353 protein-coding genes, 1 tRNA gene, 1 other RNA gene and 1 pseudogene are annotated in these 388,027 nt (G+C 58.7%); 176 read left to right on the top strand and 180 right to left on the bottom strand.

The window, feature by feature from the left end:
• Positions 1-205: 205 nt before the first annotated feature.
• From CWI75_RS05305 to CWI75_RS05280, 6 genes are all read right to left on the bottom strand, one after another.
• A complete protein-coding gene (locus CWI75_RS05305; protein WP_101520444.1) occupies positions 206-988 on the bottom strand; it encodes a hypothetical protein in 783 nt (260 codons plus the stop codon).
• Positions 989-1,060: 72 nt separating this feature from the next.
• A complete protein-coding gene (gene yghU, locus CWI75_RS05300; RefSeq protein WP_101520443.1) occupies positions 1,061-1,906 on the bottom strand; it encodes a glutathione-dependent disulfide-bond oxidoreductase in 846 nt (281 codons plus the stop codon).
• Between the two features lie 45 nt (positions 1,907-1,951).
• The gene (locus CWI75_RS05295; protein WP_101520442.1) at positions 1,952-2,521 is read right to left on the bottom strand and encodes a gamma-glutamylcyclotransferase; all 570 of its coding nucleotides are present in this window, start codon (positions 2,519-2,521) and stop codon (positions 1,952-1,954) included.
• A gap of 2 nt (positions 2,522-2,523) precedes the next feature.
• Positions 2,524-3,648, bottom strand: coding sequence for an acyl-CoA dehydrogenase family protein (locus CWI75_RS05290; protein WP_101520441.1), 1,125 nt, complete (start codon positions 3,646-3,648; stop codon positions 2,524-2,526).
• Positions 3,645-4,802 carry an acyl-CoA dehydrogenase family protein gene (locus CWI75_RS05285; protein WP_241521084.1) on the bottom strand — a complete coding sequence of 386 codons (1,158 nt, stop codon included), beginning with the start codon at positions 4,800-4,802 and terminating at the stop codon, positions 3,645-3,647. Before CWI75_RS05285 ends, CWI75_RS05290 begins: the two co-directional genes overlap by 4 nt.
• A 168-nt stretch (positions 4,803-4,970) precedes the next feature.
• On the bottom strand, positions 4,971-5,519 hold the full coding sequence (locus CWI75_RS05280) for a DUF2058 domain-containing protein (protein ID WP_101520439.1): 549 nt from the start codon (positions 5,517-5,519) through the stop codon (positions 4,971-4,973).
• A gap of 269 nt (positions 5,520-5,788) precedes the next feature.
• Here CWI75_RS05280 and CWI75_RS05275 point away from each other — a divergent pair, with 269 nt between their 5' ends.
• The gene (locus tag CWI75_RS05275; protein ID WP_101520438.1) at positions 5,789-6,505 is read left to right on the top strand and encodes a YebC/PmpR family DNA-binding transcriptional regulator; all 717 of its coding nucleotides are present in this window, start codon (positions 5,789-5,791) and stop codon (positions 6,503-6,505) included.
• A gap of 5 nt (positions 6,506-6,510) precedes the next feature.
• Here the strand turns inward: CWI75_RS05275 and gnd are convergent, their stop codons facing one another.
• The 5 genes from gnd to CWI75_RS05250 form a co-directional block, all read right to left on the bottom strand.
• Positions 6,511-7,977: a decarboxylating NADP(+)-dependent phosphogluconate dehydrogenase gene (gene gnd / locus CWI75_RS05270; protein WP_101520437.1), complete on the bottom strand. Its 1,467-nt coding sequence runs from the start codon at positions 7,975-7,977 to the stop codon at positions 6,511-6,513.
• A 43-nt stretch (positions 7,978-8,020) separates the two neighbouring features.
• A complete protein-coding gene (locus CWI75_RS05265; protein WP_162299996.1) occupies positions 8,021-9,508 on the bottom strand; it encodes an AMP-binding protein in 1,488 nt (495 codons plus the stop codon).
• Between the two features lie 223 nt (positions 9,509-9,731).
• On the bottom strand, positions 9,732-12,122 hold the full coding sequence (locus tag CWI75_RS05260) for a parallel beta-helix domain-containing protein (RefSeq protein WP_101520435.1): 2,391 nt from the start codon (positions 12,120-12,122) through the stop codon (positions 9,732-9,734).
• Positions 12,123-12,435: 313 nt separating this feature from the next.
• Positions 12,436-13,671 carry a kynureninase gene (gene kynU, locus CWI75_RS05255; protein ID WP_101520434.1) on the bottom strand — a complete coding sequence of 412 codons (1,236 nt, stop codon included), beginning with the start codon at positions 13,669-13,671 and terminating at the stop codon, positions 12,436-12,438.
• A complete protein-coding gene (locus CWI75_RS05250; RefSeq protein WP_162299995.1) occupies positions 13,668-14,453 on the bottom strand; it encodes an alpha/beta hydrolase family protein in 786 nt (261 codons plus the stop codon). The genes kynU and CWI75_RS05250 overlap by 4 nt, the downstream gene beginning before the upstream one ends.
• A 309-nt stretch (positions 14,454-14,762) precedes the next feature.
• On the opposite strand from CWI75_RS05250, the gene CWI75_RS05245 reads away from it, so the two are divergent.
• The 3 genes from CWI75_RS05245 to CWI75_RS05235 all read left to right on the top strand — a co-directional run bounded on the left by CWI75_RS05245 (position 14,763) and on the right by CWI75_RS05235 (position 19,446).
• Positions 14,763-16,220, top strand: coding sequence for a flavin-containing monooxygenase (locus tag CWI75_RS05245; protein WP_101520432.1), 1,458 nt, complete (start codon positions 14,763-14,765; stop codon positions 16,218-16,220).
• A gap of 24 nt (positions 16,221-16,244) precedes the next feature.
• Positions 16,245-18,617: a PEP/pyruvate-binding domain-containing protein gene (locus CWI75_RS05240; RefSeq protein ID WP_101520431.1), complete on the top strand. Its 2,373-nt coding sequence runs from the start codon at positions 16,245-16,247 to the stop codon at positions 18,615-18,617.
• Between the two features lie 85 nt (positions 18,618-18,702).
• Positions 18,703-19,446 carry a ribonuclease H family protein gene (locus CWI75_RS05235; protein ID WP_101520430.1) on the top strand — a complete coding sequence of 248 codons (744 nt, stop codon included), beginning with the start codon at positions 18,703-18,705 and terminating at the stop codon, positions 19,444-19,446.
• 23 nt (positions 19,447-19,469) lie between these two features.
• On the opposite strand, the gene CWI75_RS05230 is transcribed toward CWI75_RS05235, so the two are convergent.
• Positions 19,470-20,666 carry a cytochrome P450 gene (locus CWI75_RS05230; protein ID WP_101520429.1) on the bottom strand — a complete coding sequence of 399 codons (1,197 nt, stop codon included), beginning with the start codon at positions 20,664-20,666 and terminating at the stop codon, positions 19,470-19,472.
• A 2-nt stretch (positions 20,667-20,668) separates the two neighbouring features.
• Positions 20,669-21,115, bottom strand: a complete 447-nt coding sequence (locus tag CWI75_RS05225; protein WP_101520428.1) for a 2,4'-dihydroxyacetophenone dioxygenase family protein — start codon at positions 21,113-21,115, stop codon at positions 20,669-20,671.
• Positions 21,116-21,350: 235 nt separating this feature from the next.
• Between CWI75_RS05225 and CWI75_RS05220 the strand changes: the two genes are divergently transcribed.
• A complete protein-coding gene (locus CWI75_RS05220) occupies positions 21,351-22,445 on the top strand; it encodes an Rv3169 family protein (RefSeq protein ID WP_101520427.1) in 1,095 nt (364 codons plus the stop codon).
• Here CWI75_RS05220 and CWI75_RS05215 read toward each other — a convergent pair.
• Entirely contained in the window at positions 22,430-23,785 is a 1,356-nt protein-coding gene (locus CWI75_RS05215) for a cation:dicarboxylate symporter family transporter (protein ID WP_101520426.1), read from the bottom strand. The genes CWI75_RS05220 and CWI75_RS05215 overlap by 16 nt on opposite strands.
• Positions 23,786-23,957: 172 nt before the next feature.
• On the opposite strand from CWI75_RS05215, the gene CWI75_RS05210 reads away from it, so the two are divergent.
• A complete protein-coding gene (locus CWI75_RS05210) occupies positions 23,958-25,334 on the top strand; it encodes a glycerophosphodiester phosphodiesterase family protein (protein ID WP_162299994.1) in 1,377 nt (458 codons plus the stop codon).
• Positions 25,335-25,344: 10 nt separating this feature from the next.
• On the opposite strand, the gene CWI75_RS05205 is transcribed toward CWI75_RS05210, so the two are convergent.
• Complete coding sequence (locus CWI75_RS05205; RefSeq protein WP_101520424.1) at positions 25,345-26,382, bottom strand: NADP-dependent oxidoreductase; 1,038 nt, start codon at positions 26,380-26,382, stop codon at positions 25,345-25,347.
• 390 nt (positions 26,383-26,772) lie between these two features.
• Here CWI75_RS05205 and CWI75_RS05200 point away from each other — a divergent pair, with 390 nt between their 5' ends.
• The 3 genes from CWI75_RS05200 (at position 26,773) to CWI75_RS05190 (ending at position 31,676) form a co-directional block, all read left to right on the top strand.
• Positions 26,773-28,266, top strand: a complete 1,494-nt coding sequence (locus CWI75_RS05200; RefSeq protein ID WP_101520423.1) for an MBOAT family O-acyltransferase — start codon at positions 26,773-26,775, stop codon at positions 28,264-28,266.
• Positions 28,267-28,274: 8 nt separating this feature from the next.
• Complete coding sequence (locus CWI75_RS05195) at positions 28,275-29,348, top strand: alginate O-acetyltransferase AlgX-related protein (RefSeq protein WP_101520422.1); 1,074 nt, start codon at positions 28,275-28,277, stop codon at positions 29,346-29,348.
• A 249-nt stretch (positions 29,349-29,597) separates the two neighbouring features.
• Positions 29,598-31,676 carry a BCCT family transporter gene (locus tag CWI75_RS05190; RefSeq protein WP_101520421.1) on the top strand — a complete coding sequence of 693 codons (2,079 nt, stop codon included), beginning with the start codon at positions 29,598-29,600 and terminating at the stop codon, positions 31,674-31,676.
• Between the two features lie 41 nt (positions 31,677-31,717).
• Here CWI75_RS05190 and CWI75_RS18240 read toward each other — a convergent pair whose 3' ends face one another.
• The 8 genes from CWI75_RS18240 to CWI75_RS05150 form a co-directional block, all read right to left on the bottom strand.
• Positions 31,718-32,599 carry a DUF7281 domain-containing protein gene (locus tag CWI75_RS18240; protein ID WP_146003551.1) on the bottom strand — a complete coding sequence of 294 codons (882 nt, stop codon included), beginning with the start codon at positions 32,597-32,599 and terminating at the stop codon, positions 31,718-31,720.
• 10 nt (positions 32,600-32,609) lie between these two features.
• Positions 32,610-35,381 carry a hypothetical protein gene (locus tag CWI75_RS05180; protein WP_101520419.1) on the bottom strand — a complete coding sequence of 924 codons (2,772 nt, stop codon included), beginning with the start codon at positions 35,379-35,381 and terminating at the stop codon, positions 32,610-32,612.
• Positions 35,378-35,539 (bottom strand): hypothetical protein, encoded by a 162-nt coding sequence (locus CWI75_RS18310; protein ID WP_155523006.1) that lies wholly within the window; start codon positions 35,537-35,539, stop codon positions 35,378-35,380. The genes CWI75_RS05180 and CWI75_RS18310 overlap by 4 nt, the downstream gene beginning before the upstream one ends.
• Entirely contained in the window at positions 35,539-35,961 is a 423-nt protein-coding gene (locus CWI75_RS05170; RefSeq protein WP_101520417.1) for a condensin complex protein MksE, read from the bottom strand. The genes CWI75_RS18310 and CWI75_RS05170 overlap by 1 nt, the downstream gene beginning before the upstream one ends.
• The gene (locus CWI75_RS05165) at positions 35,954-37,228 is read right to left on the bottom strand and encodes a hypothetical protein (RefSeq protein WP_101520416.1); all 1,275 of its coding nucleotides are present in this window, start codon (positions 37,226-37,228) and stop codon (positions 35,954-35,956) included. Before CWI75_RS05165 ends, CWI75_RS05170 begins: the two co-directional genes overlap by 8 nt.
• Before the next feature lie 5 nt (positions 37,229-37,233).
• The gene (locus tag CWI75_RS05160; protein WP_101520415.1) at positions 37,234-37,668 is read right to left on the bottom strand and encodes a type II toxin-antitoxin system VapC family toxin; all 435 of its coding nucleotides are present in this window, start codon (positions 37,666-37,668) and stop codon (positions 37,234-37,236) included.
• Positions 37,668-37,904, bottom strand: a complete 237-nt coding sequence (locus tag CWI75_RS05155) for a type II toxin-antitoxin system Phd/YefM family antitoxin (RefSeq protein ID WP_101520414.1) — start codon at positions 37,902-37,904, stop codon at positions 37,668-37,670. The genes CWI75_RS05160 and CWI75_RS05155 overlap by 1 nt, the downstream gene beginning before the upstream one ends.
• Before the next feature lie 127 nt (positions 37,905-38,031).
• Positions 38,032-39,219: a lytic murein transglycosylase gene (locus CWI75_RS05150; protein ID WP_101520413.1), complete on the bottom strand. Its 1,188-nt coding sequence runs from the start codon at positions 39,217-39,219 to the stop codon at positions 38,032-38,034.
• Between the two features lie 165 nt (positions 39,220-39,384).
• Between CWI75_RS05150 and CWI75_RS05145 the strand changes: the two genes are divergently transcribed.
• The 4 genes from CWI75_RS05145 to CWI75_RS05130 all read left to right on the top strand — a co-directional run bounded on the left by CWI75_RS05145 (position 39,385) and on the right by CWI75_RS05130 (position 45,308).
• Entirely contained in the window at positions 39,385-40,653 is a 1,269-nt protein-coding gene (locus CWI75_RS05145) for an NAD-binding protein (protein WP_162299993.1), read from the top strand.
• A 146-nt stretch (positions 40,654-40,799) separates the two neighbouring features.
• Positions 40,800-43,706 (top strand): PKD domain-containing protein, encoded by a 2,907-nt coding sequence (locus CWI75_RS05140; protein ID WP_162299992.1) that lies wholly within the window; start codon positions 40,800-40,802, stop codon positions 43,704-43,706.
• Between the two features lie 93 nt (positions 43,707-43,799).
• Positions 43,800-44,972: a PQQ-dependent sugar dehydrogenase gene (locus tag CWI75_RS05135; protein WP_101520410.1), complete on the top strand. Its 1,173-nt coding sequence runs from the start codon at positions 43,800-43,802 to the stop codon at positions 44,970-44,972.
• Positions 44,973-45,056: 84 nt separating this feature from the next.
• Entirely contained in the window at positions 45,057-45,308 is a 252-nt protein-coding gene (locus tag CWI75_RS05130) for a TIGR02647 family protein (protein WP_101520409.1), read from the top strand.
• Positions 45,309-45,373: 65 nt separating this feature from the next.
• Here the strand turns inward: CWI75_RS05130 and CWI75_RS05125 are convergent, their stop codons facing one another.
• Positions 45,374-46,231, bottom strand: a complete 858-nt coding sequence (locus CWI75_RS05125; RefSeq protein ID WP_101520408.1) for an SDR family oxidoreductase — start codon at positions 46,229-46,231, stop codon at positions 45,374-45,376.
• Between the two features lie 152 nt (positions 46,232-46,383).
• Here CWI75_RS05125 and CWI75_RS05120 point away from each other — a divergent pair, with 152 nt between their 5' ends.
• The 11 genes from CWI75_RS05120 (at position 46,384) to CWI75_RS05070 (ending at position 58,498) form a co-directional block, all read left to right on the top strand.
• A complete protein-coding gene (locus CWI75_RS05120) occupies positions 46,384-47,232 on the top strand; it encodes a class I SAM-dependent methyltransferase (RefSeq protein WP_101520407.1) in 849 nt (282 codons plus the stop codon).
• 86 nt (positions 47,233-47,318) lie between these two features.
• On the top strand, positions 47,319-49,148 hold the full coding sequence (locus tag CWI75_RS05115; RefSeq protein WP_101520406.1) for a tetratricopeptide repeat-containing diguanylate cyclase: 1,830 nt from the start codon (positions 47,319-47,321) through the stop codon (positions 49,146-49,148).
• 20 nt (positions 49,149-49,168) lie between these two features.
• The gene (locus CWI75_RS05110; RefSeq protein ID WP_206604639.1) at positions 49,169-50,068 is read left to right on the top strand and encodes a DUF1295 domain-containing protein; all 900 of its coding nucleotides are present in this window, start codon (positions 49,169-49,171) and stop codon (positions 50,066-50,068) included.
• A gap of 52 nt (positions 50,069-50,120) precedes the next feature.
• A complete protein-coding gene (locus CWI75_RS05105; protein ID WP_101520404.1) occupies positions 50,121-50,660 on the top strand; it encodes a YaeQ family protein in 540 nt (179 codons plus the stop codon).
• 79 nt (positions 50,661-50,739) lie between these two features.
• Positions 50,740-51,237: a GNAT family N-acetyltransferase gene (locus tag CWI75_RS05100; protein WP_101520403.1), complete on the top strand. Its 498-nt coding sequence runs from the start codon at positions 50,740-50,742 to the stop codon at positions 51,235-51,237.
• Positions 51,238-51,330: 93 nt separating this feature from the next.
• Complete coding sequence (locus CWI75_RS05095; RefSeq protein ID WP_101520402.1) at positions 51,331-52,353, top strand: ABC transporter permease; 1,023 nt, start codon at positions 51,331-51,333, stop codon at positions 52,351-52,353.
• A 2-nt stretch (positions 52,354-52,355) separates the two neighbouring features.
• A complete protein-coding gene (locus tag CWI75_RS05090) occupies positions 52,356-53,423 on the top strand; it encodes an ABC transporter permease (protein WP_101520401.1) in 1,068 nt (355 codons plus the stop codon).
• A 27-nt stretch (positions 53,424-53,450) separates the two neighbouring features.
• Complete coding sequence (locus CWI75_RS05085; RefSeq protein ID WP_101520400.1) at positions 53,451-55,406, top strand: extracellular solute-binding protein; 1,956 nt, start codon at positions 53,451-53,453, stop codon at positions 55,404-55,406.
• Positions 55,407-55,413: 7 nt separating this feature from the next.
• Entirely contained in the window at positions 55,414-56,385 is a 972-nt protein-coding gene (locus CWI75_RS05080; protein ID WP_101520399.1) for an ABC transporter ATP-binding protein, read from the top strand.
• The gene (locus CWI75_RS05075) at positions 56,382-57,359 is read left to right on the top strand and encodes an ABC transporter ATP-binding protein (protein ID WP_101520398.1); all 978 of its coding nucleotides are present in this window, start codon (positions 56,382-56,384) and stop codon (positions 57,357-57,359) included. Before CWI75_RS05080 ends, CWI75_RS05075 begins: the two co-directional genes overlap by 4 nt.
• Before the next feature lie 137 nt (positions 57,360-57,496).
• Complete coding sequence (locus tag CWI75_RS05070; protein ID WP_101520397.1) at positions 57,497-58,498, top strand: DUF4382 domain-containing protein; 1,002 nt, start codon at positions 57,497-57,499, stop codon at positions 58,496-58,498.
• Here the strand turns inward: CWI75_RS05070 and CWI75_RS05065 are convergent.
• Both CWI75_RS05065 and CWI75_RS05060 read right to left on the bottom strand, forming a co-directional pair.
• A complete protein-coding gene (locus CWI75_RS05065; RefSeq protein ID WP_101520396.1) occupies positions 58,495-59,310 on the bottom strand; it encodes an enoyl-CoA hydratase in 816 nt (271 codons plus the stop codon). The two genes, CWI75_RS05070 and CWI75_RS05065, sit on opposite strands and share 4 nt — an antisense overlap.
• Before the next feature lie 312 nt (positions 59,311-59,622).
• Complete coding sequence (locus CWI75_RS05060) at positions 59,623-61,287, bottom strand: WS/DGAT/MGAT family O-acyltransferase (RefSeq protein WP_101520395.1); 1,665 nt, start codon at positions 61,285-61,287, stop codon at positions 59,623-59,625.
• A gap of 217 nt (positions 61,288-61,504) precedes the next feature.
• On the opposite strand from CWI75_RS05060, the gene CWI75_RS05055 reads away from it, so the two are divergent.
• From CWI75_RS05055 to CWI75_RS05045, 3 genes are all read left to right on the top strand, one after another.
• Positions 61,505-62,335 (top strand): ion transporter, encoded by an 831-nt coding sequence (locus tag CWI75_RS05055; protein WP_101520394.1) that lies wholly within the window; start codon positions 61,505-61,507, stop codon positions 62,333-62,335.
• Between the two features lie 179 nt (positions 62,336-62,514).
• Positions 62,515-64,002, top strand: coding sequence for a SulP family inorganic anion transporter (locus CWI75_RS05050; RefSeq protein ID WP_101520393.1), 1,488 nt, complete (start codon positions 62,515-62,517; stop codon positions 64,000-64,002).
• 13 nt (positions 64,003-64,015) lie between these two features.
• Positions 64,016-64,870, top strand: coding sequence for a universal stress protein (locus CWI75_RS05045; RefSeq protein WP_241521083.1), 855 nt, complete (start codon positions 64,016-64,018; stop codon positions 64,868-64,870).
• Here CWI75_RS05045 and CWI75_RS05040 read toward each other — a convergent pair.
• Entirely contained in the window at positions 64,867-65,688 is an 822-nt protein-coding gene (locus CWI75_RS05040; protein ID WP_101520392.1) for a sulfite exporter TauE/SafE family protein, read from the bottom strand. The two genes, CWI75_RS05045 and CWI75_RS05040, sit on opposite strands and share 4 nt — an antisense overlap.
• Positions 65,689-65,852: 164 nt before the next feature.
• Between CWI75_RS05040 and CWI75_RS05035 the strand changes: the two genes are divergently transcribed.
• The 5 genes from CWI75_RS05035 to CWI75_RS05015 all read left to right on the top strand — a co-directional run bounded on the left by CWI75_RS05035 (position 65,853) and on the right by CWI75_RS05015 (position 68,497).
• On the top strand, positions 65,853-66,464 hold the full coding sequence (locus CWI75_RS05035; RefSeq protein WP_101520391.1) for a fumarylacetoacetate hydrolase family protein: 612 nt from the start codon (positions 65,853-65,855) through the stop codon (positions 66,462-66,464).
• Positions 66,465-66,544: 80 nt separating this feature from the next.
• Positions 66,545-67,096 carry an HNH endonuclease gene (locus tag CWI75_RS05030; RefSeq protein ID WP_101520390.1) on the top strand — a complete coding sequence of 184 codons (552 nt, stop codon included), beginning with the start codon at positions 66,545-66,547 and terminating at the stop codon, positions 67,094-67,096.
• A gap of 23 nt (positions 67,097-67,119) precedes the next feature.
• Positions 67,120-67,725, top strand: a complete 606-nt coding sequence (locus CWI75_RS05025) for a shikimate kinase (protein ID WP_101520389.1) — start codon at positions 67,120-67,122, stop codon at positions 67,723-67,725.
• Between the two features lie 263 nt (positions 67,726-67,988).
• Positions 67,989-68,210 (top strand): PA3496 family putative envelope integrity protein, encoded by a 222-nt coding sequence (locus tag CWI75_RS05020; protein ID WP_101520388.1) that lies wholly within the window; start codon positions 67,989-67,991, stop codon positions 68,208-68,210.
• An 80-nt stretch (positions 68,211-68,290) separates the two neighbouring features.
• Positions 68,291-68,497 (top strand): type II citrate synthase, encoded by a 207-nt coding sequence (locus CWI75_RS05015; protein ID WP_101520387.1) that lies wholly within the window; start codon positions 68,291-68,293, stop codon positions 68,495-68,497.
• A gap of 40 nt (positions 68,498-68,537) precedes the next feature.
• On the opposite strand, the gene CWI75_RS05010 is transcribed toward CWI75_RS05015, so the two are convergent.
• Together CWI75_RS05010 and CWI75_RS05005 are read right to left on the bottom strand one after the other, a co-directional pair.
• A complete protein-coding gene (locus CWI75_RS05010) occupies positions 68,538-69,380 on the bottom strand; it encodes a hypothetical protein (protein ID WP_101520386.1) in 843 nt (280 codons plus the stop codon).
• Between the two features lie 15 nt (positions 69,381-69,395).
• Positions 69,396-70,745, bottom strand: a complete 1,350-nt coding sequence (locus tag CWI75_RS05005; RefSeq protein ID WP_101520385.1) for a glutamine synthetase family protein — start codon at positions 70,743-70,745, stop codon at positions 69,396-69,398.
• A gap of 115 nt (positions 70,746-70,860) precedes the next feature.
• On the opposite strand from CWI75_RS05005, the gene CWI75_RS05000 reads away from it, so the two are divergent.
• The gene (locus CWI75_RS05000; protein WP_101520467.1) at positions 70,861-72,144 is read left to right on the top strand and encodes an NAD(P)/FAD-dependent oxidoreductase; all 1,284 of its coding nucleotides are present in this window, start codon (positions 70,861-70,863) and stop codon (positions 72,142-72,144) included.
• A gap of 6 nt (positions 72,145-72,150) precedes the next feature.
• A complete protein-coding gene (gene epmB, locus CWI75_RS04995) occupies positions 72,151-73,167 on the top strand; it encodes an EF-P beta-lysylation protein EpmB (RefSeq protein WP_420913249.1) in 1,017 nt (338 codons plus the stop codon).
• On the opposite strand, the gene CWI75_RS04990 is transcribed toward epmB, so the two are convergent.
• Complete coding sequence (locus tag CWI75_RS04990) at positions 73,164-75,785, bottom strand: EAL domain-containing protein (protein WP_101520383.1); 2,622 nt, start codon at positions 75,783-75,785, stop codon at positions 73,164-73,166. The genes epmB and CWI75_RS04990 overlap by 4 nt on opposite strands.
• 247 nt (positions 75,786-76,032) lie before the next feature.
• On the opposite strand from CWI75_RS04990, the gene CWI75_RS04985 reads away from it, so the two are divergent.
• Complete coding sequence (locus CWI75_RS04985) at positions 76,033-76,533, top strand: nuclear transport factor 2 family protein (RefSeq protein WP_101520382.1); 501 nt, start codon at positions 76,033-76,035, stop codon at positions 76,531-76,533.
• Between the two features lie 192 nt (positions 76,534-76,725).
• A complete protein-coding gene (locus CWI75_RS04980) occupies positions 76,726-77,931 on the top strand; it encodes a GGDEF domain-containing protein (protein WP_162299991.1) in 1,206 nt (401 codons plus the stop codon).
• A gap of 26 nt (positions 77,932-77,957) precedes the next feature.
• Here the strand turns inward: CWI75_RS04980 and CWI75_RS04975 are convergent, their stop codons facing one another.
• The 3 genes from CWI75_RS04975 to CWI75_RS04965 form a co-directional block, all read right to left on the bottom strand.
• On the bottom strand, positions 77,958-79,235 hold the full coding sequence (locus tag CWI75_RS04975; RefSeq protein WP_101520380.1) for a patatin-like phospholipase family protein: 1,278 nt from the start codon (positions 79,233-79,235) through the stop codon (positions 77,958-77,960).
• Between the two features lie 166 nt (positions 79,236-79,401).
• Positions 79,402-80,694 (bottom strand): putative bifunctional diguanylate cyclase/phosphodiesterase, encoded by a 1,293-nt coding sequence (locus CWI75_RS04970; RefSeq protein WP_101520379.1) that lies wholly within the window; start codon positions 80,692-80,694, stop codon positions 79,402-79,404.
• Between the two features lie 12 nt (positions 80,695-80,706).
• Entirely contained in the window at positions 80,707-81,924 is a 1,218-nt protein-coding gene (locus CWI75_RS04965; RefSeq protein ID WP_101520466.1) for an HD-GYP domain-containing protein, read from the bottom strand.
• 181 nt (positions 81,925-82,105) lie between these two features.
• Here CWI75_RS04965 and CWI75_RS04960 point away from each other — a divergent pair, with 181 nt between their 5' ends.
• Positions 82,106-82,318, top strand: coding sequence for a hypothetical protein (locus CWI75_RS04960; protein ID WP_146003550.1), 213 nt, complete (start codon positions 82,106-82,108; stop codon positions 82,316-82,318).
• 13 nt (positions 82,319-82,331) lie between these two features.
• Complete coding sequence (locus CWI75_RS04955; protein WP_101520377.1) at positions 82,332-83,222, top strand: glycosyltransferase family 2 protein; 891 nt, start codon at positions 82,332-82,334, stop codon at positions 83,220-83,222.
• Between the two features lie 93 nt (positions 83,223-83,315).
• Here the strand turns inward: CWI75_RS04955 and CWI75_RS04950 are convergent.
• Together CWI75_RS04950 and CWI75_RS04945 are read right to left on the bottom strand one after the other, a co-directional pair.
• Positions 83,316-83,392: transfer RNA gene (locus CWI75_RS04950), tRNA-Val, on the bottom strand.
• A gap of 72 nt (positions 83,393-83,464) precedes the next feature.
• Positions 83,465-85,096 carry a caspase family protein gene (locus CWI75_RS04945; protein WP_101520376.1) on the bottom strand — a complete coding sequence of 544 codons (1,632 nt, stop codon included), beginning with the start codon at positions 85,094-85,096 and terminating at the stop codon, positions 83,465-83,467.
• Between the two features lie 200 nt (positions 85,097-85,296).
• Between CWI75_RS04945 and CWI75_RS04940 the strand changes: the two genes are divergently transcribed.
• A complete protein-coding gene (locus tag CWI75_RS04940) occupies positions 85,297-85,974 on the top strand; it encodes an alpha/beta fold hydrolase (protein WP_146003549.1) in 678 nt (225 codons plus the stop codon).
• 11 nt (positions 85,975-85,985) lie between these two features.
• Here CWI75_RS04940 and CWI75_RS04935 read toward each other — a convergent pair whose 3' ends face one another.
• A complete protein-coding gene (locus CWI75_RS04935; RefSeq protein WP_101520374.1) occupies positions 85,986-87,593 on the bottom strand; it encodes a serine/threonine-protein kinase in 1,608 nt (535 codons plus the stop codon).
• 256 nt (positions 87,594-87,849) lie between these two features.
• On the opposite strand from CWI75_RS04935, the gene CWI75_RS04930 reads away from it, so the two are divergent.
• The 9 genes from CWI75_RS04930 to CWI75_RS04890 all read left to right on the top strand — a co-directional run bounded on the left by CWI75_RS04930 (position 87,850) and on the right by CWI75_RS04890 (position 98,846).
• Positions 87,850-88,305, top strand: a complete 456-nt coding sequence (locus tag CWI75_RS04930; protein WP_101520373.1) for a nuclear transport factor 2 family protein — start codon at positions 87,850-87,852, stop codon at positions 88,303-88,305.
• 124 nt (positions 88,306-88,429) lie between these two features.
• Positions 88,430-90,067: an HAD-IB family hydrolase gene (locus CWI75_RS04925; RefSeq protein WP_101520372.1), complete on the top strand. Its 1,638-nt coding sequence runs from the start codon at positions 88,430-88,432 to the stop codon at positions 90,065-90,067.
• A complete protein-coding gene (locus tag CWI75_RS04920; protein WP_101520371.1) occupies positions 90,064-92,451 on the top strand; it encodes a glycerol-3-phosphate 1-O-acyltransferase in 2,388 nt (795 codons plus the stop codon). The genes CWI75_RS04925 and CWI75_RS04920 overlap by 4 nt, the downstream gene beginning before the upstream one ends.
• Positions 92,448-93,452 carry an NAD(P)H-dependent glycerol-3-phosphate dehydrogenase gene (locus CWI75_RS04915; RefSeq protein WP_101520370.1) on the top strand — a complete coding sequence of 335 codons (1,005 nt, stop codon included), beginning with the start codon at positions 92,448-92,450 and terminating at the stop codon, positions 93,450-93,452. Before CWI75_RS04920 ends, CWI75_RS04915 begins: the two co-directional genes overlap by 4 nt.
• Before the next feature lie 102 nt (positions 93,453-93,554).
• Positions 93,555-94,385 (top strand): serine hydrolase, encoded by an 831-nt coding sequence (locus CWI75_RS04910; RefSeq protein WP_101520369.1) that lies wholly within the window; start codon positions 93,555-93,557, stop codon positions 94,383-94,385.
• Positions 94,386-94,397: 12 nt separating this feature from the next.
• The gene (locus tag CWI75_RS04905) at positions 94,398-95,330 is read left to right on the top strand and encodes an aldo/keto reductase (RefSeq protein WP_101520368.1); all 933 of its coding nucleotides are present in this window, start codon (positions 94,398-94,400) and stop codon (positions 95,328-95,330) included.
• Between the two features lie 6 nt (positions 95,331-95,336).
• Positions 95,337-96,626, top strand: coding sequence for an NTP/NDP exchange transporter (locus tag CWI75_RS04900; RefSeq protein WP_101520367.1), 1,290 nt, complete (start codon positions 95,337-95,339; stop codon positions 96,624-96,626).
• A 180-nt stretch (positions 96,627-96,806) separates the two neighbouring features.
• On the top strand, positions 96,807-97,895 hold the full coding sequence (locus CWI75_RS04895) for a Rieske 2Fe-2S domain-containing protein (protein WP_101520465.1): 1,089 nt from the start codon (positions 96,807-96,809) through the stop codon (positions 97,893-97,895).
• A gap of 126 nt (positions 97,896-98,021) precedes the next feature.
• Positions 98,022-98,846 carry a M48 family metallopeptidase gene (locus tag CWI75_RS04890; protein WP_101520366.1) on the top strand — a complete coding sequence of 275 codons (825 nt, stop codon included), beginning with the start codon at positions 98,022-98,024 and terminating at the stop codon, positions 98,844-98,846.
• On the opposite strand, the gene CWI75_RS04885 is transcribed toward CWI75_RS04890, so the two are convergent.
• The 3 genes from CWI75_RS04885 to CWI75_RS04875 all read right to left on the bottom strand — a co-directional run bounded on the left by CWI75_RS04885 (position 98,838) and on the right by CWI75_RS04875 (position 102,480).
• The gene (locus CWI75_RS04885; RefSeq protein WP_101520365.1) at positions 98,838-100,013 is read right to left on the bottom strand and encodes an alpha/beta hydrolase family protein; all 1,176 of its coding nucleotides are present in this window, start codon (positions 100,011-100,013) and stop codon (positions 98,838-98,840) included. The two genes, CWI75_RS04890 and CWI75_RS04885, sit on opposite strands and share 9 nt — an antisense overlap.
• An 86-nt stretch (positions 100,014-100,099) precedes the next feature.
• The gene (locus CWI75_RS04880; RefSeq protein WP_101520364.1) at positions 100,100-101,293 is read right to left on the bottom strand and encodes a CaiB/BaiF CoA transferase family protein; all 1,194 of its coding nucleotides are present in this window, start codon (positions 101,291-101,293) and stop codon (positions 100,100-100,102) included.
• Positions 101,294-101,295: 2 nt separating this feature from the next.
• On the bottom strand, positions 101,296-102,480 hold the full coding sequence (locus CWI75_RS04875; RefSeq protein WP_101520363.1) for an acyl-CoA dehydrogenase: 1,185 nt from the start codon (positions 102,478-102,480) through the stop codon (positions 101,296-101,298).
• A 109-nt stretch (positions 102,481-102,589) separates the two neighbouring features.
• On the opposite strand from CWI75_RS04875, the gene CWI75_RS04870 reads away from it, so the two are divergent.
• From CWI75_RS04870 to CWI75_RS04850, 5 genes are all read left to right on the top strand, one after another.
• Positions 102,590-103,465 carry a LysR family transcriptional regulator gene (locus CWI75_RS04870; RefSeq protein WP_101520362.1) on the top strand — a complete coding sequence of 292 codons (876 nt, stop codon included), beginning with the start codon at positions 102,590-102,592 and terminating at the stop codon, positions 103,463-103,465.
• 40 nt (positions 103,466-103,505) lie between these two features.
• Positions 103,506-104,345, top strand: a complete 840-nt coding sequence (locus CWI75_RS04865; protein ID WP_101520361.1) for a helix-turn-helix transcriptional regulator — start codon at positions 103,506-103,508, stop codon at positions 104,343-104,345.
• Positions 104,342-105,934, top strand: coding sequence for a tetratricopeptide repeat-containing sulfotransferase family protein (locus CWI75_RS04860; protein ID WP_101520360.1), 1,593 nt, complete (start codon positions 104,342-104,344; stop codon positions 105,932-105,934). The genes CWI75_RS04865 and CWI75_RS04860 overlap by 4 nt, the downstream gene beginning before the upstream one ends.
• A gap of 156 nt (positions 105,935-106,090) precedes the next feature.
• Positions 106,091-108,460, top strand: a complete 2,370-nt coding sequence (locus CWI75_RS04855) for a TonB-dependent receptor (protein ID WP_175580195.1) — start codon at positions 106,091-106,093, stop codon at positions 108,458-108,460.
• A gap of 168 nt (positions 108,461-108,628) precedes the next feature.
• Positions 108,629-109,804, top strand: a complete 1,176-nt coding sequence (locus CWI75_RS04850) for an MFS transporter (protein ID WP_162299990.1) — start codon at positions 108,629-108,631, stop codon at positions 109,802-109,804.
• 45 nt (positions 109,805-109,849) lie between these two features.
• On the opposite strand, the gene CWI75_RS04845 is transcribed toward CWI75_RS04850, so the two are convergent.
• A complete protein-coding gene (locus tag CWI75_RS04845) occupies positions 109,850-111,211 on the bottom strand; it encodes a glutamine synthetase family protein (protein ID WP_101520358.1) in 1,362 nt (453 codons plus the stop codon).
• A gap of 216 nt (positions 111,212-111,427) precedes the next feature.
• On the opposite strand from CWI75_RS04845, the gene CWI75_RS04840 reads away from it, so the two are divergent.
• The 5 genes from CWI75_RS04840 to CWI75_RS04820 all read left to right on the top strand — a co-directional run bounded on the left by CWI75_RS04840 (position 111,428) and on the right by CWI75_RS04820 (position 116,043).
• Positions 111,428-112,792 (top strand): aminotransferase, encoded by a 1,365-nt coding sequence (locus tag CWI75_RS04840; protein ID WP_101520357.1) that lies wholly within the window; start codon positions 111,428-111,430, stop codon positions 112,790-112,792.
• A gap of 63 nt (positions 112,793-112,855) precedes the next feature.
• A complete protein-coding gene (locus tag CWI75_RS04835; RefSeq protein ID WP_101520356.1) occupies positions 112,856-114,229 on the top strand; it encodes an APC family permease in 1,374 nt (457 codons plus the stop codon).
• A gap of 114 nt (positions 114,230-114,343) precedes the next feature.
• A complete protein-coding gene (locus CWI75_RS04830; protein WP_241521082.1) occupies positions 114,344-114,928 on the top strand; it encodes a nuclear transport factor 2 family protein in 585 nt (194 codons plus the stop codon).
• 70 nt (positions 114,929-114,998) lie between these two features.
• Positions 114,999-115,568 carry a DUF2878 domain-containing protein gene (locus CWI75_RS04825; RefSeq protein WP_101520355.1) on the top strand — a complete coding sequence of 190 codons (570 nt, stop codon included), beginning with the start codon at positions 114,999-115,001 and terminating at the stop codon, positions 115,566-115,568.
• Positions 115,549-116,043 (top strand): chalcone isomerase family protein, encoded by a 495-nt coding sequence (locus tag CWI75_RS04820; protein ID WP_101520354.1) that lies wholly within the window; start codon positions 115,549-115,551, stop codon positions 116,041-116,043. The genes CWI75_RS04825 and CWI75_RS04820 overlap by 20 nt, the downstream gene beginning before the upstream one ends.
• Positions 116,044-116,203: 160 nt before the next feature.
• Here the strand turns inward: CWI75_RS04820 and waaA are convergent, their stop codons facing one another.
• The gene (gene waaA, locus CWI75_RS04815; RefSeq protein WP_101520462.1) at positions 116,204-117,487 is read right to left on the bottom strand and encodes a lipid IV(A) 3-deoxy-D-manno-octulosonic acid transferase; all 1,284 of its coding nucleotides are present in this window, start codon (positions 117,485-117,487) and stop codon (positions 116,204-116,206) included.
• A gap of 105 nt (positions 117,488-117,592) precedes the next feature.
• Here waaA and lpxL point away from each other — a divergent pair, with 105 nt between their 5' ends.
• The 3 genes from lpxL to CWI75_RS04800 all read left to right on the top strand — a co-directional run bounded on the left by lpxL (position 117,593) and on the right by CWI75_RS04800 (position 120,635).
• Positions 117,593-118,555 (top strand): LpxL/LpxP family Kdo(2)-lipid IV(A) lauroyl/palmitoleoyl acyltransferase, encoded by a 963-nt coding sequence (gene lpxL, locus CWI75_RS04810; protein ID WP_206604638.1) that lies wholly within the window; start codon positions 117,593-117,595, stop codon positions 118,553-118,555.
• A 30-nt stretch (positions 118,556-118,585) separates the two neighbouring features.
• Entirely contained in the window at positions 118,586-119,479 is an 894-nt protein-coding gene (locus tag CWI75_RS04805; protein WP_175580194.1) for a lysophospholipid acyltransferase family protein, read from the top strand.
• A 79-nt stretch (positions 119,480-119,558) separates the two neighbouring features.
• Positions 119,559-120,635 (top strand): CDP-glycerol glycerophosphotransferase family protein, encoded by a 1,077-nt coding sequence (locus CWI75_RS04800; protein ID WP_101520353.1) that lies wholly within the window; start codon positions 119,559-119,561, stop codon positions 120,633-120,635.
• Here the strand turns inward: CWI75_RS04800 and CWI75_RS04795 are convergent.
• Positions 120,620-122,635 carry a glycosyltransferase family 2 protein gene (locus CWI75_RS04795; RefSeq protein ID WP_101520352.1) on the bottom strand — a complete coding sequence of 672 codons (2,016 nt, stop codon included), beginning with the start codon at positions 122,633-122,635 and terminating at the stop codon, positions 120,620-120,622. The genes CWI75_RS04800 and CWI75_RS04795 overlap by 16 nt on opposite strands.
• 254 nt (positions 122,636-122,889) lie before the next feature.
• On the opposite strand from CWI75_RS04795, the gene CWI75_RS04790 reads away from it, so the two are divergent.
• Positions 122,890-123,984, top strand: coding sequence for a glycosyltransferase family 4 protein (locus CWI75_RS04790; protein ID WP_101520351.1), 1,095 nt, complete (start codon positions 122,890-122,892; stop codon positions 123,982-123,984).
• Here CWI75_RS04790 and CWI75_RS04785 read toward each other — a convergent pair.
• A complete protein-coding gene (locus tag CWI75_RS04785) occupies positions 123,960-124,982 on the bottom strand; it encodes an NAD-dependent epimerase (protein ID WP_101520350.1) in 1,023 nt (340 codons plus the stop codon). The genes CWI75_RS04790 and CWI75_RS04785 overlap by 25 nt on opposite strands.
• Positions 124,983-125,015: 33 nt before the next feature.
• Positions 125,016-125,723: a 3-deoxy-D-manno-octulosonic acid kinase gene (locus CWI75_RS04780; RefSeq protein ID WP_162299989.1), complete on the bottom strand. Its 708-nt coding sequence runs from the start codon at positions 125,721-125,723 to the stop codon at positions 125,016-125,018.
• 147 nt (positions 125,724-125,870) lie between these two features.
• Here CWI75_RS04780 and CWI75_RS04775 point away from each other — a divergent pair, with 147 nt between their 5' ends.
• Positions 125,871-126,908, top strand: coding sequence for a glycosyltransferase family 9 protein (locus CWI75_RS04775; protein ID WP_206604637.1), 1,038 nt, complete (start codon positions 125,871-125,873; stop codon positions 126,906-126,908).
• A gap of 14 nt (positions 126,909-126,922) precedes the next feature.
• On the opposite strand, the gene CWI75_RS04770 is transcribed toward CWI75_RS04775, so the two are convergent.
• The gene (locus CWI75_RS04770) at positions 126,923-127,327 is read right to left on the bottom strand and encodes a hypothetical protein (RefSeq protein ID WP_101520348.1); all 405 of its coding nucleotides are present in this window, start codon (positions 127,325-127,327) and stop codon (positions 126,923-126,925) included.
• A 309-nt stretch (positions 127,328-127,636) separates the two neighbouring features.
• On the opposite strand from CWI75_RS04770, the gene CWI75_RS04765 reads away from it, so the two are divergent.
• Complete coding sequence (locus CWI75_RS04765; protein WP_101520347.1) at positions 127,637-129,007, top strand: serine hydrolase domain-containing protein; 1,371 nt, start codon at positions 127,637-127,639, stop codon at positions 129,005-129,007.
• 10 nt (positions 129,008-129,017) lie between these two features.
• Here CWI75_RS04765 and CWI75_RS04760 read toward each other — a convergent pair whose 3' ends face one another.
• A complete protein-coding gene (locus CWI75_RS04760; RefSeq protein WP_101520346.1) occupies positions 129,018-129,599 on the bottom strand; it encodes a VOC family protein in 582 nt (193 codons plus the stop codon).
• Between the two features lie 226 nt (positions 129,600-129,825).
• Here CWI75_RS04760 and CWI75_RS04755 point away from each other — a divergent pair, with 226 nt between their 5' ends.
• A complete protein-coding gene (locus CWI75_RS04755) occupies positions 129,826-130,041 on the top strand; it encodes a sigma factor (RefSeq protein ID WP_101520345.1) in 216 nt (71 codons plus the stop codon).
• Positions 130,042-130,243: 202 nt separating this feature from the next.
• Here the strand turns inward: CWI75_RS04755 and CWI75_RS04750 are convergent, their stop codons facing one another.
• The 3 genes from CWI75_RS04750 to CWI75_RS04740 all read right to left on the bottom strand — a co-directional run bounded on the left by CWI75_RS04750 (position 130,244) and on the right by CWI75_RS04740 (position 134,396).
• Entirely contained in the window at positions 130,244-130,933 is a 690-nt protein-coding gene (locus tag CWI75_RS04750; protein ID WP_101520344.1) for a hypothetical protein, read from the bottom strand.
• Between the two features lie 66 nt (positions 130,934-130,999).
• Positions 131,000-132,778, bottom strand: a complete 1,779-nt coding sequence (locus CWI75_RS04745) for an alkaline phosphatase (RefSeq protein WP_101520343.1) — start codon at positions 132,776-132,778, stop codon at positions 131,000-131,002.
• A 13-nt stretch (positions 132,779-132,791) separates the two neighbouring features.
• On the bottom strand, positions 132,792-134,396 hold the full coding sequence (locus CWI75_RS04740; protein ID WP_101520342.1) for an alkaline phosphatase: 1,605 nt from the start codon (positions 134,394-134,396) through the stop codon (positions 132,792-132,794).
• A 308-nt stretch (positions 134,397-134,704) separates the two neighbouring features.
• Here CWI75_RS04740 and CWI75_RS04735 point away from each other — a divergent pair, with 308 nt between their 5' ends.
• Positions 134,705-135,883, top strand: a complete 1,179-nt coding sequence (locus CWI75_RS04735; protein WP_101520341.1) for a DUF1570 domain-containing protein — start codon at positions 134,705-134,707, stop codon at positions 135,881-135,883.
• Positions 135,884-136,059: 176 nt separating this feature from the next.
• Positions 136,060-136,920 (top strand): hypothetical protein, encoded by an 861-nt coding sequence (locus CWI75_RS04730; RefSeq protein WP_146003548.1) that lies wholly within the window; start codon positions 136,060-136,062, stop codon positions 136,918-136,920.
• Positions 136,921-137,018: 98 nt separating this feature from the next.
• Here CWI75_RS04730 and CWI75_RS04725 read toward each other — a convergent pair whose 3' ends face one another.
• Positions 137,019-138,038 (bottom strand): AraC family transcriptional regulator, encoded by a 1,020-nt coding sequence (locus CWI75_RS04725; protein ID WP_101520339.1) that lies wholly within the window; start codon positions 138,036-138,038, stop codon positions 137,019-137,021.
• Between the two features lie 166 nt (positions 138,039-138,204).
• Between CWI75_RS04725 and CWI75_RS04720 the strand changes: the two genes are divergently transcribed.
• From CWI75_RS04720 to CWI75_RS04700, 5 genes are read left to right on the top strand one after another with little or no spacing between them, the layout of a single operon-like run.
• Positions 138,205-140,385, top strand: a complete 2,181-nt coding sequence (locus CWI75_RS04720) for a TonB-dependent receptor (protein WP_162299988.1) — start codon at positions 138,205-138,207, stop codon at positions 140,383-140,385.
• A 7-nt stretch (positions 140,386-140,392) separates the two neighbouring features.
• Positions 140,393-141,193 carry an SDR family NAD(P)-dependent oxidoreductase gene (locus tag CWI75_RS04715; protein ID WP_162299987.1) on the top strand — a complete coding sequence of 267 codons (801 nt, stop codon included), beginning with the start codon at positions 140,393-140,395 and terminating at the stop codon, positions 141,191-141,193.
• A complete protein-coding gene (locus tag CWI75_RS04710) occupies positions 141,193-142,215 on the top strand; it encodes an aminotransferase class IV (RefSeq protein WP_101520336.1) in 1,023 nt (340 codons plus the stop codon). The genes CWI75_RS04715 and CWI75_RS04710 overlap by 1 nt, the downstream gene beginning before the upstream one ends.
• On the top strand, positions 142,212-143,582 hold the full coding sequence (locus tag CWI75_RS04705) for an aminotransferase (RefSeq protein WP_101520335.1): 1,371 nt from the start codon (positions 142,212-142,214) through the stop codon (positions 143,580-143,582). Before CWI75_RS04710 ends, CWI75_RS04705 begins: the two co-directional genes overlap by 4 nt.
• 30 nt (positions 143,583-143,612) lie before the next feature.
• Positions 143,613-144,125, top strand: a complete 513-nt coding sequence (locus CWI75_RS04700; RefSeq protein WP_101520334.1) for a 2,4'-dihydroxyacetophenone dioxygenase family protein — start codon at positions 143,613-143,615, stop codon at positions 144,123-144,125.
• Here the strand turns inward: CWI75_RS04700 and CWI75_RS04695 are convergent.
• The 3 genes from CWI75_RS04695 to CWI75_RS04685 form a co-directional block, all read right to left on the bottom strand.
• Positions 144,122-145,141 carry a phosphotransferase enzyme family protein gene (locus CWI75_RS04695; protein ID WP_101520333.1) on the bottom strand — a complete coding sequence of 340 codons (1,020 nt, stop codon included), beginning with the start codon at positions 145,139-145,141 and terminating at the stop codon, positions 144,122-144,124. The genes CWI75_RS04700 and CWI75_RS04695 overlap by 4 nt on opposite strands.
• Positions 145,134-146,435, bottom strand: coding sequence for an aspartate aminotransferase family protein (locus tag CWI75_RS04690; RefSeq protein WP_101520332.1), 1,302 nt, complete (start codon positions 146,433-146,435; stop codon positions 145,134-145,136). The genes CWI75_RS04695 and CWI75_RS04690 overlap by 8 nt, the downstream gene beginning before the upstream one ends.
• A 93-nt stretch (positions 146,436-146,528) precedes the next feature.
• On the bottom strand, positions 146,529-147,254 hold the full coding sequence (locus CWI75_RS04685; protein ID WP_101520331.1) for a response regulator transcription factor: 726 nt from the start codon (positions 147,252-147,254) through the stop codon (positions 146,529-146,531).
• Between the two features lie 161 nt (positions 147,255-147,415).
• On the opposite strand from CWI75_RS04685, the gene CWI75_RS04680 reads away from it, so the two are divergent.
• From CWI75_RS04680 to CWI75_RS04645, 8 genes are all read left to right on the top strand, one after another.
• Positions 147,416-149,866, top strand: coding sequence for a zinc-dependent metalloprotease (locus CWI75_RS04680; protein WP_101520330.1), 2,451 nt, complete (start codon positions 147,416-147,418; stop codon positions 149,864-149,866).
• Between the two features lie 46 nt (positions 149,867-149,912).
• Positions 149,913-150,587 (top strand): NnrU family protein, encoded by a 675-nt coding sequence (locus tag CWI75_RS04675; protein ID WP_101520329.1) that lies wholly within the window; start codon positions 149,913-149,915, stop codon positions 150,585-150,587.
• A 500-nt stretch (positions 150,588-151,087) separates the two neighbouring features.
• Positions 151,088-151,441, top strand: coding sequence for a hypothetical protein (locus tag CWI75_RS04670; RefSeq protein WP_101520328.1), 354 nt, complete (start codon positions 151,088-151,090; stop codon positions 151,439-151,441).
• Positions 151,442-151,554: 113 nt separating this feature from the next.
• Positions 151,555-152,445, top strand: a complete 891-nt coding sequence (locus CWI75_RS04665) for a hypothetical protein (RefSeq protein WP_101520327.1) — start codon at positions 151,555-151,557, stop codon at positions 152,443-152,445.
• The gene (locus tag CWI75_RS04660) at positions 152,435-153,046 is read left to right on the top strand and encodes a hypothetical protein (protein ID WP_101520326.1); all 612 of its coding nucleotides are present in this window, start codon (positions 152,435-152,437) and stop codon (positions 153,044-153,046) included. Before CWI75_RS04665 ends, CWI75_RS04660 begins: the two co-directional genes overlap by 11 nt.
• A 91-nt stretch (positions 153,047-153,137) precedes the next feature.
• On the top strand, positions 153,138-153,737 hold the full coding sequence (locus CWI75_RS04655; RefSeq protein ID WP_101520325.1) for a DUF4145 domain-containing protein: 600 nt from the start codon (positions 153,138-153,140) through the stop codon (positions 153,735-153,737).
• Positions 153,738-153,964: 227 nt separating this feature from the next.
• Entirely contained in the window at positions 153,965-155,230 is a 1,266-nt protein-coding gene (locus CWI75_RS04650; protein WP_101520324.1) for an AAA family ATPase, read from the top strand.
• Positions 155,223-156,065: a DUF4435 domain-containing protein gene (locus CWI75_RS04645; RefSeq protein WP_101520323.1), complete on the top strand. Its 843-nt coding sequence runs from the start codon at positions 155,223-155,225 to the stop codon at positions 156,063-156,065. Before CWI75_RS04650 ends, CWI75_RS04645 begins: the two co-directional genes overlap by 8 nt.
• On the opposite strand, the pseudogene CWI75_RS04640 reads toward CWI75_RS04645, so the two are convergent.
• From CWI75_RS04640 to CWI75_RS04615, 6 genes and pseudogenes are all read right to left on the bottom strand, one after another.
• Positions 156,066-156,200: pseudogene (locus CWI75_RS04640) on the bottom strand (transposase); the annotation flags it as partial.
• Between the two features lie 210 nt (positions 156,201-156,410).
• Positions 156,411-157,346, bottom strand: coding sequence for an NAD(P)-dependent oxidoreductase (locus tag CWI75_RS04635; protein WP_101520322.1), 936 nt, complete (start codon positions 157,344-157,346; stop codon positions 156,411-156,413).
• A gap of 9 nt (positions 157,347-157,355) precedes the next feature.
• A complete protein-coding gene (locus tag CWI75_RS04630; RefSeq protein ID WP_101520321.1) occupies positions 157,356-158,282 on the bottom strand; it encodes a TauD/TfdA dioxygenase family protein in 927 nt (308 codons plus the stop codon).
• A 12-nt stretch (positions 158,283-158,294) separates the two neighbouring features.
• On the bottom strand, positions 158,295-159,074 hold the full coding sequence (locus CWI75_RS04625; RefSeq protein ID WP_101520320.1) for a class II aldolase/adducin family protein: 780 nt from the start codon (positions 159,072-159,074) through the stop codon (positions 158,295-158,297).
• Positions 159,075-159,194: 120 nt separating this feature from the next.
• Positions 159,195-160,139, bottom strand: coding sequence for an AraC family transcriptional regulator (locus CWI75_RS04620; protein WP_101520319.1), 945 nt, complete (start codon positions 160,137-160,139; stop codon positions 159,195-159,197).
• Between the two features lie 172 nt (positions 160,140-160,311).
• Complete coding sequence (locus CWI75_RS04615; protein WP_162299986.1) at positions 160,312-160,743, bottom strand: PPOX class F420-dependent oxidoreductase; 432 nt, start codon at positions 160,741-160,743, stop codon at positions 160,312-160,314.
• Positions 160,744-161,074: 331 nt separating this feature from the next.
• Between CWI75_RS04615 and CWI75_RS04610 the strand changes: the two genes are divergently transcribed.
• Positions 161,075-161,503, top strand: coding sequence for an FKBP-type peptidyl-prolyl cis-trans isomerase (locus tag CWI75_RS04610; protein WP_101520317.1), 429 nt, complete (start codon positions 161,075-161,077; stop codon positions 161,501-161,503).
• A 94-nt stretch (positions 161,504-161,597) separates the two neighbouring features.
• Here CWI75_RS04610 and CWI75_RS04605 read toward each other — a convergent pair whose 3' ends face one another.
• The 3 genes from CWI75_RS04605 to CWI75_RS04595 form a co-directional block, all read right to left on the bottom strand.
• Positions 161,598-162,962 (bottom strand): spinster family MFS transporter, encoded by a 1,365-nt coding sequence (locus CWI75_RS04605; protein WP_241521080.1) that lies wholly within the window; start codon positions 162,960-162,962, stop codon positions 161,598-161,600.
• On the bottom strand, positions 162,959-163,897 hold the full coding sequence (locus tag CWI75_RS04600; protein ID WP_101520316.1) for an SDR family oxidoreductase: 939 nt from the start codon (positions 163,895-163,897) through the stop codon (positions 162,959-162,961). The genes CWI75_RS04605 and CWI75_RS04600 overlap by 4 nt, the downstream gene beginning before the upstream one ends.
• A 76-nt stretch (positions 163,898-163,973) precedes the next feature.
• The gene (locus tag CWI75_RS04595; RefSeq protein ID WP_101520315.1) at positions 163,974-166,238 is read right to left on the bottom strand and encodes a TonB-dependent receptor; all 2,265 of its coding nucleotides are present in this window, start codon (positions 166,236-166,238) and stop codon (positions 163,974-163,976) included.
• 258 nt (positions 166,239-166,496) lie between these two features.
• Here CWI75_RS04595 and CWI75_RS04590 point away from each other — a divergent pair, with 258 nt between their 5' ends.
• Positions 166,497-167,051, top strand: a complete 555-nt coding sequence (locus tag CWI75_RS04590) for a nuclear transport factor 2 family protein (RefSeq protein ID WP_101520314.1) — start codon at positions 166,497-166,499, stop codon at positions 167,049-167,051.
• 40 nt (positions 167,052-167,091) lie between these two features.
• Here the strand turns inward: CWI75_RS04590 and CWI75_RS04585 are convergent, their stop codons facing one another.
• On the bottom strand, positions 167,092-168,732 hold the full coding sequence (locus CWI75_RS04585; RefSeq protein WP_101520313.1) for a glycerol-3-phosphate dehydrogenase/oxidase: 1,641 nt from the start codon (positions 168,730-168,732) through the stop codon (positions 167,092-167,094).
• 122 nt (positions 168,733-168,854) lie between these two features.
• On the opposite strand from CWI75_RS04585, the gene CWI75_RS04580 reads away from it, so the two are divergent.
• Entirely contained in the window at positions 168,855-169,889 is a 1,035-nt protein-coding gene (locus CWI75_RS04580) for a medium chain dehydrogenase/reductase family protein (protein ID WP_101520312.1), read from the top strand.
• Positions 169,890-169,923: 34 nt separating this feature from the next.
• Here CWI75_RS04580 and CWI75_RS04575 read toward each other — a convergent pair whose 3' ends face one another.
• The 5 genes from CWI75_RS04575 to CWI75_RS04555 are packed head-to-tail and all read right to left on the bottom strand — an operon-like array spanning position 169,924 to position 178,173.
• Positions 169,924-170,931, bottom strand: a complete 1,008-nt coding sequence (locus CWI75_RS04575; protein ID WP_101520311.1) for a zinc-binding dehydrogenase — start codon at positions 170,929-170,931, stop codon at positions 169,924-169,926.
• A 38-nt stretch (positions 170,932-170,969) separates the two neighbouring features.
• Positions 170,970-172,238, bottom strand: coding sequence for a purine-cytosine permease family protein (locus CWI75_RS04570; RefSeq protein WP_146003547.1), 1,269 nt, complete (start codon positions 172,236-172,238; stop codon positions 170,970-170,972).
• 6 nt (positions 172,239-172,244) lie between these two features.
• On the bottom strand, positions 172,245-173,924 hold the full coding sequence (locus tag CWI75_RS04565; RefSeq protein WP_101520309.1) for a hydantoinase B/oxoprolinase family protein: 1,680 nt from the start codon (positions 173,922-173,924) through the stop codon (positions 172,245-172,247).
• Complete coding sequence (locus CWI75_RS04560) at positions 173,921-175,945, bottom strand: hydantoinase/oxoprolinase family protein (protein WP_101520308.1); 2,025 nt, start codon at positions 175,943-175,945, stop codon at positions 173,921-173,923. Before CWI75_RS04560 ends, CWI75_RS04565 begins: the two co-directional genes overlap by 4 nt.
• Before the next feature lie 2 nt (positions 175,946-175,947).
• Positions 175,948-178,173 (bottom strand): TonB-dependent receptor, encoded by a 2,226-nt coding sequence (locus tag CWI75_RS04555; protein WP_101520307.1) that lies wholly within the window; start codon positions 178,171-178,173, stop codon positions 175,948-175,950.
• 193 nt (positions 178,174-178,366) lie between these two features.
• On the opposite strand from CWI75_RS04555, the gene CWI75_RS04550 reads away from it, so the two are divergent.
• From CWI75_RS04550 to CWI75_RS04535, 4 genes are all read left to right on the top strand, one after another.
• Positions 178,367-178,942: a helix-turn-helix domain-containing protein gene (locus tag CWI75_RS04550; protein WP_146003546.1), complete on the top strand. Its 576-nt coding sequence runs from the start codon at positions 178,367-178,369 to the stop codon at positions 178,940-178,942.
• 13 nt (positions 178,943-178,955) lie between these two features.
• Positions 178,956-179,471 carry a peptidylprolyl isomerase gene (locus CWI75_RS04545; protein WP_101520305.1) on the top strand — a complete coding sequence of 172 codons (516 nt, stop codon included), beginning with the start codon at positions 178,956-178,958 and terminating at the stop codon, positions 179,469-179,471.
• Between the two features lie 156 nt (positions 179,472-179,627).
• On the top strand, positions 179,628-180,584 hold the full coding sequence (locus tag CWI75_RS04540; protein WP_101520304.1) for an alpha/beta hydrolase: 957 nt from the start codon (positions 179,628-179,630) through the stop codon (positions 180,582-180,584).
• Positions 180,585-180,607: 23 nt separating this feature from the next.
• Complete coding sequence (locus CWI75_RS04535; protein WP_101520303.1) at positions 180,608-182,188, top strand: AMP-binding protein; 1,581 nt, start codon at positions 180,608-180,610, stop codon at positions 182,186-182,188.
• A 38-nt stretch (positions 182,189-182,226) separates the two neighbouring features.
• On the opposite strand, the gene CWI75_RS04530 is transcribed toward CWI75_RS04535, so the two are convergent.
• Positions 182,227-182,877, bottom strand: a complete 651-nt coding sequence (locus CWI75_RS04530) for a TetR/AcrR family transcriptional regulator (protein ID WP_101520302.1) — start codon at positions 182,875-182,877, stop codon at positions 182,227-182,229.
• A gap of 123 nt (positions 182,878-183,000) precedes the next feature.
• Between CWI75_RS04530 and CWI75_RS04525 the strand changes: the two genes are divergently transcribed.
• The 3 genes from CWI75_RS04525 to CWI75_RS04515 are packed head-to-tail and all read left to right on the top strand — an operon-like array spanning position 183,001 to position 185,347.
• The gene (locus CWI75_RS04525) at positions 183,001-184,455 is read left to right on the top strand and encodes a flavin monoamine oxidase family protein (protein ID WP_101520301.1); all 1,455 of its coding nucleotides are present in this window, start codon (positions 183,001-183,003) and stop codon (positions 184,453-184,455) included.
• Between the two features lie 11 nt (positions 184,456-184,466).
• Positions 184,467-184,952, top strand: a complete 486-nt coding sequence (locus CWI75_RS04520) for a hypothetical protein (protein ID WP_101520300.1) — start codon at positions 184,467-184,469, stop codon at positions 184,950-184,952.
• Positions 184,953-184,957: 5 nt separating this feature from the next.
• Positions 184,958-185,347 (top strand): c-type cytochrome, encoded by a 390-nt coding sequence (locus CWI75_RS04515; protein WP_162299985.1) that lies wholly within the window; start codon positions 184,958-184,960, stop codon positions 185,345-185,347.
• A 22-nt stretch (positions 185,348-185,369) separates the two neighbouring features.
• Here CWI75_RS04515 and CWI75_RS04510 read toward each other — a convergent pair whose 3' ends face one another.
• From CWI75_RS04510 to CWI75_RS04495, 4 genes are all read right to left on the bottom strand, one after another.
• Positions 185,370-186,248: a DMT family transporter gene (locus tag CWI75_RS04510; protein WP_101520298.1), complete on the bottom strand. Its 879-nt coding sequence runs from the start codon at positions 186,246-186,248 to the stop codon at positions 185,370-185,372.
• Positions 186,249-186,250: 2 nt separating this feature from the next.
• Positions 186,251-186,874 (bottom strand): DUF3565 domain-containing protein, encoded by a 624-nt coding sequence (locus CWI75_RS18490; protein ID WP_241521079.1) that lies wholly within the window; start codon positions 186,872-186,874, stop codon positions 186,251-186,253.
• Positions 186,875-186,916: 42 nt separating this feature from the next.
• Entirely contained in the window at positions 186,917-187,240 is a 324-nt protein-coding gene (locus tag CWI75_RS04500; protein WP_101520297.1) for a cupin domain-containing protein, read from the bottom strand.
• A 137-nt stretch (positions 187,241-187,377) separates the two neighbouring features.
• Positions 187,378-188,493, bottom strand: a complete 1,116-nt coding sequence (locus CWI75_RS04495; RefSeq protein WP_101520296.1) for a Fic family protein — start codon at positions 188,491-188,493, stop codon at positions 187,378-187,380.
• Positions 188,494-188,883: 390 nt separating this feature from the next.
• Between CWI75_RS04495 and CWI75_RS04490 the strand changes: the two genes are divergently transcribed.
• The 5 genes from CWI75_RS04490 (at position 188,884) to edd (ending at position 194,915) form a co-directional block, all read left to right on the top strand.
• Positions 188,884-189,960, top strand: a complete 1,077-nt coding sequence (locus tag CWI75_RS04490; RefSeq protein WP_101520295.1) for an MBL fold metallo-hydrolase — start codon at positions 188,884-188,886, stop codon at positions 189,958-189,960.
• A 31-nt stretch (positions 189,961-189,991) separates the two neighbouring features.
• Positions 189,992-190,891, top strand: coding sequence for an alpha/beta hydrolase (locus CWI75_RS04485; RefSeq protein WP_101520294.1), 900 nt, complete (start codon positions 189,992-189,994; stop codon positions 190,889-190,891).
• Between the two features lie 76 nt (positions 190,892-190,967).
• On the top strand, positions 190,968-192,422 hold the full coding sequence (zwf, locus tag CWI75_RS04480) for a glucose-6-phosphate dehydrogenase (protein WP_101520293.1): 1,455 nt from the start codon (positions 190,968-190,970) through the stop codon (positions 192,420-192,422).
• A complete protein-coding gene (gene pgl, locus CWI75_RS04475; protein ID WP_162299984.1) occupies positions 192,415-193,098 on the top strand; it encodes a 6-phosphogluconolactonase in 684 nt (227 codons plus the stop codon). Before zwf ends, pgl begins: the two co-directional genes overlap by 8 nt.
• Positions 193,098-194,915 carry a phosphogluconate dehydratase gene (edd, locus tag CWI75_RS04470; RefSeq protein WP_241521078.1) on the top strand — a complete coding sequence of 606 codons (1,818 nt, stop codon included), beginning with the start codon at positions 193,098-193,100 and terminating at the stop codon, positions 194,913-194,915. The genes pgl and edd overlap by 1 nt, the downstream gene beginning before the upstream one ends.
• Positions 194,916-194,929: 14 nt before the next feature.
• Here edd and CWI75_RS04465 read toward each other — a convergent pair whose 3' ends face one another.
• Genes CWI75_RS04465 through CWI75_RS04445 form a run of 5 tightly spaced genes read right to left on the bottom strand, consistent with a single transcriptional unit; the run spans position 194,930 to position 199,734 of the window.
• Positions 194,930-196,117: an alginate export family protein gene (locus CWI75_RS04465; RefSeq protein ID WP_101520290.1), complete on the bottom strand. Its 1,188-nt coding sequence runs from the start codon at positions 196,115-196,117 to the stop codon at positions 194,930-194,932.
• A 45-nt stretch (positions 196,118-196,162) separates the two neighbouring features.
• Positions 196,163-196,603, bottom strand: a complete 441-nt coding sequence (cynS, locus tag CWI75_RS04460) for a cyanase (protein WP_101520289.1) — start codon at positions 196,601-196,603, stop codon at positions 196,163-196,165.
• Between the two features lie 13 nt (positions 196,604-196,616).
• On the bottom strand, positions 196,617-197,495 hold the full coding sequence (locus tag CWI75_RS04455; RefSeq protein WP_101520288.1) for an ABC transporter ATP-binding protein: 879 nt from the start codon (positions 197,493-197,495) through the stop codon (positions 196,617-196,619).
• Positions 197,496-197,503: 8 nt separating this feature from the next.
• A complete protein-coding gene (gene ntrB, locus CWI75_RS04450; RefSeq protein WP_101520287.1) occupies positions 197,504-198,334 on the bottom strand; it encodes a nitrate ABC transporter permease in 831 nt (276 codons plus the stop codon).
• Complete coding sequence (locus tag CWI75_RS04445) at positions 198,331-199,734, bottom strand: CmpA/NrtA family ABC transporter substrate-binding protein (protein ID WP_101520286.1); 1,404 nt, start codon at positions 199,732-199,734, stop codon at positions 198,331-198,333. Before CWI75_RS04445 ends, ntrB begins: the two co-directional genes overlap by 4 nt.
• A gap of 274 nt (positions 199,735-200,008) precedes the next feature.
• Here CWI75_RS04445 and CWI75_RS04440 point away from each other — a divergent pair, with 274 nt between their 5' ends.
• Positions 200,009-201,904: a sigma 54-interacting transcriptional regulator gene (locus CWI75_RS04440; RefSeq protein ID WP_101520285.1), complete on the top strand. Its 1,896-nt coding sequence runs from the start codon at positions 200,009-200,011 to the stop codon at positions 201,902-201,904.
• On the opposite strand, the gene CWI75_RS04435 is transcribed toward CWI75_RS04440, so the two are convergent.
• From CWI75_RS04435 to CWI75_RS04415, 5 genes are all read right to left on the bottom strand, one after another.
• A complete protein-coding gene (locus tag CWI75_RS04435; protein ID WP_241521077.1) occupies positions 201,894-203,093 on the bottom strand; it encodes an iron-containing alcohol dehydrogenase in 1,200 nt (399 codons plus the stop codon). The two genes, CWI75_RS04440 and CWI75_RS04435, sit on opposite strands and share 11 nt — an antisense overlap.
• Positions 203,094-203,159: 66 nt before the next feature.
• On the bottom strand, positions 203,160-204,347 hold the full coding sequence (locus CWI75_RS04430) for a GGDEF domain-containing protein (RefSeq protein ID WP_101520284.1): 1,188 nt from the start codon (positions 204,345-204,347) through the stop codon (positions 203,160-203,162).
• An 88-nt stretch (positions 204,348-204,435) separates the two neighbouring features.
• Positions 204,436-205,218, bottom strand: coding sequence for an acetoacetate decarboxylase family protein (locus tag CWI75_RS04425; RefSeq protein ID WP_101520283.1), 783 nt, complete (start codon positions 205,216-205,218; stop codon positions 204,436-204,438).
• A 72-nt stretch (positions 205,219-205,290) separates the two neighbouring features.
• A complete protein-coding gene (locus CWI75_RS04420; protein ID WP_101520282.1) occupies positions 205,291-206,256 on the bottom strand; it encodes a Rieske 2Fe-2S domain-containing protein in 966 nt (321 codons plus the stop codon).
• Positions 206,253-207,485, bottom strand: coding sequence for an amidohydrolase family protein (locus tag CWI75_RS04415; RefSeq protein ID WP_101520281.1), 1,233 nt, complete (start codon positions 207,483-207,485; stop codon positions 206,253-206,255). The genes CWI75_RS04420 and CWI75_RS04415 overlap by 4 nt, the downstream gene beginning before the upstream one ends.
• 100 nt (positions 207,486-207,585) lie before the next feature.
• Between CWI75_RS04415 and CWI75_RS04410 the strand changes: the two genes are divergently transcribed.
• From CWI75_RS04410 to CWI75_RS04400, 3 genes are all read left to right on the top strand, one after another.
• Positions 207,586-208,266: a TetR/AcrR family transcriptional regulator gene (locus CWI75_RS04410; protein ID WP_162299983.1), complete on the top strand. Its 681-nt coding sequence runs from the start codon at positions 207,586-207,588 to the stop codon at positions 208,264-208,266.
• A 33-nt stretch (positions 208,267-208,299) separates the two neighbouring features.
• On the top strand, positions 208,300-209,085 hold the full coding sequence (locus tag CWI75_RS04405; protein ID WP_241521076.1) for an NUDIX hydrolase: 786 nt from the start codon (positions 208,300-208,302) through the stop codon (positions 209,083-209,085).
• A 178-nt stretch (positions 209,086-209,263) separates the two neighbouring features.
• Positions 209,264-212,092, top strand: coding sequence for a S8 family serine peptidase (locus CWI75_RS04400; RefSeq protein WP_162299982.1), 2,829 nt, complete (start codon positions 209,264-209,266; stop codon positions 212,090-212,092).
• Between the two features lie 10 nt (positions 212,093-212,102).
• Here the strand turns inward: CWI75_RS04400 and CWI75_RS04395 are convergent, their stop codons facing one another.
• Positions 212,103-212,564, bottom strand: coding sequence for a hypothetical protein (locus tag CWI75_RS04395; RefSeq protein WP_101520277.1), 462 nt, complete (start codon positions 212,562-212,564; stop codon positions 212,103-212,105).
• 63 nt (positions 212,565-212,627) lie between these two features.
• On the opposite strand from CWI75_RS04395, the gene CWI75_RS04390 reads away from it, so the two are divergent.
• A complete protein-coding gene (locus CWI75_RS04390) occupies positions 212,628-213,728 on the top strand; it encodes a PQQ-dependent sugar dehydrogenase (protein WP_101520276.1) in 1,101 nt (366 codons plus the stop codon).
• A 50-nt stretch (positions 213,729-213,778) separates the two neighbouring features.
• Here CWI75_RS04390 and CWI75_RS18305 read toward each other — a convergent pair whose 3' ends face one another.
• The 3 genes from CWI75_RS18305 to CWI75_RS04375 all read right to left on the bottom strand — a co-directional run bounded on the left by CWI75_RS18305 (position 213,779) and on the right by CWI75_RS04375 (position 216,908).
• Positions 213,779-214,369 (bottom strand): hypothetical protein, encoded by a 591-nt coding sequence (locus tag CWI75_RS18305; protein ID WP_155523005.1) that lies wholly within the window; start codon positions 214,367-214,369, stop codon positions 213,779-213,781.
• A 92-nt stretch (positions 214,370-214,461) separates the two neighbouring features.
• Complete coding sequence (locus CWI75_RS04380; RefSeq protein ID WP_101520275.1) at positions 214,462-215,979, bottom strand: parallel beta-helix domain-containing protein; 1,518 nt, start codon at positions 215,977-215,979, stop codon at positions 214,462-214,464.
• Between the two features lie 26 nt (positions 215,980-216,005).
• A complete protein-coding gene (locus tag CWI75_RS04375) occupies positions 216,006-216,908 on the bottom strand; it encodes a cytochrome-c peroxidase (protein WP_338152689.1) in 903 nt (300 codons plus the stop codon).
• Positions 216,909-217,387: 479 nt separating this feature from the next.
• On the opposite strand from CWI75_RS04375, the gene CWI75_RS04370 reads away from it, so the two are divergent.
• Positions 217,388-217,783 carry a zf-TFIIB domain-containing protein gene (locus CWI75_RS04370; protein WP_101520274.1) on the top strand — a complete coding sequence of 132 codons (396 nt, stop codon included), beginning with the start codon at positions 217,388-217,390 and terminating at the stop codon, positions 217,781-217,783.
• A gap of 36 nt (positions 217,784-217,819) precedes the next feature.
• Complete coding sequence (locus CWI75_RS04365) at positions 217,820-219,259, top strand: MFS transporter (protein ID WP_101520273.1); 1,440 nt, start codon at positions 217,820-217,822, stop codon at positions 219,257-219,259.
• Positions 219,260-219,301: 42 nt separating this feature from the next.
• On the opposite strand, the gene CWI75_RS04360 is transcribed toward CWI75_RS04365, so the two are convergent.
• Positions 219,302-220,354, bottom strand: coding sequence for a DUF481 domain-containing protein (locus CWI75_RS04360; RefSeq protein WP_101520272.1), 1,053 nt, complete (start codon positions 220,352-220,354; stop codon positions 219,302-219,304).
• A gap of 108 nt (positions 220,355-220,462) precedes the next feature.
• Here CWI75_RS04360 and gor point away from each other — a divergent pair, with 108 nt between their 5' ends.
• From gor to CWI75_RS04330, 6 genes are all read left to right on the top strand, one after another.
• A complete protein-coding gene (gor, locus tag CWI75_RS04355) occupies positions 220,463-221,821 on the top strand; it encodes a glutathione-disulfide reductase (RefSeq protein ID WP_101520271.1) in 1,359 nt (452 codons plus the stop codon).
• A gap of 19 nt (positions 221,822-221,840) precedes the next feature.
• Positions 221,841-222,779, top strand: a complete 939-nt coding sequence (locus CWI75_RS04350) for an ABC transporter ATP-binding protein (RefSeq protein ID WP_101520270.1) — start codon at positions 221,841-221,843, stop codon at positions 222,777-222,779.
• Entirely contained in the window at positions 222,776-225,616 is a 2,841-nt protein-coding gene (locus tag CWI75_RS04345; RefSeq protein ID WP_101520269.1) for a Gldg family protein, read from the top strand. Before CWI75_RS04350 ends, CWI75_RS04345 begins: the two co-directional genes overlap by 4 nt.
• Positions 225,613-226,533 (top strand): DUF4340 domain-containing protein, encoded by a 921-nt coding sequence (locus CWI75_RS04340; protein WP_101520268.1) that lies wholly within the window; start codon positions 225,613-225,615, stop codon positions 226,531-226,533. Before CWI75_RS04345 ends, CWI75_RS04340 begins: the two co-directional genes overlap by 4 nt.
• Before the next feature lie 25 nt (positions 226,534-226,558).
• Positions 226,559-227,095 carry an RNA 2',3'-cyclic phosphodiesterase gene (gene thpR, locus CWI75_RS04335; RefSeq protein WP_162299981.1) on the top strand — a complete coding sequence of 179 codons (537 nt, stop codon included), beginning with the start codon at positions 226,559-226,561 and terminating at the stop codon, positions 227,093-227,095.
• Between the two features lie 79 nt (positions 227,096-227,174).
• A complete protein-coding gene (locus CWI75_RS04330) occupies positions 227,175-228,056 on the top strand; it encodes an AraC family transcriptional regulator (protein ID WP_101520266.1) in 882 nt (293 codons plus the stop codon).
• A gap of 9 nt (positions 228,057-228,065) precedes the next feature.
• Here the strand turns inward: CWI75_RS04330 and CWI75_RS04325 are convergent, their stop codons facing one another.
• The gene (locus CWI75_RS04325; RefSeq protein WP_101520455.1) at positions 228,066-229,040 is read right to left on the bottom strand and encodes a 2-hydroxyacid dehydrogenase; all 975 of its coding nucleotides are present in this window, start codon (positions 229,038-229,040) and stop codon (positions 228,066-228,068) included.
• Between the two features lie 153 nt (positions 229,041-229,193).
• On the opposite strand from CWI75_RS04325, the gene CWI75_RS04320 reads away from it, so the two are divergent.
• Positions 229,194-229,886: a cupin domain-containing protein gene (locus CWI75_RS04320; protein ID WP_101520265.1), complete on the top strand. Its 693-nt coding sequence runs from the start codon at positions 229,194-229,196 to the stop codon at positions 229,884-229,886.
• A gap of 10 nt (positions 229,887-229,896) precedes the next feature.
• Here the strand turns inward: CWI75_RS04320 and CWI75_RS04315 are convergent, their stop codons facing one another.
• The 3 genes from CWI75_RS04315 to CWI75_RS04305 are packed head-to-tail and all read right to left on the bottom strand — an operon-like array spanning position 229,897 to position 232,512.
• On the bottom strand, positions 229,897-230,661 hold the full coding sequence (locus CWI75_RS04315) for an SDR family oxidoreductase (protein ID WP_101520264.1): 765 nt from the start codon (positions 230,659-230,661) through the stop codon (positions 229,897-229,899).
• A gap of 56 nt (positions 230,662-230,717) precedes the next feature.
• Complete coding sequence (locus CWI75_RS04310) at positions 230,718-231,905, bottom strand: MFS transporter (RefSeq protein WP_101520263.1); 1,188 nt, start codon at positions 231,903-231,905, stop codon at positions 230,718-230,720.
• Between the two features lie 43 nt (positions 231,906-231,948).
• Entirely contained in the window at positions 231,949-232,512 is a 564-nt protein-coding gene (locus CWI75_RS04305; protein WP_101520262.1) for a UbiX family flavin prenyltransferase, read from the bottom strand.
• Between the two features lie 57 nt (positions 232,513-232,569).
• Here CWI75_RS04305 and CWI75_RS04300 point away from each other — a divergent pair, with 57 nt between their 5' ends.
• Entirely contained in the window at positions 232,570-233,139 is a 570-nt protein-coding gene (locus tag CWI75_RS04300) for a GNAT family N-acetyltransferase (RefSeq protein WP_206604636.1), read from the top strand.
• On the opposite strand, the gene CWI75_RS04295 is transcribed toward CWI75_RS04300, so the two are convergent.
• The 10 genes from CWI75_RS04295 to CWI75_RS04250 form a co-directional block, all read right to left on the bottom strand.
• Positions 233,136-235,241 (bottom strand): TonB-dependent receptor, encoded by a 2,106-nt coding sequence (locus tag CWI75_RS04295; protein ID WP_101520260.1) that lies wholly within the window; start codon positions 235,239-235,241, stop codon positions 233,136-233,138. The two genes, CWI75_RS04300 and CWI75_RS04295, sit on opposite strands and share 4 nt — an antisense overlap.
• 36 nt (positions 235,242-235,277) lie before the next feature.
• Positions 235,278-235,580 carry a hypothetical protein gene (locus CWI75_RS04290; protein ID WP_101520259.1) on the bottom strand — a complete coding sequence of 101 codons (303 nt, stop codon included), beginning with the start codon at positions 235,578-235,580 and terminating at the stop codon, positions 235,278-235,280.
• Between the two features lie 70 nt (positions 235,581-235,650).
• Positions 235,651-236,349 carry a polysaccharide deacetylase family protein gene (locus CWI75_RS04285; RefSeq protein WP_101520258.1) on the bottom strand — a complete coding sequence of 233 codons (699 nt, stop codon included), beginning with the start codon at positions 236,347-236,349 and terminating at the stop codon, positions 235,651-235,653.
• Positions 236,349-237,539: a glycosyltransferase gene (locus CWI75_RS04280; RefSeq protein WP_101520257.1), complete on the bottom strand. Its 1,191-nt coding sequence runs from the start codon at positions 237,537-237,539 to the stop codon at positions 236,349-236,351. Before CWI75_RS04280 ends, CWI75_RS04285 begins: the two co-directional genes overlap by 1 nt.
• The gene (locus CWI75_RS04275; RefSeq protein ID WP_101520256.1) at positions 237,536-238,666 is read right to left on the bottom strand and encodes a sulfotransferase; all 1,131 of its coding nucleotides are present in this window, start codon (positions 238,664-238,666) and stop codon (positions 237,536-237,538) included. The genes CWI75_RS04280 and CWI75_RS04275 overlap by 4 nt, the downstream gene beginning before the upstream one ends.
• Positions 238,667-238,750: 84 nt before the next feature.
• The gene (locus CWI75_RS04270) at positions 238,751-239,134 is read right to left on the bottom strand and encodes a nuclear transport factor 2 family protein (RefSeq protein WP_101520255.1); all 384 of its coding nucleotides are present in this window, start codon (positions 239,132-239,134) and stop codon (positions 238,751-238,753) included.
• 101 nt (positions 239,135-239,235) lie between these two features.
• The gene (locus tag CWI75_RS04265) at positions 239,236-240,093 is read right to left on the bottom strand and encodes an alpha/beta fold hydrolase (protein ID WP_101520254.1); all 858 of its coding nucleotides are present in this window, start codon (positions 240,091-240,093) and stop codon (positions 239,236-239,238) included.
• Positions 240,086-241,645 (bottom strand): class I adenylate-forming enzyme family protein, encoded by a 1,560-nt coding sequence (locus CWI75_RS04260; protein ID WP_101520253.1) that lies wholly within the window; start codon positions 241,643-241,645, stop codon positions 240,086-240,088. Before CWI75_RS04260 ends, CWI75_RS04265 begins: the two co-directional genes overlap by 8 nt.
• Before the next feature lie 67 nt (positions 241,646-241,712).
• Positions 241,713-243,962 carry a TonB-dependent receptor gene (locus CWI75_RS04255; protein ID WP_241521075.1) on the bottom strand — a complete coding sequence of 750 codons (2,250 nt, stop codon included), beginning with the start codon at positions 243,960-243,962 and terminating at the stop codon, positions 241,713-241,715.
• A 110-nt stretch (positions 243,963-244,072) separates the two neighbouring features.
• On the bottom strand, positions 244,073-245,527 hold the full coding sequence (locus tag CWI75_RS04250; protein WP_101520251.1) for a sodium:solute symporter family transporter: 1,455 nt from the start codon (positions 245,525-245,527) through the stop codon (positions 244,073-244,075).
• Positions 245,528-245,655: 128 nt separating this feature from the next.
• On the opposite strand from CWI75_RS04250, the gene CWI75_RS04245 reads away from it, so the two are divergent.
• Complete coding sequence (locus CWI75_RS04245) at positions 245,656-246,318, top strand: TetR/AcrR family transcriptional regulator (RefSeq protein ID WP_101520250.1); 663 nt, start codon at positions 245,656-245,658, stop codon at positions 246,316-246,318.
• Positions 246,319-246,346: 28 nt separating this feature from the next.
• Here the strand turns inward: CWI75_RS04245 and CWI75_RS04240 are convergent, their stop codons facing one another.
• Positions 246,347-246,694: a hypothetical protein gene (locus CWI75_RS04240; protein WP_101520249.1), complete on the bottom strand. Its 348-nt coding sequence runs from the start codon at positions 246,692-246,694 to the stop codon at positions 246,347-246,349.
• A 163-nt stretch (positions 246,695-246,857) separates the two neighbouring features.
• Here CWI75_RS04240 and CWI75_RS04235 point away from each other — a divergent pair, with 163 nt between their 5' ends.
• The 5 genes from CWI75_RS04235 (at position 246,858) to CWI75_RS04215 (ending at position 252,345) form a co-directional block, all read left to right on the top strand.
• Positions 246,858-248,303, top strand: a complete 1,446-nt coding sequence (locus tag CWI75_RS04235; protein ID WP_101520248.1) for a coniferyl aldehyde dehydrogenase — start codon at positions 246,858-246,860, stop codon at positions 248,301-248,303.
• A gap of 17 nt (positions 248,304-248,320) precedes the next feature.
• Positions 248,321-249,355, top strand: a complete 1,035-nt coding sequence (gene glpQ / locus CWI75_RS04230; RefSeq protein WP_101520247.1) for a glycerophosphodiester phosphodiesterase — start codon at positions 248,321-248,323, stop codon at positions 249,353-249,355.
• A 98-nt stretch (positions 249,356-249,453) separates the two neighbouring features.
• The gene (pyk, locus tag CWI75_RS04225; RefSeq protein WP_101520246.1) at positions 249,454-250,902 is read left to right on the top strand and encodes a pyruvate kinase; all 1,449 of its coding nucleotides are present in this window, start codon (positions 249,454-249,456) and stop codon (positions 250,900-250,902) included.
• Positions 250,899-251,867 (top strand): glucokinase, encoded by a 969-nt coding sequence (gene glk, locus CWI75_RS04220; RefSeq protein WP_101520245.1) that lies wholly within the window; start codon positions 250,899-250,901, stop codon positions 251,865-251,867. The genes pyk and glk overlap by 4 nt, the downstream gene beginning before the upstream one ends.
• 271 nt (positions 251,868-252,138) lie before the next feature.
• A complete protein-coding gene (locus tag CWI75_RS04215; protein ID WP_101520244.1) occupies positions 252,139-252,345 on the top strand; it encodes a cold-shock protein in 207 nt (68 codons plus the stop codon).
• A 77-nt stretch (positions 252,346-252,422) separates the two neighbouring features.
• On the opposite strand, the gene CWI75_RS04210 is transcribed toward CWI75_RS04215, so the two are convergent.
• From CWI75_RS04210 to lgt, 9 genes are all read right to left on the bottom strand, one after another.
• Complete coding sequence (locus CWI75_RS04210) at positions 252,423-253,760, bottom strand: tetratricopeptide repeat protein (protein WP_101520243.1); 1,338 nt, start codon at positions 253,758-253,760, stop codon at positions 252,423-252,425.
• Positions 253,761-253,778: 18 nt separating this feature from the next.
• Positions 253,779-254,384 carry an energy transducer TonB gene (locus tag CWI75_RS04205; RefSeq protein WP_101520242.1) on the bottom strand — a complete coding sequence of 202 codons (606 nt, stop codon included), beginning with the start codon at positions 254,382-254,384 and terminating at the stop codon, positions 253,779-253,781.
• A gap of 6 nt (positions 254,385-254,390) precedes the next feature.
• Positions 254,391-254,795, bottom strand: a complete 405-nt coding sequence (locus CWI75_RS04200) for an ExbD/TolR family protein (RefSeq protein WP_101520241.1) — start codon at positions 254,793-254,795, stop codon at positions 254,391-254,393.
• Positions 254,796-254,808: 13 nt separating this feature from the next.
• On the bottom strand, positions 254,809-255,336 hold the full coding sequence (locus CWI75_RS04195) for a MotA/TolQ/ExbB proton channel family protein (RefSeq protein WP_101520240.1): 528 nt from the start codon (positions 255,334-255,336) through the stop codon (positions 254,809-254,811).
• A 1-nt stretch (position 255,337) separates the two neighbouring features.
• A complete protein-coding gene (locus CWI75_RS04190; RefSeq protein ID WP_175580193.1) occupies positions 255,338-256,735 on the bottom strand; it encodes a MotA/TolQ/ExbB proton channel family protein in 1,398 nt (465 codons plus the stop codon).
• Positions 256,736-257,521 carry a DUF3450 domain-containing protein gene (locus tag CWI75_RS04185; RefSeq protein ID WP_101520239.1) on the bottom strand — a complete coding sequence of 262 codons (786 nt, stop codon included), beginning with the start codon at positions 257,519-257,521 and terminating at the stop codon, positions 256,736-256,738.
• A gap of 248 nt (positions 257,522-257,769) precedes the next feature.
• Positions 257,770-258,291 carry a dihydrofolate reductase gene (locus tag CWI75_RS04180; protein ID WP_101520238.1) on the bottom strand — a complete coding sequence of 174 codons (522 nt, stop codon included), beginning with the start codon at positions 258,289-258,291 and terminating at the stop codon, positions 257,770-257,772.
• A gap of 10 nt (positions 258,292-258,301) precedes the next feature.
• Positions 258,302-259,135: a thymidylate synthase gene (locus CWI75_RS04175; RefSeq protein WP_101520237.1), complete on the bottom strand. Its 834-nt coding sequence runs from the start codon at positions 259,133-259,135 to the stop codon at positions 258,302-258,304.
• A 1-nt stretch (position 259,136) separates the two neighbouring features.
• Positions 259,137-259,946 carry a prolipoprotein diacylglyceryl transferase gene (gene lgt, locus CWI75_RS04170; protein WP_101520236.1) on the bottom strand — a complete coding sequence of 270 codons (810 nt, stop codon included), beginning with the start codon at positions 259,944-259,946 and terminating at the stop codon, positions 259,137-259,139.
• Between the two features lie 123 nt (positions 259,947-260,069).
• Between lgt and CWI75_RS04165 the strand changes: the two genes are divergently transcribed.
• A complete protein-coding gene (locus CWI75_RS04165) occupies positions 260,070-260,864 on the top strand; it encodes an NRDE family protein (protein WP_101520235.1) in 795 nt (264 codons plus the stop codon).
• Here the strand turns inward: CWI75_RS04165 and ptsP are convergent.
• The gene (ptsP, locus tag CWI75_RS04160) at positions 260,861-263,131 is read right to left on the bottom strand and encodes a phosphoenolpyruvate--protein phosphotransferase (protein WP_101520453.1); all 2,271 of its coding nucleotides are present in this window, start codon (positions 263,129-263,131) and stop codon (positions 260,861-260,863) included. The genes CWI75_RS04165 and ptsP overlap by 4 nt on opposite strands.
• Before the next feature lie 11 nt (positions 263,132-263,142).
• Entirely contained in the window at positions 263,143-263,637 is a 495-nt protein-coding gene (locus CWI75_RS04155) for an RNA pyrophosphohydrolase (protein WP_206604635.1), read from the bottom strand.
• A gap of 112 nt (positions 263,638-263,749) precedes the next feature.
• Here CWI75_RS04155 and CWI75_RS04150 point away from each other — a divergent pair, with 112 nt between their 5' ends.
• Positions 263,750-264,406 carry a histidinol-phosphatase gene (locus tag CWI75_RS04150; RefSeq protein WP_101520234.1) on the top strand — a complete coding sequence of 219 codons (657 nt, stop codon included), beginning with the start codon at positions 263,750-263,752 and terminating at the stop codon, positions 264,404-264,406.
• Here the strand turns inward: CWI75_RS04150 and CWI75_RS04145 are convergent.
• From CWI75_RS04145 to CWI75_RS04120, 6 genes are all read right to left on the bottom strand, one after another.
• Complete coding sequence (locus CWI75_RS04145) at positions 264,387-265,595, bottom strand: class I SAM-dependent rRNA methyltransferase (RefSeq protein ID WP_101520233.1); 1,209 nt, start codon at positions 265,593-265,595, stop codon at positions 264,387-264,389. The genes CWI75_RS04150 and CWI75_RS04145 overlap by 20 nt on opposite strands.
• Before the next feature lie 40 nt (positions 265,596-265,635).
• Positions 265,636-266,025: a glycine cleavage system protein GcvH gene (gene gcvH, locus CWI75_RS04140; protein ID WP_101520232.1), complete on the bottom strand. Its 390-nt coding sequence runs from the start codon at positions 266,023-266,025 to the stop codon at positions 265,636-265,638.
• Between the two features lie 124 nt (positions 266,026-266,149).
• Positions 266,150-267,370: a UbiH/UbiF/VisC/COQ6 family ubiquinone biosynthesis hydroxylase gene (locus tag CWI75_RS04135; RefSeq protein WP_101520231.1), complete on the bottom strand. Its 1,221-nt coding sequence runs from the start codon at positions 267,368-267,370 to the stop codon at positions 266,150-266,152.
• Positions 267,363-268,607: a 2-octaprenyl-6-methoxyphenyl hydroxylase gene (ubiH, locus tag CWI75_RS04130; protein ID WP_101520230.1), complete on the bottom strand. Its 1,245-nt coding sequence runs from the start codon at positions 268,605-268,607 to the stop codon at positions 267,363-267,365. Before ubiH ends, CWI75_RS04135 begins: the two co-directional genes overlap by 8 nt.
• Positions 268,604-269,926 carry a Xaa-Pro aminopeptidase gene (gene pepP / locus CWI75_RS04125; protein WP_101520229.1) on the bottom strand — a complete coding sequence of 441 codons (1,323 nt, stop codon included), beginning with the start codon at positions 269,924-269,926 and terminating at the stop codon, positions 268,604-268,606. Before pepP ends, ubiH begins: the two co-directional genes overlap by 4 nt.
• Before the next feature lie 60 nt (positions 269,927-269,986).
• The gene (locus CWI75_RS04120) at positions 269,987-270,598 is read right to left on the bottom strand and encodes a UPF0149 family protein (protein ID WP_101520228.1); all 612 of its coding nucleotides are present in this window, start codon (positions 270,596-270,598) and stop codon (positions 269,987-269,989) included.
• A 173-nt stretch (positions 270,599-270,771) separates the two neighbouring features.
• On the opposite strand from CWI75_RS04120, the gene CWI75_RS04115 reads away from it, so the two are divergent.
• From CWI75_RS04115 to CWI75_RS04100, 4 genes are all read left to right on the top strand, one after another.
• Entirely contained in the window at positions 270,772-270,972 is a 201-nt protein-coding gene (locus CWI75_RS04115; protein ID WP_101520227.1) for a TIGR02449 family protein, read from the top strand.
• 5 nt (positions 270,973-270,977) lie between these two features.
• Positions 270,978-271,310 (top strand): cell division protein ZapA, encoded by a 333-nt coding sequence (locus CWI75_RS04110; protein ID WP_101520226.1) that lies wholly within the window; start codon positions 270,978-270,980, stop codon positions 271,308-271,310.
• Positions 271,311-271,348: 38 nt separating this feature from the next.
• Positions 271,349-271,529: non-coding RNA, 6S RNA (ssrS, locus tag CWI75_RS04105), on the top strand.
• An 8-nt stretch (positions 271,530-271,537) separates the two neighbouring features.
• On the top strand, positions 271,538-272,140 hold the full coding sequence (locus CWI75_RS04100; RefSeq protein ID WP_101520225.1) for a 5-formyltetrahydrofolate cyclo-ligase: 603 nt from the start codon (positions 271,538-271,540) through the stop codon (positions 272,138-272,140).
• On the opposite strand, the gene CWI75_RS18300 is transcribed toward CWI75_RS04100, so the two are convergent.
• Both CWI75_RS18300 and ilvA read right to left on the bottom strand, forming a co-directional pair.
• On the bottom strand, positions 272,137-272,283 hold the full coding sequence (locus CWI75_RS18300) for a hypothetical protein (RefSeq protein WP_155523004.1): 147 nt from the start codon (positions 272,281-272,283) through the stop codon (positions 272,137-272,139). The genes CWI75_RS04100 and CWI75_RS18300 overlap by 4 nt on opposite strands.
• A gap of 212 nt (positions 272,284-272,495) precedes the next feature.
• The gene (gene ilvA, locus CWI75_RS04095; RefSeq protein ID WP_101520224.1) at positions 272,496-274,034 is read right to left on the bottom strand and encodes a threonine ammonia-lyase, biosynthetic; all 1,539 of its coding nucleotides are present in this window, start codon (positions 274,032-274,034) and stop codon (positions 272,496-272,498) included.
• Positions 274,035-274,193: 159 nt separating this feature from the next.
• Between ilvA and rpiA the strand changes: the two genes are divergently transcribed.
• Entirely contained in the window at positions 274,194-274,865 is a 672-nt protein-coding gene (gene rpiA / locus CWI75_RS04090; RefSeq protein WP_101520223.1) for a ribose-5-phosphate isomerase RpiA, read from the top strand.
• A gap of 69 nt (positions 274,866-274,934) precedes the next feature.
• On the opposite strand, the gene CWI75_RS04085 is transcribed toward rpiA, so the two are convergent.
• Positions 274,935-276,335 (bottom strand): FAD-binding oxidoreductase, encoded by a 1,401-nt coding sequence (locus tag CWI75_RS04085; protein ID WP_206604634.1) that lies wholly within the window; start codon positions 276,333-276,335, stop codon positions 274,935-274,937.
• A 109-nt stretch (positions 276,336-276,444) separates the two neighbouring features.
• On the opposite strand from CWI75_RS04085, the gene serA reads away from it, so the two are divergent.
• From serA to CWI75_RS04050, 7 genes are all read left to right on the top strand, one after another.
• Positions 276,445-277,674, top strand: a complete 1,230-nt coding sequence (serA, locus tag CWI75_RS04080) for a phosphoglycerate dehydrogenase (RefSeq protein WP_101520221.1) — start codon at positions 276,445-276,447, stop codon at positions 277,672-277,674.
• An 8-nt stretch (positions 277,675-277,682) separates the two neighbouring features.
• Entirely contained in the window at positions 277,683-278,288 is a 606-nt protein-coding gene (locus tag CWI75_RS04075) for an RNA polymerase sigma factor (RefSeq protein WP_101520220.1), read from the top strand.
• A 128-nt stretch (positions 278,289-278,416) separates the two neighbouring features.
• Positions 278,417-279,400 carry a FecR family protein gene (locus CWI75_RS04070; protein ID WP_101520219.1) on the top strand — a complete coding sequence of 328 codons (984 nt, stop codon included), beginning with the start codon at positions 278,417-278,419 and terminating at the stop codon, positions 279,398-279,400.
• 93 nt (positions 279,401-279,493) lie between these two features.
• Positions 279,494-282,475 carry a TonB-dependent receptor gene (locus CWI75_RS04065; protein ID WP_101520218.1) on the top strand — a complete coding sequence of 994 codons (2,982 nt, stop codon included), beginning with the start codon at positions 279,494-279,496 and terminating at the stop codon, positions 282,473-282,475.
• Positions 282,476-282,491: 16 nt separating this feature from the next.
• Positions 282,492-282,962 carry a hypothetical protein gene (locus CWI75_RS04060; RefSeq protein WP_101520217.1) on the top strand — a complete coding sequence of 157 codons (471 nt, stop codon included), beginning with the start codon at positions 282,492-282,494 and terminating at the stop codon, positions 282,960-282,962.
• Between the two features lie 200 nt (positions 282,963-283,162).
• Positions 283,163-286,024, top strand: a complete 2,862-nt coding sequence (locus CWI75_RS04055) for a TonB-dependent receptor domain-containing protein (protein ID WP_101520216.1) — start codon at positions 283,163-283,165, stop codon at positions 286,022-286,024.
• 161 nt (positions 286,025-286,185) lie between these two features.
• The gene (locus CWI75_RS04050) at positions 286,186-286,464 is read left to right on the top strand and encodes a hypothetical protein (protein ID WP_146003545.1); all 279 of its coding nucleotides are present in this window, start codon (positions 286,186-286,188) and stop codon (positions 286,462-286,464) included.
• Between the two features lie 9 nt (positions 286,465-286,473).
• On the opposite strand, the gene CWI75_RS04045 is transcribed toward CWI75_RS04050, so the two are convergent.
• Positions 286,474-287,457, bottom strand: a complete 984-nt coding sequence (locus tag CWI75_RS04045) for a class I SAM-dependent methyltransferase (RefSeq protein ID WP_101520214.1) — start codon at positions 287,455-287,457, stop codon at positions 286,474-286,476.
• Positions 287,454-288,605: an aspartyl/asparaginyl beta-hydroxylase domain-containing protein gene (locus CWI75_RS04040; protein ID WP_101520213.1), complete on the bottom strand. Its 1,152-nt coding sequence runs from the start codon at positions 288,603-288,605 to the stop codon at positions 287,454-287,456. The genes CWI75_RS04045 and CWI75_RS04040 overlap by 4 nt, the downstream gene beginning before the upstream one ends.
• Before the next feature lie 162 nt (positions 288,606-288,767).
• On the opposite strand from CWI75_RS04040, the gene CWI75_RS04035 reads away from it, so the two are divergent.
• Positions 288,768-289,364, top strand: coding sequence for a YhgN family NAAT transporter (locus CWI75_RS04035; RefSeq protein WP_101520212.1), 597 nt, complete (start codon positions 288,768-288,770; stop codon positions 289,362-289,364).
• A 9-nt stretch (positions 289,365-289,373) separates the two neighbouring features.
• Here CWI75_RS04035 and CWI75_RS04030 read toward each other — a convergent pair whose 3' ends face one another.
• Genes CWI75_RS04030 through tkt form a run of 5 tightly spaced genes read right to left on the bottom strand, consistent with a single transcriptional unit; the run spans position 289,374 to position 295,635 of the window.
• Positions 289,374-290,312: an alpha/beta hydrolase gene (locus CWI75_RS04030; RefSeq protein WP_101520211.1), complete on the bottom strand. Its 939-nt coding sequence runs from the start codon at positions 290,310-290,312 to the stop codon at positions 289,374-289,376.
• Positions 290,313-290,325: 13 nt separating this feature from the next.
• Positions 290,326-291,390 (bottom strand): class II fructose-bisphosphate aldolase, encoded by a 1,065-nt coding sequence (gene fba, locus CWI75_RS04025; protein WP_101520210.1) that lies wholly within the window; start codon positions 291,388-291,390, stop codon positions 290,326-290,328.
• A gap of 58 nt (positions 291,391-291,448) precedes the next feature.
• Complete coding sequence (locus CWI75_RS04020; protein WP_101520451.1) at positions 291,449-292,600, bottom strand: phosphoglycerate kinase; 1,152 nt, start codon at positions 292,598-292,600, stop codon at positions 291,449-291,451.
• Between the two features lie 5 nt (positions 292,601-292,605).
• Positions 292,606-293,628: a type I glyceraldehyde-3-phosphate dehydrogenase gene (locus CWI75_RS04015; RefSeq protein ID WP_101520209.1), complete on the bottom strand. Its 1,023-nt coding sequence runs from the start codon at positions 293,626-293,628 to the stop codon at positions 292,606-292,608.
• Positions 293,629-293,631: 3 nt separating this feature from the next.
• Entirely contained in the window at positions 293,632-295,635 is a 2,004-nt protein-coding gene (gene tkt / locus CWI75_RS04010) for a transketolase (RefSeq protein WP_101520208.1), read from the bottom strand.
• A 190-nt stretch (positions 295,636-295,825) separates the two neighbouring features.
• Between tkt and CWI75_RS04005 the strand changes: the two genes are divergently transcribed.
• The 9 genes from CWI75_RS04005 to ruvX all read left to right on the top strand — a co-directional run bounded on the left by CWI75_RS04005 (position 295,826) and on the right by ruvX (position 304,097).
• On the top strand, positions 295,826-296,857 hold the full coding sequence (locus CWI75_RS04005; protein ID WP_101520207.1) for an ArsR/SmtB family transcription factor: 1,032 nt from the start codon (positions 295,826-295,828) through the stop codon (positions 296,855-296,857).
• Positions 296,854-298,008, top strand: coding sequence for a methionine adenosyltransferase (gene metK / locus CWI75_RS04000; protein WP_101520206.1), 1,155 nt, complete (start codon positions 296,854-296,856; stop codon positions 298,006-298,008). The genes CWI75_RS04005 and metK overlap by 4 nt, the downstream gene beginning before the upstream one ends.
• Before the next feature lie 92 nt (positions 298,009-298,100).
• On the top strand, positions 298,101-299,492 hold the full coding sequence (ahcY, locus tag CWI75_RS03995) for an adenosylhomocysteinase (protein ID WP_101520205.1): 1,392 nt from the start codon (positions 298,101-298,103) through the stop codon (positions 299,490-299,492).
• Between the two features lie 7 nt (positions 299,493-299,499).
• A complete protein-coding gene (metF, locus tag CWI75_RS03990; RefSeq protein ID WP_101520204.1) occupies positions 299,500-300,327 on the top strand; it encodes a methylenetetrahydrofolate reductase [NAD(P)H] in 828 nt (275 codons plus the stop codon).
• Positions 300,328-300,338: 11 nt separating this feature from the next.
• A complete protein-coding gene (locus tag CWI75_RS03985) occupies positions 300,339-301,091 on the top strand; it encodes a 16S rRNA (uracil(1498)-N(3))-methyltransferase (RefSeq protein WP_101520203.1) in 753 nt (250 codons plus the stop codon).
• Positions 301,092-301,187: 96 nt separating this feature from the next.
• Positions 301,188-302,177: a glutathione synthase gene (gene gshB / locus CWI75_RS03980; protein WP_101520202.1), complete on the top strand. Its 990-nt coding sequence runs from the start codon at positions 301,188-301,190 to the stop codon at positions 302,175-302,177.
• Positions 302,155-303,021, top strand: coding sequence for an energy transducer TonB (locus CWI75_RS03975; protein WP_101520201.1), 867 nt, complete (start codon positions 302,155-302,157; stop codon positions 303,019-303,021). The genes gshB and CWI75_RS03975 overlap by 23 nt, the downstream gene beginning before the upstream one ends.
• A 34-nt stretch (positions 303,022-303,055) precedes the next feature.
• On the top strand, positions 303,056-303,646 hold the full coding sequence (locus tag CWI75_RS03970; RefSeq protein ID WP_101520200.1) for a YqgE/AlgH family protein: 591 nt from the start codon (positions 303,056-303,058) through the stop codon (positions 303,644-303,646).
• Positions 303,639-304,097, top strand: coding sequence for a Holliday junction resolvase RuvX (gene ruvX, locus CWI75_RS03965; protein WP_101520199.1), 459 nt, complete (start codon positions 303,639-303,641; stop codon positions 304,095-304,097). The genes CWI75_RS03970 and ruvX overlap by 8 nt, the downstream gene beginning before the upstream one ends.
• Here ruvX and CWI75_RS03960 read toward each other — a convergent pair.
• Complete coding sequence (locus tag CWI75_RS03960) at positions 304,094-305,236, bottom strand: PilT/PilU family type 4a pilus ATPase (RefSeq protein ID WP_101520198.1); 1,143 nt, start codon at positions 305,234-305,236, stop codon at positions 304,094-304,096. The genes ruvX and CWI75_RS03960 overlap by 4 nt on opposite strands.
• A 25-nt stretch (positions 305,237-305,261) precedes the next feature.
• Complete coding sequence (locus tag CWI75_RS03955) at positions 305,262-306,296, bottom strand: type IV pilus twitching motility protein PilT (protein WP_101520197.1); 1,035 nt, start codon at positions 306,294-306,296, stop codon at positions 305,262-305,264.
• A gap of 94 nt (positions 306,297-306,390) precedes the next feature.
• Between CWI75_RS03955 and CWI75_RS03950 the strand changes: the two genes are divergently transcribed.
• The 8 genes from CWI75_RS03950 to hemW all read left to right on the top strand — a co-directional run bounded on the left by CWI75_RS03950 (position 306,391) and on the right by hemW (position 312,511).
• Entirely contained in the window at positions 306,391-307,074 is a 684-nt protein-coding gene (locus tag CWI75_RS03950; RefSeq protein ID WP_101520196.1) for a YggS family pyridoxal phosphate-dependent enzyme, read from the top strand.
• Between the two features lie 89 nt (positions 307,075-307,163).
• The gene (gene proC, locus CWI75_RS03945; protein WP_101520195.1) at positions 307,164-307,997 is read left to right on the top strand and encodes a pyrroline-5-carboxylate reductase; all 834 of its coding nucleotides are present in this window, start codon (positions 307,164-307,166) and stop codon (positions 307,995-307,997) included.
• On the top strand, positions 307,994-308,581 hold the full coding sequence (locus tag CWI75_RS03940) for a YggT family protein (protein ID WP_101520194.1): 588 nt from the start codon (positions 307,994-307,996) through the stop codon (positions 308,579-308,581). Before proC ends, CWI75_RS03940 begins: the two co-directional genes overlap by 4 nt.
• A gap of 11 nt (positions 308,582-308,592) precedes the next feature.
• On the top strand, positions 308,593-309,729 hold the full coding sequence (gene metX / locus CWI75_RS03935) for a homoserine O-succinyltransferase MetX (protein WP_241521073.1): 1,137 nt from the start codon (positions 308,593-308,595) through the stop codon (positions 309,727-309,729).
• Positions 309,729-310,319, top strand: coding sequence for a methionine biosynthesis protein MetW (gene metW / locus CWI75_RS03930; protein ID WP_101520192.1), 591 nt, complete (start codon positions 309,729-309,731; stop codon positions 310,317-310,319). Before metX ends, metW begins: the two co-directional genes overlap by 1 nt.
• A 1-nt stretch (position 310,320) precedes the next feature.
• Positions 310,321-310,758 (top strand): DUF4426 domain-containing protein, encoded by a 438-nt coding sequence (locus CWI75_RS03925; RefSeq protein WP_101520191.1) that lies wholly within the window; start codon positions 310,321-310,323, stop codon positions 310,756-310,758.
• Positions 310,758-311,363, top strand: coding sequence for an RdgB/HAM1 family non-canonical purine NTP pyrophosphatase (gene rdgB, locus CWI75_RS03920; protein ID WP_101520190.1), 606 nt, complete (start codon positions 310,758-310,760; stop codon positions 311,361-311,363). The genes CWI75_RS03925 and rdgB overlap by 1 nt, the downstream gene beginning before the upstream one ends.
• Complete coding sequence (gene hemW, locus CWI75_RS03915; protein ID WP_101520189.1) at positions 311,363-312,511, top strand: radical SAM family heme chaperone HemW; 1,149 nt, start codon at positions 311,363-311,365, stop codon at positions 312,509-312,511. The genes rdgB and hemW overlap by 1 nt, the downstream gene beginning before the upstream one ends.
• A 51-nt stretch (positions 312,512-312,562) precedes the next feature.
• Here the strand turns inward: hemW and phoU are convergent, their stop codons facing one another.
• From phoU to ftsY, 11 genes are all read right to left on the bottom strand, one after another.
• On the bottom strand, positions 312,563-313,264 hold the full coding sequence (gene phoU / locus CWI75_RS03910; protein ID WP_101520188.1) for a phosphate signaling complex protein PhoU: 702 nt from the start codon (positions 313,262-313,264) through the stop codon (positions 312,563-312,565).
• Between the two features lie 10 nt (positions 313,265-313,274).
• Complete coding sequence (pstB, locus tag CWI75_RS03905) at positions 313,275-314,039, bottom strand: phosphate ABC transporter ATP-binding protein PstB (RefSeq protein ID WP_241521086.1); 765 nt, start codon at positions 314,037-314,039, stop codon at positions 313,275-313,277.
• 123 nt (positions 314,040-314,162) lie between these two features.
• Entirely contained in the window at positions 314,163-315,827 is a 1,665-nt protein-coding gene (gene pstA / locus CWI75_RS03900) for a phosphate ABC transporter permease PstA (RefSeq protein WP_101520187.1), read from the bottom strand.
• 21 nt (positions 315,828-315,848) lie between these two features.
• Complete coding sequence (locus tag CWI75_RS03895) at positions 315,849-318,149, bottom strand: ABC transporter permease subunit (RefSeq protein WP_101520186.1); 2,301 nt, start codon at positions 318,147-318,149, stop codon at positions 315,849-315,851.
• A 157-nt stretch (positions 318,150-318,306) separates the two neighbouring features.
• Entirely contained in the window at positions 318,307-319,281 is a 975-nt protein-coding gene (locus CWI75_RS03890) for a PstS family phosphate ABC transporter substrate-binding protein (RefSeq protein WP_101520185.1), read from the bottom strand.
• Between the two features lie 117 nt (positions 319,282-319,398).
• Positions 319,399-320,112, bottom strand: coding sequence for a tRNA (guanosine(46)-N7)-methyltransferase TrmB (gene trmB, locus CWI75_RS03885; protein ID WP_101520184.1), 714 nt, complete (start codon positions 320,110-320,112; stop codon positions 319,399-319,401).
• A gap of 3 nt (positions 320,113-320,115) precedes the next feature.
• Positions 320,116-320,493: a DUF423 domain-containing protein gene (locus tag CWI75_RS03880; protein WP_101520183.1), complete on the bottom strand. Its 378-nt coding sequence runs from the start codon at positions 320,491-320,493 to the stop codon at positions 320,116-320,118.
• A gap of 52 nt (positions 320,494-320,545) precedes the next feature.
• Entirely contained in the window at positions 320,546-321,400 is an 855-nt protein-coding gene (gene rpoH, locus CWI75_RS03875; RefSeq protein ID WP_101520449.1) for an RNA polymerase sigma factor RpoH, read from the bottom strand.
• Between the two features lie 143 nt (positions 321,401-321,543).
• Positions 321,544-322,536: a permease-like cell division protein FtsX gene (gene ftsX, locus CWI75_RS03870; protein ID WP_146003544.1), complete on the bottom strand. Its 993-nt coding sequence runs from the start codon at positions 322,534-322,536 to the stop codon at positions 321,544-321,546.
• Positions 322,533-323,195 carry a cell division ATP-binding protein FtsE gene (ftsE, locus tag CWI75_RS03865; RefSeq protein ID WP_101520182.1) on the bottom strand — a complete coding sequence of 221 codons (663 nt, stop codon included), beginning with the start codon at positions 323,193-323,195 and terminating at the stop codon, positions 322,533-322,535. Before ftsE ends, ftsX begins: the two co-directional genes overlap by 4 nt.
• A complete protein-coding gene (gene ftsY, locus CWI75_RS03860) occupies positions 323,192-324,358 on the bottom strand; it encodes a signal recognition particle-docking protein FtsY (protein WP_101520181.1) in 1,167 nt (388 codons plus the stop codon). The genes ftsE and ftsY overlap by 4 nt, the downstream gene beginning before the upstream one ends.
• Positions 324,359-324,433: 75 nt before the next feature.
• Between ftsY and rsmD the strand changes: the two genes are divergently transcribed.
• Both rsmD and coaD read left to right on the top strand, forming a co-directional pair.
• A complete protein-coding gene (gene rsmD / locus CWI75_RS03855) occupies positions 324,434-325,033 on the top strand; it encodes a 16S rRNA (guanine(966)-N(2))-methyltransferase RsmD (protein ID WP_175580192.1) in 600 nt (199 codons plus the stop codon).
• A 75-nt stretch (positions 325,034-325,108) separates the two neighbouring features.
• Positions 325,109-325,594 (top strand): pantetheine-phosphate adenylyltransferase, encoded by a 486-nt coding sequence (coaD, locus tag CWI75_RS03850; RefSeq protein ID WP_101520180.1) that lies wholly within the window; start codon positions 325,109-325,111, stop codon positions 325,592-325,594.
• Between the two features lie 29 nt (positions 325,595-325,623).
• On the opposite strand, the gene mutM is transcribed toward coaD, so the two are convergent.
• From mutM to radC, 4 genes are all read right to left on the bottom strand, one after another.
• On the bottom strand, positions 325,624-326,436 hold the full coding sequence (gene mutM, locus CWI75_RS03845; protein ID WP_101520179.1) for a bifunctional DNA-formamidopyrimidine glycosylase/DNA-(apurinic or apyrimidinic site) lyase: 813 nt from the start codon (positions 326,434-326,436) through the stop codon (positions 325,624-325,626).
• Positions 326,437-326,542: 106 nt separating this feature from the next.
• On the bottom strand, positions 326,543-326,698 hold the full coding sequence (gene rpmG / locus CWI75_RS03840; RefSeq protein ID WP_027950179.1) for a 50S ribosomal protein L33: 156 nt from the start codon (positions 326,696-326,698) through the stop codon (positions 326,543-326,545).
• A gap of 26 nt (positions 326,699-326,724) precedes the next feature.
• Complete coding sequence (gene rpmB / locus CWI75_RS03835) at positions 326,725-326,961, bottom strand: 50S ribosomal protein L28 (protein ID WP_101520178.1); 237 nt, start codon at positions 326,959-326,961, stop codon at positions 326,725-326,727.
• 150 nt (positions 326,962-327,111) lie between these two features.
• On the bottom strand, positions 327,112-327,786 hold the full coding sequence (gene radC / locus CWI75_RS03830; RefSeq protein ID WP_101520177.1) for a RadC family protein: 675 nt from the start codon (positions 327,784-327,786) through the stop codon (positions 327,112-327,114).
• Between the two features lie 104 nt (positions 327,787-327,890).
• Between radC and coaBC the strand changes: the two genes are divergently transcribed.
• The 4 genes from coaBC to slmA all read left to right on the top strand — a co-directional run bounded on the left by coaBC (position 327,891) and on the right by slmA (position 333,300).
• A complete protein-coding gene (gene coaBC / locus CWI75_RS03825; protein WP_101520446.1) occupies positions 327,891-329,096 on the top strand; it encodes a bifunctional phosphopantothenoylcysteine decarboxylase/phosphopantothenate--cysteine ligase CoaBC in 1,206 nt (401 codons plus the stop codon).
• Positions 329,089-331,623 carry a phosphomannomutase/phosphoglucomutase gene (locus CWI75_RS18630; protein WP_101520176.1) on the top strand — a complete coding sequence of 845 codons (2,535 nt, stop codon included), beginning with the start codon at positions 329,089-329,091 and terminating at the stop codon, positions 331,621-331,623. The genes coaBC and CWI75_RS18630 overlap by 8 nt, the downstream gene beginning before the upstream one ends.
• Before the next feature lie 43 nt (positions 331,624-331,666).
• Positions 331,667-332,569, top strand: a complete 903-nt coding sequence (gene argB / locus CWI75_RS03815; protein WP_101520175.1) for an acetylglutamate kinase — start codon at positions 331,667-331,669, stop codon at positions 332,567-332,569.
• A 95-nt stretch (positions 332,570-332,664) separates the two neighbouring features.
• Positions 332,665-333,300, top strand: coding sequence for a nucleoid occlusion factor SlmA (gene slmA, locus CWI75_RS03810; protein WP_101520174.1), 636 nt, complete (start codon positions 332,665-332,667; stop codon positions 333,298-333,300).
• 56 nt (positions 333,301-333,356) lie between these two features.
• Here slmA and CWI75_RS03805 read toward each other — a convergent pair whose 3' ends face one another.
• The gene (locus tag CWI75_RS03805; RefSeq protein WP_101520173.1) at positions 333,357-333,974 is read right to left on the bottom strand and encodes a hypothetical protein; all 618 of its coding nucleotides are present in this window, start codon (positions 333,972-333,974) and stop codon (positions 333,357-333,359) included.
• A 36-nt stretch (positions 333,975-334,010) separates the two neighbouring features.
• Positions 334,011-334,655, bottom strand: coding sequence for an orotate phosphoribosyltransferase (gene pyrE / locus CWI75_RS03800; protein WP_101520172.1), 645 nt, complete (start codon positions 334,653-334,655; stop codon positions 334,011-334,013).
• A 180-nt stretch (positions 334,656-334,835) separates the two neighbouring features.
• On the opposite strand from pyrE, the gene CWI75_RS03795 reads away from it, so the two are divergent.
• Positions 334,836-335,600: an exodeoxyribonuclease III gene (locus CWI75_RS03795; RefSeq protein ID WP_101520171.1), complete on the top strand. Its 765-nt coding sequence runs from the start codon at positions 334,836-334,838 to the stop codon at positions 335,598-335,600.
• 42 nt (positions 335,601-335,642) lie between these two features.
• On the opposite strand, the gene rph is transcribed toward CWI75_RS03795, so the two are convergent.
• The gene (gene rph, locus CWI75_RS03790; protein ID WP_101520170.1) at positions 335,643-336,362 is read right to left on the bottom strand and encodes a ribonuclease PH; all 720 of its coding nucleotides are present in this window, start codon (positions 336,360-336,362) and stop codon (positions 335,643-335,645) included.
• Positions 336,363-336,524: 162 nt separating this feature from the next.
• Here rph and CWI75_RS03785 point away from each other — a divergent pair, with 162 nt between their 5' ends.
• The gene (locus CWI75_RS03785; protein ID WP_241521072.1) at positions 336,525-337,397 is read left to right on the top strand and encodes a YicC/YloC family endoribonuclease; all 873 of its coding nucleotides are present in this window, start codon (positions 336,525-336,527) and stop codon (positions 337,395-337,397) included.
• A gap of 49 nt (positions 337,398-337,446) precedes the next feature.
• Here the strand turns inward: CWI75_RS03785 and CWI75_RS03780 are convergent, their stop codons facing one another.
• On the bottom strand, positions 337,447-339,156 hold the full coding sequence (locus CWI75_RS03780; RefSeq protein ID WP_101520168.1) for a tetratricopeptide repeat protein: 1,710 nt from the start codon (positions 339,154-339,156) through the stop codon (positions 337,447-337,449).
• Positions 339,157-339,371: 215 nt separating this feature from the next.
• On the opposite strand from CWI75_RS03780, the gene CWI75_RS03775 reads away from it, so the two are divergent.
• From CWI75_RS03775 to CWI75_RS03735, 9 genes are all read left to right on the top strand, one after another.
• The gene (locus tag CWI75_RS03775; RefSeq protein ID WP_101520167.1) at positions 339,372-340,007 is read left to right on the top strand and encodes an SCO family protein; all 636 of its coding nucleotides are present in this window, start codon (positions 339,372-339,374) and stop codon (positions 340,005-340,007) included.
• A 257-nt stretch (positions 340,008-340,264) separates the two neighbouring features.
• Positions 340,265-341,287 carry an OmpA family protein gene (locus CWI75_RS03770; RefSeq protein ID WP_101520166.1) on the top strand — a complete coding sequence of 341 codons (1,023 nt, stop codon included), beginning with the start codon at positions 340,265-340,267 and terminating at the stop codon, positions 341,285-341,287.
• 127 nt (positions 341,288-341,414) lie between these two features.
• Positions 341,415-342,035: a DUF6498-containing protein gene (locus CWI75_RS03765; protein ID WP_146003543.1), complete on the top strand. Its 621-nt coding sequence runs from the start codon at positions 341,415-341,417 to the stop codon at positions 342,033-342,035.
• The gene (locus CWI75_RS03760; RefSeq protein ID WP_101520164.1) at positions 342,028-342,522 is read left to right on the top strand and encodes a hypothetical protein; all 495 of its coding nucleotides are present in this window, start codon (positions 342,028-342,030) and stop codon (positions 342,520-342,522) included. The genes CWI75_RS03765 and CWI75_RS03760 overlap by 8 nt, the downstream gene beginning before the upstream one ends.
• On the top strand, positions 342,501-342,983 hold the full coding sequence (locus tag CWI75_RS03755; RefSeq protein WP_241521071.1) for a DUF3137 domain-containing protein: 483 nt from the start codon (positions 342,501-342,503) through the stop codon (positions 342,981-342,983). The genes CWI75_RS03760 and CWI75_RS03755 overlap by 22 nt, the downstream gene beginning before the upstream one ends.
• Before the next feature lie 142 nt (positions 342,984-343,125).
• The gene (gene gmk / locus CWI75_RS03750; RefSeq protein ID WP_101520162.1) at positions 343,126-343,743 is read left to right on the top strand and encodes a guanylate kinase; all 618 of its coding nucleotides are present in this window, start codon (positions 343,126-343,128) and stop codon (positions 343,741-343,743) included.
• Positions 343,744-343,967: 224 nt separating this feature from the next.
• Positions 343,968-344,228 carry a DNA-directed RNA polymerase subunit omega gene (rpoZ, locus tag CWI75_RS03745; protein ID WP_101520161.1) on the top strand — a complete coding sequence of 87 codons (261 nt, stop codon included), beginning with the start codon at positions 343,968-343,970 and terminating at the stop codon, positions 344,226-344,228.
• A gap of 41 nt (positions 344,229-344,269) precedes the next feature.
• Positions 344,270-346,426 carry a bifunctional GTP diphosphokinase/guanosine-3',5'-bis pyrophosphate 3'-pyrophosphohydrolase gene (gene spoT, locus CWI75_RS03740; protein WP_101520160.1) on the top strand — a complete coding sequence of 719 codons (2,157 nt, stop codon included), beginning with the start codon at positions 344,270-344,272 and terminating at the stop codon, positions 346,424-346,426.
• Positions 346,423-346,806 (top strand): RidA family protein, encoded by a 384-nt coding sequence (locus CWI75_RS03735; protein WP_101520159.1) that lies wholly within the window; start codon positions 346,423-346,425, stop codon positions 346,804-346,806. The genes spoT and CWI75_RS03735 overlap by 4 nt, the downstream gene beginning before the upstream one ends.
• A gap of 6 nt (positions 346,807-346,812) precedes the next feature.
• On the opposite strand, the gene CWI75_RS03730 is transcribed toward CWI75_RS03735, so the two are convergent.
• A complete protein-coding gene (locus CWI75_RS03730) occupies positions 346,813-347,667 on the bottom strand; it encodes a Rossmann-fold NAD(P)-binding domain-containing protein (protein ID WP_101520158.1) in 855 nt (284 codons plus the stop codon).
• Between the two features lie 119 nt (positions 347,668-347,786).
• Here CWI75_RS03730 and recG point away from each other — a divergent pair, with 119 nt between their 5' ends.
• On the top strand, positions 347,787-349,853 hold the full coding sequence (gene recG / locus CWI75_RS03725) for an ATP-dependent DNA helicase RecG (protein ID WP_206604633.1): 2,067 nt from the start codon (positions 347,787-347,789) through the stop codon (positions 349,851-349,853).
• A 37-nt stretch (positions 349,854-349,890) separates the two neighbouring features.
• On the opposite strand, the gene CWI75_RS03720 is transcribed toward recG, so the two are convergent.
• Positions 349,891-350,457, bottom strand: coding sequence for a DUF1415 family protein (locus CWI75_RS03720; RefSeq protein WP_101520156.1), 567 nt, complete (start codon positions 350,455-350,457; stop codon positions 349,891-349,893).
• Positions 350,454-351,824 (bottom strand): FAD-dependent oxidoreductase, encoded by a 1,371-nt coding sequence (locus tag CWI75_RS03715; RefSeq protein WP_101520155.1) that lies wholly within the window; start codon positions 351,822-351,824, stop codon positions 350,454-350,456. The genes CWI75_RS03720 and CWI75_RS03715 overlap by 4 nt, the downstream gene beginning before the upstream one ends.
• 185 nt (positions 351,825-352,009) lie before the next feature.
• Between CWI75_RS03715 and CWI75_RS03710 the strand changes: the two genes are divergently transcribed.
• From CWI75_RS03710 to CWI75_RS03700, 3 genes are read left to right on the top strand one after another with little or no spacing between them, the layout of a single operon-like run.
• Positions 352,010-352,678, top strand: coding sequence for a chorismate--pyruvate lyase family protein (locus tag CWI75_RS03710; protein WP_162299979.1), 669 nt, complete (start codon positions 352,010-352,012; stop codon positions 352,676-352,678).
• A 34-nt stretch (positions 352,679-352,712) separates the two neighbouring features.
• Positions 352,713-353,585, top strand: a complete 873-nt coding sequence (gene ubiA, locus CWI75_RS03705; RefSeq protein WP_101520153.1) for a 4-hydroxybenzoate octaprenyltransferase — start codon at positions 352,713-352,715, stop codon at positions 353,583-353,585.
• A gap of 7 nt (positions 353,586-353,592) precedes the next feature.
• Positions 353,593-354,762, top strand: a complete 1,170-nt coding sequence (locus CWI75_RS03700) for a GNAT family N-acetyltransferase (protein WP_101520152.1) — start codon at positions 353,593-353,595, stop codon at positions 354,760-354,762.
• Positions 354,763-354,797: 35 nt separating this feature from the next.
• Here the strand turns inward: CWI75_RS03700 and CWI75_RS03695 are convergent, their stop codons facing one another.
• Positions 354,798-356,264, bottom strand: a complete 1,467-nt coding sequence (locus CWI75_RS03695; protein WP_101520151.1) for a flavin-containing monooxygenase — start codon at positions 356,262-356,264, stop codon at positions 354,798-354,800.
• A 35-nt stretch (positions 356,265-356,299) separates the two neighbouring features.
• Positions 356,300-357,079 carry a peroxide stress protein YaaA gene (gene yaaA / locus CWI75_RS03690; protein WP_101520150.1) on the bottom strand — a complete coding sequence of 260 codons (780 nt, stop codon included), beginning with the start codon at positions 357,077-357,079 and terminating at the stop codon, positions 356,300-356,302.
• 102 nt (positions 357,080-357,181) lie between these two features.
• Between yaaA and CWI75_RS03685 the strand changes: the two genes are divergently transcribed.
• Genes CWI75_RS03685 through CWI75_RS03675 form a run of 3 tightly spaced genes read left to right on the top strand, consistent with a single transcriptional unit; the run spans position 357,182 to position 359,497 of the window.
• On the top strand, positions 357,182-357,694 hold the full coding sequence (locus tag CWI75_RS03685) for a TRAP transporter small permease subunit (protein ID WP_101520149.1): 513 nt from the start codon (positions 357,182-357,184) through the stop codon (positions 357,692-357,694).
• Positions 357,694-359,055, top strand: a complete 1,362-nt coding sequence (locus tag CWI75_RS03680) for a TRAP transporter large permease (protein WP_101520148.1) — start codon at positions 357,694-357,696, stop codon at positions 359,053-359,055. Before CWI75_RS03685 ends, CWI75_RS03680 begins: the two co-directional genes overlap by 1 nt.
• A 49-nt stretch (positions 359,056-359,104) precedes the next feature.
• On the top strand, positions 359,105-359,497 hold the full coding sequence (locus tag CWI75_RS03675) for an acyl-CoA thioesterase (RefSeq protein ID WP_101520147.1): 393 nt from the start codon (positions 359,105-359,107) through the stop codon (positions 359,495-359,497).
• On the opposite strand, the gene CWI75_RS03670 is transcribed toward CWI75_RS03675, so the two are convergent.
• Positions 359,498-360,664 (bottom strand): TRAP transporter substrate-binding protein, encoded by a 1,167-nt coding sequence (locus tag CWI75_RS03670; protein ID WP_101520146.1) that lies wholly within the window; start codon positions 360,662-360,664, stop codon positions 359,498-359,500.
• 129 nt (positions 360,665-360,793) lie between these two features.
• Positions 360,794-362,944, bottom strand: a complete 2,151-nt coding sequence (gene uvrD / locus CWI75_RS03665) for a DNA helicase II (RefSeq protein ID WP_101520145.1) — start codon at positions 362,942-362,944, stop codon at positions 360,794-360,796.
• A 71-nt stretch (positions 362,945-363,015) separates the two neighbouring features.
• On the opposite strand from uvrD, the gene CWI75_RS03660 reads away from it, so the two are divergent.
• The 3 genes from CWI75_RS03660 to CWI75_RS03650 all read left to right on the top strand — a co-directional run bounded on the left by CWI75_RS03660 (position 363,016) and on the right by CWI75_RS03650 (position 365,274).
• Positions 363,016-363,906 (top strand): SIS domain-containing protein, encoded by an 891-nt coding sequence (locus tag CWI75_RS03660; RefSeq protein WP_101520144.1) that lies wholly within the window; start codon positions 363,016-363,018, stop codon positions 363,904-363,906.
• Between the two features lie 81 nt (positions 363,907-363,987).
• Complete coding sequence (locus tag CWI75_RS03655) at positions 363,988-364,830, top strand: SPOR domain-containing protein (protein WP_162299978.1); 843 nt, start codon at positions 363,988-363,990, stop codon at positions 364,828-364,830.
• 75 nt (positions 364,831-364,905) lie between these two features.
• Entirely contained in the window at positions 364,906-365,274 is a 369-nt protein-coding gene (locus CWI75_RS03650; RefSeq protein WP_101520142.1) for a hypothetical protein, read from the top strand.
• Positions 365,275-365,330: 56 nt separating this feature from the next.
• Here the strand turns inward: CWI75_RS03650 and CWI75_RS03645 are convergent, their stop codons facing one another.
• The 22 genes from CWI75_RS03645 to rpmH all read right to left on the bottom strand — a co-directional run bounded on the left by CWI75_RS03645 (position 365,331) and on the right by rpmH (position 386,743).
• Positions 365,331-366,248: a hydrogen peroxide-inducible genes activator gene (locus CWI75_RS03645; RefSeq protein WP_101520141.1), complete on the bottom strand. Its 918-nt coding sequence runs from the start codon at positions 366,246-366,248 to the stop codon at positions 365,331-365,333.
• Positions 366,249-366,278: 30 nt separating this feature from the next.
• Positions 366,279-367,121 carry a PhzF family phenazine biosynthesis protein gene (locus CWI75_RS03640; protein ID WP_101520140.1) on the bottom strand — a complete coding sequence of 281 codons (843 nt, stop codon included), beginning with the start codon at positions 367,119-367,121 and terminating at the stop codon, positions 366,279-366,281.
• Positions 367,122-367,145: 24 nt separating this feature from the next.
• Complete coding sequence (gene glmS, locus CWI75_RS03635) at positions 367,146-368,975, bottom strand: glutamine--fructose-6-phosphate transaminase (isomerizing) (protein ID WP_101520139.1); 1,830 nt, start codon at positions 368,973-368,975, stop codon at positions 367,146-367,148.
• A 3-nt stretch (positions 368,976-368,978) separates the two neighbouring features.
• The gene (gene glmU, locus CWI75_RS03630) at positions 368,979-370,352 is read right to left on the bottom strand and encodes a bifunctional UDP-N-acetylglucosamine diphosphorylase/glucosamine-1-phosphate N-acetyltransferase GlmU (protein ID WP_101520138.1); all 1,374 of its coding nucleotides are present in this window, start codon (positions 370,350-370,352) and stop codon (positions 368,979-368,981) included.
• A gap of 297 nt (positions 370,353-370,649) precedes the next feature.
• The gene (locus tag CWI75_RS03625) at positions 370,650-371,078 is read right to left on the bottom strand and encodes a F0F1 ATP synthase subunit epsilon (protein ID WP_101520137.1); all 429 of its coding nucleotides are present in this window, start codon (positions 371,076-371,078) and stop codon (positions 370,650-370,652) included.
• 24 nt (positions 371,079-371,102) lie between these two features.
• The gene (atpD, locus tag CWI75_RS03620; protein WP_101520136.1) at positions 371,103-372,500 is read right to left on the bottom strand and encodes a F0F1 ATP synthase subunit beta; all 1,398 of its coding nucleotides are present in this window, start codon (positions 372,498-372,500) and stop codon (positions 371,103-371,105) included.
• Positions 372,501-372,590: 90 nt separating this feature from the next.
• On the bottom strand, positions 372,591-373,454 hold the full coding sequence (gene atpG / locus CWI75_RS03615) for a F0F1 ATP synthase subunit gamma (protein ID WP_101520135.1): 864 nt from the start codon (positions 373,452-373,454) through the stop codon (positions 372,591-372,593).
• Between the two features lie 16 nt (positions 373,455-373,470).
• On the bottom strand, positions 373,471-375,015 hold the full coding sequence (atpA, locus tag CWI75_RS03610; protein WP_101520134.1) for a F0F1 ATP synthase subunit alpha: 1,545 nt from the start codon (positions 375,013-375,015) through the stop codon (positions 373,471-373,473).
• Positions 375,016-375,031: 16 nt separating this feature from the next.
• Positions 375,032-375,568: a F0F1 ATP synthase subunit delta gene (locus tag CWI75_RS03605; RefSeq protein WP_101520133.1), complete on the bottom strand. Its 537-nt coding sequence runs from the start codon at positions 375,566-375,568 to the stop codon at positions 375,032-375,034.
• 15 nt (positions 375,569-375,583) lie between these two features.
• Positions 375,584-376,054, bottom strand: a complete 471-nt coding sequence (locus CWI75_RS03600) for a F0F1 ATP synthase subunit B (RefSeq protein WP_101520132.1) — start codon at positions 376,052-376,054, stop codon at positions 375,584-375,586.
• A gap of 69 nt (positions 376,055-376,123) precedes the next feature.
• On the bottom strand, positions 376,124-376,363 hold the full coding sequence (atpE, locus tag CWI75_RS03595; RefSeq protein WP_101520131.1) for a F0F1 ATP synthase subunit C: 240 nt from the start codon (positions 376,361-376,363) through the stop codon (positions 376,124-376,126).
• A 38-nt stretch (positions 376,364-376,401) separates the two neighbouring features.
• Complete coding sequence (gene atpB, locus CWI75_RS03590; RefSeq protein WP_101520130.1) at positions 376,402-377,280, bottom strand: F0F1 ATP synthase subunit A; 879 nt, start codon at positions 377,278-377,280, stop codon at positions 376,402-376,404.
• Between the two features lie 47 nt (positions 377,281-377,327).
• Positions 377,328-377,693 carry an ATP synthase subunit I gene (locus tag CWI75_RS03585; RefSeq protein WP_162299977.1) on the bottom strand — a complete coding sequence of 122 codons (366 nt, stop codon included), beginning with the start codon at positions 377,691-377,693 and terminating at the stop codon, positions 377,328-377,330.
• Between the two features lie 266 nt (positions 377,694-377,959).
• Complete coding sequence (locus CWI75_RS03580) at positions 377,960-378,853, bottom strand: ParB/RepB/Spo0J family partition protein (RefSeq protein ID WP_101520128.1); 894 nt, start codon at positions 378,851-378,853, stop codon at positions 377,960-377,962.
• 12 nt (positions 378,854-378,865) lie between these two features.
• Positions 378,866-379,669, bottom strand: coding sequence for a ParA family protein (locus CWI75_RS03575; protein ID WP_101520127.1), 804 nt, complete (start codon positions 379,667-379,669; stop codon positions 378,866-378,868).
• Between the two features lie 37 nt (positions 379,670-379,706).
• Positions 379,707-380,390, bottom strand: a complete 684-nt coding sequence (gene rsmG / locus CWI75_RS03570) for a 16S rRNA (guanine(527)-N(7))-methyltransferase RsmG (protein ID WP_338152688.1) — start codon at positions 380,388-380,390, stop codon at positions 379,707-379,709.
• Complete coding sequence (gene mnmG, locus CWI75_RS03565; RefSeq protein ID WP_101520126.1) at positions 380,350-382,251, bottom strand: tRNA uridine-5-carboxymethylaminomethyl(34) synthesis enzyme MnmG; 1,902 nt, start codon at positions 382,249-382,251, stop codon at positions 380,350-380,352. Before mnmG ends, rsmG begins: the two co-directional genes overlap by 41 nt.
• A gap of 555 nt (positions 382,252-382,806) precedes the next feature.
• The gene (gene mnmE / locus CWI75_RS03560; RefSeq protein ID WP_101520125.1) at positions 382,807-384,189 is read right to left on the bottom strand and encodes a tRNA uridine-5-carboxymethylaminomethyl(34) synthesis GTPase MnmE; all 1,383 of its coding nucleotides are present in this window, start codon (positions 384,187-384,189) and stop codon (positions 382,807-382,809) included.
• A 33-nt stretch (positions 384,190-384,222) separates the two neighbouring features.
• Positions 384,223-385,938 carry a membrane protein insertase YidC gene (yidC, locus tag CWI75_RS03555; RefSeq protein WP_101520124.1) on the bottom strand — a complete coding sequence of 572 codons (1,716 nt, stop codon included), beginning with the start codon at positions 385,936-385,938 and terminating at the stop codon, positions 384,223-384,225.
• 17 nt (positions 385,939-385,955) lie between these two features.
• The gene (gene yidD, locus CWI75_RS03550) at positions 385,956-386,189 is read right to left on the bottom strand and encodes a membrane protein insertion efficiency factor YidD (protein WP_101520123.1); all 234 of its coding nucleotides are present in this window, start codon (positions 386,187-386,189) and stop codon (positions 385,956-385,958) included.
• Complete coding sequence (rnpA, locus tag CWI75_RS03545) at positions 386,189-386,593, bottom strand: ribonuclease P protein component (protein WP_101520122.1); 405 nt, start codon at positions 386,591-386,593, stop codon at positions 386,189-386,191. The genes yidD and rnpA overlap by 1 nt, the downstream gene beginning before the upstream one ends.
• 15 nt (positions 386,594-386,608) lie before the next feature.
• Positions 386,609-386,743: a 50S ribosomal protein L34 gene (gene rpmH / locus CWI75_RS03540; protein WP_101520121.1), complete on the bottom strand. Its 135-nt coding sequence runs from the start codon at positions 386,741-386,743 to the stop codon at positions 386,609-386,611.
• Positions 386,744-387,282: 539 nt separating this feature from the next.
• Here rpmH and CWI75_RS03535 point away from each other — a divergent pair.
• Positions 387,283-388,027 (top strand): DnaA ATPase domain-containing protein (locus CWI75_RS03535; protein WP_241521070.1); only part of this gene is annotated, 745 nt, incomplete at its 3' end.

Here is a 388,027-nt window from a genome sequence, read left to right as displayed (position 1 = left end):
GAACGACATCGTCAAGATACGAGGTCTCGCATTGTAGCATTTGGTATTGGCGCTTGAAGGGCTGGGGTCAGGTCTCGCGTTGTAGCATCGTCTGGATATCCGCGATAACGGCTTGATCATGCATCGGTGCTACCACGCGAGACCTGACCCCAGCTCCCACCTCAATACGGCCAAATGCTACAACGCGAGACCTGACCCCCTCTTTTTAATTGACTCGCAAGGGCCGCTGGTAAACGCCGGTATTGCCGGTATTTTGCTGATAGGCGTAGACCACCATGTCGAAGTCACCGGCATCGGGTACCTTGATACTGCCGGCAAACTCATTGTCATTACCGGTAAATTCCAGGGGCGCTTCAACGATGTGCTCTCCGTCCTGGTACAGCTGCACTACAGCAACAAACTCCGCCGCATCCCATAAACCGCCCGCGGTAATCGGACAACCGCAGATCATGGTGACACTGGCGGTCAGTGACAGTGTCCGGTTTTCAAGGCTATAGCTCACCAGATCGGTAATCAAACCTGGCATATGCAGGATCACCGGTGTTTCAACGCGGTGCGTACCGGGGATCATCCATAACGTCGTGGAGACCGATTGGCTGCTCTGCGCTACATCCAGTGGACCGCTTACGCTGATTTCTATGCGGGTTGGCCGCTGCAACTCCAGCGCGGTCTGGAAGCTTGCCGGATCACCGGCAACCGGAGAGCGTCCACGGGAGTGAGATTTTTTCATCAAGGCCGTGGTATCTCCCGTTCCCCCGGAGATAACTCCATGGGAAAGCAGCTCACCGGTCACAGTGTCCTTGATGGTGACATTAAGCCCCCCCACGCCACTGCCAATGTATTTGGCATCATCAGCGCGCACCAGAACCTTGAGATCGGTGGAGGCTGCACTGCTGCCGACAGAGAATAGCAATGATATGAGGGTGATACCCACAACAAGCCAGAGAGAGAGGCTAACCGGGCGTTCTCTATGTAGGGCGTAAAACATAAATTACTCCTGCGCTGGTTAAGTAAGAGGCTCATCAATGTATAGCACATATCATGCGCGGCGCCGTCTGCGCTAAATGTCCAGATCACTCGCATCATGTCGCTCCGGGGCCCGCTCTTCCTCCGGGCCCCATATCCGATTTACCCGTCGCCCGCGTTGCACCGCCGGGCGCGCCTGGATCTCCGTTGCCCACCTGCGCACATGGGTATAAGACTCAACATCAAGAAATTCCTGCGCATCATACAATGTCTCCAGCACAAGGCTGCCATACCAGGGATAGTTCGCCATATCGGCAATCGTGTATTCATCACCGCCAAGATACCGGCGTCCCGCGAGGTTGCGGTCCAGGAGGTCAAGCTGACGTTTCACTTCCATGGTGAAGCGGTCAATCGGATACTCCAGTTTCTCGGGAGCATAGGCATAAAAATGGCCGAACCCACCACCGAGGAAGGGTGTATTACCCATCTGCCAGAATAGCCAGGACAGGCACTCCGCCCGTTCGGCTGGTGCCACGGGCAGAAAAGCGCCAAATTTTTCTGCCAGGTAAACCAGAATCGCCCCGGATTCAAACACCCGGATCGGGGGCGAAGTGCTACGATCAAGCAACGCCGGGATTTTGGAGTTCGGGTTTATCTCTACAAAACCCGAACTGAACTGGTCGCCTTCCAGAATATTGATGAGATGGGCATCATATTCCGCACCGGCTTTCCCCAGAGCAAGAAGTTCCTCCAGCATAATCGTCACTTTCACGCCATTCGGCGTCGCCAGCGAATACAGCTGCAAAGGATGCTTGCCGACGGGTAGCTCCTTATCGTGAGTCGGCCCGGCGACAGGTCGGTTGATATGAGCAAATCGCCCGCCACTGCCTTTATCCCAGGTCCAGACGCGAGGTGGTGTGTAGCCTGTAGTGTCAGTCATATGCGCTATCTCCGTATGTTATAAAAATCGCGTGTAATGATGCCGTCATGCCTGGTGGATAAGCTCGCGAACCAGTGCAGCGAGTTCTTCTACGTGGGGGTCGCGGGCATTTAATGCGTGCAGTGCATCAGCCAGCTTCAACAAGTAGTCATGGTTGCTGCCGCTGGGACCCATTGCGCCGGCAATGTGAGCTGCCAGCTCGGCTGAGGTTGCCGGCCCCAGGAATGCGGGGTTATCTTCCGGTGCCACATAAACAACGCCGGGCACGGGGGGCTCAGCGGAACCCAGCCTGATATCAACGCGGTGCTGCCGGTAACCGTTTTTCTCCCGGTGATCAAGATGCTCAAATACGTTCTGATCGATCAGATAGGCTACACCTTTACAGATGACAGCGGGTGCCGGCATCAGGGTTACCACCCGGCCGGGAGCGTCAGGGGTCCCGCGATGGTCGTGGGACCCCTGCCAAAAACGTCGCTCCCAGCCACATATACTGGCTTCGATACGCTGCAAAAAAGGGAAATCCACTTTGTAGATCAGGGACCCGTAGCCGAACACCCAGTGGCATCCGGGTGCAATACTGTTGTGACTCCGGTCGGCGGTAACAGGTTCAGCCATCCTCAGATTGCAAAACGCTGCAGGTGGTAATCAGCATTACCAAACTGGCTGTCGATAACCAGTATCCGCTTGAAGTAATGCCCAACTCTCAGCTCTTCCGCCATACCCATGCCACCGTGGAGCTGCACCGCATTTTCACCTATGAATATACCGGCTCTGCCGACCAGGTGCTTGAGCGCGTGAATACTGCGCTGGGCCAGTTCATCAGAGTTCTGCACGGTCTCGAGCGTCGCGCGGAACAACAGTGACTTGCACTGCTCATACTCCATGAACATATCTACCATACGGTGTTGCAGGACCTGGAAATCCGCCAGCGGGTGATCAAACTGGACGCGCTCCTGCGTATAGGCAACGGTATCTTTATAAAGCATTTCCATAGCGCCCACGGCCTCGGCAGCAAGCGCCAGAATGGCGTCATTGGCAACGGCGCGAAGTATTGCGTAACCGGCGTCCAGCTCCCCGATAAGATTTTTCGCAGGGACGCGCACATCCTTGAAGGTAATTTCAGCGGCGCGTAATCCATCCACTGTCTGAAAACTTTCACGCTGAATCCCGTCGGCCTCCGCTTCCACCAGAAACAGCGAAATGCCGTTTACATCGGTGCGCTCGCCACTGGTCCGGGCAGATATGACAATCCGGCTGGCGCTGCCGCCGTGCAACACCATCGACTTGTGCCCGCTGATGATGAAATTGCCACCATCTGCTGCAGCAGTGGTAGCGACATCATGCAGGTCGAATCGGGATTGGGGCTCGGCGTAGCCCAGGCAGAGTTTGCAAGTACCGTCAATGACAGCTGGCAGAACAGCTTCTTTGAGTGCGTCACTTGCGCGCTTGAGGGCACCGCCACCCATAACCACACTGGCCAGGTAAGGCTCCAGCACCAGGCCTTTGCCGAACTGCTCCATCAACACCATGGTGTCCACCTGGTTACCGCCAAACCCGCCATTTTCCTCCGCAAAGGGCAGCCCGAGCCAGCCCAGCTCCGCCATCATCGACCAGTAAGTATCGCTGTAGCCCGTGGCGCTCGCCACCAGTTGTTGACGGGTATCAAGTGCGTAGTTGTCCTTGATAAAGCGTGCAACGCTACCCTGGATCAGCTGCTGTTCTTCGGTCAGATCGAAATTCATGTTGAAGACCTCTTGATACCCAGAACATTTTTCGCAATGACATCTCGCTGCACTTCACTGGCGCCGCCATATATGGTGTAGGCGCGACTGGCGAGGTAGCCGGCCATGCCCGCGCGCGCAAACCCCGGCCCGACCTGGTTACCACCCCAGGCGGCGGCGTAAATGCCTCCGGCCTCCACCGTCAGCTTTTGAATACGTTGCTGGATCTCGGTGCCCTTAAGCTTGAGGATCGACGACTCCGGGCCGGGTGCCGCCCCGGCCTGGGCGCTGGCAAGACTGCGCAACTCAGTGAATTCAGTCGCCAGCAGGTCAATTTCCAGCGTTGCCACTTTGCCTCTAAACTCAGGATCGTCCATCAGGTTGCCATCACCGCAGACAACAGAGGCGGCTTTCGCCTTCAATCCCTCGAGCGCAACAAGGGAGCGCGAAATACCCGCCAGCCCCGTGCGCTCGTGTTGCAGCAGGCCCTTGGCATAGGTCCAACCCTTGCCTTCCTCCCCGATCCGGTCCGCGACCGGCACTTTAACATCGGTCAGAAACACCGAATTCACACTATGGGCACCACCGAGGGTGATAATCGGCTCCACCTCGATACCGGATTGCTTCATCGGCAATAACAGGAAGGTGATACCCTCCTGTTTGCGGCCGGAGTCGTCGGTGCGCACCAGCAGGAACATCCAGTCAGCGATGTGACCGGCTGTTGTCCAGGTCTTCTGGCCATTAACCACATAGTGGCTACCATCGGCAGAGAGCTCTGCCCGGGTCTTGAGGGACGCAAGATCCGAACCCGCACCAGGCTCTGAATAGCCCTGGCACCAGTTGACCTTGCGGGCGCGAATATCCGGCAAAAACCGGGCCTGCTGCTCCGCATTGCCGTAACCCATGATAATGGGCGCCACCATGCCCACCCCGAAGGGCAGGTCCCAGGGCAAACTGGCGCGCGCGGTCTCCTGTTCCCAGATATAGTGCTGGCTTGGCGTCCAGCCCGGACCGCCAAAGGCTTGCGGCCACTTCGGCACGTCCCAACCCCCTTTCGCTGCGGCCTTCGCAAACCAGTCCAGGCGCCCCCGGCCGTAGTCTTCTCCCGGTTTGCAAACGTTGTCTTTCAGGAATGACCTTACATCATCGCGAAACGCCAGATCGCTTGCGCTCATTTCTATATTCATTTCACTTACCTCTGGTTGGGCTGCAGCAGACCCGAGTTCAAGAATCTGGATGTCAAAAGCCGGGGGGTCAGGTCTCGCATTGTAGCATCCGAGCCGATGCTACAATGCGAGACCTGACCCCCGCGTGTTTATCCCACTATTGGAGATGAAGCTTTTTCACCACATGAGATCATCGGGAATTTCGTAATCTTTATACCAGTCCTGTTCTTCCTCACTCAGGGCGGCGGCATCCTCGTCACGGCAGACAATCACCCGATCACTATCACGTTCCGCTATTTTTGCGGCTACTGGATGCGGCAAAATCTCGTACTGATCACCCTGCCTGACAATCACCAACTGGCCGGCGGATAACTGCTTTTGTTCAATACTGGTGACATATAGCTTTTTCACCTTCTTGCCATCAGTGAAATTAAAACCGATATCTCCCCGGCTTTTGGGAAGTTTGTGCGTTTCGATCAGTTGCTTTATCTGGGCGTTAATCGCCTTTCGCAACGCTTTGCTGTTATTGGCCTGATTCAGCTCACGATCGCGCCGGGCCTTTTCTGCCAGGGCGGCCCGGGCTGCCTCCCTGGTCTCATCAACCAGCTCGACCCCCGAACGCCTGGCTATTTTCGCCACCTTACGCTTTTCTTTATCCAGTTTTTTAGCCTTGTCGGCATCTGCCAGTCCCGCTTTCAGTAACTGGTCTTTTAGAGAACCCGCCATCAGTGAAGCATGCTCCTGCTATTTTCATCAATTTCTGTGAGAAGTGATCCCACGCTACAGCCCTGCATTAAGATCGCAAAGGCATCTCCTGTCAAATTCCAGAGAGGCTGATTCGCAGTCGACGCCGGGCAACCTCAGGACCCTCATTATCCGGCTCGCCAGGCAGCCAAAACCCGAGATCAAACCTCTGCCAGATGGCTATTGGATGAGGCCAACCCAGCTTTGCTGATGCTACAATGCGAGACCTGACCCCGTCACTGGAATATGCTATGGGCCGCGCCTACCAAAACCGTAAAGATTCGATGGCAAAGACCTCGGATGCCAAAGCCAGGGTATACAGTCGCTATGCCCGTGAAATCTACGTTACCGCCAAATCAGGTGGCGTCGATCCCGATGGTAATCTTGCACTGCGAAGCCTGATCGAGAGAGCAAAGAAAGACCAGGTTCCCACTCACGTCATCGACAAGGCGCTGGAGAAAGCCAAGGGGGGTGGCGGCGAGGATTTTGCAGTGGCCCGCTACGAGGGCTTCGGTCCCGCCGGGTCACAGCTGATCGTTGAGTGCTTGACCGACAACCCGAACCGCACTTTTGGTGATGTCCGCCAATGTTTCACCAAGACCAAGTGTAAGCTCGGTACGCCCGGTAGCGTCAGCCACATGTTTGATCACAGCGCGATCCTGGTGTTTGGCGGAGAGGATGTCGATGCAGCCCTTGAAGCCCTGATGCTGGCCGACGTCGACGTAACGGATATTGAAACCGAAGACGATAAAATCATCGCATTTGTGCCCCATACAGAGCACTTCAAGGCGAAGCAGGCACTACAGGATGCCTTTGACGATATTGAGTTTGATGTGGACGAGGTTCAATTCGTGCCCCAGACTTCAGTGGAACTGGGCGAGGAAGATGCGGCCCTGTTCGATAAATTGCTGGATATGCTCAATTACCTTGACGATGTCCAGAACATCTATCACAACGTGACAACCTGAATATATCAGTCGGCAGCCCGCTCGCGGAGCCAATCGGTGTGGAACGTCTCTCCCCGGGGACTGTCCAGGCGCTCATAGCGATGGGCTCCAAAATAGTCCCTTTGTGCCTGTAGCAGGTTGGCCGGCAAACGCTCGCAACGATAGCCGTCATAATAAGATAGAGCGGCGGCAAACCCCGGTACCGGCAAGCCCAGTTTGACCGCCGTCAAAACAGTCCCCCGCCAGCTCTCCTGAGACCGCTCAATCGCTCCCCGGAAAAAATCATCCAAAAGCAGATTTTCGAGGCTAGGATCAGCGACAAAAGCCGCCTTGATATCCTCCAGGAACACCGATCGGATGATGCAGCCCCCGCGCCAGAGCATGGCGATATTCCCGTTGTCCAATTCCCAGCCAAATTCAGAGGCCGCCGCGTCGAGCTGAACGAACCCCTGCGCATAACTGACCAGCTTCGATGCATACAACGCCAGGCGCACGTCCTCTATAAACCGGCTGTGGTCACCGTTGAAGGCGCCATCCGCGCCCGGGAGTACTGCAGCTGCACGCACCCGTGCGTCTTTCTGGCTGGAAAGCGCACGGGCGTATACTGCCTCGGTAATCAAAGTTGTAGGCACACCCAGCTCAAGAGCATGTTGGCTCATCAACCGACCCGTGCCCTTTTGTTGAGCGGCATCCAGAATCTGGTCCACCAGGAAGCCACCGGATTCCGGGTCCTTCACAGTGAAGATATCCCGGGTAATCTCAATCAGGTAACTCTCAAGCTCGCTCTCGTTCCAGGCTTTGAAAACCTGATGAAGCTGGCTGTTGGAAAGGCCCAGTGCATGCTTGAGAACAAAATAGGCTTCGCAAATAAGCTGCATGTCGCCATATTCTATGCCGTTGTGCACCATCTTCACGTAGTGTCCCGCACCGTCTTCCCCCACCCAGTCACAGCAGGGTATATCCCCGTGGGGACCAACCTTGGCTGCAATGGACTGGAAGATATCACTCACCAGCGGCCAGGCCTCGGGGTGGCCTCCCGGCATAATGGACGGCCCCTTGAGCGCCCCCTCCTCCCCTCCGGAAACTCCCGCGCCGACAAACAGCAGGCCATGGTCGCGCAATTCTCGCGAGCGACGTCTGCTATCCCTGAAATCGCTATTGCCGCCATCAATGATCAGGTCGCCAGGATCAAGCAGTGGCCGTAGCTGGTCGATGACGGCATCCACAGGCTTGCCGGCCTTAACCATCATCATCACTCGCCGCGGACGCTCAAGCGAGGCCACCAGATCCGTGAGATGTTCGTAACCGGTTATCCTGTCGCGGCTACCCGGCCAGACCTTATCTTCGGGCTCGCTGCTGAGCCCAGCAATGAACTCTCTCATGGTCTCGGTAGTGCGGTTATATACGGCTATCGGGAAACCGTGATTGGCTGTATTCAGCACCAGGTTCTGGCCCATCACCGCCAGGCCGATCAGTCCAATAGCATTCTGCATAGCCAATCACCCGTGCGCGTTGGAAAGGTTAAGACAACTCGTTTCAGTGCTTAATAGTGGCAGCCGCTGGCTGATCTGTCATCTTTCGCCTTAGCCCCGGCTTGTCGACCTTGCCCGCTGCATTAACCGGCAGAGAGTCGACCCGCAGCCATTGTCGGGGCGTCTTGTAGGCGGCCAGATACTGGCGACAATGCGCAGACAGGTCTTTATCGGTAACCTCCGACGCAAGCTGTAACACCGCGCAAATCCTCTCACCCCAGGTCGTATCAGGCATCCCGATCACCGCGCAATCCTTGACTGCAGCGTGCCGCCGCAGCACCTCTTCAACTTCCCTTGAGGCAACGTTCTCACCACCGCTGATCACCATATCCTTTTTGCGGTCGACGATGTAGAGATAGCCATCGGCGTCAAACCGGCCGATGTCACCAGTGCGCAGCCAGCCATCCTCCAGTGCTTCAGCAGTCGCAGCAGGCTGTTGCCAGTACCCCAGCATGCACTGCCGGGCTTGCACAAGAATTTCGCCACTTTCACCCTGGACACAGGAATCGCCGCGTTCGTCAGCCAACCTGATCATCACAGTTGGCAATGGCTTACCGACACTGGCAAGTAGTTCAGGCCGGGTGGTAGCCGCCAGCTGATGATCCGCCACCGTCAGGAATGCCGCGCTGCCGGACAATTCGGTCATCCCGTAGCTCTGGCACAGGCCAACAGTGGTCTCCGTCAGCAACCGTCGCAACAGGCTCTCCGGCATCGCAGACGCGCCGTAGCCGATAGTGCGAACCGTTTGTAAATCCGCAGCGTTGAAGCCAGGCTGATCCAGCAGCAACCCAATCATGGTCGGTGCCAGCGACATGGTAGTGATCTTCAGCTCCCGGCAAGCTGTTAAGGTTTCAGCGGCATTGAATGACCGGGCGAGAACAACGGCGGCGCCGTACTGGTGCTGCAACAGCACGTTATGCGCGGCAACATGGAACAGTGGAAAAGGATAAAAATAGCGGTCGTCGGACGTTACCGGACGCCCAATAGCAGCAGATTCAAGGCCCGCCATAAAGGAACGATGAGTCAGCACCGCACCCTTGGGCCTGCCGGTGGAACCGGATGTGTAGAGTATCCATACGGGGTCGTCCTCAGCGGTCAGCGGAAGCTCAGCCGATGAACCGGCTTCCTGCCACTGCTGATACTCGCCGTCGAGGGTAATAACGATTATCCCTTCGGGCATACCGGGATGATCGAGCAGTGGCGCAAGCAGTTCCGGATCGGCGAACAGGGTTGTCACGCCCGCTGACAACAGCTGATACAGCAACTCATCAGCAGCCAGCCTGGCGTTCAACGGCACGAGAATTTTGCCGCTCGCGGGTACCGCATAGATCAACTCGACAAATTCAGGGCAGTTCCAGGCGAGAATACCTATTCTGTCGTTTCTGCTGCCGCCGGCTGCAAGTCTCCGCGCTACCTTTTCCACGCGGGCATTCAAGGTCTCATAAGACAGGGGGTTGCCCTGCCACCACAGCGCAACCGCGTCCGGTTGCACAGATGCCTGACTGGGGGGTATTTGATGGACCCTGGTGAAGAGGGCTTTTCTTGGGGAGGTCATACATTGCTCTTGAATTAACGGATGGGGTCAGGTCTCGCTTTGTAACATCGCCCCGGAGCGATGAGGTCAGGTTCCGCCTCGTGGCGGCTATTTGCAAATGCCACAATGCGAGACCTGACCCCCCTCTGTCTATACCCTCCAGCCAGCTTTCAGCCCACCGCTAGTTACAACCACCAATCTGGCTATTTACCCACTCACGGACCAGGGCGACTGCTTCGTCGTGAATAATACTGCGGCCTATTTCCGGCATACGGACATCGGGTTCATTGGAGTCCATCCGAAAAAGCGTAATCGACTGGTCTGCATCACCCGGTACAAAATCGAATTGCAAGCCGCCAGAGCCCGCACCCGCAGCAACCGGTGCCTTGCATATGCCATAAGTAGTATCCACCGTGCGCCAGAACTCGAGAAACATGCCTGAATTACTCGCAAAACCACCCGGGCTATGACAATGCGCACAGTTTATATCCAGATAGGCTTTGGCTCTACCCTCCAGCGACACCGCAGTATCCTCCCAGTCAGGTGCTGTTTCAATGCTCGCCAGGTCGGTCGGCAAGCCTGCCAAAACGCCCTGTGCCGCCATATACTCAAGTTGATTGACGGTTTCACTGCCGTACACGTTATCTCTATTGAGGAAACGTGCCTTTGGACCAATCGGAAGATTAACCGTTTCAGTATTTACGCCACTGCCGGTCTCGGCTCGGGTAACACCGTGGCAGGTTTTGCAGCTGTTGGCATCGGGAATGACATAGTCGGTACTGCGACTGGAACCATCACTGTGAATCCAGCTCAATGTGCGTCGACCACCGGCAACGGTCAGATCTGCGCCGCTACCATCTTCACGCCAGATGTAGGGAAGCGTTACCCAGCCATCGTTTCGGTGAATCATAATACGCGTTTCAATAATCACTTCACCTGCGGCGGAATTCAAAAAGTCATTGGGCATCGTGAAGGTCTTGGCGATAATCGTACCGATCGGCCAGTCGAGAACGTCTCGGGTGGAATAAGCTCCCTGACTGCCATCAGGCACAAAGATGAAGCGATATTTCTCTGCGTAATCGGTAAACAACTCGGTAGTCAATTCATAGTGAATACCGTCATTGGCAGCACTGCGAGGTTCTTCATTATCCGCAAACAGGTTATAGCCGGAAAGCTGTCGGCAACTGACCTCGGCAGCATCAAAATTTGGCATCGATCCCACAGGCGTACACAGCTGCTCAATTTCCTCCTCTGTGGGCGGAATCTCTCCTTCAGCTATCACTTCAGGCGTATCGAGCACAACTTCCGGCAGCGACGCATGAGCGCAGGCAAAGAAGGACTGGTCGATGCTTGAGCCAGAACCGTCAGGATGAAACACGACTCCGCGGCTGACGGACTGGTCTTCGTTAATGCAAATTCGATCAGTATCGGCAAACGCACCCCCGTTCTCACCCAGTCCATCGTAAACAATTTCGGGAAGGCCACCCAGAGCCGCGAACAACGAAGCCACATCGCCAGCCAGATCCTGTGGATCAGAAGCATTGTTGCTGTATACGTTATCGTGAACATGAATCCGCCGGGGATCCGGGTCATAAGTCACATCATCTGTTGTCAAACCACTGATATCGAAGCTCACGATGATAATAGCCGCCGATTGGTTACCTTCAATCGTATTGCCGAATATCTCGACATCATCAAAAGCCATAGCCAGGAGGCCGGTACCAGCAGGCACCACCCCAACAATATTTCCTTCGGGGGCGAAGTTACCGGTGTTGTTGTTCCTCACGATGTTGTTGAAAATTCGTGAGCGCTCACCGTCGATAGACAGATTTGGCAGGTCAAAGACCAGGATACCGCCGGTATTGTTTTCAGCGAGATTATCGTAGACGTCAGAGTTGGTAGAATTCTCGATTTCAATTCCCGCAACGTTCAGGGATACCGTATTGCGCCGCACGATAATCTTGTCGGACTGTCCGACATAGATACCTGCGTCACTGGCCCCGACTACAATGCTGTCTTCTATGAGGACATTTTCTGTCTGAACCGGATAAAGACCGTAAGCACCGTTTTCCACACAGGCACCGCAAGTCCACTCAACCCGTAGCGACTTCATGGTCACCCCATTGGAGAACTTGAATTTTATGCCGTCTGAAGGCGGGTCGATAACGGCAAAGTTTTCCAGCAAGACATTATTACTGGTGATGAGAATACTCTCTCCACCCGACACCTGGGTGGCAAAGTTAAGCACTGTACTCTCGTGCCCCTGACCGCGAATGGTGACGTTATCGACATCCAGGGAGAGAGCCGCATCTATCTCAAACTCTCCCTCGGGCAATTCTATAGTCTGGCCCGGCTCTGCATTGATCATCGCTTCCAGCAACCGCTGCTGAAAGTCATCTCCAGGCGCAATGGTTACCAGGTTGGGATCCGGCTCTTCGGCCGGCTCGAGTGGAACGGGTTGCGGGGTTGGGGACAACGTGTCGCCACTGTCGGAACAACCGTATAAGGTGCATAGCCCAAGAAAAACAACACAGGCTCGAACAAGACCGGGGAATCGAGGATAAGCAGGCATAAAGCCTCCATGAGTGATCGCTGTTATTTTTTTAGTGCACGCTCCCTGAGCTTACACCGGCGCAGTCCTGATGGATAGTATAGGCAACGGGGTCAGGTCTCGCTTTGTAACATCGGCTATGCCGATGTTACAAAGCGAGACCTGACCCCATTAATGTGCCCAACCAACCAGCCGGCTTGCTCGCTATATCTCGTACGTATTCCGCTTTGCGGATACGCAGGGTTTCCTGCAACCCAATTCATGGATATCTGTAGAGGTCATGCTGGTAGTGGTGAAGTAGCGCAACAAATAATCGTGGTAGGCGCCTCCCCACTCAGGTCACTTTTGCTCTCGTATCAAAGCGCGCCTGCAAATGTTCACCCGCTGCAAGAATACGCAGTAATTGCCGCAGCGCATCCGCCACATCGCGGTAACTGTTATACAGTGGCGAAAAACCAAAGCGGACAATGTCGGGCGCACGGAAGTCCACCACCACGCCCGCTTCAATAAGGGCCTGCGCAATTCCATAAGCCCGGGGATGCGCAAGGGAGACCTGGCTACCCCGCTCTTCCGGAACCAGGGGGGTAACTACCCGACACTCACTGCACTCTGAGGCACTGCGCACCCCGTCAATGAACAGAGCGGTCATTGCCGATGACTTGCCACGTATTTGATCAATGGTAAAACCGTCAAACACATCGAGCGCGGCATCAAGGGCTGACATTCCAAGAATTCCGGGAGTTCCACCCAGATACCGTGAAACCCCCGGGGCGGGTCGGTACCCGGGCTCAAAGGCAAACGGCTCTGCGTGCCCCAACCAGCCAGACAGTGGCTGGCTGACCTTATCCTGATGTCTTGTGGCCAGATAGAGGAAGGCCGGGGCACCAGGCCCGCCATTAAGAAATTTGTACCCACACCCCACTGCCATATCCACCTGCCAGCGGTCCAGCTCAAGGGGCACTACGCCCGCACTGTGAGCGAGATCCCACAGTACCAGGATACCGTTGGCGTGAGCGGCCCGGGTAATCGCTTCGATGTCGTGCAGGCGTCCATCCCGAAAATTTACCTGCGTTAACAGTAGCAGGGCAATATCCGTATCCATCGCTTCCACCAGCTGATCCGCTGGTACTGAACGCGTAACACAGCGCTGATCACCCAACAGTGCGCCCACTCCTTCGGTCATGTACAGGTCGGTGGGGAAATTGTCTTTCTGGGTAAGAATGACCTTGCGACCCATCTGCAATTGCAAAGCAGTGACGATGAGCTTGAACAGATTGATCGAGACGTTATCACAGCTGATCACCTGGCCCGGAGCGGCGCCCATCAGCGTTGCGATTTTCTCGCCCACGGTAATCGGGAGATTGATCCAGTCATTGCTGTTCCAGCTGCTGATCAGGTCCTGCCCCCACTCTTTGCGAACTACCGCTTCAATCCGTGCCATCGCAGCTTTTGGCAGCGCACCGAGGGAATTGCCATCCAGGTAGACTTTACCCTCGGGCAAAAGAAACTGTTCGCGCAGGCTGGCAAGTGGGTCCGAGCGGTCGAGTGCGACAGTATCGGGTATCGTCATGGTGCTGGCTCCAGCAGTCTGTTAAGCGCGGCAACCAGGACCTGGAATGCCGCAATATGCGGATGGATCAGGTCGAAATGACCCGCGCCCTCAATATTAATAACCTCGGCGCCCACCAGGGCGTGTGCCTGCGCGGGCGATACCAGCGGGTCAGCACTGCCGTGCACAAGTATTGTTGGTAGCTGCAACCCCAGCTCGGCTGGCGAGGCAGTCGCATAATGTTCAGGCACCTGTTCCGGTGTGCCACCCATAAACTGCGGGGTAACCTTCTCACAGCTGTTGCTACCCCGGGCATAAGCTTCTAGATCAGTAATTGCAGCTAACCCCACGACACCCTGCACAATAATATTGTGACTCGCAAACGCTGGCGCCTGCGAGGCCGCCCACAGCGCCAGTTGCCCGCCTGCGGAGTGGCCGGCAAGCAGCACTTGCTGCAAATCAAGCCCCGGCACCACCTGCAGCGACATAATGGCGGCATATACGTCGTCCGCCGTGCCCGGCCAGCCACCACCATCCTCACCAACACGACGATATTCCGGTACCCAAACGGCAAAACCCCGCGCCGCCAGTGCTGCTGCCAACGATGAGACGTGAACAAGATCATAACGCTGGAGCCAGCAGCCACCGTGAATAAGTACAATTACCGGGGAGCCGTTCCCTGGCTCGGCAGATACGCCAGGCAACCAGAGGCGAGCGAACTGACTCGGCGCAGCACCATAACGGTATTCCGCTGCGGCCGCAGCTGCAGGGAGAGCCTCAACATCACTGAACGCTACGGGCATTGTCATACTTCCAGCCGCCAAAGCAATCCTGCTGAACAAAACGCCAAACAGGACTACCGAGCACAATCGTATCGACATAGACACACGGTCACGCGAATAAAAATTCAACGGGCTATTGTAGACGATTGAAGGGGGTGGGGTCAGGTCTCGCTTTGTAGCATCCACCGCGTGGATGCTACAAAGCGAGACCTGACCCCATCCCTCTCTCCAAAGGTTCAAATTCATAGCCTGAGTGTATTTAATCCCGGGGCAGCTTGGACGCTTCCGGCGATAAGTGGGACACTTGAGCGCAATAATAAGGATACAGCCATGACTGATCACTCTGCACTGCGCGTCGCCGTGATAGGGGCGGGCCCGGCGGGATTGGCAGCCGGACGGGAATTACTGCGCAAGGGCTTCACCGATATCACTATCTTTGACGCCCTCGACGCCCCCGGGGGCACCTGGCGCCTGCACAGCTATCCGGGCCTCGCCTGTGACGTGTGGGCCCACTCGTACAGTTTTTCCTATGCGCCGAACCCGGACTGGAGCGCCAACTTTGTCGATCAGCCCGAAATCCAGGCCTACCTGGCCCGCTGTGCTACGGACTTTGGGCTGGATCCCTACCTGAGGCTGAATACCAGAATCAGGCGTGCACACTATCAGCACACAGGCGGATGGATGCTTCACTCCGATAGTGGCGAAGTACTGCCCTTTGATGTGGTTATCAACGCAATGGGCAACCAGCACACACCGCTGTTCCCTGATGTTCCCGGCATGGACTTGTTCAGCGGTGACAGCTGGCATGGTACGCGCTGGAACCACGATGTCGACCTTACCGGAAAGCGTGTGGTGATTGTCGGCTCGGCCGCCAGCGCGGTACAAATCGTTCCGGAGGTGGCAAAAATGGCCGGCCACCTGACCGTACTGCAACGCTCCGCCAACTGGATTATGCCCCGGGGAAAAAAGGTCTATACGCCGGCACAACGCCGCCGGGCGCGACGCTTCCCTGTGCTGATAAGCATGGCGCGAAAATGGCAACGCCTGCTCATGGGGCAGGTCGAATATGCCGTCACCCTCGGCCACAAGCGCATGGCCCAGTTCGAAAACAGGGTTCACGATTTTATCGCCAGAACCATCAGCGACCCTGCAATGCGCACGGCACTAACACCCGACAGCCGCTATGGTTGCAAGCGGGGCCTGGTCTCCGACGATTTCTACCCCGCACTCATGAAAGACAACGTCGAACTGGTGGCATCTGGCCTGCGGGAGGTCACTGCAACCGGCCTGGTCACCGAGGACGGCACGTGCATTAACGCAGATGTCATCATTTATTGTACCGGTTACCGCATACTCGATTTTGATCGCATCGAGGTCACCGGTGCGCGCGGCACAACACTCGCCGATGCGATGGGGGACAACCCCAGGGCCCACAAGGGTATCGCGGTACCGGACTTCCCCAATTACTTCTTTGCGGTAGGACCCAACGGCCTGGTATTGAATGTGTCCTACTTCATAACCGCAGAAAAGAGCGTCGGCACCATCGTGCGCCTGCTGGGGGAAATGCGCGCTGCCGGCAAACGAGAGATGGTAGTTAAACGGGAGTCCTGCCAGCAGTACAACGACTGGATGAGCACCCGTTTTGAGCGCTTTTCCTGGGGCGCCAGCGACTGTCACAGCTATTACCGCAATGCCTCGGGCCATGCACCGTTTTTGTTTCCCGGTAACTTCAGCGAATATCGCTCGTTACAGGATGCCAGCGGATTGCATGAATACCACCTCACATGACACAGCCCCGGAAGTGACTACCTGATGCAAAACCATATTCTAAGTCTTGCCGAAATCAGTGACGCCAGTGCAGGCGGTAAAGCCTATGGTCTCTCGCGATTGCAATTGATGGGCCTCGCGGTACCTCCTGCCTTTGTCATCCGCAACGCGCGGGACGACGGATTTCCAGACGATCTTGAACAGCACTATCAGGCCCTGGCTGGGGGTAGCGTGGCCGTACGTTCATCGGCACTGGGCGAAGACGGCGCCGTCGCGTCCTTTGCCGGACAATACGACACCGTCCTGAATATCCGTAATTTCAGTGAATTACAGCAGGCCATCAGGCAATGCGTGGCCTCGGCCGACTCGGACCATGCCCGGCACTATCAACAAAGCCAGGCTGAGGAAACAACCGCCACCATGAATGTGGTCGTCCAGACCATGGTCGACGCACGGGTAGCCGGGGTGGTATTTACCGCAGACCCGGTGAGCGCACGGCGCGACCTGCTGGTGATCGATGTAGTAGCCGGACTTGGCGAAGCCTTGGTCAGCGGTGAAGCCACTCCGGACCATTATGGGGTGCAGGGCGATGGCGCAGTCGTGCAGCGCCACCTTACCGGCACAACACCGCTACTGTCAGATACCGAAATAACGGCCATCGCCGAACAGGCCAGGGCAGCGGCGACGCATGAGGGCCAACCGCTGGACCTGGAGTGGGCCATCGACCACAACGGCAGCCTGTTCTGGCTTCAGGCCCGCCCCATTACCACCCTGCCCGCCGACCTCAATGAGTTTGATTCAACGTTGCCGCGCCCGGACGATGTCTTAACCATCAGTAACGTCAGCGAAATGATGCCCGGGGCGGTATGCCCACTCACCTCCTCCTTCACCGGCTGGGGCATCGACTATGGTTTACAGCATATGCAGGTTGCCGTGGGTGCAAGGCCCCGTATAGACCGTAACTGGCAGGTTACCGCATCTGCCTATGGTCATCTGTTTCTCAACCTGTCGGGCAATGTGGTGATGTCCGCCGGGGTGCTGGGCTCAAGCGTGGAACAAACCGGGCAAACGCTCTGTGGTCGCATTATCCCGGAGCTCAAGGCGATGCCTCCCCTGCCCCTGTGGCGTCGGGTTATAAACACGGGACGACTATTGCACTATTGCCTCAGCGCCCCAGCTGTCGTCGAGCGGTTCAGCGCGGACCTGGACCGCTTTGCCATTGAAAAGAAGTCGGACAGCACCACCATGTGGAAAGAACTGGCGGCAAAATCCTGGTTTTTCGACCATTGCATGGCGGTACACATCCAGTCGTCGGCACTGTCCGGCTTCCTTTGTTCGATCATTGAAAACAGGGTGTCGGGCAACGCCAACGACAGCACTATTCAGGAGCAGGCTGAGGCCGTACGCCTGCTGGCGGGGGCAACCGGCGTGGAAAGTGCCCTGATGCTGGAGCAGCTGGATCACTTGCTGGACCATATCGCCGATCATCCCCGGGCAACAGGCGATTTTGTGCAGGCATCGGTGCCCGACGCACTGAGCTGGCTGCACAGCATACCCGCCCTGCAACAGGAACTGGCGGCCTTCCTGGATACCCATGGGCATCGCGGCTACCGCGAGCTGTGCCTGCGTGACCCATCGTGGAAAGATGATCCCGCACCTTTGGTCCAGAGTATGCAGGCCGCGGTCCATGGACGCCAGGTTACCGGTGGTCATCGGGCACTACAGACCGGTGAGATCAACTGGTCTGAGCTGGGTAAAGACCTGCGCTGGCTATTACCCAAAGCCCACAACGCCATCCGCCGCCGGGAGCAAACAAAATCACAACTGGTCGATCTGGCCCACCGGTTCAAGCAGGGCTTCCGTCACCTGGGCCGACTGATGGCCGCTGAGGGCCTGCTCCCGGACGCGGACCTGGTCAATTTTTTCAGCACCGGCGAACTGCCGGGCTTCATTGCACAACCCCAAGAGTCTGCGGTCAACCGGGCACACGCCCGTCGGGAGGCGCTGATCTATCAACAACAGCTCGAATTCCCGGAGATATCAGTGGGCATGCCACAACCACTACAGCCCCAGGCCATTACGCCGGTGGACGGCGCCCTGCAGGGACGGCCCGCTTCGCGAGGCAGTATCGAAGGCATCGCCAGGGTGGCCCATACCCTCGCAGAAGCGTCGCAACTGCAACCCGGCGAAATCCTCATCACGCCGATAACGGATATTGGCTGGACCCCTTATTTCAGTCTGATCGGGGGACTGATCACGGACCTCGGCAGCTCGGTCTCCCACGGCGCCGTCATTGCGCGGGAATATGGCTTGCCCTGTGTGGTAAACACGCGGCAGGCTACACGCTATTTCCAGACCGGAGACCACATCCGCCTGGATGGCGACACTGGCAGCGTCACCCTCCTGGACAGGAAATAACGCTGCGCGTGATAACGGGCCAGATAGTATTTGCGGTAACGGGTGGTTTATGACAAGTTCACCCCCCGAATTCAGGACCACGACCATGGCCAAACAGAAATATTACGTTATATGGGCAGGAGCAATACCCGGCATCTACACCAGCTGGCCGGAAGCCGAGCGCCAGGTAAAGGGCTTTGCGGGTGCGCGCTACAAGTCATTCATGACCAGAGAGGAAGCGGAAACCGCATACTCCAGGGGCCCCGCAGCGAAGCCGGCTGCACGCAAGCCCGCCGTAGCCAAGCCGGCCAGGGCTGCCAGCACAGCGCCTGCCGCCGAAATAAACATCTACTGCGACGGCGCCTGCGACCCCAATCCCGGGCAGGCTGGAACCGGCATCGCCATTTATCGGCAGGGCGCGCTTGCGGAACTGTGGTATGGCCTCTACAACCCGGCAGGTACCAATAACACCGCTGAATTACTGGGCCTGCACCATGCTCTTGAATTTGCAAAGCAAGCGATTGCCAGCGAGCTGAGTGTGGCGATCCACTGTGATTCAAAATACGCCATCGACTGTATCACCACCTGGGCCTTCGGCTGGAAGGCCAAGGGCTGGACCCGCAAAGGCGGCGAAATCAAGAATCTGTCGCTGATCCAGGACGCCCACGCGCTCTACCTGGGGATGGCCGATTCAGTCCAGGTACTGCATGTAAAGGGTCACGCCGGTATTGAAGGCAATGAACTGGCGGACCGCATGTCAATCCTGGCGGTGGATCATAAAGAAGCGGCACTTTTACAGTACGGCGGCACACTTTCCACCGCCGACCTGCTGGCCATGAGAAAGGGCTGATTCCGCCGCCGCTCGTGGCCACCTTAGCGTGGCCGCAACCTCACCGGCATCTGCTTGAAACCATGGATACTGTTGGAGCGGATGTAAACCGGCTCACCGGTACGCTCAATGCCGGCAAAGGCGCGAAAGAACTCCTCGAAGAATATCCTCGCCTCCAGGCGCGCAAGATTGGCGCCGAGACAAAGATGAATGCCGTGGCCGAAGGCCATGTGCGGGTTGGGATCCCGGCCGATATCAAAGCGCATGGGCTCGGCAAACACCGTTTCATCGAAGTTGGCTGAACTGTAAAGCATCACTACCCGGTCGCCCTCACGAATTGCCTGCTCGCCGATAACGGTGTCGGTAGTAGCCGTGCGCCGAAAGTAGTGCAGCGGGCAGGTCCAGCGCAACATTTCCTCTATTGCCAGTGGCAAATCCTGTGGATTCTGCTCGAGCGCCCGGTACGCCTCAGGCTGGCGCAGCAGCTGGTCCATGCCCGAGCTTATCAAACCGCGAGTGGTCTCGTTACCCGCCACCGCCAGCTGCACGAACAGAGAGGCAAATTCCATCTCAGACACGCGGTGGCCGTCCATTTCCTGGTTGATCAACAGCGACACCAGATCGTCGCCATCGCCGTCCAGGCGTTCACTGGCAAGGCTGTATCCGTAGGAACCCATGTCAATAGACGCCTGGGTAACCGCTTCCGGGGAACCGCCCAGGTCCGGGTCGGAGCCGGAGGTCTGCAGGTCGGACCACTGCCGGATCTGCGGCCACATGGCCTCGGGGATATCGAGCAGCGAGCAGATCACCGCGGTCGGCAGGTCACCCGCCAGGTCATCGACAAAATTGATCTCTTCCCCTGCCTTTGCCCCGGCCATGATCTGGCGGGCTATGTTGCGTATTTGCGGCTCCAGCAAAGCGAGGCGGCGGGTGGTGAAGCGGCTGATCACCGCCCGGCGGATAGGGCCGTGGTTGGGTGGGTCCATGCCCAGCAACTGGCCCTGCACCATACCGAGTATATCCTCGGGCAAGTCATCGACCATGACAAACCCGCGCTGCGCAGAGAAGGTCTTGAAATCACGGGACACCCTGAGCACATCCGCGTGCCGGCTCAGCACCCAGTAGCCACCGCCATCGGGATGAGCATGCCAGAACACCGGCGCATGTTCGCGCAGCCACGCAAACTGGTCATGCGGAATACCATCGCTGTAGCTGTCGGGGCTGTACACATCGATTTGCATGGTCAACTCACCAGCACAGAGGGTCGCGGCAGGCCCAACTTTTCACAGACCGCGTAATAGTATTCAAGGGTCAGGGTGCCGTCGACAACCGAGGTCATATTACCCTGGGCGTCCAGGTTGATATTGGAGCCGGTCATATGAAACCAGACCCGGGTATTGTCTTCAATGCACTGCAAGGTGTGCACCGACCCCGCGGGCTCATACAGAAACGAACCGGCGCGATTAATGTAATCGTACTCTTTATATTTCCAGGCACCCGAGGTGGTAAAACCATATACGGGGCCGGTATGGCGATGGGTTTCCACTTCGTAACCAGCCTGGAAGATATTTTCAATCACCCAGATCCCCTCTCCGTGTTTGACCTGCAGTACCTTTAACTGGCTGCCGTCACCGATGTCAACGAATGGTAATTCATCCTCGCCGATGTGAACCGCAAGCGCTGTGTCCATAATCCCTACCCCCTCTCTTTGGTCTCTACAGAATACAGACACACTATTGATCACAGGGAAAGCCCACGCAGTTAACGGCAGATGCTTTACATAGTTGAACTATGGGCCACAAGTAGTACTGTCAGTCGTGCCGAATTAATGGCTTCATGAACCCTGGCAGGCTCGGGTTGGGGTCATTTTCGCAACCGTACCCCCTCGCGAGCCGGGAACAGCAACCCAAAGGATAATAATCACTATGCTGTCACCACTTGACGACTACCCGGTACACCAGATCGCCGACCTGATGCGCTTTGTCGGCACCTCTGATCGCAATTTCTACGATCGCTATTACTTCAATCTGCACGCGTCCAGTGATGACCTGTTTATGGTCATGGGGATGGGCCAGTACCCCACTCTGGACGTGCAGGATGCCTTTGTCGTGGTGCGCCGTGGCGATGCGCATCATGTTGTTCGTGGTTCAAGGGAGCTCGGTGGCGACCGGATGGACACCTCTGTAGGCCCGATTCGTATCGAGGTGGTCAAGGGTCTCGAGAAGGTCCGGTTTATCGTTGAGGAAAGTCCGGAGCGCCCCATCGCCATGGATGTAACCTGGGAGGGCGCAATCCCCGCCCACCAGGAACCACGGCACTATATCCGCAAACACGGTCGGGTATTATTTGACAGCATGCGCTTTGCCCAGACCGGCTGCTGGACTGGTGACCTGCGCATCGGCGGCGAGACATTCGCGGTAACACCAGACCGCTGGAAGGGCAGCCGCGATCGTTCCTGGGGCATTCGTCCCGTGGGTGAATTCGAGCCCCCGGGGGTCCATGAAGGTACACCGATCATGGAAGGCATGTGGAACTATGCACCCATGCAGTTCGACGACTTTTCGATTCTCTATATTGTCAATGAACACAATGATGGCCAGCGCGTCCTCGAAGAGGCGGTGCGTGTCTGGAAAGACCCTGCCAGGGAAGTGGAATGGCTCGGCAGGCCAGAACATGATCACCACCTCACAGTAGCGCGACCCTACCAATCCTTCATAGATCACTCGATTTTACGTTTCCCGGACGCTCCCGGTGGCGGACTGGAGGTAAAAGTCACGCCACTGAATCATGTGTGGGTAATGGTGGGTACCGGCTACGGGCTGGAGCCCGACTGGAAACACGGCATGTACAAAGGCAAGGAGGTCGTCGAACACTTCAGCCTTGACATGGAAAAGGATAAAGAGCGGATGCTGGGCCTGGTCGATAACGCTGCGCGCTACGAGCTCAACACCGGCGAAGTGGGCTATGGCCTGTTTGAGTACTGCTTTTTCGGGCCGTTTGACCGCTACGGCGTTGCCTGATTCTCAAGCCCCCTGCCCAGCCAACGCTTGGTAATCACCCCCGTGGTCATGGCGCCATTGACATTGAGTGCCGTGCGGGCCATGTCGATCAGCGGCTCTATGGAAATCAACACGGCCGCGACGGTCACCGGGAACCCCATGGCCGGCAACACAATCAGCGCCGCAAAGGTGGCCCCGCCGCCCACGCCGGCAACACCAAAGGAGCTGATGGCGACAATTGCCACCAGCCCGGCAATGAAATCCAGGCTCATCGGGTCAACCCCCATCGACGGAGCAATCATGACCGCGAGCATGGCCGGATAGATCCCGGCACAGCCATTCTGGCCGATGGTAGATCCCAGGGTTGCCGACAGGTTGGCGATGGGCGTTGGCACCTGTAAATCCCGGATCTGGGTCTCCACGTTAAGGGGAATGGTTGCCGCCGAGCTGCGGGAGGTGAATGCAAAGGCCAGTACGGGCCACACCGCGCGAAAATAAACGGCGAGGCTGGTCCCATTTAAAACCAGCAACAGCGCATGCACCCCAAACATGATGGCAATAGCCAGGTAGGAGGCGAGGACAAAGGTCAGCAACTCGAGTATGTCCGTGGCATTGGCGCCGGCCACCACACTGGTGATAAGCGCGAAAATACCATAGGGCGTTAACGCCATCACCATGCGTACCAGTTTCATGATGATCAGGCGCAGGGTTTCCACCGCGCTCTCTATCTGCTCACCGCGGGCCGGGCTATCGGCTGCCACACCCAGGGCCGCCAGGCCAAACAACACCCCGAACACGACCACGGCGATGATGGAGCTGGGCCGCGCCTCAGTGAGGTCATAGAAAATATTGGTGGGGATAAAGCGCACCAGCATGTCGGCCATGCCGAGTCCGGCTACGGTCTCATAGCGCTGGGTCAACATCTGTGCCCCTGCCAGCTCCCGGGCCCCCTGGGTAATGCTTTCCGCGCTGAGGCCGAAGACATTCGCCACCCCGATACCCACCAGGGCTGCGATCATTGTAGTCGCTATTAATAGCCCAATAACCGCAGCACCAATGCGACCCAGTGCAGCCACATCCCGCATTTTGACGACGGCGGCGATCATCATTACCAGCACCAGCGGTATGACAATCATCCGCAGCAAACTGACATAGCCGGTGCCGATCACATTCACCCAGACCAGGGTATCGCTGATGACTTCGGCCTGCCCTGCATAGACAAACTGCAGGCCAAGGCCAAATGCCACCCCCGCCAACAGCCCCGCCAGCACTTGCCTGGACAGCGCCAGCCCTGCTTTGCGAAGCCGAAACAACACCAGGACTACTACACTGAACAAAACAACATTAACGGTAACTAACATAATGCTTCTCACGCTGACAGCGGGCCAGTCTAGCGAAATACCGAATCGCAGGCCATGCGTTAATGGCAGCGCTGCCCCCGCCTCTTTCAGTTATCAACTCAACACCTTTATCCGTTATCATCGGGCGATCGCCGCAGACAGTCAATCGAACCCGCCTCTTGCAGGAGCTATCATGAACACGACCTCATTAGTCACCGCGCTACTCACGGCAGCATGCCTGGTCGCCTGCTCGGACGGCACAGACCAACCCCCGGTTGCGTCCTCGTCACTCAACATTCACCCGACCGCCGTGCCCGAGGGGGCACCCGGGGAAATGGCAGTGATGCGGTTTCACGCTACTCTCACCGCGCCACAACCCCGGGATGTTGTGGTGCGCTATCGCACATCCAGTGCTACCGCAACTGCGGGTGAAGACTATCTTGATACCGCAGGTGAAGCCACGATTACGGCTGGGTCACTGTCGGTACCCATAACTGTGGAAGTGCTTGGCGATGCGGCACAGGAACCGGCGGAGACTTTGCGCCTTGAATTTTCGATAGCGGGCAATGCAGTACCAACCGGGGCGGAGGTTGTGGGTACCATCGCCAATGATGACACCGCCTGTGACGACCCTTTTCGCAAAGATCCCAATCCCTGGCGGGTATTCGGGGCCCCGCCCCTGAATTATGCCCATCGCGGTGGGGTGATCGACTTCCCCGAGAACACTCTCTATGCCTATTCCGAAGTGGCCGCGGCGGGTGCCGATGTACTGGAAATGGATGTCTACCAGACCCGTGACAATGAGCTGGTGATCCTTCACGACCTGGACGTTGATCGCACCACCAACGGTAGCGGCCAGGTAGTAGACCTGACCCTGGCGGAATTGCGTGCGCTGGACGCCGCCTACTGGTTCGTACCCGGGCTGGGGACTCCCCGGGACCGGCCCGAGGAGGATTATCTGTTTCGTGGTATTGCCACGGGTGACAAGCCGCCACCGCCGGGTTACGACGCCGCAGATTTTCGTATCCCAACCCTGGAGGAAGCGCTACAGCGCTACGCCGGCGAACGGATCAATGTGGAATTAAAGCCCGACCTGGACGAAGCCGGGGACTACGAGCTGCAGCTGGCCAGCCTGCTGCAGCGCTACGGTCGCAGCACCGACATCATCGTTGGCTCATTTGTCGACGAGGCGCTTAACGCCTTCAAGGTGGTAGCGCCCTGCGTCTATACCTCGGTTCCCCTCGGCCAGGGGACCAACCTGGTGCTCGCGGGCCTGGGCCCCGGTGTCATTCCACCGGTACCGGAGCACATCGCCTTCCAGGTACCCCCGGACACCAGCCAGATTACCGGCGATGGCCAGTTGCCTGAAGGTTTTTTCCTCGAGGTCGTTACCGAGGATTTTGTCGCCGACTCGCACGCCGCCAATCTGGCGGTGCAGGTGTGGACCATCAACCAGTGCGAAGACATGCTGCGGATGATTGAACTGGGGGTCGATGCCATCATGACGGACCGCCCCCTGCTACTGGAAAAACTACTCAATACCGCCGTTGACGAGCGTTCATGTGAGTAAGGCGACGCCTTTAGCTCGGGGCGTCGGCCCCCGGGGCGTCGGCAACTTTCACGATCAGCTTGCCGATATTGCCCCCATCAAATAAAAGGTTAACCGCTGTGGGGGCATTTTCGAGCCCCTCTATAATCGTCTCCTGGTGCCTGAGTTTGCCCTCGAGCAGCCACAACGCCAGTTGCTGGGTAGCCTCGGCAAACCGCTCCATGAAGTCAGTAACGATAAACCCACGCACTTCTATACGCCTCATCAGGATGGGTGAAAAATCGGCGCGCGCGGGCTCACTGCTGTTATAGCCCGAAATCATGCCGCACAGGGGCATGCGGCCAAACAGGTTCATGCGCGCCATCACGGCCTCCATGATCTCCCCGCCGACATTCTCAAAGTTGACATCAATGCCATCGGGGGTCGCAGCGGCAAGCTGCTCGCGCCAGTCGTCACGCTTATAGTCGACCGCCTCGTCAAAACCCAGTTCATCCACAAGATAGCGACACTTGTCAGGCCCGCCGGCAATTCCCACTACCCGGCAACCCTGGATTTTTGCGATCTGGCCAACCACGGAACCCACGGCACCCGCGGCCGCAGACACCAGCACGGTCTCCCCCGGCTTTGGGCGACCCAGTTCCAGCAAGCCAAAATAGGCGGTCACCCCGGTCATCCCACAGGCACCCATCATCGTCGGCAGCGGGATAGGCAGGTCAGCCGGGAGCACGGTCATTGCATTTTCCCCTTCATCGGCAATACAGTAATCCTGCCAGCCGGTAAGCCCGAGCACGTAGTTGCCAGGCTCGTAGCGGGAGGAATTTGAATCCACCACTACACCGATGCCGCCACCGCGCATCACCGCGCCGATCTCGACCGGCGGCATGTACTGGTCCATGTCGCTCATCCAGATACGGTTGGTGGGGTCCAGGCTGAGGTAAAGCACCCGCACCCGGGCTTGCCCCGGCTCAAGCTCCGACAGGGGCTCGGTGACAAAATCAAAGTCCGTCGTTTCAATCCGTCCCACGGGACGGGTTTTAAGACGGTACTGGCGATTAACGGCGTTATTCATGGTATCTCCAGACACAGGGAGTCATAGAATCGCCCGCGTGTAGCCGGGCCCAACGCGCCACAATAGCAGATTCGGGGTGCTTCCACAGGTCACAAAAATATCTGGCGCCCAGGCGCCCGGTCGGCTAGCCCCGATATTTCCAGGCCTGGTCACGCGTATTCATGAGGAGTTTACTCACGACAGCCCTTTTTATTTGTCTTATCGTTAAATGATAAACGTGATAGCTTTAATCGCGATAATTGTACGGATGGCCAGACCGAAAAGGCTGTTGTTTACAGGTTGAACAAAAAGGTGCCCGAAGCGCCGTGATAGCACGTTTACCCAAGCATCTCGATATCATAACCCTGCAAGCATATCGCTCAAGTCGACATTCACCGGACATGTGACAAGATGCTCTTCAACTCGAGCCAATTCATTTTTATATTCCTTCCGGTAGTGTTCTTCGGCTACTTTTTTTTCGTCAACAAGCGATTGGTCCTTGTATCCAAAACATGGCTGGTCGGCGCAAGCCTGGTTTTCTACAGCTGGTGGAATCCTGTCTATTTGCCGTTGATTTTAAGCTCGATGCTGGTCAACTACAGTCTCGGTGCGAGTCTTGGAAAAGACCGTGCCCGGATTTTGGGAGATAGCGCCTCCAGCGTCGGGTCAGCGAGGAAGCGACTGCTGGTTTCCGGCCTGGTGTTTAATCTCGGACTGCTTGGATATTTTAAATATACTGATTTTTTTATTGAGAACTTTAACGGCATATTTGGTGCGGACATCCCTCTGCAGCATATCGCCTTACCGCTTGCGATCAGCTTTTTTACCTTCCAGCAGATTGCCTACCTGGTGGATAGCTATCGAGGTGAAACCCAGGAATACGACTTCCTTAACTACGCCCTGTTTGTAACGTTTTTCCCTCAGCTGATAGCTGGCCCGATCGTTCACCACAAAGAAATGATGCCGCAGTTCGCATCGCGCTGGCATCTGGTGAAGCGTTATCGAAACATCGCGATGGGGCTTTTTATATTTACCCTCGGGCTCTTCAAGAAGGTAGTCATAGCAGACACCTTCGCTGACTGGGCAAATGAGGGTTTTGATGAGTCGAACTACCTCAGTTTTTTTGAAGCCTGGTCGACCAGCCTCAGCTATACCTTTCAGCTGTATTTTGACTTCAGTGGCTATACTGATATGGCAATTGGTGCGGCACTTTTGTTTAACATACGGCTACCGATTAATTTCAACTCACCCTACAAGGCCCACGACATCCAGGACTTCTGGCGCCGGTGGCATATGACTTTAAGCCGATTCCTGCGTGATTACATTTATATCCCGCTGGGCGGAAACAGGGTAGGCCGATACAGGGTTAACATTAACCTCTTTATCACTTTCCTGTTGGGGGGGCTCTGGCATGGAGCTAGCTGGATGTTCGTTATATGGGGTGCTGCCCATGGCGCTGCATTGGTAATCCACAGGGTTTGGCAGCAGCTGGGGTTCAGGATGTGGTCCGTGCTGGCCTGGTGTTGTACATTTTTGTTCGTCAACACAACCTGGATATTTTTTCGTGCGACGGATATGGCCGCCGCAACGAAGGTTCTGGAAGGTCTCGTGCGCATAGAAGACATTACCCGGACAGATGTCGGCGTTATCCCGACCACGGCGCTGGCCTGGGGTGGGTTGCTTATCGACCGTTTGGGCTTTTTGCCAGATTTGTTCATTCCGACGCTACCGGCTTTTGCCGCAATATTGCTGGGCTTCGCCATTATCGGTCAACGTAACTCCATCAGCTACCTCGACGAGACATTGACCATTAAGCATATGGTGTTTGCCGCGATTTTATTTGTTATCGCCGTGCTGACGATGTTGGGAAGTACCAGCGAAGTGTTTCTTTACTTCAATTTCTAGGCCTGGATATGAAGAGCAGGGTACTCATCTTTTTGGTTGTCTCGCTTGGCGCCCTGGCCGTGCTTCCTTCATGGAATCTATTTCAATCAAAGAGCAAAAATCCATTTGCGGTCGACTTATACAGCCTCGATGTGCTGACATCGTTTGCGAGTCGCTATCTCTACCAGGCCGGGATCAGTATTTCGCCCGAGAATGTTGTCATTGGCAAAGACGGTTGGTTGTTTCTTGGGGACAACAAGCGCCAGTTGCTGACGACAAAACGCAGTGGTCGCACCGACTATTCGACAGTAGTGGCGAACGATTTCGCTCGATGGGTAGGCGCCTGGCAAGCGCATCTTGTGGATATACCACTTTATGTTCTGATCGGACCAGACAAGGCAACCATTTACCCCGAGTTTCTTCCAGATTGGGCTGTGCCGGCAGATACCACTATTTTAAGCATGATTGAAGATAAGGGGCTCGAGTCAATCATCATCCCTGGCGACAGTCTCCTTGAGTACAAGGATGAAGTCGGGATGGATTTGTACTTGAAAACGGACACTCACTGGAACAGCTTGGGCAGTTGGGTAGCCTATCAGGCGCTAGCGCGCGAGATGTCGAGATATCAGGATTTGGCTTTCCTTGGGCCCGGCCACATCAGTACCGTGAAGCCAGTCCGCAGAAATGGCGGTGATTTATCCCGCTACCTGCATTTGCAAGACGAACTCCGGGATACATCCATTGCCATTGAGTTTGACGCGGACCTGAAAGTCAATCTGGAGATATTCAATTTCGAAACGGGGGTTTTGCTTAATCGGGGCCGGAAGTACAAGGCGCAGGCCCCTGAGGAGCCAACGTTGTTTAGATCCGATAATGCACTGAATTCAAAGAAAGTACTTTGGATACGGGATTCATTCGGCAACGCCCTGGACCCCCTGATGGCAATGACATTCCGGGAGTCACTCCAGATGGACTACCGTAGAGTGACCCCCGAATTGTTCGCCCGACTGGTCGCACGATATAGGCCCGACATTGTTGTGCTGACAGTAGTGGAACGGAACCTCAACTGGGGGACATTCAGGAAGCTACCTGAACCCCTGTAACTTTCTCATTGATCCACCCTTCAGAGGTAGCCATTGACGACTTGTTGGGAGATCACCCTGGCCCAGTACGACCCGTTGTCGTCAACCCGTCACACCCTGAATTGATATGATTTTGCCTCGCCGGCAATAATCTTGTTTTTCCAGAAAACTCATTGAGTGCAAGCAGGAGCCGCCTGCCAGCCGGCCCCGGTTTGCTTCTACCGGACTGACAGGGCACCATAACGGGCTCAGCCTGACCTGGACGAAGGAATGCATCACAACAACGAGGCCAAAACTGCCTCCGAATCTACCTCTACCGTACTGGTTCCCGTATTTATCCCCGCCGTTGCGGTCATCCTGCTGCTGGTGATCGGCACGATCAGTAATCCTGAGCTGGCGGGCGGGGTCTTCAGTTCAACCCTGGCCTACATCACCACCACCTTTGGCTGGTTCTATATGCTGTCGGTGGCGTTTTTCCTCATATTCATTGTCAGCATTGCCTTTACCAGCTGGGGCAACATCAAGCTGGGCCCCGATCATGCGGACCCCCAGTACAGCTTCCCGGCCTGGTTTGCGATGCTGTTTTCCGCAGGCTATGGCATTGCCCTGCTGTTTTTCGGGGTTGCAGAGCCGGTTTTACACTATGCGTCGCCCCCTTCCGGTGCGGGGGAGACGGTGCTGGCCGCAAAAGAGGCCATGCAGATCGCCTTTTTCCACTGGGGCTTCCACATCTGGGCAATTTATGGCCTGGTGGGGCTTGTTCTCGCCTACTTTGCGTTTCGTCACGGTTTGCCGCTGTCGATCCGCTCGGCACTGTATCCGCTGATTGGCGAGCGCATCTACGGGCCTATCGGGCACACGGTCGATGTCTTTGCCATCCTTGGCACCATGTTCGGCATTGCCACCACCCTGGGACTTTCGGTTGCGCAGATTAATGCCGGCATCAACTACCTGTGGCCGAGCATTCCGGTCAATGTCACCGTACAAATCATAGCGATTGTGGTTATCACCGGCCTGGCAATCCTGTCCGTTGTCGCCGGCATGGACAAAGGCATCAAGCGCTTGTCCATACTGAACATGGCCCTGGCTGTACTGCTGATGGCATTTGTCTTCAGCGTCGGCCCGAGTGTCCACATCCTTGAGAGCTTTCTGCAAAATACCGGCAGTTACCTGAACAACATTGTTGAGCGTACCTTCAATCTTCAGGCCTATACCCGGAGTGACTGGATAGGTAACTGGACCCTCTTCATCTTCGGCTGGACGATTGCCTGGGCACCCTTTGTCGGGCTGTTTATCGCCAAAATCAGCCGCGGCCGCACCATCAGGCAATTTGTGGTCGGGGTAATGCTGGTGCCGACTATTTTTACCTTCCTCTGGTTCTCCATTTTCGGTGATACCGCACTGCACATGGTCATGAACGAGGGCTATGACACTTTGATTGGCCAGGTGCAGGCGAACCACGCGGTTGCGCTGTTCAAGCTCTACGAAGTGTTGCCACTGTCGTCCATCGTCTCGTTTATCACGGTGATCCTCATTATCACCTTCTTCGTCACCTCGGCCGACTCGGGCGCACTGGTCATCGACTCACTGGCCTCCGGTGGCGCGGCGGTAACACCTGTATGGCAGAGGGTATTCTGGGCGGCTGCAGAGGGCGCCGTCGCATCGGTGCTGTTGCTGGCAGGAGGGCTGGGGGCGCTGCAGACCATGACCATCGCCAGCGCTCTGCCGTTCTCTATCATCATGATTGTTGCCGCGTTTGGGATGTGGCGGGCACTGGTCATTGAGAGCCATCACCACACCAGTTTGTCGGTCAGCCTCCAGGCGCGCTCTGCGGGTGTGCCCGGACGCGGGCTATGGCGCAAGCGCCTTCACGGCCTGGTTAATTTCCCTGATCGCGAAGCCGTGGAAGAGTTTGTTGCCACCACGGTTAAAAAAGCCATGCAACGTGTGCAGCGGGAGCTGGCAAAACAGGGCTGGTCAGCCGAGGTGCATACCGATGAGGCAGCCTCGCGTATCTACCTGGAGGTTATCAAGGATGAGCAGATCGACTTTGTTTATGAAATCCGTATCGTCGAGCATGCCCTTCCGGACTATGCCTATCCGGAAATGGCGCGCAACGAGAAGGACATCCACACCTATGCCAGGGCCGAAGTGTTCTTGCGCCGTGGCGGGCAGTCATACGATATCTACGAATTCGACCAGCACGACATCATCAGCGATATCCTGGACCAGTTTGAAAAGCACCTGCATTTTCTCCACATATCACCGGCCAGCCTGCCCTGGAACATGACCGAGCATGACGAGATGCTGGTGCCGGTAGCTCCCGACACGGATATGCCGCGGCAGTAGAAAGCTGAGTTGAATACGCAGAGCTTCTTGAACGAGCTTTATCAGTCGTCTGTTGTGACGAGAAAGACAGCCTCTTGCTCCAACGCTTTACCACTTAGCTTAAGTGCCTCAAGAAGCTCCAGGACCTCCACCGGTTCCTGATACAAATTGAATTTTTCCTCGGCATTCGCAACATATTTAAGATTATTACGCCACACCTCAGGATCGCCATAGCGTTCCAGTTTTCGTTTCCAGTCAGGCATTAACCATAGCTCGATATTTTCACCCAGCGCTATACGCAGACGGGCGTAATTCTCGAGGCCGACGCCATCATAGTCTGGAAAGAAAAGAATCCTTGGGCTGCGTCTTTTTCCGCTTAACCACTCTACCAGCCGGTCGCTGATCTGGCCCTGGTAATAGAGTACAGACCCATACAGGCCCTCGGGCACCCAGCTGGTGTCGTCCAGCAGCCCCTGATTTTCCACCAGCCATAATGGACTGTCTGTGGCCAGGGAACGTTCCACCTGGCTGATATCGATGGCGAGGGCACCGGCGATGGACGTCAACAGCCACAGGTCGAGTGACTCTCCGTCACACTCCCAGGTTACGCCCGGCATTGTTGCCTTAATTAGCCGATAAGAGGCGGCGTGCGAACTCTTTCGGCCTTTGGTCGACCGGGTAAGCATGAGGTTTTGTGCCCGAACCGGCAGAGTCTGGTCGCCTGATCCAGAATCAGGTCTTAACTCCCTAAGGTTCTGCTGGAATACCGGCGAGTTGTTGACTCGATAGACGGTGCCGTTGCCTTGACGCATTTTGGTTATGCACGCGGTTCTGAGCAGAAACTCATCAAGTACCCGTTTTTGTGAGGGGGTGAACCGTGAACCAAGGCATTCTCCGCCAGAATTCTCAAGTTTGATCAACGCTTCCCTGAGCGATCTGTTCATTGATGGGAGCTCATAGCTCGACAGCTTCAAGCGGCTGCAGGATCTGCCAGTGCTTGCGGCTGATGTGGTTCATGCCGTTGCTCATCTGCTGGATCGGCACACAGTAATGGGCGGTAATCAACGGGGAAGGCGAAGCGAACATTAGCGCAAAACCGAATTCGGAAGCTGTTTTGATCAGACTCCTCTGGTTGGCCGCATCCAGGGACAGGGCTTCGTCCAGGTAACACAACGCCTGGACATTGTGAGCCTTGTCCTGCATCAGGTGCAGCATGGCCAGGCCGGTGACCAGCTTGGCCATCAGCACGGTTCCGTTGGAGGCTGCGCTGTCGATGTCATCAAAGCTTTCTGTGGCCTGGTTCTCTTTGCCCAGCTCGAAGGTGAGGCGGAACAGATCGGCAACCTTTAGACCATGGCGAGCGCTGCCTTCGTCGATCAGTAACTGGCGGGCGTGGTCCAGCTGTCGGTCGTCCAGTACGCTGGACTGATTGAATAGCTCGAAGGATTCACCAGACTCCGCTTTCTCTGCCGTCTGGATCAGCAGGTCGATGGCTTCGACAACGTGACTCTCGTGAACCGGTTGAATTCGGAATACCTTGAGATCCGACAGTTTCCTGCGGCTGATCAGCCGGTTGAATTCATGCATGGCATTTTCGAATGACTGCAGGTTGCCGCGAAGATCCCTGAGGCTGGCCGTCACTGTGACCACGGCACTGCGGGCTTTCTTTTCCAGCGCCTCGGCTTCACGAGCGAGGTGATGACGAAACTCCACCATCAACCGGATTTCCTTTTCCGCGTCAGGGGCATACTGGAACTTGGTTAGCCCACCACTATGCAGCGTAATGCGCCGGTGGTGCAGATCCCGATCCAGGTCCTTCAGTTGATGGCAGTCCCGCTGATAATCCCGCAGCATTTGCGCCAACTGGGCGAGCGCCAGTTCGGGTTCACCTATCCAGGGAGTATGGGGCAGGTCAGCCAGCCAGTTGAACTGCTCGTCGCTGTCGCCCCGGTTCTGGCGGATGCGATCTATCTCCAGGTGAGCGGCGTCCAGGGCCTGTCTCTGGTCAGCCAGTTCATGAATCTGATCCCTCAGCGTTTGCTGCTGAACGCTGGCCTGCTTCTGGGCGTGATCAATTTCTGCCAGCTCCTGATTTGCTGTCGCCATTTCTTTTAATCGATCCGGGCGGAATTTCTGAAGTTGAGCCAGATCGTCAAACTGGTCCAGACCTTTTTCCAGGTTTTTTACTTCCTGCTCCAGTTCCGCCTTGCGCTTCTTCTGGGTGTCCATTTCCCGGGTGGCTGCCTTCTGCTCCTGCAAGTGCCGGAGTCGGCCCTGGCAATTATCAATCAGTTGGGCAATCTCGTCGCCTGATCGCTGTTCATGCTGCGGTGCCTGGTGTTCAACAGACAGCTTCAGCCCGGGCAGTTCAAACCGGTCTGCGGACATGTTCTCCAGCCATTGTTGAAGCTGGCCGGAATCCAGCCGATAGTCTCTCGGGGCCAGGGTAAGCAGTTGCCGGTTGAGTCCCCGGTTGAGAACATCGAGCCGGTCTTCGGAGAGGTGTTGTTTGAGCGTGAGGTAAAGATTGTCCGCAAGCGTTTCCTGTTCCTTGCGCAGTGCTAAAAGCTCCTGCTCTTCGCGCCGGAGCTGATCGTCAGTGGCGGCAGCAGACTGTCCGTGAGCATTGGCCAGCAGGGTGATCTGACGGTCGCGTTCTTCGGTAGCGCTGGTAAGTTGCTGCTCAAGCTCACTTCGATCATGGATCAGGGCGAACCGGGTCTCCAGTTCGTCCCAGCGCTGCTCATCCTTCTTCAGTACCTCCAGCTGGTGGTTGAGTTCACTCTGGCGACGGGTTTGCTCCCCGTACCTCTGCAGTAATTCCGCTTCCTGTTTTTGCAATCTCCCATGCTGATGCTGGAGGCTTTCACTTTGTGTCTGGTAGTGGTGTTGCCAGCGTTGCAGGCCATCATCGATGAGCGGTCGGCGGGCAATGATCCGGCCTCTGATGACGAGTCGTTCATCCTGATACCGTTCCAGGTCGTCAATCAATGTTTGCTGGTTTTTGGCTGCCCGGTACTGCTCCCGGTCCTGGTTCACCTCGGCAAAGGCCTTGTCCCATTCCTGTTTGAAATCCACCACGGAGTCCGGCAGCTGGCGGTTGAAGATCTGCAGCAGATGGCGTTTTACTTCGCCGGAACTGAGTTTGTCCAGGCGCAGGGTCCGGGTGAGAACCTGACGGTAGGCATTGGCATCCTTGCGGTTTTCCAGCCGGAACACGGTAAACTCGGAGCTGGCCTGTCCCCGCTTGCGGGTACCACCGTAGACCATCTCGGCGAAATCAGCCGATGAATGGAAATTAGCCGTCCGCCCGTGGTGAGCAAGCTGCTCCAGCAACTGGGGCTGTGTCACCAGTTTGCCATTGTCCAGTCTGTACTCTTCAATATGCAGAGGGCCCCGATAGGTAAAATAGTCGTAGTCATGGCTGAACCCTTTACCCACACAGCCCAGCACCACCGAACCGGATTCGGGTAGAGTGACCTCCAGCAGGATATAACTGCTGTTGGATGGGAAATAGAAGCGCCTGGCCTTGTCTTTGTCATGGGCACCGAAGTCCAGGTGCCGTCTGTCGATAATCAGCAGATATTGCAGGGCATTGATCAGGCTGGTCTTGCCTGTGTTGTTAGGAGCTATGAGAGAAACGGACTCATCCAGAGGAAGCTCTGCGCGCTCATAGCCAGCACTGTTGAGAAGCACCAGCTGCTGAAAACCGTAATCGGAACTCAAAGGGTGGCATCCTGATCGCCAACCCAGGAAACATCTTCATCCTGGTACACCTGGCTGGCCAGTTCTTCGTAATGATCCAGGTAACGACACACAGCCGGCAACAACAGCCAGGCCCCGGAATCGAAACGGGCGAAGCCGAAGTTTTCGGCGGTTTTCATCAGGCCCACCAGGCCGGACAGATCCAGTTCCTCGGCTTCCAACAAATCCTGATGTTGCTCAAAAACCGTGGTGAGTAAGGTCTGATCGATACGCCAGTGCTCAATTTCATCAGAGGAATGCCGGCATCTGCCTGGGTATCAAAAATGACCATGAACAACAGGGCCAGCTGCCGGGTGGCCTTATTGGTATTGCTGCTGCCATCGTCCTGATGAAACCAGGCGAAGCCCCGGCCATCAAGGCGAAGTTCAGAACCCAATGCGGTAAAAATGGCCCTATAGTCGTCGAGGTTGCGTTCAAGCTCTTCCCATAACACCGGTTCCGCAGTCCGGTTGAGGTGTCGGCCCCGGTTGAACCAGCGGAAAAGCAGGGCCAGGTTGGGCAGGTTGCTGGCGATTTGCTGGAATTGACTGGTATTACTCACGGGTTTCGCTCATCGGTTGCGTCAGGCGGTAGGGCCAGTAATGCACTAAAACCTGCGAAAGGGCGAATGTTGTGGGTTCCGGTTCCAGTTCCATCTCCCATTGATCCTCACGTGCCAGGTCATGGTAAAGCCGCAGAAGAACCTGGTCAGGCACGGAAAGGTAGTGGCGCTTCAGCCATTCCAGCAGATTGCTGACCGGAAGATCAGCTGACAATCGTTGACGGAGCTGATCTTCGTCAATCCATTCAGCAACGGTCACCGGAAAAGCATCCACTTCGTCCGGAAAGTTTTGCTTATCTGGCTCAAACTGCCTGGCCTCGGCCATGATTGTTTTCACCTCGTCACCCACCGACACGCTGCGGCTCTGATTCACTCGCCATACCGGCAGCCAGGCCTGATCCTGCCTTTTGCGAAGCGTACCGTTGAGCCCTTTTTTGCGCACCTGACCCAACAGCCGGCTAATGGCCGAGGAGAGATTGTTATGCTGGCGCGCTTCTTCTCGAAGAGGCAGCAGAATGTCTGCACATTGCTGAGCCGTGACTCGCCCGAGTCGCCTCAGTTCCTTGGCCTGATAGCCAACGTGCCTGAGACGGTTGAGGTGGCTATAGAGAGCGCCTTTGGTGACCAGGTGGTTGTAGCCGAGGTCGAGGGCGTCTTCGGCTGCGGCGAGATGATGGTAGAAAATGCCGGAAGGACCGGAGTCCATCATCTCGTTCATCGGTTCGACATATTGGGCGTAGGCGTCAAGAACGGACTTGTAGCGTTTTGCGATAGGCGCCCGGGTGTCCGCTGATTTAGCCTGTTCGGCCAGCTCGGCAATCGCGTGACGGTCCTGCTCCAGCTGGCGGGCAATATCTCTGAAAAGGGTAGATAGTCGGTTAATGGCCTGAGTCTGCTGGCCGGTATCTCCGGCTTCGATGCCGGCGGTGAGGGTCTGTGTCGCGCCACGAATCGCTTCGATTCGCGCCTGAATGACTGAAGACAGTCCCAGTTCGTGTTCATGGGTCAGGCCACGCACATACTCAAGCACATGGGCATTGACCACAAAGCTTTCCGAGCGACTCTGGATCTCCAGTACGCCACTTGCAAAAAGCCTGCGTAGGGCATCGTTGACTTGAATATCGTCAAGGGCCGGCTGAGCCTGGCGAATTGCAGCAAGGACCTGCTCCTCGGAGAACGCCGGCATTTCTCGGGTGGCCCTGACCAATGCCTCGACGGTTTCCCAGTGCTCAAAAAGTGTTCGAGTAAGGTGTTTGGGGCTAGCCATGGTGCTCAGGCGCCCTTTGAGGCAAGGCGGGCGTCTATGCCAAAGAAAACAGCCGCGTCCACTAACGCCTTGTCCTCACTGATCAAATGCGCCTGGTAATATTCTGCGCATGCCAGGTGAAGTGCGTCCAACGTCCTCAAGCTTGTCTTCCTTGTCCCAATCCAGTGGCTGGCGCGTTGATAGTGGGTCGTTTGAATCGAGCACAGGCTGAAACGGCCATGACTAACATCATCATGGAACGCGCTTTCGATTCGGTTCGCCTGGGGTTCGCTGAGCTCTCCCATCCGAACCCATCGGGCCAGTGCGCTTGCCACCTCAACTTCAGTAAGATGACTGATAAGAACAGGCTTGGTCTGGGAATCAAGCAAAACCTGAACACTATCGCTAGCGTGCTCTTGTCGGTAGTAGGGAAGAACGGCGCTTGTATCGAAGTACAACATCAATAGCGCTCTTCATCCCTAAGTTCCCGCACCGCTTGGGCAGCGCTTTCCCGGGCGGGTGGCAGAGACGCCCTGAGTTCTGAACGGTTTGGAAACTGGATCTTTTCGGGCAGGGCTGCGGTCAGACGCGCGGCAGGTTTGCCGTAGCGCAGAATCAGTACCTCTTCTCCTGCGGCCACAGCGTCCAGAAGATTTGACAACCTTTCCCGAGTTTCCCGAACATTGATCGTTTGCATGGTGGTCACCTCACCCTTTACGTGTACACAACTAGTGTACTCTCGGCGGGGACTTCTTGGCAATTACGGCCGCCATATACCCTATGGTTTAATTACTGTGTATGAGCTCCTCCTCTCTTGCAAGCGACTAGGGCGAGACACCCAGCCGCTGCAAACTGTCATTATCGGGATAACCGTCTGCCACCAGCCCCCTGGCCAGCTGGAAAGCGCTAAGCGCGGACCGGGTTCCGGAGCCGAAAATACCATCCTCGGGACCCGCCGGAAAACCCAGCTCATTAAGCTGCCGCTGAACAACCTTCACCTTCTCTCGCGACAGCGGTTGCTGGTCGGTCGGTGGCGGTCGTTTCAGGGTTCCACCACCGGCTATCCTGTCCGCCAGGTAGCCCACCGCGAGACCATAGGATTCCGAGCGGTTCCAGCGCATAATCACCTCGAAATTGGCATAGACCAGAAAAGCAGGCCCCGCCGCCCCGGCCGGCAACAGCAGGCTCGCCTCTACAGGCGCTGTGGGCAGCGGACTGCCATCACTGCGACGCACACCCAGCCGGGCCCACTCCACCAGGGGCCGCTCCTTGCCCGCGCCCACCGTATCAAAACGGAACTCCGCAGGCAGGGTGACCTCACGGCCCCAGCGCAAGCCGGTGGTCCAGCCCAATTGTTCCAGGAAGTTGGCACCGGACGCGATCGCATCGCGCTCGCTCTGCCAGAGGTTCACCTTGCCATCGCCATCGCCATCAACTGCGTACCTGAGATAGGAAGACGGCATGAACTGGGTATGGCCAACTGCGCCTGCCCAGGATCCACGCAGCTGTTCAGGCTGCAGATTCTCGCGTTCCATCAGTTGCAGTGCGGCGATGAATTCAGTGGTGAAGAAAGCACTGCGCCTGGGATCACACGCCAGCGTGGCCAGTGAGTCCAGCGTCGGCATGGTGCCCAGGTAACTGCCAAAGTTGGTTTCGAGTCCCCAGAAAGCGACCAGGTATTGTCCCGGTATGCCATATTGCCGTTGCAGCTGATCCAGAAACTCTCTGTGTCGCTGGTAAAGCGCGCGCCCTTTATCAACCCGGGCCTGGGTAACACGGGCATTCAGGTAGCCGGCGAAGGTCTGGACAAACTCCGGCTGTTTCCGGTCCAGTTCCAGCACCCGGGCCTGGGGCTCGAGGGCCGGCACCACCTCATCCACAATCCACGGTGCCACCCGGGCCTCTCGCGCCTGCTCCTGCAGGCCTGCCAGGCACTGGGGGAATTCGTTCCCCGCAGCCAGCGAAGAACTGGCTGAGAGGATAAAAAACAGTATACCTATGCGCGCCTTCATTAATCGGGAATCCTCCTGTTCATGAATGGGAATGGTTGCACTAGCGGGCTGTCGAGGCAAGAACTGTTGTCGGTTGATCGTGCGAGAACCGGGAAAACCCGATTTCATCTGGTGTCAGTGACAACCCGGACCGGGGTTCCGTATGATGGAGGCAAAAAGGCCACCATGAGATTTGCTTTTATGCCCAGCCCGTCCTCCGGCAATGCCGCATTTTCATGGCGTTTACTGGGAGCTGTATTTTTCTTTTCCTGCGGTCTTGCGGGCTTTGCCTCCGGCGTTATTGTCAGCGAACGACCCGATGTGGGCACTGCGGACCTGCTCTCGCAGGCCTACTACAGCCTGAGCCTGTTCGTGATCGGTGGAGTTGAGCTGGGTACGCCGGTGGCAGGCCCGCTATACGGCAGGCTACTGTTGTGGCTGGCCTACTTTGGCTCGCCGGTACTGGCCGCCTGGACGCTGATTGAGGCGCTGCTCAAGTCACTTTCGCCGCAGCAATTCCAGCTGCGCAAGCTGCGCGATCACGTTGTTGTGATCGGCGCCGGTGAGCTGACCCTGAGTTACTTGCGGGTACTCCGCAGCCACAACCCCCGGGTACCTGTCGTAGTCGTCTCCAGGGCACCTCCTCTTCCCACTGTTATCGACGAACTGAGAGAAGAATATGACGCCATGGTCGTGGTCGGTGATGTGACTCACGAGTTTTTCCTGCGCCAGCTGCGGGTCAAGCGGGCGCAGCGGATAATGCTGCTGTCGGACAATAGCCTGCGCAGCTATGAAGCGGTGAGCACCATCCTCAACCTGGTACCGGGTATAGGCCCACGGATTGTGATGCACTGCGCGAACCTGCGTTTCATGCGCTCAATGCAGGCCACCCGCGTGGCCCAGAGTTGCGAGACCTTCAATTCCTATAATCTTGCCTCCTATGGCCTGGTGCATGGGCATATGCTGCACCGTTTCGAGAAATCGAAGGGCAAGGACATCGTCGTACTGGCCGGTTTCGGGCGCTTTGGCCAGACCTTGCTGGAAGAGCTCCAGCGGCATGCCCAGGGCGAGCTGGATACTGTAGCCATCATTGAAAAAGACGCGGTCCGGAGGGTGCTGGTCGCGGAGGAACAGATGACTTTTTCCGATGATTACCGGCGCCAGGTCTATGAGGGCGATATTTCCCACCCGGCCGTGTGGCAGCGCCTGCGGGAAGATATTCACATTCCGCAGGACGCCTACAATCTCATATTCGTACTCGGTACCGGTCATGAGGAGGATAATCTGCGCACCGCCCTGTGGCTACGCCGCAATTTCCCCAATGCCATGGTGATTGCGCGCAGTAGCAAACAGTCCCGTTTCGCCGAGGAAGTGGGCGCCGAGCACAACATCATCAGTGTCAGTATCCACGAACTGGTGGAAGACAATATTCCCAAGCAATGGGTCGATCTGTAGCACTGCCGTGCCGGCGACCTGATTGGGGAAATGTCCGGAAAAAACTTGCAGCGCAATACGCTGCGTCATAGCTTCACTTGAACCAGGCGTTTGTGGGCCCATCCCGGGGCGCGATGATCGCTGTCACGCACCTACGAGAAGAACACATGAACACGAAAAGCCTCTTTTCCTGCCTGTTGCAGCACTCGGCACTTCCGCTCCTGGGCTGCATCATGGCCGCCACCAGCCATGCGCAGCAGCTGCCCCAGCCATTACCGGACTGTCCGCGGGTCAGCTTGCCCGCGGCCGCCAACGGCAACGCGGCCGTTGCGGCGCTCGGTGCCACGTTACCCGCAGTGGCAGCCTGCCATGGCTATACAACGTCCGAATTCGCGCGCATGCTGCGCGCGGACAAAACGCTTTGGATCGACACCCGCGGCCGGGCCTACTTTATCGACCCAAAACCGCCGGAGCCAACCGATAGCGGCGCCACAGATGTAATGCAAAGCGCGCCTTTCCCGCTGGCGGATACTTTTGCGCTACAGAGCAAGCCGGACGCGCCGCGGGTAATCTACCTGGATTTCACCGGCCACAGCACCTCCGGCACCGCCTGGAACCAGAACTTCAAAACCGATCCCATTGTCTCCCCAGCCTACAGCCTGGATGCCGACCCGGCTTTTTCCGACCAGGAACTGGCTGACATACAGAATATCTGGCGCAAAGTAGCAGAGGATTACGCACCGTTTGACGTCAATGTCACCACCAGTGACCCCGGGCAAAATGCCATCACCCGCACAGACAACAGCGACCCCTACTTTGGCACACGGGTGGTCATTACCAGCGACAATTTTGCCAACTGTGGCTGCGGCGGCTTTGCTTATGTGGGGGTATTTTCCCTTGATAGCGATTACTACCTGCCTGCCTTTGTCTTCAATACGGGAGTCTCCGGTGCCGGTGAGGCAGTCTCTCACGAGGCCGGTCACAATCTTGGCCTGAGCCACGATGGGGTTAGCGGTGGCGACGCCTATTATACGGGACACGGCACGGGCGACACTGGCTGGGCACCCATCATGGGAGTCGGCTATTACAAGCCACTGGTCCAATGGAGCAAGGGTGAGTACAGCGGCGCCGACAATGCCGAGGACGACCTGGGGCGAATTGTCGCCAATGGTGCCCCCCTGGTCAGCGATGATCACGGTGACGGTATTGCAACCGCGTCGGACGTCCTGGTGATCTCCGACGGTGCCGTTGACGGTATCACCAGTGCTGGCCTGATTCACACAGGTCGGGATCTGGACATGTTCCGGATCCTCGCCGGTGCCGGTGATTTCAGCATTGTGGCAGCACCCGCGCCCTTCAGCCCGAACCTCGATATCAGCGCCACCCTTTTTGACAGCAATGCCAACCTGGTGGCCAGCAGTAACCCCATCGGCGCACTCGGTGCCAGCATCAACATAACGCTGCCGGCAGGTGAATTTTTCCTGCGGGTGGAAGGCATTGGTGAAGGCAATCCCCAGGGGGATGGTTACAGCGATTACGGCAGCCTGGGCCGCTATGTCATCAACGGCACCGTCGCCGCGCCAAATGATCTGCTGGCACCACAGGCCGTTGCGACAGCGCCTGGCTACAGCGCCGGTATCGCACCCCTTTACGTTGCCTTTGACGGCGGCAGCTCAGTGGACGCCATCAGCTGGGCATGGGATTTTGGCGACGGCGCCAGCGCCAGTGGTGAACTCAGCAACCACACCTATGCAGCGCCAGGCAACTACACCGCCACCCTCACCGTGAGCAGTGCGGACGGATTGACCGCGAGCGACAGCCTGGACATCGTGGTCGACAATCAGGCGCCCATCGCGGTCGCCCAGGCCGACAAGCTCAGTGGCACTGCGCCCGTGAGCATACAATTCACCGGTGGCAACTCCTATGACCAGGACACTGCCGGCAGCATTACCCACTATCAATGGACCTTTGGCGATGGCGCCAGTACCACCACCGCCAACCCCGAACACACCTACACCATGGGGGGCAACTTCACCGCCAGCCTGACCGTTACCGACGATTTCGGCGCCAGCGACGTGGCACAGCTGGATATCGTTATCGACGCGCCACTCTCTGTTGACCAGTTCGCTACCGGTGAGATAACCAGTGCCGGCACAGTTTCGGGATCCTATCTGGATACCCGCGCACAGGACGGCAACGAGCAAGCCATCATCGAAATGGAGTCAGGCGGCAGGAAAAGCAGCCGTTACAGTTATCTGGAACACAGCTGGCTGTTTGACCTGGTCGCGGGCGAGGTGCGAACCTTATTGATTACAGGCCGGCGCAGCGCGTCCGTTGACGGCGACACCATGGCGTTCAGCTATACCCTGAACGACGGTGCCGAAACCACACTGCCAATTCAGCTGGGCACTGCCGCCTCCAGCTTCTCCGCAATACTGCCTGCGGCGGGTGGCCAGTTCCGTCTTATCGTGCGCGACAGCGACCGTAACAGCGGCAACAACCAGCTCGACACGGTCTATATCGACCAATTGGTGGTACGCACTGACAGTACTGACACTGCCAGCGTGCCGGCCGCGGCCACCCACTTGGTAGCCGGTACCGTGTCGGCAACCGCTATCAATTTGTCCTGGCAGGATAATGCGACAGATGAAGCAGGGTTCCGGGTTGAGCGTTCAGTTGATGGGGGCAACAGCTGGATGCTGGTTGCCAGTGTCGGCACCGACTCTACCAGCTTTATCGACAGTGGACTTAGTGCGGCAACCACCTACAGCTACCGGGTAACTGCCTTCAACACAGCGGGCAGCAGTGAACCATCGAATGTCGATTCCGCCACCACATCAAGCGCGACAGAAATAAGCCTGCAAGCCAATGCCTACAAGGAAAAGGGCGTTCAGACTGTGGACTTGTCATGGCAGGGTGTGACCAGTGCTTGGCTTTATCGCGACGGTATCTTCGTGGCAGACGTCGAAGGTACGGCCTGGAGCGAAACGCTTGGCAAAGGGAGCGGCAGCTATCGTTACCAGGCGTGCAATAGCGAAAGCGATTGCTCCAACGAAGTGACCGTAGTGTTCTGACCGGCGAAGCGCCGCAGGAGCAACTCCCGCAGTTTGGGCCTGCGGCCTTCAGTAGGGCTATAATGTGCTTTCTTGTCTCTTCAAGGAGTCCACATGCTAACTGCCACCGTTGCCCGAAAAGCCTTACTCGCTGCCCTCACCCTGTGCTGTGCGCTCACCGCCAGCGCAGATGATACACGCTACTCGGCTTACCACGATTACCGCGTTGTCACCGTGGCCGAAGGACTGATCCGCCCCTGGTCGATGGCCTTCCTTCCCGACGGTGAAATGCTGGTTACCGAACAGCCCGGACGATTGCGGGTGATTCGCAATGGTGAGCTGCTCGAAGACCCCGTTGAAGGCGTGCCCGAAGTATTCTATCGTGGCCAGGGCGGCTTGCTTGATGTTGTTCCACATCCTGCTTTCGCCCTTAACCGGTTGCTCTACCTCAGTTACTCCAAGCCACTGGCGAACGATGAGTCAACCACCGCCGTGATCCGTGGCCGCTATGAACAGGGCCAACTGCGAAATATTGAGGAGATCTTCGAGGCCAAAACCCGCGGCCGGGGCCATTATGGTTCGCGTATCGCATTCGACGACAACGGCCATGTATTTATCACCGTGGGTGACCGCCAGGTGCCGCCCTCCGGGGATCTTGAGGACCACCCGGCACAATCTCTTGCCGATCACCACGGAGTCGTCGTGCGCTTGCGCGAAGACGGCAGTGTCCCCGCCGACAACCCATTTGTCGACCGCGAAAATGCACTGCCCGAAATCTGGAGTTACGGTCATCGCAGTCCCCAGGGAATGGTGTTCGATTCCAGCACCGGCAACCTGTGGATTACCGAGCACGGACCCCAGGGTGGGGATGAACTGAACCTCATTGAACCCGGTGGCAATTACGGCTGGCCCGTGATCGGTTACGGGGTCAACTATGGCTCCGGAAAAGCCATCCATGAGGCAACGCACCGCGAGGGTATGATCCAGCCGCGCAAAATCTGGGTGCCCTCCATAGCCACTTCCGGGCTCGCCCTCTACGAGGCCAATGCGTTCCACAACTGGCGCCGACACCTGCTCGCGGGCGGACTGGCAGGGCAGCAGATTGCCCTGCTCGAACTGGAGGACCAGTCGGTCATTCGCGAGGAGACCCTGGTAAAAGGCCTGGGACGTGTTAGAGACGTGCGAGTGGGGCCCGACGGCTTCATCTATATTGCGCTTGATGATCGCAGGGCTGACCCCTCGGCCATCGTACGCCTGGAACCGGTGGCTCGCGAAGAGATCAGGTAGTCAATACCGCCACGGCGACGAAATGCAGCCTGCCGGGCAATATTCGTCTATGCTGTGGCCTCGACAAGACAAGGACGCCAAGCGATGAACCTGACACCCGAGATGATTGATGAACTGGACCTGTTACTGAAATTCGACCTGAGCAGTGCGCAGGTCGGATTGAAAATTCACAGCAACGCCGCACCGGAGGTGGTCGCCGCCGCAAAACGCCTGTTTGACAAAAAACTGGTCGATCATGCCGATGGCGGTTTTTTAACGCCGCTCGGGCACGAGGCGGCAGAGCAGTTACAGGCGATTCACCAGATACTCTCGGCGACGCCCGAAATCACCAGTTAATCAGCCTGCTGTCTGCGGCCACGACAACAGGCCACAGCCGCAGTAGAGAGTGATTGTTACCGATACTATTCGGCCGCGCGACTTGTCAGGGCGTCTGCCGCCATGGCCTCCATCAGCCGAAAAGCGGCCGTGGGGTTATCGCGCTTGAGTTTCAGTAAATCCATCTCCGGGCCCACTCCCACATCAATTTCCTCCTGGCCCGCCACGAACCCATCAACAATCATGCGAGCGCAGGCCTGCACGTCCATGCCACCGTCAATGTCACCATCGGCCATTCCCGCGGGAGCCCCGGTGCCGGTAAGTGCATTGCGCGCGATATCGGTGCGGATGAAGCCCGGTATGATCGTGGTGACCCTGATGTTCTGGTGTGCCACTTCGGTACGCAGGGCATCAAAAAAGCCCATGACCGCGTGCTTGGCTGCGCAGTAACCCGTGCGCAACGGTGCGCCTACTTTACCCGCCACGCTGGCAGTCACCGCGAGATGGCCGCTGCCACGGGTCACCATATGGGGCAATACGGACTTGGTCAGTGCTATCTGACCCAGCACATCCACCTCGAGCAACTGCCGGTAAACATCCATGTCCGTGTCCAGGCATAACGAACGCTGGGACAGGCCGGCATTGTTGATCAGCAGATCGATACCGCCAAAGGTATCAAGTACCTGCTGCACGGCTGCAGGCATGGCATCATAGTGGGTCACATCCAGCGGCAACACCAGCAACCTGGCGGCATCACAACCGCCTTCGACACACTCCCGGCTGACGTTGTTCAGCTCGCTCTCCCGCCGTGCCGACAGCACAACACGGGCGCCCTGGTCGATAAATTCATGTACGAGTGCGGCGCCAATACCGGATGAAGCGCCGGTAATCCAGACGACCTGATCCTGAAATGCATCGCCTTTTCTGCCAGTTTGGTCACGCATTATTATCTCCCTGGGGTATGATCAACCGGGCATCATTATCCCGTTCCTTGTCCAGACAGGGAAGAGGCCCCTGAAAGGTTGCCAGTAAGGAAGTAATTAACCGGTACGGGTCCATCTCCAGTAACAACAGCAAACACGACGAGGGAAGCGTTATGAGCAACGAAGAGCAGATCGCATACTGGAATGGGGAAGCGGGCCGCAAGTGGGCAGCAAAGGACGCCATGATGGCGACCATGCTTGCGCCCATCGCCCGCGACCTGCTGGCGCATGCCAAAGTCCAGGACTGCTCCAGGGCGCTGGACGTTGGTTGTGGTGGCGGAAGTGAAACCCTCATGCTGGCCGAACATCTCGGACCCGGATCGACGGTGCTGGGCGTCGATATCTCCACGCCGATGCTGGAGGTAGCCAGGCAGCGCGCGGCAGCCGATCCGGCGACTGGCCACCAGGTGGAGTTCCTGCAGGCGGACGCAGCAACGCACAGTTTTGGTGAGCGCAATTTCGACCTGCTGTTTTCCCGGTTTGGGGTGATGTTTTTTGACGACCCGGCAGCGGCATTCAGCAATATGCGCACGGCGCTGGCACCGGGTGCAAAGCTGGCCTTTTGCTGCTGGCAACGGCTACCCGATAACCCCTGGGCCTTGATACCGCTGCAGGCCGCTCTTGAACACGTGGCTCCACCGGAACCACCAGCACCGAATGCACCCGGCCCCTTTGCCTTTGCCGATCCGCTGCGTGTCCGTACTGTGCTGGAGCAGGCGGGGCTGAAGGAGATTGCGATAGCACCACATGCCGTCAACATGTGCTGGAGCAACAACGGCAACCTTGATGCAACAGTCCGGGACATGCTGAACATGGGCCCGGTCAGTCGCCTGCTGCAGGATGAAAGTGATACAGTGCGTCAGGCTGTGTACCATGGAGCCACGCAAGCCATGACACCCTGGTTCATCGACGGCGAAATGCGCCTGCCGGGCGCCGTCTGGTTTATTACCGCCACTCACTGAACGGTGTCGCCGCGCATGGATTTTTTGCAGCCACTACACAGTATCGCCGCACCACTCCAGGCAGCCCCTGGTTCGCTTTGCCCGGCATGAGCAGAGGCTTCCTGCAGCACTGCTCGAGCCAATGGCGCTGCTGCCTGTTAGGCCTGCTGCTCGCGACTCAGGCCGCAACGATCTACGGTGCGCAGCAGGTGATCGACGAAGCCAGCAGGCTGGCTGAGACCGACCCCGAAAGCGCCATCGCACTACTTGGCAGCACCATTGGCAGCACCGGGGACACAGACGACCGCGGCAATGTCGGTCTCCTGGCTGCGCGGGCATCCTTCTACCGCGATTTGGGCGAATACGACCGAGCCAGAATCGACATCACCCGCGCCCGGCAACTGCTGACAGCCAACGATGATCCTGTTCGCATTGCGAGGATACTGAGAATAAGCGGCTCGATAGAGGCCGAGAGCGGCAGTCCTGCCAACGCGCTCGCGCTATTCCACGAAGCCCATGCCCTGCTGGAGCCTACCGATGCCATTGGCGACCTGGGATGGACAACGAACGCCATCGGCATGGCGCACAACTTTCTGGGCAGCAAAGAGAGGGCTCGCAATTATTTTGATCGGGCACTCACACTTGCACGACAGGCCAATGAAGCCGATCTTGAAATTATTGCCCTTGGCAATCTTGCAGTGGCTGTCGCAGCAATAGACGGCCCCGAAGCAGGTATCACTCTGCACGAAGAAGCACTGTCACTCGCTGAGGCCAGAGGTGCGGCCCTTCAGGCCGGATACCAGCTGGCTAACATTTGCCATTTGCAGGTTGAAAGTGGCCAGCCACAGCCTGCTGCCGGCAATTGCAGAAAAGCTCTGGATTACTTACTGACCACCGGCCAGCCGCGTATTCTGGCTGGAATATTTATGACTTTGGGTGATCTTGAGCGTGGCCGCGGGCGACTGGACGACGCCCTTGAACACTATCTGGCAGCACTGGATATCGCATCCCGCACAGTGCCAACGGTACATCTGGAGCTGCTTGAAAAGCTGGCCGATACCCACCTGCGCCTGCAACAGCCAACAGAGGCTGCGGACTACCTGAAACGCCTGCTCGCGCTGCGTGAAGGTGCTCGCCAAAGAGAGCAGGATGAACTCACGGAGGAACTTGAAGCTCGATTCGAGTTAAGGCAGGCAGAAGATAAAATTGATTTGCTGCAACTCAATGCGCTGCTGGCACAGGAGCAGCTGGAACGTCGTAATCTCCTGCTTGGCATCACCGCGGCAATCTTGTTGACTGCACTGATATTCGTAATACTGATAACCCGCGCCTACCGTGCCAGAAGTGTTCTGCAACACGAACTTTCTTCCCGTAACCGGGAATTGCAGGGCGCTGTTGACACCATCCGTGAACTGGCGGCAAAAGACCCCCTGACCGGCCTTTTCAACCGCAGGGCGTTCCTCGAAATCAGTCGCCACGCGCGGGCTCGCTGCCAGCGCGACAATCTGCCGATGAGCCTCACAATGGCTGACATCGATGAGTTCAAAGAGCTCAATGACACCTATGGCCACCAGATTGGCGACGAGGTCCTGACCGAAGTAGCACAGCGTATCCAGAAAACACTACGCAATAGTGACATCGTGTTTCGCTGGGGTGGGGAGGAATTCCTGTGCCTGCATCCTGCCACCGACCTGGAGACCGCCGCCAAGGTGATTGAACGGGTCAGGCAGGCCCTGGAGCGCAAACCGATACTAACTTCCGGCGGCAAAATGACGATGACCATGACCTTTGGTATTTCAGCTATTGGCGAAGACATTACCGCGGCCATTCAGGGAGCGGATAACGCCATGTACGAGGGCAAGCGGTCGGGGCGCAACCGCATTATGGTCAGCAAACAAAGCCCCGATAAAGAAGCTGAACCAATCTCGGTGGAGTAACGACCAGGAGCGAGCAAAAAATGACCCGAGCCAGACATTCAATGCAATCACTATTACGCTTCGCCCTTGTCCTGCTGCTGGCGGTTGGTATTGCGCTCGCGGGTAGTCACGGCGGAGTGCACTACCTGGGCTGGCCGGTTTTTGCGCTCTGTGCAGCGCTGGCCTTCGCCGTGCAGTGGCTTGCCTTTGTGCCCGCTTACCTGCGCCAGACAGAGAAGTTCTACGACCTGACGGGTTCAGCCACTTATCTGGCAGTAGTCTGGCTGGCGGTCGGTCTGGGCGGCGCTACAGATATCCGCAGCTTGTTACTGGCGGCTTGCATCAGTCTGTGGGCGCTTCGCCTGGGCAGTTTCCTGTTTCGCCGTATCCACCAGGACCAGGGCGATTCGCGCTTCGACAAAATAAAACCTGATGCCTCACGGTTCCTGTTTACCTGGACCCTGCAAGGGCTTTGGGTGGTGATTACCGCCAGCTGTGCTCTCGCCGCCATCACCAGCGGTAGCGAACAGTCGCTCGGTGCGCTGGGCCTGATGGGTACTGCACTGTGGGGCGCCGGATTCCTGATTGAAGTCCTGGCGGACCGGCAGAAGCGGATTTTCAGGCAGGCACAGGGTAGCGAACAATTCATCAACACAGGCCTCTGGGCCCGATCGCGCCATCCCAACTACTTTGGCGAGATCGTACTCTGGTGCGGCATTGCGCTTATTGCCGTGCCCGCGCTGTCCGGCTGGCAATGGCTGACCCTGATTTCACCCGTTTTTGTCTTCCTGCTGCTCACCCGGGTCAGTGGTGTGCCGCTACTGGAGCGCAAAGCCGACCAGCGCTGGGGTGAGAATCCTGATTACCAGCGCTACAAGGCGAAAACACCGGCCCTGGTACCGCTATTGCGGCGCCCGGCAGACGAACAAAGGCTGCCCTAGAGAGCGCTATTCGCTATAGTGCGCGACCCGGTCAACAGGTAACCCTCCCAATATGGCTCTCAAGTCCACCATCTTCAAGCTCGATATCAACATCGCGGATCTGGATCGCCAGTTCTATCACGATTTTGCACTTACCCTGGCGCGCCACCCATCCGAAACCGATGAACGGATGATGCTGCGGGTGCTGGCCTTTGCGCTCAACGCCAGCACCAGCCTGGAGTTTGGTCGCGGTATCAGTACCGAAGACGAACCGGATTTGTGGCAGAAGGACCTGACCGGACAGATTGAAACCTGGATCGATGTCGGCACCCCCGATCCGGACCGGCTGCGCAAGGCCTGTTCCCGCGCCAGAGGCGTCATTCTGTATACCTATGGCGATCGCTCAGTACCGGTATGGTGGGCCAGGCACGGCGCGACTCTCGCCCGCTTCAAGCATCTCGCCATCTGGCAGGTTGCCGAAGACAGCAGCAAGGCGCTGGCGGCCATTGCCCGGCCGGGAATGTCACTGCAATGCACCCTGTCCGGCGCAGAGGCATGGCTGACCGGCGAGGGCCAGTCCATTACAGTAGCGCCCACAGTGCTCAAGAACTGATCGTTCAAACAGTATCGCGACGGGACAACATGATGGGGAGTATCCTTGAATCAACAGAGCAACACAGGTTAGCAACACAATGCTAAAAGGCTGTGGCGCCGGTGTCCCGGTGATATTCAACCTGGCGAGCTACCCACAGGCTATCGACGAGCTGGCAGGCCACCATTATCGCGAATGGGAATACCTCTACCCCGATGATACGATTGCCAGCTTCGCGGCAGACCTGTCACGACCACCGGGCGCCGATACGCTCCCCACCACCTGGGTCCTCACCGCGGACAAACAGGTGATGGGATCCGTTTCGCTGCTTGAGCACGACCTGGACACAGACTCCCACTGGTCCCCGTGGCTGGCGAACCTGTGGGTACACCAGGACTGGCGCGGCAGGGGACTGGGCAAACGACTGGTCCTTCACGCCTGTGAACAAGGCGTTGCCGCCGGATTCACAACACTGTATCTCTATACTGCCGAGCATGCCGCATTTTATGCTGGCATGGGCTGGCAGCAGCTGCGGTCAACCCATAAAAACGGCGTCCCCATTACCATCATGAGTTTCGCTCTAACCCGCGCTGCCTAATGCTTTGCCCTTGGCAAGCTTTGTGGCACCATCAGTAACGGGGCTGGCTGTAACAACAGCATGCAACGCCAACAGGGCTAAAGCAGCAGTTTAATGCGCGACTACTTCATCAGACGATTGTTGTTGATCCCACCCACTCTCCTTGGTGTGACCATTATCGTGTTCGCCATCACCCGACTGGTGCCCGGAGGGCCACTTGAACGTGCCATTATGGAATCGCAGCAAATGGCCATGGGGGGCAGCGGCAGTTCGCAGGTGGCAGGCCAGGGCATGGCCATTTCGGAAGCCCAGCTGGACAAGCTCCGCGAATATTATGGCTTCGACAAGCCCCTTTTGCAGAGCTATTTCAGCTGGCTGGGCAAGGTGCTCAGTGGAGACCTGGGATCCTCCTACCGCTATAACGAGCCCGTCTGGAGTGTGATCAAGGAGCGCTTTCCCATATCGCTCTATTACGGGTTGGTAACACTGGTACTCACCTATGCCGTCTGTATCCCCCTGGGGATACTCAAGGCCGTACGTCATCGTACCCCTGTCGACAATATAACCTCAATCTTCATTTTTGTGGGCTACGCCATCCCCGGCTATGCCCTGGGTTCTCTGCTGATCCTGTTTTTTTCGGTACGCCTGGAATGGTTTCCGATGGGCGGCTTTGTCAGCTACAACTTCCATGAATTGAGCCTGATCGAACAGGCACAGGACCTGCTGCATCACTCGGTGCTGCCTCTCATCTGCTATTTGGTGGGGAGCTTCGCCCTGGTCACTCTATTGCTCAAGAATCACCTGATGGACAACCTGGCTGCGGACTATATTCGCACCGCAATCGCCAAGGGCGTGTCGTTCCGGCATTCGGTTACCCGGCACGCACTGCGCAACTCCCTGATTCCCATTGCCACCACCTTCGGGCAGAACATCACCCTGTTGGTATCGGGCTCGTTCCTGATCGAAACCATCTTCGATATCGACGGCTTCGGGCTGCTCGGGCTTAACGCCATACTGGACCGGGATTACCCGGTGGTGATGGGCGTGGTGCTTCTGGCCAGCCTGTTGCTACTGGTCGGCAACATCATCTCGGATATTCTGGTCGCCCTGGTTGATCCCCGGATACGGTTCCAGTAACGGTGCTGCAGCTGAATCCACAGACCGCCAAAAAGCTGCAGCGTTTCCGCCGCATCCGCCGCGGTTACTACAGCTTCCTGATACTGGCGGGGCTACTGGTAACGCTGGCGTTTGGCGAACTTCTGGTCAACAGTCGCGCACTGGTGGTGAGCTACGAGGGCAACCTGTACTTTCCTACCTATACGGATTTTCACCCCGGCACTGATTTTGGCCTGGATTACGCCTACGAGACCAATTACCGACAGCTAAAGAAACAGTTTGCGGCGGAAGGCAATGACAACTGGGTACTGCTACCCCCGGTGCCCTACAACCCCTATGAAAATCATGCCCCGGGCGGGACTTTCCGACCCCTACCGCCCACGGCGGAAACACAACATTATCTGGGTACTGACACCACCAGCCGGGATATCCTGGCGCGCCTGTTTTACGGCACCCGGATAGCGCTGGTATTTGCCTTCGCGTTTACCGCCTCGGTGTATGTGATCGGCATCACTATCGGCTGCGCCATGGGATACTTTGGCGGTGTTTTTGACCTCGTCTTCCAGCGGTTGATAGAAATCTGGTCAAACGTGCCATTCCTGTACATGGTGATCATTATCTTTTCGGTGATTCCATCCAACATCGCGGTGATCACCCGCATCAGTATCCTGTTGCTGGTGATGGTACTGTTTTCGTGGACGGGAATGACATATTACATGCGTACCGAGACCTACAAGGAGAAGTCGCGCGACTATATCGCCTCGGCACGGATCATTGGCGCCTCCAACGCACGCATCATATTCCGTCACATCATGCCCAATGTATTGTCGACTTTGATCACGTTCATGCCCTTTACCATTGTCGCTGCGATTTCAGCCGTTACCGCGCTGGATTTCCTCGGCTTCGGCCTGCCGGCGCCGACCCCAAGCCTGGGCGAACTATTGAAACAGGGGACAGCGAACCTGCGCACCGCGCCCTGGATTGTTATCGCCGCCTTTGGCACGCTGGTGATATTGTTAACCCTCGTGACCTTTATTGGCGAGGCAATCCGGGAATCGTTCGACCCCAAAACCCATGCCGTATATCGTTAGGCTGAACCACGAGAGGTGACTACTGTGATGTCCAGAATACTGCCCAACCTGTGTTTTATCGGCCTGACGTTGCTGCTCTCGGGCTGCGGCAAACCAGATGATAACGCGGCGGTAACAACCGGGGCCGAGGCAGATGTCAGCGCCGAGGTTGAGGCCTTCTACGCCGCCAACCCGGAGTTTTTTGGCTTCAAGACACTCGCCGATGTACCCGTGGACCTGAACTGGGAAGCGGGCGAGGGGTTGCCGGAAATCGGCTCGCCAGAAGCCAGGAAAGGCGGTACGCAGTATGGGGCCCTGCAGGACTTCCCCCGTACCCTGCGCACGGTGGGCCCGGATTCCAATGGTGGTTTTCGCACTTTTTTGCTGGATGAAGTGGGCATGTCCCTGACCCACCTGCACCCCGGAACCCGCGAACTCTATCCCGGGCTGGCCGAGGCCTGGGCCCTGGATCCCGAAAACCGTACCGTTTATATCAAGCTTGACCCGCAAGCTACCTTTTCCGACGGCGCAGCCATTACCGCCGACGACTACCTGTTCATGTTCTGGTTTTACCGCTCGCCCTACATCATGGCGCCCTGGTATAACAATTTCTACAGCACCACCTATAGCAACATCACCCGTTATGATGATCATCTCATTTCCATCACCACGGCAGAGTTGAAGCCGGATTTCGCCGAAAAAGCAACGAATCTGCGACCGGTGCCACAGCATCATTACAAGGCCATGGGTGAAAACTTTACCGAGCGCTACCAGTGGCAGTTCGAGCCAACTCCGGGAGCCTATATAGTGCGCGAGGACGATATTCGCAAGGGGCGCTCCATCGCCCTGACCCGCAATGACAACTGGTGGGCCAAAGACAAGAAACACTGGCGCTACCGATTCAACCCCGATCGCATCCAGCTGAACATCATTCGCGACAGCGCCAAGATGTTCGAGGCTTTCAAGCGCGGTGACATCGACCAGTTCGGGCTCAACCTGGCCGAGTACTGGTATGAAAAGCTGCCGGACTCGGACCCGGATGTGCAGGCAGGCTATATCCACAAGAGCGTGTTTTTCAATCAGCGCCCGCGGCCAAACTTTGGTCTCTGGGTTAATACCGCGCAGCCCCTGCTGGATAACCCGGACATCCGCAAGGGTGTTGCCCATGCCACCCACTGGGATCTGGTGATCGAAAAATTCTTCCGCGGCGACAACGACCGCCTGAATACCGCCAGCGACGGCTTTGGCGATTTTTCCCATCCCACCCTGCGCGCCCGCGCCTTCGATATCGATAAAGCCCAACAGTATTTTGCAGCGGCCGGCTTTAACCAGCGTGGCGCGGATGGCATCCTGGCCAATGCCGATGGCCAGAGACTCGCTTTTACCCTTTCCACCGGCTATGAAAGCCTGCGCGACGTCCTCACCATCCTCCGCCAGGAGGCGGCCAAGGCGGGGCTGGATTTACGCCTGGAAATCCTGGATGGCACGGTTGGCTGGAAAAAAGTACAGGAAAAGCAGCATGACATTCACTTCAGTGCCTTTGGTGTCCCACTGGAAATGTACCCGCGGTTCTGGGAGCACTATCACTCCGTCAATGCCTACGATGATGCTTTCCTTGAGGACGGCAGCATCAATCCCGAGCGCCAGCTGAAAACCCAGACCAATAACATTGAAGCCCTTGCCCTGTTTGAGATGGATGAGCTGATTGAACGCTATCGCCGGTCAAATGATCGCGCGGAGATGGTCGCCCTGTCCCACCGGATGATTGAGCTGCACCATGACCACGCCTCCTTTATCCCGGGCTTCTACCAGGGTTATTTCCGGGTTGGTCACTGGCGGTGGATACGCTATCCCGAAGGCTTCTCCTACAAACATGCCGGCAGCGCCGGGGAGCTTTACGTGCACTGGATAGACACGGATTTAAAGGAAGAGACCCTTGCGGCCAGGCGGTCCGGACAAACATTCGACCCCGCCATTACCGTGCACAACCAGTGGGCGGAGTGAACGGCTGATGGCTCTGCTGGAGGTTGCGCAGCTGGCCACCGAGTTTGCTACCGACGAGGGGGTGGTACGTGCGGTGGATGATGTCAGCTTCGACGTTGAGGCCGGCGCCACTGTCGGTATCGTGGGCGAGTCGGGCTGCGGTAAAAGCGTAACGGCATTGTCGATCATGCGCCTGTTACCACAGCCCGCCGGCCGCATAGCCGGGGGCAGCATCCGTTTTCAGGATCATGATCTAACCACGTTGTCACTACCCGAGATGGGGCAAATCCGCGGCCGAAAAATCGGTATGGTCTTCCAGGAACCCATGACGGCCCTTAATCCCGTACACACCATCGGCCGCCAGCTTACCGAGGGTATGTTGCTGCACAAGGCGTGTGGTCCCCGGGACGTTTTGCGGGCAGCGGCCAACCTGCTCGACCGGGTCGGCATACCCTCGCCGGACATACGCCTGGGTGAATACCCGCACCAGCTGTCCGGTGGCATGCGCCAGCGCGTGGTCATCGCCATGGCGCTGTCCTGCCGCCCCGACCTGCTGATTGCCGACGAACCGACGACCGCACTGGATGTCACTATTCAGGCCCAGATCCTGGAGTTGATCAAGGACCTGCAGGCGGAAATGGGCATGGCAGTGGTGATGATCACCCATGACCTGGGGGTGATCGCCGAAACCTGTGACCAGGTGGTGGTCATGTATGCCGGCAAGGTGGCCGAATGCGGCTCCGTCTTTGACATTTTTGACCGTCCGGCACATCCCTATACCCGCGGCCTGCTGGATTCCATCCCCAGACTGGACACCATCCCCAAGTCCAGGCTGGGCGTGATCGAAGGCATGGTCCCGGGGCTACTCGACCTGCCGGCCGGTTGCCGGTTCGAGAACCGCTGCCCTTTTGTGGTGCCGGCCTGTGGTGAGCAAGCGCCCAGCCTGGCGCAAATTGAGGGGCAGCACAGCGTAGCCTGTAGCCGCTGGCAGCAACTATGACCACTCCGCTGCTGGAGGTTCGCGGCCTCGAAATGCATTTTCCGGTGAAGGAAGGCCTGCTGCTGAGGTCGCGCATCTTCAACCGCGCGGTGGACGGGGTTTCCCTCCAGATCAAACCGGGCGAGACACTTGGCCTGGTCGGCGAATCCGGATGCGGGAAATCCACCCTGGGCCGCTGTATCGCGCGCCTCTACCAGCCCACTGCCGGCAGTATTGTCTTCAATGGCAGGGATATCACCCGGCTGAAGCCGCGCGAACTGCGACCGCTGCGGCAGGATATCCAGATGGTGTTCCAGGATCCGATGGAGTCGCTCAATGCCCGGCACACGGTGGGCGACATTCTGGAAGAGCCCTTCATTGTGCAGCGTCTGCACAGCCCGGCAGAGCGCAGGCAGAGGGTCGCAGAGCTTTTGAATATAGTCGGGCTGCCCGCACGCTCGGCGAGTCGCTATCCGTTCGAGTTCTCCGGCGGCCAGCGACAACGAATCGGCATTGCCCGGGCCATCGCCCTCAACCCGAAACTGATTATCTGCGATGAACCGGTATCGGCTCTGGATGTCTCCATCCAGAGCCAGATCCTCAACCTGCTGATTGAACTGCAGCAGGAATTCGGTCTTTCCTACCTGTTTATTGCCCACGACCTGGCGGTCGTGAAGCATGTATCGGATCGGGTGGCGGTCATGTACCTGGGCAAAATTATCGAAACCGCTGACAGCGACACCATTTACCGTGCTGCCCGCCATCCCTACACCAAAAGCCTGATCGAGGCGATTCCGGTACCGGATCCCCACCGCAAGATATCGCGACAAGTGCTGTCGGGGGATGTGCCCTCGCCCATCAACCCACCCCATGGCTGCGCCTTTCACCCGCGGTGCCCGGAAGCGCAGGACCAGTGCCGGCAAAAGGCGCCCACCTTGCAGGCATTGAGCGAGGGACACTGGGGATCCTGCCACCTTATTTACCCGCCGGTCTGAATTACCGCCACTCTGGAGGCCGGCCGGGTTTCTCGACTTTTAGCGACTTTTTCCTGTTTCCGGTGACGATGCTACTTTAGGCTTGCAGTATTAGAATATTGCCGAATGTTACCAACTGGATTCAAGGGAAAAGTAGTATGAACAAGTCTCTCCTGCGCGCTGCAACACTTACCCTCTGCCCATTCGCCCTGGTCGCCTGCAGTGGCGGCGGCGGTGGTGGCGAAGAGGCATCAACCACAGGTACTTTCAACCTCGATATCACTGACGCCGCGGTCGACAGTGCCAGCAAGGTGCTGGTGGAGTTCACCGGGGTATCAGTAAAACCTGCCGACGGCAGCGCGCTCGACTTCCCGCTCAGCGGAGAAAGCCAGAGTTGCCAGGATCTGTTCGACGGTAAAGTCCCTGCTTCCACTGACGATGAAGCCACCGTCCGTTGCATTGATCTCTTGACCCTTCAGGGTGACGCCAGTGCGGAACTGCTGTCCGGGGTCACCCTGGAGGCCGGTGAATACGACTGGATTCGCCTGGCGGTTAACGCCGGGCGCGGCGAAATGGATTCTTTGATAGAACTGGATGATGGCCAGACAGAGTCGCTGTTTGTGCCCAGTGGCAGCCAGTCGGGCCTGAAGCTGAACCAGGGCTTCACCATCCTGGCGGGTGGTGCGCATAGCTTCATGATCGATTTCGACCTGCGTAAATCCGTGGTGGACCCACAGGGCTTTCCCGACTACATCCTGAAGCCGTCCCTGCGCCTGGTCGATCTCAGTGAGAGCGGCAACATCACCGGCAGCGTCGATGCCAACCTGATTGCCGCGGACAATTGTACGGGCGACAGCAACACCGGTGCCGGTCGTGCCGTGTATGTCTATACCGGAACAGACGCGGTGATCGGTGAGGAAGGCTCAATCAATGCACCGCTGACCAGCGCCAGTGTTCGCTTCAACGATGACTCCGGCGCCTGGGAGTATGAAGTGGGGTTTCTCGCGCCCGGCGACTATACGGTAGCCTATACTTGCCAGGCAGCTGACGATTCACCCGAGTCGGCCGAGGACGGCATTGAGTTCGTGACCACCCCCGACAGCCCCACCGAAGTCGTGGCCGATCAGGACAGCGTCGTCAACTTTAACTTTACCGATTAGTCCTGCGACTCGGGCCACACGGGAGTGCGCTTGCCAAAAAAGGCCGCCACTCCCTCGTGGGCCTCTTCCGTAGTCATGGTCTCGATCATCGGTTCACAGGTGAAGGCGTAGGCCTGCTCCAGCGGCATGTCGATTTGCTGGTAAAACGCCTGTTTGCCGCGCCGGATACCCTCCGCCGACTTGCCGGCAATGCCGGCGGCCAGCTGCGCGGTGACCGAATGCAGGGTATCCGCAGGCACTGTGCGATTTACCAGGCCCATGCGCATCGCCTCATCGGCACTGAACATATCGCCGGTAAGGGCCATTTCCATGGCGTGCTTGCGGTGTACTGTGCGCCCAACCGCCACCAGCGGCGTGGTACAGAACGCGCCAATATTCACCCCCGGCAGGCAGAACCGGGCCTCCGTGCTGGCCACCGCCAGGTCGCAGGCCGCCACCAACTGGCATCCGGCCGCGGTGGCTATACCCGGCACACACGCAATAACGGCCTTGGGACAGGCATTGATTGACAGCATCATTGCCGAACAGGCCTTGAGAATATCCCCCATTCGCTGTTTCGCCGCAATGTCGGTCTCATCCGGTTGTGCCTTCATTTCATGCAGGTCGTGGCCTGCAGAGAAAACCGATCCGGAGCCGGCCAGCACGATACAGCGCACAGCGGGATCGGCTGTGGCAGCATCAAGCCCCTGTTGCAGGGCTGCGATCATGTGGCTGGACAGGGCGTTACGCTGCCCGGGCCGGCTCAGGGTAAGCCAGCGGACCGCGCCAATATCGTCTTCCACCAACCAGGGTGATTCACTGCCTGCTGCCATGTATCGTTCCTCCTGGAGTTGTCGCATGATTTTGGCGAGTGCCATAGGTCACTGCGGATGTCATAATAATGAAACGCTATCAGTACCGCGTCCAGAGTGACACCTACGTTTTTGAACCGAGATACCATTATGCCCGAGAAGACCGGACCACAAGATGCCCATCCAGATTATCCGCGCCTGCCCTGTCGCGGCTGTACTGCCGATTGCAGTGATTATCCTGTTTGCGAGGGCAAACCCTGGCGTATGACCAAACGCGACATCGCCACCCCATCTCATCAGGGAACGCCTGCCAACGACTGAACGGAGCCAGCGCTACTGCGATGTCGTTCGCTTTGGGCGGACCGCGGAAGATCGGGTTCCCGTTTTAGAACGAGCCGGCTTCGGCACAGGCTTGGCCTTTGGGGTAGTACCGGCCTGTGGGGCGCCGGACTCTTTCCCTCCGGATTTCGCGCGGGATTTTGTCTTGGCCTGTGTCTTGGCCCTTGCCTTGGTCGTGGCCCTTGTGCCGGTCTTTGTCTTGATCTTTGTTTTCGTCTTCGTTTTAACCCTGGTCTTCGGCTGCAGCTGTATCCCCACCGCCTGCTGCAATGCCTTGTAGGCATCGTACAGGCACTGCTCATAAAAACCCGGATCGGGCATCATTTGCCGGCAGGCCTGGAAGGCTATTGCGATCTGGCCATTGTAACTGGTCACTGCATGGAACAACCCCAGGTTGTCCGCGCAGGGCCCCAGGCCATAACTGCGCACGACTTTCGCACCGCCCATATACAGTGGCACCTGGGGGCCAGGTACATTGGTCACGATGGTATTAAAGATCGGTTTCATCCCGGCCATCAGGCCGGAGCCCAGGGCCGCGCGTACAGCGAGCGCTGCCAGCTCCGCCGGCAGACTCTGGGTCATATCGGTCATCAGCCGGGCGCCGACGGCCTGGTGATAGGCCTTGGAACCTACCGCTTCGTCATGCACCGCCTGCAGCCTCGCAAGGGGATCGGTAATATCGGTGCGCAGGGCGATGCTCATCATCGACACCTGGTTACCCGCGGAACCGGTATCGGTCTGCGGGCGCACATTCACCGGCGCACCGGCGACCAGACTGCGCTCGGGCAGCTCCTGCTTGTCCAGGAGATATAATCTGAGCGCGCCACCAACGATACTCAGAATGACATCGTTGACGGTTGCACCGGTTGCCGCTTCTTTCATCTGGCGCACCAGCGCCAGGTCAAAGTCCGCCGCGCCAAATACCCGGTGCGGCGATATCGCCGCATTGAAGCGGGTTCGCTCTTTTTCACCCAGGGTGCGGAATTTTTTCGCCTTGACCCCCGCATGGACCCGACGCCAGGCGGGAATACCCTGGGTTACCAGCCTGGCCAGTTGCAACGGTGCACGCAGATTGGCCTTGTAGGCGCGCCACAGCATCTCCAGGTTACCCGGGCCGCGGTCCATGGGTGGCGGTGCTTCCTCTCTTGGCGGAGGCGGTACCGGAGTGAGATCGTGGATCGCTGAAATAATCTCGACACCGGAGGCGCCGTCGATGGCCGCATGGTGGATTTTGAGGAACATGGCGAAACAGCCCTTGGGCAGGCCAGCCACATTGTCCAGGCCCTCTATCACATAGGCTTCCCACAGCGGCCGCGCCCGGTCCAGCGGCCTGGCGTGAAGCCGTGCGACCAGAATACAAAGCTGGCGCCAGTCGCCGGGTTTCGGCAATGCGATATGGCGAACGTGAAATTCCAGGTCAAAGTTCTCGTCTTCAACCCAATACGGCTGGTCGAGGTTCAGCGGCACCATCGCCAGCTTGCGCTTGAATACCGGGGAGCGATGCAGGCGGTTGGCAAAGGTCTGCAGGATATCCTTGAATCGCACCACATCAGTACCGGTGGTGGACGGATCATAAATCGTCAATGGCGCAATGTGCATCGGTGAATTGTTCACTTCCGCATAGAGAAATGTGGCATCCAGCCCGCTCAATTGGTGCATGTCTACCTACCCCCAAGTCCAGATCTGATCGACACCCGCAGTGCCCCAACCCGCAGTATAGCGTACAGAATGATGGTGACTACCCACAGCGGCAGCACTGTCACAGCGGTAAAAAAACAAGCTGGCATCAAATACTGCTACAGGGAGCCCTGTTCAACAGGGCTCCCTGTGACTAATATTCACTGCCTTTGTTCTCCGGGCAGGAGCCCCGACTTACATGAATGCCACATTTCGCTCTTCCACCGGCTTTGGAATATTACGCCGGATAGAATCGAGCCGGATTTTCCAGGGCGCCGTGATCGCCATCATACTGTTGTCGGCGCTGGCAATCGGCGCAAAAACCTATGAGTTATCCCCCTGGGTCGAGCAAACCCTGGGGATTCTGGACACCGGTATTACCGTATTCTTCCTGGTGGAAATCCTGTTTCGTTTTACGGCCTGCGAATATAAAAAACGCTTTTTCCTCGATGGCTGGAACCTGTTCGATACCATCGTGGTAGTCGGCAGCCTGATTCCCCTGGACAGTGCCGAAGCCGTATTACTGGGCCGCCTGCTGCGCGTATTCCGGGTGTTGCGCCTGGTATCGGTGCTGCCGGAACTGCGCTTCCTGATCAACTCGCTGCTCAAGGCCATTCCGCGGATGGGCTATATCGCCCTGCTGATGTTCATCATTTTCTACATTTACGGAGCTATCGGCTCAATGCTCTTTGCCCCGGTCGACGAGGAGCTGTGGGGCGATGTCGCCATCTCCATGCTGACCCTGTTTCGGGTGGCCACATTCGAGGACTGGACCGATGTCATGTACGCCACCATGGAACTCTACCCGCTGAGCTGGGCCTACTATCTTTCGTTCATTTTCCTGACTGCGTTCATCTTCCTCAACATGATGGTCGGCACCATTCTCGAGGTGATGAGTGCCGAGAACAATGCGCGGCAGGCAAAGGCTGCGCACGATGAGCGCGACCGCATTGCCCACCAGCTGGACCAGGTACAACAACAGCTGCAGCTATTGTCCACGCAGATTACTGAAGGGCGGAACCTTCGGTAGCACCCCGATTCCGGTGTTTTTCGCATCGGGCTGGCGGCTCCCATCGTATTCGTGGATAATACTGCGCCTGTCTGCAGTCGACGGTACCCGCACTACCCGGCCCAATGTGGCGCTCACTCTGCTTTTTCCGGCCTTTCCAGCTCGACGCTCCCAAGACTCCGCTATTGGTGAACCAAACGATGATAAACACACTGAAACAGGACTGGCTGGGAAATATCCGCGGCGACCTGCTGGCCGGGCTGGTGGTCGCCCTGGCATTGATTCCCGAGGCTATCGCCTTTTCGATTATTGCGGGGGTTGACCCAAAAGTCGGCCTCTATGCCTCTTTTTGTATTGCGGTGGTGATCGCCTTCACCGGCGGCCGGCCCGGCATGATCTCCGCCGCTACCGGTGCCATGGCATTGTTGATGATCACCCTGGTCAGGGAGCATGGGCTGGAATACCTCCTGGCCGCCACTCTGCTCACGGGGGTGCTGCAGATAGCCGCCGGCTATCTGCGCCTGGGCGGCCTGATGCGATTCGTTTCACGTTCGGTGGTCACCGGTTTCGTCAATGCGCTGGCCATCCTGATTTTTATGGCCCAGATACCGGAACTCACCGGCGTCACCTGGCATGTCTACGCCATGACGGCCGCGGGGCTGGGCATTATCTACCTGTTTCCCTTGCTGCCGATGATAGGCAAGCTGATACCCTCGCCACTGGTCTGTATCCTGGCGCTGACCGCGGTCGCGATTGTACTGCAAATCGATATTCGTACCGTGGGTGATATGGGCGACCTGCCGGACACGCTCCCGGTCTTTTTATGGCCCGACGTGCCCCTTGATTTCACTACCCTGCAAATCATCTTCCCCTATGCAGTGGCCCTCGCGGTGGTCGGCCTGCTTGAGTCGATGATGACCGCGACGATCGTCGATGATCTCACCGATACGACCAGCGACAAGAACCGGGAGTGCAAGGGCCAGGGCATCGCCAATATCGGTGCCGGCCTGCTCGGCGGCATGGCCGGCTGCGCCATGATCGGGCAGTCCGTAATCAATATAAAATCCGGCGGCCGCGGGCGCCTGTCGTGCTTTGCCGCGGGTGCATTCCTGCTGGTCATGGTGGTCTTCCTGGGGGACTGGCTCAAGCAGATACCCATGGCCGCCCTCGTGGCGGTAATGATCATGGTCGCAATCGGTACCTTTTCCTGGGACTCCCTGCGTAATCTCAAACATCATCCCCTGTCATCCAGTATCGTCATGTTGTCCACCGTGGTCGTCGTGGTGGGCACCCACAACCTGGCCCTGGGCGTAATGGTTGGGGTGTTGCTGGCGGCACTGTTCTTTGCCAACAAGATCAGCCGCTTCATGCTGGTCAAGTCCGCAGACGAGGGTGACGGCCATCGCGTGTACACGGTGGTCGGCCAGGTATTCTTCGCCACCGCCGAAGGATTTGTTGGTGCATTTGACTTCAAAGAGGCCCTGGAGCGTGTCACTATCGATGTATCCGGTGCGCATTTCTGGGATATCACGGCAGTGTCGGCCCTGGATAAAGTGGTTATCAAGTTTCGCCGCGAGGGCGCGGAGGTGGAGCTAATCGGTATGAACGAAGCCAGCAGCACCATCGTCGATCGCTTTGGGGTGCACGACAAGCCCGACGAAATAGAAAAACTCATGGCCGGGCACTAGTCCGGGGAGAACAATGATGAATAATGTCGTCGCCTGTATTGATGGTTCCGCCAGTTCCCGTTGCGTCACCGCCGCCAGCGCCTGGGCCAGCAAGCGCCTGGCAACACAGCTGATGTTACTGCATGTACTGGAGCGACCAGTGGCGCCGGCGGTCCATGACCTGTCCGGCGCTATTGGCCTGGGCAGCAGGGAACTGCTGCTGGAAGAACTCACGGTCCTCGACGAGCGCCGGGAGAAACTGGCGTTTGAGCATGGCAAGCATCTGCTTGAGGACGCGGAGGCCCTGGCCCTGGCCGAGGGAGCAACAACCATCACCCGCCGACAGCGGCACGGCGACCTGGTGGAGACCCTGCGCGAACTGGAAGAAGACACCCGACTGCTGGTAATGGGGCGACTGGGCGAAAGCCATCCCGCCGAAGCCGAGGCCATCGGTTCCCATCTTGAAAGCGTGGTGCGCAGCGTACACCGGCCAATCCTGGTGGTGATGCGGGAGTTTATCGAGCCAAAACGTTTCATGATTGCCTATGATGGCAGTGCCACCGCCAGCAAGGCGCTTAACCTTGTAGCCAACAGCCCCCTGTTGACCGGGCTGCCCTGCCATCTGGTAACGGTGGGACCGGTATCCGCCGAGCAGACCCGCCAGATAGGGCAGGCCCGGGATTCACTGACCGCGGCCGGATTTGAGGTGACTACGGCAACCGTGGAGGGCGAGGTGCAGGCAGCGCTGGGTGCTTATCACCGTGAACAGGGTATTGACCTCATGGTCATGGGTGCCTGGGGCCATTCGCGTATCCGCCAGTTCTTTGTTGGCAGCAATACCACCCGCATGCTCAGCCACAGCGATATCACCCTGTTGTTGTTGCGCTAAAGCGCCCGGTACAACATCCGCAGCGCAACAATCAACAGGAACAGGCCGAACGCCAGGTTGAGCTGGCGCGCGTTCAGGTGATGGGCAAGCCGCGCCCCCCAGGGTGCAGCCAGCATGGTCATCGGGGCAATAAACGCAAGTCCGGCCAGATTCACAAAACCCACACTACCAGGCGGTAACCGCGGGTCGCCCCAGCCCGCCAGGCCAAAGGCTATGGCGCCCGGCAGGCTGATCAACAGGCCAAAGAATGCGGAAGTACCCACGGCGCGGTGAATGGGCTGGCCCAGCAAGGTCAGCACCGGGACACTGAAGGTACCACCGCCAATTCCCATCATGCTTGACAGTCCACCAATACCCAGCGGTACCAGTCGTGCCAGAACGCCCATCGGCATCGCCCGGGCAGGGCCGGGGGCGCGACCACCAAACAGCAGCATCCGCAGCGCCATCAGCACGGCAACGGTCCCGAAAATCAGTGCCAGTACACTGCTGTGCAGGCGCGACGCCAGCACAGCGCCAAGAATCGCGCCGAACAGGATATACAGACCCCACGCGCGGGCCGCCACAAAATCCACCGCACCCCGGGAATGGTGGGCCCGGGCGGACATCACCGAGGTCAGTATGATGGTGGCCAGGGACGTGGCAACCGCAATGTGCATACGAATGGCCGGGTCTACGCCAAGACCACCCAGCGCGGCCTCCAGCACCGGGACGATAACAATTCCCCCGCCAACACCGAGCAGACCGGCGAGAAGCCCGGCCAGCACCCCTGTTGCCAGCATGGCGCCCGCCAACGGTATCAGCTCGGTCCATTCATTCATTGTTTAATCCGTTAACTGCAGCCGGTCGCAACCGTAAGAGCCGCCACGTTAAGCAAAATCAGCGGTCTGTACAACTGCAATAGGCCGCCGCCAACGCTATACCGTTATTGCCGGCATTCGCTACAATACCTCTGGCCCTACCATTGATCCCGGGAATACAGCTTATGCAGACTGTGTCATTTGCCCAGCATACGGTCACACCTTCCAAGATCGTCTGTATCGGTCGCAACTATGTTGCCCATATTGAAGAACTGGGGAATGAAGTGCCCGAGCAAATGGTGGTATTCCTGAAACCCAACTCGGCCCTGGGCTCCACGCTGTATGCCGAGCGCGATGAGGCGCTCCACTACGAGGGAGAGATTGCTTTCATCGTGAAGGAAGGCAAGCTTGCGGGCGTAGGTTTCGGCCTTGACCTGACCAAACGCGCGCTGCAGTCGCGATTGAAGAGCAAGGGACTGCCGTGGGAACGCGCCAAGGGCTTTGACGGCGCTGCGCTGTGCAGCAATTTCGTACCGCTCACGGTACCCATTGACGGCCTGACAATGGAGCTACGAATTGACGGGGAGTTACGCCAGCAGGGCGGCGTGGAACTGATGATGTACAAACCGGCGGCCATTGTCGAGGAGCTCGCGTCCTTCATGACCCTGGAAGATGGTGACATCATCATGACCGGAACCCCGGCCGGCGTCGGCGAGATCCTTGCCGGACAGCATTTCAACGGCCGCGTTGTCAGCGCCGGCAAGATCCTGGCCGAACACAGCTGGACTGTTATTTGACGAACGACGTCTAACCGGGCGCGATTGCGCCTGTTATCATTTTGCAGTAGCGTCTGGAGATGCCCACGAGGTAGCGATCCATGCAAAATATCCTGAAACTGGACGTAGCAGGCCAGCCGCGTGGCTGGATAAGCGCCCAGGAAGCTATTTCCGCCTATGCCAGGGGCGACGTTGTCTACGGTGTTGGCAGGCCCTTGCCGCCTTTCCTCGGCGGTATCCAGCGCCTCACCGGCAAACGCTCACGCATAGATCTGCAGCCCATCATCGCCCTGGAAGGCCGGGTAAGGTCGCGTTTCAGCCTGCCCCTGTGCAATGCCACCCTGTTTCGCCGGGATGATCATCGCTGTCTGTATTGCGGCCACCAGTACGGGCGTCGGGAGCTTACCCGCGATCACGTCCTGCCCACTTCCCGCGGCGGCAGTGACCGCTGGGAGAATGTGGTGGCGGCCTGTCGCCGCTGCAACTGGCAGAAAGACAACCGGACTCCGGAAGAAGCCGGTATGCCGCTGCTGGCGGTGCCGTTCCGGCCCAATACCTGGGAGTGGCACTTTCTTGCCAGGGAGCGGGTGCTCGCCGACCAGATGGATTACCTGTCACAGCAATTTCGTGCACAGCGGGCCTGGGCCCACTGACCATTAAGCCAAGGAGACCCATCGTGGCGGATTTACCCCCGCGCTATAACACCATCAGCCTCATAGGTATGCCCGGTGCAGGCAAGAGCACCGTGGGCGTATTGCTGGCGAAGCTCGCCGGACTGGCCTTTAACGACACCGACCTCGCAATTCAGGTGGCGGCCGGCGCCACTTTGCAGGAAATCATAGATAGCCGCGGCCATCTGGCACTGCGCGCAATTGAGCAGGATATCCTGCTATCGGTCCCGCTTGAAAACAGTGTAATCGCCACGGGAGGCAGCGTAGTCTATAGCGACGCCGTCATGCAGCGGCTGCGCGGGGCAGGACCGGTAATCTATCTCAAGGTAGACCTCGACACCCTGAGCCGTCGCGTAGCGGCTGCTCCGCCAAGAGGCATCGCCAGTGGCGCCGGAATGGGTTACGCCGACGTTTTTCACGAACGCACCCCGCTTTACGAGCGCTTTGCCGATATTATCGTTGAATCGAGCCATCGTGACCCCCAACAGGTCGCACTGGACATTTACACGCAGCTGCAACGCCCTATCGGCCGCAAGACGTGTCCGGACATGTCCGCGGCAGACACTGGACATTACCGGGACCCGGCTCCCGCTGACAAAGCCGGGCCCTGATCACTGGCACAGCTTTTGCTTTCTCCTGTACGGGTGGCCCGTTTGCACATGATCGCGCCAGGGATGGCGAACTACAAGGATGTAGCGAGGACGCACGGAGCCCAGGGAAGGGGCGCGGGCCACCAATTACCAAAGTATTCTTGCGCAGGTTTGGTGACGGTAAAAAATATTTGGTATAAATTTCTAAAAAATGTGTTTACTCGCTGTAATTCCTGAGTGATATTGCGCCGAAATCAAGGCTGTAAATCATCAGGAGGTGATTTATGACTCAACGTACGCAAGAAACCTCGGCCAACGACTCCCTGGACGACATGTTTGAACCGGTTCTGGCAGATGGCCTGGACGATGACCTTGATGGGTTGCTGCCCCCATCAAGCGATAAACAGCGCCTGGCGGAAAAAAGACGGCGTACGGAACAACGCCTGGAACAGCGCCGGCTGCGCGAAGAGTTGGGCTGTTATGATCTGGAGCTGGGGGATTTCTAGCCCTGCCGGGGGCTCCGCCCCTTCTACTGCGACGGCTGTCGCGCTAGCATGGCCCCTTAATCCCCAGGAAGCTTTGATAAATGCCAGAATTAAAACGTGAAGTAAGGCCGGTCGAGGTCAGTTATGTCTGTGATGCCTGCGGTAAGGGCATGATGGCGCCGTGTGGCGATATGGATCCCAAAACGGGGAATATCGATCACCGTTGCATGATTTGCAATCACCAACAGGTCTTTCAGTGGCGCCCCTATCCGCGCATAGAACACATCGGTCTGGAAGAAACGCTCTGACAAATAGCCGGCCTGGCCACTTTCACCAGGCCGGCGTTACTCATGCGGTCGTCCCCTCCCGCGCCGCCTCATACTGCCATTCAAATACATTCAGCTCGATAAAGATAAAGGCAAACAGCCAGAGTGCCGCATCCCAGAAATCGAGCAGGTCGCCCGCCACCCCCCAGTAGGCCGCCGCAAGAAACAACAGGGCATACAGCACCAGTTTCAGGTATTTGTTGATCCTCAGGACCTGCCCGGTAAGCTGGTCCCGCAACTGCAGGCGCACTTCCACCTCCAGCACTATCACCACCAGGATCCAGATACCGGCATTGATGACATCTGTCCAGGCCAGCCACTGTGCTGTGCGCAGGCTGTCGGCGCTGGTCAGCACCCTGACGCCCTCCAGCTGATAGACCTCCGAACCCAGGGCGGCACAGTTACTGGCATCGAGCACGGCAAAATCATCAAGGTTCAGCATTATCGACCACTGTCCGCCGGTCAGGGTACAGGGATCCGGGCCGGTGAAAGGAACCACTTGATAGAGCGAAACAAGCTCCGCACCATAGCCGATGAACGCGTAGCAAATGACGACATAGCACAGGCCACGAATGCCATGCAGGGCCCAGCGCACCGGGCCGTGAATCCGGCTGTCGTCAAGTACCGAGGTTTCGAGTTCGAACAGCAATAACAGGATAACCCAGGCACCGGTATCAATGGTGGCAGAAAACACCTGTACCAATTGTCCGGCAGTCACCTCCCCACGCATGTGCGCCAGCGTGAGCAGCTCTTCCTGCAAAAACAGGTAAACATTGATACCCAACAGCAGGTAGGTGAGGTATTTAATGGCGGTGAACAGATGATAGCGCCTGTAACTGCCAAAAACGGTACTACTGCCCACCATAGGAATCAGTCCTCTTTATACTTGCAACAGCAGATGCTCCCGCTCCCAGGAACTGATAACACGGTTGAATTCTTCAAATTCATCAAGTTTTACAGCGGCGTAGGCCCGCAGGAACAGGTCGCCGATCATATCCTGCAACTCGGGTGTGTTATGCAGGTTACGCAGACCCTCTTCCAGGGTCCGCGCCACCTCAACATCTTCCTCGTTGGCGGTGCCCTGGTGGGGCTCCGTGGGTATGAGGCCCTGCTTCATACCCAGGTAACCACTGGCCAGGGTAGCGGCAAACGCCAGGTAGGGGTTGGCATCGGCCCCGGGAAAGCGATTTTCGATACGGGTGGCGGCCGGTGGCCCCCAAGGCACACGGAACGCCGTGGTACGGTTATCAATGCCCCAGTTCAGGTTGATGGGCGCGGCGATTTCCGGCGCCAGTCGACGATAGGAGTTTACATTGGGTGCATACAGGCTGATCAGCTCAGGGGTGTAGCGTTGCAGACCGGCGATATAGGACAAAAATCGCGGGGTATGCTTGCCGTCCTTGTCGGCAAAAATATTTTCCCCGGTCTTTACGTCCAGCAGGCTCTGGTGAATGTGCATGGCACTGCCGGGCTCGCGCTTCATCGGCTTGGCCATGAAAGTGGCGTACATACCATGTTTAAGCGCCGTCTCACGCACCGTGCGCTTGAACACAAAGACCTGGTCGGCCAGGCTCAGCGCATCGCCGTGGAGGAAGTTGATTTCCATCTGCGCGGCGCCATTTTCGTGAATCAACGTGTCTACCTGCAGATTCTGCTTGTCGGCGTAGCCGTACATATCCTCAACGAAATCCTCGAACTCCGCGACCGCATCGATGCTGTACGACAGCCGTGCCGACTCGCGTCGGCCGGAACGTCCCTTGGGAGGCATCAACTCGTAGTCAGGGTCTGCATTCTTGGCTACCAGGTAAAATTCCACTTCCGGCGCCACCACCGGTTGCAGGCCCTCGGCGGCATACAGATCGAGAATATTGCGCAATACGTTGCGAGTGGACAGCGGATGTCGTTCGCCGTTCATCTTGAAACAGTCGTGAATGATCTGCGCTGTGGGCTCCCGGGCCCAGGGCACCACGCGCAAGGTAGCGGGGTCCGGCTTCAGCAGCATATCGGCATCGGTGGGCTCGACAAAATCGTAGTGATAGTCCGAGTACTCGCCCGTCACGGTCTGGATCATGATGCTTTCAGGGAGTTTGGGATCACCCTGGAGCAGAAATTGCTGCGCCGGGATAAATTTGCCGCGGGCGTTGCCCGTCATATCGGGCACAAGACATTCGACTTCCGAAATTTTGTGTTTCTTGAGCCAGTCGTGAATGATTTGAGTATCGGTTGACATAAAGTAGCCGTGAGATGGAAAGTACCAGTATCGCAGTACTTCAAATACAGCCGCAAGGGGGGTACCCCTAACGTGTTATGCGGCGCGGCACAAGTCAGGCGCTATAATGACCACCATGCAAAACCAAGCCCACGTAGATTCCTGGTACGCTGCAACCGCGGCGCCGGCACCGGATTTTCCTGCCCTGGAGGGGAACGCCAGCGCGGATGTCTGTATTATCGGCGGTGGCTACACCGGCCTCTCCACCGCGATTCATTTACGTAAGCGCGGCTATAGTGTCATCCTGCTGGAAGCAAACAAGATCGGTTGGGGCGCTTCGGGGCGCAACGGTGGCCACGTGGGCACCGGCCAACGGGTCAGCCAGCAGCAGCTGGAAAAGTCGGTTGGCCATGAGCATGCGAAAGCCCTGTGGCAACTCGGGTTGGAGGCAGTGACCACTGTCTGCGAACTGATCGACCAGCACGGAATCGACTGCGAACTGAAGACCGGCAACCTGCACCTCGCTTCCAAAGCCGGCGATGCCGGCGAGCTGCGCGAGGAAGTCGAACACCTGAACACCGTCTACAACTACGACCAGGTGCGCTATGTCGAACAGGACGAGGTTGCTACCATGACCTCGGGGCGCGGCTTTCATGGCGGTGCCCTGGATAGTGGGGCGTACCACCTGCACCCCCTCAACTACGCCCTTGGCCTGGCTCGCGCCGCAGTCGAACTCGGCGCCACCCTCCACGAGGGGAGCCGGGTAACCAGCTATCGGGAAGGCACCCGGGTTAACGTGAATACGGGCCGCGGAACCATACGCGCCCGCTTTCTGGTACTGGCCTGCAATGGCTACCTGGAAAAACTGGAGTCGCGTACCGCTGGCCGTATCATGCCCATCAATAATTACATGCTGGCCACCGAACCATTGCCTGAAACCCTGGCGCGGCAACTGATCCGGGATGACACCTCGATGTCGGATTCGCTGTTTGTCATCAACTACTGGAAGTTGTCAGCTGACAATCGCCTGTTGTTTGGCGGCGGGGAATCCTACAGCCGACGCTTCCCCGCGGATATCCCGGGTTTTGTGCGCAAATACATGCTGCGGATCTACCCCGAGCTTGCCGAGACGCGCATCGACTATGGCTGGGGTGGCACCCTGGCTATCACCATGAACCGCATGCCGGACTTCGGCCGCCTGTCACCACAGGTCTTTTATGCGCATGGCTACTCGGGCCACGGTGTGCCCACCGCGACCCTGGCTGGAAAACTGCTGGCGGAGGTTATCAGTGGTTCGGCAGAGCGGTTTGACGTGATGGCCACGGTCCCTTCCCATCGCTTTCCCGGCGGGACGCTACTGCGCTGGCCCGGGTTGGTAGCAGGTATGTTATTCTACAGCCTTCGTGATCGTCTCGGATAAAACCACCTGATGCCGGATATTATTGCTCTTGCGCCGGCGCCCCCAGAGGCGGACTGGCGAGCCGCGCTGCGCGACCTGGTGACCTCCGCGGACACCTTGCTCGACTATCTGCAACTGCAGCCCGAACAGGTGGGCTGGAGCCCGCAGGCAGCGAGCGACTTTCCGCTACGGGTGCCACGTGACTTCATGCGAAGGATGGTTATTGGCGACCCGGCCGACCCGCTGTTGCTGCAGGTGCTGGCCGGACGGCAGGAACTGCTGGCAAGCAGCGGGTTCGGGCCAGACCCGATTGGCGAAACCGGCACCGCAAACCCCCAACCCGGCATTATCCACAAGTACCACGGCCGCTTGCTACTGCTGGTCACCGGCAGTTGCGCCATTCATTGCCGCTACTGCTTCAGGCGCCACTTCCCCTACAGTGATAACCAGAACAGCCGCAGCGAGTGGCCGGCGGCACTGCAATACATAGCCGCGGACGACAGCATCAGTGAAGTGATCTTCAGCGGCGGTGACCCCCTGGTCGCGAGTGACCGCCAGCTGGCGGAGCTGGTTGGCCAGCTGGCGGCCATACCGCATGTCACCCGCCTGCGCATCCATACCCGCCTGCCCGTGATCATCCCCCAGAGAGTAACCGACTCACTGCTGGAAGCCCTGACCGACAGCAGGCTCGCCACGGTCATGGTGGTACACAGCAATCATGCCAATGAGATCGATGAGGAGGTTGCCGCAGCATTTGGGCGTATTCGCAAGACAGGCATGGTCCTGCTGAACCAGTCCGTGTTGCTGGCAGGCATTAATGACAATGCGGCTGTGCTGGCAGCCCTGAGTGAACGGTTGTTCCTGGCGGGCGCACTGCCCTACTATTTGCACCTACTGGATAAGGTGGCGGGAGCCGCTCACTTTGATGTGGATGAAAGCCGGGCGAAAGCACTGCATCGGGAGATCAGTACCGTACTGCCGGGCTATTTGCTGCCGAAGCTGGTACGCGAAATAGCCGGGGCACCGGCCAAGGTGCCTGTCTAGGAGACCTCCTGGTCCTGTTTCAGGCTGAGTGAGTCCCGCAACCGCGACTGCCATTCCTCGACGGGCTGCGGGCGGCCGATGTAATAACCCTGGAATTTTTGGCAACCCATCTCTGTGAGACGCTGCATCTGTGCTGAGGTTTCCACACCCTCGGCAATCACCTCCAGACCAAGGCTGCTACCCAGACTCAAGGTCGCGGTAACAATTGCCTCGTCGTTGGGGTCGGTCAGCAGGTCCCGGGTAAAGGACTGGTCAATCTTCAACTGGAACAGGGACAGTCGCTTGAGATAGGACAGCGAGGCATATCCGGTGCCGAAATCATCAAGGGAAAACCGTACGCCCATTGCCTGCAGTTCCTCCATCCGGACCACGATATTGCTGAAATCGTCAATCAGCATGCCCTCTGTGATCTCAAGCTCGATAAGCTCTCCCCGCAAATCAAATTCGCTGATGCACTGCTCAACGTGCTGTACAAACTCGGCATGGCGAAATTGTCGCGGGCTGATATTAACTGCCAGCGAGAGGTTGGCCAGTAGGGGACTGGCCTGCCACTCCTGGAGAATTTTACAGGCCTCCCGCAATACCCAACTACCCAAGGGAATTATCAGACCCGTGCTTTCCGCAACGGGAATAAATTCGTCGGGCGACATAACGCCCAACACCGGGTCATTCCATCGGAGAAGAATCTCGCCGCCCACCACCTCGCATTGTGCATTCACCTGTGGCTGCAGATAAAGCTCCAGGCTATTCATGCCAAGCGCGCGGCGCAGGGCAGCCTCAATATCCATACGCCGGGTCACGTGATCCTGCATCGTCGGGTCAAAAAAGCGAACGGCGCCTGTATCCTGCCGTTTGGCTTCTACCAGGGCCAGGTCAGCATTACGCAGCAGCGAGCTGACCTGCTCCGGGTCTCCATCTGAAAACAGGGTCACGCCAATGCTGACACTGGTGCTTAGCGTATTGCCATCAAGCTCGCAGGGCAGGGATATGGCTTCAAGCAGCTCCTCCGCCCGATAGCGGGCGTGCATTACCGCCGCCTCCCGATCATCGCTCAGGTTTTCAAGAATAATGACAAAATCGTCCGCACCCAGGCGCGCAGCACTATCGCTCTCAGACAGGCAACTGCTGGCGCGCATTGCCACCAGTTTCAATAAATCATCGCCAACCCCATGGCCCAGGGTGTCATTCACCATAGTGAAATCGTTCAGGTCCAGAGCCAGTACAGCGCCCTCGAAACCGGTCCGGGAATAACCGGCTACCGCGTGGTCCAGACGATCCAGCAGCATCTTGCGGTTGGCAAGGCCGGTTAAGCCGTCATAGTATTGCGCGTAGTCGAGCTGCTCGCGAATGCGCTGCTGCTCGGTTATGTCGGTGGAGACGCCGCAGATGCCGTATATATTTCCCTCGGCGTCGCGCAGGGGGATCTTGATGGACATGAACGTTCGCTTGGCACCCAGCCGGGTGGTGTTGACCTCCTCACCGGATACACGCTCGCCCCGTTCCAGCACACGGGCATCGTGTGCACGCATCCGGCGACAGGAGTTTTCATCAAACAGCACTTCGTCCGTCTGCCCCAGAACGTCCTCTTTACTGACACCAAGCAATTCGCACAGCCGTTCATTCAGGTACTGGTAACGAAAGTGTGTATCCTTGGTATACACATAGGCGTCAATGCCGTTGAGTATCGTGTCGAACCGCTGTTCGGAAAGGTTCAGTATTGACGTGGCCCTGGCCGTCCGCCGGTGCTGAAAAATAGCAAAGCCCAGCGCCAGAACCAGTATTCCAAGGGCAACAGGGGCAGCCCAATAAACCCACATTGGCACCGTCGCCTGTTGTGCATGCACTCCCCAGCGGCGCATGATATCGCCATAAGGTGAAGCACTGGTGGCCATCCAGCGATCCAGATAACGGTCTATTGTTGCCAGTATCTGCGGGTCGAGATTCGGGCGACCTGCAAAATACAATCTCGATGGCTGGAACATAATGGGTGTCACAGACAAGCCAAGATCGCTTGCACGCCTGTCCCCGAACAGATAATTGGCGGCAACAACGTCGGCGTGCCCGTTCTCGACAGCGGTAAAACCATCTTCAAAAGACACCGTAGGTAACCAGGCCACGTCCAGACCAAAACCGGCCACCAGGTCGCCCAGGTATTCCTGTTGCACCGACCCATCAAGAACCGCGATACGCAAACGATCGAGGTCGAGCAGACTGCTCACCCGGGCTTTGGAAGAGCTGTAGAGCTGAGACCAGCTGCGCAGCACGGGGGTTTGGTGAAATGAGAAATCCTGCTCACGTGCCTGGGTTTTGGCAACATCCGGCATCAGGTCAATATGCCCCTCTTCCAATAGCGTGAGACAGGTATTCCAGCTGCAGGCGACGGGCTCCAGTGCCCAGTTTTCACGCGTGGCAATCTCGCGCAGGAGCTCGCCAAAAATTCCCGACAGCTGTTTGTTGTCGAGCTGTATCTTGGGAGGGTTGGTGTACACACCTACCCGCAGGGATGTTGCCGGCTCGGCGAACACCGTGGCAATAAATGGCCACGGCAGGGAAATACCGAGAACAAACAGCACCGCTTTCCCACAAGCAGTGTAATTCCGTTCGGCAAAAATACTCATCTTTTGCCCCCGGCCGGACGAAGTACGATCATTTTTTTATCCTTTTCACCTCGGCACAGACGGATCGAAACCGCCATTGGTCGCTATGTACCTGATAATTCAGGCAGGATCACCCGTATAACGCTCCGCTCCATTACAAACTGATAAACCGGCCCCACCGGATCAACAGCAGGGGCGTTTTCGCGACTGCCCGTCGGGTAAAAAGACGCTAACATCGCTCTCTTTGGATACTCTACAGGCGATAACCATGAAAACACAGCCAGCTCCCGAACCGCTACAGATACTTCAGGACATTGAAGCCATTCGCCAACTGAAGTTTCGCTATCTGAATGCCTGTGATGAAAAGCAACCCGAGGTGGTAGCGGCCTGTTTCGTATCCGGGCCGATAGCACTTGATTTTGGCCATATCGGGCACTTTACGACGCGAGAGGACTTTGTCGATACTTTTGTCGCGTTAGGCTGTCACGATCATATCGTGGATATGCATCATGCCCAGAACCCGATTGTCGACATTAACGGGGCAGACACCGCCAGCGCGAAAATCGGCCTTGTTTTTTACAGCATCAACACGCAGGATAAAACCCGCGTGCAGCTCGGTGGCCACTATGTCGACGAATACCGGCGCATTGACGGCCAGTGGCTTATCAGCGCCAGCCGTTTTATCGTGCACTATGTGCTGATAAAGGACTTTTCGGGGGATGCAGAGCGGGTAACCTACGCTGGCAACCGCATGCCGGAACCAGCCTGAGAAGATAACAGCGTTGCAGCAGGCAACGGGCTGACCTCGGAGCCCTTCCTGGCTGCCCGATGAATAAACGAGCGCTTTTTGTAATTCCATCTGGTTGGTTGGCGGTCCCGAGGCAATTTCAATGACCCAGCGAAAAATCAAATGAGGTCAGGTTTCCCCAAATTCAGGGCAACGGACGATAGTAGTACCCTGATGTTGCCATCAGAAATTCTGGACACCCTGAGCGAACCTATAGTCCGCTATCAAGCGGATACGGGCAAGTTGCGCTACTGTAATCAGGCATGGGCAAATATCCATACCGGTCTGCCGGCGACCTTCATCGGCCGCCTGCTGGACGAATTCCTGCGGGCGCAGGATCTCGCTGCGCTGAAATTGCTTACCGGTAAACTGGCACCGGGTAAGGCGGTTGCCATTAAGGGCGGCCTGGAGTTTATCAACCGACCCAGGGACGATTTTTATGCCTGGAGCGCGCAATCGATTACTGCTGGAGACAACGCCGACATTATCCTCGTTGGCCGCGACATTAGCGACCAGATCAGCATGCGCGATGAATTTAGCGCACAAATAGCCAGTTTCCGCGAACTGGCAGACCGTTCGGCTGATGTTGTGTTCCGCTTGCAAATGCTGCCCGAACCGCATTTTGATTACATGAGCCCATCGGTAGAAACACTGACTGGCTACCCTGCTGAGGAGTTACGGGATCTTTCCCGCTTTCTGGACATTCTGCACAGGGAGGACAGGGAACATTTACAGGCGGTGCTGGCCGGAGGGCAGACCATCGGTGAATGTTACGACCTCCGCTTTATTCGCCGGGATGGCATCAGCATTACCGGTGAAATCAAGGTGACCCTGCTAAGCAATGGCTTACTCGGCGTGGGGCGCGATGTTACCGAGACACGCAAGCTCCAGGGCAAGCTCGCCGCACTGGCCCTGCGTGACCCTCTTACCGGGCTGGCCAATCGCCGCCTGCTCGATGAAGTGTTCGCCATTGCCCTGCAGCGAGCGGACCGATCCGGACAAGCACTGGCGGTAGCGCTGCTGGATATGGACGGTTTCAAGGAAATCAATGACACCTATGGCCACGAAGCCGGTGACGCCCTCCTGGTTGAAACCGCAAAGCGCTTATCCACAACCGTGCGTGAAGCCGATGTCGTGGCGCGAATCGGTGGCGATGAGTTTGTGATCCTGCATGAAGCCGGCGCCGATACCGTCGGCACAGGGTTACGCGACAGGCTTGTACAGGCGCTATCTTTGCCCGTTGATATTGGCGGCGGTGTAATGGTGCGCTGCCCCGCGAGCATCGGTGTAGTGGATACGCATTGCTTTGGCCTTGATGCGGCCAAACTTCTGGCCGCTGCCGACGCCGCTATGTACGAGGTCAAGCGAAAACGCGACTGAGGAGCGCTGCAGGCTGCTGCGTTTCATCATACTCGCAGCGGGTCACGCCGGCGCTCCACCAAAGGCTGCTCGGCCGCATCCGCAGTCAATACCGGCTTTCTGGGGTCATTCCAGCCAAAGAATGCACAAATCCTTGCTCGCTTTCGCTCGGCATCGGCGCGACCAAGTGCCATAAGCTCACGGGTAAAATCCGCTTCAAACAACAGGTAGCTGGCCAGCGCTGCGCCCTGATAATCCGACTTGTCTGAGGTAACCCCAACGGCACGGAGCAGCGCTCGTACCGGTCTCGGCATATCGCCTATATGTTGTGCCGCGATTTCATCGATACGTTTTGATGGCGATATTTGCAACAATTCAATATGTTTGAGCGTACTCGTTTCGCGCGCCGCGGGGGGCACCAGGCCCACGGTGTGGTTGATACGCCTGACCCGCTCGACATCTACCGCCAGGGAATCCAGAAAAATGTTGGACAGGGTATGTCCTGCTATCTGCGCCACTGTCGGATAGGTACTGGCGCCGGCACTACCATGACCCTCACGGGGTTCATGCATTCGTCCAGCACCAATCGCCAGAATACGTTCGGCACCCAGATGAATCGGCGCCGCTATCGGTGCGGATTGGCGCATGGAGCCGTCGCCAAAGTAGTGCACACCCTCATCCACCGGCAGTGGCCATGCCGGGAATAAAAAAGGGATGGCTGACGAGGCCATCAGGTGCGCATGGGTAATATCGGCGCGGATGCCAAAGCGTTGTGAGCGAGACCACGGCGCTATAGTGGCAGCGCCTTCGAAAAACGTGGCGTGCTCGCCGGAACTGTAACTTGAAGCAGTGACACCCAGCGCCTGTAGATGGCCGCGAGCCACCAGGTCAGGGAGCCGTTCCAGGGGCACCAGCGACTTCAACAGCGCCAGTAAAGGCGCATTATCAAGCAGGGAGCGAGGGTTGGCCCTGCGGCGCCTGCAAGTCAGCAGCCAGCCCAGTGACAACAGGGTTAGCCAGCTGGCGCCGGTACGAATAATACCCAGTGAATCCGACCGGTAAACGAGCCCGCTGTGAAAGTTCCTCCAGACATCGGCCACATTGTGCACCGCGGCCTCAAAATTATCCGCACCACAGGCCAGGGCGGCGGCATTGATTGCACCGGCAGACGTGCCGGTGATCACCGGGAACGGATTGCGCGGATGACGGACCGAGCACTCCCGGCGAATGTCCACCAGGGCTTCCAGCACACCCACCTGGTAGGCGGCGCGGGCGCCACCTCCCGTCAGCAGGAGCCCATTTATCGGAGCTTTTTGATCGACCAAGACAAACTCGTATTATTATCAGAACACAGAGAACCGCGAGTATAAGCCATACTAACTTCGGGGTCAGGTCTCGCATTGTAGCATCGAGGTGTGCAACAGGCGCAGAACCGTAATACACGGACGGATGCTACAATGCGAGACCTGACCCCGGCACGCCGGCACGTCTTCAGCCGGCCTCCACCACGGGTCTCCCGTTGCACTGTCGCAGCCAGGCCAGAAATTCACTCTCTGGCAGGGCGCGGGAATACAGATAGCCTTGCACAACGTCACAACCAAGCTCCCGCAGACACTGCAACGTCGGGAAGTCTTCCACGCCCTCGGCAACCACCGAAAAACCAAACAGGTGGGCTATGTCGATAATGATGCCGACCAGCGCACGATCCTGGCTGTCATCAAGAATACGGCGGACGAAGGACTGGTCAATCTTGATTTCGGTTGCGGGGATGTGCTTGAAGTAGGAGAGTGAGGAATAACCGGTCCCGAAATCATCAATGGACAGACCAAGACCCAATTCACGCAGATGCAACAGATTGACAAAGCCCGCATCTTTATCTTCGATCACAGCTCCCTCGGTGACTTCAAGCGTCAACATGGATGGCTCCACGCCCCAAATTCTCAACGCGCCCTGCAGCATATTGGCCAGATCCGGACTGTTGATCAGTCCGGCCGGAATATTCACCGCCAGAGATATAGCCGTTGAATCGCGCCACTCGCGCATGGTTCGCAGGGCTCGATTGACCACCCAGCGAGTAAGCTCATACATCTGACCAGAGGCCTCCGCCAACTCCACAATGCGCTCGGGGGGCACCGCACCGAAATCCGGCAAATGCCAGCGGATCAGAACCTCGGCGCTGCAAACATCACCGGTTCGCAGGTCAACCTTGGGCTGAAAGTACACATCAAAAGCATTGTTGTAGAGCGCCTCGGAAAAGTGCTGCTCCAGGACAGCGTCCCCCTGGGTTACATCATGCTCGGCAAGCAGGGCGTCAATTTCCAGGGCATGCCCCTGCTTGACTCGCGCCAGGCTGGCCTCGGCGCTCGCCAGCATCGCTAGCGGTGAATGCTTGCTCTCAAGATTGACCGCCAGGCCGATTCGCAGTTGTACCGGGGTGATCGCATCATCAATAAACAGCATCTCGTCCAACAGGCGCTGGACCCGATTGAATGCCAGGGCGATGAACGCCGGCGTATTCAGCTCGGCAAGGATAAAGGCGAAGGTATGTCCGCCGATGCGAAACACTGTATTTGGCAACTTGCTGATGGCCAACAACTGCCGGCCTGCTTCCGCCAGCAACTGGTCGCCGATTTCGTAGCCGTGCCGATGATTGATCGGTCGCAGGTTGCTGAGATCGATCAGCATCAAACCCTGGTGATCACCCGCTGCACGAGCCCTGGAGGCCTGCTCTTGCAGCGCCGCCAGGAACCCGTCACGGTCCAGGACCAGATTGGAATTTGTCACGCTACACGATACTCAGAGGCGAATACTGGTCATGTCGATCCCGTAGGCGTCGGGTTCCAGCGACTGGACTATGTCCAGAGGCTTACCCGTGGCGTCCTCGGTTTCGTCCAACAGGTCTACCAAACGCACGTTACTTACCGGCTCTTTGTTCGCATCCAGCAACACCATGACCCTGGGACGGAGCCGCCGGGTTCTGTATTCTGCTACCACGACGGCTATTTCACCGGATGACAATTCTATCAGAGTGCCAGCCGGATAGATCCCTACGGCCTGGATGAACTCTTCAACCAGCTCGGCCTGGAAGTCCACGTCCTTGGCGTCGTAAAGCATCTTGATCGCCGTGGACGGTGAGATTGCCCGCGCGTAGGAACGGTGGCTGGTGATAGCGTCGTAACAGTCCACGATAGCCGCTATGCGGGCAAAGATCGGAATCGCGTCGCCACTCAGGCCCCGGGGATAGCCAGAACCGTTGTGACGCTCATGATGGTGAGTAACCATGGCAATCACATCAGTATTCATGAGGCCGGTCTCTCCGATCATTTCCTCGCCATACACGACGTGGTTGCGTACTTCGCGGAACTCGTCCGGGGTTAAATTCCGCTCCGTATTCAGAAGATCGGGATCCACACGCAGTTTTCCCACATCAAACAACAGCCCACCTATAGCCAGGGAGCGAAGGTCCGAGCGCGGCAAACCCAGCTGGCGTCCCAGGGCAACCGCCCAAATAGAGGCGCCCAGAGAGTGCTGGTAGGTATATTTATCCTGTTGCTTCAAACGCGCCAGCCAAATACAGGCGTCCGGGTTGCGGGAAATACTGTCGATCATGGGTTCGACGGAGCGTTTCACTCGCACCACATCAAGCGCAGCACCGCTTGCCGCATCCTGGAACACTTCTTCGACACCGGATGACAGCTGCTTGACCGCAGCTTCAGCCCGGGGAAACTCCTCGGTCCAATTACTGCTGTCGGTGTAACTCTTCAACTTGCGAAGAGGAAACAGGGCCTCTTTCGCCACCCGTGGCCGTCGGGGGCGAAGCTTGCGCTGCTCCCTGGAGCTTTTCTGACTATCTACAAAGACAAACCGGCAATATTCCTTCAGGGTGCGCAGGTCTTCTGCCGTGTCAATACGAAACCCCTGCAACAGGAACGGGGTCTCCAGCCAGGGTCTGTCCAGTCCGGAGACATACATGCCCAGCTCCAGATCAGACGTGTCAATTTTCAATATGTCCATCAGGTATCCAATACGCCAGCAGGGCGCCAAACCACCATCAAACAAGAAGTCAGACGCATGATAGCCCGTTGTGGTGTTCAGGGCGAATCCTGCCAGTCCAACTCTGTGGCCTCCAGCAACAAACGAATGCGCGAGGATGGCTCTCGCGCAAATAGCCATTCGGCTAAAGCCCTGGGGCATCATGAACTTTATGCTTCGCGAAGAGTTGAAAACGCCATATCAGGATGGCACCATCCATGTGATGTTTGAACCTCTCGTGCCGGTGTTTTTCGGTAATCAACTGGGCTGGAAGGCGACTGATATTTTCAGAATAAGCAGTTTATGTTTCTTATACCCGGAAGCCGACCGGCTGCGCTGCTCTGCCGCCTCGCGCCGACGGCTGCGCGTCGCGTGAAAGTGCTACCGACATGAAACTGGTCATGACGTTGCTGGTGCGTGACGAAGTCGACATCGTGCGCGAGAATCTGGAGTTCCACCTCGCCCGCGGCGTGGACCATGTCATCGCCATCGACAACGGCTCGACGGACGGGACGACCGAAATCCTTGAGGAGTACGCCCGCGCCGGTGCGCTCACCCTACTGCACGAGCCGTCGAGGGACTACCTGCAGGCCCATTGGGTGAACCGGATGGCTTTCATGGCGCGGGACGCCATGGGCGCGGACTGGATCATCAACAACGATGCCGACGAGTTCTGGCGTCCGCCTTCGCCGCCTGGAAGGCCGGGCGACCTGAAGGCGGTTCTGGCCGGGCGCAGGGGTTCCGCGCTCAGCTGCCTACGCCACAATATGATGGCCCCATATCGCGAGCTGGATAGCAAGCTCTGGCATGAGGCGCTGGTCTGGCGAGCGGCGCGCAAGCTTAAGCTACCCCGTCTGAGGGATCCTCTGAAAGATCCGCTACGCCATCCCTATTTCCTTTACGACCTCCCCCCGAAGGTAATCGTGAGAGCGCGGGACCTCGTGGAGGTCGACAAGGGCTGCCATGCTGCAGCCTTCGATCCTCCCGCCGAGCCGGAACCCTGCGATGTGGAAATCTATCACTTTCCCATCCGGTCCCGAACCAAGTTCGAAGCCTCGGTACGGCACATCGCCGCGGCCGTCGCCCGCGATGGCTCGCTCCCGCCCGAGACTTCCTGGAAATACAGGCGATGGGGTGCAATGATTGCCAAAGACGGTCATGCGCACCGCGCCTTTGCCGAGACCCTGCCTTCCGCAACGAGAACACTGGCCTACCGGTTGTGCGGCTATCTCGAACGCGACGATACCCTGCAAGACGAACTGGAAGCGCTGCGCACGTGACTCTCGGCTAAAGCGGTCTCTCGCCGATCGCGTCATCCATGGATTGCAGGCCGTCTTGCGGATCAGGTGTATCGAGGCGGGGACATAGGGAGATGGTAGGACCAGGCGGATTCGAACCGCCGACCTCATCCATGTCAAGGATGCGCTCTAACCAACTGAGCTATGGTCCTGTTGAGAGGGGCGGGATTATAAAGCCGCGCGGCCGTTTCCTCAACTGTTTACTGCTCCGGCCCTAAAAGCAATCAGCGCGCTACAAAATAGAATTCCCCGATCTCATCGCCGGCGCGCTTGATCGCCTTGAATTCCGGGTCCAGCCCGGGCAGGCTCTCGTCCAGCTCATCCAGCATACCCAGGAACAGGGCAGGCGCGGTCACGACTGACTCGTTGTTCTGCAATGCCCTGATGAAAGCCTGGGCAAATACGGAAGTACTGCCGTCGGATTTACTGACCAGCGGGTAATCCTGGCCGGAACTCAACAATAATCGCGATTTGTTGGGGAAACGCATGCCAATGTAGGCCTCACTGAGCAGGTTTTCCCGGCCACTGAGCATCAGGAAGGCCGGGTTGTCTGCCAGCAAACCGGCAAAGGTTGAATCGGTAACCACCATGATACGGCGGGCGGGCAACCGCGCCAGGTGACTGCTGACCTGTTCCGTTGGCACCCAGAAGGTGTCATCGGGGGGAAGCCCGGCATTCACCGGCAGCCAGTAACCCGCATCATATTCACCCACCGAACGGCGGTTGCCATGGCCCGCGTAGTAGATCAGCAGGTTATCGTCTTTCTCCAGCACATCGTTAAGCTGGTTGAGCGCCCGCAGCACGCCAACATCACTGGTATTTTTGAGAACCTGCACGGCAAAACCATACTTGTTGCTCAGCAGATTACTGATTTTGTCGACATCGCTGGCCGGTGTTACCAGGTCATCCAGGTGCTGATAATCACCGTTACCAATTACCAACGCATAATAACGACCGTAATTGCGGCCATTTTTTGACCGTTCGGCACCGGGTTCTGCGCTGGATGCACCAACGCTGATCAGGCCGTTGTTTTCGAGCGGCGCAGGCGCCTCGGTCACGGGGGCCCGGGCGACACGCTCGACAACCGGTTCGGGCGATGGCTCGGATGCCGACTGCGCCGGCTCAGCTTTCGCCGCTGCAGCAGCCAGGGCACGGGCTTTCTCGCGTTCCCGGGCGCGCTCGGCGCGGTCCTGCTCAAGCTGTTGCGCCAGGGTCATATTCTCCTGACGCAACGCGGCGTTCTCTTCCGAGCTGGCAAGCAGTTCCTGTTCGGCGTCGGACTGGTACACCAGCTGGTCCTCGGATACTCCCCAGGCCTGCCGATACCAGTTCAATGCCGTGGCCTTATCCTGGCTTACCCCCTTGCCTGTCTCGTACAGCGTACCCAGGTTGAACTGGGCACCCTTGTGCCCTTGTTCGGCCGCCTTGCGGAACCAGAGTACGGCGACTTCATAATTCGGCTCAGTGCCCAGGCCGCGCTCAAAGATTTCCCCTACCGAATTTTGTGCATCGGCATCTCCCGCTTCCGCGGCGGGCAGCCAGACTCTCAATGCCGTCTTGTAATCGGCGCGGTCAAAGGCAACATATTCACCTCCTCTTATGCGGCAATCCTGCGCAGTTGTGCGGGTAGGTCGTCGCGGTGTGAGGTAGGTTGAATTGCCCAGCTGCCTTACCTGTCCCGGGAGCAGGCAATCGACGATCGACAGGTCGGCCACTGTGGCGTCAGCAGGTATCTCAATGGGCCCGCCGGAGCCCGCGCAGGCCGACAGCAACAATGCGGCCAGCGCGATGCCCAGGGGTTTTCCGGTACTGTTGCGGTAACGGGGGCTTCTGAGGGAGGATAATGTGCTGTTCATGGCAACGAAACCTGTTTTTTATGGCCTTTAAGGTACCGAACATAATTCATCTGTGGGGCCGCGACAATGTTTGCTGGCGGGTTTTGCTACTTGCGTCACTATTGGCTGGTTGTGCCGCACCACCAACACCGCCGCCGGATGCGGCCAACCTGGCCTCGCAATACCAACTGAGCCTGCGCCATATAAGTGGCGGAGCCTTCATGCTGCCTGTGTTCAGCCCCCCGGTCGCCGCTTCGGGAACGACGCTACATATCTACCTGGCGGGGGACGGGCATCCCTGGCGCGGTCGCAAGATATCCGCCAACCCCACGGGGAAGACAGCAATCGCCCTGGAACTGCTGCGGCAGGACCCCACACCGGCCCTGCTTTTGGGGCGCCCCTGCTATTACCTCACCACCCTGCCCGCAAACTGCCGGCCCGAGCTATGGACCTCGGCGCGCTATTCCACCGCTGTAGTGACCTCCATGCAGATTGCCCTGCAGCAGTTGCTGGCGGAGCAGCAGCCGCAATCACTGGTACTGATAGGCTACAGCGGTGGTGGCGTGCTCGCCCTGCTGCTGGCCCGGGAGCAAACCCTGCCAACGACGGTGATCACCATAGCCAGCAACCTGGACACCAGTGCCTGGACTGACCATTACGGCCATCTTCCACTTACCGGCTCATTAAATCCTGCGGAAGTGATCCCCGGGAATGCGGGTTTTGACCAGATTCATCTAAGCGGCGACCTGGACCAGATAGTGCCCCGCCCCACGATTGCCCGTTATCGCGAACGGCATCCGGCGGCTCATTACCTGCACTATGAGGCGTTTGACCACCGCTGTTGCTGGGCGCAACAATGGACCGGCATCCTGGCCACAATCAGTGACCTCACCCGGTAAGTTCGCCCGGCTCAATTATCCGCCAATTTCCCCCGCAGCAGGTCACGGGTGGCCGCAAGCTGGCTGCTGTTGGCCAGGTATTCGTTTTCCTCCGCGTACGCGTCCATGATTTTCAACAGGTAACCCTGCTCGCGGGGAGAGGTCGCAGTCGGCGCCATCCGCGCCAGGTTTTCAACCAGCATTTCAAGACCCTTTTCCGCCTCAGGATTACGCGGATGCAGGGCATAAGCCGCCATGAAGTAGCGGGAGGCACCGTCCCAGTCCTGGATCCCGGCCGACTGCAGGCCGCGGTCGATATTTTCCCTGAACTGGCTCTGGACTTGTACCGGCAGTTCGGTAAAAGCCACCGCGGGGCCCTCGGGCTTGCTCGCTTCCCAGGCGAAGAACCCGGAGGATATTGCCAGCACCAACACCGCCGCTGTCAGCAGCCGGTTGCGCAGGCTGGCACCGGTGAATTCCTTCAGAAACTGCTCGGCGGTGGCGGTTCGGTTGCTGCGTTCCAGCTGCAGCGCACCGGCAATGGCCTTCCACTGATGCCGTTTGATGTTTTTGGTAAGGGGCTTTGGCTTCAAACCCTGCTGGAATGCATCCTCTGCCGTGCGCCCACCGTAGGGATGGGCACCGTCGAACAGTTGATAGGCAATCAGGCCCAGAGCGTATACATCGTCTGAGGGATGCGGCTCCTTTTCCCGACGCAACATTTCCAGTGAGGCATAACGCAGCGTCATGGCCCCAAGCTCGCCGGCATCAAAGCTGTCCTTTTGCGTGGCCGAATCCACGATCCGGGCGATACCGAAATCGAGAATCTTGATCCGCCCCTCAGCAGTCACAAACACGTTATCCGGCTTGAAATCCGAGTGCACCACACCGTGCTGATGTGCGTAGGCCAGGCCTGCCGCCATCTGTACAATGAGGTCCGCGGTGAGCGGCATTTTACCCTCGGCAAACTTGAGAGACTTCAAAGCCGAAAGAGGCGCACCCTCCAGCAACTCCATGGTCATGAAGACGCGATCACCATCGCGATCAAAGTCGTACACGGTAAGGACGTTGGGATGTGCCAGCTGCTGCGACTTCTTCGCCTCGCGCTGCAAACTGATCAGTGCCTTGGGATGGCGACTGAATTCCTCCCCCAGGAATTTGATGGCCACCCAGGGATTATCATCCTCCGCTTCTTCCTTGCGCAGGTCGCGGGCCCGGTACACCTGCCCCATCCCCCCCTTGCCAAGACGGGACTCCAGGACAAAGCGGTCCTTGATGACGTTTCTCGAGTGCGGAACGTAACTGCGCCCGGTGAGCGGGGAAATATCCGGCTGGGTCTTGACCTGGGTGGAGTCATCCGCAAGCGCCTGGGTGGTAAGTCGCGCTGCGGTATACGCTCCCGGCTGCGGCTGGGAGACCGGGATATCCTCATCGCTGTCCGCTGAAAATTCCGGCTCCTGTGGCGTTACCACGGTCTCGTCTTCATTGCCCTCGGGCACACGCGGGGCCCGCGGGGCTACAATCGTTTTATCCTCGTTGCCTTGCGGAATCGCCGGAATGTGCTCCGGGTCGTCTTGAGCCACTACCGTCATCTCAGGGTCATCGCCCGGTAGGCCGGGTTTGTCTTCAGAATTTGCCATGATCCATTGACTCCAGTTTTATTCGCCCCGGGAAAGATACCCGTGCCTGGCTGCGCTGCAGGCCGATGCGCCTATCGTAACCTTTGAACCCACCAAGCACGATACCGCCAATCCCTATTTTGTCAGTAAACCATCACCGCTGGCAGCACAGCTCACTACTGGTACACTTGGGCCTGCGCCTGACGCGCGACACCGGCTGGACAAGGTACCGGCCGCATAAACCGACCCGCAGTCTATTCGCTCATGGAGAATACGCATGTTTGAAAATGAACACCCTGCCCGCCGTGCAGCACTGCTGTCCAGGGAATATGTACACAACAAAGATCGGCAAGGCTGGCTGGATCTCTATGCCGAAGACGCCATTATCCAGGACCCGATCGGGGTCTCCCATATTGATCCGGACGGCCATGGTCACCGTGGGCCGGCGGCGCGGGAAGCCTTCTGGGATAATTTTATTGCCCCCGTGGATATTCGCATTGAAATACTGGAGTCCTTCGCCGCAGCAAATGAAGTGGCCAATCACGTCAACCTCACCATCACTATTGACGGCGGCGACGGCAACCGGCTGCAACAGAAGGTGCACGGCATTTTCACCTACCACGTCAACGACGAAGGCAAGCTGCTGTCGTTGCGTGGTTACTGGGAAACCGAGGACCCGCGCAATGCGCTGATGGCACTTGATGAGGCGGGTAATCTGCAGCCGCTGGAATGACGGTGTAGTGACGGCGCCGACCGGGACAGAAGGTACCAGCTGAAGGGTTCCTTATCTCGATTGGGGTCGCTATGCTTGTGCCAACAATAAAGGTGCCCCCTGGCGGGGCGAACCGGGGAATCTGATGGCCAGCATTAAACAATTACTCAGGGATATCGAGAAAGCCCCGGCGGGGCCATCGGTTGCGGCCATTTTTGATTTTGACGGTACCGTAATCTCCGGCTATTCCGCCACTGTCTTTCTTCGGGAACAGCTGCGCCGGGGCGACCTCTCAGCCCGGGAACTGATTGAGCTGGTACAGGCCATGACCAGCTTCGGCCTTGGCAGTATGGGCTTTTCCGCCATGATGACGGTCACTGCACAGTTCCTGCGCGGTATCGATGAAGCCAGTTACATCGAATTCGGCGAAACACTGTACCGGGACCAGATTGCTCGGCGGGTATACCCGGAGTCGCGAGCCCTGATTGACGCCCACGTGGCCAGAGGCCACACGGTAGCCATTATATCCTCGGCAACCCCATACCAGGTACAACCTGCTGCCCGTGACCTGGGCATAGACCATGTAATGTGCACCGGGCTGGAGGTGGCGGAGGGCAGATTTACCGGTGGTGTAGTACGGCCTACCTGCTTTGGCCAGGGCAAGGTAGATGCCGCCGAGCAGCTCGCGCGGGAACAGGGCGCGGATCTGGATAACAGTTTTTTTTACAGCGACAGCGAGGACGACATTCTGTTGCTGGAGCGTGTACGTTACCCGCGGGTCCTCAACCCCAGCAACGGTTTGCTGGGCATTGCCCGGGACCGCCAGTGGCCAACGGCGCGCTTTGTCAGCCGCGGTCGCCCATCCCTGGGCCAGTATCTGCGTTCCGCGGCTGCTACCGTAAGCCTGGTTCCTACCTTTCTGGCCAGTTTGCCGGTTTACGCATTAACCCGCTCCCGGCGCCAGTCACTCAACTTCTCCCTGTCCCTGTTCGCCGATACCGCCAGCGCACTGATAGGCCTGGACCTGAATGTCAAAGGCCAGGAACACCTGTGGTCGCAGCGTCCGGCGGTGTTCATTTTCAACCACCAGAGCAAGGCGGACGTGGTCATTATCGCCAGTTTGTTGCGCCGGGATATGGCCGGGGTAGGGAAAAAGGAAATTCGCGATATACCGGTGATCGGCAAGGTGCTGGAGCTGGGCGGTGTGGTAATGATCGACCGCGCCAATGCCGGCAGCGCCATTGAAGCCATGGCGCCACTGGTCAGTGCCCTGCGCGGCGAGGGCAAATCGGTCGCCCTCGCCCCCGAAGGTACCCGCAGCGTATCGCCCCGTCTGGGCGCTTTCAAAAAAGGCGCCTTCCACCTGGCGCTGCAGGCCGGGGTGCCAATCGTACCCATCGTTATCCGCAATGCCGGCGACGTCGCGCCCAAGGGTGAATTCGTATTCCGTCCAGCCACGGTCGATGTGGAGGTATTGCCACCCATTGATACCAGCCAGTGGCAGCTGGCAACACTAAACGACCATGTGCGTGAGGTCCGCAATCTGTTCCTGGCCACTCTCGGGCAGCCCGTGGAGAAGGCGTCGACAGGTAAAAAACCTTCGCCAAAAGTAAAGGCAACAACAAAAACAAGGGCAAAAACGAAGCCCAAGCCCAAGCCCAAAACTATAACGCCGGCAAAAGCCCGGCCCGCAGGTAAAGCGAAAGCAGCCAGGCCGAAGTCAAGACCAAGGTCTGCCACCAGTAACAAAACCACCACCGGCACGGGAGCGGACCAAGCGTGAGCCCGGCGAACAACTCCACTCACAATCCCTGGCCGGCAACCGCTTCGAGGGTTGTCTTTATTCTCGATGCGCGCAACCGCTTTGAACAGCAATTGCTGGAACGATGGATAACGGAACATGAGGGCGCGCCCGAACAATCATCCCCGGACACGGAGCAGGATGATGGCCATGGGGCTCGGGAAAGTGTGCGCCTGGTGCTGAAACTTGGTGATGACCGCAAGGGCATTGATGTCAGTAGTCTCCGCACCGGCCTGGCGCTGCCCGACGATACCATGGTCGCACCCTTGCGGGTTGCCTGGACGCCGCCACTGGAAGCCATTAATTCGGGGCCGCGCCTGCAGGATCTTCTTTTTGGTGACCCCCGTCGGCCCAGCCCGCGTCGCGCCCGCAAGATTGCCCGACGAGAGCCGGAGCGCCTGCACCTGGTGAGCGGCGAACCCGATTCGCTGGGCAACCTGCGCGCCCGCTACGAGGGCAAGTATGGCCAGAGCAGCAGCGAAGCCCCGGATTCCTTTGGGGTATTTGTCGCACGACAGGCAGCGGTCGTTCTCGACATTGCCGAGCGCCGACTTCAGGGCAGTCGTTACAAGGTACCGCGTTATGTGGCCGAAAGCCTCCGCGCCAACCGCAGTTATAACGAGGCCCTGAAAGAACTCGCCGCCGAGCAGGGCACAACCCGGGCGGCGCTGTTGAAAGAAGCCAGCGCCTACATGAAGGAAATGATCTCCATCCCCAACACCTTCTGGCTGGATGTCTACGCCCGCTTCAACAAGTTCTGCCTGGGCCTGGGCTACGAAGATCGTATTGTTTACGACCCCGCGGCGATTGAAGAAATGCGCCGGATCGTGCGCGACCACCCCGCAATGCTGCTATGGACCCACAAAACCTATCTCGACGGCATGGTGGTGCCAAAGGTCCTCTACGACAATGACTTCCCGATGCCGCACATGTTCGGTGGCGCCAACATCAACTTTGCCGGGATCGGCTTTCTGGTGCACCGCGCCGGCGGCATCTTCATCAAGCGCAGCTTCGGTGACAACACGCTGTACAAACTCACCCTGCGCCACTACATCGGCTACCTGATGGAAAAGCGGTTCCCGATGAACTGGTCCTTCGAGGGTACCCGTTCGCGCATGGGCAAGCTCATGCCGCCTCGCTACGGCCTGCTCAAATATGTGCTGGAAGCCTGCCACGCCACCGGTGCCCGCGATATCCACATCATTCCCATCACCATCAGTTACGACCTGATCCGCGATGTCGAGGAGTACGCTACCGAACAAACCGGTCGCGGCAAGGGTGCCGAGTCACTACGCTGGTTTATTGGCTATGTTCGCAGCCTGGCGCGCCCCATGGGCAAGGTCTATATGGACATTGGCAAACCAGTGGTCCTGCCGCAGGCGCCGGCGCCGGATGACAGCCTGGCCCTGTCCAAGATCGCCTTCGAAGTAGCGGTGGAAGCTAACCGGGTAACACCCATCACTTTCCCGTCACTGGTGACCATGAGCCTCCTGGGCGCCGCACCCAAGGCACTCACTGAAACTGAAGTCGTCGAGGAACTGGACGCGCTGCTGGCCTGGGCTGAGCAACGCCAGCTGCGTATCTCCGAAGACTTCGATCGCAGCTACGCCGAGCACATGGATGGCTTGCTGGGCATCATGCTCAACGAGGGTATCGTCACCCGCTATGATGAAGGACCGGAGGTGGTATACGGGATCGCCCTCGAACAACATCCGGTAGCCAGCTACTACCGGAACACCATTATTCACTTCTTCATCAACAAGGCCATTATTGAACTGGCGCTGGTCAAGGGCACAGAGGCCGACAGTGGCGACCCAGCGCAGATGTTCTGGGCCGAGGTCGATGAGCTGCGCGACCTGTTCAAGTTCGAGTTTTTCTACGCCCCGACCACCCAGTTTCACCAGGAAATTCGCGATGAACTGGAACGCTACAACCCCCAATGGGAAAGCCTGATAGCACGCGGGCCGGGAGGCTTTACCCAATTATTGCTCGGGATGACGCCGCTGGTTGCCCACGTCAGCCTGCTGACCTATGCCGAGGCCTATTCAGTGGTCTCCGACCTGCTTGCGCGGTTGCCGCCGGATGCATCGCTGGACCGTCAGACATGCATCAACCAGGCACTCAAACTCGGCCGTCAACTGTATCTGCAACGTCGTATCAGTAGCGAATCCTCAATCGGCAAACTACTGTTCAGTAACGGCTTCCAGATGCTGGAACACCGGCAACTGACCTCCGGTGACGGGCCCGAACTGTCCCGAAAAAGGCAGGCGCTGGCACGCCAGTTACGAGACATAAAACGCCGGCTTGAGGTCATCCGCGCCATCGGCCTCACCGGCCGCGACCGTTTCAAGGAATCACAAGAATGAATAATCTGAAAGTCGGGCTGCTTGGCGGCGGCTCCTGGGGCACCACCGTGGCCGCACTGGTGACCCGCAATGCGCCCGTTACTCTCTGGGCGCGCAATGCGGATACCGTGCGCGAGATTAACCAACAACACAGTAACGAAACCTACCTGCCCGGCGCCCGGCTGCCGGAAAAGTTGCGTGCAACCTCCGACATCGGCGAAGCAGTGGCCGGTGCCGACGTCGTCGTCATGGGTATCCCCTCGCAGAACTTTCGCAGCGTACTGGAGGAGGTCCGGAAACATATCCGTCCCTGGGTGCCCGTCATCAGCCTCAGCAAGGGCCTGGAGCTGGACACCCGCATGCGCATGACCGAAATCATCTCCCAGGTTTTACCGGGGCACCCGGTCGGGGTACTGACCGGGCCCAATCTCGCCCGGGAGATCATGGCCGGCCAGGCCGCCGCCAGTGTTATCGCCATGGAAGACGCCATCATCGTGCGCGAACTGCAATCGCTCTTTTCCAGCGGCCTGTTCCGGGTTTACACCAATACCGACGTGGTAGGGTGTGAGCTGGGTGGCGTGCTCAAGAACATTATTGCCATCGCCGTTGGTATGGGCGACGGCCTGGGCGCGGGGGATAATACCCGGGCCTCACTGATCACCCGCGGGCTGGCGGAAATGAGCCGCCTGGGAGCCGCGATGGGCTGCCAGCCGGAAACCTTTTCCGGGCTGGCGGGCATGGGTGACATGATCGCCACCTGCACCAGTCCCCAGAGTCGCAACCGGCACGTGGGTATTGAGCTGGGCAGGGGCCGCTCACTGGCCGATATCAGCGCCGAAATGTTCATGGTCGCCGAGGGCGCCAAGAGCGCACCGGCAGTGATGGCGCTGGCAGAGCAGTACGGGGTGGAAATGCCCATAGCCACCGATGTATACAATGTGCTCAGCGGCCAGACTTCTGCCCAGCGTATCTTCCGCGGCTTGCTGCGGGTGTCCGCAGGCGCGGAGTCGGACCCCGGCTAACGGCGCAAGGCAGTGCTGGCGTGGCACAGGCCCCTGATGCAGAATACCCGGTAACCTGGGGTCGAAAGTACCCCACTGCCATTGATTCGACAGGGTCATACTATGAAGAACTTATGCCTGGGTTTATGCCTTTCACTGTTACCGGCGCTCGCGCTGGCGGCAGGCACGGATAAATTCTCCAATCTCGATGGCAATCCGGGACTGCGCTCTGCATCGGCACTGGTGCTGGACGGCAGCGGGAATGTCATTTACGGCAAGGACACGAACACCGTACGGCCCATTGCCTCCATCACCAAGCTGATGACGGCCATGGTCATCCTCGATGCCGGCCTGGACCTCGACGAAAAAATCACCATTACCCGTGATGACCGCGACCTCGTGCGCCTCACTGGCTCGAGGCTGGAGTACGGCGCCAGTCTCAGCCGTCGCGAGATGCTCCTGCTGGCGCTGATGTCATCTGAGAACCGCGCCGCGCACGCCCTCGGCCGCACCTGGCCAGGCGGCCTGGACGCCTTCATTGCCGCTATGAACCTGAAGGCAGAACAGCTGGGCATGCGCAACAGCCAGTTCGCAGACCCCGCGGGGTTGCACAGTGACAACCTGTCTACCGCGAGCGATCTCGCCACCATGATCCGGGCCGCCGCCAAATATGCCCTGATCACCGAAGCCAGCACTACCCGGGGGCTGGCTGTCCGCCCCTATCCCAGACGCGGCGTCCTCAACTACAGTAATACCAATCGGTTGCTGAAGAACCAGAATTGGGACATCGGCCTGAGTAAAACCGGTTATCTTGATGAGGCCGGTCGTTGTTTGGTGATGCAGGCGGTCATTGAGGGTGAACCGGTATCAATAATCCTGCTGAATTCATTTGGCAAGCTGACCCCGTTTGGCGACTCCAACCGCCTGCGCAAGTGGATGCTCGCGAATACTTAGGGAGGTAGACGTATGGTAACCAGACGACACATTCTGCAAGTGCTCGCCGCCCTGGCCGCGTCTCGCGGCCTGGTCGCCACTGCCGCGGCGAATCCCGCTACGGCCATGACCACCACCCGCGCCAATACCCGCCCAATACCCAGCACCGGGGAACACTTACCGGTAATCGGCATGGGTACCTCGCGGACCTTTGACGAGCCGGCATCACCAGAGATACTGGCCCAGCTGAAGGAGGTCATGGAGGCGTTCTTTGAGGGCGGCGGCAAGGTCATTGATTCCTCCCCCATGTACGGAAAGGCCGAATCCCGGGTGGGCGACATCCTGCGCCAGCTGACACCGCGGCCCCCCGTATTCGCCGCCACCAAGGTCTGGACCACCGGCAGGGAAGAAGGTATCGAGCAAATGCAGGCTTCCGCCGAACGCATGGCGGTGGAGCCGCTCGACCTGATCGCCATTCATAACCTGAAGGACTGGCGTACTCACCTGGCAACACTCAAAGCCTGGAAAGCCGAGGGCAGGGTCCGCTATATCGGCATCACCACTTCCCATGGCCGCTACCACAGTGAACTACTCGATATCATGCGCCGGGAACCACTGGATTTTGTCCAGTTCAGCTACAACATGGAAGATCGCGTTGCCGAGCGGGCACTGTTGCCGGTAGCGCAGGACCAGGGCATCGCCACCATGATCAATCGCCCTTACCAGCGCGGCGCGCTGTTCGCGAAATCCCGCGGCAAGGCTTTGCCGATGGTCGCCCGGGAGCTTGGTTGCACCAGCTGGGGCCAGTTCTACCTCAAGTGGATTCTGGGCCACCCCGCGGTCACCTGCCTGATACCTGCCACCTCCAAAGTGAGTCACATGCGGGACAATATGCAGGCGAACACCGGTCCCGTGCCCGATACCACGCAGCGCGCAGAAATGCTCCGCGTATTCGCCAACCTGTAACCGCGGATGACTGGCCGGAAACCCTCGCTACTGCAGCGCGCCCTCAATACCGCCTGTGACATTCATCCCCGTGAAGTACTGGCTGTGCTGGCTTCTTTCGGCCTGGTTTTGATGCTGATGGCGGCCTATTACATCCTGCGCCCGGTGCGGGATGCCATGGCCAGTGACTGGAGCGACGCTGAAGTCAGCCTGCTGTGGACCCTGACCTTCATTTTCAGCGCCGTGGCGGTATCCCTTTATGGTGGCGCGGTGGCGCGTATCCGGCTGCGCAACCTGGTGCCTTCGGTCTATGGTTTTTTCGCTGTCACCTTTATCCTGTTTTTTGTCGGTATCCAGCTGGTCGCGGACCGCACGCTGCTCGACAAGTCATTTTATGTCTGGATAAGCGTATTCAGCCTGTTCCATATTTCCGTCTTCTGGAGTTTCATGGCGGATACCTGGGACAAGCCCCAGGCCACACGCCTGTTCGGCTTTATCGGGGCCGGCGCCAGTATCGGCGCCATGATCGGCCCTGCCCTGACGGCGCTGCTCGCCGCCGGAGCCGGTGTGGACGCCCTGCTACTGATCGGCAGCTCCATCCTCTTTCTTACCCTGCCCCTGGTGTACTGGTTACAAAGACTGAAGCTGGCCGACCTCGGCAACACCGGTGTCGCAGCCGATAAAGGCAATTTTGAGTATATTGGTGGCAATCCCTTCGCCGGGTTCAGCGAATTCCTGCGCAGCCCGTATTTGCTGGGCATCGCGCTGTTCATCTTTTTCTACACGTCAATCAGCTCCTTCATTTACTTCGAGCTGAAAAACCTGATGGTGGACTACGACCGCGAAACCCGCACCCAGATCTGGGCGGCCATGGACCTGGTGGTCAATACGCTCACCGTCATTATCGCGGCCTTTGCCACCGGACGCATCGCGCGCCACCTCGGCCTGCCCTTTACCCTGGCCTGTATCCCGGTAGTGATCGGGGCAGGCCTGTTGCTGCTGGCCGCGACCCCGATCATTGCCGTGGTGGTCGCAGTCCAGATCGTGCGCCGGGCGGGCAACTACGCCATTACCAGACCGGGGCGGGAAATGCTGTTTACCGCCGTTGACCAGGAAACACGGTTCAAGGCCAAACCGGTTATCGACATCGTGATCTACCGGGGCGGTGACATGCTCAATGCCTGGGCATTCACTGCGCTGACCCAGGGGCTGGGACTGGGCCTGGCGGCCGTCGCGCTGGTGGGTGCAGGGGTTGCGGTCTGCTGGGCTGCCACCGGCATCTGGCTCGGCCGCCGGTTCAATCGCTGGCAACAATAACGGCAGACCACGACAATCAGGGGCCCGCGGGGCCCTCCCCGGCATCTCCTTAGCGCAACACACACCAAATAATTGAGCCAGAAGCCACTGCGTGAGGCGCTGGCTGCAGCCTGGGGCTGTGCCGCGCGGATAGCGTCGCTATACTTCCCCCTACTCACGCATATTTCAGAGGCCGATACCATGGCAACAGCAGCTGACTACAACCTGGGACCCAACGCCTTCCCGAGGGGATGGTTTATTGTCGCGGAGAGCAAGGAACTGGATGCGGGGCCGATGGCCGTGCGCTTCTTCGGACAGGACCTGGCCTTGTATCGCGGCGAGAGCGGCAAACCAATACTGCTCGATGCCTATTGCGCGCATATGGGTACCCACCTGACCGCCAGCACCAGCGCGATGATCGTCAAGAATGGCGAGCAAATCGAGGGCGACTCTATTCGCTGCCCCTACCACGGCTGGCGCTATAGCCCCGAGGGCGACGTGGACGATATCCCGTACTCCGAAGGCCCCTATCCCAAATCGGCTTCTATCCGCTCTTACCCGGTAGTCGACAATATGGGTTGCGTCATGGCCTGGTATGATCCCGATGGCCGCGAGCCGGATTACCAGGCGCCGTTTTTAAAGCAGTGGGATGATCCCCAGTGGGTGCGGTGGGAGCTGGACCACCTCGGGGAACTGGATATTCATCCCCAGGAAATCATCGACAACATGGCCGATGCACGCCATCTCGGCCCCACCCATGGCGCACCCTGCGAATACTTTGAAAACGAATTCAAGGATGAGGTTTATATCCAGCGCCAGGGTGGCGAAATGCAGCTCTATGACACCTACCTGTATACCACCACCTGGTATACGGGGCCGGGAATATTGCTGTCCAAGCAGGTCTTCGGCGAAGCCGTGATGTTCGAGCTTATCGCCAATACCCCGGTGGATGATGGCAAGGTCAAGTGTTGGCACGCGGTGCTCTATTGCGGCGCGGGCAATACCGCCGGCGAAGAAGACCGGGTAGCGGCCAGACAGTTCCAGGCCAATGCGCTGGAAGCCTTCGCGGCCGACTTCAACGTCTGGAAATTCAAGCGTCCGGCCCTGAAGATCATGCAACTGAAGACCGATGGCCCCTTCCGCACAGGCCGCAAATGGTACTCCCAGTTCTTTGCAACCCCGGAGGATGCTGCCAGCATCCGCGCTGAACTCAATGGGACCCACTACACCGAGAACCTGGCCACTCCGGAGCAGGCGGGACATGCTATTGACAGCGGCCTGCCCTTTTGAAAAACGGCTTTTTAACTGCGGCGCAACACTGTCGGCAGCAATGACGGTGTCACCCTTGCTTTAAGCGCCAACTCCCCCCGCGACTTTGAGTTACACTTGTGCTCACTGTCGCGAGGAACCATGACCATGAAAAAACTGTATTTACTGCTGATGCTGCTGCCCCTGATGACCGCCTGTGTCACCAGCCCGACCGGTCGCTCGCAGTTGATGCTGATCTCCCCGGAGGCGGCCATTGTGGAATCCCGGGCAGCCTACCTGACCACGGTTGCGGATTTCGATGAAAACGCCAGGCTGGTTAACGACCCCACGCTATCCAGGCGAGTAGCGACCATTACCGGCCGCCTGGTATCGGTGGCGGTCGCCGAGTACCCGCAATCGGCCGGTTGGGACTGGAGCGTTGCAATCGTCGATGCGCCGGACACCGTTAACGCCTGGTGTATGGCCGGCGGGCGTATGGCGATCTACACCGGCCTGTTTAAAAAACTCAAACTCACCGATGACGAATTCGCCCAGATCATGGGACACGAAATCTCCCACGCCCTGGCTCACCACACCGCCGAACGCATGTCCCGGGCGATGGCCACCACGGCCGGTATCGCCGCGGTCAGTGTCGCAACCGAAAAATCGACGTGGATGATCAGTGGTGCCGCCCTGGCGGCAAAACTGGCTCTGGAACTGCCCAATAGCCGAACCGCCGAGCGGGAAGCGGATCGTATCGGCCTGGAGCTGGCCACCAGGGCCGGCTACGACCCCGATGCCGCTGTCAGCCTGTGGGACAAGATGGCAGCGGCCGGTGGCAATGGCCCGCCCGAATTCCTCAGCACCCACCCCTCACCGGGCAACCGCCAGGCCGCTCTCGCCGCCATGGCCGCGGAAATCCGCAACCTGAACCCCACGGGTCGCAAGGCGCCGGTGCACCCGGTCACCATCATGCAACCGAGCTCACCCTGAGTCAGGCAGCAGTGCAGGCAGTCGCTGCCCTGTGCGGTGCCGCACCGCCGGCAATTCGCGCGGTAGCACATCGCGCAGATAGTGATCAGCTGCGCGTCGGCTTACTTCGGATAGCGAAAATTCCCGCTGGAAAAAGCTGCTGACCACCAGCCGGGTCACCCGCTGCTGGTACAGCACATTCATTGACGGTGGCAACGGGTTGGTAATGCACAGTTCCGGCTCGGCGCTGTAGTCGATTCCCATTTCAGGAGGGCCCACCAGGTCATACCAGGGCTCTTCAATATCATCCCCGATCCTGCGCTGAACGATATAACAGGCAATAGAATCCGCGTTATCAAGCCAGCGCAGAATTGCCGCCGGGCCCGCGAAACCGGCGTGGGAGGCACCGGCTATGGTGACCAGCTCCCCGCCCGACACCCGCTCCGGGATAGGCGCGGCATTCAGCTCATAGGGCACCACCGCATCAATGTCTCCGGCCAGCATCAGGAAGGGCAGAGTGTGGTGATGATAGAAGTCCGCGGTAAACAGGAAGGAGGGCCCGGCAATTGATAACGCCGCCTTGATACGCGGGTCACGCCACTCCGGGTGGAAACTCACCAGGGTGGTGGTCAGGCCGCCCAGAGACAAACCCAACGCACCGATGCGACTGGCATCAACCTGGCTTTCCAGCCGATGGCCGGGAGTCTTGCTGAGCACCAGCATCTGGTCAATCAGGAAACTCACATCTCCCGGCTGGTTTACAACATCCTGTACCCTGGGTCCACCCGGTGCAAACAGGTTGGTCAGCGGAAATTCCGGCGCAATAACCACATACCCAAGACTGGCAAGGTGCTCCGCAAGGTAAACGCCCTCGCGCCGGCTCGATGAGAAACCATGACTATATACCAGTAGCGGATAGGGTCCCGAATACTGGTCCACGGGCTGCCAGACAGTTGCCGCGAGGCGCCGCTCGGGAGCACCCGGAAATTCGCCATTGGCCACCGTGGGCCGACTATCGTCAACAAATTCCGTTTCGAACGTGGTTACCGCGAGTGTGCCTGCCTGCAACCGGGCAGCACTCTCGGAGTTGGCGGGGAACGCTTCCGGTTGCTTGCCGCGGACCAGCACAAGAATGACCAGCGCCAGGATCACTACCAGTGCCAACAAAACTTCCAAAAAGGTTTTCATCGGGCCTCGGTGTTATCAACGATAAACGGGTGGTCGAGTATTGCCGATCACACCGGCCGGCGCCAGCCGCAATCGCACCAGGGGTGTCATGAGGATGCTGGATTCCTGCGCCGTGCGGCTGCCAGCACCTCTTCCGTATGTTGCCCAAGGGTAGGCGGCGCCGAACCGTACTCTACCGGCGTACGGGAGAGTTTTATGGGATTACCCACCAGCTCCAGTTCCGGGTTTAGTGGATGCGGCACCGTAACGCGCATATCCCGGGCCAGGATTTGTGGCTCAGTGAACACCTCGGCCACGGAATTGATTGGCCCTGCCGGCACCTGGGCTGCCTCGAAGCGCAACAACCAATCGGCCTTGTCCCGCTCCAGCAGGCGCGCCTGCAATAAGGGTATGAGTTGTTCGCGATGTTTTACCCGCAGGCGGTTAGTGACAAAACGCTCATCATCCGCCAGCACCGGGCACCCCAATGTGGTAACGAAACGACGGAACTGGGCATCATTGCCCACCGCTACAATCAGGTGGCCGTCCCTGACGACAAAACTCTGGTAGGGCACGATATTGGGATGGGCATTGCCCATCCGACCGGGATTGATACCGCCCACCAGGTAATTACTCGCCTGGTTGGCCAGGGTGGCGGCGGTCACATCGAGCAGCGCCAGGTCTACGTGCTGGCCCAGCCCCGAGCGCTCGCGCTCCGCCAGGGCCGCAAGAATACCTACCGTGGCGTAGAGCCCGGTCATGATATCGGTGAGTGCCACACCCACTTTTTGCGGCCCGGCGCCGGGGCTGCCATCGGGCTGCCCGGTAACACTCATCAGGCCGCCCATGGCCTGCACCAGGAAGTCGTAGCCGGGCCGTTCGCGCAAGGGACCTGTCTGGCCAAACCCTGTAATGGAGCAATACACCAGTGCGGGATGCCGGGAGGCGAGGCTGGCGTAATCGAAACCAAACCGTGCGGCATCGCCGACCTTGAAATTCTCGATTACCACGTCGCAGTCGGCCACCAGGGTGTGCAGCGCTGCCTGCCCGTCCGTTGATTTTATATCCACGCAGACCGAGCGCTTGCCGCGGTTGGTGCACAGGTAGTAAGCGGACTCGGCTGTTGGGCTGCCATCCGCGTCCGCCATGTACGGCGGCCCCCAGGAACGGGTGTCATCACCGCCGTCAGGGCGCTCGATCTTTATCACCTCGGCACCCAGGTCGGCCAGTATCTGGCTGGCCCAGGGGCCGGCGAGCACCCGGGACAGGTCCAGCACTTTCAGGTGCGACAGGGCACCCATACTCAAAAGGCCGGTATATCGGTCTGGGTGCGTCCCAAAATCAACGCATGCACATCGTGCGTACCTTCATAGGTGTTGACCACCTCCAGGTTCACCATGTGGCGCATGACCGGGTATTCATCGGAAATGCCGTTACCGCCCAGCATATCCCGGGCCTGGCGCGCGATCTGCAGGGACTTGCCACAGGAGTTACGCTTGATCAGGGAGATCAGCTCCGGCGCAATCTGCCCTGCATCCATGAGCTGGCCAGCCCGGAAACAGCCCTGCAGGGCCAGGCTGATCTCGGTCTGCATATCCGCCAGCTTAAGCTGGATCAGCTGGTTGGCAGCCAGGGGGCGGCCAAACTGGGTGCGCTCCATGGTGTAGTCCCGGGCGGCGAACCAGCAGGTTTCCGCCGCACCCAGGGCACCCCAGGCAATACCGTAACGAGCGTTATTGAGACAGCCAAAAGGCCCTTTCAAGCCCTCGACACCCGGCAATAACTGGCCCTCATCCACAAAGACATTTTCCATGACGATTTCACCGGTAATCGATGCGCGCAGGGCCAGCTTGCCTTCGATTTTTGGCGCACTAAGGCCTTCCATGCCTTTTTCCAGGATGAAACCGCGGATCTTGCCGTCGTCGGTCTTGGCCCATACTACAAACACGTCGGCAATGGGACTGTTACTGATCCACATCTTGGCACCCGTGAGACGGTAACCGCCGTCTACACTGCGCGCCCGGGTGATCATCGAGCCGGGGTCGGAGCCATGGTCGGGCTCGGTCAGGCCAAAGCAGCCAATCCACTCGCCCGTGGCCAGCCGTGGCAGGTATTTCTCGCGCTGGGCTTCGTTGCCATAGGCATGAATGGGATACATCACCAGCGAGGACTGCACGCTCATCATCGAACGATAGCCGGAATCCACCCGTTCCACCTCACGCGCCACCAGGCCATAGCTGATGTAATCCACGCCCGGGCAACCATAACCCTCAATGGTACTGCCCAGCAGGCCCAGCTCGCCCATTTCCCGGAATATGGCAGGGTCCGTGTATTCCTCGCGAAACGCATCGCGGACTCGCGGCGCCAGCTTTGCGGCGGCGTACTGGCGTGCGCTATCGCGCACCATCCGTTGCTCGTCACTCAGTTGCTGCTCCAGCAAAAACGGATCCTGCCAGTCCAGCCGCTGCCATTTTTTTGCCTGTCCCATATCTTTACCCTGCCAAAGCCATTATTCGAGGAGACAAACGTTAGCAGACTATGCTTTATTTATAAAATATATGTTTTCTATTGAATCGATATAAATTATATATGTACTTATGGATTTGCGAAAACTCGATATTTTCCGTGAAGTAGCGGAACACGGTAGCTTCAGCCGGGCGGCAGAGCAGCTGCACATGGCCCAGCCCGCCGTCAGCATTGCGGTACGCAAGCTTGAGGAGGAACTGGGACTCACCCTGATCGACCGCGGCGGAAGGCAAGCATGCCTCACCGCGGAAGGCGCTGCCCTGTTACCGCAGGCCATCGCCATCCTCCAACAGGTGGCCGCGCTGCAACAGGCCAGTGGCGAGCTGCGCGGGCTGCTGCGGGGCGAACTCGCCATCGCCTGCCCTTCAATGCTGGCTACCTGTTATCTGCCCGACCTGCTCGGCGGTTTCCTCAGCCGGCACCCTCAACTGCGCACCGCAGTCACCCAGGCAGGCACCGACAACATCGGCCAGTGGTTACTGGCGGACCAGATTGAACTGGGGGTGATAAGCACGACCGACGCAATGGAGCAGGACCAGCTTGAACTACTGCCGCTGGTCAATGAGCAGATTGTGCTGTGCATGGCGCATGATCACCCCTGGGCAGGACGCTCCGCTATCCCCATTGCCGAACTGCACGGCGCGCCCATGGTGGTCTATGAGAGCGGCTATTTCATTCGCAACCGGCTCAACCAGTTGTGTGCGGCCCACGGGGTGACTCCCGACCTGCGTCTGCAAAGCAATTTTCTGCCACTGTTGATTCGCATGGTCAAGCGCGGCATGGGCACCACCATAGGCCTGGCGATGCTGGCCGAGCAGGAGCCGGGGCTTGTCGCCGTGCCCCTGGAGGAAAAATCCTTTATCAGCATGGCGCTCGCAAAGCGCCGCAACCGGGTTATTTCCCGGGCCAACCAGGCTTTTTGGGATTGGGCCACTTTGCAGTTATGATGGCTGATACTTTAATGACCTCTGGTGCCTGACTTCACTCATGCCCGCAAACTCTGCCTACAATCAAGAGCTGGCTCGTCTGTTCACCCGTGTAGGGCAGGATGACTTTGCCGAGCAACTGGTCATCACCCTGAAGAGCCTGGTACCGGTAGATGATGCCACGATACTGGTATACCCCGATAAAGCCCTGCCCATCATCGAGTACTTTGAAGTACCGGAAACGATGGCCACATCCACGCTGGATATGTTCGTTGCCGGTGCCTTCATGCTGGACCCGTATTACCAGGCTGCCAGCCGCGACCGTCGCTTTGGCGTGTTCCGGTTGCGCGATCTTGCGCCCGCGGGCTTCAGGGACAGCGAGTACTATAAAACCTGGTACAAGCGTTGCGGTTACCAGGACGAGTGCGGCTTCCTCCTGCCCAACGGCGACCAAGGGTTCATTAATATTGCCCTGGGCAGAACCCGGCCACGCAACAAATTCAGTCCACAACAGGTGGCTGCGCTGGCCTCCATTCAGCCTGTCATAGCGGTCCTGTGCCAACAGCACTGGCAAACCATGCCTACCCAGGGTGCAGTAAACCTGAGGGCGCAACTGCATACTGCCCTGCAGGAATTTGGCAGCAGCCTGCTGACCGAACGCGAAGCACAGGTTATCAATCTGGTGCTGCACGGGCACAGCACCAAAACCCTGGCGGAAAAACTGTCCATATCGGTGGAAACCGTAAAGCTTCACCGCAAACACGCCTACGCAAAACTTGAGGTTGGATCCCAGGCAGAACTGTTCTATCTGTTTCTGGATTCACTGATGAGCGCGGGCGACTACGCCGGCGGCGATACCCTGGTTGCCTATCTGCAACCACCACCGAGGCCCTGCCTGTGACCAATAACCCCAAAGCCCGCGCCACCGCCCCCCAGGCGCTGCTGCAACAGGGCTTTGATGCCCTGTCGCGCGGCCTGCTGGAAGAGGCCGGGGGCCACTGCCAACAGGCTCTGGCCCAACAACCCGAGCTGGTGCCCGCACACTTTCTGGTGGGGCTCATCGCGCTGGAAGCAATGGAGCGCAAAACGGCATTCAGTGCCTTCCAGTCGGTAGTCAGGCTCGACCGCGATCACGCCGCCGCCTGGGCGCAACTTGCCAGGCTCTATATGAGCGAAGGCCAGGTGAAACTGGCAGACGCCGCCCTGCGTGAAACCCGGCGCATCAAACCCGATGACCCGGTGGTGCTGGACCTGATCGCCACAACATTGTCCCTGATGGGAGAGCACGGCGCCGCCCAGGCGTTTTTTGCCCGCGCCAATACCCGCAAACCAGGGCATCCGCCGTTTATGCTCAACCTTGCCAACAACCTCGTTTATCACGGCGACACCGAGCGCGCGGATGCCGTTTTTCGGGATATTATCCAGCTGCAACCCGACACCCCCCAGGCCCACTGGGCGCTCGCCAGTTCAACCAGGGCGAGGGACGATGCCCACATCATCGAGATGCAGGCTTTGGCGGAACGCCACCCCAACAATCCCCGTGCGCGGGCTTTCTATCTGTACGCCATCGGCAAGGAAAGGGAGGACCTGCAGGACTGGGAGCCGGCTTTTGAGGCATTCAGTGCCGGTGCCGAGGCCCGCCGGTCCACCGTAGACTACGACGAGGCCGCGGAAGTGGAAATGTTCCGGGCACTGGAAAAATTCTACACGCCCGAGTGGCTGGCAGGCTGCGGTGGCGGCAACCCGGACGCGTCGCCGATCTTCGTCCTGGGGCAACCACGCACCGGCACTACCCTGGTCGAACGCATTATTACCAGCCACTCGCAGGTGCATTCCGCCGGCGAATTGCAGCAATTCGGCCTCGCATTGCGCCGCCTCAGTAGCTATGAAGATCCCCGTCGATTTTCCGCCGAACTCTTTGCCAGGGCGCGAGACCTTGCGCCGGCACAGGTCGGCGGCCTGTACCTGCAAACCAGCCACCGGATGCGCGGCGACACGCCGCGCTTCGTCGACAAACTACCGCAGAATTACCTGTTGATCCCCCTGATCCTGGCGGCGCTGCCCAACGCCCGTATCGTGCACCTGGTGCGCGACCCCATGGACGCCTGTTTCGCCAGTTTCAAACAACTGTTCGCGGATGCCTACCTGCACTCCTATGAGCAGGGGGAAATGGCGCGCCACCACGCCCGCTACCATCACCTGATGGCGCTGTGGCGACAGCGCTTTCCCGGTCGCATTCACGACATCAGCTATGAAGATACCGCCCGCGACCTGGAACCGAATGCCCGCGCCCTGATCAACTACCTGCAACTGCCCTGGGAAGATGCCTGCCTGGAGTTCCACCGCCAGGACTCAGCGGTCACCACCGCCAGCGCGGTGCAGGTACGGGAGCCGGCTCATACCCGCTCCATCGGCCGCTGGCGACGCTACGAAGCCTCGCTGCAACCCATGTGTGACGCTCTCGGCGCCGCGGGCATCCCCTTCAACTGAGGCTACCCCATAGTGGTATATAAATAGTGCGACAAATTCATTAAGGTCGAAGCACTCTACCCACGATTGCGCAAACGACGCAGCCGGGGTATAAGATGACGAAACCGGCAGAGACCGGAGCCCGCTGAGAAAAACACATTAACTACAGGGGTTACCATGACCAGACAGCGCGTATCACATAATCTTCTTGCGACCGGCCCGGTCCGGAAAACATTCCTTTCCAGAGCCGTGGCGACCGCCGTTATCGCCTCTGCAGTGAGCGTGCCAGCCTGGTCACAGACGCTTGAGGAGGTCATCGTTACCGCCACCAAACGTAGTGAATCGGTACAGGATGTACCGCTGGCCATTACGGCGCTGTCCGGTAATTTCATCAACCAGGTCAACATGAACGACATCAAGGACCTGGTGGCCTTTACTCCCGGCGTTACCGGCAACAGCCAGGACAGTTTCATTGACGCCATCAGCGTCCGCGGCATTCGTACCCAGGACTTCGGGGTTGGCGGTGACCCCTCATCAGCCTTCTTCAAGAACGACCTTTATGAAGGGCGCAACGGCTCGGCCGTGACCAGCCTTTACGATATTGAGCGTGCGGAAATCCTGCGGGGACCACAGGGCTTCCTGTTCGGCCGCAACTCCATTGGCGGTGCCTTCAGTGTGCACACCAAACGGGCGGAAACCGGTACCGACATCTCCGGCTATGTGGAACTTGATATCGCCGAGCGCGAGCGCAGAGCGATAGAAGGCGCCATCAATATCCCCTTCGGCGATCACTTTGCCTATCGCCTGGCCGGCTACTATTCCACCGAGGACGGTTTTGCGGACAACAAATTTCCAGGTTCGGATGACCTCATAGAGCACGACAAGTGGGCCTTGCGCTGGTCCACACTGTATGAAAAGGAGCGCCTGTCCGTACGCACCGAGGTTGAATACGAGGATCGTGAGCAGTCCGGTTCCGTGTACCGTGCCGTTGACCGCGGCGATATATGGGATGCCTTTGACACCGCCCTGGGCGGTGTCGAGCTACGCGGCAGTGATGAGGATATTGATTCCGACCTCACCGGGGGTGACAACGACGACGCCACCATCCTCACCCTGGGCCTGCACGTTGATTACGATTTTGAGTTTGCCACACTGAGCTCGAACACCGGTTACAAGGATCACGATTACTATTACAACGAGGACTACGACGGTACACCGCTGGATATCAACAACTACGGCCAGGACCAGACCGGCGATTACTTCCAGCAGGAATTGCGCCTGACCTCCAATACCGACGGTCCCCTGAGCTGGTATGCCGGCGCCTCCTATTACAAGGAGACCATTGATACCAAGTTCAGCTTTTCCGGGCGCGAGGATTTTTTCTGCCAATACTACGGCTACTACTACAACTACGGCGCCACCTTCTCCGGCTGTGCCGACCTGTACGCGTACTATGGCTCGCCGTTTTCCAGTTCGGAAGACGGGCGACTGGTCGAAACCGGCCGCATCAAGGGCGACTATTCCGGCTGGGCGACTTATGTCAACGTCGACTATTTCATTACCGAGAGCTTCGATATCGAACTCGGGTTGCGCTATACCGAAGATAAAAAAGACTTCTCTATCTTCGTGCCCACACCCGAGAGCGACCTCGGTCCTTACTGGGCGTACGGCTTTTCAACGGCCGAGTTTATCTCCGATAGTGAAACCTGGGACGACCTGACCATGCGGGTGCTGGCCAAGTGGCGACCGACTGACAACCGCATGTTCTTCGCAAGCTACACCGAGGGTTTCAAGTCCGGTGGCTTTGGCAGTTTTAACCTGGCCAACAATGCCGAAGGTGAACCCGCGGTCGGCAATGTGGGGATTGTCCAGAGCGATGGTTTCACACCCAACATCTTCGACCCGGAAACGGTCGATTCCTGGGAACTCGGCTATAAGGATTCACTTTTCGACGGACGCGCCAATGTCGATCTGACAGCGTTCTACTACGAATATGAAGACCTGCAGGTAGTCACCTTTGACGGTGGCGCCTCGCTGGTTAAAAACGTGGGCCAGGTAGAGGCCTGGGGCGTCGAGGGCTCCATTACCGGGCGGCTGACTGACAATTTTGACCTGTATCTGGCAGCTGGCTACCTGGATTCCGAAGCCACTGAATTACAGGCCATCTGTGGCCTTGAAGACCCCGATGGCTGCGAGGGCAGTTCTCTGTTCTGGGCACCGGAGTGGTCGGCGGCGGCGGTGCTGAACGCCAACTTCCCGGTCAGCGGTGGCGCCATCACCGGCAGCCTGGAAATCTCTTATGAAGACGAGAGAGGCGGCGGCTGGGAAAATCTTAGCGTAACCAAAATCGATTCCTATGCGGAGTCCAATCTGCGCATCGCCTTTGAGTCGGATGACAACTGGTTTCTGGAAGCCTACGTGGAAAACCTGACCGACGAGTTCAGCTGGGATGGCCAGAACAACAACGGCGGCATTCTGCCGGCACAGTTCTTTGGTCCCAAGCGGCCACGCACCATAGGCCTGCGCCTGGGTGCCACCTGGAACTGAGCCTCGGGCGACCATCCTGAACAGCGGGTCCGCCGCGGCGAACCCGCTGTTCAGCCCCACCAATTACCGCAACAGACTTCGTAACCAGGCCGTATAATATGCCGTCCTCCGGTCCGTCATTACACGGGGCGGCATTTATTAATCCGCTTGCGATTCAAGGGCTGTCTCTTGTCTACTGCCACGATATCCACCCGATTGCTTGCGTTCAGTCTGCTGGCAACACTGTTCTCGGGTTTTGGACAAACCTTTTTCATTGGCCTGTTCGGCGGCGCCTGGCGCACCGAGTTCGACCTGGATTACGCCGAGCTGGGCATGCTTTACAGCGCCGCAACGCTCACCAGTGGGCTATTGATCGTCACGGTCGGGCGCTGGCTGGACCATATTCCACTGCATCGCTATACCGCGGGTGTTGTCATGGCTTTCGCAGTGGGCTGCGTGGTCATCGCGCTGGCCCCGTCCGCGCTGTGGCTGATTCCCGGTATCCTGCTGCTGCGCCTGTGCGGCCAGGGACTGATGGGGCATATCGCCATCACCACCATCGCCCGTTACTTCAGTGCCCGGCGCGGTCGCGCACTGGCTATCGCCCAGCTTGGCTACCCCATTGGCGAAGCGCTGCTGCCGCTCTTGGTGGTAGTGGCACTGAGTCTCACGGATTGGCGTCACCTCTGGTGGCTGGCCGCGCTGGCGCTGTTAATGCTGCTGCCTGTACTGCTGCGCCTGTCCGTCAATCTACCCGCGCCAACTGAAGACACGAACAGCACCAGCCACGCCAGCCGCCGCCAGGTATTAAGGGACTGGCGATTCTACGCGATCCTGCCGGTGACCCTGACCGCACCCTTCATCATTACCGGGTTGTTTTTTCACCAGGTAGCCGTGGCGGAGGCAACCCGTTGGTCGCTCACCCTCTTGGCTTCGGCATTCAGCGTTTACGCTATTTTACAGGTGAGTGGGGGCTTACTGACAGGATTCCTGATCGACCGTTATTCGGCGCGCCGGTTAATGCGATTCTATCTGTTGCCCATGGGTCTTGGCTGCCTGGTGCTGTGGTGGGGAGAAAGCAACTGGCTGGTGTTTGCCTACATGGGTTTGCTGGGCCTGTCTGCCGGCGCCAATGGCACACTGGGCGGTGCACTGTGGGCCGAGCTGTACGGAACCCGTTATATCGGTGCGATCCGTGCCATGATGCACGCCCTGATGGTGGTGAGTACCGCCATCTCGCCGGTCCTGTTCGGCCTGCTCATGGACGGCGGCATGTCCATCCGCAGCCTCGCCCTGGTACTGGCTGTTTACGCGCTGGTGATACCGCTGGTGTTGGGTGGCAGTGTGCTGCGTGAGGCTCGGTAACCCTGGAGCATGGGCGGCGAGCGATCGCAACGCAACTGCAACGTCTTACAGAGAAGTATCGAACTCCATCGGTGTCACCTGGCGGTCAAACTCGTCCATCTCCTGTTCCTTGAGCAGAGTGAACACGCGCTGGAATTCCGGCCCGAAATTATCGCGAATAAAATCGGAACCCCGAAAGCGCTCCAGCGCATCCGGCCAGTAGCGCGGCAGGGACAATGCCACCTGGTCATAGGCATTACCCTCAATCGGCGCCGGTGCTTCCAGCTGCTGCTCGATACCCTGGAGCATTCCCGCCAGGATAGCGGTAACCGCCAGGTGCGGGTGGGCATCTGCGCCGGCAACCCGGTGTTCGATCCGGGTGGCCGCAGGCTGGTCGGTGGGGACCCGCAGGGACACCGTACGGTTTTCATACCCCCAGCAGGGCGCCAGCGGCGCGTGTGTGCCACGGCGAAAGCGACGATAGGAATTCAGGTGCGGCGCAAACAACAGCATGCTGTCCGCCATGTTTGCCATACAGCCGGCAATCGCCTGGCGCAACAGCGGCGTGCCCTTGCCGGTGCCATCGTCAAAGGCATTGTTGCCTTGCGCATCAAGCAGGCTGCAGTGCACGTGCATCCCGTTGCCCGCCAGCTCACCGAAAGGCTTGGCCATGAAAGTGGCGAGCAGGTCCTGGCTGCGCGCTACGCCCTTGATCGCACGCTGTAACATCACCGCCTGGTCGCAGGCCAGCAGGGCGTCGGGGCAGTGGTACAGGTTGATCTCATACTGGGAAGGCGCGCCCTCCTTGATCAGGGTGTCCACGGGCAGCTGTTGCATGTCGCAGGCATCGCGGATGCCGTGCATCAACTCGGACATGGTGGCCATCGTATACAGGCAATAGGTCTGCCCGGCGTTCAGGCGCCCCCCCACGCGATCACCCTGGGTGTGGCGCGGCTGGCCCAGCGCGTCCGGCTCGGCATGCAGCAGATAGAATTCCATCTCCGTGGCCACTACCGGGGTCAGGCCCAGCCGGGCAAAGCGCGCCATCACCGCGCGCAGCATGAAGCGCGGGTCAAGTACGCCGGGGCTGCCGTCGGCTTCGCGCATCGACATCAATACCTGGCCGGTAGGGCGTGGCATCCATGGAACCCGCGCCAGGGTGCGCACATCCGCCTCGCAGTAGCCGTCGCCGTCGCCGGTGTTGAATACCCAGGCCTCGACATCGCGACCCCAGGCGTCAAACGCCACCGAGCTGGCCGGCAGTTTCACTTCACCGGCAAATACTTTGTGGATTTTGTCCCGGGTAATCCACTTGCCGCGCATGCCACCACCGATATCGGGCAACATGACCTCGAAGATCTCGATATCCGGGTTACTGACAAGAAAGGCCTGCAAACGTTGCTGAACATCATCTCTGGTGCTGTGCATGGTATTGCGTTTCCCTGGTATTACGATTCCCCGAGCAATGCAAACCACCACTTTAGGGTAATTGCCTGAACAACGGGCTATGCCACACTGGCCGTATTGGCCCTGACGAACATTAAACTACAGCCGCAGCGCTCTCGACTATAACACTTCGGGGTAGATTCACGGATCACCCGCGGAAAATCCCGAGCGGCGGTGACTGCACAAGAGGCAACAGCGATGAATATGAAAGTAAGCTCTCCGGCACTGCACCAGCTGGACCAGTCCCACCATTTCCACCCTTTCACCGACCTGCGCGACTATGCCGCCCACGGCGGCCGCATCGTTAATCGCGCCGAGCATATTTATATTTATGATACCGACGGGCACAGGATGCTGGATGGCATGTCCGGGCTGTGGTGCTGTAATCTTGGTTACAGTCAGCACCAGATTGTCGAGGCGATTTACCGGCAACTGCAGGAGCTTCCGTTTTACAACAACTTTTTCCGCTGTTCCAACCAGCCGGCGGTAGAGCTGGCGAAAGCACTGGTGGATATCACCCCGGCCCGCTTCAATCATGTGTTCTTTACCAACTCCGGTTCAGAGGCCAACGATACCAATATTCGCCTGGTACACCGCTACTATGACTTGCTGGGCAAACCGGAAAAAAAGCTTTTCATCAGCCGCAAGAACGCCTATCACGGCTCGACAATTGCCGCGGGTTCACTGGGTGGCATGAGCGGCATGCACGAGCAGGTACGGGGCCTGGACTACGTACACCACATCAACCAGCCAAACTGGTTCGTCAATGGCGGCGACCTCTCCCCCGAGGAGTTTGGTATCGAGGTGGCGCGTGAACTGGAAACAAAAATCGACGAACTGGGTGAGGAGCGGGTAGCGGCTTTCATCGCCGAACCGATCCAGGGCGCGGGCGGTGTCATTATTCCACCCGACACCTACTGGCCGGAGATCCAGCGTATCTGTGACGAGCGCGACATCCTGTTGATCGCCGACGAAGTGATCTGCGGGTTTGGCCGCACCGGCGACTGGTTCGGCAGTGACACCTACCAGATCAAGCCCCAGCTGATGACCTTCGCCAAGGCCATCACCAACGGCTACATCCCCCTGGGCGGCGTTATGATCAGCGATCAGATAGCCGATGTGCTGCTTGCGCACGGTGGCGAATTTACCCACGGACTCACCTACTCCGGCCACCCGGCTTCCTGCGCCGCGGGCCTTGCCACCCTGAAGACCCTGCACGAGACCAATATCATCCAGACCGCGGCGACCACTATCGGGCCGCATCTGCAAAGCCGGTTGCGGGAACTGGAAAGCCATCCGATCGTGGGTGAGGTGCGCGGCAAGGGTATGTTCGCCGCCCTGGAACTGGTGCGTGACAAGCATTCCCGGGAGCGCCTGGCGCCGGAGTCCACCGGCGCGGTGTACTGCCGGGACCGGGCCAACGCGAACGGCCTGATGGTGCGCCAGACCGGGGACGCAATGATCACGGCGCCGCCGCTGGTCAGCACCATGGCGGAAATCGATACGCTGGTGGAGAAACTGCATCAGGCGCTTGACGAGACCGCAGCGCACTATGGTGTTTAGGCGGTTTTGCGATTAGCCTGACCTTCAGGGTCAGGCCGTTACCCTACTGATGGAAGCTCGCAGATGACAGACCAGGTAGTGCACACGAAAACCCTGCGCCAACGCGACATGGTGCTGTTCACGGTCTCTGCCATCCTGCTTCTGGACACCCTTACCGCCGCCGCCTCCGTGGGTGCACCCAGTGTATTCTGGTGGTTGCTGCTGGGATTGATATTCTTTGTACCCTTCGCCATGATCTGCGCCGAAATGGGCTGTGCCTATCCGGAGCAGGGCGGCATTTATGCCTGGATCCGCGACGCCTACGGCGGTCGCTGGGCATCGCGCGCCACCTGGTGCTACTGGGTGAATACCGCGGTCTGGATGCCGGCAATTTTCATCCTGTTCGCCGGTGTCTTCAAACAGATGTTCTTTCCGGACCTGAGCCTCGGCTGGCAAATAGCCGTGGGCATTATCCTTACCTGGCTGGCGGTACTGGTTAATGTAGTCACGCTGGAAGTGGGCAAGTGGATTCCCAATATGGGCGCCATTATCAAGGTGTTCATCTTCCTGGCCATCATCATCGGCGCGATTATTCATGTGCAGGGCTATGGCATGGCCAACCCGCTCACACTCGAGACCCTGAAGCCCGACTGGAGCAACAGCCTGCAGTACATTCCGGCCATCATCTACGGCATGCTCGGTTTTGAGCTGGTCAGCGCCGGTAGCGCCGAGATGCGCAATCCCGCCCGGGATGTACCGCGCGCCATCCTGATTTCCGGTACCATCATCCTGTTGCTGTACCTGTGCGGAACCATGGCGGTACTGGCGGCCCTGCCCGCGGGTGACATCAACCTGGTCGAAGGCATTATCGATACCCTGCAGCTGTTCTTCGGCGGTACTGCCCTGGGCGGCGTGTTTGTCATGGTGCTGGGCATCGGGGCATTATTCACCTTCTTCTCCAATGGCGTCACCTGGGCCCTGGGTTGCAACCGGGCGGCCGCAGAAGCGGCGCTGGAGGGCGAACTGCCGCGGGTTTTCGCGATTGAAAGCAAATCCCTGGGCACACCCGTTGGCGCCGCCGTGTTGATGGGAATTGTCAGTACCGTCGTGTTGCTGATGTACGGCTTGCTGGCGCTGTCCAATGAAGACCTGTTCTGGTCACTGTTTACTTTCAGCGCCGTCATCTTCCTGCTGCCTTATGAGGGCATGCTGCTTACATTCATCAAAATGCGCGTGACCGACCCCGATCATCCCCGCCCCTACCGTATACCCGGCGGCCTCACCATGGCCCGACTCTGCGCCTGGTCCTGCCTGGTGATTCTCGGCCTGGCCATTATCCTGTTTATTTATACGCCCGGTGAAGGCATGCAGTGGGCCGTGCTGGCAGGAGTCATCGTCACCCTCGTGGTCGGCGAGGGCGTGATCCGCAGCGCGGAAAATCATCGCAGGCCTGCATAAATAACGCTTATCCCCCACAGTTAGCCGGCTGGCTTAACTATTCAGCCCCTGCCGGATGACCCCGCCCGGGGAGCCGCTTACACTGCCTCTAAATCATAACGGGGGCAATTGGCAATGAGCGAACAAAGGCAACAACTGAACAAGCAGAACATGGGCATTGGCGAGGGTATACCCCTGCAAGCGACCGGTACGGACCTCGAGGGCCTGCGCCAGGATATCCAGCGGCTGATGGATATCGAAGCGATCAAACAACTCAAGCACGCCTATTTCCGCTGTATCGATACCGCCAACCTGGCGGAACTGGGCACCCTGTTTCACGATGACGTACACGTACATTTCATCGGTGGCACTTACGAATGGCAGGTAACCGGCCGCGAGCAATACCTCGCCAATATCGGCCAGTCGTTCAATGCCAGTTCCATAGGACACCACAACGGCCACCAGCCGGAAATCCAGATGCTCAGTGCCGACGAGGCCACCGGCATCTGGTATCTGGCGGACCACATGTGGCTACTGGGTCACAACGTTCTTACCCATGGTACTGCGCTATACTGGGATCGTTACAGCAAAGTCGATGGACGCTGGCTGATACGCGAAACCCGTTACGAGCGCCTGTATGAGATCAACGAAGCCCTGGCGGCGGCGCCGCAGCTGAGCTCGCATTACCTGGGTGTGCACGGGGCCAAGGTAGAGAGCTGAGCACCCTGGTGGAGTAATCCGGGAGCCGCTTCGGCGCGTAACGAAGATACCCTGTTACGGTTTTCTGCCCATGAGCACTCCCATTACTGACAGTTCAGGCACGGCGGCCACGCACCTCACCGACAAACTCTGGTTCAATGCCATCTGGTTCCAGAGCCTCTGGTTCTGTGCAGTTCTGGGCCGCGATGAGTTACTGCCCGCGACCCTGGCCATTATCGCACTGCACCTGTTACTGGTGCCCAGGCGCTTCGACGAGCTACGCCAGCTGGCGGTGCTGGGAGGCCTCGGTATCTCCGTTGATGCCGGCCTCAGTCTCAGCGGGGTCTTTGTATTCCCCGGCGGTGTCCTGGTACCCCTGTGGCTGTGTTGCCTGTGGCTGGCCTTTGCCACTACGCTGGGCCGCAGCCTCGCCGCTTTCGGCCCCAGGCCCTGGCTGGCGGCCATCGCCGGCGGTGTCGTGGTGCCCCTGAACTATTTTGCCGGCTCCCGTCTGGGTGCCGTGGAATTTGGTTTGCCCCTGTGGCAAAGCCTGTTGGTCATGGCGCTGATCTGGTCTGCTTTGTTACCGGGGCTATACTATCTGCAACAACGCTTCTTCAACCGTCTGGAGGCAACCCCCAATGTATCGATACCTGGCTAGTGTTATCCTGGCGGCGCTGCTGGCAGCCGCGACACAGGCTTCCGACAACCTGGAAATGGTCGGCGAGGCTCGCCTGTCGGTGATGTTCTGGTCGGTCTACGACTCCCGGTTGTATAGTGAAGATGGCCGCTATGACCCCGGCCAGCGCCCGCTGCGGCTGGAGATTGAGTATCTCAGGGACATCAGCGCCAGCGCACTGGTAGACCGCACTGGCGAGGAGTGGGACCACCTGAATCTCAACCACGAGGGCTCACAGGCCTGGCTCGAGGAACTGCGCGGCCTCTGGCCCGATGTCACCAAAAACGATGTCCTTGCGCTGGACCTGGACGAACAAAACCGCAGCACTTTCCTCCTCAATGGCGAGCCTCTCGGAGTTATCGAGGACCCGGCATTCGGGGAGCACTTCCTGGCTATCTGGCTGTCGCCTGACACCAGCCGCCCGGCATTGCGCAGGGCACTTATTGGTAGTCTCTAGGAGCCTGTCGGACTTAAGCGTTCGTAGCGAGGGAAAGTCCGGTTTGAGTCATTTTTTGAGCACTTTCGAGGCGAATAGTGGTTCTATTTAACGAGAAATTGCTCAAAAAAGGGCCAATCCGGCTTTTCCGCAGTAGAACAGCCTTAAGTCCGACAGGCTCCTAGCCTGCCGCTACGGGGCTGTCTTCCGGCAGGTACTGGTTGAGGCCCGCCAGGACCTCCTCGAGAGCGCCGCGATTTGCGGCTACTACCGCCAGCGCGTTCGCGCCCGTCTCCGCTCTGCGACCTGCATCCGCCAACAGTACCAGCACCTCCTGCGCCAGCTCCCCGGTATCCGCTACCGTCGCCAGGGCATGGCCGGCGGCCAGGGTGTCGTAGATGGTGGCAAAATTGAATACATGGGGTCCCGATATGATCGGTATCCCCCACGCCGCGGCCTCCAGCGGGTTGTGGCCACCGCGCTCGATCAACGACCCGCCGATAAATGCGATATCGGAAGCCCCGAATAACAACATCAGTTCACCCATGGTATCGGCCAGGTAGACCTGGGCGCCGTCGGGGCTCTCCTGCAGTGACCGCCGGGCGCACGTCAGCGCCCGTGCCCGCACCTCCTCCGCCACCGGTTCAAACCGCTCCGGGTGTCTGGGCACCAGAATCAGCAGGGTCTGCGGATACGACTCCAGCACCTTGCGATGGGCCGCCAGAATGTACTGATCTTCACCGGCATGTGTACTGGCGGCAATCCATATCGGGCGGACAAACCCCGGCTGGGCTCGCAACTCCGCCGCTGCTGCCTGCAGTTGCGGGGATATCTGCACATCGAACTTGATACTGCCGGTGACCGAGACCGTCTGCGGACGGGCACCAATATCCAGGAAACGCCGGGCATCATCGGCAGCCTGGGCTGCAATCCAGCTGATATTATGCAGTAACGGTCGCACCAGGCTATTGATACGGCGGTATCCGCGGGCGGAACGCGCCGAAAGTCGTGCATTTACCAGTACTATCGGTATCCCCCGTGCACCGGCGAGGCTGATCATGTTGGGCCAGAGTTCGGTTTCCATGATCACCAGCGCCGCCGGGCGAACGCGGTTCAGAAAGCGCTTTACCGAGCCGGGCGTATCGTAGGGTGAAAAGGCATAGCGCACGCGACTGCCGAACAGGGCCCGGGCGCGATTTGTACCGGTCATTGTCATGGCGGTCATCAGCACCGGGGAGCGCGGATGGCGCTCAAGTAGTGCCTTCACCAGCGGCGCCGCGGCAATGGTTTCCCCCACTGATACGGCGTGAACCCAGATTACCGGTTCGCTGGAGATGGGCGCGTAGCCCAGGCGCTGCGGCCAGTCTGCCCGCAGCCCCGGATTTTTGCGTCCGGACCACCACAGCTTGACAAGTAGCAGGGGCAGCGCGAGACGAAATGACAGAGAGTAAACAATACGCAGCATCGCCGGTCCGGGCAGTGAGACAGCCACCATTCTACCGAAAGCGACTCGGGAACGCCTGCACAACTATTGCCGCCACAGCCGGCCCACCTGCTAAACTGGCGCTCTGTGAATCAACAGCGAGTACCCTGCAACGTGAGTAAAGGCCGGTCGACCAACCGCGAGCTACGCTACCGCCGTTACCTGCACCCCCGCTGGTGGTCAACCTGGCTGGGCATCGCCTTGATGTGGCTTCTGGCAAGGCTGCCCCTGCGGCTGCAATGGTGGCTGGGAACAGGGGTGGGTGAACTGGCTTATTGGCTGATACCAAAACGCAGGCACATCACCGAGGTCAATATTGGCCTGTGCTTTCCCGAACTGTCCGCCGCCGAACAACGGGCACTGGTGCGTCATTCTTTTCATTCCAACGGCATCGGTATCATGGAGATCGGCCTGGCCTGGTTCCGCGATCCCGCTGCCTTCCAGGGCGTGACCACCGTGCACGGCCTGGAACATGTACACGCCGCACTGGCAGAGGGAAAGGGTGCTCTCGCACTCGGTGGCCACTACAGTTCGCTGGATCTCTGCGGAATCCTGGCCAGATGCCGGGTCGACGCCGATGTCATGCAGCGCGATCACAACAATCCCCTGCTCAACGCAGTAATGACGCGCGCCCGTGAGCGCCAGGACGGTATTGCCCTGTCCGCCAAGGACCTGCGCGGACTGCTGCGGCAATTACGCAACAACCGGCTGGTCTGGTACGCCACCGACCAGGATTACGGCCGCAAAGACGCCGTATTTGCGCCCTTTTTTGGGGTACCCGCGGCCTCCATCACCACAACATCGCGGATCGCCGCACGTAGCGGCTGCAAAGTACTGCCGTTCAGCCATTTCCGTCGCCAGGGCAGCCTTGGCTACGACATTTACTTTCATCCGCCGCTGGAGAATTTTCCTTCCGGGGATGACCTTGCCGATGCCACTCTCATCAACCAGGTGATTGAGCGCGAGGTCAGGCGGCATCCCGAGCAGTATCTGTGGATGCATCGGCGCTTCAAGACCCGCCCGGACCCACAAGAACCCGGCTTCTACTAATCCTCAACGAACCCTGATAACGGAAGACCCATGGCCCTGTCCAAAGCACGCATACTGATCTTTATCATCGGTCTCCTGGGCAAACTGCGCCTGCGCACCGCGCAGGGTATCGGCCGCGCCCTGGGCACACTCGGCTTTATGCTGCCCACACCCGCCCGCAAAGTCACTGACATCAACCTGCGCATCGCCTTTCCCGAGCTCGATGAAGGGGAACGGCGGGAGCTTACCCGTAACAGCCTGCGCCATACCGGCCAGGTGGCAATGGAAATCCCCCTGGTGTGGGAATGGCCGGTAGAACGCTGCCTGGATCTCATCCGGCAGCTTGAGGGCGAGGAACTGCTGCAGGCCGCGACCAAAAACGGCAAGGGCGTGCTGTTGCTGGCCCCGCACCTGGGCAACTGGGAACTGTGCGGGCTGTATTTCTCCTCCCGATACCGGATGGCCGCCCTGTACAGCCCACCATCCCTGGCGGGATTTGAAGACTATATGGTCCAGGTTCGGGGCAGGCTGGGGTCGGAGCTGGTGCGCGGTGACCGCCGCGGCCTGGCACGATTGATCGGTTTGCTGCGCGAGGGTGAAGTGGCGGGTATTCTGCCGGACCAGAGCCCTCGCGGCGCCGGCGCCGCCTACGCACCGTTCTTTGGCCTGGAGGTGCGAACCATGACCCTGGTGTCAAAACTGCTGCAGAAATCAGGGGCCACGCCACTGATGACCTGGTGCCAGCGGCTTCCCGATGGCGGTGGGTTTCGGCTGGTCATCCGCGCCTGTGAACCGGGCATTGCCGATCCCGACCCGGTGGTGGCAGCCACGGCTCTCAACCGTTCGGTGGAGGCCTGCGTGCGCGCCGCACCCGAGCAGTACCAGTGGGAATACAAGCGCTTTCGCCATCGCCCTGCCGGACAAGGCAATCCTTATCGGGAGTAGCAAGCTGCCCGGTAAGGTCGCGCCCACACCGATATGATAATATCGCCCATCCTCAGCCAGGCATCCCGGGAACTGGAGTATGCGCCGCTATCTGTTTTTTGTTAACCAGCCTTATGCCTACTCGATTTTGCGGCCACTACAGGCCGAAATCCGCAAGCGTGGGGATGAAGCAGCCTGGTTTGTCGCGGGCTGCACCTCGGCACCCCTGCGCGATGACGAACTGCACCTGCGCACCCTGGATGAAGCGCGCCGTTACCCGGCACTGGCAACCTTCGTGCCCGGCGACTGGGTACCGCCCCAGCTGCCCGGGATCAAGGTAGAGGTTTTCCACGGCCTGGCCCGCAACAAGCGTGGGCACAGCAGCGAGGATGCCAGTGACCATTACCAGATCCGCGGCTGGTTTGACCTGTACTGCACCCACGCGGAGACCGATACCGCCAAATTCAGCCAATTGGCGGCACAGCACAAGCACTTTGCCGTTGCCAAAACCGGCTGGCCCAAACTGGACCCCCTGTTCTCCGCGGGACAACCACAGGGGCCGCGCCCGCGTGCTGCGGATGAACCGCCGGTGGTGTTTTACGCCTCCACCTTCAGCCGCTCCATCACCTCCGCGCCGGTTCTGGCCGATACTATTGAAGCGCTCGCCAACAGCGGCCGCTGGCGCTTTATCGTCACCCTGCACCCGAAGATGGACCCGGCGGTAACCCGGCGCTACCGGCAAATGGCCGGCCCCAACCTGCGCTTTGTGGAAAGTGACCAGGAACTGCTGCCGCTGCTGCACGAGGCCGACCTGATGCTCTGCGACACCTCCTCGATCATGTTTGAATTCATGTTCCTGAACCGGCCCGTGGTGACCTACCGCACCAGGATGCCAGGCCCCTGGCTGCTGGACGTACAGGACATTAGTGACCTGGAAGCGACTTTGCAGAGGGCGGCACAACGGCCGCCCCAGCTTCTGCAGGCCGAAGCGGAACTGTGCCGGGAACTACATGGCTTTACCGATGGCGCTTCCAGCGCGCGCGTCCTGCAGGCCGTGGATGACTTTCTGGCCTCACCGGTGAAGCGACGCCGCAAGCCACTGAACCTGCTGCGCAAACTGCGGGTCAGGCGGCGCCTGCGCAAAGCCTTGTCAAACGCTGCTCACTCGGCGCCGTAGCGCGGCCTCGCCTTTGTCCACAGTCCCGCGTATTTGTTGAAGCTGACCTGGGCATAAAGCACCGCGGACAAGAACCCTACCGAGCCGTCGAGAAAACCCAGTCGCAACACATACACCTGGACAAAGGTCAGCAAGCCCCGCAGCGTTGGATACACCAGGGTGCGTACCTTCTTGCCCTGGCGGTATTTTTCATTGGCGCCCAGCCAGGCATATTGCGCACCCTTGAGCAGGGCGTGACCGAAGTCCCTGTGGGTATAGTGCACCAGCCGCGAGCGCAGGGTGCGCACTTTGCGCCCCTCGGGCAGCAGGATTTTCTCGTGCACCAGCGCGTCTGAAAAACGCACCCCTTCGCGGCGAAACAGGCGCAGGGGCGCTCGCCCGCTGCGACCAAAATCGAGCCGGGTACCATAAATGGTCACCGCCCAGGGCAACTTGTACGCATCCGCGTCAGGGGCATTCAGGACATGGTTTATCTCCGCCGCCAACTGGGGGCTGAGCCGCTCGTCAGCATCAATCGACAACACCCACTCCCCTGTCGCGCGCTCCAGGGCGCGCTGCTTCTGCACGCCAAAGCCGGGCCAGTCGGTATTTTCAACAGAGTCAGTATACTCGCGGGCAATTGCCACCGTGTTGTCCGTGCTGCCGCTGTCGAGCACCACAATCTCGTCAACCACGCCCTGCAGCGATTGCAAACAAGCGCCAATGTGAGCCTCCTCGTCCCGGGTGATGACAATGGCCGATAAGGACACTGTGCGTTGACGGTGGCAGGCGCGATTCAGGGCAAGAAACAGGGCGGCGGCAATCGCGGCTACCCCGACCAGGTACCAGGTGACAAACAGAGTGCGCGAAAACGCCGCCTCGGTCAGGCCAAAGACAAAGAACCCGACCGGGAACAGGGTGCCGGCCACTGCCAGATGCGCGCTGGTAATATCCCGGGAACGCACATAGCGGGCGAATACCAGCAGGGGTAACGACAGCAACAACAACCAGCTGAGACCGCCCGCCAGGCCCCGGGTCGCCAGGCTTTGCAACAGGTCATTATGGGTATGGTCGCGACAGCACCGTGCAACGAACTCGGGGGCTGTTACCTGCTCTGTAGCGATCGCGCGCTCAACCGCCCGGGTATAGCCGTTCAAGCCCGCGCCGGTAAGCGGCTGGTCGACAAACAGGCCCCAGGACAAGTCCCAGATCTCCAGCCGCGATTCAATGGGAGGATCAAGCTGGCCGGCGCGCATATCGGTCACCGTACGCACCAGCCGGTCACTGCTTAACGAGGCTATCGCGATAATCGCCAGCCCCGCCGCAACTACCGGCAAACGATAGCGCGCGGATACCAGCGGCAACATCAATAACAGCAGGACCGGCAGGGCCACCAGGTTACTGCGCGTTTGCGTCTGCAGTGCCGCCGCCAGGGCCAGGAATGCCAGGACAGCGGCCGCCCAGCCGAGGCGGGCATGTCCGGCACGGAACCAGTACAGCGCACCCACCAGGGTCAGCGCGGCAGACAGCAGTGCCAGGTTCCCCAGCGCTATCAGGTTGATCGCAAGTCCCGCTCGCGGGATTCCCGCAAAAACCTCAACGCTTCCAAGCCAGATGTCGGCGACCACGTTCGCTATCGCCCCCAACGCGGCAACGGCAAATGCTGCGAACACGGTATCGGCGCGAACCTTCGCCCATGTGATGGCCACTACCAGCGGCCAGAAAAAAATCAACCGCGCCGGGCCGTCCAACTCTTTAAGAGCGTTATAGTCAAATCCCGAGGCAATCCAGAACAGCACATAGACCAGCACAAAGAACCAGCAGCCAAAGTGGATCAGGCGCAATTCCCGGGGTTTTTCCCAGCCCTGCCGGCCGAGCACCTGGCGATGCATGAGCCACAGGCCGGCTATCGCGAGCAATAAAGTCGCCCAGGACAGCATTGTCGGTGCCAGCAAAGAGCCGCCCACGCCTGCCAGAAACAGTGCCGCCAGCAGCTGCCGGCCACGTTTTGATTGAATCATTGCATCTGCTCTTGCGCAGCGGGTTGAATGGAATCCGCGTCGCCAGATCCTGCAAGGAAGCGGCGTACGCTGACACCACTATATCGCAGTAACTCCTGCGGATTCCAACAGCCGGCGGTTAATTTGTGGCTGAACAGGCCGTCACCCGCTAACATGGCAGCGCTGCCGATGCGCAATAAAGGCTATTTTCACCAGCCGGGCGGCAGCAATCGACGAAACGGACCGAACAAACGCAAAAACCCGGAAACCCGTTAATGAAAGTCTTATGTATAACCGACTGCCCGGACCGTGCAGAAACCGAATTGTTTATCAGATTGTCGCAGGCCGCAGCCGTGGATATCTTCACGGTAATGAGTAATCCCGCCGGCAGGTATCACGAGTTACTGCTGGAAGCGGGAGTTAACGTCATCCCCTTGCGTATCAGCAGCCGCTTTGACCGGGAAGGCACCCGCGCTATCCGCGCCGAGGTCTATCGCGGCGGTTACGACATCGTCCATGCCTTCAATACCCGGGCGGTTGCCGGCGTGTTGCGCGCCGCCAGGCGTCACCCGGCCAAGCTGCTGGGCTACCGCGGGGTTACCACCGGCGTCGGCTACCTCAAGCCCGAGTCCTGGCACACGTTCCTGAGCCCTCGCCTGGACGGTATTTTCTGTGTCGCGGAGGCGGTCCGGCAATCTCTGGTCTCGGTGAAAGGACTGTGGTGGCACTTCCCCGAACACAAGGCAAAAACGATCCATAAAGGGCATGAACTTGCCTGGTACAGCGGTGAGCCTGCGGATCTCACCGGGCTTGGCGTGCCACCCGGTGCCACGACGCTGTGCTGTATCAGTCGCGACAGCGCCAAAAAAGGCCTCCTCACTTTACTGGATGCCTTCGACAACCTCCCCGCGGAACTGAGCTGCCATCTGCTGATCATCGGCGGCGTGGACAGTAACCAGGCCGTTCGCGCGCGGGCAAGCGCTTGCCGTTACCCGGACCGGGTCCACTTTACCGGCTACCGGAATGACGCGGTGGCAATTGTGCGGGCGGCCGACCTGCTGGTTTCAGCCTCCGCCAGTGGCGAGGGGTTACCGCGGGTAGTGATTGAGGCGATGTGTACGGGCACACCGGTCGTTGCCACCGACGCCGGCGGCACCCGGGAACTGGTGATTGACGGAGCCACCGGCTTGCTGGTGCCCGCCAAGAACCCCGACGCACTGAGTGCCGCAATCACCCGCGCGCTGACAGACCCACAGGCCACACAGCAGCGGGTGATTGCAGCCAGGGAGCGTATCGAGAACGAGTTCAGCGCCGCACGTACCGTAACGGAAACGCTGGCCTGGTATCAGGACTTACTGGCCACCGGCTGATAGTACGCCAGGTACCAGTCAACAAACCGCTCAACGCCCTCCTCTATTGATACCCGCGGTGAGTAACCGGTTGCGGCGCGCAGCTCGCTCACATCAGCATAGGTATCGGCCACATCCCCGGGCTGCATGGGTAACATGATCTTCTCAACCTGCCTGCCCAGGCGTTGCTCCAGCAGTTCAATAAAGCGCAGCAGGTGTACGGGCCGCTCGCAGCCTACGTTATAGATCCGATAGGGCGCGCTGGAGGATGCAGGATCAGCCGCCAGTGCATCCCACTGCGGGTTGGGGGTCGGGGGCTGTTCCACCACCCGCAGAATGCCATCGACAATATCGTCGATGAAGGTGAAATCACGATGGTGGTTGCCGTGATTGAACACCTCCAGCGGCTCACCGGCCATGATTTTGCGGCAAAAAATCATCGGCGCCATATCGGGGCGACCCCAGGGGCCATACACCGTAAAAAAACGCAGCCCCGTCGTTGGCAGCTGGTACAGGTGACTGTAGGCATGTGCCATCAGCTCGTTGGATTTCTTGGTGGCGGCGTACAGGCTCACCGGGTGGTCAACATTGTGACTGACACTGAAGGGCTGGCGCCCATTGCTGCCGTACACCGAACTGCTGCTGGCATAGGCCAGGTGGGCAACGGGGTTGTGCCGGCAACACTCCAGGATATTGGCGAAGGCCACCAGGTTGGAGGTGATATACGCCTCCGGGTGGCTCAGCGAATAGCGCACACCCGCTTGCGCGGCCAGGTGAATCACATGGTCGGGTTTGTGCCTGGCAAACAGTGCCTGCAGCCGGCCCGCATCCGACAGGCAAAAAATATCCAGCGTAAAGCCGGGTTGCCCCTCCAGTCGGGCCAGACGGGCGCGCTTCAGGGCAACATCATAGTAGTCATTCAGGTTATCCACGCCCACGACACTGTGGCCCGCCGCCAACAGAGCAGCAGCGGTTTCACAGCCGATAAAGCCGGCAACGCCGGTAACCAGTACTTTCATGTGGTATCTCGTCTATCCTCAAAATCGGGGGTATCAGGAGTGATAACCCTGCAGCAGGTTGCCCCATAAGGGGGACCAGGCAACATCCCGGCAGCGCTTACCCACAGAGCGTTTGAGCCTGGTGAGGTTGCGCACCTTCCAGGCCTCGCCAATAGCGCCGGTACGGCGCAACCGACAACGATCAAAATCAATCAGCCACAGCGAGCCGTCGGCCACCAGGATGTTATCGCAATTCAGGTCCACATGATCCAGCCCGGCATCGTGAAATGCCCGTAGCATCTGCCCGACCTGCCGCCATAACTGCGGGTCTTCAAGATTGGCCACTTCGGGTAGGGGGCGGGCATTCGGAATTCGCCGCAGCAAAATCGCAGCACGGTAGCGAAACAGCCCCTGCCGGCTGACCAGTGCCGCCACCGGCTCGGGCACGGGCAGATCGAGCTCACGCAAACGATTCAACAGCCTGAATTCCGCCAGCGCCCGGGTACGGCGAAAACCGGTAAAAACATAGCTGGCGCGAGACAGCCGGGCAACCAGGCCGCCGCGCAAATACCGGCGCAACACCAGATCGCCGTAGTCACTGTGAATAAACCAGGCCCCGCCGCGCCCCCCGGCCGCGACCGGCCGGGCGCTGTCGCCCCAGAAGGCGGGCGACAACCATTCCCCGGTTACCGCGGGGTATGCCGGATTGCCCAGCAGCAGGGTTGCACCCGAAGCGACTGCGCGTTCTGTGTTGCGATTCACCTTTGCGGCACCATGATTATCTTTCCCATTGCCTGTAGCGCCCGTAATACAGACCCGGGCCGCGGACTCGGTTAGAATAAATGTCCATTAGCAACGATCACCTGCCCGGCCCCCCAGGGACTGCCGGGGATTATAACAGGCGGCCCCTTGATCACATCCATCTGTATTCTGCGTCTTTCCGCCATTGGCGATGTCACCCACGTTATCCCTGTGGTGCTGAGCCTGCAGCAGCAATTACCGGGGGTGGCAATTACCTGGATTATCGGCAAGCTTGAATACCGCCTGGTGGGTGATTTGCCCGGCGTAGAATTCATCGTTTTTGATAAAAAGGCCGGGCTCAAGGGCTACCGGGCCCTGCGCCGGCAATTGCGCCACCGTCACTTTGACGCCCTGCTGCACATGCAGGTGGCATTGCGGGCCAATCTGGCTGCGGTCCTGGTGCCGGCGCGCATCAAGGTCGGCTACGACCGGGCGCGCAGCAAGGATCTGCACCAGTTGTTCATCAACCGGCGCATTGCTGCAACCCCGCAGCAGCACGTGCGCGACTGCCTGGCCAGCTTCCTGGAGCCTTTGGGGCTGGACCCGGCGCCGCCGGACTGGCGGATTCCCCTGGCGGAAGCAGACCATGCCTTTGCCCGCAGCCACCTGGCCGCTGACCAACGCAACCTGGTGATCAGCCCCTGTGCCAGCCACCCGCTGCGCAACTGGTCGGCGCAGCGCTATGCGGCCCTGGCGGACCACGCGGTACGGCGCCATAACATGAAGGTGCTGCTGGTGGGCAGCCCGGCGGCGACTGAACAACAAATGTGCGCGGCCATTGCAGATACCATGCAGGAAACGGCACTGAACCTGTGCGGGCAGGACACCCTCAAGCAGCTGACCGCCCTGCTCGCCCATGCGGACCTGCTGGTAGCGCCGGATACCGGCCCCGCCCATATCGCCAGCGCCGTGGGTACCGATGTACTCGGGCTATATGCGGCCAGCAATCCCTACCGATCCGGGCCCTATAACTCGTTGCAATGGTGTGTAAACCGCTATCCGGAGGCGTTGCAGGCTTTCACCGGCAAGAGCCCCGCCCGGGCGCGCTGGGGCGCCAGGGCGGAGTTTCCCGGGGCGATGGAACTGATCCAGGTGGAGGATGCCACCGACATGCTGGACAGATGGGTGGCGGCGCACAGCGACTAGCGCCGTGGCCGGCGCTAGTGTTTTGCCGTGTAGTCCTGGTAAGACTTCTCCTCCACAAAGCGTGAACCCAGCGCCAGATTGATCGCCTTCTTCAGCGCCGCCCGCTGGTCATTGGTCACATACACCGCCCGCGCCAGCTCGATAAAGCGTGACCCGAAATCCTGGGCCGCCTCCTGGTCGCGAATATCACCCTCAATCACCCACAGGGACTCATTAACCGACTTCAACTGTGCCCGCAGGTCCGCAATGGCAGACTCATCCGGCACCGCCTGGGCCCAGGTGCCGTTCAGCGCCTCCAGCTCACGGCGCACATTGGCGACTTTGGCGGGATCCGCAATGCGCTCGGACTTGATTTCGAGGATGGTGATCTTGTCGAGCACTTCGCCGAACGAAACCGGGACGGTAATGACATCGGTCATGGGTTGTTCCTTGCTACAGGTGGGGATTCAGGGGGACACCGATTCTAGCAAGTTTCGCGCGGGCAGGCAGCCCGGGGCAATGCCGAATACCGGGTTTGCAGAGAATGGCAGCTTTAATTTCCACGTTTTACCCGGGGATTAACCTCGCCTCCGCGAAGAATATCGGCCATTACATAGCCGATGCAATGCAATAGACTATCAACAGCAGGTGTCATAACGTTGCCGGTGGCGGGCGCAGCACCAGCTATTATTCCTTAATAATAAAAAACCACAGCGTTTACGCTGGTCGTAACCAGAGAGACTCAAGCCATGAAAAAACTTTTGATCACAACCATGGCCCTGCTCGGCTCCGCATTGATTGCCATAGCATTTGTGGGTCCCGCCTATATCGCAAGCGCCCCCGGCGTTGCCAGCGGCATGGGGGCCAAGCTGCTTTGCAGTGCACGGTATGTCAGCGGGTTTTCCGAACAACAGGCGCTCGATGACCTGGTGCAATATTCGCCGCTGCTGGAATACCTTGAGATCCAGTACGATACGGCGAACATGACTGTCACTACGTCGCTGTTCGGTATCAGCTCGGCTACCGCCGTCTATTTGCCGGGAGTGGGCTGCAGTAATAACTATCCCGGGTTTGACCAACGCAATGCCCTGCAAACCCGCGAATTGCCAGCCCTGGGCCATGACTGGCCCCTGGGCAATCGCGTTGCAACAGTGGATGCGGAAGTACAGGCACTGGCAGAGCAACTGCGCGATGAGGACAACGCAGCGGGCCTGAATACCCGGGCATTGCTGGTGGTACGCAATGGCCGGATTGTGGCTGAGGCGTACGCCCGGAATGCCGGCCCCGAGACACCCCTGCTCGGCTGGTCCATGGCCAAGAGCCTGACCTCGGTAATGATCGGCAACCTGCAACTTCGCGGCCTGGTGAATGTGGATGAGCCCACCGGATTTGCCGAGTGGGCCGGGGATGGCCGGGCCGCCATTAAAATAACTGACCTGCTGACGATGACCGATGGCCTGGACTTCTCCGAGGAATACAACCCGGGCGATGACGCTACCGCGATGCTGTTTACGGAACCGTCGGCGTCAGACTACGTGCTCGGTAAAAAGCCGATTCATACCGGTGGCTCCCATTTCAACTACAGCTCGGGAACGGCGAACCTGTTGAGCCGGCTGTATTTTGAACGCACCGGCGGTACTGCGCAGAACAATTATGACGAGTTCATTACTCACATTGCCTCGCCCCTGGGATTTCAGCACAGCATCCTGGAAACCGATGCCAGTGGGGTGTTCGTCGGCAGCTCCTATCTGTATGCCTCCGCCCGGGACTGGGCTCGCCTGGGCCAGATGATGCTCAACGGGGGTGTGCTCAATGGCCAGCGCATTGTCAGTGCTGACTGGGTGGCCCGCTCTACCCGGCCCAATACATCCCAAAATGGCCCCGCCTATGGTTATCAATGGTGGCTTAACCGGGGCGGAGAACAACTGCGCTGGGCCGACCTGCCCGCGGACGCCTACGCAGCCCAGGGCAATCGCGAGCAGAGCGTGATGGTGATTCCATCCGCCGGGCTGGTGATCGTGCGGCTGGGATGGACCTCCGGGATCTATCCGGTGAATGAGCGATTTGCAAAGATTCTATGGGCTGCAGGGGCAAGCAAGGCGCAACCAGAGCCCCGATAGAATACCGCTGTCAGATTTCACCCAGGGCGCCACGAATCGGGGAAACCGGCTCGTGCACCCGGCGCACCAGAAAATCCGACAGTGTGGCGCCTGACTGTACCTGCGCCAGCCAGTCGTCCGGGTCGAACTCCACACCAACCGGGTTGGCGCTGAAGCCCGGCCCGCGAATATAGGCATTGCTTTCTTCGGCGGATGCAAAACTGTCCACCTGGAATTCCAGCTGATTGCCATCGGGGTCCGCGTAGTACATCGGGACTGTAAGACCGTGATGAACACACCAGTAAGGCAGGATGTTGCTGGATTTCAGGCGCGCATAATTCTCGAACAAATCATCCAGTAACGCGAAGGTGTAAGCTACATGCTCCAGACCCACCAAGCCCGGTTTCCCCGAATCGTCCCCGTCGGGCTGCACCACGCTCAGGTCCAGAAATGCGAATCGGTGATGTTCGTCGTCGTAGGTTAGAAACGCCATTACCGGATTCTGGTGCTGTATGCTGGCGCCAAACACGTCCTGGTACCACTCGAGCATTTGCTCGAATTTGCGAGTCCGATAGACAACATGGGCGAGGCGCGGGAGTCGGTTTTGCGACATTAGAATTCCTCCACCAGGGGTGCTGAGAAAAGGCCGAATACCGCTACCACACAGTGTGGTGTGTTTGACAAATATCAGCACACAACCAGGGCGATGTCCAGCCTCATGAAGACCCATTTGCCCTGCTCATATTACTGAGCCCTAGAGGGAACCTTTCTGACCCCGATAGCGTTATATCTTCTGAAGACCAGTGAATCATCATGTTAATGGCGGGCAAAACAACAGCATGAAAAGAAGGGGGATAGAACGAGACGCATTCGAGCGGGAGGCTTTCCCCTATCTGGCAACCTTGTTTCGCACTGCTTACCGTCTCGCCGGCTCAACCGCCGATGCCGAAGATCTGGCCCAGGAAGTATTGATCCGTCTTTATCGGGATTTTTCCCGGTGGCAAACCATGGACCAGCGCCAGGGCTCTACGCTACGCATTTGCCGACCGGTTTAGTGTATTTGGCGAATACCGCTATACCAACAACGACGCCAATTTCGATCGCTTCAATTATGTCAGCAACCAGTTCATGGTGGGTGTGGATGCAGTCTTTTTCTGAGGCCGGGAAACGTTTGTGCGTGGCTTTTAAACAAATATCTATGCAGTGGAGACCTGTAAGGCCAAGAGTCTTACAGGTCTCCCTCCTTGGATTGACACTTCAGTGCTCGTGGCCACCATGCGCATGCACGTTACGCTGGTACTGAAGGTATTCCCCGTTACGGAAAAACACTTCGTCTTCGTGGTCACCCAGATCGGCGAAATCGAAGGTTTTGTAGCTGGCTACCCGAGTCAGCGTTTCATCGAGTATCCGAGTATCTGTGACTAACTCGGTAAGTTTCCACGTCAGGGTGGTGCCTGCAGTCTCACTCGTCAAAGCGAGTGGCAGTTGCACTTCATCAAGGTACGACAGGGCCAGGCGGGGCTCGCTCGTGTGCGACTCATAGCGAGCCACCGTCAAACACCGATACTGCTCTTCACCCACGTGCTGCAAGCGACCGGCTTCCGCGGAGGGAAGCAACTGGTACAGGGTATCCCAGCCATTGGGCGCAATATCGACTGAGGGCTCATGCTCAACGCCCTTGGATTCCAGATCGAAGTACTCGGTCACCGCGACGCGGCCGCCACCGTAGTTTTCATAGATGCGCGTCATGTTTTCTGTGGTCATGAGATACACGACTCGGGCGGGGGTTTGTCGCAACAAGGTCAATGACTTTACTGCTTGATCGCTACCCGAGGTAATTTCAAAGACCCCACCCACAACGGTGGATGGGTCGACGCAGTCGCTATCGGCATTCGCCGTCGCTATTACACTCATCATCCCGAGTAGGCTGATAAAGGTTTTCAACATGGCTTGTCTCCTGGAACAAAAGAACCCGCCGGCGTCACCGCCGGCGGGTAACAGGGTTTTACAAAACTACTGAACTGCCTGATCCGCTTTCGCAATCAAATCGAGTGCGTAGTCCACGAAGTGGAAAATGGCGTTCTGCTCGTTTGTACCGCGGACCAGTGAAGCACCGGGCCCCTGAGCGTAAATACCCACGTCTTCACCTGAGTGTGTCTCAGAACTGAGTGGAATGATCGCCTCCTGGTGGTAACCGGCCGCCGTCGTATCTATCGAACTGATGTCGACACGGCCACTGGTGATGGGGCACCCATAACCTGCATCGGAGTCCGTTTCGGCCCCGAGATCACAAAAGCCGCGACCATTAGTGTAAGCCAGCGTGGTAAACGGCATGCCATCCGATGCCGCCTGGGGCGTATCGGATCCTGCATAGATTGCCTTACCCAGGATCGGGTTGCCGCGCTTCACATAACCACCAATCGTCAACACATGGCTGTGGTCAGCCGTGACGATGATCAGGGTATTTTCGACACTGGTCAGGTTTACGGCCGCTTGCACCGCCTTTGCCATTTCGATGGTATCGGCCAGGGCACCTGCCGCGTTACCCGCGTGGTGAGCATGGTCTATACGGCCCGACTCCACCTGCAGATAAAATCCCCGCGGATTGTTGTCGAGAATCTGAATGGCTTTTGCTGTCATTTCCGACAGTGATGGCTCACCCAGAATATCGTTGTTGCGGTCCAGCTCATACTGCATGTGAGACTCATTGAAAATGCCCATCAGCTTGCTGGTAGACTCGGTATCGACAGCGTCAAAGGCGGCCTTATCGTGAGCGATCACACCATCTGCGTACAAGGCAGACCACTCGTCAAACAGGTTGCGACCATCAGTTCGGTCACCTTCGGCACCTGCGGCTGTGGGCTTCTCCACATTTTCAGTTGCGTCGTTGGGGAGGAAATGACGGCGTCCGCCACCCATCACCACGTCGATACCGTCAATTCTAGCTCCCGGAACCGCCGTTTTGACACGCGCCTCCAAAGAGAGCAACTGTGACGCGATGTCTTCTTCCCCGCAACCAACTGGCACATCGGAATTGTCTTCGTAGTTACGATCTACACTTTTCGCATAATTGGCTGCAGGCGTGGCGTGCGTGACACGTGCCGTGGAGACCACACCGGTCGACAGTCCGGCAATCTCGGCCAGTTCGAGGCTGGTTCGTAACACATTGGCATCGGTGCCCGTAGTGCAATCGCCACGAACCACTGTCTGGTCGAAGCCAAAGGTGCCAATGTCGGTTTTAACACCGGTTACCATGGCGTTCATCGTTCCGGCCGAGTCCGGGACCTGGGAGTTGGTGTTATAGACTTTCACCAAACCGGCAAAAGGGAACCGGTCAAACGACAGATCGTTTGATTCGGGGCCATCGAAGTCGCTGGAAAGTGCATCGTCCCATGCCATCCCCTTGATTTCGCCGGCACGTATACGCGCGGCGGTGACGGTGGAGACACCCATGCCGTCGCCCACAAACAGGATCACATTCTTCGCGGACCCGCGCACTTCTTTCAGGTCTTCGGATGACATCGCCTGCATACGGCCTTCGTCATTGACGTAAAATGCGTTGTTAACGTTATTCAACAGCTGCAAACGGGATAGAGTGACGGGCGCGTCCTCGCCATCGGCGCCTGCGGGCCCCTGGTCCCCTATGGGCCCCTGATCCCCTTGCGGTCCCTGAACGCCCGGCAGACCCTGCGTGCCGGCGGAACCGTCGTCGCCTTCACACGCTACCAGGGTAGCGCCGACGACCGCCAACGCGAGTACTTTCAATAAACTGGCTGGTTTCTGGATTAACATATTCCTGTGCTCCTTACTCGCCGATAACCGGACGCGCTCTGTTCATAATGTGGAAGATCATGCTCTGCTCAACCGTGCCCCGAACGAAGCCCGCACCGGGGCCAGTCGCATGAACGGTGATGTCTTCGCCCGAATGCGTTTCCGAACCCAAAGGCACAAGCGCCTCCTGGTGATAACCGGATGCCGTAGTGTCCGTCACTGTCAAATCAGTGCGCGTACCGGCAGCGGAAGGGCAACCATAACCGGCGTCGGAATCGGTCTCCGAACCGAGGTCACAAAAACCCCGACCGTTATTGTAATTGATGGTAGTAAACGGCAAGCCATCGCTGGCTAACTGAGGATCGCCGCCGGGCGTGTAGACAGCTTTGCCCAAAATCGGGTTGCCCCGCGTGACATAGCCACCCATGGTCATAACATGGCTGTGGTCAGCCGTAACAATAATCAACGTTTCATCGGGGTCTGTTGAATCGTAAGCGGCTTTCACTGCTTCAGCCATCGCGGCGGTGTCGGCAAAGGCGCCATAAGCGTTGCCCGCGTGGTGGGCGTGGTCAATGCGTCCTGATTCCACCATCAGGAAGAACCCGTCGGGATCGTTATCGAGAACCTCAATCGCCGTTTGGGTCATTTCGGCAATTGACGGCTCACCGGCGATGTCGTTGCCACGGTCAGCTTCGTACTGCATATGTGACTCATTGAACAAGGCGAACACTCTATTTACAGAGCTGGTATCGATTGCGTCCAGCTCTGCTTTGGTGTTGACGTATGCACCATCCGCATATTTTTCCTTCCATTCCGCAGTGAGATCACGGCTGTCTGTACGGTCGCCCTCGGCACCCGCCGCAGTGGGCTTTTCTACATTAAAGGCTGCATCGTTGGGGATGAAATGGCGACGACCACCACCCATGGCGACTTCAAGTCCGTTAACATCGACACCCTCGTAACGAGATTCGAGGTTTTCTTCGAAGTTCACCAGTTGCAAGGCAATATCTTCTATCTGGCCTTCACAGCTGCTTCCGGCACCAATGTCGGAAATATCTTCGTAGTTTCGGTCAGGCGTTTTCGCGTACAGGGCACCGGGCGTTGCATGGGTCAAACGAGCCGTTGACACAATGCCCGTTGCCATCCCGGATATTTCGGCCATTTCGAGATAGGAGGCAACCTCGTTATGGTCCCCTATGGTGGTGCAATCCCCGCGATCAACAGTTTCGTCGTAACCAAACACACCGATATCGGTCTTCAGGCCCGCGACCATCGCCATCATCGTGCCGGCGGAGTCGGGCACCTGGGAATTGGTGTTATAGGTTTTCACAAGTGCCGTATGCGGGAAATTCTCGAAATACAATTCATGCTCTTCACCAAACTCCGCGCCATTCGCCTGGGCTTCGAAAATGCGCGCGCCGGTCAAAGTAGAAACCCCCATACCGTCGCCTACGAACAGGATGATATTTTTTGCGAGGCGCGGGTTATTCTGGGTTTTTACCTTGTTGGCGACATTGTCGTTGGCTTCCTGAAACCATGCGTTACCGGTCTGTTGTGCAGGTAATACCTGAGATGTTGCGGCTACACTGCCCAACAGCGCTGCCAGCGCGGTTGCCAGTTTCGTCTTTCCATTCTTCATGATGTCGTTCCTTGTCTGTGATCACGGCGTTTGCAAATGAATCGCAGACCCAGAATGAGGATCATCCATGACAAAGGAGTGACGGCTATATGATAGAAACATGATGGATACATGACAGTTCGCTTCGAACAGACACATCGGTTGTGTCCATCTGATTGCTACAGACGTATCTCGCGAGGTCCATGAGAGCGGACAACTGTATTGCGGCACAAGTGGAACGTGCAGTGAGAAAAGCCTGAATACCACTACCACACGCTGTGGTGTAATGTGGCCGATATCAACCCACAGACAGGGCGGTGCCCACCTTTATGAAAACCCGGCAGTACTGGTTGGTTTTTGCCCTGCTTTGCCTCATCGGCATAATGATGGCGTTGTGGTTGCGAGGGGGAACAGACACACGGCTGGTTACCCTACCGGAAGGATGGGCCACAGAGGTAGGGAGCTGGTTTTCCGAGCAGGCAAATCACATCTTCCCGACAGACCTTGCGGGGGCAGTAGACCAGACTGCATCGATAAAAACCCCTGATACGCCCGACTTGCCCGGGACCACCGGCCAACGCATATCCCCCCTGGACCACACCGCAAATGACAAACAGGTTTGCGGCCGCCCTCCCACTAAATCACGTGATGACACCACTCGTGAGCTTGTCTATCGGTGGGTTGACGAACAGGGCCAGACCCACATGGCGGATCGACGCCCCCATGGCCGCATCGCATCGGTCACGGACCTGGGTAGAACCAAACTGGATTTCACCTACGAAATTATCGCCGACGGCGTATCGCTACCCATCGGTTTCCAGGGCCAACTCGCCGCCGGCTCAAAGCGCATGTATGACACCTGGCATTTCTTCCTGGGTGAACAGCAATTGCGGCAGTCCAGGATCCGGCTGCGGATGATCGGCGGCCCCGGCAGGTTCGATGCCTACTACGCCAACGTGGCCGTGCACCCGGCACAGGTTTCAGGCTTTTATACCATGCACAACAACGAGGCCGTGGTGAAGTTCAACGCTGCTGACCCGCGCCGGAACCTGGCGGTCACCTTCCACGAAATCTCTCATTTGATCACCGCGGCGCACCTCGGCCCGACACCAGTATGGCTAACGGAAGGGCTGGCCGAATACTTTGAGACCATGCAGGTGAAAGGGCAAAGCGGTGCCATCCATCCTAACCGGGATCACATCAAGCGCCTGCAAACGACCCCGCCACCGAGTTTGCGCGGCTACCTGGCTATCGACAGAACACAATGGTACGGCGCACAGATACACCGCAATTACGCGATCGCCTGGTCCCTCGTACACTTCCTGCTGCGCGAGGCACCGGCCATGTATGCATTACGGGATGTGGTAAAACAAGCCCGGGAAAATTTCTGCAAACCGTTCTCCGCTGTGGCCGCGCTGGAAAAAGCGTACCCCGGTGGCATTGCCAGGCTGGAGACCGACTGGCGGAAATGGCTTGCGGGGAGTAGCTTCCCGGTACAGCAGATATGAATTGCGGGGGTGACATGCCCACACAGGAATCGATATTAGGTAGCCTCTGTTAGGATTCGGGATTTGAGTGCAGGATCAAATATCATTGTACTTGGTGTGAAATCTTTGCGAAGTTATGTGATGTACTCAAACTAGCCGGTAGCGGTCTCGATGTAATTTTTTTCGGTGAAATGTCTATGCATATCCAGTTTTTTGTAACGAAATTGATCCTCGCGTTAGCTCTCGCTGGCTCAGCAGTCGCGGTCGCTGGGAGAGTTGGAGATTCTTCACAGGTAGATGAGCTTTTTAGCAAGGTCTCTCAAGAGAAAGCTAGCGCGGTGAAAGGATACGGCCAATACAGTTACGCGCACCGTCGTTTTTTCTCTGCGAGAGACCGTGTGGTAAAGGTGAATTTGGATAACTTGAAAATGGGTCATGGCGAAATGCCCCGTAACGGTACCAGGTTCAAAATTGATCTCTTCGATGGAGAATCTTTAACTCTGGAAACAGAGGCTTTTATGCTTGCTACCAATAGCACGTGGGCTTGGACGGTGAGGCAGGTTTTACCCGAGGAGTTGAAGGGGCGATTTGGATCAGTGTCTGAAGCCAATGAATACGGTTTGACTATCCCCGAGCTAGAGCAGCTACTAACAACGTCAACCTTTTTTGTTCAAAGCTGGGATGTGCACGAGCCGACTGGTGAGGTGAGCTATAGCGGTGACCGGCTTGCGCAAAATGTATCGCCCAACCCTGAAGCGAAACCGGAGAGAAAAGCGGGACAGTATACGGCGAAAGCATTTTACTCAGTAGAAGGGAGATTCCTCGACTTAAAGACTGGGAAACCATGCCTGTTATCACGGTTTCCATTGACGCCAAAATACGCCCTGCTTATGGAAATCGATCCGAGTCCTGACAAGCAGTTTTCGATTGATGGTGACTCTGGCAGACCAGCAGCGTTATCAAACGAAGGTAAAGAGAAGCTCGACCGATATAACGCATATATCAATAGTACTATCCAAGAGGAACCTTCCGTAAAAGTCATGAGGGAAGAACCATGAAAATTCGGACCTATAATACTTTAAGTTCTCAGGCACCCAACCAGAGACATAGCGGCCCTCATTCTCCGCAACCAGTAGGTGTCCAAATCTCCTGAAGCTCAACCACTCCGAAAATACGTGGGCGGCTGTCCGGTCCACTGCTTGAACGCGCGCCTGAAGTTGGTCACCTCGGTATAGCCCAGTAGCGTCGCGATCTGTTCCAGGTTCATTGAGGAATCGCGCAGGTATCCCAACGCGAGCTGCTTGCGCACGTCGTCCACTTCCGCACGGAAGCTGGTGTCGAAGGTGTTCAGCTGGCGACGCAGCTGGCGGGAGTTAACCCCGAGTTCCGCGGCCACGGTCTCCATGTCGGGAATCTGCCCGGGCGTACGCATGAGCACACGACGCACCTCGCGCACCAGGTTCTCCTCCGGGCTGTGCTTGTCCAGCATCTCCTCCACCAGGCGGCGACACATCCGCGCGCTGACCGGGTTGGCGTGGGGCAGTGGTGTGTTGTCCGGGCGGGCAATCCACAGCGCGTTCTGGGACTGGTTGAAGCGCGTCGGGCAGCGTAGCACCTTGCGGTACAACCGTGCATAGCGGGGGTCTGCATAGGTGGTTTGCAGCTCCAGTGGCTGAAAGCGCTCGCCGATGATATCCCCGAGTACGGTAACAACACCTCCGGCCATTTCCTCCACGCTAAAAGGCAGGATATCTTCCAGGCCGCTTGGTGCCTCCATGCGCAGGCACAGGCGATCACCCTCTTCGTAGGCGCTCAGGGCCAGCATGCCGCTGGCGGCCTTGTAAAACTTGAGCCCGGTAAAAAAGGCCTCGTGGTAGGTGGAACAGCTCATGATGGTATAGCCGAGCATCCCCCAGCTACTCACATTCTCCCTCGACCCACTGAGCAGGCCCAGGGTCGGCGTATTGGATAACAGCAAGGCGCGCCGTACCAGGTTCACCATCTGCCGGTAAGGGACGAAGGTATCCTCGCGCTCCAGTAACAGCGGGCGGATACCGGTGCCGGCGAGCACGTGGGTACGGGAAACGCCCTGCTCTTCCAACAACTCCAGCAGCTGTACGGCGAGCTGCGGCGGCATTTCACGCTCGTCGATACTGTGTTGGGAGGATCGCGGCATGGGGCGCTTGTCCGAAAATGATTAGGTGATAGGTCAATCCTAACCTGTTGTCCACAGGCAGGACAAATACTCTGTGACACGAGTTACACAACAGCAGCGGGTAGTCCGATTTCCCGCCACAAACCGAGCGATAAAAATGAGCCGCATGCGCGGCGGGGAGTACACCATGCCTGTTCTCAACACGGATTCTGCGGCCGCAACCTCGAAACGGCCGGCACTCGGCAAACGACGATTACCCCTGTGGGTGGCGCTGGCGGCCGCGCTGGCGCCGTTTAGCACCCAGGCCAACACCCTGGAGGAAGTCATAGTGACGGCGCAGAAGCGGGAGCAGTCGCTGCAGGACGTTGGCATTACCGTGTCGGCACTGACCGGCGAGACCATTGAAAAGCTGGGGCTATACGACAGCAACGACCTCTCCAACAGCATTCCCAACCTGAACATCGAATCACCGGCGGGCGAAGGGGGTGTCAGTGTGGTGTTCATCCGCGGGGTGGGGCTGAATGATTTCGCCACCAACAACAGTGGCCCGGTGGGCTTCTATATCGACGAGGTGTATGCCGGGTCATCCAACTCCCAGTCTGCGGCGCTGTTCGATATTGATCGCATCGAGGTACTCAAGGGGCCGCAGGGTACGCTCTACGGCCGCAATACTACTGGCGGTGCAATCTCACTGGTCTCGCGCAAGCCCGGCGTGGAAACCGAAGGCTATGTACGCGGCAGCTACGGCAACTACAGCACCGGCAATGACGAATACCGCATCGAGGGCGCGGTGGGCGGCAGCCTGGGTGACACCGTGCAAGCGCGCGTCGCCGGGGTGACCTATCACAGCGACGGCTACATGAAGAACCTGGTCGACAACAGCTACGTGGAGAAGGAACGCTGGGCCGCCCGGGCGCAACTGAACTGGACCCCGACGGACCGGTTGAATGTCCTGTTCAATGTTCACGGCAGCGACAACGATTCCGACGCCGACCTGTACAACAGCTCCGCCGACGAGAACTTCTACGAGGGCTTGTCGGATATCAGCCCGGTACTGCAGGTGGAACAGGCAGGTGCCTCCGTCAAGCTTGACTACACCCTCACCGATAGCATTGAGCTGGTATCGATCACCGCCTACGACGAGCTGGACAAGCTGCACCAGGAAGATGCCGACATGCTGCCTGCGCCCATTATCCATCCCGAGTATGGGGTGGAGGCGGACATGTTCTCGCAAGAGTTGCGCCTGAGCGGCGGTAGTGAAGGCGCCGTGTGGATAGCCGGCCTGTACTACTTCGAGGAGAATCTCGACCAGGACCAGGGCGTGGATCTCACCGGTGCCGGCTTGCCCGTTCCCTATCGCTACGACAACACCCAGGAACTCAGCACCTGGGCCCTGTTCGGGCAATACGAGTACGATCTCAGCCCGACCCTGACCCTGACCGCCGGGCTGCGCTATACGCAGCTGGATGTGGATTTCACCAGCGCGGGCACCGGCACGTTCTTCCTGGACAGCACTGTTCCCGGTGGTATGACCGACAGCTACCGCTTTGCCGACGATCTCAGCGAGGACAATGTATCGGGTAAACTGGCGCTGAACTGGCGCCCGGTGGACGATGTGCTGGTCTATACCTCGCTCAGTCGCGGTTTCAAGGGCGGAGGCTACAACGGCAACTTCCACATCAATGTCGACGCCATCGGCAGCTATGACAACGAAGAACTGACCGCCTGGGAGCTCGGTACCAAAACGCGCCTGGCGGACGGTCGCCTGCAGCTGAACGCGGCCCTGTTCTACTACGATTACAACGACGCACAGATCTTCAACAACGCACCCATTCCCGGTGTCGGCCTGCCCTCGAACACCATTCGCAATGCCGATGCCAGTATGCAGGGCCTGGACCTCGACCTGCGCTGGACGCCGGTGGACGGCCTCTACCTGCAGCTTGGCCTGGGCTATGTGGATGCCACCTACGACGAAGATATCGTCGACCCGGTCACCGGCCCGCTGCCCATCGACGGCCTCGCGGTACAGAACACACCGGAACTGAGTGCATTCGCCCTGGCCAGCTACGAATGGCAGCTCGGCGATGGAGGCATGATTGCCGCGCAGATCGATGCCACCTACAGCGACGACGTGTACTACAGCACCTTCGAGGACAGCGCCGTGGGGCAGTCCGCCTATACGCTGTTCGGCTCGCGCCTGTCGTGGCACAGCGCCGATGACGCCCTGGAAGTCGCCCTGTGGGGCAAGAACCTGGGTGACAAGGAATATGCCGCCTATGTGTTCGACCTGCGCGCCGACTTCGGTTTCCTGCAACGCATGCGCGGCGTGCCGCGCACGGTGGGCATTGATGTCCAGTACCGGTTCTGAGGTGACCATGACAGATACAGCACAACAGGCGGCGCCGTTCAACGTCGCCGGCAAATCCTGCTTTATTACCGGCGGCACCGCGGGCATCGGCCTGGCTACCGCGCAGCGCCTGGTTGCTGCGGGGGCCCGCGTTACCATCAGCGGCCGCCGTGCCTCGGGGCAGGCGATTGCCGAGGGTATCGGCGCGCATTTCATAGCCCTGGATGTCACCGATACCCGGGCGCTGGCCGCCGCATTACAGGCCACCGTGGCGGCCCAGGGCGCACTGGATATCCTGTTCAATAATGCCGGGACCGAGAACACCGGCCCGACCATTGCGGAGGCCGACGGCGCCACCTTCCAGGGCCTGCTCGATCTCAACCTGATCGCCGCCTATAACACGCTACACCACGGCGCACCCTGTATGGCCGACGGCGGCAGTATCATCAATACCGCGTCGGTGGCGGCGATGACCACCATGCCGGGCTATGCGCAATATGGCGCCAGCAAGGCGGCGGTGGTATCGCTTACCCGCACTGCCGCGCTGGAGCTGGCGCCGCGCGGTATCCGGGTTAACGCCATCTGTCCGGGCAGCATCTGGAGCGAGATGTTGCCGGAAGATCACCCGGAAGTGGCGGCGGTAGAAATACTGTGCCCGGCGACGCGCATTGGCGAGGCCGGGGAAGTTGCGGCACTGGTGCATTTTCTCGCCAGCGACGACAGTCGCTATGTGTCCGGCGCGGTCATTCCCATTGACGGCGGCCTGAGTGCCGGTTTTGGTTATCCGCTGCTGCAGGCGCTGTTCGGCGATGCAGCGGAGCAAACCTGATGGGGCTTATCCAGGCCGAGCGCATCATGCGTGAGGACCCGGCCCACGCGCGCCTGCCCCACGATGCCGACTACGCCCACGGCGCCGCCTTTATCGACGGGCGGTTCTGCAGCGTGGACACGGCGGCGATCCCCATTACCGATGTCGGCTTCCTGCATGCGGATGCCGCCTACGATGTAGTCAGCGCCAGCGCCGGCCAGCTGTTCCGGCTACCCGAGCACCTGGCGCGGTTCGAACAATCCTGTGCGGCGTTTCGCCTGCGCAACCCCTACAACGAACGCCAGACCATTGCCGTGCTTAGCCGGCTGGTACAGCTGGCCGGTACCCGGGAAGCCTACGTATGGTGGTGCGTGACCCGCGGTGCAATGCCGGACAGTGGCAGCGAACGCGGCAATCCCTCCGCCTACCGTAACTGTTTTTATGCCTTCGTCATTCCCTACCTGTACATCGCCGATGACGATACCCGCAATCGCGGCCTGGACCTGCGGGTGAGTGAACAGCACATCCGCATTCCGGAACAAGCGGTGGACCCAACGGCCAAGAACTTTCACTGGATGGACATGAAACTGTCGCTGTTCGAGGCCCGCGACCGCGGCGCCGATTTCTCCGTGCTGCTGGATGCCCGGGGCAACCTGACCGAGTGTCCCGGAGCCAACCTGTTTCTGGTTCGGCAGGGGCAGCTGTATACCCCGGACAGCGGTTGCCTGGCCGGCATCACCCGCGCCACGGTGCTGGAGCTGGCCGCCGCACGGGGGCTGCCCGCCCACCTTACCCGGCTGCCGGCCAGCGCACTGCGCGAGGCCGATGAAGCCTTCCTGACCTCCACCGCCGGCGGCATCATGCCGGTGAACAGTGTCGACGGCCGGCAACTGGGTAGCGGCGGGCCGGGGCCACTGACCACACAACTGCACAATGACTATTGGGAAAAGCGCTGGGCCGGCTGGCACGGCACGCCAGTGGACTACAGCGCCGCGCAGACTACCCATACCGACCTGTTGATTGAAGCGAGGCACCACCCATGAGCACTGATCACACAGCGGCGCTGGCGGCAGACCGCGCCCACCATATCCACCCCTTCAGCTATCCGGGGGAGGTTCGCGCCGGGCGTTTCCGCCGGGTGGTGGAGCGCGCCGAGGGCGTGTACCAGATTGATACCAGCGGGCGGCGCTATATTGATGCCGTCTCCGGACTCGGCTGCGTGAATATCGGTTACGGCCGCGAGGAGATGGCCGAGGCAGCGGCGGAGGCCATGCGCACGCTGTCCTTCCACCCCACCTTCTGGGAGTGCACCAATCCCTACAGCGCCCGGCTGGTAGAGCAACTGCAGCGGCTGACCCCGGACAACATGCAGCATTTCCTGTTCGCCAACTCCGGCAGTGAAGCCAACGACACGGCCATCAAGCTGGTGCGCTGGTACTGGCGCCTGCAAGGGCGGCCAGGCAAAACGCACGTGATCAGCCGCGACATGGCCTATCACGGCATGAACCTGCTCACCGCCAGCCTCACCGGCCTGGCGCCCTGCCACCCGCAGTTCGGCCTGCCCCTGCCCGGGGTTTCCCACGTTTGTGCACCCTGGAGCTGGGTGGAGGGCACCGCCGGTGATGACCAGGATTTCGGCCGGCGCGCCGCGGATGCGCTGGAAGCGGAGATCCTGCGCCTGGGTGCGGACAACGTTGGTGCATTCATCGGCGAGCCGATGCAGGCCACCGGCGGTGTCGTTACACCGCCGGCAAGCTACTGGCCGGCGATCCGCCGTATCTGCGACCGCCACGATGTGCTGTTGATTGCCGATGAGGTGGTCACCGGCTTCGGCCGCACCGGCGCCTGGTTCGGCCAGGAAACCTTCGGCTTCAATGCGGATATCACGGTGATGGCCAAGGGCATGACCTCCGCCTACTTCCCGGTGTCGGCAGTGGCCCTGAATGCGCGCATTGGTGAAGCCCTGCTGAATGACCCGGGAGAGCTCTACCACGGCTATACCTGCAGCGGCCATCCGGTGGGCGCCGCGGTTGCCTGCATGAACATGCAGATCCTCGAGCAGGAACAGCTGGTAGAGCGGGTACGCGACACCCTGGCACCGGCGTTCTGGCGCCACCTGCACGCGCTGGAGGATCACCCGCTGGTGGGCGAAGTGCGCGGCATGGGACTGGGTGCCGGCATACAGCTCACGGCAGACAAGGTCAGCCGCGCGTTTTTCCCCGAAGACAGTGACGTGGATGCACAGGTGACCGGCCACTGCTATGAGCGTGGCGTGATCGTGCGCGACCTCGGTGCCGACACCGTGGGCGTGATGCCGCCGTTCGTTACCAGCGAAGCGCAGCTCGACGAGATCTTTGATGCCGTGCGCTATGGGCTGGACCTGACACTGGCCGGTCTCAACCGCGCCTGAACCACTTTCCGACACTGACAAGGACACACCATGAGCATTCCGGAAACCGTCACCACCCAGGATGAACTGCTGACCATCGATACCAACGCCAACCCGTTCCTGGAGGGCCTGCTACACCCCGGGATCAAGCTGCACCCGCTGCTGCTGGACCCCCACAACGGCCTTTGGGTACTGCGGGTAAAATTTGCCCCGGGGCTCACCTTGCCACTGCACTTCCATACCGGTTGCGTACACCTGTATACCCTGTCGGGCTGCTGGTACTACCTGGAGCATCCCACCCAGAAGCAGGTGGCGGGCAGCTACCTGTACGAACCCGGCGGCTCCGTGCACCAGTTTCATACGTCTCCCGACAATGAGGAAGACACCGATACCTTCATGGTGGTTTCCGGCGCCAACATCAATTACGACAGCGAAGACGGCAGCTACCTCAACCTGATGGATGCCGGCATGATCAAGGCCTGGGTGGATGACGCCATCGTCACCCAGGGCCGCCCGGAAATGCGCTACGTGGAAGTGCCCGGGCCCCACTTCGCCCGGGGCTAGCCGTACTCCTCAATAACCCTCAGCGCCTTGTCGATCAGCATGGGGGTCATCTGTCGCGCCGTTTCCGTTTCGCTGCGGGTATGCACCCAGCCCAGGTAGGTAAAACTGCGCGCGGCGTAAAACAGCGGCAGTTGCGCAAGCTGCGATGCCGGCAGGTCACGGTACTCGCGGTAACCGGCAACCAGGGCCTCCAGCGCCTGCGGGTAATGCGGCTCGTCCTTTTCAAAGAACAGGGCGGTGGCGATTTCGAACAGGTGCCAGCCAAAGCCCGAATCATCAAAATCGATCAGGCGTACGTCACTGCCCTGGACCAGCAGGTTCTCGGCAACAAAATCCGCATGAATGAGGCTGTAGCACATGGCGTTTTCCGGCGCCGCGGCATAGCGCTGCAGGCCCTCGAACACCCGCTCCCGCGCCGTCAACACCGTGGCGCGCTGGGCCGGGCTTAACGCCGCCAGCTCCCAGAATCGCCCCCACAGGGGTTCCTCGCCGGCGAGACCCGGGGCATCCCAGCGATGGCGTTCAAAACCCTCGGGCAGCTCCCAGCTTACCGCCTGGTTGTGCAATTGTGCTGCCAGTGTGCCGATGGTGCGGTAGGTGTCACTGACCGGCGCGTTCAGCTGGCCGGCCGCCTCCACACTGCCCAACTGCTCACCGGCCACCCAGCCGAAGATGTCCACCTGCCTCGGCTCCGGGACACCCTCGCTCGATACCACCACGAAAGAGACGCCGTCGCGCGCCGGCACCACCGGCGGCACCGCGATACCGTGCTGATCCAGCGCACGCATCCACTGCAGTTCCGAGCGCAGCTGGGCATCGCTGTGGTATCCGGCACGGTGGATACGCAGCGCATAACGCACACCGGCGCGGTCGGTGATCCGGAACACCGCGTTTTCGCGGTATTTGATCAAGTCGATGGCTACCGCGGCAATGTCCCAGTGGGCCAGTGCCGCCCGCGCCAGGCTGGCCATGCGCGCCGCCTGGCCCTCGGCATCGAGCTGGTAGAAATCATTCATGGTATTGCCTCTCCACAGTGCCCAGGCAGTGGTCCAGGGTGTTCAGCAACAGGTCGGCGTTATCCCGGGAAAAGGGCATGGGCGGGCGTAGCTTGAGCACCTGGTTATGGCGGCCAACGGCACTGATCAGCACGCCCTCGCGGCGCATGGCATTGACCAGGGCGGCACTTTCGGCGCTCGCCGGCTCGCGGCTGTGGTGATCGCGCACCAGCTCCACCGCGAAAAAAAGCCCCTTGTCGCGGACATCGCCGATCAGTGGATGGCTGGCCTGCAGTTGTCGCAGGCCACTGGCAATATAGGCGCCCACCTGCACCGCGTTGGCGAGCAGCTGCTCTTCCTCGATCACGTCCAGCACGGCCAGCGCCGCGGCACAGGACACCGGGTTGCCGGCGAAGGTATTGAAGTACATACCCCAGGCACCAAAGGCCTCGATGAGCTCCGCGCTGGCCACCACCCCCGAGATCGGGTGGCCATTGCCCATGGGTTTACCCAGGGTGACGATATCCGGCACCACCCCGGCCCATTCATGCGACCACCAGTGCTTGCCGGTGCGACCAAAGCCGCCCTGAACCTCGTCGGCAATATATAATCCCCCCGCCGCGCGCACCCTGGCCACCGCCTTTTCAATAAACCCCGCCGGCACATCCAGCAGGCCCTCATTGGCGAAGGCCGGGCAAAACAGGATACCGGCGAGCTTGATGCCGGCGGCGGCAAAGTCATCGATGGCTGCCTGCACACTATCGGCGTAATGGTCCGCCAGCCGTTCGGGCCCCAGCCCGGCAGGGCCGTGATAGGAATCCGGGCAGGCAAAGGCATGCACGCGCCGGGTAGTGCGGGCCTCCGGCATGAAACCGGTGCCCAGTTCCGCCACCGCCTCGGTATTGCCGTGGTAGGCGAAATCCGTAACGATAATACCCTGCCCGCCGGTGTGGTGGCGCGCCATGCGCAGGGCGATTTCGTTCGCCTCGCTGCCGCTGCAGGCGAACATGGCCATACTGAGTGAACTGTCGAACCTGGCCGTCAAACGCTCGGCATAGTTGACGATGTTGTCGTGCAGGTAACGGGTGTGCACATTCAGGGTGGCCGCCTGCCGCGCTATCGCATCCACCACCCGCGGATGGCAGTGGCCAACATGCGGCACGTTGTTGTACACATCGAGATAACGCCGGCCATCCGCGTCGTACAGCCACACGCCCTCCCCGCGTACAATATGCAGGGGCTGTTCATAGAACAGCGGCGAGTGGCTGCCGATTACGCGCTGGCGGCGTTCCAGGAGCGGGTTTTTACCCAACATTGTCTGACCATCCCTGTAAGCGTTGATGGCACAGCATAGCCACTTGTGCTGGTCGCCGGTATCCACCAAAGGGATGATGCGGGCAGAACCGGTTTACCGCTCTGTGTTGCGCGATCCCAGGTCACCCAGCAGGCGCGCACTGAGCGCGGTTCGGGATGCCACCCCGACTTTGCGGAACACGTGCTGCAGATGGGTCTTCACCGTCGCCACGCTCAATCCCAGTTCCAGGGCGATGGCCTTGTTGCTCGCTCCCGCCAGGATCAGCTCGGCGACGTCCAGTTCGCGGTCCGTGAGGTCGTGCCGCTGACCGAGGGTGGCGCGCTCCCGGCGACGCCGGGGCAGGTACACACTGCTCAGGGTGAAATCGAGAAACGGTTGCAGGGTGCGTAGCAGTGCCAGCTCAGCGGGGGTAAACGGCCCCAGGGACGCTGCCCGCAGCATGGTGAGCACCGCGATGATGTCGTCGTCGCTGCGAAAGAACATGTCCGCCACATGGCGATGGTTCAGCGGCAACATGAACTGCTGATAATACTCCGAAGCCAGCAACTCCGCCTCGGTGAGCCTTTCATCCATGCACACCACCCGCGTATCCGTGCGCTCGAACAGCGCCGGGCGCAACGGGTCCAGCTCGCGATAATGACGGGTGTACTCCTGCTCCACCTGTGCCGGTAAATTGCGCAGTACCACACCGCGATGGCGCATGTCCGGGCCGACCAGGTAAAAACCGGAAGAACTCAGTGGCAGCAAATTGCCCACAAGATCCAGGCTCTCGCGCTGGAAGTGGTTGGGGAAGTTCTCGCTGATACTGTGGTGGAGCATGGGGTAGTCGCTGCCGAGTGTGCTGTTGCAGGACTATACCAGAGCGCGCGCCGTCTCTCCTGGCGGGCATTCTTCAGCTCCGGTACCAGGCCACGCAGCGTGCCTCGCAGCAGGCCCCTGATCCGGCTTATACTCGGGCCTGACTGCAACGGAGCCCCTCCATGAGTACACGTTTTCTTCCCAACACCCGGCTGGCTTTGCACGGGTTGCTCTATAGCTGCCTGTGCTGGTGTGTCATCGTCAGTGCAACCGCCCGTGCCAACGACGACGGATCGATAAGCACCTTTACCCAGGGCATGGAGCAACAGTACGGTTATTTTCCCTTTTACTACGACAGCAGCCAGGACAAGGTTTTCCTGCAGGTACCGCTGGCGCCGTCCCTGTTCATTTTCCAGAGCAGTTTGCCACGCGGGGTGGGCTCCAATGACCTGGGCCTGGACCGCGGCCAGTTGGGCAAAACCCGGCTGGCCGAGTTTCGGGTGCACGGCCCGCGTGTACTGTTAACCGAGAAGAATACCCGCTACCTTGCGGTGACCGACAATCACGCCGAGCGCCAGAGTGTGCAGGAGGCTTTTGCCGAATCGGTGTTATTCGGTTTCGAGGTGGTAGCGCGGGGCCCAAAGGCGGTGCTGATTGATTACACGCCCTTTCTTTATATCGACATCCACCACATCCAGGCGAAACTCAAAGAGCTGGAAGAAGGCGATTTTGAGCCCGACGTATCGCGCTCGGCACTGTGGCCGGAGCGCATGAAAGCCTTCCCCCGCAATACCGAGCTGGAGGCCAGGGTTACTTACGCGGGACCCGGGGCGGGCGAGTACGTGCGTTCCGTCACCCCCGAGCCCACCGCCATTACCGTGCACCTGCATCACTCGCTCATCCAGCTGCCGGACGATGATTACCAGCCGCGCCGGTTCCATCCCAACAGCGGCTTTAACCCCGGCGGCTTCCAGGATTACGCCGCACCGTTGCAAAGCGGCATGCAGAACGGCTTTATCAATCGTCATCGACTGGAGAAGAAAGATCCCACCGCTGCCCTTAGCGAGCCCAAAAAACCCATTGTGTATTACCTGGACCCGGGCGTACCCGAGCCGGTGCGCACGGCCTTACTCGACGGCGGCCGCTGGTGGAATGAGGCCTTCACCGCAATCGGCTACCAGAATGCTTTCATGGTCAGGGAACTGCCGGCTGGCGCAGACCCGATGGACGTGCGCTACAACATCATCCAGTGGGTACACCGCGCAACGCGAGGGTGGTCTTACGGGTATTCCGTGGCGGACCCCAGAACCGGGGAAATCCTGAAAGGGCATGTCTCCCTGGGCTCCCTGCGCGTACGGCAGGACATGCTGATCGCCCAGGGCTTGCTGGCCCCCTTTGCCGACAGCGACGACAGCGCCCGGCTGCTGGCTGACATTGAGACCATGGCCCTCAATCGCATACGGCAGCTCTCCGCCCATGAAATCGGCCACACGCTGGGGCTTGCCCACAACTTTGCCGCCACCGCACAAGAGCGCGCATCGGTAATGGACTACCCACACCCGTTGGTGGTGATAAACGACGCCGGTGAACTCAGTTTGAATGAGGCCTACAGCAGCGGCATGGGCCCCTGGGACACATTTACCATCGCCTATGGCTACAGCGAATTCGGCTCCCGGGCAGAGGAGGAAGCAGGCCTTGCCGCGTTACTGGAACAGGCGCGCGACCAGCAGTACGAGTTCATCGCCGACCGCGATGCCCGTCCCGTGGACGGCGCCCACCCCACCGCACATTTATGGGATAACGGCGCGGACGCCGAAGTTGAGTTACAGCGGCTGACGGGTATCCGGGCCCGGGTACTGGCCGGGTTCGGCCTGGATAACCTGGCCGACGGCAAACCCCTGGACCAGCTGGAGCCCCTGTTGGTGCCAATGTACCTGCTGCACCGGTTCCAGGCAGAGGCCGCGGTGAAACTCATCGGCGGTATGCATTACCGCTACTATGTCAAAGGCGAGGGCAACAGCGATTACCGGCCGGTGGAAGCTACAAGGCAAAACGCCGCGTTAACCGCACTGTTAACTACCCTGGAAGCCGACTTCCTGCAGTTGCCGGTTCGCCTGCAACACCTGTTGGTACCCAAGGCCCTTGGGTCGGAAGACAGCCGGGAAGATTTCCAGTCCCGCATGGGATTGATCCAGGACCCCATCACCATTGCCGAAGCCAGTGCCCAGCACAGCCTGCAACTGATGCTCAACCCCGAGCGCCTCAATCGCCTGCGCTGGCAGCACCAGCGCGACAGCGAAATCCCCTCCCCGCGCATGCTCGCCGCGCAACTGAGCGAAACCACGCTGCACCCCTTGCGCACCCGGGATGACGCCATTAGCCAGCGGATCGCCTATCTGGCACTGCATCAACTGGCCCAGGCCAGCCGCAACAGCACCACCGCGCCGGAAGTTCGCGCCCAACTGGAAGCGCAGCTACAAGCGGATGCGGCCTGGCTGCAACGCTATGGTCGTCGTGGCGCAGATACCGATTACTTGCGCTACCTTGAAAAACGGCTCCAGCACTTCTTCACCGAAGGGGAATGGCTGGACGATTTCACCCCTGTGAGTATGCCGCCGGGCTCGCCCATTTAGCCCGGAGGCGCTGCAGGGAAACAGCAGCAGCGACAGGAGAACGTGTATGGAATTGCTTGGCATTGCAGCATTCGCCTTTTTCGCGACCCACCTCGGGGTCTCAAGCACTCCCCTGCGAGGTAAACTGGTAAACGCCATGGGAGAAGGCCCCTATCGGGGGGTCTATTCCCTGGTAGCCGTGGTGACCCTGGGGTTGATGATCTACGCCTACGCGCTTGTACCTCACGACAACTTTCTCTGGTATCCCACCCAGGCACTGCGCCTGACGGCTTTCGGCCTGATGCTGCTCTCCGCAGTGCTATTGGCGATGGGGCTGCTGTCGAAGAACCCCACCGCGGTCGGCATGTCCTCGGCGGTCAAACAGGACATCGCCGGCATTTTCCGGATCACCCGTCACCCGGTGCAATGGGCCTTCCTGCTATGGGCCATTGCCCACGTGTTGGCCAATGGTGATGTCGCCACCCTCATCCTCGCCAGCTCCATCGGCCTGGTTAGCGGGCTCGGCATGATGTCCATCGATGCACGCCGCCGTCGCCTCGATGACCCGGACTGGAAAGCCTTCTACCAGACTACCTCAGCCATCCCCTTCGCCGCACTCATCACCGGCCGAACCCGCCTGAGCCTGGGGGATATCAATTGGCTGGCGTTCGTTGCGGGACTGGTGCTGTATGTGGCCCTTTACTGGCTGCATGGCTGGATTGCGGGGGTGCCGTTGCGGTGAGGTAGCGTTGCGGGCTGGGAAGCGTGTCACGTTATCGCATGGCGTGTTGGTGTTCGGTGGGGCGGTGGTATAGGGTAAGCGTTGGGTGTTTTACGGCACCAAGTACCGCTTTGTGCTCAATGTCAGGTTGCGACGCTGAACCGAAGATTGGCATAGAGGCTGTTGGAGTTCTACGAGGCCCAGAGAGAAGACAGGTTTAGATCATTGAAGTGACTTTTGATCGGCTGCGTCACCTACTGAATTGAAATAGTAGCGCGGCGCAACTGACCGAAAGAGAGCTAAATACTGAACATGCTATTAGATAAAAATAATGAGTCGAATCAGAAAACCAGGTTCGGTTAAGTCGCTCGAATTTCTTGCTCGAATCGATAACCTTTCGATTGCGGGCGGGAAATAGACCTTTTGTAGGCTTGCATTCCCGGTTTATCAGGGAAGGTATTGTACGGTCTGGTCGTGTTATATAGATGTTAGGCTCACAATAATCAATAAAGGATTAAACTATGAAAGCTCTCGGTATCATCGCAATGATTTTTGCAGTAGTTGCTATTTTTGTTCCCGTCGCCGGTCCATACCTTACTATTATTTGTGGTCTCCTAGCTGCGTTCGCGGCTGGCCCTGGCCTTACCTTTGGAGCTGTCGCCATAGGCGTCAATATACTAAATGTTGCTTTTCTTTCTCCATCACTATGGCTTATGGCGGGTGCGGCAGAAGCTGAAGCTCAAGGGGCCGGGTCGAACATATTGTTGGGTATGGGCATCGTATTTATAGGCGTTCAGATCGTAGCTGCTGTAGTTCTTCTAATTGTTCATTCAATTTGGAAGAAGAATCACACGGCTTCAGAAGCGGTAGTCTAACAAGGTACTGTAGTCGCTGCGCTGGGACCTTTGTTAAGCTGAGCTTCACTGGGGCGCCTAAGCAAGGCTTTAGGTGGCATTGGAATAGCCGTGCGAAATTTAGAGGCGGGTAAATGAATCCTGAATCGATACTTACACTGTCAAAAGAGCATCGCAAGACCTTCGTCTGGCTGTTAATCGTCTTGTTTTTGCTTGCGCTCGTCCTTGACTGGAGGCTCAGCAGTCTCCCGTTGACTGACGCAGTCCTCGGGTACGTGAGGGCTCTCGCAGCGTCAATACTTACAGCACTTTTCGTGCTGTGGGTTGTCAGTTCATTTATTCCACTGAACAAGCCCCTTGGGGGTCTAGTTGAGTTAGAAGCCGGGAACATAACAACGGAATTTGATCGACTTCTCAGCACAGCAACAAGATGGCGTTATAAAGGAAATTTCGGTAGGTATATGCGAGGCAAAGTTCTCCCAACTCTTGCGGGGCGTCAAAATTGCCACATCAGCGTGTGTGTAATTGACCCGCGAAACCGTGTTTTATGCGAGAAGCACGCGCAGTATCGCGGGCAGATCAACTCCATCGACAAAGGAAAGAAATACAACACCGACTCAGTTGCGCTAGAAGTTCTCGTAACTATTGTCATATGTGCTTGGTACTCAGTTAATCATAGAGTTCATGTAGATCTATACCTAAGTGCCTCGTTCGACCCTGTGCGTATCGACTCTAACGACGAAGCGATGATCCTGACCGTTGAGGACCGACGAAGTCCGGCGCTCATGGTCAAGAAAAGCCACTTCACCTACGAGCATTTCGAAACATCGATGGAGTTCGCTCGAAATCAAGGCGACCAAGTGTCCCTTCAAGGTGTCCGGTCAGGTATTGGATTGGCCCAGCTCGAAGAACAGGACGTAACCGCTGTCCTCACCAACTCGGGGATGGGCGACCTTTGTAAACACATTACGCCGGAGGTCATCCTACAAGCTTGCCGCGAATCCAAGAACCCATATGAAAACTGATATTGCGAACGCATTCAATTTTCTGCACGACCATCTAGATGACTTGAGTTCGACCATTGTGCCGCTCTGGCATCCCCTCGGTTTCGTGTCTTGCGTCATTAACGATTCCTCGAAGGAGCAGGTCGTCAGGGTGCACTATTGGCCTGCTGGCGAGCGACGCGTTAAGAATCCTGATTGGCCAATACATACACACTCATATTTCCTAAAAAGTCTGGTGCTTTCAGGTCGAGTTAAGGACCTGCAATATAGCGTTGAACGAGGAGAGCAATGGTGCGTCTATTCGGTGAACTACTACGAGGGTGGCTCGGAAATTATTCGGACATCAGAGAGCATTAACGCTCACCCTACGATTGATGAGATTAGGGATGCAGGGGTTAAGTACGAGGTGCCGCGTGGCGTCTTCCACCAAACGAAAGTACCGGATGATCAAACGGCTGTCACGCTTGCTCTACTGACTGACCACGGGACAGAACCGCCTAAAGTATTGGGAACCAAGCAGGGGAAAAAATACCCTTACGACCGTATTGAGTATGACCCTGAAGTATTTTGGAAGGTTGTGCGGGAGGCAGTGGAATGCCACCTAACAAATCGCTGCAAGTGACGTTTGACACGTCGCCATTTTCGCTATCGCAACAATTGTCGTCGCGTCCGCACCTGAGCTGAGATGTTATATTTTTTGAGGATCAAAACTAATGCCTAATTTATTAAATCAATTAGAGCTGAATCGGTGTCCACACTGCAATGTGGATAGGCCAAATTTGCCGATGGCATGGAAAACTCAAACAGATGCCCATTCTGGTGGATCCCCTAGGCTCTGGGCCGTATACGAATGTACTAGTTGTGGCGGCCTCGTAACTGCCGCAGCAGTGCAAAGCGATGGCCCAGTCACTGAGTACTATCCGTCTGGTATAGTAATAGATGAATCTATACCTGGGGCTGCAGGTGAATATCTGAAGCAAGCAATAAATACACTCCATGCGCCTGCTGGATCAGTTATGTTGTCTGCTAGCTCTGTCGATGCCATGCTCAAAGAAAAAGACTACACCACCGAAAGTTTATATTCTCGAATAAATAAGGCCGCGGAAGATCATCTCATTACCACTGAAATGGCCAGATGGGCACATGATATAAGACTAGATGCTAATGATCAGCGCCACGCGGACCAACAAGCAACTCTACCAACAGAAGCGGATGCAAAAAAATGCGTCGACTTTGCAAAAGCACTAGGAGAATTTCTCTTCGCACTTCCTGCTCGTGTTAAAAGAGGTTTGGCGGCTGCGGAAGGCACATAAATATAGCAAGGCGATGGTTACGCATTTAAGGCGCTCCAGATTTGCCTCTATTATTTAAATGGGCACGTTGCTGCGCTATTTTTAGTTGAGATCTATTTGTCATTAGTTCACTTCTTAGCAAATTAGTAGAGTAAAAATTATAGAAAATATAATGCGAGAGGTTCTGAAGATAGAAATTACGGGATTCAAAGCGGTACTTATTAGAAACGTAAATAAGGAATACAAAATTGTTTAAAGTAGAGAGCGTAGAGATTGACGGATTCTGGCGCCGGGTCGATGTTCAGTGTGGATTCAATAATGACGTAAATATAATCATAGGTCGTAATGGAAGTGGGAAAACGACGTTCATGAATATTTTACATTCTGTGCTAACTGTTGATTTAAACGGTCTTTCAGAAAATGAATTTAATTCTGCTAGGGTTACGTTGATAAAAGGCAAAAAAAGAAAAACTATAAAAGTAACCAAAACCGACGACGAAAGGTACCCCTTCCCTGTAGTCGACTACCAGATCTCAAGAAAAAAGCATCATCTTCGTATAATTTCAAGCGATGATAGGAGGTTTTCTCCAGGCATGCGTCGCAGGCTTTACGAGGAATCTCTAGAGATTCGCAAAGAGCTAGATAGCTTAACATCCGTATCGTCTCTTTCAGTTTATCGCTTGCGTCATGACGGTGAGTATGAGGTCCGTGATCGGCATGGTACTAGGGCAGTATCCCCAGTAGATTATCGACTGAGCCAAGCTTTAAACAGGCTGACCGAATTTCAGCTTGATCTGGCAGAGGAGGCGCAGAAGGTATCCCGCTCCCTTCAAAAAGATGTTCTAGCATCCATATTGTATGGGGAGGATGACTCGAACGAGGGGTGGATATTGAATTTTGATAAAGAACAGGAGCAGACATCACTCGTATCCGCCTATACCCAGCTCAATGCTATGGATAGCGATATAAGGAGGAAGATTAGATTCCATGTTTCTGCTATTGATAAGTCAATTAGTGAAATCGTTGAATCTAAAACCAATGATACGAAATCTGAGACAGCGATTGACATTAAGCCTTTAGAAGCATTACGTAAAACAAAGAGGATAATAGATCTTTCCCTTGCTGCTAAAGAAAAAAACCAAGAAATATACTCTCAGATCGATTTGTTTCTAAAAATCATCAAGGACTTCATTTCGGACAAAGAGTTTTCATTTGCATCTGGTCGATTAGTGATCCAAAACGATTTTGGAGAAATCGAGCATGTAAAACTTTCATCAGGTGAAAAGCAGCTGATAATCTTGATGGTTGAAGCATTATTACAAAAAAAAGAACACCATATATTTTTAGCTGATGAGCCAGAGCTTTCATTGCATATAGCATGGCAAAGAAAAATAATACCGGCGGTAAAAAACATAAATCCGAACTCTCAGGTTATTGTAGCGACTCACTCTCCCGAAGTTGCTTCAAAATATAAAGATAATATAGTCGATATGGAGAAGTTGATCTGTGGATGATTTCGATTATTCTGTTGAAGCAAGGAATGTCCTCAACAAATTTTATGGTGTAGATAGGCTGGTATACGTAGAGGGAGGTGACGACATACCGTTCTGGGAAATAGTTTTCGAAAAATTGGCAGATTTCTCTGTCGAATTCGAATCTGTTGGAGGAAAGTCTGAGCTTATAAAACTTGCACAGGCAATAGAGCATGATGAGGCAGATTATCTCTTAGCCATGGATTCTGATTATGATTCCATTCTAAAATCTGAGGTTAATCCTTCAATCATAAGAACGTATGGTTACTCGATTGAAAACACCCTCATAGGTACTGAAACCATATGTAAATCACTTAAAACTCTACTAAGGCTTCCTGCGAAAGAAACTCCTCACGATATTTGTCAGCAGTGGATGTTTAGCATCGAAAACGACGTTAGAAAGTTGGTTGCATGTGACATTATAAACCATGCGGACGGCCTCGGGTTATCGGTGATTCCCGACACCAGTGACAGGTTCATGAAATCTAAAAGCTCGTGCGATTTATGTGAAATGAAAATTGAAGAATTTATCAATGAATTAGATCTAGCCTTTGATAAAAATGTAGTCTTGAGCGAGCAAAATAGAGTTTTAAGTTGTGGTTTTAACTTTTTAGATATTGTAAGGGGGCATTTCCTTTCCTCCGCGGCCTTAAGGTTTTTAAGAGTTCAAGCAAAACGTTTAGGTAGAAATATTTCAATATCGAAAGATATGTTCTATGTAGCTATGCTTACAGTCTTTGAAGGCAATTTTAATCGAGAACACCGTCACTTCATGCACTACAAAGAACAAATTTTATCGGTGCCAAAAATCTCATAAAAAACACATGTTGAACTGATAAATCAGTGCGGTACTGACGCAGTGTTCGCGGGACAGATCAGCGACTGGAACTCCGGCTTCATACTGCTTCAGTATTGCCAGTATCTGTCCTTCGGTCAATAAAGACTTCTTCATCTATCGCTCCTTCTGCGATCATTGTTAAAGTCTCTACTCAAAACCTCGATTACTTCCTGGGGGGATTACAAAATCCTTAGCCTGCAGGGTCTGAATATAATATAACGCAGCAGGAGTCAGAAGATACCTACGCCAAGGGCTCCTGACCCAGAACCGCTGCTCCAGTCTGAGAGATCCAGATAACCGCGAAAGACGCTGCGCTCCGGGACATCAATACCCAGCATCCGTATCAATCAACCCCTCCAACGGCTCCCCATCAAGCCACCGGCGCAAATTCGCATAAAACACCTCGAATACGCGCTGGTAGCTCTGCGGCGAGCTCCAGGAAATGTGCGGACTGAGCCGCACTTTGGGGTGCGTATAGAGCCAGTGCCCAGCAGGCAACGGCTCGGGGGCAACCACATCCAGGGATGCGCGGGCGAGCGGGCCGTTGTCGAGCTGCGCCCGCAGCGCCTCCTGGTCCACTAGCCCGGCGCGGGATATGTTCACCAGGTGGCTTCCCGGCTTCATCCGTCGCAGGCGCTCGGCATCCATAAGCCCTTCGCTGGCGGCGGTCGCGGGTAGCGCCAGCACCAGGTGATCGGCGCGCTCTATCACCTCGTCCACATGCTCCAGTAACGTCACTCCCTCTACCGGGCTTGGCCGAAAGCGGCGTACCGTGGCCAGTACCTCCATATCAAACGCCAATGCGCGCCTGGCAACGGCCTGGCCAATAGAACCAAACCCAACCAGCCCCAGGGTTTTGCCCGCCAGCGAATCAAGCTCCGCCATATACCACTGCTCCGGGGGCTGGTCGATCCAGCTGCCAGGCAGCCGCTTTGACTGCGCCAGTATCACCGCCATCACCCACTCGGCAATGGGGACCGCGGTAGCCCCTTTCGAGCAGCTGACCCGCTGGGCGGAGAGCTGCTTTAACGGGTAGTCGTCCACCCCGGTACCGAACACATGCACCCAGTCCAGCGCCGGGGACTGCCGCAGCAGCTCTTCAACCTGTGATCCTCCCAGCGGGGACGCCAACAGTGCGTCCACTGGCTTCTCCAGCGTCACTGGCTGATCCGGCGGCAACACCACCACCTCAAGCTCTGGGGCAATGCGCCGGATATTTTCCAGCAACCCCGGCATCTCAAATTGAAGCGCTAGACGCATCGCAATCTCCTACTCATCCAGCAGCAACCGGCCCAGCTGCCGATCGCCCTCTATGGTGGTTCGGTTAATTCGGCGACGCACACCAACTGGCGTCCCTGTAGCACAGTGCATCAGGCGCCAGTTATCCCACAGCACCATGTCCCCCGGCTGCCACTGGTGGAAGTAGTGGAATTGCGGCTTGCGGGTATGCGCCACCAGCCGCTCAAGGAGCTCAATCGCCTCGTCATTGGAAAGCCCGACCTTGTGGGGCGTGACCACCCGGTCAAGAAACTGCTCGACAATGCCCAACACTTTAACGCCGCTGACCGGATGAGTCATCGCCGCCGGATAGACCGACTCAGGGAAGTTAGGAAAACGAACATCCGCCGGTTTTTTCGGACTGTAGGGGCCGGGCTCATAGCCCTCCAGATCCACATAGCGCATATGCTTGCGCTGCATGCTGAAGGCGTAGGCTACTTCGATCTTCCCCAGCAGCGCCCTGGTCTCGTCGTCCAGCGCATCGAAGGCTTTGGCAAGATCACCAAAACCCGTCAAACCACCTTCTCCCGCCACCTCTACCGCGGTGAGTACGGCTCCATGATTGGGGCGCCCGGTATAATGAAGATCAAAGTGCCAGTCGAGCCGGCCTACAATGGTCTCGCCCCGGTAACTGGCGGTCATCGCCTTATCTCTCTCGCCACCGTTTTCCAGCTCGAACAGTTCGGGGTACTCCGCCGAGGTAGTCGCCTTCAGGGGATGCAGCTCCAGCGGCCCGAAGATTCTACTGAACTCGATCTGCCGCTCCGGGGTGACCGCCTGATTCCGAAATAGCAGCAAGCCATGGTGATACCAAAGGTCCCGCAGCTCTTGCTTCAAGGCTTCGGTGTAGGGCTGAGTGATATCCAGCCCGCTCACTTCGGCGCCAATGTGCTGCAGGGGTTGAGTGGTCAACGTCATGGTTCGCTCTCCTCAGTCCAGCACCGTGGGGTCACGGCGCAACTCGCGGCGGGCCATCGCTTCCCACAGGAATGGAAAGCCGTTGGGGTCCGGCAGGCTGACCTGCTCTACCACGTCATCGGGAAGCGGCTCTGCCCCGCCGGCAAGGCGCACCTCATAGGCGCGACGGCAACGCCATTCCAGCGTGGCGGCACGCAGGTGGGCCTGACGCAGATCGCGCGCAACCACCAGCGCACCGTGGTGAGCGAGCAGCGCCCATTTGCCCGCCCCCAGGGACTCAATCGCATTCTGGCTACAGTCATCACTATCCAGAGTACCAAGGTACTCATTGTAGATCGGCAGCTCCACACCACAGTAAGCACCAGCCTGGTCATAAATCGGTGGCGTCTCCTGCAAGTTAGCCCAGATACCACTCCACTTGGGGTGGTTGTGAATCACCACATGAATATCGTCCCGAGCCGCATGCAGTTGCAGATGGAGGCCAAGCGCAGGGGTCACGTTCCAGTCACTATCCAGTACCTGGCCATCGCCATCCAGGGTGACAATATCACTGGCAGTCACCTCATCCCAGGCCAGTTCCCAGGGGTTGGTGAAAATGGTGCCATCCGGCTGGCGCACCGTGATATGCCCGGCGATATGGTCATCCCAGCCTTCGGCAAACAACATACGGCACATCAATGCCACCTGGGCTTTGGGCGTCAACGGGGGCAGCAGATCGCGCCTACCGGGACGCGGCGCAAACCGGGAGAACATTTCCACATTGAGATAGTCGGTCTTTTGCACGACAGTCATCCTTTGCTGTTATCACTCAAACGCCAGCATAGCGCTCGAGCAAAGCAATGGCTGTGACAATCAGGCCATAAAACGGGCCTGTGCGGACAAGCTGCACAAGTAATGGTGTATTGAGGCCCCCTAGACGAAAAGCCTGGCGCGAAACTCCCTGGGAGTTAACCCTGTCCACTTGCGGAACGCGCGCAAAAAACCCGAGTGGTCGGAGTAACCCAGCTGCTGCGTTACCTGAGTGACCGACAGAGTCGGGTCGCTTAAAGCGCGGCGGGCCTGAATCTCCCGCACTCGATCAATCAGCTGCAGATAGCTCCATCCCTCTGCCTGCAACCTCCGCCTCAATGTCCGGTCACTGCAGTGAAGCGCGGCGGCACTCTCTGCCATATCGGGCGGGTTGGCGGGATCCTTGACAATCAATTGCCACAAGCGCCAGGCCACATCCCCCTGTTGCCGAGCGATACTCTTCTCCTCACACAGTGAAGCGTAGAGCTGCACACTCTGGGGGCTGGCATTGGGCAGTGGCTGGTCCAGGATATCGGCCTCAAAAAAGAGCTGGATCACCGGTGCGTCAAACTGCACCGGGCAGTTGAACACCCCGGCGTACTCATCGGCATGGGAGGGCGCCGGGTAGTCACAGCGCAACCGCGTCACCGGCAGCGGCCTGCCCAATACCCAGCGGGCGGTATTCACGATGTTGGCGAGCAGGTCTTCGACCGCCAGTAAACGCAGCTCGCCCAGCGTCTCGTCGACGGCGATCTGGTAACACCCCTGCCCATCGATCTCGCTAAAAGTGGTAATCACCGCACTGCCGGAAAACCGGCCGGAATAGCTCTGGTAGCGCAAGCCTTTCTCCGTGGCTTCACGCAGGGTAGAGCAGCTCATCATCAGATAGGCGAGCTGATCAAAAGTAGCGAGGGAGCGCTTGAAACCGAGTTTTAACCCCAGCCCTTTCCGGCCCGTCACTTTATACGCTTCCGTCAGCAGGCCACGATGCACCTCGGCACTGATTGCGACATCCGGACGATCCAATCCCTCCAGCCCGTAGGTCGAGATCAGGGCGTGGCTATCCACTCCCTGCTCGGCAAGGAAATCGAGCAGCCAGACGATGTAGCGCGCATCCGTATTGATAAGGGCAGCTCCGTATTAGCGAGTCGTGAGCGTAAAAGCATTCGCTGGGTGAGACAAGTGAATAGCTTGTCATCTGGCTCCCTGCCCCGATCAACCGTACTTCAGCTCCCACCCATCAACCAAACCGCCCACCATACAGTTTCGGGCTCGACACTTGCTGTGGGTGAATGGTGATCACGACCCGCTCGTCGCCCGGGGCATCCAGGTCGGCTGGCGGCTCCTCGCCCCCCGAACCCTCCATGAACTGGCGTCGAAAAAAGCTGCGATCCAGGTCGTCCTGCAGGCTGGCATGGCCGCGAATCTCGACATAGTCCATAACATTGGTGTTGGAAACCACGCAAAAGGCCACCCGGGGATCGGCCGCCAGGTTGCGGTACTTTAGGCGGCTCTTCAGGGTCGATATGCGAATGTGCTCACCGTCCCAGACAAAGCCAACCGGGTTGGACGACAACAGCCCGTCCTTTGCCCGAATGGTGGTGAGAACACCGACAAAGCTCTTCTCCAGCAGCGCGTGGTTGTGCTCGGGGATGGGTATTTCATCTTGCATTGCGGGGCTCCTGGGCGGCGACATAATGATGCACACAGGGTAACCATTTGTGCCGGGCATGGTGACTGCCTGTGTATGAATATGCAGTCCGCCGGTAGCAATTTTGTTGCCCGGGCGAACCGCGGATCAGGTGCTATGCTTAGGGGAAAACAATCGATATTGGGCACAAGACTCCAGTTGATGCGGACCCGAGGGAATCCGCACCCCGGCGGGTCATACCCGGGTCCCGGGGTTTACAATCGGGGCTACAGCGGGCACCATTTCGTCTGGGTCATCGCGCAACATCGCGCATCTCAGTCAATTCACCCCCTCCCACATGAAAGGATATCCCATGACGCAAGCGAAAGCGGGCGATACCGTACGTATACACTATACCGGCACATTGCAGGACGAGTCGGTATTCGACAGTTCCGAAGGGCGCGATCCCCTGGAGTTCCAGCTTGGCGCCGGGCAGATCATTCCGGGCCTGGACCAGGCGATCGAGGGCATGGCCCCGGGCGAGAAGAAAACCGTAACCATTCCCGCTGCGGAGGCTTACGGCGATTACCAGGAGGAAGCACGGCAGACCATCCCGCGCGAGCAGATTCCCGCCGAAATTGAGCTGGAAGAAGGCGTCATGCTGCAAATGCAAACACCCGATGGCAGCGCGGTTCCGGTGCAGGTAGCCGAGATAGCCGAGGAAACCGTGATCCTGGACGCCAACCACCCGCTGGCGGGCAAGGATCTTAAATTCGAAGTCGAGGTTGTCTCGGTAGACTAGAAGCCCAATTCTGCCGGCATAAGGCAGCTTGAGCTGCCGTCCTCCGGAATGCCGGCACGACCTGCGCGCGGCCCGGGCACACCCGCCCGGGAACTCAGGCCGCGCGCTCCAGGCTTTGCGCCAGCTGCCTGTAGGGCGCCAGCGCCCGCGCGAACAGGATTACCGCCACCACGGATACGGCAATTCCCACCACCGCCAGTGAAGCGCCGAGCTGCTCGCGGTCGCGGACAATGTAATCCGTTGTGAGGGCGATCAGCGTGGGGCCCAGGCCCATGCCCACGCCACTGGTCATGACCACGTACAGGCCCGCCACCACGCCCCGCATATTCGCCGGGGTTATCGTCTGCAGGGTAGAGGCGGCAAGGGCCAACGGCAATGTAACCAGGACACTGGCTGTCACTACTGCCAGTAGCACCAGTGACACCTGCCCGGAGGTGGCCAGCACCAGTAGCGCGGGGCAAATCCCGAGCCCGGCCCAGAGGGCCAGCCGCAGGGGATAATCGCTCACTCCGCGCCTCCCCAGCCAGCGGCCCACGACAGGTCCCAGCAGTACGCCCGCCGAGCCGGAAAACAGGGCCACCAGTCCGTAGGTAAAACCGGCATCCTGCACCGACATGTCAAAACCGCGCACCAGGTAGCTGGGCACCCAGGCCTGCAGGCCATAAAGCACGATCATCAACAGCGGAATGGCGACCAGCAGCGCGAGGTAGATCTCCGAGCGGCTGCGCATGACCGCAAAGACCTCGCGCAGGCCGGGCCGTTTCCCGTCCGTCGGAACCGCCGGGTCAGGCAATTGCCGCCGCTGCGGTTCCGCGACGCGCAGGAACAGCAGGGCCACAAGCAGGCCCGGCATGCCCACCAGGATAAAGGTGACCTGCCAGGGTCGGAATTCGCCCAACAGGGGTACGGCCACGGTATCCATACCCTCCATCATGCCCATCAATGCGCCGCCCATGATCATGGACAGGCCGGCTCCCAGGTAGGGGCCCATCAGGAAAATGCTGATGGGAAAACTGCGGCGCTCCGGCGGGAAGTAATCCGCCATCAGGGACCAGGCAGCGGGAGTGAGTGCCGCCTCCCCGGTCCCTACTGCGGCACGGGCGATGAACAACTGGCGGAAACTGTTGGCGAACCCGCAAGCCGCGGTCGCCAGGCTCCAGAACAGGACCCCGCCGGCGACGATCCACTTGCGTGAGTGGGTGTCGGCCAGGCGCCCGAGCGGGATACTGAACAGGATATAGGTGAGAATGAAGGCAAAACCCTGCAACAGGCTGACCTGGGTGTCACTAATGGCGAGGTCCGCCTGGATCGGCTCCACCAGCAGGTTCACAATCTGGCGATCGATAAAGGACAGCATATAGGCAAAGGTCAGCAACAGGGTTACCCGCCAGGCCAGTGGCGAGGGCGGATAGGCTGCATTGCCCGCGGCGGGAACGACTTGCGGCTTTGTTGGGTTCACGTGGAGGCTCCCTCGTGGACGGTGGCGAAGGGATTGTGCTGTCTCGCCCACTCCTCGACCGAGGTCAGGGTCATGGGGTACTCGGCAAGAAAGCGGCTCATGTCAACCGTAAAGGGGGAAGGTTGGCGTTCGTTGTACCAGCGGTAGACCCGCAGCAAGTCGGCGTGAATGCGTGACTGCCCCGCCGCGCTATCCGGCGCGAACAAGCGCGCCATGGCGTCCGCGAAATCCTCCAGCGGACGTGACTCGAAATGGATGTCTCGCCCCCAGGCCCTGCCGAGCGCGGCCGCGGTTTCCTCGCCCCGCAGCGCCTGGGGTCCGCCGACGACCAGTCTTTTGCCGACGGCGCGGTCACAGCGCGCAACCCGGATCATGATGCGGGCGACGTCATCGAGTGTTATCCAGCTGACGGGCAGCGCGCTGCCATGCGGATACCAGAGGCAATTTCTCGACAGCAACTGTGGCAACGCCCAGTCCTGCAGCAGGTTTTCCATGAAAATGACCGGGCACACGGCAGTGGCCGGTATGCCCGAAGACAGCAGCAGGTGAATGATCTCCAGCCGGTTGTCGTGCGCCACATGGCCGACAGGTGCATCGCCGACATAGAGGCTGGCGTTGAACACGATACGTTGTACGCCTGCCACCTGCGCGGCACCCAGCAGGTTGCGACAACCCTCCAGGATATCCTCGGGCGGGTTGAACGAAGCCGAGGGCAGGTTCAGGAACACCGTGTCCACACCCGCAACAGCCGCCGGCAGGCCCGCGGGCTGCGAGAGATCTCCCTGGATAGCGCGCACCGCAGCGGGGCCGCCGGCAAAGTTCAGACCCTCAGGCCTGCGCGACATCACACTGACTGCGTAGCCCGCCTGCCCCAGGGCCCGCACCTGGGCCCGTCCCTGGGTACCCGAGGCACCGATCACCAGTACATTCTGCATCGCCCAACTTACCCCCACAACCTCGACTGCCTGGCGCCACGGGCGCCAGGTGCTGCCATCCGCGCTGTTCGGCGCTTCAGAAGTTGACGCTTAGCTCAACACCGTAGGTGCGCGGCACGCCACCCCAGACTGCACGGTGGGTACCACCGTCGTAGCCGAAGTCGTGGAAGTCTTCATCAGTCAGGTTGCGCCCGAACAGCGCCACCGACCAGCCCTCTGCCATGCGGTCATAGGTCACGCTGGCGTCCAGCAGGCCATAGGCATCAACCGCAATGCTGGGGCTGTTGAGCGTGTCCACGAAGTGATCATCGCGCCACTGGTAGGACAGGCGCGAAGACAACTCGGAGCCATTGGCGAGAGCCAGGTTGTGCTGGAGGCCGAGTGTGTACTCAAACTCCGGCACACGCTCGAAATCGAGGTTTTTAGCTGCCTGGTCGTCGACCGCCGGCTCATAGACGCCGTTACGGTCGGCATCAATCCCCGGGAAACTGTCATACTGCGCGTCCAGGTAACCGAAGGTAAAGTCGGCCGTCAGATTGTCGCTGACCATCAGCGAAGTTTCCACCTCGATACCCGAGATCGTGGCCTCCGCGGCATTGCGAAGTGCCTGCGTTACCTGGGGGCTGCCATCGACAAGCACCGTGTCGGAAATGGTTCGCTGGATATCGTCATAGGCGCTGTGGAAAGCGGCCACGTTGAAACGCATGCGCCCCTCGAGCAGGGTCGACTTTAAACCTGCTTCCCAGGTGGACACTTCCTCTTCGTCCACGGGGCCGATTGCCTCGGGCAGCCTGGCGCGGATATTAAAGGAGCCGGAGCGAAAACCCGTGGACCAGCTGGTATAGGCAAAGATGTCCTCGGTGACATGCCAGTTCAGGCCCACCTTGGGTGAAAAACTGGTCCAGCTTTCGCTGCCGGTAACACGGGCATCGCAGGCCGCCATCGACAGGGAGGAAAATATGACGGGGTCGCTGCTGAAAGGACAGAACTCCACTTCCTTGGTCTCGTCGGTCAGGCGTCCACCGACCAGCAGGCTGAGATTGTCGCTGAAATGCCAGCTTGCCTCACCGAAGGCCGCGAAAGACTCGTCATCGGTCAGGGCGAGCCCGACCTGCTGCAGGGTCGTGGGGTTCTCCGGTTCGCCACCGATATAGAACTCCCGGCGCTCGCCGATATCGTACTCCTGGGTGAAGTAAAACAACCCGGATGTGAATTCAAAGGTGTCGGAGAAGCTGGACGCATAACGCGCCTCGATCGAAAACTGCTCCTGTTCCTCTTCATTGTCCGGGAAGTGAAATACGGGATGGGGCGAGCCGTCAAAATCCGTGGAAGTGTCGTAGCGTACGTCCCTGGCCCCGGTGATCACGGTAAAGGTGCCGTGGTCCGCCTCATAACTGGCATCCAGCACCAGCATTCTGGTCTCCGCGTCCAGATAGCCCTGCAGGTCGTGATTGATATCGTATTTGTCCGAAGGGGGCGTGTAGCCGAACACCCGCTGCACTGTCGAGGGCCCTGCAGCCCGGGGGTCAACGCGGCTGTCGAGGTTCTGCGAGGCGGAGGAACCGCTGCGGCTGCGATAGTACTCACCGATAACAGCGAAGGATAGCCGGTCGGTAGGCGTCCACAGCAAGGATGGGCGGATAATGTTGACGTCCTGCTCCGGCTTGGTCTGGCCGGTGGTCAGGTTATCGAAGTAACCGTCCCGCGAACGACTGGTGGCGGCCACACGCATCGCCAGCGTATCGGTCATCGGGAGGTCCACCGCAGCGGTCAACTGCAGGGAGTCGTAGTTGGCCATCTGCACCTTGGCGTAGCCGCCGAACTGCTGGCTGGGTCGACGGCTGGTCACTGAAACCGCACCACCGGTGACGTTCTTGCCGAACAGGGTGCCCTGGGGGCCACGCAAAACTTCCACTGACTCGAAGTCAAAGGCCGCAGCGACCGAACTGGGGCCGAAACCCACGTAGACACCGTCAAAAAAGGTACCCACTGCCGGGTCCTGGGAGCGAGTCGTGTTGCTGACCCCAATCCCGCGAATGAAGAAGTTGGCGAAGCCCGGGTAGGTACCCGAGTCGTTGAGCTGCACGTTGGGCGCCATGCGACCAACATCCGTCAGGTCGAGAGCAAAACTGTTTTCCAGTGCTGCACCACTGTACACGGAGATTGCCGTGGGCACGTCCTGCACGTTGAGGCTGGTGGCGCGCTTTTGCGAGGTGACCACTATTTCCTCCAGCATTTGCGCCTGCGCCGTCATGCCGAAGACCCCGGCCATGAAAGAGGTGCCCGCAAGCGCGAGAGCGAGTCGTGAGCGTGGGGGTCTTGCCTGAGCCAGATGAGTCATAGTTCTTTCCTTTATCTGTGATATGCAGTTTATTGTTAGCGATTGGGGGCAGGACAAAGTCCATGTACAAAATCGTGCAATGCGGGGCGCATTCAAGAGCCTGGCAGTTATTGAATTTTATTCAAGCGGAAACATAGTTGCTTGACGCAAACATGTCAATGGCTGTACAAACAAATTTGCAGTTACCGGCTGCCGGTAAGCGCTACAGGGCACAGGGTTTAGCGTTGGCGCCAAAAAACCATACTGGAGACAAGCACTATGCCAAGCAATTCACTGGAAGCACGCCTCCATGAACTGGAGGCCCGAGAGCAAATCCGCAACCTGGTGGCGGGCTACGGCCTCGCCGTGGACGATCACGACCTGGAGGCGATCGGTGCGCTGTTCACCGCCGACGCCAGCTTCGGTTCCCGCGACGGTGTTATGTGCGCACAGGGAAGGCAGGCCATTGTCAGCCAGTTCATAGAGCGCTTTCGCAGTCTCGGGATCAGTAATCATGTCAGTCACGACCACTTCATTGAACGTGAGCCAGATGACCCGGACCGGGCCCGCGGTACGGTTTCTGCCCACGCCGAGCTGTGGCGCAATGGCTGCGCGTTCATCGCGGCACTGCGTTATCACGATCGCTATCGGCTGGAGGAGGGCAGCTGGCGTTTCCAGAGCAGGGAACTGCACTTTCTTTACTACGTTCCCCTGAGCGATTATTCGCAGGCAATGGGCAGTGAGCTGCGCCAGCGAGCCTATGGTGACCAGCGACCGGCGGATTACCCTGAAAGCCTCCCTGGCTGGCGCGACTACCAACTACAGCAAGGGTAATGTTTGGCATCCGCCTATATTGATACAGCTATCGTAATGGTCAACCGGGCGGTTGCGGCGCCGCAACGAGATCAATCGGCCTGGCCAGATACTCGGCAAGCTTCTCCTCCGCCCGCTCCCCGAACAGGATCTCCGCCGCGCGCCGTAACCCCGGTGCCGCCGCAATCTCCTCCGGCCGCAACACCAGTTCAATCTTGGAGCGGCGGCGCATGAAGTCTTCCAGTGTGACCACCATCTCGCGCTGGGCGGTAAGCTCCATTTCACAGCGGGTGTATTCGGCGCGGGCGATCAGCAGGCGAGCGCAGCTGCGATCCTCGCGAATGCGCTCCAGCAGGTGAAAGGCGGATTGGCCGTAGCGGCGCCAGAAGCGTTCGCTCAGGGGTTCGGAAGATGAGGGATCGGTGAGGTCATCCAGCTTCATCAGTCGCGCCTGGCGCAGGTATTCCTCGCGCAGCTCCGCCGGTGGTTCCCCGTACCAGCACGCATCGGGCTCCGGTACGCTGATGCCCATTTTTGCCAGCTCCGTCACCACTTCGTTGCCCACGTTCAGGCAGTCGGTGAGCTTACCGCCAAGGATACTCAGGTGCCGGCGCTCGCGGTCCACCTCTATGGCGTGCTTGCGGGACAGTTGTACCCAGTCCGCCGCACCGCCCTCACCGCGCACGGCCAGGGGGCGCACACCACAGCGCTCGGCAATGATGCTGTCGCGGGTGAGCGGCGGGGTCATGTCCAGCAGGGTGTTGATATTGTGCAACACAAAATCGCGATCTTCGTCGGTGACTCCCACCTCGGGGGATTCCACCTGGGTATCGGTGGTACCCACGCAGGTGCGCGGGCCCATGGGGATAAGGAAGAACAGCCGGCCGTCACTGGCAAAGAACGTGAGTACGCGCTTGTTGTCGGTGACCCGGTCAACGATCAGGTGTATGCCCTTGGAGAACAGGTGGTGGTGGGCGGTGGTGATGCCGGTATCCCGATTGAGCGCATCCAGCCAGGGCCCGGCGGCATTCACCAGGGCTTTGGCGGCTACGGTGAAGGTGTCTCCGGTGGTGGCGTCCCGGGCCTGCACCAGCCAGCGCCCGTTTTCCCTGTGCATAGCCGTGGCGGCCACGTAATTGGCCGCCACGCAGCCATAATCCAGCGCCTTGCGGATAAAGCCAAAGGTAAAGCGGGCGTCGTTGTCGTACAGGTAGCAGTCGGAGTACTCCAGCCCCCCCGCCACATTGGTGGTGTTGATCACCGGCTCGGTGGCCTCCAGTTGACGGGCGCTGATATAGCGCGGTGGCCGGGTCTTGAAACGACCCATGATCCAGTACAGCACGCTTCCCAGGAAGATGAAGAACGGCGGCCAGCGAAAGCCTTTCTGGATGGTGGTGAAGAAGCGGATTTCCTTTACCGTGGAGGGATAGGCGCGCATTAGCTCATTGCGTGACCTGCACAGCTTGTTGACCAGCAGGAATTCGTAGTTTTCCAGGTACTTGATGCCGCCCCAGGCCAGGTTGGAGGACTGGGAACTGACCCCGCCGGCGAAGTCGTCGCGCTCGATCAGCGCCACTTTCACTCCGCGCCCGGCCAGGGCCGCCGCGGATACCGCGCCGTTAATACCGCCGCCGATGATGAGCACGTCGAATTCCTGGCCGGCGAGCTTGGTCAGGTTGGTCTGGCGAAGTGTGGTGGCCATGGTTAGTCTGTCGCCCCGGTTAACGTAGAATTAGCCTAAGCTGGTTTACGGTAGCAGGCTGCGGACAACGGCGCCATAGCGCCCGGTATCTCCCGGGGGAAGACCACACAGGAAGCGAACGCATGAAAGCAACCAACTGGCAGCGTATTGAGCTCACCGCCTTTGGCGGACCCGAAAACCTCAAGGTGGTGACAGAGCAGCAGCTGCCAGAGCCCGGCCCCGGCCAGGTGCGAGTGAAGGTACTGACCGCCGGCACCGGCTTTACCGATACCGTCATCCGGCAGGGCCAGTACCCGGGGGTAAAGCAAAAGCCGCCGTTCACCCTGGGCTACGACTGGTTCGGGATGGTGGACGGCGTGGGCAGCGGCGTAAGCACCCTGCAGCCGGGGGATTACGTTGCGGATATGCCGGTGACCGGCGGTTACAGCCAGTACCTGTTGGCAGACGCGGAACGGATAATCCCCTGCCCTGCCGGTCTGGAGCCGGCGCAGGCGGTCTGCATGATCCTGTCCTACACCACCGCCTACCAGATGCTGACCCGGGAGTGTGCGCTCACACCGGGGGACAGAATCCTCGTTCATGCGGCCGGCGGTGCGGTGGGTACTGCATTCCTGGAGCTTGCACGGGAGCTGGAACTTACCGTGTACGGTACGGCCTCCGCCGCCAAGCACGAACTGGTGCGCAGCCTTGGCGCCACCCCCATTGACTACCGCACTACCGATTTTGTCGCGGAAATCAGCCGGCTGACCGATGGCCAGGGTGTACAGGCCGTGTTTGACACCATAGGTGGCCACAACTGGCCTCGCTCCTACCGTTGCGTCGCCCGGCGCGGCAAACTGGTGGGCTTTGGCGCCCTGCAAGTCACCACCGGTGAGGAATCCATACCCAGCCTGCTATGGGGTTTCGCCAAACTGCTGGGCTTCTGGCGCTTGCGCCCGGATGGCCGCGCTACGGGGTTTTACAACATCCAGTCCCGGCGCGAGAAACACCCGGAAGAATTCCGCGAGGATGTGATGACCTTGCTGCAATGGCTCAGGGAGGGGCGACTGCATCCCGCTGTCGCCGAGGTACGGCCGCTGGCGGAGGCGGCTGACGTTCACCGCCTGATCGACGCGGGGGCGGTAGCGGGCAAGATCGTGCTGGATTGCCAGGCCTGAACCGTAGTTGCGGTTGGGCGCTGGCGGTTGCGGATCAGCGGATACCGGTTTCGATAACGACCTTGCCGTGCGTCTGTCTTGGCTCTTTCAGGTATCGACACGCCTCAATGTACTCATCCATCGCATAGACACGGTCAATCCTGGGTGAGATTTCGCCTGCGGCCAGGGCATCGTTAACCCACTCAACGCCCCGGGCACACATCTCATCGTCTTCCACGTAGTTGAAGACCGAATAGGCCTGGAACAGCGCATTGGACTGAAAGAGCGCGGCGTACGGTATCTCGGGAAAGTCCTTATCGAGCATTCCATAGAAAAAGATCCGTGCATTTTTTGCCAGCGCGCCAACGTATTCATTCATCAGTCCGCCACCGATCGAGTCGTACGCGGCATCGATCCCGTAACCCTCCGTCAACGCTTTCAACCGGGCTGCAAACCCTTCATTGGTCGAGCCGGTCACGACGATATGGTCGGCACCAGCGGACTCAAGGTAGGGACGGTTATAGTCGTAGCGGGTCGTGCCGATCATGGTAGCGCCACACAGTCGCCCGATCTCCAGGGCAGCAGCGCCTGCCGTGCTGGTTGCCGCGGTGACCAGAATGACACGCCCGGGCTGCGCATGGGCAAGTTCCACCACCGGGTAGTAGGCCGTGAGGTACTGCATCCACACGGACGCAGCTTCGACGGCACTCAGGTTGGCAGGTGCCCTGGTCACGTAGCGCGCGTTGACAATGAGCGCTTCACCACTCGCTCCGCGATTGTCATAGAAGTGTGGCAGCGTGCAGTAGCGCTCGCCGATTTCAATACCGTCGACCCCCGGCCCGACCGCATCGACAATACCCGCCGCCTCCATACCGATCCTGGCGGGAAAGCTCGAGAAACTGTAGGAGTACCGATTTTCCATCAGGTCCATGTCGCCCCAGTTCAAGGCGAAGGCTTCCACCCTGAGCCGAACCTCGCCCGGGCCAGGTTTCTCGTCGGGGAACTGTTCCAGGCTGAGTTCTTCGAAGCCGCTGTAGTCGTGAATTACCCAGGCTTTATGCATCTTGTCGATCTCCCTTTAATAGTAGTGTTGCGGTGCACTCATACTGCCGCGATAAGTACCGGGCGCCGGAAGCGCCCGCGATTGAGCAAGAGAAAAACCACTGCCGAAACCAGGATCGCATCAATGGATGAAACGCCGGTGATTGCCAGTAGTTCGTTCTGGACCCCAAACCCAAAACCTGTCGCTAGCACCCAGGCAAGTAAGGCCCGCCATTGCGTTGTTTGCGGTCGTGCCGGCGAAGAGGTCGTATCGGCAACAGCCGGACGGGTAAGCAGTAGTGCCTCTACCAGATAAATAGCGCCCAGAGGTGGGATGGTAATGCCAAGCAATACCAGGAAGTTCACCAGGTAGATCTGCGCATCCACCAACGCCAGCAGGGTGCCCAATACACCGATCGTGACAACTACCTTCCAATACGCTATGCGCCGAACCACTGTCGACATGGAAAGGCTGGAGGAATACAGGCACAGGACATTCGAAGACCACGCTCCAAGAAACAGCAGACTGAATGCAGGCAAGCCGACACCCATGGCAAGTAGTAAGCCACGCAAGTCAACCTGACTGAGTGCCGAACCGGGAATTGCCGCAAGAAACATGACGCTGGGAAAACAGATGCCCAGGGCAATAAAGGCCGCGCCCACGGCGTGCTTGGTATTGCGGGCAAAGCGACTGTAATCAGGCTGGATGATCACGCCTGCAATGTAAGACCCCACCACTGCGGAGACCGCCGCGGAGAAACTCATTTCCGTGGCACCATCAACAGGGCGGCTCCAGTCCGCCACCTGGTCGATGCTTCCAACGGCCGCATATAAAACCAGCAACAACATGGCCGGCGTCATCCACAACGCTATTTTGTCGATGCCACGAAACCCGGTAACGGTGACCAGCACTATCGCCGTACTGCTTGCTACAACATAAAAAGCCACCGGTAACTGCCAGCCATACAAACGCGAGAAGACAAAATCCGATAACGATCCCAGCGTGTTGCTGATCACTGCGAACCAACCGATCAATGACAGCGCAATCACGGTATTCACCAACTGCGCACCAACGCCACCAAAAGCGTGGGCGCAAAGCTGGTAGGTGGTAAGCCGGGTCGACGCCCCCACGTAAGAAGTCAGCGAGCCCATGACCGCGAGGATCAGGCAGCCGGCCGCAAACGCCCAGGCCGCGTGGTACAGGCCAAGCGAACCCCCGATCTGCGCCGACACAAGAAACACCGCCATACCGATGGTGCCACCGATAATTACCAGCGCGATATGCACCCCGGACAACGTGTCCCCTGCGTCAACTCTGGGCGTTGACACCCCCAACTAGTCCACTGCCTCCGGGCTGACGCCATACACTGTGCTGGCATGCTCGGGTGAGATGAAGCCATCCAGCAGGTCCTCGCGAACCTGCCGCGGATCGCGTTCTTCCGGATCACCATATCCACCACCGCCACCTGTCATGGACCGGATTACACTGCCCCGTGGAATCTTGATGTCATTGGCCTTCAGCCGCTCCATGGTTTCCTGGCCGGGACGCTGGATCAGGACCTTGGGTGCAGCACCCGAACCACCGCCAAACAGGCCCCAAGCCGGCGTGTCGGAGCGCTCAAACCAGAGCCAGAGCGATGAGTCCGACTCCACCAGGTATTCGCGGTAGGTACCGTTGCCGCCGCGATACTTGCCGGCGCCCCCCGAGTCCTGGCGAATGCCATAACTGAGTATGCGCAGCGGGTACTTGCTCTCAAAAACCTCAATCGGCAGGTCTTTGAAGCTGCCGTTGACGTTGTTGATCAGTGAATTGGCGCCATCCCCTCCATCGAAAGCGCCCCAGCCACCCGTGGTGGGCTCAATCATGAGGTAGAAATCGTCGTTGTGCCGCGGATCCTGTCCGGCGATGGTAATGACCATGGAATCGCCGTAGTGGGCTCCCGCTGCCTTGCCCGGCAACACTTCGGACAACGCTTTCACGATCAGGTCTATCAGCAGGCCCAGGGGGGTAAAATACCAGCCACAGGGGGCTGGCTCCTGGGCGTGAAAGATCGATCTCACCGGGGCCTGCACGTCCAGGGCCTGGAAGGAACCACCATTTGGTGACTCTTCAGAGCAGATAAGCAGCTTGTAGGCCACGCGCGCCGCGGCCACAGTCTGGGTCAAGCCGCAGTTGACCGGCCCGGCTGCCTGGTCGGCAGAGCCCGCAAGGTCAACTGTCATGGCGTCGCCGGCAATGGTCACCTTCAGCTTCACCGGTATCGGGCCGTTACCCAGCCCGTCGTCATCAATGGTGCCTTCGGCGCTGTATTCGCCATCGGGCAATGCGGTAATTTCCTCGCGCTCCCGGGCTTCGGTCTGCTTGTAGATTTCATCCCGGGCGGCGCGGATGGTCTCGGGCCCGAAACGCTCAAACAGGGCCTGCAAGCGCTGTTCACCGGTATTGCCAGCGGCAATCTGCGCATTGAGATCACCGATCGTCGCATCGCCGAAGCGGCTGTTCAAACGCAGCAACTCAATGACATCCTGCCGCGGCTTGCCCGCATCGTACAAACGGGTAGGCCCCCAGCGTGTCCCCTCCTGGTATATTTCGTGCGAGTCCACCGGGGTGCCGGGATCCTTGGCGCCAACATCCAGCCAGTGGGCTCGCGAGGCGGCAAAGCCTATACGCTGGCCGCGCCAGAAAATGGGCATGATGATGGTGGAGTCATTGAGGTGGGTACCGGTCATATAGGAGTCGTTCATGTAGAACACGTCTCCCTCCTGAAAGTAGTCCCAGCCATAACGCTCGGCCATGATCTTGACGCAGATTTCCAGGTTACCCAGAAACAGGGGCAGGCCCAGGGATTGGCCGAGCACTTCACCATTCTCATCGATCAGCGCCACCGAGCAATCCTTGCCTTCATAGATCACGGGCGTAAAGGCGCTGCGAATCAGGGTCGCATTCATGTCACTGGCGATGGAGATAAAGGCGTTGCGAATGATCTCCGTGGTAATAGGGTCCACCGGGTTCATGACTGTTCTCCTCGCGTCAGTATCAGGTTGCATTCTTCATCGACCTGCAAGTGCCAGCTGTCCGGAATAACGGTGGTGGCGCTTTGCTCTTCAATAATCGCCGGCCCCGAAAGCTGGTAACCGGGAGGCAACCGGTCGCGCCGCAATACCGGCGCATTCAGCCTGCCACCACGAAAAACTGCGTCTCGCTGGCCGATAACCGCATCACTGCCATCTCCGGTCACCGTGTGCGGATGCTCATCGTATTTGTTGATGGCACCGATGGCCGCCAGCCGTAGATTGACGAATTCAATAGGCGCTCCCGGGCTCGAGTGGCCATGGCGCTGCTTGTGGGTATCGTGGAAGCTCGTGCTGAGGGCCTCGATATCCAGCGCTTCGGGCAACGCGATATTGATCGTGTATTCCTGCCCCGAGTAGCGCATGTCCGCAGAGCGCAGGAACGAGACGCGGTCCCTGGTAACGCCCTGCGCAACAACCAGCTCCGTGCCTTCGGCTTCCAGTTCCGCGAACAGGCCCGCCAGTTCATCGGGGGTGACCGCCACGGCGGCGCGGAAAAAGCTCAGGGTGAGGTCGTGGCGCAAGTCAGTCTGCAACATGCCCCAGGCCGAGAAGGTGCCGGGGAAACGGGGAATCAATACCTCGCCAATATCCAGTTCTTCGGCGAGGAATACCGCCGCCATGGGGCCGGCACCGCCGAACGCCACCAGGGTGAAGTCACGCGGGTCCACACCTTCACTGACCGTGATGGTACGCATGGCATCGGCCATCGCCGCGTTGGAGATTGCGAGAATGCCCTCGGCAAATGGAATCGCCTGCATGCCCGCCTGTCGGGCCAGTTCCTCAATGGCCGCGGCGGCGGCATTAGCGTCCAGCGACATGTCACCACTCAGGAGAGATTTGGCACCCAGTCGCCCGAGATAAAGGTTGGCGTCAGTCACCGTAGGCTCGGTGCCGCCATTGCCATAGCAGGCAGGGCCCGGCACGGAACCCGCACTGCGAGGACCAACACGAACCGCGGCATTGTCAAGCCACGCCACCGAGCCGCCGCCGGTACCGATGGTACGGATGTCAACGATCGACATCAGTAACGGCAGGCCTTCAAGCTCGGTTTCCAGGGTGGTACTGGCTTCGCCATCCACCACCAGGCTGAGATCAAAAGAGGTGCCACCCATATCCACACACAACAGGTTGGGACGATTGACCCGTTTCGCCAGGGAGGCGCCAGCGATGGTTCCCCCAACCGGGCCAGATAATAAAGTGAACACCGGTTTCTGACGTGCAGTGTCGGCCGTGGTAACACCACCGCTGGATTGCATGATATGCACCCCGGCCTGCATGCCACGAGTACGCAGTTGCTCCTGCAAGCTGAGCAGGTAACGCTCAACTACCGGGGCGACGTAGGCATTCATGATCGCGGAAGAGGCGCGCTCGTATTCGCGCCATTCGCGCGCCACATCGTGGGAAAGCGATACCGAGACATCGGGCAAGGCAGCCCTGAGGATCTCGCGCGCTCGCAGCTCATGTACGGGATAGGCGTAACTGTGCAGGAAGCATACCGCGACCGCGTTGATCTTCTCGCTTCTCACCTTGTCGATGATGGGCTGGAAATCCGCCTCGTTCAGGGCTTCAAGTTCGCTGCCGTCCCAGGACAGGCGGCCGCGAACTTCGTGCACGTCGCGCCGCCGGACCAGCTGGTCCGGCTTGCTGTATCGCAGGTCGTAGAGGGCGTTTCGATTGCCTCTCGCAATCACATAACTGTCCCCTGCGCCCGCCGTGGCGATCAGCAATACACGCTCGCCCCGTCGCTCCAGGAAGGCGTTGAGCCCAACCGTGGTGCCATGCACAAAGTACTCGATGTCCGCGAGGTTCGGGACGGCATCGGTAATCCCGTTAATAACGCCGAGCGCCGGATTTTCTCTTGTTGTCGGCACCTTGTTGACGAATACCGGCCCATCCGAGGGCTCGATAACGATATCGGTGAAGGTGCCACCTATGTCAGCTGAAACGTGATATTTAGTCATAATCAGAAGTTATACCTGAGTCGAAGGTTCCAGATTCGGCCGGGGGCACGCGCGGAAAAACCACCGGCGACCCATTCCGAGTTATATTCTTCATCCAGCGCATTCTCCACCTGGCCGATCAGGGACCACTTGTCATCGGCGTCGGTAACGCCAAGCCGAAGACTGAGGAAGTCCAGTGGGTCCCGCTCGGTCGAGTTCTGCACGTCCCAGTACTGGCTTCCACGGCGCTCATAGTCAAGCCTGGCAAACAGGTTCAGGTTGGCAAAATTGAGCGGCACCTCGTACTGGCCACCCAGGTTGAATGTCGTCTTTGCGACGTACGGCGCCTCATTTCCCTCGGTGGACGGGTCCACCGCGTATTCTTCAATTTCGCTATCCGTGTAGCCGACCGAGGCATACAGATCAAGGTGCTCGGTGGCCCGCAGATTCAGCTCAAGCTCACCGCCATACAACTGTACTTCATCAATGTTGGTGAGAATCTGGGCGCTGACTGCACCCACAAAGGAGAAGAACTGCTGCCCTTCCACCTTGGTGGCAAAGCCCGCGCCGATCAGTCGCAGACGATCGTTCAGGTAGAGTCCCTTGTAACCAACCTCAAAGGACTCGGATTCTTCCTGGTCTACAACATCATTAAGCCCCACCAGGCCGATGTCGGCCGCGAGTTCGGAGATCCCGTTCTGGTTGAACTGGCCACTGCGGAACCCGCGGCCCCAGGTGGTGTACCAGTTGTGCTCTGTGGAGGGCGAATACCGCAGGGTGATTTTGGGCTGCACCATGTCAAAGGTTTCCTGGTTGCGCGCACCGGGCACGCCTGCGGGAAACTGCAATGGGGACACATCCTGCACCCGTTCCTCCTCATCGTAGCGCAGTGCCAGCGACAGCTCGAAGTCTTCGCCGATGTCAAAACTGGACTGGCCGAATATGGCCTTTGCAGTATTGCTGTTGTCATCCGCCAGAAAAGATGTGGACGGGTTGCGCGGATCTGTCGAGGGCTCACGCTCAAGACGGATAATGCCGGCGCCTGTGTCCACACCGGTAGACAAGGACACAAAGCGGTCCCACTCCAGATAGTACACACCGACTTCCCAACGGATGGGCTGGTCGTCAGGGGAGCGGAACCGAAACTCCTGGCTCCAGGCTTCAATATCGAAGAAACCGGTTTGTGTGCCGTCAAAACCGAATAATGCGGGTGAGCTCATGGCTGCCGTGTAGGGAAACTGGTCGGAATCCGCCCACTCCTCAAGGTCTGTATAGCTGGTGGTGGAAACCAGCGTACCCAATTCGGTTGTCCAGTCGATTTTGAGCGCCAGGTCGTTCACGTCGCGCTCGCCGTAGTCCACGTTGTTGTCGCGAACAGGCAAGACATTGTTGGCATCAAACGGGCCGGTATCGGTGCCGAAGCCGATGGCCGTAATGCCATCCGGCGCCAGGTCCACGCCCTGGAACTGGAAGCCAATGCCGCGTCCCTTATGGCGGGACAGGTTGGCGCGCGCGTCAAACGAGAGATTCTCGGTGGGCTCAAAGATCATGCGCCCGCGCAGGGTTGTATCCTCAAAGCGGTCAGCCTTCTCATTGCGGGTAATGTTGGTCAGGTAACCCTCGCGATCAATGTGCTTGCCCGATACCTGGGCAAACAGCTTGTTTTCAATCAGGGCGCCGCCATAGGAGCCCTCCAGCGAGTATTCGTCACCTTCACCAACACCCAGGCTGAAATAACCGTCGGTCTCATTCGTGGGCCGGCGGGTATTGATAATGATCGCGCCACCGGTGGCATTGCGGCCGTAAATTGCGCCCTGGGGACCTTTGACCACCTGTACGCTTTCAACATCGAACAATTCCTGGCGAAACTGGATGCCACTGAATTGCAGCACCCCGTCGACGATGGTGGCCACAGGTGCCTCACCATTGCGCACCTGGGTCAGACCGCGAATACTGAGAAAACTGGTGCCGATCCCCTGCGAGGTCGCGAGGGTTACATTTGGCGTCAGCGCAATAAAATCTGCCATCCGCTGTATATTGGCGTCCTCCAGTGTCTGGGCGGAGAAAGCGGTGACTGCGTAGGGCGCCTGTTGAATACTTTCATCGCGGCGACGCGCCGTAACCGTGATCTCCTCAAGCACCAATGCACCATCGGAGGTTTCACTCTGCGCAAATACCGGTGGTGCAACCGATAATGCCACGACTGATGCAACCGCATATCTCAACCCGTTAACAGGTAATTTTTTCATCTGGTTTTCTCCCCCAATTTCACGCCTGATTTTTCGTTGCCCGCAAAAGCCAACTTGCACAATTGACCGATTGTCTGCTGCGACACGATGACCGTCAGCTCCAAAAATGAGTTAAAATTTTAACTATGTCAATATTTTTTGACAAAATCTCTCCGCGGGTTACACTTCGCACCCACTAACCGAGGATCCCCGTGTGGAAAAGAAACAGAACTCAATGATGAAGCGCTCCATTGGCGGTTTGCTTAAAGCCAGGCGCCTGGAGCAAAAGCTTACCCTGCAGGAAGTGGCGAAAAGGGCGGAGCTTTCTGCTGCCTTCCTGTCGCAGGCGGAGCGCGGCAAAGCCACACCCTCGATTGTTTCGCTGATTAACATAGCGCGTGCGCTGGGCACCGATATTCACTACTTCATCTCACCGCCATCGCCGGCAGAGCTGGTCAGCAAGGGGGATGATCCGCAGTACCTGAACATTGATTCACCAGTCAGCTACCGGGTGCTGAATGCCTCCATTCCCAATCAGCAAATGAGCGCGCTACTCATGGAGATCCCACCGGGAGTCGAACTTCCGACCGTACATCGCGAGGAGGGGGAGGACATTTTCTACATCATCAGCGGCGAGGTGGAGCAGCTTATCGGCGACAAGGTCTTCAGCCTAAAGGCCGGTGACTGTGTGCACATGAACACCCAACTCGACCACAACATCGTCAACAAGGGTGACAGCACGGCAACCATACTCTGGGCCGGCACGCCTGTTCTGCTGCCCGTTGCCTAGCAGGGGCCCGGCCATGGCGTACCTCGATGTCGAAACCGAGTTGGGCGCATTCTGTGTGCTGTTACTGACAGACGCCGCACCCATAACCTGTAACTACTTTGCCTCGCTTGCGAAGAACAATGCATTCAGTGACGGCAGCATTTTTCGTATCGTATCGACCAACAAACACGGTGAGGTGGAAGCAAACCCGATCAACGTGGTGCAGATAGGTACGCATGCCGCTATGGCAGAGCAACGTTCGCAGGTCGAACATGAACATACCGGGCTGACCGCCTTGCAGCATGACCGCTGGACCGTCTCCGCCGCGCGCTTTGAGCCGGGAGAGTTATATGGCAGCTTCTTTGTATGCCTCCAGCGTGAGCCGGCACTGGATTTCGGCGGCTCCAGGCATGCCGACGGCAAGGGCTTCGCCGCCTTCGGTCGCGTCATTGATGGCCACTCGGTTATTCAAAAAGCCTACGTCAGGGCTGAAACGGACCCCTGCCTGACTACCCGGATCGCGGTATCCAATATCGCCTATCGGGAATAGGTTTCCCGGGAGAGCCCGACTGGGCGGCCCCACCTACGCGGCCCCACCCAAATACAACGTCGGTATTTATACTTGGACTTTGATACGACGACGAAACGTGACACTCCCGACCTGACAGCTGACAATAGGGCCATCATAAAATTGGGAGCACGTTGCATGAAATATAATATCGACCCCGAACTCACCCCCATCCTCGAACTGCTGCCACCCTTCGACCTGAAGGATCCCGGGGTGATGCGCGCTACCATGGATGCGATGATCGCCCCGGCCAATGCCGAGCTGGATACCAGCGGTGTCACCATTACCGACCATCATATTCCCGGTGCTCCCGGTGACCCGGAGGTACCGGTGCGGGTTTACCAGCCGGAAAATGCCACCGCTGCGGTACCGGGACTGATCTATCTTCACGGCGGTGGCTTTGTATTCGGCAACCTGGAAAGCGAGCATGCCAATTGCCTGGCGCTGTGCCGCAATCTCGGTATTGTGGTGGTGTCCGTGGACTATCGGCTGTCTCCCGAGACGGCATTCCCCGGCCCGCTGGAAGACTGTTATGCGGCCCTGAGCTGGGCACATGCCCAGCGCGACACCCTGGACATCGACGAGCGCCGCCTGGGCATCATGGGCCAGAGTGCCGGCGGCTGCCTGGCTGCGGCCACAGCCCTGGCCACACGCGAGCGCGGCGGTCCGGCGCTGTGTTACCAGTTCCTGTCCATTCCGGTGCTGGATGACCGGCTCGACAGCACCAGCATGCGGGCCTTCACCGACACACCCATCTGGCACCGTCCCAACGCGGAGCAAAGCTGGGACTACTACCTCGGCAGTGCCTACCAGCGCGGCGGCGCCGATGTGCCGGCCCTGGCCGCCCCCGCGCGGGAGCAGAACCTGGCTGGCCTGCCGGCCGCCTGTGTGACGGTAATGGAATTTGACCCGTTGCGGGACGAAGCCCTGAGCTACGCCCAGCGCCTGCTCGCCGCGGGGGTCTCCACGGAGATCCATTGCTACCCCGGCACCTTTCACGGCTCGTCCATGGTGACCGAGGCAACACTCAGTCGCCGCGCGGTGACCGACACGTACGCCGCGCTCACCCGAGGCCTCTGCATAGACCAGAAATAGCCACCTTCAGGAATCATATCGCCATGAATAATAATAATCTTTACCACCCTCCCCTGATGCCGCATCTGCTGGTTGAAGGCCTGAACCGTTATCACGACCAGCCCTGCCTTTTCCTGGGCGACAAGGTCGCAACCTATCGGGAAGTGCGGGAACGCACCAGCCAACTGGTACAGGCGCTGCAGGCCATCGGGCTGGGCCCGGGCAGCCGGGTTGCCGTTATCTCCGGCAACCGTCCCGAGGTGCTGGCCAATATTGCTGCCATGCAGCTCACCGGTTGCATCGGCACACCCCTGCACCCATTGGGTTCGCTCGATGACCATGCGTATGTGCTGGAGGCCGCAGAAATCGATGCCCTGGTGTTCGACCCAACGGCCTTTGATGCCCATGCGGCTGCCCTGCAGCAGCGCGTGCCCGGGGTCAGGCACCTGCTGTCATTTGGTCCCAGTGACAGCGGTACTGACTACCTCGCGCTGGCGGATAGCTTTGCCCCCGCGCCCCTGGTCGCACCGGATGTAAACCCGGACGATATCGCCTCGGTGAACTTCACCGGTGGCACTACCGGCAAACCCAAGGGGGTGATGAGCAGCTACCGGGTGACCAGCTACATGACCCAGATCCAGCTGGCGGAATGGGAATTTCCCGAGGATCTGCGGATGTTGATAGCCACGCCGCTGTCCCATGCGGCGGCGGCTTTCTTCATACCCGTGCTGCAAAAGGGCGGCGCCTTCTACGTCATGCAGGGCTTCAGCCCGGACGGCTTTTTTGACATGGTGGAGCAGCACCGCATTACCGCCACCATGCTGGTGCCGGTGATGCTGTATTTCCTGCTGGACTCGCCGCGCGCCAAAACGGCAAACATGTCCAGCATGGAATCCATTTTCTACGGTGCCTCACCGATGAGCCCGGCGCGACTGCAACAGGGCATAGAGCTGTGGGGACAGGTGTTTTACCAGTTCTTCGGCCAGTCCGAGGCACCCATGGTGCTGGCCAATATGCGCCGCGCGGAACACGATCTCAGCAAACCCGAGCGCCTGTCCGCCTGCGGCCGGCCGTCGCCCTGGGTTCACCTGGCCCTGCTGGACCTCGACGGCAACCCGGTTGCGGCGGGGGACCCCGGTGAAATCTGCGTGCGCGGGCCCCTGGTGATGAGCGGCTACAAGGACATGCCCGAGGCCACCGCCGAAGCCTTTGCCGGCGGCTGGCTGCACACCGGCGACATCGGCCGCCTCGACGAGGAGGGATTCCTCTATATCGTGGATCGCACCAAGGACATGATCGTTACCGGGGGCTTCAATGTGTTTCCACGGGAGGTGGAAGACGTATTATCCCGCCACGAGGCCGTGCAGCAGGTTGTGGTTATCGGCGTGCCCGATGAACAATGGGGCGAGGCAGTGAAGGCAGTGATTGTGGTCAAGCCCGGCATTGACGCCGACCAGGCACTGGTGGCGTCATTGCAGGATGCGGTGAAACAGGCCAAGGGCTCCGTGCAAACGCCCAAGAGCATCGACTTTGTGGCCGGCATCCCCCTCACCCCGGTGGGCAAGCCGGACAAGAAGGCCGTGCGCGCGCTGTACTGGGGTGATCAGGCGCGCGGGGTTGGCTGACCGTCCTGCTTAAAGCAAGCGCTCACATACCGCGCTGGTCAGGACACGCCACGCGCAATGGCAAGCCCCTGCTGGTGCGCTCTTTCCAGCAGCGCACGGGTCTCCGGGCTGTCAGGGCTCCTGTTACCCAGCACCACCATCAGGCCCTCGATCATCGCGGCGAGCAGGGTCGAACGGGTCGTGATTTCCCGCGCGTCGGCAGTGGGGTCAAGGGCGCTGATGTGCTCGTTCAGCTGCTCAATGTCCACCGCATACAGCTGCTCCAGCAACTCGCCACAGGCTTCCTCAAAGTTGCTTAACAGCGCCCATAGCTGCAGGAAGAAACGCTTTGTTCGGGCATCGGTAATATCGCCCAGATTGAATCGCAGTACCGCCTCAAAGCGCTCTTGAGCACTCGGCCCGGCAGCCTTGAGGCACTCCGTATAAGCGCTGCGATAGCGCGATCCCAAATCGTCGAAAATGGCTTTTACCAGGTCTTCCTGGCGTGGAAAGTAGTATTGAACGTTGGCCAGTGACACTCCGGCCTGTTCGGCTACATTTCTCATTGAGAACCGGGTGTGACCCTTTTCACTCAGCACCTCCTGCGCCGCTTGCACGATCCGCGCGGCGGTCTCCTTACCGGCCCGCCGCTGGGCCGTGCCCCGGCGCAAACCGGTACCCGCCCTCTTTTCGATCGATTTGCTGGCCATACCTGCTCCGGGCTGCCGTTGTGGGTTTACGAGTATAAGGGGCTTGCGTTAATTTGTCGACTGACCTATTATTGGTCACATGACCCAATAGGGCCGCTGATCACCACTATAAGGAAGAGCGCCATGTCCGGGAATCGTGACTTACCACCGCACCCTGATGACCAGGGTCGCCCCCTTGATCACAATCGCCGTCGCCTGCTGCAGGCAGTCGGGGCTATCGTTTCGGCTGCGGCGGCGCCTTCGTTGCATGCTTCCATTCCCGCGGGAAACACAGCCGACGGTGGCGGCTATGACGCCATTGTCATCGGCGGGGGCTTTGCCGGTATTACCGCGGCGCGCGACCTCAGCCTGCGCGGCTTTCGTGTGCTGATCCTCGAAGCCCGGCCACGCCTGGGCGGCCGCACCTTTACTACACGCTTTGCCAATCATGACCTTGATCTTGGGGGCACCTGGATAGGCAACTCTCAACCCTTTGTCTGGTCCGAGCGCATGCGCTACGGCGTTGATGTTGTCGAGAGCGCAGCGGTCGCGGCCTCGCAGGCCATCTGGATGGACGACGGCGAGCGCATCACCGGTTCGTTGGCGCAATACGCTGAAATTTACGAACCGGCGGCCAACCATTTCTACGCACCCGCGCGTGAATTCATCCCACGAGCGTATCAGCCTTTATTCAAAGAGGAGTTCGGCAACCTGGATCAGATCAGTGCGGCGGACGCCATTGCAAACCTTGGCCTGCCCGCCGTACAAAGGGACTTGCTGTACAGTTTTGCCGCCATTAACGGGCATTCCTTTGCCAGCGAAAGCAGTTACCTGGACCAACTGCGCTGGTTTGCCCTGGGCAATTACCACCTCTGGAACCTGTGGGATAACCTGTCCCGGTACCGCCTTGCCGGCGGCACCAAAGCACTTATTGACCGAATGGCGGCAGACAGCAACGCAGAGGTCCGGCTGGGAACACCGGTTGCCCACGTCAAACAGTCCGCCGCAGGTGCGACAGTCACCACCCTCCGCGGGGAGGAACTGCAGGCGCGCGCGGTGGTGGTTGCCGTGCCGCTGAACTGCCTCGCGGACATCGAATTCAGCCCGGCGATTTCAGAGGTCAAACTCAGCGAGAGCCGTCGTCGGCACACCGGCTCGGGCACCAAGGTGTATGCCAAAACAGCCGGCAAGCAACCCGTGTTCATGGGACACGGTACGCAGCAGATGCCCCTGTGTTTCGCCTGGACCGAATATGATGACCCGGACAGCCAACTGCTGTGTGGCTTTGGCGCCAGCCCGGAGCTACTTGATGTTAATGACGACCGCGCGGTCGCCAGTGCTTTTGCCCGCTACCAACCCTCGGTCACGGTGGAAGAGTCAGTGAGCTATGACTGGAATATTGACCCGTACTCCAAAGGCACATGGTGCATGTATCGGCCCGGCACCCTCACTGGCAGCCTGACCGAACTGCAACGTCCCGAGGGCCATGTTTTCTTCGCCGGCGCCGACATCGCAAATGGCTGGCGCGGTTTTATCGATGGCGCTATTGAAAGCGGTGCAACCGTCGCCCAACAGGTAACACAACACATAGCGATTTAAGGAGAGACGAGATGATTCGAACCACTCTGTTACTGGCAGCCCTTGGTACGGTCCCGGCTGCCGCGATAGCCGAACCCGTGCAGATCACCCTGAGCGGAGGCTTTCATGCAACAGGCCATGCCCCGGTAGCAACGGGGCCGGTCGGGCAGGCCTATGCCTACAGCGTGCGCGGCGGCACGGTATTGCGCAGTGGGAACAACCTCGATATACCGGTTTCCATTGACTGCACCGGCCTCGATCACGTCAATGAACAACAGGAGACAACCGGTCGCGGTAACTGTGTCTGGCGCGATGCGGACGATGACAAACTGTTTCTCTCTCTGACGACAGGGCAAAACGGCAATACGTATGTCCTCACCGGCGGTACCGGCAAGTGGTCAGGCATTGAGGGGACAATCGCCACCGGCTTTACCTACCTGCCAAGCCCGGAAGAGAATCTTTACCTGGGTGTGGAGGAAGGCACCGGCGCTCTCAACAAATGGCCTTTCGCGGAGTAACCTTGATGGTATCCAAAGGACGGCGCCTGTTAGCCGCGATGATCCTTGCAGGCCTGGGACCGGTGGCACCTCATCTTGCAGCGGATAATTGCGATATCGACCGTGGCGCCCGATTGTTCGCAAAGTGTGCAATGTGTCACCCCCGGGACGAGACCGGCGTGAGTGGCGCCGGGCCGAATTTGGCCGGGATAATCGGGCGCACCATCGCCGACGCTGACGGATTCCCCTATTCGGTTGCCATGTCCGGGATGGACGGCATCTGGACACCGGAACGGCTCGACGCGTTCCTGGCCGCCCCGATGGCCTATATACCCGGCACCACCATGGGGTTCGGCGGCTTGCGCAATCCCGCGGATCGGGAAAACCTGTTGTGCTACCTGGCGTCGGAACAGTAAGAAACCGTGTTGGCTGTACCCGTCACAGCGTTCGTCGCCGGCGCCGGATCAGGCCGGTGGCGATCGCGGTGCCGAGCAGGGTAATGGCCATGCCGACCAGCACCTGCACGCTGATCTTTTCGCCGAGCAACAGGTAACCCCAGAACAACGCACTGACCGGCACCAGGAAAGTGACAGTGGAGGTTGAGGTAGCGCCGGCGCTGGCAATCAGCCCAAAGTAAATGAGCAGGGCCACCGCGGTGCTCAGGGACGCCAGCGCCAGGGCGCTGGCCCAGGCCACCGTGCTAACCGGCTCCACAGGCCACAACAACAGCCCCGGAATCAACAGGATAACAGCGGCGGTGGCGCAACTGCCCGCCGCCTGGACCCGGGCCGGCAAGTGCGCCAGGTGCAGTCGCGAGTAATTGTTGGAGAAGGCATAACAGAGCGTGGCCCCGATCACGGCCGCGATAAACCAGCCATCGCCACCCAGGGAAAAATCCAGGCGTCCCGCCGATAGTATCCAGGCGCCAATGATGGCCAGGGCGAAGCCCCAGTACTGCTGGCGCAGCACCGGGGTGGCAAAAAACAGGGCGCCCAGTAACGCGGTGGAGATTGGGGTAAGCGCGTTCAACAAGGAGGTAAAACCTGCCTCAAGGCGTGTGGTCGCCAGCGCCAGCAGGACATAGGGCAAAACGCTGTTCATCAGGCCAACCAGAAACAGTTTTTTTCGGTACTCCCACATCAGGCGCAGGTAACGCAGGTTTAACAGGAAGGGCAGCAACAACAGGGCACCCAGGCCCATACGCAGCAGAATCAAGGGCACCGGGCCGAATTCCGGCACCGCGACGCGCATGAAAATGAACGACAACCCCCACAGTGAGGAAAGCAGAAGCAAGCGGAAGGTATCTATCGTCGACATGGCTAGCCGCGCTGCACGCCGCCGCAAAGCACCTCGGTCACCGTCTCGGTGTCCATGTATTCCTTGAGTTCCAGCAGCTTGCCGTCACGCCAGGTGAACAGAAAGTGATAGTGGTTAACGTAATCCTTTCCGGACACGTGCCGCCCACTGCCTGTTGCCTCCACCGCTACCCGATTGCCCTCAGCGGTGACCGCGTGGACCGTGTAAGTCAGCCCATCGGGAAAGGCCTCCAGCACACTGCCCGCAAACTGGCGAATTTGTGACTTGTCATAAACGCCGGAGATCGGGGTATTGCCCATGGTATGCAACTTGCCATCATCGGCGTAGGCATCGGCGATGGCATCGGCGTCCCCGCGAGCAATGGCCTGGATCAGCCGCAGGGTGCGCTCTCGGTTGGATTCCACCACCACTTTGGGCACCTTGGGCTCGTCCGCGGGCGCGCCCAGCTCACACTTCTTGCAGGCAAGCGTTTGGCCAAGCATGGAGGCGCGCCCCTCCGCCGTTTGCACCCAGGGCCGCTGGGTAAAAGGTGGCTTGTGGCGCACGTGCTGGTAGTGACCACAGGCGAGTTCCGCCACCCAATCGTGGTTTTCATCCTGGTGATAGCCGGTAATCGCTTGTTGCATGATATCGCCCTCGGTGCTTGCCGGGCTGGCAGTGTAGCCGGATTAGCCGGTGCTGTCGGGATGTAAATGCACCGCCAGCCACAAGGTATCCGCCTCACATTGCTCAACCTGGTGGGGGGTACCGGCGGGCAGGAACAGGTAGTCGCCCTCCCCCAGGGTAATCCGCTCCCCCGCTACCTGCATGATCGCGCCACCCCGCACCAGCAGCACCCATTCGTCCTGTGCCTGCACGTACTCAGCCGGCTGGATATCCGCGGAACTGACGATACGTTCGATCACCAGGTTGCGGTGGGCCAGGAGCGTGTCGAAGCGCTCGCCCTGGGTGGGTGCGGTGTGGCCGGTAAAAAGATTGTTCAATGTCGTCATATCCGGGTGCCGCCGTTGGTTAGCTGATTCCAAGCATAGATGCACGAAGCTGTCGTTCATCTCGCATCATATAGAGTCCCTGACCAGATGGCGTGCCGCCGCTGGGTTATCCAGTACCGTGTACTCAGCGACAATGTTCAGTTGCTGAAGACATCCCTTCCCTCACAGATATTAAGAAGCGCTGGGAAGGCATAAATGGCGGGTCGTCGACCCTGCCCTTCCTGCAGGACGATCAGCGGGCCATCGCCTTTTATCAGCTGGCGGAGCAGCCCGTGGAGGGTTTGTCGGTGGATGCCCGTCCTTCTGATAAAATCACTGCTGCTGAAAATCGGGCGGTCGAAAATACCGTCGAGCAGTAGAGAAGTATGTTGGGAGTGTGTCGTTTCTCTGATCCAGGTCTTGGTGTCTTCGTATAACGTCATGATGCAACGAACACGGTGCAGGTTGGTTTCGGACTGCTGAATGATCGCCTTGAGGAAAAACCGGATCCAACCGGTCCAGTCACCTTCAGCAGAAACAGCCGCCAGCCGCTGGTAATACTCTTCTTGATGCGACTCAAGATACTCAGAAAGATAGAACATCGGGCTGGACAGTCGTTTCCTGGAGTAGAGGAACAACGGAATCAAAAGGCGCCCAATACGCCCATTGCCGTCCTTGAAGGGGTGAAGGAGCTCAAATTGCGCGTGGACGATAGCGGTTTGTGCCAGGGCATCAAAATCCTCCAATTGCAGGTAGCGCTCAAAAAACTGGAGATGATCAGCCAATTGTAGTGGATCAGGTGGAACGAATGTTGCCTGATCTATGCTGCAGCCTGCCCGACCTATCCAGTTTTGCTCTTTCCGGAACTGGCCGGGCGATTTATGCTGGCCACGAACGCTGTCCAGTAGAATACTGTGAAGTTGTAGCAGCAGATCAAGAGTGATTGAACGCCCATCTTGCAGATACTCCTGAGACAACCGCATGGTCTTGCGGTAGTTGAGGATTTCGTTGATGTCTTCGTTCTTGTGCTGATCGAACTTCTGGCCTGCCTCCCGTTCAAGCACTTCCTCAACAGTGGCCTGGGTACCTTCGATTTTAGACGACAGCACCGCTTCCTGTTGGGTCAGGGGCGAAAGCATAACGGCGGGATTGACGATGCCTTGTAGCAGGCCACTGTATTCAGCCAGTTTCGAGTTGGCTTGCCCAACGAGGGTAATGAGCTGCCCGTAATCCAGGTTTTGTAATGGCAGGACATCCGGAGTGTAGCTTTCCATTTGACGCGCTCGCTTTTATGTATGAAATATTAGGTCTTGAGATACACAAAAATTATTGCGTACAAGCTAACATACAAAAGATAACTTGTGTATGACGGTGGCGCTTTTAGAATACAAAAAGTTGATTTGTGAGGTAGGCATTTTACGTAACAGTTTTTGTATGGTATTGCAGGTTATATGGTATGCAATGACGACCTATGTCGATGTAATCGACATAGGTCGATCAGGCACTCTGCACCGGCCACCGCAGCGTCCCTAGCCGGGCGTCCCTAGCCGGGCGCCCCTAACCGGGCGTCCCTAACCGGGCGTCCTAACTGCGCCTCCCGAACTGGACATTCCCCGCGCCAACAACGAACATGTGTGCCTCTGAAAAAGCTACCGGAACCGCCCATGCTTGTTGAAAATCCCGAAACCTACCACGGCCTGCTCTATCCCTGGTCCCGTGGAGCCAACCCTGAAGCCGGTGTCCCGCAACAGGTGGCAGAGGGCATCTACTGGGTGCGTTTTCCCATGCCCATGGGGCTGGACCATATCAACCTCTGGCTGCTTGAGGATGGCGACGGCTGGACGATCGTCGACACCTGCCTGGACCTGCCCCGCTCCCGGGAAATCTGGGAACAGCTGTTTGCCGGCTTCCTGGCGGACAAGCCGGTCAAACGGGTTATTTGCACGCATATGCACCCCGACCATGTCGGCCTTGCCGGCTGGCTGACCGAGCGCTTTGACTGCCAGCTGTTGATGACCCGGGAAGAGTTCCTGATGTGTCGTTCACTGGTCGCCGATACCGGTCGCCCGGCCCCCGAGGTGGCAATACGTTTTTACCGGGCCGCGGGTTACAGCGAAGAGCAGCTGGAGAAATACCGCAAGGCCTTTGGGGGCTTCGGTCGCGCGGTGTACAAACTGCCCGACAGCTTCCGCCGTCTCAAGGATCGCGAAACCCTGACTATTGGCGGTCGTTACTGGCAGATCATTGTCGGCAGCGGCCACTCGCCCGAACACGCCTGCCTGTATTGCCCGGCCCTCAAGGTGCTTATTTCCGGTGACCAGGTATTGCCGCGCATCACCCCCAATGTGAGTGTGTTTCCCACCGAACCCGAGAGTGACCCACTGCAGGAATGGCTGCAATCCTGCGCCCGCATCCGCGAATTGCTGCCGGACGACCTGCTGGTATTGCCCTCCCATGAGGCGCCTTTCCGCGGCCTGCATGTGCGCCTGACCCAGCTGATTGAAGCCCACAAGCAGGAATTGAACCAGCTGTATGCGCATCTGGCGGAGCCCAAAAGGGTGGTCGATTGCTTCCCCGCGTTATTCAAGCGGGAGATCACCAACGACCACCTGAGCCTGGCAACCGGGGAAACCATTGCCCACCTCAACTGCCTGCTGCGACGGCGCCAGATCGCCGGTGAAACTGATGAGCACGGCGTTGACTGGTATCACCAGCTACCCGACTCGATATCCTTTGACTAGACATCAGGACTGTTGGCAGGAGCGCTGACCCATGTTGCAAACCCTCAAGGTGTGGCTATTGCGGCGCTACTACCGTTTCACCAGCCAGCGCGCCTGGCGGGGCCAGTTTACCGATGCGCCGTACAGTACCCTGCAATTGCCCGTTTCAGGAGCGGCCATAGGCGCCCGGGTCTATAGCAGCCAACAGGGGGCGGAATTGCCGCTGGTGGTGTATTTCCACGGCGGCGGGTGGGTTATCGGCGACCTCGATACCCATCATGCATTTTGCCAGCAGCTACGCCGGCACAGCGGCTGCTCGGTGGTTGCCATCGACTACCGGCTGGCGCCTGAACACCCCTGCCCCGCCGCCATAGAGGACTGCCGGGCGGCAACAGAGTGGCTGGCACAGCACCTGGAAAGCCCCGGCCCCAACAACGGCACTGTTGTGGTAGCCGGAGACAGTGCCGGGGCACACCTGGCCTGTTGCACCGCCCTCAACCCAGAACCGGCAACCCGCAGCCGCCTTGCGGGCGCACTGCTGCTGTACCCGGTGGCTGATCACTACAACGTGCCCTATCCCTCCTACATCGAACGCGCCACCGGCCAGGCACTCACCAGCAAACTGATGCGCTGGTTCTGGGACACCTGGCTGGCGGGCCAGAGTGTGGATACTGCAGCCGCGAGAGGCGCCTTTCCGTTGCGAAGCACCGAGCTTGCGCAGCTACCCGCCACCCTGCTTATCACTGCCGAATACGATCCATTGCGCGACGAGGGCCAGCGCCTGGATGAATACCTGCGCGGCGCCGGTGTCGCTGTTACCAGCGAACACTACGCACAGGCGGAGCACGGTTTTGCCTGCTCCCAGGGACCCACCGCTGATTTCCAGCATGCACTTACCCTGATCAGCCGCTGGCTGGGCAGTTTGCCGCCGGCGCAGGGCGCAGGCAGGTAAACTGATTATCTGCTAGTCTCTTTCCCAAGCCACCGGAGCCGACAGCACACCGGCAAGCTGCTAAGGACGGACGCGTATGAGCCAACTGGTTGACCTGGTAATTTTTGGGGGTACAGGGGATTTATCCACCCGCAAATTATTCCCCGCCCTGTACAAACTGCACAAACATGGCCTTGCGGACCCATTGCAGCGCATCATTGCCACCAGCCGGGGTGACATCGATACCGATACCTTTCGTTCCGAAGCCCATAGCAACCTGCAGACCCATCTGGCCGCGGAAGACTGGGATGAAGCGATATGGGAGCAGCTCTGCAGCCGCCTGCATTACGTGAGGCTGGATGCAGCCAGGTCCGATGATTACCAGACTCTTGGCAACCTGCTGGATGAAAACAGTGCCGACGTACGCCTGTTTTACCTGGCAACACTGCCGTCTCTCTATGGCACCATCAGCGCTCACCTGCAGGCGGCCGGCAGCGTCGACGAGCATAGCCGAATCGTTCTGGAGAAGCCGCTGGGGCACGACCTGGCGTCCTGTCACCAGATCAACCTCGAGGTGGCCAAAGTCTTCGGCGAAGAATCCACTTTCCGCATAGACCACTACCTGGGCAAGGAAACGGTCCAGAACCTGATGGCAGTGCGCTTTGGTAACCCCCTGTTCCACCCGGTATGGAACAACAGCTTTGTCGACAACGTGCAGATCACCGTTGCCGAAGCCATCGGTGTCGAGGGTCGCAGCGGCTACTATGCCAAGATCGGTGCGTTACGGGACATGGTGCAAAATCACTTGTTGCAGGTGCTTTCACTGGTCGCCATGGAACCACCCGCCAGCCTGGAGCCTTTCGATGTTCGCGACGAGAAAGTCAAGATACTGCGCTGCCTCGACCCCATAACAGTCGACAACGTCAAGGAGCGAACCGTGCGCGGTCGCTACGAGGCGGGGGCGGTTGAAGGCCACGCCGTATCCGGTTTCCTTGAAGATGCCGAGTACCACGAAGCCGAAGCGACTGAAACCTATGTGGCGCTCAAGGCGACCATCAGCAACTGGCGCTGGGCCGGGGTGCCGTTCTACCTGCGTACCGGCAAACGCCTCAGTCGCCGCTATTCTGAGATTGTTATCGAGTTCAAGAAGCTGCCGTTTTCCCTGTTCGCCAATGACCCCAACGAACTCACCAACAAACTGGTTATCCGCATCCAGCCGGAGGAAACCATCAGCCTGCATACGCTCAATAAAAAACCCGGGCTGACGCAAAAGCTGCGCCTGCAGCCGGTGGAATTGCACCTGACCGAAGATCCGCAACAAAAAGGTGTCAGCTATGATGCCTACGAGCGCTTGCTACTGGATGCCATCAACGGCGACCAGACCCTGTTCATGCGCCGGGACGAAGTGGAAACGGCCTGGCGCTGGATTGATTCCGTGATCGCCGCCTGGGACGAGGCCGGGCCTCCCATCAAACCCTACAATTCAGGCACCATGGGTCCGGGGGCTGCTACCGCCCTGGTCGCGGTGGATGGTCGCAACTGGTATGAATGACTGGCAGATCTTCGAAACCCGCACTGAACTCGACGACGCTTTGGCCGGTCATCTGGCAGCCGCGCTGTCCGCCGATCTCACGAGGCAACCGCGTAGCAGCATCGCCCTGTCCGGGGGCAGTACCCCCAAGGGCATGTTCCAGCGACTGTCGGCGGCGGACCTGGAGTGGCCCCGGGTGGATATCACCCTGGTGGACGAGCGCTGGGTGGACTACGGCCATCCCGATTCCAACGCCGAACTGGTGCGTAACTGCCTGCTGCAGGGCCCGGCCGCCAGCGCCCGATTCCTCGGCCTGAAAACCACGACCCCGGACATTACCGCGGCCGTGCCAGCGGTGACTGAAGCACTAGCGAAACTGCAGCGGCCCTTTACCGCGGTGGTGCTGGGCATGGGAGGCGACGGCCACACCGCATCCTGGTTTCCGCAGGCAAGCAATCTGCCCGAGTTGCTCGACCCGAATAATGCTGTCCGGGTGGCGGCTACAGACCCCGTCACTGCGCCGCACCTGCGAATGACACTGACCCTGGCTGCGGTACTCGACAGCCACCGTATCCATCTTCACATCACCGGCGACGACAAGCGCACCGTGCTTGAATCCGCCGTGGCCGCGGGTTATCCCGTGGCCAGCATCCTCACCCAGACCGTCACTCCCGTTACCATATGGTGGGCCCCCTGATGATTGATCCCAGACTCGATGCTATTACCCGTCGCATTGCCGAACGCAGCGCCAGTTCCCGGCAGGCCTATTTGTCCCGTATTGATGAAATGCGCAGGGAGGGCCCCCAGCGCGGCAACCTCTCCTGCAGTAACCTCGCTCATGCGTTTGCCGCCAGTGAACCTGAAGACAAACAGTCCCTCAAGCTCACTGAAGCGGCCAATATCGGCATTGTCACCTCTTATAACGATATGCTGTCGGCACACCAGCCCCTGGGTGCCTATCCCGACATCATCAAGCGAGCGGCCAACAGTGTGGGTTGCACCGCCCAGGTGGCCGGGGGAGTTCCGGCCATGTGCGATGGGGTGATCCAGGGCACCCCGGCGGGAGAGCTGTCGCTGTTCAGCCGCGATATCATTGCCGCGGCCACCGCCATTTCCCTCTCCCACAACATGTTTGACGGCGCGCTGTGCCTGGGTGTGTGCGACAAGATCTTACCGGGGCTGCTGATTGGCGCCTTGAGTTTTGGTCATCTACCGGTGATATTTGTGCCCGGCGGGCCAATGACCAGCGGCCTGAGCAATCCCGAAAAAGCCAAAGTGCGACAGCTGTTTACCGAGGGCAAGGCAAGCCGCGAGGAACTCCTTGAAGCCGAGTCCGCCGCCTATCACGGTAAAGGCACCTGTACCTTCTATGGCACCGCCAACAGCAACCAGATGCTGATGGAAGTGATGGGCCTGCACATACCTGGTGCCGCCTTTGAGCCCACCGGCACGGTCCTGCGCGAACGCCTCACCGAGGCCGCGGCACAACGTGTATGCAAGATCACCGCCCTGGGCAGGGAATACATACCGCTGGCCGAGATCGTCGATGAAAAGAGTATCGTCAATGCGATGGTCGGGCTGCTCGCCACGGGTGGCTCCACCAACCACAGCATTCACTGGGTTACCATTGCCCGCGCCGCCGGTATCATCATTGACTGGCAGGATTTCAGCGAGTTGTCCGCCATCACCCCACTGGTGAGCCATATCTACCCCAACGGCAGTGCCGATGTGAACCATTTTCACGCGGCCGGTGGCAGCGCCTACGTGATTCGCACACTGCTCGATAGCGGCCTGCTGCACGAGGATGTCAATACCAACTGGGGTCCCGGACTGCGCAATTACACCCTGGAGCCACGGCTGCAGGATGGGATACTCCACCATGTGGAGGGCGCTGCGGAAAGTGCGGACCTTGAGGTTCTGCGCCCGGCAACCGACCCCTTTGACAGGGAAGGGGGCCTGCGCCTGCTGGAGGGTAACCTGGGGCGCAGCGTAATCAAGGTGTCCGCCGTTGCGCCGGAGCACCGCACCGTCGAAGCCCCGGCTCGGGTATTTGCCAGCCAGCAGGCTTTCCAGGCAGCATTTGAGGCCGGTGAGCTCAACCGTGACGTGATAGCGGTAGTGCGATTCCAGGGCCCTCATGCCAATGGGATGCCGGAACTGCACAAACTTACCCCCTATCTTGGCAGTTTGCAGGACCGGGGTTACCGGGTTGCACTGGTGACCGATGGCCGCATGTCCGGCGCGTCGGGCAAGATCCCCGCCGCCATCCACGTGAGCCCGGAAGCACTGGCGGGAGGACCACTGGCGCGGGTGCGCGATGGTGATGTGATCAGGCTGGACTGTGAGTCCTCCGAGCTGCAGGCTCTGGTACCGGCGGATGAATGGCGCGAGCGCAAACCCGTGCGTAATGATGCGGAGGCCAGAACCTATGGCCTGGGGCTGGAATTGTTTGGGTTCATGCGCAATGCCATTAATGAAGCTGAAGCGGGTGCGACGGTTTTCAACGGCAACTGATACCGGTACCGCTGCTAAAAGGTGACCTCGGCCATCAACCACAACTTGCTGGTGTCAGTGGCAAAGCCATCTGCACTGTAGTCGGCATATTTCACCAGGAGACTGACCGGCCCAACCTTGGTGCCAACGTTAAAACCAATTTCCGAACCCAGGTCCATGCTGCCCTCGTCGGCACGCAGATCGTGGTATACCACACCCACCTTGAAGGCACCCAGCGTGGTACCGACACTCAGGTAAATGTCTTCCACACCCACCGCAGGAGTGGCGAGAAACTTGTCAGCCCAGCCCTGGAAAAGGTGCAAAGTAGCCAGCGGTGTCGCGAAGGCGGTACCCCCGTCGTCAGATCCCAATAACTCGTAGCCCAGCTTGACGTTCACAGTACCCACTTTCGCCATAGCTTCTAACAGCACGTAATCCGCCGAATAATCATTGGGATTATCCCCGGCATCGGTCTGCTCCGCGTATTCCAGGTTGTAGCTGAATTGGTCGTTGATGCGCCCTTCCCAGCGCACGCCGACGGTGTCACTGGCCAGGGCGCGCGCACTCTCGTTGTCAATGAGGTAACCATAGGCGATCAGCTTGCCCGCTTCCCAACCGCTGAAAGCGGCGTTGAGCAGATGCGTGCTGTGCGTGTGATCCCCCGCAGCAATATCCTCCCCAAAGATACGATTTACATTGTGAACATACGCATAGAATACAGAGAGGTCATCAACACCATTGTTGGTCACGGAAAAACCGTCATAAGTCTGCTCATTCTGGCGCCAGGCGACCCCGCCAACAAAGCGCTGGTTATCCAGCACGATACGCTGGCGGCCATACTTTACCAGCGTATCCGCACCCTGATAGGACAGGTAAGCCTGGTTGACCTCAGTACCTTCCGGGTCTGCAATCACGGCGGTGCCGGTATTAATGCCGGTACCATCGTTGTAGTCAACTGTACTGATTGCAGTAATGTCGTCCGCTTCCAGCAACATGCCAAACCCACCGTAACGGCCTGAGGTGAAGGTCAGCCGGGTTTTGTTGGTCAGGGCGTCAGAATTACTGACCCCGTCCTGGCTTACGTCTTCGTAACGCAACCGCAGCTTGAATTTGATATCGCTGTCGGCGAAAGCCCCGGCAATGCTTTCAGCGGCCAGGGCTGAGGGTGTTGACAGCGCAGCCGCTACTGCCATGCAAGGCAGATATCTATGGAACGTTTTCATGATGTGGTTCTCCGCATACCGGGAAGTAAATGGTGGAGTAGCTGGCTACCATTGCTTATAGGGAAGGAACTTGCCGTCCATGGTGACAATCACACGATCACCCCTGGGGTTATCTTCCTTGTCGATGGTCATGGTGAAGTCGATGGCGCTCATAATGCCGTCGCCGCATTTCTCGTGGATAAGCTCTTTCATGGTGGTGCCGTAAACGCCGACTATTTCGTAAAGACGATAGACCAGCGGATCCTGGGGCACGGCCTGTTCCCAGCTTTTAGTCGGATAGGCCATGAGTGCCGCCACCGCTGTGGACGGCAGTTCAAGCAGCTCCACGAGAGCCTTTGCTGCGGTTTCGGGTGCTGAGTTCATGCCCAGGCAAACCGAAGTTGTCCACACCGGTGACATGCCAATCGCTGCGGCAATACCCTCCCAGGTAAGCCCCCTGGCGGCTTTTTCCAAAACGATGGCTTCAATAAGATCGGTTTTGTTCATGGTGGTAGTCCTTTTAGGCGTTAACAGCATGGGGAAGTGGTCCCCCGCTGGCTTCCCGGATGGGATTGATGATTGCTGGAGCAGCACTGGTGGTAGCGGTTCGCGCGGCCTCCGAGCGGTTCACCAGAAAATCGAGAAGGTGGTTGCGAAGACTGTAGTAGCCCGGCTGGTTAATAACGGTGCCGCGTTTGCGCGGTCGCGGCAGATCGACCACCACATCTTCCGCGATCACCGCCTCCGGCCCATTACTCATCAGCAGGATACGGTCGGCCAGCAGAATGGCTTCATCGACATCGTGGGTAATCATGAAAACCGTTTGCGCAGTGCTGGCACAGATACTCACCAGCTCATCCTGAATGACCCCGCGGGTCAGCGCGTCGAGTGCGCCGAAAGGTTCATCCAGCAGCAACAGCTTGGGCTGGGTGGCAAAGGCGCGAGCAATCGAGACCCTTTGCCGCATACCCCCTGAAAGCTGCCCGGGTTTGCGGTGTTCTACCTCTTGCAGGCCTACCATATGGAGGTATTCATGACTGTGTTCGCGGATCTTTTGCCGGGACCACTTCGGCCAGCGAGCGCGAACGCCGAAGATGATATTGTCGAGAGCCGACAGCCAGGGGAGCAGCGAATAGTTCTGGAAGACGACGCCGCGATCAAGGCTGGGGCCGGACACTTCTTTCCCGTCCATGATCACAACCCCTTCGGTGGGCGCATCAAGTCCGGAAAGCGCATTCATGATGGTGGATTTACCACAGCCGGAGTGACCGATGATGCAAACAAACTCCCCACGCTCAATCCCGAAACTGATGTCCTCGAACACAGTCAGGCTCTTATTACGGCCGGCAATGGGAAACCGTTGGGCAAGGTTTTCAACCTGTAAAAAACGTTTTTTCATTTGTCGAACTACTCCTGGTACTGAATAAGTCGGGTAAGAGCGCTGAGCCCAAGGTCCAGCAACATCCCGACCAGGCCGATCATGAGAATGGAAAAGATCACGCTGGTCAGGTCCAGATTGTTCCATTCATTCCAGACGTAATAGCCAATACCGGTACCCCCAACGAGCATTTCCGCGGCGACGATCACCAGCCAGGCGATGCCGATGGAAATCCGCATACCAGTAAGAATGGTGGGTGCTGCGGCGGGCAGGATCACCGTGAAGGCGGTTCGCAACTGGCTGAGCTGGTGGGTTCGGGCAACATTGACCCAATCACTGCGCACACCAGCCACACCAAATGCGGTGTTCAGCAGCATTGGCCAGATTGAGCAGATAAAGATCACGAAAATCGCCGAGGCCTCGGCATCCTTGATAATAAACAGCGCCAGCGGCATCCACGCCAGTGGTGAAATCGGCCGTAATACCTGGATATAAGGATTCAGGGCCCGGTACATCAATGGCGACATGCCGATAAGAAAACCCAGTGGTATCGCCACCATCGCCGCCATCAGGTAACCCGTGAGCACCCGGTAGAGTGAATAACCCAACTGAATGCCTATGCCCTTGTCATTGGGACCAGCGTCATAGAATGGGTCACTCAGCTCCTGCCACGCACGTACTATCACGTCAGATGGTGGTGGTACCCGTGCCTTCTGCACATTTGTACCCATCAGTAACTCGTATTCAGTGAGATTCTCCTGCGCAACCACATCAGCCTCAGAGGACACCTCCCACATGCCCAGCGCGGCAACCAGAAATACCAGCGACAGCACTGCGGCCCTTATATTAAGCGACATCATCTGCTGGATCTCCGGATCGGAAAACTCTCGATATACTCCTCAGGCTTCGTGTAATCGAAGGTCTTGCCCATGATGGTGTGGCTCGCATAGGTGGCTGAAGGCGCCTCGTAACCCAAGTCCTTCATCACATTGCCGCAGTCGGTAGCCAGATAGACCTGCTCGGCGATTTTCTGGTAATCGATATCCTCTTCCACATAACCCCAGCGCTTCATCTGGGTGAGAATCCACACCGCCATTGAGTGCCATGGGAACGGATCAAAATCAATCCGGTCTGGTTCGTTCATGACCCCACCCAGGCCATCGGCGTAGCGGCCCGTCAGGACCTGCTCGATCACGGGTACCGGTTGATTCAGGTAATTGGTCGGCGCAATTGCCGCGGAAATTTCCTTGCGGTTCTCGTGCTGTGCCGAGTAGTGGGTGGCGTCGACAATGGCCTTGAACAGTGCACTGTAGGTATTGGGGTTGGTGGCGGCAAATTCCTGGCTGCAGGCGAAGGCGCAACAGGGGTGACCCTCCCAGATATCCCTGGTCAGCATGTGAATGAAACCGACTTTTTCCCAGACAGCGCGCTGGTTGAACGGGTCTGGTGACAGGTAACCGTCCAGGTTGCCGGCGCGCAGGTTTGCTACCATTTCTGGCGGTGGGACTACCCTGATCTGAATATCAACATCCGGGTCCAGGCCATGTTCTGCAACGTAATAACGCAACAGAAAGTTATGCATGGAGTATTCAAACGGTACCCCGAACTTGAAGCCTTTCCACTGCTTTGGATCCCGCTTGTCCTTGTGGTCCGTGTGGAGCACGATTGCCTGGCCGTTGATGTTTTCCACCGCGGGCATAATGAATGGCTTTGGACTGGAGCCGGCACCCAACGTCATGGCGAGCGGCATTGGTGTCAGCATGTGGGCAGCATCGTATTCACCCGACATTGACTTGTCGCGGGAAATCGCCCAGCCGGCAGTCTTTACCAACTCAACATCGAGGCCATAGCGCTCATAAAAACCCATGGGGTGCGCCATGATAATGGGCGTGGCACAGGTGATGGGTACAAAACCAACCGTGAGCCTGGTTTTTTCCAGCGCGCCAATCGAGTCTTTTACCGCTGCCTTGACCGCATTAATCGGCAGGATGCTGGCCAGTGCCGCTGCCAGCGTGCCGCCGCCCACTGTGCCGAGAAACTGTCTGCGGCTGAAGTCATTCTGTTTGAATATACCGCGCACAATGGCATTTTCCACCGCCCGGTCCATCATCTCTTCGCGAGTCTGTGGGGCACTGGCTTCTACGGCAGGCTCACTGTGAGCCTGGCCACCATGGCTGGGGCACTGGCCACACTCGCAACCGCGGGGGTGAATCAGCGATACATCGCGATCATACGGATCGCCAAGACTCTTGTTACTCATGAAAACTCTCCTGGTCAGGCCGGGCATGCGCACCCAAATAGTGCACATGGATTTAGGAAGCCGTCCGGTGACTGAACATCCGGATTACCTGAACTCTCTAAAGCGATTAACGTGCCAACTTTTATATTTTCGTAAGTCATTGAATTATTGAATTAATTTATCCGCTGACCGGAAGCCTGGAATCACGATTTTTCGTGTATCACGATTTTTCGGGCAAGTTGGCACGATTCTTCGTTGTAAAAGTTTTTCGAGACAGGAAGGAGGGGTATTTAAAATGCCGTCAACGTTACAGAGTCTGATCGGTAACCTTCCCGAGGCGATAGTCATCATCGACCCCGTCCGGGACCGGTTTATCTGTGCCAACAACCTCGCCTGTGAGCTTTTTGGCAGGACTGATACTGACTTGATGCAACGACCTGTAAGCAGTAATTTTCGCAATAGTCTGCCGCAGCTGTGCGTTTTCACCGAAGCGCTCTTGCACAGGGGCGTGGGTATGATGCAGGAAATCAGCGCCGTGCGGGCCTGCGGCAAGGAACTTGAACTTGAGGTTAATGGCAGCGCCTTCACGCTGGAGGGGAACGACCAGCTGGTAACATTTTGCATGCGCGACAAGAGCTGGTATCGACAGTGGCGGGAGCATAGCAATGCGCAGCACCATCACCGGTCGGGCCTGCTGCACTGGCAGCGCATGCATCAGGTGTTTGAAAATATAGAACGGGAAAACCAGCTTATCCTGAGCGCGGCCGGCGAAGGTATTTACGGCGTTGACGCCGATGGTTGTGCCACCTTCGTCAACCCCGCCGCCGAGCGTCTGCTGGGATGGAAAGCTGAAGACCTGATTGGCCACAATATTCATACTGCCATTCACCACACCCATCCCGACGGCTCGGATTACTGTGTTGGCGACTGCCCTATTATGGCAGCATTCAAGGACGGCGCCGTTCGACAGGTAGACGATGAGGTATTCTGGCGCAAGGATGGCAAGCCGATTCCGGTTGAATATACCAGCACCCCGATCCTGGATAACGGCCACCTGGTAGGCGCTGTGGTGCTGTTTCGCGATGTCTCCGAACGCAAGATTGCCGAAGTGAAATTGCGCTCCGCACTGGAGGAAGTAGAGCGGCTCAAACACAAGCTGGAGTTGGAAAACGCCTACCTGCAGGAAGAGATAAGTGAAAGCTATAACTTCCACCACATTATCGGGCGCAGCCATCCGATACAGCAGATCATCAAACAGATCCAGCTGGTGGCACCCACCGTGGCAACCGTACTCATAACCGGCGAATCCGGCACCGGCAAAGAGCTGATCGCCCGTGCCATTCACCATGGGTGTGACCGTAACAGCAGACCCCTGGTGCGGGTCAACTGTGCCGCAATACCGCGAGACCTGTTCGAGAGCGAGTTTTTTGGCCACATCCGCGGCGCTTTTTCAGGCGCTTTGAACGACCGTCTGGGTCGCTTCGAGGTAGCCGACGGCGGCACACTGTTCCTGGACGAGGTAGGAGAGCTGCCGCTGGAACTTCAGGGCAAACTGTTGCGCGTGTTGCAGGATGGTGAGTTTGAACGAGTTGGAGAGTCCACTACCCGCAGCGTCGACGTAAGGGTAATTGCAGCCACCAACAAGAATCTCAAGCAAAAGGTGACCGATGGTCTGTTTCGGGAAGACCTGTACTTCCGCCTGAACGTATTTCCCATTCACTCAGTGCCACTGCGGGAACGCCTTGATGATATTCCGCTGCTCACCACCCACTTCCTGAAAAAAATCTGCCAGCGCTTCCACAAACCGGAGCTGAAGATATCCCTTGCCCAGGCACAACGACTGCAAAGCCATAACTGGCCGGGCAACATCAGGGAACTGGAAAACCTCATTGAACGCCAGGTTATTCTAAGTCGAGGTGACAAGCTCAGGCTGGAGGCACCAACCGCCACAAACCACCAACCCGAACCACTGGCGGCACCGCAGGAACATGACCTGGTTACCGAACAGGACTGCAGGAGTTTACGTCACCGGGCTATTACCGGCGCTCTCCGGCAAACCGGCGGTAAAATCTACGGACCCGACGGGGCGGCCCGAATAATGGGAATAAAACCCACCACACTGGCCTCACGGATGAGAAAACTGGGCATACAGCGTGACCAGTTCACCCCCAACTCCAGCCTCAGCCGGTGATCTTGCGCAGGATGTCCATGGTGCCTTCCCGGTCCAGCAGTTTTGGTACCGGGTAACCCTCGCACTCGGCCATCGCCAGTTCACACAGGCGGTCATAATCCTCGGGCTTGATCTTGTCGGACGTCTCGGGAATGTTAACCGCGGCGCGCAGGTCGCGCACTGCCTGGATAAAGGCGTCGGCCAGCTGTTCCTCGGAATCACCGGGCTGCCCTGCACCCACCAGCCGGGCAAGCTCCGCCAGCCGGCTGCGCGCTTCCACCCGGCAGAACTCAAGCACGTGGGGTAATACCAGGGAATTGGCCAGGCCGTGGGGAATACCGTACTTGCCGCCGACCTGGTGGGCTATGGCGTGCACGTTGCCGACATTCACCTGGTTTATGGCAATACCCGCATAGTAGGCCGCGATGGACATGGCCTCCCGCGCCTCACGATTGGAGCCGTCGTTACAGGCTGTCAGCAGGTGCTCAAACACCAGTTTAATCGCAGCGCCGGCGTGTTCGAGTCGCGTACCGCGATCCCAGACGCAAATATAGGCCTCGATACCGTGAGTGAGCGCATCCATACCGGTGGCGGCGGTGATCGGTGCGGGTAAGCCCAGCAGCAGATCAGGGTCAAGGGCGGCGGCGGCCGGCAACAGCGAAGCGCCGGAAATAATCGACTTTTCGTGGCTGACACTGTCGGAAATAACGGCCCCCATGGTGGCTTCCGAGCCTGTGCCCGAGGTGGTGGGAATGGCGTAGAGCGTGGGCATTTCATGCTTGACCTTGCCAAACCCGACCCAGTTCCGCGGGTCTTCCTCGCTGGTCGAAGAGGCGGCAATCAACTTGGCGGCATCAATGGAGGAGCCCCCGCCAACCGCCAGCACCGCATCGCAGGCGTGTTCGCGCATCATCGCACGCCCGGAGGCAACCTGTTCGAATGTGGGGTCGGGCATTACCTCGTCAAAAATTACAACCTCTACCCCGACCTCGGCGAACGCGGCAGTAGCCTGGTCCACAATACCCAGGTCCCGCAGTGGCTTGTCGGTCACCACCAGCACTTTTTTAACACCGGTCCGGGCGATATGCCGGCACAGCTGGGCAGCACTGCCGCTACCGGCAAAAGCCATGTAAGTGGCGCTGGGAGCGAAGTTTACCGCTACCTTCATCAGGGTGAGATAAAGTGAGTGTTTCAGTTTGCGCATAGACATAGCTATTGGAGCTCCATATTACTCTGGGATTATCGTTATTGGGATTCGGGTGACAGTATGGCCAAATCAGGGCTGGGAAACCATCCCTGGCAGATTGCGATCCGCGGCAACGGTAAAGCCATCCCGACCAGTGTCCTTGGCATGGTAGAGCGCGGCATCCGCCCGCGTCATCAGTTCTTCGATACTACCATCATCCTGCCACTCGGCAATGCCGAAACTGGCGGTGATGGAAATCCGCTGCTGTCCTTCCAGCAAGGGCTGCTCGAGCATCGCCTTGCGTATCCGGGATATCATCTGCCGGGCGTCTACTGCACTGGCGCCGCCCATGATGACGGCAAATTCCTCACCGCCAATACGACCGATCGTATCCTGTTGCCGCACGCAACCCCGCAGGGTTTCAGCGAAGTGAGCGAGTACATGATCGCCGATCGTGTGGCCGTAGCGATCATTAATACGCTTGAAAAAATCGATATCCGCCAGCACCAGGGTAAGTGGCCTACCTTCACGCTGGGCCCCTGCGAGCAATACGCCTGCCGCGATGAGAAACCCCCGCCGATTGGCAACGTCCGTCAACTGATCTGTAGTAGCCTGCAGACGCAGGCGCGTGGCGAGGTCGGTGGCCAGCAGAAAAATGATGGTTACACCGATAGCCACGAAAAAGCTCGGCATGAAGGCAAAGTTAACCAGGTTGTAAAGGGCGCCAACTTGCTCGGAGGGGGCCGCCCCGAATTGCAGCGCAATCGCCGCCGCCACACCCTGGGCGAGCCCGAACAGGAAGTGCACACCGGCGGCAACCCGCTGCGGCAGCAATGGTTGCGGACCATGGCGCAATAACAGCCAGCTGATATGCGCCATGGCAACAAAGACGAATGCCGGGCCCAGGGCAACACGCAGATCCATTCGTGGAATCAGCAGCGTAAAGATGGTCTGGGTAACCGCCAGCAACATGAAAACAACAAACGCCTGCGACCAGCGGGTCTCGAGACCAAGACGTTCCCGGTGCCCCCAGGTAATCGCAATCACCAGGACGTACGAGGCAAAGTTCGCGGTGAGCCAGTAGGCTTCATCGACAGGGAACCAGGCCCGAACGACATTCACGAAATACTGGAACATGGCCAGCAAATACGCCACCGTCCAGACAAGGGCGTGTCGTGGCCGCCCGAACAAACGCCAGGCCATATAACTTGCGCCAGCGAAGACTCCGCTGATAACCACCAGCGATAACTGCAAAACCAATACAGCGTTAAAGTCCATGGTCTATTCAGGCACCGAAACGAAGGACCGTGATAATGGCCCAGCAGCCTCCCTGGATCAACCCCGGCGTTCGTTCACCTGGCAGGGATCAACTCCGGCGAGGGCCACCGTTGGTGCCGGGCCAGCGTGAACCGGAGATGGTGTCCGCGAAAGGCATGAAGGCGTCGGGATCCAGCTTGCCGGCCAGGGTTATTTCCCGGCCCAGGAATATCGGCCACCACAGGTGAGCCGAGACCTGCTCGCGCATCGGCAGCAGGCTGGCCAGCGGATCCCAGGGGCTGTCGCGCAGCACCAGTTCACCCTCGACCGCTTCGCGCCAGGCGGTGCCATAGGTGCTGCGCACATGCACCACATGCGGCGGGAAATCATAACCGCGAGCGGGATCAGGCATCAGGCCGACCGCGCGGGAAACCTTGATCCACCATTCATTAAGCTCAAATTCCGGCGGTAATTCAGTCGCACCGGTAGAGGTTCCCCTGAACTCGGCAAAGGTATAACCCTGGTGGGTACAGCGAGCAGTCACCGAGTCACCCATGCGGTAAAAATCCGTGGTGCAGGGGTACTTGGGCTGGCCGTTAATCTCCTGGCTATTGAAAATAGCGGACTCCTGGTCAATTCCGTAACCCAGCGTATACTCACCGGCAATACCGTTATAGTCAGCATCAACCGTGGTCAGAATGCCGAACTCGGGCTCATCGGGCACCGGGAAATTGTAAATCGTCAGGGTGACATGGGGATTGGCTCCGGGCTCTATGCCCGGTGGCAGCAGAGCCGCTATCTTGTCGGGATCGGTACGATAAACAACCTTCAGCATGGGCCAGTTGGTGATGTCTCCGGGATTTCCCTGTGGGGCGCCAGTAGCATTGGACATGGTAGTCCTCCTTTTGATTGGTCTTATCGTTTCAGGGCGCAGCGAGCGCCCGTGCCAGGGCGTTTCTTCGGTTCAGGAAACTTCTCGCACATCAATGTAAAACTGCCGCACCCACTTGCGGAACATCACCAGTGACTTGTCCTCACGACAGAACACCGGCCGGTGCTTGTGCACCTTGTTGGCCCAGATCGGATAATCGTCGCCAATGCCGGCGATGATTCCCTTCATTACGTCGTCCCCGGCCAGGTCTTCAATTTCCCGGCGTACCGACAGCGTCCAGCGCAACAAGGTAGTGTGCTTGTCGATGGGCTGGGCACTGTTATAAACCAGCATCTCGGCTTCGGGGCCGTAGGAGGTGCGCACCACCGCCAGGCCGGGATTCAGCACCATGGCGTGTAGCTGGTGCGGGAAGTCCGACTGGCTGGCATCCGCACGCAGGTGCAGGGTACGGCCGTCTTCGTCAATGGTCACCTCCGACGGCGGCACGTCGGGCTGGCGGTGTACGTACTGGAAATGTACCGGGTCACAGGAATTTTCCGCGATATCCTGGATATGCGCCGGCACCTCGAATTCCGCATAGCGGGGCGCGGTCCATTTTTCATCGTCCAGCTCACCCAGCAACGGCAGGTCCCATTTCGGCGCCAGGTTTTGCGGATGGAACCAGATATAAACCTCGTTATTCTGCTCCCGGGTATGCCAGGTGCGAATTTTGGCACGCTCGGGTATTTCGTCGCAGTAGGGAATTTCCACGCAATTGCCGGTGGTGTCAAAACGCCAGCCATGGAACGGACAACGCAGGGATTCACCGATAACCCGGCCATCGACACCCAGGTGGGCACCCAGGTGCGGGCAGTAGGCATCCTGGAGTACCGCCGCACCCGAGCGGGTGCGGTACAGGGCGAATTCGCGGTCGAACGCGTGCACCCGCTTGACTTCACCAATCTGTAATTCGTGACTACGCGCTACCGAGTACCAGCCCATGGGGAATTCGGGTGTGGTATTGGTCTTGGATTCACAGGCTTCTACGATAGTGCTCATGCGGCTGCTCCTGCATTGTCAAAAATAGAGGTAGCGGGCCCGATCTTATCGGCTACCGCCTGCAATCGGGCCCGGTCCAGGCCATACCAGGCAATTGCGTTCTCGCCAAGGATCTTGCGCCCGTCCGCCTCCGGCACACCGGCAAAGGTGTCGCGGAAATAATCGCGAGTGTTGGGCCAGGTACCTTCCGGATGCGGGTAGTCGCTGCCCCACATTAGCTTGTCTACGCCGATCACGTTGCGCAAATCGATATCCTTGCGCGGCACACAGGAAGCGCCCACCGCGATATTGCGCTGGAAGTACTCGCTGGGTGACATGGACAGATGGCTGCGGAAATCCCCCAGCTTGGCGGAAAACTGCACATCGGTGTAATTGTGGTCCAGCAATCGCAGCCATGGTGGCAGCATGAACACCGTGCCCCCTTCGGTCATGACCACCTTGAGCCTGGGATAGCGCTCGAATACCCCACCCCAGAGCATGAAGGTCAGGGGCCGGTACAGCCACCACATCACCTCGGAGACATAAATGCCCATGGCGCCGGGCAATTCGTCACTGCGGTCCTCGGCGGGCCAGGTCTTGCCAAAATATTCCGGGTGCGGTGCCGGCCCGGAATGAAAGTGAACGATCACTCCGAGATCTTCGCACACGGCCCAGAAAGGGTCGTAGCGGGTATCGTGATAGGGCGCGTGCTCGCCCCACAGCGTGGGAATCATTACCGCGCGCAATCCATTGTCCACACACCAGCGCACCGCCTCCACCGCCTGCTGCACGTCCCATAACAGGGGAATGGAGGCAACGCCGATATGCCGGTCCGGATTGTTGCCACAGAATTCGGCCAGCCAGCGGTTATGGGCCATTGCACCGGCCCACTGCAGTTCCGGCACCTGGTCCCGGGGCGATAGCCCCAGGCCGGCGCCGAACGGCGGCGTGTTCATTTCGGTGATGCCATCAGGAAAGATCACCTCGGCGGCAATACCGTCATCAGTGAGCATTTTCAGGCGCTCGCGGTAATCCCAGGCACCGGTCAATTGCTGCTTGATGGGCGCGCGCCAGGCATCGTTGATCTCCTTGATCAGGAAACTCTGCTCGGCCTTTTCAGTCATCTCTATCTGCACAGGGACAGCCATATCCATGATGTCGTGATACTTTGACTCGACATAAGGCTTGTAGTCGGAGATGTGGAGCCCGGCGTGGCAGTCCGAAGACACCACTATCAAACGATCAGACATGACAATCCTCTCAAAAAACGGTTGGATGCTGCTATTATGAAAGCTATTCACCTGCGCAATATTGCACATTTGTATACAAATTAGTTTAATGGTTTTTGAAATGCAACAACATTACGGCGAATTCATGCACGTAACTGCGGCAACACCCGGACGGCGTGAAAAGCGCAAACTCGAGACCCGCGCCCGGATTGAAGATGCGGCCTATGAACTGTTCCGCCGCCAGGGAATAGAAGAAACCAGTATCGAGCAGATTTGCGCCGAAGCTGAGGTTGCACGACGCACTTTTTATGGCTATTTCCCCAACAAGCATGCCCTGCTGGGCGGGCTGGGGGTATCGCGTCTTTACAGCCAGTCGGGGCCGATGCTGCGAACCCTGATCAAGAATCACCGCACTACCCGGGCGCGCCTGGAGGCGATGATTGACTATATCGAAACCAGTTTTTCCACTTACGAGGACATCGACCGACAGCTGATTCTCGCCGCCCCCACGGTATTCGCCAATAATCCGGAGCAACAGCGCGATATCAATAATTCCGCACTGGACAGCTTTGCCCGGCTGTTCGCCGCAGGCCAGGCCCTGGGAGATACCACCCCCGCTTTCAGCCCGGAGATTCTCGCCTCAATGGTGGTGGGCACCCTCAATGTGCTCACCACCAGCTGGGCGATAGACAGCAGCTACCCGATTTTTGCCAAGCTCGAGGAGGCGCGGGAAATGTTTGAACGGGTTATTTGCGATCCCGCAGCCGTCACGACTGACCAGGGCAAACATGAATCACGCTGAATCCCGTACGACCATTGATGAGCAATACTCTCCGTGACTGAACCCGCAGCAACACCTCCAACACCCGAGCCGGCGGCCACCGTTATCATGCTGCGGCAATGCCAAGATGGTATCGAGGTATTCATGGTGGTAAGACACCAGAAAATAGATTTTGCCGGTGGCGCACTGGTATTTCCGGGCGGCAAGGTTGACCAGGCGGATAGTAGCGCCGCGCTCGCCCTTAACCTCGAGGGTGCGGCACCCGACATCAGCAATCGAGCCCTGGAGGTTGCCGCAATCCGCGAAAGCTTTGAGGAGTGCGGCATTCTGCTGGCGCGCGAAGGCACCAGTGGCAACCTCGTGAATGGTTCCCGGCTGGAGGCCCTGGGCCATTATCGGCAGGCACTACACCAGGGTGACCTCACCATTGCCGAGTTTCTGCAGCGGGAGAACCTGCGCCTGGCCTGCGATCAGCTGGCACACTTCGCCCACTGGGTGACTCCCCCCTTCATGTCGCGCCGTTTCGACACCCATTTTTTCCTGGCACGGGCTCCCCAGGACCATCTCGCCGTTCACGATGGCACGGAATCTACGGATTCAATCTGGATTAAACCGGCAGCGGCGATAGCGCGTGCCCATGACGGCCTTTACGATCTGATGTTCCCCACCCATTGTGTTCTGGACAAACTCAGCCAGTACCCGGATATCGCCAGTGCATTCAGCGCGGCCAAAACCAGCCGGGCAGTGCCCGTAACACCCTGGATTGAACAGCGCGAAGACGGTACCTGGCTCTGTATCACCAGGGATAGCGGCTACCGGTTAATCGAAATAAAAACCTGATATCAATTTGCCGGACATTATTGGCAGGCAGCCCAAAACAGACTTGCTTGCCGAGCACCGGGCGTCGCTTGACCTGCCTCACAAACAGGAGCATAACGGTAGCGAAAATCGACTACACTGGTTCCCTGCCGTCCATACTAATGGCACCGTGCCAGACATGAAACCGGAGATGGCTGAAATGCTGTGTAAGCTTGCGGGGCAGTTCACTAGTGCTATCGGCCTCATGTTCCTGCTGGCTGCCTGCGGGGGTGGGGGCGGAGACACGGTCCAGCCGGTGGTGGAACCCAACGAACCGCCACTCGCCAATGCCAGCGCACCGACAAGCGCAACGCCCGGGGCAACGGTGGTTCTGGACGGCAGCGCTTCCAGCGATAGCGATGGCCGCATCATCAGCTACCAATGGCAGCAGGTGGACGGCCCCGCAGTCGTGCTGCAGGGCAGTGACAGCCCCCAGGCCAGTTTCACCGCGCCCCAGGTTGGCGCGAACACCTCCCTGGCGTTTTCACTGACGGTCACCGACAACGACAATGCCGAGGCCAGCATCACCGTCACGGTCACCATTACCGGGGATAGCAACGATGTTACTTTCAGCCTGAGCGGCAGCGTGCTGGCCTCGGCCAACCACGCCGTCGACGGCGACACCAATGACCCATCCACTCTGCTTACCCCGAATGACACCCTGGCAAGCGCACAACCACTGGACAACCCGATCACACTGGGTGGCTATGTCAATGAACCCGGCAGTGGTGATGAGGGCCGCTCCCGGGTTGAAGGTGATATCGACGACTACTACCGGGTGGAGCTGCTACAGGGACAATCCGTAACACTGCTGGTAGCCGATTTCGAGGATGCCGATGCAGACCTGTACCTACTCTCTGAAGCGGGTGACGTAGAAGATTTCTCCATTGAAACCGGGGAAATCGAATCGGTAACAGCACCAGCCACCGGCACCTATTTTATCAATGTAACCCTATTCGAAGGCGCCACCAATTATATTCTGGCGGTGGGAAGCCAGGCACTTGCCGTACAGGGGGTGGAACCCGAAATCGTGGTCGGCGAAATCGTAGTGGAGTATGTGAACAACAATTATGACGCCCTGCCCCAGGACATGGGCATGCAACAGCGCGCCGGCGGCGCCGGGCGGGCCCGCCTGCTGGCACTTCGGGAAGGGATGGCCGAGCAAAGGCGCCTGGGACGGGCCAGCAAGCGCAAATACCAGTTTACCGATCAACGGCGGCAACAGCGCTGGGAAACACTGCTCAGCGTCAAGTCACTGCGCCGCACGCCAGGCGTACGTTACGCTGAACCCAATTATCGCCTGCATTCAACTTTTGACCCTGACGACAACCTGTTTCCGCTGCAATGGCACTACTCACTTATCGCCCTGCCGGCTGCCTGGGACACCACGACCAGTGACGCCTCGGTTATTGTCGGGGTCGTGGATACTGGCATTCTCTCCGGGCACCCCGACCTGTCCGGGCGACTGGTAGCTGGCTATGACTTCGTACGCGACCCGCAGGTGGCGGCTGATGGCGATGGCATTGACCCGAATCCCGAGGACCCGGGCAACAGCGACAACCCCGCCGCCAGCAGCTTTCATGGCACTCACGTCGCGGGCACCGTTGCCGCTGCCGGCAACAATCGCATCGGCGTCACCGGCAGCGCATGGAGCAGCCGGGTTATGCCCTTGCGCGGCCTCGGTAACGATGGCGGCACCTCCTATGATGTTGCACAGGCGGTGCGCTTCGCCGCCGGCCTGCCGAATGATTCGGGAACCGTACCGGTACAGCCAGCAACCATTGTTAACCTGAGCCTTGGCGGCGGCGGCTTCAGCCAGATTGACCAGGACCTGTTCCTTACTTTGCGCGATCGTGGCATTACCATTGTTGCCTCTGCCGGCAACCAGGCCAGTACTGTCCCGAGCTATCCGGCCGCCTATAACGGGGTGATTTCCGTGTCTGCAGTTGATGGGCAGCGGCGGATCACTGGCTACAGTAACCGCGGTGTCACTATTGATGTCGCTGCACCCGGCGGCGACAGCAGCACTGACTTTAATGGTGATGGTTACCCCGACGGGGTCCTCAGTACCGGTGGCCGGGCCGGCGATATCGGCATTGAATTCGCGTACGTGTTCTTGAGCGGCACCTCTATGGCCGCGCCACATGTTGCAGGCATTATTGCCCTGATGAAATCGGTAAACCCCGCGCTCTCCCCGGCCGAGATTGATACCCTGCTCGCCAGCGGTGCACTCACCGATGATCTTGGCGAGCCGGGTCGAGATGATTTGTATGGTCATGGCCTGATCAATGCCCGCCGTGCAATTGACGCCGCACTGGCAAGCAACGGCGATGAATTCAGGCCCCCCGCCCTGTTGGCGGCCTCTGCCACCACACTCAATTTCGGCGCCACCACGGACACCCTGGAACTGGTACTCAGAAATGGTGGCGGCGATGAGCTCAGCGTACTGGAGGTCAGTGATGACGCGGACTGGCTGCTGGTAACGCCAACACGGACAGACAGCGATGGCCTTGGTCTTTACACGTTGCAGGTTCAGCGGCAGGGACTGGCAGACGGCCTTTATGAGGCCACCGTTACCGCCCGCTCCACCGCCAATGCACTGCAAGTGCGGGTATTGATGTCTGTGGGTGACGCTGCCGGGTCGGATGTTGGTACGGTTTATATCCTGGTGTTTGACCCGGCCACGGACAGTGTTGTCGACCAGTTTGCCGTGCGTGTTGCAGAGGGCCGCTATCGCTACACTTTTCCGGCATTGCCCGCGGGCGAATACCAGATATTCGCCGGCTCCGATGCCGATAACGACCTGTTCATCTGTGATGCGGGAGAAGCCTGCGGCGCCTGGCTGACCATTGACCAGGTAGGCCTGATCACACTTGACCGGTCTCGCAGTGATGTGGACTTCCCGATCGAGTATCAGATTACGCTGCCCAATCAACCTGCCGCCAATGTGAGCCGCAGCAACCAGGGCATCCCGCGTCGCCACGAGTAAAGCCGTTACACTATGGCCCTGGCGACTCCAGCTTCAGCCGCCCCGGACGGCTTATGTAGCTGTATAAAAAACCGCCTACTGCCCCTGCGCAGCCCTGCATCAACAGGCCGGGCCACTCGCGGGCAGCCGCTATCGGCCATACACCCAGCACCTGGCGCATAATCAGGTGCAGCGCGACCAGCGCGACAAAGCCGGCGAGCGTAAACCAGAATGTCCGTGAGCCCGGAACCACTGGCCACCGGGCCAGCCCCGCGGCCACCGGCAACGCAATAATGAATGCCACCAGAATCAGCAACAGATAGCTGGTCGCCATACCAAGCAAGTCATGCAGGCTCGCGTGCAAACGTGTTGTCAGTGAGATGTCCACGCCCATCGAGGCAAGGTTTGCGAGTACCAGCTGTGTTGCCAACAGGCTACCAATCACATACGCCGCGATTACCGCCGGGAAAAATCCACTCAGTACCCGAATCATTGAACCCTACCTCTTCACCAACAAGTCTTTATAATGAACCTAACCTCCGTAAAGGAAAAGCCCATGCACACACCCTCCCTGATCGCCCGCACTTTTTCGGCACTGCTGTTACTAACAAGCGTTGCTGTTGCCGCTGCCGACTATACGCTGGAAACGATTGCCGACGGGCTGCACCACCCCTGGTCAATAGCACAATTACCGGATGGGGACTTCCTGGTTACGGAGCGCCGCGGCAAGCTGTTACTCATCGCGGAAGACGGCACTTCCCGCACTAACGTCAGCGGGGTACCGGATACCCTGGTTGGGGGCCAGGGCGGCTTTTTTGATATCGTCCTGCATCCGGGTTTCAGTGACAACAGGCTGGTTTATCTCGCCTATGCGCGCGGCACACCGCAGGCGAACGGCACTGCAATCATGCGCGCACGACTGGAGGGTACCGCGCTGCTCGATGCCGAGGACATTCTCTGGGTAAAAGACAAGAAGGATACTGTCCAGCACTACGGCGGCAGGTTGCTGTTTTTACCCGACACTACGCTGCTGCTGGCAACCGGTGACGGCTTCGATTACCGGGACCAGGCCCAAGTGGTCAGCAGCGAACTGGGCAAGGTCCTGCGTATCAATGATGATGGCAGTGTACCCGCGGACAATCCATTCAGTGAACCCGGTAGCGAACGCGTCTGGACGCTTGGCCACCGCAATCCCCAGGGCCTGGCACTGGCCGGGGACAGCAAAACCGTCTACCTGCACGAGCACGGCCCCAAGGGTGGAGACGAAGTCAATGTGCTCAGCCCCGGCAACAATTACGGGTGGCCTGTAGTGACTTATGGCCTCGACTACAGTGGCGCTTATGTATCGCCCTTCACGGAACTGCCCGGAATGACCGGGCCAGTGCATTATTGGGTACCCAGTATCGCGCCTTCCGGACTGGCCTGGTACAACGGCGAACACTTCCCCGAGTGGCGGGGACAACTACTGGTGGGAGCGTTGGTAGACAAGGAAGTTCGTTTGCTGAAACTCGACAAGGGCGAGGTAGTAGCGGAAGAGGGTCTCTTTCAGGAAGCTGGCGAACGAATCCGCGATGTATATATGGGCAATGACGGCCACATATACCTGTTAACCGACCACGAAGACGGCAGGCTTATACGCGTTTTACCGACACGCTGATTTCTGCTGTCACAAGTGACAGCAGAAGCGGCGAGGTGGTTAACCGTGGCTCAGGACGTAGCGGCGGATTGCTCTTTTGCCGGCGCCTTTTTGGCTGCTGCCTTCTTTTTGGCAGGTGCCTTTTTCTTGGCGGGCGCTTTTTTCGCTGCTGTTTTCTTTTTTGCCGGTGCCTTTTTCTTCGCAGGTGCCGATTTTTTCGCAGCAGTCTTCTTCGCGGCACCCTTTTTCTTGGCCTTGGTGCGGGTTTCGGCAGTCTTTTCTACCAGAGCCGCCGCCCTGGAAGCAGCCTGCGCCCTGCTGGACTCCAGTGCCAGGTCTGCCTGAATCGGCAGCAGCTTTTCCATGGAGGCGTAGGCAGCCTTGGCGATTCCGGCAACGGATTCCGCAAGTTCCCTGACCTGCTTAACCAGGTTGTCGACCTGCTTCATGTTGACGTTGCCGCTTTTGCTGCGCAGTCCTGCGCGCGCTTTCTTCAGGCGCGTATTCGCAGCCGTATGCTTTCTGCGTGCAGTCGCAAGATCTGTTTTTACCCGTGACTGGGTTTTCTCTGTTTCGGAGATGAGTTTTTTTTGCAACTGCTCAACTTTCTTATTTGCCTGCTCGGCCATCTTGACGGCCTGGGCCATTTCTTTTTCTAACATGGGCATGTGCTCTCTCTGAAGGAAACGGATACCGCTTTCTTAGTGTAGGCTTAATCACGCGCTGTGCAATGCCTATTTTTTGATCGAAAACACTAGTTCTGCAAGCGCAGCATGAAATTTGCAGCGGCGAGCCTTGTTTCGTAATCAAGATGACCCTGTGGCGGCATTTCGGGATAGTCGGGGCGCGTCCTTACAGGACTCGCAATATAGTCCGCGATACCTTCGGGATCATCCCTGTAGCGTACCTGCACCATCTGCACCGAGGGCCCGATCAATCTTGAATTATAGGCATGACAGCCCGCGCAAATTCCATAATAGGCCAGCTTTCCAGTATCCATCCCGGCAAGGTCACGTGGTGGCACCGGTTCCGGCAACATGTAAGTCGCAATATTGGAAGTGGTCTCAAAACTGCAGTCGCCGTATTGATCAAGGCCGATGGTTCGAAATCGTTCCGGGTACAGAATGCAGCCGTCGTCGGCCCCGGTGGTGTCGATAATATCAGGACCCCTGGTTTCCAGCATCGTCGCCAGGATAGCCCGCACCACCGGCGCCGGGCTGCCGCCGTTGTTGCGCATCACATTGTTGAGGATCACCGGGCGATTGGGCCACGGATCAGAATCGGGATCGGTGGCGGCATTGTCAGCCATACTGAAATCAGTAAGGATAATACCCACGGAATCGTTATCGGAAATGATATTGCCTTCTATCACAACGTCATCGCAGGCCATAACCAGCACCCCGGTACCGGCGGGAATATTGGCGACCAGGGAGCCCGGGATCGCAAAATTCTCGTGATTGTTGCCCGTTATGAAATTATTGCGGATCAACACATCGCCGCAGGTCTTGATCGGCAGGCCGGGCGTAATGAAAGCCAGGATGCCGCCGGTATTGTTGTAAACCGTATTGCCTTCCACCAGCGCCTGGCGACTATTTTCGATTTCAATACCGGCAACACTTTCAAATACCTGGTTATAAATGACATCCACGTTGTCAGACATGCCGACGTAAATGGCGGCGTCCTCAATTCCGGAAACCACGTTATGGGCAACGATACCGTTCTTGCCAAGCTGGGGAAAAATCCCGTAGACGCCGGTGTCGACAATTATGTTATTGCGAATAATATAATTGTTACCCGCCTGCCCCATGATCCCGTTGCCCTTGTAACGGGTGATATAAAAGTTCTCGATAGTAACGCCGTTACCGGAGTAGAGGATGGCGTCATTACGCATGTCCTCGCCCTGCAGCACAGGATACTTACCGCGCTCAATCACACCGGAGAGAGTAATATTGTCCTTGTCGATATAAACGGTTTCCCGGTAAGTGCCGGGCATTACCTTGATGACGGCACCCGGTTGGGCGCGGTTGATAGCGGCCTGGATCGACTCTCCGTCGCGTACCAGAAGCAGCTCACCGCTGGTTGGCGTTGCCAGGCTTCGTGCAGCCGACCCACGTTGTTCCCCCATTTCCTGCTCTCCCGTTGGACGGAAGGCTGCTTTTGTAGCCGCGGGGGCCATGATTATCGTCGGCCCCGGTTGCCGCGCCTGGCCAAGGTAAAAACCACCGGCCAGCAAAGCCAGCGCCGCTAGCGATAGAATCAGTTTCTTTATCATGCTGCCTGCTCCATTATTATTGTTGATCACTGTGGCCCGTGCATGGCCGAGAGCCCGGAGGGAAGTAGTGTCGGCTCGGCCGGTTTCAGGCTTTCGTCGGTGAGTGTATGCAGAAAATCGACCAGCGCGTCAATCTCTTCATCCCGCAACCGCGGCTCCCATATATGCCAGTGTATTTTGAGATCCTCACCCTCGGGTACCGCGTGTCCGCGCCCCCCGGTATAGAATGCCACGGCGTCACGCAGGGTCGCAAAGCGCCCGGAGTGCATGTAGGGGGCCGTGAGTGCGATATTGCGCAAGGTCGGTATCCGGAAGCCGCCACGCTGGCTGGGTTCGCCAAGGCTCAATTGGGCGCCGGGATCAAAGGGCAGGCCCTCCGGCTCGGGAGTGCCGATGACCGCAATCTGCTGGTTGGTAAAAAGCGGCGGGGTGTGGCACTCGGCACAGCGCGCGACAAAAGACCGAAACACATTCAGGCCCTCCTGCTCACGGGCGGTTAACGCGTCGGCATAACCGTGCGCATAGTGATCGTAGCGGCTGTTCAGTGATACCAGGGAGGCCTGGAAGGCGGTCAGTGCCGTATACAACTGGTCGAGCTGAATCCGCGCGTCATCTGCCGCGAATGCATCCGGAAAGGCCTGCGCAAACAAGCGGCGGTAGGCGGGCGTTCCGCGAAGGGCAGCCAGCAACTGCGCTGGCGTATTGGCCATTTCCCGGGGATCATACAGCGGGCCCAGCATTTGCTCCTCAAGGCTCGCGGCACGCGCATCCCAGAAAAACACCTGGAAAAAGGCAACATTCCACAAGCTGGGTGCAGAGCGATCCAGTCGTTGGCCTGAAGCGCCCACGCTACGCCCGCTGCCATCGGCAAAGCCACGGTCCGGCTGGTGGCAGCTGGCGCAGGAAAGGGTCTGGTCCGCCGATAACAGCGGGTCAAAAAAAGGTAGCGCCCAAGGTCGATCTGCTGGGGGCTGAAGCCGTCACGGTGTCGCGGCAGGCCTGTTTTCAATCCGCCGACACCGGCATCCTGCAGCGAATCGTAGCGCTGGTAGAGGCTGCGGAAATCACATCGTCCGGCAGTGAGCTCAAATCCCGGAGGACACCGATCACGCAGGTCGATGTTAGTCGGGATAGTCGCTGCAGCGTGCCCAACTGGCACCATCAGTAATAGTAACGACAGAACGAATCCCTGCATCAACAACTCTCTGGCAACACGCTTAATGCCTGAAAAATAGCAGCTTTCCGGGTACGATAATAGCGGCACCCCCCAGCCCAACGCGCGCAACCCGAACCCCGTTGCGCTGATTGCTGCACGCTGGGGGGGACAAACACCGTGGCCTGCGCTAGACTCGCGACTGGCTCAATCATGCATCACTATCAGATCAACCAGACGTAACAGGACAACAAGATGGAATATAACCCGGACGTGCACAGCCTGAAGTGCCCAAAGTGTGGACATGGTATGGAAGAAGTGTCCTATGGTGGCGTAACTATCGACCGTTGCACACATTGTCAGGGGCTATGGTTTGATACCGGTGAAGCCGACCAGCTGAAAGACAAATGGATGGGCGATGCACTGGATTCCGGCAGCTCAAGCGACGGCAAGAAATGGGATAAGGTAGAGGACATCGCCTGCCCACGCTGTGGCAAGGACATGGAAAAAACCTCCGACAGCCTGCAAAAGCATATCTGGTACGAGACCTGTAGTGAACACGGCATGTTCATGGATGCAGGCGAGTTCACCGATTATAAGCATGAAACGCTGGCCGATCGCTTCCGCAGCCTGGTCAAGGGCGGTCGTTAAAGGGGCCAACGTTATCATGGCCGCCTCCCTGATTCAGTGAGCAGAGTTGGAATTCGTCTCCTGTATGGTGCGGGAGGCGCAGTTGGTGCGGTCAAGGAAGCGGCCTACACCATGTTCGTACTGCTGTTTTATACCCAGGTGCTGGGTCTCAGCGGTACCATCACAGGCCTTATCATTGCCACCAGCCTGCTCTGGGATGGCATCTCCGATCCGCTGGTAGGCTCCCTGTCCGACCGGCTGCGGAGTCGTTTCGGGCGCCGACACCCATTCATGGCACTGAGCATCCTGCCCCTTGGCGTGGGTTTTCTGGGCCTGTTCGCGCCGCCGCAATGGGCGATTGACAGCAGCGGCCTGCTTGCCGCCTGGCTATTGTTCTGGTCACTGTGGATCCGCACGTTCGTCACCACATTCGGCATTCCACACCTGGCGCTGTCTGCGGAGATTACTTCCGACTACCACGAACGCACCCAGATACTGGGCGCGCGCATGGGCTTCATGTTTCTGTGTGCGGTGCTGTTGCCCGCCCTTGCCCTGGCCTTTATTTTTCCGGAGTACAGTGGTGTCGACGGTCGCTTCGAGCGCGCAAATTACCCACTCTATGGCCTGCTGTCATGCATCGTGATCTGGGTTATGGCCTCGATCAGCACTTTCGGTACGCGGCATTATATCCAGCCCGAGGTGGCCCAGCCCGGGGGCAGTCGCACCACGTTTATCGAGCTGAGTCGCGACTTGTGGCGCACGCTGGGTAATCGCAATTTCCGCTACCTGATCGCCTACGATCTCGCAGCGACATCCGCTTATGGCGTCATTGCCAGCCTCAATATGCTGGTGTGGACTTTTTTCTGGGAATTTTCCGCGCTGGAAATCTCCATTATCCTGTCGGTGCCCACCTTACTCGCCGTGGTTTTGGCGATGCTGACCCTGGGTCCATTGGGTCGTCTACTGCCCAAACACAGGCTGGTTCAGTTTGCGCTGACCGGTCTTATCCTCAATTGTCTCTGGCTCTATCCGCCGCAGCTTGCGGGTTGGCTGCCAGACGATAATCAGCAGCTGGCTTTCGTCCTCAATTTTATTTTCATGCTGATCTTCATGTACCTGTTTCTGGTACGCATCGTGAACAGTACTTCCATGGTGGCGGATCTCACTGACGAGCACGAACTGGATCACGGTGTACGCCAGGAGGCGGGGTTTTTCTCAGTGATCAACTTTGTCAGCAAAATGGCGACCGTCGTGGGGCCGCTCTATGGCGGCCTGGCGCTGGATGTCGTGGGTCTTGAAGCCGGTATGCGGCCGGGTGAAGTCTCGATGGGTACCCTGCACGGGTTAGTCTATGCACTCGGCCTGGGTGTTATCCCGCCGCTGGTCATCGCACTGCTGATTATTGCCCGGGTAACCACCAGCCAGGCGCATGTTGAAGCCATACAGACACAGATCAAGAGCAGGCGCAGCATGGAGGCAGCCGGCACTGGCGACTGACGCAAATCATGGGGGAAGCAGCACACAGCCTCCCCAGCGGTGCTACCAGGAGTAGCCTATGCGGAATCGGTAGGCCTGGTCCAGACTGTCCACTTCCGCTGGCAGACCGCTGTCATAGTCCAGCAAAATCTCTGCGGCAGCTTCAATTTGTGCCAACAGGGGAAACCCCAGGCCCATCGCCAGATGGAGAATGAATTCATCCGTTTCATCAAGATTCCAGATGCCGGTATGCCTCAGGTACAGGCGTGAGTCGCCGCCGAGATAATTACTGGACGCATTTACCGTCCAGTTGGCGCCGAGGTACTGCTCGTCCTCCGCGATAATGAAATCCTCATCCACCAACACCAGGCCCGCCTCGCCTGAGAGGTTCAGTACCGGCTTGCTGTAAAATTCGCGGCCCAGGTAGGGACCAAGATAGTAGCGCAGGTCAACATCGGCAAACTCATCCTGTTCCACAGAGGCGTTAATACCCCAGTACAAGGGGCCGTCGAGGAAACGGTCATATTTGCCGAGTATGGACCAGTTCTCGGCATTCCTGACTCCATTCGCTTCGTCTACCTCACCGCTCAAAAGCGCGGTGTAGCGGTCTTCGGTACTGCGCCAGGACGCATCGAGCTTGTAGTCAAACTCATCACTGTCGGTATTACCTCGTTGCAGGCTGAGTGCAGCGCTGGCCAGGCCGGTCCAGTTATACCCCTGCCCCAGCTCCCAGGGTGCCGGGTCGGTGAGCGCCAGATCCTGCAGAGGGTATCGGCTTGCAGGCGCCTCCGGGGTGGAGAGCACCAGCTCTTGTTGCTCTACGGCAATACCCTGGCTTTCCACAACCGTGCCGTTTTCAAGCAAGAGCACCACAGGATCGTGGGCCTCCATGCTGTCAATATGCTCGAGCTTGATACTGATGCTGCCTGCGAATTCGGTATCAATCTTGACCATACCATCGCGCACGCCGGTTATCGTGCCAAGGAGCCGGGAACCGTTTTTCAGTACAATTTCGTCCGCTTGTGTGGCAGCCGTATCGGCCTGGGCAATGAGTGCCCCCATCAACAGAAGTGGAGCCGCGAGTACGGGCACGGTTCTGTGCTTGTAAAGCGTCATTAAATTTCCTCAAATCAAAGGGCTAAGCCTTTATAATACCCGCTTTGCAGCGGTTATGTGTACATCGGAACACTGCTAGACTTACCGGCATTACGAGAGGAGATTGGTGTGAGTAGAAGGGATTACGACCTGTTTGTTATTGGCGCGGGCTCCGGTGGCGTGCGTGCGGCCAGGATGGCAGCGGGCTTCGGTGCCAAAGTGGCGATTGCTGAAGACCGCTATATGGGCGGCACCTGCGTCAATGTGGGCTGCGTACCGAAGAAGCTCTACGTTTATGCCTCTGAGTTCGGCAAGGCATTTGAGGATGCCCGTGGTTTTGGCTGGGACAGCAGCAAGCCCGCTTTTGACTGGGCAACTCTGCGGGACAACAAGAAAACCGAAATTTCACGTCTCAATGGTATTTACCGCAAGATGCTGGGCGGCGCCAACGCCGAGGTTATCGATGGTCGGGCGCGTCTGGTGGACGCCCATACCGTCGCCGTTGGCGACCAGCATTACAGCGCTGAAAAAATCCTCATCGCCACTGGCGGCTGGCCCCATATCCCGGTTTTTCCGGGCTCTGAACTCGCCATTACCTCCAACGAAGTCTTCGATCTGGACACCTTTCCCAAGCGTCTGGTGATTGTCGGCGGCGGCTACATCGCAGTAGAGTTCGCCGGTATTTTCAACGGCCTGGGCTCCCGGGTCACGCAGCTCTATCGAGGCCCCCTGTTCCTGCGCGGCTTCGACCCGGACATCCGCGGCCACGCCGCCCGTGAAATCCCCAAAACCGGGGTCGATCTGCGCTTCGAGGTGAATGTTGAGTCCATCAGCAAGGGCCCGGATGGCCTGGAACTTCAGCTCACTGACGGGAGTTCGCTTACTGCGGATGCGGTGCTGTATGCAACCGGCCGCGCGCCACACCTGGAGAGCCTGGGCCTGGCAGAAGCCAAGGTAGCCGTGACCGAGATCGGTACCATCGCCGTCGATTCGCATTTCTGCACCAACGTACCCAGCATATTCGCCCTTGGGGATGTTATCGGTGGCATGGAACTGACCCCGATAGCGCTGGCCGAAGGCATGTCCTTTGCACGCCGGCAATTTGGTGATCTCGACCAGCAGGTTGAGTACGACTTTATCCCTACCGCGGTATTTTGCCAGCCCAATATCGGCACCGTGGGTTTCACCGAGGACGAAGCCCGGGCACGGTTTGGCCACATCCGGCTGTTCAAATCATATTTCCGACCCATGAAACACACCATCAGTGGCCGCGATGAACAGACCTTCATGAAACTGATTGTGGAGACCGCCACCGACCGCGTGGTCGGGATACACATGATGGGTCCGGACGCCGGTGAAATCATCCAGGGTATGGCCATCGCCATGCGTGCAGGCGCAACCAAAGCCGTGTTTGACAGCACCATTGGCATTCATCCGACTGCGGCGGAAGAATTCGTCACCATGCGCGAGCCCTGGACTGAAGAATAGCCCTCATGATCAACGCGGTATGATTCAGGTTCAGTCACTGACACGACGCTATGGTGCCGTTACGGCGGTGGATAACATTTCGTTCAGTATCGGTGCCAACGAAGTCGTCGGTTTGCTGGGCCATAACGGTGCCGGTAAAAGTACCATCATGAAAATGCTCAGCGGTTATCTGGAGCCCTCGGCAGGCAGTATCACCATTGCCGGTTTTCCCCTGGCCGACCAGGCTCGCGAGGTGCAGCGGCTATTGGGTTACCTGCCGGAGAACCTCCCTTTCTATCCCGAAATGATAGTGGCCGATTACCTGGAGTACGCCGCTACGCTCAAGGGCATTCCCGCGGGGGAGCGGCCACTCGCCCTGCGCACTGCTATCGCTGCCACCGATCTCGGCACGCGGGCTCTTGATCCCATTAATCGTCTCTCCCGCGGCCTTAAACAGCGGGTAGGTGTGGCCCAGGCCATTCTCGGCCAACCCCGCCTGCTGATCCTGGACGAACCCACCAACGGCCTCGACCCCGAGCAGACCGCGCAAATGCGCGCCCTGCTCAAGCGCCTGGCCCAGCGGGCCACGGTCATCCTGTCCACGCATATCATGCAGGAAGTCGAGGCGGTCTGTGACCGGGTGCTGGTACTGGCGGGAGGCAGGCTTGTCCTCGACCAACCGCTACACGCACTCAGGCAAAGCAGGACACTCCTGTTGCGAGCGGGCACGGAGGAGCCGGCACTGGAGACCTGGCTACGCCGCATGCCCCAGCTGGCACAGGTTACCCCCGAACGCACTACAGCCGACGACCAGAGCTGGATTCTGCAGCTGCATGAACACTCGGATATCGATACCGCCGCGCACAATGTAGCCAAATGCGTGATCGGGGCGGGTGCCGCCCTGTACCAGCTTCAACCTGTTGTAAGGGACCTGGACAGTATTTTTCGCGAGGCTACCAGCCGGGGAGAAGGTGAATGAGTACCCTGAGCGTTAGCCGTCGTGTCTCCCGGAAAGAAATGCGGCTGTTTTTCAGTTCGCCGGTCGCCTGGTTGTTTCTCACCGTATTTACCGCAGTCACCCTGTTCATATTTTTCTGGGTTGAATCCTGGTTTGCGCGCAATATTGCCGACCTGCGCCCCCTGTTCGAATGGATGCCGCTGTTGTTAATCTTCCTCAGCGCCGCACTGACCATGCGTATGTGGAGCGAGGAGCGACGCAGCGGCACCCTGGAGCATGTGCTTACCCAGCCTGCCGGTTTATGGCGCTTTGTCCTCGGCAAGTTTCGCGCCTGCTTTAGCCTGCTGCTGCTGGCGTTGCTGGCTACCGCGCCACTGGCAGTCACTACCGCACTGATGGCCGAGCTTGATTGGGGCCCGGTATTGGCGGGCTACCTTGCTGCCGGCCTGCTGGGCGCGGCCTATATCAGCATCGGCCTGTTTGTCTCCGCCCGCACCGACAACCCGATTGTCAGCCTGATCGGCAGTGTTGTCCTGTGCGGGTTCCTGTACCTGCTGGGAAGTGATCTGCTGACCACATTTTTTGCGGATCGCACTGGCGAAGTTCTGCGACTGTTGGGCAGCGGCTCGCGTTTCGAGAGTATCACCCGGGGCGTTCTGGATTTACGCGATATCGCCTATTACCTGAGCCTGGTGATCGGTTTCCTGGCCCTGAACGTGTATTCGCTGGAGCGGGAACGCTGGGCCGATGACGCCCGCACCCCCCGCCACAGGCGCTGGCGGGTCGGAATTGTACTGTTGCTGGCCAACCTGCTGCTTGCCAATATCTGGTTACAGAGGCTGCCCGGGCTGCGGCTGGATGTCACCGAAGGCCAGTTGTACTCCATCTCCGAACCCACCCATCAGCTACTGTCCCAGCTGGATGAACCGCTGCTGATACGGGGTTATTTCAGTGCCAAAACCCACCCGCTACTGGCACCGCTGATACCGCAGTTGCGCGACCTGCTGGAAGAGTATGCTATCGCCGGGGGCAACAGGGTACAGGTTGAATTCATTGACCCGGCGACGAACCCGGAGCTGGAGCAGGAAGCCGGCGAGCGTTACCGGATGCAGGCCACGCCGCTGAAAATTGCGGATCGCTACCAGTCCACGCTGGTCAATGCCTGGTTCCATGTCCTGGTCAGTTACGGCGATGAATTCGAAACACTGGGCTTTGCCGATCTGGTGGATGTGCGCAGCGCCGGCGGCACGGGTCCCGAAGTAAGGCTGCGCAATCCCGAATTCGACCTGAGCCGGGCGATCCGCGATGTCCTGCACAGTTACCGGCTGGGCGGCAATGTATTCAATGCCCTGCAAAAACCGGTGGAACTGGTAGCCTATGTCTCGGCGGATGAGCGCCTGCCGGAGCGCCTGCGCGACTACAAAGAGGCCATCACCCAGCAGCTGGAAGTGCGGGCCCGCCAGTCCGGCGGCCTGCTCAGCTATCGCTTCGTTGAACCCGAGGCCGGCAGCGGGGATGTTGCCCGACAACTCGCCGACGAGTGGGGCTTCCGACCGATGATTGCAGCCCTCGGAGACGGCGGCGAATTCTATTTCTACCTGACCCTGTCCGATGACCACCAGGTGGTGCAACTGCCCACCGAGGCCTTCGACCCGGACGATTTCGACCCCATGCTCTACGCCGGACTGAAGCGATTCGCCAAGGATTTCACCCGTACGGTGGCCCTGGCGGTACCCGAAGTAAACAAACAAATGGCCCAGCACCATCTCGGCGCACCCACGTTTACCAACCTCGAGCAGGCTATTACCCGGGACTACAGCATTCGCCTGGTTGACCTGGACCAGGGCAGAATCGATCCGGAAGTGGATATTCTGGCGGTTGTAGCACCCCGGGCGCTGGCTGAGAGCGCCCTGTTTGCCATCGACCAGTTTTTGATGCGTGGCGGTACGGTGCTCATGGCAACCTCGCCCTTTACCGTTGAACTCTCCGGTGGCGATATGCGCCTGCAGGACTATAACAGCGGACTCCAGCGCTGGCTGGCAGGCCTGGGCGTCACAATTGGGGACAGCCTGGTACTGGACCCACAAAACGCCCTGTTCCCGGCACCGGTGCGGCGCCAGGCTGGAGGCCATGAATTCCGCGATGTACAGATGATCGACTATCCCTACTTTATTGACCTGCGGCCACCGGGGCTTAACCCCGACCACCCGATAACAGCCAACCTGCCGCAACTCACCATGGGCTGGGCCTCGCCCATTACCGTGCAGCCACCGACCGGCGTCCGTGTAACCAGCCTGTTGCGCAGTTCCAGCGAGGCCTGGCGATCTTCCGGGCGCGACGTCATCCCACGGCAGGACGCCAGCGGGCGCACCGCGTTCGTGCCGGAGGATGAAGCGGCGCGCGGTAGCCATCAGCTTGGGGTGCTACTGGAGGGAAGATTCCCGTCCTGGTTTACCGGACACAAGCCGCCACCGGTGGTAGATGACGGCCCTCCCGTCGCCCGGGGGGTTATCGAACACTCGGCGGAATCCGCCCGGCTGATTCTGCTCGCCAGTAATGATTTCATGGATGACCAGATGCTGAAAGCGGCACTGGCCGCTAGCGGTAGCCAATACCTGGGCCCCCTGGAACTGTTCATGAATACCCTGGAGTGGGCGCTCCAGGATGAGGCCCTGCTGGGGATCCGGGCCCGTGGCCATTTCAATCGCACCCTCCCCCCCATGGACAGGCAGGCGCAGCGCAGGATTGAGTACCTGAACTATGCGCTGGCCATCGGCTGGCTCGCTTTGCTGGCATTGGTTCACTGGCTGCGCACGCTGGCGCGCAGACGTTACTACCAGCGGGAACTGGCCCTGTGAATCGCATTATCAGGGCGCTGCTGGTGATTCTGGCCATTCAGTGTTTCATCACCGCTGTGGTCTACTGGCCCGAACACGGCGTGACGGCGGAAGTATCAGGCAACCAGCTGATGAGCTTGCCCGCGGAGACGATAACCGGTATCCGGATTATGGACCCGCAGGGCAACGAGGCCGTAATAGCCAGAAGCGACAATGGCTGGCGAATACCGGCACTGGGGGGCGGCCTGCCCGCCAATACGGAGCAGGTTAAGCACTTGCTGAAGACACTCGGCCAGGCGCGGGAAGGCCAGGCTGTCGCCAGTAGTATCGCGGCCCGACAGCGGTTTGAGGTAGCCAGTTACAGCTACCGTCGCCGCCTCACCCTGATGACGGGGACCGGCCAACAGGAAATAATTTACCTGGGCACCGCCCCCACTTTCCGGCGAGTCCATGCCCGCAATGCGACTGCGGATCCCGTTTACAGCATCAGGTTCAACAGTTTTGACAGCCCGGCGCAGGATGCCGCATGGCTGGACCCATGGCTGCTACAGATCCCCGAGCCCCGGGGCATTCGCGGACCCGGCTTTACGCTGCACAGAACTCGCGCCGGCTCCTGGGAAGCCCCCTCGGGTGCACAGCCGGAGCCACGCGAGCTTGAAGCATTGCTGGTATCCCTGGCGAACCTGCAGCTGACAGGTATCGCGAATGCGGCGCAGCAGCTCAGGCTATCAGCACTGGAACCCTCATTGATGCTGCAGGTTGATCTCGCTGATGACAGCACGCAGCGACTGGATTTTTTTGCGCTGGAGGATGACCATTTCATTCGCGACAGTCGTTACGACCTGTTCTTCGCGATCAGCGCCTATGATTTTGATCGTCTCAACAGCCTCGATTCCGCAAGCCTGAATGGCGAACCACCGGTGCCGCAGCAACAATAAGCTATGCTGTATTGGGGGACGGTTTATGAGAGTATTTTTTGGCCTTGAACTGAGTCAGGAAACGGCGCTGGCCATTGACGCCTGGCGTGAGCGCCAGTTTGGCGAGCCAGGGCGGGCGGTTCCGGTCGCCAATTTCCATATCACCCTGGCGTTTATCGGCGACGTTCCGGAAACCGCACTGGGCACCCTCTGCCAGGCCGTGGACGAGCGCCTGGCGCGGCGGCCTGTACCGGGCTCGCAATTGCTCCTGAACCAGACCGGCTACTGGCCAAAAGCCATGATTTACTGGCTCGGCGCCGAAACCTGGCCCCCGGAGCTGACCACCCTGGCCAATACATTGCGCAGCAGCGCCGGCAGTGTGCAGAAAAAACGGGATCGCAACGTCTTTGTGCCCCATGTCACCCTATTCCGACGCTGTCCCGAGGCGCCTCCGGCGCCGCTGGAACCCCCGTCATTCGCACTCCCCTACCGGCGGTTCAGCCTGTTTGAATCCCGGGAGAGACGCGAAGGGGTGAGCTACCACCCGCTACAGGACTGGCCGTTGGCCGCAGCCAGCGAGTAAGCCCGGCTCGGAACGCAGCAAAATATAGAGTATATTGCTGCTTTCAATGTCGAAAAAAGCCCGTTATGGGGTTTATCTCATGAGTACAACCTCCCAATGGCCTCTTCCCGCCGAAGGCGTCCGGTTCCTGACCCCGGCTTTCATGCTGGAACAGTTGCATCGCCATCCCCTTACCCGGGACTGTTACCCAACGGCCATGGGTTATTACCCACAGGCCACCGGGCACCGCATGCGTCGTCCACGACACGACGACAATCTCCTGCTGTACTGTGTCGATGGCCACGGTCGACTCAGTGTCGGCGAACAGCGCACCCATATTACCGCCGGCGACCTGGTGCTGCTGCCCCAGGGTCTGGCGCACCGTTATGCCGCAGCGCCGGACCAGCCCTGGAGCCTGTACTGGGTTCATTTCCAGGGTATCAGCAGCCGTATTTTCATGGACTACATGGGCTATCGGGAGCATAAGCCGGTTGTCCATGCGGGGCTTGCACCGAGCCTGGTGGCCGCGTTTCACAGCCTGCTCGCGGTGAACCGGACCGGCTATAGCAGCAGCGCTTTCATCAACGCGGCCAACCAGTGCCGGCACCTGTTTACGCAATTTGTGCTGGAGGCCAATCGCCAGCGCGCCACTCATCCCGCGGGCCTTGACCTGGCGGCGATCCAGAGCACGATGCAGGACAGCATCCATACCAGCCTGGAACTGGATGAACTGGCGGCGATAGCGCATCTGTCCAAGTACCACTTTTCCAAGCGCTACAAGGCGCTCACCGGCTACTCACCGATCAAGCATTTTTTGCACATGAAAATCGAGTACGCCTGCCAACTACTGGACAGCACGGAAATGAGCATCAAGGCGATTGCAGATGCCGTGGGTTACGACGATGCCCTGTATTTTTCGCGCCTGTTTCGACAGACGGTGGGCCTTCCTCCCCGCGCCTACCGAAGCTCCGGGCGCAAATAACCACTCAACTCAGGTGGCATAGACGCCGGGATTTGCACAGTGCGGCATCACCTCGCCCCTGAGTGCGGCGATCGCATTATCGGCGGTGATATCGGCCATTCGCTCCCGGGTGAGGGTAGTCGCACTGCCGATATGGGGCGCCAACACCACATTGGGCAACGCCAGCAAGGGGTTGTTTTCCGGCACTGGTTCTTCGTCAAAAACATCAATACCCGCAGCAAACAGGGCGCCGCTGGCCAGGGCAGCGGCCAGTGCGGACTCGTCGACAATACCGCCACGGGCGGTGTTGACCAGCACTGCACCTGGCTTCATCAGGGCGATGTGATGTGCATCCAGCAATCCCCTGGTGTCGTCGGTCAGGGGGATATGCAGGCTCACAAAGTCACTGCACTCAAGCAACTGTTCCAGCGCCACCATGTCGATACCCGCGACTGTTTTCGGGCTCCGGTTCCAGCCCAACACTTTCATGCCAAAGGCACTGGCCCTGCGGGCTACTGCCTGGCCGATCGCACCCACCCCGATAATCCCCAGGGTCGCACCGCTTACATCCTTGCCGGTAAAAAAATCCGGTGACCAGCGATTTTCCCGGCGCCATTCGCCCTGCCGGACGAAACGATCAGCCTCACTGATACGGCGCGCAGCGGCCAACAGCAGGGCAAATGTGGTATCCGCGGTGGTCTCCACCAGCACCCCGGGAGTGTGGCCAAGAGGAATGCCTCGCTCGTTCAGCGCGGCAACATCAATGTGGTCCACGCCTACCGACATGCTGGAAATAAATTCCAGTTGCGGCAGGGTGTCAATCAGCGAGCGGTCAATGTGATCCGTGAGCAGGCAGACCACACCGTGGCAGCCAACAAGCTCCTCACGCAAAGCGGACGCGCTGATTAACCCCGGGCCGAGCCAGACATTAACATCACAGAAAGCGGACAATTGGTGAATCCGTTCACCGGGTAGCATGTGGGTAACAAAGACTTTTTTCTTCATTTCTTCAGGATACCTCAACCGGGTGCGCAGTTCATAAAGAGTGTTTGTGTCCGCTTCCAATCCGACTATGATGAAGGGTAGCGCAACAGACATCCCCTGCACCGGACAATAAAGATTTTCTACCGGAACCAACCCCCTCATACAGGCTTTTGCATGACTGATTCAACTATTGTACTCAATGGTGACCTCTCCAGGAGAGTCGTTGTTGACACCCAATCCATGGACTGGACCCCAAGTCCCGCCGGCCAGGTCCTGCGCAAGCGCTTGCACCTGGTTGGCCAGGCCGAATCGGGACAGGTCACCTCCCTGGTACGCTATGAGCCCGGCGCCAGCTTTCCAGCGCACGATCATCCCCAGGGGGAAGAAATCCTGGTGCTGGAAGGCGTATTTTCGGATGAACACGGCGACTGGCCGGCGGGCTCGTACCTGCTTAATCCCGAGGGCTTCAAGCACGCTCCTTTCTCCCGGGAGGGTTGCCTCCTGTTCGTTAAACTGCGCCAGTATCCCGGTGCCGACCGCGAGCACGTGGCGATAGATACCACCGCACGCCCCTGGCAGCCGTCGGTGCGCAAAAATACCAGCTGGAAAAAACTCTATGCCCAGGAGCCCTATACCGACTTCATGCGCCTGGAGAGCTGGGACACGCCCGCCGCCATAGGGCAGATCAACTTCCCCCAGGGGGCCGAGATCCTGGTACTCAAGGGCAGCTTTGCCGACGACGAAGGCAGCTATCGCACGCACTGCTGGCTGCGCATTCCTGCGGGAGGCGCCATTCATCCCACCAGCAATGAATACTGCGAGCTGTACATCAAGGAGGGAGGCTTCACCTACCTGCGCACGACATGACGGTGCTGCGCTAGAGGGTCAAGCCTCCGTCAACAACAATGCATTCGCCATTGGTATAACTTGCAGCATCCGATACCAGGTAGAGCACGGCACCCGCCATCTCTTCGGGTTCGGCGTGGCGCGCCATCGGGATTTTTTCCATGGCGGCCTGGTAGATTTCGTCATTACTGAATAAGGCGCCGGCAAATTTCGTCTTGGTCAGGCCGGGCAACAGGGCGTTACAGCGAATACCCAGCCCGGCACACTCCTTGGCGAAAACCTTGGTCATGTTCACCACGGCGGCCTTGGTAATTGAATAGATACCCTGCATGGGTCCCGGCTGCAGCGCGTTTATCGAGGCGGTGTTGACGATAGAGCCGCTGCCCTGCTCGCGCATGATCTTGCCGGCCTCAACCGACATGAAAAAGTAACCGCGAATATTAACGTCCACCGTCTTCTGGAAAGCCGCAAGGTCGGTATCCAGCACATGCCCGAAATAGGGATTGGCGGCACCGTTGTTCACACAAATATCAAGGCGACCATGGCTGCTGCGGATATGCGCAAACAAAGCCTGGATATCATCCATATCGCCGACATTGCAGGCGAAAGCCTCCGCACTACCCCCAGCGGCCTGGATTGATTCCACAACCGGTACACAGCTTTCCAGTTTGCGGCTGGATACAATCACGTGAGCGCCCTGTTCCGCCAGTAGCCTGGCGATGGCCTCGCCGATACCGCGACTGGCGCCACTGATCAGGGCAATGCGACCGCTGAGATCAAACAGTTGGGTAGTCATTAATACGATGCTCCTTGAGTTTATTGTAGAGATAAAGTCGCTATTGATGCGCTCGGTCAGGATTCGGGAGTGCCGGGCGATGCCCGGCGCAGTGATGGTTCGGCAGTCAGCGCCCAGGTCAGGTAGACCAGGACTATGAATACACAACCCAGCCAGGCGCCAGTATAACCAAACAGGGCCAGATTGACCCCGGCCAGTAGCGGACCCGCCACCCGTCCCCAGGAGGATGCCGAACTGGTAGTCCCCAGCATGCGCCCGCGAAAAACAGCCGGTATCCGGTAACTGGTTATAGTATTCAGCAAGGGCATGCACAGAGAGGCGCCGGACATGGCCAGGAATATCGCCGAGAGCATCCATCCGGTGGTGCGAGCGAAAACCGCGAGGGCAAGACCGCACAGGAAGATCAGTATACAGATCCGCAACAGGCGCCACTCGCCGACAAAGCGCACCAATACTCCCAGCAGGCCCCCTTGTAACAGCACAATGATCGCCCCCTGTACACCAAATACCATGCCCACTTCGCGCGCGCGCCAGTCCAGCAGGTCCCCCAGCCACAGGGGCACAAGGTAGGTCAGGGAGCTGACCGCGGCCGCGTGCAGTAAAAACTGGAAGACCAGCATACGGTTTCCGGTCTCCCGTAACATCGTAAACAGTGGCTGCCCGCTCCCGTCGCGATGCTGGCGGTGGCTCGCCGCCCGACGCTCGGCCGTTACTGACTCCGGCAGGAACAGTGCCGCCGCTATGATCGCCAGCAGGGACATCAGGCCGGCAACCAGGCAGGGCAGGGTAAAACTGCCGTTATCTCCCGCCAGGACACCGCCCAGCAAAGGCCCGAGCATAAGACCAAGCCCAAAAGCGGCGCCGATGAGTCCCATGCCACGGGCCCGGTTTTCGGGAGGGGTGAGATCACTCATCATCGCTGAAGCCACACCGAGGTTACCGGCCATTACCCCGGCAAAAGCCCTCGCGGCAAAGATCATCCACAACACCGACGCCATCGCCAGCAGGCCATAGGACACCGCCGCGCCCGCCAGACAGATCATTATCACGGGTTTGCGCCCCAGCCGATCCGAAAGCCGCCCCCAGAAAGGGCCGGAGATACCTGCACAGGCAGCATAGGTGACAATAATCAGGGCAATATCGATCTTGTCGGCGCCCAGTTCAGGCGACATGAATGGCAGGATGGGGATCACGATGCCAAAACCAATCAGGTCGAGCAGAATCACACCGAACAGGATCGGCATCAGGACTTCACCCGCTCAGGGCGCTGTAGCGCAAACGGCAATCTCAGTCTCCCTGCCAGCGGCTCACCTGGCCGGTGTCAATGGCAAAAAGATCCAGTACCCTGCCCACGGTCTGGGTCACCATATCGTCGAGGGATTCGGGCAGCGCATAAAACGCCGGTACCGGCGGCGCGATAACGGCCCCCATTTCGGAGAGCTGGGTGAGGCTGCGCAAATGTCCGGTATGCAATGGTGTCTCGCGCACCATCAGCACCAGTCGGCGACGCTCCTTCAGCACCACGTCTGCTGCCCGGGTCAGCAGCGAGGAAGTGACCCCGGTGGCAATTTCCGCCATGCTGCGAATCGAACAGGGGGCAATCAGCATACCGGCGGTAACAAAGGAGCCGCTGGCGATGGCGGCACCCACGTTCTTGATTGCATGCACCTCGGTGGCCAGGGAGTGAATGGTCGCCAGCGGCATATCCAGTTCATAGTGGAGGGTCAGTTCCGCTGACTTACTCATGACCAGATGCGTTTCGACACCGCAATCACGCAACAATTCGAGGGCGCGCACCCCATAAACAATACCCGAGGCACCGCTGATTCCTACGATGATACGCTGAGCCATGATGCCGTCCGCTGCCAGATAAGAGCCTGAATTTTACCAGCACGCCCACTGGATTTCATGGCACGCCGGCCACACAGTATACTCGCCTTTGCCGGCGCTTACCGACTCGACAGGATAATCATGATCACCACACCCAGGCTCTCCATCATCCCGCTGACCCGGTCCGACGCGCCCTTCATGCTGAAATTGCTGAATGACCCGGATTTCATCACCCATATTGCCGATCGCGGCGTACGCACCATTTCCCAGGCAGAGCAGTACCTGCTTGACGGGCCGCTGGCCAGCTACCGGGAACACGGTTTCGGGTTATGGGCTGTACGCGTACTTGAGAGGGACGAACTCGTAGGTATCTGCGGCCTGGTACGGCGGCCACAATTTGAAGACATTGATATAGGTTATGGTTTCCTACCGCACGCGCGCGGCCAGGGCTATGCCCTGGAAGCCGCGCAAGGGGTATTCCGATATGCACGCGAAAATCTGGGCCTGAAGCGTGTGATAGCCATAGTGGCGCCGGACAACAGCACCTCCATCACCCTGCTGGAACGGCTCGGCTTCGGGTACGAGGCCAGTGTGCGCCTGCAACCCGATGCCGAACCGATTTGCCGCTATGGCTGGACGGCTTCCTAGAAGTAGTAGCGCAAGCCCGCTTCCACAGAACGGCCCGCTTCGGGCGCAACATCACGCAGGAACGACGTACTCAGGCGAATCTCCTCGTCCCCGAGATTGCGCAACGCCAGAAACAGGGATAGTTCATTGCCCCCGACCGACAGCCGATAGTCCGCACCTGCATCCCACCGGGTATAGCCTTCTGTGGGCTCTTCATTAGCGCCGACGCGATCCTGTTTGCCGGCATCCACCACCCGGGTCCAGAGGTCCAGAGCATCACCCGACCAGCTCAGGCGTCCACCGATGCGACGTGGCGGCAACCTGGGCACATCATCGCCGTTATCAAGCTCACCGCGAACGCTATCGCCAAAAACATTCAGCCGCACCTGACCACCGGCAATGGTCGCGAGGGTGAAGTCGCTGTTCACTTCAACGCCGTAAAAGCGAGCGTCTTCCTGGTTATAGGCAAGCACCGGCAGCTCGTCCACCTCAATCCCGGTATTCATCAGGTTGATGTAGTCCGCAAAGTCGTTGTAAAAAACCGTGACTTCGAAGTCGTGCTTGTCGGTATGCCAGTGCAGCGAAAGATCGATATTCCGGGACACCTCGGTATCGAGATCGGTATTACCCAACTCAATGGCCGCCGTCGCGGCATGTTCTATCCAGTCTTCGGGTCCGGTACCGTCGACATTGGAAAACAGCTCTTCGATGGAGGGCGCCCGTTCGGAACGTGCCACATACAGGCGCGTTTGCCAGGTATCGCTTATATTCCAGATCGCCGACCCGGACAGGCTCAGTGAGTTGAAATCCCGCTTTCCGGATGTTGCGGCCTCGGGATCGCGTTCATCCCGGTCAACCCGCAGGCCGGCCTCGAAGATCCAGTTATCGGTACGGTAATCCTCTATCAGGAACAGGCCCAGGTTACGACTGTCGGTCACCGGAATAAAGGCTTCCTCGCCCAGGGCACTGAACTCGCCCACGCTGGCCTGCAAACCCAGCGCGCCCTGAAAGCCGCCGATTTCGGTGTGCACGAGCTCCGCACGGGTCTCCCAGCTTTCGTTGCTGTAAAGGGTGCCGACCTCACCGCTGCCTTCTATCTCGGCGTGTTCGTAGTCGGTGTGGGTTACGGTTGCACGCAGGCTGTCGAACCCAGGCAGAGGTTGTGCCAGTTCAAATTTCGCGTCGTAACGGGTTTGCCTGACCTCCAGGCGGATACCACCCTCCTCCTCCTCTTCACCATGCTCTTCCTCACCCTCATGTTCTTCACCCTCATGCTCTTCCTCATGGTCCCCATGGGCGCCCGCCGGGATACCGTAGTCGTTCTCCAGGCGACTAACCGCCAGCCCAACCAGGCCGCGGTCAAAATGATAACTGCTGCCCAGCGTCAGGCTGCGGGTGCGACCACCGGTGTTATCGATATAACCATCGGTGGTTTCAGCTTCTTCCTCGTGCTCCTCGTGTTCTTCGTCCGCATGTTCATCGTCGTGGTCATCATCGTGCTCACGGGCGGCAAGCCCGGGAATATCGAGGTTGTTCCAGTCGCGATACAGGCCATCAACATGAAAAGCAAGGTTACCGCTGCCGGCATCCATGCGGATCACCGCGGTGTCCATATCCGAAGCCGAGTCGTGACGCAGCTCGGCACCACCACTCATTCCCTCGACCCGCTGCCGCGGGATACGGTTGTCGATAACATTGACCACGCCGCCTATTGCACCGGCGCCGTAGAGCAGTGTCGCGGGGCCTCGCAGTACTTCGATACTGTCCGCCAGCAGGCTCTCGACCGAGACCGCATGATCGGCGCTGACACTGGACGCATCGGCGCTGCTGGTGCCGTTTTGCAGTACCGTGACCCGCGGACCCTGTTGGCCGCGAATCACCGGCTGGCCAACACCGGGGCCAAATGAGGCGTTGGCCAGGCCGGGAATATCACCGAGGGTGTCACCGATAGTGGACCTTGCCGAACGGCGCAGGTCCTCACCGGTAAGGATGGTCACGGGCAGCGCGGTCTCCGCTTCCTGCTTTTGCAAGGGTGCCGAAACCAGCACATGTTCGACAGGCAGCGATTGCGCTGCCAGGTTCGCGCTGGCCACAGCCAGAGCGAGGGGCATAAAACGTTTCATAGTCTACTCCAGGAGAAAGAAAAAAGTGTTTTCCAGTCAGGAGTAGTGCGGGGGTCCCCGGATAGGGTGAGGAAGATAATGACTTGCCTGGTGCGGCGCCAGCCAGACTGGCAGTAGCAGGAATGCCAGGCACAGTAACACCAGAAGCGGTAGTGCGCTGGCCAGCGGTAGTGGCGCCGAGGTCTTGCACAGCAGGCACTCGGCTACCGCATCACCGGTGCTGTGCGTGTGGCTTGTTTCGAGAACCTGCAAACCGGTGACGCACAGCAGTGCCAGCAACGCCAGGGTACGGGCGAAGCGACGGCTGCGAGCTGTCAGTCTGGAGGGATGCAAAGCCACAAAAATTCTACCGGAAAATCAGCGCGCAATTATAAGCATAGATAACAGGGGTACACCAGAACTGCCTCGTTTAAGGTTGCCCTGGCAGATCGCCAAATCTGAGGCAGCCACTGAGACAATTCAACTGCAACAAAAGGTCTCCAGCCAACATCAACCGCAAATCGCCGGGGTGCAATGCCACTCTCAAAGGACGTTGCGGCCCGGCAAGGACCAGGTTCATCCGGTTCCAAAACCGCAGGGCAAACGCCTGCCACCGAGTATCCGCTTCAAAACCCACCAGCGGGAGATACCGGTAAGCACCTGTGCGGCTGCAGTAAATTCCGCGGGTTGACTCAAAATATCGAAACGGGGAAGCATTGAGATCCTCACGGCGCAGTGCGCCAAGGGCCCAGGCGGGCGGCACATAGATCTGCGGCGGCATCAGCTCCCAGCATTCAAACCACTGGTGGCACCGGCTTAGCAAGTTGAGCAGATCCTGGCGGCCCTGGCCCAGGTGTTCGGCGGCGTTGCGGGAAATCAAGGCTGCGTGCACCCGGTGATAGAGACTGCGGTTATCGCGCGCCCGGTGGCTCCAGCCATGCCCCGCCAACTCAAAGCCCTGCTGCTGCCAACGCCTCAACCGGTCAATCTGGTGAGCGTGCCAGTCTCTTCCCGGTACCACCAATAACAAGGTATTGGGACGTGCGCCAGGCGGCAGGCAATTGATCAGCCGCTGCACCTGGCCCAGGGTTTCCGGCATGACATCGTGAATGGAGACCAGCGCCTGCATCAGTCACTTGTACCGGGTGACAGGATCATGGAATCCAGCTGGGGTAAATCGCTATCCACCCCCAGGGTTGCAAACAAGAGCTGTTGCCAGTGTTCGATGCAACGATTATTCAGGGTCAATGCCAGACCTCTGCCCGCAAGGGCCTGCCAGGACCTCTCAGCCGGCGTGAGCCGGGCAAGCTCGAGTAGTACCTCGGCTGCGTTGCTTCCCGGTTCAATGACATTCAAGCCGGCACGCAGGCTGGGCCATTGCGCGATGCCGCAGCCATGGGAAACCACCACCAGCCGGCCCCGGGCCATCACTTCCAGCGCTATAGTGCCAAAGGATTCAAAGTGCGAAGGCAAAAGTAGCGCGTGATGCGCGTCCACCTCCGCAAGCAACTGCTCCCGATTGAGCCAGCCCAGCACCCGCAGATTGGGCAGCCTCTCGGCAGCCGCCTCCATCTGCCCACGCAAGGGCCCGTCACCGGCGATGCTGAATTGCCAGTCAGGCAGGGTTTTCGCCGCTTCCACAACCGCATCCAGGTTTTTTTCCGCCGCCAGACGGCCGGCGAACAATACCTTCCTGAGCTCACCTTGATGGTGGTATGCCGGGGCCAGGGCAAAATCGCGGGACAGCGGCGTTCCGATCAGGCGAGTATCGCTTGCACCCATTTGCCGGGCCAGATCCAGCATCTCCTGAGAGTTGGCCAGTACCGACTGAGCACGTCGAAACAAATACCGGTGAGACCATTGGGCGAGTTTATAGACCAACCGCCCACGCCAGGAGCCCTGCCAGTAAAGCTGTGTCAGCTGTTCAAAGGCGGTATGAAAGCCCACCAGCAACGGGCACTTCATGCGTCGGGCCAGATAAGCCCCCAGCAGCCCATAGGCGCCCGGCGTTGCCACTATAATCAGGTGCGGGTCGAGTTCACGCAATTCACGCGCCAGGCGAAAAGGGTTGGGCAGGCACAGCTTTTGGGTGCTGTCCCCGGGCAAAGGGAGCGCCAGGCCGCAGTCCCAGCGGTCGCCAACCAAACGAGGCGAAAACACCTCGAGTGCCTGCAGCTGAGGCTCGAGCTGGCCTGTCAAATCCTGGTAATAGGCGCCCACGCCATTACGCCCCGGCGCCGCATCCGAGATGACCGCCACACGTAAACCGGTTTGCGAGTCGCTTAAAGGGAGAAAGCTGGCCACTACCCTTTGGTTCATACCACCACACCCCACGACTCGTGGGATTTTAGAACAGGCCAGGTACCGGCAAACTCCCGCGCCAGACGCGCCGGGGTCAGGCCAAAATCCGTTAACTGGTAGCAGTGTGCGCTGGGACTGGCACTCTGGGCGTATCCACGCGCTTTAAGATCGACCAGTACTGACTCAGTTAACGGGGCCTGCAGAAAGGCATAGAGAGCCGGTAACTTTTGCGCCAGTATCCGGGGCAGCTGCTCCAGGGGTAATAACATGACCGACTCCCAGTCCTTAACCTGATCCAGGCATCGGTAATAATGGTGCAGCAGGCGAAGCATGCGCTCGCGCAAGTCGGTATCCAACTGGCCGTTGGCAAACAGCGCCAGTGCGGGCTTCAACGCGCTGAGTTGCGACGCGACCACAGCATTTGGATGGCGCCCACAGGCCAGAAATCGAGCATCGGGAAACCGATGATGCAATGCATTGAGCATGGGTGTGAAAGAGGGGTTTTTACTCAAAAAACGCCGTTCCGGCCCGTGAAAATACAGGTGACGCTGTACACAGCGGTAGTAAAATCCGAGGATAGAATCTTGCGCAGCTTCGCTCAGCACGGAATCAAAAAATGCCAGGCGCCAATAGCGCTCTGCCCTGGGGCACAGCAAGGCAGGCAGGAAACACCCGCCGTTGTACAGCAGTAACAAAAAATCTTCTTCCGGCTCGCGCCATCCCAGGCCATGTACCTGATCCATGGCGCGCCAGCGCCAGATCTTGGGCAGGCGCGCCAGTGGACGGAGACAGTAGCCCAGGCCCCGCCAGAGATAACGTTCGCTGATCGATGGCGCCAGCAGACACTCCCACAGAGTCAGGCTGGTGAATTGTGGATCGCGTGCGAGAAGCCTCTGCCAAAAGGTCGTACCGCTGCGGGGCATGCCTACAATGAACACCGGTTGCCTGATGACGACTCGCCGATAGCCTCGAAAAAAACACTCGTCCAGCACAAAACCCACCAGGTGCAGCATTGTCAGTAGCCCCAGCAGCAGCCACAGCAATGCAAATAGTAGCAGGCGCCTGGGCAATGCACGCGGACCGGCAGCGCCCACGGCAAGTACCAGCTGCGCACCTAATTGAATCCAGGCAAGTAATAGTGGCATGCCCCTATGCAACACCTAAAAGATGACAGGGGTGTTACAGCGGCAAGGGGTAGCCCGGGGAAATCAACGGCATGAGGCTCGCAATCAGGACGCCAGTTGCTCCAGCATCGCCGCCATTTTGTCCCGCAGCAGGTTCATGCCCTTCAGCGGTCGCACCATTACCTTGAATTCGGTAATCCTGCCCTCGGCGTTAAAGGTGATGATGTCGACCCCGTTAATGGTAATGCCGTCGATATCACAGGTAAATTCGAGCACGGCATGGGGCTCGTCCACAACCTCCTTGATGTATCGGAAACTGTCGTTGAATACCGCCATGGCGCCGGTCAGGTAAAGGCGGGTGAGATCGAAACCCTCCTGCGGCCGGTGCACCACCGGAGACCAGAATACACAGTCGGGGGCGATCAAATCATCCAGCCCGGCCGGATCCCCGGACGCCACTATCCTGTGCCATTGCGCAAGTGCCTGCATTACAGTGCCTCCCTGATCATTGCCGGATGGAGCTGATGCTGACAATGCCATCCGGGACCCGGCCTGTCCACACGATCCTGCCTGGTCCATCCTGCGAAGATTCAGAGCGCAGCGAGAAAGCGATCGATAGCCAGCCGGGAAGCGGATTCGTCGAGGGTGGGCGCATGCCCGCGATGAGGTATTTCAGCAAATACCAGATCCGGTTTGCGTCGCTGCATCTGCGCGACACAGTCAGGCGCGAGGATATCGGAGTGAATACCCCGTAAAAGCAGCATGGGCAGATGGCGTATGCTATCAAATACCGGCCACAGGTCCGGTGGCACGGCATTGTCGTCAGTGGCCGCCATCGGCTCGGCAATTGCAGGATCGTAAGCCAGCACCGGCCTGCCATCGACCTCCCGAAACAGGGCGCCGGCAAAATCAGACCATTGCCGTTCGGTAAAGTCGGGAAACGCGTCGCTGTTCAGTGCGCGACACTGGGCCACCGCCCCTGCCCAGTCGCTTACGGGCTGTGCCTTGCCAACATAGGTTTTGATCCGGGCCAGGCCCGCGGGGTCCACCTCGGGGCCGATGTCATTCAATACCAGGCCGGCAAATCGGTCGGGGTCGGTCGCAGCCATCAGCAGGGCCATCAAGCCACCCATGGACGTGCCCACCAACAGTGCCCGCCCCACCGCTTCAACATCCAGCAAGCGGAACATGTCCTCTATATAGGTTCCGGGATGATAGTTCACCGGATTGCTGTCGTATTCCGAGCGGCCTCTACCGCGCTGGTCGGCCACCAGCACCCTGAAGTGACGGGCAAGATGGGGTGCCAGGCCGGCGAAATCCGCCGAATTGCGGGTCAGCCCATGCATACACAGCACCACCGGTGCGCCGGGCCCGGGGCCCGGGTAATCGCGCGCATAAAGCGCCAGCCCGTCTTTACTGGTATAGGTGATATCCCTGTATTCAGCCATCATCTGCCTCCCGATACTGCTCTCGCAGTTCCCGCTTGAGAATCTTGCCATTGGGGTTGCGGGGCAAGCCACTGACAAAGTTCACCGCGACCAACCGCTGCTGGCGCCCGAGCCGTTCATTGGCCCAGGCCAGCAAATCCGCAGTCGTCTCTTTGGCGTTTGCCACCGGCACTACCAGGCCCAGGGGCGTCTCGCCCCAGCGTTTGCTGTTAACACCAATCACTGCAACGTCGTCGACCGCCGGATGCTGTACCAACACCGCTTCAATATCCTGGGGATAAATGTTTTGCCCGCCGGACAGAATCATATCCTTCTTGCGATCGACAATGTACAGGAAGCCGTCTTCGTCAATATAACCCAGGTCTCCCGAACGCAACCACTGCCGACCTTGCTCATCAATGAATTCCGCCTCGCGATTGGCGTCCTCGCGGTGCCAGTAGCCAGGCATCGAAATACGCCCGCGGGAGACTATTTCACCCGTTTCAGAGGGCCCCAGCACCTTGTCCTGGTCATCGATAATACATAAATCAGTACCGATGAGGGGCTGTCCCACGGACCCCCATCGGCCAGGGGCATCCTCCGGGTCCAGGGTAGTGATGATACCTTCCGTCAACCCGTACAACTCGATTATGCCGCAGGGAAAACGGCTGAATATCTCGCGCTTCAGACCCTCGTGCAGCGGTGAACCGCAGCTCATCATGCCCTGCATGCTGCTGACGTCCGAGTGCTCCCGGGCAAGGCGTTCGATGACTCGCTGATACTGGATTGGGACCATCGCAGTGTGGGTAATCCGCTCCCGGGCCACTGTCTCCAGGAAATCACCGGCATCGAATTTGGAGTGTACCACCAGGGTGCCCCCTGCCAACACGGTACACAACATGGCGACCCAGGAAATGTTCGAGTACAGACCCAGGGTCAGCAGGGTGCGTGCGCCACTGGTGTAGCGCAAGGCGATGGCCAGATCATAGGCCCAGTCCCGACGGGTGCGATGGCTATGCAGTATGCCCTTGGGCAGACCGGTAGTGCCCGAGCTGTAGATGATATTGAGTGCCGCATCCGCAGCCAGGCGCAGGTCCGGCAACGTATTCGGCTGGTCCCGGCAGAGTTCGGCAAGCCCAAGCCAGCCAGGTTCGGCAGGTCCGCTGGTTACCCGCAGGGTAAGGGACGCAGGCATGCGGGACAACAGCCCCTGCAGCCTCGCCCACTGATCTGTGGAAACCACCAGCACCCGGATCTCCGCATCTTCAAGCATACCGACCAGGGCGTCGTCGCTGACCGAGAGGTTAACAGGGACCGAAACCGCGCCGGCCGCCATGCTACCGAAAATAGCCTGCACCATCGGTGCCCCGTTGGACATGACAATGCCAACACGGTCACCCGCCATTACACCCCGCGCCAGCAGGCCGTGGGCAAAGGTGTGATTGGCGGCGCAGAACGCTGCCCAGTCCAGGTGGTGATCACCACAAATCAATGCCGGCTTGCGCGCGCGCCACTTGCCGTGCAGCGCCAGAATTTCCGGCAACAATGGGACGGGTGCCTCAAATCCAGCCACGTGGCCGACTCCTGTGCTTTCTGTGTGAGGATGCTCCACCCCGGGAGGGGTGGAGCGCGGGCACTATCTAGAAGCGGTATTCCACGGTGCCGGTAACGGTGCGCGGCGGTGCATAGAACACAGTGGTGTTATCTTCCAGGCCCAGGAATGACGGGCAGCCCCCAGAACCGAAGCAGTAGCCGGCGGTCTTGATCTCTTCGTCGCCCAGGTTCTTGCCGTGCAGGCCGACAAGCCATTTGTCGTCATCGCTCAGCCAGACGATACTCGCGTTGATGATGTCATGGCTCTTCTGGTCAATCACCGGCACTTCGGTTTCAAACTGGGTGACGTCTCCCTTGTAGGACCAGTTCGCGTTGAAGCTCAGGTCGCCCTTCGCTACGGGCAAGGTATAGGTGACTCCAAGGTAGGCCATTTCCTCGGGCGTGTTCTGTACTGCCCGGTCCTCCGAGATATCCACCCCGTTGAACAGCCATTCCTTTATTTCGGCATCCAGCAGGCTCAGTGACATCTGCGCGCTGAGGCGCTCGGTCAGCATGATATTGCCCTCCAGCTCAAAGCCCGAAATCTCCGCCTTGCCGGCGTTGGTCACGGTACCCACGAAGCCGTCGTTGACACCATCGTTATCGCTGTCGACGCCGACCGAACCGGGAATCTGCATATCTTCATAATCGCTGTAGAAAGCCGCGATATTGGTGACCGCGCGACCGTCCAGCCAGGTCATTTTCAGGCCGACTTCCCAGGAATCAAGTGTCTCGGGCTCAAACCCGCGCTCTACCTCGGGGGTGATGAAGTTGGCGCCACGGGGGTCAAAGCTGCCCGCCTTCCAGCCCTGGCTGTAGCCCGCATACGCGGTGGCGGTGTCATTGATGGCGTAGCTCAGGTTGATGCGCGGGGAGAAATCCGTGTAGGTGTTGCTGGCTTCATAATCACTGGTCGCACCGAGAAAGATCGCGCTGTCATTGCCCAGAAACGGCGACCCAAAGCCCAGGTAGTTAGCCCGGAAAATATCCGCAGTACGCTTGTCTTCGGTATAACGGCCACCGACGGACAGGGACAGCTGATCGGTCAGGCTATAGGTCAGGTCGGCAAATACTGACCAGGCCTCGGTATCCACGGTGCCCCCGGTATAAGCAGTGACCGGGCCAATCTGGCCGAGCACCACGTCAAAGTCGTTGGATGCTGTTGCATCAAGGTAATAAAAACCCGCCACTGCATTCCAGCGGTCGGCATTGTAGAGAAGCTGGAACTCCTGGCTTAGCTGCTCGTTGTCATAAATAACGGGGGCATCAAAGTCCATCACCGCCAGGCCGTCAAAGTCGATTACGGACTCGGTGTAATCTTCCCGATAGGCGGTTATCGAGCGCAGCGTGGTGGCGTCACTCACATTCCAGTCGATCGACATCATGATGCCTTCGGCTTCCACCTGGTTATTGCCGTTGATACCCGCAGTGGAAATCTGCTCTGAAGCACCCGCCGTGGTGTCGTACACATCGTCGAGTACCGGCACACCGCTGACCGCACCGGGAAACGGCCGATAGCCGGCAACCGGGTTGGTCTTGTCATCGCTCTTGTCATAGGCAAGGCGGATCAGCCAGTCAGCGGACGGCAACCATTCGGCGCTCAACCGATAGGCGAACAGGTCTTTATCGTAGTGCTCTTCACCCGTGGTGAGGTTCTTGCCGTAGCCATCGCGGGTAAGCCGGGCAACGGTGGCGCCAACCCGCAGGGTGTCAGTGATTGGTGCGGAGGCAGTAGCGACAAGGGCCTGCTGATTGTAAGTGCCCAGCGAGCCCTTGAGACGAACATCCACCTGGTCACTCAAACGCCGGGTGACATACTTGATAGCGCCGCCAACGGCATTGCGACCGTAAAGTGTACCCTGGGGACCGCGCAACACTTCCACACGCTCAACGTCATAAATATCCAGCAGGGATCCCTGTGGCCGGGCGACATAAACATCGTCAAGGTACAGGGCGACGCCCTGCTCAAAGCCCGCCAGTGGATCCTGTTGGCCCACACCGCGAATGAACGCTGTCAGTGTGGTACTGGTGGCCCGGGATGGCTCCAGGGTGACACTGGGGATTATCTGGGCCAGCTCGCTGATGTCCGCCGCACCGCGCATCCGCAGCGCATCGCCGGAAAGTGCCGTTACCGCAATCGGCACATCCTGAAGGTTTTCCGAGCGTCGACGCGCTGTAACCAACACCTCTTCCAGCGCAAACGAGGTTTCCGTCTGGGCCAGTGCAGGGCTGAGCTGGGTAGCGGCAGCGAGGGATACGGCGAGGGCAATTGCGGAGCGCGGTGTGAAAGTTTGCATGATAACCACCATTTTGGATTTATGTTTTGCGGTCTTGTCGATCAGGTGCCAGGCACTTTTTCAACAACTGTTGAATTCCCGGAGAACCTTATTCAACGGTTGTTGAAATGTCAAGAGGGTATGTAATCAATTTGTTTGTCGGGTGCGCCGGCCCGGGTTGCCAGCAGCCCCACGAAACCATAGCCAAGGGCCAGGACAATCGCATAACTCGCTGACACCGCGGGGTTCTTGACCAAACCCGACAGATTGAGGCCAAGATGTGCCGTGAGCCCGATTAGCGCCGCACCCAGTACTACCCAGAGTGGGATATGCCGCCTCACCAGGACACCGAACAGGATTGGCACAATGGATGCTGCGGCAAGGCCATAGACACCTTTCTGGGCAAACAGGCCGATCAGGGGCGGCGGATTCCAGGCCAGTATCACACCCAACACACCGACCATGACCAGAACAATCCGCGACAGCAGCAGCCCGTTGTAGCGCGAGCCGAACAGGGGTTCGACAATATCGTTAACCACAACCGCGGACAGCGAAACCAGGATACCGTCGAGGGTACTCATACCGGCCGCAAGCAACGTGAGGAAAACCAGGGCCAGCATATACTCGCCCCAGAGTGAGCTGCCGAACTCAAATAGCAGGTAGTCGCGCACCACGGCGTCCTGGTTGGCCACCTCCAGGCCGGCGAGCCGAGCGTAGAAACCGATCATCAACATCAGGGTGAATATGGAGCCGACCACCACAGTGGTACCAATAAACTTGCCGATGTCCCGTTCGCTGCGCAGATACAATATCTTGGTCAGGATATGGGGCTGCAGCATCAGGGCAAACGTCACCACAAAGCCACTGACAAAGACCGAGAAAAAGTCGAAATACAGGTCGCTGCTGCCGTTGAAGACATCGCCGTAGCCCTGGCCCACGGCATTGAGTGCGGCAACCGGGTCACCGGCAAAATATTTCCAGCCCTGGGCAAACAGAAGCACGGTGATTCCCAGCATCATCACCCCCTGCAGCGTATTGGTGTAGGCGTGGGCATAGGTGCCACCCATCAACACATAAGAGAAAACAAACACCAGCACCAGCACCAGTGCCGTCTTCTGCTCTATCGGGAACAACCCGGTTACCAGCAGGCTGCAACCCACCAGGATGAGTACGACGAAGGTGATGGACAACAGGTTGATAAACGCGAAGAAGAGACTCAGTCCCCGGTGGTTGTACCGATAGAAGATCCACTGGGGGATGGTAAGCGCGTTACTGCTCTCGCCCAAGCGCAAAAAACCACGAGTCAGCACCAGGAATGCCGTGAGAATCCCCAGTGAACCGGCGAGGCCATAGTGAATATAGGCACTAAGGCCGTGGCTATAGACAAAACCGGGGTTAATCACGAAGGTGGCGGTGGAGGAGATTGACGCCGCCAGTGTAATGCCTATGAGATAGGGATTCAGGTCCTTGTTGCCGATCGAGAACCCCCGAATATCTTTGGTTCGGCGCATACCAATCCAGGACAACCAGAAAACCAGCACCACATAGGCAAGGGTGACCATATATTTGAAAATTTCGGGCGTCATGGCTGTGTGCTCATTTTATCGTTATTGCAGTCAGAACATGTGAGTCTGAACAAATCCGACGCACATTTCAACAAGCGTTGAAATTTAAACTATGGTATCGTCCTGAAATCACCGCCACGACCCTCATCATGAGTAACAAACGCAGCCAACCCAAACGAGAACGCATCCTCGATGTTGCCGAAGAGCTATTCGCCCTGCATGGCTTCGATGGCGTTACCCTGCGCCAGATTGCCAATGGCGCCGCAGTTGATGTTGCCCTGGCCAGCTACCATTTTGGTAAAAAGCTGGATCTGTTCAACGCCGTCTTCGAGCGCCGTGCCGACCTCCTCAATAGTGCCCGCCTCGATGCATTGCGCGCATGCCAGAGCAGTGCCGGCGAAGCCGGCCCCGAGGTCGAACAGATTATCGAGGCTTTTCTGCGGCCGCTCGAACTGGCCCAGGAAACCGGCGATCCCGGCTGGCAACACTACCTGGCACTCATCGCCTATATCAACAACTCGCCCTACTGGGGCCCCCGGATGATGTCCAAGCTGTTTGACCAGCTGGTCGAAGAGTTTATTGCCGCTTTGCGCAAGGCTTTGCCGGGTGCGCTGGAAGAAGATCTTTACTGGTGCTATCACAACCTGTCCGGCGCCCTGACCCTGACTCTTGCGCAAACAGGCCGAATCGACAAGTTGTCGGGGGGCAAGTGCCGGTCAGCGGATTTTGAGGCCGCCTATGACCACATGATCCCGTTTGTCGCGGCGGGCTTCAGGGAAGTGTGCGTGAATCGCAGGAACGCAACGGATTGATGCAAACAGCGCTGGGGCAATGCATCTGTCAGATATCCACCTCGTACTTGAACTCACTGTCAATTCGCTGCTGCAGCTCGAACTGGGCGATACCCTTGCGGGTGCCGGCATCTTTCATTCGCTGCTGATAGCGCTGCTTACGGTAGTATTTTACCAGCGCAGGAAAGCGGTCAGCTTCAAGCTCGCCGGCAATGAGTGCCTCAATAAAGGCGATATCAATGCCGACACGGTAGGCAATGCGGCTGGGGCGAATCTTGTGGGCGTGAAATTCTGCCACGATATGCACCTGGTGCTCGCGGCTATAGTGACACACCCGGGAATAGCCGAAAGGCGGTGACGGGGTGCGTGAATCATCTTGCTGAATCTGCTTTTTCATGGCGCTGTTTTAACAGCTGTTGGCGTTGTTGCCAAGTAGATCGATAGCTCCGCCAAGAATTCTGGCCATAAATAACCGGGCAATTGAGTTTAAACTGGTCCCGGGGCCGGACTATACTGGTTAGATAACAATCGTGCCGGAAGACGGCCCCAGGAGATCCATCATGAATGCAGCCGAACCTACCGCCGAAGGCGCAATGCTCGCAGTACTCGAAGCCCAGCGCCAGGATTATCTGCGCGAGGGCGCTGTCAGCGCCGAAACCCGCATTGACCGGATTGATCGCGGCATAGACGTAGTACTGAAATACCAGGACAGATTAGTCGATGCCCTTAACACCGATTTCAGCTGCCGCGCGCGAGAGGTAAGCCTGTTAACGGATGTGGCAGCGTCGGTGACTCCGCTCAAGCATGCCCGCAAACACCTGCAAAAATGGATGAAACCGGAACGCCGCAGCACCATGTTCCCGCTTAACCTGCTGGGCGGACGCTCCCATATCGAGTACCAGCCCCTGGGGGTGGTGGGGGTTATTTCACCCTGGAACTTCCCGGTAAACCTGACCTTCGGGCCCCTTGCAGGCATTCTCGCCGCGGGTAATCGCGCGATGATCAAACCCTCGGAGTTTACCCCGGCAACCTCGGAAGTCATGGCCCAGATGGTCGCCGAAGCCTGGGATGAGAAAGAAGTCGCCCTGTTTACCGGCGGCCCTGAGGTTGGCCAGGCCTTTTCGGGCCTGCCCTTTGATCACCTTTTGTTCACCGGTGCGACCTCGGTGGCCAAGCACATCATGGTGGCTGCGGCGCGCAACCTGGTGCCGGTTACCCTGGAGCTGGGCGGCAAATCGCCCGTCATTATCTCCCGCAGTGCCGATATTGATAAAAGCCTTGAGCGCATAATGCTTGGCAAAACCCTGAACGCCGGCCAGATCTGTCTGGCGCCTGACTATCTCATGGTGCCGGAAGAGAAACTGGATGAGGTTGTGGCCGCTGCCCGCAAGGCAGTCTCAACCATGTACCCGACGATACTGGATAACCCCGAGTACACCGCGATCGTCAACGAACGCCACCACGAGCGGCTCACGGGCTACCTGAACGAAGCTGAAGAGCGCGGAGCCAGGGTAATAGCGATTAATCCGGCAGATGAAGACTTCAGCAGCCAGCAGGGTAATCGCAAGATCCCACCTACCCTGATCACCCAGCCGAACGATGATCTCAAGGTCATGCAGGAAGAGCTGTTTGGGCCCCTGCTGCCCATTTGTACCTATAAGGATTTCGACGAAACCATAGACTACGTCAATGCGCACCCGAGACCCCTGGCTGCCTACTACTTTGGCACTGACAAGCAGGAAGAGAAGGCAGTGCTCACCCGCACAACCTCCGGTGGCGCCTGTATCAACGATGTCATCATGCATGTGATGCAGGAAGAGCTGCCCTTTGGCGGTGTTGGTCCCAGTGGCATGGGGGCCTACCATGGCGAGGCTGGTTTCCGGACTTTCAGCCATGCCAAATCGGTTTATCGCCAGGCCAGTATTAACGTCGGCAAGCTGGGCGGCATGCTGCCCCCCTACAACAAAGCGACCGAGAAAACCATCAAGATGCAGATCAAGAAGTAATAAGGCACAGGTTGAGGATGTTGATATCCCGATTGCGCACCATCTGGATCGCAGTAACGATATCAACTCTCGCCGCCATGAATAGCGCCGCCAGCTCGCCTATCGTCATAGCCCATCGGGGGGCCAGCGGCTATTTGCCTGAACATACCCTGGCTGCCAAAGCCATGGCCCACGGCATGGGCGCGGACTACATTGAACAGGATGTGGTACTGACCGCTGATGGCGTCCCGATTGTGCTCCACGATATCCACCTCGATACCACCACGGATGTCGCGGATCTGTTTCCCGGTCGCGCCCGTGACGATGGCCGTTTTTATGCGATTGATTTCAGTCTGGAGGAAGTTCGCCGGCTGCGTGTCCACGAACGCAGCGACACGCAGGGACAAGCCGTATTTCCGCAGCGTTTTCCACTCGGGCCAGGCTTGCTGGGTGTACCCACTCTGGCAGAGGAGATAGACCTCATTGCGGGAATGGACCGCAGTCGCCAACGACGTACCGGTCTTTATATAGAACTCAAGGCACCCCGTTTTCACCAGGCCGAGGGACAGGATATTGCCCGCCGCATTCTTGAGGTGCTGGCGTTAAAAGGCTATGCGGAACGCAGTGACCAGGTATTCCTCCAATGCTTTGACGACCAGGCACTGCGCTACCTGCGACACACGCTGGAAACGCCATTACCATTGATCCAGCTTATCGCGGACCCGAGCTGGGGCGAAGATAGCGCGGTCGACTATGAATTTCTGCAATCCCCGGCCGGGCTCGACACAATAGCGGAATACGCTGATGGTATCGGGCCCTGGCTGATGCAAATCTACCTTGGTAAAACTGACGCCGGGGCGGTGCGCCTGAGCACCCTGGTCGCCGATGCCCACGCCCGTGGACTTCAAGTGCATCCGTATACCTTTCGCAGGGACCAGCTGCCTCCGGGTATTGCCGACTTTGACGAGCTGCTTGACGTATTTTTTCAGCAGGCGCGGGTGGACGGCCTGTTTACCGACTTCCCGGACCTTGCTCGCGATTACCTGCTACAAAATCCCGTTATCCGGCCCTGAACGGGCTGGCACCCGGGGTGCCAACAGGGCATCATCACTAACTTCGCGCGGGACGTCGTTTCCCCAGTATTCAATTTTCAGCCAGACAGGACAGAATAGTGATTCCCAAGGTAAACAGGCGTACCAAAATCGTTGCCACCGTCGGCCCGGGCAGTGAATCCGATGAAATGCTGGCACGTCTGATCCAGGCCGGGGTTAATGTATTCCGACTGAACTTCAGCCATGGTTCGGTGGAACAACACGCAATAGTGGCCACGAGGATTCGCAAACAGGCCGCGCTGGCGGGCCGCTACGTCGGCATTCTCGCCGATTTGCAGGGTCCCAAGATCCGCATTCATAATTTTCGTCAGGGCTCCGTGAACCTGGTCGCCGGCGAGCGCTTCAGGCTCGACCTGAACCTGGGGGAGGACGAAGGCGACAGCAGCAGCGTTGGCATCAACTACCCCGCTCTTACCACCAGTGTATTTTGCGGTGACACTTTATTACTGGATGATGGTCGGCTGCGCTTGCGGGTCGACGAGGTCAACGACCAGACGGTCAATTGTACGGTGCTGGTGGGCGGGAAACTGGGATCGCGCAAGGGCATCAACCGTCTTGGGGGGGGACTCGCTGCGCCCGCCCTGACACCCAAGGATATTGCCGATATCGATAGCCTGGTTGAGGTGCGCCCCGATTTTGTCGCTGTGTCCTTTGTCTCCAGCGCAGAGGATATTTTCCAGACCCGCGACCTGTTGCACCGGCAGGGCCTGGAGCCCGCCATTATCGCCAAGATAGAACGCGCCGAGGTGGTCGCGGACGACGCCGTTCTCAACGACATCATCACCGCCTCCTTCGGCATCATGGTGGCGCGCGGTGACCTTGGTGTTGAGGTCGGCGATGCCGCGTTAATCGGCCTGCAAAAGGACATGATCTCCCGGGCACGCAAAATGGACCGGGTGGTTATCACCGCCACCCAGATGATGGAATCCATGATCAGCAGCCCGATGCCGACACGGGCGGAGGTGTTTGATGTCGCCAACGCGGTTCTCGATGGCACCGACGCGGTGATGTTATCCGCAGAGACTGCAGTAGGCAGCTTTCCCGTGGAGGTCGTGACCGCAATGGCGGATGCCGCCATGGGCGCCGAGCGCCATCCGGTTGCGCGGACGTCGCGCTACCGTCTGGACAAACAATTCTCCAGCGCCCAGGAAACCATTGCCATGTCGGCGATTTACGCGGCCAATCATTACAGTGCCGTACGCGGAATTGCCTGCCTGACGGAGTCCGGCACTACCCCGTTGTTGATGTCGCGACTCAGCTCGGGCCTGCCGATTTTTGCGCTGAGCCAGCATGCTGCCACGCTGCAAAAGCTCTGTTTGTGCCGGGGTGTGGTGCCACTGTTCTTTGATGCCAGCGTATTTGAGCGCGAGGCTGTTGAACTCAACGCCATGGAGTTTCTCTGTGATGAGGGCCAACTGCGAAAAGGAGATTCCGTGCTAATGACCCAGGGGGCGATCATGGGCCATCCGGGATCCACCAACATCATGAAAATTCTCCCTGTTGTATGACCAACGCCACGTTAGCGACCCGGCTGGTAGCCGACGTGGGCGGCACCAATACACGGCTGGCCCTCTATGACTATGACAGCCATCAACTGCGGGCCATACAGAGCTACACCAACCGCGATGAGGGCTCTTTTGAAACTATTATTGGCAACTGGCTGCAGGATCTTGATGAACCCGCACCGGAGGACGCGTGTATCGCGGTAGCGGCGCCACCTGACGGCGACCGTGTTGTCATGAGCAATATGGATTGGTCGATCAGTCGCCAGGACCTGGCGACACAGTTCGGTTTTAACCGTATCCGCGTTATCAACGACTTCGAAAGCAACGCCTACGCCCTGCCCCACCTTGGTGCGGAGTCACTGTCCCTCATCCACCGTGGTGAACCTTCAGCTTCAGACTGTCCTCGCCTGGCCACGATCGGGCCGGGAACCGGTCTCGGCGGTGCCGTCCTGCAGAAGGCAGGGGGAGTCTGGGACGCGATTGCCTGTGAGCCCGGCCATATGGCCCTGGCACCCGTGGGTAGCGCGGAACTGGAAATCTGGCGGGTCCTGAGCAAACAGCACCCACGAATCTATACCGAACTACTCGTGTCCGGGCCGGGTCTGGTGCATCTGTATGGGGCGCTGGCAGAAGTGCAAGGCATCGACAGCAGTATCAACAGTCCGGAGGAAATCTCCCGTCGCGGAGTGCAGTACGAGGATCAGGTTTGCGTAGATACGCTGGCCCTGTTCTGCCGCCTTCTGGGAACGGCCTGTGCCGACTTTGTGCTCGCCAACGGGTCCTATGGCGGCCTCTACCTGGCCGGGGGCATACTCCCCAGAATGCTCGATTTCTTTGCAGCTAGTGGCTTTCCTGACCGATTTATTGATCGCGGGCCGGTTGCCGCCCAACTGGAACGGATGCCGATCAACGTGGTCACCCATTCCTTCCAGGGCCTGCTGGGCGCCGGTAATGCGCCTCTTCATTAGAGAGCATACTGAAGCGGCGAGAAAATATGTGGTCGCACCGCCACTCTGGTCCGGCCAGCTAACAGGGCCAAAACCAGTAAAATTCCACAAAAAATTTTCTTTGCCCTGTCATACCAGAAATCCGGACCGGTGCTACACTAACTAAGGCTGAGTAATCAGCGGCATTTATGAGCGTGGTCGAAGTTCGCTAAGTTCCTCGGTACCTTGAGCATAAATATTGACTAACCCAAGATGCCCGGACGGGCTTCATAAAGCTATACAGGTAACACTTATGTCTACAGAAACCGGCACCGTTAAGTGGTTTAACGAAACCAAGGGATTTGGCTTCATCGAGCGCGAAGGTGGACCCGATGTATTCGTACATTTCAGCGCTATCAAGGGCGACGGCTTTAAAACCCTTACCGATGGCCAGAAAGTACAATTTTCCGTGACCAACGGCCAGAAAGGTCCCCAGGCGGAAGACGTTACGCCTGTCTAGGGCTTTTTACCTGCCCCATAAAAAAGGAGCACATTGTGCTCCTTTTTTTTTACTTCCTCATATCACCCTGGCGAAGTTTAGCCGCCGTCCTGCAGTTGCCGTTGCCGGTCCAGCTCGGACTCCATGTACTTGATCCACTGCGAGGCGTGACGCTCAGAGCGCTCGTCGCGCCCGGCGGCCTTGAACGCTTCACGGGCCTTGTCATACTGCTCATTGTTGAAGTATGCCATACCCAGGGCAAGCCGTGCCGTATCCGGGCGATTGACGCCCCCGCGACTCAGCCCCTTGTTGATGGCGGCTATTGCCTTGGTATACTCGTCGCCGTCGAGGTAGATATTACCCAGGCGCGCATACAGCTCGCCATCTTCCGACTTGGCCGCTGCCGTTTCCATCGCTGGAATCGCTTTATCAACTTCCTGCGCCTGGCGCCAGGCATTACCCAGGACTTCATAGTGGCGCGATGTCGCCTCAATGGATTCATCCTTGAGCCCACGGTCCATGACCTTTGCCGCCTTGTAGGGCACCTCACCATTCAGGTACAGGTACGCCATGGACACCTGTTCACTGCCACGATCCAGCAGATCCTGCACATAGGCGGTTTCCATCGCCGCCAGTTGCACGGACTCGCGCTCCTGTTCACCGAACATATGCGACAACTGCACCCAGTACTGTTTGTCCGGATAATGCGTCAACAGCTTGCGCAAGACGTCCACCGCACTGTTGATATCATTCTTGTCAAAGTACAGGAAGCGCGCGAGGTTATACCACTGCTCCTTGGGCAACTTACCCTTTTCTTCCTGCATGTTGATGGCGCGCTCAACATTGGCCAGGGCCTTCGGGTAGTCCTCCAGCTGGTAATAGGCCTGGCTGAGCAGCACGTAGGCGCTGGCCGGAGGCGTTTCCGTGAGATCAAACCATTCCAGAAGGGTGTTCAAACCCTGCCGCCATTTTTCTTCAACGAAGTACAGCTGGGCTATGGTGTATTTGGTGTTGATCTCCATCGCCAGGGGGATCTCAGGCTGGCGAATCACATTTTCATAGGCCGCAATCGCCTTGCCGTAATCTTCACGGGAGTAGTGAACAAACGCGTAAAGATTATAGACATTGGCCAACTCATAGCTGTTGAGCTCATTTTTGCCCCCTGCCGCCAGCATGCTGTCCAGCACCTGTGCCGCAGTGGTGAAGTCGTTTGCTTCAGCGGCCACCTGTGCTTCCTGCAGGCGCTCGTAGACTTTATTGCGCAGTGCCGGCGTGCGCCGGGTTTCCTGCTCTGGCTGTTCTTCCTGGGCAACAGCAATGCCCAGAGGCAACCAGTCAAGTTCGGTCTGCACCTGCGTAACGACTACCTGCGCGGCCACTACCGGCACCGCGAGGAACGCGGAGCGCAGCCACATTGTAGACTTAGACAATTTCATAGCACTTCACCCGCTCTGCTATTCCAACTCATAGGTAAACTTGTTCTGCACGCCCGCAACCTCGATAGGCTCGCCATCGACAACCCGGGGCTTGTATTTGAACTTCTCGGCAGCCCTGACTGACGCCCGCTCAAATACGCCGGACGGCTGGCAATCCACAGCCTGGGGGTCGCGAATGGAACCGTTCCTGGTCACCGTGTACTCGACGATACAATAGCCGCTGATACCGCGAGTCTGGGCCCGACGAGGATAAATGGGCGCTACCTTCACAATCGGCAGGTACTCGCCATCACCACCCGACATGCCACCGCTGCCGATATCCAGGTCCACGGTCGCACGAGGTGCCATGTTGACCACGTTCATATCCATATCCATATCGAGGTCAGGAGTATCCAGATCCGGCGGCGGCTCATCGGGATCATCGACTTTCTCAGGCTTCTCTTCCTCGACAATGGTTTCGATCTCCCGATCCGGCATGTGAATGTCTGCCAGCTTTCGGGTTTCAGAGTCGTCGGCTTCCGGTTCCTGGGACAGAATAAGCACTTGCATGATAAAAAACAGGAGCCCGGCTACCGGCACAGCCAGTAGCGCTCCGAAAAACAGTCTCGACACGTTGCGATTCATAACCGATTACTTTTCGTCTGTGGACAGCGAGACATCAAACACGCCCGCCTCCCGGGCAGCGTCAATTACCGCAACCACTGTTTCAGTATTGGACTCGTTGTCGGCTTGTACGACAACTGCGCCTTTCGGATTCTCCGCGTGCAGGCGCTCAATGTTGGCGCGTACGGCACGGACATCAATACGGCGCTTGTCCATCCAGATTTCGTTGGCGGCATTCACCGCAACCAGGATATTGACGTTTTCCACCGGTTCCGAGGTGGAAGCCTCGGGACGGTTAACTTCAATACCCGCCTCCTTGATAAATACCGCGGTAACAATAAAGAAGATCAGCATGATAAACACAACGTCCAACATGGGCGTTAAGTCGATCTGTGACTCTTCTTCCGCAGCTGCTTGAGTATTCCTGCGCATTACACTATCTCTCTCAATGGTCTGTTGTCAGGTTATCAGCCAGAAATTCGCTCTCGCGTTCAGCAATTTGCGTAACGTAGGTGTTGGCAAAAACCCCCGATAGCGCAGCGACCATACCCGCCATCGTGGGAATTGTAGCCCGTGAAACACCACCCGCCATGGATCTGGCGTCGCCACCACCGGTTACCGCCATGATATGAAACACTTCGATCATGCCGGTTACCGTTCCCAGCAGACCCAGCAGCGGGCATACCGCCACCAGGGTCTTGATGAGGGGCAAATACTGGTTGATCTGGAGTTTCGACTCCGAGATCAACTTTTCCCTGATCTGTTGGGCTGCCCAGGAGCTGCGCTCAGAGCGCCCCTCCCAGATAGAGATCGCTTTTGCGACATCCGATTTCCAGGTGAGCTTGAAGTACCAAACCCGCTCGAAAATCAGCATCCACATCGCGAAGAGCACGAATGCAATCAGCCAGAGAACGTTCCCGCCCATTTCCATGAAGCGGGCAACAGCCTCATAAGCACTATCCAACCAGTACATGCTACTTCCTCAGATTGCCCTCGGTGTGCTCGGCGATGATACCAGTGGACTGCTCGTTCAACAGGTGAATGATGCGCTTGGCGCGGCCATTCACGACGGTGTGAAGCAGTACTGTTGGAATCGCTACCAGCAGACCGAGTACGGTAGTAATCAGTGCGCCAGAGATACCACCCGCCATGGCTTTGGGATCCCCCGCACCAAATATGGTGATCGCCTGGAAGGTGATGATCATACCTGTCACCGTACCGAGCAGACCCATCAGCGGAGCTACCGCGGCAATGATCTTCAGCAAGGTAAGACCCGTTTCCAGCTTGGGAGTTTCCTTGAGAATCGCCTCGGAGAGTTTCAGCTCGAGCGTCTCGGTATCCATGCCCGGGTTGTCCTCGTGCACTTTCAGTACCCGACCCAGTGGGTTATTGGTACTGGCCGAGTCGCTCTTGAGCTGGCTGTTAACTTTCGAGCTCACACTCGTCAGCACGATCAGGCGCCAGATAGCCAGCAGGAAGGCGAAGATACCCACTGCAGTAATGGCATAGCCGATCTGGCCACCCTGGTGCCAGCGCTCTTCGAGCGTCGGGCTGTTGATCATGGCTGCCAGATAGGAACCACCCGTGGGGCCGGTAGGATCGATACCGAACTTCTGGAAACCGGTTTCGCCGGTGGCGGCAACCAGGTCTTCAGCCCAGCCCATGTAAGGGCCTGAAGGCTGACGAGCCAGCTCTTCAAGAGTGTCCTTGCTGGGGACATACTGCAGATACTTGCCTTCTTCGGAAACGACGTTGAAGAGACCGACGCGCGTTACACGCTGCTCGACTTTTTCACCCGATGGCCTGGAGATTTCAGTATTGAAAGTCACCACCTTGCCGGACTCAATCATCTCACGCTGCAGCTCGAACCAGACGCGCTCGATTTCCGCAATGCTCGGCAAACGCTCGGTACCGCTCATCTTGGCAATCAGCTCTTCCAGGAACTCCTGACGGCCCGAATACTGGGCGCTGGTAAGAGAAAGCTCCAGGTTGCTGGACAGGTCACCGGAGACCGAGGTCAGGTGACCGAACAGTTCCGCAAGCCCACCCAAACGCTCGCGCAACTGTGCTCGCTTTGCGGTAACGAGGAGTTCATTCTCCTCAAAGGTGGCCTCGAGCTCGGAGGACCGGTTTTCCTGACGGGTACGCTCGGCCTCGGCTTCACGCAACAATTGGGCCTGTTCGTTTTTAGCCTGCACGAACCGCTGTTCACGTTGACGGTTTTCACGGCTCTCTACAACCTGGCCCTGTTTGACAAAATCCAGCAACTGCTCAAGAGACTGTGCCTCTTGCTCCTGCGCCATTGACGCCGTGCTGAAGAACAGCGTGCCGCATACAACTAACGCAGCGGCCTTCACACTTTTAATACTCATTTACATGGCCTCCGGCGCGGCTACTGGCAAGTTCATCAGATCAATCGTGGCGGTCTTGTCTGCAATACGCAGACCTTTCATTATCTCACTGCGGTACGCGCCGCGGCTCAAGGGCACCCAGGCTCTTTCACTCTGGCTCCAGGCACCGGACAATTCGGTATCGGTGGTCTGGTACAGCAGGGCAATCCGGCCCACACGAAGAATGTTCACGTCGCGCTCAACACCATCGATTTCGACATTAGCCTTGTAGGAGTCAAGTTTGCGGCCATACTCCGACTCGATCTTGTAAGCTTCCAGCACCTGGCGGAATTTTTCCGCGACGCTGATATCAGAGCGGTCCAGGTTGGAGCGCAACATGCCAATGCGCTGGCGACGCTCATCCATGTGGAAAGGAACATCCAGCTCTACAAACTGGTCGAGGCCGTCAACCATGCGCTCCATCAACGGCGTCATTTGCCGCTGGATAATGGTTACCTGCTCAATTGACTCATCAATTTCAGCAATGCGGCGCTCCTGGTTCGCTATCTGGCGCTCCAGGCGGCTGTTGTAGACCTTGAGGCCATCAACCTGCTTCATAACGCTCTTGTAGTCGCTCAGGAGATCACGTGCTTCGTCCGCAAGGCGGTCGATTTTGCGTTGTGACTCGCGAGCGGCCTGGTTTTTGGATTCCCCGACTTCCAGAATGGAATCCAGGGTATTGGCTTGTGCTGCGGCTGTGGCGCCCGTGAGGGTACCGGTTGCCATAAGCACAGCGATCAATACGTTCTTCAATCGATGCATAGTCATGGGAATTGTGCTTCCTATTTCTAACAGAGTGATTCAATGCTGAGACAGCGCGACTGGTCTTAAGTTGCCCTATACTACCTTATAAAGTGAACTGTGCTGCTTCGGTAGACCGAGGTGGGGAATATAAACGTAATGTAATGGTGTTTTCAATCAATCCCCTGCCAGCGGTTCTGGATTTAATTCAAACGTGTACTAAGGTTACATTTTTCCGGGGTGTGGGGCGGCCAAGTAACACTTGTGCGCAACAATTAAGGCCATTTTGATGCGCCGACGCGTTCGTAAACGACAAACGCATAAGAATACGGATTTGGCGGCTGTGAAGGATGCTCTTCACGGGAGATCTCGCGCCATTGCTGCCAGTCCACTGCGGGAAACAGGGTATCGCCCTCAACCTGCGCGTGAATTTCGGTAACATAAAGCCGATCCGCACGGGGCAACGCTGCCTCGTATAACTGTGCGCCCCCGATTACCATCACCTCGCCAATGCCGGTAGCGGCGGACAGTCCGGCGGCCAGCTCAAGCGCCTCGCCCAGCGAGCCCTCTACATGAACACCCGGGATGTCCAGGTTCTGGCTCCGGGAAACCACTATATTGGGTCGTCCCGGCAGGGGTCGGCCAATGGACTCCCAGGTCTTGCGACCCATGATGATCGGCTTGCCCATGGTGGTGCGCTTGAAATAACGCAAATCCTCGGAGAGATGCCAGGGCAGGCCACCGTCGCGACCGATAACGCCGTTTGCCGCCATCGCAACCATCAGCGCAATAGTCATTCGGATTTACTCACACAGCCACCGGCGCGGCGATGTGGGGCTGAGGATGGTAGCCGGAAAGGCTGAAGTCCTCAAAACGGTAATCATAGATGCTCGCGGGCCGACGCAGGATTTCAAGCCTGGGCAGGGTCGTCGGACTGCGGCTCAACTGCTCCCGGACCTGCTCAAGATGGTTACTGTAGATATGGGAGTCACCGGTACAGATAATGATTTCCCCGGGTTCCAGGTCACACTGCTGGGCGAGCATCGTGGTCAGCAGCGCGAGGCTGGCGGTATTGTAGGGCAGGCCGAGGAAGGAGTCGCTGGAGCGAATGAGCAACTGCGATGACAGCCGGCCGTTGGCGACATAAAACTGGTACAGCAAGTGACACGGTGGCAGGGCCATGCGGCCGGCCCTGACGTTGTCCTGGGGGCTCAGCTTTTCATCGGGGAGGAACTCCACGTTCCAGGCATGAAAAAGTATCCGGCGGCTGTCCGGATTATTCCGCAGGCAGTCAATCACATAGTCGATCTGGTTGATGGTACCGCCGTCCCGGGTTGGCCAGGCAGTCCACTGGGCGCCGTACAGCGGCCCGAGGTCACCGGTTTCCGTTGCCCACTCATCCCAGATGCTGACTCCGTTCTCTTTCAGCCAGCGGGTGTTGGTATCGCCGCTGAGAAACCAGATCAATTCGTTGGCGATACTTTTAAAGTGCAGCTTCTTGGTGGTCAGCAACGGAAAACCGTCATCGAGATTGTGCCGGAACTGGCGCCCGAACACAGATAACGTGCCGGTACCGGTACGGTCACTTTTTGCTACGCCGTTATCAAGAATATCCTGTAACAGTTCCAGATACTGCTTCATCTTAACGTGCACCTCTCTTGGCTGTCGTCGCGGCATTGCGGTAAGCCCACCACAGCAGAAACAGTCCCGCGGCAATCATCGGCAGGCATAACAACTGGCCCCGGGTCATCCAGCCAAATGCCTGAATGCCGATATGGGCATCCGGCTCCCGGAAAAACTCGGCTATGAAGCGCAGGCAACCATAGCCGACCCCGAATAACCCGGCGATGGACCAGGTCGGCCGCGGGCGGGAGCTGAACCAGAGCAGGATAAGGAACAGCAGCACGCCTTCAAGGGCAAACTGGTAAAGCTGCGACGGATGGCGGGCAAGTTGCAGCGGATCGGCCGGGAACACCATTGCCCAGGGCACGTCCGTGGGTCGGCCCCACAGTTCCTGGCCGATGAAATTTGCCAGCCGACCCAGCGCGAGCCCTACCGGGGCCATTAACGCAACGAGATCCAGTACCGGCCCGAAGGGGAGATCGCGGCGCCGGGTAAACCAGAAAATTGCTACCACCACCCCCAGCAGACCACCATGAAACGACATGCCGCCCTCCCATAGACGGAACAGCCATAAGGGATTTTCAAGCAGGCGCTCGCCACCGTAAAAAATGGCGTAGCCAATCCGCCCCCCCAAAACCACACCCAGGGCGCTATAAAACACGAGGTCATCTACCTGTGCTCGCTGCAGGGGTACATCGGGGCGCTTGCTGCGCTGGACACCAAACCACCAGGCAAAGGCGAGTCCGGCCAGGTAAGCCAACCCATACCAGTGTACCTGGACCGGGCCGAGCGAAAACGCTACTGGATCAATATCGGGATAGGGCAACATAAAGTCTTGTCTGTCACGGGGCGGCGCTGGAGTTCCGGTGCAGCCCGGGCGGTGTCGGGGCCCTATTATCCAGTACGTGGCCGGGATTCACAATTGCCCGGGGCAGTGGCAGGATAGCTTCCCATGTGCCTGATCCTTTTTTCCTGGGGGCTGAACCCCGATTATCCGCTGGTTGTCGCCGCCAATCGCGATGAATTCCATGCCCGTGCCACCGTGCCTGCCCGATTCTGGCCAGATCAGCCCCAGCTGCTCGCGGGGAGGGACCTGGAACAGGGCGGCACCTGGATGGGCATGAACCGGAGCGGGCGCTTCGCAGCGATTACCAACTACCGGGACCCGTCCCGGAGTGCCACAGGCCTGCGTTCACGGGGCGAGCTCCCGCTTCGCTTTCTGCTAGACAGGCAAACGCCGGAAGCCTGGCTGCGGAGTGTTGCGGCACAACGTACAGAGTATGCCGGCTTTAACCTGCTGGTGGGTGCGGGTGAGCAGTTATGGTATTTCAGTAACAGCAGCGCGGATAATAACCCGCGGCACCTGGCTGCCGGCATCTATGGCCTGAGCAATGCCAGCCTGGATACCCCGTGGCCAAAGGTCGTGCTCGGCAAGCAGCGGTTACAGCATTTGCTGGAAACCAGCCCACCCACCCACGACGGGTTGCGCGAAGTGGTTGCGGACCGTCGCCCGGCCGCCCCCGAGGATCTTCATCCGCTGGGCCTGCACGAGACCATGGACCGGCAACTGTCGGCGCAGTTCATTGATGCGGGTGCTTACGGCACCCGCTCAACCACAACGCTATGGCTACAGAAACACCCGGATGATCCGACAGCCCTGGCCCACTGGCGGGAACTGAACTTTGCACCGGGCGGCAGGGAAGTGAATCGCCATTGCGAGGTGTTTACCTATGGCGGCCTGCCTTAGTGCAACGGCAGGTGAATGAACTGTTGCAGGCCCCGCTCCGTCATCAACCGTTGCAGACGCTTGAGGATTTCGCTGGAATGTTCCAGCAGCATCACCTCTGCCAACACTTCATGGGCTTCATTGCTGGTGATACTGCGCAGGGCCTTCTTTACCTTGGGCAATGCCGTTGCGTTCATTGACAGCACCTCGTAACCCATTGCCAGCAACAGCACCGCGGCCAGCGGATCGCCCGCCAGTTCGCCGCAGATACTCACCGGCGTACCCTCGGCACGACAGGCTTCCGCAACGGCGACGAGTGCGCCCAGTACCGCAGGGTGGAACGCATGATAGAGCTCTGCGACCCGCGAGTTGTTGCGGTCGACCGCCAGCAGGTACTGGGTCAGGTCATTACTGCCAACAGAGAGAAAATCCGCCCGGCGCGCCAGGGCGCGGGCCTGGTAGACTGCCGCCGGCACCTCAACCATTACGCCGATCGGCGGCAAAGGCTCGGTAATTCCCTCCTGGACGATCTCCCGGTGGCCGCGCTGGATAAGCGCGAGCGCATCGTCAAACTCCGCGACATTGCTGATCATCGGCAGCATGATGCGCAAATTGCCAAGCCCGGCATTGGCCTTGAGCATGGCGCGCACCTGGGCCAGGAAAATCTCCGGATGATCCAGGGTAACCCGAATACCGCGCCAGCCCAGGAAGGGATTTTCCTCCTCGATCGGGAAATAGGGTAAGGCCTTGTCGCCGCCGATATCCAGTGTTCGCATGGTGACGGGCAACGGGGCAAAGGCCTCCAGTTGCTCGCGGTAAATCTGCCGCTGCTCTTCTTCACTGGGAAAACGGTCCCGCAACAGGAAGGGTACCTCGGTGCGATAGAGACCAACCCCCTCGGCACCCTGCTCCAGGGAGCGGGTAACATCCGCCATCAGGCCGGTATTTACCCACAGCGGCAGGCGCTGGCCGTCGAGGGTTTCGCAGGGCAGATGGCTAAGGGACTCCAGGTCCCGGGTGATAACCCGGTCCTGGTCAACCAGCTCCTGGAACCGCGCACGCACTTCGGGCAGCGGGTTAATATGTACGATACCGTGATAGCCATCAACGACCAGCTCACGATCCTGCAAACGCGTATAGGGAAGGTCTACGGCACCCATGACCGTGGGCACTCCCATGGCACGGGCGAGTATGGCAACGTGGGAATTACCGGATCCACGCACTGATATCAGGCCCACCAACCGCTCCCGGGGTACCTCCCCCAGCGCCGACGCCGTGAGCTCTTCACCCACCAGGATGGTGTGTTCCGGGTAATTTCGGTCTGTCTTTTTTTCTTCGTCCTGCAGGTAAGCGAGCACTCGCGTACCAAGGTCTTTTACATCGACGGCCCGCTCCCGAAGGTAACTGTGTTCCATGCGCTCAAAGTGGCGGATATGTTCAATCATCACCTGGCTGAGGGCACCCTGGGCCCATTGTCCGGCCTTGATCCGCGTTGCCACCTCGCCACCGATGGCGGAGTCATCCAGAATGCCCAGATAAACATCGAAGAGGGCGTGGTCTTCCGCGCTCATTTCGCCGCGCAGATTATCCGATACCGCCTGGATATCCCCGCGCACTGCCGACAGCGCGGCCCGGAAGGCCCGCAGTTCTGCCCGCCGGTTGCTGACTGTTTTGCGCGGCACGGCATACAGGTCAGCAACTGGCGAAATAACGACCACACGGCCAATGGCGATCCCGGGAGCTCCTGCGATCCCCGATACCCGGGTAGGCGTGCCCGCCCCGGCCAGCAATTCTTCGCGCACTGCCCCGGTCACCCTGGCATGGGCGATCACCGCAGCCAGTTGTGCCGACATCGTAACCAGAAAGGCCTCGTCACTTTCGCCAAAAAGCCTGCGACTGGCCTGTTGAACCACCAGCACGCCGAGGACATCTCGCTGGTGAACGATAGGCACGCCGAGAAACGCGCGAAATGGCTCTTCGCCCAGGCCCTCGACCAATTGAAAGCGTGGATGACTCTCGGCGTTTTCAAGCTTGACCGGCTCTTCCCGCTCGGCAACCAGACCAACAAGGCCCTCGCCCGGAGCGAGGCTGGCAGCACCGATCTGCAACGGGTTGAGCCCGTCCGTGGCGCAGAAAACCAGGCGACCCGAGGTTTCGTCCCGCATATAAACACTGCAGACCTCGGTACCCATGGCGACACGAACCCGTTTGACTATGATATCCAGGGCTTCATTCAGGTCTTCGGCGGCGTTAACCTCCTGAACGATATTGCGCAGGGTTTCAAGCATCATTATCGCCATCAGCCGCCCTCGCGAGTGATCCGTCCCAGCCTGGGGGCCAGTTCCTTGAGCGCCTTGCGATAGACCTCGCGTTTGAAAGACACCACCTGATTGAGGGGATACCAGTAACTGACCCACTGCCAGTGGTCAAACTCCGGCTTGCCGGTGCCGTCGAGCCGGACCGCGTCGTCCTGGGCCAGCATGTGCAGCAGGAACCATTTCTGTTTCTGGCCGATGCAAACCGGGTTCTCCCCCGCACGCAGAAACCTTCTCGGCAGGCGGTAACGAAGCCAGCCGCGTGTCGCCGCCACCACTTTCACGGTGTCGGCGGCAAGCCCGACTTCTTCCTCGAGTTCGCGAAACAGTGCCTGCTCGGCAGATTCACCGGTATTTATACCGCCCTGCGGAAACTGCCAGGCATCCCTGCCGCCGATACGCCGCGCCCATAACAGCTGGCCCGCATCGTTCGCCAGCATAATACCAACATTGGGCCTGAAGCCGTCTGTATCAATCACCTTCTTATTACTCTCATTAACAGGCCGCCCATTGTTCCACACTTTGCCGCCCCTGAGAAATTTACTCCCATCCGCAGGCACGTTATCCTGCTTCATTGCACGCGGAGACCACATGACACTTGCCATTTTCGATCTCGACAATACGCTGATAGCGGGAGACAGTGACCACCTGTGGGGACAATTCCTCTGCGAGCAGGGGCTGGTAGACAGCGACAGCTTTGCCGATGAGAATGAACGCTTCTACCGAGCCTACCAGGCCGGCAAACTCGACATACAGGCTTACCTGCGCTTTGCGTTGGGACCACTGCGGGGCCGCTCGCCGGAACAGCTGGCGCCCCTGCACCGCCAGTTCATGCGCGAAAAAATCCAGCCCCTCATACTCCCCAGAGGCCTGGCCCTGATTGAAAGCCATCGTCGCCAGGGCCACCAGTTACTGGTAATCACGGCTACCAATCATTTCATTACCCGCCCCATCGTCGATGCACTGGGTATTGAGGAGTTACTGGCCTGCGAGGCAGAAATCGTGGCTGGCCGGTATACCGGTGAGCCCACCGGCATACCGTCGTATCACGGCGGCAAGGTGTTGCGGCTGCAAGCCTGGCTCGAACAACGCGCAATGCCTCTCGCGGGCACCTGGTTTTACAGTGATTCCCACAATGACCTGCCGTTACTGGAACAGGTGGATTACGCGATTGCCGTTGATCCGGACCCCACGCTCAGGGCGAGAGCGGCCGAGGCCGGCTGGCCGGTCATATCCCTGCGGGACTGAGTTTGCGGACGAAAACAGACTTCAGGTAATCCGTTTCCGGGATCAGGGGGTGCACGGGATGATCCGGTCCCTGGCCACCCTGCTCCAGAACGCGCACTTCACAGCCGCTGCGCCGGGCCGCGCCCTGCAGGGCCAGCATCAGGTCGGAGCGTGCCAGGTGCATTGAGCAGGAGCCCGAGATGAGCACGCCATCGGGTTCCAGCAGGTTCAGGCCAAGCTCGTTGATGCGCTGGTAGGCCTTGATACCCTTTTTGATATCCTTGCGCCTCTGGATAAAGGCGGGCGGATCAAGGATCACCAGGTCAAAGCGGCGGCCCTGCTTATGCAGGGTCTGCAGCATCTCCGTGGCCGCACCCTGCAAAACAGAGACTTTATCCTCAACATCGTTCAGCCGGGCATTGGCGAGCACTCCGTCCAGCGCGCGTGCCGAGCTGTCGATGCAACAGACCGAACTGGCGCCAGACATTGCCGCCTGTATGCCCCAGCCACCGAGGTAACTGTAAACATCGAGTACCCGCTTGCCCGGTGCATAGTCCGCCAGGCGGGCGCGTGCCATGCGATGGTCGTAGAACCAGCCCGTCTTCTGGCCCTCGACTACCGGGGCCAGAAAAGGGACCCCGTTTTCCTGCAAGGTCACTTCGTCGGGCACCTCGCCAAAAACAACCTCGACCCGATCCTCCAGGCCCTGCTCCCTGCGACTGCGGTTATCCGCCCGCAACAGAATGCCCAGTGGCTGCAGCAGCACCACCAGCGCCTGCACAATCTCCGCTTCGTAACGTTCAATGCCCGCGTTGTGAAACTGCAGCACGAGGTATTGGCCAAAACGGTCAACCACCAGGCCGGGGATACCATCACTGTCACCGTAGACCAGGCGATAATAAGGCTCTTTGAAAAGCGCTTCGCGCCCTGCAAGCGCCCGCACCAGAAGCGCCTGCAGCCAGAGCGTATCCAGTGGCTGCTCGTGCCCGGGCGCATATAACCGCGCACAGATCAGTGCCTGGGGCTCCATGTAAGCGGAGCCCAGCAAACCACCATCGGCCTTGCGCACCGCAACCGCGTCACCCGCAACGAAAGCGGACAGAGGGCTGCGCTGGGTGTCGATCTCATTGGAATAGACCCAGACATGACCGCCGCGCACCCGGCGATCGGCTCCCGGTCGCAGAAATAGATCGGCCATTGGTGTGGTCATGACCGCCTCGCCTGGTCCGGAAACGCCGGACGGAGCCGTATCATTCTTCGGCACAGTGTTCAGCGTAATCTTCCGCTCCAAGCAGGTTTTCAAGTTCAGTCGTGTCGTCGGGCTGGAGCCTGAAAAACCAACCGTCATTGTAGGGGTCACTGTTGACCGTCTCCGGCTCATCTTCCAGCGCGTCGTTTATCGCAATCACTTCACCACCGATTGGCGCATAGATATCGGACGCGGCCTTTACAGATTCCACCACCCCGGCCTCATCACCTGCCGCCAGCCTGTCTCCCAGCTCGGGCAGTTCAACAAACACCACGTCTCCCAAAGCCTCCTGGGCGTGATCGGAGATGCCGATGGTGACTGTGCCATCCTCTTCCAGGCGAGCCCATTCATGGCTGCTGGCATACTTCAGTTCACTGGGTGTCTGGCTCATGATGTATCCTCTCAAAAAGGTTCCGGGCGGAATCGGCGCTGGAAATGCCGCACATTCTAACCGTCGGCCGCTGAAACACAACGCCGACCTGCACAGCCGATGCTGCAATGGTCCCGGTTAAGCGCTAATCCACCATACCCATCGCATGGCGCATCAACTGGCGCTTCAGGGGACGGGCCTGGTTGACGCCGCGCATGCCGGCGTTACGCAACCAGCGCAACGGCAGTGCCGGCTGCTCGAACAATCGTTTAAAGCCTTCCATCGCCGCCATCATGGCCAGGTTTTCACCTTTGCGCCGACGCTGGTAGCGGTGCAGTACAGGAAGACTTCCCGGTTGCAGGCCACGCTGCCTGGCCCGCAGCACCTCTTCCGCAAGCACCGATACATCCTGCAGGCCGAGGTTGATCCCCTGACCCGCCAGGGGATGAATAGTATGTGCTGCATCCGCCACCAGTGCGACTCCGGGTTGCACATAATGCGTAGCATGGCGCTGACGCAGCGGAAATGCGTGACGCCGGGAACATCCGGATATCCCGCCCAGCCGATGCTCAAAAGCCGCGCCCAGGGCGGCGCAGAACTCACTGTCGGACAGCGCCATGACCTCTTCAACCCGGGATGATTGCAGCGACCAGACAATAGAGCAAAAATGGCCCTGCTCCCCACCGGGCAGGGGCAGGAACGCCAGGGGCCCGGAGGGCAAAAAGCGCTGCCAGGCGGTCGCATTGTGACTGCTTTCCACCTGTACCGTGGCGACAATGGCGTGATGGCCATAGTCCCACTCACGGGTGGCAAACCCGAACAGGTCGCGTACCCGGGACAGGGCACCGTCGGCTGCCACCACCAGCGGTGCCTGCAGGCGGGCACCGGAGGCAAGCTCCAGCAAAAAGTTGTTATTTGCCTGGGGCATACAGTTGCGCAAACGCTCGGACGGTCTCAGCTGCACGTCGTTACAGCTGTCCAGGCGCCCCGCCAGGGACCGCAGCAGGGCGCGATTTTCAACGATATAACCCAGCGCCCCGGCGCCAATGTCAGCACTGTCAAAATCGATGGCGCCGGTACCTTCGGCGTCCCAGACGGTCATGTGCCGGTAGGCACAACTGCGATAGTCCTCGATTCCCTGCCAAGCCCCCCATTGCTGCAGCAGCGCCCGCGATTGGGGGTTCAGCGCCACCACCCGGGGATCAAAGTGCTCAAGCCCGACCGCATCCGGAAGTGTCGCGGGAGGCGGGGACCCCGCCTCCACTACCGTCAGTGCAAGGCCCTGGCCGGATAGCGCCAGCGCCAGTGCACTGCCGGCGATGCCGCCACCGACAATCGCAATATCGTAATACTGGGGATCAGCCATCCGCACCTTCCATCGCCTGTATGCCGGCCGCGTGCCGAACAAATGCACGTTTCAAGGGTGCAACCCAGTCCAGGCCGGAGAGCGCCAGGTCCCGGGCCAGCCCGACCAGGGGGCTGGATTGCATAAACAGTGCCGGCAGCCGATCACTGAACTGGATTGTTTTCTGCTGATCCCTGCGTTGCCGCTGCCAGTAACGCTGCAATACCGGCAATGAACCGGGAGCCACGCCCGCGTCAGCTGCCGCCGCCAGCACCGAACCCAGCGCTGCAATATCGCGCAGGGCCAGATTAAATCCCTGGCCGGCAACCGGGTGCAGGGTATGGGCGGCGTTGCCCATTACCACAATGCCCGCCCGCACCTGTTCCTCGCAATGGCGCAAAGAAAGCGGATAGCTGTGGCGCTCACCCACCTGCGTGACTCGCCCGAGGCGGTAACCGAAACGCTGCTGCAGCGCGCGCTGGAATTCTTCCTCGGAGCAGGCCTGTAGTAAGGCGGCCTGCTCCGGAGGCAGGGTCCACACCAGCCCGCTGCGGTGCTCCGCTCCGCTTACCGGCAACAGTGGCAGCAGCGCCAGCGGCCCCTGAGCGGTAAAGCGTTCATAGGCGCAACCGCGATGGGGTTCGGCAAACGCGACATTGCAGACCAGGGCATGCTGGCGATAATTTTTTTCTTCCGCAACCACGCCCAGGCTTTTGCGCAGGCCGGACTCGGTGCCATCTGCCAGTACCAGCAGGGAGGTGCGCAAGGCGGCCGGAGCTGCGCCTTCGAGGCGCAGGTCTACTCCCCCCGCGACAGGGGTGGCTGCTACAACCGTGGCCGGATTCAATAATTCTACCCGCCCCTGTTGTTGCAATGTATGCAGCAGGGCCCGACCCAGCCAGGGGTTCTCTACAACGTGACCGAGCGCCGGCCACGCATGATCAGAGGCCCGAAGCTCAGTGCTGCCGAAATGGCCGCGACTGGAAACATGGATGGTGTCAATCGGGCACAACCAGCGCTGCAATGCGGGCCACACACCCATGTCCTGGTAAATGCGTTGTGAGCTATAGCTCAGCGCTGTCGAACGGGCGTCAAAAGAGGGATGGTAATCCGGCACGGAGGCCGAGGCAGGCGGCAGGGCGAACCCTTCCACCAGGCAGATGCGGGTACTGGCCGGTAACACCTGCCCCAATTGCAGGGCGAGACTGATGCCGGCCATGCCGCCCCCTGCGATAACAACGTCGCGCTGCCCGCTCACGATGCGCCCGCTGCCATCAGCGCCTCGATTTGGTCGGGATGCCGTGGCGCATTATCCGTCAGGACATGATGTCCGCTCGCAGTAACCACCACATCATCCTCTATGCGCACGCCAATACCGCGCCAGCGAGGCGCAACACGGGAGTTGTCCGGTGCAATGTAGATACCGGGCTCAACGGTCAGCACCATGCCGGCTTCCAGCTGGCGCCACTCGCCCGCAACCTGGTAATCCCCAACGTCGTGCACATCCAGCCCCAGCCAGTGTCCCGCCCGGTGCATGTAAAATTCACGGTAGGCCTCCTGCTCAATGAGCTCATCCACCTCCCCCTGCAGCAGGCCCAGATCGCGCAGCCCGCGGGTAATCACTTCAAGGGTAGCCTGGTGAGGGGCATTCCAGTGATTGCCCGGGTAAATGGCGTTGATCGCAGCCAGCTGCGCCTCCAGTACAATCATGTAAATTGCCCGCTGTGGGGAGCTGAAGCGGCCACTCACCGGAAAGGTACGGGTGACATCTGCGGCGTAGCACTGGTATTCACACCCCGCATCAATCAGCACCAGCTCCCCCGAGCGCATGGCGCGGGCGTTTTCAGTGTAATGCAGAATACAGCTGTTGGGACCGCTACCGACAATACTGGGATAGGCCGGAAACCGGGCGCCGCCCCGGGCGAACTCGTGCAGCATGTCTGCTTCAAGCTGATATTCGTACAGGCCGGCGCGGGCGTTGCGCATTGCCCGACAATGGGCGGCCGCAGTGATGTCGCCTGCGCGCTGCATCAGCCGCAATTCGGCTGCGCTTTTTTTCAGCCGCAAATCGTGCAGCATGTGGTCCAGGTCGGTAAATTCACCCGGCGGAACTGCGCCGCTGGCTTCCTTGCTGCGGATCTGGTTGACCCAGGCCATGATCCGGTGGTCGAACCCGGCACTGCGGCCCATGGAGTAATACACGCGCTCGCGGCCTTCGATCAATCCCGGGAGAATGTCGTCTATGTCACTGATCGGGAAAGCGTCGTCCGCACCGTAACCTGAACAGGCACCCTCGGGACCGGCCCGATAACCGTGCCAGAGCTCCATGGCCATATCACGCTCGCGACAGAACAGCACGAATTCCCCGTGCTCCCGCTCGGGCATCAGTACCAATACCGCCTCGGGCTCCGGGAAGCCGCACAGGTAATGAAAATCACTGTCCTGACGAAATGGGTAACTGGTGTCCCGACTGCGCAGCTGCTCGCTCGCAGAGGGGATAATCGCGATGCTGTTGGGCTCCATAAGCCCCATCAATCGACGTCGCCGGCGTGCAAACTCCGGTTTGCTGATTTTCATCAGTTACCTTCCCGTTCGGGACGCCTGGTGCGGGACTGCCGAAGCATCAGCGACATGACCTCAGTGCACCGGGCCCGGCTTGCGTAGTGCCGCCCGCTTTCTGTCATCGCCGCGCGCGCAACTGTCCATGTAAATATTGAGGGCGGCAAAGCGCAGGTATTCAACCAGTTCGGCATAGCTGTTCTCTGCTTCCTCGTCGTCCTCATCGCTGTCGTCGGCGCTGACCTGGGCCATGGCGGCAAAATCCCGAAGGACCTCAGTGCTGTCACCCGGCAGGCTTTCACCCGCGGTACCGGCGCGGGCAATCACCCTGGCGTAGCCTGCCAGGAAACCACGGCACCACTGGGCCAGCGCTTCCGTGCGCAGAACCAGCTCGTCGTCATCGTCGGGCAACAAAGGCTGGAAATCAAAGGTATCATCCTGCAGGGCCGTGCTGCTGAACGCATAGAGCTGCATGACCTGGTCCGCCAGTTCACCGTGCAGATCCAGATCAAGCGCCCGGTTGAGCGCGTCGAGGCCGGCACCGGCGTCATCGTCGGCGCCGGCGGCCAGTATACCCACCAGGGTCCCGTGGATTTCCGAGGGCGAACAGTCCACCCCCTGCTCCAGTAACTGGTTGGCGATATCATCAAAATCAAACAAACCCGATTCGCCGGGCAGGCTGTCAAACATGCGTAAACTCCCGTGTGCCGGCTGCCACTGCGGCCCCGGCAGCTGCCGGACCTCCACTGATTACTGCGAAAGGCAAGGCAGGCCATTGATATATAGAAACTTTTACTGCGTTGACCTGTACCGCAGCCAGCTCTATAGTAAGCGTTAAATGAACCCAGCCCAAGTACACCTTCATGGCAAACAGCGCGCTCCAGAGACTTGAGTCCAAAATTGATGATCTCATTGCCCTCTGTGGGGATCTCGATCGCGAAAACAGACGGCTTATGGCTGAAAGTAGCGGCTGGCAGCGCGAGCGGCAAGAGCTGATCGATAAAAATGAACTGGCCAGGTCAAAAGTTGAAGCCATGATAGATCGACTGCGATCTATGGAGTGAAGCCTGTGACAACCACCAATACCTTTTCAGTACATATTCTCGACAAGGAATACCAGGTTGCCTGTCCGGAAGAGCAACAGGCAGAGCTGATAACCTCTGCCCGCTACCTGGACAAACAGATGCGCGCCATCCGTAACAGCGGCAAGGTAATTGGCCTGGAACGCATCGCCGTCATGGCGGCGCTCAATATCAGCCATGAATTATTACAGGCTTCGGAGCAGGATGGTGCCATTGCGCAACCCCGCGCACCGGAAGATCTTGACCACAAGGCACTGGAGGGCCTGCAACGCAAAATTGATGACGCCATGTACCAGTTGCGGCAGCTCGAAATAAGCTGAATGGGCCCAACCCATCCGATTGGTGTATACTACAGACCGGGTTCCTGGCATAGGCGACAGGCAGACAGTCCTCGAGCCGATAAGTCTATACCCGGAAGTTCCTCGCCACTGTTGGTGTGCATGTCCGGCAGCGACCGGAACGCCTGATACAGTGCAGGAACCTCCTCCTTGAACCGTCGGGTTCAAGGGCGACTCTGCCACCGTTATGCCGGGAATCCTCTCTTTTTGTGAACAGTGACCCAGAATCAAAACCTGCTCTTCGCACCCTCTTGCGCGCTCGTCGCAGGGCCCTGGGCACTGACTTTCGGGATGCCGCCGCCAGGGCTGCTGCCGTCCACGCCAGGCACCTTCCCGGCTGGGACAGTGCCCGCCGGGTAGCCCTGTTCTGGGCCAATGATGGCGAACTTGACCCCGTCAACCTTCTGGCCGATTGCCGCAGGCGACACTGCGAAGTCTATTTGCCGGTGCTGGCGGATGGCAACCATTTGGAGTTTCGCCTCTGGTCCCGGGAAGAGACGCTAGCCCCGAATGTACTCGGGATACCCGAACCGGGCAGCGACAGCCCTCAATGCGCCCCCGCGCAGCTCGATATCGTCGTCATGCCACTGGTGGCCTGGCAGCGAGATGGAACGCGCCTGGGTATGGGGGGAGGCTTTTATGATCGCACGTTTGCCGGGGTTTCCGGCCCCCTGCGAGTGGGCCTTGCGTTTGCGTGCCAGGAGGCCAGTGCATTGCCAGGCGACCCCTGGGACATACCCCTGGACTTTGTGATAACGGAAGCGGGCCTGACCCGCTGTAACGGCCCAGGCAAAACGTCGCGGGAAATCTAGTCCCTGATGATGACCCCGGCCTGTAGCTCGGAGGCTGGCGCTGCTGATGTGTCGCTCGCTGCCATCGGCAAAACAAGGGTGACCACAACGCCAATACCAAAGGCGGCTATCAGGACCAGAAGATAATCCGGTTTACTTTTCACAGTTCTACACTCTCACAGTCTTTTCAAGGCGCGTTGTTGCCGCGCAAGGGGATACATTTCTCAAAGGCGATGCTCTTGTGGCTCGCTCCCTGACGGACGGTTTAGGCCGTCGTGCCAGATAATTCTTTGGCACTATTTCACAAACTTTTCCGAGTGTATCCGAGAAAAACCGCAAAGAAAAGCCAAAACCCCCGAAATCCGCGGGTTTCAGGCTATTTTGCCCCCTCTGGGGTATGACCGAGATAGAGTTGATAGGCGCGATTCGCGGTTTCGTCCCACCAGGGATAACCGATTTCGTCAAGCACAACCCGAAATTCACGGCGCTCCGCGCGCGGCACCTGCACTCCCAATAAAATACGCCCGTATGCAGCCCCGTGATTGCGATAGTGGAACATGGAGATATTCCAGCTCTGGCCGAGACTGGAGAGAAACTTGAGCAGGGCGCCGGGACGCTCGGGGAACTCGACCCGGAATACGGATTCGTTTTCCAGGCTGGCAGGGGCACGCCCGCCCACCATATAGCGAACGTGAAGCTTGGCCATTTCGTTATCGGTCATATCCTCGGTGGCATAACCCTGCTGTTGCAGGTCCGCCAGCAACTCGGCCAGGTCAGTGCCACCGGGTACCACCGACAGGCCCAGAAACACCAGCGCGGCACCGGGGTCTGAATAGCGGTAGTTGAACTCGGTGATATTGCGCCGACCCAGGGCACTGCAAAACGCCCGGAAACTGCCCGGCCGCTCGGGGATCGTCACGCTGATCACCGCTTCCCGCTGTTCACCAATCTCGGTGCGCTCGGAGATGTAGCGCAGACGATCAAAATTGGTATTGGCCCCACTGACAATGGCCAGCAGATCCTGGTCCTTCACCCCGGTCCGCTCCACATATTTTTTCAGGCCCGCCAGGGCCAGTGCCCCGGCGGGCTCGGCAATACCCCGGGTATCTTCAAAAATATCCTTGATAGCGGCGCAGATTTCATCGGTGGTGGCGGTAATCACTTCGTCCACCGTCTCGCGAATGACCCGAAAGGGCTCCTTGCCAATCTGGGCCACGGCGCAACCGTCTGCGAACAGGCCGACCTCCGGCAGTATCGCACGACGCCCGCGGCGCATCGCCAGCTGCAAACAGGCAGCATCCTCAGGCTCCACGCCGATCAAGCGGGTCTGCGGCCAGACATACTTAACATATGCCGCAACACCTGCCAGCAAGCCGCCGCCGCCCACGGGAACAAATATCGCATGCGGCGGCCGCTGGCACTGGCGCACGATTTCCATCCCGACTGTCCCCTGCCCCGCAATGATATCCGGGTCGTCAAAGGGATGGACATAGACCATGGATTTTTCGGCCACCAGTTTCTGCGCCTGTGCCGAAGCCTCTTCGAATGAATCGCCGTGCAGAACCACTCGCGCACCCCGGTTCCGTACCGCATCCACCTTGATTTGTGGTGTGGTACGCGGCATCACGATAGTGGCCTTTACCCCCATGTGCTGGGCAGCCAACGCCAGTCCCTGGGCATGATTGCCGGCGGATGCGGCAATAACGCCGCAGGCCAGCTGCTCCGGGCTCAATTTCTGCATTTTGTTGTAGGCGCCGCGCAACTTGAAGGAAAACACCGGCTGCAGGTCTTCGCGTTTGAACAAGACGCGATTACCCAGGCGGCGCGACATCAACATCGCTTCATCCACCGGGGTTTCGCGGGCGACATCGTAAACGCGGGCGTCGAGTATGCGCTTGATGTACGACTGGGGCATGGCTACAGGTATCCAACTACAGAACAACAGGCCATAGTAGCGGACAGTGCGAGGATTTTCAGCCCTGCTTGCCCTGGTAACACCGGTATTTTTTGGTGATCTGCGCCAGGCACTCTTATACTGATGCCGACATTCGACACAAAACGAAGGACAAACAACATGACACAAGACGAGCAGAAGCAGGCTGTAGCGGATGCAGCTCTCGACTACATCAGGCCGCATCTGGACAACAACATGGTGCTGGGCATTGGTACCGGCTCCACCGCCAATCTGTTCATCGACAATCTCGCCGCCGTTAAAGGCCAGATCAATGCCACTGTGGCCAGCTCGGAAGCGTCCGTCGACCGCCTTCGCCGGCACGGCATCCCGGTCTACGACCTCAACACGGTAGACCAGGTCGATTTTTATATTGATGGCGCAGACGAAGCCAACAGCGCCCTGCAGCTCATCAAGGGCGGCGGCGCAGCCCTCACCCGGGAGAAAATCATCGCCGCTGTCGCCAGAACCTTCATCTGCATTGCCGACGGCAGCAAGCTGGTATCAACCCTGGGGGAATTCCCGCTGCCGGTCGAGGTGATCCCCATGGCCCGCAGCTATGTCGCCCGCGAACTGGTCAAACTGGGCGGTGACCCGGTCTATCGAGAGGGCGTAATCACCGATAACGGCAATGTCATCCTGGATGTCTATCATTTCCCGATCCCCCAGCCCCTGGAAATGGAGCAGCGGATCAACAACATCACCGGAGTAGTCACCAACGGCCTGTTTGCACGGCGGGCGGCCGATGTGTTGCTGCTGGGAACGAGGGATGGGGTGCAGACCCTGACCCGATAACGCGAAAGTGGTGCAGGCACTGGCACGTTTTACCCCCCCCACCCCGGCAAGGACCCGGCTCACTGCCCGTTAAAGGTCAAAAATCTTGCCGGGATTCATGATTCCCTGCGGATCAAACACCTTTTTGATCTGGCGCATCATCTGGATCTCCAGCTCCGAACGACTGTAGTGAAGGTAGTCTTTCTTCAATAGCCCTACCCCGTGCTCCGCCGAGATGCTGCCTTCGTAGCGCTGCACGATCTCGAACACCCAGCGGCTGACTTCGCCGCAGCGCTGCTGGAACTCCGCCATTGGCAGGGTATCCGGCTTCAGCACGTTCAGGTGTACGTTGCCGTCCCCGATGTGGCCAAACCAGACGATTTCAAACTCCGGATAGGATGCGGATACCACCGCCTCCACTTCCGCGAGGAATTCCGGTACCCGGGCAATAGTGGTGGAGATATCGTTCTTGTAGGGCGTCCAGCGCGAGATCGTTTCGGAAATATCCTCGCGCAGGCGCCACAGCGACTGGGCCTGGGCCACGCTCTGGCTCACCACGCCGTCAACCACCCAGCCCTGCTCCACACAGTGCTCAAACAGGGCCATCGCCTGCTCCATATCGGCATCGCTATGCTGCTCGAATTCCAGTAGCGCGTAAAATTCAGCCGGGGTGGCAAAGGGCCGCTGCAGACCCTGGTGGACGACCACTTTCTGCAGTGCCAGCTCGGAGAAAAACTCGAAGGCCTGCAAATCCATCGCACCCTGGTACGTTTCCAGCACCTGCATCACTGCCTTCATGTCGGGCGTGCCCAATACCAGTACTGCCAGGTCTTTGGGGGGCCTGTCCAAGCGCATGGTGGCCTCAACCACAATGCCCAGGGTGCCCTCGGCACCAATCACCAGCTGCCGCAAATCGTAACCGGCATTGTTCTTCACCAGACCCCGGTTGAGATCCAGCAATTCGCCGCTACCGGTCACAATTTTCAGGCCGGCCACCCAGTCCCGGGTCATGCCATGGCGTATTACCTTGATGCCACCGGCATTGGTTGAGATGTTGCCGCCAATCTGGCTGGAACCACTGGAGGCAAAGTCCACCGGGTAAAAGAAGCCCTGATCGGCTGCAAATGCCTGCAGCTGCGCTGTTATCACCCCGGCACCACAACGCACCGTGCGGTCGACCGGATTGAAGTCAGTAATGTCATCCAGGCGATCCAGGGCGACCACGACTTCACCATTATGTGCCACCGCACCGGCACTGAGGCCCGTTCGCCCTCCCGAGGGGACCAGGGCGAGCTTATGCGCCAGCGCCAGCCGCACCAGCGCCTGCACTTCCCCGGCGGATCCGGGCAATACCACTGCCAGCGGCGCGGGCGTGTGCACCCGGGTCCAGTCGCGACCGTAATGCTCGAACGATACCGCATCGGTGAACACGCGCTCCGTGCCGACACACGCCTGCAATGCAGACAGGATATCGGGGCTTATGGCGGCCAAGTCGGGCTCCTTACCTGATATCTTCAGGGGACTAAAAGGGGGGTGTATGTTAGCATACGCCGCCTTTTAATCATGCCCACCTTGCCACAGCCCGGGAGCACCAATCCGTATGGCGCCCAAGTCACTTGAAAAAAGTAAAATCAAATTCCTCCTGCTCGAGGGAGTACACCCCTCTGCTGTCGAAATGCTGCGGTCCGCCGGCTATGAGAACATCGAGCTGCACCAGAAGGCCCTGCCGGCGGAAGATCTCAAGGCCGCCATTGCCAATGCGCACTTTGTCGGCATCCGCTCACGCACCCAGCTCACTGAAGATGTGTTTGCAGCGGCCAGGAAGCTGGTGGCGGTGGGCTGCTTCTGTATCGGCACCAACCAGGTGGACCTCGCCGCCGCCACCCGTCGCGGTATCGCCGTGTTCAACGCACCGTTCAGCAATACGCGCAGCGTTGCCGAGCTGGTGATCGCGGAGGCCATTTTACTGCTGCGTGGCGTAGCGGCGAAAAATGCGGCGGCGCACCGCGGCGAATGGCAGAAAAGCGCCACCGCCTCTTACGAGATCAGGGGCAAGCGCCTGGGTATTGTGGGCTACGGCAATATCGGCATGCAGCTGGGGGTGATAGCCGAGGGCCTGGGTATGCAGGTGCAGTTCTGCGATGTAGTCAGCAAGCTGCCGCTGGGCAATGCCCGCCAGATACCCGGCCTTGATCAGTTGCTCGCGCAGTCCGATGTTGTCAGCCTGCACGTGCCGGAGACAAAAGCGACCCGTAATATGATGGGAGCCGGGCAACTCGCGCTGATGCCGCGTGGCAGCATACTGATCAACGCCTCCCGGGGTAGCGTGGTGGATATCGACGCGCTGGCCGCGAATCTTGAGAGCGGCCACATCGGCGGCGCCGGTATTGATGTGTTTCCAGTGGAGCCACGTTCCAATGACGATGAGTTCCTGTCGCCCCTGCGCGCCTTTGACAATACGATCCTCACCCCACATATTGGTGGCAGCACCGTGGAAGCCCAGGCCAACATCGGCATGGAAGTGGCGGAAAAGCTGGCGCATTACAGCGATAACGGCACCAGCACCTCCTCAGTCAACTTCCCGGAGGTGGCACTGCCAGAGCACGAGGGCAGCCACCGCCTGCTGCACATACACCACAACGTGCCCGGCATCATGAGTGCCATCAACCGGGTATTTTCAGAATATGACGTCAACGTATCGGCCCAGTTCCTGCAAACCAACGAGGCCATTGGCTACGTGGTCATTGATGTGGACGCGGAATATTCCGACCTCGCCCTGGAAAAACTGACCAACATAGATGGCACTATTCGAAGCCGCGTACTATTCTGAGCGCTTTCATGTGGCGCCCCCCCCTGGTGGCGCCATACGCGCAGGGAGAAGACTGCATCACAAGTCTGGCGAGCGACAAGAATCGATTTCTGGCGACTCTGGTCACCGCGCATGGCGCGGCGCTGGAGCGCTACCTTGCGCGCAAGCTTGACAGCCATGAAGATGCCGCGGAAGTTGCCCAGGAAGCATTCCTGCGGCTGCACCGGCTGAACGCACCGGAAACTCTCGATAATGCCCGCGCTTTCCTGTTCCAGGTGGCAACCAACCTGGCTGTTGACCAGCTGAGACGTCGCAAACTCCACCTCCAGTTTCTCAAGGGCGAGCGCAGCCAGGCGGCGGACGACGAGCCCCGCGACCCCAATGCGAATGCCGCGTCACCAGAGCATATCCTCGGTGCCCGGGAAAAGCTCAGCATCGTATTCAACGCCGTTGACGAGCTGCCGCCCAACGTGCGCCAGGCTTTTCTGCTGCATCGCCGCAATGGCATGCCCTATAGCGCCATTGCGGAATCCATGCAGGTATCGGTCTCCAGCGTTGAAAAATATATCCTGCAGGCCCTGCTTCATTGCCGCAAGCGGCTGGCCTCGTTTTACCCCCCGGGGGAGAATGATTGAGTTTTCTTCGAATATTTACTGAGGGAACCTTCAGGCTTCTCGTTACACTAACGAGAACATTACAAGAACACGCCGGCGCAGAGAGAATAAGAGCTGCCGGCATCGGGAGCCCTGTAATCGGGTAGACTATGAACCAGACTTTTCCACCACAATTCGAGCGAGACTGTGACACGGCCCTGGGCTGGATCACACGCTTTCGTGCGGAGGATGCTTCGGAAGACGATCACCGCGCTTTTGCCCTGTGGCTGGCGGCAGATGCCGGCCATCGCGAGGCCATGGATTTGATGCTGGAACTCTGGGATGACCTCGGTAGTGTGCGCCATCTGCCCTTCGAAGAGCCCCTGCGGGAGGCGCCCGCAAATCGCTCCCGCAGGGGCTGGCTGGGTGCCGCGGCAGCACTGGCGGCAAGCCTCGCCATCGCTGCATTCATCCTGCCGATGACGACAAACCAGGAACCGCCGGACTATTTTCAAACAGCGGTTGGCGAACGCCAGACAGTGGTCCTGGAGGACCAGTCCAGGGTGACGCTGAACACCGATACCCGGATTGAGGTCAGCTTCAAGCGCTCCGCACGAGACATCACCCTGCTGCGCGGTGAGGCCTACTTTGAGGTCCGGACGGATCCCGATCGCCCGTTCCAGGTGAATACGGGGAGCGCCGATGTGACTGCAATCGGCACCGCTTTCAACATTCATATTTACGATGGCATGACCGACATTACCGTCACCGAAGGGGTGGTGCGCGTCAGCGAACGAGACAAACCGGCCGGCAGGCCGGCACAAACCGCGATCCTGCATGCCGATGAGCAATTACAGGCATCGCGTCGCGGCCTCGGCCAGAGTTACCGTGCAGACACGGCAGCTGATATCGCCTGGCAGCAGGGTGAGCTGATTGCCAGGGAGCTGCCCCTGGCGCAACTTGTTGGCGAGCTGGCCCGCTATCACGATAACCGAATCCTCATCAGCGATCGCGAAGTGGCGACCCTGACGGTTTCCGGTGTGTTCGACCTGGACCATCCCGAAAGCGTGCTACTGGCACTGGAGCGCAGTTTTGCCCTGGAAGTTGAGCGCCTCGATGATAACACTGTGCGGTTGCTGAAACCCCGCCAGTAGGATATAACACTGTCTGCGTGGCGATCTTTAGCGCCACCTCTTTTCTCCTGATTAATCAGCGGTTTAGAGTCACCAGCCAGGCAGGGTCAGAAAATGCTTGCCGAGTCCCGGGCGACAAGGTACTTCGCGCAGGGTGTCGTTTGGGCATTGCTGCTGCTGGCCTGTGCCCGCCCCATGGCGCAAACCGGTACAGCCACCAACCCGGCAGCTTCTCCCACTTACTTTGCGATTGAAGAGGGCTCTCTTGCGGCCGCCCTGATCGCGTTCAGTCGCCAGAGCGATACCCCCATTGTCTTCTCCGACCGGCTTATCCGCCATCTTCGAGCCCCGGCCATAACCGGCAACCTGGATCGGGTCAGCGCATTGAACCGCTTACTGGAAGCCACTGATCTGGACTGGGAATTCATTGACCAGCGAATCGTTGCCATCTATTCCCGAAACTGCGACGACGACAGCTGCGACACTCCAGAGGAAACCGGCACCCGCTTCCCGGTATACCAGCCGGGCATCGAGGAAACCTATGTTTACGGCAGCCATCTCACCGGCTCCCGGATCCGCCGGGATCCCGGCCGCTACAGTGCACCGATTGACGTCTACGCGCGCTCGGACATTGAGCGCAGCGGTGCCCAGACCATTGGCGAACTGCTTAAGTTCGTACCGGCTGTTATCGGCAACTCCACCAGCACCGCCATTGCCAACGGCGGCGATGGCACCGCAACGGTAACCCTTCGAGGGCTGCCCGCCAGCAATACACTGATTTTGATCAACGGTCGCAGGGTAGCCAATAACGGCCTTGCCGGCGAATCGGTTGACCTCAACAGCATTTCGCCCGCAGCGGTCGAGCGGGTGGAGATTCTCAAGGATGGTGCTTCCGCCATATATGGCTCGGATGCGATCGCCGGTGTGGTCAATATCATCATGAAGCGCGATTTTTATGGCGTGCTCGCAGAATCCTTTTACGGCGAAAGCAGCCGCGGCGATATGACGACGACCACACAAACCCTGCAGTACGGGACCGGTTTTCGCGATGGCGGATTATTTGTGAGCGCTTCTTACTATGAGCAGGAGCCCCTGTTCAGCAGGGACCGAAAGGTTTCCCGCAGCGCCGACACACGTCCCCTGGGCGGGTCAGACCAGCGCTCCAGCGCAACCCCCGATGCGCGAATTGTCCTGCCCAACGGCCAGGCCGTTATTGCCGATGGCAGTGGTTACCGCCCGGCCACGAGCGATGACCTGTTCGATTACCAGGCCTTTACCACGGCGGTGGTGCCGATGCGGCGCAGCAATGTCTATGCGAGCCTCTCCCATGATCTCAACGAACAGGTCACTACCCTGCTGGAGCTGAATTACCTGGAGACCAGCGCCACCGCCACGCTGGCGCCTACCCCCGTTTTTACAGCCTTTGAACAAACACCCCTCACCCTGGCTGCGGACAATGTGTTCAATGATTTTGGTGTTGAACTGACCGATATACGCAGACGCCTGGTGGAGTTCCCGCCGCGCCAGCAGCGCAACCAGTCCGAAGTGGCAAGAGTAAGCGCTATCGTTGAAGGCCTGTATGCCGACTGGTATTGGGACGTAGGTTATAACTGGAGCCGCAGCCAAGCCACGGAATCGGTCACCAATGTGGTTAACGCCAACCATCTCCGGCGCGCGCTGGGCTCCCCCGACCAGTGCCGGGGCATGGCGGTTGACGGCTGCGTACCGGTCGATCTCGCCGGGCCCGCCGGCAGCATCAATCAACAGCAGATTGACTATTTACGCGTGGACGGCGAGGTCAGCGGTGAGTTCACGCTGTCCAGCCTCAGCCTTAATCTCAGCAATGCCCTGCTGAACCTGCCGGCCGGCCGCGGCGACCTGGCCCTGGGCCTGGAATTTCGCCATGAAGACACCAGCAAGCGACCGGATGCGCTGCTGGCCGCTACCGGCACCATCGGCGCCACCAATTTTGAAGCCACCCGGGGTGACCGCAAGATCATCGAGTTGTACGCTGAAACCAGGATACCGCTGTGGCAGAGTGCTACCGGAGGCCGTGGCCTGGAGCTTGAGGCTGCCCTGCGCCAGTCCAGCTACAGTGACTTTGGCGCCGCGACCAACCCCAAAATCGGGCTCAAGCTGCAACTGGGGCCCTCGCTGGTCCTGCGTGGCGGCTATGCCCGGGGTTTCCGCGCACCCAGCCTGAACGAGCTGTATGAAGGCGCCAGTGAAGAGCAGGCTTTCATCGACGACCCGTGCACCCGGACGACAAATGTCGATGAGTTACCCGGTTGCAGCCAGCAGGCAGATCCCACCCGCAACCAGTTCCTGGTGGTGAAAGGCGGCAACCCGGACCTTGAGGCGGTAACCTCGCACTCATTCAGCGGCGGGCTGGTATGGACACCCGAGGCAGCTCCGGGCCTGCGCCTGTCCCTTGATTACTTCCAGATTGACCAGAAAAACGTTATCGCCTCCAGCGCGCAGTTTATTGTCGACCGGAACGCCAGGGATGACAGTTTCAGCGACAATGTTATCCGCGATGAACAGGGCAACCTGGTGCGGGTGGAAGCCAACAACCTCAACATCGGCAAACGCCGCGTCCAGGGCGCCGACCTGGGTATTGCCTATCATTTCCCCCGCCAGCGCTGGGGCCAATTGTCAATCACCGGCAGCGGTGCCTATATCCGGGAATACCTCACCCAGGTGGATGCCGATGCGCCCCGGGTTGACCTGGCGGGCACCTTCCAGGATGAAGCCTCTGAGGGCCTGGGCGGCATCCCCGAATGGAAATCACAGTTGGGGCTACGGTGGAAACGAGAGCGCTGGAATGCCAGCTATGATATTCACCATGTCAGCGCAATGCGTGAACAGGTGCCCGGTACGGACCGCACACGTACAATCTCCAGCTGGACCGTACACGACCTGCAGTTAAGCTATAACTTCGATGTTCTCGAGGGCCTGCGACTGACCCTTGGGCTCGACAATGCCCTTGATGAGCCCGCGCCTTTGGCAGCATCGGCGTTTAACGATAACATTGATGCCCGCACCCACGAGCTGAAGGGGCGTTTCTGGTACACCCGCCTGAGCCAGCGTTTCTGATCTACGGAGCACCCCCATGTACACATTCATACGCACCGCCACGCTTATCTTCACCGTGCTCCTGGGCGCCACTGCGGCGTTGGCAGCGCAGCGCAGTTTCCCGGACATCGAACAATTGATGTCAGCGGATGAATTCCGCAATACCGGCTTACACCGGCTCAGCGAGGCGGAGCGCGAGGCGCTCAACCGCTGGCTGGTGACCTATACCGCCGAAGAGGCGCCCGAAATGCTGCGCAGCAACCCCGAGGTACGCGCCGCCGAAAGCGCGATTCGCATCGAGGCCACCATCAAAACCCCCTTTGACGGCTGGTCGGGGAAGACTGTTTTCTACCTGGATAATGGCCAGGTCTGGCAACAACGTCTTTCGGGGCGTTATTTCCATCGCGGCGATAATCGCGCGGTCGTGATTGAAAAAAACCTGCTGGGCTTCTTCAAAATGACAATGACATCCTCCGGCAAGACCGTCGGCGTTACTCGCTTACGCTGAAAACTGCTTTGGTTTCATAACCATAGCGCCTTTATCTCAGAGTATTTCTGGTACTTTGACAAGTTCCATCGCAATAGCGTGAATATGTCACAAATCCGCCCCCTGCTTTGAGGACTGCTCCCGGGAATTCGTTTAATGTCTGACTCCAGTGGCAAAGCCACGGGACAAGCATGCTTACGTTAAGTAATAGGGGAACGACTATGTTACGCAAAAATCATCTCACCATGGCGGTCTCAGCTGCCCTGGGTCTGGGTTCAGCGGCAATCCTGCCGTCTGTAGCCAGCGCCCAGGAGCAACTGGTAGAAGAAGTCATTGTTACCGGTTCACGCATCCAGAAAGCCAACCTGGTTGCCGCCAGCCCGGTTACCCAGGTTGATGCAGAAGAATTCAAGTTCCAGGGCACTGCACGGGTCGAAGACCTGATGAAGAACCTGCCGCAGGTCTATTCAAACCAGAACTCCAGCACCGCCAACGGCGCCACGGGTACCGCTACCCTGAACCTGCGTAACCTGGGTGATGCGCGTACCCTGGTACTGGTCAACGGCCGTCGCCTGCCCGCGGGCTCACCGCTGCAGGGCGGTACAGGCGCCGACATCAACCAGATCCCGGCATCCCTGATCAGCCGCGTTGAAGTACTGACCGGTGGCGCGTCCGCCACCTACGGTTCCGACGCTGTTGCCGGTGTTGTCAACTTCGTCATGCAGGATGATTTTGAAGGCGTCCAGTTTGACTACCAGTTCAGCCAGTACCAGCACGACAACGACAATGGCTTCCTGCAGCAGGTTGTAGGCGATGCCGGCTTCCCGTTCCCCGATGGCAGTAACAGCGGTGGCGACATCCAGAACTGGTCCCTGATCATGGGCGGCAACTTCGACAACGGTCGCGGTAACGTAACTGCTTACGCCACCTACCGTGAAGTCGATGCCCTGCTGCAAAGCAGCCGCGACTACAGCGCCTGCGCACTGAACAATACCGGTGACGGCTGCTTTGGTTCAGGCACCAGCCCCAAGGGTACCTTCATCGTGGGTGAAGATGTATTCCGTGTTGAAGGCGACCAGTTCGTAGCAGGCCCTGAAGTCTACAACTATGGCCCGCTGAACCACTTCCAGCGCCCTGACGAGCGCTATACCGGCGGTGCTTTCGGCCGTTTCCAGATCAATGAGCACGTGGAAACCTACGGCGAAATCTCTTTCATGGACAACCAGACCAATGCCCAGATTGCACCCTCCGGTGCCTTCGGCCTGTCCCCCAGCATTGCCTGTGACAACCCCTTCCTGTCCGACCAGCAGATCGACATCCTCTGCACCTCGCAGGGTCTCGGTGCTGATGATACCCGCGATGTGGTTGTATTACGTCGCAACGTAGAAGGTGGCCCCCGTAACCAGGACCTGCGTCACACCACATTCCGTGGCGTCTTCGGCTTCCGTGGCGACATCAACGAAACCTGGCGTTATGACGTGTATGGCCTGTACTCCGAAGTCAGCATGGAGAACACCTACAACAACGACCTGTCCAACACCAAGGTGCTGAATGCACTGGACGCTGTTGTCGACCCTGATACCGGGGACATCACCTGTGCCTCGGTACTGGATGGTTCCGATACCAACTGTGTGCCCTGGAACATCTGGGAAACCGGTGGTGTTGATCCGGCCGCTGCCGAATACATGACCCTGCCCCTGTTCGCTCGCGGCACCACCGACCAGAAAGTCTTCTCAGGCTACCTGGCAGGCAGCCTCGGCGACTACGGCATCAAGCTCCCCTCCGCAAACAATGGTGTGGAAGTGGTAGTGGGCGCCGAGTACCGCAAGGAAAGCCTGAACTTCAACCCCGACGAAGGCTTCCGCCTGGGTCTGGGCGCAGGCCAGGGTGGTGCAACCCTTCCCGTCAGTGGCAGCTATGACGTGACCGAATACTTCATGGAAGCCAGCATCCCGCTGGTTGAAGATGCGGCATTCGCCCAGGAAGTGACCCTGGATCTCGGCTATCGCTACTCCGACTACTCCACCGACCAGACTACCGACACCTACGGTATTCGCGGCGGCTGGGCAATCAATGATGGCGTCAAGCTGCGTGCCAGCTACCAGCGCGCCGTGCGCGCCGCCAACATCCGCGAACTGTTCGCGGCCCAGGGCCTGAACCTGTTCGACATGGATGAAGATCCCTGTGCCGGCACCAACCCCACCGCAAGTGCGGCGGCCTGTGCCCGTACCGGTGTCACCGCGGACCAGTACGGCAGCATCATCGACTCCTTTGCAGGCCAGTACAACTTCCTGCAGGGTGGTAACCCCGACGTGGCACCGGAGGAATCCGACACCTACTCCGTTGGCTTTATCTGGTCACCGGAGTTTGTTGAAGCCCTGACCGTCAGCGTTGACTGGTACTCCATCGAGATTGAACAGGGCATCAGCAACTTGGGCCCCGAATTCATTCTCAACGAGTGTCTCGGCGGTAACGACGCACTGTGTGAAAACGTGCAGCGCGGCCCCCTGGGCGACCTGTGGCTGGGTTCCGACGTGAACACCAGCGGCAAGGTCGTGGCCCTGCTCGACAACCTCGCGGTTGAAGAGATTGAAGGCTGGGACGTGGTTGCCGACTACAGCGCCTCACTGGGTGACATGGGCTCGCTGAGCATCAGCAACACCCTGTCCATCATCACCAAGTGGGACCAGCAGGAACTGAGCACAGCGCCTGTTGAAGACTGTAAAGGTAACTGGGGCGGCTCCTGCGGTTTCCCGACACCGGATCTGCGTAACCAGATGCGTGTGACCTGGATGACCCCATGGGACGTGACTGCCAGCGCGATGTGGCGTCATATTTCCAAGGTGACCGACCTGAACGGCAACCTGGACCTGCCCGACCAGAACTATCTTGACCTGGCAGGTAACTGGGCGGTGCAGGAAAACACCACCGTGCGCCTGGGTATCAACAATGTCCTGGACCGTGAACCACCGATCGCAGGTAACGCTGCGGGACCGTCCATCAACGGTAACGGTAACACCTTCCCCGGCTTGTACGATGCCCTGGGTCGCTACATGTACCTGGGCCTGACAGTAAGCTTCTAAAGCCTGGTTGACACTCGCCCCCGGTGCTGCCGGGAGCGAGGTAGCAACAAACGAAAACCCGGCTCTCTGGCCGGGTTTTTTTATTGCAGGGTTGCAAGCGCAAGCTGTTTGACTCTTATACCCACAACACCGACATTATAGTTCTGCGAAAGGAGTACAACATGATCTACAGATTGACAAGAATCGCCGCGATTACCACGGCGGCCGTGCTAATCGGCGGTTGCGCCGGAAACAGCGCCGGCAATACCGTGGCACAGAATGCTGCCGCCGATACGGAAACAGGCCTTGTTTGCAAGACGGTACAGAAAACGGGAACACGGATCGGCACACGCGTTTGCCAAAACCCGGAGCAGGCCGAACAGGATGCCCAGGGCAGCCGGGACGCAGTGAATGCCATCCAGCGCAACAGCGTGCAGGGAGCTGGTCCCCAGGGCGGCTAGGACTTGGACTTAAGACTTCGGGTTGGGGCTTCGACTTCCAACCAGGGTCCAGGCGGCGGCAAACTCGTGTCCTGCCGCTGAGAGCCGCGCCGGCGAGTCACACTGCAAACCGGCGGCTTCCAGCCTGGCAATCACCTCTGCAAGCGCGTCGGCGTCCATGGCTGCGTCAAGCATTGTTTGCATACGCCCTATATACGCAGCCAGCCCTTCCTCCATGCGCTCAATCCAGGCCATGACGTCATTCTCGTCATAGGCCGACATCCTGCCGTACATGTGGGCAATATCCTTGTACAGTCGCTGGGGCAAGCCCTGCGCTATATTTGGCCCGGCGTCCTTGAGCACGTTTTCCAGGGCCTTTACTGCCGGGGTGAGGGACTGCTCTGCATTCACGAAGGTTTCTCGGGTTCCGCTACCGGCCATCGCCGCAAAACCGGCTGCGAACGCGACTCTTGCCAAAGGCAGTATTTCTGTAGCCTGCACAGCGCGGATAACATCCCTGTTGCGCTCACACTCGCGAAAAATGGCGCCGTCCCTGAGATGTATTACCACTGCCAGGGTGCCGCCGGGGGCCACCAGCCTTGCTGCCTCCAGCACGGCATCCGCCCCGGCATATTCGACCCCAAACTGGCTCACCACCAGGTCAAAGCCGGCATCGGCGAAAGGCGTGCAGCGGGCGTCTGCCACGACGCACTGCGCCCGGGGATAACGCTGCTGCAGACTGGTGAGCGCAGCCTGTGAGTAATCGCTGCAAAATGCCTCGCTGCCCGGCATCGCCTGTTGCGCGAAACCCATGACGGCACCATTGCCGCAGGCCAGGTCCAGCCAGCGCAATCCGGGCGTGGCCCTGGCGCGCTCGCGCAACAGGCCCAGCCAGAATGTTTCCAGTAACGCCTCCTGCGGGCCACCCTGCTGGTAGGCCGCCTGCTCTGGCGTGTACTGCCAATAGACATCCCATGCGCTGGTTATGGCGCTTTTTTCCGGAACCTCGTTCATGCCTCGGGGTACTCCTTCACGGCCTGCAGCATCTGCGATATCCAGTGGCGCTCCCCGGGGTCAAGTTCAGGCCGCCAGATATCGAACAACAGGACAATACGGTCCCGGGAGCTCGGGTTCGCAGCTTCGTGCTCCATGCTGTCGTCAAATATCAACAGTTCCCCCTCGCGCCAGGACTTACTGTGGTTACCCACCCTCAGCTCACCGCAATTGGGGGGCACAATCAGGGGCAGGTGACAGATCAGTCGGCTGTTTACCGCGCCGTAATGCGGCTCGATACGCGCACCCGGCGCGAGCCGGGAGAACAGTACGCCGGGCATCTGGCCCGGAATCAGGCACAGCGGCACCTGTTCCAGGGCGGCCATGGTAGCCGGGCACTGAGCCGCAATTTCCTCCACCAGCGTGCCCTCGCGCCACAGATAGCAGGCGGCCCAGTTCATGCTACCGAGATTGCTACTGACATTCAGTGTTGGCCGATTGGGGTCGGCTTCCAGGTAAGGCTCAAAATGCTCGCCATCGCGCATCAGTGCCAGCAATTCTTCGCGGATGACGGCGGTTTGTGCTTCTAGTGCGCTGACCCAGGAAAAGTCCTCGCGCGGGTAAAAAGCCCGCTGGGGCAGGCCGGGGAAATAATAGCGGGTGGGCTGCTGTAACTGGATGTCGCGTTTGCCACAGGCAATATCGAGGGACTCGGCAAAGCGCGCGTGCTCACCGCTGCGGTAACCGGCCGCTTCAAGTTTTTCCAACAGGTAGTCTTCATAGTGCGCGGCCTGGCGGTCACAACTGTCCTGGGCACGCTTCAGGCCCTGGCCGATGTCCGGCGGGACCTGCTGCAGGCCGGAGGCAACCCGCAGGGCGCCCTGGTAAAAGCTCTGCGCGGTACGCGCCTGCCCCATCCGGTCCAGATGGTCAGCCTTGAACAACAAGGCCCGCAGATTACGTGGTTCCAGCGCCAGGGCCTGGTCGACAGCGCTCAGCGCGCCGTCACCCTGGCCCAGGTTCACCCGGGCAAAGGCCAGTGCCAGCCAGGTAGAGGCCGGCGCGGCGCCCTCTGTGGTGATAGCCTGCAACTGGGCCTCAGCCTCTGCCGCATTGCCTTCGCGTAGCGCCTTGAGGCCCTGCTGCAAACGATCGTCAGTGTTGGCCATGTGGGTGTCTTTTCCCTGCACAAATAGTGGTATTCGTGGATATGGTGGGTGGCGCCACTGGAGTATGGATGGTAGACCGGATAATCTGCTTCCTCCGCGCGCCGCCTGCCACCCCTGGATGGTACCAGAGTGCCCGCCAAACGTCCCCACCACGGAGAACACATGGACACGCTCTCGGCTTTTATTACCCTGGTTTTTGTTATGGATCCCCTGGGTAACGTACCCATCTTCCTGGCGGTATTAAAGGATGTAGACGCCCGGCGTCGACACTGGGTGATCTTCAGGGAAATGCTGATTGCCCTCGGCGTGCTGCTGCTCTTCCTCTATGCCGGCTCGGGCCTGCTCAATGTACTCGGCCTGAAGCAGGAATCGATCAGTATCGCCGGTGCCATCATCCTGTTCCTGATCGCCCTGCGGATGATTTTCCCTTCGCCCAACGGCATTATGGGAGAAAGCCCGGAGGGTGAACCCTTTATCGTGCCTTTGGCCATTCCCGCGGTGGCCGGGCCATCGGCGCTTGCCATCAGCATGCTGCTGGTCAACAGCGACCCAACGCGGATGCTGGACTGGACCCTGGCGGTGGTCGGCGCCTGGGGGGTATCCGCCATATTGTTAATGGCATCGCCCCTGCTGCTGCGCGCCCTGGGCAATCGCGGCCTGATTGCCATGGAGCGCCTGATGGGCATGCTGCTGGTAATCATTTCCGTGCAGATGTTCTTCGATGGCGTACAGAAATTCATGCAGCTGAGCGCCAGCTAGCGCGTGCGCTTACCAGCCCAGATAGCGGTCGATGGTTTTCAGGTAGCGTTCGCGCAATGCTGCGGATTCGTTGGCCAACTGGTGGCCCGCGCCCGGCATCAGTTCTATGCGCAGGCCGGGAAAGAGTGTGCCGTAATGAGGCAGGTTATAGCGCCAGTCAACCGTGGTATCGGCATCACCCTGAACCAGTAGCGCCGGCCCCACACCAAGATCCTGCAGCGGCAACCCCGCCAGCCAGCGACGCAGCGCGCCCACCCAGCTCACCGCAATACGGTGGGATTGCAACGGATCATTGCGTACAAACGCCAGAAACTCACGGTCCGCTGAATTCTCGGCAAAACCCCGCGGCACACTGTCTACAAAACGGTGCACCAGTTCATGGGCGGCGCGTACCCGCCACCAGCTCGCCGGTCGCAATAACGGCGCCAGCAATACGGTGCCGGTGAACGGCCAGGGCGTAAAGCGACGGGCAAATTCCACCAGGGCGGCACCGCCGGTACTCTGGGCCATAACCTGCCACGGTAAAACCGGCAAATCGCCGGCAGCCAGCACATCGCGGATTGCAACGGCGTAGTCGCCGAAATCCTCGATGGCGGCGGGCTCGCCGGTAGAAAGCCCATGCCCCGGCAAATCGAATGCGAGTACATTGCAATCCCGCGCCAGGGCATGTTCAATCAGGTGGCTGTAGAGGCCGCAATGGTCAAGAAAGCCGTGCACCAGCAACAGGTTGTGGCGGGCATCGGGCACCCGCCAACTGTGTACCGCCAGTTGGTAGCCGGCGGAGGGGACCAGGCCCATGCTGTGACGAACCGCCGGTAGCCGCCGTCCGAAGTCGAGGCCGTAATACTGGCAAAACAGAGCCACTTCAGGTGCCGCGGTATCCGCGCCGGGGAATGCTGGCAACGACTCGCGCAGCGCAGCAAGGCTGTCGCGGGTCAGCGACTGCACGGGTGCAGTAATCTCAGTTAACCTTCGGCGCCAATTTGCCCGCGTCGTAGGCCTCCTGCATGGCGATTAACGAGTGCACGCGAATCTTGCCTGCCTGCCCCGCTGAGCCAAAGGCCTCATAACGCGCAATACAGATGTCTTTCATGGCCACAATAGTCGCGGTCAGGAACTTGCGGGGATCAAACTCGGAAGGGTTCTGTGCCAGGAATCGGCGCACTGCCCCGGTCGATGCCAGGCGCAGGTCGGTATCGATGTTGATCTTGCGTACCCCGTAGCGAATACCCTCCTGGATCTGGGCCACCGGCACCCCGTAGGTTTCCGGAATCTCGCCACCGTACTGGTTGATGATCTCCAGCCATTCCTGGGGGACGGAGGAAGAACCATGCATCACCAGGTGGGTATCGGGAATACGGGCATTGATTTCCCTGATCCGGTCGATCGCCAGGATATCCCCCGTAGGCGGACGACTGAACTTGTAGGCCCCGTGACTGGTGCCACAGGCAATGGCCAGCGCATCAACGCCGGTGGCCTTGACGAATTCGGCCGCTTCCTCGGGGTCGGTCAACATCTGTTCGTGGCTCAGGGTGCCCTCGGCGCCAGAGCCGTCTTCTTCGCCCGCCTGGCCGGTTTCCAGGGAGCCGAGACAGCCCAGCTCTCCCTCCACCGAGACGCCACAGGAATGCGCCATCTCCACTACCTGGCGGGTAACCCGGGTGTTGTAGTCAAAATCCATCGGTGTCTTGCCGTCTTCGCCCAGGGAACCGTCCATCATCACCGAGCTGAAGCCCAGCTGGATGGAGCGCTGGCACACGCCGGGCGAAACCCCGTGATCCTGGTGCATCACCACCGGGATATGGGGGAACTCCTCGATTGCGGCCTCAATCATATGGCGCAGGAACGGTGCACCGGCATATTTGCGAGCGCCGGCACTGGCCTGCATGATGACCGGCGAATTGGTGGCATCCGCAGCCTCCATGATGGCCCGGGTCTGCTCCAGGTTGTTGACGTTGAATGCCGGCACGCCGTAACCAAACTCGGCGGCGTGATCCAGCAATTGGCGCATACTGATAAGTGCCATGAATTCTTCCTTTGTCTATCAATTCCGTTTTTGTTGATGTTACCTGGAGACAATAGCCTCAGGCTTCCTCGCCACGTTGCTGGAGAATGGCCACTGCGGGCAGGGTCTTGCCCTCGACGTACTCCAGAAAAGCGCCGCCACCCGTGGATATATAGGAGACCTTATCGGTGATCCCGTATTTGTCAATCGCCGCCACCGTATCGCCGCCACCGGCGAGCGAAAAAGCGTCACTGTCTGCAATAGCATGGGCCAGCGCCTCAGTGCCTGCAGCAAACTGGTCGAATTCGAATACCCCTACCGGGCCGTTCCAGATAATGGTACCAGCATTGGCCACCAGGTCCGCAATGGCCTGTGCGGCCCGGGGGCCGATATCAAAGATCATATCGTCATCGGCTACCTCGTCTGCGGATTTGTGTTCGGCGGCTGTGGTTTCGGAAAACTCCTTACCGGTAACAACATCCTCCGGCAGCGGCACGTGGGTTTTTTCCATCAGCTTTCGGGCCGCGGGGATCAGGTCGTGCTCGCACAGGGATTTGCCCACCGGACTCCCGCTGGCCGCAAGGAAGGTATTGGCGATACCGCCACCCACCACCAGCTGGTCCACCTTCTCAGCCAGGGTTTCGAGCACGGTCAGCTTACTCGACACCTTGGAGCCGCCAACAATGGCCAGCATCGGCCGGGCCGGATCTGACAAGGCCCGTTCCAGGGCGTCCAGTTCACCGGCCAGCAGAGGGCCGGCACAGGCGATGGGTGCAAAGCGCGCCACCCCGTGAGTGGAGGCCTGGGCTCGATGCGCGGTACCGAAGGCGTCCATCACGAAGATATCGCACAGCCCGGCATAAGCACGCGCCAGTGCTTCGTCATCGGCTTTTTCACCGGCATTGAAACGCACGTTTTCCAGCAGGGCCACCTCGCCGTCGGCCAGGGTAACACCGTCGCGCCAGTCCTGTAGTAATGCCACAGGCTGGTCCAGCAGCTCCGACAGGTAGCGGGCAACCGGTGCCAGGGAGAAGCTCTCGTCAAACTCCCCCTCCTCGGGACGCCCCAGGTGGGACATCAGCAGTACCCGGGCACCAGCGTCGGCGGCCCGTTTGATCGTAGGCAGCGCCGCGCGAATCCTGGCATCACTGCTTACCTGGCCATTTTTAACAGGGACGTTCAGGTCTTCGCGAATCAGCACCCGTTGTCCCGCGAGATCCAGCTTTTCCATTAATATCATCGGCTGTCCTCCTGTAGGCTGCCCCAGTGGGCGGCAACATCGAGCATGCGATTGGCATACGCCCATTCATTATCGAACCAAGTCAGCACTTTGACCAGTTGTTCACCGCTGACCCGGGTCTGGCTGGCATCGACAATGCTCGAGCGCGGGTCGTGATTGAAGTCACAGGAAGCGAGCGGCTCGGTGGTAAAACCGAGTACACCGTTGTAGACACTGGCGGCCTTGAGCAGGATATCGTTAACGTCCTCCTCATTGGTCACCCGCGTTACCTGTACCGTGAGGTCCATGGCCGAAACGTTCAGTGTGGGGACCCGCAGCGCCTGGGCGGTAAAGCGTCCTGCCAGCGAGGGCAGGATGCGCTCCACACCCCTGGCCAGCGCCGTGTCCACCGGGATGATCGACTGCGAGGCCGCGCGGGTCTTGCGCAGGTCGGTATGGTGATAGGCGTCCAGCACCGGCTGGTCATTCATTGCCGAGTGGATAGTGGTGATCGTGCCACTGACAATCCCCAGGGCCTGATCAAGTGCGTGGATCACCGGTACAATGCCGTTAGTTGTGCAGGAAGCCGCCGAGACAATGCGGTGCTCACGCTGCAGGGACTGGTGATTGATACCAAAGACCACCGTGGCGTCGACGTCATCCTGGGCCGGCTGGGAAAACAGTACCCTGGCGGCACCACAGCGCAGGTGCTGCTCGGCGGTGGCACGGTCGGAAAAGGCACCGGTACATTCCAGCACCATATCCACGCCGAGCTGGCGCCAGGGCAGCTGGCCCACCTCCGGCTGCCGCAACAGGGTAATGCGATCCCCATCTACCCGCAGTTCGGTTTCGCTACCCTCCAGAGGCAAGGGAAAGCGGCCGTGGGTCGTATCGTAGCGGGTCAGGTGCTGCACCGTCCGCGCATCCGCCAGCTCGTTGATGGCGACTATCTGCAAGTGTTCGCGCAGGTCGCTTTCATACAACGCCCTGAGGATACTGCGGCCGATGCGGCCATAACCATTGATGGCGAGGCGCAACATGCTCTACTCCTCGAACATCACCTCTTCCGCCATCGCCAGCACATGCTCCACGGTAAAACCGAAATAGGTCATCAGCTCCGGCGCCGGGGCCGACTCGCCGAATGAGGTCATGCCGACCACACGCCCGTCCAGACCGACAAATTTGTACCAGTAGTCCACGTGTCCCGCCTCTATCGCAACCCGGGCCAGCACATCGCTGGGCAACACCTTTTCGCGGTAACCGGCGTCCTGCTCCATGAACAGTTCGGCGCAGGGCATGGATACCACGCGTACCTGCTTGCCTGCTTCCGTCAGACGGGCAGCGGCCTCTACTGCAAGCTGCACCTCCGAGCCGGTAGCCAGCAAGATCAGTTGCGGGTGTTGCGCACAGTCGACCAGCACATAGGCACCCCGGGTGATCGCGGCAACCTGTTCCGCGGAACGGGGCTGGTGAGCGAGGTTCTGGCGCGAAAATACCAGCGCAGTCGGACCCTGCCGACGCTCAATTGCCGCTTTCCACGAGACCGCGGATTCAACCGCGTCACAGGGCCGCCAGGTATGCAGGTTCGGCGTTACACGCAATGTCGTCAGTTGCTCTATCGGTTGGTGGGTGGGGCCGTCTTCGCCCAGGCCAATGGAGTCATGGGTATAGACGAAAATGGAGCGCAGCTTCATCAGCGCGGCCATTCGCACCGCATTGCGGGCGTACTCCATGAATATCAGGAAGGTCGCCCCATAAGGCACCAGGCCACCGTGGAGGCTAATACCGTTCATGATCGCCGACATGCCAAACTCGCGTACCCCGTAGTACACGTAGTTACCGCCGCTATCGTCGGCGGTAACACCGGTGGTGCCGCTCCACAGGGTCAGGTTGGAACCCGCCAGGTCAGCGGAACCGCCGAGCAGCTCGGGCAATATTGGCCCGAGGGCGTTAAGACTGTTCTGGGAGGCCTTGCGCGAGGCGATGGTCTGGCCCTCCGCCTGGCAGGTGTCAACCCAGGCCTGGGCCCGCTCGGCAAAATCGTCCGGCAGGTCACCGGCCAGACGACGACGCAACTGCGCAGCGAGCTCCGGGTAGGCGCCGGCATAGGCCGCCATGGCGCTATCCCAGTCCCGCTCTCGTGACGCACCGGCCTGCAGGGCATCCCAGCCGTTGTAGATTTTCTCGGGAATCTCGAAGGGTTCGTGGGGCCAGCCGAGCGCCTCGCGGGCAGCGGCGATTTCATCGACACCCAGGGGGGCGCCGTGGCAGGATTCGCTGCCCTCCTTGTTGGGCGCGCCCTTGCCTATCACCGTTTTGCAGCAGATGAGCGTGGGCCTGTCATGCTCGGCCCGGGCAGTCTCGATCGCCTGGCGGATCTCCTCGGGGTCGTGGCCGTCAACGCGCGGGATAACCTGCCAGCCGTAAGCACGGAACCGTGCCGGCGTATCGTCCGTGAACCAGCCCTCAACCTCGCCATCGATCGAAATACCGTTGTCATCGTAAAAGGCAATCAGCTTGCCCAGGCCCAGCGTGCCCGCCAGTGAGCATACTTCGTGGGAAATCCCTTCCATCAGGCAGCCATCGCCCGCAAACACATAGGTGTGATGGTCAATAATGTCATGCCCTGGCCGGTTGAACTGTCCGGCCAGCACCTTCTCCGCCAGCGCCATGCCCACCGCGTTGCCAAGACCCTGGCCGAGGGGCCCGGTAGTGGTTTCCACGCCCGGCGCATAACCGTATTCCGGATGACCCGGGGTCAGGCTGTGCAACTGGCGAAAGTTCTGTAACTGCTGGATCGGCAGCTCATAGCCAGTGAGGTGAAGCAGCGAGTAGATGAGCATGGAACCGTGACCGTTGGAGAGCACGAAGCGATCCCGGTTGGGCCATTGCGGATTGGCAGGGTTGTGTTGCAGGAAGTCATTCCACAAAACCTCGGCAATATCCGCCATTCCCATTGGGGCGCCGGGGTGACCGCTATTGGCGCGCTGGACAGCGTCCATACTCAGGGCGCGGATGGCATTGGCAAGGTCGGTACGGGAAGGCATCGGGTTCTCCAGGGTGTAAGGCAGCAGCGGCCGGGATCTATATAAAGGGCGGCCATTTTCGCGTAAGCGGGGGCTTACGGCAAACAAATCACCATAATAAAGCTGAGAGCTTGTCGCCCCAGGGGGGTTATCGGCAGATCTATATCAAATTATTTTGATATAGATTGCAAAGCTTGCTACCATCGCTTCAATGATTGCCTTATCAACCCTGCCAGGCGCGCCGGCCGCTCCCAATCCCGACCCGGACGAACAGATCGAAGCGCTGGCCACCCTTTGTAAGGCAAGTGCGGATACGCTGCGCCTGCAGATACTGCGGGTACTGCGCAATGACTCTTTCGGGGTCTCTGAGCTGTGCGCGCTATTCGATATGCGCCAGCCGGCGCTGAGCCATCACCTCAAGGTATTGGCCAACGCCGGGCTGGTGGCAACAAGACGCGAGGGTAACTCCATTTTTTACCGCCGCAGCGAGCTGGGCCAACAGGCCGGGCTGAGTGCTGTCCAGCACCATATTTTTGAGGCCCTGGACAATACGGAACTGCAACCGGGGCTGGCAGATCGGCTCGAGCAGGTACAGAACCGGCGCGAACGGAATTCGCGCCATTTTTTTCGCGACAATGCCCACAAATTCCGCCAGCAGCAAGACCTGATCGCCAGTTACGACCAGTACGCCGCAACTGTCGCCCAGGTATTGCGCGATGCACCGATACGGCAATTTGATACCGCCCTTGAAATCGGTCCCGGCGAAGGCGCTTTCCTGGCGGAACTGGCACCGCAATTCCAGCATGTTATCGCCCTCGACAATGCGGCCACCATGCTGGATCGCGCCCGCGCCACCGCCGCCGCCGCCGGTTTCAGTAACGTCGAGTTCGTTCTCGGCGATACCGGGCATGCACTACTGCGCCAGCGGCAGGTGGATTGTGTGGTCATCAATATGGTATTGCACCATACGCCGAGCCCGGCACAGATCCTGCGGGATGCGGCGCGCTGCCTGACCCCCGGCGGAGTCATCCTGGTTACCGACCTGTGCCGCCACGACCAGGCCTGGGCGCGGGAAAACTGCGGTGACCTGTGGCTCGGCTTTGCCCCGGAGGAACTGGCCGACTGGGCGGGAGAGGCAGGCCTTAAAGATATCGCCAGCGTATTTCTGGCACAACGTAACGGGTTTCAAATCCAGGTGCGCCTGTTCGGGCACCCATACACAGCAACAAGGAATCAGGTATGAGCGAGTACGCTATTTTCACCTCTGAATCGGTATCCGAGGGACACCCGGATAAAATGGCCGATCAGATTTCGGACGCCATTCTGGACAAGATCCTGGAGGATGACGCCAACGCCCGTGTTGCTGTAGAGACACTGGTCAAGACCGGGATGGTGGTCATCGCGGGAGAGGTCACCACTGATACCTACGTTGACCTCGAAGATGTGGTTCGCAACGTGGTACTGGATATCGGCTACAACAGCTCGAAGGTCGGCTTCGATGGAGCTTCCTGCGCCGTACTGAATGCCATCGGCAAGCAGAGTCCCGACATCGCCAGGGGTGTGGATGAAAACGATGAAAAAGAGCAGGGTGCGGGCGACCAGGGCCTGATGTTCGGCTACGCCACCAATGAAACGGATACCCTGATGCCCGCCCCGATCTACTACGCACACCGGCTGGTAGAGCGGCAGGCCCAGCTACGCAAGCACGGCACCCTGCCGTGGCTGCGTCCGGACGCCAAAAGCCAGATCACCCTGCGCTACGAAAAAGGCCGGCCGGTCGGTGTGGACGCGGTAGTGCTTTCCACCCAGCACGATGAAAACATCAGCCAGGCTGATATCAGGCAGGCCGTGCTGGACCTGATCGTGAAAGAAGTGCTGCCTGCGGAATGGCTGGGGCCGGAGACGCAGTACCACATCAACCCCACAGGCCTGTTTGTCATCGGCGGGCCAGTCGGTGACTGCGGCCTTACCGGTCGTAAAATCATCGTCGATACCTATGGCGGCATGGCCCGTCATGGTGGCGGTGCTTTCTCCGGCAAGGATCCCTCCAAGGTTGACCGTTCAGCCGCCTACGCCGGCCGCTACGTGGCCAAGAACATCGTTGCCGCCGGCCTCGCGGATCGCTGCGAAATCCAGGTGTCTTATGCCATTGGCGTTGCCGAGCCCACATCGATTTCAATCAATACCTTTGGTACCGGCAAACTGTCCGACACCACTATTGTCGCACTGGTGCGCGAACATTTTGACCTGCGCCCCAAGGGTATTGTCGACATGCTCAACCTGAAGCGACCCATCTACCGCAAGACCGCGGCCTATGGTCACTTCGGTCGCGAAGATCCCGACTTCACCTGGGAGCGTACAGACAAGGCCGACCTGCTGCGGGCAGCTGTTTAACCGGTTGGCACAGCAGCATCAAGCCGGCCGGGCCTCAGAAAAGGCCCCCGGCCCGGATCACCCAAATTCACCAGTAACAAGAAGGGAACATCATGAGCACAGCAACCAATCTCGATACTACTGCCGATTACAAGGTCGCCGATATCAGCCTCGCAGAATGGGGCCGGCGCGAACTGGATATCGCCGAAACGGAAATGCCGGCCTTGATGGCGATGCGCGAAAAGTACCGCGCCAGCCAGCCCCTCGCCGGCGCCAGGATTCTCGGCTGTATTCACATGACCATCCAGACCGGGGTACTCATAGAAACCCTGGTTGAGCTGGGCGCAGAAGTGCGCTGGTCCTCCTGTAACATTTTCTCCACTCAGGACCATGCTGCCGCCGCTATCGCCGCGGCCGGGGTGCCGGTATTTGCGTGGAAGGGCGAAACCGAGGAAGAGTATGAGTGGTGCCTTGAGCAGACCATTCTCAAGGACGGCAAGCCCTGGGACGCCAATATGGTGCTCGACGACGGCGGCGACCTGACCGCCATGCTGCACCAGCAGTACCCGGCAATGATGGACCATATCCACGGTATTACCGAAGAGACCACCACCGGGGTACATCGCCTGCAGGAGATGCTGGCGCGTGGAGAACTCAAGGTGCCGGCGGTCAACGTCAACGATTCCATCACCAAGTCCAAGAACGACAACAAGTACGGTTGCCGTCACAGCCTCAATGACGCCATCAAGCGGGGCACCGATCACCTGCTGTCCGGCAAGAAAGCGCTGGTAATCGGCTATGGCGATGTCGGCAAGGGCTCGGCCCAGTCGCTGCGCCAGGAAGGCATGATTGTGCGGATCAGCGAGGTCGACCCCATCTGCGCCATGCAGGCCTGCATGGACGGCTATGAAGTGGTCTCGCCTTTCCGGGACGGCATTAATACCGGTAATCCGGACTGCATCGACACCACGTTGCTGGGCAATGTGGATCTGCTGGTCACCTCCACCGGCAACTTCAATGTCTGTGACGAAAACATGTTACGTGCGCTGAAGCCCTTCGCCGTGGTCTGCAATATCGGCCATTTCGATAACGAAATCGACACCGCCTTCATGCGCCGCAACTGGCAGTGGGAGGAGGTCAAGCCGCAGGTGCATAAAGTCTATCGCGATGAGGCCCGCAGCGATTACCTGATCCTGCTGTCCGAAGGCCGGCTGGTTAACCTGGGTAATGCCACCGGGCACCCGTCCCGGATCATGGATGGCTCCTTTGCCAACCAGGTACTGGCGCAGATCTACCTGTATGAACGCGGCTTTGCCAAACTGGAGCCGGAGTTGCGTACTGCTGCACTGAAGGTGGAAGTCCTGCCCAAGAAGCTGGACGAAGAAGTGGCCGCGCACATGGTGGCCGGTTTCGGCGGTGTTATCACCAAACTTACCAGCACCCAGGCCGAGTACATCAACGTGTCCGCCTCTGGCCCGTTCAAGCCCGACAGCTACAAGTACTAGGAGCACCATGAGCACAATCAGCTTCGAATACTTCCCGCCAAAAACGGCGGAGGGCAAGGCAGCGTTGCTGGACAAGACCACACCGGCGCTGCTGGACCTCAATCCCGGCTTTTTCTCGGTCACATACGGCGCCGGCGGTTCGACCCGGGACAGCACCTTCGGCGTTGTTGCGGCCCTGTGTGAGCGAGGCATTGAGGTCGCCCCTCACCTGAGTTTCGGGGGCGATGATGCCGACACCATGGCCGCGCTGCTGCAACGTTACCGTGATCTGGGCGTCAAGCGCCTGGTGGCCCTGCGCGGGGATATGCCATCGGGAACCGGCGGCCCCGGCCAGCTGGTGTATGCCAATGAGCTGGTGGCCTTCATTCGCCAACACACGGGCGACCACTTCCACATTGAAGTGGCCGCCTACCCTGAAATTCATCCCCAGGCGGAAAGCTATGCCAGCGATCTGCACTACCTCAAGCTGAAACTGGATGCCGGCGCCGACAGCGCCATTACCCAGTATTTTTACAATGTTGAATCCTACTTCTACTTTCTCGACCAGTGCGCGGCAATCGGTATAGATAAACCCATCTACGCCGGCATCATGCCGATCACCAACTTTGCCAACCTGGCCCGTTTTTCCCGTAATTGTGGTGCCGAGATCCCGCGCTGGATCTGCCAGCGCATAGAAGGTTACGGCAAGGACGACGAGAGTATCCGCAAGTTCGGCATTGAGGTTGTCACCCAGCTTTGCCAGACCCTGCTGGAGAACGGCGCGCCGGGGCTTCATTTCTACACCATGAACCAGGTGGACCCCACCCGGCAGATTTACCAGAACCTGGGCCTCTGAGGGCGGACACCGTGCGTATCCCCCGTATCTACACGCCACAAATGCTGACCGCGGGCTCGGAGTTGGCGCTGGAACCTGGGGCGAGCCAGCATCTCGGCAAAGCCCTGCGCATGGGGCCCGGGGACGTGCTACTCCTGTTTGATGGCAGCGGTAGCCAGTACAGCGCCCGGATTGTGGCCGTGAGCAAAAAGCAGGTGACGGTGCAGTTAATGGAACAGCAACCGGGCACCATGGATTCACCGTTGTGGGTTCATCTGGGCATTGGCATTTCCCGGGGCGAACGCATGGACTGGGTGATGCAAAAGGCCACTGAGCTGGGCGTGGGTGCCATCACCCCACTCTACACCGAACGCACCGAAGTGCGGCTGCGCGGCGAGCGCGAAAGCCGCAAGCTGGGCCACTGGCAACAGGTGATCATCAGCGCCTGCGAACAGAGCGGGCGCAGCACATTGCCAACCCTTCACCCGCCCACCAACCTGGATTCATGGCTTGGCGGTTGCGAGGAAGAGCGGCGCTTTGTTTTGCATCACCGGGCCACCAGCAAACCGCGCGGGGCCGACGAACCCGGAACCGTTTGCCTTCTGGTCGGCCCGGAGGGCGGTCTCAGCGAGCTGGAAATCGATGCCGCAGGCCACGCCGGCTTTGAAGCCCTCACCCTTGGTCCGCGGATATTGCGCACTGAAACCGCACCCCTGGCGGCGCTTGCCATCCTGCAGGCCCGCTGGGGCGACATGCGCGGATTACATCCGGGGCCCGACCACTGAACCGGCAACCCACCTTGCACCGCTGGAGCATCGACGCTTGCGCCGGCCGCGGCGTTTGCGTACTTTAACCCGCCAATCAAGCCAAGAGACATAACCATGACAATCAGGATCGGTGTAGTAATGGATCCAATCTCACGGATCCAGTACAAAAAGGACAGCACCCTCGCCATGCTGTGGGCGGCCCAGGCCAGGGACTGGCAATTGTTTTACATGGAACCGGCCGATCTGTTTCTCGAACACGGCACCGCCCGCGCCAGCATGTCGCACCTGACCGTATTTCACGACCCCGAGAGCTGGTACCGACTGGACCACCCCCAGGTAAGGAACCTGGCGGAACTGGACGTGATCCTGATGCGCAAGGATCCACCCTTTGACAACGAATACATCTACCTCACCTATATTCTTGAGGCGGCGGAGCGACTGGGTACGCTGGTGGTAAATCGCTGCGACAGCCTGCGCGACTGCAACGAAAAAATGTTTACCACCCAGTTTCCACAGTGTTGCCCACCGCTACTGGTGAGCGGCGACATGGCCAGGCTTAAAGCCTTTCACAGCGAGTACGGCGATGTTATTTTCAAGCCCCTGGACGGTATGGGCGGTGCATCAATTTTCCGGGTAATGCACGGCGACCCCAATCTCAGCGTGATACTTGAAATCCTGACCAATTTCGGCAAGCGCACCATTATGGCGCAGCGCTTTATTCCGGAGATTACCCAGGGTGACAAGCGGGTACTGATGATTGACGGTGAGCCTGTCAGCTACTGCCTCGCGCGTGTGCCCATGCTGGGCGAAACCCGTGGCAATCTTGCCGCCGGCGGCCAGGGCCGGGGACAGCCACTGTCGAAGCGGGACCAGTGGATCGCCGAACAGGTAGGCCCCAGCCTGCGCGAGCGCGGCCTGATGTTCGTGGGACTGGATATCATCGGCGATTACCTCACCGAGATCAACGTGACCAGCCCGACCGGAATCCAGGAAATAGAGCGAGCCTCCAATCTGGACATCGGCGGCCAATTAATGGATTGTATTGCCAACGAGTTACGCCAGCGGGAACAGGCAGAGGGACATGCAGCAGGGCATAGGCAGTGAACCGGGCAATGGTATTGGCATAGCTGTTTTTCTGGCCGCTGCGCTGCACGCTATTCTGGTGTTGGGTATCGGTTTTAGTGCCGGTGATACCCCCGAATATACGCCGCAGCTTGAAATCACCCTGGCACAGCGCCCAACCAGCCTGACCCAGGAGAATGCCCGGCATCTGGCCCAGTTTAACCAGCAGGGCAGTGGCAACAACGACGAGCAGACTTCGGTTACCGATAGTGCCAGTGCCCCACTACTGGTGGGTACGGCAGAAACGCCCGACACGGCGCCGGCCGCTGTCCCCCGGCGGCAGGCTGAGGCCCCGCTGGTCAGCGAAAACAGTACACGCCAGACCCTTCCGCAACAACGGGCCGGTACAACAACAACCCCCATGGGTGCTGCAGGCACCAACCCCGAGGCGGATCAGTTCGACCGGGAACTGGCCCGGCTACAGGCGGCCCTGGAAGACCAGGCCCGGGACTACTCGGAGCTACCCCGGGTACGCCGGCTCACCTCGCTCTCTACACGCTCGGCAATTGACGCAGCCTACCTGCACGACTGGCGCAAACGCGTGGAGGCGGTAGGTAACCGATACTACCCTGAAGCCTCGGTCCGCTATGGCATTTATGGCAGCCTGCGCTTGTTGGTGGTAATCAATTACGATGGCCGGCTGGAGGATATCCAGGTGTTGTCATCCTCTGGATTTGCGGTGCTCGATGAAGCCGCCATGAAAATTGTGCGCATGGCGGAGCCCTATGCCCCGTTTCCCGCCGAACTCAGGGCGACTACCGACAAACTTGAAATCATCCGCACGTGGCAATTCGAAGAAAACACGCTAAGCTCAGAAAGAGGTTAGCAACCAGCATGGAGCAAAACATTCGGAATACATTATGTCAGTCCAGACATTTGCCAATATCGTGAAAAGTGGGGCCTGTCTGCGGAATCATTTCCTGCTGGCAATGCCCAGTCTTGCCGAAGGTCTTTTCGCCCAGAGCATCACCTATATCTGTGAACATGGGGAAGCCGGTGCCATGGGCATCGTCATCAACCAGCCACTGGACCTGAGCATGGAGGAAATCTTCGAGCATCTGGAGATCGAGACCACCAGTGACTTCAGCGATCAGCCTGTCATGTCCGGCGGCCCCGTGCAGATAGATCACGGATTTGTCCTGCACCGCCATTGCAAGCGGCGCTGGGATGCCAGCCTGCAGGTAACACCCGAGATTACCCTCACCAGCTCCAGGGACATCCTGCGCGCCATCGCGGAGGGTACCGGCCCCACCGACCATCTGGTGGCACTCGGGTACGCGGGCTGGTCGGCGGGCCAGCTTGAAGAGGAACTCGGCCTCAACAGCTGGCTCACAGTACCGGCGGACAGTGACATCATTTTCAACATACCCTGGGAGCGCCGGCTCGCGGCCGCCGCTGCACAACTGGGCGTCGACATGAACCTGATCTCAACCCAGGTCGGGCATGCCTGAACCGGGCACTACCGAGCGCCTCCTGCCGGCCACAATCCTCGCCTTCGATTACGGCCTGCGCCAGATCGGCGTGGCGGTTGGCAACAGTGTGCTGGGCACGACCCAACCCCTTGCCGTGCTACGCGCAAAGGACGGGATACCCGACTGGATGGCTGTGGAGGCTATTGTCAGGGAATGGCGCCCCGACCTGCTGGTGGTGGGAGACCCGCTTAACATGGACGGCACCCTGAGTGAACTTGCTACCCGCGCCCGCAAATTCGGTCGACGGCTGCACGGGCGCCTGGGATTGCCGGTAACCATGACCGATGAGCGCCTCAGCAGCTATACCGCCAAGGGCGAACAACGCGAACGCGGGCATCGTGGAGACTACAAGGCGGTTCCCATAGACAGCTATGCCGCAGAGCTTATTCTGCAAACCTGGCTGCGCGAGCACACCGCCACGACAGACTAGCGCCGCAGGTGCCGGCCGCGGTCCTCCGGACGATCAATCGTCAGGCCCAGGCCGTCATCCTGGCCCGCCCGCCCTTTCTCGAACATCTTGATCATCAGGCGTACATCGTTGGCCGAATCGGCGTGGCGGATTGCCTCATCCAGCGAAATCAGGTCGTCCTTATAGGCCTGCACCAGCGATTGGTCGAGGGTTTGCATCCCGAGCTCGGTTGACTTGGCCATGACCTCCTTGATCAGGTGCACTTCACCCTTGCGTATGTATTCCTGTATCAGAGGTGAGTTCAGCAGTACTTCGACCACCGGGGTGCGACCCTTGCCGTCCTTGCGCGGCAGCAACTGCTGGGCGATCATTCCCTTGAGGTTCAGCGACAGGTCCATCCAGATCTGTGACTGCATATTCGCCGGAAAGAAACTCTGGATGCGATCAAGTGCCTGGTTGGCGTTGTTGGCGTGGAGGGTACACAGGCAGAGATGCCCGGTTTCGGCAAAGGTCAGTGCCTGGGCCATGGTCTCCGCCGAGCGCACCTCACCAATCAGGATGACATCCGGTGCCTGGCGCAGGGTGTTTTTCAGGGCGACGTCAAAAGAGTCGGTATCAATACCCACTTCGCGCTGGGTAACGATGCAGTTGGCATGTTCGTGGATGAACTCGATCGGATCCTCGATACTGATGATATGGCCGCGACTGTTGCGGTTGCGGTGGCCGACCATGGCCGCCAGAGAGGTCGATTTACCGGTGCCGGTAGCGCCGACAAAAATGACCAGCCCGCGCTTGGTCATCGACAGCTCCTCGACGATCTTGGGCAGGCCGATCTGGCCGATTTCCGGAATCTGCGTTTCTATACGCCGCAGCACCATGCCACAACGACCGCGCTGCACCAGGGCGCTCACCCGAAAGCGGCCCACCGCCTCCCCTCCGGCGAGGGCGAAATTACATTCGTGCGTACTGAGAAACTCATCCCGCTGCTTATCGCTCATGGTCGACAGGACCAGCTCACGGGATTGCTCATCTGTCAGCTTTGTTTCGCTAACCGGGTAAATCTGGCCGTCAACCTTGATACTCGGCGCTGCCCCCGAGGTTACAAAACCGTCCGACGCGCCCTCTTTTACCATCCGCTGGAGCAAATCTTCAATCCGCATGATGCTGAACCCTCGTTATGTCCGCCTAAAAATTTTCCGGCATCCGCGCTTTTTCGCGAGCAACATCGCGAGTAACGGTTCGCTTCTCTACCAGCTCCTTGAGACACTGGTCCATGGTCTGCATACCCAGGGCACTGCCGGTCTGGATCGCGGAGTACATCTGCGCCACCTTGTCCTCGCGAATAAGATTGCGGATGGCCGCGGTGCCGCGCATGATTTCGTGGGCCGCTACCCGACCGCCAGTCGCACGCTTGAGCAGGGTCTGGGAGATTACCGCCTGCAGCGACTCGGACAGCATTGAGCGCACCATGGATTTTTCCGCCGCGGGAAATACATCCACTATCCGGTCGATTGTCTTGGCGGCGGAAGTGGTATGCAGGGTGCCGAAAACCAGATGCCCGGTTTCCGCCGCGGTCAGCGCCAGTCGAATGGTCTCAAGATCGCGCATTTCACCTACCAGGATGATGTCGGGATCCTCCCTCAGCGCGGAGCGCAGCGCCTCGGCAAAACCCAGCGTATCCCGGTGCACCTCGCGCTGGTTCATCAGGCATTTCTTGCTTTCATGAACAAATTCGATCGGGTCCTCGATGGTCAGGATGTGCTCGTACTTGTTGTCGTTGATATGGTCGACCATCGCCGCGAGGGTAGTGGATTTGCCCGAACCGGTAGGCCCCGTTACCAGCACCAGGCCGCGCGGCATCATTGAAATATCGCGGAACACCTGGCCCATGCCGAGGTCTTCCATGGTCAGCACCTTGGAGGGAATGGTCCGGAACACACCGCCGGCGCCGCGGTTCTGGTTAAAGGCGTTAACCCTGAAACGCGCAACGCCGGGGACCTCAAAGGAAAAATCCGTTTCCAGGAACTCCTCGTAATCCTTGCGCTGCTTGTCGTTCATGATGTCGTAGATGAGGTCGTGAACCTGCTTGTGATCCATTGGCGGCAAATTGATCCGCCGCACATCGCCGTCCACCCGAATCATCGGAGGCAAACCCGCTGACAGGTGCAGGTCCGATGCCCCCTGCTTGGCACTGAATGCGAGAAGCTCTGTTATATCCACCGTTTCCCTCCCCCCGGGCAATTCTTATTTTGACTGCCCATAGTCATTGTTTTCGGCTCGCTTCCCGCTGCCCCAATCCGCTACCATGCATTGCATGAATGCAGACACCCTCAAAAGCAACATCGACAAACTCCTCGAAAGAGTACGACTCAGCGCGCAAAAAAGCCAGCGAGAGAACTCAATACGCGTACTTGCTGTCAGCAAAACGCGTAGCGCCGACGAAATCCGCCGCGCGGCGGGCCTTGGTCTGCATGAATTCGGCGAAAACTACCTGCAGGAAGCGCTGGCTAAAATTGCGGAGCTTTCTGATCTCGATCTCTGCTGGCACTTTATCGGGCCCATCCAGTCCAACAAGACCCGGCCGATTGCGGAGCATTTCCACTGGGTTCACAGTGTCGACCGTCTCAAGGTGGCCCGCCGCCTGAGCGAGCAGCGTCCCCGGTCGCTACCGGACCTGCAGATTTGCCTGCAGGTCAATATTTCGGGCGAGGCCAGCAAGTCGGGGGTGGACCTGGCAGAACTGCCGGCGCTCGCCAGGGCAGTAATGGCATTACCCCGTATACGGCTGCGCGGACTGATGGCCATCCCCGCGGCCGGACTGGAACCGGAAGCCCAGCACGCCGCCTTTGCCACTTTGCGCAGGGCACTGGAAAACCTTCAGCAAGAGGCGCCCGAGCTGGATACTCTGTCAATGGGCATGTCAGGCGATCTGGAGGCCGCTATTGCAGAGGGCGCAACCATTATCCGCGTGGGTACCGACATCTTTGGTCCGCGATAACAGGCATTGTCGGCGGTCGATTTTACGGCGCTGCGGCGTGTATACTTAAGCTCCTGAATTAACCGTCTCAACTGCGGGAAACGCTGTCCTTGAAAACTGCAATCATCACCTTTATCGGCGCCGGTAACATGGCGTCCAGTATTATCGGCGGGTTACTTGCCGGTGGCCACGATGCCTCGTGTATACGGGCCTCGGACCCGGCCCGGGAAAATCTCGAGCGCCTGCGCCAACTCGGTGACATCAAGGTGTACCAGGATAATGCGGCCGCCTGCGCGGGAGCCGATGTGGTGGTCATGGCAGTCAAGCCCCAGATAATGGCAACGGCCCTGGCCAGCATCAGCGCCCAGGTGGCTGCCAGTGGATCGCTGGTTATTTCAATTGCCGCCGGCACTACCATCGCTACCATGCAATCCCTGCTCGACAATCGTGCACCACTGGTACGTTGCATGCCCAACACGCCGTCCCTGGTGGGAGCCGGTGCCACCGCACTTTATGCAAGCCCGGAAGCAGGGCCACAACAGCGCAAGCTGGCGAGCGCCATTCTCGGCGCTGTCGGGCTGATCCAGTGGGTCCCCCAGGAGAGCGACCTGGACGCCATTACGGCGCTGTCCGGTAGCGGTCCAGCCTACTTTTTCCTGTTCATGGAAGCCATGATAGAGGCTGCCTGCGCCATGGGACTGTCCCGCGACTGTGCCGTTGCCATGACCCGGCAAACCGCTTTTGGTGCCGCCCGGATGGCACTGGAGAGCGATGTTGACCTGCGGGAACTGCGCCGCCGGGTAACCAGCCCCGGCGGTACCACCGAACGGGCCGTACAGTGCTTTGAGCACGAGGGCCTGCGCGATCTGGTGGCACATGCCATGGCGGCAGCCAGGGAACGGGCGGAAGAGATGGGCGCACCACAGGAGACTCCCGACGCATGAATGCACTCAATGAAATCATTGGTTATCTCGCCGAAACCGCACTGAACCTGGCCTTGGTCGCCGTGTTACTGCGGTTTTTGCTGCAGGCCGTGCGCGCCGATTTCTACAACCCGATCAGCCAGTTCCTGGCCAGGATTACCAACCCCCTGGTGTTGCCTCTGCGCCGGGTTATCCCGAGTATTGCGGGGCTTGATACCGCCTCCCTGCTACTGGCACTATTGATACAGGTACTGGCCATTGTTGTCCTGCTGCTGCTGAACGGGCTGGGGTTGCCCAACCCGTTCCGACTGTTGGGTTGGGGCGTACTGGGTCTCGCCGGGCTGTTGCTCAATATCTATTTCTTTGCGCTGCTGGCAATGATCATCCTCAGCTGGGTAGCGCCCCAGAGCCGACATCCGGCCTTGCTGCTGCTGTTTCAGCTTACCGAACCGGTAATGGCACCGTTCCGCCGGCTGCTGCCGAACATGGGGGGGCTCGATTTCTCGCCGATCCTGGTCTTCATCCTGATCAATGTCCTGCAGATTGTCCTGCGTAATATGGCAGCGGCGACGGGTCTGCACCCGGCGCTGGTGATCGGCCTCTGAACAACAACCCCGTGAATACCTCCCGTATAGGTGTGGTCACCCCCAGCCGGGCACGGTTCAGCGAACCGCTGCTGCTGGCCTGTGGTCGTACCCTGTCCGAATATGAACTGGTCTATGAGACCTACGGTGAACTCAACGCCGATCGTTCGAATGCCGTGTTGATTTGTCATGCTCTCAGCGGTAACCATCACGCCGCCGGCTACCACAGTGCCGAGGATCGCAAACCGGGATGGTGGGACGAGTGCGTGGGCCCTGGCAAGCCAATAGATACCAACCACTTCCATGTGGTGTGCCTCAATAACCTGGGTGGTTGCCATGGTTCCACGGGGCCCGCCAGCGTGAACCCGGAAACCGGCCAGTCCTGGGGCCCTGATTTTCCCTCCCTGAGAGTGCGTGACTGGGTGCACAGCCAGGCCCGGCTGGCCGATCACCTTGGCATTGATTGCTGGGCCGCCGTCATCGGTGGCAGCCTCGGCGGCATGCAGGCCATGCGCTGGGCACTGTTGTATCCCCAGCGACTGCGGCACTGCGTGGTCATTGCCTCGGCACTCAAGCTCAGCGCCCAGAATATCGCCTTTAACGAAATCGCACGCCAGGCGATACAATCCGACCCCGACTTTGCCGGCGGCCACTACCTCAGCAAGGGGCTGGTGCCGGCACAGGGCCTCGCCCTGGCACGCATGGTTGGCCATATTACGTATCTCTCCGACGATGCCATGGCCAGCAAGTTTGGCCGCGACCTGCGCTCGGGCACGCTGGAACCCGGCACCGAGCTCGGCGCCGAGTTTCAGGTACAAAGTTATCTGCGCCATCAGGGCAGCCGGTTTTCCAACAACTTTGATGCCAACACCTATATCCTGATGACCCAGGCACTGGATTACTTCGACCTCGCCCGGGAGTATGGCAACGACCCCGTCGCCGCCTTTCGCGAGGCCCGATGCAGCTTTCTGGTATTGTCGTTTTCCACGGACTGGCGCTTTTCGCCGGGGCGCTCACGCGAGATTGTCAATGCTTTGATCGCCGCCGACCGCTCGGTAACCTACGCAGAAATTGCCGCCGACGGCGGCCACGACGCCTTCCTGATGCCAATCCGTCGCTATCTCGATGTATTTTCCGCTTATATGCAGCGGGTACGGGAGCCACACTGATGCGCCTTGACCTGACCCATATCCAGCGCTGGATTGAACCCGACTCGAAGGTTCTCGACCTCGGCTGCGGTAACGGTGAATTCCTGCAGCGGCTGTATACGGAACGAGGCGTGCGCGGACTCGGGCTGGAAATTGACCCGAATGAGATCACGGCGGCAGTCGCCCGGGGTCTTAATGTCATCGAACAGAATATGGATGCCGGTCTCGACAATTTTCCCGACCAGAGCTTTGATACCGTGGTAATGGCTCACGCCCTGCAGGCGGTGCACTACCCGGACAAGGTACTGGAAGAAATGCTGCGGATTGGCCGCCAGGGTATTGTTACTTTCCCCAATTTTGGGCACTGGAGCTGTCGCTTTTATCTCGGGACCCGCGGACGCATGCCGGTATCCCGCTTCATGCCCCATAACTGGTACGATACGCCCAACATCCACTTCTGCACCGTAACCGATTTCGAAACCCTGTGCGCGGAGCGCGGTATTCGCATCCTCGCCCGCGATATGGTCGGCAATACCGAACGCAAACCCCTGCTGGCAAGCGCAATGCCCAACCTGTTTGCCGTTACCGCCATCTACCTGATAAGTCGCTGATATGAAAATATTCCATACCTGTTTCCTTACCCTCATACTGCTGTTTGCCGCCGGGCCTTCAATCGCCCAGCAATCCGAGCGATTCGGGCCCTACGAACTGCATTACAGTGTCGTTAATACCACATTCCTCGCACCGGAGGTTGCCGGCACCTACGGCATTACCCGGGGCAAGAACCGGGCAATTCTCAACCTTGCGGTACGGGAACACACCGACTCCGGTACCGAACCCCGCAGCATGCAGCTTCAGGGGCGCACCCGTGACCTGATACAGGCACAGGATCTCGAATTCCAGGAAGTGCGTGAAGGGCCAGCAATCTACTACATCAGCGAGTTCCGCTTCATCAACGAGGAGTGGCGATTTTTTGAGGTCGACTTTCGGCCCGAGGGTAGCGATGAAACCTATCGCTTCGAACTCAAGCACCAGCTTTACATCAATTGATGGCCGGCAAACCCAATGACCGGACCGTAGTCCTCGCCAGTGGTAACCAGGGCAAGCTGGCGGAGCTCGCGCGCATCCTGGAACCGCTGGCGATGACCCTGCGGGTGCAGTCCGAGTTCGGTGTGGACGACGTGGACGAGACCGGCCTCACCTTTGTGGAAAATGCCATACTCAAGGCCCGTGCCGCCGCAGAACACACCAGTTTACCGGCGATTGCCGACGACTCCGGGCTGGAAGTTGACTATCTAAGGGGCGCGCCCGGAATTCATTCGGCGCGTTATTCGGGCCAGGGCGATGCCGCCAACAACGCCAAACTGCTGGCAGCGCTGGCGGGAGTCCCCGAGGCACAGCGCAGCGCCCGCTATCAGTGCGTACTGGTTTATATGCGTCACGCACTGGACCCGACACCCCTGATTTGCCAGGGCAGCTGGGAAGGCAGGATCCTGGAGGCACCCAGCGGCAGCGGCGGCTTCGGCTATGACCCGGTTTTTTATGTCCCGGCCAGCCACTGCAGCGCCGCCGAGCTGGACAGCGTCACCAAGAACCGGGTCAGCCACCGCGCGCTTGCCTGTGCGAAACTGGCGCAAGCGCTGCGCGGAGCCTGATGTCACTGCTGCAACTGCCGCCACTGGGGCTGTATGTCCATCTCCCCTGGTGCGAGCGCAAATGTCCCTATTGCGATTTCAACTCCCACGAGTTCACTGAGCTGCCCGAGCAGGCCTATGTCGACTGCCTGTTGGCGGACCTGGAGCGGGAAATCGCCTTTGCCCAGGGGCGTAGCATCAGTACGCTTTTTATCGGCGGTGGCACACCCAGCCTGTTCAGCGCCGGGGCCATTACCCGCTTACTGCAAGGTATTGCGGCACGGCTGCCGCTGGCAGCGCACATGGAAGCGACCATGGAGGCCAACCCCGGCAGCGCCGAAGCGGGGAAATTTGCCGCCTTTCGCGCCGCGGGAATCAATCGCCTGTCCCTTGGCATACAGTCGTTCCAGGCCACGCAACTGCGGATACTGGGTCGCGTACACGATAGCGACCAGGCTCACAGCGCCGTAACAGCGGCCCGCAATGCAGGTTTCCAGCGTATAAACCTGGATCTCATGCACGGCCTGCCACAGCAGGATGCCGCCCTGGCACTGGCGGACCTGGCCACTGCCATGGAGTACGACACCGGCCACCTCTCCTGGTACCAGCTCACGATCGAACCCAACACCGTGTTTCACAAGCGGCCGCCATTGCTGCCGGTAGAGGATGAACTCGCCGATATCCAGGATGCAGGAGAAGCACAACTACTGGCCGGTGGCCTGCGTCAATACGAGGTTTCAGCCTGGGCGATACCCGGGCAGGAGTGCCGGCACAATCTCAACTACTGGTCTTTTGGTGACTACCTGGGCATTGGTGCGGGAGCGCACGGCAAGGTCAGTTTTACCGATGGGCGGATCATGCGCTATGCCAAGCGGCGCCAGCCGGAGGCCTATATGCAGGCCGGCGCCGATGACTACCGCGCACAACAGCGCTGGCTGCAGGCCGAAGAACTGCCGGGTGAATTTGCCATGAACGCGCTGCGCCTGAACGCGGGCTTTACCCTGGAGCAATTCAGCGCCTGCACCGGGCTGGCTGCCGGTGCTCTGCAACCGGCCCTGGATTCACTGGTCGAACGCCAGTTACTGGTCGTTAGCGGCAACCGGCTAACCGCCAGCCCACTCGGGCGGCGTTTCCTGGATTCCGTGGTGGCGGAGTTTCTCCCGGACTAAAAACCCGTCGGGCTTACACCTCAGTCGCGGGAGGAAAAATCGGACAGGCCGCTAGCTATCCAGCGCCTCGGTATTCCCGTGACGAATATCCTTGCCTTTCACCAGGTAAACCGTATGTTCGCAGATGTTCTTGGCATGATCCCCCACTCGTTCCAGGGAACGCAGTGCCCAAAGCACGTTCATCACCCTCGAGATACTGCGCGGGTCTTCCATCATGTAGGTAATCAGCTCGCGCAGGGCTGATTTGTATTCAAGGTCGATCTGGTCATCGGCCTTCAGCGTTTTCAGGGCTGCGTCGGAATCGTAGCGGGTAAAGGCATCCAGCGAATCGTGGAGCATTTTACGCACCCCACTGGCGATGTGCCGGACCTCGATGTAGCCGCGGGGGGCGTCGCCCTCTTCCGACAGGATAATCGCCATTTTGGCAATTTTCTTCGATTCGTCGCCAATACGCTCGAGATCGCGGATGGTCTTGCTTACGGCCATTACCATGCGCAGGTCCGAGGCCGCTGGCTGGCGACGGGCAATCAGGGTAGTGCAGTCTTCGTCAATCTGCACCTCGAGGGCATCAATTTCCTCCTCCCGAAAAACGACATCCCGCGCCAGGCCACTGTCGGCATCCAGCAACGCAGCTACCGCATCATCGAGCTGGGTTTCCACCTTGCCGCCCATGGTGAGCATCTGGCTCTTTATCAGCTCGAGCTCTTCATTGAAATGGCGAGAGATGTGCTGGTCGAAATGAAGCTTGTCCACGAAGCGCTCCTTAGCCGTAACGGCCGGTAATATAGTCTTCTGTCTGTTTCAAAGCAGGGTTGGTAAAAATGGCTTCGGTATGGTCAAACTCCACCAGGTCACCCAGGTACATGAAAGCAGTATAGTCCGAGACCCTGGCCGCCTGCTGCATATTATGGGTAACGATCACGATAGTGTACTGCTCCTTGAGCTCATAGATCAGCTCCTCAACCTTGGCCGTGGAGATCGGGTCCAGTGCGGAGGCCGGCTCGTCCAGCAGGATAACTTCGGGTTCAATGGCAATCGCCCGGGCAATCACCAGTCGCTGCTGTTGCCCGCCGGACATGCCAAAAGCATTATCGTTCAGGCGATCCTTGACCTCGTCCCACAGCGCGGCGGCGCGCAGCGAGCGCTCGACGACTTCGTCCAGGTCCCGCTTGCCATGCACACCCTGCAGGCGCAGGCCGTAGGCGACATTTTCATAAATGGACTTCGGGAAAGGGTTGGGCTTCTGGAACACCATGCCCACACTGCGTCGCAATTCCGCCACATCGACATCACGATCATATATATTCTTGCCATCCAGGATAATCTGGCCGGTAATCCGGCAGGTATCCACAAGATCATTCATGCGGTTGAAACAGCGCAGCAGAGTTGACTTGCCGCAGCCGGAGGGGCCGATAAATGCCGTAACTTTCTTTTCGGGGATCAGCAGGTTAATGTTTTTCAAGGTGCGGTCGTTGCCGTAATACAGCTCGAGATCGCGAACCTCAATCTTGGTGGTTTCATCCGCCATATCCACAGAATGCGCACGGTTTTCCGCCAGCCCGCCCGCAAACGGTGTAGTTAATTTGCCTTCAGTGGCGTCGCCTGCCTGTGTGTTCATGCTGTCTGTCTCTGTTGTCATATCTGTGCCTGTCTAGTCCGAAGCGCTGCGGTAGCGTTCACGCAGTCGGTTGCGTATGGAAATGGCGGTCAGGTTAAGGGCCACAATCAAAAACACCAGTACCAACGCCGTGGCATAGACCAGGGGTCGGGCCGCTTCCACATTGGGGCTCTGGAACCCGACATCGTAAATATGAAAGCCCAGGTGCATGATCTTCCGTTCCAGGTGAATATACGGAAATATGCCGTCCACTGGCAGGGTTGGCGCAAGCTTTACCACGCCCACCAGCATCAGCGGAGCCACCTCGCCCGCCGCACGGGCAATAGCGAGTATCAGGCCGGTCATCATCGCCGGCGTGGCCAGGGGCACAACCACTTTCCACAAGGTTTCCGCCTTGGTCGCCCCCAGCGCCAGGCTGCCCTGGCGGATGGTACTGGGGATCCGTGCCAACCCTTCCTCCGTGGATACTATGACAATCGGCAGGGTAAGCAGTGCCAGGGTCAGTGATGCCCAGAACAGGCCTGGCGTACCAAAGGTCGGTGCAGGCAATTTGGCTTCATAAAACATCTGGTCGATGCTGCCGCCCAGAAAGTACACAAAGAAGCCAAGGCCAAAGACGCCGTAAACAATAGAGGGTACCCCCGCGAGGTTATATACCGAGATCCTGATAATGCGGGTCATCAGGTTCTGTTTCGCGTATTCACGCAGGTAAATGGCGGCCAGGATACCGAACGGAGTGACCATGATTGACATCACGAACACCATCGTCACGGTACCGAAAATGGCCGGAAAAATCCCGCCCTCGGTGTTCGCCTCGCGGGGGTCGTGGGTCAGGAACTCCCAGAGGCGCACGAGGTATTCACCAGCCTTGTCAATAACCGACAACGTGTTCGGCGCGGTTACCCTGACCACCATTGCCAGGGAAATATCCACCTCGTCGCCACTATCCGTCAGCATTCGCAGGGTATCCCGAAAAGTGCTTTTATAGAGCAGGTCCAGCTCCTGCCGCAGCGCCTGGTACTCGATTTCCAGTTCCCGGCTGCGCTCGGCAATACGGGTTTCCTCAATCACTCGTTCCGCGCCACTCACCTCGCGAAGCTCAAGTGAACGCTTGTCGAGACGCAGTCTCTCCATATCGGTATTGATACGGCCAATACGGCGGCGTTCAATCGCCTCGATCTCGTCGTGCAGCTTGATGCTACGCGCGGTTGCCGTCTGCAGTGTGTTCCAGAACCGCACATCCGTGGCGGGTATGGTTTCACCGGCGCTCGTCAGGTGCAGCGGATAGCCGTAAAAATTACCCCATTCGCGGCGTTCTATCACAAAGGCGTTATCGGGGTAACGGAAGGGTTGCATCCCGACTTCGGTGTGCCAGACGAAATCCCTGCCAGTCTGGTCGCGATTACCCTCCTTGAACAGGTAACGGGTAATTTGCGCGGTGTCCTCCGGCACATAATTACCCGCATCCCGGGCTACGGCGGCAGTCACAGTCTGGGAGCGTACCAGTTCACCCAGCACCAGGCGCCGGCTACCGTCGCGATCCACAATTTCCACTTCTGCCACGCTTGACGGCCAGAAATGGCCGAATCCACGAACGGCGATCAGGCCGATCAGGCCCACCACCATGATCATGCAGACCGCGACGGCGCCGGCGTTCAGCCAGACCCAGGGGGTACCACTCTTGAACCATGCTCTCATTATCTGTCCCCTACCCGGTTATCACAGGCTGCTGTAGCGGGTGCGCAACCGCTGCCGAATAATTTCAGCCACGGTATTGACCACAAAAGTAAGGGCCAGCAATACCAGGGCGGCCAGAAACAGTACCCTGAAATGGGATGATCCCACTGCCGTCTCCGGCAGCTCCACGGCTATATTGGCAGAGAGCGTGCGCATCCCCTCGAAAATATTGAAATTCACCACCGGGCTGTTACCGGTCGCCATCAATACGATCATGGTTTCACCGACAGCGCGGCCAAAGCCCATCATCACTGCCGAGAAAATGCCCGGGCTGGCAGTGGGTAAAACCACCCCCACAACGGATTGCCAGCGGGTAGCCCCCAGCGCCAGCGAACCCTGGGTGAGGTGGCCGGGCACGGTAAAGACCGCATCCTCCGCAATCGAGAAAATGGTCGGGATCACCGCGAAGCCCATGGCAATACCCACGACAAGGGCGTTACGCTGATCGTAGGTAATACCGATATTGGTAAACCACTGACGCATGCTGCCGTCAAAAAACCAGATCTCAATAAAGGGACTGAGAACAATGCTCAACCAGACAAAACCGATAATAACCGGTACCAGCAGAGCCGCCTCCCAGCCATCCGGGACACTGTTCCGGATTGAGGCGGGCAGTAGCCGGGTCCAGATAAACGCAAATACCAGCATCATTATGGGAAGCAGAATAACAATGCTGAATATCGCCGGCAGGTGATCCTCGGCGAAGGGTGCCAGCCACAGGCCAGCCAAAAACCCCAGGATAACCGTCGGCAGGGCTTCCATAATCTCAATGCTGGGCTTAACAATCCCACGCAACTTCGGGGTCATGAAATAAGCCGTGTAAATAGCCCCCATAATCGCGAGTGGCATGGCAAACAGCATGGCGTAGAACGCCGCCTTGAGAGTACCCACAGACAACGGAACCAGGCTGAACTTGGATTCAAATTCGTCGCTACCGGAAGAGGATTGCCAGATATACTCGGGATCCGCCCGACCTTCGTACCAGACCTTGTTCCACAGCGCTGAAAATGACAGCTGTGGATGCTCGTTCCAGATATCAGCGGAATGCAATTGCCCGTTCTCGCCCAGCACCAGCAGGCGGCCGTTCAGGGGCGAAATCGCGACCTGCGCTACAGGCTGGTCAATAAACTGGTCCAGGTACAGGGTTCGGGCGGACGTGCCATAGTGCACGCCGAGCTGGCCGCTGGCATCACCGGCTACAAAGCCCTTGCGATTGTACTCCGGGGCAATTGCGGTAATGGCCGCGCCATGGGAGTTAAATTCGCGGATGCGGGTCAGGCTATAGTTATTGCTCTCATCGCGCACCAGAAACCACTGGCTCAAATCACCGTTCTGGGTACCCATAATGATCGAGACCGTGCCAACCAGGAATTCGGCTGCCGTTATCGGGCTGCCCTCGCCGGCATCAACCGACTGGACCAGCTGCGCGTTGTCGGGATTGCTGACGTCGTAGTAATGCACCCAACCGGCACTGTCTACAACAAACAGACTGCGCAGCGCCTTGTCCAGCAGCATCCTCACCGGCTCACCGGGTACCGGTGGCAAGGTATGTAGCTCGGTATTGACGACTACAGCGCCGGTCATCATGTTGGTACGGCTGGAAAGGCTCGCCAGAACCAGTCGCTTGTCATCGGTGTAACCGGCCAACAAAGTTGCTTCGCGACCGCGGGTGCGGCTGGCTATTGCCACCAGTTCCAGCGAATGACCCTGTTCATCAAGAGTAAAGGCATCGGTACCCAGGGGATACTCGAGCTCTGGCGTGATATAGCGTGAGCCCTCGGGAAAAGACAAATCGTAGTCATGCCTGGCTATAAGCACCTGGCCGTTATCAAGGCCGTGGGCGGTAATATGAGTACCGGGACCGGCCGCTGCATAACTGCTTACCCGGCTACCCAGTGGTAGCGCCAGTGGTATCTGTGCTCGTAAGGCGCCACTTTCAAGCTCAAAAAAGGTAACCATCCCACTACTGCCGTACTGCAGGCCCAGCTCTTCGTAACGCTCGATATAAAGGGCATTGGCGGCATCATCAGCGACTGGCGCGGTGTAAGTGGACAACGGCGTTATGGTGGCGCCACGCAGAACAGGAGCCACTTCATAAAACAGGTAAACAAAGATCATAGCCAGGGCAAACACCACCCCAAATCCTGCAACAGTGATCCCCCAGCGCGAGGCGTTATCCTTGAACAAACGCCGCTTTCGCAGTTTTTTGCGGGCTTCCACGCCGGGCAAGAGTGATTTCAATCGCGGCGACGACTGATCGGACGTTGAGCTGGTTTCGTTCATGGAGACGCCCCTTTTGGGGTCCAGGGCAACGCCGGGACCCTCGTGCTGGAACCGGAATATACCATTTATGTGACAATCATTAAAAAGAGAGGCGAACCTCTCTTTTTAATGTGTGGAATAACCGCGCAGCACGCCGGCGGAGCCTTGGGGACGTGGATCAATTAATGCCCAGATCAGCCATAACCCGCTGGCCGAGAGCATTGGGCAGGGGCACAAAACCATCGCGATGCACAATTTCCTGGCCCGTTTTGGAGTACAACATCTTCACGAATTCCCGTGCCAGTGGAGTCAGCTCCTGGTTGGGATTCTTATTGATGTAAACATACAGATAGCGTGACAGGGGATAGCTGCCGTCGGCGGCGTTTTCGCGTTTGGCTTCAATAAAAGGAGCACCCTGTTCGACGGCAAGGGGCAGGACTTTCACACCTGACGTACGATAGCCAATACCGGAATAGCCGATACCGTTAATCGATTCGGTAACACCCTGCACCACAGAGGATGACCCAGGCTGCTCATTGATGCTGGCCTTGAAATCACCGCCACACAGCGCGTTATCCTTGAAGAAACCGTAGGTGCCGGAGACGGCGTTGCGGCTATACAGGGCAAAGTCACGGTTGGCCCATGAGCCGGTCAGGCCCACCTGGCCCCAGCGGACGATGTCTTCGGGATAGCCGCAGCGACGAGTGGCGGAAAAAATGGCATCCACCTCGGGCAGGCTCAGGCCTTCAATCGGATTGTCTTTATTAACGTATACCGCCAGCATATCAATGGCTACCGGCAGCGCATACGGTGCGTAGCCATGGGCGGCCTCAAATGTCTGGATTTCAGTATCGCGCATCGCCCGGCTCATGGGCGCCAGAATGGCAGTGCCCTGAGTCAGTGCGGGTGGTGCGGTGGATGAGCCCGCACCCTGGATCTGCACATTCACGTTCGGGTAGAACTTGTTGAATTCTTCGGCCCACAGAGTCATCAGGTTATTCAGGGTGTCGGACCCAATGCTGGACAGGTTGCCGGAAACTCCGCCGACACGTTCATATTTGGGCAGCGCGGGATCAACTTCCGCAATGCCCGGGATGCTGGTGAACCCCGCTGCAACGAGGGTTAGTGTAGTAATAAGCTGCTTGAATTTCATAATAGTCTCCGCGTGGAGGACGAATGGATACCAACTGGTCTATCGCGGCACTATAAGGCAGAAATGTGACAGAAATATGACAGGCAATCACCGAATGGCGAGTAAACTTGCCGGCGCCTACGCGTTGTTGTCTTCAGCGCTGCGTGTCGGGCGCTGAAAGACCAGATCCCATACCCCGTGGCCCAGGCGCTCACCACGGAGCTCAAACTTGGTGAGCGGCCGCTGCGACGGGCGCGGGGCGTATTGGTCCACACCCGCGGTATTTACCAGGTTGGGTGTAGCGGAAAGCACTTCCAGCATCTGCTCTGCGTAATCTTCCCAATCGGTCGCGAGGTGCAGTATCCCGCCGGGTTTCAGATGGCGTACCAGTTGGGCAGTAAAGCCCGGCTGAATGAGGCGCCGCTTGTTATGGCGCTTCTTGTGCCAGGGATCGGGGAAGAATATCTGTATGGTGTCCAGTGACGACTCTGCAATGCAGTCACGCAGCACCTCTACCGCGTCGTGGCAGTAGGCACGAATGTTTCCTACCTCGCGCTCTGCCATGGTGTGCAGCAATTTGCCGACCCCCGGACGATGCACTTCAATGCCGATAAAGTCCTTTTCCGGCGCGGCTGCGGCCATGGTTACCAGTGACTCACCCATCCCGAAGCCGATTTCCAGCACTCGTGGCGCGGTACGACCAAACACCACATCAAAGTCCGGCGCGCCGTCACCGTGCAACAACCCGAAGTGCGACCAGTTCTCGTCATAGGCGCGCTGCTGCCCTGGTGTCAGGCGCCCCATGCGTAATACGTAGCTACGAATTGGCCGTTGCTGTACAGAGTCGGTCATGGTTCAGACTGCCAGCTTCCAGCTCGCGGCGCCGAGGCAGGCCCAGCCCGCTATAAAGGCGAGACCGCCCAGGGGAGTCACGGCACCGAGCCAACGGATGCCTGTAATACTCAGGAGATAGAGGCTGCCTGAAAAAATCACCAGCCCGAGGATGAACAAAATGCCACTGCTGCGCAGCAGATTGATACCCGGAAAACCTGCGGCGAGGAGGCCTACCGCGAGCAGAGCCAGGGTATGGTAGAAGTGATACTGGACCGCAGTCTCGAATATGCCCATCGCATAGTCGTCCAGCCTGCTCTTCAGTGCATGAGCACCAAACGCTCCGAAACTGACCGCGAGAACGCCGCTCAAGGCGGCGCTGAAAATAAAGAATTGTGCCATGATCTGGACCTGATACCGGAAGTGCTACAGTTTAACACCCCGCCGCTGAAAATCAGGCAGCAATTGCCCCGCGCAATTTTTTCATTGCGTTCTGCTCAAGCTGGCGGATGCGCTCAGCAGAAACCGCGTACTTGGCCGCCAATTCGTGCAGGGTGGCTTTTTCTTCAGCCAGCCAGCGTTGGGCAAGAATATCACGGCTGCGTTCATCGAGATCGGCCAGTGCCAGGTAAAGCTGCTCTTCACTGTTTTCCTGCCAGTCGTCGGATTCCACCGCTGTAGCCGGGTCGCTGCGCTGATCTTCCAGAAAATACTGCGGTGCCTGCCAGGCGTCTTCGTCGTCCTGGTCCAGCGGCGAATCAAATGCGACATCGCGGCTACTCAGGCGCCCCTCCATCCGCTGGACTTCGGTAATATCCACACCGAGATCACTGGCCACCGCCTGTGCCTCTTCCGGGCTCAACCAGGCGAGGCTTTTCTTGGCGCTGCGCAGGTTGAAGAACAATTTGCGCTGGGCCTTGGTAGTGGCGATCTTGACGATTCTCCAGTTGCGGAGAATGAATTCATGCATCTCTGCCTTGATCCAGTGCACGGCGAAAGACACCAGGCGTACACCCTTCTCGGGATTGAAGCGCTTGACGGCCTTCATCAGGCCAACGTTGCCTTCCTGGATCAGGTCCGCCTCGGCCAGGCCATAACCTGAATAGCTGCGAGCAATGTGCACCACAAAGCGCAAATGGGACATGATCAGTTCGCGCGCAGCAGCCACGTTGTCGTTGTAATACAGGTCTTCCGCCAGCTCATGCTCCCGTTCCGGAGTAAGCAAAGGGATTCTGCCAACGGCTTGCACATAGGCACCAAGATTGGCCCCGGGCACCAGCTGGTCAATCGGTTGCAATATCGTGCTCATGTGAAAATCTCCCTGTTCAATGCCGACAAGTTTAGCACTCATCCTATTAGAGTGCCAACATGTGGGAAGTTCAGGTTAAACTCCGATGTAAAATTTTTTCGCATGGAAAACAGTGGGTTAGAGCCAGGATGTAGGGAGGCGGACTAGCGCGGGGCAATACTGCCGAGATGGCGGGATACCGCCAGCCAGGCGCCCGTCAAACCCAATAACCCGCCCAGTATCACCAGGTTCAAGCTGCCCATGATACCCAGCCCGCCCAGGCGAAAGGTGCTTTGGTATGACTGGGCCAGATCGGCCACCGGTGCACCCAGGAACCAGAGTGCCGTGGCTACCAGAAGGGCCGCAAAAAAACCGCCGCCCACCCCATACCAGAGGCCGGTATATAAAAAGGGCCGGCGCACAAAGGCATTGCTGCCCCCGACCAGCTTGACGATTACAATCTCTTCGCGACGGCTCTCAATGGCCAGGCGAATGGTATTCCCGAGAATCAGCACCACGCCCGCCACCAGGATTCCACCCAACGCCAGCACCAGGCGTTGCCCCAGTTCCATCAGGTTGTTCAGCCGCTGTAGCCAGGCCATGTCCATCACCGCCTCGGCAACCCTGGGGTCTGCGGCCAGCTCCGCATGCAGCGTCATCGATTGGTTCGCGCCGCTGACGGGGGTCACCAACAGGAGATTCGGCAGGGGGTTTTGCTCAAGACTATCCAGGACGTCAGCAAAGCCGGAAAGCGCGGTGAATTCCCTGAGGGCCTCGTCCCGGGAGATATGAATCACCTCTGCGATATCCGGTCGGGCCAGTAATTCCTCGCGCAGGGTTTCCGTCTGCACGGCGGTTACCGAATCCTTCATGAACAGCGACAACTGCGCAGGACTGTTCCAGCCGTCGCTGATCTGGCGGGCGTTACTCAATCCCACCTCCAGCGCCGCCGGCAGAGCGAGGGCAATACCAATCACCAGCCAGGTCAACACGCTGGATACGGGGGCGTTGAATATTCGCTCCAGACTATCCGAAGCCGACTGACGGTGGTGGGCCAGCCAACCGTTATAGCGCTGTCTCAGGCTGATGCCGCTGGCACTGGCACCCTCCCGGCGAACACCCGCTGCTGAGTGCTTTTTATTGCGACCGGATATCATCCGCCGCTACTCACCAGGCGGCCTTCGCGCAGGGTTAAAATGCGGTGGCGCAGGCGGGAAATCAACGCCAGATCGTGGCTGGCTATCACCACCGTTACCCCGACCTGGTTAAAGGCCTCGAAGAGCTGCATGATCTCCGCGGAGAGTGCCGGATCGAGGTTGCCCGTGGGCTCGTCGGCGAGCAGGATACGGGGTTTGGCCACTACTGCCCTGGCGATCCCGACCCGCTGCTGTTCACCCCCGGACAGGGTGATGGGCAGGGCGCGTTCCCGGGCCAGCAGGCCGACCTTGTCCAGGGCGGCGCGAACCCGACGTCCAATTTCGCGGTGCTCATAACCGGCAATCACCAGCGGCAGGGCCACATTGTCGAATACGGTCCGGTCAAACAGCAGCTGGTGATTCTGGAACACAACGCCAATATTGCGTCGGTGCCGGGGGATGCCCCGGGCCTTCACTTTCGCCAGGTTCTCACCGTCGATAATTATCTGGCCCCGGGTGGGACGCTCAATCAGCATGATGAGACGCAACAGCGTGCTTTTACCCGCGCCGGAATGGCCGGTGAGAAAAACCAGCTCGTCCCGGCCCAGTTCAACGCTGACCTCCCGCAGGGCTTCGTGGCCCTCCGCGTAGCGCTTGCTCACCCGGTCAAAAGTAATCATTTGCTATGGCTGTCGTCACCCGCAAACAAGGCGCGAATGAAGGGCTCGGCCGCAAAGGGGCGCAGATCTTCCGCAGTTTCGCCAACACCAATAAAGCGTATGGGTAATCCCAGCTTGCGGGCGATGGCAAAGATGACCCCACCCTTGGCGGTGCCATCCAGCTTGGTCAGGGTGATACCGGTGACACCGACTACCTCCTGAAACTGGCGGGCCTGGGTAAGCGCATTCTGGCCGGTGCCGGCGTCCAGTACCAGCATGATCTCGTGGGGAGCTTCCGGATCCAGCTTGGCCATCACCCGAACCACCTTTTTCAGCTCGTCCATCAAGTGGTCCTTGTTATGCAAGCGACCGGCAGTATCCGCGATCAGGACATCGACATTGCGTGCTTTTGCCGCCTGTAAGGCGTCGAACAATACCGATGCGCTGTCCGCCCCGGTTTGCTGGGCAATTACCGGCACCTCGTGCCGCTCCCCCCAAACCTGCAGTTGTTCCACAGCCGCTGCGCGGAACGTATCCCCCGCTGCCAGCATTACCGATCGACCCTCAGCCTGGTAGCGACGCGCCAGTTTGCCGATGGTGGTCGTCTTGCCCACACCATTGACGCCCACCATGAGAATCACAAAAGGCTTTTTACCCGTAACGTCCAGGGGCTTCTCGCAGGGTTTGAGCAGCTCGAGCAGCTCCTCTTGCAGGGCGTCACCCAAGGCCTCGGGGCGAGTGAGCTCCCTGCGGGAAATGCGCCGCGTAAGGCTGTCGATAACCTCCACGGTTGCATCTACGCCGACATCCGCCAACAGCAACCGCGACTCGAGCTCCTCCAGCAGTTCGGTGTCAATTTCCTTACTTCCCAGGAACAGGTTGCCCAGGCCGTGCACCAATGTGTCACTCGTGCGACCAAGACCGCGACGCAGGCGCGCAAAAAAACCGCTCTCGCTGGTATCGGCGCTGTTGTCGCCCGGCGCGACAGGTGCCCTGGGTCGCTCGGCGGGCATGGCGTGCCCTGCTCGCGGGGCACCATCGCCGGGTTCGACTGGCTGCACGGGGAGATCGGCTACATCCTCTGCCGACGCCTGGGATTCCGGGGCTTCCGCGGGAGTCTCAGAATCGCGAGGGGCGTCTGCAGCCGGATCGGTCTGGTTCTTTTTTCGTTTAAAAAACTTCATAACTCTCGTGCTAGAGTGCGCAAGGGGGATCTCTGCGGATTCCCGTATCTTATCACTCTTGGGCGGAGCGAAGAAATGACGGGCAGGCGATCATCGCAGCAACGGGATGCCCAGGTGGGACCAGGCACACTGAGAATTATCGGCGGCCGCTGGCGCAGCCGCAAGCTGGATTTTGTCGCCACAGAGGGCCTGCGCCCCACCACGGACAGGGTGCGGGAAACGCTCTTTAACTGGTTGGCGCCGGTTATTCGCGATGCACGCTGCCTGGACCTGTTCAGCGGCAGTGGCGCGCTGGGCCTTGAAGCTCTGTCCCGGGGCGCCGCCTACTGTGACTTCGTTGACTCCGAGCAAAATAATCTGGCGCACATAAGGCGCCATCTGCAGACCCTTGGCGCCGACCAGCAGGCTCACTGTCATCATTGCACTGCCGCTGATTTTCTTGCCCGCGCCGAGCACCGTTACGATATCGTCTTTATCGACCCGCCTTTCGGCCAGGACCTGGTACCGCCGGCCTGCGCAGCCCTGCATGGCAACAAACTGCTTAACAACAAGGCATCCGTTTATATCGAAACAGCCGTGTCCGACCTTGTCCAGCTGCCACCGGAACCGTGGCAGCTGTATCGGGAAAAGACCGCCGGGGCAGTAAGATATTGCCTGTATCATTATCACCCTTAACCCGAAGTGGCCATTTGCACCGGAAACACCGAATGTTTACTATCCGCGGCTTGATCCCTGTACCTGAGCGCTGACATGAGAACACACACGGTAATTTATCCCGGCACCTTCGATCCCATTACCAATGGCCATGTGGATCTGACGGAACGGGCGGCGCGCCTTTTCGGCAAAGTTGTTGTTGCCATCGCCCACAGCGAGAAAAAGACCCCCATGTTCAACCTTGAGGAGCGCGTCAGTCTTTGCCAGCAGTCGCTCCAGCATCTCCCTAACGTGGAAGTGGTGGGGTTCAGCAATCTGCTGATCGACTTTGCGCAAAGCCAGGGATCGCGCTGTGTACTGCGCGGATTGCGGGCAGTGGCCGACTTTGAATACGAGTTCCAGCTGGCCAACATGAATCGCGCCATGGACCCCGAGTTCGAGAGTGTGTTTCTGACTCCCTCCGAACATTTGTCCTACATTTCTTCTTCCCTGGTGCGGGAAATTGCGGTACTGAATGGTGATATCACGCCCTTTGTACCCGAACCCGTCGCCCGGGCCCTCGAAGAGAAGTTCCGCCGCTAGGAACCGGGCCTCGTTCGCCGGGCACGTATTCAGCGCTGGCAGGCTACGCAGTACACCGTCGTCCGCTGCGCCAGCCTGGCCTCCCGCAAGGGCCTGCTGCAGCGCTTGCAGGCTTGCCCTCCGCGACCGTACACCAGCAATTGCTGGGCGAAATAGCCGGGCTTGCCGTCACCGCCGACGAAATCCCGCAAAGTCGTCCCACCCTGGGTTATCGCCGAACTCAGCACTTGCCTGACATGGCCGGCCAGCACCTCATAGCGCGCCAGCGCAATGCGTCCCGCAGGTCGCTGGGGATGAATGCCGGCAAGGAAAAGAGCTTCGTTCGCGTAAATATTACCCACGCCCACCACGATACGCCCGTCCATGAGAAAGGTTTTTACCGGCGCCCGCCGGCCTCGTGACTGCCTGTACAACAGGGCTCCGGAAAAGCCGGGCGACAGTGGTTCGGGTCCCAGGTGCTGCAGCAGGGGATGTTGCTCGCCCGGTTGCAGCCAGAGCATACAGCCAAAACGACGGGGGTCGTTAAAACGCAGGCAATCGCCGCTGCCGAAACGGATATCCACATGGTCGTGGCGCATTGGCGGGCTGGCATCGCGAATCACCCGAAGCGACCCGGACATACCCAGATGCACCAGCAGGCTGCCTGCCACCGTATGAAAAAGAAGGTATTTGGCGCGCCGCTCTACTGCCCCTATGTACTGACCCTGCAGGCACTGGGCCAGATCCAGTGGAATCGGCCAGCGCAGTCGACGCTCGCGAACATCCACGGCGACTACCTGCTGGCCCAGACTCCAGGGCTCAACACCGCGGCGCGTGGTTTCAACTTCCGGCAACTCAGGCATGGCGTTCCACAGGCACTGCCCGCATCGGCATGGCCGACCGCTGCACCTGCCAAAAAAAACCCGGCGTAAGCCGGGATTTTGAATGCATGAGAAGAGGCGGGATCACTTACTTGATCTTGCCTTCCTTATACATCACATGCTTGCGAACAACCGGATCGTACTTCTTCATTTCCAGTTTGTCCGGGGTGGTGCGCTTGTTCTTGTCAGTGGTATAGAAGTGCCCTGTACCGGCTGACGAAATCATTCTGATCTTGTCTCTCATCGCTATTCTCCTTCAGCTCAGGCCAATCAGACCTTGAGGCCATTTGCGCGAATGTCGCTCAACACCTGCTCGATGCCTTTCTTGTCGATGATGCGCATGCCCTTGCCGGAAACTCGCAGGGTCACAAAGCGCTTCTCGGACTCAACCCAGAACCGGTGGTGATGTAAGTTTGGCAAAAAACGGCGACGGGTGCGGTTCTTTGCGTGTGAAACATTGTTTCCAGTGACCGGACGCTTACCGGTGACCTGACATACTCTTGCCATGATTGCCTCTCCCATTACCACGGGAATTGTAAAAATCGATGTGGCCAAATGGGTCTGAATGGTACCCCGGCCGCGCGGAGCGCGACTTTATACCAGAACACCATGGGCTACGCAAGCTAAAAAGGGGGCGGGCCAGCCACCTGCGCGCGCTCACAAGAGCCCGCTTTCGGCAAACGAATAGCTTTGGCCGCGACCGATAATAACATGATCCAGCACACGAATATCCAGTAAAGATAAAGCGGACTGCAGGCGCTCGGTAATCCGGCGATCCGCCTGGCTCGGTTCGGCCACGCCCGAGGGATGATTATGGGCAAGGATCACTGCTGCAGCATGATATTGCAGTGCCCGTACGGCCACTTCCCTGGGATACACTGCAGCGCCGTCGAGGGTGCCAAAAAACAGGTCCTCGCAACGCAGGATGCGGTGCTGGTTATCAAGGAACAGGCAGGTAAATACTTCCCGGTGCTGGCTACCAAGGTGATGTTGCAGAAAGTGACGTGTCTGCTGCGGGCTGGACAGGGAACTGCCGGCACGGGCACCTTCGAGGGCGTGTCGCCTGGCCAGCTCGAGGGCGGCCTGCAACTGGGCATACTTGCCCGCACCCAGCCCAGGGCATTCCAGTAGCTCCTCAGGCACGGCTGCCAGCAGCCCAGCCAGGCTTCCGAAACGCAGCAATAACTCCCGGGCAACATCAACGGCGGAATGGCCGCGGCGGCCAGTACGTAGCATGATCGCCAGCAGTTCGGCATCGGACAGGGCCCGGACACCCAGTTGCAACAGTTTATCCCGGGGGCCTTCACCTACCCCCCAGTGCTTGATCGACATCGACTCGCCCTCCCTGGCTTTCCACCGTATGCAGTGTCAAATTAGCTGACGTAATGGTATTGTTTCGTCCTCTTTCAACCTATTGTCCCAATTGGGTGGCCGCAGTGGCACATCTTTTTAATCGCAATGTTGTGCTCGGCATTAGCGGTGGTATCGCGGCCTATAAATCCGCGGAACTGGTACGCCAGCTAAAACAGCTCGGCGCTGACGTACGGGTGATCATGACCCGGGGGGCGCAGGAGTTCATCACCCCGCTGACCCTGCAGGCCCTGTCTGGCCGACCGGTACATACCGATCTGCTGGATGTGGAGGCGGAACTCGGCATGGGTCATATCGAGCTGGCTCGCTGGGCTGACCTGTTGGTCATTGCCCCGGCAACGGCGGACCTGCTGGCGCGCCTGGCCGCCGGCAGGGCGGACGACCTGCTGACCACGGTTGCGCTGGCAACTGCCGCCCCGAAATTGCTGGCGCCGGCAATGAACCAGCAGATGTGGCGCGACCCTGCCACCAGCGCAAATATAGCCACACTGCAAAAGCGCGGCCTGCAACTGGTTGGACCGGGAGCCGGGGACCAGGCCTGCGGCGACGTTGGCCCCGGGCGCCTGGAGGATCCCGCCATTATTGCCCGGGCTGCAGCGGGCCTGTTCAGCAGCGGCCTGCTGGCGGGTAAGCGCGTGGTAATTACCGCTGGCCCAACCCGGGAAGCACTGGATCCGGTGCGCTACATTTCCAATCATAGCTCGGGCAAAATGGGTTACGCACTGGCCAGAGCGGCGGTGGATGCCGGCGCACAGACCATACTCGTCAGCGGGCCCGTGGAACTGGCAACACCGGATCACGTAAACCGCATTGACGTACAGAGCGCCGATGACATGCTTGCCCAGTGCCTTGCCCTGGTTGCAGATTGTGATATTTTCATTGCCTGTGCAGCAGTGGCCGACTATCGCCCAGGCACGATCTCCACGGAAAAAATCAAGAAAGGACCGGAAAAAATCAGCCTGGAACTGGTCCGGAATCCCGACATCGTCGCTGCTGTCGCGGCCAGTGAGCACTCACCTTTTACCATCGGGTTCGCTGCCGAAACCAATGACCTGCTGGCCTATGCGAGCTCGAAGATGGAGCGGAAAGGGCTCGACATGATCGTCGCCAACGACGTATCCGATCCCGCGATTGGTTTCAACAGCGACCATAACGCAGCCACGGTGCTCTGGCCCGGAGGCAGCCGGGTTCTGGAGGAGGCATCCAAGGCAACAATTGCGCGGGATATCATTCGCCTTATCGCAGATCGGGTATCCCTAATTCGTGACTGATCGGGATTCGCACAACATACGCAGTGCAGTCGTTCGCGGCAACGGGTTGCAACGGATCGTCAGTGTTGCCCTGCTGCTTGCCCTCGCGCCTCTTCTGGCGGGCTTTGCCTACCTCAGCCTGGTCCGGGACGACCACATCGAAAGCCAGCAGGCCCACCGTTTCAGCAATGCAATAGCCCGCCAGCAGGCAACGCAACTCCATAATATAGTCAGCAACGTGCGCAATCGACTCGAGACAGCGGCACACTCTGGCATCGGGCAGAAAATGCTGTATACCGCCGACCCCGAACAACTGGACAACATCGGGCAATCATTACTGGAATTCTTCCCGGAGCTGACCAGCCTGTATCTGATACCCATCAGCGATATGGGCACCGCCAGCCTGCGCGAAAACCAGGGTGGGCTCCGCAACCATATCGAACTCGACCTTGTCCGCCGGGCGGTGTCGGGTGCAAAGACCGGGCCTGAAACCTATCGCCATCAAAATGAAACCTACACATCCCTGGCTCAATCCGCACCGAAGCCCGGCGAAGGCGGGCAGCAGATTGTGATTCTGGCGACCTTTGCGGAAACATTCTTTGCCACCCAACTGGAGACACTGGATACAGGCCATGGCGAAGTCATTCTGCAACAGCTGTATGGTGACAAGCCCGAAAGGATCGCCGGTGTAGGTGAGAGCAATAATGCCGGCGAAGCTTTCCGGGCAACCCACGCCGTAGCCGATACTGCCTGGCAGATCACATTCGTCCCGGCGGACAGCATGCTGCATTCATTGTCTGTCGATCCCGTCCCGCCGCGTCTGGCACTGGGCCTGGCCCTGCTGGGCCTGCTTGCTGCCGTGACTACCATCATCCTCTGGTTCCCGAGACTGATCCGCCGCGACGTAGACCGGGTGATTGCCGGGGTCGGACTGAACACCCAGCTTGTGCTGGAGACGCCCCAACTACTGCCGCTGGCCGAGTACCTGCACCAGCGTGAGACGGCTTCACGCCCGGCACAGCCCTTTGAGCAGCCAACTCCGCAAGCCGGTGAGATGCCCGACGCCCTCACCGGACATCACCTGACCAATCCCATCTTCCAGCGTGACAATATAATGGTGGACGACTCGGAGATACCCGGCGCACCCGCGCAACGCGGTGCGGGTGCCACGCCTGAAGTCCTGCCCGAACATATTTTCCGGGCCTATGACATCAGGGGGCATGCCGATCTTGAGCTGACCGATGAAACCGTCTATCTGGTCGGTCGCGCGCTGGGCACGCTCGCGGCAACCAAGCCCCGGCCGGCGATGATAGTCGCCTGTGATGGTCGCCATTCGAGCCCGCGGATCAAGCAGACAATGATAGACGCCCTGCTCACTTCCGGCTGTGATGTCATTGATATCGGGTTGGTTCCCACGCCGCTACTGTATTTTGCCACCCACCATCTGCACTGCAGTTCAGGGGTCATGGTTACCGGCAGCCATAATCCGGCAGTTGATAACGGCCTGAAAATTGTCCTGTGGGGGCACACCATAGCGGCCGGAACAATCCAGGGTATTCGCGAATCCGCGCTGGCAGGGGAATTTCACGAGGGCAAGGGCAGCATCACCCAACATGATATTGTGCCCGCCTACCTTCAGGAAATCGTCGACGACATCAATCTGCCGGCAACCCTCAAGGTGGTGGTCGACGCCGGCAACGGCGCGACAAGCGTTGTGGCGCCACAGCTGTTCGCGGGGATTGGCTGTGAAGTAGTCCCTCTTTATTGCGACATTGACGGCAGCTTTCCAAATCGCTCTCCCGACACCAGCCGTGAGGAGAACCTGGCGGACCTAGCCGCTCTTGTGGTGCGTGAAAAGGCCCATTTCGGCGTCGCCTTTGACGGTGACGGCGACCGCCTGGCGGTAGTTACGGCATCCGGGCGTATCCTGCGCACCGATCAGTTGATGATGATATATGCCCAGGATGTCGTTTCACGAAACCCCGGCACTGACGTGGTATTCGATGTGAAATGCAGCCGCAGCCTGGCCCAGCTGATAACGGAATATGGCGGTCGGCCGGTACTGTGGAAAACCGGCCACGCCTTCATGAAAGAGAAGATGGCGGAAACCGGTGCCCTGCTGGGCGGCGAGTTTTCCGGTCATATCTTTTTCGGCGAGCGCTGGTACGGTTTTGATGACGGTATCTATGCAGCAAGCCGACTGGCAGAGATTCTCTGCAACCGGGACGAGACCCTGGACACGTTGATGGCCGCGTTCCCCGACTCGGTCAATACGCCGGAGATCCTGATTGCAGTACCAGAAGACAAGAAATTCTCCCTGATCACGCGTTTTATCGAACAGGCCCGCTTCCCCGAAGGGACAATCACGACTCTCGACGGCCTGCGGGTGGACTTCAATGACGGCTGGGGATTACTGCGGGCGTCCAATACCGGGGCCGCACTTACTGCACGCTTTGAAGCCTCCAACAGCAAACGGTTAGAGGTTATTATTGGCACGTTCTCAGACCAGCTGGCACGTATCGACCCTACGCTGAAAATTATTGCCTAGAGCCACTTGTGCCTGGCACAACCTACCCCGGACAGGACCCCATATGTCTCTTGATCGCGAATCCGCACTCAATATTGCCGAAGTACTGACCGAGGCGCTGCCCTACATACAGCAGTTTACCGGCAAGACCATCGTGGTGAAATTTGGCGGCAACGCGATGGTTGACCCCGAGCTGCACGAAAGCTTCGCCCGGGATATAGTGTTGATGAAGCTGGTGGGAATGAACCCGGTGGTCGTTCATGGCGGCGGGCCGCAGATTGGCGAACTGCTGAAAAAACTGAATATCCATACCGAATTCGTCAATGGCATGCGGGTTACCGACAGCGCCACGATGGATGTGGTGGAAATGGTGCTGGGCGGCAGTGTAAACAAGGAAATCGTATCCTCAATAAGCCGGGCGGGTGGCAAGGCGATAGGCGTCACCGGCAAGGACGGCCAGCTGATACGTGCGCGCAAGCTGCAGGTCAGCCGCTACAGCCCGGAACTTGGCGCATCGGAAATTATCGATATCGGCCATGTTGGGGAAGTTGAGCAGATTGATACCGAAGTGTTGCAGGTTATCCTCGGCAGCCACTTCATTCCGGTCATTGCGCCTATCGGCGTCGACCGGGAAGGCAACACCTATAACATTAATGCCGATTTGGTGGCGGGCAAGATCGCCGAGGTAATGCAGGCTGAAAAACTGATGCTGCTAACCAACACTGCCGGCCTGCTGGATAAAGAGGGCAACATCCTCACTGGCCTCAGCACGAGGCAGGTCGACGAGCTTATCAGGGACGGCACCATCACCGGCGGCATGCTGCCCAAGATCGACTGCGCCCTGGATGCGGTCAAGTCGGGAGTCGCCAGTGCCCACATTATTGACGGCCGGGTTCCCCATGCAATACTCCTGGAAATCTTTACCAACGTGGGTATTGGGACCCTGATCACCCGTCGGGCGAGTTAATCGGGGAAGAAAAGCGTTGCCGGCGGGCGCTGCTTGTTGCAGGAGCGGCGGCTAGTCGCTAGCATAACTGCCAATTAACGCAAACTGTGAGCGATATGCCACCCAAGACATCCCCCCGCCGCCAGCAGATCCTTGAGGCCCTCGCCCAGATGCTGGAGGCGAGCCCCGGCAATCGTATTACGACTGCCGGGCTGGCGCGCCAGGTGGGTTTTTCGGAAGCTGCGCTCTATCGCCACTTCCCCAGTAAGACCAAAATGTTCGAAGGTCTCATTGAGTTCATCGAGGATACCCTGTTTTCACGCATCAGCATCATCCTCGCCGAGGAACCCACCGCCGCAAAACGTTGTGAAAAAATGCTGATGCTGCTGCTGGCGTTTACCGAGCGGAACCCGGGCATCACCCGAATCCTTACCGGCGATGCGCTTACCGGTGAGACCGAGCGCCTGCACCAGCGGGTTGCGCAGCTGTTTGACCGCTACGAAACCCAGCTGAAACAGGTGATTCGCGAAGCCGAGCTGCGCGAAGGGCTGCGTCCGGTCATAACGGCAGGGGCTGCAGCGAACTTACTGATGGCATCCGCTGAAGGCCGCATCGCACAGTTTGTGCGCAGCGGTTTCTCGCGGCCACCAACGGCACAGTGGCAGGAGCAATGGGCTGTCCTGATTGGGGGTTTCTTCCGGGAGGCCGTCAGCTCTCCACAACCGGGGTCAGCGGGCACCCTGGCCCGCTGAAAGCCTGCCCGCAACGGTTTGCGCGTATCTGAGCTTGATGCTGCGGCATCGCTTTCCTAATTTGGCGCATCCTCCAGCATCCTGAAGCGGGCGATATCTGCGGCAAAACGGGCTTTTGCCTCCGCAATTTCGCGCTCGCGCTCAATGATCCGGCGCCCGTCCACGGCCATCTGCTGCTGGAGATCAGCGATTTTCCCAAGCAGGGCCGGATCAACAACCCTGCCGCTGCGCTCAATGTCAGCCGCGCGGGCCTGAAACGTTTCCACCTGCCGCCTGAGGTTACCGCGATTATTCTCCAGGATACGAATGCGTACGTTCCGCTCCGCCAGTGCACGGTCACGGGCTGACTCTATGTCGCTCACACTGCTATAGCGCAATTTCAGGTTTTTATCCCACTGCGCCAAACGCTCCCGCTCAAGCGCAGCGAGTTGCCGCGCGTTCATATCGGTGTTGCCCTCCGCCGCTGGCCTGGGCGCCACGACCCGGATGACCACGCCGCGATTGTTGAGCACCTCATAGCCGGAGGCCACGTACTCAGGGGGCACCCGAAAGTCGATTACCACGACACCCTCGCTGTTGCGATAACGGTATAACTCACGGTTGTTCTGGGCCAGACCGGAGGCGGCGCAGAACAGGCAAGTTACCAGAACCAGAAGTGCGGGCTTTCCGATCATCTCTGCAACACAAACCCGATTAGCGGAACACGCATCTCAGACACCGTAATGCCTCCGGTATTCCCGCATTCCCTCGAGAGCGTCACTCTGCCCGGCAGCGGACGCCTCCAGGTAATCAATGATATTGGTCATATCGATAATGCTGAGCACCGGGATGCCATACTCGGCCTCAATCTCCTGGATTGCCGATCGCTCTCCTGCACCGCGCTCCTGCCGGTCCAGGCCAATGGCAACCCCCGCGAGGGTGGCCCCGGCGGCGTCGATCATGGCAATCACCTCACGTACCGCGGTGCCTGCGGTAATGACATCGTCAATTACCAGCACCCGCCCCTGCAAAGGCGCACCCACCAGGGTACCGCCCTCGCCGTGAGCCTTCGTTTCCTTGCGGTTATAGGCAAAGGGAGCGTCAATCCCATGTTGATCCGATAGCGCGATCGCTGTTGCTGCTGCCAGCGGAATACCCTTGTAAGCCGGGCCCAGCAACACATCAAACCCGATACCCGAAGCCATGATGCGCGCCGCATAACAACGCCCCAGTGCGGCCAGAGCGGCGCCACTGGCAAAAGCGCCGGCGTTGAAGAAATAAGGGCTCAGGCGCCCGGATTTGAGGGTGAACTCGCCAAACCGGAGCACGTCATAGCGGCGTGCCAGTTCAATGAATTCCTGCTGATAAGTTTGCATATACTGATCCGGTACCGGGTAAAATCTGCGCTTTGGCGAATATGGGGTTATGCTTTACAGCTCACGCCGCTATTATGGCTGCGTGCGCATGTTCGCAACATGACATGCCGGCAGCTAATGGAATAGGGAGCCGCGGGCATTATCAGGTATGATACACCCTCTCTCAGTAAGGGGACATGAATGAGGATTATCAGTTTCAGTGCCGACGGCATCCAGAATGCCGCCCGCAACGGGTTTTACGACTGGATGGCCGAACAGGATGCGGATTTTGTCTGTATTCAGGATTTGCGCTGCACTGAGTATGATTTGCAGGATGACCTGTATTTCCCCAGGGACTACAACGCCTACTTTTTTGATGATGTGAACGGCAAGTCAAACGGTGTCGCCATTTATTGCCGGAAATTGCCCAAGGCCATTATGACCGGCCTGGGCTTCGCCGATTTTGATATGGAAGGCCGCTACATCCAGGCCGATTATGAAAACCTCAGCGTAGGCTGCCTGCTGGCACCTTACGCCGAGCCGGGCGATGCCGGGCAACTGGCTCGCAAAAGCGAATTCTTCAACTTGCTTGCGCATCACCTGCAGAAAGTCAGCAACAAGCGCCGTGAATTCATTATCTGCGGCAACTGGCACATCGCCCATACGGCCGCCGACGTAGAGGACACGGAGCGCAATAGCAACACGCCCGGTTTTCTTGCCGAAGAGCGCCAGTGGATGGATGAGCTGGTTGAATCCGGTTACGTGGACGCGTTCCGCGAGATCAATTCAGACCGGGATGAATTCAGCTGGTGGCCGGACGGTACGCCGGGCAGTAACGGCTGGCGCACCGATTTCCAGATCATATCCAAAGGCCTCAAATACGCGGTGGACTACGGCGCCATCTACAAGGCCAGGGCCTTTTCCAGCCATGCACCGGTCATTATGGATTATGACATAGAGCTTTAGGCCCTCGCGCCTTCAGCTCCATGTTGACATCGCCGGTCAGCGTCAGCCCGCTAAAGCCTGTTTTTGTAGTGCAAGCAACTGGGTAATACCGTCTGCCGCCAGATCCAGCATTGCATCCATCTCTGCCCGGGCAAAGGGCTGGCCCTCTGCGGTGCCCTGCACCTCCATGAAGCCGCCCTGCTCACCCATGACAACATTCATGTCGGTATCGGCTTTCGAATCCTCCTTGTAGTCCAGGTCCAGCACCGGGACACCCTGGAAAATCCCTACTGATACTGATGCGACCATCTGCACAAGCGGATCAGTGGTTATGAGCTTGCTCCGTTGCAGGTGGTTCAGGGCATCCACCAGCGCCACACAGGCACCGGTAATTGCAGCGGTGCGGGTACCACCATCGGCCTGGATAACATCGCAATCAATCGTGATGGTGTATTCCCCCAGTTTTTTCAGGTTGACCGCCGACCGCAGTGAACGCCCGATCAGGCGCTGGATTTCCAGGGTGCGCCCACCCTGCTTGCCGCGACTGGCCTCCCGGTCCATTCGCGAACCGGTAGAGCGCGGCAACATGCCATATTCCGCCGTTACCCAGCCACTGCCGCTGCCGCGCAGGAAACGCGGCACCCCGGCCGCAACTGATGCGGTGCAAATAACGCGGGTGGCCCCAAACTCCACCAGTACCGAGCCCTCCGCATGGCAGGTAAAGTCGCGGGTAATGTTGATGGCGCGTAAATCCGAGGGCGCGCGGCCACTGGGTCGTTGCATGGGTAACTCCGGTTGATTTGAAAGCGTGGCAGTATACGCGAGCCAGGCAGGAGCTGCAGGCGAAACCGGGCTTTGCCACACACAAACCGCCGAAGCCGCGCTGGGAGGAGACGGGGCAAACTGCTAGACTCGAATACCAGTCAATTCCGCCAGGACAGTATTTTGTCTCAGATTCATAGCATGACGGCCTTCGCCCGGGAATCTGCCACAATCGGGCAGAGCCTGCTGACGGTAGAGATCCGCTCCGTTAACCAGCGCTATCTCGACTGTTCATTCAAATTACCGGACAGCCTGCGCAACCTGGAGGCTGGCCTGCGCGAACAGGCAACAGGGAGGCTGGCCAGGGGCAAGGTAGAGTGCCTGTTCAGAGTACAGAGCCAGGGCGCGGGAACAGGCCCGCTCACCGTGAACCGGGAGCAGTTGCAACAGGTATTGGCGGCAGCGGCCGAAGTAACAGCGATACTGCCCGCCAGCCAACCCCTGAATCCACTCGAGGTTCTGCAGTTCCCGGGCGTTTGCCAGGCCAGCGAAGATAGTGAGGAAGTATTGCAGGCCACGGCCACCGAGCTGTTTGGGCGGGCGCTGGACGCATTGGTTGCCGGCAGGCAGCGGGAAGGAGAGAAGCTGGGGGCCATGATCTACAGCAGGATTGCCGAGCTTGAAACGGAAACCAGCGCTGTGCGCGAGTTGATGCCGGGCCTCAAACTTCAGCAGCGTGAACGCTTGCTGGCACGCCTGGCCGAACTCCAGGTGGATATCGACAATAGCAGGCTGGAGCAGGAGCTGGTATATCTGGCCCAGAAAGCGGATGTTGACGAGGAACTGGATCGCCTCCAGACCCACGCCGGGGAAGTCCGTCGAACACTCGACAAGGGCGGCCCCTGTGGTCGACGCCTGGATTTCCTGATGCAGGAGTTGCACCGCGAGGCCAATACCCTGTCCTCAAAGTCCATCGCCAGCAGCAGCACCCATTCCGCTGTCCAGCTCAAGGTATTGATCGAGCAGATGCGGGAGCAGGTGCAGAATATCGAATAGCGTCCCGATGCCGTTGCGGTCACTACACCCGCAACTACTTCAATCCAGCTTAAAAACGCGACCCGGTCAGCTCAATATCTGCATGCGCCCACGCGGTATTGTAACGAAGACGGATATCCGCGGCCGCCTGCTCTCGTCCTTGCACAGTCAGCGCCTCGGCCAGCCCAAACAGGGACCAACCGTTTTCCGGGTTACGTTTCAGCTCTTCCCGGTAGGTAAATTCGGCCTCCTCAGCGCGACCCAGCTCCAGCAACACTGCGCCGAGGGTCTGCCGTACCGGTGCATGCCAACCGGGCGGTTCATCGTAGGGAATCGCATCTTCCAGAACAATCGCCTCTGACAGCGCTGCCACCGCCAGGCTGCCGTCTCCCTGCGCCGCGGCGAGTTCACCCGCCAGCACCCGTTCAGCCACCTGGGTTCCCTGTATCAGCGAGTAGCGTCCCCAGGTCAGCAAAGACCTGATACGCGGGTCCTCGGTGGCTGCCAGGAGGGCCTGGTGATGCACTGCTGCATCCTCAAGCCGCGCCTGCCGAATGGCAGCCAGGCCCTGGGCGTAATGCCAGATGCCCACATGAAAAGGCAGGTCATCCGCCGGCCTGGGAATCAGTGTAATGTCGTCCCAAAGGCCAAAGCGCACCTTTGCATATAACGGGGTCAGGGAAAATTGTTGCAGGGCTTCCATGCCCGGCATGCGCATCAACTCGGGGTCACTGGTACGCTCACCCGTGGCCTCGGCAGCAGCCAGTGCAACCGCACGCTCTCCGGCCATTGTGGCGGCAAACCATAAAAAGTGATGGTTGTGCGGCACATAGCCCAGAGGATAAACCCCCGGCATCGGACGACAGGTAGCCAGATAGAGATCATCGGCTTTAATCGCGTCCCGATTGACTTCGCTGGCATCATGCCAGCGCCCAACCCGGGCGTAGATATGTGCCGGCATGTGCACCAGGTGACCGGAACCGGGGATCAGGTCCCGCAGGCGATCTGCTGCCGCGGCGCCCCGGCCCGGGTCCGGCGAAGCCTCCACCGCGTGGATATAAAGGTGGAGCGCACCGGGATGGGACTCGTTGCGGGCCAGAATCGACTCGAGTTGAGCCACGAACTCAGTGGTATTGCCTTTGGGGCGACCTTCGGAATCCCAGAAATCCCAGGGCTGCAGGTCCATCAATGCTTCTGCATGGAAGGTAGCGGCATCCAGGTCATCCGGGTACTGCTGCACCAGCTTCGCCATTGCCGCTGCATAGGCGATGTCCAGCGATGTGCGATCCTCTGGGGGATGCTCGGCGTAACGGGATGAGAGAGCCTCGATATAATCCCGTTCCCGGTCGCTTGCCTGGCCGGCCAGCGCGCGGGCTGCCTGCAGACGTTCCCAGGCAACGGGGTTTTGCGCCGGGTTCATACCGGCATTGACATGGGGACCCAGCACCAGGGCAGCGCCCCACCAGCACATGGCACATTCCGCATCCAGCTCCAGCGCTCGCAGAAAGGATCGCTCGGCCGCGTCGTGGTTGAACCCGTAGGTGAGCATCAAGCCCTGGTCGAACCAGCGCTGTACTTCCGGGTTCCGGGTGGTCACCACCATACTGTGCTCTCCGAGGCCCTCAAGGAATGAGGCGCCTACCGGAGCAATCGTGGGCAGTGCCGGTAACCCGGCCGAGGTAGTGTCGGCGATTGTTACTTCGTGGTCACCCGTGGCGAAGTAAAAACCCCCACCGATGGCAAGCACACTGATCAGGATCAAAAGGTGAACGGCTTTCATGGAGAACCTCCGCGCGCTCTGCGCAAGTACTACACGTACTGGTTGCAGTAACTGTCTGACGGACACTCCAGCAGGCGAGCTCACCAGAAAGCTTTTGTAGGGAGCTTTGGTAGATTGCCGCGCGGGGGCGTTGATGATTACAGCCTGTTTTTCTTCTAGCATACTATTGCGAAAAGCGCTACCCTTATTTGTCTCGCTGGCTACCAGGAGGTTCTATGCCAACGGCCACACCGGGCTGGATAGCGGCGCTGGCAACAGCGATCCTTATCAGCATGCTGATTCTGCTGACGCGACCACCATCACAATCCCTGAGCCTGCACACGGGCGTTGCCCTGACGCCGCCCCTGGCAGTGCCGGCCTTCAATCTTATCGACCACAGCGGCAACCCGTTTACGGAAGAGGCGCTTGTTGGCCAGTGGAACCTCGTATTTGCAGGCTTTACACACTGTCCGGACATCTGCCCCACCACCCTCAACACATTCAACAGGGTCTACGAAATACTGGGCGACAATGCGCAGGGGTTACAGGTCATTTTACTGACCGTAGACCCCGAGCGTGACACCTCCGAAGCACTTGCGCGTTATCTGGATTTTTTCAATCCGGCATTCAGGGGAGTCACCGGTGACCAGGAACAGCTGGAACTGCTCTACGGCAGTCTGGGCGTAAAGCATATCCGTATCCCGGGTGCGAAGGGCGAGTACAGCGTGGATCACTCGGCATCACTGCTGCTGGTAAACCCGGAGGGTCACCTGGCGGGCTACTTCATGCCACCTTTCAACGCCGAGTTGCTGGCGGTGGACCTGGATCCCCTGGTGGCGACCAGGGCCGCGAGATCTTCAGGGCTATTATGAAATAGCTGCTTTAAAGAGTTGTGCAAACAGCTTCACTCTTCACTACGCAGGCGTTTATGGCAGGCCAAGGTGGCCTTCCCGGCCCTTACTTCACACCGGCTGGCATAAGATACCGCGCCGTCACGGTTGGTAAAAAGCTTTGAGCAGCTGCGAATAAAAGGGTAGTGTCCCTTTACCGGCATTCATTGTCGGCAAGCATCCGCGAGCTTTCCCGGCAGCAGCTGGATGTAATAACAAGCTGCCGGAGGAATGTACAGATGCCCAGACCCGGTGTTCTTTTCCTGTCCCTGATTCTGTTCCAATTGCCCATGGGCGGCGTTTTTGCCGCTGATTTCAGCTGCAAAGATGCCGACTGGGCCAGCGACCATGCCGAAGTGCCACGATATGCCGATGCCTGCCTCATCGGCTCCACTCATGTGGGTTTCGATGCTTTTGAGCTCCAGCTGGGCAAAATCGTACGCAATCCCGACGGCAGAGGCTTCACAGCGGAACAGACCCGGATGGTCGAGGGTGCACATACGCGGTTGCTCTACCTGGTCCCTCCCGGCCCCTCAATGCTGGGCCTTGTACGCAGTTACCAGAAAGCCCTGGAGGACCGGGGCTACAAGGTCCTGTACCTTTGCCGCGAGGGTGAGTGCTCGCAAGTGAGCAGCACACTTCTGGACAAGCTCGGCTGGCCGAAAGAGCGACCTATCCCGGCTCCTTCTCCCCGGGAAGAAATCGTGATGAATCGCGCCTTCCTGGGTACGAACACCCAGAACCTGCTGGTGGCGGAAAATGCCGACCAGAGTATACAGGTATCCATTTTTATCGGTCGGGCCTCTACCGCTGTTCCAAGCATCAGAGGCGGCACCCTCGCCCTGATCGACGTCGTGGAGTCCGGCGAACTGGAAGTGCGGATGATCGATGCCGAGGCCATGGATAACGCACTCACGGAAACCGGGCGGATAACGCTGGAAAATATCCATTTCGAAACCGGTAGTGCGCGCCTGACTGCAAACTCGGACCCGGCGCTGCAGGAAATGGCGCGATTGCTCGCGGAAAAGGCCGAGCTGAACGTTTATATCGTCGGTCACACCGATAATGTGGGCACCGTGGAAAACAACCTGGCCCTGTCCCGAAACCGTGCCGCCGCCGTAGTAACGGCACTGGAAACCCGTTTCGGGGCGGTTGCGGGACGGGCGGTTGCGGCGGGTGTAGCGTCTTATGCACCACTGGCCTCCAATGCCACCGAGGCCGGACGTGCCCTGAACCGCCGGGTAGAGCTCGTGCTGCGCTGACTAACACCGCGAGATCGGCGCTCGCGATGGTACTTGAGGCAGGTAGAGGGGGCCCGACCCACACCCGGGTCTCCCGGCTCCCGGGGACACTACAATGAATACCGGCGCCAACGCCAGAGAGCTGATCATGTCAACAACACTGGCCCTGCCTGCGTTGGTTGCGGTCAATCTGCTGCCCTTAACCGGTGTCGTTTTGCTCAACTGGTCGGTATTTGATGTCCTGCTGCTATATTGGGCTGAAAACCTCATTATCGGCGGCTTCAATGTCGCCAGGCTCTGGGTTCTGTTCCGTCGCTGTGATGACCGCAGCGTGCTTTGGCTGATGCCATTTTTCTTACTTCATTACGGCCTGTTTACTTTCGGTCACCTGTTGGCTCTGCTGGCCTTTTCTCAGCTGCAAAATGGCGCCTGGGGGGAAATGTCCACTGTGTTTGCTGCTTCATTTCTGGCCCTGGCAGTGAGCCATGGCATCTCCTTTTTTGCATACTTTCTCGGCCGGCAGGAATATCAGCACGTCACCCATTCGCAACTGATGATTGCGCCTTATCAACGGGTAATGGTTTTGCATGTCACCATTCTTGTCGGCGGTCTTGCCGTTATGTGGCTGGGCCAGCCCCTGTTTGCACTGGCTTTGCTGGTGCTACTGAAGATCGGCATTGATGTAACCACCCATGTCGCGGAGCACAGGCGACTGCAGTCGCCAGCCGAGGCAGCGCCCGAGGTATTCCGGAGATGGAACAATGAGTGAGTATTCACCCCCCGAGAGTGCGGCCCTGGATGCCGCGATAATATCACTAGAGGGTGAGCGCGAAGAACGCCGCCGGAAAATTCTGCGCCAGGCCAGGATCCTGGCGGCCATAGTGGCAGCCAGTGCGCTGGCGCTGTTGGTTGTAGCTGGCATCGCAGCCGCCTTGATGGCCCTTACCGCCGGCGTGATACTGGCTGTCTATCTTGCAAATCGGGCGCAAAAAGCCTGGGAGCTAAGCGTACGAACACAAGTTTTGCACCCGATATGCGATGCAATGGGCGACATGCAGTATCTGCCGGTGCCACCTGTTGGCAACAACCTGATTGCGCCGTTTGAGGCATTAAGCCTGATCGGTAGTTCAAACCAGCAAATACTGGAGCATTATTTTCCGGGGGCTATAACGATCGACGCTTCGAGTGCCTGCACGCGGACCTCGGCAATCGCAGCAAGAGCGCGACGACACCGGTGTTTCACGGGTTTCTGTTGAAGGTCGAAACGGCCTCCAGCGTCCCGGCGCAGACCATCATATTGCCTAATGTGCTCACCGCCAGGCGGCAGCGGAAACGTACTGTGATTGAACTGGGTAACGTCGTTTTCGACAAGAAGTTCCTGACCAGCTATGAGACCGCCAACGCGGATGGAGAGCAACTGGCGAGGACAGTGGTCAACTCATCCATGCAACAGGCATTGCTGGACATCAATGATCGGGAAAGCCGCCAGGCGAACGGTATCGCCGCTATCCGCGTGGGCTTCATGCACGACAGCGTTTATATTGCCCTGTCGCGGTGGGCACAAAGCAGCTCGATACTGGGTCTTAACTTCGAAAGCCAGCGCCCGTTTCTGCAAATGCGATTTTTGCTACGCGCAAGGTCCGACGTGCCGGAGTCGGTAGCGGCGATGGTAGAGGATATTGGTACGGTGCACCGGATTGTCCATGCGCTGGAGTGAGGCACGGCGACAACCCCGTTGGCTATTACGCCAGGATAATACCCTCAATCTATGGCCTGCAGGCCTTCGATCAGTGGGTAGTTAAACGGTAAGCGTGTAAACTGCCAGTCGATCGTGCACCCGCAAAAGGACTGTCACCAGAATGAACGGCACCGGAACCCTGTATACCATCTCCGCACCCAGCGGCGCAGGTAAAACCAGCCTGGTAAATGCGCTGCTTGAGCGCTGTGAAGCACTGCGCGTCTCCGTATCGCACACGACCCGGCCCCAACGGCGCGGCGAGAAGGATGGCGTGGACTACCACTTTGTTGATGAGGCCGAATTTCAGGCGATGCTGGACAGGTCGGCCTTCCTTGAGCATGCGCGGGTCTTCGGCAACCTCTATGGCACCTCCCGGGCCTGGGTTGAAGAACAGCTCGCAGCCGGCACTGACGTGATTCTGGAAATTGACTGGCAGGGCGCGCAGCAGGTCAAGCAGCAACTGCCGGCAACCCGCGGGATCTTCATTCTGCCGCCATCGCGAGAAGCCCTGGAACAGCGCCTGAATGGTCGCGGGCAGGACGACCCGGAGGTCATCGCGGCGCGCATGACCCAGGCCGTGGAAGAAATGTCCCATTTCACCCAGTCCGATTACCTGGTGGTAAATAATGACTTTGACCAGGCCCTGACCGAACTGGCGGCTATAATTACCTGCCACCGCCTGGCGACATCACGCCAGCAACAGGCTCTGGGCGGACTGCTCGACAACCTCCTGAATTAGGGACGAAAAAGCGCCACTGCCCCCCGGCATGCGCGCGGTAACTGCATTATTCACGCCCGCATCGGCGCGGGCACTGGACCTTACCGGGTATAAACAGGGTATAATCGGGGGTTCCTCCGGCGCAGATGCCCTGCCCGGGCCGGAAGTCTCAACAGCGGGCCTCCGGGCACACTGTTTGCAATGGCCCTCGCCGGGCCCCCAGCCACTAAGGGATTGAATCACACATGGCACGCGTAACTGTTGAAGATTGTCTGGAAAACGTTGATAACCGCTTCGAGCTGGTAATGGTTGCCAGCAAGCGCGCCCGTCAGCTTGCCACGGGCGGCAAAATCCCCCTTGTCGACGAAGAGTCGGATAAGCCCACTGTTATCGCCCTGCGCGAAATTGCGGAAGGCTTTGTTAACGCCAGTATTCTGACCCGTGAAGACGAGATGGATGCGGAAGACGAACTGGCCTCCGTCATGGAATCCCACGAGTCCCTCTAATGTCCCGCGGGCCTCGTTGGTGAGCACTCACGGATACTGACATGCGTACCATCGATGCCCTCGATTCCACCCTGCGCAGCTACCTGAACCTCGAGCAGACGCAACAGGTACGCAGAGCCTACTATTTTGCCGAACAGGCGCACTTTGGCCAGATCCGGCGCAGTGGTGAGCCCTATGTAACGCATCCCCTGGCCGTCGCCGGCATTCTTGCCGAAATGCACATGGACCATCAGAGCCTGATGGCCGCCATGCTGCATGACGTGATTGAGGATACCGGGATCGACAAGAGCGCCATCGGCGGCCAGTTCGGGCCCGCAGTGGCCGACCTGGTGGATGGGGTTAGCAAGCTGACCCAGATGGAATTCAGCTCCCTGGCCGAAAAACAGGCGGAGAACTTCCAGAAAATGGCCCTGGCAATGGCGCGGGACATTCGCGTAATCCTGGTCAAACTGGCGGACAGGCTGCACAACATGCGTACCCTCGGGGTGCTGCAGCGCGACAAGGCACGGCGCATCGCCAAAGAAACCCTGGACATCTATGCCCCTATCGCCATGCGCCTGGGCATGAATGCCGCCCGCATTGAGTTCGAAGACCTCGGCTTTGGCGCACTCTACCCCATGCGAGCACGACGTATCGCGGCCGCCATGCGCGCCGGTAGCGGCAATCGCAAGGAGCTGGTAGACAAGATCAGGCACCAGATCGAATCGACCCTCGAGCACGAGGGCCATGATGTCGAGGTGATCGGTCGCGAAAAACACCTGTATAGCATCTACAAGAAAATGAAATCCAAGAAGAAGTCGTTCGCGGAGATCATGGATATTTACGCATTCCGGATTATCGTCGACTCGGTAGATACGTGTTACCGGGTGCTCGGCTGTATCCACAGTCTGTACAAACCTGTACCGGGTGAGTTCAGCGATTATATTGCGATACCCAAGGCCAACGGCTATCAGTCCCTGCATACGGTATTGATGGGCATGCACGGGGTTCCGATTGAAATCCAGATCCGCACCCGTGAAATGGAAGATATGGCCAACAATGGTATTGCTGCACACTGGCTGTACAAGACCGAGGGACAGTCTGCCAATGCCAGCCATGCGCGGGCCCGTGAGTGGGTGCAGGGGCTACTGGAGATGCAGCAGCGTGCGGGCAACTCGCTGGAGTTTATCGAAAGCGTAAAGATTGACCTGTTCCCCGATGAAATCTATGTGTTTACTCCCAAAGGGCGCATTCTTGAGCTGCCCAGGGGCGCAACCGCGGTGGACTTTGCCTATGCCGTGCACACGGATGTCGGCAACAGCTGTGTCGCGTGCCGCATCAATCGTCGGCTGGCGCCCCTGTCGGAGCCCCTGCAAAGTGGCCAGACGGTAGAAATCCTTACCGCGCCAGGGGCCCGACCCAATCCGTCCTGGTTCAATTACGCGGTAACAGCCAAGGCGCGCACCAATATCCGCCACTTTCTCAAGCACCAGACCCAGGACGACTCGGTTGCCCTCGGCAGGCGCTTGCTGGACAAGGCGCTGCAGGGGTTCGGTAGTGGCCTGGAGCAGTTACCCCAGGAACAGCTGCAGGATTACCTGCAGCGCCATGCTTACGAGGGGCTTGACGACCTGCTGGCCGATATTGCCCGCGGTAATCGCCTGCCGCCGATTACCGCCCAGCAAATCCTGGGGGAGCTGACAGCCGATCAACTGGGGCCGGTAAACCGGAAATTACAACCGGTAGCGATCCGTGGTACCGAAGGTTTCATGGTCACTTACGCCCGCTGCTGCCACCCGATTCCCGGCGATCCCATCGAGGGCTACCTCAGCCCGGAAAAAGGGGTGGTGGTGCACCGGGAACGCTGCAAAAACCTCGCTGAAATGCGCGAGCATCGGGAGCGCCTGGTTGCCTTGCGCTGGGACAATGAGGTTCAGGGTGAATACATGGCCGAGCTACGTATCGAGGTGGAGAATCGCCGGGGTATGATTGCGGTGCTCGCCACGCGCATCAACAGCATGGGTGTGAATATCGAAAAAATCTCAACCGAAGACAAAGACTACCAGTTCACCTATGTTGATCTGGCGATGCAGGTAACCAACCGGGTGCACCTGGCCAGGATCATGAAACGCCTGCGTACGGTAAGCTCCGTACGCAGGGTCATACGACTCAAGAACGAGGCGCCCATCAGGCGTCCCAAAGCGGGAGTAAACCGTTGACTAATCGCGCCATAATTTCTACCCCTGATGCCCCGACCGCAATCGGACCTTATTCCCAGGCTGTGAAGGTAGGCAATACCGTCTGGCTATCGGGGCAGATTCCACTGGTGCCCGACACCATGGAGCTGGTTACCGGTGACATTACAGCCCAGGCCAAGCAGGTGTTTTACAATCTTGCCGCTGTGGCCGAGGCCGCGGGTGGCACCCTCAATAATGCGGTAAAAATCAATATCTCCCTGACTGACATGGCGGATTTTGCCGCGGTCAACGAAGTAATGATGGAGTTCCTGCAGGCGCCTTACCCCGCTCGCGCCTGCGTACAGGTAGCTGGGTTGCCGAAAGGGGTCGCTATTGAAATTGAGGCTATCCTGGCCCTGTAGCGGTCTTTATCGCTCGCGCAGGACAGCGCTATAGCCGCTACGGTAGTCGGGATAGCGCAGGCGGTAACCGCTGGCGTGCAGGGCGAGGTTGCGGCAGCGTTTGTTGCTACCGGCCCGGGCATCTGCCGGACGCTGCCGCCAGTCGCTTACCCCCAGCTGGCGTGCCAGCCATTGTTCCACCTCGAATTGCGGGGCCGGTTCGTCATCCACTCCGATCATCACCGTGGGCGGAGCACTACCTGAACGCCAGCGGGAAACCAGCCACGCCAGCAGGCCACCCACATCATCCCGGTGAATACGATTGCTATAGCGCAATGGCGTTTCAGCACAGAGCTCGCCGCCGGCAATCCGCCGTAACAAAGAGCCCTCGGGATCACCATAAATACCGGTACAGCGCACAATGCAGGTCGGATGAGGCGACTCGAGCAACAGCTGTTCTGCGGCGATAATTGCCAGCGCCGAGGGGTCGTCCGTTACCAGTGGACTGGTTTCGTCTACCCAGGCGCCATCAGTGCCGGCCAATACCCGGGTACTGGATACCATAATGATACCGGCCGGTCGATGGTTGCCCAGACCCGCCAGCAGATTGGTCACAGTATCGGTAAAACCACGACGGTACCCCGCCTCACCGGACCCCGCCGGCTTGGGCGTGATAATAATAAAGTCCGGCGCCAGCGCCTCAAGTTGCGCAACACCGCCCTCTTGCACCGTATAATCGGCAGCGAGGCCGGCAAACCCCGATGGCAGGCGACTGATGTCCCGGCGCAGGCCGGTGACCGTGAAATCCTCCCGCAACAGCAGGCCCCCAGCCCGTGCACCGAGATCACCGCAGCCCACAATCAGCACGTTATTGGTCTTCATATCGCCTTACCCAACTGGTTACACTATGAGGCTTTCGGATAATGACCCGGCCACCATGACAACAGTGTACTGCAGCCAGCGTAAAGACGCCTCTGTGCCCCACTTCGGGGGACTTGTGTTTGGGCGTACTTGATCACCTGCCGGTTAGCCAGTTGCGCGGAGTCGGGCCCCGGCTCGCAGCGCAGCTGGCCGATTACGGGGTAACACACATTGAGGACCTGCTGTTTCACCTGCCGCTACGCTACCAGGATCGCACCCGTATCAGCCCGATCGGCGCACTTCAGGAAGGCAGCGAGGCCACGATTGAAGGGGAAATTCGGGTTGCGGACATCGCTTTTGGCCGCCGCCGCAGCCTGGTGGCAAGAATTCAGGACGGTAGTGGCACGTTAACCCTGCGCTTTTTTCATTTCAGCGCAGCCCAGAAAAACGGCCTGCAGCCTGGCACCCGCCTGCGCTGCTTTGGTCAGGTTCGGCGCGGCAGCAGCGGCTTTGAGATTTTCCATCCCGAGTACCGCGCCCTCGACGAACCATTGCCGATGGACGAGACACTCACCCCCATCTATCCCACAACCACCGGAATTGGCCAGAACCAGTGGCGCAAACTCTGTAGCCAGGCCCTGCTCTATCTGGAAAAGGCACAACCGGCGGACCTGTTGCCCACAGGCCACGGCATCGGTTTCAGCCTGGTAGCGGCATTGCATTATCTGCACGCACCACCACCGGACGCGCCACTGGCGCAATTGGTGGCGGGGGAACACCCGGCGCAGCTACGGCTGGCACTGGAGGAGCTGGTTGCCCATAACCTGTCGCTGTTGCGCCTGCGCGCCCGTCAACAGTCAGTACCTGCGCCGTCGCTGCCGATACACAGCGCCGCTGGATTGCAGCGGGCGCTGCTGAACAGCTTGCCCTTCAGCCCGACCGGCGCCCAGCAGAGGGTAATTGGAGAGATCGCCACAGACCTGGCCAGGCCGCTGCCGATGCTGCGCCTCGTGCAGGGTGATGTCGGCTCGGGTAAAACCCTGGTGGCCGCCTGCGCTGCGCTACAGGCCATTGCCAGCGGCTATCAGGTGGCACTGATGGCACCCACCGAAATACTGGCCGAACAGCACCGGCACAACTTTTCAACCTGGTTTGAGGCCCTTGATATAGAACTGGAATGGCTCAGTGGGCGGGTTAAGGGCAAATCCCGACAAGCGGCTATTGAGCGCATCGCATCCGGGGTCGCCGGCCTTGTTATCGGTACCCATGCCCTGTTCCAGCAGGATGTGGTCTTCAACCGCCTCGGACTTGTGATCGTCGACGAGCAGCACAAATTCGGCGTACACCAGCGCCTGGCACTGAGCCAGAAAGCCCTTGACCAGGGCCGCGCCCACCAGCTGGTACTCACCGCCACCCCTATTCCCCGCACCCTGTCGATGGTGGCCTATGCCGACCTGGACTGCTCGGTCATAGATGAACTGCCACCCGGACGGCAACCGGTCACCACAGTGCTGGTAGACAGTAGCCGGCGCGAGCAGGTGGTTACCCGGGTGGCCGATGCCTGCGCCCGGGGTCGCCAGGCCTATTGGGTCTGCACCCTGATCGAGGAAAGTGACGCACTGCAGGCACAAGCCGCGGAAGCCACCGCGGAAGTGCTGCGCGAAGCGCTGCCCGACCTGCGAGTGGGCCTGGTACACGGGCGTCTCAAGCCGGCGGAAAAAGCAGCGGTAATGGCCGCATTCAAGGCCGGTGAACTGGCATTGCTGGTGGCCACCACAGTGATTGAGGTGGGGGTGGATGTGCCCAACGCCAGCCTGATGATTATTGAAAACCCGGAGCGTCTCGGCCTCGCCCAGCTACATCAATTGCGTGGCCGGGTCGGCCGTGGCGGTGGTGCCAGCCATTGCGTACTGCTCTATCAGACCCCGCTGTCACACACCGGTAAACAGCGACTGGCAGCGATGCGGGAAAGCAATGATGGCTTTTATATTGCGGAGCGGGACCTGGAGCTGCGCGGACCGGGGGAAGTACTCGGTACCCGGCAGACCGGGTTGATGACATTTCGCGTCGCCGAGTTACCGACCCACAATCACCTGCTGGACCAGGTGCAGGAGATCGCAGCGAAGCTGCAGCAGGGCGACCCGAGAGTGGTGGATGAGCTGATTCAACGCTGGACCGGCAGCCGGGCCCGTTTTGGCGATGTGTGAAGCGTTGTCGTACCCCGCGCCGAGCGGGCAGGATGCCTCAGGAGCTGCGCAACAGCGCCAGTTGCCGGGCCAGCTGTTCGCGCCCAATGCCATTGAGCCTGGCTATGTTGTTCCCGGGTATTGATTGGGGGTCCGGATAGTCCGCCAGCACCCGCTCCACCATGTCTTCGCGCAGCAGGTGAATCACTGGTAGTGGCGCACGATTACTGTAATGGCTTGCAGCATCCGCCGCCTCGCCGGCAAACAGGTAATCCGGGTGAAAACTCGCCAGCTGGATGTGCCCCTCCAGGCCGGCTTCGATCAGCAGTTCGTTGGCCAGGTCGAGGAAATCCAGGAAGTCATCAAAATCTATCAGGCCGGCAGTAAACGCCAGCAGGGTTGTGGCAATCTCCCGCTCCGGGCTGCGCTGGAGCAGATCCAGTTCTTCCAGCACCTGCAGCCGCATCTGCTCCAGCCCATCGGGGGTGTCCGGGGCGGCGCAGCAGACAATACGCAGGGCGGGCGAGTGCAGCAAAGGCCTCGCGAAAGGGCACAGGTTCAGGCCCGTGACAACGGTCTCGAGCCAGGCCCGGAGTTGCCGCTCTGCCTGCTGTTGCGTGCTCAGGGGAGAATCGCGGGCAGCGCTTTCTGCAGTTCCAGCTTGGCTTTGGTGGCATCACCGGTGAGGGCGAAGCCCAGCAGGTCGCCTGCGGCACTGCGAAACTCGGCCCGCACGTTCTGGCCATCGGCCTGAATCTGCCACTCCCCTTCAGCGCCAATCGCCGGTGGTGCCACCACTACCGGACAAGCGGGTGTCTTGATGGTGACAGGCATTGGCGGGTAGACCACCTCTGTGGGTTCGCCTGCCAGGGTTTTCCCCAGTGCCCGCGATGCCGCAACCAGTGGCGCGACATACACCAGGACCTGTCCGGCTACTTCGGCGCAGTCGCCGAGCGCGTAGACGTTGGGGGCGCTGGTCGCCAGCAGGCGGTCGGTCACGATACCGCGGTTGATATCGATGCCGGATGCCGCGGCAAGATCCGTACGTGGACGTACACCCACCGCAGACAGCACCAGATCGGCATTGATGGTCTCGCCATTGTTAAGGCCGACAACCACACCCTGCTCGGCCAGGTTTACCGAGGTAACCAACGGCCCGAAATGGAACCTGGCCCCTTTGGCTTCCAGGGCGGCCTGCACCGCGCGGCCGGCGGGCTCGGGAAGCAGGGTGGGCAGGCAGTAGGCAAGTGGATCGACCACTTCCACTTCAAAACCACCGTTGAGCAGGTCATTGGTAAATTCACAGCCAATCAGGCCGCCGCCAATGATGCATACTTTGCGTACGCCATTTTTATGTACCGCGGTGCGGAAATCGTCGTAATCCAGCAGATCGTTGACCGAATACACCAGGTCCATACCGTCTCCGGCGATCGGCGGCTGAATAACGTGCGCACCGAGCGTCAGCACCAGCTTGCCATAATGAATGGCCGTCTCGGTATCGCCGACCTTGATAACCTGGTTGGCAGTATCAATGGCGCTGACCCGGGTCATGGTCCAGACGCTGGCCTTGAGCTGTCGGGCCATGCTGCCGGCATCCAGCTGGGCCAGGTCGCTGGCGCTGGTGTCTTTGGTATAACCGGTGGATAACATGGGCTTGGAGTAGGAACGGCCATCATCGGAAGTGATGAGAATCAGCGGAGTGTCGCTGTCGTGCTTGCGAAACTCCCGGGCCACGCCATAGCCTGCCAGGCCGGTCCCGATAATCACCACCGGCGCGTGCACTGGATCCGCCACCGGTTCTTCGTGGTGCGGCGTTTCGTCAACCGGCGCCTCTTCGATCAGCTCGAAATCTTCCTTGCCAACGCCACAATCCGGGCACAACCAGTCTTCAGGGACATCTTCCCACCGGGTACCGGGTGCAATGCCGTCATCGGGCCAGCCTTTGCTTTCGTCGTAAACCAGGCCACAGACGATGCATTCCCATTTGCTCATACCGAAACTCGCTCTTTGTCAGTTTTGTACACCCGGACAACTCACCCCAAAGCATAGCAGGCAGCCCGTTGCGTAAAATTCGAGCCAGACACTATAAAGTTGTCACCAGAATGTGCAAGGGCTTTAATGCACTGTCGCCGCGAGAAACATCGGCTGGTTTAAACAGCCTTGCATGCAGCGTTGCCATGTCGCATGCTCCGCGTTTATCTGCTACCGAGATTCACATCGTGCCCGGACTACGCCTGGCAAACAATCCTCGAGACCCTCGCTGGCGACCCGAGCGGCAGTTCACTGCAACCACTCTGCCGCGGGACTGTCGCCGCTGGCTGTTGGATGACAGCTCTCTGACCGCGCGTCTTGTGGCGCTCAATGCAGGCGCATTCAGCGTCAGGCGCCTGTACCAGGGCTGGCAGGTGCCCCTGCCGTCGGAGCAGCGCCTGCTGCAAATACCACCGCGCCAGCGCGCCCTGGTGCGTGAGGTTGTCCTGCAACTCGACGGCAGGCCGGTAGTGTTTGCCCGCAGCCTGTTCCCGGTCAGCAGCCTTGCCGGTGAACTGGCCCATCTGCGCAGGCTGCAGAATCGTTCACTGGGCGCAATCCTGTTCCGCTACCCCAATATGCGTCGAAGCCCTTTTGAGCTTACCCGTATCACCGGCAACAGTACGTATCTGGCGCCTGTGGTCAGGCAGGCAGAGGATGCCTGGGCGCGACGCTCCTGCTTTGAGCTCGGCGGCAAGCGGTTATTGGTGAGCGAAGTCTTTCTGGAAGGTTTCAGGCCCTGGGAGGGTTTACTGGCGGTACATCGCAGCCGCCGGGGCAAGGTTAACGCTGCAATTAGATCCACAAACCATTAAGCTGATCGCTTGTTCACCAGGCTATTTTCGTACCATGCTCCAACACGCCAGAATTTCAGCTCTGCTGCAACTGATCCGCTTCGATAAACCTATCGGCACGCTGCTGTTGCTGTGGCCGACCCTGTGGGCGCTGTGGATTGCTGCCGAGGGCGTCCCGGACTATCATTTGCTGGCGATTTTCATCGTTGGCACCTTCCTGATGCGCTCTGCCGGCTGCATAGCCAACGACCTGGCGGACCGGCACCTGGATGGCAGTGTCCAGCGCACACGGGAGCGACCACTGGTGACCGGTCGGGTGAGCGTTAAAGAGGCGCAAATCCTGTTCCTGCTGTTGTGCCTGGCTGCTTTCGGGCTGGTGCTGCTGACTAATGCGCTCACGGTAATGCTGTCTGTTGTCGGCCTGCTGCTGGCGGCAACCTACCCTTTCATGAAGCGTTACACCTACTGGCCCCAGCTGGTGCTGGGAGCGGCCTTCTCCTGGGCCATTCCCATGGCCTTTGCTGCCCAGCTGGGGTCGCTTCCCGCCGCCCTGTGGCTGCTCTATATTGCCAACGTGCTGTGGACAATGGTGTTCGACACCCAGTACGCGATGGTGGACCGGGACGATGACCTGAAGGTCGGCATCAAGTCTACCGCGATCCTGTTCGGGGACGCCGACCGGTTGATCATCGCCGCGCTACAGGGATTGTGCCTGCTGGCGTTGCTGATGGCGGGTCTGCGTTTCGAGTTGGGCGCCATTTACTACCTCAGCCTGGTTGTCGTGGCCGCGCTATTCGGTTATCACCAGTACCTGATCCGAAGCCGCGACCGTTCAGCATGTTTTCGCGCCTTCAGGCACAATAACTGGGTGGGGCTGGTAATTTTTGTGGGCATCGCCCTGGATTACGGCATCACCGCCGGCCACTGAGGGCATTATGGGCGATCTGGACAGGGCAACGACGGTACCTGATGCCGAGTTCATCGATTCCCTGGCTGCGGTGAGCGCTGCCGAGTGGAATCGGGTTGCCGGGACCGACTACCCATTCCTGCGCCACGAATTCCTGCTGGGCCTGGAGCAAACTGCCTGTACGACCGCCGAAACCGGCTGGCAGCCCTGCCATCTGTTGCTGCGCCAGAAGGGAACCCTGGTTGCCATTCTGCCCCTTTACCTCAAGGGCCACTCCTATGGCGAATATGTGTTCGACTGGTCCTGGGCTGAAGCCTGGCAACGGCAGGGGCTGGCCTATTACCCGAAGCTGGTTTCGGCAATCCCGTTCACGCCCGCAACCGGCCCGCGCCTGTGTTGCGCGCCCGGGCTTTCGCGCGAGCAGGGCTGGGACTATGCGCTGGCCGCTATCCGGCAATTCGCTGGCCAGCGCGGGCTATCATCCTGGCATCTGCTGTTTCCGGAGGAAGCGGTTTCACAGCAGTTACTGCAACGCGGCTTGCCGCAGCGAATGACCACGCAATTCCACTGGTTCAATGACAATTACTCCTGTTTCGACGATTTTCTCGCCACTTTCGCCAGCCGTAAGCGCAAAAACCTGCGCCGTGAGCGCGCGCGTATCCATCAGCAGGGCCTGACCCTGAAACTGCTGCGTGGTGTTGAAATCCAGCCGCGACACTGGCTGCAGTTTCATCACTTCTACCAGATGACCTACGCCAAACGCAGCGGTCACGGTGGCTACCTGACCCGGGAGTTTTTTCTTGAAACCGCGCCGGCCCTGGGTGAACAGGTGATAATGGTCATTGCCGAGCAGGCGGGAAGAGGTGTGGCAGCGGCTCTATACTTCCGTTCGGCAGATACCCTTTACGGGCGCTACTGGGGCTGCATTGAGGAGTTTGACTGCCTCCATTTCGAGGCCTGTTACTACCAGGGTATCGAGTACTGCATCGCCGAGGGGCTTAAACGCTTTGACCCGGGCGCCCAGGGCGAGCACAAGATCCAGCGCGGTTTTCAACCGGTGCTCACTTTCTCCAACCACTGGATTGCAGACCCCCAGCTGGCGGCGGCAGTGGCGGACTTTACCCGCCGCGAGCAACCTCATATTGAAGCCTACACCGCCGAAGCGGCCAGCCTGCTGCCGTTTCGCCAGGACAGTTGACGCACAGGAAAGGCCCTTGCAGCCACCGTGACGACTTACTGCATGTCAAAGTCAGCAAAGTCCGGTGACCGCATATGCCACCAGTAATACAGGGTTGAGCGCGGCCAGTTGTTAACCACCTTGCCGGCCGCGTTCTTGTACCAGCTGTCACAGCTGGCCACCCACACCGTCTGCGCCAGCTCTCCCTGCAAATGATCGTTGTAGGCACGCATCACCGCCGGGTTTACATCCAGCGAGTGCAGGTTGTGCGCCAGCAGCTTTTCAATACAGGCCACCACGTAATCCGTCTGCCGCTCGACCATGAAGATAATGGAATTGCTGCCGAGGTTGGTGTTGGGACCATAGAGCATGAACAGGTTGGGAAATCCCGCAACACAGACACCGCGATAAGCCTCGGCACCACTGGCCCAGGCCTCCCGCAAGCTGCGTCCGCCACTGCCACTGAACTCCACTCCCGACAACATGTCCTGGGTACGGAATCCGGTGCCATAAATAATGATGTCTACCGACCGTGGCTGCTGATCCCCGGCCACTACACCCTCCTCATCGACGCAACTGATCGGTGAGGTCACCAGCTCCACATTATCGCGGGTAAAGGCCTGATAGTAATCATCCGACACCAGGATCCGCTTGCAGCCGACGGGATAATCCGGCGTCAGTTTGCGGCGCAATTCCGGGTCGTGGATGTGCTCGTTGAGATGGTCCCGGGACCATTTGGCCCAGAGCGGGCGCAACAGCCGGCTGCCGGCTCTCAGTACCGGGTAGAACAACCATTCACCCCGCAGGTAAACGCCCAGGCGATGCAGCTTCTGCAACCAGGGCCAGCGCGCAAAACGGCGTTTTTCAGCCTCTGAGTAGAATCGATCCTCGCGCTTGACCACATAATTTGCGCTGCGCTGGTAGACATACAGCTGGTCCACCTCTTTTGCGATTTCGGGAATAAACTGCAGGGCGCTGGCGGCGTTGCCAATGACCGCGACCCGCTTACCGGTAAGATCGATATCGTGGCGCCAGCGGGCGGAGTGAAACTGCTCCCCATCGAAACTCTCCACACCCGGTAATTCTGGCGTATTGGGCAGGTTGAGCTGGCCCAGGCCACTGACCAGTGCTTTCGCCCGCAACTGCTCACCGGTTTCCAGGATTACCTCCCATTCACCGGAAGTATCGTCAAAATGAGCGGAGCGCACGCCGGTAGACAAGCGGAGCCTGTCTTCCAACCCATATTTGTTTACGCAATGCTCAAAGTAGGCGCGAATCTCGTTGTGGGGCGAATACTTGCGCGACCAGTTGGGATTTGGCTCAAAGGAGTAGCTATACAGTACCGAGGGTACATCACAGCAGGCACCCGGGTAGGTATTGTCGTACCAGGTGCCGCCGACGCCGGCCGATTTTTCCAGAATGAGAAAATCGTCAATACCACGTTCGCGCAGACGGATGCCCATACAGATGCCGGACATGCCGGCGCCTATGATGATTACCTGGTGAGTTGGTGCAATGCTCATCGTTGATCCTTGTTATTGGTGATTGGCACAGTTACTCAGGTCGAAGGAGCCTCGCGCGTAAAGACCGGTTCCCGAGGGCCCGATTCCTTCTTGTTGTAGCGGTAGCCGTCGCTATCAAAGGCAAGCAGGCCATCGGCGTCATTCAGCTGCCGTTCAATAATAAACCGGGCCATCCGTCCGCGGGCTTTCTTTGCGTAAAAGCTGACTATCTTGTATTTACCATTCTTCCAGTCCTTGAACTGGGGGGTAATGATGTCGGCGTCCAGTGCCCGGGGTTGTATCGCCTTGAAATATTCGTTGGAGGCGAGGTTCACCAACACCTTGCTGCCACTTTTTGCCAGCTGGCTATCGAGCTCACGGGTAAGTCGGTCACCCCAGAACTGATAGAGGTTGGCACCGCCGCGATTGGCAAATTTCAGGCCCATCTCCAGGCGATAGGGCTGTATCAGGTCCAGCGGCCGCAATAACCCGTAAAGCCCTGAAAGGATCCGCAGGTGCTGTTGGGCGAACGCCAGCTGCTTTGTGTCCAGGCTATCGGCATCCAGGCCCGTATACACATCGCCCCGGAACGCGAGCACCGCCTGCTTGGCGTTGTCGAGACTGAACGGGGCGGCCCAGTTATGAAAGCGCCTGCAGTTGAGGTCGGCGATCGTCTCGCTGACGCCCATCAATTCCCGTATATCGGCGGGGCTGAGTTCGCGAGCCTCGGCAACCAGCGCCTCGGACTGCTCCAGAAAACCGGGCTGGGTATGCTTGCGAGTGCCCGGCGGCGTTTCAAAGTCCAGCGTTTTCGCCGGAGAGATTAAAGTCAGCATGAATCCGTATCCATAATACGCGGCAAGAATGAGCCAGGGCTTTCACCTGTATAACCCAGCTATGATACCCTGCACCGATTTGTTCAAAAAGACCAATAAAAGATGCGTGTGTTGCACCTGCTGGTTAACTCCATTGATCGCTTCACCGAGGCCTGCGGACGCCTGCTCGCCTGGCTGGTGCTCGCGATGGCATTATTGACCACATCCGTGGTCGTGCTGCGCTACGGCTTCAGTATCGGCTCTATCATGGCCCAGGAGGCCATCATCTACCTCCACGGTTGCGTATTCATGCTGGGCGCCGGGTATGCTCTCAAACACGACAGCCACGTGCGGGTGGATATCTTTTACCGGCGCTTGAGCCGGCGCGGGCAGGCCTGGGTTAACAGCCTGGGAGGCGTACTGCTGCTGCTACCCCTGTGCGGCTTCATTTTACTGATCAGTCGCGACTATGTAACCGCCTCGTGGATCATTCGCGAGAGTTCACCGGAACCGGGAGGCATACCGGCAGTGTTCCTGCTCAAAACCCTGTTGCCCCTGCTGGCACTCAATCTGCTGCTGCAGGGCCTGGCGGAGACCCTGCGTAATGTCGCCCTGTTGATTCGGGAAGGCAGCTGATGGACGGCTATATCGCACTCTACATGTTTGCTGCCGTCTGCCTGATACTGATGCTGGGCTACCCGGTGGCCTTCACCCTCGCGGGCACGGCGCTGGCCTTTGCAGCGGTGGGTATTATCGCCGGCCATTTCGACCCCGCGTTCCTCGCGGCACTGCCGGCGCGCCTGTTTGGCACTATCAGTAACGATACCCTGATAGCGGTACCCCTGTTCATCCTCATGGGGGTGCTGCTGGAAAAATCCCGGATCGCGGAACAGCTTCTCGGCACCCTGTCACGCAGCTTCGGCTCCCTCAAGGGGGGGCTGGGGATCGCCGTGGTACTGGTGGGCATGTTGCTGGCAGCCAGTACCGGCATTGTCGGTGCCACCGTAGTTACCATGGGCCTGCTGTCCCTGCCGAGTATGCTCAAGGGTGGCTACAGTCCTTCACTGGCGGCGGGCACCATCTGCGCCACGGGTACCCTGGGGCAGATTATTCCGCCTTCCATCGCCTTGGTACTGCTGGGCGATGTGCTCTCCAATGCCTATCAGCAAGCGCAGCTGAGCATGAATATCTTCAGCCCCAAAACGGTGTCCGTGGGGGACCTGTTTGTTGGCGCGCTGCTACCCGGCCTGTTGCTGGTGGCGTTATACCTGGGCTACATTCTGGTGATTGCGCGCCTGCGCCCGCAGCTGGCACCCAATGTGGAAACCGAACCGGTGACCGCCGCTGAACTGCTGGGTAGCCTGGTACCCCCCCTGGTGTTGATTGCGGTAGTGCTGGGCTCGATCCTGGTCGGTGCCGCAACCCCCACCGAGGCGGCGGGCGTGGGGGCGGTTGGCGCATTGTTGCTGGCCCTGGCAAAGGGTGAGATGCCGATTCCGCGGCTCCGGGAAGCCCTGCTTGATGCAATGAAGATCACCTGCATGGTATTCATGATCCTGATCGGGGCAGCGGTCTTTTCCCTGGTATTTCGCGGCTTTGGCGGCGAGGAGCTGATCCATCATTTTTTCGAGCAGATGCCCGGTGGCGTATTCGGGGCAACCCTGGTGGTGATGCTGCTTATTTTCCTGCTTGGATTCATCCTCGACTTTATTGAAATTACCTTTGTGGTGGTACCGATTGTAGGGCCCATCCTGATGATGATGGGGCTGGACCCGGTCTGGCTGGGCATCATGATCGCGCTGAACCTGCAAACCTCCTTCCTCACGCCCCCCTTCGGTTTTGCGCTGTTTTACCTGCGTGGCGTGGCACCGCCGGAGTTGCCGACCAGTGCTATCTACCGCGGCGTGATTCCCTTTATACTTATCCAGCTTATGGTGCTGGTAGCCCTCTGGATCTGGCCGGCAATGGCAACCTGGTTGCCTTCGGTCGTAAATTAACAGGCTCCACCAATGCCATTAACCAAACCCGACAATAATCAGGCTCATCATGAACGATATTGATTCCGCCCCCATTCCCCAGGGCGAACTGGCTCTGCAGACCATCGCCATGCCCCGGGACACCAATGCCAGCGGCGACATTTTTGGTGGCTGGCTGCTATCGCAGATGGACCTGGCGGGGGCTGTGACAGCCGCGGACGTAGCCGGTGGCCGTGTTGCGACAGTCGCCATCGAAGGCATGACTTTTCTCACCCCCGTCCATGTGGGCGCCGTCGTCGCCTGTTACTCCGATGTGCTGGAAATCGGTCGTAGCTCAGTGCGTATCGTGGTGGAGGTGTGGATCAACTCCAAGCACGATGGCGAGCCGATCAAGGTGACCGAGGGGGAGTTTGTGTTTGTGGCCATTGATGAGAAAGGCCGCACCCGCACCATCAACAACTGATTACTCGCGATCCATCACCTCATCCCGGACATTGATATAAGACTGTTCGGAGATATGATGGTATGCCCGCACACCCTCGTAGAATTCGCGATACGAGGCGTAGACCCTGGCCGAAAGAGGATCGCCGGCCGTCAATTCCTGCAGTGCCTGTTCGCTGGAACGATACAGGGCCTGCAGCACATCATCCGGCAGCCTTCTTAGTTGCACGCCATGATTATTCACCAGTTCCTGCAGGGCCGCATTATTGCGGGCGGTGAACTCATCCAGCATGTCCTGGTTTACGGCGCGCGTGGCCTGGGTAACAATGGCTTGCAGGTCAGCCGGCAGGGCCTCGTAGGAGTCCCTGTTGACAATAAACTCCAGCATTGCGCCAGGCTCGTGCCAGCCGGGATAGTAGTAATACTTGGCCACTTCGTATAGCCCCAGAGCCAGGTCATTGTAGGGGCCAACCCACTCTGCGGCATCGATCACCCCGGTTTGCAAAGAGGTATAGAGCTCGCCCCCGGAAATACGCACTGCAGTGCCTCCGGCGCCTGAAAAAACATCCCCGGCCAGGCCGGGAATGCGCATTTTCAAACCCTGCAAATCATCGAGCGAGTTGATTTCACTGCGAAACCAGCCCGCCATCTGCACCCCGGTACTGCCGCCCGCAAAGGGAATGATATTGGCCGGGGCATAGGCCTCGCGCCACAGCTCCAGGCCACCACCATAGTGAAACCAGGCATTCATCTCCTGGGCGTTCATGCCAAACGGTACCGCGGTGAAAAAAACCGAAGACGGGATTTTGCCCTTCCAGTAATAGGCTGCCCCGTGTCCGGCATCCGCCACCCCCTGCCGCACTGCATCGAACACTTCGAACGCGGGCACCATTTCGCCGGCACCGTATACCCGCGCGGTGAGCCGGCCACCGCTCATTTCACCAATAATACGGGCGAAGTTCTCCGGCGCCGAGCCCAGACCGGGGAGATTCTTGGGCCAGGTGGTTACGATTTTCCACTGATAGCGCGCCTGGTCACCACTGCCCGCCTGCACTCCGTCGCGCCCGGCAAGGACACTGATGCCCCCGGCCCGCTCGGCAGCCCAAAGGCCTATAACCAGGACCAGCGCTGCCAGCAGCAGCAGGATAATGGCCGGAGAATAACGGCGTTCGAAGGGAGATGGAGGCATGGTATCTGCTTATTGTTCGAAAACAAGTGGCTTGTGTTGGCGTGAGTCTATCGCGGCCGGATGTGGTTGGCCAGAACTCCAGTTACGGCTTGCCGCTGGCTGCTTACCCGGGACACTATCGATGCCGCATCATAACAATTGCAGTTTCGCGTATTGCACCACCAGCCACTTGCTGCCTTCGAAGTCGAAGTTCACCTCTACCCGGGCATTGTTGCCGCGGCCTTCGAAGTTCAGCACTACGCCTTCACCAAATACCTGGTGATATACCCGCTGGCCAAGAGACAGGCCGGTGTCGGGTACACTGGCCTGGGACAGGCTGCTGACCGGACGGCTGATAGCGGTGTGCAGGCGCACTTCACGCAACAATTGGGCCGGTATCTCGCGGATAAAACGTGACGGTGTGTTGTAACTTTCGCTACCGTGAATACGCCGTGACTCGGCGTAGGTAATGACCAGTTTCTGCATGGCCCGGGTGATACCCACATAACAAAGGCGGCGCTCCTCCTCCAGACGCCCCGGCTCTTCCAGAGACATGCGGTGGGGAAACAGGTTTTCCTCCATTCCCGCCAGAAACACCAGCGGGAACTCCAGCCCTTTGGCGGAATGCAGGGTCATGAGCTGAACGCTGTCTTCGTGGGCGTCGGCCTGGGCGTCGCCGGCATCCAGGGCGGCGTTGTCCAGAAATTGCTGCAGGGGCGAAAGCTCCTGCCCTTCCGGGCCGAATTGTTTGGCGGCGCTGACCAGTTCACCCAGGTTTTCCACCCGTGCCTGCCCCTTCTCGCCTTTTTCCCTGGCGTAGAAGTCCACCAGCCCGGAGCCCTGGATCACATGCTCGGTGAGTTCCTCAAGAGCGAGGTCATCGGTGCCGGAATCCAGCTCGTCGATCAGTACGGTAAAGCCCTCAAGCGCGGTAAGCGCCCGCGCGGGCAATACTTTTTCATCCTGTGCCAGGGCGATCGCCTGCCATAACGGCACGCCGCGGTCCCGCGCCAGCTGGCGCAGGATATCGAGGGTTTTGCTGCCGATCCCGCGCGGTGGCGTATTGATTACCCGCTCTACCGCGGCGTCATCACTACGGTTGGTCAGCAGCCGCAGATAGGCCAGTGCACTACGGATTTCGAGGCGCTCGTAGAAGCGTTGGCCGCCGTAAATGCGATAGGGAATGCCCGTGCGTATCAGGCCTTCTTCCAACACCCGGGACTGGGCATTGGAGCGATACAGTATGGCGACAGAGGCACGCGTATTACCGTCTTCTATCCAGCTCTGGGCCTGTTCGACAATAAAGCGCGCCTCATCCTGCTCATTGAAACCGGCGTAGACCGATATCGGCTCACCGGATTCACCGTCGGTCCACAGCTCTTTGCCCAGGCGACCGGCATTGTGCTCGATAACGCCGTTGGCCGCCTGCAGAATAGTCTGTGTAGAGCGATAATTCTGCTCCAGCCGCACGATACGGGTGTTCGCGAAATCCTCGCCGAAGCGCTGGATATTCTCGATTTTGGCACCGCGCCAACCGTAAATCGACTGGTCATCATCGCCCACGGCGACCACCGGAATAGAGTCGCCGGCCAGTACTCTCAGCCAGGCGTACTGGATGGTATTGGTGTCCTGGAACTCGTCCACCAGAATCTGCCGGAAGCGCTCGCGATAATGCTTCAGTACCGAAGGGCTGTGCAGCCACAATTCATGGGCGCGCAATAATAATTCGGCAAAATCCACCAGACCGGCACGCTCACAGGCAGTCTCATAAGTCCTGTAGACCTGCAACATGGTCTGGGCAAAAAGGTCACCGGCCGGGGGGTCTATATGGGCGGCACGCAGGCCCTCGTCTTTCTGCCCGTTGATGTACCACTGCGCCTGCTTCGGCGGCCAGCGGGATTCGTCCAGATCCAGTTCCCGACAGACCCGCTTCACCAGCCGCAGCTGGTCGTCGCTGTCCAGAATCTGGAAATTCTGTGGCAGCCGCGCCTCTTTCCAGTGGGCCTTGAGCAGCCGGTGGGCAAGGCCGTGAAAGGTGCCGACCCACATACCCCGGGCGGGGATACCCAGCATTTCCTCGATGCGGTTGCGCATCTCGCGCGCCGCCTTGTTGGTAAAGGTTACCGCCAGAATAGACCAGGGCGAGACATCCCGGGCGCGGATCAGCCAGCCGATACGGTGCACCAGCACCCGGGTCTTGCCGCTGCCGGCACCGGCCAATACCAGCAGGTTGGGGCTGTCGTCGGCAACCGCTTCACGCTGGGCATCATTCAGGGGGGAGAGAATATCTGTTACATCCATCGCGCTATTCTACCTAATTTATGAAGCCGGCTCACCGGTTCCTGCGCGGTAGCGGCCTTAAATGTATAATAATGATCCCACCCATCGAGGCAGCCAAGGTCGTGGCGAAACAAAAGCAACCCATACTGCGTGCAATAGAAGGCCGGCTCGAACAGCTGAGACCATCGGAGCGCAAGGTGGCCCAAAGAGTGCTGGCAGATCCGGAACAGGTCATCACTATGCGCATTGTTGATCTCGCCGCCGCCGCGCAGGTCAGTGAGCCCACCGTTGTACGTTTCTGCCGGGCGATAGGTTGCGAGGGCTTCCAGAATTTCAAGCTGGCGCTGGCGCGGAGTATTGAACCGAGCACAGGCCATGAACCTTTCAGTTTGAGCGAACTCGATACTGCCCGCGACTATACCTATAAAGTGTTCGCGGCCACCATGGAAACCCTGGGCAGAGTACGGGACACCCTGGACACCGACGCCATTGAGGTAGCGGTGGATGCCCTGTGCAACGCCCGACGGGTAGAGTTCTACGGATTTGGCGCTTCAAGCCCGGTAGCCATTGATGCCCAACACAAATTTTTCCGGCTGCAAATTGCCAGCGCGGCGCACTCCGACCCGCACATCCAGGCCATGGCAGCCATGTCGATGACGGCCGACGATGTGGTCGTCGCCATCTCCCAGTCCGGGCGTAGCACCGCACTACTGGAAGCCATGGACCATGTGCGTGCCTCGGGCGCCGCGGTCATTGGACTGGCACCGGGCAATACCCCGGTGCTGGAGCGTTCCACCATTCCCATCCCGATAGATGTGACCCCCGCCAGCGAGGATAGCTATAGCCCACTACCCTCGCGCATAGCCCACCTCACGGTGATTGACGTACTGGCCGTGGGCGTATTCAAGATGAAGGGGGCCGAGCTCGACCGCCATATGGTACGACTCAACCGGGGACTGCAGACGCTGCGCAGCCCAGAGTAAACCTGCCGAAAAGCCTCTCTCCCGGCGCATTGCATGCGACCCTCTGCTATCATCCGCACAGAAGTGCCCCGGAGTGACAGTATGAATGACGACAAACGCGATGGCGAAGACCAGGACGATACCACTGATGATGAGTGGAACCCCTGGCTTGAAGACGAAGAAGAGTACGATGACGATGACGGTGACGAATCGCTGGATTTCGAGGATGAGAATCACCCTGACAGCGATCTTGAGGAGCCTACCGATGAAGACAACTGGGAGGAGCCCGCAATAGGCAGCAGCCAGACTACTGCTCCGGGGCGCTTTACCGACACCTGGCCGCTGGGTCTTGTCGCGGTTGCCGCGGTCGCCCTGATCCTGCTGGCCGCAGGTGGTTACGGGATAATGAAACAGCGCTCGGCCATGGAACAGACGATCCGGGATCTTCAGGCGCAGCTGGCTGTCGCCGGTGATCCGGCTGAAATAGCCAGCGCGCGCGCGTCGCAGCTGGCGATACGCGAGGAGAACCGTGAACTGCAAAGCCGCCTGGGCAATCTGGGTGACGAAAATCGCCAGCTCAAGGATACCCTGGCGGGACTGGAGCAGCAGTTATTGGCGCAACAGGAAGCCACTGCCCAGGCAAAGTCCAGTACCACAGTGGAACCAGCGCAGGAAAGCCCGCCATCAAAACCGGCGCCGACTGCCGGCAATACGGGCTGGTTTGTAAACTTCAGCAGTTACGGTAACCGCGCTCTGGCAGAAGAGTGGGCCTCAAGACTCAAACCCGCAAGCGGTAAGGTCGTGGTCAGCAGCACTGAACAGAATGGCAGGACTTTATACCGGGTGAGGGTGGTCGGCCTGGCCACGGAAGCACAGGCCCGGCGTGAGGCTGAACAGCTTGCGCGGGACTACGACCTTGGAAAATTATGGGTCGGTCGCGATTAAATGGTATCGCTGCCATCTTGGCAGGAGGCAGCCGGGCTGCTACAGTTTCCCCGATTTTTCCTAAGGAGTATGACTATGAAACCTGTTAAATACGCCCTGGCAATGCTGTTCGTAGGCAGCTCCATGGCAATGGCGGCTGAATGTGTCCAGCCGGAAGCACCCACCCTTCCCGACGGCGCTTCCGCCAGCATGGAAGAGATGATTGCAGGGCAGCAAGCCGTTAAAAGTTTTCAGGCAGAAAACGTCGAGTACATGCGCTGCCTGGACGAAGCCATGCAAAAAGCGAGAGTCGCCGTGGAAAAGGGTAAGGGCGACCCAGAGGCCAATCAGGCCATTTACGCCGATGCCGTAGACGCCTACAACGAAGCGGTGTCTATAGAAGAGTCGGTGGCCGGCCAATTCAATACTGAAATTCGCGAATACAAGGCCGCCAACCCCAGCTGACCCTCACCTGTACCGCAGTGCTGCCCAGGGCACGCTGCGGTACACCCCTGCCAGGATTACGGGGCCGCAATGTTTCCGGCACAGGCTGTCAACCGCGCCCTGAACAGTGCCTTGAGTATCTCAATATTATCCAGGCTGCCAAAGTTGGGCCGAACCAGGAAAGCGATGGTTCTATGGGGCCCGGGTTCGGCAAGGTGCATGGCCTTGAGCTCAGAGTTTCCCGATAGTAACTGGTCAAGCGCCATCTCCGGCACCAGGGTAGATCCCATATGCCCCGCCACCATCTGGATCAGCGTATACAGGCTGGCTCCCTCCAGGGTTTCCCCGAGGCGGGAAGACCGCATGTGGCAAATCGCCAGGGCATGATCCTTGAGGCAATGGCCGTCCTTAAGCAGCATCAGGTTGACCTCGTGCAACTGCTCCGAGGTAATCTGGGAGCGCTCTGCGAGAGGATTATCCCGATGGGTCACGAGATACAGGTCCTCCTCCCAGAAGGGAAAGGCCAGCAGGCCGGGGTGCGCATAAGGCAGCGCGATCACAGCGGTATCGAGTTCACCATTGCGCACTCTTTCCACCAGCACATGGGACTGCTCCTCGGCGATACTCAGGCGAAAATCGGGGTAATCGCGACGCACGGCAGGTAACACTTTGGGCAGCAGGTAGGGACCGATAGTTGGAATCAGCCCCATGCGCAAGGGATGACTGAGCGCAGAGTCGCCTTCATGTGCCAGCCGGTGAATGTCCTCAAGTTCCAGCTTGATCGCGGCAGCCCTGGCGAGAATGCTCTCTCCCACCGGTGTTATCAGCACTTTCTTGTTGTCGCGTTCAAACAGTTGGGTACCCAGCTGGGACTCGAGTTCCGAGATTGCCGTGCTCAGGGCAGACTGGGAGATAGAACATAGCTCAGCAGCCTTTTTGAAGTGGCGGGTTTGAGCCACTGCGAGGGCGTAGGTGAGCTGCTTGAGTGAAATCATTAGACGTTTGGCCCCATGAGAATTTTGCTGTCAACCCGGAAGCCTGACACTTCCCTCCACACAGGTGGCCACATACCCACCCACCCAAATATCGTCACCAACCTTATCGACGAAAACCCTGCCCGAACGCTGTAAAGCCGTGCCCTGGGACACCACATAAGCTGGCTTGGCCAGGCCGGTCTCGATAAGCCACATCGCGATCCCGGCGTTTAAACTCCCGGTGACCGGGTCTTCGGTTATGCCCAGTGGCACAACAAACGCCCGCACTTCGTAATCACTATCCTGCATCGCCTTATGGGGCCCGATAATACCGAATTTCAGGTCACTGAGCAGCGCGACTTCCGGCGTCAGTGACAGGACCCTCTCGGCGGAATCCAGCATTAACACGAACCAGCCGGGCCCATTATCCACCCACTGGTGCTGCAGAATCTCTTCTCTATGCAACCCAAGTCCCGCGGCTGCCCGGGCCAACAGGATCTCGTCAACCGGCCCGCGCTTGAGCAGTGGCGGCGCGGCAAAGGCAAGCCTTGCTCCATCTTTGCGAATCCTGACCAACCCAAGCTCACATTCCTGCACGATGTAGTCAGGGTGACGAGGTATGCCACCACCTGCGAGCCATGCGTAACAACTACCAAGCGTGGGGTGTCCGGCGAAGGGCAGCTCACCACCCGGGGTAAAGATGCGCACCCTGTAATCAGCCTCGGGGTGCCGGGACGTAAGCAGAAACGTGGTTTCGGAGAGGTTTGTCCAGCGTGCAAAGCCGGCCATCGTCATCTCGTCGAGGTCATCGGCACTGTGCACAACAGCCAGGGGATTGCCCCGCAGAGGCTTATCGGAAAAGACATCCAGTTGATGAAACCGATGGGTTTTCATGTCAACGAAAGCCTTAGCAGGTCGCTATTCCACCGTTACTGACTTCGCCAGGTTCCGTGGCTTGTCCACATCCGTGCCTTTCTGCACCGCAACATGATAAGCCAGTAACTGCAACGCGACGGTATACACGATGGGTTTCAATAACTCGGGGCAATGGGGCATCCTCAACACATGCACCCGGGGATCATCGAGGAAGCCGGCGTTTTCGTCTGCGAATACATACAGTTCAGCACCCCGCGAACGCACTTCTTCAATATTGGATTTAAGCTTCTCCATCAACTCGTCGCCGGGTGCCACGGCAACCACCGGCATATCGGCATCGACCAGGGCCAGCGGGCCGTGTTTCAGTTCACCGGCCGGATAGGCTTCCGCGTGAATATAGGAAATTTCCTTGAGCTTCAGTGCACCTTCAAGCGCTATCGGATACTGGATGCCACGGCCCAGGAACAAAGCGTGATGCCGCAGAATGAAGGCCGACGCCATGTCCTTGATCAGGGGATCCAGTTTCAGGGTCTGTTCAACGTAATCGGGCAGCTTGTGCAAAGCCGACACCATGGCAGATGCGGCTTCGGGAGACAGGTTGCGTCTGCGACCAAGCACCAGGGTGAGCATCAGGAAAGCAACCAGCTGGGTCGTGAAAGCCTTGGTTGAGGCCACCCCGATTTCAGCGCCGGCGCGGGTAAGGAATACAAGGTCCGACTCTCGCACCAGAGAGCTGTGGTCGACGTTCGATATCACCAGGCTGGAGATAAACTCAGCTTCGGTGGCGTTGCGCAGTGCCGCCAGGGTGTCGGCGGTCTCGCCGGACTGGGACACTGTCACCAGCAGGGTTCCCGGATGCTGTACGCGTTTGCGATAACGAAACTCGGATGCCACCTCAACAGCGCAGGGAATACCCGCCAGTTCCTCAAGCCAGTAGCGGGCGACCATGCCGGCGTGAAAACTGGTGCCGCAGGCAACAATCTGCACAGCCTGGACACGGTCAAAGACGGCTGCGGCCCCAGTGCCAAATGCCTCGTCGGCAATGTCGTGAGCCCCTGTTGCGGGTACTGTTGCCGCCAGCGCGCGTGGCTGTTCGTAAATCTCCTTAAGCATGTAATGTTCGTAATCACCCAGCCCTGTCGCCTCTTCATGGGCCGCCAGTTGGGATATCGTTCGCTCTATGCGGTTGCCATTGGCGTCGTAGATTTGCAGCGACGACGCCGTCATACGCACCAGGTCGCCTTCTTCCAGGTAAATAAAGCGATCGGTTACCTGGCGCAGGGCCAGTGCATCCGAGGCAAGGAAGTTTTCGCCAATGCCCACCCCTATAACCAGGGGGCTGCCCTCGCGAGTCGCGATCACTTCGTCGGGATGGGCGACATCGATAGCCGCGAGTGCATAGGCACCCTCCAGTCGTTCCACCACGGTCTGCATGGCCTGCAACAGACTCTGGCTCGACTGCAATTGTTGATGCAGCAAGTGGACTATCACTTCGGTGTCGGTGCCGGAGAGGAACTCGTAACCGGCGGCTTGCAGTTCCGCACGGAGGGCTTCGTTGTTTTCTATAATGCCGTTGTGCACCACCGCCACGCGCTCGCCGGAAATGTGCGGATGCGCATTAGCTGCAGAGGGTGCCCCGTGGGTTGCCCAACGGGTGTGGGCGATGCCCACACAGCCGTACTTGGGGTCCATCGCCTGGGCCTGTTCAAGTTCTGCGACCTTGCCCTGGCGTTTATGCAACAGCAGATTATGGTCACTGTCGATCAGGGCCAGCCCTGCCGAATCGTAGCCGCGGTACTCAAGACGTCGCAGCCCTTCCAGTAGAATAGCCGAAACTTCACGCCGGGCCGTCGCCGCTACAATGCCGCACATAACTCAATCCTTGCTTGTGGGAGGTTTGCCCGGGCGCTTCCAGCCCTGGATATTGCGTTGCTTGCCGCGGCCGACCGCCAACTCACCCTCAGCCACATGGCTGGTGATGGTTGAGCCCGCCGCGACAAAGCCCCGGTTTGCTACTTCTACCGGGGCCACCAGGGTCGCGTTGGAGCCAACAAACGCATCGTCTCCAATCCGGGTCTGGTGCTTGTTAACACCATCGTAATTACAGGTGATGGTTCCGGCTCCAATATTGGCGCTGGCACCTATCTCGCAGTCACCGATGTACGACAAATGGTTGACCTTGCTACCGATACCAATATTGGCCTTTTTGGTCTCAACGAAGTTGCCTACACGGGCCCGATCAGCCAACACCGTATCCGGACGCAGACGCGCATAGGGACCAACAGCACAGTCGTTGCCGATTTTTGCCTGCTGCAGGTGACTCATCGCCTGGATTTCAGTGCCGTTGCCCACCGTGACGTCGCGCAGCACGCAGTTTGGCCCCACCTGGACATCGTCGCCCAATACCACGTCACCAATAAAGACGCAGTTGATATCTATAAACACGTCGCGGCCACACTCCAGTTTGCCCCGAACGTCGATACGGGCCGGGTCAGCCAGGCGCACTCCGGCCAACAGCAGTGACCGCGCCCGCCGTTGTTGCAATTCGCGCTCCAGTTGACTGAGCTGGAGTTGGTCGTTGACGCCCATGACCTCCCATTCGTCATCTGCCATGCTCGTCTTGACGGACATACCAGCGGCGACTGCCAGTGACAGCACTTCGGGAAGGTAATACTCGGCCTGTTGATTGTCATTGCCAACAGCGGGTAGAAAACGTTGCAGGATACTGACCGGAGCGGCCATGACCCCACTGTTCACCTCGCTGAGCAGAAGCTGGTCAGCGTTGGCATCTTTATGTTCGACCACTCCCACCAGAGCACCGCTGCCATCGCGCATAATACGCCCATAGCCGGCGGGATTGGCGAGGTTAACCGTGAGCAGGGCGGGTACTTCGGCAGCCTGTGCCACCAGTGTTTGTAATGTGGCAACATTGATCAGCGGCACATCCCCGTACAGCACAAGCACCGTACTGCCTTCGGCGATGCGCGGTAGCGCCTGTAATACGGCGTGCCCGGTACCAAGCTGTTGTTCCTGCTCTACCCAGCTGACCGGCTCTGACGCCAGGGCCTCTTTAAGCTGTTGCGCGCCGTGGCCGACTACGACATGTATTGCAACGGGTTCCAGCGCCTTGGCGGTATCCAGTACATGCTGTAAAAGTGGCCTGCCGGCCAGGGAGTGCAGTACCTTGGGAAGATGCGATCGCATCCGGGACCCCTGTCCCGCTGCGAGAATAATAACTTCGAGCTGCATAGCGTCATTCCGTTTCCATTCAACCCGCAGAAGACCTGCTCCCGTCAGGGACAGCCCTGCATTTGAACCTGCCCGCGTGGGGATTTAGCCGGCAACAATAGCATTTTTAGCGCGAACAAAAAAACACTGCCTACCGCTATTGGCAGAGGAATGGGACGTCGTTCACACCCTGAGTGCGGAGGAGTGGGCAGGGGTCGGCAACGATGCGGACTTTGCCAACTGGAGGAACAGAAAGCGTGAGGCGCGCTTTAATGACTGCTAAACCAGGGGCGGGGCCAAGCTCACCCCTGTCCGGAATCAACCCCTGCCGGCGCGATTGCGCATTTTGCGCAATGTCGCCAGTTGGGCCGCAGATTCCGCCAATTGCGCCGAGGCGCGGCCATAATCAAAGTCGCCCGCCTGGCTGGTAAGCACATGCACGGCTTCGCGGCGGGCTTCTTCGGCAGCCGCTTCGTCAACATCTCCCGCGCGCAACGCCGTATCAGCAAGGATACTGACAACACCCGGCTGAATTTCAATGAAACCGCCGGACACGTAGTACACCTCTTCCTCACCACCCTGCTTGACGATGCGCACAGGACCGGGAATCAGGGAGGACAACAGCGGGGCATGGCCATAAGTAATACCCATTTCCCCCATTTCGCCCGTTGCGACCAGCATTTCAACCAGGCCGGAGAAGATTGCCTCCTCCGCGCTGACAATATCGCAGTGAATAGTCATTGCCATGTAGAGATCCCCTGTTGCGCCCTGTTAGAGCCTGGTTGCTTTCTCAACGGCTTCATCGATGCTGCCCACCATGTAAAACGCCTGCTCGGGCAGGTGATCGTACTCACCGGCCAGAATGCCACTGAAACCGGCAATGGTTTCTTTCAGCGATACGTATTTGCCGGGTGCACCGGTAAAGATCTCCGCAACGTGGAACGGCTGGGACAGGAAGCGTTCGATTTTACGTGCGCGCGCTACCGTCTGTTTGTCATCTTCAGACAATTCGTCCATACCCAGGATGGCGATAATATCCTTCAGTTCCTTGTAGCGCTGCAGTACCGTCTGTACCCCACGCGCTGTTTCATAATGCTCGACCCCAATGATCAGTGGGTCGAGCTGGCGCGAGGTCGAATCCAGTGGATCCACCGCGGGATAAATACCCTTGGCGGCGATATCACGGGCCAGTACCACTGTTGAATCCAGGTGCGCGAAGGTCGTTGCCGGTGACGGGTCGGTCAGGTCATCTGCCGGTACGTATACCGCCTGGATGGACGTAATGGAGCCCACTTTGGTGGAGGTAATCCGTTCCTGCAGTACCCCCATCTCCTCCGCCAGCGTCGGCTGGTAGCCCACAGCGGACGGCATCCGTCCCAGCAGCGCCGACACCTCGGTGCCCGCGAGGGTGTAACGGTAGATATTGTCGATGAACAGCAGTACGTCGCGGCCCTCATCACGGAATTTTTCGGCCATGGTCAGGCCGGTCAGGGCTACCCGCAGACGGTTTCCTGGCGGCTCATTCATCTGGCCGTATACCATGGCTACCTTGGAGTTGCTCAGGGTCTCGACGTCAACGACTTTTGACTCCTGCATTTCGTAGTAGAAGTCGTTACCCTCACGGGTACGCTCCCCCACCCCGGCGAATACCGACAGGCCGGAGTGCTCGGTGGCGATATTGTTAATCAATTCCATCATGTTGACGGTCTTGCCAACACCGGCACCACCGAACAGGCCAACCTTACCGCCCTTGGCGAAGGGACATACCAGGTCGATGACCTTGATCCCGGTTTCCAGCAGTTCGTTAGAGGCCGCAAGATCTTCATACTCAGGTGCGGCCCGGTGAATGGAAGCCCGCTCCTGTTCGCCGATCGGGCCACGCTCATCAATGGGATTACCGAGCACATCCATGATCCGCCCCAGGGTTTCAATACCTACGGGGACGGAGATGGGGTTACCGGTATTGACCACCGCAAGATCACGGCTCATGCCTTCAGAGGCACCCATGGCAATCGTACGTACAACACCGTCGCCCAGTTGCTGCTGGACTTCCAGGGTTAACCCTTTTTCGGTTACCAACAGTGCATCGTATACCTTGGGTACCTGGTCGCGTGGAAACTCCACATCGATAACGGCACCGATAATCTGTACGACTCGTCCGCTGCTCATGTTCCGATCCTCTGTATCAAAGTTCAATTCTGTCTGGTGCCGTGCGGTCGCTAGAACGCCGCCCGACACCCAGTGTATTGCGTTTCTTTATCAGCCAATTGCCGCAGCGCCACTGACGATTTCCGACAGTTCCTGGGTAATGGCGGCCTGGCGTGCCTTGTTGTAAATCAACTGGAGATCGTCGATCAATTCACCGGCGTTGTCGGTCGCACTCTTCATTGCAAGCATTCGCGCTGCCTGTTCACAGGCACCGTTCTCAACCACGGCCTGGTACACCTGGGATTCGATGTAGCGGGTCAGCAACTGGTCCAGCAACTCCATCGCATCGGGCTCATAAATGTAATCCCAATGATGCTTCATCTCCGTACTTTCCTCGGCTTCCAGTGGCAGCAATTGCTCCACCTTCGGGCTTTGGGTCATGGTGTTGATGAATTCGTTGCTAACCAGGAACAGGCGATCAATGTGCCCATCTTCGTAGGCGTCGAGCATGGTTTTGACGCTGCCAATAAGATCCGCCAAAAGAGGTGCTTCACCAATATCACGTACCGACGCGGTAACGTTACCACCATAGGTTCTGAAGAATGCCGCCGCTTTCGCGCCAATCAGGCACAAGTCGATTTCAACATCCTGCTCCGCCCAGCCTTTCATGGCGCGCACGGTAGCCTTGAAGGCGTTAACGTTGAGACCACCGCACAGACCGCGATCAGTCGAGACGACGATGAACCCTACCCGCTTTACTTCCCGCTCAACCATATACGAATGGCGGTACTCGGGAGCAGAGTTCGCAATGTGCCCGACCACTGCGCGCATACGACGCGCGTAGGGCTTCCCCAGGGCCATGCGCTCCTTCACTTTACGCATTTTACTAGCCGCCACCATTTCCATGGCGCTGGTAATCTTTTGCGTACTCCGGATGCTGGTTATCTTGGTCCGGACTTCTTTTCCGCCTGCCATCTGATGGTCCTCGGAATTACCAGGTTTGAGTAGCTTTGAACGTTTCGATTGCAGCCTTGAAACTGGCGGCGATATCGTCGTTGTAATCGCCACTCGCAACGATTGATTTCATCAGGTCGTCGTATTCCGCATGCATGTAAGACAACAGCGCCGATTCAAAATCGTTGATCTTGTTGACCTCGACATCGCGCAGGTAGCCTTCGTTGGCCGCGTACAGGATAACGCCCATTTCGGCGATACTCTGGGGTGAATACTGCTTTTGCTTCATCAGTTCGGTAACGCGCTCCCCGTGATCCAGCTGGGCCTTGGTGGCCTCATCAAGATCAGAGGCAAACTGGGAGAACGCCGCCAGTTCGCGGTACTGGGCCAGGGCGGTACGAATACCACCGGACAGCTTCTTGATGATCTTCGTCTGCGCCGCACCGCCTACCCGCGATACCGAGATACCCGCGTTCATGGCCGGACGAATACCGGCGTTGAACATATCCGCCTCGAGGAAGATCTGGCCGTCGGTAATAGAGATCACGTTGGTCGGTACGAAAGCGGATACGTCACCCGCCTGGGTCTCGATAATCGGTAATGCCGTAAGGGAGCCCGTTTTACCCTTCACTTCACCATTGGTGAGTTTCTCAACGTAGTCCGGGTTTACCCGGGCTGCGCGTTCCAGCAGGCGGGAGTGCAGATAGAAAACGTCACCAGGATAGGCTTCACGGCCCGGGGGACGACGTAACAACAGCGATATCTGGCGATAAGCCCAGGCCTGCTTGGTCAGGTCGTCATAGATGATCAGGGCGTCCTCGCCCCGGTCACGGTAATACTCGCCCATGGTGCAACCGGCAAAAGGTGCCAGAAACTGCATGGCAGCCGGATCGGCAGCGGTGGCGGCAACCACGATGGTATGGTCCATGGCACCGTGCTCTTCCAGCTTGCGCACAACCGCCGCAACCGACGACGCTTTCTGGCCGATGGCAACGTAGACGCATTTGATGCCCGTGTTTTTCTGGTTGATGATGGCATCAACCGCGATTGCCGTTTTGCCGACCTGGCGGTCGCCGATGATCAGTTCGCGCTGGCCGCGACCGATTGGCACCATCGCGTCGATGGCCTTGAGACCGATCTGCACCGGCTGGTCAACCGATTGGCGGGCGATAACGCCGGGAGCAACCTTCTCCAGTGCATCGGTCATGGTCGTGTTAACCGGGCCCTTGCCGTCAATCGGATTGCCGAGTGCGTCAACCACGCGGCCCTGCAACTCGGGGCCTACCGGCACTTCAAGAATACGACCGGTACAGCGACAGGACTGGCCTTCAGCCAGGCTCTTGTAATCGCCCAGCACCACCGCGCCAACCGAGTCCCGCTCGAGGTTGAGCGCCATGCCAAAGATACCGCCCTCAAACTCGATCATCTCACCATACATGACGTCGGTAAGACCGTAGATGCGAATGATACCGTCGGTAACCGAGACCACCGTACCTTCGTTGCGAGCCTGGGAAGACACATCAAGCTGATCGATGCGCTGCTTGATCATCTCGCTAATTTCTGATGGATTCAGTTGCTGCATGCTCTGTTCCTCAATCCTACGAATTCAATGCGGCGGCAAGCTTGTTCAGCCTGCCGCGCAGGGAGCCATCGATTACCAGATCGCCGGCTTTTATTAACACACCACCGAGCAGACTCGCGTCCGTCGTGGTGCGCACATTAACTTTCCGTTCCAATCGCTTGCCGAGGGCCGCGACCAGGTTTTGTGTCATCTCGTCTTCGAGCTCGAATGCTGACACCACTTCCACATCTACCGACTTTTCATGATCGGCCCTGAAGTCGTCAAAAAGCGCGCTTATCTGGGGCAGTAACACGAGCCGCCTGTTCTGGGCCAGCACCGACAGGAAGCGTTTTACATCGCTGCCCAGCGCATCGCCACAGACATCCGCCAGTATGTCGGCCTGCCGCTCGCCGGCGCCGGCCGGATCCTGAAGCACCGCCTTGATATGGGGGTCGGCACTCACCCGGGCGACGGTCGCCATTTGCTCTGACCAATCGGCCAGTGCCTGCTTGTCCCGGGCATATTCAAAGGCAGCCTTTGCGTAGGGACGTGCCAGTGTGGTCAGTTCCGCCATTGCGCGTCCTCGCCCTTAAAGCTCTGCAGCCAGTTGGTTGACCAGATCGGCGTGGGCCTGTTTGTCGACTGTGGCGCCCAACACCTTCTCGGCACCCACCAGTGACAACACCGCGACTTGCGACCGTAAGGTCTCGCGGGCCCGGTTTGTTTCCTGTTCTATTTCCGCCCGGGCAGAAGTCTTGACCCGCTCAGCTTCCACCAGCGCAGCGTTTTTCGCCTCTTCGACGATCTGGCTGGCGCGCCGGTTGGCCAGGTCGACAATACCTGCCGCTTCAACCTTGGCTTCCTTGAGACGGTCGAGGGCCTTTTCCTGGGCCAGTTCGAGATCGTGACTGGCACGATCAGCGGCGGCGAGTCCGTCGGCTATCTTCTGTTCACGCTCATGCATGGCCGCAATAATGGGCGGCCAGACATATTTCATGCAGAAGATGACAAAACCAAAGAAGGCTATCACCTGACCGATAAGCGTAAGGTTAATGTTCACGCCGTACTCCTCACAGATAGTGTGGGGCTGAGTGAAGCAGCCCCGTTCTTGCCGATTGCCTGGTTCAGCTTATGCACCTACGCCGGGCGCAACAACGAAGATCAGGTACATGGCAAGGCCAACACCGATAATCGGGATAGCGTCCACCAGGCCCGCGCCGAGGAAGAAGGTGACCTGCAGTTTGGGTGCCAGTTCAGGCTGGCGTGCAGAACCTTCAATGAGCTTGCCACCGAGCATACCGATGCCGATAGCTGCGCCCAGACCACCGAGGCTGATCATAATTGCAGCGGCAATGTAGATTAATTCCATGATTTTCTCCTAGCGTTAATAACCAAAGTTAAAGTGGATCAGTGGTCTTCGTGAGCCATGCTGAGATAAACAATCGTCAGCACCATGAAGATGAAAGCCTGCAGCGTAATGACCAGGATGTGGAATATTGCCCACCCAATCTGCAGAATCCCTGCGGGAACCATCCAGGCCATACCGGCACCGAACAGAGCAGCAATCAGAATAAAAATCATTTCACCTGCGTACATGTTACCGAAAAGACGCAGGGCAAGAGAGAACGGCTTGGCGAGCAAGCCGACAATTTCCATAAACAGGTTCACCGGGATGAACACCGGGTGATTGAAGGGATTGAGCGCCAGCTCTTTGGCAAAACCGAAGCCCTTGACCTTTATGGAATAGAACAGGATGAGGATCAGCACACCGATGGACAGCCCGAAGGTAATATTCGGGTCGGTCGAGGGCACGATCTTCTGGTATTCCACACCTAACAGCATCATCAGCTCGGGGACAATATCCACCGGCACCAGGTCCATCAGGTTCATCAGGAAGATCCAGACGAAAATGGTAAGCGCAAGAGGCGCAATCAAGGGATTACGGCCGTGAAAGGTATCCCGCACCGTATTGTCGATAAACTGGACGATCATTTCCACGGCGTTGACAAAACCACTGGGAACACCCGAAGAAGCCTTGCGAGCCACACGGAAAAACAATGCGCTGAACAGGACGCCCAGGCCGATGGACCAGGCCATGGAGTCCACATGAACGGCGGTAAAACCCATATCGGCAGCCTCGGCACCACCGTGGGCCATTACCCAGGCACCGCCGTCGGCCACCACAGAGCCGTCATACCGTTCGTATCCACCCGGCAGCTTGCCGTAGGTGAGATTCGTCAGGTGGTGGACAATATATTCTGAAACCGTCTGGTTATCGCCTGCCATCGATCACAACTCTTGATCCGGTTTTCGTTTAGCGGTTATTGCCACGACTATTGCCACAACAACATCCAGCTACCAATAATCTGTACCGCGACCATCGCGATATATCCCAAAAACACCCCGGCGGCTTCTACCGGTCTCAGCAGCACAAAGACTGCCGCAAATCCCGCGGCACTCAGGACCAACTTGCCGACCTCGCCCACCAGTGCCGACTTCGCTATCTCCGGCGCTGCCCGGGCACCCCGCTGGCGAAACACCTTCGTTGCAAACCAGACCTGCGGCACTATTGCCACCAGCGACCCGGACAGTACCGATAGCGCCGATACCTTGCCGGCTGCCAGCCAGGCCAGCCCACACAGAAGCATCAAGACCAGCCCTTGCGCCAGGACGATACGGTGAACGGGGGGAGCAGGCATCCGGCTCGCTTTCATGCAAACCTCACTGGGCCGCCTCACGTTTTACCACCGCGCACTTGGTCGTTTTGAGCGCGCGCGCATTATAGGTGTAATACCAGGCGGGTTCAACCGCAACAGGGCATACAGAGTCGGTAAAATTAGCCGCAGTTAGCGACAAGATAGCGACAAATCAATGGCAATTATAGCTAATGTAAACAAGGGGTACCGTATCTTGTGGAAAACAGTGAATTTTGCACAACATCCTGTGGCTTACAGGTGAGGCCGCACTATTTGATATGCCCCAGAATGCCATCCAGTTCATCCAGGCTATTGTAGCTGAGTACCAGTTTGCCCTTGCCCCGCGCCGTGTGCTGAATCTGGACCCGGGCACCGATTTTCTGCGACAGGTCGTCCTGCAACTGGCGAATATTGGGATCAAGGCCCGCAGGCTCAACCGCAGGAGCCTCCTGCTGTGCCAGCAAATGACGTACCAGCGCTTCGGTCTGGCGTACGGACAAACCCTTCCCCACGACGGTGCGAGCGGCCTGGGACTGTACTTCAGCGGCAAGTGGCAGTAGTGCCCGGGCGTGGCCCATCTCCATATCGCCGCGTTCGAGCAGCAAGCGCACATCGGCTTCCAGTGACATCAGGCGTAACAGGTTGGCAATAGTGGACCTGGATTTGCCCACCGCGTCCGCCACTTCCTGCTGGGTAAGCTCAAACTCCTGCTGCAGACGCAGTAATGAAGCGGCCTCCTCAATCGGGTTGAGGTCTTCACGCTGGATGTTCTCAATCAGGGCCATGGCGATGGCGGCCTCGTCACTAACGTCCCTGACCAGGGATGGAATGTGGTCCAGCCCCGCCATCTGGGCCGCTCGCCAGCGGCGCTCACCCGCAATAATTTCATAGCGTCGGCCCGAAATCGGCCGCACTACAATTGGCTGCATGACACCCTGGGCCTTGATACTGGCAGCCAGCTCCTGCAGCGACTCGGGATCGATATCTCTGCGCGGCTGGTACTTGCCGCGCTGGACGAGGTCTACCGGCAGGTCTTTAAGCGCACCCGATTCCCTCAGTGACTCTATCGGTACGCCGTCGTCGCCCTGCTGCGTATGGGTTGCATTGCCTGCTCCCAGTAGCGCATCCAGCCCACGCCCCAAACCTTTTTTCCTGGCTGACATCCACTTTCTCCGTTAATCGCTGGTCACAGGTTGTTGTGATTCCTGCTGGCGTTTCTCTTCCCGCCGGATGACTTCACCCGCCAGCGCCATATAGGCTTTTGCACCCCGGGAGTGTCGGTCGTAGTACATGGCGGGCAGGCCGTGACTGGGCGCTTCAGCCAGGCGCACATTACGCGGCACTACGGTGCGGTACACCAGGTCACCAAAATGGCCATGTAGCTGGGCCGAGACGTCATTGGTGAGGCTGTTGCGCGGGTCATATAGAGTGCGCAGGATACCCTCAATGCGCAGTGGTAAATTAACCGATTCGCCAATCCGGTTAATGGTACTGACCAGGGCAGACAATCCTTCCAGGGCAAAATATTCGCATTGCATGGCGATCAGTACGCCATCCGCGGCCACGAGGGCGTTCAGGGTAAGCATGTTAAGTGAAGGCGGGCAATCAACCAGAATATAGTCGTAGAGCCCGGCCACTTCCTGCAGAGCGGTGCGCAACCGGCGTTCCTTGTGTTCAATATCGAGTAATTCAACCTCGGCTGCGGTCAGGTCACTGTTCGCCGGCAGGACGTCAAACCCGCCTTCGGGAGCGCGCTGGGTAATGAGGTGAACCGGTGCGCGGTGTACCAGGACATCGTAAACACTGCGCTCGATACCGTGCTTGTCTACACCGCTTCCCATCGTCGCGTTACCCTGGGGATCCATGTCAACGAGTAATACACGTTTTTTCATGGCCGCCAGAGACGCCGCCAGATTAATGGAGCTGGTGGTCTTGCCGACACCCCCCTTCTGGTTTGCAATTGCTATTGTTCTTGCCAACGCCTGACTCCCGGATTGTCTTAGCTGTTACCAGTATCTATTGAGTGGGTTGGCACAAGGCCAGCTCCACGAGGTGCCGCTGTTCGTTTAGTCCCGGCACCGCGAGTGGGTAAATCCCCTTCAATACACACTCCCTCGCCACTGCCTCCAATTCATCGGGTGGATATGCTCCCTTCATCGCGAGGAAACAACCACCGGGCGCCAGTAAGTGACGAGTGCCCGCCACCATGTCAGCCAGCGAGGCAAAGGCTCTGGACAGTATCACATCAAACAGTGCCTGAGGGGTGAAAGCTTCCACCCGGGTATTATGAATTGTCACGTTAGCCAGGCCCAGACTTGTTTTAACGGCAAAAAGAAATCGTGTTTTTTTGCCGTTACTGTCCAGCAGGTGGAACTCGCGTTCCGGAAAGAGAATCGCCAGAGGAATTCCCGGAAGACCCGCCCCTGTACCCACATCCAGACAGCGTCCCTCAGGCAGGTAAGGCAGCACAGCCAGGCTGTCGAGCAAATGCCGGGTCACCATGGCAGCGGGCTCGCGCACAGCGGTCAGATTGTAAGCACGGTTCCACTTTTGCATAAGCTGCAGGTAAGTAAGCAATTGCTCCTGCTGCCGTGGCTCGAGTGAAATATCAAGTGCGTGGCAGCCCCTGGACAACGTTTTTTCCAGGTCGGTGGCCAACTCAGGCAGTTCTGCGATCAGACGACGTTCGATCCAGGGCACCACGCTTTTTCAGGTAGATCAGCAGTAGCGATACCGCAGCCGGGGTAACCCCGGGGATCCGGCCGGCCCTGGCAAGAGTGGCCGGGCGGGCTTCGGCCAGCTTCTGTCGCACTTCAGTGGAAAGCCCGTCGACGGCATGGTAGTCGAGGGAATCGGCCAGCACAGTATCTTCGTAGCGCCGAAGGCGATCTATGTCCTGCTGTTGGCGGTCGATATAACCGGCATATTTTGCCTGGATTTCCACCTGCTCAGCGGCCTGGGCCTCAGCCAGTGGCTCCCCTTTCAAACCCGCGATATCGAGGTAGCGCAGCTCGGGTCGTTTTAGCAGGTCAGCCAGCGAATATTCACGGGTCAGCGGCGCTTTAAGCCGCGAGGCTATGGTATTGGCCTCAGCCGTGCCGGGATGAATCCAGGTTGTCGCCAGGCGTTTTGATTCAGCGGCAATGGCATCGCGCTTGCGGGCAAAGCAGGACCAGCGTAAGTCGTCTACCAGGCCGAGTTCACGCCCCTTTTCAGTTAGCCGCAAGTCGGCATTGTCTTCACGTAACAACAGACGGTATTCGGCACGGGAAGTAAACATGCGGTAGGGTTCAAGGGTGCCCATGGTAATCAGGTCATCAACCAGCACGCCGATATAAGCCTCATCCCTGCGCGGGCACCATGCCTCCTTGCCCTGTACCGCCAGTGCAGCATTAAGGCCGGCGAGCAGGCCTTGTGCGGCGGCTTCTTCGTAGCCGGTAGTCCCGTTTATCTGCCCGGCGAAGTACAGTCCTGGAACGGCACGGGTTTGCAGGGAGTAATCGAGATCCCGTGGATCAAAGAAATCGTATTCAATGGCGTAACCGGGCCGGGTTATGTGCGCGTTTTCAAAACCGCGAATGGAGCGTACCAGGGCATACTGGACATCAAACGGCAAACTGGTGGAGATTCCGTTCGGATAAAGTTCGGCGGTAGTAAGTCCCTCAGGCTCAATGAAGATCTGGTGGGAAGATTTATCGGCGAAACGGTGTATTTTGTCTTCAATACTCGGGCAGTAACGCGGCCCAATGCCCTCAATCACACCGGAATACATCGGTGAACGGTCCAGCCCACCGCGAATGATGTCGTGGGTCCGCTCATTGGTATGGGTGATCCAGCAACAGCGTTGTTCCGGATGCTCCTCGGCACTGCCAAGAAAAGACATGACCGGTGCACCGGGGTCACCCCACTGCTCTTCAAGCTGGGTAAAGTCAACACTGCTGGCGTCGATTCGCGGCGGTGTGCCCGTCTTTAGCCGCTCAACCCTGAATGGCATCTCACGCAGACGGCGCGCCAGCGCAATCGAGGGAGCATCCCCCGCGCGGCCCCCGGCACTGTTTTCCAGGCCGATATGGATTTTGCCCCCGAGGAAAGTGCCCGTGGTAAGCACCACTACGGGTGCCCGGAAGGTCAATCCCATCTGCGTAACGGCACCTGCTACACGGCCATTTTCCAGTAGCAGGTCATCTACCGGTTGCTGGAAAATCGAAAGTCCGGCTTGGGATTCGAGTATTTCGCGGATTGCATTTCGATACAGCACACGATCAGCCTGAGCGCGGGTAGCACGTACCGCAGGCCCTTTGCTCGCGTTCAGGACCCGAAACTGAATGCCGGCGCGGTCCGTTGCCCGGGCCATGGCACCACCGAGGGCATCCACTTCACGTACCAGGTGACTTTTACCGATACCGCCAATCGCGGGATTGCAGGACATCTGCCCAAGCGTATCCATGCTGTGGGTCAGCAGCAGGGTTCGACAGCCCATACGCGCGGCTGCGAGGCACGCCTCGGTACCGGCGTGGCCTCCACCAATCACGATCACATCAAATTTTTGTGGGTAATCCACTGCCTGCGCCTCTCAGATCCTGCCGGAGATGGGTGACCCCGGGCCGGCGATTATACGTTGCCGACCCCGGTTGTTCAAAATATGTTCTGCACTGTTTCCGATTACTGTGGATCACCAGTATCCGGGAAAATAGCGAGTCAAAGTTCTTTACTGTCTTGTTATTAATATTATTTATATAGATAGAAAGTTTAATGTAGTAATTACTGGGGTTGCCCTGTTCTGTGGAAAGGTATCTAAAGATCATTAAAATCAAAAATTTAAGTCATTGCAAAGGCTGCCTGTAAGCGCGGTATCAGGGCTGGGTAAACGGTGTACCAGATGGGGACAGAATTTGCGGCCTTTTGTTCATCAGGAGTTGTAGGGCTATTTGTCCTCGTCCGCGGTACAGGCTATCCACTGTGTTGTGCACAGCATTATCTGCCGGGTGGGCCGCGGCCGTGTGGATTTTCTGATAAGGGGATGAATCGGGCTGGGGCTTTGTATATCGTGTGGATAAGGTGTTTGGTCTGTCAATAAGATGTTTATAAGCGGGTATAAACGGTTGCCGGGTTTGTATTATTTGCCGATGCAGAAACTTGAAAAAATTTCGCCGAGTAACTGATCATTGGTAAAAGTACCGGTAATGGTGCCAAGCGCGGCCTGGCACTGTCGTAAATCTTCCGCCAGTAGCTCTCCCGCACCTGCCTCTTCCAGCTGGAATTGTCCTTCGCGAAGGAATTCGAGCGCTTGCTGCAGGGCAAGCAGGTGGCGTCGTCGTGCACTGAAACTGCCTCCGGTGCCACTCTGATAGCCCATAGATTCTTTCAGGTGCTGTTTCAGGATATCCACGCCGTCACCACTACGGGCGCAAAGGCGCACTATTGTCGTATCCTGTTGGCGGACGAGTTCGGGTGGTTGGCCAACAAGGTCGCATTTATTATGGATGATAGTGACCGGCGTATCGGCCTTGAGATGTTCCCGGGCTTCCGGCCAGAGTGCCCAGGGATCGGGGCCTGCGTCGGGGGAAGTACTGGCATCCACGATTAGCAAAACCCTGTCTGCGGAGCCAATCTCTTGCCAGGCGCGACGGATACCTTCCTGTTCGATGGCATCCGTGCTGTCGCGTAAACCGGCCGTATCAACAATATGCAGTGGCATTCCATCGAGCTGAATATGCTCTCTGAGCACGTCCCTTGTGGTTCCTTCGACAGGCGTGACAATAGCGGTATCCTGGCCTGATAGTGCATTGAGCAGGCTGGATTTGCCGGCGTTGGGTTTGCCCGCGATAACCAGCTTCATTCCCTCCCGCAACAGGCTCCCCTGTCTTGCTTCCTGTAGAACACCATCCAGTTGAATAGTCAGGTCCTGAAGTTGGCTGGCGACATGGCCGTCCGCCAGAAAATCGATTTCCTCTTCCGGGAAATCAATCGCGGCTTCAACATGGATTCGCAGGTGGATCACGGCAGTGACCAGTTTATCAATCCTGCGGGAAAAGGCTCCCTGCAGGGAGCGGTGGGCGTTGCGTGCCGCCTGTTCGGTGCTGCTGTTGATGAGGTCCGCAATGGCCTCTGCCTGAGCCAGATCGAGTTTGCCGTTGAGGAACGCCCGCTCCGAGAATTCCCCGGGATTAGCCATGCGGGCACCCAGAGCGAGGCAGGACTGCACCAGCAAGTCCATGATGATCGGGCCGCCATGCCCCTGCAGTTCCACCACGTCCTCACCGGTAAAGGAGTTGGGCCCGGGAAAATAGAGAGCGATCCCGGTATCCAGGCTGTGCTTCTGTGAATCGCGAAACGGTGTGTAATGAGCGTGACGGGGTATGAGTGATATCCCCGTAATCTGTTCGCCAACAGTTTTGGCGGCAGGGCCGGAAAGCCGCACGATACCCACACCACCCCTGCCGGCCGCAGTGGCTACAGCCGCGATCGTATCGTTATCAAGGGAGGTGTTATCTGTCATACCGCAAGTATACGCCCGGCACGGGTACCGGGCTCAGGTGCTCGCAGCACGCTTTTCGATCTGTTTGGTGATCACGTATTGCTGTGCCATCGATAACAGGTTGTTTACCACCCAGTACAGGACCAGCCCGGCGGGGAACCAGAGGAAGAAAAAGGTGAAGACCACGGGTAACCATTGCATGATCTTGGCTTGCATAGGATCTGGTGGCGGCGGGTTAAGTTTCTGCATGAACCACATGCTGGCACCCATCAGTAACGGCAGCACGAAGTAGGGGTCCATGACGGAGAGATCATTGATCCACAGGATGAAAGGCGCGTGTCGCAGCTCCACACTCTCCATCAGCACCCAGTAAAGTGCTATGAATACCGGCATCTGTACCAGGATTGGCAGGCAGCCACCCATGGGATTGATTTTTTCCTTGCGATACAGCTCCATCATCGCCTGGGACTGTTTCTGTTTGTCATCCCCGTACTGTTCGCGTATATCCTGCATCTTCGGCGCAACACGGCGCATATTCGCCATGGAACGATAGCTGGTGGCGGAGAGCTTGAAGAACGCAGCTTTGATGACCACGGTCAGGAGGATAATGGTAACCCCCCAGTTGCCGACTACACTCTGAATTTTGGTAAGCAACCAGAACAGCGGCTGGGCAATCCACCAGAGCCAGCCATAGTCAACACTGAGCTCGAGATAGGGAGATATCTCCTTTAAGCGGTATTGATCCTTGGGGCCCGCATAAAAGTCCGCCCCGGTGGAACCTTGTTCACCCGGGTTAACGATAAGTTCCGGACTGGTAAAGCCCGCTATATTGAAACCGCCGGTGGTAACCCGCGTATTGTAGGTATGCGTTTGCTCGGGGTTCGGTATCCAGGCGCTGAGGAAATAGTGCTGGATCATTGCTATCCAGCCACCGGGCAAGGACTCTCGCAGCGGGTCTTCGCGCATGTCATCAAAACTGATTTTGTCGAAGCGCTCGTCGGGTCTGGTAATAGCTGCCCCCAGGAATGGCTGCAGCCCCATGCCAGTGGATTCTGCTGACGGTGGCGTGGTGCTGTCGCGCTTTATCTGGCCGAACAGGTTGCCCTGCCAGCGGTCTTTACTGGCGTTATCAACAATAAAACTGATGTTGATAAGATAGTGGCCCCGGCGCACGGTATAGCGTTTGATCACTTTTATGCCGTTGTTGCCAACCCACGCCAGGTCAATGGTCAGTTCGTCCTGACCGGGCTCCAGTGTGTAATTGCTGTTTTTTGCGGTGTAGCGCGCGCGGCTCTCACTATCGATGCCGTTAACGCCTATCAGGCCGCTTTGGGCTACATAGGTTCGCTGTTGGTTTCGTTCAAGCAGCACAAACGGTTGGGTCGGATCGTCCTGCTCTTCCAGGTATTGCGGAAGCGCCAGTTCGATAACATCGCCACCATCAAGATCAATCGCCAGCTGAAGTACGTCCGTACGGACCAGAACGATACGCTCTCCGGAAGTTGCTTCGGCTGTTGGCACTGTGTCTTCGGTGTCCGGCGCCGGCGATACGGCAGGTACGTCTTCATTGGCTGCTGGTGGCAGCTGACCGGGCGAGATCGGATCCGCTGGCGCGGGCGAGCGCGCCGGGGCCTGGGCGCCACTGATAAGTCGCGAGGCGGAGGGTGTATCGGCGGCGGACTTTTCGTCTCGAAATTCCACCCACTCCGTCAATAACATGAACGATAGCAGGGCAATGGCGCCAATCAGCAGTGTGCGTTGCAAATCCATAATGAGTCGTCAGTTATTCAGTGAGTGTGGTTGTGGTTGCAGGGAGGAACCGGGTCCAGACCCCCTTCGTGCCATGGATGGCATTTGGCAAGTCGTCGAGCGGCCAGGTAGCAGCCTTTTATTACACCGTGATGGGTGATCGCTTCCTGCGCATAGTGGGAGCAACTTGGGTAAAAACGACAGTTATTGCCCAGGAACGGGCTTACGCAATAGCGGTAAATCGAGATGAGAAATATCAGCAATGTACGCATCAGGACTCCCGGACTGGGGCTGGCTGGACCGCGACCCGCTGCAATTTGAGCCATTGTTCGCTCAGGATCGCAAAGATCTGTGCATTGTCGAGCTGGTCAATGCCGCGCCTGACCATGAGCACTACATCAAGCGCGGGAGCATCTTCTGGTAATTTCCTGAACATTTCCCTGGCGATGCGTTTTATACGATTACGCTGCACTGCCTTACGAACATTTTTTTTTGCAATCACGAGACCCAGGCGAGGCCCGGGTTGGTTGTTCCATCGTCCAAGGAGTAACAGATAACGGTTCGAAGCCTTGCTATCTGCGCCATTAAAAACCGGGCGATAGTCAGCCGCCGTAAGCAAACGTCGGGATTTTCCAAAGGCCTCGGACTGCGGAGCTGGGCTATCTGCACTGCTCACTGAGACTACAGATCATCAGGCAGCGAGACGCTTGCGGCCTTTCGCACGGCGACGATTAAGTAACAGGCGACCATTCTTGGTGGCCATTCTCGAACGGAAACCGTGGGTACGCTTGCGTTTAAGAACGCTGGGCTGAAATGTTCTTTTCATGTCATTAATCCAGTTGTAGATAATAAATAGAAGACTGCCCTCTCGTTACCCGCCGTATCCTTACGGTTTGCGAGACTAATGTAGTTAAACACCGACAGCAAAAAAGGTTGGGTAGTCTAGAGAAACCAGCGACTTAATTCAATCTCGGGCGCACTTATTTTTATGGTGCGGCGATTCTCAATATAAGCCGGTGTGGCAATACCAGGGTCATGTTGGCAAGCTTTGCGCGCACCGAGGGATTGCAGGGGTTACAGTCATCGATGCACACCTTCCTAAGAAGATATACACAGGTTTTGCACAGGCCACGTTATTAACCAGCGAATTCTTGAGTGATGGTTGAATAATGAACATATTCTCAATAAACCACTGATATTAATGACTTTTGTAGAGAATATTTTTTTCCGCAGACATGTGGATAACTCTCTTTATGGGGAGTATCATGCTGCTTCGGGTCGGCGATGCCGGCCAGTAATTTTCAAAATCGATAACCAGAAAGATTGGAAGGGCCCGAGAATAGTAAGGGCGCTGAGGGGAATGTTTTGCCTGATGTAGTATGGCAGCGATGTATTGACAGGCTCCAGGATGAGCTGCCATCGCAACAATTTAATACCTGGATCAGGCCTCTCCACGCCAGCCAGAATGGACGACAGTTAACACTGTTTGCGCCAAATCGGTTTATCAAGGATTTTGTAAGCGATAAATTCAGTCGACGGATCAGCGAACTGCTGCGTGAAGTCGATAGCCAACAGATAATTGACCTGGTTCTCGAAATAGGCTCCTCCGGGAGTGATTCGGGCCAGACGCAGGGTGCCTCCGAAGTTGTCCGCGACGCTGCCCCTGTTCCTGTTGCAGCAGAGCCGGGGCCTGAACCCGCCTTCAGTACTGCGGCCAGCAGTCGTGCCGGCGGCGGGTTGAATGGCCCCCGGGTTTTATCCAACTCAAGAGCCGAACCGGGTACGGTTGATACCCTGCAACATCAGCACCATTTGGTTGAACATTACACCTTCGATAATTTCGTGGAGGGCAAGTCCAACCAACTGGCCCTCGCAGCAGCGAGGCAGGTGGCAGAAAACCCCGGTGAATCCTACAACCCATTGTTCCTCTACGGCGGTGTTGGTCTCGGTAAGACCCACTTGATGCATGCGGTGGGGAATGCACTGAAACAGTACAAGCCGCACGCCAGGGTTGTGTATCTGCACTCAGAGCGCTTTGTGGCGGATATGGTCAACGCGTTACAGTTGAACGCGATTAGCGATTTCAAGCCATACTACCGGTACGTGGATG

Origin of the sequence: Kineobactrum sediminis, from assembly GCF_002868715.1 — a bacterium.
GTDB lineage: Bacteria > Pseudomonadota > Gammaproteobacteria > Pseudomonadales > Halieaceae > Kineobactrum > Kineobactrum sediminis.
The sequence above is the reverse complement of the archived record's forward strand: the minus strand, read 5'-3'. Positions and strand labels throughout refer to the sequence as shown.

Excerpts from the sequence above, each read along its gene's own strand:
- CWI75_RS05305 (WP_101520444.1), bottom strand. The coding sequence starts at position 988 with ATGTTTTACGCCCTACATAGAGAACGCCCGGTTAGCCTCTCTCTCTGG.
- yghU (WP_101520443.1), bottom strand. The coding sequence starts at position 1,906 with ATGACTGACACTACAGGCTACACACCACCTCGCGTCTGGACCTGGGAT.
- CWI75_RS05295 (WP_101520442.1), bottom strand. The coding sequence starts at position 2,521 with ATGGCTGAACCTGTTACCGCCGACCGGAGTCACAACAGTATTGCACCC.
- CWI75_RS05290 (WP_101520441.1), bottom strand. The coding sequence starts at position 3,648 with ATGAATTTCGATCTGACCGAAGAACAGCAGCTGATCCAGGGTAGCGTT.
- CWI75_RS05285 (WP_241521084.1), bottom strand. The coding sequence starts at position 4,802 with ATGAGCGCAAGCGATCTGGCGTTTCGCGATGATGTAAGGTCATTCCTG.
- CWI75_RS05280 (WP_101520439.1), bottom strand. The coding sequence starts at position 5,519 with ATGGCGGGTTCTCTAAAAGACCAGTTACTGAAAGCGGGACTGGCAGAT.
- CWI75_RS05275 (WP_101520438.1), top strand. The coding sequence starts at position 5,789 with ATGGGCCGCGCCTACCAAAACCGTAAAGATTCGATGGCAAAGACCTCG.
- gnd (WP_101520437.1), bottom strand. The coding sequence starts at position 7,977 with ATGCAGAATGCTATTGGACTGATCGGCCTGGCGGTGATGGGCCAGAAC.
- CWI75_RS05260 (WP_101520435.1), bottom strand. The coding sequence starts at position 12,122 with ATGCCTGCTTATCCTCGATTCCCCGGTCTTGTTCGAGCCTGTGTTGTT.
- kynU (WP_101520434.1), bottom strand. The coding sequence starts at position 13,671 with ATGACGATACCCGATACTGTCGCACTCGACCGCTCGGACCCACTTGCC.
- CWI75_RS05250 (WP_162299995.1), bottom strand. The coding sequence starts at position 14,453 with ATGCCCGTAGCGTTCAGTGATGTTGAGGCTCTCCCTGCAGCTGCGGCC.
- CWI75_RS05245 (WP_101520432.1), top strand. The coding sequence starts at position 14,763 with ATGACTGATCACTCTGCACTGCGCGTCGCCGTGATAGGGGCGGGCCCG.
- CWI75_RS05240 (WP_101520431.1), top strand. The coding sequence starts at position 16,245 with ATGCAAAACCATATTCTAAGTCTTGCCGAAATCAGTGACGCCAGTGCA.
- CWI75_RS05235 (WP_101520430.1), top strand. The coding sequence starts at position 18,703 with ATGGCCAAACAGAAATATTACGTTATATGGGCAGGAGCAATACCCGGC.
- CWI75_RS05230 (WP_101520429.1), bottom strand. The coding sequence starts at position 20,666 with ATGCAAATCGATGTGTACAGCCCCGACAGCTACAGCGATGGTATTCCG.
- CWI75_RS05225 (WP_101520428.1), bottom strand. The coding sequence starts at position 21,115 with ATGGACACAGCGCTTGCGGTTCACATCGGCGAGGATGAATTACCATTC.
- CWI75_RS05220 (WP_101520427.1), top strand. The coding sequence starts at position 21,351 with ATGCTGTCACCACTTGACGACTACCCGGTACACCAGATCGCCGACCTG.
- CWI75_RS05215 (WP_101520426.1), bottom strand. The coding sequence starts at position 23,785 with ATGTTAGTTACCGTTAATGTTGTTTTGTTCAGTGTAGTAGTCCTGGTG.
- CWI75_RS05210 (WP_162299994.1), top strand. The coding sequence starts at position 23,958 with ATGAACACGACCTCATTAGTCACCGCGCTACTCACGGCAGCATGCCTG.
- CWI75_RS05205 (WP_101520424.1), bottom strand. The coding sequence starts at position 26,382 with ATGAATAACGCCGTTAATCGCCAGTACCGTCTTAAAACCCGTCCCGTG.
- CWI75_RS05200 (WP_101520423.1), top strand. The coding sequence starts at position 26,773 with ATGCTCTTCAACTCGAGCCAATTCATTTTTATATTCCTTCCGGTAGTG.
- CWI75_RS05195 (WP_101520422.1), top strand. The coding sequence starts at position 28,275 with ATGAAGAGCAGGGTACTCATCTTTTTGGTTGTCTCGCTTGGCGCCCTG.
- CWI75_RS05190 (WP_101520421.1), top strand. The coding sequence starts at position 29,598 with ATGCATCACAACAACGAGGCCAAAACTGCCTCCGAATCTACCTCTACC.
- CWI75_RS18240 (WP_146003551.1), bottom strand. The coding sequence starts at position 32,599 with ATGAACAGATCGCTCAGGGAAGCGTTGATCAAACTTGAGAATTCTGGC.
- CWI75_RS18310 (WP_155523006.1), bottom strand. The coding sequence starts at position 35,539 with ATGAAAACCGCCGAAAACTTCGGCTTCGCCCGTTTCGATTCCGGGGCC.
- CWI75_RS05165 (WP_101520416.1), bottom strand. The coding sequence starts at position 37,228 with ATGGCTAGCCCCAAACACCTTACTCGAACACTTTTTGAGCACTGGGAA.
- CWI75_RS05160 (WP_101520415.1), bottom strand. The coding sequence starts at position 37,668 with ATGTTGTACTTCGATACAAGCGCCGTTCTTCCCTACTACCGACAAGAG.
- CWI75_RS05155 (WP_101520414.1), bottom strand. The coding sequence starts at position 37,904 with ATGCAAACGATCAATGTTCGGGAAACTCGGGAAAGGTTGTCAAATCTT.
- CWI75_RS05150 (WP_101520413.1), bottom strand. The coding sequence starts at position 39,219 with ATGAAGGCGCGCATAGGTATACTGTTTTTTATCCTCTCAGCCAGTTCT.
- CWI75_RS05145 (WP_162299993.1), top strand. The coding sequence starts at position 39,385 with ATGAGATTTGCTTTTATGCCCAGCCCGTCCTCCGGCAATGCCGCATTT.
- CWI75_RS05140 (WP_162299992.1), top strand. The coding sequence starts at position 40,800 with ATGAACACGAAAAGCCTCTTTTCCTGCCTGTTGCAGCACTCGGCACTT.
- CWI75_RS05135 (WP_101520410.1), top strand. The coding sequence starts at position 43,800 with ATGCTAACTGCCACCGTTGCCCGAAAAGCCTTACTCGCTGCCCTCACC.
- CWI75_RS05130 (WP_101520409.1), top strand. The coding sequence starts at position 45,057 with ATGAACCTGACACCCGAGATGATTGATGAACTGGACCTGTTACTGAAA.
- CWI75_RS05125 (WP_101520408.1), bottom strand. The coding sequence starts at position 46,231 with ATGCGTGACCAAACTGGCAGAAAAGGCGATGCATTTCAGGATCAGGTC.
- CWI75_RS05120 (WP_101520407.1), top strand. The coding sequence starts at position 46,384 with ATGAGCAACGAAGAGCAGATCGCATACTGGAATGGGGAAGCGGGCCGC.
- CWI75_RS05115 (WP_101520406.1), top strand. The coding sequence starts at position 47,319 with ATGAGCAGAGGCTTCCTGCAGCACTGCTCGAGCCAATGGCGCTGCTGC.
- CWI75_RS05110 (WP_206604639.1), top strand. The coding sequence starts at position 49,169 with ATGACCCGAGCCAGACATTCAATGCAATCACTATTACGCTTCGCCCTT.
- CWI75_RS05105 (WP_101520404.1), top strand. The coding sequence starts at position 50,121 with ATGGCTCTCAAGTCCACCATCTTCAAGCTCGATATCAACATCGCGGAT.
- CWI75_RS05100 (WP_101520403.1), top strand. The coding sequence starts at position 50,740 with ATGCTAAAAGGCTGTGGCGCCGGTGTCCCGGTGATATTCAACCTGGCG.
- CWI75_RS05095 (WP_101520402.1), top strand. The coding sequence starts at position 51,331 with ATGCGCGACTACTTCATCAGACGATTGTTGTTGATCCCACCCACTCTC.
- CWI75_RS05085 (WP_101520400.1), top strand. The coding sequence starts at position 53,451 with ATGTCCAGAATACTGCCCAACCTGTGTTTTATCGGCCTGACGTTGCTG.
- CWI75_RS05080 (WP_101520399.1), top strand. The coding sequence starts at position 55,414 with ATGGCTCTGCTGGAGGTTGCGCAGCTGGCCACCGAGTTTGCTACCGAC.
- CWI75_RS05075 (WP_101520398.1), top strand. The coding sequence starts at position 56,382 with ATGACCACTCCGCTGCTGGAGGTTCGCGGCCTCGAAATGCATTTTCCG.
- CWI75_RS05070 (WP_101520397.1), top strand. The coding sequence starts at position 57,497 with ATGAACAAGTCTCTCCTGCGCGCTGCAACACTTACCCTCTGCCCATTC.
- CWI75_RS05065 (WP_101520396.1), bottom strand. The coding sequence starts at position 59,310 with ATGGCAGCAGGCAGTGAATCACCCTGGTTGGTGGAAGACGATATTGGC.
- CWI75_RS05060 (WP_101520395.1), bottom strand. The coding sequence starts at position 61,287 with ATGCACCAATTGAGCGGGCTGGATGCCACATTTCTCTATGCGGAAGTG.
- CWI75_RS05055 (WP_101520394.1), top strand. The coding sequence starts at position 61,505 with ATGAATGCCACATTTCGCTCTTCCACCGGCTTTGGAATATTACGCCGG.
- CWI75_RS05050 (WP_101520393.1), top strand. The coding sequence starts at position 62,515 with ATGATAAACACACTGAAACAGGACTGGCTGGGAAATATCCGCGGCGAC.
- CWI75_RS05045 (WP_241521083.1), top strand. The coding sequence starts at position 64,016 with ATGATGAATAATGTCGTCGCCTGTATTGATGGTTCCGCCAGTTCCCGT.
- CWI75_RS05040 (WP_101520392.1), bottom strand. The coding sequence starts at position 65,688 with ATGAATGAATGGACCGAGCTGATACCGTTGGCGGGCGCCATGCTGGCA.
- CWI75_RS05035 (WP_101520391.1), top strand. The coding sequence starts at position 65,853 with ATGCAGACTGTGTCATTTGCCCAGCATACGGTCACACCTTCCAAGATC.
- CWI75_RS05030 (WP_101520390.1), top strand. The coding sequence starts at position 66,545 with ATGCAAAATATCCTGAAACTGGACGTAGCAGGCCAGCCGCGTGGCTGG.
- CWI75_RS05020 (WP_101520388.1), top strand. The coding sequence starts at position 67,989 with ATGACTCAACGTACGCAAGAAACCTCGGCCAACGACTCCCTGGACGAC.
- CWI75_RS05015 (WP_101520387.1), top strand. The coding sequence starts at position 68,291 with ATGCCAGAATTAAAACGTGAAGTAAGGCCGGTCGAGGTCAGTTATGTC.
- CWI75_RS05010 (WP_101520386.1), bottom strand. The coding sequence starts at position 69,380 with ATGGTGGGCAGTAGTACCGTTTTTGGCAGTTACAGGCGCTATCATCTG.
- CWI75_RS05005 (WP_101520385.1), bottom strand. The coding sequence starts at position 70,745 with ATGTCAACCGATACTCAAATCATTCACGACTGGCTCAAGAAACACAAA.
- CWI75_RS05000 (WP_101520467.1), top strand. The coding sequence starts at position 70,861 with ATGCAAAACCAAGCCCACGTAGATTCCTGGTACGCTGCAACCGCGGCG.
- CWI75_RS04990 (WP_101520383.1), bottom strand. The coding sequence starts at position 75,785 with ATGAGTATTTTTGCCGAACGGAATTACACTGCTTGTGGGAAAGCGGTG.
- CWI75_RS04985 (WP_101520382.1), top strand. The coding sequence starts at position 76,033 with ATGAAAACACAGCCAGCTCCCGAACCGCTACAGATACTTCAGGACATT.
- CWI75_RS04980 (WP_162299991.1), top strand. The coding sequence starts at position 76,726 with ATGTTGCCATCAGAAATTCTGGACACCCTGAGCGAACCTATAGTCCGC.
- CWI75_RS04965 (WP_101520466.1), bottom strand. The coding sequence starts at position 81,924 with ATGGACATATTGAAAATTGACACGTCTGATCTGGAGCTGGGCATGTAT.
- CWI75_RS04960 (WP_146003550.1), top strand. The coding sequence starts at position 82,106 with ATGAACTTTATGCTTCGCGAAGAGTTGAAAACGCCATATCAGGATGGC.
- CWI75_RS04955 (WP_101520377.1), top strand. The coding sequence starts at position 82,332 with ATGAAACTGGTCATGACGTTGCTGGTGCGTGACGAAGTCGACATCGTG.
- CWI75_RS04945 (WP_101520376.1), bottom strand. The coding sequence starts at position 85,096 with ATGAACAGCACATTATCCTCCCTCAGAAGCCCCCGTTACCGCAACAGT.
- CWI75_RS04940 (WP_146003549.1), top strand. The coding sequence starts at position 85,297 with ATGCTGCCTGTGTTCAGCCCCCCGGTCGCCGCTTCGGGAACGACGCTA.
- CWI75_RS04935 (WP_101520374.1), bottom strand. The coding sequence starts at position 87,593 with ATGGCAAATTCTGAAGACAAACCCGGCCTACCGGGCGATGACCCTGAG.
- CWI75_RS04930 (WP_101520373.1), top strand. The coding sequence starts at position 87,850 with ATGTTTGAAAATGAACACCCTGCCCGCCGTGCAGCACTGCTGTCCAGG.
- CWI75_RS04925 (WP_101520372.1), top strand. The coding sequence starts at position 88,430 with ATGGCCAGCATTAAACAATTACTCAGGGATATCGAGAAAGCCCCGGCG.
- CWI75_RS04915 (WP_101520370.1), top strand. The coding sequence starts at position 92,448 with ATGAATAATCTGAAAGTCGGGCTGCTTGGCGGCGGCTCCTGGGGCACC.
- CWI75_RS04910 (WP_101520369.1), top strand. The coding sequence starts at position 93,555 with ATGAAGAACTTATGCCTGGGTTTATGCCTTTCACTGTTACCGGCGCTC.
- CWI75_RS04905 (WP_101520368.1), top strand. The coding sequence starts at position 94,398 with ATGGTAACCAGACGACACATTCTGCAAGTGCTCGCCGCCCTGGCCGCG.
- CWI75_RS04900 (WP_101520367.1), top strand. The coding sequence starts at position 95,337 with ATGACTGGCCGGAAACCCTCGCTACTGCAGCGCGCCCTCAATACCGCC.
- CWI75_RS04895 (WP_101520465.1), top strand. The coding sequence starts at position 96,807 with ATGGCAACAGCAGCTGACTACAACCTGGGACCCAACGCCTTCCCGAGG.
- CWI75_RS04890 (WP_101520366.1), top strand. The coding sequence starts at position 98,022 with ATGAAAAAACTGTATTTACTGCTGATGCTGCTGCCCCTGATGACCGCC.
- CWI75_RS04885 (WP_101520365.1), bottom strand. The coding sequence starts at position 100,013 with ATGAAAACCTTTTTGGAAGTTTTGTTGGCACTGGTAGTGATCCTGGCG.
- CWI75_RS04880 (WP_101520364.1), bottom strand. The coding sequence starts at position 101,293 with ATGGGTGCCCTGTCGCACCTGAAAGTGCTGGACCTGTCCCGGGTGCTC.
- CWI75_RS04875 (WP_101520363.1), bottom strand. The coding sequence starts at position 102,480 with ATGGGACAGGCAAAAAAATGGCAGCGGCTGGACTGGCAGGATCCGTTT.
- CWI75_RS04870 (WP_101520362.1), top strand. The coding sequence starts at position 102,590 with ATGGATTTGCGAAAACTCGATATTTTCCGTGAAGTAGCGGAACACGGT.
- CWI75_RS04865 (WP_101520361.1), top strand. The coding sequence starts at position 103,506 with ATGCCCGCAAACTCTGCCTACAATCAAGAGCTGGCTCGTCTGTTCACC.
- CWI75_RS04855 (WP_175580195.1), top strand. The coding sequence starts at position 106,091 with ATGACCAGACAGCGCGTATCACATAATCTTCTTGCGACCGGCCCGGTC.
- CWI75_RS04845 (WP_101520358.1), bottom strand. The coding sequence starts at position 111,211 with ATGCACAGCACCAGAGATGATGTTCAGCAACGTTTGCAGGCCTTTCTT.
- CWI75_RS04840 (WP_101520357.1), top strand. The coding sequence starts at position 111,428 with ATGAATATGAAAGTAAGCTCTCCGGCACTGCACCAGCTGGACCAGTCC.
- CWI75_RS04835 (WP_101520356.1), top strand. The coding sequence starts at position 112,856 with ATGACAGACCAGGTAGTGCACACGAAAACCCTGCGCCAACGCGACATG.
- CWI75_RS04830 (WP_241521082.1), top strand. The coding sequence starts at position 114,344 with ATGAGCGAACAAAGGCAACAACTGAACAAGCAGAACATGGGCATTGGC.
- CWI75_RS04825 (WP_101520355.1), top strand. The coding sequence starts at position 114,999 with ATGAGCACTCCCATTACTGACAGTTCAGGCACGGCGGCCACGCACCTC.
- CWI75_RS04820 (WP_101520354.1), top strand. The coding sequence starts at position 115,549 with ATGTATCGATACCTGGCTAGTGTTATCCTGGCGGCGCTGCTGGCAGCC.
- waaA (WP_101520462.1), bottom strand. The coding sequence starts at position 117,487 with ATGCTGCGTATTGTTTACTCTCTGTCATTTCGTCTCGCGCTGCCCCTG.
- CWI75_RS04805 (WP_175580194.1), top strand. The coding sequence starts at position 118,586 with ATGGCCCTGTCCAAAGCACGCATACTGATCTTTATCATCGGTCTCCTG.
- CWI75_RS04800 (WP_101520353.1), top strand. The coding sequence starts at position 119,559 with ATGCGCCGCTATCTGTTTTTTGTTAACCAGCCTTATGCCTACTCGATT.
- CWI75_RS04795 (WP_101520352.1), bottom strand. The coding sequence starts at position 122,635 with ATGATTCAATCAAAACGTGGCCGGCAGCTGCTGGCGGCACTGTTTCTG.
- CWI75_RS04790 (WP_101520351.1), top strand. The coding sequence starts at position 122,890 with ATGAAAGTCTTATGTATAACCGACTGCCCGGACCGTGCAGAAACCGAA.
- CWI75_RS04785 (WP_101520350.1), bottom strand. The coding sequence starts at position 124,982 with ATGAAAGTACTGGTTACCGGCGTTGCCGGCTTTATCGGCTGTGAAACC.
- CWI75_RS04770 (WP_101520348.1), bottom strand. The coding sequence starts at position 127,327 with ATGACCGATGTCATTACCGTCCCGGTTTCGTTCGGCGAAGTGCTCGAC.
- CWI75_RS04765 (WP_101520347.1), top strand. The coding sequence starts at position 127,637 with ATGAAAAAACTTTTGATCACAACCATGGCCCTGCTCGGCTCCGCATTG.
- CWI75_RS04760 (WP_101520346.1), bottom strand. The coding sequence starts at position 129,599 with ATGTCGCAAAACCGACTCCCGCGCCTCGCCCATGTTGTCTATCGGACT.
- CWI75_RS04755 (WP_101520345.1), top strand. The coding sequence starts at position 129,826 with ATGAAAAGAAGGGGGATAGAACGAGACGCATTCGAGCGGGAGGCTTTC.
- CWI75_RS04750 (WP_101520344.1), bottom strand. The coding sequence starts at position 130,933 with ATGTTGAAAACCTTTATCAGCCTACTCGGGATGATGAGTGTAATAGCG.
- CWI75_RS04745 (WP_101520343.1), bottom strand. The coding sequence starts at position 132,778 with ATGTTAATCCAGAAACCAGCCAGTTTATTGAAAGTACTCGCGTTGGCG.
- CWI75_RS04740 (WP_101520342.1), bottom strand. The coding sequence starts at position 134,396 with ATGAAGAATGGAAAGACGAAACTGGCAACCGCGCTGGCAGCGCTGTTG.
- CWI75_RS04735 (WP_101520341.1), top strand. The coding sequence starts at position 134,705 with ATGAAAACCCGGCAGTACTGGTTGGTTTTTGCCCTGCTTTGCCTCATC.
- CWI75_RS04730 (WP_146003548.1), top strand. The coding sequence starts at position 136,060 with ATGCATATCCAGTTTTTTGTAACGAAATTGATCCTCGCGTTAGCTCTC.
- CWI75_RS04725 (WP_101520339.1), bottom strand. The coding sequence starts at position 138,038 with ATGCCGCGATCCTCCCAACACAGTATCGACGAGCGTGAAATGCCGCCG.
- CWI75_RS04720 (WP_162299988.1), top strand. The coding sequence starts at position 138,205 with ATGCCTGTTCTCAACACGGATTCTGCGGCCGCAACCTCGAAACGGCCG.
- CWI75_RS04715 (WP_162299987.1), top strand. The coding sequence starts at position 140,393 with ATGACAGATACAGCACAACAGGCGGCGCCGTTCAACGTCGCCGGCAAA.
- CWI75_RS04710 (WP_101520336.1), top strand. The coding sequence starts at position 141,193 with ATGGGGCTTATCCAGGCCGAGCGCATCATGCGTGAGGACCCGGCCCAC.
- CWI75_RS04705 (WP_101520335.1), top strand. The coding sequence starts at position 142,212 with ATGAGCACTGATCACACAGCGGCGCTGGCGGCAGACCGCGCCCACCAT.
- CWI75_RS04700 (WP_101520334.1), top strand. The coding sequence starts at position 143,613 with ATGAGCATTCCGGAAACCGTCACCACCCAGGATGAACTGCTGACCATC.
- CWI75_RS04695 (WP_101520333.1), bottom strand. The coding sequence starts at position 145,141 with ATGAATGATTTCTACCAGCTCGATGCCGAGGGCCAGGCGGCGCGCATG.
- CWI75_RS04690 (WP_101520332.1), bottom strand. The coding sequence starts at position 146,435 with ATGTTGGGTAAAAACCCGCTCCTGGAACGCCGCCAGCGCGTAATCGGC.
- CWI75_RS04685 (WP_101520331.1), bottom strand. The coding sequence starts at position 147,254 with ATGCTCCACCACAGTATCAGCGAGAACTTCCCCAACCACTTCCAGCGC.
- CWI75_RS04680 (WP_101520330.1), top strand. The coding sequence starts at position 147,416 with ATGAGTACACGTTTTCTTCCCAACACCCGGCTGGCTTTGCACGGGTTG.
- CWI75_RS04675 (WP_101520329.1), top strand. The coding sequence starts at position 149,913 with ATGGAATTGCTTGGCATTGCAGCATTCGCCTTTTTCGCGACCCACCTC.
- CWI75_RS04670 (WP_101520328.1), top strand. The coding sequence starts at position 151,088 with ATGAAAGCTCTCGGTATCATCGCAATGATTTTTGCAGTAGTTGCTATT.
- CWI75_RS04665 (WP_101520327.1), top strand. The coding sequence starts at position 151,555 with ATGAATCCTGAATCGATACTTACACTGTCAAAAGAGCATCGCAAGACC.
- CWI75_RS04660 (WP_101520326.1), top strand. The coding sequence starts at position 152,435 with ATGAAAACTGATATTGCGAACGCATTCAATTTTCTGCACGACCATCTA.
- CWI75_RS04655 (WP_101520325.1), top strand. The coding sequence starts at position 153,138 with ATGCCTAATTTATTAAATCAATTAGAGCTGAATCGGTGTCCACACTGC.
- CWI75_RS04635 (WP_101520322.1), bottom strand. The coding sequence starts at position 157,346 with ATGCGTCTAGCGCTTCAATTTGAGATGCCGGGGTTGCTGGAAAATATC.
- CWI75_RS04630 (WP_101520321.1), bottom strand. The coding sequence starts at position 158,282 with ATGACGTTGACCACTCAACCCCTGCAGCACATTGGCGCCGAAGTGAGC.
- CWI75_RS04625 (WP_101520320.1), bottom strand. The coding sequence starts at position 159,074 with ATGACTGTCGTGCAAAAGACCGACTATCTCAATGTGGAAATGTTCTCC.
- CWI75_RS04615 (WP_162299986.1), bottom strand. The coding sequence starts at position 160,743 with ATGCAAGATGAAATACCCATCCCCGAGCACAACCACGCGCTGCTGGAG.
- CWI75_RS04610 (WP_101520317.1), top strand. The coding sequence starts at position 161,075 with ATGACGCAAGCGAAAGCGGGCGATACCGTACGTATACACTATACCGGC.
- CWI75_RS04600 (WP_101520316.1), bottom strand. The coding sequence starts at position 163,897 with ATGCAGAATGTACTGGTGATCGGTGCCTCGGGTACCCAGGGACGGGCC.
- CWI75_RS04595 (WP_101520315.1), bottom strand. The coding sequence starts at position 166,238 with ATGACTCATCTGGCTCAGGCAAGACCCCCACGCTCACGACTCGCTCTC.
- CWI75_RS04590 (WP_101520314.1), top strand. The coding sequence starts at position 166,497 with ATGCCAAGCAATTCACTGGAAGCACGCCTCCATGAACTGGAGGCCCGA.
- CWI75_RS04585 (WP_101520313.1), bottom strand. The coding sequence starts at position 168,732 with ATGGCCACCACACTTCGCCAGACCAACCTGACCAAGCTCGCCGGCCAG.
- CWI75_RS04580 (WP_101520312.1), top strand. The coding sequence starts at position 168,855 with ATGAAAGCAACCAACTGGCAGCGTATTGAGCTCACCGCCTTTGGCGGA.
- CWI75_RS04575 (WP_101520311.1), bottom strand. The coding sequence starts at position 170,931 with ATGCATAAAGCCTGGGTAATTCACGACTACAGCGGCTTCGAAGAACTC.
- CWI75_RS04565 (WP_101520309.1), bottom strand. The coding sequence starts at position 173,924 with ATGAACCCGGTGGACCCTATTACCACGGAGATCATTCGCAACGCCTTT.
- CWI75_RS04560 (WP_101520308.1), bottom strand. The coding sequence starts at position 175,945 with ATGACTAAATATCACGTTTCAGCTGACATAGGTGGCACCTTCACCGAT.
- CWI75_RS04555 (WP_101520307.1), bottom strand. The coding sequence starts at position 178,173 with ATGAAAAAATTACCTGTTAACGGGTTGAGATATGCGGTTGCATCAGTC.
- CWI75_RS04545 (WP_101520305.1), top strand. The coding sequence starts at position 178,956 with ATGGCGTACCTCGATGTCGAAACCGAGTTGGGCGCATTCTGTGTGCTG.
- CWI75_RS04540 (WP_101520304.1), top strand. The coding sequence starts at position 179,628 with ATGAAATATAATATCGACCCCGAACTCACCCCCATCCTCGAACTGCTG.
- CWI75_RS04535 (WP_101520303.1), top strand. The coding sequence starts at position 180,608 with ATGAATAATAATAATCTTTACCACCCTCCCCTGATGCCGCATCTGCTG.
- CWI75_RS04530 (WP_101520302.1), bottom strand. The coding sequence starts at position 182,877 with ATGGCCAGCAAATCGATCGAAAAGAGGGCGGGTACCGGTTTGCGCCGG.
- CWI75_RS04525 (WP_101520301.1), top strand. The coding sequence starts at position 183,001 with ATGTCCGGGAATCGTGACTTACCACCGCACCCTGATGACCAGGGTCGC.
- CWI75_RS04520 (WP_101520300.1), top strand. The coding sequence starts at position 184,467 with ATGATTCGAACCACTCTGTTACTGGCAGCCCTTGGTACGGTCCCGGCT.
- CWI75_RS04515 (WP_162299985.1), top strand. The coding sequence starts at position 184,958 with ATGGTATCCAAAGGACGGCGCCTGTTAGCCGCGATGATCCTTGCAGGC.
- CWI75_RS04510 (WP_101520298.1), bottom strand. The coding sequence starts at position 186,248 with ATGTCGACGATAGATACCTTCCGCTTGCTTCTGCTTTCCTCACTGTGG.
- CWI75_RS18490 (WP_241521079.1), bottom strand. The coding sequence starts at position 186,874 with ATGCAACAAGCGATTACCGGCTATCACCAGGATGAAAACCACGATTGG.
- CWI75_RS04500 (WP_101520297.1), bottom strand. The coding sequence starts at position 187,240 with ATGACGACATTGAACAATCTTTTTACCGGCCACACCGCACCCACCCAG.
- CWI75_RS04495 (WP_101520296.1), bottom strand. The coding sequence starts at position 188,493 with ATGGAAAGCTACACTCCGGATGTCCTGCCATTACAAAACCTGGATTAC.
- CWI75_RS04490 (WP_101520295.1), top strand. The coding sequence starts at position 188,884 with ATGCTTGTTGAAAATCCCGAAACCTACCACGGCCTGCTCTATCCCTGG.
- CWI75_RS04485 (WP_101520294.1), top strand. The coding sequence starts at position 189,992 with ATGTTGCAAACCCTCAAGGTGTGGCTATTGCGGCGCTACTACCGTTTC.
- zwf (WP_101520293.1), top strand. The coding sequence starts at position 190,968 with ATGAGCCAACTGGTTGACCTGGTAATTTTTGGGGGTACAGGGGATTTA.
- pgl (WP_162299984.1), top strand. The coding sequence starts at position 192,415 with ATGAATGACTGGCAGATCTTCGAAACCCGCACTGAACTCGACGACGCT.
- edd (WP_241521078.1), top strand. The coding sequence starts at position 193,098 with ATGATTGATCCCAGACTCGATGCTATTACCCGTCGCATTGCCGAACGC.
- CWI75_RS04465 (WP_101520290.1), bottom strand. The coding sequence starts at position 196,117 with ATGAAAACGTTCCATAGATATCTGCCTTGCATGGCAGTAGCGGCTGCG.
- cynS (WP_101520289.1), bottom strand. The coding sequence starts at position 196,603 with ATGAACAAAACCGATCTTATTGAAGCCATCGTTTTGGAAAAAGCCGCC.
- CWI75_RS04455 (WP_101520288.1), bottom strand. The coding sequence starts at position 197,495 with ATGAAAAAACGTTTTTTACAGGTTGAAAACCTTGCCCAACGGTTTCCC.
- ntrB (WP_101520287.1), bottom strand. The coding sequence starts at position 198,334 with ATGATGTCGCTTAATATAAGGGCCGCAGTGCTGTCGCTGGTATTTCTG.
- CWI75_RS04445 (WP_101520286.1), bottom strand. The coding sequence starts at position 199,734 with ATGAGTAACAAGAGTCTTGGCGATCCGTATGATCGCGATGTATCGCTG.
- CWI75_RS04440 (WP_101520285.1), top strand. The coding sequence starts at position 200,009 with ATGCCGTCAACGTTACAGAGTCTGATCGGTAACCTTCCCGAGGCGATA.
- CWI75_RS04435 (WP_241521077.1), bottom strand. The coding sequence starts at position 203,093 with ATGTCTATGCGCAAACTGAAACACTCACTTTATCTCACCCTGATGAAG.
- CWI75_RS04430 (WP_101520284.1), bottom strand. The coding sequence starts at position 204,347 with ATGGACTTTAACGCTGTATTGGTTTTGCAGTTATCGCTGGTGGTTATC.
- CWI75_RS04425 (WP_101520283.1), bottom strand. The coding sequence starts at position 205,218 with ATGTCCAATGCTACTGGCGCCCCACAGGGAAATCCCGGAGACATCACC.
- CWI75_RS04420 (WP_101520282.1), bottom strand. The coding sequence starts at position 206,256 with ATGAGCACTATCGTAGAAGCCTGTGAATCCAAGACCAATACCACACCC.
- CWI75_RS04415 (WP_101520281.1), bottom strand. The coding sequence starts at position 207,485 with ATGTCTGATCGTTTGATAGTGGTGTCTTCGGACTGCCACGCCGGGCTC.
- CWI75_RS04410 (WP_162299983.1), top strand. The coding sequence starts at position 207,586 with ATGCAACAACATTACGGCGAATTCATGCACGTAACTGCGGCAACACCC.
- CWI75_RS04400 (WP_162299982.1), top strand. The coding sequence starts at position 209,264 with ATGCTGTGTAAGCTTGCGGGGCAGTTCACTAGTGCTATCGGCCTCATG.
- CWI75_RS04395 (WP_101520277.1), bottom strand. The coding sequence starts at position 212,564 with ATGATTCGGGTACTGAGTGGATTTTTCCCGGCGGTAATCGCGGCGTAT.
- CWI75_RS04390 (WP_101520276.1), top strand. The coding sequence starts at position 212,628 with ATGCACACACCCTCCCTGATCGCCCGCACTTTTTCGGCACTGCTGTTA.
- CWI75_RS18305 (WP_155523005.1), bottom strand. The coding sequence starts at position 214,369 with ATGTTAGAAAAAGAAATGGCCCAGGCCGTCAAGATGGCCGAGCAGGCA.
- CWI75_RS04380 (WP_101520275.1), bottom strand. The coding sequence starts at position 215,979 with ATGATAAAGAAACTGATTCTATCGCTAGCGGCGCTGGCTTTGCTGGCC.
- CWI75_RS04370 (WP_101520274.1), top strand. The coding sequence starts at position 217,388 with ATGGAATATAACCCGGACGTGCACAGCCTGAAGTGCCCAAAGTGTGGA.
- CWI75_RS04360 (WP_101520272.1), bottom strand. The coding sequence starts at position 220,354 with ATGACGCTTTACAAGCACAGAACCGTGCCCGTACTCGCGGCTCCACTT.
- CWI75_RS04350 (WP_101520270.1), top strand. The coding sequence starts at position 221,841 with ATGATTCAGGTTCAGTCACTGACACGACGCTATGGTGCCGTTACGGCG.
- CWI75_RS04345 (WP_101520269.1), top strand. The coding sequence starts at position 222,776 with ATGAGTACCCTGAGCGTTAGCCGTCGTGTCTCCCGGAAAGAAATGCGG.
- thpR (WP_162299981.1), top strand. The coding sequence starts at position 226,559 with ATGAGAGTATTTTTTGGCCTTGAACTGAGTCAGGAAACGGCGCTGGCC.
- CWI75_RS04330 (WP_101520266.1), top strand. The coding sequence starts at position 227,175 with ATGAGTACAACCTCCCAATGGCCTCTTCCCGCCGAAGGCGTCCGGTTC.
- CWI75_RS04325 (WP_101520455.1), bottom strand. The coding sequence starts at position 229,040 with ATGAAGAAAAAAGTCTTTGTTACCCACATGCTACCCGGTGAACGGATT.
- CWI75_RS04320 (WP_101520265.1), top strand. The coding sequence starts at position 229,194 with ATGACTGATTCAACTATTGTACTCAATGGTGACCTCTCCAGGAGAGTC.
- CWI75_RS04315 (WP_101520264.1), bottom strand. The coding sequence starts at position 230,661 with ATGACTACCCAACTGTTTGATCTCAGCGGTCGCATTGCCCTGATCAGT.
- CWI75_RS04310 (WP_101520263.1), bottom strand. The coding sequence starts at position 231,905 with ATGCCGATCCTGTTCGGTGTGATTCTGCTCGACCTGATTGGTTTTGGC.
- CWI75_RS04305 (WP_101520262.1), bottom strand. The coding sequence starts at position 232,512 with ATGGCTCAGCGTATCATCGTAGGAATCAGCGGTGCCTCGGGTATTGTT.
- CWI75_RS04300 (WP_206604636.1), top strand. The coding sequence starts at position 232,570 with ATGGCACGCCGGCCACACAGTATACTCGCCTTTGCCGGCGCTTACCGA.
- CWI75_RS04295 (WP_101520260.1), bottom strand. The coding sequence starts at position 235,241 with ATGAAACGTTTTATGCCCCTCGCTCTGGCTGTGGCCAGCGCGAACCTG.
- CWI75_RS04285 (WP_101520258.1), bottom strand. The coding sequence starts at position 236,349 with ATGCAGGCGCTGGTCTCCATTCACGATGTCATGCCGGAAACCCTGGGC.
- CWI75_RS04280 (WP_101520257.1), bottom strand. The coding sequence starts at position 237,539 with ATGAACCAAAGGGTAGTGGCCAGCTTTCTCCCTTTAAGCGACTCGCAA.
- CWI75_RS04275 (WP_101520256.1), bottom strand. The coding sequence starts at position 238,666 with ATGCCACTATTACTTGCCTGGATTCAATTAGGTGCGCAGCTGGTACTT.
- CWI75_RS04270 (WP_101520255.1), bottom strand. The coding sequence starts at position 239,134 with ATGCAGGCACTTGCGCAATGGCACAGGATAGTGGCGTCCGGGGATCCG.
- CWI75_RS04265 (WP_101520254.1), bottom strand. The coding sequence starts at position 240,093 with ATGGCTGAATACAGGGATATCACCTATACCAGTAAAGACGGGCTGGCG.
- CWI75_RS04255 (WP_241521075.1), bottom strand. The coding sequence starts at position 243,962 with ATGCAAACTTTCACACCGCGCTCCGCAATTGCCCTCGCCGTATCCCTC.
- CWI75_RS04250 (WP_101520251.1), bottom strand. The coding sequence starts at position 245,527 with ATGACGCCCGAAATTTTCAAATATATGGTCACCCTTGCCTATGTGGTG.
- CWI75_RS04245 (WP_101520250.1), top strand. The coding sequence starts at position 245,656 with ATGAGTAACAAACGCAGCCAACCCAAACGAGAACGCATCCTCGATGTT.
- CWI75_RS04240 (WP_101520249.1), bottom strand. The coding sequence starts at position 246,694 with ATGAAAAAGCAGATTCAGCAAGATGATTCACGCACCCCGTCACCGCCT.
- CWI75_RS04235 (WP_101520248.1), top strand. The coding sequence starts at position 246,858 with ATGAATGCAGCCGAACCTACCGCCGAAGGCGCAATGCTCGCAGTACTC.
- glpQ (WP_101520247.1), top strand. The coding sequence starts at position 248,321 with ATGTTGATATCCCGATTGCGCACCATCTGGATCGCAGTAACGATATCA.
- glk (WP_101520245.1), top strand. The coding sequence starts at position 250,899 with ATGACCAACGCCACGTTAGCGACCCGGCTGGTAGCCGACGTGGGCGGC.
- CWI75_RS04215 (WP_101520244.1), top strand. The coding sequence starts at position 252,139 with ATGTCTACAGAAACCGGCACCGTTAAGTGGTTTAACGAAACCAAGGGA.
- CWI75_RS04210 (WP_101520243.1), bottom strand. The coding sequence starts at position 253,760 with ATGAAATTGTCTAAGTCTACAATGTGGCTGCGCTCCGCGTTCCTCGCG.
- CWI75_RS04205 (WP_101520242.1), bottom strand. The coding sequence starts at position 254,384 with ATGAATCGCAACGTGTCGAGACTGTTTTTCGGAGCGCTACTGGCTGTG.
- CWI75_RS04200 (WP_101520241.1), bottom strand. The coding sequence starts at position 254,795 with ATGCGCAGGAATACTCAAGCAGCTGCGGAAGAAGAGTCACAGATCGAC.
- CWI75_RS04195 (WP_101520240.1), bottom strand. The coding sequence starts at position 255,336 with ATGTACTGGTTGGATAGTGCTTATGAGGCTGTTGCCCGCTTCATGGAA.
- CWI75_RS04190 (WP_175580193.1), bottom strand. The coding sequence starts at position 256,735 with ATGAGTATTAAAAGTGTGAAGGCCGCTGCGTTAGTTGTATGCGGCACG.
- CWI75_RS04185 (WP_101520239.1), bottom strand. The coding sequence starts at position 257,521 with ATGACTATGCATCGATTGAAGAACGTATTGATCGCTGTGCTTATGGCA.
- CWI75_RS04180 (WP_101520238.1), bottom strand. The coding sequence starts at position 258,291 with ATGACTATTGCGCTGATGGTTGCGATGGCGGCAAACGGCGTTATCGGT.
- CWI75_RS04175 (WP_101520237.1), bottom strand. The coding sequence starts at position 259,135 with ATGAAGCAGTATCTGGAACTGTTACAGGATATTCTTGATAACGGCGTA.
- lgt (WP_101520236.1), bottom strand. The coding sequence starts at position 259,946 with ATGTTGCCCTATCCCGATATTGATCCAGTAGCGTTTTCGCTCGGCCCG.
- CWI75_RS04165 (WP_101520235.1), top strand. The coding sequence starts at position 260,070 with ATGTGCCTGATCCTTTTTTCCTGGGGGCTGAACCCCGATTATCCGCTG.
- ptsP (WP_101520453.1), bottom strand. The coding sequence starts at position 263,131 with ATGCTTGAAACCCTGCGCAATATCGTTCAGGAGGTTAACGCCGCCGAA.
- CWI75_RS04150 (WP_101520234.1), top strand. The coding sequence starts at position 263,750 with ATGACACTTGCCATTTTCGATCTCGACAATACGCTGATAGCGGGAGAC.
- CWI75_RS04145 (WP_101520233.1), bottom strand. The coding sequence starts at position 265,595 with ATGACCACACCAATGGCCGATCTATTTCTGCGACCGGGAGCCGATCGC.
- gcvH (WP_101520232.1), bottom strand. The coding sequence starts at position 266,025 with ATGAGCCAGACACCCAGTGAACTGAAGTATGCCAGCAGCCATGAATGG.
- CWI75_RS04135 (WP_101520231.1), bottom strand. The coding sequence starts at position 267,370 with ATGGCTGATCCCCAGTATTACGATATTGCGATTGTCGGTGGCGGCATC.
- pepP (WP_101520229.1), bottom strand. The coding sequence starts at position 269,926 with ATGAAAATCAGCAAACCGGAGTTTGCACGCCGGCGACGTCGATTGATG.
- CWI75_RS04120 (WP_101520228.1), bottom strand. The coding sequence starts at position 270,598 with ATGTTTGACAGCCTGCCCGGCGAATCGGGTTTGTTTGATTTTGATGAT.
- CWI75_RS04115 (WP_101520227.1), top strand. The coding sequence starts at position 270,772 with ATGGCAAACAGCGCGCTCCAGAGACTTGAGTCCAAAATTGATGATCTC.
- ilvA (WP_101520224.1), bottom strand. The coding sequence starts at position 274,034 with ATGCCCCAGTCGTACATCAAGCGCATACTCGACGCCCGCGTTTACGAT.
- rpiA (WP_101520223.1), top strand. The coding sequence starts at position 274,194 with ATGACACAAGACGAGCAGAAGCAGGCTGTAGCGGATGCAGCTCTCGAC.
- serA (WP_101520221.1), top strand. The coding sequence starts at position 276,445 with ATGGCGCCCAAGTCACTTGAAAAAAGTAAAATCAAATTCCTCCTGCTC.
- CWI75_RS04075 (WP_101520220.1), top strand. The coding sequence starts at position 277,683 with ATGTGGCGCCCCCCCCTGGTGGCGCCATACGCGCAGGGAGAAGACTGC.
- CWI75_RS04070 (WP_101520219.1), top strand. The coding sequence starts at position 278,417 with ATGAACCAGACTTTTCCACCACAATTCGAGCGAGACTGTGACACGGCC.
- CWI75_RS04065 (WP_101520218.1), top strand. The coding sequence starts at position 279,494 with ATGCTTGCCGAGTCCCGGGCGACAAGGTACTTCGCGCAGGGTGTCGTT.
- CWI75_RS04060 (WP_101520217.1), top strand. The coding sequence starts at position 282,492 with ATGTACACATTCATACGCACCGCCACGCTTATCTTCACCGTGCTCCTG.
- CWI75_RS04055 (WP_101520216.1), top strand. The coding sequence starts at position 283,163 with ATGTTACGCAAAAATCATCTCACCATGGCGGTCTCAGCTGCCCTGGGT.
- CWI75_RS04050 (WP_146003545.1), top strand. The coding sequence starts at position 286,186 with ATGATCTACAGATTGACAAGAATCGCCGCGATTACCACGGCGGCCGTG.
- CWI75_RS04045 (WP_101520214.1), bottom strand. The coding sequence starts at position 287,457 with ATGAACGAGGTTCCGGAAAAAAGCGCCATAACCAGCGCATGGGATGTC.
- CWI75_RS04040 (WP_101520213.1), bottom strand. The coding sequence starts at position 288,605 with ATGGCCAACACTGACGATCGTTTGCAGCAGGGCCTCAAGGCGCTACGC.
- CWI75_RS04035 (WP_101520212.1), top strand. The coding sequence starts at position 288,768 with ATGGACACGCTCTCGGCTTTTATTACCCTGGTTTTTGTTATGGATCCC.
- fba (WP_101520210.1), bottom strand. The coding sequence starts at position 291,390 with ATGGCACTTATCAGTATGCGCCAATTGCTGGATCACGCCGCCGAGTTT.
- CWI75_RS04020 (WP_101520451.1), bottom strand. The coding sequence starts at position 292,600 with ATGGAAAAGCTGGATCTCGCGGGACAACGGGTGCTGATTCGCGAAGAC.
- CWI75_RS04015 (WP_101520209.1), bottom strand. The coding sequence starts at position 293,628 with ATGTTGCGCCTCGCCATCAATGGTTATGGCCGCATCGGCCGCAGTATC.
- tkt (WP_101520208.1), bottom strand. The coding sequence starts at position 295,635 with ATGCCTTCCCGTACCGACCTTGCCAATGCCATCCGCGCCCTGAGTATG.
- CWI75_RS04005 (WP_101520207.1), top strand. The coding sequence starts at position 295,826 with ATGATTGCCTTATCAACCCTGCCAGGCGCGCCGGCCGCTCCCAATCCC.
- metK (WP_101520206.1), top strand. The coding sequence starts at position 296,854 with ATGAGCGAGTACGCTATTTTCACCTCTGAATCGGTATCCGAGGGACAC.
- ahcY (WP_101520205.1), top strand. The coding sequence starts at position 298,101 with ATGAGCACAGCAACCAATCTCGATACTACTGCCGATTACAAGGTCGCC.
- metF (WP_101520204.1), top strand. The coding sequence starts at position 299,500 with ATGAGCACAATCAGCTTCGAATACTTCCCGCCAAAAACGGCGGAGGGC.
- gshB (WP_101520202.1), top strand. The coding sequence starts at position 301,188 with ATGACAATCAGGATCGGTGTAGTAATGGATCCAATCTCACGGATCCAG.
- CWI75_RS03975 (WP_101520201.1), top strand. The coding sequence starts at position 302,155 with ATGCAGCAGGGCATAGGCAGTGAACCGGGCAATGGTATTGGCATAGCT.
- CWI75_RS03970 (WP_101520200.1), top strand. The coding sequence starts at position 303,056 with ATGTCAGTCCAGACATTTGCCAATATCGTGAAAAGTGGGGCCTGTCTG.
- ruvX (WP_101520199.1), top strand. The coding sequence starts at position 303,639 with ATGCCTGAACCGGGCACTACCGAGCGCCTCCTGCCGGCCACAATCCTC.
- CWI75_RS03960 (WP_101520198.1), bottom strand. The coding sequence starts at position 305,236 with ATGCGGATTGAAGATTTGCTCCAGCGGATGGTAAAAGAGGGCGCGTCG.
- CWI75_RS03950 (WP_101520196.1), top strand. The coding sequence starts at position 306,391 with ATGAATGCAGACACCCTCAAAAGCAACATCGACAAACTCCTCGAAAGA.
- CWI75_RS03940 (WP_101520194.1), top strand. The coding sequence starts at position 307,994 with ATGAATGCACTCAATGAAATCATTGGTTATCTCGCCGAAACCGCACTG.
- metW (WP_101520192.1), top strand. The coding sequence starts at position 309,729 with ATGCGCCTTGACCTGACCCATATCCAGCGCTGGATTGAACCCGACTCG.
- CWI75_RS03925 (WP_101520191.1), top strand. The coding sequence starts at position 310,321 with ATGAAAATATTCCATACCTGTTTCCTTACCCTCATACTGCTGTTTGCC.
- rdgB (WP_101520190.1), top strand. The coding sequence starts at position 310,758 with ATGGCCGGCAAACCCAATGACCGGACCGTAGTCCTCGCCAGTGGTAAC.
- hemW (WP_101520189.1), top strand. The coding sequence starts at position 311,363 with ATGTCACTGCTGCAACTGCCGCCACTGGGGCTGTATGTCCATCTCCCC.
- pstB (WP_241521086.1), bottom strand. The coding sequence starts at position 314,039 with ATGGCGGATGAAACCACCAAGATTGAGGTTCGCGATCTCGAGCTGTAT.
- pstA (WP_101520187.1), bottom strand. The coding sequence starts at position 315,827 with ATGAGAGCATGGTTCAAGAGTGGTACCCCCTGGGTCTGGCTGAACGCC.
- CWI75_RS03895 (WP_101520186.1), bottom strand. The coding sequence starts at position 318,149 with ATGAACGAAACCAGCTCAACGTCCGATCAGTCGTCGCCGCGATTGAAA.
- CWI75_RS03890 (WP_101520185.1), bottom strand. The coding sequence starts at position 319,281 with ATGAAATTCAAGCAGCTTATTACTACACTAACCCTCGTTGCAGCGGGG.
- trmB (WP_101520184.1), bottom strand. The coding sequence starts at position 320,112 with ATGACCGACTCTGTACAGCAACGGCCAATTCGTAGCTACGTATTACGC.
- CWI75_RS03880 (WP_101520183.1), bottom strand. The coding sequence starts at position 320,493 with ATGGCACAATTCTTTATTTTCAGCGCCGCCTTGAGCGGCGTTCTCGCG.
- rpoH (WP_101520449.1), bottom strand. The coding sequence starts at position 321,400 with ATGAGCACGATATTGCAACCGATTGACCAGCTGGTGCCCGGGGCCAAT.
- ftsX (WP_146003544.1), bottom strand. The coding sequence starts at position 322,536 with ATGATATCCGGTCGCAATAAAAAGCACTCAGCAGCGGGTGTTCGCCGG.
- ftsE (WP_101520182.1), bottom strand. The coding sequence starts at position 323,195 with ATGATTACTTTTGACCGGGTGAGCAAGCGCTACGCGGAGGGCCACGAA.
- ftsY (WP_101520181.1), bottom strand. The coding sequence starts at position 324,358 with ATGAAGTTTTTTAAACGAAAAAAGAACCAGACCGATCCGGCTGCAGAC.
- rsmD (WP_175580192.1), top strand. The coding sequence starts at position 324,434 with ATGACGGGCAGGCGATCATCGCAGCAACGGGATGCCCAGGTGGGACCA.
- coaD (WP_101520180.1), top strand. The coding sequence starts at position 325,109 with ATGAGAACACACACGGTAATTTATCCCGGCACCTTCGATCCCATTACC.
- mutM (WP_101520179.1), bottom strand. The coding sequence starts at position 326,436 with ATGCCTGAGTTGCCGGAAGTTGAAACCACGCGCCGCGGTGTTGAGCCC.
- rpmG (WP_027950179.1), bottom strand. The coding sequence starts at position 326,698 with ATGAGAGACAAGATCAGAATGATTTCGTCAGCCGGTACAGGGCACTTC.
- rpmB (WP_101520178.1), bottom strand. The coding sequence starts at position 326,961 with ATGGCAAGAGTATGTCAGGTCACCGGTAAGCGTCCGGTCACTGGAAAC.
- radC (WP_101520177.1), bottom strand. The coding sequence starts at position 327,786 with ATGTCGATCAAGCACTGGGGGGTAGGTGAAGGCCCCCGGGATAAACTG.
- argB (WP_101520175.1), top strand. The coding sequence starts at position 331,667 with ATGTCTCTTGATCGCGAATCCGCACTCAATATTGCCGAAGTACTGACC.
- slmA (WP_101520174.1), top strand. The coding sequence starts at position 332,665 with ATGCCACCCAAGACATCCCCCCGCCGCCAGCAGATCCTTGAGGCCCTC.
- CWI75_RS03805 (WP_101520173.1), bottom strand. The coding sequence starts at position 333,974 with ATGATCGGAAAGCCCGCACTTCTGGTTCTGGTAACTTGCCTGTTCTGC.
- pyrE (WP_101520172.1), bottom strand. The coding sequence starts at position 334,655 with ATGCAAACTTATCAGCAGGAATTCATTGAACTGGCACGCCGCTATGAC.
- CWI75_RS03795 (WP_101520171.1), top strand. The coding sequence starts at position 334,836 with ATGAGGATTATCAGTTTCAGTGCCGACGGCATCCAGAATGCCGCCCGC.
- rph (WP_101520170.1), bottom strand. The coding sequence starts at position 336,362 with ATGCAACGACCCAGTGGCCGCGCGCCCTCGGATTTACGCGCCATCAAC.
- CWI75_RS03780 (WP_101520168.1), bottom strand. The coding sequence starts at position 339,156 with ATGAAAGCCGTTCACCTTTTGATCCTGATCAGTGTGCTTGCCATCGGT.
- CWI75_RS03775 (WP_101520167.1), top strand. The coding sequence starts at position 339,372 with ATGCCAACGGCCACACCGGGCTGGATAGCGGCGCTGGCAACAGCGATC.
- CWI75_RS03770 (WP_101520166.1), top strand. The coding sequence starts at position 340,265 with ATGCCCAGACCCGGTGTTCTTTTCCTGTCCCTGATTCTGTTCCAATTG.
- CWI75_RS03765 (WP_146003543.1), top strand. The coding sequence starts at position 341,415 with ATGTCAACAACACTGGCCCTGCCTGCGTTGGTTGCGGTCAATCTGCTG.
- CWI75_RS03760 (WP_101520164.1), top strand. The coding sequence starts at position 342,028 with ATGAGTGAGTATTCACCCCCCGAGAGTGCGGCCCTGGATGCCGCGATA.
- gmk (WP_101520162.1), top strand. The coding sequence starts at position 343,126 with ATGAACGGCACCGGAACCCTGTATACCATCTCCGCACCCAGCGGCGCA.
- rpoZ (WP_101520161.1), top strand. The coding sequence starts at position 343,968 with ATGGCACGCGTAACTGTTGAAGATTGTCTGGAAAACGTTGATAACCGC.
- spoT (WP_101520160.1), top strand. The coding sequence starts at position 344,270 with ATGCGTACCATCGATGCCCTCGATTCCACCCTGCGCAGCTACCTGAAC.
- CWI75_RS03730 (WP_101520158.1), bottom strand. The coding sequence starts at position 347,667 with ATGAAGACCAATAACGTGCTGATTGTGGGCTGCGGTGATCTCGGTGCA.
- CWI75_RS03715 (WP_101520155.1), bottom strand. The coding sequence starts at position 351,824 with ATGAGCAAATGGGAATGCATCGTCTGTGGCCTGGTTTACGACGAAAGC.
- CWI75_RS03710 (WP_162299979.1), top strand. The coding sequence starts at position 352,010 with ATGTCGCATGCTCCGCGTTTATCTGCTACCGAGATTCACATCGTGCCC.
- ubiA (WP_101520153.1), top strand. The coding sequence starts at position 352,713 with ATGCTCCAACACGCCAGAATTTCAGCTCTGCTGCAACTGATCCGCTTC.
- CWI75_RS03700 (WP_101520152.1), top strand. The coding sequence starts at position 353,593 with ATGGGCGATCTGGACAGGGCAACGACGGTACCTGATGCCGAGTTCATC.
- CWI75_RS03695 (WP_101520151.1), bottom strand. The coding sequence starts at position 356,264 with ATGAGCATTGCACCAACTCACCAGGTAATCATCATAGGCGCCGGCATG.
- yaaA (WP_101520150.1), bottom strand. The coding sequence starts at position 357,079 with ATGCTGACTTTAATCTCTCCGGCGAAAACGCTGGACTTTGAAACGCCG.
- CWI75_RS03685 (WP_101520149.1), top strand. The coding sequence starts at position 357,182 with ATGCGTGTGTTGCACCTGCTGGTTAACTCCATTGATCGCTTCACCGAG.
- CWI75_RS03680 (WP_101520148.1), top strand. The coding sequence starts at position 357,694 with ATGGACGGCTATATCGCACTCTACATGTTTGCTGCCGTCTGCCTGATA.
- CWI75_RS03675 (WP_101520147.1), top strand. The coding sequence starts at position 359,105 with ATGAACGATATTGATTCCGCCCCCATTCCCCAGGGCGAACTGGCTCTG.
- CWI75_RS03670 (WP_101520146.1), bottom strand. The coding sequence starts at position 360,664 with ATGCCTCCATCTCCCTTCGAACGCCGTTATTCTCCGGCCATTATCCTG.
- uvrD (WP_101520145.1), bottom strand. The coding sequence starts at position 362,944 with ATGGATGTAACAGATATTCTCTCCCCCCTGAATGATGCCCAGCGTGAA.
- CWI75_RS03660 (WP_101520144.1), top strand. The coding sequence starts at position 363,016 with ATGATCCCACCCATCGAGGCAGCCAAGGTCGTGGCGAAACAAAAGCAA.
- CWI75_RS03655 (WP_162299978.1), top strand. The coding sequence starts at position 363,988 with ATGAATGACGACAAACGCGATGGCGAAGACCAGGACGATACCACTGAT.
- CWI75_RS03650 (WP_101520142.1), top strand. The coding sequence starts at position 364,906 with ATGAAACCTGTTAAATACGCCCTGGCAATGCTGTTCGTAGGCAGCTCC.
- CWI75_RS03645 (WP_101520141.1), bottom strand. The coding sequence starts at position 366,248 with ATGATTTCACTCAAGCAGCTCACCTACGCCCTCGCAGTGGCTCAAACC.
- CWI75_RS03640 (WP_101520140.1), bottom strand. The coding sequence starts at position 367,121 with ATGAAAACCCATCGGTTTCATCAACTGGATGTCTTTTCCGATAAGCCT.
- glmS (WP_101520139.1), bottom strand. The coding sequence starts at position 368,975 with ATGTGCGGCATTGTAGCGGCGACGGCCCGGCGTGAAGTTTCGGCTATT.
- glmU (WP_101520138.1), bottom strand. The coding sequence starts at position 370,352 with ATGCAGCTCGAAGTTATTATTCTCGCAGCGGGACAGGGGTCCCGGATG.
- CWI75_RS03625 (WP_101520137.1), bottom strand. The coding sequence starts at position 371,078 with ATGGCAATGACTATTCACTGCGATATTGTCAGCGCGGAGGAGGCAATC.
- atpD (WP_101520136.1), bottom strand. The coding sequence starts at position 372,500 with ATGAGCAGCGGACGAGTCGTACAGATTATCGGTGCCGTTATCGATGTG.
- atpG (WP_101520135.1), bottom strand. The coding sequence starts at position 373,454 with ATGGCAGGCGGAAAAGAAGTCCGGACCAAGATAACCAGCATCCGGAGT.
- atpA (WP_101520134.1), bottom strand. The coding sequence starts at position 375,015 with ATGCAGCAACTGAATCCATCAGAAATTAGCGAGATGATCAAGCAGCGC.
- CWI75_RS03605 (WP_101520133.1), bottom strand. The coding sequence starts at position 375,568 with ATGGCGGAACTGACCACACTGGCACGTCCCTACGCAAAGGCTGCCTTT.
- atpE (WP_101520131.1), bottom strand. The coding sequence starts at position 376,363 with ATGGAATTAATCTACATTGCCGCTGCAATTATGATCAGCCTCGGTGGT.
- atpB (WP_101520130.1), bottom strand. The coding sequence starts at position 377,280 with ATGGCAGGCGATAACCAGACGGTTTCAGAATATATTGTCCACCACCTG.
- CWI75_RS03585 (WP_162299977.1), bottom strand. The coding sequence starts at position 377,693 with ATGCCTGCTCCCCCCGTTCACCGTATCGTCCTGGCGCAAGGGCTGGTC.
- CWI75_RS03580 (WP_101520128.1), bottom strand. The coding sequence starts at position 378,853 with ATGTCAGCCAGGAAAAAAGGTTTGGGGCGTGGGCTGGATGCGCTACTG.
- mnmE (WP_101520125.1), bottom strand. The coding sequence starts at position 384,189 with ATGACAGATAACACCTCCCTTGATAACGATACGATCGCGGCTGTAGCC.
- yidC (WP_101520124.1), bottom strand. The coding sequence starts at position 385,938 with ATGGATTTGCAACGCACACTGCTGATTGGCGCCATTGCCCTGCTATCG.
- yidD (WP_101520123.1), bottom strand. The coding sequence starts at position 386,189 with ATGCGTACATTGCTGATATTTCTCATCTCGATTTACCGCTATTGCGTA.
- rpmH (WP_101520121.1), bottom strand. The coding sequence starts at position 386,743 with ATGAAAAGAACATTTCAGCCCAGCGTTCTTAAACGCAAGCGTACCCAC.